The 449,411-nt window shown below is 71.5% G+C and carries 453 protein-coding genes, 5 tRNA genes and 2 pseudogenes (1 of these 460 running past the window's edge); 223 read left to right on the forward strand and 237 right to left on the reverse strand.

The features are described from left to right. Positions 1-238: 238 nt before the first annotated feature. The 4 genes from AB0H12_RS11160 to AB0H12_RS11175 all read left to right on the forward strand — a co-directional run bounded on the left by AB0H12_RS11160 (position 239) and on the right by AB0H12_RS11175 (position 5,175). Positions 239-874, forward strand: a complete 636-nt coding sequence (locus tag AB0H12_RS11160; protein ID WP_499622545.1) for a heme-binding beta-barrel domain-containing protein — start codon at positions 239-241, stop codon at positions 872-874. Positions 875-948: 74 nt separating this feature from the next. Beyond that, the gene (pxpB, locus tag AB0H12_RS11165; RefSeq protein ID WP_499622546.1) at positions 949-1,554 is read left to right on the forward strand and encodes a 5-oxoprolinase subunit PxpB; all 606 of its coding nucleotides are present in this window, start codon (positions 949-951) and stop codon (positions 1,552-1,554) included. After that, a complete protein-coding gene (locus AB0H12_RS11170; RefSeq protein ID WP_499622548.1) occupies positions 1,551-2,480 on the forward strand; it encodes a 5-oxoprolinase subunit C family protein in 930 nt (309 codons plus the stop codon). Before pxpB ends, AB0H12_RS11170 begins: the two co-directional genes overlap by 4 nt. A gap of 133 nt (positions 2,481-2,613) precedes the next feature. Next, positions 2,614-5,175 (forward strand): glycosyl hydrolase family 18 protein, encoded by a 2,562-nt coding sequence (locus AB0H12_RS11175; protein WP_499622549.1) that lies wholly within the window; start codon positions 2,614-2,616, stop codon positions 5,173-5,175. Between the two features lie 42 nt (positions 5,176-5,217). On the opposite strand, the gene AB0H12_RS11180 is transcribed toward AB0H12_RS11175, so the two are convergent. Beyond that, positions 5,218-6,060: an aminodeoxychorismate lyase gene (locus AB0H12_RS11180; protein WP_499622550.1), complete on the reverse strand. Its 843-nt coding sequence runs from the start codon at positions 6,058-6,060 to the stop codon at positions 5,218-5,220. A gap of 34 nt (positions 6,061-6,094) precedes the next feature. Here AB0H12_RS11180 and AB0H12_RS11185 point away from each other — a divergent pair, with 34 nt between their 5' ends. The 5 genes from AB0H12_RS11185 (at position 6,095) to AB0H12_RS11205 (ending at position 10,475) form a co-directional block, all read left to right on the forward strand. Continuing rightward, on the forward strand, positions 6,095-6,538 hold the full coding sequence (locus tag AB0H12_RS11185; RefSeq protein WP_308257356.1) for a Fur family transcriptional regulator: 444 nt from the start codon (positions 6,095-6,097) through the stop codon (positions 6,536-6,538). Next, entirely contained in the window at positions 6,535-7,626 is a 1,092-nt protein-coding gene (gene ygfZ / locus AB0H12_RS11190; protein WP_499622551.1) for a CAF17-like 4Fe-4S cluster assembly/insertion protein YgfZ, read from the forward strand. The genes AB0H12_RS11185 and ygfZ overlap by 4 nt, the downstream gene beginning before the upstream one ends. Positions 7,627-7,729: 103 nt before the next feature. Continuing rightward, complete coding sequence (locus AB0H12_RS11195; RefSeq protein WP_499622552.1) at positions 7,730-8,578, forward strand: beta-keto acid cleavage family enzyme; 849 nt, start codon at positions 7,730-7,732, stop codon at positions 8,576-8,578. Positions 8,579-8,638: 60 nt separating this feature from the next. Beyond that, positions 8,639-9,220, forward strand: a complete 582-nt coding sequence (locus AB0H12_RS11200; RefSeq protein ID WP_499622554.1) for an RsiG family protein — start codon at positions 8,639-8,641, stop codon at positions 9,218-9,220. A gap of 58 nt (positions 9,221-9,278) precedes the next feature. Beyond that, entirely contained in the window at positions 9,279-10,475 is a 1,197-nt protein-coding gene (locus AB0H12_RS11205) for an MFS transporter (RefSeq protein ID WP_499622556.1), read from the forward strand. Here the strand turns inward: AB0H12_RS11205 and AB0H12_RS11210 are convergent. Next, complete coding sequence (locus tag AB0H12_RS11210; RefSeq protein WP_499622557.1) at positions 10,428-11,309, reverse strand: DUF8083 family protein; 882 nt, start codon at positions 11,307-11,309, stop codon at positions 10,428-10,430. The two genes, AB0H12_RS11205 and AB0H12_RS11210, sit on opposite strands and share 48 nt — an antisense overlap. Positions 11,310-11,471: 162 nt before the next feature. On the opposite strand from AB0H12_RS11210, the gene AB0H12_RS11215 reads away from it, so the two are divergent. Beyond that, positions 11,472-11,657, forward strand: a complete 186-nt coding sequence (locus AB0H12_RS11215; protein ID WP_123745067.1) for a DUF3073 domain-containing protein — start codon at positions 11,472-11,474, stop codon at positions 11,655-11,657. 75 nt (positions 11,658-11,732) lie between these two features. Here the strand turns inward: AB0H12_RS11215 and AB0H12_RS11220 are convergent, their stop codons facing one another. Then, positions 11,733-12,794, reverse strand: a complete 1,062-nt coding sequence (locus AB0H12_RS11220) for an NADH:flavin oxidoreductase/NADH oxidase (RefSeq protein ID WP_499622559.1) — start codon at positions 12,792-12,794, stop codon at positions 11,733-11,735. 346 nt (positions 12,795-13,140) lie between these two features. Between AB0H12_RS11220 and AB0H12_RS11225 the strand changes: the two genes are divergently transcribed. The 3 genes from AB0H12_RS11225 (at position 13,141) to AB0H12_RS11235 (ending at position 15,142) form a co-directional block, all read left to right on the forward strand. Next, positions 13,141-13,827 carry a Crp/Fnr family transcriptional regulator gene (locus tag AB0H12_RS11225; RefSeq protein WP_499622560.1) on the forward strand — a complete coding sequence of 229 codons (687 nt, stop codon included), beginning with the start codon at positions 13,141-13,143 and terminating at the stop codon, positions 13,825-13,827. A 105-nt stretch (positions 13,828-13,932) separates the two neighbouring features. Next, positions 13,933-14,781 carry a hypothetical protein gene (locus AB0H12_RS11230; protein WP_499622561.1) on the forward strand — a complete coding sequence of 283 codons (849 nt, stop codon included), beginning with the start codon at positions 13,933-13,935 and terminating at the stop codon, positions 14,779-14,781. A gap of 1 nt (position 14,782) precedes the next feature. Continuing rightward, complete coding sequence (locus tag AB0H12_RS11235; protein WP_499622563.1) at positions 14,783-15,142, forward strand: hypothetical protein; 360 nt, start codon at positions 14,783-14,785, stop codon at positions 15,140-15,142. A 15-nt stretch (positions 15,143-15,157) separates the two neighbouring features. Here the strand turns inward: AB0H12_RS11235 and iolD are convergent, their stop codons facing one another. From iolD to AB0H12_RS11280, 9 genes are all read right to left on the reverse strand, one after another. Continuing rightward, positions 15,158-17,005 (reverse strand): 3D-(3,5/4)-trihydroxycyclohexane-1,2-dione acylhydrolase (decyclizing), encoded by a 1,848-nt coding sequence (iolD, locus tag AB0H12_RS11240; protein WP_499622564.1) that lies wholly within the window; start codon positions 17,003-17,005, stop codon positions 15,158-15,160. Then, positions 17,002-17,883, reverse strand: coding sequence for a 5-deoxy-glucuronate isomerase (gene iolB, locus AB0H12_RS11245; protein ID WP_499622566.1), 882 nt, complete (start codon positions 17,881-17,883; stop codon positions 17,002-17,004). The genes iolD and iolB overlap by 4 nt, the downstream gene beginning before the upstream one ends. Then, positions 17,880-18,875, reverse strand: a complete 996-nt coding sequence (locus tag AB0H12_RS11250) for a Cgl0159 family (beta/alpha)8-fold protein (protein WP_499623155.1) — start codon at positions 18,873-18,875, stop codon at positions 17,880-17,882. The genes iolB and AB0H12_RS11250 overlap by 4 nt, the downstream gene beginning before the upstream one ends. 406 nt (positions 18,876-19,281) lie before the next feature. Next, positions 19,282-20,211 carry a 5-dehydro-2-deoxygluconokinase gene (iolC, locus tag AB0H12_RS11255; RefSeq protein WP_499622567.1) on the reverse strand — a complete coding sequence of 310 codons (930 nt, stop codon included), beginning with the start codon at positions 20,209-20,211 and terminating at the stop codon, positions 19,282-19,284. After that, positions 20,208-20,990: an ATP-binding cassette domain-containing protein gene (locus AB0H12_RS11260; protein ID WP_499622568.1), complete on the reverse strand. Its 783-nt coding sequence runs from the start codon at positions 20,988-20,990 to the stop codon at positions 20,208-20,210. The genes iolC and AB0H12_RS11260 overlap by 4 nt, the downstream gene beginning before the upstream one ends. Further along, positions 20,987-22,033 (reverse strand): ABC transporter permease, encoded by a 1,047-nt coding sequence (locus AB0H12_RS11265; protein WP_499622569.1) that lies wholly within the window; start codon positions 22,031-22,033, stop codon positions 20,987-20,989. Before AB0H12_RS11265 ends, AB0H12_RS11260 begins: the two co-directional genes overlap by 4 nt. Before the next feature lie 11 nt (positions 22,034-22,044). Further along, positions 22,045-23,037 (reverse strand): sugar ABC transporter substrate-binding protein, encoded by a 993-nt coding sequence (locus AB0H12_RS11270; RefSeq protein ID WP_499622571.1) that lies wholly within the window; start codon positions 23,035-23,037, stop codon positions 22,045-22,047. A gap of 21 nt (positions 23,038-23,058) precedes the next feature. Further along, positions 23,059-23,919, reverse strand: a complete 861-nt coding sequence (locus AB0H12_RS11275) for a TIM barrel protein (RefSeq protein WP_499622572.1) — start codon at positions 23,917-23,919, stop codon at positions 23,059-23,061. Further along, complete coding sequence (locus tag AB0H12_RS11280; RefSeq protein WP_499622574.1) at positions 23,916-24,941, reverse strand: Gfo/Idh/MocA family protein; 1,026 nt, start codon at positions 24,939-24,941, stop codon at positions 23,916-23,918. The genes AB0H12_RS11275 and AB0H12_RS11280 overlap by 4 nt, the downstream gene beginning before the upstream one ends. Before the next feature lie 149 nt (positions 24,942-25,090). On the opposite strand from AB0H12_RS11280, the gene AB0H12_RS11285 reads away from it, so the two are divergent. Then, complete coding sequence (locus AB0H12_RS11285) at positions 25,091-26,086, forward strand: LacI family DNA-binding transcriptional regulator (protein ID WP_499622576.1); 996 nt, start codon at positions 25,091-25,093, stop codon at positions 26,084-26,086. On the opposite strand, the gene AB0H12_RS11290 is transcribed toward AB0H12_RS11285, so the two are convergent. After that, positions 26,073-26,381, reverse strand: a complete 309-nt coding sequence (locus AB0H12_RS11290; RefSeq protein ID WP_499622578.1) for a DMT family transporter — start codon at positions 26,379-26,381, stop codon at positions 26,073-26,075. The genes AB0H12_RS11285 and AB0H12_RS11290 overlap by 14 nt on opposite strands. A gap of 2 nt (positions 26,382-26,383) precedes the next feature. Continuing rightward, the gene (locus AB0H12_RS11295; protein ID WP_499622580.1) at positions 26,384-27,124 is read right to left on the reverse strand and encodes an SDR family NAD(P)-dependent oxidoreductase; all 741 of its coding nucleotides are present in this window, start codon (positions 27,122-27,124) and stop codon (positions 26,384-26,386) included. An 84-nt stretch (positions 27,125-27,208) separates the two neighbouring features. Here AB0H12_RS11295 and AB0H12_RS11300 point away from each other — a divergent pair, with 84 nt between their 5' ends. Continuing rightward, entirely contained in the window at positions 27,209-27,763 is a 555-nt protein-coding gene (locus tag AB0H12_RS11300) for a TetR/AcrR family transcriptional regulator (protein WP_499622582.1), read from the forward strand. 77 nt (positions 27,764-27,840) lie between these two features. Here the strand turns inward: AB0H12_RS11300 and AB0H12_RS11305 are convergent, their stop codons facing one another. Genes AB0H12_RS11305 through AB0H12_RS11315 form a run of 3 tightly spaced genes read right to left on the reverse strand, consistent with a single transcriptional unit; the run spans position 27,841 to position 30,903 of the window. Beyond that, positions 27,841-29,373 (reverse strand): tripartite tricarboxylate transporter permease, encoded by a 1,533-nt coding sequence (locus AB0H12_RS11305; protein ID WP_499622583.1) that lies wholly within the window; start codon positions 29,371-29,373, stop codon positions 27,841-27,843. Position 29,374: 1 nt separating this feature from the next. Further along, positions 29,375-29,914: a tripartite tricarboxylate transporter TctB family protein gene (locus AB0H12_RS11310; protein WP_499622584.1), complete on the reverse strand. Its 540-nt coding sequence runs from the start codon at positions 29,912-29,914 to the stop codon at positions 29,375-29,377. Further along, a complete protein-coding gene (locus AB0H12_RS11315) occupies positions 29,911-30,903 on the reverse strand; it encodes a Bug family tripartite tricarboxylate transporter substrate binding protein (RefSeq protein WP_499622585.1) in 993 nt (330 codons plus the stop codon). The genes AB0H12_RS11310 and AB0H12_RS11315 overlap by 4 nt, the downstream gene beginning before the upstream one ends. 103 nt (positions 30,904-31,006) lie before the next feature. On the opposite strand from AB0H12_RS11315, the gene AB0H12_RS11320 reads away from it, so the two are divergent. Together AB0H12_RS11320 and AB0H12_RS11325 are read left to right on the forward strand one after the other, a co-directional pair. Beyond that, positions 31,007-32,563, forward strand: coding sequence for a sensor histidine kinase (locus AB0H12_RS11320; protein WP_499622586.1), 1,557 nt, complete (start codon positions 31,007-31,009; stop codon positions 32,561-32,563). Further along, complete coding sequence (locus tag AB0H12_RS11325) at positions 32,560-33,222, forward strand: response regulator (protein WP_499622587.1); 663 nt, start codon at positions 32,560-32,562, stop codon at positions 33,220-33,222. Before AB0H12_RS11320 ends, AB0H12_RS11325 begins: the two co-directional genes overlap by 4 nt. Positions 33,223-33,228: 6 nt before the next feature. On the opposite strand, the gene AB0H12_RS11330 is transcribed toward AB0H12_RS11325, so the two are convergent. The 9 genes from AB0H12_RS11330 to AB0H12_RS11370 form a co-directional block, all read right to left on the reverse strand. Continuing rightward, positions 33,229-33,846, reverse strand: coding sequence for a class I SAM-dependent methyltransferase (locus tag AB0H12_RS11330; RefSeq protein ID WP_499623157.1), 618 nt, complete (start codon positions 33,844-33,846; stop codon positions 33,229-33,231). 35 nt (positions 33,847-33,881) lie between these two features. Next, on the reverse strand, positions 33,882-34,310 hold the full coding sequence (gene arfB / locus AB0H12_RS11335; protein WP_230570714.1) for an alternative ribosome rescue aminoacyl-tRNA hydrolase ArfB: 429 nt from the start codon (positions 34,308-34,310) through the stop codon (positions 33,882-33,884). Between the two features lie 9 nt (positions 34,311-34,319). Continuing rightward, on the reverse strand, positions 34,320-35,102 hold the full coding sequence (locus tag AB0H12_RS11340; protein ID WP_499622588.1) for a hypothetical protein: 783 nt from the start codon (positions 35,100-35,102) through the stop codon (positions 34,320-34,322). Beyond that, positions 35,099-35,590: a SigE family RNA polymerase sigma factor gene (locus AB0H12_RS11345; protein WP_230570716.1), complete on the reverse strand. Its 492-nt coding sequence runs from the start codon at positions 35,588-35,590 to the stop codon at positions 35,099-35,101. The genes AB0H12_RS11340 and AB0H12_RS11345 overlap by 4 nt, the downstream gene beginning before the upstream one ends. Before the next feature lie 80 nt (positions 35,591-35,670). Continuing rightward, positions 35,671-36,732: a phosphoribosylformylglycinamidine cyclo-ligase gene (gene purM, locus AB0H12_RS11350; RefSeq protein ID WP_499622589.1), complete on the reverse strand. Its 1,062-nt coding sequence runs from the start codon at positions 36,730-36,732 to the stop codon at positions 35,671-35,673. Positions 36,733-36,811: 79 nt separating this feature from the next. Next, on the reverse strand, positions 36,812-38,344 hold the full coding sequence (gene purF / locus AB0H12_RS11355) for an amidophosphoribosyltransferase (protein WP_230570718.1): 1,533 nt from the start codon (positions 38,342-38,344) through the stop codon (positions 36,812-36,814). A 115-nt stretch (positions 38,345-38,459) separates the two neighbouring features. Next, positions 38,460-39,191 carry a maleylpyruvate isomerase N-terminal domain-containing protein gene (locus AB0H12_RS11360; RefSeq protein ID WP_230570719.1) on the reverse strand — a complete coding sequence of 244 codons (732 nt, stop codon included), beginning with the start codon at positions 39,189-39,191 and terminating at the stop codon, positions 38,460-38,462. A gap of 188 nt (positions 39,192-39,379) precedes the next feature. After that, positions 39,380-40,402 carry a glucose 1-dehydrogenase gene (locus tag AB0H12_RS11365; RefSeq protein WP_499622591.1) on the reverse strand — a complete coding sequence of 341 codons (1,023 nt, stop codon included), beginning with the start codon at positions 40,400-40,402 and terminating at the stop codon, positions 39,380-39,382. After that, on the reverse strand, positions 40,399-42,246 hold the full coding sequence (locus AB0H12_RS11370) for a glycoside hydrolase family 15 protein (RefSeq protein ID WP_499622592.1): 1,848 nt from the start codon (positions 42,244-42,246) through the stop codon (positions 40,399-40,401). The genes AB0H12_RS11365 and AB0H12_RS11370 overlap by 4 nt, the downstream gene beginning before the upstream one ends. 99 nt (positions 42,247-42,345) lie before the next feature. On the opposite strand from AB0H12_RS11370, the gene AB0H12_RS11375 reads away from it, so the two are divergent. From AB0H12_RS11375 to AB0H12_RS11400, 6 genes are all read left to right on the forward strand, one after another. Then, the gene (locus AB0H12_RS11375; protein WP_499622593.1) at positions 42,346-42,933 is read left to right on the forward strand and encodes a DUF3558 domain-containing protein; all 588 of its coding nucleotides are present in this window, start codon (positions 42,346-42,348) and stop codon (positions 42,931-42,933) included. 107 nt (positions 42,934-43,040) lie between these two features. Further along, complete coding sequence (locus tag AB0H12_RS11380) at positions 43,041-43,433, forward strand: transcriptional regulator (protein ID WP_499622594.1); 393 nt, start codon at positions 43,041-43,043, stop codon at positions 43,431-43,433. Between the two features lie 36 nt (positions 43,434-43,469). Then, the gene (locus tag AB0H12_RS11385; protein ID WP_499622595.1) at positions 43,470-44,822 is read left to right on the forward strand and encodes a PPE domain-containing protein; all 1,353 of its coding nucleotides are present in this window, start codon (positions 43,470-43,472) and stop codon (positions 44,820-44,822) included. Positions 44,823-44,899: 77 nt separating this feature from the next. Beyond that, on the forward strand, positions 44,900-45,706 hold the full coding sequence (locus AB0H12_RS11390) for an ESX secretion-associated protein EspG (RefSeq protein WP_499622597.1): 807 nt from the start codon (positions 44,900-44,902) through the stop codon (positions 45,704-45,706). 76 nt (positions 45,707-45,782) lie between these two features. Further along, positions 45,783-46,160: a sterol carrier family protein gene (locus AB0H12_RS11395; RefSeq protein WP_499622599.1), complete on the forward strand. Its 378-nt coding sequence runs from the start codon at positions 45,783-45,785 to the stop codon at positions 46,158-46,160. Between the two features lie 14 nt (positions 46,161-46,174). Then, entirely contained in the window at positions 46,175-46,516 is a 342-nt protein-coding gene (locus AB0H12_RS11400; RefSeq protein ID WP_499622601.1) for a hypothetical protein, read from the forward strand. On the opposite strand, the gene AB0H12_RS11405 is transcribed toward AB0H12_RS11400, so the two are convergent. Continuing rightward, on the reverse strand, positions 46,513-48,495 hold the full coding sequence (locus tag AB0H12_RS11405; RefSeq protein WP_499622603.1) for an alpha/beta hydrolase: 1,983 nt from the start codon (positions 48,493-48,495) through the stop codon (positions 46,513-46,515). The genes AB0H12_RS11400 and AB0H12_RS11405 overlap by 4 nt on opposite strands. Further along, positions 48,492-48,797 carry a DUF2563 family protein gene (locus AB0H12_RS11410; protein WP_499622605.1) on the reverse strand — a complete coding sequence of 102 codons (306 nt, stop codon included), beginning with the start codon at positions 48,795-48,797 and terminating at the stop codon, positions 48,492-48,494. Before AB0H12_RS11410 ends, AB0H12_RS11405 begins: the two co-directional genes overlap by 4 nt. Before the next feature lie 169 nt (positions 48,798-48,966). On the opposite strand from AB0H12_RS11410, the gene AB0H12_RS11415 reads away from it, so the two are divergent. Next, complete coding sequence (locus tag AB0H12_RS11415; RefSeq protein WP_499622607.1) at positions 48,967-49,713, forward strand: hypothetical protein; 747 nt, start codon at positions 48,967-48,969, stop codon at positions 49,711-49,713. Here AB0H12_RS11415 and AB0H12_RS11420 read toward each other — a convergent pair. Beyond that, positions 49,710-51,869, reverse strand: coding sequence for a putative bifunctional diguanylate cyclase/phosphodiesterase (locus tag AB0H12_RS11420; protein WP_499622608.1), 2,160 nt, complete (start codon positions 51,867-51,869; stop codon positions 49,710-49,712). The genes AB0H12_RS11415 and AB0H12_RS11420 overlap by 4 nt on opposite strands. A 96-nt stretch (positions 51,870-51,965) precedes the next feature. Beyond that, on the reverse strand, positions 51,966-52,787 hold the full coding sequence (locus AB0H12_RS11425) for an SAM-dependent methyltransferase (protein WP_499622610.1): 822 nt from the start codon (positions 52,785-52,787) through the stop codon (positions 51,966-51,968). Between the two features lie 145 nt (positions 52,788-52,932). Here AB0H12_RS11425 and AB0H12_RS11430 point away from each other — a divergent pair, with 145 nt between their 5' ends. Together AB0H12_RS11430 and AB0H12_RS11435 are read left to right on the forward strand one after the other, a co-directional pair. Next, positions 52,933-54,051 carry a pentapeptide repeat-containing protein gene (locus AB0H12_RS11430; protein ID WP_499622612.1) on the forward strand — a complete coding sequence of 373 codons (1,119 nt, stop codon included), beginning with the start codon at positions 52,933-52,935 and terminating at the stop codon, positions 54,049-54,051. 1 nt (position 54,052) lies between these two features. Continuing rightward, positions 54,053-55,036 carry a pentapeptide repeat-containing protein gene (locus tag AB0H12_RS11435; protein ID WP_499622614.1) on the forward strand — a complete coding sequence of 328 codons (984 nt, stop codon included), beginning with the start codon at positions 54,053-54,055 and terminating at the stop codon, positions 55,034-55,036. Here the strand turns inward: AB0H12_RS11435 and AB0H12_RS11440 are convergent. Beyond that, entirely contained in the window at positions 54,980-55,864 is an 885-nt protein-coding gene (locus AB0H12_RS11440) for a LysR family transcriptional regulator (protein WP_499622615.1), read from the reverse strand. The genes AB0H12_RS11435 and AB0H12_RS11440 overlap by 57 nt on opposite strands. A 136-nt stretch (positions 55,865-56,000) precedes the next feature. On the opposite strand from AB0H12_RS11440, the gene AB0H12_RS11445 reads away from it, so the two are divergent. The 3 genes from AB0H12_RS11445 (at position 56,001) to AB0H12_RS11455 (ending at position 58,636) form a co-directional block, all read left to right on the forward strand. Then, a complete protein-coding gene (locus tag AB0H12_RS11445; RefSeq protein WP_499622616.1) occupies positions 56,001-56,846 on the forward strand; it encodes an aldo/keto reductase in 846 nt (281 codons plus the stop codon). A 69-nt stretch (positions 56,847-56,915) separates the two neighbouring features. Next, a complete protein-coding gene (locus AB0H12_RS11450) occupies positions 56,916-57,734 on the forward strand; it encodes a lysozyme (RefSeq protein WP_499622618.1) in 819 nt (272 codons plus the stop codon). Positions 57,735-57,844: 110 nt separating this feature from the next. Continuing rightward, complete coding sequence (locus tag AB0H12_RS11455) at positions 57,845-58,636, forward strand: lysozyme (protein WP_499622619.1); 792 nt, start codon at positions 57,845-57,847, stop codon at positions 58,634-58,636. A gap of 57 nt (positions 58,637-58,693) precedes the next feature. Here the strand turns inward: AB0H12_RS11455 and purL are convergent, their stop codons facing one another. The 4 genes from purL to AB0H12_RS11475 form a co-directional block, all read right to left on the reverse strand. Further along, positions 58,694-60,955: a phosphoribosylformylglycinamidine synthase subunit PurL gene (purL, locus tag AB0H12_RS11460; RefSeq protein WP_499622621.1), complete on the reverse strand. Its 2,262-nt coding sequence runs from the start codon at positions 60,953-60,955 to the stop codon at positions 58,694-58,696. Then, positions 60,955-61,626: a phosphoribosylformylglycinamidine synthase subunit PurQ gene (purQ, locus tag AB0H12_RS11465; protein ID WP_499622622.1), complete on the reverse strand. Its 672-nt coding sequence runs from the start codon at positions 61,624-61,626 to the stop codon at positions 60,955-60,957. The genes purL and purQ overlap by 1 nt, the downstream gene beginning before the upstream one ends. Continuing rightward, the gene (gene purS / locus AB0H12_RS11470; RefSeq protein WP_033428368.1) at positions 61,623-61,862 is read right to left on the reverse strand and encodes a phosphoribosylformylglycinamidine synthase subunit PurS; all 240 of its coding nucleotides are present in this window, start codon (positions 61,860-61,862) and stop codon (positions 61,623-61,625) included. The genes purQ and purS overlap by 4 nt, the downstream gene beginning before the upstream one ends. A gap of 229 nt (positions 61,863-62,091) precedes the next feature. Next, on the reverse strand, positions 62,092-62,631 hold the full coding sequence (locus AB0H12_RS11475; protein ID WP_499622624.1) for a hypothetical protein: 540 nt from the start codon (positions 62,629-62,631) through the stop codon (positions 62,092-62,094). Between the two features lie 287 nt (positions 62,632-62,918). Here AB0H12_RS11475 and AB0H12_RS11480 point away from each other — a divergent pair, with 287 nt between their 5' ends. Both AB0H12_RS11480 and AB0H12_RS11485 read left to right on the forward strand, forming a co-directional pair. Then, complete coding sequence (locus AB0H12_RS11480; protein ID WP_499622626.1) at positions 62,919-63,890, forward strand: NAD-dependent epimerase/dehydratase family protein; 972 nt, start codon at positions 62,919-62,921, stop codon at positions 63,888-63,890. Positions 63,891-63,953: 63 nt separating this feature from the next. Further along, on the forward strand, positions 63,954-64,565 hold the full coding sequence (locus AB0H12_RS11485; RefSeq protein ID WP_499622628.1) for an MBL fold metallo-hydrolase: 612 nt from the start codon (positions 63,954-63,956) through the stop codon (positions 64,563-64,565). Here the strand turns inward: AB0H12_RS11485 and AB0H12_RS11490 are convergent. Next, entirely contained in the window at positions 64,487-65,206 is a 720-nt protein-coding gene (locus AB0H12_RS11490; RefSeq protein WP_499622630.1) for a DUF2334 domain-containing protein, read from the reverse strand. The two genes, AB0H12_RS11485 and AB0H12_RS11490, sit on opposite strands and share 79 nt — an antisense overlap. A 72-nt stretch (positions 65,207-65,278) precedes the next feature. Further along, positions 65,279-66,169 carry a phosphoribosylaminoimidazolesuccinocarboxamide synthase gene (locus AB0H12_RS11495; protein WP_499622632.1) on the reverse strand — a complete coding sequence of 297 codons (891 nt, stop codon included), beginning with the start codon at positions 66,167-66,169 and terminating at the stop codon, positions 65,279-65,281. Between the two features lie 62 nt (positions 66,170-66,231). On the opposite strand from AB0H12_RS11495, the gene AB0H12_RS11500 reads away from it, so the two are divergent. The 4 genes from AB0H12_RS11500 to AB0H12_RS11515 are packed head-to-tail and all read left to right on the forward strand — an operon-like array spanning position 66,232 to position 69,150. Continuing rightward, positions 66,232-67,083 (forward strand): ABC transporter substrate-binding protein, encoded by an 852-nt coding sequence (locus AB0H12_RS11500; RefSeq protein WP_499622634.1) that lies wholly within the window; start codon positions 66,232-66,234, stop codon positions 67,081-67,083. Continuing rightward, the gene (locus tag AB0H12_RS11505) at positions 67,080-67,910 is read left to right on the forward strand and encodes an amino acid ABC transporter permease (RefSeq protein WP_499622636.1); all 831 of its coding nucleotides are present in this window, start codon (positions 67,080-67,082) and stop codon (positions 67,908-67,910) included. Before AB0H12_RS11500 ends, AB0H12_RS11505 begins: the two co-directional genes overlap by 4 nt. Further along, complete coding sequence (locus AB0H12_RS11510) at positions 67,907-68,656, forward strand: amino acid ABC transporter ATP-binding protein (RefSeq protein ID WP_499622637.1); 750 nt, start codon at positions 67,907-67,909, stop codon at positions 68,654-68,656. The genes AB0H12_RS11505 and AB0H12_RS11510 overlap by 4 nt, the downstream gene beginning before the upstream one ends. Before the next feature lie 56 nt (positions 68,657-68,712). Continuing rightward, positions 68,713-69,150: a hypothetical protein gene (locus AB0H12_RS11515; RefSeq protein ID WP_499622638.1), complete on the forward strand. Its 438-nt coding sequence runs from the start codon at positions 68,713-68,715 to the stop codon at positions 69,148-69,150. Between the two features lie 97 nt (positions 69,151-69,247). Here AB0H12_RS11515 and purB read toward each other — a convergent pair whose 3' ends face one another. The 7 genes from purB to AB0H12_RS11550 form a co-directional block, all read right to left on the reverse strand. Further along, positions 69,248-70,681 (reverse strand): adenylosuccinate lyase, encoded by a 1,434-nt coding sequence (gene purB, locus AB0H12_RS11520; protein ID WP_499622639.1) that lies wholly within the window; start codon positions 70,679-70,681, stop codon positions 69,248-69,250. A 47-nt stretch (positions 70,682-70,728) separates the two neighbouring features. Continuing rightward, complete coding sequence (locus tag AB0H12_RS11525; protein ID WP_499622641.1) at positions 70,729-71,541, reverse strand: hypothetical protein; 813 nt, start codon at positions 71,539-71,541, stop codon at positions 70,729-70,731. Beyond that, positions 71,538-72,068 carry an RNA polymerase sigma factor gene (locus AB0H12_RS11530; protein WP_499622642.1) on the reverse strand — a complete coding sequence of 177 codons (531 nt, stop codon included), beginning with the start codon at positions 72,066-72,068 and terminating at the stop codon, positions 71,538-71,540. The genes AB0H12_RS11525 and AB0H12_RS11530 overlap by 4 nt, the downstream gene beginning before the upstream one ends. Positions 72,069-72,116: 48 nt before the next feature. Then, a complete protein-coding gene (locus AB0H12_RS11535; RefSeq protein WP_499622643.1) occupies positions 72,117-72,701 on the reverse strand; it encodes a TetR/AcrR family transcriptional regulator in 585 nt (194 codons plus the stop codon). A gap of 13 nt (positions 72,702-72,714) precedes the next feature. Next, positions 72,715-73,062 carry a DMT family transporter gene (locus AB0H12_RS11540; RefSeq protein WP_499622644.1) on the reverse strand — a complete coding sequence of 116 codons (348 nt, stop codon included), beginning with the start codon at positions 73,060-73,062 and terminating at the stop codon, positions 72,715-72,717. Positions 73,063-73,124: 62 nt separating this feature from the next. Then, positions 73,125-73,880 carry a hypothetical protein gene (locus tag AB0H12_RS11545; RefSeq protein ID WP_499622645.1) on the reverse strand — a complete coding sequence of 252 codons (756 nt, stop codon included), beginning with the start codon at positions 73,878-73,880 and terminating at the stop codon, positions 73,125-73,127. Between the two features lie 17 nt (positions 73,881-73,897). Then, positions 73,898-74,416, reverse strand: a complete 519-nt coding sequence (locus AB0H12_RS11550) for a SigE family RNA polymerase sigma factor (RefSeq protein WP_499622646.1) — start codon at positions 74,414-74,416, stop codon at positions 73,898-73,900. A 152-nt stretch (positions 74,417-74,568) separates the two neighbouring features. On the opposite strand from AB0H12_RS11550, the gene AB0H12_RS11555 reads away from it, so the two are divergent. Together AB0H12_RS11555 and AB0H12_RS11560 are read left to right on the forward strand one after the other, a co-directional pair. After that, positions 74,569-75,588: a threonine aldolase family protein gene (locus tag AB0H12_RS11555; RefSeq protein WP_499622647.1), complete on the forward strand. Its 1,020-nt coding sequence runs from the start codon at positions 74,569-74,571 to the stop codon at positions 75,586-75,588. A 1-nt stretch (position 75,589) separates the two neighbouring features. After that, positions 75,590-76,171: an HAD family hydrolase gene (locus AB0H12_RS11560; RefSeq protein WP_499622648.1), complete on the forward strand. Its 582-nt coding sequence runs from the start codon at positions 75,590-75,592 to the stop codon at positions 76,169-76,171. 17 nt (positions 76,172-76,188) lie between these two features. Here the strand turns inward: AB0H12_RS11560 and AB0H12_RS11565 are convergent, their stop codons facing one another. The 3 genes from AB0H12_RS11565 to AB0H12_RS11575 form a co-directional block, all read right to left on the reverse strand. Continuing rightward, positions 76,189-76,941, reverse strand: a complete 753-nt coding sequence (locus tag AB0H12_RS11565) for a potassium channel family protein (protein WP_499622650.1) — start codon at positions 76,939-76,941, stop codon at positions 76,189-76,191. Positions 76,942-77,000: 59 nt separating this feature from the next. Continuing rightward, on the reverse strand, positions 77,001-77,174 hold the full coding sequence (locus AB0H12_RS11570; protein WP_181320179.1) for a hypothetical protein: 174 nt from the start codon (positions 77,172-77,174) through the stop codon (positions 77,001-77,003). A gap of 67 nt (positions 77,175-77,241) precedes the next feature. Beyond that, positions 77,242-78,396, reverse strand: a complete 1,155-nt coding sequence (locus AB0H12_RS11575) for a pyridoxal phosphate-dependent aminotransferase (RefSeq protein WP_499622651.1) — start codon at positions 78,394-78,396, stop codon at positions 77,242-77,244. Positions 78,397-78,455: 59 nt separating this feature from the next. Here AB0H12_RS11575 and AB0H12_RS11580 point away from each other — a divergent pair, with 59 nt between their 5' ends. Beyond that, entirely contained in the window at positions 78,456-78,836 is a 381-nt protein-coding gene (locus AB0H12_RS11580; protein ID WP_499622652.1) for a VOC family protein, read from the forward strand. A gap of 97 nt (positions 78,837-78,933) precedes the next feature. Here AB0H12_RS11580 and AB0H12_RS11585 read toward each other — a convergent pair whose 3' ends face one another. From AB0H12_RS11585 to AB0H12_RS11625, 9 genes are all read right to left on the reverse strand, one after another. Then, positions 78,934-79,467: an ESX secretion-associated protein EspG gene (locus AB0H12_RS11585; protein WP_499622654.1), complete on the reverse strand. Its 534-nt coding sequence runs from the start codon at positions 79,465-79,467 to the stop codon at positions 78,934-78,936. Between the two features lie 103 nt (positions 79,468-79,570). Then, positions 79,571-80,338: an ESX secretion-associated protein EspG gene (locus AB0H12_RS11590; RefSeq protein ID WP_499622655.1), complete on the reverse strand. Its 768-nt coding sequence runs from the start codon at positions 80,336-80,338 to the stop codon at positions 79,571-79,573. 1 nt (position 80,339) lies between these two features. Then, complete coding sequence (locus tag AB0H12_RS11595) at positions 80,340-81,626, reverse strand: PPE domain-containing protein (protein ID WP_499622656.1); 1,287 nt, start codon at positions 81,624-81,626, stop codon at positions 80,340-80,342. A gap of 10 nt (positions 81,627-81,636) precedes the next feature. Then, positions 81,637-82,203: a DUF3558 domain-containing protein gene (locus AB0H12_RS11600; protein ID WP_499622658.1), complete on the reverse strand. Its 567-nt coding sequence runs from the start codon at positions 82,201-82,203 to the stop codon at positions 81,637-81,639. 19 nt (positions 82,204-82,222) lie between these two features. After that, on the reverse strand, positions 82,223-82,675 hold the full coding sequence (locus AB0H12_RS11605; protein ID WP_230570765.1) for a hypothetical protein: 453 nt from the start codon (positions 82,673-82,675) through the stop codon (positions 82,223-82,225). Between the two features lie 139 nt (positions 82,676-82,814). Further along, on the reverse strand, positions 82,815-84,071 hold the full coding sequence (gene purD, locus AB0H12_RS11610; protein ID WP_499622660.1) for a phosphoribosylamine--glycine ligase: 1,257 nt from the start codon (positions 84,069-84,071) through the stop codon (positions 82,815-82,817). Between the two features lie 28 nt (positions 84,072-84,099). Beyond that, entirely contained in the window at positions 84,100-85,092 is a 993-nt protein-coding gene (locus tag AB0H12_RS11615; protein WP_499622661.1) for a TAXI family TRAP transporter solute-binding subunit, read from the reverse strand. Next, positions 85,073-87,055, reverse strand: a complete 1,983-nt coding sequence (locus AB0H12_RS11620) for a TRAP transporter permease (protein WP_499622663.1) — start codon at positions 87,053-87,055, stop codon at positions 85,073-85,075. The genes AB0H12_RS11615 and AB0H12_RS11620 overlap by 20 nt, the downstream gene beginning before the upstream one ends. A 119-nt stretch (positions 87,056-87,174) precedes the next feature. After that, positions 87,175-87,435 (reverse strand): UBP-type zinc finger domain-containing protein, encoded by a 261-nt coding sequence (locus AB0H12_RS11625; protein ID WP_230570769.1) that lies wholly within the window; start codon positions 87,433-87,435, stop codon positions 87,175-87,177. Between the two features lie 28 nt (positions 87,436-87,463). Between AB0H12_RS11625 and AB0H12_RS11630 the strand changes: the two genes are divergently transcribed. Continuing rightward, positions 87,464-89,017, forward strand: a complete 1,554-nt coding sequence (locus tag AB0H12_RS11630; protein ID WP_499622664.1) for a Na+/H+ antiporter — start codon at positions 87,464-87,466, stop codon at positions 89,015-89,017. Positions 89,018-89,142: 125 nt separating this feature from the next. Then, the gene (locus tag AB0H12_RS11635) at positions 89,143-90,246 is read left to right on the forward strand and encodes a glycerophosphodiester phosphodiesterase (RefSeq protein ID WP_499622666.1); all 1,104 of its coding nucleotides are present in this window, start codon (positions 89,143-89,145) and stop codon (positions 90,244-90,246) included. A 326-nt stretch (positions 90,247-90,572) separates the two neighbouring features. On the opposite strand, the gene AB0H12_RS11640 is transcribed toward AB0H12_RS11635, so the two are convergent. From AB0H12_RS11640 to AB0H12_RS11660, 5 genes are all read right to left on the reverse strand, one after another. Continuing rightward, a complete protein-coding gene (locus AB0H12_RS11640) occupies positions 90,573-91,778 on the reverse strand; it encodes an LLM class flavin-dependent oxidoreductase (protein ID WP_499622668.1) in 1,206 nt (401 codons plus the stop codon). Continuing rightward, positions 91,775-92,725: an ABC transporter substrate-binding protein gene (locus AB0H12_RS11645; protein WP_499622670.1), complete on the reverse strand. Its 951-nt coding sequence runs from the start codon at positions 92,723-92,725 to the stop codon at positions 91,775-91,777. Before AB0H12_RS11645 ends, AB0H12_RS11640 begins: the two co-directional genes overlap by 4 nt. Then, complete coding sequence (locus AB0H12_RS11650) at positions 92,709-93,425, reverse strand: ABC transporter ATP-binding protein (RefSeq protein ID WP_499622672.1); 717 nt, start codon at positions 93,423-93,425, stop codon at positions 92,709-92,711. The genes AB0H12_RS11645 and AB0H12_RS11650 overlap by 17 nt, the downstream gene beginning before the upstream one ends. Beyond that, positions 93,410-94,234, reverse strand: a complete 825-nt coding sequence (locus AB0H12_RS11655) for an ABC transporter permease (protein ID WP_499622674.1) — start codon at positions 94,232-94,234, stop codon at positions 93,410-93,412. Before AB0H12_RS11655 ends, AB0H12_RS11650 begins: the two co-directional genes overlap by 16 nt. Before the next feature lie 151 nt (positions 94,235-94,385). Continuing rightward, entirely contained in the window at positions 94,386-95,672 is a 1,287-nt protein-coding gene (locus AB0H12_RS11660; RefSeq protein WP_499622675.1) for an adenylosuccinate synthase, read from the reverse strand. 88 nt (positions 95,673-95,760) lie between these two features. Between AB0H12_RS11660 and AB0H12_RS11665 the strand changes: the two genes are divergently transcribed. From AB0H12_RS11665 to AB0H12_RS11675, 3 genes are all read left to right on the forward strand, one after another. Next, positions 95,761-96,435, forward strand: coding sequence for a diacylglycerol kinase family protein (locus tag AB0H12_RS11665; RefSeq protein WP_499623159.1), 675 nt, complete (start codon positions 95,761-95,763; stop codon positions 96,433-96,435). Positions 96,436-96,546: 111 nt separating this feature from the next. Next, complete coding sequence (locus tag AB0H12_RS11670) at positions 96,547-97,188, forward strand: HNH endonuclease family protein (RefSeq protein WP_499622677.1); 642 nt, start codon at positions 96,547-96,549, stop codon at positions 97,186-97,188. Positions 97,189-97,195: 7 nt separating this feature from the next. Next, positions 97,196-97,444: a hypothetical protein gene (locus AB0H12_RS11675; protein ID WP_141980007.1), complete on the forward strand. Its 249-nt coding sequence runs from the start codon at positions 97,196-97,198 to the stop codon at positions 97,442-97,444. Here the strand turns inward: AB0H12_RS11675 and AB0H12_RS11680 are convergent. Further along, positions 97,441-98,538: an FUSC family protein gene (locus AB0H12_RS11680; protein ID WP_499622679.1), complete on the reverse strand. Its 1,098-nt coding sequence runs from the start codon at positions 98,536-98,538 to the stop codon at positions 97,441-97,443. The two genes, AB0H12_RS11675 and AB0H12_RS11680, sit on opposite strands and share 4 nt — an antisense overlap. 4 nt (positions 98,539-98,542) lie before the next feature. After that, positions 98,543-98,950, reverse strand: a complete 408-nt coding sequence (locus tag AB0H12_RS11685) for a DUF3151 domain-containing protein (RefSeq protein WP_230570781.1) — start codon at positions 98,948-98,950, stop codon at positions 98,543-98,545. A gap of 293 nt (positions 98,951-99,243) precedes the next feature. Here AB0H12_RS11685 and AB0H12_RS11690 point away from each other — a divergent pair, with 293 nt between their 5' ends. From AB0H12_RS11690 to AB0H12_RS11700, 3 genes are all read left to right on the forward strand, one after another. After that, complete coding sequence (locus AB0H12_RS11690) at positions 99,244-100,359, forward strand: hypothetical protein (protein WP_499623160.1); 1,116 nt, start codon at positions 99,244-99,246, stop codon at positions 100,357-100,359. 67 nt (positions 100,360-100,426) lie between these two features. Further along, positions 100,427-101,608 carry a serine hydrolase domain-containing protein gene (locus tag AB0H12_RS11695; protein ID WP_499622680.1) on the forward strand — a complete coding sequence of 394 codons (1,182 nt, stop codon included), beginning with the start codon at positions 100,427-100,429 and terminating at the stop codon, positions 101,606-101,608. 145 nt (positions 101,609-101,753) lie between these two features. Then, positions 101,754-102,920, forward strand: coding sequence for a serine hydrolase domain-containing protein (locus tag AB0H12_RS11700; RefSeq protein WP_499622682.1), 1,167 nt, complete (start codon positions 101,754-101,756; stop codon positions 102,918-102,920). Positions 102,921-102,978: 58 nt separating this feature from the next. Here the strand turns inward: AB0H12_RS11700 and fbaA are convergent, their stop codons facing one another. Continuing rightward, a complete protein-coding gene (gene fbaA, locus AB0H12_RS11705) occupies positions 102,979-104,013 on the reverse strand; it encodes a class II fructose-bisphosphate aldolase (protein WP_499622683.1) in 1,035 nt (344 codons plus the stop codon). Between the two features lie 94 nt (positions 104,014-104,107). On the opposite strand from fbaA, the gene AB0H12_RS11710 reads away from it, so the two are divergent. Then, a complete protein-coding gene (locus tag AB0H12_RS11710; RefSeq protein ID WP_499622685.1) occupies positions 104,108-104,395 on the forward strand; it encodes a DUF427 domain-containing protein in 288 nt (95 codons plus the stop codon). On the opposite strand, the gene AB0H12_RS11715 is transcribed toward AB0H12_RS11710, so the two are convergent. Further along, positions 104,392-105,216, reverse strand: coding sequence for a TIGR03620 family F420-dependent LLM class oxidoreductase (locus tag AB0H12_RS11715; protein ID WP_499622686.1), 825 nt, complete (start codon positions 105,214-105,216; stop codon positions 104,392-104,394). The two genes, AB0H12_RS11710 and AB0H12_RS11715, sit on opposite strands and share 4 nt — an antisense overlap. Positions 105,217-105,325: 109 nt before the next feature. Here AB0H12_RS11715 and AB0H12_RS11720 point away from each other — a divergent pair, with 109 nt between their 5' ends. Both AB0H12_RS11720 and AB0H12_RS11725 read left to right on the forward strand, forming a co-directional pair. Beyond that, positions 105,326-106,258, forward strand: a complete 933-nt coding sequence (locus tag AB0H12_RS11720) for an aldo/keto reductase (RefSeq protein ID WP_499622687.1) — start codon at positions 105,326-105,328, stop codon at positions 106,256-106,258. A 73-nt stretch (positions 106,259-106,331) separates the two neighbouring features. Next, positions 106,332-107,198 carry an SDR family oxidoreductase gene (locus tag AB0H12_RS11725; protein ID WP_499622688.1) on the forward strand — a complete coding sequence of 289 codons (867 nt, stop codon included), beginning with the start codon at positions 106,332-106,334 and terminating at the stop codon, positions 107,196-107,198. Here the strand turns inward: AB0H12_RS11725 and AB0H12_RS11730 are convergent. Continuing rightward, a complete protein-coding gene (locus tag AB0H12_RS11730) occupies positions 107,195-107,473 on the reverse strand; it encodes a YciI family protein (RefSeq protein ID WP_499622689.1) in 279 nt (92 codons plus the stop codon). The genes AB0H12_RS11725 and AB0H12_RS11730 overlap by 4 nt on opposite strands. A 66-nt stretch (positions 107,474-107,539) precedes the next feature. Here AB0H12_RS11730 and AB0H12_RS11735 point away from each other — a divergent pair, with 66 nt between their 5' ends. From AB0H12_RS11735 to AB0H12_RS11760, 6 genes are all read left to right on the forward strand, one after another. Then, positions 107,540-108,118, forward strand: a complete 579-nt coding sequence (locus tag AB0H12_RS11735; RefSeq protein ID WP_053714368.1) for a SigE family RNA polymerase sigma factor — start codon at positions 107,540-107,542, stop codon at positions 108,116-108,118. 306 nt (positions 108,119-108,424) lie between these two features. Further along, the gene (locus tag AB0H12_RS11740) at positions 108,425-109,330 is read left to right on the forward strand and encodes an ROK family protein (RefSeq protein WP_499622690.1); all 906 of its coding nucleotides are present in this window, start codon (positions 108,425-108,427) and stop codon (positions 109,328-109,330) included. Next, a complete protein-coding gene (gene nagA, locus AB0H12_RS11745) occupies positions 109,327-110,484 on the forward strand; it encodes an N-acetylglucosamine-6-phosphate deacetylase (RefSeq protein WP_499622691.1) in 1,158 nt (385 codons plus the stop codon). The genes AB0H12_RS11740 and nagA overlap by 4 nt, the downstream gene beginning before the upstream one ends. Positions 110,485-110,488: 4 nt before the next feature. Next, positions 110,489-110,674 carry a hypothetical protein gene (locus AB0H12_RS11750; protein ID WP_230570791.1) on the forward strand — a complete coding sequence of 62 codons (186 nt, stop codon included), beginning with the start codon at positions 110,489-110,491 and terminating at the stop codon, positions 110,672-110,674. 10 nt (positions 110,675-110,684) lie between these two features. Further along, positions 110,685-111,425 (forward strand): DedA family protein, encoded by a 741-nt coding sequence (locus AB0H12_RS11755; protein WP_499622693.1) that lies wholly within the window; start codon positions 110,685-110,687, stop codon positions 111,423-111,425. Positions 111,426-111,508: 83 nt separating this feature from the next. Continuing rightward, a complete protein-coding gene (locus AB0H12_RS11760; RefSeq protein ID WP_499622694.1) occupies positions 111,509-112,438 on the forward strand; it encodes a hypothetical protein in 930 nt (309 codons plus the stop codon). On the opposite strand, the gene AB0H12_RS11765 is transcribed toward AB0H12_RS11760, so the two are convergent. Continuing rightward, complete coding sequence (locus AB0H12_RS11765; protein WP_499622696.1) at positions 112,422-113,807, reverse strand: FAD-binding oxidoreductase; 1,386 nt, start codon at positions 113,805-113,807, stop codon at positions 112,422-112,424. The two genes, AB0H12_RS11760 and AB0H12_RS11765, sit on opposite strands and share 17 nt — an antisense overlap. Before the next feature lie 200 nt (positions 113,808-114,007). Here AB0H12_RS11765 and AB0H12_RS11770 point away from each other — a divergent pair, with 200 nt between their 5' ends. Further along, positions 114,008-114,613, forward strand: a complete 606-nt coding sequence (locus AB0H12_RS11770) for a DedA family protein (protein ID WP_499622698.1) — start codon at positions 114,008-114,010, stop codon at positions 114,611-114,613. A 3-nt stretch (positions 114,614-114,616) separates the two neighbouring features. Here the strand turns inward: AB0H12_RS11770 and AB0H12_RS11775 are convergent, their stop codons facing one another. Then, positions 114,617-115,252, reverse strand: coding sequence for a nucleoside/nucleotide kinase family protein (locus AB0H12_RS11775; RefSeq protein WP_499622699.1), 636 nt, complete (start codon positions 115,250-115,252; stop codon positions 114,617-114,619). Next, on the reverse strand, positions 115,234-116,058 hold the full coding sequence (locus AB0H12_RS11780; RefSeq protein ID WP_499623161.1) for a PfkB family carbohydrate kinase: 825 nt from the start codon (positions 116,056-116,058) through the stop codon (positions 115,234-115,236). The genes AB0H12_RS11775 and AB0H12_RS11780 overlap by 19 nt, the downstream gene beginning before the upstream one ends. Before the next feature lie 77 nt (positions 116,059-116,135). Here AB0H12_RS11780 and AB0H12_RS11785 point away from each other — a divergent pair, with 77 nt between their 5' ends. Continuing rightward, positions 116,136-117,092 (forward strand): LacI family DNA-binding transcriptional regulator, encoded by a 957-nt coding sequence (locus AB0H12_RS11785; RefSeq protein WP_499622700.1) that lies wholly within the window; start codon positions 116,136-116,138, stop codon positions 117,090-117,092. A gap of 4 nt (positions 117,093-117,096) precedes the next feature. Here AB0H12_RS11785 and AB0H12_RS11790 read toward each other — a convergent pair whose 3' ends face one another. From AB0H12_RS11790 to pyrE, 5 genes are all read right to left on the reverse strand, one after another. After that, positions 117,097-118,170, reverse strand: coding sequence for a glycoside hydrolase family 76 protein (locus tag AB0H12_RS11790; protein WP_499622702.1), 1,074 nt, complete (start codon positions 118,168-118,170; stop codon positions 117,097-117,099). A gap of 25 nt (positions 118,171-118,195) precedes the next feature. Beyond that, positions 118,196-118,825 carry a TrmH family RNA methyltransferase gene (locus AB0H12_RS11795; protein WP_499622704.1) on the reverse strand — a complete coding sequence of 210 codons (630 nt, stop codon included), beginning with the start codon at positions 118,823-118,825 and terminating at the stop codon, positions 118,196-118,198. 586 nt (positions 118,826-119,411) lie between these two features. Further along, positions 119,412-119,798 (reverse strand): DUF2784 domain-containing protein, encoded by a 387-nt coding sequence (locus AB0H12_RS11800; RefSeq protein ID WP_499622706.1) that lies wholly within the window; start codon positions 119,796-119,798, stop codon positions 119,412-119,414. A gap of 75 nt (positions 119,799-119,873) precedes the next feature. After that, positions 119,874-120,566, reverse strand: coding sequence for a hypothetical protein (locus AB0H12_RS11805; protein WP_499622708.1), 693 nt, complete (start codon positions 120,564-120,566; stop codon positions 119,874-119,876). 1 nt (position 120,567) lies between these two features. Beyond that, positions 120,568-121,122, reverse strand: coding sequence for an orotate phosphoribosyltransferase (gene pyrE / locus AB0H12_RS11810; RefSeq protein ID WP_499623163.1), 555 nt, complete (start codon positions 121,120-121,122; stop codon positions 120,568-120,570). Between the two features lie 53 nt (positions 121,123-121,175). Here pyrE and AB0H12_RS11815 point away from each other — a divergent pair, with 53 nt between their 5' ends. Continuing rightward, positions 121,176-121,745 (forward strand): hypothetical protein, encoded by a 570-nt coding sequence (locus AB0H12_RS11815; RefSeq protein ID WP_499622709.1) that lies wholly within the window; start codon positions 121,176-121,178, stop codon positions 121,743-121,745. 304 nt (positions 121,746-122,049) lie between these two features. Here the strand turns inward: AB0H12_RS11815 and AB0H12_RS11820 are convergent, their stop codons facing one another. The 6 genes from AB0H12_RS11820 to clpB form a co-directional block, all read right to left on the reverse strand. After that, positions 122,050-122,484 carry a hypothetical protein gene (locus AB0H12_RS11820; protein ID WP_498771708.1) on the reverse strand — a complete coding sequence of 145 codons (435 nt, stop codon included), beginning with the start codon at positions 122,482-122,484 and terminating at the stop codon, positions 122,050-122,052. After that, the gene (locus AB0H12_RS11825) at positions 122,481-123,392 is read right to left on the reverse strand and encodes a WXG100 family type VII secretion target (protein ID WP_499622710.1); all 912 of its coding nucleotides are present in this window, start codon (positions 123,390-123,392) and stop codon (positions 122,481-122,483) included. The genes AB0H12_RS11820 and AB0H12_RS11825 overlap by 4 nt, the downstream gene beginning before the upstream one ends. Continuing rightward, positions 123,389-123,745, reverse strand: a complete 357-nt coding sequence (locus AB0H12_RS11830) for a hypothetical protein (protein WP_499622711.1) — start codon at positions 123,743-123,745, stop codon at positions 123,389-123,391. Before AB0H12_RS11830 ends, AB0H12_RS11825 begins: the two co-directional genes overlap by 4 nt. A 68-nt stretch (positions 123,746-123,813) precedes the next feature. Then, positions 123,814-124,593 carry an SDR family NAD(P)-dependent oxidoreductase gene (locus AB0H12_RS11835; RefSeq protein ID WP_499622712.1) on the reverse strand — a complete coding sequence of 260 codons (780 nt, stop codon included), beginning with the start codon at positions 124,591-124,593 and terminating at the stop codon, positions 123,814-123,816. Next, positions 124,590-125,285: a TtfA family protein gene (locus AB0H12_RS11840; RefSeq protein ID WP_230570807.1), complete on the reverse strand. Its 696-nt coding sequence runs from the start codon at positions 125,283-125,285 to the stop codon at positions 124,590-124,592. Before AB0H12_RS11840 ends, AB0H12_RS11835 begins: the two co-directional genes overlap by 4 nt. Positions 125,286-125,805: 520 nt before the next feature. Next, positions 125,806-128,388, reverse strand: a complete 2,583-nt coding sequence (gene clpB / locus AB0H12_RS11845) for an ATP-dependent chaperone ClpB (RefSeq protein WP_499622714.1) — start codon at positions 128,386-128,388, stop codon at positions 125,806-125,808. A gap of 184 nt (positions 128,389-128,572) precedes the next feature. On the opposite strand from clpB, the gene AB0H12_RS11850 reads away from it, so the two are divergent. Both AB0H12_RS11850 and AB0H12_RS11855 read left to right on the forward strand, forming a co-directional pair. Continuing rightward, the gene (locus AB0H12_RS11850; RefSeq protein WP_499622715.1) at positions 128,573-128,953 is read left to right on the forward strand and encodes a VOC family protein; all 381 of its coding nucleotides are present in this window, start codon (positions 128,573-128,575) and stop codon (positions 128,951-128,953) included. A 510-nt stretch (positions 128,954-129,463) separates the two neighbouring features. Then, entirely contained in the window at positions 129,464-130,567 is a 1,104-nt protein-coding gene (locus tag AB0H12_RS11855; protein ID WP_499622716.1) for an FAD-binding oxidoreductase, read from the forward strand. Positions 130,568-130,642: 75 nt separating this feature from the next. Here AB0H12_RS11855 and AB0H12_RS11860 read toward each other — a convergent pair whose 3' ends face one another. The 5 genes from AB0H12_RS11860 to dnaK all read right to left on the reverse strand — a co-directional run bounded on the left by AB0H12_RS11860 (position 130,643) and on the right by dnaK (position 135,821). After that, positions 130,643-131,320 (reverse strand): alpha/beta fold hydrolase, encoded by a 678-nt coding sequence (locus tag AB0H12_RS11860; protein WP_499622718.1) that lies wholly within the window; start codon positions 131,318-131,320, stop codon positions 130,643-130,645. 297 nt (positions 131,321-131,617) lie between these two features. Beyond that, positions 131,618-132,046: a heat shock protein transcriptional repressor HspR gene (locus AB0H12_RS11865; RefSeq protein WP_230570812.1), complete on the reverse strand. Its 429-nt coding sequence runs from the start codon at positions 132,044-132,046 to the stop codon at positions 131,618-131,620. Further along, positions 132,043-133,212, reverse strand: coding sequence for a molecular chaperone DnaJ (gene dnaJ / locus AB0H12_RS11870; protein ID WP_499622719.1), 1,170 nt, complete (start codon positions 133,210-133,212; stop codon positions 132,043-132,045). Before dnaJ ends, AB0H12_RS11865 begins: the two co-directional genes overlap by 4 nt. Positions 133,213-133,230: 18 nt before the next feature. Then, positions 133,231-133,971, reverse strand: coding sequence for a nucleotide exchange factor GrpE (gene grpE / locus AB0H12_RS11875; protein ID WP_499622721.1), 741 nt, complete (start codon positions 133,969-133,971; stop codon positions 133,231-133,233). Next, positions 133,968-135,821, reverse strand: a complete 1,854-nt coding sequence (gene dnaK / locus AB0H12_RS11880; protein ID WP_499622722.1) for a molecular chaperone DnaK — start codon at positions 135,819-135,821, stop codon at positions 133,968-133,970. Before dnaK ends, grpE begins: the two co-directional genes overlap by 4 nt. A gap of 169 nt (positions 135,822-135,990) precedes the next feature. Here dnaK and AB0H12_RS11885 point away from each other — a divergent pair, with 169 nt between their 5' ends. Further along, the gene (locus AB0H12_RS11885) at positions 135,991-136,554 is read left to right on the forward strand and encodes a DUF5655 domain-containing protein (RefSeq protein ID WP_499622724.1); all 564 of its coding nucleotides are present in this window, start codon (positions 135,991-135,993) and stop codon (positions 136,552-136,554) included. Here AB0H12_RS11885 and AB0H12_RS11890 read toward each other — a convergent pair. The 4 genes from AB0H12_RS11890 to AB0H12_RS11905 form a co-directional block, all read right to left on the reverse strand. Beyond that, entirely contained in the window at positions 136,551-137,339 is a 789-nt protein-coding gene (locus AB0H12_RS11890; protein WP_499622725.1) for a DUF4097 family beta strand repeat-containing protein, read from the reverse strand. The two genes, AB0H12_RS11885 and AB0H12_RS11890, sit on opposite strands and share 4 nt — an antisense overlap. Before the next feature lie 250 nt (positions 137,340-137,589). Beyond that, a complete protein-coding gene (locus tag AB0H12_RS11895) occupies positions 137,590-138,159 on the reverse strand; it encodes a hypothetical protein (protein ID WP_499622727.1) in 570 nt (189 codons plus the stop codon). A gap of 23 nt (positions 138,160-138,182) precedes the next feature. Then, positions 138,183-138,716 carry a TetR/AcrR family transcriptional regulator gene (locus tag AB0H12_RS11900; protein ID WP_499622728.1) on the reverse strand — a complete coding sequence of 178 codons (534 nt, stop codon included), beginning with the start codon at positions 138,714-138,716 and terminating at the stop codon, positions 138,183-138,185. Further along, positions 138,703-139,035, reverse strand: a complete 333-nt coding sequence (locus tag AB0H12_RS11905) for a DMT family transporter (protein WP_499622730.1) — start codon at positions 139,033-139,035, stop codon at positions 138,703-138,705. Before AB0H12_RS11905 ends, AB0H12_RS11900 begins: the two co-directional genes overlap by 14 nt. A gap of 139 nt (positions 139,036-139,174) precedes the next feature. Between AB0H12_RS11905 and AB0H12_RS11910 the strand changes: the two genes are divergently transcribed. Continuing rightward, positions 139,175-141,448 carry a (Fe-S)-binding protein gene (locus AB0H12_RS11910; protein ID WP_499622731.1) on the forward strand — a complete coding sequence of 758 codons (2,274 nt, stop codon included), beginning with the start codon at positions 139,175-139,177 and terminating at the stop codon, positions 141,446-141,448. Positions 141,449-141,507: 59 nt separating this feature from the next. Here AB0H12_RS11910 and AB0H12_RS11915 read toward each other — a convergent pair whose 3' ends face one another. Continuing rightward, entirely contained in the window at positions 141,508-141,891 is a 384-nt protein-coding gene (locus tag AB0H12_RS11915; RefSeq protein WP_499622733.1) for a phage holin family protein, read from the reverse strand. Positions 141,892-141,925: 34 nt separating this feature from the next. Continuing rightward, positions 141,926-143,224 carry a hypothetical protein gene (locus AB0H12_RS11920; protein WP_499622734.1) on the reverse strand — a complete coding sequence of 433 codons (1,299 nt, stop codon included), beginning with the start codon at positions 143,222-143,224 and terminating at the stop codon, positions 141,926-141,928. 127 nt (positions 143,225-143,351) lie between these two features. On the opposite strand from AB0H12_RS11920, the gene AB0H12_RS11925 reads away from it, so the two are divergent. After that, positions 143,352-144,350, forward strand: a complete 999-nt coding sequence (locus tag AB0H12_RS11925) for a cation diffusion facilitator family transporter (protein WP_499622736.1) — start codon at positions 143,352-143,354, stop codon at positions 144,348-144,350. Here AB0H12_RS11925 and dcd read toward each other — a convergent pair. Beyond that, the gene (dcd, locus tag AB0H12_RS11930) at positions 144,347-144,928 is read right to left on the reverse strand and encodes a dCTP deaminase (protein ID WP_499622738.1); all 582 of its coding nucleotides are present in this window, start codon (positions 144,926-144,928) and stop codon (positions 144,347-144,349) included. The genes AB0H12_RS11925 and dcd overlap by 4 nt on opposite strands. 36 nt (positions 144,929-144,964) lie before the next feature. Here dcd and AB0H12_RS11935 point away from each other — a divergent pair. From AB0H12_RS11935 to AB0H12_RS11945, 3 genes are all read left to right on the forward strand, one after another. Next, a tRNA-Gly gene (locus tag AB0H12_RS11935) sits at positions 144,965-145,035 on the forward strand. 124 nt (positions 145,036-145,159) lie between these two features. Beyond that, a complete protein-coding gene (locus AB0H12_RS11940) occupies positions 145,160-145,633 on the forward strand; it encodes a GNAT family N-acetyltransferase (protein ID WP_499622739.1) in 474 nt (157 codons plus the stop codon). A 12-nt stretch (positions 145,634-145,645) separates the two neighbouring features. Beyond that, positions 145,646-146,032, forward strand: a complete 387-nt coding sequence (locus tag AB0H12_RS11945; protein WP_499622741.1) for a hypothetical protein — start codon at positions 145,646-145,648, stop codon at positions 146,030-146,032. Here AB0H12_RS11945 and AB0H12_RS11950 read toward each other — a convergent pair. From AB0H12_RS11950 to AB0H12_RS11975, 6 genes are all read right to left on the reverse strand, one after another. Continuing rightward, positions 146,029-146,973 (reverse strand): phosphotransferase family protein, encoded by a 945-nt coding sequence (locus tag AB0H12_RS11950; RefSeq protein WP_499622742.1) that lies wholly within the window; start codon positions 146,971-146,973, stop codon positions 146,029-146,031. The two genes, AB0H12_RS11945 and AB0H12_RS11950, sit on opposite strands and share 4 nt — an antisense overlap. Before the next feature lie 32 nt (positions 146,974-147,005). Next, entirely contained in the window at positions 147,006-147,401 is a 396-nt protein-coding gene (locus AB0H12_RS11955; protein WP_499622744.1) for a DUF5313 family protein, read from the reverse strand. After that, on the reverse strand, positions 147,398-147,847 hold the full coding sequence (locus tag AB0H12_RS11960) for a MarR family winged helix-turn-helix transcriptional regulator (RefSeq protein WP_499622746.1): 450 nt from the start codon (positions 147,845-147,847) through the stop codon (positions 147,398-147,400). Before AB0H12_RS11960 ends, AB0H12_RS11955 begins: the two co-directional genes overlap by 4 nt. A 55-nt stretch (positions 147,848-147,902) precedes the next feature. Continuing rightward, the gene (locus AB0H12_RS11965) at positions 147,903-148,691 is read right to left on the reverse strand and encodes a class I SAM-dependent methyltransferase (protein ID WP_499622748.1); all 789 of its coding nucleotides are present in this window, start codon (positions 148,689-148,691) and stop codon (positions 147,903-147,905) included. Between the two features lie 30 nt (positions 148,692-148,721). Next, positions 148,722-149,108 (reverse strand): hypothetical protein, encoded by a 387-nt coding sequence (locus AB0H12_RS11970; RefSeq protein ID WP_499622749.1) that lies wholly within the window; start codon positions 149,106-149,108, stop codon positions 148,722-148,724. Between the two features lie 72 nt (positions 149,109-149,180). Then, positions 149,181-150,695 carry a sodium:solute symporter family protein gene (locus AB0H12_RS11975; protein ID WP_230570832.1) on the reverse strand — a complete coding sequence of 505 codons (1,515 nt, stop codon included), beginning with the start codon at positions 150,693-150,695 and terminating at the stop codon, positions 149,181-149,183. 326 nt (positions 150,696-151,021) lie between these two features. Here AB0H12_RS11975 and AB0H12_RS11980 point away from each other — a divergent pair, with 326 nt between their 5' ends. Continuing rightward, on the forward strand, positions 151,022-151,654 hold the full coding sequence (locus AB0H12_RS11980) for a response regulator transcription factor (RefSeq protein WP_499622751.1): 633 nt from the start codon (positions 151,022-151,024) through the stop codon (positions 151,652-151,654). A 10-nt stretch (positions 151,655-151,664) separates the two neighbouring features. Here the strand turns inward: AB0H12_RS11980 and AB0H12_RS11985 are convergent, their stop codons facing one another. Then, positions 151,665-154,037: a tetratricopeptide repeat protein gene (locus AB0H12_RS11985; RefSeq protein ID WP_499622752.1), complete on the reverse strand. Its 2,373-nt coding sequence runs from the start codon at positions 154,035-154,037 to the stop codon at positions 151,665-151,667. 146 nt (positions 154,038-154,183) lie between these two features. Between AB0H12_RS11985 and AB0H12_RS11990 the strand changes: the two genes are divergently transcribed. Continuing rightward, positions 154,184-156,022 carry an acyl-CoA dehydrogenase gene (locus AB0H12_RS11990; protein WP_499623164.1) on the forward strand — a complete coding sequence of 613 codons (1,839 nt, stop codon included), beginning with the start codon at positions 154,184-154,186 and terminating at the stop codon, positions 156,020-156,022. 173 nt (positions 156,023-156,195) lie between these two features. On the opposite strand, the gene AB0H12_RS11995 is transcribed toward AB0H12_RS11990, so the two are convergent. From AB0H12_RS11995 to AB0H12_RS12025, 7 genes are all read right to left on the reverse strand, one after another. Continuing rightward, a complete protein-coding gene (locus tag AB0H12_RS11995) occupies positions 156,196-157,005 on the reverse strand; it encodes a DUF1206 domain-containing protein (RefSeq protein WP_499622753.1) in 810 nt (269 codons plus the stop codon). 46 nt (positions 157,006-157,051) lie between these two features. After that, positions 157,052-159,289, reverse strand: coding sequence for a VanW family protein (locus tag AB0H12_RS12000; protein WP_499622754.1), 2,238 nt, complete (start codon positions 159,287-159,289; stop codon positions 157,052-157,054). A gap of 101 nt (positions 159,290-159,390) precedes the next feature. Then, entirely contained in the window at positions 159,391-159,684 is a 294-nt protein-coding gene (locus AB0H12_RS12005) for a GroES family chaperonin (RefSeq protein ID WP_230570863.1), read from the reverse strand. 36 nt (positions 159,685-159,720) lie between these two features. Then, a complete protein-coding gene (locus tag AB0H12_RS12010) occupies positions 159,721-161,556 on the reverse strand; it encodes an NHL domain-containing thioredoxin family protein (protein WP_499622755.1) in 1,836 nt (611 codons plus the stop codon). Between the two features lie 78 nt (positions 161,557-161,634). After that, positions 161,635-162,015: an NTP pyrophosphohydrolase gene (locus AB0H12_RS12015; protein ID WP_499622756.1), complete on the reverse strand. Its 381-nt coding sequence runs from the start codon at positions 162,013-162,015 to the stop codon at positions 161,635-161,637. Positions 162,016-162,440: 425 nt separating this feature from the next. Then, on the reverse strand, positions 162,441-162,587 hold the full coding sequence (locus tag AB0H12_RS12020; protein WP_170211556.1) for a hypothetical protein: 147 nt from the start codon (positions 162,585-162,587) through the stop codon (positions 162,441-162,443). Between the two features lie 254 nt (positions 162,588-162,841). Next, positions 162,842-164,035 carry an ATP-binding protein gene (locus tag AB0H12_RS12025; protein WP_230570839.1) on the reverse strand — a complete coding sequence of 398 codons (1,194 nt, stop codon included), beginning with the start codon at positions 164,033-164,035 and terminating at the stop codon, positions 162,842-162,844. A gap of 122 nt (positions 164,036-164,157) precedes the next feature. Here AB0H12_RS12025 and AB0H12_RS12030 point away from each other — a divergent pair, with 122 nt between their 5' ends. Then, the gene (locus AB0H12_RS12030; protein ID WP_230570840.1) at positions 164,158-164,781 is read left to right on the forward strand and encodes an SIMPL domain-containing protein; all 624 of its coding nucleotides are present in this window, start codon (positions 164,158-164,160) and stop codon (positions 164,779-164,781) included. A 99-nt stretch (positions 164,782-164,880) separates the two neighbouring features. On the opposite strand, the gene AB0H12_RS12035 is transcribed toward AB0H12_RS12030, so the two are convergent. Both AB0H12_RS12035 and AB0H12_RS12040 read right to left on the reverse strand, forming a co-directional pair. Continuing rightward, positions 164,881-166,011, reverse strand: coding sequence for an OmpA family protein (locus tag AB0H12_RS12035; protein WP_499622758.1), 1,131 nt, complete (start codon positions 166,009-166,011; stop codon positions 164,881-164,883). Positions 166,012-166,075: 64 nt separating this feature from the next. Then, the gene (locus tag AB0H12_RS12040; protein ID WP_499623166.1) at positions 166,076-167,344 is read right to left on the reverse strand and encodes an acetyl-CoA C-acetyltransferase; all 1,269 of its coding nucleotides are present in this window, start codon (positions 167,342-167,344) and stop codon (positions 166,076-166,078) included. Positions 167,345-167,447: 103 nt separating this feature from the next. Here AB0H12_RS12040 and AB0H12_RS12045 point away from each other — a divergent pair, with 103 nt between their 5' ends. Both AB0H12_RS12045 and AB0H12_RS12050 read left to right on the forward strand, forming a co-directional pair. Then, positions 167,448-168,761 (forward strand): 3-oxoacyl-ACP reductase, encoded by a 1,314-nt coding sequence (locus AB0H12_RS12045; protein WP_499622759.1) that lies wholly within the window; start codon positions 167,448-167,450, stop codon positions 168,759-168,761. Next, positions 168,761-169,561: a MaoC/PaaZ C-terminal domain-containing protein gene (locus AB0H12_RS12050; protein WP_499622761.1), complete on the forward strand. Its 801-nt coding sequence runs from the start codon at positions 168,761-168,763 to the stop codon at positions 169,559-169,561. Before AB0H12_RS12045 ends, AB0H12_RS12050 begins: the two co-directional genes overlap by 1 nt. Here the strand turns inward: AB0H12_RS12050 and AB0H12_RS12055 are convergent. Then, on the reverse strand, positions 169,551-169,982 hold the full coding sequence (locus AB0H12_RS12055) for a MarR family winged helix-turn-helix transcriptional regulator (protein ID WP_499622762.1): 432 nt from the start codon (positions 169,980-169,982) through the stop codon (positions 169,551-169,553). The genes AB0H12_RS12050 and AB0H12_RS12055 overlap by 11 nt on opposite strands. 119 nt (positions 169,983-170,101) lie before the next feature. Here AB0H12_RS12055 and AB0H12_RS12060 point away from each other — a divergent pair, with 119 nt between their 5' ends. Further along, positions 170,102-171,028 (forward strand): alpha/beta hydrolase, encoded by a 927-nt coding sequence (locus AB0H12_RS12060; RefSeq protein ID WP_499622763.1) that lies wholly within the window; start codon positions 170,102-170,104, stop codon positions 171,026-171,028. Here AB0H12_RS12060 and AB0H12_RS12065 read toward each other — a convergent pair. Continuing rightward, complete coding sequence (locus tag AB0H12_RS12065; RefSeq protein ID WP_499622765.1) at positions 171,025-171,708, reverse strand: TetR/AcrR family transcriptional regulator; 684 nt, start codon at positions 171,706-171,708, stop codon at positions 171,025-171,027. The two genes, AB0H12_RS12060 and AB0H12_RS12065, sit on opposite strands and share 4 nt — an antisense overlap. 100 nt (positions 171,709-171,808) lie before the next feature. Here AB0H12_RS12065 and AB0H12_RS12070 point away from each other — a divergent pair, with 100 nt between their 5' ends. Next, complete coding sequence (locus AB0H12_RS12070) at positions 171,809-172,453, forward strand: SCP2 sterol-binding domain-containing protein (protein ID WP_499622766.1); 645 nt, start codon at positions 171,809-171,811, stop codon at positions 172,451-172,453. 7 nt (positions 172,454-172,460) lie between these two features. Continuing rightward, on the forward strand, positions 172,461-173,675 hold the full coding sequence (locus AB0H12_RS12075) for an acyl-CoA dehydrogenase family protein (RefSeq protein ID WP_499622767.1): 1,215 nt from the start codon (positions 172,461-172,463) through the stop codon (positions 173,673-173,675). Positions 173,676-173,696: 21 nt separating this feature from the next. Here AB0H12_RS12075 and AB0H12_RS12080 read toward each other — a convergent pair whose 3' ends face one another. From AB0H12_RS12080 to AB0H12_RS12090, 3 genes are all read right to left on the reverse strand, one after another. Next, positions 173,697-174,878 (reverse strand): tyrosine-type recombinase/integrase, encoded by a 1,182-nt coding sequence (locus tag AB0H12_RS12080; RefSeq protein ID WP_499622768.1) that lies wholly within the window; start codon positions 174,876-174,878, stop codon positions 173,697-173,699. An 81-nt stretch (positions 174,879-174,959) separates the two neighbouring features. Then, positions 174,960-175,154, reverse strand: coding sequence for a helix-turn-helix transcriptional regulator (locus tag AB0H12_RS12085; protein ID WP_184926377.1), 195 nt, complete (start codon positions 175,152-175,154; stop codon positions 174,960-174,962). Between the two features lie 21 nt (positions 175,155-175,175). Continuing rightward, entirely contained in the window at positions 175,176-176,765 is a 1,590-nt protein-coding gene (locus AB0H12_RS12090; protein ID WP_499622769.1) for a replication initiator, read from the reverse strand. A gap of 59 nt (positions 176,766-176,824) precedes the next feature. On the opposite strand from AB0H12_RS12090, the gene AB0H12_RS12095 reads away from it, so the two are divergent. After that, a complete protein-coding gene (locus tag AB0H12_RS12095) occupies positions 176,825-177,115 on the forward strand; it encodes a CPCC family cysteine-rich protein (RefSeq protein WP_499622771.1) in 291 nt (96 codons plus the stop codon). Positions 177,116-177,123: 8 nt separating this feature from the next. Here the strand turns inward: AB0H12_RS12095 and AB0H12_RS12100 are convergent, their stop codons facing one another. From AB0H12_RS12100 to AB0H12_RS12120, 5 genes are all read right to left on the reverse strand, one after another. Then, the gene (locus tag AB0H12_RS12100) at positions 177,124-178,593 is read right to left on the reverse strand and encodes an FtsK/SpoIIIE domain-containing protein (RefSeq protein ID WP_499622773.1); all 1,470 of its coding nucleotides are present in this window, start codon (positions 178,591-178,593) and stop codon (positions 177,124-177,126) included. A 784-nt stretch (positions 178,594-179,377) separates the two neighbouring features. After that, entirely contained in the window at positions 179,378-179,680 is a 303-nt protein-coding gene (locus tag AB0H12_RS12105; RefSeq protein WP_499622774.1) for a transcriptional regulator, read from the reverse strand. Beyond that, positions 179,677-179,973 (reverse strand): AMED_5909 family protein, encoded by a 297-nt coding sequence (locus tag AB0H12_RS12110; protein ID WP_499622775.1) that lies wholly within the window; start codon positions 179,971-179,973, stop codon positions 179,677-179,679. Before AB0H12_RS12110 ends, AB0H12_RS12105 begins: the two co-directional genes overlap by 4 nt. Then, positions 179,970-180,245 carry a hypothetical protein gene (locus AB0H12_RS12115; RefSeq protein ID WP_499622776.1) on the reverse strand — a complete coding sequence of 92 codons (276 nt, stop codon included), beginning with the start codon at positions 180,243-180,245 and terminating at the stop codon, positions 179,970-179,972. The genes AB0H12_RS12110 and AB0H12_RS12115 overlap by 4 nt, the downstream gene beginning before the upstream one ends. Position 180,246: 1 nt before the next feature. Beyond that, positions 180,247-180,705: a hypothetical protein gene (locus AB0H12_RS12120; RefSeq protein ID WP_499622778.1), complete on the reverse strand. Its 459-nt coding sequence runs from the start codon at positions 180,703-180,705 to the stop codon at positions 180,247-180,249. A 244-nt stretch (positions 180,706-180,949) separates the two neighbouring features. Between AB0H12_RS12120 and AB0H12_RS12125 the strand changes: the two genes are divergently transcribed. The 5 genes from AB0H12_RS12125 to AB0H12_RS12145 all read left to right on the forward strand — a co-directional run bounded on the left by AB0H12_RS12125 (position 180,950) and on the right by AB0H12_RS12145 (position 184,527). Continuing rightward, complete coding sequence (locus tag AB0H12_RS12125) at positions 180,950-181,792, forward strand: GntR family transcriptional regulator (protein WP_499622780.1); 843 nt, start codon at positions 180,950-180,952, stop codon at positions 181,790-181,792. After that, positions 181,744-182,502, forward strand: a complete 759-nt coding sequence (locus tag AB0H12_RS12130) for an HAD family hydrolase (protein WP_499622782.1) — start codon at positions 181,744-181,746, stop codon at positions 182,500-182,502. The genes AB0H12_RS12125 and AB0H12_RS12130 overlap by 49 nt, the downstream gene beginning before the upstream one ends. A gap of 16 nt (positions 182,503-182,518) precedes the next feature. Continuing rightward, complete coding sequence (locus AB0H12_RS12135; RefSeq protein ID WP_499622784.1) at positions 182,519-183,136, forward strand: hypothetical protein; 618 nt, start codon at positions 182,519-182,521, stop codon at positions 183,134-183,136. Between the two features lie 741 nt (positions 183,137-183,877). Further along, entirely contained in the window at positions 183,878-184,135 is a 258-nt protein-coding gene (locus tag AB0H12_RS12140; protein WP_499622785.1) for a CPCC family cysteine-rich protein, read from the forward strand. A gap of 23 nt (positions 184,136-184,158) precedes the next feature. Then, positions 184,159-184,527 (forward strand): VOC family protein, encoded by a 369-nt coding sequence (locus AB0H12_RS12145; RefSeq protein ID WP_499622786.1) that lies wholly within the window; start codon positions 184,159-184,161, stop codon positions 184,525-184,527. Positions 184,528-184,530: 3 nt separating this feature from the next. Here the strand turns inward: AB0H12_RS12145 and AB0H12_RS12150 are convergent, their stop codons facing one another. Next, a complete protein-coding gene (locus AB0H12_RS12150) occupies positions 184,531-185,436 on the reverse strand; it encodes a helix-turn-helix domain-containing protein (RefSeq protein ID WP_499622788.1) in 906 nt (301 codons plus the stop codon). A gap of 73 nt (positions 185,437-185,509) precedes the next feature. Here AB0H12_RS12150 and AB0H12_RS12155 point away from each other — a divergent pair, with 73 nt between their 5' ends. Then, a complete protein-coding gene (locus AB0H12_RS12155) occupies positions 185,510-186,877 on the forward strand; it encodes a pentapeptide repeat-containing protein (protein ID WP_499622790.1) in 1,368 nt (455 codons plus the stop codon). On the opposite strand, the gene AB0H12_RS12160 is transcribed toward AB0H12_RS12155, so the two are convergent. From AB0H12_RS12160 to pdhA, 3 genes are read right to left on the reverse strand one after another with little or no spacing between them, the layout of a single operon-like run. Continuing rightward, positions 186,874-188,226 (reverse strand): dihydrolipoamide acetyltransferase family protein, encoded by a 1,353-nt coding sequence (locus tag AB0H12_RS12160; RefSeq protein WP_499622791.1) that lies wholly within the window; start codon positions 188,224-188,226, stop codon positions 186,874-186,876. The two genes, AB0H12_RS12155 and AB0H12_RS12160, sit on opposite strands and share 4 nt — an antisense overlap. A 10-nt stretch (positions 188,227-188,236) precedes the next feature. Continuing rightward, complete coding sequence (locus AB0H12_RS12165) at positions 188,237-189,259, reverse strand: alpha-ketoacid dehydrogenase subunit beta (RefSeq protein WP_499622793.1); 1,023 nt, start codon at positions 189,257-189,259, stop codon at positions 188,237-188,239. Next, positions 189,259-190,452 (reverse strand): pyruvate dehydrogenase (acetyl-transferring) E1 component subunit alpha, encoded by a 1,194-nt coding sequence (gene pdhA / locus AB0H12_RS12170; protein WP_499622795.1) that lies wholly within the window; start codon positions 190,450-190,452, stop codon positions 189,259-189,261. The genes AB0H12_RS12165 and pdhA overlap by 1 nt, the downstream gene beginning before the upstream one ends. Positions 190,453-190,904: 452 nt before the next feature. On the opposite strand from pdhA, the gene AB0H12_RS12175 reads away from it, so the two are divergent. Beyond that, positions 190,905-192,338 carry a M20/M25/M40 family metallo-hydrolase gene (locus AB0H12_RS12175; RefSeq protein ID WP_499622796.1) on the forward strand — a complete coding sequence of 478 codons (1,434 nt, stop codon included), beginning with the start codon at positions 190,905-190,907 and terminating at the stop codon, positions 192,336-192,338. On the opposite strand, the gene AB0H12_RS12180 is transcribed toward AB0H12_RS12175, so the two are convergent. Further along, positions 192,314-192,526, reverse strand: coding sequence for a hypothetical protein (locus tag AB0H12_RS12180; RefSeq protein WP_499622798.1), 213 nt, complete (start codon positions 192,524-192,526; stop codon positions 192,314-192,316). The genes AB0H12_RS12175 and AB0H12_RS12180 overlap by 25 nt on opposite strands. A gap of 106 nt (positions 192,527-192,632) precedes the next feature. On the opposite strand from AB0H12_RS12180, the gene AB0H12_RS12185 reads away from it, so the two are divergent. The 6 genes from AB0H12_RS12185 to AB0H12_RS12210 all read left to right on the forward strand — a co-directional run bounded on the left by AB0H12_RS12185 (position 192,633) and on the right by AB0H12_RS12210 (position 201,151). Next, positions 192,633-195,314 carry an MGH1-like glycoside hydrolase domain-containing protein gene (locus AB0H12_RS12185; protein ID WP_499622800.1) on the forward strand — a complete coding sequence of 894 codons (2,682 nt, stop codon included), beginning with the start codon at positions 192,633-192,635 and terminating at the stop codon, positions 195,312-195,314. Between the two features lie 156 nt (positions 195,315-195,470). After that, positions 195,471-196,289: a transporter substrate-binding domain-containing protein gene (locus tag AB0H12_RS12190; protein ID WP_498771581.1), complete on the forward strand. Its 819-nt coding sequence runs from the start codon at positions 195,471-195,473 to the stop codon at positions 196,287-196,289. A gap of 73 nt (positions 196,290-196,362) precedes the next feature. Next, a complete protein-coding gene (locus tag AB0H12_RS12195) occupies positions 196,363-197,187 on the forward strand; it encodes an amino acid ABC transporter permease (protein ID WP_499622802.1) in 825 nt (274 codons plus the stop codon). Then, on the forward strand, positions 197,184-197,948 hold the full coding sequence (locus tag AB0H12_RS12200; RefSeq protein WP_499622804.1) for an amino acid ABC transporter ATP-binding protein: 765 nt from the start codon (positions 197,184-197,186) through the stop codon (positions 197,946-197,948). Before AB0H12_RS12195 ends, AB0H12_RS12200 begins: the two co-directional genes overlap by 4 nt. 57 nt (positions 197,949-198,005) lie before the next feature. Further along, on the forward strand, positions 198,006-200,186 hold the full coding sequence (locus AB0H12_RS12205) for a hypothetical protein (protein WP_499622805.1): 2,181 nt from the start codon (positions 198,006-198,008) through the stop codon (positions 200,184-200,186). A gap of 62 nt (positions 200,187-200,248) precedes the next feature. Then, positions 200,249-201,151, forward strand: a complete 903-nt coding sequence (locus AB0H12_RS12210; RefSeq protein WP_499622806.1) for an ROK family protein — start codon at positions 200,249-200,251, stop codon at positions 201,149-201,151. Positions 201,152-201,213: 62 nt separating this feature from the next. On the opposite strand, the gene mctP is transcribed toward AB0H12_RS12210, so the two are convergent. The 3 genes from mctP to AB0H12_RS12225 form a co-directional block, all read right to left on the reverse strand. Next, positions 201,214-202,848, reverse strand: a complete 1,635-nt coding sequence (gene mctP / locus AB0H12_RS12215; RefSeq protein WP_499622808.1) for a monocarboxylate uptake permease MctP — start codon at positions 202,846-202,848, stop codon at positions 201,214-201,216. Then, the gene (locus AB0H12_RS12220; protein ID WP_499622809.1) at positions 202,848-203,114 is read right to left on the reverse strand and encodes a DUF3311 domain-containing protein; all 267 of its coding nucleotides are present in this window, start codon (positions 203,112-203,114) and stop codon (positions 202,848-202,850) included. The genes mctP and AB0H12_RS12220 overlap by 1 nt, the downstream gene beginning before the upstream one ends. A gap of 117 nt (positions 203,115-203,231) precedes the next feature. Further along, entirely contained in the window at positions 203,232-203,933 is a 702-nt protein-coding gene (locus tag AB0H12_RS12225) for a GntR family transcriptional regulator (protein ID WP_499622811.1), read from the reverse strand. Positions 203,934-204,025: 92 nt separating this feature from the next. On the opposite strand from AB0H12_RS12225, the gene AB0H12_RS12230 reads away from it, so the two are divergent. Further along, positions 204,026-204,799 (forward strand): LamB/YcsF family protein, encoded by a 774-nt coding sequence (locus tag AB0H12_RS12230; protein ID WP_499622812.1) that lies wholly within the window; start codon positions 204,026-204,028, stop codon positions 204,797-204,799. A 3-nt stretch (positions 204,800-204,802) separates the two neighbouring features. On the opposite strand, the gene AB0H12_RS12235 is transcribed toward AB0H12_RS12230, so the two are convergent. From AB0H12_RS12235 to AB0H12_RS12250, 4 genes are read right to left on the reverse strand one after another with little or no spacing between them, the layout of a single operon-like run. Next, entirely contained in the window at positions 204,803-205,603 is an 801-nt protein-coding gene (locus tag AB0H12_RS12235) for a hypothetical protein (RefSeq protein WP_499622814.1), read from the reverse strand. 2 nt (positions 205,604-205,605) lie between these two features. Next, a complete protein-coding gene (locus AB0H12_RS12240) occupies positions 205,606-206,727 on the reverse strand; it encodes a hypothetical protein (protein WP_499622816.1) in 1,122 nt (373 codons plus the stop codon). A gap of 18 nt (positions 206,728-206,745) precedes the next feature. After that, entirely contained in the window at positions 206,746-207,066 is a 321-nt protein-coding gene (locus AB0H12_RS12245; protein WP_499622817.1) for an ESX-1 secretion-associated protein, read from the reverse strand. Between the two features lie 7 nt (positions 207,067-207,073). Beyond that, positions 207,074-207,751 (reverse strand): YbaB/EbfC family nucleoid-associated protein, encoded by a 678-nt coding sequence (locus tag AB0H12_RS12250; RefSeq protein ID WP_499622818.1) that lies wholly within the window; start codon positions 207,749-207,751, stop codon positions 207,074-207,076. Positions 207,752-207,953: 202 nt separating this feature from the next. On the opposite strand from AB0H12_RS12250, the gene AB0H12_RS12255 reads away from it, so the two are divergent. Next, positions 207,954-209,192, forward strand: coding sequence for a PA0049 family protein (locus tag AB0H12_RS12255; RefSeq protein ID WP_499622820.1), 1,239 nt, complete (start codon positions 207,954-207,956; stop codon positions 209,190-209,192). A 5-nt stretch (positions 209,193-209,197) separates the two neighbouring features. Beyond that, positions 209,198-210,028 (forward strand): septum formation family protein, encoded by an 831-nt coding sequence (locus AB0H12_RS12260; RefSeq protein WP_499622822.1) that lies wholly within the window; start codon positions 209,198-209,200, stop codon positions 210,026-210,028. An 81-nt stretch (positions 210,029-210,109) separates the two neighbouring features. Here the strand turns inward: AB0H12_RS12260 and AB0H12_RS12265 are convergent, their stop codons facing one another. From AB0H12_RS12265 to AB0H12_RS12280, 4 genes are all read right to left on the reverse strand, one after another. Then, positions 210,110-210,574, reverse strand: a complete 465-nt coding sequence (locus AB0H12_RS12265; protein WP_499622824.1) for a hypothetical protein — start codon at positions 210,572-210,574, stop codon at positions 210,110-210,112. Positions 210,575-210,687: 113 nt separating this feature from the next. Continuing rightward, positions 210,688-212,499, reverse strand: a complete 1,812-nt coding sequence (locus AB0H12_RS12270) for a phosphoenolpyruvate carboxykinase (GTP) (RefSeq protein WP_499622826.1) — start codon at positions 212,497-212,499, stop codon at positions 210,688-210,690. A gap of 396 nt (positions 212,500-212,895) precedes the next feature. After that, positions 212,896-213,387 carry a GNAT family N-acetyltransferase gene (locus tag AB0H12_RS12275; RefSeq protein WP_499622828.1) on the reverse strand — a complete coding sequence of 164 codons (492 nt, stop codon included), beginning with the start codon at positions 213,385-213,387 and terminating at the stop codon, positions 212,896-212,898. A gap of 7 nt (positions 213,388-213,394) precedes the next feature. Further along, entirely contained in the window at positions 213,395-213,550 is a 156-nt protein-coding gene (locus AB0H12_RS12280; protein WP_499622830.1) for a hypothetical protein, read from the reverse strand. A gap of 214 nt (positions 213,551-213,764) precedes the next feature. Here AB0H12_RS12280 and AB0H12_RS12285 point away from each other — a divergent pair, with 214 nt between their 5' ends. Together AB0H12_RS12285 and AB0H12_RS12290 are read left to right on the forward strand one after the other, a co-directional pair. Continuing rightward, positions 213,765-214,625, forward strand: a complete 861-nt coding sequence (locus AB0H12_RS12285; protein ID WP_499623167.1) for a helix-turn-helix domain-containing protein — start codon at positions 213,765-213,767, stop codon at positions 214,623-214,625. Further along, positions 214,622-214,810, forward strand: a complete 189-nt coding sequence (locus AB0H12_RS12290) for a DUF397 domain-containing protein (protein ID WP_499622832.1) — start codon at positions 214,622-214,624, stop codon at positions 214,808-214,810. The genes AB0H12_RS12285 and AB0H12_RS12290 overlap by 4 nt, the downstream gene beginning before the upstream one ends. Here AB0H12_RS12290 and AB0H12_RS12295 read toward each other — a convergent pair. The 8 genes from AB0H12_RS12295 to AB0H12_RS12330 form a co-directional block, all read right to left on the reverse strand. After that, a complete protein-coding gene (locus tag AB0H12_RS12295; RefSeq protein ID WP_499622833.1) occupies positions 214,797-215,489 on the reverse strand; it encodes a hypothetical protein in 693 nt (230 codons plus the stop codon). The genes AB0H12_RS12290 and AB0H12_RS12295 overlap by 14 nt on opposite strands. A gap of 73 nt (positions 215,490-215,562) precedes the next feature. Further along, positions 215,563-216,162: a plastocyanin/azurin family copper-binding protein gene (locus tag AB0H12_RS12300; protein WP_499622835.1), complete on the reverse strand. Its 600-nt coding sequence runs from the start codon at positions 216,160-216,162 to the stop codon at positions 215,563-215,565. A 57-nt stretch (positions 216,163-216,219) separates the two neighbouring features. After that, on the reverse strand, positions 216,220-217,119 hold the full coding sequence (locus tag AB0H12_RS12305) for a cupredoxin domain-containing protein (RefSeq protein ID WP_499622836.1): 900 nt from the start codon (positions 217,117-217,119) through the stop codon (positions 216,220-216,222). 23 nt (positions 217,120-217,142) lie between these two features. After that, entirely contained in the window at positions 217,143-218,033 is an 891-nt protein-coding gene (locus AB0H12_RS12310) for a CopD family protein (RefSeq protein WP_499622838.1), read from the reverse strand. Then, positions 218,030-218,824 carry a hypothetical protein gene (locus tag AB0H12_RS12315; protein WP_499622839.1) on the reverse strand — a complete coding sequence of 265 codons (795 nt, stop codon included), beginning with the start codon at positions 218,822-218,824 and terminating at the stop codon, positions 218,030-218,032. Before AB0H12_RS12315 ends, AB0H12_RS12310 begins: the two co-directional genes overlap by 4 nt. A 258-nt stretch (positions 218,825-219,082) precedes the next feature. Next, positions 219,083-220,900, reverse strand: a complete 1,818-nt coding sequence (locus AB0H12_RS12320; protein ID WP_499622841.1) for a dynamin family protein — start codon at positions 220,898-220,900, stop codon at positions 219,083-219,085. Continuing rightward, positions 220,897-221,289: a nucleotide exchange factor GrpE gene (locus tag AB0H12_RS12325; protein ID WP_498771538.1), complete on the reverse strand. Its 393-nt coding sequence runs from the start codon at positions 221,287-221,289 to the stop codon at positions 220,897-220,899. Before AB0H12_RS12325 ends, AB0H12_RS12320 begins: the two co-directional genes overlap by 4 nt. Then, the gene (locus AB0H12_RS12330; protein ID WP_499622842.1) at positions 221,286-222,803 is read right to left on the reverse strand and encodes a dynamin family protein; all 1,518 of its coding nucleotides are present in this window, start codon (positions 222,801-222,803) and stop codon (positions 221,286-221,288) included. Before AB0H12_RS12330 ends, AB0H12_RS12325 begins: the two co-directional genes overlap by 4 nt. 86 nt (positions 222,804-222,889) lie before the next feature. Between AB0H12_RS12330 and AB0H12_RS12335 the strand changes: the two genes are divergently transcribed. From AB0H12_RS12335 to AB0H12_RS12345, 3 genes are all read left to right on the forward strand, one after another. Further along, the gene (locus AB0H12_RS12335) at positions 222,890-223,372 is read left to right on the forward strand and encodes a hypothetical protein (RefSeq protein WP_230572694.1); all 483 of its coding nucleotides are present in this window, start codon (positions 222,890-222,892) and stop codon (positions 223,370-223,372) included. Positions 223,373-223,483: 111 nt separating this feature from the next. Then, positions 223,484-224,647: a sensor histidine kinase gene (locus tag AB0H12_RS12340; RefSeq protein WP_499623168.1), complete on the forward strand. Its 1,164-nt coding sequence runs from the start codon at positions 223,484-223,486 to the stop codon at positions 224,645-224,647. 30 nt (positions 224,648-224,677) lie between these two features. Beyond that, the gene (locus tag AB0H12_RS12345) at positions 224,678-225,334 is read left to right on the forward strand and encodes a response regulator (protein WP_053714464.1); all 657 of its coding nucleotides are present in this window, start codon (positions 224,678-224,680) and stop codon (positions 225,332-225,334) included. A gap of 25 nt (positions 225,335-225,359) precedes the next feature. Here AB0H12_RS12345 and AB0H12_RS12350 read toward each other — a convergent pair whose 3' ends face one another. Together AB0H12_RS12350 and AB0H12_RS12355 are read right to left on the reverse strand one after the other, a co-directional pair. Next, a complete protein-coding gene (locus AB0H12_RS12350; protein WP_499622844.1) occupies positions 225,360-226,271 on the reverse strand; it encodes an SDR family oxidoreductase in 912 nt (303 codons plus the stop codon). Beyond that, positions 226,271-226,843 (reverse strand): TetR/AcrR family transcriptional regulator, encoded by a 573-nt coding sequence (locus AB0H12_RS12355; RefSeq protein WP_499622846.1) that lies wholly within the window; start codon positions 226,841-226,843, stop codon positions 226,271-226,273. Before AB0H12_RS12355 ends, AB0H12_RS12350 begins: the two co-directional genes overlap by 1 nt. Before the next feature lie 50 nt (positions 226,844-226,893). Between AB0H12_RS12355 and AB0H12_RS12360 the strand changes: the two genes are divergently transcribed. Continuing rightward, positions 226,894-227,688 carry an HAD family hydrolase gene (locus AB0H12_RS12360; protein ID WP_499622848.1) on the forward strand — a complete coding sequence of 265 codons (795 nt, stop codon included), beginning with the start codon at positions 226,894-226,896 and terminating at the stop codon, positions 227,686-227,688. A gap of 54 nt (positions 227,689-227,742) precedes the next feature. Here the strand turns inward: AB0H12_RS12360 and AB0H12_RS12365 are convergent, their stop codons facing one another. The 3 genes from AB0H12_RS12365 to AB0H12_RS12375 all read right to left on the reverse strand — a co-directional run bounded on the left by AB0H12_RS12365 (position 227,743) and on the right by AB0H12_RS12375 (position 230,955). After that, the gene (locus AB0H12_RS12365; RefSeq protein WP_499622849.1) at positions 227,743-229,362 is read right to left on the reverse strand and encodes a hypothetical protein; all 1,620 of its coding nucleotides are present in this window, start codon (positions 229,360-229,362) and stop codon (positions 227,743-227,745) included. A gap of 5 nt (positions 229,363-229,367) precedes the next feature. Then, positions 229,368-230,207 carry a hypothetical protein gene (locus AB0H12_RS12370; protein WP_499622851.1) on the reverse strand — a complete coding sequence of 280 codons (840 nt, stop codon included), beginning with the start codon at positions 230,205-230,207 and terminating at the stop codon, positions 229,368-229,370. A gap of 313 nt (positions 230,208-230,520) precedes the next feature. After that, positions 230,521-230,955 (reverse strand): PPOX class F420-dependent oxidoreductase, encoded by a 435-nt coding sequence (locus AB0H12_RS12375; RefSeq protein WP_499622853.1) that lies wholly within the window; start codon positions 230,953-230,955, stop codon positions 230,521-230,523. 213 nt (positions 230,956-231,168) lie between these two features. Here AB0H12_RS12375 and AB0H12_RS12380 point away from each other — a divergent pair, with 213 nt between their 5' ends. From AB0H12_RS12380 to AB0H12_RS12390, 3 genes are all read left to right on the forward strand, one after another. Further along, positions 231,169-232,089 (forward strand): ABC transporter ATP-binding protein, encoded by a 921-nt coding sequence (locus tag AB0H12_RS12380; RefSeq protein WP_499622854.1) that lies wholly within the window; start codon positions 231,169-231,171, stop codon positions 232,087-232,089. Between the two features lie 6 nt (positions 232,090-232,095). After that, positions 232,096-232,854 (forward strand): hypothetical protein, encoded by a 759-nt coding sequence (locus AB0H12_RS12385; protein ID WP_499622856.1) that lies wholly within the window; start codon positions 232,096-232,098, stop codon positions 232,852-232,854. A gap of 142 nt (positions 232,855-232,996) precedes the next feature. Continuing rightward, positions 232,997-233,905 carry an ABC transporter ATP-binding protein gene (locus AB0H12_RS12390; RefSeq protein WP_499622858.1) on the forward strand — a complete coding sequence of 303 codons (909 nt, stop codon included), beginning with the start codon at positions 232,997-232,999 and terminating at the stop codon, positions 233,903-233,905. A 51-nt stretch (positions 233,906-233,956) separates the two neighbouring features. Here the strand turns inward: AB0H12_RS12390 and AB0H12_RS12395 are convergent, their stop codons facing one another. Then, positions 233,957-235,141 carry a S8 family serine peptidase gene (locus AB0H12_RS12395; protein WP_499622859.1) on the reverse strand — a complete coding sequence of 395 codons (1,185 nt, stop codon included), beginning with the start codon at positions 235,139-235,141 and terminating at the stop codon, positions 233,957-233,959. Positions 235,142-235,385: 244 nt separating this feature from the next. Between AB0H12_RS12395 and AB0H12_RS12400 the strand changes: the two genes are divergently transcribed. The 4 genes from AB0H12_RS12400 (at position 235,386) to AB0H12_RS12415 (ending at position 239,424) form a co-directional block, all read left to right on the forward strand. After that, positions 235,386-235,967: a hypothetical protein gene (locus AB0H12_RS12400; RefSeq protein ID WP_230572686.1), complete on the forward strand. Its 582-nt coding sequence runs from the start codon at positions 235,386-235,388 to the stop codon at positions 235,965-235,967. Positions 235,968-236,059: 92 nt separating this feature from the next. Beyond that, the gene (trmB, locus tag AB0H12_RS12405; protein ID WP_499623170.1) at positions 236,060-236,701 is read left to right on the forward strand and encodes a tRNA (guanosine(46)-N7)-methyltransferase TrmB; all 642 of its coding nucleotides are present in this window, start codon (positions 236,060-236,062) and stop codon (positions 236,699-236,701) included. Between the two features lie 145 nt (positions 236,702-236,846). Then, the gene (locus tag AB0H12_RS12410; protein WP_499622861.1) at positions 236,847-237,977 is read left to right on the forward strand and encodes a nitric oxide synthase oxygenase; all 1,131 of its coding nucleotides are present in this window, start codon (positions 236,847-236,849) and stop codon (positions 237,975-237,977) included. Between the two features lie 286 nt (positions 237,978-238,263). Continuing rightward, positions 238,264-239,424 carry a sensor histidine kinase gene (locus AB0H12_RS12415; protein ID WP_499622863.1) on the forward strand — a complete coding sequence of 387 codons (1,161 nt, stop codon included), beginning with the start codon at positions 238,264-238,266 and terminating at the stop codon, positions 239,422-239,424. Between the two features lie 87 nt (positions 239,425-239,511). On the opposite strand, the gene AB0H12_RS12420 is transcribed toward AB0H12_RS12415, so the two are convergent. Then, positions 239,512-240,312, reverse strand: a complete 801-nt coding sequence (locus AB0H12_RS12420; RefSeq protein ID WP_499622865.1) for a hypothetical protein — start codon at positions 240,310-240,312, stop codon at positions 239,512-239,514. A 236-nt stretch (positions 240,313-240,548) separates the two neighbouring features. On the opposite strand from AB0H12_RS12420, the gene AB0H12_RS12425 reads away from it, so the two are divergent. Beyond that, positions 240,549-241,850: an amidohydrolase family protein gene (locus tag AB0H12_RS12425; protein WP_499622866.1), complete on the forward strand. Its 1,302-nt coding sequence runs from the start codon at positions 240,549-240,551 to the stop codon at positions 241,848-241,850. A 1-nt stretch (position 241,851) separates the two neighbouring features. Here the strand turns inward: AB0H12_RS12425 and AB0H12_RS12430 are convergent, their stop codons facing one another. The 3 genes from AB0H12_RS12430 to AB0H12_RS12440 form a co-directional block, all read right to left on the reverse strand. Then, a complete protein-coding gene (locus tag AB0H12_RS12430) occupies positions 241,852-242,532 on the reverse strand; it encodes an SDR family oxidoreductase (RefSeq protein ID WP_499622867.1) in 681 nt (226 codons plus the stop codon). Between the two features lie 198 nt (positions 242,533-242,730). Then, positions 242,731-244,812 (reverse strand): PhoX family protein, encoded by a 2,082-nt coding sequence (locus AB0H12_RS12435; protein ID WP_499622869.1) that lies wholly within the window; start codon positions 244,810-244,812, stop codon positions 242,731-242,733. 145 nt (positions 244,813-244,957) lie between these two features. Next, positions 244,958-246,952 carry a PhoX family protein gene (locus AB0H12_RS12440; protein ID WP_499623172.1) on the reverse strand — a complete coding sequence of 665 codons (1,995 nt, stop codon included), beginning with the start codon at positions 246,950-246,952 and terminating at the stop codon, positions 244,958-244,960. A 149-nt stretch (positions 246,953-247,101) separates the two neighbouring features. On the opposite strand from AB0H12_RS12440, the gene AB0H12_RS12445 reads away from it, so the two are divergent. Continuing rightward, the gene (locus AB0H12_RS12445; protein ID WP_499622870.1) at positions 247,102-247,743 is read left to right on the forward strand and encodes an HAD family hydrolase; all 642 of its coding nucleotides are present in this window, start codon (positions 247,102-247,104) and stop codon (positions 247,741-247,743) included. Positions 247,744-247,754: 11 nt separating this feature from the next. Further along, positions 247,755-248,483 carry an SDR family NAD(P)-dependent oxidoreductase gene (locus tag AB0H12_RS12450; protein WP_499622872.1) on the forward strand — a complete coding sequence of 243 codons (729 nt, stop codon included), beginning with the start codon at positions 247,755-247,757 and terminating at the stop codon, positions 248,481-248,483. 52 nt (positions 248,484-248,535) lie between these two features. Here AB0H12_RS12450 and AB0H12_RS12455 read toward each other — a convergent pair whose 3' ends face one another. Further along, positions 248,536-249,627 (reverse strand): inositol-3-phosphate synthase, encoded by a 1,092-nt coding sequence (locus tag AB0H12_RS12455; RefSeq protein ID WP_499622874.1) that lies wholly within the window; start codon positions 249,625-249,627, stop codon positions 248,536-248,538. A 41-nt stretch (positions 249,628-249,668) separates the two neighbouring features. Continuing rightward, on the reverse strand, positions 249,669-250,214 hold the full coding sequence (locus AB0H12_RS12460; RefSeq protein WP_499622875.1) for a PadR family transcriptional regulator: 546 nt from the start codon (positions 250,212-250,214) through the stop codon (positions 249,669-249,671). A 167-nt stretch (positions 250,215-250,381) separates the two neighbouring features. Here AB0H12_RS12460 and AB0H12_RS12465 point away from each other — a divergent pair, with 167 nt between their 5' ends. From AB0H12_RS12465 to AB0H12_RS12475, 3 genes are all read left to right on the forward strand, one after another. Then, the gene (locus AB0H12_RS12465) at positions 250,382-250,786 is read left to right on the forward strand and encodes a DUF5318 domain-containing protein (RefSeq protein ID WP_499622877.1); all 405 of its coding nucleotides are present in this window, start codon (positions 250,382-250,384) and stop codon (positions 250,784-250,786) included. Positions 250,787-251,114: 328 nt separating this feature from the next. Further along, on the forward strand, positions 251,115-253,718 hold the full coding sequence (locus tag AB0H12_RS12470; protein WP_499622878.1) for a transglycosylase domain-containing protein: 2,604 nt from the start codon (positions 251,115-251,117) through the stop codon (positions 253,716-253,718). Positions 253,719-253,868: 150 nt separating this feature from the next. After that, positions 253,869-255,464, forward strand: a complete 1,596-nt coding sequence (locus AB0H12_RS12475) for a glycosyltransferase family 87 protein (protein WP_230572675.1) — start codon at positions 253,869-253,871, stop codon at positions 255,462-255,464. A gap of 1 nt (position 255,465) precedes the next feature. Here the strand turns inward: AB0H12_RS12475 and AB0H12_RS12480 are convergent, their stop codons facing one another. Together AB0H12_RS12480 and AB0H12_RS12485 are read right to left on the reverse strand one after the other, a co-directional pair. Then, positions 255,466-256,845, reverse strand: a complete 1,380-nt coding sequence (locus AB0H12_RS12480) for a glycosyltransferase family 87 protein (protein ID WP_499622880.1) — start codon at positions 256,843-256,845, stop codon at positions 255,466-255,468. A gap of 23 nt (positions 256,846-256,868) precedes the next feature. Then, positions 256,869-257,639 carry a deoxyribonuclease IV gene (locus tag AB0H12_RS12485; RefSeq protein ID WP_499622882.1) on the reverse strand — a complete coding sequence of 257 codons (771 nt, stop codon included), beginning with the start codon at positions 257,637-257,639 and terminating at the stop codon, positions 256,869-256,871. A 152-nt stretch (positions 257,640-257,791) separates the two neighbouring features. Here AB0H12_RS12485 and AB0H12_RS12490 point away from each other — a divergent pair, with 152 nt between their 5' ends. The 7 genes from AB0H12_RS12490 to dnaB all read left to right on the forward strand — a co-directional run bounded on the left by AB0H12_RS12490 (position 257,792) and on the right by dnaB (position 263,337). Continuing rightward, on the forward strand, positions 257,792-258,796 hold the full coding sequence (locus tag AB0H12_RS12490; RefSeq protein ID WP_499622883.1) for a hypothetical protein: 1,005 nt from the start codon (positions 257,792-257,794) through the stop codon (positions 258,794-258,796). 93 nt (positions 258,797-258,889) lie between these two features. After that, on the forward strand, positions 258,890-259,819 hold the full coding sequence (locus AB0H12_RS12495) for a trypsin-like serine peptidase (protein WP_499622885.1): 930 nt from the start codon (positions 258,890-258,892) through the stop codon (positions 259,817-259,819). A 127-nt stretch (positions 259,820-259,946) separates the two neighbouring features. Continuing rightward, positions 259,947-260,288, forward strand: a complete 342-nt coding sequence (gene rpsF / locus AB0H12_RS12500; protein WP_123748234.1) for a 30S ribosomal protein S6 — start codon at positions 259,947-259,949, stop codon at positions 260,286-260,288. A gap of 11 nt (positions 260,289-260,299) precedes the next feature. Further along, positions 260,300-260,797 carry a single-stranded DNA-binding protein gene (locus AB0H12_RS12505; RefSeq protein ID WP_499622886.1) on the forward strand — a complete coding sequence of 166 codons (498 nt, stop codon included), beginning with the start codon at positions 260,300-260,302 and terminating at the stop codon, positions 260,795-260,797. A gap of 53 nt (positions 260,798-260,850) precedes the next feature. Further along, positions 260,851-261,090 (forward strand): 30S ribosomal protein S18, encoded by a 240-nt coding sequence (rpsR, locus tag AB0H12_RS12510; protein WP_015805710.1) that lies wholly within the window; start codon positions 260,851-260,853, stop codon positions 261,088-261,090. A gap of 13 nt (positions 261,091-261,103) precedes the next feature. Then, the gene (rplI, locus tag AB0H12_RS12515; protein ID WP_499623173.1) at positions 261,104-261,562 is read left to right on the forward strand and encodes a 50S ribosomal protein L9; all 459 of its coding nucleotides are present in this window, start codon (positions 261,104-261,106) and stop codon (positions 261,560-261,562) included. Between the two features lie 413 nt (positions 261,563-261,975). Next, on the forward strand, positions 261,976-263,337 hold the full coding sequence (gene dnaB / locus AB0H12_RS12520) for a replicative DNA helicase (RefSeq protein WP_073897890.1): 1,362 nt from the start codon (positions 261,976-261,978) through the stop codon (positions 263,335-263,337). A gap of 31 nt (positions 263,338-263,368) precedes the next feature. Here the strand turns inward: dnaB and AB0H12_RS12525 are convergent, their stop codons facing one another. Next, positions 263,369-263,752: a hypothetical protein gene (locus tag AB0H12_RS12525; RefSeq protein ID WP_499622887.1), complete on the reverse strand. Its 384-nt coding sequence runs from the start codon at positions 263,750-263,752 to the stop codon at positions 263,369-263,371. 193 nt (positions 263,753-263,945) lie between these two features. Here AB0H12_RS12525 and AB0H12_RS12530 point away from each other — a divergent pair, with 193 nt between their 5' ends. Beyond that, a complete protein-coding gene (locus AB0H12_RS12530) occupies positions 263,946-264,365 on the forward strand; it encodes a VOC family protein (RefSeq protein ID WP_499623175.1) in 420 nt (139 codons plus the stop codon). A gap of 261 nt (positions 264,366-264,626) precedes the next feature. On the opposite strand, the gene AB0H12_RS12535 is transcribed toward AB0H12_RS12530, so the two are convergent. Further along, entirely contained in the window at positions 264,627-266,033 is a 1,407-nt protein-coding gene (locus AB0H12_RS12535) for a hypothetical protein (RefSeq protein WP_499622888.1), read from the reverse strand. Between the two features lie 193 nt (positions 266,034-266,226). Here AB0H12_RS12535 and AB0H12_RS12540 point away from each other — a divergent pair. The 4 genes and pseudogenes from AB0H12_RS12540 to AB0H12_RS12555 all read left to right on the forward strand — a co-directional run. After that, positions 266,227-266,343 (forward strand): annotated as a pseudogene (locus tag AB0H12_RS12540) (TetR family transcriptional regulator); the annotation flags it as partial. A gap of 199 nt (positions 266,344-266,542) precedes the next feature. Beyond that, positions 266,543-266,782 carry a TetR-like C-terminal domain-containing protein gene (locus AB0H12_RS12545; RefSeq protein WP_499623176.1) on the forward strand — a complete coding sequence of 80 codons (240 nt, stop codon included), beginning with the start codon at positions 266,543-266,545 and terminating at the stop codon, positions 266,780-266,782. 25 nt (positions 266,783-266,807) lie between these two features. Continuing rightward, positions 266,808-267,689 (forward strand): exonuclease domain-containing protein, encoded by an 882-nt coding sequence (locus AB0H12_RS12550; RefSeq protein ID WP_499622889.1) that lies wholly within the window; start codon positions 266,808-266,810, stop codon positions 267,687-267,689. 66 nt (positions 267,690-267,755) lie between these two features. Then, a complete protein-coding gene (locus tag AB0H12_RS12555; RefSeq protein WP_499622891.1) occupies positions 267,756-268,538 on the forward strand; it encodes a GGDEF domain-containing protein in 783 nt (260 codons plus the stop codon). A gap of 79 nt (positions 268,539-268,617) precedes the next feature. On the opposite strand, the gene AB0H12_RS12560 is transcribed toward AB0H12_RS12555, so the two are convergent. From AB0H12_RS12560 to AB0H12_RS12570, 3 genes are all read right to left on the reverse strand, one after another. Continuing rightward, positions 268,618-272,022: a beta strand repeat-containing protein gene (locus AB0H12_RS12560; RefSeq protein WP_499622892.1), complete on the reverse strand. Its 3,405-nt coding sequence runs from the start codon at positions 272,020-272,022 to the stop codon at positions 268,618-268,620. Between the two features lie 199 nt (positions 272,023-272,221). Beyond that, positions 272,222-273,019, reverse strand: coding sequence for a hypothetical protein (locus AB0H12_RS12565; protein ID WP_499622894.1), 798 nt, complete (start codon positions 273,017-273,019; stop codon positions 272,222-272,224). 169 nt (positions 273,020-273,188) lie between these two features. Beyond that, entirely contained in the window at positions 273,189-275,384 is a 2,196-nt protein-coding gene (locus AB0H12_RS12570; protein WP_499622896.1) for a hypothetical protein, read from the reverse strand. A 170-nt stretch (positions 275,385-275,554) separates the two neighbouring features. Between AB0H12_RS12570 and AB0H12_RS12575 the strand changes: the two genes are divergently transcribed. Beyond that, positions 275,555-276,745 (forward strand): AI-2E family transporter, encoded by a 1,191-nt coding sequence (locus AB0H12_RS12575; protein ID WP_499623178.1) that lies wholly within the window; start codon positions 275,555-275,557, stop codon positions 276,743-276,745. Positions 276,746-276,748: 3 nt separating this feature from the next. Here AB0H12_RS12575 and AB0H12_RS12580 read toward each other — a convergent pair whose 3' ends face one another. Continuing rightward, on the reverse strand, positions 276,749-277,945 hold the full coding sequence (locus AB0H12_RS12580) for a GGDEF domain-containing protein (protein WP_499622897.1): 1,197 nt from the start codon (positions 277,943-277,945) through the stop codon (positions 276,749-276,751). A 224-nt stretch (positions 277,946-278,169) separates the two neighbouring features. On the opposite strand from AB0H12_RS12580, the gene macS reads away from it, so the two are divergent. From macS to AB0H12_RS12610, 6 genes are read left to right on the forward strand one after another with little or no spacing between them, the layout of a single operon-like run. Next, the gene (gene macS / locus AB0H12_RS12585; RefSeq protein ID WP_499623179.1) at positions 278,170-279,276 is read left to right on the forward strand and encodes a MacS family sensor histidine kinase; all 1,107 of its coding nucleotides are present in this window, start codon (positions 278,170-278,172) and stop codon (positions 279,274-279,276) included. Then, complete coding sequence (locus tag AB0H12_RS12590; RefSeq protein ID WP_123744858.1) at positions 279,273-279,923, forward strand: response regulator; 651 nt, start codon at positions 279,273-279,275, stop codon at positions 279,921-279,923. Before macS ends, AB0H12_RS12590 begins: the two co-directional genes overlap by 4 nt. Positions 279,924-279,926: 3 nt before the next feature. Beyond that, on the forward strand, positions 279,927-280,496 hold the full coding sequence (locus tag AB0H12_RS12595; protein WP_499622899.1) for a DUF1707 SHOCT-like domain-containing protein: 570 nt from the start codon (positions 279,927-279,929) through the stop codon (positions 280,494-280,496). Between the two features lie 42 nt (positions 280,497-280,538). After that, positions 280,539-282,002, forward strand: a complete 1,464-nt coding sequence (locus tag AB0H12_RS12600) for an SDR family oxidoreductase (protein WP_499622901.1) — start codon at positions 280,539-280,541, stop codon at positions 282,000-282,002. A 36-nt stretch (positions 282,003-282,038) separates the two neighbouring features. Next, positions 282,039-283,073 carry an L-threonine 3-dehydrogenase gene (tdh, locus tag AB0H12_RS12605; protein WP_499622902.1) on the forward strand — a complete coding sequence of 345 codons (1,035 nt, stop codon included), beginning with the start codon at positions 282,039-282,041 and terminating at the stop codon, positions 283,071-283,073. Next, on the forward strand, positions 283,073-284,251 hold the full coding sequence (locus tag AB0H12_RS12610) for a glycine C-acetyltransferase (RefSeq protein WP_499622903.1): 1,179 nt from the start codon (positions 283,073-283,075) through the stop codon (positions 284,249-284,251). The genes tdh and AB0H12_RS12610 overlap by 1 nt, the downstream gene beginning before the upstream one ends. Before the next feature lie 4 nt (positions 284,252-284,255). On the opposite strand, the gene AB0H12_RS12615 is transcribed toward AB0H12_RS12610, so the two are convergent. Beyond that, positions 284,256-284,450 (reverse strand): hypothetical protein, encoded by a 195-nt coding sequence (locus tag AB0H12_RS12615; protein WP_499622904.1) that lies wholly within the window; start codon positions 284,448-284,450, stop codon positions 284,256-284,258. Positions 284,451-284,501: 51 nt separating this feature from the next. Between AB0H12_RS12615 and AB0H12_RS12620 the strand changes: the two genes are divergently transcribed. Further along, positions 284,502-285,374 carry a LysR family transcriptional regulator gene (locus AB0H12_RS12620; RefSeq protein WP_499622905.1) on the forward strand — a complete coding sequence of 291 codons (873 nt, stop codon included), beginning with the start codon at positions 284,502-284,504 and terminating at the stop codon, positions 285,372-285,374. Here the strand turns inward: AB0H12_RS12620 and ptsP are convergent. Further along, positions 285,368-286,999, reverse strand: coding sequence for a phosphoenolpyruvate--protein phosphotransferase (gene ptsP, locus AB0H12_RS12625; RefSeq protein WP_499622906.1), 1,632 nt, complete (start codon positions 286,997-286,999; stop codon positions 285,368-285,370). The genes AB0H12_RS12620 and ptsP overlap by 7 nt on opposite strands. Positions 287,000-287,285: 286 nt before the next feature. Then, the gene (locus AB0H12_RS12630) at positions 287,286-288,146 is read right to left on the reverse strand and encodes a ribokinase (protein WP_499622907.1); all 861 of its coding nucleotides are present in this window, start codon (positions 288,144-288,146) and stop codon (positions 287,286-287,288) included. Positions 288,147-288,242: 96 nt separating this feature from the next. Here AB0H12_RS12630 and AB0H12_RS12635 point away from each other — a divergent pair, with 96 nt between their 5' ends. Together AB0H12_RS12635 and AB0H12_RS12640 are read left to right on the forward strand one after the other, a co-directional pair. After that, positions 288,243-290,264 (forward strand): DUF2339 domain-containing protein, encoded by a 2,022-nt coding sequence (locus AB0H12_RS12635; protein WP_499622909.1) that lies wholly within the window; start codon positions 288,243-288,245, stop codon positions 290,262-290,264. A gap of 280 nt (positions 290,265-290,544) precedes the next feature. Next, positions 290,545-291,558 (forward strand): YncE family protein, encoded by a 1,014-nt coding sequence (locus AB0H12_RS12640; protein ID WP_499622910.1) that lies wholly within the window; start codon positions 290,545-290,547, stop codon positions 291,556-291,558. 12 nt (positions 291,559-291,570) lie between these two features. On the opposite strand, the gene AB0H12_RS12645 is transcribed toward AB0H12_RS12640, so the two are convergent. After that, positions 291,571-293,673 carry an MMPL family transporter gene (locus AB0H12_RS12645; RefSeq protein ID WP_499622912.1) on the reverse strand — a complete coding sequence of 701 codons (2,103 nt, stop codon included), beginning with the start codon at positions 293,671-293,673 and terminating at the stop codon, positions 291,571-291,573. Positions 293,674-293,795: 122 nt separating this feature from the next. Between AB0H12_RS12645 and AB0H12_RS12650 the strand changes: the two genes are divergently transcribed. Both AB0H12_RS12650 and AB0H12_RS12655 read left to right on the forward strand, forming a co-directional pair. Further along, a complete protein-coding gene (locus AB0H12_RS12650; RefSeq protein ID WP_499622914.1) occupies positions 293,796-294,545 on the forward strand; it encodes a TetR/AcrR family transcriptional regulator in 750 nt (249 codons plus the stop codon). A gap of 163 nt (positions 294,546-294,708) precedes the next feature. Next, positions 294,709-295,314, forward strand: a complete 606-nt coding sequence (locus tag AB0H12_RS12655) for a hypothetical protein (protein WP_499622915.1) — start codon at positions 294,709-294,711, stop codon at positions 295,312-295,314. Positions 295,315-295,364: 50 nt separating this feature from the next. Here AB0H12_RS12655 and leuS read toward each other — a convergent pair whose 3' ends face one another. Then, a complete protein-coding gene (gene leuS, locus AB0H12_RS12660; protein ID WP_499622916.1) occupies positions 295,365-298,166 on the reverse strand; it encodes a leucine--tRNA ligase in 2,802 nt (933 codons plus the stop codon). Positions 298,167-298,448: 282 nt separating this feature from the next. Here leuS and AB0H12_RS12665 point away from each other — a divergent pair, with 282 nt between their 5' ends. After that, on the forward strand, positions 298,449-298,853 hold the full coding sequence (locus AB0H12_RS12665; protein WP_499622917.1) for an SdpI family protein: 405 nt from the start codon (positions 298,449-298,451) through the stop codon (positions 298,851-298,853). Between the two features lie 9 nt (positions 298,854-298,862). Here the strand turns inward: AB0H12_RS12665 and AB0H12_RS12670 are convergent, their stop codons facing one another. Next, a complete protein-coding gene (locus AB0H12_RS12670) occupies positions 298,863-299,444 on the reverse strand; it encodes a YqgE/AlgH family protein (protein ID WP_230569513.1) in 582 nt (193 codons plus the stop codon). Between the two features lie 282 nt (positions 299,445-299,726). On the opposite strand from AB0H12_RS12670, the gene AB0H12_RS12675 reads away from it, so the two are divergent. Continuing rightward, positions 299,727-301,034 carry an MFS transporter gene (locus AB0H12_RS12675; protein ID WP_499622919.1) on the forward strand — a complete coding sequence of 436 codons (1,308 nt, stop codon included), beginning with the start codon at positions 299,727-299,729 and terminating at the stop codon, positions 301,032-301,034. Positions 301,035-301,101: 67 nt separating this feature from the next. Here AB0H12_RS12675 and AB0H12_RS12680 read toward each other — a convergent pair whose 3' ends face one another. Both AB0H12_RS12680 and AB0H12_RS12685 read right to left on the reverse strand, forming a co-directional pair. After that, the gene (locus AB0H12_RS12680) at positions 301,102-301,362 is read right to left on the reverse strand and encodes a response regulator transcription factor (RefSeq protein ID WP_123744844.1); all 261 of its coding nucleotides are present in this window, start codon (positions 301,360-301,362) and stop codon (positions 301,102-301,104) included. A 97-nt stretch (positions 301,363-301,459) separates the two neighbouring features. Continuing rightward, the gene (locus AB0H12_RS12685; RefSeq protein WP_499622921.1) at positions 301,460-302,917 is read right to left on the reverse strand and encodes a CCA tRNA nucleotidyltransferase; all 1,458 of its coding nucleotides are present in this window, start codon (positions 302,915-302,917) and stop codon (positions 301,460-301,462) included. A gap of 118 nt (positions 302,918-303,035) precedes the next feature. On the opposite strand from AB0H12_RS12685, the gene AB0H12_RS12690 reads away from it, so the two are divergent. From AB0H12_RS12690 to AB0H12_RS12705, 4 genes are read left to right on the forward strand one after another with little or no spacing between them, the layout of a single operon-like run. Beyond that, complete coding sequence (locus AB0H12_RS12690) at positions 303,036-303,554, forward strand: NUDIX hydrolase (protein WP_499622923.1); 519 nt, start codon at positions 303,036-303,038, stop codon at positions 303,552-303,554. After that, positions 303,551-305,815: a DUF6049 family protein gene (locus tag AB0H12_RS12695; RefSeq protein WP_499622925.1), complete on the forward strand. Its 2,265-nt coding sequence runs from the start codon at positions 303,551-303,553 to the stop codon at positions 305,813-305,815. The genes AB0H12_RS12690 and AB0H12_RS12695 overlap by 4 nt, the downstream gene beginning before the upstream one ends. Positions 305,816-305,829: 14 nt before the next feature. Further along, positions 305,830-307,443, forward strand: a complete 1,614-nt coding sequence (murJ, locus tag AB0H12_RS12700; RefSeq protein ID WP_499622926.1) for a murein biosynthesis integral membrane protein MurJ — start codon at positions 305,830-305,832, stop codon at positions 307,441-307,443. A 37-nt stretch (positions 307,444-307,480) separates the two neighbouring features. Continuing rightward, positions 307,481-309,010: a protein kinase family protein gene (locus AB0H12_RS12705; protein ID WP_499622928.1), complete on the forward strand. Its 1,530-nt coding sequence runs from the start codon at positions 307,481-307,483 to the stop codon at positions 309,008-309,010. A gap of 3 nt (positions 309,011-309,013) precedes the next feature. Here the strand turns inward: AB0H12_RS12705 and AB0H12_RS12710 are convergent, their stop codons facing one another. After that, positions 309,014-309,652, reverse strand: a complete 639-nt coding sequence (locus tag AB0H12_RS12710; RefSeq protein ID WP_499622930.1) for a TetR/AcrR family transcriptional regulator — start codon at positions 309,650-309,652, stop codon at positions 309,014-309,016. Positions 309,653-309,904: 252 nt separating this feature from the next. Between AB0H12_RS12710 and AB0H12_RS12715 the strand changes: the two genes are divergently transcribed. The 7 genes from AB0H12_RS12715 (at position 309,905) to AB0H12_RS12745 (ending at position 315,114) form a co-directional block, all read left to right on the forward strand. Next, entirely contained in the window at positions 309,905-310,279 is a 375-nt protein-coding gene (locus AB0H12_RS12715) for a VOC family protein (RefSeq protein ID WP_499622931.1), read from the forward strand. Between the two features lie 92 nt (positions 310,280-310,371). Next, positions 310,372-310,989 (forward strand): RNA polymerase sigma factor SigM, encoded by a 618-nt coding sequence (sigM, locus tag AB0H12_RS12720; protein WP_230569505.1) that lies wholly within the window; start codon positions 310,372-310,374, stop codon positions 310,987-310,989. Beyond that, complete coding sequence (locus AB0H12_RS12725; protein ID WP_499622933.1) at positions 310,986-311,744, forward strand: RsmA family anti-sigma factor; 759 nt, start codon at positions 310,986-310,988, stop codon at positions 311,742-311,744. Before sigM ends, AB0H12_RS12725 begins: the two co-directional genes overlap by 4 nt. Positions 311,745-311,860: 116 nt before the next feature. Then, complete coding sequence (trxB, locus tag AB0H12_RS12730) at positions 311,861-312,859, forward strand: thioredoxin-disulfide reductase (protein ID WP_499622934.1); 999 nt, start codon at positions 311,861-311,863, stop codon at positions 312,857-312,859. 28 nt (positions 312,860-312,887) lie between these two features. Further along, positions 312,888-313,214, forward strand: coding sequence for a thioredoxin (gene trxA, locus AB0H12_RS12735; RefSeq protein ID WP_230569502.1), 327 nt, complete (start codon positions 312,888-312,890; stop codon positions 313,212-313,214). A gap of 170 nt (positions 313,215-313,384) precedes the next feature. Next, on the forward strand, positions 313,385-314,527 hold the full coding sequence (locus AB0H12_RS12740; RefSeq protein WP_499622936.1) for an N-acetylmuramoyl-L-alanine amidase: 1,143 nt from the start codon (positions 313,385-313,387) through the stop codon (positions 314,525-314,527). Positions 314,528-314,586: 59 nt separating this feature from the next. Next, positions 314,587-315,114: a hypothetical protein gene (locus AB0H12_RS12745; protein WP_499622938.1), complete on the forward strand. Its 528-nt coding sequence runs from the start codon at positions 314,587-314,589 to the stop codon at positions 315,112-315,114. A 5-nt stretch (positions 315,115-315,119) separates the two neighbouring features. Here AB0H12_RS12745 and AB0H12_RS12750 read toward each other — a convergent pair whose 3' ends face one another. After that, entirely contained in the window at positions 315,120-315,344 is a 225-nt protein-coding gene (locus AB0H12_RS12750; protein WP_230569500.1) for a hypothetical protein, read from the reverse strand. A gap of 39 nt (positions 315,345-315,383) precedes the next feature. Here AB0H12_RS12750 and AB0H12_RS12755 point away from each other — a divergent pair, with 39 nt between their 5' ends. Further along, on the forward strand, positions 315,384-315,803 hold the full coding sequence (locus AB0H12_RS12755) for a hypothetical protein (protein WP_499622939.1): 420 nt from the start codon (positions 315,384-315,386) through the stop codon (positions 315,801-315,803). Here the strand turns inward: AB0H12_RS12755 and AB0H12_RS12760 are convergent. Together AB0H12_RS12760 and AB0H12_RS12765 are read right to left on the reverse strand one after the other, a co-directional pair. After that, positions 315,800-316,552 carry an ArsR/SmtB family transcription factor gene (locus AB0H12_RS12760; RefSeq protein ID WP_499622941.1) on the reverse strand — a complete coding sequence of 251 codons (753 nt, stop codon included), beginning with the start codon at positions 316,550-316,552 and terminating at the stop codon, positions 315,800-315,802. The genes AB0H12_RS12755 and AB0H12_RS12760 overlap by 4 nt on opposite strands. 69 nt (positions 316,553-316,621) lie before the next feature. Next, complete coding sequence (locus AB0H12_RS12765; RefSeq protein WP_499622943.1) at positions 316,622-317,260, reverse strand: GNAT family N-acetyltransferase; 639 nt, start codon at positions 317,258-317,260, stop codon at positions 316,622-316,624. 169 nt (positions 317,261-317,429) lie between these two features. Between AB0H12_RS12765 and AB0H12_RS12770 the strand changes: the two genes are divergently transcribed. Next, positions 317,430-318,722 (forward strand): aminotransferase-like domain-containing protein, encoded by a 1,293-nt coding sequence (locus AB0H12_RS12770; RefSeq protein ID WP_499622944.1) that lies wholly within the window; start codon positions 317,430-317,432, stop codon positions 318,720-318,722. Between the two features lie 13 nt (positions 318,723-318,735). Continuing rightward, a complete protein-coding gene (locus tag AB0H12_RS12775) occupies positions 318,736-319,680 on the forward strand; it encodes a D-alanine--D-alanine ligase family protein (protein WP_499622945.1) in 945 nt (314 codons plus the stop codon). A gap of 261 nt (positions 319,681-319,941) precedes the next feature. Here the strand turns inward: AB0H12_RS12775 and AB0H12_RS12780 are convergent, their stop codons facing one another. From AB0H12_RS12780 to AB0H12_RS12795, 4 genes are all read right to left on the reverse strand, one after another. Continuing rightward, complete coding sequence (locus tag AB0H12_RS12780; RefSeq protein WP_499622946.1) at positions 319,942-320,952, reverse strand: ParB/RepB/Spo0J family partition protein; 1,011 nt, start codon at positions 320,950-320,952, stop codon at positions 319,942-319,944. Continuing rightward, positions 320,949-321,845 (reverse strand): ParA family protein, encoded by an 897-nt coding sequence (locus AB0H12_RS12785; RefSeq protein ID WP_170185177.1) that lies wholly within the window; start codon positions 321,843-321,845, stop codon positions 320,949-320,951. Before AB0H12_RS12785 ends, AB0H12_RS12780 begins: the two co-directional genes overlap by 4 nt. 128 nt (positions 321,846-321,973) lie before the next feature. Then, positions 321,974-322,651, reverse strand: coding sequence for a 16S rRNA (guanine(527)-N(7))-methyltransferase RsmG (gene rsmG / locus AB0H12_RS12790; RefSeq protein ID WP_499622947.1), 678 nt, complete (start codon positions 322,649-322,651; stop codon positions 321,974-321,976). 164 nt (positions 322,652-322,815) lie between these two features. Then, positions 322,816-323,274, reverse strand: a complete 459-nt coding sequence (locus tag AB0H12_RS12795) for an NUDIX domain-containing protein (RefSeq protein WP_499622949.1) — start codon at positions 323,272-323,274, stop codon at positions 322,816-322,818. Here AB0H12_RS12795 and AB0H12_RS12800 point away from each other — a divergent pair. Continuing rightward, complete coding sequence (locus AB0H12_RS12800) at positions 323,273-324,307, forward strand: methyltransferase domain-containing protein (protein ID WP_499622951.1); 1,035 nt, start codon at positions 323,273-323,275, stop codon at positions 324,305-324,307. The two genes, AB0H12_RS12795 and AB0H12_RS12800, sit on opposite strands and share 2 nt — an antisense overlap. A 100-nt stretch (positions 324,308-324,407) precedes the next feature. On the opposite strand, the gene AB0H12_RS12805 is transcribed toward AB0H12_RS12800, so the two are convergent. The 5 genes from AB0H12_RS12805 to rpmH are packed head-to-tail and all read right to left on the reverse strand — an operon-like array spanning position 324,408 to position 326,777. Next, positions 324,408-324,950 carry a Jag family protein gene (locus tag AB0H12_RS12805; RefSeq protein ID WP_053714548.1) on the reverse strand — a complete coding sequence of 181 codons (543 nt, stop codon included), beginning with the start codon at positions 324,948-324,950 and terminating at the stop codon, positions 324,408-324,410. Between the two features lie 18 nt (positions 324,951-324,968). Then, positions 324,969-326,006: a membrane protein insertase YidC gene (yidC, locus tag AB0H12_RS12810; protein ID WP_499622953.1), complete on the reverse strand. Its 1,038-nt coding sequence runs from the start codon at positions 326,004-326,006 to the stop codon at positions 324,969-324,971. 3 nt (positions 326,007-326,009) lie between these two features. Beyond that, the gene (gene yidD / locus AB0H12_RS12815; protein ID WP_230569489.1) at positions 326,010-326,282 is read right to left on the reverse strand and encodes a membrane protein insertion efficiency factor YidD; all 273 of its coding nucleotides are present in this window, start codon (positions 326,280-326,282) and stop codon (positions 326,010-326,012) included. Further along, complete coding sequence (gene rnpA, locus AB0H12_RS12820; RefSeq protein ID WP_230569488.1) at positions 326,279-326,620, reverse strand: ribonuclease P protein component; 342 nt, start codon at positions 326,618-326,620, stop codon at positions 326,279-326,281. The genes yidD and rnpA overlap by 4 nt, the downstream gene beginning before the upstream one ends. Before the next feature lie 13 nt (positions 326,621-326,633). After that, positions 326,634-326,777 (reverse strand): 50S ribosomal protein L34, encoded by a 144-nt coding sequence (gene rpmH, locus AB0H12_RS12825; protein WP_073897783.1) that lies wholly within the window; start codon positions 326,775-326,777, stop codon positions 326,634-326,636. A 464-nt stretch (positions 326,778-327,241) separates the two neighbouring features. Here rpmH and dnaA point away from each other — a divergent pair, with 464 nt between their 5' ends. From dnaA to AB0H12_RS12880, 11 genes and pseudogenes are all read left to right on the forward strand, one after another. Beyond that, the gene (gene dnaA / locus AB0H12_RS12830; protein ID WP_499622955.1) at positions 327,242-328,783 is read left to right on the forward strand and encodes a chromosomal replication initiator protein DnaA; all 1,542 of its coding nucleotides are present in this window, start codon (positions 327,242-327,244) and stop codon (positions 328,781-328,783) included. A 1,186-nt stretch (positions 328,784-329,969) separates the two neighbouring features. Then, positions 329,970-331,106: a DNA polymerase III subunit beta gene (gene dnaN / locus AB0H12_RS12835; RefSeq protein WP_230569486.1), complete on the forward strand. Its 1,137-nt coding sequence runs from the start codon at positions 329,970-329,972 to the stop codon at positions 331,104-331,106. Between the two features lie 41 nt (positions 331,107-331,147). Further along, positions 331,148-332,062 carry a phosphogluconate dehydrogenase (NAD(+)-dependent, decarboxylating) gene (gene gnd, locus AB0H12_RS12840; protein WP_499622957.1) on the forward strand — a complete coding sequence of 305 codons (915 nt, stop codon included), beginning with the start codon at positions 331,148-331,150 and terminating at the stop codon, positions 332,060-332,062. 4 nt (positions 332,063-332,066) lie between these two features. Continuing rightward, positions 332,067-333,182: a DNA replication/repair protein RecF gene (gene recF, locus AB0H12_RS12845; protein WP_499622959.1), complete on the forward strand. Its 1,116-nt coding sequence runs from the start codon at positions 332,067-332,069 to the stop codon at positions 333,180-333,182. A 118-nt stretch (positions 333,183-333,300) separates the two neighbouring features. Continuing rightward, positions 333,301-333,801 (forward strand): DciA family protein, encoded by a 501-nt coding sequence (locus AB0H12_RS12850; protein WP_499622960.1) that lies wholly within the window; start codon positions 333,301-333,303, stop codon positions 333,799-333,801. Between the two features lie 236 nt (positions 333,802-334,037). After that, positions 334,038-336,008 (forward strand): DNA topoisomerase (ATP-hydrolyzing) subunit B, encoded by a 1,971-nt coding sequence (gene gyrB / locus AB0H12_RS12855; protein ID WP_499622962.1) that lies wholly within the window; start codon positions 334,038-334,040, stop codon positions 336,006-336,008. A 49-nt stretch (positions 336,009-336,057) separates the two neighbouring features. Then, complete coding sequence (gyrA, locus tag AB0H12_RS12860) at positions 336,058-338,649, forward strand: DNA gyrase subunit A (protein WP_499622963.1); 2,592 nt, start codon at positions 336,058-336,060, stop codon at positions 338,647-338,649. A 26-nt stretch (positions 338,650-338,675) separates the two neighbouring features. After that, positions 338,676-339,536: a DUF3566 domain-containing protein gene (locus tag AB0H12_RS12865; RefSeq protein ID WP_499622964.1), complete on the forward strand. Its 861-nt coding sequence runs from the start codon at positions 338,676-338,678 to the stop codon at positions 339,534-339,536. A gap of 63 nt (positions 339,537-339,599) precedes the next feature. Next, positions 339,600-339,673, forward strand: a tRNA-Ile gene (locus AB0H12_RS12870). 35 nt (positions 339,674-339,708) lie between these two features. Then, positions 339,709-339,825 (forward strand): annotated as a pseudogene (locus tag AB0H12_RS12875) (DLW-39 family protein); the annotation flags it as partial. A 35-nt stretch (positions 339,826-339,860) separates the two neighbouring features. Beyond that, a tRNA-Ala gene (locus tag AB0H12_RS12880) sits at positions 339,861-339,933 on the forward strand. A gap of 368 nt (positions 339,934-340,301) precedes the next feature. On the opposite strand, the gene AB0H12_RS12885 is transcribed toward AB0H12_RS12880, so the two are convergent. After that, positions 340,302-340,718, reverse strand: coding sequence for a DoxX family protein (locus tag AB0H12_RS12885; RefSeq protein ID WP_499622965.1), 417 nt, complete (start codon positions 340,716-340,718; stop codon positions 340,302-340,304). A gap of 125 nt (positions 340,719-340,843) precedes the next feature. Between AB0H12_RS12885 and AB0H12_RS12890 the strand changes: the two genes are divergently transcribed. Then, positions 340,844-341,395: a DUF2020 domain-containing protein gene (locus AB0H12_RS12890; protein ID WP_499622967.1), complete on the forward strand. Its 552-nt coding sequence runs from the start codon at positions 340,844-340,846 to the stop codon at positions 341,393-341,395. Positions 341,396-341,455: 60 nt separating this feature from the next. Here AB0H12_RS12890 and AB0H12_RS12895 read toward each other — a convergent pair whose 3' ends face one another. Next, entirely contained in the window at positions 341,456-342,043 is a 588-nt protein-coding gene (locus tag AB0H12_RS12895; RefSeq protein ID WP_499622969.1) for a hypothetical protein, read from the reverse strand. A 114-nt stretch (positions 342,044-342,157) separates the two neighbouring features. Between AB0H12_RS12895 and AB0H12_RS12900 the strand changes: the two genes are divergently transcribed. The 3 genes from AB0H12_RS12900 to AB0H12_RS12910 are packed head-to-tail and all read left to right on the forward strand — an operon-like array spanning position 342,158 to position 344,313. Continuing rightward, complete coding sequence (locus AB0H12_RS12900; protein ID WP_499622971.1) at positions 342,158-342,706, forward strand: peptidylprolyl isomerase; 549 nt, start codon at positions 342,158-342,160, stop codon at positions 342,704-342,706. Further along, positions 342,707-343,591: a rhomboid family intramembrane serine protease gene (locus AB0H12_RS12905; protein ID WP_499622972.1), complete on the forward strand. Its 885-nt coding sequence runs from the start codon at positions 342,707-342,709 to the stop codon at positions 343,589-343,591. Between the two features lie 2 nt (positions 343,592-343,593). Beyond that, entirely contained in the window at positions 343,594-344,313 is a 720-nt protein-coding gene (locus tag AB0H12_RS12910) for an MBL fold metallo-hydrolase (protein ID WP_499622973.1), read from the forward strand. A 7-nt stretch (positions 344,314-344,320) separates the two neighbouring features. Here AB0H12_RS12910 and AB0H12_RS12915 read toward each other — a convergent pair whose 3' ends face one another. Together AB0H12_RS12915 and crgA are read right to left on the reverse strand one after the other, a co-directional pair. Continuing rightward, a complete protein-coding gene (locus tag AB0H12_RS12915; RefSeq protein ID WP_230569476.1) occupies positions 344,321-344,734 on the reverse strand; it encodes a PH domain-containing protein in 414 nt (137 codons plus the stop codon). 216 nt (positions 344,735-344,950) lie between these two features. After that, the gene (crgA, locus tag AB0H12_RS12920; RefSeq protein WP_499622974.1) at positions 344,951-345,217 is read right to left on the reverse strand and encodes a cell division protein CrgA; all 267 of its coding nucleotides are present in this window, start codon (positions 345,215-345,217) and stop codon (positions 344,951-344,953) included. A gap of 692 nt (positions 345,218-345,909) precedes the next feature. Between crgA and AB0H12_RS12925 the strand changes: the two genes are divergently transcribed. Further along, complete coding sequence (locus AB0H12_RS12925) at positions 345,910-347,388, forward strand: class E sortase (protein WP_499622975.1); 1,479 nt, start codon at positions 345,910-345,912, stop codon at positions 347,386-347,388. After that, a complete protein-coding gene (locus AB0H12_RS12930; protein WP_170185175.1) occupies positions 347,388-347,546 on the forward strand; it encodes a hypothetical protein in 159 nt (52 codons plus the stop codon). Before AB0H12_RS12925 ends, AB0H12_RS12930 begins: the two co-directional genes overlap by 1 nt. A 2-nt stretch (positions 347,547-347,548) precedes the next feature. Here AB0H12_RS12930 and AB0H12_RS12935 read toward each other — a convergent pair whose 3' ends face one another. Beyond that, positions 347,549-348,904: an FAD-dependent oxidoreductase gene (locus AB0H12_RS12935; protein WP_499622976.1), complete on the reverse strand. Its 1,356-nt coding sequence runs from the start codon at positions 348,902-348,904 to the stop codon at positions 347,549-347,551. Positions 348,905-348,969: 65 nt separating this feature from the next. On the opposite strand from AB0H12_RS12935, the gene AB0H12_RS12940 reads away from it, so the two are divergent. Further along, positions 348,970-349,614 (forward strand): aminodeoxychorismate/anthranilate synthase component II, encoded by a 645-nt coding sequence (locus tag AB0H12_RS12940; RefSeq protein WP_499622977.1) that lies wholly within the window; start codon positions 348,970-348,972, stop codon positions 349,612-349,614. A gap of 63 nt (positions 349,615-349,677) precedes the next feature. Here AB0H12_RS12940 and pknB read toward each other — a convergent pair whose 3' ends face one another. The 7 genes from pknB to AB0H12_RS12975 form a co-directional block, all read right to left on the reverse strand. Further along, the gene (gene pknB, locus AB0H12_RS12945) at positions 349,678-351,681 is read right to left on the reverse strand and encodes a Stk1 family PASTA domain-containing Ser/Thr kinase (protein WP_499622979.1); all 2,004 of its coding nucleotides are present in this window, start codon (positions 351,679-351,681) and stop codon (positions 349,678-349,680) included. Between the two features lie 72 nt (positions 351,682-351,753). Continuing rightward, positions 351,754-353,184 (reverse strand): serine/threonine-protein kinase, encoded by a 1,431-nt coding sequence (locus AB0H12_RS12950; RefSeq protein WP_499622981.1) that lies wholly within the window; start codon positions 353,182-353,184, stop codon positions 351,754-351,756. Beyond that, entirely contained in the window at positions 353,184-354,647 is a 1,464-nt protein-coding gene (locus AB0H12_RS12955; protein ID WP_499622983.1) for a peptidoglycan D,D-transpeptidase FtsI family protein, read from the reverse strand. The genes AB0H12_RS12950 and AB0H12_RS12955 overlap by 1 nt, the downstream gene beginning before the upstream one ends. Continuing rightward, on the reverse strand, positions 354,644-356,107 hold the full coding sequence (locus AB0H12_RS12960) for an FtsW/RodA/SpoVE family cell cycle protein (protein WP_498771320.1): 1,464 nt from the start codon (positions 356,105-356,107) through the stop codon (positions 354,644-354,646). The genes AB0H12_RS12955 and AB0H12_RS12960 overlap by 4 nt, the downstream gene beginning before the upstream one ends. A 4-nt stretch (positions 356,108-356,111) precedes the next feature. Beyond that, the gene (locus AB0H12_RS12965) at positions 356,112-357,497 is read right to left on the reverse strand and encodes a PP2C family protein-serine/threonine phosphatase (protein ID WP_499622985.1); all 1,386 of its coding nucleotides are present in this window, start codon (positions 357,495-357,497) and stop codon (positions 356,112-356,114) included. Beyond that, entirely contained in the window at positions 357,494-357,955 is a 462-nt protein-coding gene (locus tag AB0H12_RS12970) for an FHA domain-containing protein FhaB/FipA (RefSeq protein ID WP_230569468.1), read from the reverse strand. The genes AB0H12_RS12965 and AB0H12_RS12970 overlap by 4 nt, the downstream gene beginning before the upstream one ends. A gap of 55 nt (positions 357,956-358,010) precedes the next feature. Continuing rightward, positions 358,011-359,195 (reverse strand): FHA domain-containing protein, encoded by a 1,185-nt coding sequence (locus tag AB0H12_RS12975; RefSeq protein ID WP_499622987.1) that lies wholly within the window; start codon positions 359,193-359,195, stop codon positions 358,011-358,013. A gap of 116 nt (positions 359,196-359,311) precedes the next feature. Between AB0H12_RS12975 and AB0H12_RS12980 the strand changes: the two genes are divergently transcribed. The 3 genes from AB0H12_RS12980 (at position 359,312) to AB0H12_RS12990 (ending at position 361,109) form a co-directional block, all read left to right on the forward strand. Continuing rightward, positions 359,312-359,397, forward strand: a tRNA-Leu gene (locus tag AB0H12_RS12980). Positions 359,398-359,844: 447 nt separating this feature from the next. Then, positions 359,845-360,462, forward strand: a complete 618-nt coding sequence (locus AB0H12_RS12985) for a hypothetical protein (protein WP_498771311.1) — start codon at positions 359,845-359,847, stop codon at positions 360,460-360,462. A 14-nt stretch (positions 360,463-360,476) separates the two neighbouring features. After that, positions 360,477-361,109, forward strand: coding sequence for an SDR family oxidoreductase (locus AB0H12_RS12990; protein ID WP_499622989.1), 633 nt, complete (start codon positions 360,477-360,479; stop codon positions 361,107-361,109). Positions 361,110-361,141: 32 nt separating this feature from the next. On the opposite strand, the gene AB0H12_RS12995 is transcribed toward AB0H12_RS12990, so the two are convergent. Then, positions 361,142-362,419, reverse strand: coding sequence for a D-arabinono-1,4-lactone oxidase (locus AB0H12_RS12995; RefSeq protein WP_499622991.1), 1,278 nt, complete (start codon positions 362,417-362,419; stop codon positions 361,142-361,144). 73 nt (positions 362,420-362,492) lie between these two features. Here AB0H12_RS12995 and AB0H12_RS13000 point away from each other — a divergent pair, with 73 nt between their 5' ends. Further along, entirely contained in the window at positions 362,493-363,680 is a 1,188-nt protein-coding gene (locus AB0H12_RS13000) for an amino acid deaminase/aldolase (RefSeq protein ID WP_499622992.1), read from the forward strand. A gap of 43 nt (positions 363,681-363,723) precedes the next feature. Here AB0H12_RS13000 and AB0H12_RS13005 read toward each other — a convergent pair whose 3' ends face one another. Then, positions 363,724-364,338, reverse strand: coding sequence for a TetR/AcrR family transcriptional regulator (locus AB0H12_RS13005; RefSeq protein WP_499622994.1), 615 nt, complete (start codon positions 364,336-364,338; stop codon positions 363,724-363,726). 101 nt (positions 364,339-364,439) lie between these two features. Here AB0H12_RS13005 and AB0H12_RS13010 point away from each other — a divergent pair, with 101 nt between their 5' ends. From AB0H12_RS13010 to AB0H12_RS13020, 3 genes are read left to right on the forward strand one after another with little or no spacing between them, the layout of a single operon-like run. Beyond that, positions 364,440-365,684: a glycoside hydrolase family 1 protein gene (locus AB0H12_RS13010; RefSeq protein ID WP_499622996.1), complete on the forward strand. Its 1,245-nt coding sequence runs from the start codon at positions 364,440-364,442 to the stop codon at positions 365,682-365,684. Between the two features lie 47 nt (positions 365,685-365,731). Next, on the forward strand, positions 365,732-366,904 hold the full coding sequence (locus tag AB0H12_RS13015) for an MFS transporter (RefSeq protein WP_499623180.1): 1,173 nt from the start codon (positions 365,732-365,734) through the stop codon (positions 366,902-366,904). Between the two features lie 37 nt (positions 366,905-366,941). After that, positions 366,942-367,706, forward strand: coding sequence for an SDR family NAD(P)-dependent oxidoreductase (locus AB0H12_RS13020; protein WP_499622997.1), 765 nt, complete (start codon positions 366,942-366,944; stop codon positions 367,704-367,706). A 264-nt stretch (positions 367,707-367,970) separates the two neighbouring features. Here AB0H12_RS13020 and AB0H12_RS13025 read toward each other — a convergent pair whose 3' ends face one another. Continuing rightward, entirely contained in the window at positions 367,971-368,333 is a 363-nt protein-coding gene (locus AB0H12_RS13025) for a hypothetical protein (protein WP_230569459.1), read from the reverse strand. A 13-nt stretch (positions 368,334-368,346) separates the two neighbouring features. Further along, positions 368,347-368,676, reverse strand: coding sequence for a hypothetical protein (locus AB0H12_RS13030; RefSeq protein ID WP_499622999.1), 330 nt, complete (start codon positions 368,674-368,676; stop codon positions 368,347-368,349). A gap of 270 nt (positions 368,677-368,946) precedes the next feature. Between AB0H12_RS13030 and AB0H12_RS13035 the strand changes: the two genes are divergently transcribed. From AB0H12_RS13035 to AB0H12_RS13045, 3 genes are all read left to right on the forward strand, one after another. Next, a complete protein-coding gene (locus tag AB0H12_RS13035; RefSeq protein ID WP_498771295.1) occupies positions 368,947-370,269 on the forward strand; it encodes an NsdA family TPR-like regulatory protein in 1,323 nt (440 codons plus the stop codon). Between the two features lie 19 nt (positions 370,270-370,288). Further along, on the forward strand, positions 370,289-371,179 hold the full coding sequence (locus AB0H12_RS13040; RefSeq protein WP_499623182.1) for an aminoglycoside phosphotransferase family protein: 891 nt from the start codon (positions 370,289-370,291) through the stop codon (positions 371,177-371,179). Between the two features lie 96 nt (positions 371,180-371,275). Further along, positions 371,276-371,560 (forward strand): hypothetical protein, encoded by a 285-nt coding sequence (locus AB0H12_RS13045; protein WP_499623000.1) that lies wholly within the window; start codon positions 371,276-371,278, stop codon positions 371,558-371,560. A gap of 46 nt (positions 371,561-371,606) precedes the next feature. Here AB0H12_RS13045 and AB0H12_RS13050 read toward each other — a convergent pair whose 3' ends face one another. The 5 genes from AB0H12_RS13050 to AB0H12_RS13070 form a co-directional block, all read right to left on the reverse strand. Beyond that, on the reverse strand, positions 371,607-372,401 hold the full coding sequence (locus tag AB0H12_RS13050) for an NAD(P)H-binding protein (protein WP_499623001.1): 795 nt from the start codon (positions 372,399-372,401) through the stop codon (positions 371,607-371,609). Between the two features lie 65 nt (positions 372,402-372,466). After that, the gene (locus AB0H12_RS13055) at positions 372,467-373,495 is read right to left on the reverse strand and encodes a CopD family protein (protein WP_499623003.1); all 1,029 of its coding nucleotides are present in this window, start codon (positions 373,493-373,495) and stop codon (positions 372,467-372,469) included. Next, positions 373,492-374,046, reverse strand: a complete 555-nt coding sequence (locus AB0H12_RS13060) for a copper resistance CopC family protein (RefSeq protein ID WP_499623004.1) — start codon at positions 374,044-374,046, stop codon at positions 373,492-373,494. Before AB0H12_RS13060 ends, AB0H12_RS13055 begins: the two co-directional genes overlap by 4 nt. Continuing rightward, positions 374,043-374,801 (reverse strand): YcnI family copper-binding membrane protein, encoded by a 759-nt coding sequence (locus AB0H12_RS13065; protein ID WP_499623006.1) that lies wholly within the window; start codon positions 374,799-374,801, stop codon positions 374,043-374,045. Before AB0H12_RS13065 ends, AB0H12_RS13060 begins: the two co-directional genes overlap by 4 nt. A 49-nt stretch (positions 374,802-374,850) precedes the next feature. Further along, the gene (locus tag AB0H12_RS13070) at positions 374,851-375,372 is read right to left on the reverse strand and encodes a hypothetical protein (protein WP_499623007.1); all 522 of its coding nucleotides are present in this window, start codon (positions 375,370-375,372) and stop codon (positions 374,851-374,853) included. A gap of 143 nt (positions 375,373-375,515) precedes the next feature. On the opposite strand from AB0H12_RS13070, the gene AB0H12_RS13075 reads away from it, so the two are divergent. Beyond that, the gene (locus AB0H12_RS13075) at positions 375,516-377,147 is read left to right on the forward strand and encodes a BCCT family transporter (protein ID WP_499623009.1); all 1,632 of its coding nucleotides are present in this window, start codon (positions 375,516-375,518) and stop codon (positions 377,145-377,147) included. Here the strand turns inward: AB0H12_RS13075 and AB0H12_RS13080 are convergent. After that, complete coding sequence (locus AB0H12_RS13080) at positions 377,128-377,559, reverse strand: DUF6474 family protein (protein ID WP_499623011.1); 432 nt, start codon at positions 377,557-377,559, stop codon at positions 377,128-377,130. The genes AB0H12_RS13075 and AB0H12_RS13080 overlap by 20 nt on opposite strands. A 105-nt stretch (positions 377,560-377,664) precedes the next feature. Here AB0H12_RS13080 and AB0H12_RS13085 point away from each other — a divergent pair, with 105 nt between their 5' ends. Then, a complete protein-coding gene (locus tag AB0H12_RS13085) occupies positions 377,665-379,299 on the forward strand; it encodes a TM0106 family RecB-like putative nuclease (protein ID WP_499623012.1) in 1,635 nt (544 codons plus the stop codon). A gap of 120 nt (positions 379,300-379,419) precedes the next feature. On the opposite strand, the gene AB0H12_RS13090 is transcribed toward AB0H12_RS13085, so the two are convergent. Further along, a complete protein-coding gene (locus AB0H12_RS13090; protein WP_499623013.1) occupies positions 379,420-380,172 on the reverse strand; it encodes an SDR family NAD(P)-dependent oxidoreductase in 753 nt (250 codons plus the stop codon). 281 nt (positions 380,173-380,453) lie between these two features. On the opposite strand from AB0H12_RS13090, the gene AB0H12_RS13095 reads away from it, so the two are divergent. Both AB0H12_RS13095 and AB0H12_RS13100 read left to right on the forward strand, forming a co-directional pair. Then, a complete protein-coding gene (locus tag AB0H12_RS13095; protein ID WP_499623014.1) occupies positions 380,454-381,752 on the forward strand; it encodes a UDP-glucose dehydrogenase family protein in 1,299 nt (432 codons plus the stop codon). An 85-nt stretch (positions 381,753-381,837) separates the two neighbouring features. Further along, the gene (locus AB0H12_RS13100; protein WP_499623017.1) at positions 381,838-383,634 is read left to right on the forward strand and encodes a gamma-glutamyltransferase family protein; all 1,797 of its coding nucleotides are present in this window, start codon (positions 381,838-381,840) and stop codon (positions 383,632-383,634) included. A 105-nt stretch (positions 383,635-383,739) separates the two neighbouring features. On the opposite strand, the gene AB0H12_RS13105 is transcribed toward AB0H12_RS13100, so the two are convergent. Further along, positions 383,740-384,006, reverse strand: coding sequence for a hypothetical protein (locus tag AB0H12_RS13105; protein WP_499623018.1), 267 nt, complete (start codon positions 384,004-384,006; stop codon positions 383,740-383,742). A 65-nt stretch (positions 384,007-384,071) separates the two neighbouring features. Next, a complete protein-coding gene (locus AB0H12_RS13110) occupies positions 384,072-384,344 on the reverse strand; it encodes a hypothetical protein (RefSeq protein ID WP_499623020.1) in 273 nt (90 codons plus the stop codon). Between the two features lie 161 nt (positions 384,345-384,505). Here AB0H12_RS13110 and AB0H12_RS13115 point away from each other — a divergent pair, with 161 nt between their 5' ends. From AB0H12_RS13115 to AB0H12_RS13130, 4 genes are all read left to right on the forward strand, one after another. Beyond that, a complete protein-coding gene (locus AB0H12_RS13115) occupies positions 384,506-384,682 on the forward strand; it encodes a hypothetical protein (protein ID WP_499623021.1) in 177 nt (58 codons plus the stop codon). A 32-nt stretch (positions 384,683-384,714) separates the two neighbouring features. Further along, the gene (locus AB0H12_RS13120; protein WP_499623022.1) at positions 384,715-384,867 is read left to right on the forward strand and encodes a hypothetical protein; all 153 of its coding nucleotides are present in this window, start codon (positions 384,715-384,717) and stop codon (positions 384,865-384,867) included. A gap of 65 nt (positions 384,868-384,932) precedes the next feature. Continuing rightward, positions 384,933-385,835 (forward strand): sensor histidine kinase, encoded by a 903-nt coding sequence (locus AB0H12_RS13125; RefSeq protein WP_499623024.1) that lies wholly within the window; start codon positions 384,933-384,935, stop codon positions 385,833-385,835. Beyond that, entirely contained in the window at positions 385,732-386,391 is a 660-nt protein-coding gene (locus tag AB0H12_RS13130) for a response regulator transcription factor (RefSeq protein ID WP_499623026.1), read from the forward strand. The genes AB0H12_RS13125 and AB0H12_RS13130 overlap by 104 nt, the downstream gene beginning before the upstream one ends. 141 nt (positions 386,392-386,532) lie before the next feature. On the opposite strand, the gene AB0H12_RS13135 is transcribed toward AB0H12_RS13130, so the two are convergent. After that, entirely contained in the window at positions 386,533-386,907 is a 375-nt protein-coding gene (locus tag AB0H12_RS13135) for a hypothetical protein (RefSeq protein ID WP_499623027.1), read from the reverse strand. Positions 386,908-387,270: 363 nt separating this feature from the next. Between AB0H12_RS13135 and AB0H12_RS13140 the strand changes: the two genes are divergently transcribed. Continuing rightward, entirely contained in the window at positions 387,271-388,548 is a 1,278-nt protein-coding gene (locus tag AB0H12_RS13140) for an alginate O-acetyltransferase AlgX-related protein (protein ID WP_499623029.1), read from the forward strand. Here AB0H12_RS13140 and AB0H12_RS13145 read toward each other — a convergent pair. From AB0H12_RS13145 to AB0H12_RS13170, 6 genes are all read right to left on the reverse strand, one after another. Next, positions 388,545-390,410 (reverse strand): acyltransferase family protein, encoded by a 1,866-nt coding sequence (locus AB0H12_RS13145; RefSeq protein ID WP_499623031.1) that lies wholly within the window; start codon positions 390,408-390,410, stop codon positions 388,545-388,547. The two genes, AB0H12_RS13140 and AB0H12_RS13145, sit on opposite strands and share 4 nt — an antisense overlap. Before the next feature lie 37 nt (positions 390,411-390,447). Next, entirely contained in the window at positions 390,448-391,563 is a 1,116-nt protein-coding gene (locus AB0H12_RS13150; RefSeq protein WP_499623032.1) for an acyltransferase family protein, read from the reverse strand. Next, positions 391,560-392,525 (reverse strand): hypothetical protein, encoded by a 966-nt coding sequence (locus AB0H12_RS13155; protein WP_499623033.1) that lies wholly within the window; start codon positions 392,523-392,525, stop codon positions 391,560-391,562. Before AB0H12_RS13155 ends, AB0H12_RS13150 begins: the two co-directional genes overlap by 4 nt. After that, a complete protein-coding gene (locus tag AB0H12_RS13160; RefSeq protein ID WP_499623034.1) occupies positions 392,518-393,156 on the reverse strand; it encodes a hypothetical protein in 639 nt (212 codons plus the stop codon). Before AB0H12_RS13160 ends, AB0H12_RS13155 begins: the two co-directional genes overlap by 8 nt. A gap of 95 nt (positions 393,157-393,251) precedes the next feature. Continuing rightward, positions 393,252-396,959 (reverse strand): FkbM family methyltransferase, encoded by a 3,708-nt coding sequence (locus tag AB0H12_RS13165; RefSeq protein WP_499623035.1) that lies wholly within the window; start codon positions 396,957-396,959, stop codon positions 393,252-393,254. After that, positions 396,952-398,076, reverse strand: coding sequence for a hypothetical protein (locus tag AB0H12_RS13170; RefSeq protein ID WP_499623036.1), 1,125 nt, complete (start codon positions 398,074-398,076; stop codon positions 396,952-396,954). The genes AB0H12_RS13165 and AB0H12_RS13170 overlap by 8 nt, the downstream gene beginning before the upstream one ends. Positions 398,077-398,689: 613 nt before the next feature. Here AB0H12_RS13170 and AB0H12_RS13175 point away from each other — a divergent pair. Beyond that, positions 398,690-399,631: a glycoside hydrolase family 6 protein gene (locus tag AB0H12_RS13175; protein WP_499623037.1), complete on the forward strand. Its 942-nt coding sequence runs from the start codon at positions 398,690-398,692 to the stop codon at positions 399,629-399,631. A gap of 51 nt (positions 399,632-399,682) precedes the next feature. Here the strand turns inward: AB0H12_RS13175 and AB0H12_RS13180 are convergent, their stop codons facing one another. Continuing rightward, positions 399,683-399,823, reverse strand: coding sequence for a type II toxin-antitoxin system Phd/YefM family antitoxin (locus tag AB0H12_RS13180; protein WP_499623038.1), 141 nt, complete (start codon positions 399,821-399,823; stop codon positions 399,683-399,685). Positions 399,824-400,128: 305 nt separating this feature from the next. On the opposite strand from AB0H12_RS13180, the gene AB0H12_RS13185 reads away from it, so the two are divergent. Further along, positions 400,129-401,880, forward strand: a complete 1,752-nt coding sequence (locus AB0H12_RS13185; protein WP_499623040.1) for an ABC transporter ATP-binding protein — start codon at positions 400,129-400,131, stop codon at positions 401,878-401,880. A 61-nt stretch (positions 401,881-401,941) separates the two neighbouring features. Here the strand turns inward: AB0H12_RS13185 and AB0H12_RS13190 are convergent, their stop codons facing one another. The 5 genes from AB0H12_RS13190 to AB0H12_RS13210 all read right to left on the reverse strand — a co-directional run bounded on the left by AB0H12_RS13190 (position 401,942) and on the right by AB0H12_RS13210 (position 404,091). Then, a complete protein-coding gene (locus AB0H12_RS13190; protein WP_499623042.1) occupies positions 401,942-402,481 on the reverse strand; it encodes a hypothetical protein in 540 nt (179 codons plus the stop codon). A gap of 45 nt (positions 402,482-402,526) precedes the next feature. Further along, positions 402,527-402,880: a hypothetical protein gene (locus AB0H12_RS13195; protein ID WP_499623044.1), complete on the reverse strand. Its 354-nt coding sequence runs from the start codon at positions 402,878-402,880 to the stop codon at positions 402,527-402,529. A 170-nt stretch (positions 402,881-403,050) separates the two neighbouring features. Beyond that, positions 403,051-403,479, reverse strand: coding sequence for an OsmC family protein (locus AB0H12_RS13200; RefSeq protein ID WP_499623046.1), 429 nt, complete (start codon positions 403,477-403,479; stop codon positions 403,051-403,053). Positions 403,480-403,594: 115 nt separating this feature from the next. After that, a tRNA-Gly gene (locus AB0H12_RS13205) sits at positions 403,595-403,667 on the reverse strand. A 13-nt stretch (positions 403,668-403,680) separates the two neighbouring features. Further along, positions 403,681-404,091: a DUF7674 family protein gene (locus AB0H12_RS13210; RefSeq protein WP_499623047.1), complete on the reverse strand. Its 411-nt coding sequence runs from the start codon at positions 404,089-404,091 to the stop codon at positions 403,681-403,683. A 248-nt stretch (positions 404,092-404,339) separates the two neighbouring features. Between AB0H12_RS13210 and AB0H12_RS13215 the strand changes: the two genes are divergently transcribed. From AB0H12_RS13215 to AB0H12_RS13235, 5 genes are all read left to right on the forward strand, one after another. Further along, the gene (locus tag AB0H12_RS13215) at positions 404,340-405,692 is read left to right on the forward strand and encodes a sigma-70 family RNA polymerase sigma factor (protein ID WP_499623049.1); all 1,353 of its coding nucleotides are present in this window, start codon (positions 404,340-404,342) and stop codon (positions 405,690-405,692) included. 86 nt (positions 405,693-405,778) lie between these two features. After that, positions 405,779-406,213: a DUF983 domain-containing protein gene (locus tag AB0H12_RS13220; protein ID WP_230569423.1), complete on the forward strand. Its 435-nt coding sequence runs from the start codon at positions 405,779-405,781 to the stop codon at positions 406,211-406,213. A 27-nt stretch (positions 406,214-406,240) separates the two neighbouring features. Beyond that, complete coding sequence (locus AB0H12_RS13225) at positions 406,241-407,104, forward strand: DNA-formamidopyrimidine glycosylase family protein (RefSeq protein WP_499623051.1); 864 nt, start codon at positions 406,241-406,243, stop codon at positions 407,102-407,104. A gap of 93 nt (positions 407,105-407,197) precedes the next feature. Beyond that, entirely contained in the window at positions 407,198-407,500 is a 303-nt protein-coding gene (locus tag AB0H12_RS13230) for a hypothetical protein (RefSeq protein WP_499623052.1), read from the forward strand. A gap of 183 nt (positions 407,501-407,683) precedes the next feature. Further along, complete coding sequence (locus AB0H12_RS13235) at positions 407,684-408,943, forward strand: histidine kinase (RefSeq protein ID WP_230569420.1); 1,260 nt, start codon at positions 407,684-407,686, stop codon at positions 408,941-408,943. A 5-nt stretch (positions 408,944-408,948) separates the two neighbouring features. Here AB0H12_RS13235 and AB0H12_RS13240 read toward each other — a convergent pair whose 3' ends face one another. Continuing rightward, complete coding sequence (locus tag AB0H12_RS13240; RefSeq protein WP_197289226.1) at positions 408,949-409,116, reverse strand: hypothetical protein; 168 nt, start codon at positions 409,114-409,116, stop codon at positions 408,949-408,951. Between the two features lie 53 nt (positions 409,117-409,169). Between AB0H12_RS13240 and AB0H12_RS13245 the strand changes: the two genes are divergently transcribed. The 8 genes from AB0H12_RS13245 (at position 409,170) to AB0H12_RS13280 (ending at position 416,854) form a co-directional block, all read left to right on the forward strand. Next, positions 409,170-410,036, forward strand: coding sequence for a S49 family peptidase (locus tag AB0H12_RS13245; protein ID WP_230569419.1), 867 nt, complete (start codon positions 409,170-409,172; stop codon positions 410,034-410,036). A 61-nt stretch (positions 410,037-410,097) separates the two neighbouring features. Next, a complete protein-coding gene (locus tag AB0H12_RS13250) occupies positions 410,098-410,958 on the forward strand; it encodes a LytR/AlgR family response regulator transcription factor (RefSeq protein WP_499623053.1) in 861 nt (286 codons plus the stop codon). Further along, positions 410,955-411,395, forward strand: coding sequence for a hypothetical protein (locus AB0H12_RS13255; RefSeq protein WP_499623055.1), 441 nt, complete (start codon positions 410,955-410,957; stop codon positions 411,393-411,395). Before AB0H12_RS13250 ends, AB0H12_RS13255 begins: the two co-directional genes overlap by 4 nt. 35 nt (positions 411,396-411,430) lie before the next feature. After that, positions 411,431-413,188: a sodium/solute symporter gene (locus AB0H12_RS13260; protein WP_499623184.1), complete on the forward strand. Its 1,758-nt coding sequence runs from the start codon at positions 411,431-411,433 to the stop codon at positions 413,186-413,188. Positions 413,189-413,568: 380 nt separating this feature from the next. Continuing rightward, complete coding sequence (locus AB0H12_RS13265; protein ID WP_499623057.1) at positions 413,569-413,916, forward strand: DUF485 domain-containing protein; 348 nt, start codon at positions 413,569-413,571, stop codon at positions 413,914-413,916. Further along, on the forward strand, positions 413,913-415,502 hold the full coding sequence (locus tag AB0H12_RS13270; protein WP_499623058.1) for a monocarboxylic acid transporter: 1,590 nt from the start codon (positions 413,913-413,915) through the stop codon (positions 415,500-415,502). The genes AB0H12_RS13265 and AB0H12_RS13270 overlap by 4 nt, the downstream gene beginning before the upstream one ends. 106 nt (positions 415,503-415,608) lie before the next feature. Continuing rightward, on the forward strand, positions 415,609-415,947 hold the full coding sequence (locus AB0H12_RS13275; protein WP_230569413.1) for a rhodanese-like domain-containing protein: 339 nt from the start codon (positions 415,609-415,611) through the stop codon (positions 415,945-415,947). Between the two features lies 1 nt (position 415,948). After that, the gene (locus AB0H12_RS13280; protein ID WP_499623060.1) at positions 415,949-416,854 is read left to right on the forward strand and encodes a DUF4328 domain-containing protein; all 906 of its coding nucleotides are present in this window, start codon (positions 415,949-415,951) and stop codon (positions 416,852-416,854) included. A gap of 1 nt (position 416,855) precedes the next feature. On the opposite strand, the gene AB0H12_RS13285 is transcribed toward AB0H12_RS13280, so the two are convergent. Then, positions 416,856-417,620 carry an SDR family oxidoreductase gene (locus tag AB0H12_RS13285; RefSeq protein ID WP_499623062.1) on the reverse strand — a complete coding sequence of 255 codons (765 nt, stop codon included), beginning with the start codon at positions 417,618-417,620 and terminating at the stop codon, positions 416,856-416,858. Positions 417,621-417,685: 65 nt separating this feature from the next. Here AB0H12_RS13285 and sigJ point away from each other — a divergent pair, with 65 nt between their 5' ends. From sigJ to AB0H12_RS13305, 4 genes are all read left to right on the forward strand, one after another. Beyond that, a complete protein-coding gene (sigJ, locus tag AB0H12_RS13290) occupies positions 417,686-418,591 on the forward strand; it encodes an RNA polymerase sigma factor SigJ (protein ID WP_499623063.1) in 906 nt (301 codons plus the stop codon). Between the two features lie 250 nt (positions 418,592-418,841). Continuing rightward, positions 418,842-419,663: a helix-turn-helix domain-containing protein gene (locus AB0H12_RS13295; protein WP_499623064.1), complete on the forward strand. Its 822-nt coding sequence runs from the start codon at positions 418,842-418,844 to the stop codon at positions 419,661-419,663. A gap of 8 nt (positions 419,664-419,671) precedes the next feature. Next, on the forward strand, positions 419,672-419,872 hold the full coding sequence (locus AB0H12_RS13300; protein WP_499623065.1) for a DUF397 domain-containing protein: 201 nt from the start codon (positions 419,672-419,674) through the stop codon (positions 419,870-419,872). A gap of 24 nt (positions 419,873-419,896) precedes the next feature. Beyond that, positions 419,897-420,913 (forward strand): glycerophosphodiester phosphodiesterase, encoded by a 1,017-nt coding sequence (locus AB0H12_RS13305; RefSeq protein ID WP_499623067.1) that lies wholly within the window; start codon positions 419,897-419,899, stop codon positions 420,911-420,913. Here AB0H12_RS13305 and AB0H12_RS13310 read toward each other — a convergent pair. Then, complete coding sequence (locus AB0H12_RS13310) at positions 420,879-421,580, reverse strand: hypothetical protein (RefSeq protein WP_499623069.1); 702 nt, start codon at positions 421,578-421,580, stop codon at positions 420,879-420,881. The genes AB0H12_RS13305 and AB0H12_RS13310 overlap by 35 nt on opposite strands. A gap of 40 nt (positions 421,581-421,620) precedes the next feature. Further along, the gene (locus AB0H12_RS13315) at positions 421,621-422,853 is read right to left on the reverse strand and encodes a cytochrome P450 (RefSeq protein ID WP_499623071.1); all 1,233 of its coding nucleotides are present in this window, start codon (positions 422,851-422,853) and stop codon (positions 421,621-421,623) included. A gap of 139 nt (positions 422,854-422,992) precedes the next feature. On the opposite strand from AB0H12_RS13315, the gene AB0H12_RS13320 reads away from it, so the two are divergent. From AB0H12_RS13320 to AB0H12_RS13350, 7 genes are all read left to right on the forward strand, one after another. Beyond that, the gene (locus tag AB0H12_RS13320) at positions 422,993-423,697 is read left to right on the forward strand and encodes a glycerophosphodiester phosphodiesterase family protein (protein ID WP_499623072.1); all 705 of its coding nucleotides are present in this window, start codon (positions 422,993-422,995) and stop codon (positions 423,695-423,697) included. Between the two features lie 15 nt (positions 423,698-423,712). Next, entirely contained in the window at positions 423,713-424,660 is a 948-nt protein-coding gene (locus AB0H12_RS13325; protein WP_499623073.1) for a DUF5926 family protein, read from the forward strand. Between the two features lie 61 nt (positions 424,661-424,721). Further along, the gene (locus AB0H12_RS13330) at positions 424,722-425,045 is read left to right on the forward strand and encodes a DUF952 domain-containing protein (protein WP_499623074.1); all 324 of its coding nucleotides are present in this window, start codon (positions 424,722-424,724) and stop codon (positions 425,043-425,045) included. Positions 425,046-425,131: 86 nt separating this feature from the next. After that, positions 425,132-425,653: a SigE family RNA polymerase sigma factor gene (locus AB0H12_RS13335; protein WP_499623075.1), complete on the forward strand. Its 522-nt coding sequence runs from the start codon at positions 425,132-425,134 to the stop codon at positions 425,651-425,653. Next, positions 425,650-426,390, forward strand: coding sequence for a hypothetical protein (locus AB0H12_RS13340; RefSeq protein ID WP_499623077.1), 741 nt, complete (start codon positions 425,650-425,652; stop codon positions 426,388-426,390). Before AB0H12_RS13335 ends, AB0H12_RS13340 begins: the two co-directional genes overlap by 4 nt. Next, positions 426,387-427,001, forward strand: coding sequence for a hypothetical protein (locus AB0H12_RS13345; RefSeq protein WP_499623078.1), 615 nt, complete (start codon positions 426,387-426,389; stop codon positions 426,999-427,001). The genes AB0H12_RS13340 and AB0H12_RS13345 overlap by 4 nt, the downstream gene beginning before the upstream one ends. A 37-nt stretch (positions 427,002-427,038) precedes the next feature. Continuing rightward, a complete protein-coding gene (locus tag AB0H12_RS13350) occupies positions 427,039-427,545 on the forward strand; it encodes a hypothetical protein (RefSeq protein WP_499623080.1) in 507 nt (168 codons plus the stop codon). A gap of 59 nt (positions 427,546-427,604) precedes the next feature. Here the strand turns inward: AB0H12_RS13350 and AB0H12_RS13355 are convergent, their stop codons facing one another. Continuing rightward, the gene (locus AB0H12_RS13355; protein ID WP_499623081.1) at positions 427,605-428,165 is read right to left on the reverse strand and encodes a ferritin; all 561 of its coding nucleotides are present in this window, start codon (positions 428,163-428,165) and stop codon (positions 427,605-427,607) included. Positions 428,166-428,271: 106 nt separating this feature from the next. Continuing rightward, positions 428,272-429,519, reverse strand: a complete 1,248-nt coding sequence (locus AB0H12_RS13360; RefSeq protein WP_499623083.1) for an arginine deiminase — start codon at positions 429,517-429,519, stop codon at positions 428,272-428,274. 199 nt (positions 429,520-429,718) lie between these two features. Between AB0H12_RS13360 and AB0H12_RS13365 the strand changes: the two genes are divergently transcribed. Continuing rightward, entirely contained in the window at positions 429,719-430,078 is a 360-nt protein-coding gene (locus tag AB0H12_RS13365; protein WP_498771174.1) for a hypothetical protein, read from the forward strand. A gap of 1 nt (position 430,079) precedes the next feature. Beyond that, complete coding sequence (locus tag AB0H12_RS13370; protein ID WP_499623084.1) at positions 430,080-432,152, forward strand: caspase, EACC1-associated type; 2,073 nt, start codon at positions 430,080-430,082, stop codon at positions 432,150-432,152. Positions 432,153-432,234: 82 nt separating this feature from the next. On the opposite strand, the gene AB0H12_RS13375 is transcribed toward AB0H12_RS13370, so the two are convergent. The 3 genes from AB0H12_RS13375 to AB0H12_RS13385 all read right to left on the reverse strand — a co-directional run bounded on the left by AB0H12_RS13375 (position 432,235) and on the right by AB0H12_RS13385 (position 435,104). Further along, positions 432,235-433,458, reverse strand: a complete 1,224-nt coding sequence (locus AB0H12_RS13375) for an alpha/beta hydrolase family protein (RefSeq protein WP_499623086.1) — start codon at positions 433,456-433,458, stop codon at positions 432,235-432,237. A gap of 98 nt (positions 433,459-433,556) precedes the next feature. Then, positions 433,557-434,321: a CPBP family intramembrane glutamic endopeptidase gene (locus tag AB0H12_RS13380; protein WP_499623087.1), complete on the reverse strand. Its 765-nt coding sequence runs from the start codon at positions 434,319-434,321 to the stop codon at positions 433,557-433,559. 24 nt (positions 434,322-434,345) lie between these two features. Beyond that, positions 434,346-435,104, reverse strand: coding sequence for a DUF2470 domain-containing protein (locus AB0H12_RS13385; RefSeq protein WP_499623089.1), 759 nt, complete (start codon positions 435,102-435,104; stop codon positions 434,346-434,348). A gap of 250 nt (positions 435,105-435,354) precedes the next feature. Here AB0H12_RS13385 and AB0H12_RS13390 point away from each other — a divergent pair, with 250 nt between their 5' ends. Beyond that, complete coding sequence (locus tag AB0H12_RS13390; RefSeq protein WP_499623091.1) at positions 435,355-435,828, forward strand: hypothetical protein; 474 nt, start codon at positions 435,355-435,357, stop codon at positions 435,826-435,828. Between the two features lie 60 nt (positions 435,829-435,888). After that, positions 435,889-436,353: a hypothetical protein gene (locus tag AB0H12_RS13395; RefSeq protein WP_499623093.1), complete on the forward strand. Its 465-nt coding sequence runs from the start codon at positions 435,889-435,891 to the stop codon at positions 436,351-436,353. A 4-nt stretch (positions 436,354-436,357) separates the two neighbouring features. Here the strand turns inward: AB0H12_RS13395 and AB0H12_RS13400 are convergent, their stop codons facing one another. The 6 genes from AB0H12_RS13400 to AB0H12_RS13425 all read right to left on the reverse strand — a co-directional run bounded on the left by AB0H12_RS13400 (position 436,358) and on the right by AB0H12_RS13425 (position 445,281). Further along, the gene (locus AB0H12_RS13400; RefSeq protein WP_499623095.1) at positions 436,358-437,533 is read right to left on the reverse strand and encodes a VWA domain-containing protein; all 1,176 of its coding nucleotides are present in this window, start codon (positions 437,531-437,533) and stop codon (positions 436,358-436,360) included. 261 nt (positions 437,534-437,794) lie between these two features. Continuing rightward, the gene (locus tag AB0H12_RS13405) at positions 437,795-440,002 is read right to left on the reverse strand and encodes a DUF5682 family protein (RefSeq protein ID WP_499623096.1); all 2,208 of its coding nucleotides are present in this window, start codon (positions 440,000-440,002) and stop codon (positions 437,795-437,797) included. Next, on the reverse strand, positions 440,002-441,090 hold the full coding sequence (locus tag AB0H12_RS13410; protein ID WP_499623098.1) for an ATP-binding protein: 1,089 nt from the start codon (positions 441,088-441,090) through the stop codon (positions 440,002-440,004). The genes AB0H12_RS13405 and AB0H12_RS13410 overlap by 1 nt, the downstream gene beginning before the upstream one ends. Then, positions 441,087-442,514, reverse strand: a complete 1,428-nt coding sequence (locus AB0H12_RS13415; protein WP_499623100.1) for a DUF5691 domain-containing protein — start codon at positions 442,512-442,514, stop codon at positions 441,087-441,089. Before AB0H12_RS13415 ends, AB0H12_RS13410 begins: the two co-directional genes overlap by 4 nt. Before the next feature lie 244 nt (positions 442,515-442,758). Further along, positions 442,759-444,042, reverse strand: a complete 1,284-nt coding sequence (locus AB0H12_RS13420; protein ID WP_499623101.1) for an SWIM zinc finger family protein — start codon at positions 444,040-444,042, stop codon at positions 442,759-442,761. 60 nt (positions 444,043-444,102) lie between these two features. Beyond that, the gene (locus tag AB0H12_RS13425) at positions 444,103-445,281 is read right to left on the reverse strand and encodes a homogentisate 1,2-dioxygenase (RefSeq protein WP_499623102.1); all 1,179 of its coding nucleotides are present in this window, start codon (positions 445,279-445,281) and stop codon (positions 444,103-444,105) included. 69 nt (positions 445,282-445,350) lie between these two features. On the opposite strand from AB0H12_RS13425, the gene AB0H12_RS13430 reads away from it, so the two are divergent. From AB0H12_RS13430 to AB0H12_RS13445, 4 genes are read left to right on the forward strand one after another with little or no spacing between them, the layout of a single operon-like run. Further along, a complete protein-coding gene (locus AB0H12_RS13430) occupies positions 445,351-446,217 on the forward strand; it encodes a hypothetical protein (protein WP_498771148.1) in 867 nt (288 codons plus the stop codon). Then, a complete protein-coding gene (locus tag AB0H12_RS13435; protein WP_499623103.1) occupies positions 446,214-447,386 on the forward strand; it encodes a fumarylacetoacetate hydrolase family protein in 1,173 nt (390 codons plus the stop codon). Before AB0H12_RS13430 ends, AB0H12_RS13435 begins: the two co-directional genes overlap by 4 nt. 3 nt (positions 447,387-447,389) lie before the next feature. After that, positions 447,390-448,058, forward strand: coding sequence for an IclR family transcriptional regulator (locus AB0H12_RS13440; protein ID WP_053714875.1), 669 nt, complete (start codon positions 447,390-447,392; stop codon positions 448,056-448,058). Between the two features lie 45 nt (positions 448,059-448,103). Continuing rightward, positions 448,104-448,688: a Uma2 family endonuclease gene (locus AB0H12_RS13445; protein WP_499623105.1), complete on the forward strand. Its 585-nt coding sequence runs from the start codon at positions 448,104-448,106 to the stop codon at positions 448,686-448,688. A 12-nt stretch (positions 448,689-448,700) separates the two neighbouring features. On the opposite strand, the gene AB0H12_RS13450 is transcribed toward AB0H12_RS13445, so the two are convergent. Beyond that, positions 448,701-449,288 carry a TetR/AcrR family transcriptional regulator gene (locus tag AB0H12_RS13450; protein ID WP_499623106.1) on the reverse strand — a complete coding sequence of 196 codons (588 nt, stop codon included), beginning with the start codon at positions 449,286-449,288 and terminating at the stop codon, positions 448,701-448,703. A 75-nt stretch (positions 449,289-449,363) separates the two neighbouring features. Between AB0H12_RS13450 and AB0H12_RS13455 the strand changes: the two genes are divergently transcribed. Beyond that, positions 449,364-449,411: the 5' end (the start) of a nuclear transport factor 2 family protein gene (locus tag AB0H12_RS13455; protein ID WP_499623107.1), read on the forward strand. 342 nt of this gene lie beyond the right edge of the window; only the first 48 of its 390 coding nucleotides appear in the window; its start codon is at positions 449,364-449,366; its stop codon lies off the right edge, out of view.

Below are 449,411 nucleotides of genomic sequence, written 5' to 3' on the forward strand. Positions count from 1 at the left end.
TCCGTTAATGCTTTTTTTGTGTGTGTTGTTTTGTGGTGTGCTGTTCGGTTGGGGGGGGGCCCCGGGCGCTCCCCGCGGCCCCCCCGGGTGGCGTTCGCCACCGGGGTCGGCGGCGTCCGGGCCCGGGTGCCTAAACTGGGAGGGTGGAACACTTCTTCACAGGACTGCTGGTCCTCGTGTCCCTGCTGGTCGTGTGGTTCGCCGGGTACGTGGTGTACCGCCTGTTCTCCGACCAGCGGTGAGCGACAACGGGCCCGTTCCGGGCAGTGGTGACGCGGCCGTGCAGGCCGCCGCTTCGCGTGCCTCGGTGACCGGGGCGCGCAACCTGCCGCAGTTCGACGACCTGCCGATCCCGGCGGACACGGCGAACCTGCGCACCGGTCCCTCGCTGCACGACGCCTGCCTCGCGCTGCTGCCGCTGGTCGGCGTGTGGCGCGGCGAGGGCGAGGTCGTGTACCCGACGATCGACGGCCCGTTCCGGTACGGGCAGCAGATCACGTTCGCGCACGACGGCAGGCCGTTCCTGTACTACGAGGCCCGGGCCTGGCTGCTGGACGAGAACGGCGGCGTGATCCGCCAGGCGGCGCGGGAGACGGGCTTCTGGCGCCCGCAGCCGGACGACACGATCGAGGTGCTGATCACGCACAACACCGGGATCGTGGAGCTGTACTACGGCAAGCCGCGCAACCAGACGTCGTGGGAGATCTCCACGGACGCGGTGGTGCGCACGGCGACCGCCAAGGAGGTCGTCGGCGCCCAGCGGCTGTACGGCATCGTCAACAACGGCGACCTGGCGTACGTCGAGGAGCGGGCCATGGTCGGCCAACCGCTTCAGCCGCACACCTCGGCACACCTGCAGCGCATCGTCGGCTGACGTTGTCCCGGCTGTGGGCGTGGTGACAGCCTTCGCAGTTGGATTGTTCAACAATCCTCGCTTACTCTTGACCTATGCAGCTGCGGCGTTGCGGCACGGACGGCGTGCTCGTCGAGGTGGACTCGCTCGGCGAGGTGGAGGCCGTGCGCGCCGCCGTCGCGGCGGCCCGGCTGCCGGACGTGGTCGAACTCGTCCCGGCCGCCCGCACCGTCCTGGTCGTCACCAGGCCGGGTGGCGCGGCGGCCGTGCGAAAGCTCCTGACCACGGCGGACCTCGTCCACCACCCCGGGGCCGACGGTGACGAGGTCGTCATCGAGGTCCGCTACGACGGCCCGGACCTGGACCTGGTCGCCGAGACGGCGGGCCTGACCGCGGCCGAGGTGGTCGAGCTGCACACCGGCGCGGAGTACCGGGTCGCGTTCTGCGGTTTCGCGCCCGGCTTCGCCTACCTGACCGGGCTGCCCGAACCGCTGCGCCAACCGCGCCTGGATTCGCCGCGCACGAAGGTCCCGGCCGGCTCGGTCGGCGTGGCGGGCGAGTTCACCGCCGCCTACCCCCGCGCCACCCCCGGCGGCTGGCGGCTGATCGGCCGCACCGACGCGCCCCTGTTCGACCCGCGCCGCCCCACCCCCGCCCTGCTCACCCCGGGCGACCGCGTCCGCTTCGAGGCCGTGCGATGACCACCCACCCCGTGGGTCCTACGCCCGGCACGCGAGAGTCCTACGTCCAGGACCCCCGAGTTCAACGCTCACGCACCCTCACCGTCCTGCGCACCGGCCCGCAGACCCTGGTCCAGGACCTGGGCCGGCCGGGCAACGCGCACCTGGGCGTCCCACCCTCCGGCGCCCTCGACCCGCACTCGCTCACGCTCGCCAACCGCCTGGTCGGCAACCCCGAGGACGCCGCCTGCCTCGAAGTGCTCCTCGGCGGCCTCTCCCTGCGCGCCAACGCCTCCTGCACCGCCGCCGTGACCGGCCCGTCGACCCCGGCCCTGGTCAACGGCGTCCTGCGCGACTCGCCGCTGCACCTGGCGCCCGGCGACACCCTCACCCTCGGCACGCCCAGCGGCGGCCTCCGGTCCTACGTCGCGGTGTCCGGCGGCATCGCGGTCCCGGCCGAGCTGGGCAGCCGGTCCACCGACCTGCTCTCCGGCCTCGGCCCCGCCCCGCTGCGGCCCGACGACGAACTGCCCCTCGGCGACCCGACCGGCGTGCCGGTGGGCGTGGATGTCCTGGTCCCCGCGCGGACCCCGGACGACCTGGTCGTCCCCGTCCTCCTCGGCCCCCGCGACGACTGGTTCGACGACCCGGCGCGCCGACTCCGCGAGGGCCGCTGGACGGTGTCCGACCGCAGCAACCGCGTCGGCCTCCGCCTCACCGGCACCGCGCTGGACCGGACCGCGTGCCGGGTCGGGCAGGAGCTGCCGAGCGAAGGGCTGGTCACCGGCGCGGTGCAGGTGCCGGCCGACGGCAGGCCCGTCGTGTTCCTCGCCGACCACCCGACGACCGGCGGCTACCCGGTGATCGGCGTGGTCGCCGCGCACGTCCTCCCGCTGCTCGGGCAGGCCAGGCCCGGCACCCGCCTGCGCTTCGCGCCACGCGGCTGAACGGACGCAATTGGTCTAGACCCATTGTCAACGACCGCCGCACGACCTACGTTCGGCGAAGTCCCGGAAAGGACCGGCACAACCCAGGCCGCCGTGGTTCTCGACCGTCACCGCACTCGAGAGGCACACCCTGATGCGCCGACCGTTCACCGCGCTCCTGGCCTTCGTCCTGGCCACCGCAGCGCTGTCCGCACCTGCCGCCGCCGCGACCGGCTTGACCGCCACGTTCAGCAGGACCGGCGCCACGGGCACGTTCGTGGTCGCCAACCCGACGACCGCCGCCGTCTCCGGTTGGTCGATCAAGTTCGACCTGCCCGCCGGCGTCACGGTCAGCGGCGCGCGGCACGCCACCACCACCCAGACCGGCACGCGGGTGACCCTGACGCCCTCGTTCTACATCGGCACCCTCCAGCCGGGCCGCGACACCGACCCGTACAGCCCGGCGTTCACCCTCAGCCAGGCCGTCGACCCGACGACCTGCACGGTCAACGGCGCGAACTGCGACGGCAGCGGCCCACCGCCACCACCGCCCGCGCCGACCACGGCCGACTTCAGCCTCACCGGCTCCATCGGCAAGTTCGTGGTCGACAACAACACCGACGCCGTGCTCGCCGACTGGTCGATCACCTTCACCCTGCCCGCCGGCGTCACGGCGAGCGGCGCGCAGCACGCCACGATCAGCCAGACCGGCAACGCCGTCACGCTCAACCCGGCGCACTACAACCGGAGGGTGGGCGCACGCCGTTCCACCGAGCCGTACAGCCCGACGTTCACGCTCAGCCGGGCCGCCGAACCGGTCACCTGCCGGGTGAACAACGCCAACTGCGACGGCACGCCCGACACACCGCCCACCCCGCCGGGCAACCTGCACTCGCCGGTGAAGACCACCAGGACCGTCTCGCTGGCGTGGACCGCCTCGACCCCCGGCTCCCTGCCCGTCGCCGGGTACGAGGTCTACAACGGCGCCGCCCTCGCCACCACGGTCACGTCGACGAGCGCCACCGTCACCGGCCTCACCCCGAACACCGCCTACACCTTCACCGTGAAGGCCAAGGACACCAAGGGCACGTTGTCCACAGCATCCAACGTGCTGACGGCAACCACGAACGACCCGGCCGACGACACCCAGCCGCCGACCGCGCCGACGACCCTGCGCAGCACCGCCAAGGACGCCGGCAGCATCACGCTGAGCTGGGACGCGGCCACCGACAACCGGGGCGTGGCCAACTACGACGTCCACCAGGGCGCCGCGGTGAAGGCGACCGTCACCGGCACGACGGCGCGCGTCGACGGCCTGTCACCGTCCACCGCCTACACGTTCACCGTCCGCGCCCGGGACCTGCACGACAACGTGTCGGGCCCGAGCACCGCCGTCACCGTGTCGACCTCGGACATCGTCGACGGGTACGCGCGGGTCGGGTACTTCGTGCAGTGGGGCATCTACGGCCGCCAGTACTTCGTGAAGAACCTCGACACCAGCGGCACGGCGGCGAAGCTGACGCACCTGAACTACGCGTTCGGCAACATCGACCCGGTCAACCTGACCTGCCTGCACGGCGTCACCAAGGGCACCTCGCCCGACCCTCAGGACCCGAACCAGGGCGACGGCGCGGGTGACGCGGAAGCGGACTACAGCAGGCCGTTCAGCGCGGCGCGGTCCGTGGACGGCGTCGGCGACACCGGCTGGGAGCCGTTGCGCGGCAACTACAACCAGCTGCGCAAGCTCAAGGCCAAGCACCCGCACCTGAAGGTGCTGATCTCGCTGGGCGGGTGGACCTACTCGAAGTACTTCTCCGACGTCGCGGCCACGGACGCGGCGCGCGAGAAGTTCGTGAAGTCCTGCCTGGACGTCTACATCAAGGGCAACCTGCCCGTCCACAACGCGGCGGGCGGCCCCGGCACGGCGGCGGGCATCTTCGACGGCATCGACCTCGACTGGGAGTGGCCGGGCGCGGAGGGGCACGCGGGCAACCACGTCGGCCCGGACGACAAGAGCAACAACACCCTGCTCATCGACGAGTTCCGCCGCCAGCTCGACGAGCTGGGCGCGCAGACGGGCAGGCGGTACGACCTGACCGCGTTCACCCCGGCCGACCCGGCGAAGATCGAGGCCGGGTGGGACCTGCCGGCGGTGGCGAAGTCGTTGGACGTCTTCAACGTGCAGGGCTACGACTTCCACGGCGCGGGCAGCGACAACTCGTGGGAGCCCGACCGCACCGGCCACCAGGGCAACCTCTACGCCGACGCGGACGACCCGTACTCGTTCCACTTCAGCGTCGAGAACGCGGTGGACGCGTACACGTCGGCGGGCGTGAACCCGCGCAAGATCACCATCGGGTTGGCGTTCTACGGCCGCGGCTGGCAGGGCGTCCAGGCCGGCGCGAAGAACGGCGAGTGGCAGTCGGCGACGGGCGCCGCGCCGGGCCAGTTCGCCGAGGAGGCGGGCACGCGCGGGTACTCGAACCTGCTGGCGAGCGTGCCCGGCTGCGCGGTGCGCCACGACGAGGCCGCCGTGGCGACGTCCTGCTTCACCGGCGACGGCGGGCAGTGGTGGACGTTCGACGACGTGTGGGCGATCCAGCACAAGACCGCCTGGCTCAAGCGGCGCGGCCTGCTCGGCGCGATGATCTGGGAGATGTCCGGCGACACCGCCAACGGCACCCTGATCAACGCCGTGGACGCCGGCCTGAGGTGACGCGACGGCGGCCTCCCGTCACCGCGGGAGGCCGCCTCACCGTCAGTACTCCGACTCGTACAGCGCGGCCAGCCGGGTGTGCAGCTCCGCGGCGTCCGGCAGCGTCTTGCCGTCCAACGTGTGCACGCGGGTGATCTTGCGGACGCTCGACACCAGGAACACGCCGTCCGCCGAGTACAGCTCCTCGACCTCGATCGGCCGCACCTCGACCGCCCAGCCCTCGCGCCCGGCGGCGCGGAACAGCGCCGCCTGCGTGGTGCCCGGCAGGATGCCCAGCTCGGCGGGCGGCGTGGTCAGGGTCCGACCGCGGGCCATGATCAAGGTGGACGTGGGACCTTCCAGCACCGAGCCGGACGACGTGGTGAACACGACCTCGGCCGCGCCGCGCCGCTCCGCCTCGCGGATCGCCGCCATGTTCACCGCGTAGGACAGCGACTTGGCGCCCAGCAGCAGCCACGGCGCGCGGTCCATCAGCCCCGGCTCGACGCCCCGGTCGAGGGTGATCGCGGCGATGCCCTCGGCCCGCTGCGCCATCACCTTCGGCGAGATGTCCATGCCGAGCGCGAAGCCGGTCGGCGTGCCGTCGCCGCCCTCGACACCCCGCGTGTAGACGAGCTTGAGCGCGATCTCCGCGCCGCCCGCCCAGTTGTCCAGCACGAGGTCGACGGCGCGTTCGAACGCCGCGCGGTCGGGTTCGGGCAGGTCGAGCATGGCCGCGGAGCGGGCCAGCCGGTCCAGGTGCGGAGCGAGCTCCCGCGGCTTGCCGTCGACCACCAGGATGGTCTCGAAGACACCGTCGCCGCGCATCAGGCCGAAGTCGTCGACCCGGATCAGCGGGGCGTCGGGGTCGGCCAGCGTTCCGTCCAGTAGTGCGAGCACACGCATACCGTGAGACTACTCACGGCCTACCATCGGATTCGTGGACACCGCCAGCGCCCCGAAAGCCCTGCGCAAAACGCTGCACGAACGCGGCATGCGGATGACACCCCAGCGCCAGCTCGTGCTCGACGCCGTGCGCGAACTGGGCCACGCCACACCCGAGCAGATCTGCCAGCGCGTCCAGGTCACCGCGCCGACGGTCAACATCACCACGGTCTACCGCACGCTCGACCTGCTGGACCGGCTCGGCCTGGTCCGGCACACCCACCTCGGGCACGGCGCGCCGAACTACTCGGTCCACGCGCACGAGCACGTGCACCTGGTGTGCCACCGCTGCGGCCGGGTGGACGAGGTGCCGTGCGAGTTGCTCTCCCCCCTCGGGGGAACACTGCGGGCCGAGCACGGGTTCGAACTTGATGCGAGCCACCTCGCGCTGTCCGGCACGTGCCGCGAGTGCCTGAGCGCACCGAAGGAGTCCGAGTGAACTCACCGCTGTTGACCGCCCCCGGCGCCGTCGCACCGTTCGAAGGAGCCCCCGACCAGGGCGTCCCGTGGCACTTCGGCGACCCGTTCGCCGAACAGCGCTCGGCGGCGCGGTCGGTCGCGGTGTTCGACCGGTCGAACCGCGCCGTGCTCGCGGTGCCCGGCGACGACCGGCTGACCTGGCTGCACTCGCTGACCAGCCAGCACTTCACCGCGCTGGGCGAGGACGAGGGCACCGAGGCGCTGATCCTGGACGTGCAGGGCCGGGTCGAGCACCACTTCGTGGTGGCGAACATCGGCGGTGTCGTCTACCTCGACACGGAGGCGTCGCGGGCGGCCGAGCTGCTGGCGTACCTGACCAAGATGGTCTTCTGGTCGAAGGTCGAGCCGCGGGACGTGACGGCCGAGCTGGCCGTGCTGACCGTCGTCGGCCCGGAGATCGAGGAACTGTTCACCAAGCTGGACCTGCCGCTGCCCGCCGGTCCGCACGGCGTCGTCGCGCTGGAGCACGGCTTCGCCCGCCGGACGACCTGGCCGGGCCGTGACGCGGTCGACCTGGTCGTCCCGCGCGGCGGGATCGCCGACTGGTGGGGCAGGCTCACCGACGCGGGCGCGCGCCCGGCCGGCAGTTGGGCGTTCGAGGCGCTGCGGGTGGAGTCCCTGCACGCCCGGCTCGGCGTGGACACCGACGAGAAGACGATCCCGCACGAGGTGAACTGGATCGGCGAGGCCGTGCACCTCGACAAGGGCTGCTACCGGGGCCAGGAGACGGTCTCGAAGGTCCACAACGTCGGCCGGTCGCCGCGCCGGATGCTGCTGCTGCACCTGGACGGGTCGCGCGAGGTGCAGCCGGAGACCGGCGACCCGGTGCTGGTCGAGGACCGCGTGGTCGGCCGCGTCGGCAGCGTCGCCCTGCACCACGAGCTGGGCACGATCGTGCTCGCGCTGGTCAAGCGGTCGGTCTCGCCCGAGACCGAGCTGCTGGTCGGCGCGGAGGACCGGCGCGTCCAGGCGAACGTCGACCCCGACTCGGTGCCGCCGGACACCCCCGGTCTCGGCCGCGAGGCGGCGCGCAACCTGGGCCGGTGATCGTCCGGACCGGAAAACCGGCGACTACCCCCGCCTGCGGCTCCCGGCCCGCGGGGGACCGCTGAGGCGCTGGCCCAAACGGGTTCTGTGCCAGGATCACGACATGTCCCGACCCGGATCCCACGGCACGCTGATCACCGTCGCGCCCACCGGGGCCGAGCACGCGAAGGCCGACGTGCCCCAGCTGCCGGTCACGCTGGAGGAGCTGGTCGCCGCCGCGCGGGCGTGCGAGCAGGTCGGCGCCGCGATGGTGCACGTGCACATCCGCGGCGCGGACACCAGGCCGACGCTGGACCTCGGGCTGCTCAAGGCCGCGGTCGCCGCCCTGCGCGAGCAGACGGACCTGGTCGTGCAGCTGTCCACGGGCGGCGCGGTGACCGACCCGGAGGCGGACCGGCTCAAGGTGCTCGACGCCCTGCCCGACTCGGCGTCCTGCACCATGGGCACGGTGAACTTCGGCGACGACGTCTTCCTGAACCGCTGGGAGTTCGTGGTCGCGTTGCACAAGGGAATGCAGGAGCGGGGCATCGTCCCCGAGTACGAGATCTTCGACATCGGCCAGCTGGCGTCGCTGCGACGGCTGCTGGACCAGCACGGGTTGCCCGCGGGCGGCAAGGTGCACGTCGACCTGGTGATGGGCGTGCCGGGCGGCATGCCGGGCGACGCGGAAACGCTGGTGGCGGCGTTGCGGCTGCTGCCGGAGGGCGCGTCGTTCTCGGCGACGGGCATCGGGCGGACCACCCTGCCGGTGATGTTGACGGCGCTGGCCGCAGGCGGTCACCTGCGGGTGGGCATGGAAGACACCATTTCGTACGCCAAGGGCCAGCCGGTCCGGGACAACGCGCAACTGGTCGCTCGCGCGGCGGGGCTGGCGAAGATCGCCCAGCGCCCGCCGCTGTCGCCCGCGGACGCACGTGCGCTCTTGGGCGTGCGCAGTCCGGTACAGGTTTGAGACAACTTTGGAAGCAGGTTTGTGTTGGCGGGTGGGCACGAACTACCTCAGGATGAGTACGTGATCGAGGTGCGTCCCGGCGGACGCCGCCGTATCGACCGGGTGCTCGCCCCCGACTACACCGAAGGGGTCGAGCGGCTCCCGCTCGCCGAGGTGCGCGCGTTGCGCGACGAAGCGGCGCAGGAGGAGACCGACCTGTCGTACCTGCGGAGGCTGCTGCACGCGCGGATCGACATCGTGCGGGCCGAGCAGGAGCGGCGGACGTCCGGCGGTTCGGCGGTGGTCGACCAGCTGGCGACCATCCTCGCGTCGAACGCCGTCGGTCCCGCGACCGGCCTCGGGCGCTACCAGACGCAGGAGCCGTCACGGGCGGAGGCGCACCGGCGGCACGTCGAGGCCCTCGTCTCCGACGTCGACCTGTCGGACGTGAGCGCGCTCACGGACGACAAGCTGATCCTGGCGCTGCGGGTGTTCGTCGGCGAAGAGGCCTCGGTCTCGTCGCGGCGGCGCGAGGTGCAGGCCGTGGTCGACCAGCTCAACGCCGAGATCGCCGGGCGCTACCAGAGCGGCAGCGCCTCGGTGGACGAGCTGCTGGCCGCGGAACGGGGCTGGCCGGCCAACCCCGGCCGCACCAAGGAGTAGCCCACAGGATGGGAACACACTCCCACTGAGTGGACCGGCCACCTAACGTGGCCGGTTGATGGCACAACAACGGTCCACGTCGCCCGGTTACCGGTGGGTGGTGCTCGCGGTCGGCGCAGTCGCCCAAGGCGCCAACGCCGCGGTGTTCCTGGGCCTGCCGGCGATCACACCGCAGCTGCGCGCGCACTTCGGGTTGTCGTTGCCGCAGGTCGGGATGCTGCTCGGCGCGGTCAACCTGGGCACGATGCTCACCCTCGTGCTGTGGGGCGCGGCGGCCGACCGGCGCGGTGAGCGGCTGATCATGGCCGTCGGCGGCTTCGGCGCGGCCGGGTGCCTGGCCCTGGCCGCCTTCGACGGGCCCGTGGTCGCCGGGGTGGCGCTGGTCGGCGTCGGGCTGTTCGGCGCGAGCGTCAACGCGGCCAGCGGCCGGGCGGTGCTCACCTGGTTCCCCGCGCAGCGGCGGGGCTTCGCCATGGGCATCCGGCAGACCGCCACCCCGCTCGGCGCGGCCCTGGCCGCCGTCGTGCTGCCGGTGGTCGCGCTCCGGGCCGGTGTGCCGGTGGCGTTCCTGGCGCTGGCCGGCTTCACCGGGTTCGTCGCGATCGCGGTGGCGCTGTGGGTCCGCGAGCCGCCGTGGGCCGTGCGGTCCGGCCACGGGCGGCACGGCCTGGTGCTCAAGGACCCGGACCTGATCCGACTCAGCACGGCCAGTGGCCTGCTGGTGGTGCCCCAGTTCACCGCCGCCGCCCTGATGGTCGAACTCCTGCACGACCACCGGGGCGTGGCCGTGGGACTGGCGGCCGGGTTGTTCGCCGCCGCCCAGGTCAGCGGCGGTGTCGGCCGGCTGCTCGTCGGTGTGTGGTCGGACCGGTCGACCACCCGCGTCCAGCCGCTGAAGGTGCTGAGCGTGCTGATCGCGATCGGGTTCGCGCTGTGCGCGGCCCTCGACCGGGCGCCGGTGTGGCTGCTGGCCACCGTGCTCGTGCCCACCGCCGCCCTGGCCCTGTGCTGGAACGGCGTCGCGATCACCGCGGCGGGCGAGCTGGCGCCTCCCGGCCGGACCGGGATCGCGCTCGGCATGCAGAACACCGCCAACTACCTGAGCGCCACCGTCACGCCGCCGCTGGCCGGGTTGGTCGCGGTCGGCATCGGCTGGCCCGCCGCCCTGCTCCTGGCCGCGGCGGCGGCCGTGGGCGCCCGCGCGCTGCTAACCGTGCCGTTCGCGGCGCGCGAGCTCGCCCCAGAACTCCCGTAGCCGCTCGTACCGGAGGGCGACCTCCTCGGCGTCGCCGGCCTCCAGGGCGTCCACGATCGCGTTCACGTCGGTCGCGGAGCTGTCCTCGAGCAGGTCCTCGTCGTCGATGAGCTGCACCAACCCGCCGTAGTCGAGCTCGACGGCCGAGTCGGGCGCGAAGTGGTCGAGCCAGCGCCCGGTGTCCGCGAGCACCTTGGCCGGACCGGCGTCGCCCAGCGAGCTCGACACCACCCGGTGCGCCCGGGCCACCCGCGCGCGGGCGTCCGCCATGGACACCCGCCAGGAGACCTGCCGCTCCGGGTCGCCCTTCGGGGCGAGCACGACCCGCCGCGCCTCCGGTTCGACCAGCGCGAACCAGGGCAGCGGCACCGTCCAGGTGGTCGAGATCACGTGCACGGCGCCCGCGGTCAGCTCGGCCATCACCGCCGACGCCCGCGACCGGATCTCCTCCGGCTCGACCGCCACGGCCTCCTCCCGCAACGGGCCGGTGGCCGTGGCCAGGAAGCCGACGAGCGCGGCGGCCGACCGGGCGCGCAGGTCGAGCGGGCAGACCAGCGGACCGGGACCGACCTCTCCCGGCACTTCGGCGGGACTGATGGTCATCACGTCGAACGGCGCGTCGGGCGAGACGCTGCCGTCCGACCGCTCACCGGGCAGGAGGCGACGCGGCCGGGCAAGTTGTGATCGCAACCACAGCTCCCGTTCGCGCGCGCCGACGTCCGCACGGCTCAAGACCCCGTCTTCCAGGGCTTTTCGCACCTGATCAGCCAACGGTGCGTCAAGAGCCGACAGCGGTTCGTACACCCTGAGGTAGGCGACGAACGGTTGAGGCACCCGCGCATCCTCCCACGGTGAGATTTGGCGGTACGTGTCACGCCTACCGCGTCGCGGGGAACCCCTTCGACACGGTACGGTAGTTACCAGGAACTAGTTGTCGAGACGAGTGGGGCCGCCGTTCCCCCGGCCGCCCCCGTCCCTGTGCGAGGGGGTCGAGCCATGGGGCGCGGCCGAGCGAAGGCCAAGCAGACCAAGGTGGCGCGGGAGCTCAAATACAGCTCTCACAACATCGACGTCGACGCCTTGCAACGCGAGCTGTCCGGCGGCGAGTCCGCAGGTGTTCGCCGAAGCGAAGAACGCTTCGACGACCCGTCGGACGACGAATACGACGACTACCGTCGCTGACACACACAACACCCGCTGCTGAGGTTGGGCTGCCGGTTGTCCAGACCGGCAGCCCAACCTTTGCAGCGGGCCCAACTACGCCCTGGCGTACTGCCTCGGCGGGCTGACCTGCACCCCCAACTGCTGAGCCGCGTGCAACGGCCAGTACGGGTCGCGCAGGAACTCCCGGCCGAGCAGCACCAGGTCGGCCGAGCCATCGGCGAGGATCTGCTCGGCCTGCCGGGCGTCGGTGATCATGCCGACCGCCCCGGTGGGCACGTCGGCCTTCCGCCGCACGGTCTCGGCGAACGGCACCTGGTAGCCGGGGCCGATCGGGATGTCCGCCGTGGGCGTGTTGCCACCGGTGGACACATCGATCACGTCGGCGCCCAGGGCCGCGAGGCCGCGTGCCAGCACGACGCTGTCCTCCGCGGTCCAGCCGCCCTCGACCCAGTCGGTGGCGGAGATGCGCACGAACACCGGCACGTTCTCGCCGACGGCTTCCCGCACGGCGGCCGTGACCTCGCGCACCAGCCGGGTCCGGTTCTCCGGGGAGCCGCCGTAGGCGTCGGTGCGGTGGTTGCTGAGCGGCGACAGGAACTCGTGCAGGAGGTAGCCGTGCGCGGCGTGCACCTCGACCACCCGGAAGCCGGCCGCCAGCGCGCGCTTCGCCGCCGCGGCGAAGTCGGCGACCACCCCCGCGATGCCCTCGGCGTCCAGCTCGACCGGCGTCCGGTAGGTCTCGTGGAACGGCACGGCGCTCGGCGCGACGGGCGTCCAACCGCCGTCGGCGTCCGCGACCCCGCCCCGCCGCGGCGCGAACGGCGCGTAGGTCGAGCCCTTGCGGCCGGCGTGGGCGAGCTGCACGCCGGCGACGGCGCCGTGCGCGTGGATGAAGTCGACGACCTTCCGCCACGACTCGACGTGCGCGTCGTCCCACAGCCCGGTGTCGTCCGGCGAGATGCGCCCGACGGCCTGCACCGCGGTCGCCTCCGTGAACACCAGGCCCGCGCCGCCGACCGCGCGCGAGCCGAGGTGCACGAGGTGCCACTCGTTCGGGTGGCCGTCCTGCGCCGAGTACTGGCACATGGGACTGACCGCGATGCGGTTGGGCAGCGTGACCGTGCGGAGGGTCAACGGGCTGAACAGCTGGCTCACGTGCGACTCCTGGAGGCGTTCCGGAACGACAACGGCCCTGCGGCGCGTCACCACGTCCAAGCTCACCGGATCGGCCCCTTGTTCCCGGGTGTGGCACCCGTCCCACCTCACGAGAGCTGCGCAATTCCATTCGATTCGGTATTGCGCGTGCATTCGCACGTGATCTTCAGTGGGAGGTCGGCCGGCACAACGCCGAACAAGAGGACACCAGTTACGCCCATTCGGGTGTACTGTCCGCAGCACGTTCGGGGAGACCATCACTTGCCGCCCGACGCAGGTCGGCCCATTGGAAGTTCCCGCCGGTCACGACAGTAACAGGATCCACATGCTGCCCATGCCGACCACGATGACGCAGGATCCAGGGTGGCCCAGCAACAGCCTCCTGGGTCGCCTCCGAGACAACACCCGACAAGAGCTGCTGAACATCGGCACGGTCGTGCGGTACACGGCCGACCGCGAGGTCATCGAGCAGGACGCGAAGGACACTCATGTCCTTCTGCTGCTCGACGGCGTGGTCAAGGTGCAGACCACGGACGAGACGGGCGACACGGCGCTGCTCGCGATCAGGGTCGCGGGCGACCTGGTCGGCGAGATGGCGGCGCTGGACCAGAAGCCGCGCTCGGCCACCGTCGTCACCTGTGGCGACGTGGTCGCGAAGCTGATCACCAGCGGTGAGCTGATGGCCTTCCTGCACCGGCGCAACGACGTCTTCGTCGAATTGATCGGGATGATCAACGACCGGCTGCGCTGGGCGAACCAGCGCCGGCGGGATTTCCTGTCCCACCCGGCCGCCGAACGGGTGGCCAGGGTGCTGGCCGAATTGGTGCAGACCTACGGGCGCGAAGAGGCCCACGGGTGGACGTTGGGAATTCCGCTGACGAAGGTGGAACTCGCCTCGATCGCCGGGATGAAGCCCAGAACGGCCGAGAAGGCGTTCTCCGATCTGCGAAAAGCGGGGGTGGTGGTGAGTCACCTGAGGCGTGACGTGCTGGTGCCGGATCTGGCGGGGCTGAGGAAATTCGCGGGCTTCTGACGCGAGACCGCATTTCTGCGGTATTCCCGCCGATGCAGTAGTCCACAGTGACTCTGCGCAGTCGTGTGTCCGCAGTGCGTCAGCACCCGTCGAAAGGCTTGGCCGATGAGCTTCCAGCGCAGTCTGCTGGTGTGTTGTGACCTGAGGAGCTACGGGTCGGCGGACGACCAGCTCCAGCGCGAGCTGCAGGAGCTGCTGGTGCGCAGCCTGGACCGGGCGGGCGAGGCCGCGGGCCTGGACCGCTCGACGTGGCGGCGGCAGGCCAAGGGCGACGAGGAGTGGGCCGTGCTGCCCGCCACGACGCCGGAGGGCGACGTCGTCGACCGGTACGTGCGCGCGCTGGACGCCGAGTTGTCCGCGACCAACCGCTACCGGGTGCCGGAGGCCAAGCTGCGGCTGCGGATGGCGATCCACTTCGGCACCACGGTCGAGGGCGCCAACGGCTACCCCGGGCAGGACGCCGTGCTGGTCAGCAGGCTGCTCAACAGCGAGCCTGCGCACGAGGCGCTGGAGCAGTCGCCGAGCTCGGACCTCGTCGTGGTGCTGTCCGACTCCCTGTTCACGTCGCTGGTCGCCGCCCGGTACACCACGCTGCGACCCGAGGACTTCCGGCGGGTGGACGTGCGGGTGAAGGCGTTCCGCGGGCACGGGTGGATGTGGCTGCCGAGCGGTGACGTGCACGCGCTGGTCCTGGACGGCGCGCCGGACGCCGAGCCGGGCGCCCCGGTCTCGCCCGACCCGATCGCGCCCGACCCCGTCTCGCCCGTCGTGGGCTCGCCGGCGTCGGTGAACCAGAGCGCGGTGGCCTCCGGCGGGTCGACGGTGATCCAGGCGGGCCACGACGCGCACGTGACCCACCAGAAGGCCGACGTGATCCAGCACTTCGACCGCAACGACCAGCGGGGTTCGCACTTCGGCCCGAGCTACCGCAGGGACACCGACGAGAGGACGTGAGGTGCGCGAGCAACCGCTGAGACTCCTCGCCGGCGCGGCTGCGGGCGCGCTGGCGACGGTGGCGGACACCGAGCAGTGGCCCGACCTGCGGACCCGGGTGGCCGCGGCCCTCGCCCCCGACCTGGTCGACCTGGTCAGCGCCCGGATGGACGAGGCGCGCAGCCGGCTCGTCGCCGTGCCGAGGGCGCGGCTGGAGCCGGCGCGGGCCGAGTTCACCACCGAGTGGCGCGGGTCGATCCACACCATGCTGTGGGAACGCCCGGAGGCCGCCGCGCCGTTGCGCGCGGTGCTGCACGACGTGGGCCCCGCCCTGCCGCGGGTGGCCGAGGACTTCGCGGCGGGCGCCACCGCCGGGCGGTGAAGTCGACCGGCCGGGTCAGAGGTAGCGGATCTGCTTCGCCTTGCCGGCGGCCACTTCGTCGTGCGCGGCGGTGATCTCCGGGCGGTGCGCCACCTCCGGCACGCCGACTTCCCACCACGCGCCCGCTTCGGTCCACGAGGACGGGTGGGTGCGGATCACGACCACGGCCGGGCGGTGCTCGGTCTTCGCGACTTCCCGGGCTTTCCGGTAGGCGTCGCGGAGGCCGTCGAGGTCGTCCACCGGGAACGTCGCGCAGCCCATCGAGGCGGCGTGCGCGGCGAAATCGGTGCGCGGGGGGTGCGCGTGCCGTGTCGTCACGTCGTCGTAGAGGTTGTTGAAGCCCTTGCCGCCCTGGCCGGTCTGGAGGCGGTGGATCACGGCGTAGCCGTCGTTGTCGCACACCACGGCCACGAAACCGTGCCCGGCGAACGCCGCCGAGAACAGCTCCGAGTTGAGCATGAGGTAGGAGCCGTCACCCAGGAGCGTGGTCACCACGCCGTCCGGCCGGGCGATCGCCGCGCCCCACGCGCCGGCCAGCTCGTAACCCATGCAGGAGAAGCCGTACTCCACGTCCATGGTCGCCTCGCCGACCGCGCGCCAGCCGCCGATCAGCTCGCCGGGCAGCCCGCCGGACGCCGTCAGCACGTAGTCCTCCGGGGTGGACTCCTCGTTCACCACGCCGACGACCTGCGCGTACGTCGGCGTGCCGCCGGGCGCGCGCAGGCCGTCGACGTGCGCGTCCCACTTGCCGCGCTCCTCGGCCGCGCGGGCGGCCCAGGACGGGTCGGCCCGCCAGTCCCCGAGGTCGTCGGTGAGCTCGCGCAGGCCCTCGTCGGCGTCGGCGACCAGGGACAGCGCGCCGTGCTTCACGGCGTCGAACCGGGCGGTGTTGAGGGAGACGATCCGGACGTCCGGCGCGAAGACCGTCCAGGACGCGGTGGTGAAGTCCTGGAGGCGGGTGCCCACGGCGAGGACCACGTCGGCTTCGGCCGCCAGGGCGTTGGCCGAGGCGGAGCCGGTGATGCCGAGCGGTCCGGCGTGCAGCGGGTGCTCGTGGGGGACTTCGGTGCGACCGGCGGTCGTCTCGGCGATGGGGATGGCGTGTTGTTCGGCGAAGCGGATCGCGCGGCCGGCGGCGCGGGAGTAGCGGACGCCGCCGCCCAGGACGAGCAGCGGTTTGCGCGCGGCGCGGAGGGTGGCGGCGGCGTCGGCGAGGGCTCGGGTGTCGGGGCGCGGGCGGTGCGGGCGGTGCAGGACCGGGGCGAACAGGGCGTCCGGGAAGTCGAACGACTCGGCCTGCACGTCCTGCGGGAGCGCGAGCACGACCGGGCCGCAGTCGGCCGGGTCGGTGAGCACGCGCGCGGTCTGGGGGAGGGTGTTGAGCAGCTGCTCCGGCCGGGTGATGCGGTCGAAGTAGCGGCTGACCGCGCGGAAGGCGTCGTTGACCGTCGTCGTCGGGTCGCCGAAGTGCTCGACCTGCTGCAGCACCGGGTCGGGCGCGCGGCTGGTGAACGTGTCGCCGGGCAGGAGGAGCAGGGGCAGGCGGTTGGCGTGGGCGACGCCGGCGGCGGTGACCATGTTCAGCGCGCCCGGGCCGATGGAGGACGTGGCGACGCCGACCTGGCGGCGGTGGGTGGCCTTGGCGATGCCGACCGCGGCCAGCGCCATGCCCTGCTCGTTGTGGCCGCGCCAGACGGGGAGGCTCGGCCGCGCTTCTTCGAGGGCGTTGCCGAGGGCGAGGACGTTGCCGTGGCCGAAGATCGCGAAGACGCCGGGGAACAGCGGCGCTCGTCGGCCGTCGGGCAGTTCGGTGTGCTGGGCGGTGAGCCAGCGGACCAGTGCTTGAGCGGTGGTGAGCCTCATTCCACCCGTCCTTCGGCGGTCGTCACGGGACAGCGGGGGTCGAGGTCCTGGCTCGCCCAGGTGTCCCGGACCCAGGTGTGCGCGGGGTCGTCGCAGAACGCCATGGAACGTTCGGGGTCGGGGCCTGCCAGCACGTTCAGGTAGTACATGGGGTAGCCGGGCGCGGCGACGCAGGGGCCGTGGTAGCCGCGGGGGATGAGGAAGACGTCGCCGTCGCGGACGAGCACGTCCTCGTCGATGTCGCCGTCGTCGGTGTAGGTGCGGTGGAAGCCGAACCCTTCACGCGATGGGGTGATCTTGTCGCGGCCGGCGATGCGGAAGTAGTAGATCTCCTCGTTGACGACGTCGCAGGTGTGGTCGTGCTTGTGCGGCGGGTAGGACGACCAGTTGCCGTCGGGGGTGATCAGTTCGCAGGCGATGAGCCGGTCGGCGTGGTCCCAGACGCCCGGGACGCCGAAGTTGGTGACCTGGCGGGTGGCGTTGCCCGCGCCCCTGACCTCGACGGGGACGTCCTCGGCCGGGCCGTACTTCGGTGACAGCCTGCGGTCGCAGCGGGCCGTGGGGAGGGCGACCTCGACGCCGTCCTTCGTGGACAGGCGGACGGTGGCGTCCCTGGGCACGTAGGCGAAGTCCGAGACGCGGGTGAACACGGAGTCCCGCCCGGCCAGTTCGAACCGCTCCCCGTCGACCTCGACCACGCACCCGCCGGAGAGCGGAAGCACGAACGCCTCGTAGTCGCCGGTCTCGAACGTGGTCATCCCGCCGGGGTGCAACAACAACACGCGCAACCCGGCGTGATCCCATCCGGCGGTGTCGGGGGTGAGCTCGACGGCGTTCTCCCCGTCCGCCAACGTGCCCAACGGCCGATGCAGGCTCATCCCGCCCCACCCCTCTCCTCTCGACTCCCGGCTTGACCCCCCACTCGATTCCCTGCTTGATCCCCCGTTTGACCGGCAGTCTCGCCGTCACCTGATCGAGTGACTTCCCGCGCCGTGCGCAACACCCGCGCCGCCGCGTCGACCGCCCCGGCCACGTCACCGTCCGGCGGGTAGAGCAGGGCGCGCCCGACGACCAGCCCACGCACGGTCGGGTGACGCAACGACCGGCCCCACGAGGCCAGGTCGTCACTCAACCGGGCGGACGGCACGCCACCGAGCACGAGGGCCGGCAACGTCGTCGCGTCCAACACCTCATCGGGTGATGGCGGCAGCTTCAACCAGGTGAACGCCGACGTCACCCCCAACCCGGCCGCGACACTCCCGGCCCGCGCCAACGCCGCGGCGTCCCGCTGCAACACCAACTCCCCCACGGCGTTCCGCGCGTACGGCAGCGGCTCGACCAACGCCATCAGGCTGCGTTCCGCCAACGCCGACACCGCCGCCGCGCAGCTCTCCAGCGTCGGCACGGTGCCGGGGTCGGAGTCGACCAGGCGCAGCAGCATCTTCCCGCCGTCCAACCCGTTGCCCGCGATCGACGTGGGGTCGTAGGCCGTGAACCGGTCGTCGATCTCCCAATCCGCACCCGCCAGCCCGCCGCGGTTCATGGAGCCGATGACGACCTTGTCGTGCAGGCCGTCGAGCAGCAGCAGCTCTTCGATCACGTCCGGCGTGCCGAGCACCCCGTCCACCGCCGGGTTCGCCAGCGCCGTGAGCAGCCGGTCCAGCAGGGAGCGGCGGTCGGCCATGGCCAGCGGGTCGCCGCCGACGCCCAGCGCGCCGCGGGCCGGGTGATCGGCCGCCACCAGGAACAGGGTGCCCTGGTCGGACAGCAGCTGGTTCCGTCGGCGGCGGGTCTGGTAGGCGCGGCGGATGGCAGCCGGGTCGGTCGCCCTGGTGTCCAGCAGCGCTGCCCACCGCTCGTCGGTGATCACCTGACGCCTCCCGCCGGGGCCGGACAGGGCGCTGACCTGACGGGAGCCGCCGGGGTCGTCGGCCACGCCCAGGTCGGCAGCCACGCCAGGGTCGGCGGCATCGCCGGGTGCGGCAGAGGCGCTGCGGTGGCCAGGGTCGCCGGGTTGGTCGGGTTGGTCGGGTTGGTCGCGTTGATCGGGTTGGACAGGCTCGCCGGAGAGGGGGTCGGGGTTGGGGCGGCTGGGCGGGTTGTGGGCGGTGTGGACAGGGGGTGGTGGTTGTCTGGCGCTCGGTCCTCGTTTAACCGAGGATTGGTAACGGTGTTTCCGTACATTTTCCGGCCATGTTCATCCGATCGTGTTGCCGGGTGGGCGGGGGTCGATTGACCTTGGCACGGGGGCGCGGCGCTCGCCTGTCGAAGTGTTCTCACAGGTGGGCCTCGATCTCCGGCTCGGTCGGCATGGCGTCGGCGCAGGCCAGGCGGGAGGCGACCAGGGCGCCGGCGACGTTGGCGTAGCGGGCGATCCGGTCCGGTGGCCAGCCCGACAGGAGGCCGTGGGCGAGCGCACCGCCGAAGGCGTCACCCGCGCCCAAGCCGCAGACGACGTCCACCGGGTGCGGGGGCACGGTCCACGAATCCGACGGGGTGGCGAGCAGGACGCCGGAGCCACCCATCTTCACCACGGCCAGTCGGACCCCGCGCGCCAGGAGGCGGGCGGCGGCTTCCTCCGGATCCGACGTCCCCACCGCCACCTCGACCTCGGTCCGGTTGCCGACGGCGACCGTCACGTGGTCGAGCATCCAGCCGATCTCACGGCGCGCGGTCGGCACGTCGGGCCAGAACATCGGCCGGTAGTCGAGGTCCAGGACGGTGTGCGCACGGCCGGAGCGGTGTCGCAGGATCCGCCGTTGCGTCTCACGGGCGGGTGAGGCGGAGACACCCGTTCCGGTCAACCACAGCAGTGGGACGTCGGCCACCAGGTCCCACGGCACGTCCTCCGGCGTGAGGGCGAGATCAGGGGCGAGAGGCGCGCGGTAGAAGAGCAGTGGTGGGTCTTCGGGAGGGTCCAGGGCGCAGAAGACGACCGGGGTCTGGAGGCCGGCCGCCGTGCCCACGTAGGACGACGAGACGCCGAACGACTCCAGCGCCGAGCGCACGTAGGGACCGAAGCCGTCCGGACCCACCTTCGTCAGCACCGCCGACGCCCGACCGAGACGCGCCGCCGCCACCGCCACGTTCGTGGCCGTGCCGCCGAGCGACTTGGCGAACGTCCGCACCTCCGCCAGCGGCACGCCGCTCTGCTCGGGGTAGAGGTCCACCCCGACCCGGCCGACGGTCAACACCTCGATCGTCATTCGGCGACCCCGCGCAGCTCGTGGGCCAGCGCCTCCAGCTCCGCCCCACCGGCCATCTGCCTGGTCAGCTCCTCCAGGCCGATCTCCGACTTCTCGTACGCCCCCAGCGCACGCCCCCGCTTGAGCAGCAGGAACCGGTCGCCGACGGGGTAGGCGTGGTGCGGGTTGTGGGTGATGAGCACGACCCCGAGCCCCCGGTCCCGCGCCCGGGCCACGTACTTCAGCACCACGCCGGCCTGCTTCACCCCGAGCGCGGCCGTCGGCTCGTCCAGGATCAGCACCTTCGCCCCGAAGTGCACCGCCCGCGCGATCGCCACGCACTGCCGCTCGCCGCCGGACAGCGTGCCCACCGGCTGCTCCACGTCCCGCAGGTCGATGCCCATCTCGGCCAACGCCGCCCGCGTCACCCGCCGCCCCTGCTTGCGGTCCAGGAACCGGAACGGCCCGAAGCCGACGGTCGGCTCGGACCCGAGGAAGAAGTTGCGCCACACGCTCATCAACGGCACGACCGCCAGGTCCTGGTACACCGTGGCGATGCCCTGGTCGAGGGCTTCGCGCGGCGACGAGAACCGGACCGGCGAGCCGCCGACCAGCAGTTCGCCGGAGTCGTGCCGGTGCACGCCCGCGAGCACCTTGATCAACGTGGACTTGCCGGCGCCGTTGTCGCCGAGCACGCACGTCACCTCGCCCGCGTTGACGACGGTCGAGACGTCCCGCAGCGCGATCACGCTGCCGTAGGTCTTGCCGATGTCGCGCGCCTCCAGCAGTGGAGCAGTCATCGCCGCACCCTCTCCGCCCGCCGCCGCAGGGCGTTGTTGACCAGCACGGCGGCCAGCAGCATCACGCCGAGGAACAGCTGGAACCAGTCCGAGTTCCAGTTCGCGTAGACGATGCCCTGGCGGGCCATGCCGAAGATCAGCGCGCCGATGGCCGCGCCGACGGCCGAGCCGAACCCGCCGGTGAGCAGGCACCCGCCGATCACGGCGGCGATGATGTACTGGAACTCCAGCCCGATGCCCTGGTTGGCCTGCACGCTGGTGAACCGCAGGATGTTGATCGACCCGACCAGCCACGCCGCGCCCGCCGTGGTCATGAACAGCAGCACCTTGGTGCGCACCACGGGCACGCCGACCGCCCGTGACGACAGCGGCGACCCGCCGACCGCGAAGACCCAGTTCCCGAACCGGGTGCGCAGCAGCACGGTCGCCGCGACCACCGTGACCAGGACCCACCACAGGATCGACACGTAGAACGCGGTGCCGCCGAGGGTGAACGTCGAGGCGAACAGGAACCCGGCCGACGAGTAGCCCTCGGCCGAACGCATGCCGGACACCTGCACGGATCCCGTGACCAGGCGGGTGACGCCGAGGTTCAGGCCCTGCAACGCCAGGAACGTCCCGAGCGTCACGATGAAGCTCGGCAGCCCGGTGCGCATCACCAGCCAGCCGTTCAGCGCGCCGACGGCCAGCGCGAAGACCAGCGACGCGAGCAGCGCGAGCCACACGTTCCAGCCGAGCCGGGTCGCCAGGACGGCCGTGACCAGCGCGGTCGACGCGGTCATCACGCCGGCGGACAGGTCGAACTCGCCGCCGATCATGAGCAGCGCGACCGCGACGGCCATGATGCCGAGGGTGGACGCGTCGTCCAGCCAGGTCGCCACGCCGCCCGTGCTGAGGAACCGCTCGGTCGCCACCGAGAAGAACGTGAAGACCAGCACGGCGCCGAGCAGCGCGCCGATCTCGGGTCGCAGCACGAGCCGGTCGAGCAGCCGGGACGAGCCGACCCGGTCGTCCGCGGGTGCGGCCACAGGCGCTGAAGTCACCGGCGTCCCCCTCAGCGGGTGCCGCGCTCGGCGTACTCGGCCACCTTGTCCACGTTGGACTCGTCGACGAAGCCGGGCCCGGTGAGGACCGGTTTGCCGCCGCCGACGGTGTTGGCGTTGTCGCGGTAGAGCTTGAGCATCACGATCGGCAGGTAGCCCTGCTCGTACTGCTGCTGGTCGACGGCGAACAGCACGTCACCGGCCTTGATCGCGCCGGTGACGTCGGCGTTGAGGTCGAACGTGGCCACGGCCGCCTTCGAGGACGCGCCCTTCACCGCGCTCACCGACGAGACGGCGACCTGCGGGTTCAGCGCGAGCACGGCGTCGACCGACGGGTCGGTCTGCAACGCGCCCTTGATCCGGGACTCGACGTCGGTGGGGTTGTTGATGTCGACCTGGAGGTTGGTCACGGCGCCGCCGAACCCGGCGCGCGCGCCGTCGCAGCGCTGGTTGAGGCCGATGTTGCCCGCCTCGTGGATCACGCACAGGAGCTTGGTCTTGCCCGCTTCCGCGAGCTTGCGCCCGGCCTGCTCGCCGGCGACGCCCTCCTCCTGGCCGACGTGCGCGAGCGCGCCGAACGACGCGCTCTTGTCCGAGCCGGAGTTGATGGTGATGACCGGGATGCCGGCCTTGACCGCGTTCTCGATCGAGGTCCTCAACGCGTCCGGGTTGGCCATCGAGACCACGATGCCGCCGACCTTCTGCGACACCGCGTTGTCGATCAGGGTGGACTGCCGGCCGGGGTCGCCGTCGGAGTGGTAGTCGACGGTGACGCCGAGCTGCTCGCCCGCGGCGGTGGCGCCGTTCTTCACCACGTTCCAGAACGCGTCACCGGCCGTGCCGTGGGTGACGACGGCGACGCGCAGGTCACCGGTCGGCGCCTGGGCGGCTCCGGTGCCGGTGGTCGCGGCGGTGTTGTCCGCGCCGGGGCCGCTGCACGCGGCCAGCAGCGCGAGCCCGGTGAGGGCGAGGCCCGCACGCAGGGCCTTTCGAGTGGACGTCATCGTCTCTCCTCGCTGGTGGGGTCAGGCGGTGATCCGGGTGAGGTGCGCGAGGCTGCGCGCGGTGTCCCGCACCGGGGTGTCGAGCGGGCTGTCGTCGCCGAGCGCGGTGTCCTGCTCCAGGACGTACCAGCCGGTGTAGCCGGCGTCCCGGAGGAACGCCACCAGGGCCGCCACGTCCACGTCGCCGTCGCCCAGCGGCACGTACATCCGCTGCTGGACGGCGGCCGTGTAGCCGACGTGCCCGTCGCGGACGGTGGCCGCGATGTCGGCCCGCACGTCCTTGAGGTGCACGTGCCCGATCCGCCGGGGGTGGCGGCGGGCGAGGTCGACCGGGTCCGTGCCGCCGATGAGGAGGTGGCCGGTGTCCAGGCAGAGGTCGAGGTCGGAGTCGGTGAGGAACCGTTCGACCTCGGCGGCGCGTTCGACGTGGGTGCCGACGTGCGGGTGCAGCGCGGTGCGCAGGCCGTGGTCGGTGGCGCGGTCGCGGATGAGCGCGGCGGTGTCGACCAGGGTGCGCCACTCGGCGTCGGTGAGCGCGGGGCGTTCGTCGTAGCCGTCGAGGCCGGTCGCGGCGGCCAGCACGAGGACTTCCGCGCCGGCGGCGGCCAGCAGCGCGGCCACGCGGTCGGCTTCGTCCGCTGTGGACTGCTCGCCGGTGTGGAGCGGGACGGCGAGGAAGCCGCCGACCAGCGCGAGGCCGTGGTCGTCCAACAGGGACTTCAGGGCCGGCGGTTCGGCGGGCAGGTAGTCGGGCGGGCCGAGTTCGGTGGCTCGCAGGCCCAGCGACGCCATCTCCGCGAGCACGGTGCCGGCGTCGAGGACCTTGCCCCACCCGGGCACTTCGGAGACACCCCACGAGATCGGCGCACCCGCGATCTTCACGCGACCACCTCCGTGTTCGGTTGCCCCGCCTCCGCCTCGACGCGGACGGGGGCGCCCGATCGCCGCGACCGCTCGCACGCCTCGGCGAGCCGGAGGCTGATCAAACTTTCCCGCGCGGGTGACGGGTTCTCCACCGCGCCCGCCACGACCTGCGTGAACACGGCCATCTCGGCCAGGTAGGCGCGGTGGAAGCGTTCGGCGAAGCCGGGGTAGGCGTCGCCCGCCGCCTTGGGGCCGTCGGGCTCCAACGACGTCAGCGGCGTGCGCGGGTCGAGGCCGACGGCCAGCGAGTCACGGCTGCCCAGCACCTCGATGCGGTGGTCGTACCCGAGCGGGTCGTGCCGCCCGCCGGCCAGCACGGCGTGCGCGCCGCCCGCGAACTTCAGCAGCACCACCGCGTTGTCCACGTCGTCGGCCTCCGCGAACGCCTGGTCCACCAGGACGGACCCGGACGCGTACACCTCCACCACCGGCTCGCCGACCAGCCACGGCACCGCGTCCAGGTCGTGGATCAGCAGGTCGCGGAAGATGCCGCCGGACTGCGGCAGGTAGGAGAAGTCGGGCGGCTGGGCGTCGTTGCCGAGCGCGCGGACCAGGTAGACGTCGCCGACGTCGCCCACGCGGACGCGCCGGTGCAGTTCGGACACCGCCGGGTCGAACCGGCGCTGGAAACCGACCAGCACCTCCACCCCGGACGCCTCGACGTCGTCCACCAACGCGCGCATCTCGTCCAGGTGGCTCGCGATCGGCTTCTCGCACAGCGTCGGCACGCCCGCCGCGATCGCGGCGCGCAGCAACGCGGGGTGCGTGGTGGTGGGCGTGGCCAGCAGGACGCCGTCACTGGCGGTGAGCAGGGCGTCGAGGTCGTCCACGCTCCGGCTGCCGGGCAGGAGGGCCGACGCCCGGGCCGCGCGGCCGGGCACCGGGTCGAACAGGAGCACTTCGTCGACCTCGTCGAGGGTGGCCAGGTTGGTGGCGTGCATGGTGCCTATCCGACCCGCGCCGGCAACTCCGATGCGCATCGCGCTGGTCTCCGTCCTGGTAGAGGCGATCTCCGGTTAGAGCGCTCTATTTGTTGGAGCGCTCTAAGGCTGTAGCGTCCGTCACACGGGTGTCAAGGGCGCGTTTCCCGCTCGTGGCGTCCGCCGCCGCGTCCAGGAGGGAGGCACCGTTGGCCAGACCCACGATGGACGACGTCGCGGCGCGCGCCGGGGTGTCCCGCGCACTGGTGTCGCTGGTGATGCGGGGGTCACCGAAAGTGAGCGACCAGCGGCGGGCGGCCGTGCTCAAGGCGGCCGAGGAGCTCGGGTACTCACCGCACGCGATGGCGCGCTCGCTGGCCAGCCGCACCTCGCACGTGCTCGGCGTGATGGTGTCCGACCTGCACAACGCGTTCTTCGCGGAGGTCGTGGACGGGCTGGACGCGGTGGCGGCCGAGCACGGCTTCGACCTGATCCTCAACACCGGTGGGCGCAGTCCGGCGCGGGAGCGGCGGGCGTTGCGGAGCCTGCTGTCGTTCCGGCCGGCGGGGCTGGCCCTGCTGTCGCCCGTGGTGCCGGCGGCGGACATCGGCCGCGCGGCGGAGCAGGCGCCGGTGGTGCTGGTGGCGCGGTCGTCCCGACTGGCCACTGTGGACACCGTGAACGACGACGGCGAGCGCGGCATCGCGTTGGCCGTGGACCACCTGGTGTCTTTGGGGCACAAGCGGATCGCGCACCTCGACGGCGGCGAGGGCTCACAGGCGGCGACCCGCCGGCGCGGCTACCTGACCGCGATGGCGGCGCACGGGCTGCCGCCCCGGGTGGTGAGCAGCGAGTACACCGACGTGGGCGGCGCGCGTGCGGTGCAGGGGTTGTCGGGCGCCCTGCCCACCGCGATCGTCTCGTGCAACGACTTCAACGCCGTCGGCGCGATCTCGGCGTTGGAGGAGGCCGGGTTCCGCGTGCCGCAGGACGTCTCGGTGGTCGGGTACGACAACACCTCGCTGGCCGCCCTGCGGCACCTCTCGCTGACCACGGTCGACCAGCCGCGCAACGAGTTCGGCCGGCTCGCCGCCGAGGCCCTGCTGCAACGGGTGCGGGGCGAACGGGTCGAGCCCGTGCGCCACCTGCTGCGCCCGTCGCTGGTCGTCCGCTCGACGACCGCGCCGCCGGTCAGGCCAGCTTGAGCCCCACGACGCCGAGGACGATCAGGGCCAGGCACGCCAGCCGCAGCGGTGACGCGCTCTCGCCGGCGGCGATGCCCACCAGGACCACGCCGACGGCGCCGAGCCCGACCCACACCGCGTAGGCCGTGCCGACGGGCAGGTCGCGCATGGCGATCGCGAGCATCACGAAGCTCGTCACCGCCGCCGCGATCCCGATCGCGGTGGGCCGCGGACGGGTGAAGCCGTCCGACCGGCCCAACGCCGTGGCCCACACGACCTCCAGCGACGCCGCGCCGAGCAGCAGCAACCAGGCCACGGCTACGCCACCGCGCCCGCGTCCACGACGAACGCCGCACCGGTGATGTTGCGCCCGCCGTCACCGACGAGGTGCGCGACCATCGCGGCCACGTCCTCCGGGTCGCAGTACCGGCCGAGGGCGGTGTAGCGGCGCTCCTCGTCGGCGTCCGGGCCGTCGGCCGGGTTCATCTCGGTGTCGGTCGAGCCGGGGTGGACGAGGTTGACCGTGATGCCGCGCGGGCCGAGGTCGCGGGCCAGGCCCTTGGTCAGCCCGACCAGCGCCGACTTGCTCATCGCGTAGAGCGCCCAGCCCGGGTACGGCACCCGCTCGGCCAGGCTGCTGCCGATGCCGACGATCCGACCGCCCGCCCTCATGTGCGGCACGGCGGCCTGGGCCAGCACGAACGCCGCCCGCGCGTGGATCGCCAGGATCCGGTCGACGGCGTCCGCGGTGACGTCCTCGAACGGGCCGCAGGCGGCGATGCCCGCGTTGTTCACCAGGACGTCCAGGCCGCCGAACGTGGCCGCCGCACGTGCGACGGCGTCACGCAGGGCGTCGACGTCGGTCGCCTCGGCCCGCACCGCGAGCGCCCGCACGCCCAGGGCCGTCATCTCCTCGACCACCTCACGGGCGCGGTCGCCGGACCGCGCGTAGGTGATCGCCACGTTCGCGCCTTCACGTGCCAGCCGCCTGGCGATCGCCGCCCCGATGCCGCGACTGCCACCGGTGACGAGCGCGGACCTGCCTTCGAGCTGCTTCATCGGTACCCCCAACCTAACCGGAACTGATTCCGGTTCAGCTTAAGCGGAATCAGTTCCGGTTGTCGAGGTCGTTAAGCTGCCGACGTGACGCGCGAGCGGGCCGACGCCGCCAAGAACCGGGCGAAGATCCTGGCCGCCGCCGCCGACATCGTGGCCGAACGGGGCATCGGGGGCCTGGCCATGGCCGAGGTCGCCGCCGCGTCCGGCGTGGGCGTGGGCACGCTCTACCGCCGCTTCGGCGACCGCTCCGGACTGGCCCACGCGTTGATCGACGCCTCGGAACGCGAGTTCCAGGCCGCGTTCCTCACCGGCCCGCCCCCGGTCGGCCCCGGCGCACCGCCCGCGGACCGCGTCCGCGCCTTCCTGCACGCGCTGGTCGACCGCACGCTCGCCCAGCTGGACCTGCTGCTGATGGCCGAGACCACCGGCCCGTTCGCCCGCTTCGGCGGCGCCTACGACGCGCACCACCGCCACCTGACCGTGCTGATCGCCCGGGCCCGCCCGGACGTGGACGCCGCGTTCACCGCGGACGCCCTCCTCGCCCCGCTGGCCGCGAACCTGATCTCCCACCGGGGCGTCGGGGCGGCCGAGATCAAATCCGGCCTCGACGACCTGTTGGACGGCCTGCTCACCGGCTAGGGACGAGGGTCGGCTTCAGCGGTGGTGATCCGGCGACCGGCCGGGCTCCTGGCACGGAGCCCGGCCGGCGGGTCGGGTCAGGCGTCCACCTTCGGCCGTTCCGGCTCCGGTGACGTCTCGGTCGGCGGGGTCGGCTTGCGGAACAGGCGGTGGATGAGGGGCCAGAGCAGCAAGACCACCACGATGCCGTAGACGACCAGGGCGAACGGGGTGTTGACCAGGCCCGTCAAGGAGCCGTCCGACAGTTGCAGCGCACGCCGCATCTGCTGTTCGGCGGCCGGGCCGAGGATCACGCCGATGATCGCCGGCAGCACGGGCAGGCCGTAGCGCCGCATCACGAAACCCAGCACGCCGATCACGAACATCACCAGCAGGTCGAACACGTCGGCGTTCACCGCGTACGCGCCGACACCGGCGAAGAACAGGATCCCCGCGTACAGGTACGGCCGGGGGATGTTCAGCAGCTTCGCCCACACCGGGGCCAGCGGCAGGTTGAGCACCAGCAGCAGGCACAGGCCGATGAACAGCGACGCGATCAGGCCCCAGACCAGCGCGGACTCCCGCTCGAACAGCAGCGGCCCCGGCTGGATGCCGTACTGCTGGAACGCCGCCAGCATCACCGCGGCCACCGCCGTGGTCGGCAGGCCCAGCGTCAGCATCGACACCAGCGTGCCCGCGGCCGACGCGCTGGCCGTCGCCTCCGGACCGGCGACGCCCTCGATCGCGCCCTTGCCGAACTCGTCGCGGTGCTTGGACAGCCGCTTCTCCGCCACGTACGACAGGAACGTCGGGATCTCCGCGCCGCCGGCCGGGATCGCGCCGAAGGGGAACCCGATCACCGGACCCCGCAGCCACGGCTTCCACGACCGCCGCCAGTCCTCCCGACCCAGGAACGCGCGGCCGACCGGTACCGGACGGGCGGGCTTGCGCCGCAGGTGGGCGGCCACCCACAACGACTCGCCGACCGCGAACAGGGCCACCGCGACCACCACCACGTCGATGCCGTCGGCCAGGTGCAGCGAGCCGAACGTGAGCCGCTGCTGGCCCGTCATCTCGTCCAGCCCCACCAAGCCGATGGTGAGCCCGATGAGCAGGGACGCGAAACCGCGCACGCGGGACGCGCCGAGCACGGACGTGACCGCGATGAACGCCAGCACCATGATCGCGAAGAAGTCCGGCGCGCCGATGTCCACGGCGAACTTCGCCACCGTCGGCGCGAGCAGGACGAGCAGGACCGTGCCGATGAGACCGCCGACGAAGTGCCCGATGGCGGCTGCCGCAAGCGCTTGCGAACCGCGCCCCTTGCGCGCCATGGGGTTGCCGTCGATCGCCGCGACCACCGCGGCGCTCTCACCCGGCGTGTTCAGCAGGATGGACGTGGTCGAGCCGCCGAACATGCCGCCGTAGTAGATGCCGGCGAACATGATGAAGGCGCCGGTCGGCTCCAGGCCGTAGGTGACGGGCAGCAGCAGCGCCACCGCCATCGCCGGCCCGATGCCCGGCAGCACGCCGATCGCCGTGCCCAGCAGCACGCCCAACGCCGCCAACGCCAGGTGCGTCGGCGTCAACGCGGTCGCGAAGCCCTCGAGGAGGTTGGTGAACGAGTCCACGTCAGAACATCCCCATCAGCGGTCCGCCGGGCAGCGGCACGCCCAGGAAGTTGTTGAACAGCACGAACGTCGCCACCGACAGCCCGGCGGCGAGCAACGGGTCGCGCACGAAGGCGCGGCTGCCCAGCGCGTAGGCCGCGCCCCAGAACAGGATCGCCCCGGAGATCGGGAAGCCGACCACCCCGATCAACGCCGCGTTGGCCAGGAACGCGCCGCACAGCAGCAGCACGGTCCGCCAGTCGGCCGGCGCGGAGAGGTCGACGTCCTCGCCGCCCTCCGCCTCGCCGCGCCCGCCGCGCAGCACGTCCCGCGCGAGCAGCGCGGCGACCACGATCAGCCCGACGCCGACCACCACCGGCACCGCCTTCGGCCCCACCGGGCCGCGCTGCGCGAAGTCGGTGTGGATCCGGATCGCGTCGACCAGGACCAGCACGCCCAACCCGACCAGCACCGCGGACACGCCCAGCTCCGACCGCTCCCGCAGCCACGCCCGGCTCAGGGGCTTGTTCACCGCCTTGTGCACGCCCAACCCTCCACTCATGCCAACCCCAGGTCCTTGAGCACGGTCGCCACCCGGTCGTTCTCCTCGCGCAGGAACGCGCCGAACTCGTCCCCCGGCGCGAACGCGTCCGTCCACCCGTTGCGCGCCAACGCCTCCCGCCACTGCGGCGTGCCGTGCAGGTCGGTGAACAGGTCCACCAGCCGGGCCCGGTCGGCGTCGGTGATGCCCGGCGGCGCGACCACGCCGCGCCAGTTGTTGAACTCGACGTCCACACCGGACTCGCGCAACGTCGGCGCGTCCACGCCGGGCAGCCGCGCGCCGCTGGTCACCGCCAGCACCCGGATCTGCCCGGCCTCGATCTGGTCGCGGTACTCGCCGACGCCGGACACGCCGAACGCGACCTTCCCGCCCAGCACCGAGGCCAGCAGCTCGCCGCCGCCGTCGTACGGGATGTAGTTGACCCGCCGCGGGTCGAGGCCGACGGCCTTGGCGATCAGCATCGGCGCCAGGTGGTCGGGCCCGCCGGGCGACGAGCCGCCGCCGACCGTGACCGCGCCCGGGTCCGCCCGCCACGCCCCGACCAGCTCGTCCAGCGTCCGGTACGGCGAGTCCGCGCCGACCACCACGATGTCCGGCTCCTCGATGAGCTTCGCGATCGGCGTGGTGTCCAGCAGCGACGACGGCGCCTTGTTCGTGTAGACGCTGCCGACCACGCCCAGGCCCATGGACATCACGAGCTTGCCGTTGCCGCGCTCGCTGACCGTGCGGCCGAGCCCGACCGTGCCGCCCGCGCCGGGCAGGTTGAACACCTCGGTGTTGCGGATCAGCTCCGCGTCCTCCATCGCCTTCGCCGCGGTGCGCGCCGTGACGTCGTAACCGCCGCCCGGCGCGTTCGGCACCAGCACGCGCAGGCTGCGCAACGACGCCGCGGTGTCCGCGCCGGACGTCAGCAGGGGCGGCACGAGGACGACGACCGCCAACGCGCCGGCGACCGCGACCCAGTTCCTGATCCGCACTGTGATCCCCACCTCTCTTCCGCGTGGTTGGACATGTTGCACTCGTGTAAACAGGGAAGTCCCGCTTGCGCGCCTAAGGGTTCTTTTGTTCTTTGTGGTCATCGGGAGGTGCTGATTGGCCGAGAAGATCGGGCGCGGATCGCTGGCCCGTCAGCTGCTCGTGTGGCAACTGGTAGTGGTCGTGGCGCTGCTGTGCGCGGTGGGAGTGCTGTCGGTCGTCCAAGCGGGGAACAACTTCCGCACGACCGAGGGACGCCGGATGCTGTCCGTGGCCGAGGACGTCGCCGCGACGGCGGGTGTGCGGGCGTCGTTGGCCGACCCGCTGCGGCACTACGCGCTGGCGCCGTTCGCGGAGAGCGCCCGCAGCCTGTCCGGCGCCAGCTACGTGATCATCACCGACCCCGGCCGCAAGGTCCTGACCTCGCCGGACCCGAGCCAGGTCGGCGAGCCGCTCGAGGTCGGCGACAGCACGGCGGCGAGCGGCCGGTCGTGGGTGGGCGAGCTGGGCGGCGCGACCGTGGCGCACGTGCCGGTGATCGGCGACGACGGCGCGGTGATCGGGCTGGTCGCGGCCGGGCGGCAGGCGCCGGGCTTCTGGGACGGTGTGCTGGACTCGCCCGACAACGCGCTGCGGCTGCTCGGGGTGGCGCTGGTCATCGGCGTCACGGGGTCGCTGCTGCTCGCGCGGCGGGTGAAGAACCAGACGCTGGGCCTGGAGCCGCACGAGATCACCGCGCTGGTCGAGTACCGGGAGGCACTGCTGCACGGCATCAAGGAGGGCGTCGTCGCGCTCGACCCGCAGCACCGGATCACGCTGGTCAACGACCACGCGCGCGACCTGCTGGCGCTGCCGCCGGACGCGGTCGGCCGGTCGGTGTCCGCGCTCGACCTGGACGAACGGCTGCGCGACGTGCTCACCGGCCGGGCGACCGGCGTGGACCAGCTCGCGCTCACCGGCGGCCGGGTGCTCACGCTCAACTACATGCCGCTCGACGTGCACGGCGCCGTGGTCACCCTGCGGGACCGGACCGAGCTGACCACGTTGCGCGACGAGCTGGACGCGAACCGGCACGCCACCGACACGCTGCGCGCGCAGGCGCACGAGTTCAGCAACCGCCTGCACACCATCGCGGGCCTGGTCGAGCTCGGCGAGTACGACGAGGTGCGCGGGTTCATCAGCCGCATCACCACCGCGCACGGCGCCTGGCGCGCGGAGGTCGGCTCGAAGGTCGCCGACCCGGCCGTGGCGGCGCTGCTGATCGCCAAGTCCAGCCTCGCCGCCGAACGCGGCATCGGCCTGCGGATGGCGCCGGACAGCTCGCTCGGCGCGGTGGACGAGGCGTTGTCCACGGACCTCGTCACGGTGATCGGGAACCTGGTGGACAACGCGCTGGACGCGCTGTCGGAGCGCGGTTGGATCGAGGTGTCCGTGCGGTCGACGTCCGAGGAGGTCGTCGTGGTGGTGCGCGACTCCGGGCCGGGCGTGGCGGCGGGGCTGGCCGAGGAGGTCTTCCGGCACGGGTTCACCACCAAGGCCGCCGAGCAGGGCAGGCGCGGGCTCGGACTGGCGTTGACCCGGCAGACGTGCCTGCGGCGCGGCGGGTCCGTCCGGGTGCACAACGAGGACGGCGCGGTGTTCACCGCACGGCTGCCCGTGGAGGTGCCGGTGTGATCAGGGTCCTGGTGGTGGACGACGACTTCATGGTCGCCAAGGTCCACAGTGGATACGTGGCGCGGACGCCCGGGTTCGAGGTCGTCGGCGTGGCGCACAACGGCGCGGACGCGCTGCGGCTGGTGCGGGAGCTGCGGCCGGACCTGGTGCTGCTGGACGTGTACCTGCCCGACGTCGACGGGTTGGCCGTGCTGCGGGAGCTGCGCGGGGTGGCCGACGACGTGGACGTCATCGTGATCACGGCGGCCACGGACGTGGAGACGGTGCGCGGCGCCATGCGCGGCGGCGTGCTGCACTACCTGATCAAGCCGTTCGAGTACGCGGCGCTGCGCGACCAGCTCGCCCACTTCGCCGCGCTCGACCGGCGGCTCGACCAGCTCGCGTCGGCCGGGCAGGCGGACGTGGACCAGGTGTTCGGCGCGCGGCCGAGCACCGCGCCCGTGCTGCCGAAGGGGCTGACCGCGCAGACCGCCGCGCTGGTGGAACGCGTGCTGCGGGACCGCCCGGTGACGGCCAGCGAGTGCGCGGACGCCACCGAGCTGGCCAGGGTGTCCGCGCGGCGGTACCTGGAGCACTTCGTGAGCACCGGCAAGGCCGAGGTGCGGCTGAAGTACGGCGGCACCGGGCGGCCGGAACGCCTCTACGTCTGGCTGGGCTGACGCGGGTCAGCCGGGCTTGCGCACGATCAGGTAACCCTGCCGCGTCTTCTCCCACTTCGGGTCGGCCGGCTCCCGCTCCAGCCGGGTGTGCGGCTCGAACCCGGCCTCGGCGAGCTGGCCGAGCACCCGGTCGGGGTCGAGGCGGAACACGTCCAGCAGGATGTCGTGCCCGTAGCCCTGCTCGTACCGCCGGACCTCGTCGCCGATCTGGAACGCCAGCACCAGCAGGCCGCCGGGCGCGAGCACGCGGTGGAACTCGGCGAACACCGCCGGGTGCCGCTCCCACGGCACGTGGATCACCGAGTACCAGGCCAGCGCGCCGCCCAGCGAGCCGTCCGGCAGGTCGAGGTCCAGCATCGAACCCACCTCGAACCGCACGTCCGGGTGGTCGCGGCGGGCGACCTCGACCATCCCGGGCGACAGGTCGATGCCGAACACGTCCACGCCGAGCCGCTTGAGGTAACCGGAGATCCGGCCTGGACCGCAGCCGACGTCCGCGACCCGGCCCCGCACCAGCTCGGCGAACAGCCCGAGCACCGCCCGGTCCGCCGGGATCTCCGCGAGCAGGTCGCGCGCGAGGTCGGCGTAGCTGTGGGCGACGGTGTCGTAGGCGGTGCGCGCCATGGTGAGGAACTCGGGCTCGGTCACGCCCCGGGACCTTAGTCCCAGCCACCGCCGCGGCGACCCTGTTTCGTCTGGGCGCGGCGCTTCTTCTCCGCGATGCGGCGTTCCTTCGAGCCCTTGGTCGGCTTGGTCGCACGGCGCACCGGCGGTGGCGCGGCGGCGGCGTCGCGCAGGAGGCGGGCGAGCCGCTCGCGGGCCGCCTGGCGGTTCTGCAACTGCGCCCGGTGTTCGCTCGCGGTCACCGTGAGCACGCCGTCCACCAGGCGTTTCTCGAGGCGGCCGAGCATCCTCGCGCGCAACCACCCCGGCACGGACGGCGAGGCAGCCAGGTCGAAGCTCAGCTCGACCCGGCTGTCCGCCGTGTTCACGCCCTGGCCACCGGGGCCCGAGGACCGGGAGAACCGCTCGCTCAACTCGGCCGCCGGTATCACCAGCGTCCGCGTCACGGTCAGGTCCTCGGCCACCGGTACAGGTTAGAAGACCAGCCCCGGCACGGTCGCCAGCTTTACCACCTCTTCGACGGTGAGCGGCTGCGATCCGCCTGACAAGGGGGTGGTGTCGAAGTCGCCGGTGCCGCGGTCCTCGATGCCCTGGGACGACACCTGCATCATCTTGTCGTTCGGCAGTTCCACCGTGACGCGGATCGGCCGGCCCGGGCCGCTCGGGTCCGTCTCCACCTTGACCGCACGACCGTCGCTCGTGGCCCGCTCGACGCAGGTGCGGTCGGGCGACTGGAACGTCGGGAACCCGCAGTCCTCGTACGAGCGGTGCGAGAACATGATGAACGACACGATGCCCGCGCCCCGGCTGGAGGTCACCTCCGTCGTCGACTGGTAGAACGGCCCGGCCCCCCAGAACCCCCAGTAGCCGGCCTCTCCCTCCGGACCTCGCGGCAGGACGCCTTCCGGGATCGCGCCGGAATCGCGCAGGATCCGCGTCAGCTCCGCCGCGTGCTCGTCGGACATGCCCTGGTCCAGGGGGGTCGAGGGAAAACCGGCCGAGGTGCGCGGCACCACCACCTGGGACTCGGACGTGCCCGCCTGCCCCGCGTCCGGACCGCCGCCACCCACTCCGCCGCCGAGGTTCATCATGGTCGGCGCGGCGATCACGACCGCCGCGACGACCGCCGCCGTGCCGACGGACGCGTACCGGGTCGCCACCTTGCGCCTGCCGGCACGCCGGATCGCCGGCTTGTCGACGGCCAGCGGCGGTTCGTCGGCGAACGCCGTGGCCAGGGTCTGCTTGATGTCTGTCATCGCTGCTCCTCCAGGACGTCGTGCCCGAGAAGGTCGCGCAGCGCGGCCAAGCCCTTGGCCGCCTGGCTCTTCACGGTGCCTTCGGTTCGCCCGAGGAGGCGTGCGGTCTCCGTGACGCTCAGGTCCTCCCAGTAGCGGAGCACCACCACCGTCCGCTGGCCCACCGGCAACGACGCCAGCGCGCGGCGCACGTCGAGGTCGGACGGGGCGCCGGCCACCGGTGTGTCCGGCACCGCGTCGACCACCGTCTCCCGCCGCCGGAACGCCCGCCGCGAGTCGTCGATGGCCGCGCGGACCAGCACCTTCCGCGCGTAGGCGTCCGGCGACACGTCCCGGCGCACCCTGGGCCAGGCGACGTACAGCTTGGTCAACGCCGTCTGCACCAGGTCTTCGGCGCGGTGCCAGTCCCCGCACAGCAGGTACGCGGTCCGCCGCATCACCAGCGCACGGGCGTCGACGTACTCGTCGAACTCACGATCGCGATCCACTCGGCCCCTCCTCGGTCGCCGCTTGATACGGATCGGCGACCGCCGGAGGTTGCTGCCGAAAGCCGGTGACGTGACCGGCGCTAGAAACGCGGGTGGTCGCCCACCAGTGCGGCGCCCGGCTCGTCCGAGCGGACCACGTCGCCCAGCACCCACGCGGGCACGTGGCGAGCCGTGAGCACGGCCAGGGAGCGGTCCACGTCCTCGGGCGCGACCACGGCGACCATGCCGACGCCCATGTTGAACGTCTTCTCCATCTCCTCGCGCTCCACCCGGCCGCGCTGGGCGATCAGGGCGAACACGGGCGCGGGCGTCCAGGTGCGGCGGTTGAGCTCGGCGCGCAGGCCCTCGGGCAGCACGCGGGCCAGGTTCGCGGCCAGGCCACCACCCGTGACGTGGGCGAACGTGCGCACCTCGGCCTCGGCGGCCAGCGCGAGGCAGTCCTTGGCGTAGATGCGGGTCGGTTCGAGCATCTCCTCGCCGAGGGTGCGGCCGAACTCCTCGACGTGGCCCTCCAGGGGCATCCGGGCGATGTCCAGCAGCACGTGCCGCGCCAAGGAGTACCCGTTCGAGTGCAGGCCGGACGAGCCCATGGCGATCACCACGTCACCCGCGCGCACCCGGTCCGGGCCGAGCATGGAGGACGCCTCGACCACGCCGACGCCCGTGCCGGAGATGTCGTAGTCGTTCGCGCCCATCAGGCCGGGGTGCTCGGCGGTCTCGCCGCCCAGCAGCGCGCACCCCGCCAGCACGCAGCCCTCGGAGATGCCCTTGACCAGCGCCGCGACCTTGTCCGGGTCGACCCGGCCGATCGCGATGTAGTCCTGCATGAACAGCGGCTCCGCGCCGCACACCACGAGGTCGTCCACGACCATCGCGACCAGGTCGATGCCGACCGTGTCGTGCTTGTCCAACGCCTGCGCGACCGCGATCTTGGTGCCGACGCCGTCGGTCGAGGACGCGAGCACCGGTTCCTTCCAGCGGTCGAGCTTGAGCTGGAACAACCCCGCGAAGCCGCCGATGCCGCCGAGCACCTCGGGACGCTGCGCCTTGGCCGCCCACGGCTTGAGCTTCTCCACCGCCTCGTCGCCGGCTTCGATGCTTACTCCAGCTGCGGCGTAGGTCGCCTTGGCGCTGTCCGTCACGTCTCTGTGCTCCACATTCAGGGCATCCACATTCGGTACATCCGTGTCCAGCCGGGCGAGCGCCCTGCTCCGCCGACTGTCAGGGGCGTTGCAGGGCGTCTTCGGCACCGTACCCGTTCGTCAGGACGGGGGTCGCCGAGCCCGCGACGCCCCGGATCCCCTCGAGCAGGTGCTTGCCGATCAGCGCGTCGTCGGGCAGCGGGATCGGGTAGTCCCCGTCGAAGCACGCCGTGCACAGCCGCGTCTTGGGCTGCTCGCTGGCCGCGATCAGCTCCTCCAGCGACACGTAGCCGAGCGAGTCCGCGCCGACCGAGCGGCGGATGCCGTCGGTGTCCAGGCCGTTGGCGATCAGCTCGGCCCGGGAGGCGAAGTCGATGCCGTAGAAGCACGGCCACTTGACCGGCGGCGACGCGATCCGCACGTGCACCTCGAGCGCGCCCGCCTCGCGCAGCATCCGGACCAGGGCGCGCTGCGTGTTGCCGCGCACGATCGAGTCGTCCACCACGACCAGGCGCTTGCCGCGGATCACGTCCCGCAGCGGGTTCAGCTTCAGCCGGATGCCCAGCTGGCGGATGGTCTGCGACGGCTGGATGAACGTGCGGCCGACGTAGGCGTTCTTGACCAGGCCGGAGCCGTACGGGATGCCGCTGGCCTGCGCGTACCCGATGGCGGCGGGCGTGCCGGACTCGGGCACCGGGATGACCAGGTCGGCCTCCACCGGGTGCTCCGCGGCCAGCCTGCGGCCGATCTCGACGCGGGTGGCGTGCACCGAGCGGCCGGCGATCGTGGTGTCCGGTCGGGCCAGGTAGACGTACTCGAAGATGCAGCCCTTGGGCTCGGGGGTGGCGAACCGGCTGGACCGCAGGCCGTTCTCGTCGATCGCGATCAGCTCGCCCGGCTCGACCTCGCGGACGAACGACGCGCCGACGATGTCCAGCGCCGCCGTCTCGCTGGCGACGACCCAGCCGCGCTCCAGCCTGCCGAGCACCAGCGGGCGCACGCCGTGCGGGTCGCGGGCCGCGTAGAGGGTGGACTCGTCGGAGAACGTGAGGCAGAACGCACCGCGCAGGGTCGGCAGCAGCTGCAGGGCCGCCTGCTCGATGCCGATGTCGGCGGCCTGCGCGGCGAGCAGGCCGCAGATCAGGTCGGAGTCCGTGGTCGCGCCGTGGCTGGTGTCCACGCCGACCTCGCGCGCCTTCACCATCAGCTCGGCGGTGTTGACCAGGTTGCCGTTGTGGCCGAGCGAGAGGCCCGAGCCGGTGGCCGTGGTGCGGAACGTCGGCTGCGCGTTCTCCCACGTGGTGGAGCCGGTGGTGGAGTAGCGGCAGTGGCCGACGGCGACGTGGCCGCGCAGCGCCTGGAGCACCTGCTCGTCGAACACCTGGCTGACCAGGCCGAGGTCCTTGAAGACCACCACCTGGCTGCCGTCGCCGACCGAGATGCCGGCGGCTTCCTGGCCGCGGTGCTGGAGGGCGTAGAGGCCGAAGTAGGTGAGCTTGGCGACCTCTTCGCCGGGTGCCCACACGCCGAACACACCGCATTCCTCGCGGGGTTCGCGCTCTTCCTGGATGTCGGGGTCAATGCGGCCGGTTGCTGAATGGTCGGTGACCACCGGGTTGCTCCCTAACGACGAGGGTGGGCTGCACTATCGAGTGTAAGGCTGATGGGGGGCGTCCCACCCCCCTCAGCCCCCCATCGACGTGACGAAACGCACCCTCACCCGGCCGTCAGTCGAGCTTCAGCGCGAACCAGACCCGCTCGTCGCCGGTGTGCTTGAGCGGCAGGCGGCCCCACAGCCCGTAGTGCACGAGCTGCGCCTCGCCGGTGACCTGGACGTCCGTCTCCTCGCCCGGCCAGGCCGCCCGCACCTCCGGCACGACGCCCGGCGCGAACGTCACCACCCACGCCTCGGGCACGTCGGTGAGCTGCACGAGGGCGGTGCCCTTGGTGGTCGGCGGCACGTCGGTGGCGTACTTGGCGGCGAGCAGGGTGGTGAGCGCCTCGTCGATGCCGTCGACGGCGAAGTCCGCGTCGCCCGTCACCAGCTCGCGCAGGGCCGCCTGGGCGTCCCAGCGGCGGAGGTCGAGCTCGTGCGCGATCCGCCGGTGCCAGACCCACGCCAGGTCCGGCGCGGCGGGCGAGAACGTCCAGGCCGCCCGGTTGCCCGGGACGGCGGGCAGCAGCTCGGCGGCCTTGGCCAGCTGGGCGTCCAGGTACGCCAACGGCTCCACCTCGGCCGGCGGGCGCGGCAGGCGCAGCTGGACCGGGCTGCCGGTGCGGAGGTACTCCAGCGACGTCTCCAGGAACCTGCCGACGTGCAGCGTCAGGTCGGTGAACGTCCAGCCGGGGCAGCTGGGCACCTTGGCGGTGGGGTCGGCCTTCCCGACCGCCGCCCGGAACATCTCCGCCTGCGCGGTGAAGACCTCGGTCCACCGCTGGGTGGTCCAACCTCCAGGCACGTCCAGCCTCCCGCTTGAGTCGATCGGTGCGCGGCCATCGTGCCGCACGGGCCGCGGTCCCGGCGGCGGAAGGCCGACCTTCCCACCTATCGACGCGGGAACCGGGCCGCCGGTGCCCTCCGATCGGGAATGCCTCCGGGTGGGCGAGCGGGCGGACCCGGTCGTCGACCTCGTCGCCGCCCGCCCCGTCACGCCAGGTCGACGACCACCTTCACGTCGTCGGGCTCCCGCTCCAGCGCCTCGGTGAAGCGGTCGAGGGGCACGCGGCGGGTGATCAGGCCGTCCAGCCACGGGCGGCTGGCTCGGGAGAGGGCGTCGGCGGCGGCGAGGTAGTCCGGCAGGCCCGCGTTGACCGTGCCGAGGACCGTCTTGTTGCCCAGCACCATGCCGTCGAACACAGCCGGGTCCAGCGGCACGGGGTCGTGCTCGCCCGAGATGCCCGCCACGACGGTGACCGACGCGCGGCGGGCGCACTCCCAGATCAGGGACGCGACGCCGGTGCACTCGATCGCCACGTCGACCTCGGCGGCGACCCCGGCCAGGTCCCGGTGGTAGGTGGCGCCCAGCGTGGTGACCAGGTCCGGCTTGCGGCCGTCGGTGACGCGGTCGACCACGTGCACCTCCACCCCCTGCTGCACGCCGAGCAACGCCGCCAGCAGGCCGATCGGCCCCGCGCCGGTGATCAGCGCCGACCGGACCGGCAGGTGCGACCGCGCGGCCACCGCCGACACCTGCGCCCACGCCTTGGCCACCACCGACGCGGGCTCCGTCAGCACGCCCGCGTCACCCAGCGTCGGGTCGAGCCGCACGGCGAACTTCGGCGGCACGGTCCAGCGCTGCATGCCGTACCCGTCGAGCTCCTTGATCCCGCGCTCGGTGTACCTGCCGTTGCGGCAGAAGTCCCACGCGTCCACCGCGCACGCCGGGCACGGCTCGGGGTCGGGTCGGCGCACCACCCCGGCCACCAGGTCGCCCGGCGCGAACGCCGGCGTAGGGCTGCTGATCACCCGCCCGAGCGACTCGTGGAACGGCACGATGTGCTCCCGGCCGGGCGGCAACCAGCCGAAACCGTCGCGGACGATCTCCACGTCGGTGCCGCACACGCCCGCCAGCAGTCCCTCGACCAGCAGCTCGCCGTCTGCCGGGACGACCTCGCGGTCCACCACCCGTGACGCCGAAGGCTTGCCGGGGACGACCTCCGCCGCCCTCACGCCGCACCGCTGCGGTGGCGTTCGTCGCGGGTGTGGCCACCGAACAGCACCGCCGCGCTGTTCACCAGCGCCAGGTGGCTGAACGCCTGCGGGAAGTTGCCGAGCATCCGCCCGGTGCCCGCGTCGTACTCCTCCGCCAACAGCCCCACGTCGTTGCACAGGTCCACGAGCCGGTCGTACATCGCCAGCGCCTCCTCGCGTCGCCCGGCCAACGCCAGCGCGTCGACGTACCAGAACGAGCACGCCAGGAAGCTTCCCTCCACACCGACCAATCCGTCCACTTCGGACTCCCCGTGCCCGGTCTCGTACCGGTCGACCAGGTCGCCGTGCTTGAGCACCCGCGAGATCGCGTCCAGGGTGCCGAGCACGCGCGGGTCGTCGCCGGGCAGGAAGCCGACCGCCGGGATCAGCAAGGTGGCCGCGTCCAGCTCGGTGCCGCCGTAGTACTGGGTGAACGCGCCCACCGACGCGTTCCAGCCCTTCGCCAGCACCTCGGCGTGCACGGCCTCGCGCAGCTCCCGCCACCGCTGCACCGGACCGGGCAGGTCGTGCTCCTCCACCGCGCGCACCGCCCGGTCGAACGCCACCCACAGCATCACCCGCGAGTGCGTGAAGTGCCGGTCCGGGCCGCGCACCTCCCACAGCCCCTTGTCCGGCTGCTCCCACACCTTCTCCAGGTGCCGCAGCATGCCGCGCTGCATGGCCCACGAGTCCGCCGTCTCGCCGAGACCCCGTTCCCGGGCCAGGTGCAACGCGTCCATCACCTCGCCGTACACGTCCAGCTGCAACTGCCGGTAGGCCGCGTTCCCGACCCGCACCGGCCGCGCGCCCCGGTAGCCGGGCAGCCAGTCGACCTCCCACTCGACCAGGTGCCGCTCGCCGCCGAGGCCGTACATGATCTGCAGGTCGGCCGGGTCGCCCGCGACGGCGCGCAGCAGCCACCTCCGCCACGCCGCCGCCTCGTCCGTGCAGCCGAAGTTGTCCAGCGCCAGCAACGTGAACGTGGCGTCGCGCAGCCAGCAGTACCGGTAGTCCCAGTTGCGCTCGCCGCCGAAGGTCTCCGGCAGCGACGTGGTCGGCGCGGCCACGATCCCGCCGGTCGGCGCGTACGACAGGCCCTTCAACGTGATCAGCGACCGCCGCACGGCCTCCGCGTGCGGACCGTCGTAGTCGATCCGGGACGACCAGCCCAGCCAGAACGCCTCGGACCGCGCGACCTCCGCCATCGCGTCCACGGGCGCGGGCGGCTCGTCGGGCGAGTAGGCGAACTCCATCACCCACGACAGCCGCTCGCCCGCCGAGATGGTGAACTCCGCCTCGTGCGCGCGTTCGCCGTGCACCCGGTACGGCAGCCGGTCGCCGTAGAGCGCGACCGCGGACGGACCTGCGAGCGCGACGATGCACTCCTGCCCGTCCCGCTCACCGCGGCGCACCCACGGCACCGAGTCGCCGTAGGCGAACCGCAGCACCCACCGCAACGACATCTCGACCTGCCCGGCCACGCCCTCCAGCACGCGCACCACCCGCGTGTCGGCGTCCCAGTCGTCCTGCTCGGGCGGCATGGTGTCGATCAGCCGCACCACGCCGTCCACGGTCTCGAACTCGGTCTCCAGCACCAGGCTGCCGTCCCGGTAGGACCGTCGCACCGACACCACCTCGCCGGTCGGCGCGATCCGCCAGTGCCCGTCGTCCTCGGTGCCGAGCAGTCGGGAGAAGCAGGACGGCGAGTCGAACCGCGGCATGCACAGCCAGTCGATCGACCCGTCCCGTCCCACCAGGGCCGCCGTCCTCAGGTCGGACAGCAGCGCGTAGTCCTCGATCCGTCCAGGTCCTGTGTCGCCCACGCCGCCGACCCTACGTACCCGCGTTCGACCGTGCGCGCTCTCGCGCACGTTGCCCGCAATGCGTCTTACGGGTGAGGCCGATCCGATACGTTGGTCCTCATGCGCCGTGTCGTGCCGCTCATCGCCGCCTTGGCCCTGCTCGGGGGCTGTTCGCAAGCCACTGACGGGTCCGCGACCCCCGGTGGCCCGACGCCCACGACCACCGCGACGGGCCAGACGTCCGGGTCGGGCAAGCCGTCCTCGACCTCCAAGGAGCCGGCCAAGCGCCCGAAGACGATCAACGTCGAGGGCGTCGACCCGTGCGCCCTGCTGACCGAGGCGCAGCGCGCGGAGTTCGGCCTGGACCAGCCGCCGCAGCCGAGCGACGACGCCCCGGGCAAGAAGGGCTGCACGATCAGCCGCGGGGACCGCAAGCACTTCGTCGGCATCGTCGCCGACACCACCGCGGGCATCGACGAGTACGCGAAGTCGGACGGGAAGGTGACCAGGCTGGAGGTCGGCGGCTTCCCCGCGCTGCTGGTCGAGGCCGACACCGCCCTCGGTCTGTCCTGTTCGGTCACGGTGGACGTCTCGGACGGCCAGGTCGTCGACGTGGGCGCTTTCAGCCTCGGCGACGTCGACCTCGCGACCCTCTGCCAGGTCGTCCAGCCGGTCGCGGCGGCCGTCGTCGCCAACGTGAACAAGTAGAACTACCCCCTTTGCGAAGGGAACCGCCCACCCGCGTCATGCATCAGAGCTAAAGTCGTCCCAGATGCACACGCTGGGGTATGTGCAGCACTGAGGAGGGGTGTGCCGTGTTCATCGCGGATGGTGGTGGCGGAGGATCGACGCCGACGACGCTCCCGGACTACGCCGGAGCGCAGCGGAAGTTGAGCATCGAGCCCTCGGCGATCCCGGACGCGCGCAAGGTGTTCGCCGACGCGTTGAACCAGCTGGACTCGAAGCTCCGGGTGGCGATCGCGGAGCTGAGGGCGAAGCCCTGGGCGGGCGACCCGGTGAGCAACGAGACCGCCGACCGGTTCAACCAGGACACGTTCGAGTCGGGCGACTCGGCGGGCCTGACGGCCCTCAAGGCCTACCGCGACCAGCTCCAGGGCGTGGTCGACCAGCTCACCGCCATCGAGGCCGACTACCGGCGCGTCGAAGGCGACAACACGGCGTCCTGGGGACGCATCAACAACGGCTGACCTTGCCGACCTACGCACCCGAGGGGGGCGAGCACGATGGGTGACCACCGCTGGCGCGGGTATGCCCACCCCGATCTCTACCGGATGATCAACGAGGGGCCGGGCGTTGCCGCGTCCCGGCCACTCGAGGACTCCTGGAAGTCCCTGTCCGAGGCCTTGGGCGAGATCGACACCTCGATCCAGCAGGGGCTCGCCAAGCTCGGCGCGAGCTGGGAGGGCGACACCGCCGACTCCACGACGGCCACGCTGTCGCCGCTCGCCGCGTGGGCGTCGGACGCCCAGCAGGGCTCGGGCACGATGGAGACCTCCGCCCAGCTGCAGGCGGACTACATCGCGAACGCCCGCAAGGAGATGCCCGAGCCGGTCCCGGTGACCACCGAGGCGCCGTCGCTGGGCGACAAGATCCTGGGCGGGCTGACCGGTCCGGTCGGGATGATGCACGTCATCCAGCAGCAGGAGGACCACGAGCGGCAGGAAGCGGCGCAGGACAACGCCGAGGCCAAGGCCGTCGAGGTGATGAACAACTACCAGTCCAGCAGCGAGTGGAACGCCGACACGCTGGGCAAGTTCGTCCCGCCGCCGAAGGTCGTGATCGACACCCCGCCGCCGGCCGGCGCGGGTGAGTTCAACAACACCAGCGCGAGCTACAACTCCACCCCGACGTGGACGCCGCCGGGCGGTGGCGGTGGCACCACGAACACCTCGTGGGCGCCGCCGTCGACCGGCACGCCCGTGCCGCAGCCCGGCCTGGTGCCCGGCACCGGTGGCACCACGAACACCTCGTGGGCGCCGCCGACGACGGGCACCCCGACGGTGCCGCCGCCGTCGGTCAACCCCCCGGTGAACCTGCCGCCGAAGCCGCCCGTCGGCCCGATGCCCCCTCCCACGTGGACCCCGCCGAAGCCGCCCAACAACGGCCCGCAGGTCCCGCCGAGGGTGCCCACCGGTCCCGGTGGTCCTCCCCGTCCCGGTCTGCCGACCGGTCGCGGGCCCGGCATGCCGGGTGTGCCCGGCGGTCCGAACGCCAACGGTCCCGGCGGCATGCGCCCCGGTATGCCCGGCATGGGCGGTATGCCCGGTTCCGGCATGCCCGGCGGCGCGGGTGTGCCCGGCGGCAGCAACCCGGCCGGCATGCCCGGTCGCGGCGGCGCCGCGGGTGTCGGTGGCTTCGGTCCCGGCGCCGGTGGTCCCGGTGCCGGTGGTCCCGGCGCGGCGGGTCGTCCGGGTGCGGGCGGTCCGGGCATGGCCGGTGGGGCGGCAGGCGCGCACGGCGGCAACGGCGAGGACGACATCGAGCACAAGGCAGCCGACTACCTGGTCGAGACGAACGACGTGTTCGGCGACGACCGGCTCGTCGCGCCGCCGGTGATCGGGGAATCGCCGCAGTAGGGTTCGATCCTCCGGTGCACGGGCTCGCGTCGACCTGGCGCGGGCCCGTGTCCGGCGTTCAGGGGACGGGGATTTCGGTGACGTATTTCGGGGGGTCCGCGGAGCGGGAGCCGATCGAGCTCTCGGCCGAGGAGTTCGACGTGCTCTGGGAGCGCCTCGACCTGGGCCAGATGCCGCTGGTGATCAAGGTGCCGTCGCCGGGCAAGACCCACGCCGAGCGCGCCGACCTGGAGCGGCGCGTCTGGCAGGGCATCGGCGCGCGCGGCCTCGGCGGTCCGACCGGGCTGCACCCGGAGCTGGACTACCTGCTGCGGCTGTTCAGCAGGCCCGAGCGCGAGGTCGACGGCCGGGTGTGGATCGGCAAGAGCGTGCGGGTGCTGGCCGTGGCCAACGGCGACGAGGGCGCGGTGGCCACGCTGACCGAGAACCGGCTCACGTTCCGGCGGGCGGCGGGCAGCGGCCTGCCGTCGGCGGTGCTGAGCGCGCTGCCCGCGCACCCCGCAGGCACCGGGCACTCGGTCACCATGCCGAGCGCCGACCTGGAGGCCGCGGTCAAGAAGTCCGACGGCTCGCCCAAGAGCCTGGAGAACTCGTTGCGCCAGCACGGCGTGCGCCAGGAGGACGCCGTCACGCTGGTGAAGATGTTCACCGGGCTCGTGCACACCGGCAACTTCGGCGCGGCGGCCCGCGACAAGTACGGCAAGCGGTGCCGGCCGGACCGCGTGGTCGCGTTCTTCGACACCGAGGATGGCCGCTACCTGCAGCAGCGACGGGCGTCGAACGGCACCGCGCCGTGGAGCACGTTCAGCCCGACCGACTCGCGCCGGCTCGCGCACCAGGTCGAGGAACTGCTCGCCGAAGCGGTGCGCGCCACGAAGTTCTGACGCCGCCGGCGCGCGGGTGGTCATCCGCGCGACACCGGCCCCACGACGGCTCTGCGCGCGGCGATAGCCTGGGCGGGTGCCGTCGAAGTCCGTTGACCCCCACGAGGTTCGCGCCGCGGTCGAGGCCGTGCTGCCCTGGCTCGCCGGCGAGGCCGAGCAGCCGGACCGCCCGGTGCTGGCGGCGGCCGTGCGGCTGAGCCTGCGGACGCTGGAGCAGGTCGCGCCGGGCCGCAGCGTGGAGGTGCGGGTGCCGCCGTTCGCCGCCGTGCAGTGCGTGGCGGGTCCCCGGCACACCCGCGGCACGCCGCCGAACGTGGTCGAGACCGACCCGCGCACGTGGCTGGAGCTGGCCGTGGGCAGGCTCGGGTGGACCCAGGCAGTGGCGGACGCCAAGGTCACCGCGTCCGGGAGCCGGGCCGATCTCTCAACCCTGCTCCCGGTGCTCCGCTTCTAGCTAAGCTCGACCGCGTGAAGGCGCTCAAGGCGGGTCTCGCCATCCTCGCGGTCGGAACCCTCCTCGTCGGTTGCAGCACCGATTGGGAGGAAGAGGTCCGGTTCAAGGTCACCCGGATCACGCCCGAGCACGAGACCACCCCGGGGAACGTGTCCCCGCCTTACGTGGTCCTCGCGCTGGACCAGGAGGACCCCGGACCGCTGGTGCCGTTGAACACGACCGGTGCCGAGATCGGCCAGTTCCCGGAAGGCGTCAAGGCCGGCGACGCGGTGATCTGCAAGGTGCGCCAGGTCGAGGAGAACAACCTCGACGGCCTCGAACCGGAGTCCGAAGTCGGCCCTTGCCGCTTGGCCTAGAACCAGGACCCGACCGTCTTGTCCCAGGCCTTGCCGACGCCCTCCACCGCGTCGCGGCCCAGTTCGACCACGTCACCGACACCGCCGACGACGACGTCCACGGTGTCGTTGACGACCTCCTTGCCCGTGTCGAGCAAGCCGGTGCCCGCCTCGGACCAGTTGCCGTTCACCGCCTCACGACCGGCGTTCCAGAGCCCGGTGCCCGCGTCCTTCGCCAGGTCGGCCGCACCGACGGCCGTGCCGCCGACGAAGTCCACCACCGGTCCGACGCCCGGGATGTGCGAGCCGGGCAGCGACGGGCCGAGCGGGTTCTCGTCCCAGTCCTGCGAGGTCACCGAGCCGCCGTCGCCGGTCGCGATCCGGGCCAGGTTCTGCACCGACTCCGAGCCCTCCGTGTAGTACTCGGAGTGCGCGCCGAGCGCGGACGTGCCATCGGTGGTGCCGAAGGTCTTGGCGCCGAACCGGTCGTCGTACGGGCCGATCGAGGAGCCGTCCTCGGTGAACCAGCTGGAACTGGTGCCCTGCACCACCGGGTCGTGCTCGGTCGCGCCCACGTAGACGTGACCGGGACCGGCGGAGAGCTGGTCGACGTTCGACGCGCCCACGCCGGGCGACCCGACGAAGGCGATGTCGTCGGCCGCCAGGCCGTTCATGCCCGCGTAGCCGACGGTGGTGGAACCGTAGGAGTGGCCGATCACCGTGAGGTGCGGGTCGTGGCCCGCGGCTTCCGCGGCGGCGCGGTAGCCGTTGACGTCGGCGACCAGGTTCGCGCCGCCCTCGCGGGCCTGCGCCGGGTTGTCGACTTCACCGGGCGCCCAGCCGGGCGCGTCGTAGCCGAGCCACTGGATGGTGGCGTTGCCGTCCGCGCCCATCTGCTCGCGCAGGTTCGCGGCCTGGCTGAGGCCGAAGCTGCCCATGTCGGAACCGGTGCCCGGCACGCAGACCGCGAGGTTGTTCGCGGTGTCCGGGTCGCCGTACGCGACCGCCATGCCGCCATCGCCACGCGGACCGTACGGGTCGTAGGCGAGGAGGCGGACATCGCTCTCGTCCCAGCCCTTCTTGACGGCGATCTGCTCGGCGTTCTTGAGGCTGTCCGCCGCCTTCTGCGCGTTCTCGGCCTTGGTGGCGGCTTCCTGGCGCTGCTCGCTCAACGACGCGTACCGCTCGTCGTTCATGAGCTTGGTCATGTCGTCGGAGTTGTCCGGGTCGAGGCCCAACTCCTGCGCCCGCGCGGCCAGCTGCGCGTCGAGCTGGTCGCGCTGCGCGCCGAAGCGCTGGAGGTCGTCCGCGATGCGCATCCGGTTGGCCTGGTCCAGCACGCCGGACGGGAGACCGCGCAGCCGGCCGAGCTCCTGGAACTTGGTGCGCAGCAGCTCGTCCTGCTGCTCCTTGGTCAGCGACTTCCACCAGGCGGCGACCTGCTTGGGGTCGGTGCCGGGACCGGGCACGGTGGCGGAGGTGCGCATGGCCGCGACGGCGGTGTTCCAGCCGGGGTCCTTGCTCGCGGTCTCCTCGAAGCCGGGCCGGACCTTGGTGAGCGCGTCGGCGTACGAGCGGAGCACGCGCTCGTAGCCGGTCTTGACGTTGTTCAGCTGCTCGTTGACGCGGTTGGCCAGCTCACGGGTCTGCGCCTCGTCCAACGCGGGCGAGCGACCGCGCCAGAAGTCGATCAGCTGGTCGGCGCTGCCGCGCATCTGGGTGTAGGCGCGGGACGCGGCGTGGACGATGTCCGCGCCTGCGCCCAACCGCTCGCCGGCCACGGTCGCGGACTTCGCGGACAGCTCGGCGCGGGCGCCGAAACCCGCCGCGGCGTCGCCCTGCCAGCTGGAGGTCGCCGTGCTGCCGCCCGACGAGACCGACTGCCCCGCGCGGCCGACGGCGCTCATCGCGCCGGTGATGGGGTCGGAGGCCGCAGCGACCCGGCCCGCGTCGCCCGCGGCCAACTGCCCGTACAGGACCTCAGGGTCGGTGAAGCTCACGCCAGGCCCCCCTCGATGCCGCGGAACGAGGTGTTCGAGTCGTCGTCCGCGCGCTGGTAGGCATCGGCGTTCTCACTCAGGCCGTCACCGGCGTCGCGGTACCAGGCGCTGCCCCGGCGCAGGTCGTCGGACTGCTCGCCGGACCACTTGGCCAGCGCGTCGACGAACTCCGCCGCCGCGGGCACCTGGCCGAGCGCGTCGGCGTCGAGCCTGAGCATGGAGATCATCTCCGCGCCGTCGCCTGCCGCGTCCGCGCCCTCGTGGAACTGCTTGGACGCCTCGCGCAACGTCTCTGGTCGCACCCCGAACACGATTGCCCACCCTTCGCGCCGCCTGCCGCCGCCAATGCGACGCGCGTTCACCCTTCCCGGTTCCCTCGCCCCACTGGTCCAGGAGGGGGAGAAATCCGCCCGTCGGTGATCATTCGAAGGTGATCTTGCCATCGTCGAACAGCAGTTCGACCATTGACACATGACATTGTTGCTCCAGGCCTCCGGGCTCATGGTCGTCATAGCCCTCCACGAATCGGCGGACCGCCTCCGCCGGCTCGTCGTCGCCTACCTGACCCGAACACCGTCCGGCGCACGCCACCGCCTGCTCACTCCCCGCCAGATCCGTTGGCGGCGCTGGAAGTCCGCGCTCGCGGACCACGTCGTGGCCCGCTTCGCCGAGGTCCCGGTGGACGCCTTGCCGTACCCGCCCATCCCGGTGCGATCCCACCCCGAGACGTCGCGCCCGCCGGCCTGGGACGCGCTGGACCCGCCTCCCCGAATGGCCCAATCCCAGGAACCTGATCTGCCCTGCGACGACCGGTGGGACGACGAGCAGACGCCCGCGACCGACTACGCCTTGCCGAACGGCGCGACGACCGACCCGGCGGCGGCGGAGCCCGAGACGTGGCCCGAGGTGTGGCCCGAGGCGTCACCGGAATCGTGGGCGGACTCCTGGTCCGAGCCGTCGCCGGAGCCGTGGGCGGACTCCTGGTCCGAGCCGTCACCGGAGCCGTGGGCGGATTCCTGGACGGAGCCGTCGCCGGAGTCGTGGACCGAGCCGTGGACGGAGGCGTGGTCGCAACCGTGGGCCGAGCCCCGGACCGAGCGCGCCGACAGCTGCTTCACCGGCCACCTCGACGAGCCCGTCCACGCCGACCCCGTCACCGGGCGGCACGCGGTCCGCGAGTCCACCTTCGGCCGCCACGCCCTCCGCGAACCCGTCTAGCGGCGCAGGAGCTCGTCGATCTCCTCCGGCTTCATCGGCTTGGCGAAGAACCAGCCCTGGCCGGTGTCGCAGCCGATCCGGTGCAGGCGCTTGGCCTGCGCCGGTGTCTCGACGCCCTCGGCGGTGACGCCCAGTTGCAGCGCGTGGGCCAGCTGCACCAGCGTGGACACGATCTGGGCGTCCACCGCGTCCTCTTCGTCCGCCGCGCGCAGGCCCTCCATGAACGAGCCCGCGATCTTCAGCTCGTGCACGGGCAGGTGCTTGAGGTAGGCCAGGTTCGAGTAGCCCGTGCCGAAGTCGTCGATCGCGATCCGCACGCCCATCTCCGACAACGCCCGCAGCGCCTCCAGCGGCTCGTCGGCGGTGCCCATGATCGCGCTCTCGGTCAGCTCGAGCTGCAGGTGGTGCGGCGGCAGCGAGCACTCGTCCAGGATCCGCTTCACGTCCCGCACCAGCTCCGGGTCGCGGGACTGGCGCACGGCCAGGTTCACCGACACGAACGGCGCGGAGTCGCCGAACTCCTCCAGCCACCGCCGTGCCTGCTCGCACGCCCGCCGCAGCACCCACCGGCCCAGCGGGACGATCAGCCCGGTCTCCTCGGCCAGCTCGATGAACCGGTCCGGCGCCAGCCGCCCGAACTCCGGGTGCTGCCAGCGCACGAGCGCCTCCACGCCGACCACGGTGCTGTCCTCCAGCCGCACCAACGGCTGGTAGTCCACGTAGAACTCGTCGCGCTCCAACGCCGCCGGCATCGTCGCCGACAGGGTGAACCGGGCGACCTCCTTGGCGTTGCGCTCCGGGTTGTACAGCGCCCACCGCGACTTGCCGTCCGCCTTCGCCCAGTACAGCGTGATGTCCGCGTCGCGCATCAGGTCGGCCGCCGTGGTGCCCGACAGCGCGCGCTCCACGATGCCGATCGACGCCGACACGGTCAGCTCGTGCCCGCCGATCCGGATCGGCGACTCCAGCTCGCGCAGCACGCGGTCGGCGACGTCGACAATGTCCTGCGTGTCCTGCGAGCCCTCCACCAGGATGACGAACTCGTCGCCACCCATCCGGGCGACGAGCTTGCCGTCACCGGACACCGAGTGGTCCAGCCGCCGCCCGACCTCGACCAGCAGCTGGTCGCCGATGTCGTGGCCGAGGCTGTCGTTGATCACCTTGAACCCGTCCAGGTCCAGGTAGCACAGGCCGGCGCGGCGGCGCGCCCTGTTGTTGAACACCCGGCCGAGGCGCTCCAGGAACAGCGCGCGGTTCGGCAGGCCGGTCAGCGGGTCGTGCAACGCCTGGTAGCGCAGCCGGTTCTGCAGCAGGTGGCGGTCGGTGACGTCCTCGATCATCGCCACCTGGTACTGCGGGTCGCCGTGGTCGTCGCGCACCAGCGACAGCGTCAGGTGCGTCCACACCTGCTCGCCGTCGGCCCGGCGGAACCGCTTCTCCGCCCGGTAGTGGTCGCACTCGCCCGCGGTGAGCTGGTCGTACAGCCGCCAGACGCTGCCGCCGTCCTCCGGGTGCATCAGGTCGCGGATGTTGTACTGCCGCATCTCCTCGACGCTGAAACCCAGCATGTCCTGCAACGCCTGGTTCACGTCCAGGATCCGGCCCTCGATGTCGGCGATGCCGATGCCGATCGCGGCCTCGGTGAACATCGCCCGGAACCGCGCCTCGGACGCGCGCAACGCGGCTTCGGCCTGGTCACGGGCGTCCAGCACGGCCGCGCGGATCGCCTCCTGCTCGGCCAGCGTGCGTTCGCGCAGCGCGCGGGCGTACCCGGCGGCCAACGCGCCCTGCAACGCGGCCAGCCGCGAGCGCATCAGCTCGTCCGGCTGGATGCCCAGCTCGCCGAGCAGGTCGTCGCCGAGCAGCTGCACGGTGCGGCCGAGCGTGTCCGTGCCGGTGAAGTGCGCCTCGACCAGGCGCGCGCCGATCTCGTAGCCGGGCGCGGTGCGGAACGGGCTGGCGTGCAGCGCGTGCACCAGCACCTCGGTCAACGCCTGGAGGTGCTCGGCGACCTCGGCCCGCGTCATGGGCACGTAGCTGCTGCCGATGACGGCGGTGGCCCAGGTGCGGGCGAAGGACTCCGCCCCGGCCAGTACGGCGGGGTCGAGGTTCGATCGGCCCGGTGCTGCCACCCGATGGTCAACCTGTTCCGTCATGTCCGTCGGCCTACCGCCACAACCCAGAGGATACGGCTGGTCGCCGGCCGCGGTCGACAACCCGGCCCGGTGCCCGATCGGCGTCGTGGCCGCTCATCAGGCCTTCCGCCCGACGCCGCCGAAGCTGGTGAAGTGGGCGGCGTCGGGATCCACGTCGTCGGGCGACTCCGGCCGCCACAGCGGCAGCCGCGCCACGCCCGGCTCGACCAGCTCGAAACCGTCGAACATGACCTCGACCTCGCGCTTGGGCCGGAAGCACATCTCGCTGACGCCCCGGTTGTAGACGCTCCTCGCCTCGTCCCACGCGGGGTCCCACTCGCCTTCCTCGAACCCGGCGTGCGAGATCGCCAGGTAGCTGCCGTCCGGGACCGCGTCGCGGTAGTCGCCCACGATCCCGCGCGGGTCCTCGGCGTCGGGCACGAAGTGCAGCAGCGCGATCATCAGCACGCCGATCGGCTCGTCGAAGTCCAGCAGCCCCTGCACCTCGGGCGAGGCGAGCACCTGCTTGGCGTCGCGCACGTCGGTCTGCAGCACGTTGACCAGCTCGTTCCCGGTGAGGATGGCCCGGCTGTGCGCCACCGCGACGGGGTCGATGTCCACGTACACGACGCGGGCGGACGGATCCGCGGCCTGGGCGATCTCGTGCACGTTGCCGACCGTCGGGATGCCGGAGCCCAGGTCGAGGAACTGGCGGATGCCCTGCGACAGCATGAACCGCACGGCCCGGCGCAGGAACGCCCGGTGGTTGAGCACGACGCTCTTGATCACCGGCACGTCGGCGATGACCTTGTCGGCGACGGCCCGGTCGACGGCGAAGTTGTGCGCGCCGCCGAGCCAGTAGTCGTAGACCCGCGCGATGCTCGGGCGGGCCAGGTCGATGTCGCCCGGCGCCCAGTTCGGCCGCTCCACGCTGTCCACTCGGACTCCTCTGACGTGCTCGTGTTCCCACCGTTGCGGTGACACCCACATCATGGGCCAATCCGGTGAGTTAGCACACCGTCGGACCGCGCGAGTTCTTCAATCACCCACCCCAGATCTGATCACCGGGAAGAATGACGACCTTGTGAAGCACCTGTGGATCGCGGGCGCGGTCGTCTCGGTGGCGGCGCTGGTCTGGCTCATGGTCGGCCGCCGCCGCGAGCGTGGTGTGGTCAAGCCCGTCCTGCTGGGCGCCATCGGTGCGTTCCTGCTGGTCACCGGCTGGTTGTTCGCCGCCGACCCGAACGCGCCGAAGCACGAGGCGATCAAGACCGGCGGGCTCGCGGGCGGCGCGGTCGTGGCGCTGTACGCGCTGTGGCTCAACGACCGGAGGCGGCGCACGGACGAGGACCGGCAGCGGGTCGAGTCCGAGCGGCAGGCGCTGGAGAACGCGCGGGCCGAACACGATCGGTCGCGGGTCGCCGATGAGCGGTTCGCCCGATCGGTTGAACTGCTCGGTCACGACGCGGAGCAGGTCCGGGTGGGCGCGATGCACGGGTTGGCGGGGCTGGCGCGGTCGCGCGCCGAGTACACCCAGACCGTCCTCGACGTGCTGTGCGCGTACCTCCGGCGGCCGTTCGACCTGACGGAGTCGGACGACGAGGTGGTGGTCCGGGACGAGCGGGAGCTGGAGGTCCGGCTCACCGCCCAGCGCCTGATCGCCGACCTGCTGCCCCGCGCCGACACCGCCGACGCACCGCGCTACAACCTGGACCTGACCAGGGCGTACCTGGAGTACTTCGACCTGTCCCACCGCCAGGTCGGCGACCTCGTGCTGAGGGCGGCGCACCTGCGGGAGTCGAACTCGGCGCACCACGCGGTCGTGCACGGCGGCGCCTGGTTCACCGACGCCGTCAGCGACGGGCGGCTGTACCTGCACGACGTGGTCTTCCACGGCAAGGCGTGGTTCAGCCGGTTCACGTGCCGCCAGGCCGCCGATTTCACGGCGACGAGGCTCCTCGGCCCGAACAAGTTCGCCGGCGCGGAGTTCACCGGGCCGGCGACGTTCCGGCGCTGCGAGTTCGCCGAGCCGGTCGACTTCGAGGACGCGAAGTTCACCGGCGGCCTGACGCTGGAGCCGGCCCGGCCCGCTCAGGCCCGCACGCGGGGCATGCACGTGTCCCTGGAGCACGAGAACGCCCTGCCCGACGGCTGGGCGGTGGAGCGCCGCGACGACAGCGGCCTCGGACTGGTCAGGAGCTGACGTGCGGGGACACGGGTTGTTGGTGGCGAGCGTGCTCGCCGCGGTCGTGGTGACGGTCGCGACGACCGCCGTGCTCATCCTGGTCGACCCCAGGCAGCCGAAGGCGGAGGCGATCAAGACCGGCGGGCTGGCCGGCGGCGCGATCGTCGCCCTGTACGCGCTGTGGCTCAACGACCGCCGGCGGCGCACCGAGGAGGCGCGGCACGACCTGGAGAGCGAGAAGCTCGGCCTGGAGGGCGAGAAGGCCGCCGACGAGCGGTTCGCGCGGGCCGTCGAGCTGCTCGGCAACGAGGCCGACCAGGTCAGGGTGGGCGCGATGCACGTGCTCGCGGGCTTGGCCCACACCACGCCGCGCTACAAGCAGACCGTGCTGAGCGTGCTGTGCGCGTACCTGCGGCGGCCGTTCGAGCACGGGGCGATCAAGGAGAAGCCCGAGGACCCGGACCAGGCGTTCTTCGGCAAGACGCGCGAGGTCGAGCCGGCTCACGACCACGAGATGACCGTCCGGATGACCGCGCAACGGCTCATCACGGACATGCTGCCCTGGGGCGAGGACCCGGACGACGCGCCGTACCAGCTGGACCTGACCGGGGCGAAGCTCGTGCACTTCCGGCTGGAGGGCCGCCGGTTCGGCCGGCTGGTCGCCCGACGGGCGCAGTTCTACGGGATCACGAAGTTCGGGGAGGCCGTGCTCGGCAAGCCCGCGCTGTTCTCCGGCGCCACGTTCCACGGTCGGGTGAACTTCCGGGACGGGAAGTTCGACGGCGGCATCTCGTTCCAGGACACCACGTTCAAGGGGGAGGTCAACGTCACCGGTGCGCGGGTCGGCACGTTCCTGCACGTGTCGCCGCAGCCGCCGGCACAGCTGGTCGGCGCGCTCGAGGTGCTGGCGGGCACCGCGTTCCGCAACGACCCGAAGGGCTGGGCGCTAACCGGCGACGGGCAGTCCCCGGCCCGCCTCCAGGACCATGTCGAGCAGGACTGACGCCGCCGCGCTCACCGTCGACGTCGTCACCACGGCGGTCTCGGCGGTCGGCGCGTCGACCAGCTCCACGAACCGCGCGCGGGTCTGCTTGGCCGCGAACGACGCCGGCACCAGCGCCACGCCGAGGCCGAAGCCGACGAAGTCCAGCAGCGAGTGCACGTCGTTGACCTCCACCGCCACCTTCCGGTCCACGCCGGCGGTGGCCAGCGCGCGGTCCACGTCGTCGCGCGTGCCCCAGCCGGGGTTGAAGTCGACGAACGGCTGACCGGCCAGCTCGGCCAGCCGCACCGACTCCCGTTCGGCGAACGGCAGCTCCGGCGCGCAGGCCAGCACCAGCGGTTCACTCGACAGGGTGGACACCGACAGGTCGTCGGCCACCCGCCCGGACGTGACGAACGCGAGGTCCAGCCGGCCCGCGCGGACCAGGTCGACCAGCTCGCCCGAGCCCGCCTGGCGCAACCGCAGCTCGACGCCGGGGTGCAGCTCGTGGAACCGGGCCAGCACGGCGGGCAGGTGCACGGCGTGCAGGCACTGGATGCTGCCGACGGCCAGCCTGCCGCGCAGCAGCCCCTGCACGGCGGCCACCGCGTCCCGTGCCGCGTCGATCGTGCCGAGCACGCGGCGCGCCTCGACCAGCAGCGCGCGGCCGGCCTGGGTCAGCTCGACCTGCCGGGTGCTGCGCACGAACAGCGGCGCGCCCAGCTCCACCTCCAGCGCCCGGATCGACGCGGAGAGCCCCGATTGGGCGACGTGCATGCGCCGGGCGGCACGCGTGAAGTGGCACTCCTCGGCCACGGCCACGAAGTACTCGAGCTGCCGGAGTTCCATGATTCATCACCCGCACTGCTGAATGGCATCAGGTTCTTCTGTTGGACAGCTTAATGCCTACCGCTCAAGCTGGGCGTGCACAAGGACACGCGAGGTCGCGGAGCAGCGGCGATCCGACACAGGAGGTAGGCCAACCATGCTGACTCGCCGAATCGGAGGGGTCGAGGTCAGCGCCATCGGCCTGGGCGCGATGCCGATGTCGCTCGAAGGCCGGCCCGACCGCGCCCGAGCGATCGAGACGATCCACGCCGCCCTCGACAAGGGCGTCACGCTGATCGACACGGCGGACGCGTACTCGGCCGACGACCGCGACTTCGGGCACAACGAGGAGCTGATCGCCGAGGCGCTGAAGGGCGTCGACGGCGTCATGGTCGCCACCAAGGGCGGCCACACCCGCATCCCGGGCGGCGGTTGGGAGGTCGACGGGCGCCCGGAGTACCTGAAGGCGGCGTGCGAGGCGTCGTTGCGCCGCCTCGGCGTGGACGCGATCGACCTCTACCAGTTCCACCGGCCCGACCCGGCGGTGCCGACCGCCGAGTCCGTCGGCGCGCTGGCCGACCTGCTGGACGCGGGCAAGATCAAGCTCGCGGGCGTGTCGAACTTCAACCCCGCGCAGATCCGCGAGGCGAACGACGTCCTCGGCGGCCGGCTGGCGAGCGTGCAGAACCAGTTCTCGCCCGCGTTCCGCTCCAGCGAGCCGGAACTGGAGCTGTGCGCCGAGCTGGACATCGCGTTCCTGCCGTGGAGCCCGCTCGGCGGCATCAGCGCGGCCGGCGAGCTCGGCGCCCGGTTCGGCGCGTTCGCCGAGGTCGGCCGGGCGCACGGGGTGAGCCCGCAGCAGGTGTGCCTGGCGTGGATGCTCGCCAAGGCGCCCCAGGTCGTGCCGATCCCGGGTTCGTCGCGGCCGGCGAGCATCGCCGACTCGGCCGGCGCCGTGCACCTGCGGCTGTCGGAGGAGGAGCTGAAGCGCCTGGACGGGTGACGCCTGCGGATGCGGCAGCGGACGTCCGGCCTGACGATCTAGGCCGGACGTACCAGCACTGTCGACCGAATGGGGGCGTTGATGGCGGCTCACACCCGACTGCACAACTTGATCACCCGGCTGGGTGTCCTCGCGATCACGGTGGCGTTCGTGCCGACGCCCGTCGCCGACGCGCTGCCCGAAGGTTCCGCGGACCACTTCGCGGGCTCGCAGATCGCCAAGCACGAAGGCGGCGACCGCACGGCGCGGCTCCGGCCCGAGGGCTCCGTGCCCGGCATGGACGTCAGCAGCCATCAAGGCGACGTCGACTGGGCCGGGGCGTGGGCCGACGGCGCGCGGTTCGCCTACGTCAAGGCGACCGAGGGCACCGGGTACCGCAACCCGCACTTCGCCCAGCAGTACAACGGGTCCTACGACGTCGGCATGATCCGCGGCGCGTACCACTTCGCGCTGCCGGACCGGTCGGACGGCGCGGCGCAGGCCGACTTCTTCGCGGCCAACGGCGGCGGCTGGTGGCGTGACGGCAGGACGCTGCCCGGCGCGGTCGACCTGGAGTACAACCCGTACGGCGACACGTGCTACGGCCTGAGCCAGGCCGCGATGGGCGAGTGGGTGCGCACGTTCAGCGACCGCTTCGTCCAGCGGACCGGCAGGCACCCGACCATCTACACGTCCACGAGCTGGTGGAACCGGTGCGTCGGCGAGGCGGACCGGTTCGGCGACACGAGCCCGCTGTGGGTGGCGCACTACGCCGACGAACTCGGGCCGCTGCCGCACGGGTGGGACTACCAGACGATCTGGCAGTGGCAGGCCGCCGGGCTCTTCCCCGGCGACCAGAACCTCTTCAACGGCAACGACGAGCAGTTGCTCAGGGTGGCACTCGGGTAGCGGCGTTGCTCCGTTTTCGTGACTAATTAACAAGAACCTTGGTGAATTGGTTAGAGGTGCAGCACACTGCCCAACGAGTCAACTCCCTGCACTGGCTCGAGGAGTCACCCATGAACAACCTCGCACGCACCGCGACCGCTCTCCTGACCGCCGTGGGCCTGGCCGTGCTCGGGTCAACCGGCACCGCGCAGGCCGCACCCGTCGTCGAAGACCACGCCATGGGCTCGCAGATCGCCAAGCACGAGGGCGGCGGCCGGCGCATCGTCATCCCGACCGACCCGAGCGCCCAGGCCGTCGTGTACGGCATCGACGTCAGCGGGCACCAGGGCAACGTCGACTGGAACTACTGGTGGGGCCAGGGCAAGCGGTTCGCCTACGTCAAGGCCACCGAGAGCACCACCTACCGCAACCCGTACTTCGCCCAGCAGTACAACGGGTCCTACAACGTCGGCATGATCCGCGGCGCGTACCACTTCGCGCTGCCGGACCGGTCCGCCGGCGCCACCCAGGCCGACTACTTCGTCAACAACGGCGGCGGCTGGTCCCGGGACGGCAAGACCCTGCCGGGCGCGCTGGACATGGAGTACAACCCTTACGGCTCAACGTGCTACGGGCTGTCCAAGGCGAGCATGACGTCCTGGATCAAGGCGTTCAGCGACCGCTACCACGCCCGCACCGGCCGCTGGCCGGTCATCTACACGTCCACGAGCTGGTGGAACCAGTGCGTGAGCGGCGACTTCAGCTCCACCAACCCGCTGTGGGTCGCGCGCTACTCGTCCACCGTCGGCACCCTGCCGTACGCGTGGCCGTTCTACACGTTCTGGCAGTACTCGTCGTCGCCGATCGACCAGAACCTGTTCAACGGCGCCTACGACCGGCTCCAGGTCCTGGCCAACGGCTGATCACGGATGCCGAGTTGGAGAAGGACAACCGGCCCTCTCCAACTCGGCACCTCGTCGTCAGTCGAACAGCGCCGGGAGCGTGCCCTCCCAGGCCTCGCGCAGCTCGGCCAGCGGCAGCGAGCCCAGCCCCTGGACCTCCAGCGCGTCGGACTCCGGGTCCACCACGCCGACCTTGCGCCACGGCAGGCCGCGCGCGGTGCACATGTCGGTGAACCGCAGCTCCTCCGTGCGCGGCACGGCCACCAGCACGCGGGCCGTCGACTCGCTGAACAGCTCGGTGAACTTGTCGCCCTCGAGGAACACCCGCGCGCCGACCTCGCCGATCAGGCAGGTCTCCACCAACGCCTGCGCCAGGCCGCCGTCGGACAGGTCGTGCGCGGCGGACAGCATCCCGTCGCGCGAACCGGCCACCAGCACCTCTCCCAGCAGCTTCTCCCGCGCCAGGTCCACCTTCGGCGGCAGGCCGCCCAGGTGCCCGTGCACGACGTGCGCCCACTCCGAGCCGCCGAACTCCTCGCGCGTCTCGCCGAGCAGCAGCAGGGTCTCGCCCGCCTCCGCGCCGATCCCGGTCGGGATGCGGCGGCGGACGTCGTCGATCACGCCGAGCACGCCCACCACCGGCGTCGGCAGGATCGCCGTCGAACCGGTCTGGTTGTAGAAGCTGACGTTGCCGCCGGTCACCGGGATGCCCAGCTCGACGCACCCGTCCGCGAGGCCCTTCACGGCCTGCTCGAACTGCCACATGACCGCCGGGTCCTCCGGCGAGCCGAAGTTCAGGCAGTTCGTGACCGCGACCGGCGTCGCGCCCGTGGTGGCCACGTTCCGGTACGCCTCGGCCAGCGCCAGCTGCGCGCCCGCGTACGGGTCCAGCTTGGTGTAGCGGCCGTTGCAGTCCGTGGACAGCGCCACGCCCCGGTTGGTCGACTCGTCGATCCGGATCATGCCCGAGTCGGCGGGCTGCGCGAGCACCGTGCCGCCGCGCACGTACCGGTCGTACTGCTGGGTCACCCACCGCTTCGACGCCAGGTTCGGCGACGCCGCCATGGTCTTGATCAACGGCAGCAGCTCGTCCTCGGCGGGGCGGGCCAGCCGGTCCGGCACGTCGGCCTGCACCGCGTCCTGGTCGGCCGGGCGCTCGATCGGCCGGTGGTACACCGGGCCCTCGTGCGCCACCGTGCGCGGCGGCACGTCCAGCACGACCTCGTCGTGCCAGGTGATCACCAGCCGGTCGCCCTCGGTGACCTCGCCGATCTCGGTCGCGATGACGTCCCACTTCGCGCAGACCGCCATGAACGCGTCCAGGTCCTCGGGCCGCACGACCGCGCACATGCGCTCCTGCGACTCGCTGGACAGGATCTCCGCCGGAGTCATGCCCGACGCGCGCAGCGGCACCCGGTCCAGGTACACGCGCATGCCGCCGTCACCGGCGCTGGCCAGCTCCGACGTCGCGCACGCCAGGCCCGCGCCGCCGAGGTCCTGGATGCCGACGACGATGCGCTCGGCGAACAGCTCCAGGCAGCACTCGATCAGCACCTTCTCGGTGAACGGGTCGCCGACCTGCACGCTGGGCAGCTTCTTGCGCTTGCCCGCCGTGTCGTCGAACGTCTCGCTCGCCAGCACGGACACGCCGCCGATGCCGTCCAGGCCCGTGCGGGCGCCGAACAGGATGACCTTGTTGCCGGTGCCCGAGGCGTGCGCCAGGTGCAGGTCCTCGACCCGCATGGCACCCACGCACAGCGCGTTGACCAGCGGGTTGCCCGCGTAGGTCGCGTCGAACACGACCTCGCCGCCGATGTTGGGCAGGCCCAGGCAGTTGCCGTAGCCGCCGACGCCGGCCACGATGCCCGGCAGCACGCGGCGGGTGTCCGGCGCGTCGGCCGGGCCGAACCGCAGCGGGTCCATCACGGCCAGCGGACGCGCGCCCATCGCGAGGATGTCGCGCACGATGCCACCCACGCCCGTCGCCGCGCCCTGGTACGGCTCGACGTAGGACGGGTGGTTGTGGCTCTCGGCCTTGAACGTGATGGCCCATCCGTCGCCGATGTCGACCACGCCCGCGTTCTCGCCGATGCCCGCGAGCATCTTCGAGCGCATCTCGTCGGTGGTCGTGTCGGAGAAGTACTTCAGGTGCACCTTGGACGACTTGTAGGAGCAGTGCTCGCTCCACATCACCGAGTACATGGCCAGCTCGGCGTCCGTGGGGCGGCGGCCCAGGATGTCCTTGATGCGGGCGTACTCGTCGTCCTTCAGGCCCAGCTCCTTGTAGGGCTGCTCCTGGTCGGGCGTGCTCTCGGCGTGCTTGACGGTGTCGACGGTCATCAGGCCTTCACCACCGAATCGACGAGGGACAGGAACATGCCGAGGCCGTCGTCGGTCGGCCCGGTGAGCGCGTCGATCGCGTGCTCCGGGTGCGGCATCAGGCCGACGACCCGACCGTTGGCGCTGGTGATGCCCGCGATGTCGTTGCGCGAGCCGTTCGGGTTCTCGCCGACGTAGCGGAACACCACGCGGCCCTCGCCCTCCAGCTCGTCCAGGGTGGACCGGTCGGCCTGGTAGCCGCCCTCACCGGACTTGAGCGGGACGAGGATCTCCGCGCCCTGGTCGTACCGGCCCGTCCAGGCGGTGGCGTTGTTCTCCACCTTCAACCACTGGTCGCGGCACACGAAGTGCAGCTTGTGGTTGCGGATGAGCGCGCCGGGCAGCAGGTGCGCCTCGCAGAGGATCTGGAAGCCGTTGCAGATGCCCAGGACCGGCATGCCCTTCTTCGCCGCGTCCACGACTTCCTGCATGACCGGGGCGAACCGGGCGATCGCGCCGCAGCGCAGGTAGTCGCCGTAGGAGAACCCACCGGGCACGATGACCGCGTCCACGCCCTTCAGGTCGTGGTCGGCGTGCCAGAGCTTGACCGCCTCCCCACCCGCATACCGGACCGCGCGCTCGGCGTCGACGTCGTCCAGCGTGCCGGGGAACGTGATGACCCCGACCCTCATGCCTCGACCCGCCTCACGACCCAGTCCTCGATCACGGGGTTGGCGAGGAAGGTCTCGGCGATCTTGGCGAGCGTGGCGTCGTCGACGTCGTCGGCGACCTCCAGCTCGAAGTGCTTGCCCTGGCGGACACTGGTGATCCCGTCGAACCCGAGACGGGGCAGCGCGTTGGCCACCGCCTGTCCTTGCGGGTCGAGGATTTCGGGCTTCGGCATGACGTCGACGACGACTCGGGCCACGACAGGCTGCTCCAAGCTAGGAGGGCTGGCGGTACTCGCGGAGCCTACCTGACCTGTGTGTTCATCAAGTTCGCACGTGGTGGGCAGCACACGTTCACCTGGGATCACCCGATCGTGATGCAGCATTCCGGGCCGGGTTCCCGCTAACCTGATCACAGCCGAGGCCAGTAGGCCGAGGAAGTGAGCGCGGTCCCCCTCCGGACGGTCGGGCGGCCGCGCTTCGCGCTATCTACGGCCAGTCGAGCCTGACCACCGACCCCATCAAAGGTGCCGCACGCCGAGCCCAGTCACCGCCCGCGCCATGGCACCACGCACCGATGTCCGCCGGCCAGAGCAGCGGCTCGGACACGCTGGTGACGTCCTCGTAGACGAGCGGGCTCTCGCCAGGGCGCTTCGCCGGCACGTGGCGGATGGTGCGCATGTCGAAAAGATCCCGCTCCTGGCGGCTGTCGAAGACCAACCGGTGCCCCTCCACGTCGAGCAGGTCGTCTGTCAACCTCGCCAGGCAATCCTGCCGAGCGCGTTCCTCACTCCGCCGGCAATTCGTCCGATAGATGTCTACCCGGGCACCTGAGTCGGCAACACTCGACAAGAGCAGCCTGCGACGCGCCGGTTTCTCTTTGAAGAAGTGGAGCTCACGCTGCTCCGGGAACAGCAGACCGCGAAGCCCTGACCGCAGGCGCTTGAGATCCCCGGGTTGGACAATGGCCGCTGCCAGGTAGTACGTGTCGTTTCGTCGGGACTCGTCCACGAATGCGTGCACACTCACGGCCGGACATCGGCACCACAACGACCAATCCGCAGCAAATCCGCCCGAACGTGTGTTCGCTCGCCCCAGTGGTCCAATTAACGAGCGGGATTCACTCGTCAGGAATTTGATTCGTGGCGCATTACTTCGCTAAGGTCAAGGCAGCCGAGGCTGTTGAGCCGAGGAAGTGAGCACGGTCCCCCTCCGGACGGTGGGCGGCCGTGCTCGCGCCTTTTCCGGCCAAGTCGGGCGTTCGCTATGGGCGGACGTGGTGGCGGCACGGGCGGGCGCACCGCAGGGTGGGGACCATGCGGATCCTGGTGCTCGGCGGAACGGTGTTCCTCAGCAAGGCGACGGCCGCCGAAGCGGTGCGGCGGGGGCACGAGGTGGTCTGCGCGGCACGCGGGGAGTCCGGCCGGGTGCCCGACGGCGCGGTGCTCGTGCCCGTCGACCGGGACGTCGACCTCGGGCCGCTGGAGGGCTCCCACTTCGACGCCGTGGTGGACGTGGCCAAGATGTCGGTCACCTGGGTCCGCCGGGCGCTGAGATCCGTGACCGCCGACCACTGGACGTTCGTCTCCAGCTGCTCCGTCTACGCCGACCACTCCGTCCCCGGCACGACGGCGACCCTGGACCCGCTGGAGGACGACCCGGATGCGCCGATGTCGTCCGACCGCTACGGCGCGATCAAGGTGGCCGGTGAGCACGCCGTCCGCGACGCCGTCGGCGACCGCGCCTTCATCGTCCGCGCCGGCCTCATCACCGGACCCGGCGACCCGAGCGACCGGTTCGGGTACTGGCCGAACCGGCTGTCCCGGGGCGGTCGGGTCGCCGTTCCCGACGTGCCCGACCAGCCGGCGCAGCACGTCGACGTGCGCGACCTCGCCGCCTGGGTCGTGGACGCCGCTGAGCAGCGCACGACCGGCACCTACGACGCGATCGGGCCGGCCAACCCGTTGTCGCTGGTCCTGGGCGAGATCGCGGGAGCCGTGGCGCCGCCCGGCACCGTGCTGGTCCGCATACCCCAGCCCGTCCTCCAACGGCACGAGGTCGAACCGTGGGTCGGGCCGCGGTCCCTGCCGCTGTGGTTGCCGCCGACGCACCGGGCGATGATGTTCCGCGACGCGGGCCCCGCGCTGGCCGCCGGGTTGCGGGTCCGACCCACGGCCGAGACGGCGGTGGACGCGTTGGCGTACGAACGGGCCCTGGGCCTGGACCGCGCCCGACGCGCGGGACTGCCGCCGGACGTGGAGGACGCGCTGCTGCACGACGTGGGCTGAGCGACCGGGCCCCGGACCGGAGTAGAACTCCCCTCGGGGAGCGGAAGACGAGAAGGAGCGCTCATGCTGATCGCCCACTTCGGGCACTCGTGCCTGCTGGTCGACACCGGCGCCGCCCGGCTGCTGTTCGACCCGGGCGCGTTCTCGTCGGGCTTCGAGGTGGTCGACGGCCTCGACGCGATCCTGATCACGCACGAGCACCGCGACCACGTGGACCCCGCCAAGCTGGCCGCCGTCCGCGCGGCCAACCCCGGCGCGCGCCTGATCGCCCCGTTCGACCTCGACGGCGCCGAGATCGTCAAGCCGGGTGACGCGCCGGAGTTCAACGGCACGGTCGTCGACGTCCTCGACGCGCCGCACGAGGTCATCCACGACCAGATCGAACTGCCGGTGAACGTCGGCTACCTGGTCGACCACGGCGCCTTCTACCACCCCGGCGACTCGCTGACCGTGCCCGAGCAGCGCGTCGACGTCCTCGGCCTGCCCACCGCCGCCCCCTGGATGAAGGTCTCCGACGCGGCGCACTTCCTGGCCGAGGTCCGCCCGCGCAAGGCGGTGCCGATCCACGAGGCGATCCTGGCGCAGACCGAGATCTTCTACCGCGTCCTGGTCGGCACCGCGCCCGAGGGCGTCGACGTCGTCGTGCTGCCCCGGGGCGAGGCGGTCGAGCTGTAGGTCGTGGGCGACGCGCCGTGGTGCAGCGCCAGGTCGACGGCCTCCAACAGCACCTCGCGCGGCCCGAGCCGGTCCAGGTCCGCCGCGTCGACGCCGATCCGCACGAGCCCGCCGCGCCGAGCCGCCCGGCCGACGCCGAGCAGGTAGCTCCAGTGCTCGCCGACCATCCGGACCCGGCCCGGCCGCACGTCGCCGGTGCGCAGGTCGCGCACACCGGCCATGTCGGCGCACACCGTGAACCGGTGCCGCCGCAGCGCGACCACGGTGCCCGGTGACGCCAGCCAACCCGGCGGCGCGAACAGGTCCGTGCCCAGCCCCAGCCGGGCCACCGCGGCACGCGCGGCGACCAGCCGGAGGCCGGCTTCGTGCGCGGGCAGCGCGGAGAACTCGGCGCGGCGGCGCAGCGACACGGCCCGGTGCGTCGGGTCCGGCTGGTGGTCGAAACCGTGCAGCACCAGCGCGTCGCCGGCCGCGACCCGGCTCAGCACCCAGTCCAACGCCACGCCGGGCACGGCCTTGCGCGGCGCGAAGAGCAGCGACAACGGCACCCGCCGCCGGTCGAGCTCGGCGGCGAGGTCGGCGCACCGGGCGAGCGTGCTCGGCCCGATGCCGGACAGCGAGACCACGAGTTCGGCGACCATGCCACCCAGTGCGCCGCACCGGTGTGTCGCCCGCCTCAAGACGAGGTGACGACCGGGTGCGGAGCCGGCGAACTATTCGGGACTGGGCCAGTCCGCGAACGAACGACCGGTGATCCGCTCGTACGCCTCCACGTACCGCGAGCGGGTGGCGGCCACGACGTCGTCGGGCAGCGGTGGCGGCGGGGTGTCGGACGCCCGGTCCCAGCCGGAGGCGGGCGAGGTCAGCCAGTCGCGCACGTACTGCTTGTCGAACGACGGCTGCACGCGCCCCGGCTCGTACCCGTCCAGCGGCCAGTACCGCGACGAGTCCGGCGTCAGCACCTCGTCGCCGAGCACAAGAGCGCCGGACCGGTCCACCCCGAACTCGAACTTCGTGTCCGCGAGGATCACGCCGCGCGACCGGGCGTACTCGCGCGCCGCGCCGTAGACCTCCAGCGTGACGTCTCGCAGCCGGGCCGCCAACGAGGCGCCCACCTGCGCCTCGACGTGCGCGAACGACACGTTCTCGTCGTGCGCGCCGAGCTCGGCCTTGGTCGCCGGCGTGAAGATCGGCGGCGTCAGCTCCGACGCCTCCACCAGCCCGGACGGCAGCTCGACGCCGCACACCGACCCGGTCTGCCGGTACTCGGCCATGCCCGACCCGGTCAGGTAACCGCGCGCCACGCACTCCACCTGGACCATCTCCAGCCGCCGCACCAGCAGCGCCCGGCCGCGCACCTCGGCGGGGATGCGCGGGTCGTCCCACGCCACCAGGTGGTTGGGCGCCAAGTCCGCGAACCGCTCGAACCAGAACACGCTCATCGCGGTGAGCACCCGTCCCTTGTCCGGGATCGGGGTGGTCAGCACGTGGTCGAAGGCGGAGATCCGGTCGGACGCCACGAACAGCAGCAGGTCGGGGTCCACCTCGTGGACCTGGCGGACCTTGCCTGCGGCGACCTGCCGGTAGTCAGCGAGCTTGGGCACCGCCGAAGCGTACTTGTGCCGGCTCCTGGGACGCCCTTCCCACCTGCGGCAAGATTCATCCCATGCGTGCACCCGGACTGATACTCGCCGTGACCGCCGTCCTCGCGGTCGCCTGCGCTCCAGCGGACGAGACCACGACGCCGACCAACCAGGTGGACGGCGTGGCCTGCACGAAGGACAAGCTGCCGACCCTCACCCCCGGCAAGATCACCTTCGGCACGGACCAGCCCGCGTACGAGCCGTGGTTCGTGGACGACGACCCGACCAACGGCAAGGGCTTCGAGTCGGCGATCGCCTACGCGCTGGCCGAGGAGCTGGGTTACGCGAAGACCGACGTGGTGTGGACGCGGGTGCCGTTCAACGCGGCCATCCAGCCGGGCCGCAAGACCTACGACATGGACCTGAACGAGTTCTCCATCACCGAGGAGCGCAAGCAGGCCGTCGACTTCTCCGCGCCGTACTACGACGTGGACCAGGCCGTGATCACGCTGAGCAGCTCCAAGGCCGCGTCGGTGAAGACGCTGGCGGAGCTCAAGCGGGTCAAGATCGGCGCGCAGGTCGGCACGACCAGCTTCGACGCCGCTCAGCGGCTGCAGCCCGAGGAGGACGTCGCGGTCTACAACACCAACGACGACGCGAAGGCGGCGTTGCGGGCCGGGCAGATCGACGCGCTGGTGGTGGACCTGCCGACCGCGTTCTACATCACGTCGGCCGAGCTGGACGACGGCGTGATCGTCGGCCAGGTCCCGGCGGGCGACGGCAAGCCCGAGCAGTTCGGCATCGTGCTGGACAAGGGCAGCCCGCTCACCGCGTGCGTCTCGACGGCGGTGCAGAACCTGCGCGCCGACGGCACGCTGACCAAGATCGAGCAGGAGTGGCTGTCGTCCGCGGGCACAGCACCCGAGCTGAAGTGACGAGCGAGCGGCAACGGGAGCGCTTGGCCTACAAGCGCTCCCGTGCGCGGCGGTCCACCCTGGTCGCCCTGCTGTCGACCACCGTGTTCGCCGTCGCGGTCGGGGTCACCGTCGCCGGCGCGCCGGGCTGGCCGCGCGTGCGGCAGTCGTTCTTCGACGTCGAGATCGCGTGGCGCTCGCTGCCCTCGATCCTCGAAGGGCTCTGGCTGAACCTGCGCGTGCTGGCGGTGTGCGGCGTGCTGATCCTGGTGCTGGCGCTGGTCGTGGCGACGGTGCGCACGCTGCCCGGCCCGGTGTGGTTCCCGCTGCGCGCGCTGGCCACGGTGTACGTGGACCTGTTCCGCGGCCTGCCGCTGATCATCCTGCTGTACCTGGTCGGGTTCGGCCTGCCCGCGTTGCGGCTGACCGGCGTGCCGAACGACTTCGTCGTGCTCGGCGGCGCGGCGCTCGTGCTCGCGTACACCGCGTACGTGGCCGAGGTGTTCCGCGCCGGCATCGAGTCGGTCCACCCGTCGCAGGTCGCGGCGGCCCGGTCGCTCGGCCTCGGTCCGCGCGAGACGTTGCGGCTGGTCGTGCTGCCGCAGGCGGTGCGGCGGGTCATGCCCGCGCTGCTCAACGACTTCGTGGCGCTGCAGAAGGACTGCGGGCTGATCTCCGTGCTCGGCGCGGTGGACGCGGTGCGCGCGGCGCAGATCGAGCAAGCGCGGGCGTTCAACTTCACACCGTACGTGGTGGCCGGGTTGCTGTTCGTGCTGCTCGCGGCGCCCACCGCGCGGTTCGCCGACGCCATGGGCCGCCGGCTGGAACGCCGTCAGGGGGGACGATGACCGAACCGGTGCTCAGCGTGCGCGGCGTCGTCAAGCGCTACGGCGACCGCACCGTGCTGGACGGGATCAGCCTCGACGTGCGCGAGCACGAGGTCGTGACCGTGATCGGGTCGTCGGGGTCGGGCAAGTCGACCCTGCTGCGGTGCGTGAACCTGCTGGAGGAGCTGGACGACGGCCAGGTGCTGCTCGACGGCCTGGACGTGTCCGACCCCAGGGTGGACGCCGACGTGGCGCGGCGCGGCATGGGCATCGTGTTCCAGGCGTTCAACCTGTTCCCGCACATGAGCGTGCTGGACAACGTCACCCTCGCGCCGCGCGTGGTGCACGGCGTGCCGCGCGAGGAGGCGGAGCGCAACGCCCTCGACCTGCTCGACCGGGTCGGCCTCGCGGACCGCGCGCGCAGCTACCCGGAGCGGCTGTCCGGCGGGCAGCAGCAGCGGGTGGCGATCGCGCGGTCGTTGGCCTACTCGCCGCGGTTGCTGCTGTTGGACGAGATCACCAGCGCGTTGGACCCGGAACTCGTCGGCGAGGTGCTGTCGCTGGTCAGAGAGCTGGCGGTGGGCGGCCGGACGATCCTGATGGCCACCCACGAGATGGGTTTCGCCCGGCAGGTCGCCGACCGCGTGGTGTTCCTCGACGGCGGCAGGCTGGTCGAGTCCGGACCGCCCGAGCAGGTGCTCGGCGAGCCCGTGCACCCGCGCACCCGGCAGTTCCTCCGGCGGATCATCGAGGCTGGCCGCCTTTAGGCCGCTCGGGAGACTCCGCTTGGGGTATCGGACGAGTGACCCCTACTCTGCTTGGCGTGGTCCATCCGAAGGCATTCGTGGCCCCCGTCGCGGCGAGCGGCGGGCTGCTCCTGCTGCTGCTCACGGGCGCCTGCGCCAAGCCGTCGGCGAGCCCGGAGCCGGTGGTGCTCCCGACCGCGTCCAGCTCGGCACCGGTGACCTCGATCCCGGCGGTGGCGAACATCTCGGTGCGCCCGGCGGTCACCACGACGACGACGCCTCCACCACCGCCTCCGACGGTCGCCGCCACGACCGAACCGCCGCCGCCTCCGGTGCAGGTCCAGCCGTCGGCCAGGCCGACGGCCGAGCCGACGACCACCCCGCCCCGGTTCGACCAGGTGGCCCTGGAGGGCTTCCCGTGCGAGGAGAAGGGCGCGACGGCCGTCGACCCGGCGGGCCGCGAGCTGGTCTGCCAACCGAACCGCCGCGGCCGCCTCACCTGGGACCGGGTCTGATAGCCGCTGCTTCGCAGACGGCGGCTCGGTCGCCCGGAAGTCGACCTCGCGGAGCGGGTCGAGTGGGTCGGACGGGTCCGGCGGGGTTGGGCGGGGTCTAGAGGATGGGCTCGGGCACGTAGCCGGCGGCGGCCGGGTACTTCGCCAGCACGTCCTCGACCTGCCGCACCACGTCCGCGACCTGGTGCTCCGCCACGCCGGTGAACGACAGGCGGTCGGCCAGCAGGCCGTCCAGGGCGGCGCGGTCCAGCGGTAGGCGCTCGTCGGCGGCGAGCCGGTCCAGCAGGTCGTTCTCGGCCAGGCCCTGCTCGCGCATGGCCAGCGCCACCGCGACGGCGTGCTCCTTGATGGCCTCGTGCGCCGTCTCCCGGCCCACACCCGCCCGCACCGCCGCCATCAGCACCTTCGTGGTCGCCAGGAACGGCAGGTAGCGGTCCAGCTCGCGGGCGACGACGGCCGGGTACGCGCCGAACTCGTCCAGCACCGTGATGAACGTCTCCAGCAGCCCGTCGAAGGCGAAGAACGCGTCCGGCAGCGCGACCCGGCGCACCACCGAGCACGACACGTCGCCCTCGTTCCACTGGTCACCCGACAGCTCGCCGACCATCGACAGGTGGCCGCGCAGGATGACCGCGAAGCCGTTGACCCGCTCGCACGACCGGGTGTTCATCTTGTGCGGCATCGCGCTGGAGCCCACCTGGCCCGGCTTGAAGCCCTCGGTGACCAGCTCGTGGCCCGCCATCAGCCGGATCGTCTTGGCCAGCGACGACGGTCCCGCGGCCAGCTGCACGAGGGTCGAGACGACGTCGAAGTCCAGCGACCGCGGGTAGACCTGGCCGACGCTGGTCAGCACGGTGGTGAAGCCGAGGTGGCCCGCGACGCTCCGCTCCAGCTCGACCAGCTTGTCGCGGTCGCCGTCGAGCAGGTCGAGCATGTCCTGGGCGGTGCCGACCGGGCCCTTGACGCCGCGCAGCGGGTAGCGGGCGATCAGCTCGTCCAGCCGGCGGAACGCGGCCAGCAGCTCGTCCGCCGCGGTGGCGAAGCGCTTGCCGAGCGTGGTGGCCTGCGCGGCGACGTTGTGCGAGCGGCCCGCCATCACCAGGTCGGTGTGCTCGGCGGCACGGCGGGCGAGGCGCGCCAGGACGGCCGCCGTCTTGCCGCGCACGTGCTCCAGCGACCGCAGCACCTGCAGCTGCTCGACGTTCTCGGTGAGGTCGCGCGAGGTCATGCCCTTGTGCACGTGCTCGTGCCCGGCGAGCGCGTTGAACTCCTCGATGCGCGCCTTCACGTCGTGCCGGGTGACGCGCTCGCGCTCGGCGATGGAGGCCAGGTCGACCTGCTCGACCACCCGCTCGTAGTCCGCGACGGCCTCGGCGGGCACGTCGATGCCGAGCTCGGCCTGCGCCTTCAGCACGGCGAGCCACAGCCGCCGCTCCAGCACGACCTTGTGCTCGGCGGACCACAGCGTGGCCAGCTCGGTGGAGGCGTAGCGACCGGCGAGGACATTGGCGATGCGGGGCTTGACCGTCACGTGACCAGCTTATTTCGCCCGGACGGGCGACCGGACGCCGGGGAGCGTCAGGACACGCCCAGCAGCGGGTCGGTGGCCAGCGACGCCAGCTGGTCGTAGGTCAGCGCGACCTTCTCCCGCACCACGCCGTCCACCGGCGGCTGGTAGGCGAAACCCCTGACCTCCACCACCGAGCCGTCGAGGCGGAAGTGCGCCACGGTGTGCATGACGCCCTCCGGCTCCGGCAGGGCGGTCCAGGACGACGTCACGTAGCTGCCGTCCTCCTGGCGGATCGGCCCCTCGCACCCGGCCGCGTCGCAGAACGCCTCCCGGGTCATCCCCGACCCGGGCGGGGTGAACCGCACCATCACCCTGCTGGTCCCCACGCGGTCGACGAAGGTCAGCCACGCGTAGGGGTGCCCCGACGGGGCGTCGGTGGTCGCGGCGGCGTCGGCCGACATCACCTTCGCGTCCGGCGCGACCTCGGTGAACCTCTTGCGCAGGTACGCGAAGAGCTCGGTGTCGCCGCCCGTGAGGGGCTTCGCGGCGGTGGTGCTCGGCAGCTCGACCGTGGTCGGCTGCTCGACCGTGGGCGCCGGCGGTGTCGCGGCCGGGACCCCGGCCTCGCTCGCCGACTCGGACGCCGTGGTGGTCAGCACCGACCCGCTCGCCGCGTCGACGCCCCGCCGCTGGTCGACCACGCCGGGCAGGGCCAGCACCGTGCCGGTGAGGGCGAGCGTCGCCACCGCCACGGCCACCAGCGCACGCCGCCGCCTGCGCACGTGCTGAGCGCGTCGGATCAGCTCGTCGGCGTCGAAGTCCAGCGGCGGCTCGTCACCGACCGCGGCCCGCAACCCCTCCCGCAGGTCTGCCTCGCTCATGACGCCACCACCGCCCCTCGCTGGAGTTCCTCGACCGCCACGCGCAGCGCCACCAGCCCGCGTGCCGTCTGGCTCTTGACCGTGCCCTCGGTGCACCCCATCGCCACCGCGACCTCGCTCACCGGCAGGTCCTCGAAGTACCGCAGCACCAGCACGGCCCGCTGGCGCGGCGGCACCCGCAGCAACGCCGCGTGCACCAGGTCGCGCGCCCACAGCCGCTCACCCGCCCGTTCCGGGTCCGCCGCCGCGTCGGCGACGTCGGGCACGTCGCCGTCCCGCTGCTCGGCCCGCCGCCACGGTCTGCGCTTCTCGTCCAGCCACGTGCGCAGCAGCACCTTCCGCGCGTACCCCGACGCGTTGTCCCGCCACTCGATCCGGTGCCACGCCTGGTACAGCTTGAGCAGGCTGGCCTGCATCAGGTCCTCGGCCGTGTGCCAGTCGCCGCAGAACAGGTACGCCGTGCGCCGCAACGACGCGGCGTGGCTCACCGCGAACTCACGGAAGCCCTGCTCTTCGGCCTTGCGCATGCGATCCGGTCCCCTTCCGCGCCCCACCCTCTTCCACGCGGTGGGGTGTCAGCGGGGTTGCATCGACTTCCCGAGCATCCGCCGCGCGGCGGCCCTGGGGTCCGGGCTGATCTCGATGAGCGCGTTCACCACGGCGCCGTCGACCAGCGCGATCAGCTCTTCGACGCGTTCGCGGCTGACCGGCTGACCGGCCCGGGCGAAGATGTCGAACAGCAGGGAGTGCAGCTCGCCGGACATCCGGCGCATCAACGGCCGCAGGTAGGGCCGCCTGCCCGTGGCGACGAGGCGTTCGTAGCGCAGCAGGACGGCTTCGGCGTCGCGGTCGCCGGGCGGTCCGAGCAGCAGGTCGAGCACGAGCTCGACGAACGCGTCGCCGCCGCACTCGTGCGGGTCCAGCTCGTCCAGCCTGGCCTTGCCGTAGGCCAGCTCGGCGTTGCCCTGGAACTCCAGGGCCGCGGTCACCAGCTCGTCGAGCGAGTCGAAGTAGTACGTGGTGGAGGCCAGCGGCAGGCCCGCGCGCTCGGCGACGGCGCGGTGCCGGATCGCGTCGAAGCCGCCGTCGACCAGGAGGCCGGCGGCGGCTTCGACCAGCGCCTGGCGCCGGCGTTCGCCCTTCGGCGTTGCGGCTGTCATTGCAGGAAAGGTACTAGTGCCCGCCACCGGCCAGGTTGAGACCGATGACACCGCTGACGATGAGGCCGAGGGAGACCAGCTTGATCGTGCTGACGCCGTCGCCGAGCCAGATCATGCCGATCACGGCGGTGAGCGCCGCGCCGATCCCGGTCCACACCGCGTACGCCGGTCCGGCGGGCAGCTGCTTCATGGCCCACGCCAGCCCGGCGAAGCTGATCAGCGCGAACACCGCGAACGCCACCGTCCACCACAGCCTGCCGAAGCCGTCGGACAGCTTCAGCGCGACCGCCCAGCCCGCCTCGAAGAAGCCGGACACGATGAGCACGGCCCACGCCATGACGACCACCTCCCAATCTGGCACGAATGTACCAGATTTGTGGTACGCCAGTACTAGAATGTCCGGTGATCACGCTCTCCGCGGCTTCAGAAGCGGGCGGCGAGCCGTTCCGCGAGCTTCGCCAGGTCGTCCATCAGCGGACCTTCCGACGAGCCCTGCTCCGGCCGGCTGAGCACGTACAGCTCCCGGCCGTCGGACGTCTCGGCGCTCGCGTACGCCCGTGAGTCGGCCGCCACCAGCTCGGCCGCGCCCGCCGGTGCGAGCACCGCGGACACCGTGCCGTAGACGCCACCGTCGCGCACGAGGAAGCTCGCGCCCCGCGCGTCGGTCGGGCAGTCGGCCACGGCGGGCGCGGCCTGATCGGCGTTGGCGACCGAGAGCTCGTCGGCGAGGGCGACGGCGAGCTCCCGGTCCACCTCAACGCACCCGCGTTGGGCGCTGCCGGCCGCGGTGCGACCGGCGCTCCCCAATGGCTCGTCCCCCTGCGTAGACGGGTCATCGGGGATGCTCTCGGGCGGATTTCCACCGCTGCGGTCCGACGGCGCGTCCTTCGACCGCACCTCCGGCTCGCCAGCGCTGAAAGGAGTGACGTTAGGGGACGAAGCCCGCTCAGCGGAACCCGCGGCGGTCGTGTCGCTGCTCGTGGTCCCCCAGAGGTTCGCGGTGACGGCCAGGCCGCCGAACACGAGCACGAGCGCCATGGCGGACCCGACCGCGATGGCCGACCTGCGCCGCGCGGTCGCCCGCGCCGAGGCGGACCGGACGGCGTCCACGTCGAAGGACGGGGGCGGCGCGTCCCGGGTCGCGTCGCGGAACAGCTCGCCGAGCTTCTGCTCGTCCACCTACCTCCTCCTCCCGCTCACGACGCCGGCCGCAAGTCGTCGATCGTGTCGCCCAACGCGTCGCGGAGGGCTTCCAGTCCCCTCGAGGTCTGGCTCTTCACCGTGCCTTCGGAACACCCGAGCGCCTCGGCCGCCGCCGCGACGTCCAGGCCCTCCAGGAACCTGAGCACGAGCACCGCCCGCTGCCTCGGCGGCACCCGCCGCAAGCCCGCGACCAGCGCCTCGCGCGTCGCCACCGAGTCGGCCACCTCCCCGTCGGCCGAAGGCTGCTCCGGGACCTCGTCCACGAAGCGCTCCCGCCGCCACGGCCGGCGCGACTCGTCGATCACCGCGCGCACCAGGGTCCGGCGGACGTAGGCGTCCAGGGCCTGCTTGTCCCGGACCTTGCGCCACCTGCGGTGCAACGCGACGAACGCGGTCTGCGCGAAGTCGTCCGCCCGGTGCCAGTCACCACAGAGCAGGAACGCCGTTCGGCGCACGGCCTCCCGGCGAGCCACGAAGTACTCCGCGAACTCCTGCTCGTCGCGCTGATCCACGCGGACTCTCTCCGCTCGTCGTGCTTGCACTTACCGGACGGAACCGACGGCGCCCACGGTTGCACGCCGGTTCACCGAGACTTGCGTCACCCCCATCGTGGTATGGCCGACACGACCGGGTCAGGGCTTGCGCGGTGTGATGTGATCCATTCGTGACCCAGCTCTCGCCACTCGACTTCCGATCCGACACCGTCACCCAGCCGGACGAGGCCATGAGACTGGCGATGTCCGGCGCCGAGGTCGGCGACGACGTGCTCGACCACGACCCGACCATGCGCCGGCTCGAAGAACGCGTCGCGGAGCTGTTGGGCGTGGAGGCGGCGCTGTGGGTGCCGTCGGGGTCGATGGGCAACCTGATCGCGCTGACCGTGCACCTGCGGCCCGGCGACCGGTTCCTCGCGCCGCGCGGCGCGCACGTGCTCGACAACGAGCTCGGCACGGCGGCGTGGATCGCGGGCGGGATGCCGCACCCGCTGGAGTGCGACGCGGGACCCGGTCGGGCGTCACCGGACGCGGTGCGTGCGGCGGCGGGGACGTCCGGGCCGTACTACGCGCTGCGCACGACGCTCTTGTGCCTGGAGAACACGCACAACGCCGACGGCGGGGCCGTGACGCAGCCCGACGAGCACGCGTTGCTGGTGTCCGCGGCACGGGAGACCGGCCTGCGCGTGCACCTCGACGGCGCCCGGTTGTGGAACGCGGCCGTGGCGCTCGGGCTGCCGCCCGCGGCGTTGACGGTCGGGGTGGACACGGTGCAGGTGTGCCTGTCGAAGGGGCTCGGCGCCCCGGTCGGGTCGGTCGTGGCCGGGTCGTCGTCCTTCGTCACGGAGGCGCGGCGGGTGCGCAAGATGCTCGGCGGCGGTGTGCGGCAGGGTGGCGTGCTGGCCGCCGCGGGGCTGGTGGGGCTGGGCCGCATCGACGACCTCGCGCACGACCACGCGAACGCCCGCGCGCTGGCCCGGGGCCTGACCGAGCTCGGTTGGCAGGTGGACGAGCCGGAGACCAACATCGTCCTGGCGGGCGTGCCGGACCTGGAGGTGACGTTGACCGGGTTGCGGCACCTGGGCGTGTTCGCCGGGCCGATGGCGGGCAAGGTGCGGTTCGTGCTGCACCGCGACGTGAACGCGGACGACGTGGCCGAGGCGTTGCGCCGGATCGGGTCGGCGAGCTGACGTGCGCTGGGTGGTGTTCGACTACGGCGAGGTGATCAGCGAGCCGACCCGGGAGCTGCCCGCGCTGGCCGCGCTGCTCGGGGTGCCGGTCGAGGACTTCTCCCGCGGGTACTGGGCCGCGCGGGACGCCTACGACGCCGGTCAGTCCGACCTGGAGTACTGGCGCGCGGTCGGCGCCTCCGTGGACGTGGCGGTGGACGAGGCGCTGGCCGGCCGGCTGACCGAGGTGGACGTGCGCGGGTGGCTGCGGCCTGCGCCCGGCGCGGCGGAGCTGGTGGCCGAGCTCGCGTCGGCGGGCGTGCCGCTGGCGCTGCTGTCGAACGCGCCCGTGTCGTTCGCGCGGACCGCCGAGCGGGAGCCGTGGACCAGGCACTTCCGGCACCTGGTGTTCTCCGGCGACCTCGGCGTGGCCAAGCCGGACCCGCGGATCTTCGCCGCGTTGGCGGAGCGGATCGGGGCGCGGCCGGCGGACTGCGTGTTCTTCGACGACCGGCAGGTGAACGTGGACGGCGCGGTCGCGGCCGGGCTCCAGGGCGTGCTGTGGCGGGGACCGGTGAACGCGCGGCGGGTGCTCGGGACCTAGCCCGTGCCGCCGAGGTCTCAACGGCCGCTGTCGGCCCTCGCCGCGCGCAGCTCCTCGCGCAGTTCGGCCAGCTCCGCCCGGACCAGGCGGAGTTCGGCCGCCGTCGCCCGCTCGGCCTCGGTCACCGAGTCCTCGACCCCGCTGAGCCGTTCGACGAGCCAGGACGCGATCGTGCCGGTGATGACACCCAGCAGGGCGATGCCGCCGATCATCAGCAGTGCCGCGACCAGGCGACCCTCCCAGGTGACGGGGTAGCGGTCGCCGTAACCGACGGTGGAGATCGTGGTGAGCGTCCACCACGCGGCGTCGCCGAACGTGGTGATGGAGGCGTCCGGGTGGTGGCGTTCCGCGTCCAGCACGGCGAGTGAGGCGCACAGGCCGACCAGGAAGGTGACGCCCGCGGCGTAGACGCCGACGCGTTGCCGGAACTTGCCCGCGAACCGCTTGTTGAGCACCTTGAGGACGCTGATCAGCCGCAGCACGCGCAGCTGGCGGACCATCGGCAGCAGGACCGCGAGCAGGTCGAACAGGTGGGTGACGAAGAACTTGCGCTTGTCGACGGCGAGCGTGAGGCGCACGGCGTAGTCCACCGCGAAGACCAGCCAGATCAGCCAGAGGACGACCTCGAGCCCGGTGTGCACGCCCGGGGTCGAGCGGCCGTCGAGGACCTGCCAGGCGTAGACCAGCACGAAGAGGACCGCCAGGCCCGTCAGCGGCCACTCGGCGCGGCGCTCCCACCGGGCGAGGCGTCGTTCATCGGTCTCGAACACCGACCCATGGTGCGGGTCGGCTCGGCGTTTTACCAGCTCGTGAGGTCGAACAGGCAGGGTCAGGGCCCTTTGATGCCCTTCGGGCGCTTGTTGCTCTTGATGGCGCCGTACGCGGCGGTGCCCAGGAAGAGCACGCCACCGATCACCGCGAGCCAGAAGACGCCCTCGATCACGGCGCCGAGCACGGTGATCACGAGCCAGGCCGCCAGCAGCCACAGGATTATCCGGACCATGTCATCCGAACGACTGAACCAGCGGATCAGTTCCCCACCTCGGCCCTGATCCGGAGTACAAATGTCGTCATGATGACGACAACCAAGCGCCCAGCCGCCGCAACGCCTCCTCGATGTCGGGGGCGGCCCCGGCGAAGGACACCCGGATGAACTCGTGCCCGCGCACGGGGTCGAAGTCGACGCCCGGCACGATCGCGACCCCCGTGTCGTCCAGGAGGCGGCGGCAGAAGTCCATCGAGTCGTCGGTGAGGTGCGAGACGTCGGCGTAGGCGTAGAAGGCGCCGTCGGCCGGGGCCACCTCGTCGATGCCGAGGTCGGCCAGGCCCTTGAGCAGCACGTCGCGGTTGAGGCGGTACCCCTCGACCAGGCGCTCGGTCTGCGCGTACGACTCGGGCTCGAACGCGGCGACGGCCGCGTGCTGGGCCAGCGCGGGCGGGCAGAGCGTGAAGTTGCCCGTCAACCGGTCCACCGCCCGGCGCAGGTCGGGCGGCAGCAGCATCCACCCCAACCGCCAGCCGGTCATGGCGAAGGCCTTGGAGAAGGAGTTGACCACGATGGAGTCACGGGAGGTCTGCCACGCGCAGGCGAGGGGCGCGCCGTAGCTGATGCCGTGGTAGATCTCGTCGCTGACGAGCCGCACGTCGTGCTCGGCGCACCAGGCCGACAGGCCGGCCAGCTCGTCCGGGGACAGCACGGTGCCGGTGGGGTTCGCCGGGCTGGCCACCACCAGCCCGTCGAGCGGACCGGCGTCGTCCAGCATCGCCACCGTCGGCTGGAACCGCGTCTGCGGGCCGCAGGGCAGTTCGACCACCTCGCACCCGAGCGCCGTGAGGATGTTGCGGTAGGCGGGGTAGCCGGGCCGGGCCAACGCGACCCGGTCGCCCGCCTCGAAGGCGGCGAGGAACGCCAGCAGGAACCCGCCGGACGAGCCGGTGGTCACCACGACGTCGTCCGCCGAGATCTCCAGCCCGTACTGCCGGGAGTAGTGACCGGCCAGGGCTTCCCGCAGCTCCACGATCCCCAGCTGCTCGGTGTAGCCCAACGTCTGCTCGCGCAGGGCCCGGTGGGCGGCCTCCAGCACCGGCGTCGGGGCCGGACTGGACGGCTGCCCCGCCGCCAACGACACGACGTCCCCTACGACCCGCTGCCGCCGCGCCGCGGCGGACAGCACCTCCATGACGTGGAAGGGAGGCACATCGGCACGCCCGGCAACACCAACCATGGCGGCCAGGCTAATCGACGCCCCGGGAAGATCCGCAGGTCACCACTACTGTCGTCACCATGCACCGCAGCCGCGTCTACGCCCTGCTGATCGACACACCCCGTGCCGAGGCCGACCGGTCCGCCGCCTTCTGGTCGGCGGCCCTCGGCGCCACCGCCCACCCGGTGCCGGGCGAGGAGCAGTTCACCTCACTGCACAACGCCCTGCCGCACCTCGTCGCCGCCGTGCAGGCGGTGGACGACGAGCCCCGCTTCCACCTCGACATCGAGACCGACGACGTCGAGGCCGAGACGGCACGGCTGCTGGCGCTCGGCGCGACCGAGGTGTCCCGCTGGCTGGAGTGCCGGATCCTGCGCGCCCCCGGCGGCCACCTGCTGTGCGTGCTCCCCGTCCACAGCCCCACCGAACTGTTCGATTCGCAGGCCAACACCTGGCCCTGACACCCACCGAACGCCACCAGCACCACCGACCCGGCCCCCCGGATCTCCTCCGCGGCGTCCGACCGCAGGACGGAAACCGGCGAGCACACCGCCGTCATCAGAGGAATTCCTCCAGCAGGCCGGTGATCCTCTTCCGCAGCACGTCGGGGTCGACCGGTCCGTGGAAGTCGACCACGTCCGCCGCACGCCTGCGCCGCCCGCTCCGGTCGATCGCCGCGGCGCCGAACTGGCCGCGCAGGTCCGGTCCGCCGACCAGGCCGTCGGCGAGTCCGGGCAGCAGCCCGACCAGCGCGGCGGCGAGGTCGGCGTCGACCTCCCGCACGGTGAGCAGGTCCCGGGTCAGCACGGCCAGCACCGAGCCCGAGCCCGAGCCGGTGGAGGCGGCCAGCGCGCGCACCGCGGCTCTGCCCATGCCCAGCCGCAGGTCCGCCGACCGCGGCGGGTTGGCGATGAGCTTGAACGCCGCGCCGAGCCAGGGGTCGAGTTCGCCGCCGCGTGCCAGTCCTTGGGCGGTGAGGTGGCTCCACGGCGCGGGGTCGTCCTGCACGTGCAGCACGATCGGCATGGCGCCGAGGTCGAGGTGTTCCCAGGCGGTGCGGAACGCGGTGGCGCTGAGGGTCGCATTGGTCACCAGACGTCACTCCCGAATGACGGCGGGCATTGCTCCGGCCCCCCAGCCCGCTCCGGAACTGACGTCCTGGAGGACGCACGGGTTCCGTTTTGGCGCCGGGAACTCAGACCTCCTGCACCAGCTCCCACACGCACCCGGCGAGCCGGGCGTTGTCGATCGGGGTGATCGTGCTCCAGTTGCGACCGTCCGAACTGGGTCGGACCTGGTGCAGGTACCGGCCGGACGGCGTGTCGTGCCAGGCGACCACGCGACCCGCGCGCACGGGCGGGCCGCCGAGCTGGGCGCGTTCGACGCCGAACTGGCCGCGGGTGCTCATCCCGTCGCACATGCCGGCCAGCTCCTGCGCCTCGTGCAGCGGCAACCCGTGCCGCTCCAGCGCCAGCATCAGCTTCTCCGCGTCCCGCCCGGCCTCGTCGGACGCCGCGCGCAGCACGTCGTTCGGCAGGCTGATCGACCGCCCGTGCCCGGCGGGCATGTCGCCGGCGACCGACACCGCCGCCTCGGCCAGCGCGCCGGCCCGTGACTCGATCAGCCACACCTCGTCGCCGTCGACCACGGCGAGGATGCCCTCGTCACCGGCCGCCGCCGCAAGACCCTTGATCTTGCGGCGGTCGACCCAGATCCACAGGTCGATCGACACCTGCGGGTTGGCCAGCAGCGCGAACGCGTCGGCCAACTCGGGCGTCAACCGCCGGTTGGCCGCCAGCCCGCGCTCGGTGAGCGAGCCCCAGGCCTGCTCGACGAACACGGCGCGCTCGGTGTGCGTGATGCCCGGGCTCGGCACGTCCAGCGCGACGTTGCGCCGGGCAAGTCGCTCACCCTCCCACGCGACGTCGAACTCCAACGTGGACAGGACAACCGTGCCGCTCACTTCACTTCTTCTCGATCTCGTCGCCGATGACCGACTGCACGACCATCCGCTCGTCACCGAACACGTCGTCGGAGTCGACGCCGTACTTGCGGACGTGCTCCCCGTCCTCCTCGCCCGGCCCGCCCTTGGCGGTGGCCGCCGGCTGCAACATCGAGGAACCCACACCGGCCTTGCCCGCGACACCACCGGCCGCGCCACGACCGGGCGCGCGCTCGTCGGGGTCGATGGCGCCGATCGTCGCGGAGATGCCGGACTTCCCGGTCAACGTGCTGGGCACACCGGGCATCCCGGGCACACCGCCCTTGCCGGCGGTGCCACCACCGGTGCCCTTGCCGCCGGCGGGGCCTTCAGGCGCCTTGGCGCCACCGGGCATCGCGGGCGCGGTGTTGCGGACGAGCCGCGCACCGCGCGCCTGCGTCGCCGCCAGCCCGAGCCCGAGCCCACCGGCCAACCCGAGCCCGAGCCCCAACCCGAAGTTGGACCCACCACCCGGCTTGCCGCCGAACGCGGCCGGCGGCAGCACCGTCTGGCCACCCGGCGGGTTCGGCAACAACCCGGTCGAGCCACCGGGCATCCCGGGCACCTGCGGCGGCACACCGACCGAGCCACCGGGCAGGCCGCCCGGCACACCACCGGGGACACCGCCGGGCACGCCACCGGGGATCTGGGGCGTGGTCCCACCGAGCTGCCCCACCGCCGCGACCGGCGTGCTGACGCTGGACGCCGCCGTCACGTCGAACTGCGGCGGCTTGTTCATGCCCTGGTACTGGTTCAGCGCGTCCCGACTGGCCTCGGTGTACTGGTCGAGCCCGCGGATCGCCTGCTCCCGAGCCGCCTGGGTCTCCTTGACCTCCTTGGCGTGATCGGTCTCGTGCCCGAAGAACCCGAGGAAGTCGTCACCGATGTGGGTCTCCGTGTCACCGCGCAACTTCTGCGGCTCGGGCATCCCGTTGCGGGTCTGGCTGTACGTGGCGCCCTGCACCGCGGTGGCCTGCGAGTTCTGCTGCGCCGCCTCGTCCGCCTCGGCCGCGTAGTCGGCCATGACGGTCGTCTTCTGGTTCGCCTGCTCGCCGGCGGCACCCTGCCAGTCGATGCCCAGCTTCTTCAGCTCCGTGCGCAGGGTCTCGTCCACCTCGATGAGGCTCGCGGACAGCTCGCGGAGCGCGTGCGAGGCGTCGCTGAACTTCTGCGCGGCGTCACCCGACTGGAACTGCTGGACGAGGGTGGCCAGCGCCTGGTTGTCGTAACCCTGGAACCGGAAATCCGGAATGTCTCGATGCCCGCTCATGACTCTCCCCTCACGCCAATGTCGGCAAGGTGACGAGCGCCAGCTCGGCCGCCTTCTTCGCGTTGTCGCACATCTGCTCCTGGGAAGGCGTCTGCCCGATGGACGAGAAGTCCACGTACAACTGCTGACCGTCGGCGACATCGACGGAGACGGCGCAGTCCACGGTCGACGTGCCCTTGAAGGTGAGTTGCACAGCGGAGTAACCGCTCACCTCCACCTGCTCCACCGCGACGTTGCCGCTGCCGCGCCAGTACTCGATGCCCTTGGTCGTCACCAAGCCGACCTCATAGGTGACGCGAGGCGAGTCGTTGTTGCCGTACGCGCAGACCGGCTCGTCGCCGGCCTTCACGATGTCACCGTCGTTCCGCTCGGCTTCGACCACGGCGAGCTCTTCCATCTGCGCCGTGGTGAGAACCTTGCAGGGATCGATCCCGTCGAGCTTCACCTCGCGCGGTCGCACCTTCTCGGGGGCCGCCGACGTCGCGGTGGACGTGGTCGTCGTTTCACCGACGGGAGTGGCATCACCGGGCTCGCGATCCGTGCAGCCCACGGCCACCAGTCCCAGGGTCGCAGCCACGACCACGACGCGAAGAAAGCTAGTGGACACTCTTCGCCCCGAACGCCGTGGTGACTTCTTCCTCGGTGAACCCGTACTGCTCGGCCACCGAGCGCAGCTGCTTGACCAGGCTGTCGAGACTGTCGATGTACTGCCGAATGCGCTCGCCGTAGGAATCCTCGGCTTCGACCAGCCTGCTGTTCCACGCCGCGGCCACACCGGCGTTCACCGGGTCGGTGCCATCCCCGAGTTCGACTCTGAGGTCCTTGCCGGCCCTTTCCAAGGCCTTGTTCAACCGGTCCGCCTGGTCGTCGATGATCTTGCCGGCCTGCAGCACGGTGTCCCGGCTGACCTCGAACTTCTGCCCCGAGCCGGGGCTGGCGGCCATGGTGTCGTTCAGCCGCTTCTCCGCCATGAACATGTCGCCGACCGCCTTGCCGACGGCTCCCCCCGCGGCGGCGACGGCTCCTAGTAGGCCGGTCTCCTGTTCCACGACGTCCTACCCCCGTACGGTCGGTAACGGATTGAACCCGGTTCGAGGCTACCAACGACCACGTGAGCCAGGTCTGAGGTTGGACGAAGAAACCCCCGCGCCGGTTCCGCGGTGGGTCACTTGTGGGGCGAGAGCGGTGCTAGGGGACGGTGATCTCGTCGTTCGCCGCACGCAGCGCGATGTCCGTGCGGTGGTGGGAGCCGGTCAGGTGGACGCCCTCCACCCGGCGGTAGGCCTCGGCACGGGCGTCGGCCAGGGTCTTGCCCGTGCCGACCACCGACAGGACCCGGCCGCCGATCGAGACGACGGCGCCGTCCTCGCGGCGGCGGGTGCCCGCGTGCAGGACGCCCTCCGCCTCGGACCCGCTGATCACGTCACCCGTGCGCGGCCGGCCGGGGTAGCCCTCGGCGGCGATCACGACGGTCACGGCGTGGCCCTCGGCCCACTCCAACGGCGGCGCGGACGCGAGGGCGCCCGTGGCGGCGGCGTGGAACAGGGCGGCCGGCGGGGTGCGGAGCAGCGCCAGGACGGCCTGGGTCTCCGGGTCGCCGAACCGGCAGTTGAACTCGATCACCTGCGGGCCGGTGGAGGTCAGGGCCAGGCCCGCGTACAGCAGGCCGGTGAACGGGGTGTCGCGGCGCGCCAGCTCGTCGACGACCGGCTGGACGCAAGTTGACACGATCGTGTCCACGAGGTCGGGCGCGGCCCAGGGCAGGGGCGAGTACGCGCCCATGCCGCCGGTGTTGGGGCCCGAGTCGCCGTCGCCGACGCGCTTGAAGTCCTGCGCGGGCAGCAGCGGCACCACGGTGGCGCCGTCCACCAGGCAGAACAGCGACACCTCCGGACCGTCGAGGAACGACTCCAGCAGCACCGGGTGGCCGTGGTCGAGCAACGTCATGGCGTGCGCGCGGGCCACGGCGCGGTCCGTGGTGACGACCACGCCCTTGCCCGCGGCCAGGCCGTCGTCCTTCACGACCCACGTCGGGCCGAACCGGGTCAGCGCCGAGTCGAGCCGGGCCGGGTTGTCGACGATCTCCGACACGGCGGTCGGCACGCCCGCGGCGGCCATGACGTCCTTCGCGAACGCCTTCGAGCCCTCGATCCGCGCCGCCGCGGCCGACGGGCCGAAGCAGGGGATCCCGATCGCGCGCACGGCATCCGCCGCACCCGCCACCAGGGGCTGCTCCGGCCCGACCACGACCAGGTCGGCGTTCCACTCCTTGGCCAGGGCCGCGACCGCGCCGCCGTCGGTGACGTCGACCCCGTAGGTCTCGGCGACACCGGCGATGCCGGCGTTGCCGGGCGCACAGGCCAACGCGATCACCGAAGGATCCCGCGACAAAGCGAGGACAAGGGCATGTTCACGGGCGCCAGACCCGATGACCAGGACACGCACGGTGCGGAAGCCTAGATGACCCACCCGGTCATTCGCCCAGTGCGTCCAGCGAGCCGGGGTGCAGCGGCACCGGATCGGTCATCCCGGCCTTCTCCTGCACGATGTCCTTGGCCGCCGGGTGCACGGCCTCCAGGTCCGACTTCTTCTCGTAGATGAGCTTGGTCACGGCGCACGCGTCGCCCTCGGGGAAGTCCGTGCGCACGAGCAGCACGTTCGGCACGGCCACCGTCGGCACGTCCGCGGGCTGCCCGTAGGTCGCGGCCGGGATGACGCCCCGGTCGTACACCTCGTTGATCTTCTTCAAGGCGTCGAGCTGCGGCGTGATGTCGATGAACTTGACCTTGTCCTTCAGCGACGTGGTGATGTCGGTGATCTGCGCGGTGGGCAGGCCGCCGGACCAGACGAGGCCGTCGATGCTGCCGTCCTTCATCCCGTCCGCGGTCTTGGCCAGGTCGAGCCGCTGCGCCTGCACGTCGGTCTCCGGGTTCAGCCCGGCCGCCGTCAGCAGCCTCTGCGCGATCACCTCGGTGCCCGACTTGGGCGATCCCGTCGAGATCCGCTTGCCGCGCATGTCGGCGACCGAGTCGATCCCGGAATCGGACCTGACCAGCACCTGCGTGTAGTTCGGGTACAGCCTGGTCAGCGCCTGCACCTGCTGCGGCTTGCCGTCGAACGCGCCCTTGCCCGCGACCGCGTCCGCCGCCGTGTCGGCCAGCGAGAACGCCATGTCGTAGTCGCCCGCGACGAGCTGCTGGATGTTCTGCACCGACGCGCCGGTCTCGGCGGCGGTGGCCTTGAGCTTGGTGTTGTCGCTGATCAGCTTCGCCAGCCCGCCGCCGACGACGTAGTACACGCCGCCGGAGTTGCCGGTCGCGATGGTGATCCGCCCGTCGGCCGCCTCGCAGGCGGCTGTGCCCGGGTCGCCGTTCGATGCGGCGGGGGTCTGCTTCCCGCCGCACCCGGCGGCGACCAAGCCGACCGAGAGCACGCCGACGGCGACCCTAAGCGTCCAGCTGCGCATGCTGTTCCTTCCTCCGTAGGACGACGTGCACCGCGACCGCGACCAGCAGGAATCCCAGGCCGACGGCGATGGTGACGGGTTGCAGGTAGAGCAGGGCGACGGCGGCGGGCGCGCACAGCACGCGTTCCGGCCACCGCGCGCGACCGAACATCCAGCCGCCGGTGAGCACGGCCAGCGCCGCCACGCCCAGCGCGGAGACGGCGAACACCCACACGCCGTCGAGGAACGACGTGCGCAGCAACAGCCCGGCGCCGTTGTCGGTCAGCACGAACGCCAGCGGCACGAGGAACGCGGGCAGCGTGTACTTCCACGTCCGCCACATCGTCTTCATCACGTCGCCGCCGGTGATCGCGGCGGCGGCCACGGCGGCGAGCGCCGTCGGCGGCGTCACCTCGGACAGCACCGCGTAGTAGAAGATGAACATGGCCGCTTCCTCGCGCGCCACGCCCAGCTCGATCAGCGCGGGCCCGATGACGACCCACGAGATGATGAACGACGCCGTCACCGGCACGGCCAGGCCGAGCAGGCTCACCGCGAACGCCGCCAGCACCACCGTGACGAACAGCACCGCGGTCGGGTTGGACGAGATCGCGCCGGCCAGGTCGACCAGCGCCGACGCCAGCTCCTGGCCGAGCCCGGTCTTGGTGATCGTCGACGTGATCACGCCCGCCGCCGCGCACACCGCGATCACCGGCAACGCCGACCGCACCCCGAGCGACAGCGAGTCCGCCATCGCCTTCAGCCACGCCCGCACGTCGCCGCGCTTGGCCACCAGCGCGAACAGCGCCGCGACACCGGTCGCGTAGACGACGGCGGAGAACACCGGGATGTCCAGGGCGAGGAACACCACGATCACCGCGAGCGACAGGAAGTGGTACCCGCCCTGCTTGAGCAGCGCCCACGGGCTCGGCGAGTCGATCTCCACCGGCTTCGCGCCGAACTTGCGCGCGTCGATCTCCACGGCCAGCGCGATGCCCAGGTAGTACAGCAGGGTCGGCAGGATCGCCCAGATCAGCACCTGCAGGTAGGACGTCTCCAGGTACTCGGCGATGATGAACGCCGCCGCGCCGAGCGTCGGCGGCGACAGGATCGCCCCGATGCCGGACGCGGCGAGCAGCCCGCCCGCGTTCTCCTTCGGGTAGCCCGCCTTCTTCAGCATCGGCCACGTCACCGCGCCCAGCGACACGGTGGTCGCGGTGCCCGACCCGGACACCGTGCCGAGCAGGAAACCGGCGGTGGCGGCGGTGCGGCCCGGCGCGGTGCGCGACTTGCGGAACGCGGAGAAGCTGATGTCCACGAAGAACGTGCCCGCGCCGGACGCGTTCAGCACCGACCCGTAGATCGTGAACAGCACGATGTACGTGGCGGCGACGTCCAGCGGCGTCCCGTAGAACCCGGTCGCGTCGTTGTAGAAGCCGTTGATGATCTGCGAGAAGTCCACGCCGGCGTGCGAGATCGCCCAGGACGGTGGCAGGAACCCGCCGTAGTAGGCGAACGCGATGAACCCGACGCAGACGACCGGCAGCACCCAGCCGGTGGTCCGCCGGCACGCCTCCAGGATCAGCACCAGCAGCAACGAGCCGGCGATGATGTCGAGCGCGGTCAGCTGCCCCTGGCGGTCGAGGAACGCGTCGAACCCGCCGAACAGGGGGTAGGCGCCCACCACGAACGCGCACACCGCCGCCACCCAGTCCACGACACCGGGGTCGTCGGCCTCACCGCGCCTGCCGCGCGGCCGGTAGCAGAGGAAGACCAGCGGCAGCGTGACCGCCAGGAAGATCACCAGGTAGTACTGGCCGCCCTTGCTGAACGGCCAGAACACCTGCTTGAGCACGAGCAGCGCGATGGCGAGACCCGCCACCCACACGCCCAGCTCCCACCTCCGGGACAAGGCGCGCGACGGGCGCTCCTCGTCGTACTCGGCGAGCAGTTCGTCTACTTCGACCTGCGGCTTGGTCGCCACGCGCACCCCTTCGTGTCGCGCTGGATGAAGCGCTCACGAAGCTACTTGTGTCGCCGGTCACAGCCATAGAGCGACCGTCTAAAGGGACTGTAAAGACCGCTGCGCCGAGACCGACGGGATCACACGATCCGGGCGTCGACGTAGCACCACCGCCAGTCCTCCTCCGGCTCGAACGACCGCATCACGGGGTGTTCCGAGGCGTGGAAGTGCGCGGTCGCGTGCCGGCGCGGGCTGGAGTCGCAGCACCCGACGTGCCCGCAGGACAGGCAGATCCGCAGGTGGGCCCAGTTGTGCTCACCTGCGGCCAGGCAGTCGGCGCAGCCCTCGGGGTTGTCCGGGGTGACGGAGTCCGGGAGATCTGGGACATGAGGACAGGTCATACCGGTCATCATCACGCAAGATTGCGCCATGCACGGTCCGGAACTGCTCCTGTTGCTCGTCGGCGCGCTGCTCGTCACGGCGGCGGCGAAACGCCTCAACTGGTCGGCCCCGCTGGTGCTGGTGGGCGTCGGGCTGGCGGTGTCGTTCATCCCCGGCTTGCCGGAGTTCGCGCTGGAACCGGAGCTGATCCTGGTCCTGGTGCTGCCGCCGCTGCTGTACTCGGCCGCCCTGGACAGCTCCTACCACAACATCCGGGCGAACCTGAGGCCGATCGGCCTGCTCGCGGTGGGCCTGGTGCTGGCCACCACGATGGCCGTCGGCTGGGTCGCGCACCTGGTCCTGCCCGAGCTGTCGCTGCCCGCGGCGCTGGTGCTGGGCGCGGTGGTGGCGCCGCCGGACGCGGTCGCCGCGGTCGCGGTCGGCCGGCGGCTCAACCTGCCGCGCCGGACGATGACGCTGCTCACCGGCGAGAGCCTGATCAACGACGCGACCGCGCTGACGGCCTACAAGGTGGCCGTGGCGGTGGCCGCCGGCGCCGCCGCGACCTGGGTGGACGGCACCCGCACGTTCGTGGTCAGCGCGGGTGGCGGCGTGCTCGTCGGGTTGGCGATCGGCTGGGGCGTGCGGTGGGTCCGCGACCGCCTCGACGACGGCGTGCTGGAGAGCGCGGTCGGCATGCTGGTGCCGTTCGGCGCGTACATCTTCGCCGAGGAGCTGCACGCCTCCGGTGTGCTCGCGGTCGTCATCGCCGGGCTCTACATCGGGCACAACGCGCCGCGCAGCTCGTACTACACGCGCCTGCAGGACACGGCGGTGTGGCGGTCGGTGGACGTGTTGCTGGAGTCGTTCGTGTTCGCGTTGATCGGCTTGCAGCTCAACAGCGTGGTGCGGGACGTGGACATCACCGCCGGCCTGGGGTGGGCGGCGGCGGCCGTGCTGGCGGCGACGATCCTGGTGCGGTTCGCGTGGATGTACCCGGCCGCGTACCTGCCGCAGCTGCTGTCGAAGCGGGTCCGGGAGCGCGAGCGGGCGCCGGGGTGGCGTGGCGTGACGGTGCTGTCGTGGGCGGGGATGCGCGGCGTGGTGTCGCTGGCCGCGGCGAGCGCGTTGCCGCTCGACCTGCCGGGACGCGAGGTGATCGTGTTCTGCGCGTTCGTGGTCACCGTGGGCACGCTGCTCCTCCAGGGCCTCACGCTGCCGTTCGTGATCCGCAAGCTCGGGTTCCGCGGTGACGAGGAGCGGACCGACGCGTTGGCCGAGGCGCAGGTGCAGCACGCCGCCGCGCAGGCCGCCGTGCGCAAGCTGGACGAGGTGCTCGGCGACGACGCCGGCACGTCGGACGAGGTCGTCGACCGGCTGCGGATCATGGCCGAGCACCGGGGCAACGCGGCGTGGGAGCGGCTGGGCAGGCAGGAGGACGAGAGCCCGGCCGCGTCGTACCGTCGGCTGCGGCGCACGATGCTGGAGGCCGAGCGGCAGGTGTTCATCCAGGCGCGCGACGACGGGCGGATCGACGACGAGGTGCTGTTCCGGGTGCTCCGCGAACTCGACCTGGAGGAAGCGGCCATATCCAGGGAGTGACGAACACCGAACCACCCCCCACGCGTTCACCGTGACGTGGCCTGTGCTTCGCCTTAGCGTGTCCGGGACGTCGCGGTGCGCGACGAGGCTGCCGCGCGTCAGGAGTGAAGTCGAGGAGGTCGGCGATGGTGCGGACGAGGATCGTCGGGGCGGCGCTCGCGGCGCTCGCGGTGGCGGGGGCGGTGGTGCTGCCCTCGGCGTCGGCGAGCGGTGACGCGGAGGTGGCGTCGTCCCGCAAGGGCCCGCTGGTGATCGGCCACCGCGGCGCGTCGGGCTACCGGCCCGAGCACACGCTGGCCGCGTACGAGCTGGCCGCGCGGATGGGCGCGGACTACGTCGAGCCCGACCTGGTGGTGACCAAGGACGGCAAGCTGGTCGCCCGGCACGAGAACGAGATCGGCGGCACGACGGACGTCTCGGCGCGCCCGGAGTTCGCCGCGCGCAAGGCCACCAAGGTCATCGACGGCACGTCGATCACCGGCTGGTTCACCGAGGACTTCACGCTCGCCGAGCTGAAGACGTTGCGGGCCAAGGAGCGCATCCCGGAGGTCCGGCCGCGCAACACCCTCTACGACGGCCGGTTCGAGGTGCCGACGCTGGAGGAGGTCATCGACCTGTCCCGCCGGCTGACCCGCGAGCTCGGTCGCGACATCGGCATCTACCCCGAGACCAAGCACCCGACGTACTTCCAGGACATCGGCCTGCCGCTGGAGCCGCGCCTGGTCGACGTGCTGACGAAGGCGGGCCTGAACCGGCACGGCGCGAAGGTGTACGTGCAGTCGTTCGAGGTGGCCAACCTCAAGCAGCTCAAGGGGAAGCTGCGGGTGCCGCTGGTGCAGCTGATCAACGGGTCGGGCGCGCCGTACGACTTCGTCAAGGCCGGTGACAAGCGCACCTACAGCGACCTCGTGACGCCGGAGGGCCTGCGCGAGATCCGCACCTACGCCAACGGCATCGGCGCGGCGAAGGACCGGATCATCCCGCGGGACGCGGCGGGTTTCCTGCGCGAGCCGACCACCCTGGTGCGTGACGCGCACACGCGTGGCCTGATCGTGCACGCCTGGACGTTCCGCAACGAGAACACGTTCCTGCCGGCGGACTTCCGCAAGTCCACCGACCCGGCCGCGTACGGCGACGCGTTCGGCGAGTACGCGAAGTTCTACGCGACGGGCCTGGACGGCGTGTTCGCCGACAACCCCGACACCGCCGTGGAAGCCCGCAAGGGCTGACGCACGCGGGGTCCGGCCGGGGTCACCACCCGGCCGGACCCCGGCGTCCGCGCCGGCGAAACGCCCGGCCCCGGTCGGCAGGCGAGTGCTCGATGGCGATCGAGGACGATGACCCGTCCGGCGAGGTGGACATTCCCCCGAGAACGAGCCTGAGCAGTCCGACGGGTCGGGTTCTCCGCCATGTTCGGCGCGTACGCGCCCGCCACCGACGAGGACTACGCACGTGCCCTCCGGGGAAGGGCTCGTCGTGGTCGACACCAGCACTCTGCGGTGAACGCCCTGAGCACCGAACGAGCGCCCGCACTCGCGCGGGCGCCCACCGGTGATCAGGACGGACTGCGGTGAACGGCTTCGCGAGGGTCCCCGCCAAGGGGAACCCTTGCTGCAATTCTACCGACGGGGTCCGACAATTCCGGGCCGTCGTGGGCCGGCGGGCCGGCCAGCAGGCCGCGCCGGGCCAGGACCGGGCGGACGCCTTCGCCGAACCAGTAAGCCTCCTCCAGGTGCGGGTAGCCGGAGAGCACGAACTCCTCCACGCCGAGGCCGTGGTACTCCTCGATCAGGTCCGCGACCTCCTCGTGGCTGCCGACGAGCGCCGTGCCCGCGCCGCCGCGCACCAGCCCGATGCCCGCCCACAGCCCGGGGTGGATCTCCAGGCCGCGCACGCCCCGACCCAGGTCGCCACCGTGCAGGGCCACCATCCGCTGCTGCCCCACCGACTGCGACGCGCGCAACTGCTCCTGCGCCCTGGCCACCTGCTCGGGGTCCAGCGCCTCCAGCAGCTTCTCCGCCTCACGCCACGCCTCGGCGGACGTGTCGCGGCTGATCGTGTGCAGCCGCACGCCGAACCGGATCGGCCGGTCACCCGACAGCGCGCGCACCCTGCCGATCTTCTCCGCCACCTGCGCCGGCGGCTCGCCCCACGTCAGGTACACGTCGGCCCGCCGCGCGGCGACCGGCAGCGCCGCGTCCGACGACCCGCCGAAGTAGATCGGCGGCACGGGGTCCGGCGCGGCCATCACGGTCGCGCCCGACACCCGGTAGTGCTCCCCGGCGAAGTCGACCGGCCGCCCCGACCACACCGCCCGCACCACGTGCAGGAACTCGTCGGTCCGCGCGTACCGCTGGTCGTGGTCGAGCCAGTCGCCGAACCGGCGCTGCTCCACCTCGTCCCCACCGGTCACCACGTTCAGCAGCAGCCGCCCGCGCGAGATCCGCTGGTACGTCGACGCCATCTGCGCGGCCAGCGTCGGCGAGATCACCCCCGGTCGGAACGCCACCAGGAACTTCAGCGTCGACGTCCGCGCGAGCAACGCCGCCGTGGTCAGCCACGCGTCCTCGCACCACGTGCCGGTCGGCGTCAGCACGCCGGTGAACCCGTTGTGCTCGGCCGCCTGCGCGACCTGCGCCAGGTAGTCGACGTCCGGCTCGCGCAACGCCGCCGCGCCCAACGACCGGTTGGCGTGGAAGCGCTCGACCACGGTCCGGCCGTCACCGGACGTGGGCAGGAACCAGTGCAGCACGACGCTCACGACAGCTCCTCCTGGAAACGGGTGTCCACGAACTTCCGGAACTCCACCGCGCTTGGCAACGCGCCGTCCGCCGTGAACGCGTCGGCCAACTCCTGCTCGGACGCGATCACCGCGTCGTCCAGCGGCACGGGCAGGTCGCCGCCGCGCTCCACGGCCGCCCGCGCCACCTCGGGCTTCAGCCCGGTCTCCGCGGCCCACGCCCGCGCCCACTCCTCGCGGTGCGCGTCGGCCCACCGCTGCGCCCGGCTGATCCGCTTCACGAACTCCTTGATCGCCTCGCTCTTGCCCGGCGACTCCAGCGCCGCCCGCCCGGCCACCTGGAACGTGTAGCCGTTCGACTTGCCGCGCCCGTCGGTCAGCACCCGCGCGCCCGCCTCCTGCTGGGCCTGCGCCGTGTAGGGATCCCACACCGCCCACGCGTCCACCCGCTTCTGCGTGAACGCCGAGTACGCGTCCGACGGTTGCAGGAAGTTGAGCGTGACGTCCTTGGTCGTCAGCCCGGCCGCGGCGAGCGTCAACAGCACCTGCCCGTGCGCCGAACTGCCCTTGGCCACCGCGATGCCGCGCCCCTTGAGGTCCGGCACGGTCTTCACCGCCGAGTCGGACGGCACCAGGAGCGCGTCGCCCTCCACGCTGCCCTTCGCCGAGTACACCGCGGCGATCTTCGCGTTCGCCGCCGCCGCGAAGATCGGCGGCGTGTTCCCGACACCGCCGACGTCGATCGCACCCGCCGACGCCGCCTCCAGCAACGGCGGACCGGACGTGAACGTGGACCACTCGATCGGGTAAGGGAAGTCGTCCAGCAGCCCGGCCGCCGTCAGCAGCGCCTTCGAACCGCCCTTCTGGTCGCCGACCTTGAGCACGACCGGCCCGTCCGACGACGACGCCGTGCCGCAGCCCGACACCGCCAGCACCGCGACCACCAGCGCGCTAAGCAGCTTCGACATCGTCCACTCCCAGGTTCGACAGCACTTCCGACCGCAGGTCGACGAAGGACGCGCGGCGCCGCGGTCGCGGCAGGTCGACGTGGTGCTCGGCCACGATCCGGCCCTCGTCGAGCACCACGACGCGGTCGGCCAGCAACAGGGCCTCGTCCACGTCGTGGGTCACGAACAGCACGGCGGGCCGGTGCTCCCGCCACAGCTGCTCCACCAGGTGGTGCATGGCGAGCCGGGTCAACGCGTCCAGCGCGCCGAACGGCTCGTCCAGCAACAGCAGCTCCGGCTCGCGCACCAACGCCCGCGCCAACGACACGCGCTGCGCCTCGCCACCGGACAACGTCAACGGCCACGCGTCGGCGTGACCGGCCAACCGGACCTCGGCCAGCGCCCGCTCCGCCACGGCACGGTGCCAGTCCTTGCGGCGGCCTGCACCGCGCAGCCCCAACGAGACGTTGCGCCACACCCGCCGCCACGGCAGCAACCGAGGCTGCTGGAAGGCGACCGACACCCGTTCGGGCACCGAGAACGCCCCCTCGACGTCGGGGTCCAGCCCGGCCAGGATCCGCAGCAACGTCGACTTGCCGCACCCGCTGCGCCCCAGCAGCGCCACGAACTCGCCGTCCGCGACGTCCAGGTCGAGCCCGGCCAGCACCCGGCGCGGCCCGAAGTCCTTGACCAGTCCTCGAACCCTCACCGCGCCTGCCACCGCAGCACCCTCCGCTCCAACGCGCGCACCAGGGCGTCCGTGGTCAACCCGAGCAGCGCGTAGACCAGCAGGCCCACCACGACGACGTCTGTGCGCAGGAACTCGCGCGCGTTGTTGATCAGGTAGCCGATGCCCGCGTCCGCGTTGACCTGCTCGCCGACGATCAGCGACAGCCACGCCGTGCCGAGCGCGATCCGCAGGCCCACCAGCGCCTGCGGCACCGCCGACGGCAGCACCACGTGCGCGACCCGTTCGAACCGCGAGTAGCCGAGCACGCGCGCGGCTTCCAGCAGCGCCGGATCGGTCTGCCGGATGCCCGCGTGCAGGTTCAGGTACAGCGGGAACGCCACGCCGGCCGCGACCAGCGCCAGCTTCGGCTCCTCGCCGATGCCGAACCACAGGATGAACAACGGGATCAGGCCGAGGTGCGGCAACGTGCGCAGCATCTGCACCGGCGGGTCGAGCAGCCGTTCACCCCAGCGGGACAGGCCGGAGGCCAGGCCGAGGGCGCCGCCGATGACCGCGCCCAGCGCGAACCCCACGGCGACGCGGCTCGACGACACCAGGAACGCGTCCACCAACTGCCCGTCCGCGATGAGCTCGTAGGCGGACCGGAAGACCGTGAGCGGCGACGCGAGCTTGTCCGGCGGCAGCACGCCCGTGCTGCTCGCGGCCTGCCACAGCAGCACCAGCCCGAGCGGGCTCAACCACCGGCGCAGATCGGGCCACTTGCGTTGTCTCGTGGCGGGTGCGCGCGCGGTGGCAGCCGATTCAGGGCGCGCGACAACACCGGCGGTGGAAATCGACACGGATTTCTCCCAGCGGACAGGGAACGTCGGACGCGCTGATCAGCGAGTCCGAGTTTTGATATCCGGCCGGGGCAAGTCAACGTCTCCCGAATTGTGAAAATGCCTCCGATGCCGATTGCTTCGGCATCGGAGGCACTTGTCGTCGGACGACTCAGATGATCTCGTGGCGCACGATGGTCTGGTCGCGGCCGGGGCCGACGCCGATCGCGGACATCCGGGCGCCGGAGATCTCCTCCAGGTGCTCGACGTACGCGCGGGCGTTCGCGGGCAGCTCCTCGTACGCGCGGCAGTGGCTGATGTCCTCGAACCAGCCCGGCAGCTCCTCGTACACCGGCACGGCGTGGTGCACGTCGGTCTGCGTCATCGGCATCTCGTCGACCCGCTCGCCGTCGATCGTGTAGCCGACGCAGACCGGCACCTTCTCCAGGCCGGACAGCACGTCCAGCTTGGTCAGGAAGTAGTCGGTGATGCCGTTGACCCGCGCCGCGTACCGGGCGATCACCGCGTCGAACCAGCCCGTGCGCCGCGACCGCCCGGTCGTCACGCCGAACTCGCCGCCGGTCTTGCGCAGGTGCTCGCCCATCTCGTCGTTCAGCTCGGTGGGGAACGGGCCCGAGCCCACCCGCGTCGTGTACGCCTTCAGGATGCCGATCACCGTGGTGATCCGCGTCGGCCCGATGCCCGAACCGGCGCTCGCGCCGCCCGAGGTCGGGTTCGACGACGTCACGAACGGGTAGGTGCCGTGGTCGACGTCGAGCAGGGTGCCCTGCGAGCCCTCCAGCAGCACCGTCTCGCCGCGCTCCAGCGCCTGGTTGAGCAGCAGGCGGGTGTCCGCGATCCGGGAGGTGAACTTGGTGCCGTGCTCCAGCACGCTGTCCACGACCTGCTCGGGGTCGAGCGCCTTGCGGTTGTAGACCTTGACCAGCACCTGGTTCTTGAAGTCCAGCGCGGCCTCGACCTTCTGCCGGAGGATCTTCTCGTCCAGCAGGTCCTGCGCGCGCACGCCGACGCGGGCGATCTTGTCCTGGTAGCACGGGCCGATGCCGCGGCCGGTGGTGCCGATCTTGGCCTTGCCCAGGTACCGCTCGGTGACCTTATCGATCGCCACGTGGTACGGCATGATCAAGTGCGCGTCCGCGGAGATGAGCAGCTTGCTGGTGTCGACGCCCTGCTCGTCGAGACCGGCCAGCTCCTCGAGCAGCACGCCGGGGTCGACCACGACACCGTTGCCGATGACGCTCGTCACGCCGGGGGTGAGGATGCCCGAGGGGATCAGGTGCAGGGCGAACTTCTGGCCGTCGGGCAGCACCACGGTGTGCCCGGCGTTGTTGCCGCCCTGGTACCGGACCACCCACTGCACCCGGTCACCGAGCAGGTCCGTTGCCTTGCCCTTGCCCTCATCGCCCCACTGGGCACCGATCAGCACGACGGCCGGCATGTGAAACTCCAAGCGGTTGGACGGGTAAGAGCCGAATGCCTGCGACGGCCGAGCCGTCAGTGGACGGCTGTTGAGGGTAGACCAGGAGATGAAGGTGCGCGGAATCGTGCTGGCCTGCGGAAACTCGCAGTTGCCAATGATCACGGACGGTGACCGTTTCGAGGTCCGCCAGGTGGCGGAACGGCCCGGAAAGGCCGAGGTGGACGCGGTTCTCGCCGTTTCGGGTGACAAACGTCTCGTCGTGCACGGCACGGACGGCGACCTCAACGCCGTCGTCCTGCGGCTGCTGCGCGCCGAACGGCTCGCCGACGTGCCGATCGGGTACGTGCCCGCGGACCCGCGGTCCGAGGTGGCCAAGCTGTGGGGCCTGCCGACCGATCCGGGCCGCGCGCTCGACCTCGCCCTGTCCGGCGACCCCGACCGGGTGCCGCTGGTCCGCGACGACGTCGGCGGCGTGCTCGTCGGCCTCGGCTCGCTCGGCCCGGTGCGCGGGGTCGGCTACGGGGACGACACCGTGGTGCTCCGGGGTCAGGCGTCCCGGCTGGAGGTGACCCCGGACCCGGAGGGCGGCCTCGGCCTGGTCGTGCGCGTCATCCACAAGCGGCTGTTCGGGCGGAAGGTGACCAGCACGTCGGCGCGCGCTTTCCAGCTCGGCTGCCTGCCGGTGCAGGTGAACTCGGACGGCGTCGCGCACCCGCGCCCGATGAGCAAGTGGACGTGGTACCGCCACACGGAAGAGCTGCGACTGGTCCGCGGGTTGTAGTGACGAAGGAATTTTCTCGCCCGCCATTCAGGCGTCACTCGAAAGCGTTGTAACGGAAGGAGAATTGACCCAAGGTAATTCCGACAGCTTCCAACTAGGAAGGTCGGAATTATGTCAACGGTCAACAAAACCGCGCGATTCTCGATCTTTTCCCTGCTCCTGGCTGGTGTGCTGGCAGTCGGCCTGGTCACCCCCGCCCAGGCGACGCCGCCGAACATCCCGAGCACCAGCACCGCCCTGTCGGAGCTGGCCGCGCTGAGGGTGGCCACCGAGGGCTCGACCAGCGGCTACTCGCGGGACCTGTTCCCGCACTGGAGCACCGTGTCCGGCGCCTGCAACACCCGCGAGACCGTGCTCAAGCGCGACGGCACGAACGTGGTCACCGACTCCAGCTGCGCGGCCACCTCCGGCCGCTGGTACAGCCCGTACGACGGCGCGACGTGGACGGCGGCGTCCGACGTGGACATCGACCACGTCGTGCCGCTGGCCGAGGCGTGGCGCTCGGGCGCGTCGTCGTGGACCACGTCGCGGCGGCAGTCGTTCGCCAACGACCTGACCAACCCGCAGCTCATCGCCGTCACCGACAACGTCAACCAGGCCAAGGGCGACCAGGACCCGGCGCTCTGGAAGCCGCCGCTGACCTCGTACTGGTGCACCTACGCGAAGATGTGGACGCGCTCGAAGCACAAGTGGGGTTTGAGCGTGAACTCGGCGGAGAAGTCTGCACTGCAAAGCATGCTCGGGAGGTGCTGACGAGGCGATGGCCGACCTTTCTTCCGCGTTCGTGGCCGGACCGGGCGGCGTCATGACCGACGAGGTCGGCGTGGTGACCGGTGACCTGGAGCTGCGGACCACGCTGGACAACGGCGAGTTGCGCGCGCTCGTGCGCTACGAGGGCGCGGAGGAGTGGTACGCCGTCACCGGCGCGTCGTGCCGCCTGGCCGACGAGAAGGACCACGAGGCGGTGCACGCCGTCCTGCTCGGCGTGCTGAACCGCCCCGAGGGTTAGACGTCGTTGCCGCCCTTCCTCGTGAGGGGCGGCAACGAGGAGGCCGCCTCGTTCCTCGACAGGCCGGTGGCCTGCAAGAGGTCCACGGCCACCGAGCGCACCTGCGCCAGGACCACCTTCGTGGAGAACCCCTCGCCGCCCAGGTGCTGCGCCGTGGCGCACGCCGCCGCCTCGCAGACCGCCGCACGCGCCTTCTTCGGCTCGTCACCGCGCCCCAGCTCGGCCCGCAGCACGTCCACCGCGTCCGCGTACCGCCGCAGCACGTCCGGCAGCACGTCCGGCATCCGCTCGCCGTCCCGCAGCGCGGCCAACGCCCGCCGGGCCAGCACCCTGGTGTTGCGCAGCGCGTAGTCCACCGGCGTGGCGGCCGTCTCGTAACGGCCGAGCTCGTGCCGCCTGCGCCAGCGGATCGGCGCGATGGTGGCGATCTCGCCGCCGGTCTTCAACGCCGACGCGAACTCGTCCACCGCCTCCTGGCTGTCGCGCAGCCGCGCCAGCACCCCGGCGGCCTGCACGGCGTCGGCCTCGGACACCGCCGTCGCCACGCCGCGCAACGCCTCGGTCAGCTCGCCGAACACCACCTTCGCCTGCCGGTGCGCCACGGTCAGCGGGTTCGCCGGCAGCAGCGCCGTCACGGCCAGCCCCACCAGGCCGCCGACCAGCGCGTCCACCATCCGGTCCAGGCCGCCACCGGCGCTCGGCGGCAGCAGGGTAGCGACCAGCACCGCCGACGAGCCGGACTGCAGCGCGATCACCGCGCCACCGTCCAGCAGCACCGCCGTGGACATCGCCAACGCCACGACCAGCGCGATCTGCCACGGCCCGGAGCCGATCAGCGAGATCAGCACGTCACCGACACCGACGCCGACGGACACGCCGACGACCAGCTCCACGACGCGCCGCAGCCGCTGCCCCAGCGACACGCCGAGGCAGACGACCGCGGCGATCGGCGCGAAGAACGGGTGCGCGTGGCCGACCACCTCGGTGGCGACCAACCAGGACAGGCCGGCGGCGAGCGCGGCCTGGCCGATCGGCAAGGCCGTGCTCTGCCACCGCTTCAGCCTGCGCGCCACCTCGTCGCGCACGGCCCCCACGTGCTCAGCTCAGGCCGAGCGCGGCGGGCGCCGCCGGGTCGCTGTCGCCGAGGAACTTCCGGCAGCGCTCGTACTCCTCGGTCTCCCCGATCTCGTCGGCGGCCCGCGCCAGCGCCGCCAACGCGCGCAGGAAGCCCTGGTTGCCGCGGTGCGACCACGGCACCGGGCCGTGGCCCTTCCAGCCCGAGCGGCGCAGCTGGTCCAGGCCGCGGTGGTAACCGGTGCGCGCGAACGCGTAGCCGGCGACCGGGTCGCCGGTCTGCAACGCCCGCTCGGCGAGCAGCGCCCACGCCTCGCTGAAGTCGGGGTAGGCGCGGACGATCTTGGCCGGGTCGGTGCCCGCCTCGGCGGCGGCCTGCGCCTCCGGGCGGTCCGGCAGCAACGTGGGTTCGGGACCGAGCAGGTTCTCCATGCCGTCAGCTTAGGAATACCCGGGCCGCCGCAGCGACCAGTGCCAGCACCAACGCGGTGACGATGAGGCCGGCGACGACCTTCCTGCCCATGAACGCGCTCCTCGGTTCTCAGTGAACTCTCAGGGCGGCACCTTTCCCGTTGAGGCCATTCGGAGCAACGAAGGTCACCTGTTAGCATGAGCCGACCCCGGAATGCGCTGGTCATCGACGCCCTTAGGGGAAGATCCGGGAAATCCCAGGGCGGGGCACCCTTCCAGCCTCCCCAACCGGGACGCATCATGGGCGGGTGAACATGGGGGTAACCAATCGCGTCGCGCGCTTCCGCGACCAGTACTGGGAGCGCGGCGAGTCGGGGCGCGAGACGCCACCGGCGCTCGTCGCCTCGCTCTACAAGCTCTGGCTCGTCGGTCTGCTGCTCAAGCTGATCGGCTCCTCGTGGGACGTGGCCTGGCACTTCAAGTGGCTGCGCGACGAACTGGCGCCACCGCACCTGATCAACACCCTGGGCACGGTGATCGTGGTCGGGTTGACGCTGTTCCACACCTACACCGGCTACGGGGCGGACAAGACCGCGCTGCGGCTGATGCAGTGGGGCACCGGCGTCTTCCTGGTCGCGCTGCCCATCGACCTGATCAACCACCGGATCAACGGCCTCGACATCACGTCGTGGAGCGGCTCGCACGCCCTGCTGTACCTGGGCACCGCGATCATGATGGCGGGCGCGATCCGCGGGTGGATCAAGCTCTACCCGGAGGGCGGCCGGTGGCGGGTGCTCGGCCTGACCGGGCTGTGGTTGCTGTTCCTGGAGAACATGTGGTTCCCGAACCAGCACCAGGAGTACGGCGTGCTGGAGATCGCCTCGTGGGACCGCGGCGACCCGTACGCCGAGCCGAGCCTGCTCCAGTTCGCCGCCGACCAGATCGGCCGGCCCGTCGACCGCGAGTCGATCGTCCAGTTCTCGCTGCCCATCCCCGACTGGGTCTACCCGGTGTGGGGCCTGGTCGCGGCGGCGCTCGTGCTGGTCGTCGCGCGGCGCACGATCGGCGTGCCGTGGGCCGCGACGGCGGTGGCGGGCGGCTACGTCGCCTACCGCCTGCTGATCTGGCCGCTGCTCGGCGTCGCCGACTTCCCGCTGTCGACCGTGCCGGTGTTCCTGCTGCTCATCGGCTTGGCCGTGGACGCGGCGCACCTGGGCAGGCTGCCCGCGCCACTGGCGGCGGTGCTCGGCTCGGCGGCCGTCACGGGCCTGGGCTACGGCGGGATCTGGGTGCTGCAGGCGCTGGACGCCGCGCCGCCGATCCTCTACCCGTCCGCGGCGGTGACGTTCGTCGCGCTGGCCGCGCTCTGGCTGGTCGCCGACCGGGTCAAGGTGGGGGAAACCCCCGGACGACCACTGGTGACCGCCTGATTCCGATCGACCCCCGTTCCCCCCGAGGATCAGTCGGGCAACACCCGAACCCTTGGGGGGAACTTCTATGCGCCGACTTCTCCGCGCGACGGTGGCCGGGGCGCTGGCCCTGTCCCTGACCGCGACCACCGCGGGCCTCGCGACCGCCGCCGGGCCGAACCGGCTGGCGAGCGCGGTCGACCAAGCCCTGGCGGCGGGCGTCCCCGGCGTCGTCGTCCGGGTGGACGACGGGCGCGGCCGGCCGGTGGAGGTCGTCCGGCAGGCCCGCTGGACGCTGTCGGACCACCGGCTCCGGGCCGGCGACGAGTTCAAGGTGGCGTCCAACACCAAGACGGTGTCCGCGACCCTGGTCCTGCAACTCGTCGCCGAACGACGGGTCGGCCTGGACGACCCGGTCGAGCGGTGGCTGCCGGGCGTGGTGCCGAACGGCTCGGCGATCACGCTGAGGATGCTGCTCAACCAGACCAGCGGCCTGTTCGACTACCTCGACGACCCGCGCCTGCACGGCCTGCTCACCGGGCAGCAGCCGCACGAGTGGACTCCTGACGAGCTGCTCTCCGTGGCCCTGTCGCACCCGCCGCTCTTCGCGCCCGGCGAGCGGTGGGACTACAGCAACACCAACTACACGCTGATCGGCCTGGTGCTGGAGGCCGTGACCGGCCGGTCCTACACCGACCTGGCCGAGCGGCGGATCCTCCGGCCCCTCGGCATGAGGGACACCTACTTCGCCGACGGGTCCGGGTTCCGAGGCAGGCACGCCCGCGGGTACGAGCCCGACGCCGAGCACCTCGGCCCGCTGCTCCCGCCCGGCCAACCCGTCGGTGACGGCTTCGCCGGTCCTCAGCGCCACGAGCACGTCGACGTGACCGGCATCGACCTCAGCCCCGCGTGGGCCGCGGGCGGCCTGATCTCCACCGCCGAGGACTGGCAGGTGTTCCTCACGGCACTCATGTCCGGCCGGCTCATCCCGCGGCACCTGCTCGCGGAGATGCGCGACGCGGTGCCCCAGGGCGGCGCGAGCGCCAACGGCTACGGCCTCGGCGTCATGGAGGTCAAGACGTCCTGCGGGACGGTCTGGGGCCACTCCGGCGGCTTCCCGGGCTACCGCAGCCACAACTACGCCGACGCCACCGGCTCCCGCACCGTCACCGTGCTGATGACGACCACCTTCGCCCTGGCCGCACCGGACGCGGCCGCCGCGCAGGCGGAGCTGGTGGACGCCGCCGTCTGCCGCATGAACGGCGAGTAGCACCCGAGGGGACGCATCCGGGCCGGCCGTTCACCGGTTCATGGTGGGGTCAACCCCCCGCGAAACACTAGTGACGGACCGATTCCGCCGCACGCGCGCTTCTCCGAGGATCGATCGGGCCGGTCCTGATCCCGAGGGGGAATCCATGCGGACACTCTTACGCACCGCGACGGCGACCGTCGCCGCCGTCGCGCTGGCGAGCACCGGAGCCGTCACCGCGTCCGCCACCGACGAGCTCACCGGCCTGGCCGAGGAGCTCGTCGCGGCGGGCGCGCCGGGCGTCGTCGTGCGGGTCGACGACGGCCGGCGGGTCACCGAACTGGTCCGCCAGGCGCGCTGGACGGTCCGTGACCACCGCCTGCGGCCCACCGACCAGTTCCGGGTCGCCTCGAACACCAAGACGGTGACCGCCACGATCGCCCTCCAGCTCGTCGCCGAGGGCGTCCTGGCGCTGGAGGACCCCGTGGAGAAGTGGCTGCCGGGCGTCGTCCCGAACGGTCGGGCCATCACGCTGGAGATGCTGCTCGAGCACACCAGCGGCCTGTTCGACTTCCTCGACGACCCGCGCCTGTTCGGCCTGGTCACCGGGCAGCAGCCGCGCCACTGGCCGCCCGCGGAGCTGGTCGCCGTCGCCACGGGGCACCCGCCGCTGTTCGCGCCGGGCGAGCGGTGGGGCTACAGCAACACCAACTACACGCTCGTCGGCATGGTCCTGGAGCGCGCGACCGGCCAGACCTACGGCGAGTTGGTGCGACGGCGCGTCACCGGGCCGCTGCGGCTCACCGACACCCGCCTGTCCACCGACGCGACGTTCCCCGGCCGCCACGCCCACGGGTACGAGCCGGACGCCGAGCACCTGGCGCCGCACCTGCCGCCCGGCGCCCCGCCCGGCCTCGGTTTCGCCGGTCCGGAGCACCACGACCACGTGGACGTCACCGGCATCGACCTCAGCTCGATGTGGGCGGCGGCAGGCATGACCTCGACGACCCGCGACTGGCAGCGCTTCCAGTCCGCCCTGCTCTCCGGCCGGCTGCTGCCGCGCGACCAGCTCAGGGCCATGCTCGACACGGTCCCGCAGGGCTCGGGCCCCGTCCGCTACGGCCTCGGCGTGATGGAGGCCGCCACCCGGTGCGGCACGGTCTGGGGTCACACCGGTGGCCTGCCGGGCTACTCCACCTACAGCTTCAGCGACCGCACGGGCACCCGGAACGTCACCGTCCTCACCACCCGGATCCAGCGCTTCGCCCCGGAGAACAACGAGATCGAGCTGGAGCTGTTCACCGCGGCCGTCTGCCGCATGTACGGCGGGTAGCGAAGCGGAACGGCCCCCTCCGAGAGCCGGAGGGGGCCGTTCGCCGTGCCGGGGCGTCTCAGCCGGCGATCATGCGGCCGGACGACTTCAGGTGCTCGCACGCCTGGGCGATGCGGGCGGCCATGCCCTGCTCGGCGGCCTTGAGGTAGGACCGCGGGTCGTAGGCCTTCTTGTTGCCGACCTCCCCGTCCACCTTGAGCACGCCGTCGTAGTTGGCGAACATGTGACCCACGATCGGCCGGGTGAACGCGTACTGCGTGTCCGTGTCGATGTTCATCTTGATCACGCCGTACGTCACCGCCTCGTGGATCTCCTCCAGCAGCGAGCCGGAGCCGCCGTGGAAGACCAGGTCGAACGGCTTGGAGCCGGCCGGCAGGCCCAGCTTCTCGGCCACCACGTCCTGACCCTGCTTGAGGATCTCCGGGCGCAGCTTCACGTTGCCCGGCTTGTACACGCCGTGCACGTTGCCGAACGTCGCCGCGACCAGGTAGCGGCCCTTCTCACCGGCGCCGAGGGCTTCCACCGTCTTCAGGTAGTCCTCGGGCGAGGTGTAGAGCTTCTCGTTGATCTCGTGCGCGACGCCGTCCTCCTCGCCGCCGACGACGCCCACCTCGATCTCGAGGATGATCTTCGCCTTGGCGGTGAGGTCGAGCAGCTCCGAGGCGATCTTCAGGTTCTCGTCCAGCGGCACGGCCGAGCCGTCCCACATGTGCGACTGGAACAGCGGGTTGAGCCCGCGGTCCACCCGCTCCTGGCTGATCGCGACGAGCGGCCGGACGTAGCCGTCGAGCTTGTCCTTCGGGCAGTGGTCGGTGTGCAGCGCGATGTTCACCGGGTACTTCTCGGCGACCACGTGCGCGAACTCCGCCAGCGCAACCGCGCCGGTCACCATGTCCTTGACCTTGGTGCCCGAGGCGAACTCGGCACCACCGGTCGAGACCTGGATGATCCCGTCGCTCTCGGCTTCTGCGAAACCACGCAGGGCCGCGTTGAGGGTCTCGGACGAGGTGACGTTGATCGCGGGGTAGGCGAACTCGTTCGCCTTCGCGCGGTCGAGCATCTCGGCGTAGACCTCGGGGGTTGCGATGGGCATCGGTGGGTCCTCCTCGGGTGCCCGGAACGCGGTGTCGGCAGCATCCTACGGGCACGGGCCGGCGAGCGAAGATGATCAACGGCATAGTGGTGTCATGGCGATCGCACGGTGGAACGGCGAGATCATCGCCGAGAGCGACAAGACCGAGATGGTGGAGGGGAACCACTACTTCCCCCTGGAGTCGGTGCACGCCCAGTACCTCAGGCCGTCGGACACGACGTCGGTCTGCCACTGGAAGGGCAAGGCCAGCTACTACACGCTGCACGTCAAGGGTCAGGACAACACCGACGCCGCGTGGTACTACCCGGAGCCGAGCGAGGCCGCGGCGAACATCAAGGACCACGTCGCGTTCTGGAACGGCGTGGAGATCACCGAGAACTAGTCCCGCAACGCGGCCCCGAGGTCGCGCAGAACCTGCTGGGCGTCGGGGGAGCCGACCACCTGGACGGCCACGTGGTCGGCTCCCGCGTCGTGGTGCTCGCGCAGGCGCCGCGCGACCCGTTCGACCGGGCCCCACGCGACCAGGGCGTCGACCAGCCGGTCGCTGCCGCCGCCGGCCAGGTCGTCCTCGGTGAAGCCGTTCCGCAGCCAGTTGCGGGTGTGGTGCGGCCTGCCCAGGTACCCGGCCAACGCCTCCCGGCCCAGGTCACGGGCCCGCGCCGGGTCCTCCTCCAGCACCACGTGCTGCTCGGGGGCGAGCAGCACGCCCGCGCCGACGGTCTCGCGCGCTCTCGCCGTGTAGTCGGGCGTCACCAGGTAGGGGTGGGCGACGCTCGTCCGGGCGGCGGCGAGCCGGAGCAGCCGCGGGCCGAGCGCGGCCAGCGCCAGGCGGTCGCGCGGCACGTCCAGCTCGTCCAGGTAGTGGATCAGCTTCTGGTAGGGGCTGTGATGCACCTCACCCACGAGTTCACCGTTCCCGGTGCCGATGCCGACCAGGAACCGGTCGGTCCACGCCAGCGCCCGGTAGCCGTCGTTGACCTCGCCGGCCGGCGTCGTCCAGACGTTCATCACGGCGGTCGCCACGGTGATCTTCTCGGTGGCGTCCAGGAGCTCGGAGACCGTGGTCATGACGCTGCCGTCCGGCGATCCGCCCAGCCACAGGGCGCCGAAACCGAGCTCCTCCAGCTCGGCGGCGTCCTCGCCGCGGCCCACCCACCTCGCGGCCCGGTCCCACACGCCGTACCTGCCCAACTCGACCGTCATTTCGTCTCCCCACGAACTAGGTGCTGACGACTGCCAACCGCGCCGCGGCACCATTTAGTCCTGACTTCTCCATTCGGCGCGAATGGACCGGTCCGCCTAGCTTCGCGACATGACGAAACTCGGAACCAGCGACCTCGACGTGTCGCGCCTGTGCCTCGGTGGCAACGTGTTCGGCTGGACCGCCGACGAGGAGGCCTCGTTCGCCGTGCTGGACGCCTTCGCGCACGCCGGCGGCACCTTCGTGGACACCGCCGACTCGTACTCGGCGTGGGCCGAGGGCCACGTCGGCGGCGAGTCGGAGAGGATCATCGGCCGGTGGCTGCGCGACCGGGGCAACCGGGACTCGATCGTGGTCGCGACCAAGGTCGGCATGCTCCGAGGGCTGGACGACCTCGAAGCCGCCACGGTCGAGCGTGCCGCCGAGGACTCCCTGCGCCGGCTCGGCGTGGACCACATCGACCTGTACTACGCGCACAAGGACGACCTCGACACGCCGCAGGAGGAGACGCTGGCGGCGTTCGACCGGCTGGTCCGGGCCGGCAAGGTCCGGCACGTCGCCGCGTCCAACTACAGCGCCGAGCGGCTCACGTCGGCCCTCGCCGTGTCCGAGCGCGAGGGCTTCGCCGGGTTCGTCGCGCTCCAGCAGCCCTACAACCTCGTGGACCGCTCCTACGAGGGCGAGCTGTCCCGTGCGGTGGCCGACCACGGGCTCGCGTCCGCGCCGTACTGGGGCCTGGCGAAGGGCTTCCTGACCGGGAAGTACCGGCCGGGCGTCACGGTGGAGAGCGCGCGGGCCGCCGCCGCGTCGAAGTACCTGGACGACCGCGGCCTGCGCATCCTCGCGACGCTGGACGAGGTAGCGGACAGTCACGACACCACCCAGGCGGCAGTCGCCCTGGCGTGGCTGGCGGAGCAGCCGACGGTCGCCGCGCCCATCGCGTCGGCGCGCACCACCGACCAGCTCGCCGCCCTGCTCCCGGCCCTGGAACTGCGGCTGGCGGCGGACGAGGTGGAGGCCCTGACCGCGGCCAGCGCCGTTTAACTCTCCAGTAGCTTACTGGCGGTAAGTTGCGTTACGGTGACCTCCCTGGCTGGAGCGGGCTGAGGAGGTCACCGTGGACGTTGCGGGCAAGGTTGTCCTGATCACTGGCGCGGCGAGGGGCATCGGCGCGGAGGTGGCGCGGCGGTTGGCCGCGAAGGGCGCGAAGCTCGCCCTGGTCGGGCTCGAGGGCGATCAGCTGCGACAGGTGGCCGAGCAGTGCGGCGGCGAGGCGTGGGAGGCCGACGTCACCGACTGGCAGGCGCTGGAGACCGCGGTGAACGGCGTGGTCGACCACTACGGCGGCATCGACGTGGTCGTCGCCAACGCGGGCATCGCCGCCACCGGTTTCATCCGATCGATGGACCCCGCGGCGTTCGAACGGGTCATCGAGGTCAACCTGCTCGGGGTGTGGCGCACGGTCCGGACGTGCCTGCCGCACCTCATCGCGAGCCGCGGCTACTGCCTCGTCGTGTCGTCGCTGGCCGCGATCGTGCACATCCCGGGCAACGGGGCCTACTCCGCCGCGAAGGCGGGCTGCGAGGCGTTCGCGGACAGCCTGCGCGCGGAGGTGCGGCACCTCGGCGTGGACGTCGGCGTGGCCTACTTCTCGTGGATCTCCACGGACATGGTCGACAGCGCCGACGAGCACCCCGTCTTCGGCCCGCTGCGCAGCGGCATGCCGGGGCTCGCGGGCAAGAAGTACCCGGTCTCCGACGTCGGCAAGGCGGTGGTCCGGGCGATCGCCCGGCGGTCGAGGGCCGTGCACGTGCCGGGCTGGGTCGGCGGTCTGAAGCTCTTCCGCGCGTTCACCCCGAAGGTGGTCGACCGGCAGGCGCCGAAGTCGGTGCCCGCGGCCGACCGCGAGATGGCGGCGAACGACCTGTCCGGCCTGGTCGGACCGGGCGGCACGGCCGCCGCCGCCGCCGCGAAGAAGGGTTAGAGCCAGACTCCGGTCAACGCCTGCCACTCGTGCACGCGCGTCTCCTTGACTACGCCGGCGGGCGTGTACGGGTCGGCGGCGAGGACCTCGCGCAGCTCGGCCTCGTCGGCGACGTCGTAGATCAGCAGGGCGCCGGACTGGTCGGTGTAGGGGCCGGAGACGAGCAGCACACCCCGCTCGACCAGCGTCCCCAGGTACTCGCGGTGCGCGGGCCGGACCGCCAGCCGCTCGTCCTGGTTGTCGCCGAACACCAGCTCGACCGCGAACCGTGCCATCGAATGCCCACCTCCGTTGTGCAGCGCCGCACCGAAGCTACCCCCTGAGGAGGTAACGTCTTTTCCGTGGTCGGTCCCGATCGGAACAGCGGCGGCATCGCGCGTGTGCAGGACACGCTGACGAACCTGCGGATCCAGGACGGCGCGGCACCGGCCCCGACCGGCCCGCTGACGCTGGAGGACCTGTACCGCCAGCACCGGATGCGGCTGGTCCGGCTGGCGCTGCTGCTGGTCGACGAGCCCGCCACGGCGGAGGACGTCGTCCAGGAGGCGTTCACCGGCCTGTACCGGAACTGGAAGAACCTGCGGGACGCGCAGGCGGCCGTGGGCTACCTGCGGACCGCGGTCGTCAACGGCTCGCGCAGCGTGCTCAGGCGGCGGAAGACGGCCCGCGACTACACCCCGCCGCACGTGGCGAACGCGCGTTCGGCGGAGAGCCTCGCCATGCTCACGGCCGAGCACCAGGCGGTCGTGCGTGCGCTGTCCCAGCTGCCGCCGAGGCAGCGCGAGGTGCTCGTGCTGCGCTACTACGGCGACCTCTCGGAAGCCGAGATCGCCGAGGCCACGGGCATCAGCAAGGGCACGGTGAAGAGCACCGCCAGCCGCGCGCTCGACGCCCTGCAGAAGATCATGGCCGGCAACTAGCCGTCGTCCCGCGGTTCGTCGTCGGAGCCGGCGGACCACGGCGAGTTCGACCTGGCGGCAGGCGGCGCGGGTGGCCAGGCCGCCCGACCCACCGCGACCTCGCTACGCAGGGGTCCCCACCCAGGGGATCCCTGTTCTTGATCCTGCCACCACGAACCGACAAAGCCGGCCCGCCGACCGTCGCCTGTGGACAACTCGCGACCGGCCCTCGAGCGGCGCCACGGGGCGTGCGCGGCCACACCGGACTCGCCCAATCGGACACTTGGTATAGACCAATGGCGGTCCGATGCCGCAGTATCGGTCCTCGTGGCGCGCACAAGACACGTGATAGCCGTCGACGTCGGGGGTACCGGGACGAAAGCGGCCCTGGTCACCGGCGATCCCGGCGGGGTGGTGGCGGTGAGGCAGCAGCGGCGCGCGACCAGGCCCGGCGGTGACGCCGTGGTCGAGGACGTGGCCGCCCTGGTCGCCGAGCTGGGCGCCGCCTCCGAACACCCGGTCGAGGCGATCGGCCTGGTCGTGCCGGGCATCGTGGACGAGGTGACCGGCACCGGCGTCTACTCGGCCAACCTCGGCTGGGCGGACTACCCGTTCCGCGACCGGATCGCGGCGGCGACCGGCCTGCGCACCGCGTTCGGCCACGACGTGCGGGCCGGTGGCCTGGCCGAGCTGCGCCAGGGCAACGCCCGCGACCTGACCGACGCGGTGATCATGCCGATCGGCACCGGCATCGCCGCCGCCCTCGTCCTGGACGGCCGGGTCTCGTCCGCGCCGGGCGAGGTCGGGCACGTGGACGTCGGCCACGGCGACCCGTGCGGCTGCGGCCAGACGGGTTGTGTCGAAGCACGGGCGAGCAGCGCCTCGATCGCCCGCCGCTACACCGAACGCACGAACCGCCAGGTCGACGGCGCGGCGGACGTGGCAAGACTGCTCGCGGAGGGTGACGATGACGCGGCGGTGGTGTGGCGCGAGGCCGTCGACGCGCTCGCGAAGGGCATCCTGCTGGTAGCCGCGCTGCTGGGGCCGCGAGCCGTGGTGCTCGGCGGCGGACTGGCGCTGGCGGGTCCGAAGTTGACGGATCCGCTGGGCGGACGACTGGACGAGCTGATCACGTTCCAGCGACGCCCGGAACTGCGGCTGGCCGCGTTCGGCGACGAGGCCGGGTGCCTCGGGGCCGCGCTGCTGGCCATCGACATGCTGGAGGAGAGATGAGCACGTGGGGTGGACCCGTGGACGTGACCCTGACCGGTGGTCGGGTCGTCACGCCCGACGGGGTGCTCGAACAGGGGTGGGTGGCGGTGCGGGACGGCCTGATCGCGGCCGTCGGCGAGGGGACGCCACCGGACGGCCCGACGACGGACGTGGACGGCGGCTGGCTCGTGCCGGGTTTCGTCGACATCCACTGCCACGGTGGCGGTGGTGAGGCGTTCACCAGCGCCGATCCGGTCCGGGTGATCAAAGCGGCGAACGCGCACCGCAGGCACGGCACCACCACGCTGCTGGCGAGCCTGGTGTCCAGGCCGATCCCGGAGCTGGCCGACCAGGTCGAGGCGCTGACCGAGCTGGTGCGTGACAACGTGGTCGCGGGCATCCACCTGGAGGGCCCGTTCCTGTCCGCGGCGCGGTGCGGCGCGCACGACCCGGCGATCCTCCGCCCGCCGGACCGCGCCTCGATCGACAGGCTGCTCGACGCGGGCGGCGGCGCCGTCCGCATGATCACCGTCGCGCCCGAGCTGGAGCACGGCGTGGACGCGGTGCGCCACCTCGTCGCCAACGACGTCCTGGCCGCGATCGGCCACACCGACGCCACCGAGGCGCAGATCCGGCCGGCCGTCGAGGCGGGCGCGACGGTGGCCACCCACCTGTTCAACGGGATGCGCCCGCTGCACCACCGCGAGCCCGGCCCGATCGGCGCGCTGCTGGACGACGAGCGCGTCACCGTCGAGCTGATCTGCGACCTGGTGCACCTGCACCCGACCGCCGTCCGCCTCGCCGCACGGCACGCCGGCGTGCACCGGACCGTCCTGGTGACCGACGCGATCGCGGCGGCGGGCGTGGGCGACGGCGTCTACGACGTGGGCGGCCTCGAGGTGCGGGTGGTGGACGGCGTGCCGACGCTGGCCGGTGGCGCGTCCCTCGCGGGCAGCACGCTGACCATGGACGCGGCGTTCCGCAACGCGGTGCAGTCGTGCGGCCTGACCATCGAGGAGGCCGTGCACGCCACCTCGACCCGGCCCGCCCGGCTGCTCGGGTTGCAGGGCCGCACGGGTGAGCTGCGCGCCGGTCTCGCGGCCGACGTCGTGGTGCTGGACGCGGAGCTGAAGCCGCGCGAGGTGATGAGCCGGGGCGCGTGGGTGAAAGACTGAGCCGGTGCCCGAAGACCACGAGAAGCTGGTGGCCGACGCCTTGCGCGCACAGGCCACCAGCTCCGGCGCGCATCCCCACGTGCCCGTGCGGCGGGCCCGCCCGGCGTTGGGCGCGGGGTGGGTGCTGCTGCTGGCGGTGCTGCTCGGGCTGGCCGCGGGCACCGTCGTGGCGGTCATGACGCTCAGGTAGTGCCTGTACGGTGGTCGCCGTGACGGTCGCGCTCACCTCTTCCACGGTTGCCCTTGGTCCCGATTGGCTCGACCCGCAAATCCTGCTCCAAGGACTCGGGCCGTACATGCTGGTCGGGCTGTGCTTCATCGTCTTCGCGGAGTGCGGCCTGCTGGTGGGGTTCTTCCTGCCCGGCGACTCCCTGCTGTTCACCGCGGGCCTGTTCGTGGCCTCGGGGCTGCTGGACTACCCGCTGTGGCTGGTGTGCCTGCTGCTCACGGCGTGCGCGCTCGCGGGCAACGTGGTCGGCTACTGGATCGGGTACCGGGCCGGACCGGCGCTGTTCACCAAGCCCGAGTCGAAGATCTTCAAGAAGGAGTACGTCGACAAGACGCACGAGTTCTTCGACAAGTACGGCGCGCGCGCGATCGTGATGGCCCGGTTCGTGCCGATCGTGCGGACGTTCATCACCGCCATGGCGGGCGTCGGCCGGATGGACGCGCGCAAGTACTTCACGTACTCGCTGATCGGCGGCGTCGCGTGGGCCGCGGGCCTGACGGTGCTCGGCTACTTCCTCGGCCAGATCCAGTTCGTGCGCGACAACCTCGAGATGATCCTGATCCTGATCGTGCTGATCTCGGTCGTCCCGATCATCATCGAGATCGTCAAGGCGCGCCGCGAGAAGAAGAGCCTGCTCGCGCAGGAGGCGGCCGACATCACCCAGGTCATCGACCGGGTGGACGAGACCCAGCGCATCAAGCCCCTCGACTGACGCCACCCACCGGTAACGCCACGCCCCCGCTCGCACGATCCACAGCGGGGGCGCCAGGGCGGCGTCGTGATTCCGGGGGGCTCATGAGGCGTTTCACAAGTGTGCTCGGCGCGGCGCTGATCGCCTGTGCGGTCGTGACCGCGGTCGCCGAACCCGCCCAGGCCGGTCAGCACCACGCGATCGCAGTGAGCTCCGCGCGCTCGTACACCGATGTGCGTGAGCCGTTGCGGAACATCACCACCGGGAACGACATGCCGGTGGGCGCGTGGCACGACGACCTCGGCAGGCTCCACGTGTCCAAGGCGTACTACACGGTCGACCTGGCCCAGTTCCGCGGCGCGCACGTCTTCTCGGCGAGGGCGGTGTTCACGGAGACGGCTGCCCACGACTGCGCCGAGCCGCGCTCGACCGAGCTGTGGCTGACCGATGACGCGGACCGGCCGACCTACCTCAGAGCGCCGCGCGAGCTGACCCGGCACGTGTGGACGGGCACGAACACCCAGTGCGTCGGGTACCCGTCCTTCGACGTCGCCGCCACGCTGAACCAGGTCATCGCGGAGGGGCGGGACAAGGCGACCTTCGCCCTGCGGATGCCCGGCGCGCGGCAGTGGGACGTGGCGCACGGCCGCCGTTTCGCCAAGACCGTGACGATCTCCATGTACGTGAACACCCCGCCCGCGACGCCGAAGGACATCACCCTCCAACACGCGCCGTGCGACTCGGTCGTGCCGGTTCACTCCGGCTGGCTGCGCGCGCAGGTGACCGACCCGGACGGCGAGACGTTCGACGGCCGGTTCGTGGTGCGGGACGTCGCCCGACCGGACGAGGCCCGCGAGTTCCGCAGTGTCGAGACCGCGTCGGGTCTCATGGCCGATCTTCCCGAAGGCACGTTGGCCGACGGCCACACCTACGAGGTGACCGCCCAGGCCGACGACGGTGACGCGGTGTCGCCGATGAGCGAGCCGTGCCGGTTCACCGTCCGGCTCCACCCGCCGTTCACGGGTTCTCCGTGAACTCGAACATCGAGCCCGGGTTGAAGAGGTTCTCCGGGTCCAGCGCGCGCTTGATCTCGCGGTGGACCCGCAGGCCGACCGGGCCGATCTCGCGCGCCAGCCACTCGCGTTTGATCTTGCCGACGCCGTGCTCGCCGGTGATCGTGCCGCCGAGCGCCAGCCCCAGGGCCAGGATCTCGTCGAACGCCCGCCGCGCCCCCGCGAACTCGTCCGCCGACGTCGGGTCGTAGACGATCGTCGGGTGCATGTTGCCGTCGCCTGCGTGCCCGACCACGGCGATCCGCAGCCCCACCGACTCGCTGATCCGCTCGCACCCGGCGATCAGGTCCGCGATCTTCGTCCGCGGCACGCACACGTCGTCGGTCAGCCACGCCCCGTAGATCTCCAGCGCGGGCAGCACGGCGCGCCGCGCGGTCAGCAGGTCGCGCCCCTCGCCGAGGTCGTCGGTGGCGTAGACGAGCTCGGCGCCCGCCGCGACGCACGCCTGCTCGATCGCCGCCAGCTCGTGCCGCCCCGCCTCGCCGCCCGCGTCGGACTGGCACAGCAGCAGCGCCGCGCCGGCGTTCAGGTCGGTCTTGAGGTACTGCTCGACGGCCCGGATGGACGTGCGGTCCATGATCTCCATCAACGACGGCACGATGCCCTCGGTCACCACGCGGCTCACCGCGGCGCCCGCGTCCGCCGTGCTGCCGAACGTGGCCACCAGCGTGGCGGGCGCCTGCGGCAACGGCCGCAGCGCCAGGGTCGCCCGGGTGATCACGCCGAGCGTGCCCTCGCTGCCGATGAACAGCTTGGTCAGGTCGTACCCGGCGACGCCCTTGACGGTGCGCCGACCGGTCCGCAGCAGCTCGCCGTCGGCCAGCACCACGTCGAGCCCGAGCACGGAGTCCGTGGTCACGCCGTACTTCACGCAGCACAGCCCGCCCGCGTTGGTGGACAGGTTCCCGCCGATGGTGCACCAGTCGTAGCTGGACGGGTCGGGCGGGTAGAACAGCCCGTGCTTCTCCACCGCGCCGCGCAGGTCGAGGTTCACCACGCCCGGCTCGACCACGGCCAGCCGGTTGTCCGGGTCGACCTCCACGATCGCGTTCATCTTCGTGGTCGCGAGCACCACGCAGCCCTCGACGGCGTTCGCCGCGCCGGACAGCCCGCTGCCCGCGCCGCGCGGCACGATCGGCGTCCGAGCCGCCGCGCAGGCCCGCACGACCGCCTGCACCTGTGCCGCGGACGTCGGCAGCACCACCGCCAGCGGCTGCCCGTAGGGAGCCAACGGCATCATGTCGCGCTGGTAGCTCGCGGTCACGTCGACGTCGGTCAGCACCGCGTCGGCGCCGACGGCGGAGCGGAGTTCGGCGAGCAAGGCCTCCATCCGTCCACGCTAACCCGCGTGACGGTGATCACTCCAGTCCGTGTTCACGCCGGTGCGAACCGCCACGTCCCCGGAGCTTCGGCAACGCGTTATCCCCATGTCGCCCAGACGACGCCGAGGTCCCACGTAGGCTGCATGGCGTGGTGTTGTCCGCAACGTCCGAGACTGTCGCATTCGTTCAGCTCGATTCCGCAGGCCCGATGGCCGTGTGGCTGATCACGCTGAGCTTCATCTTCTTCGAGTGCGCCTTCATCTTCGGCCTGTTCCTGCCCGGCGATTCGCTGCTGTTCGCCGCCGGTGTGGTGCTCGCGTCCCACGAGGCCGAGCTGTCCGCCTGGCTGCTGTCGGGGGTCGCGCTCGCCGTGGCCGTCGTCGGCAACCAGATCGGCTACTACATCGGCCGGCACACCGGCACCCGCCTGCTGGCCCGCCGCGGCGGCAAGGTCCTCAACAAGGAGAACCTCGCCAAGGCCCGCGACTTCCTCGACCGACGAGGCTTCTGGGCGATCGTGCTGGCCCGGTGGATCCCGTGGGTCCGCACGCTGGCGCCGATGATCGCGGGCGCGGCGCGGATGGACTCGAAGCGGTTCATGCTGGCCACGACCATCGGCGCGATCGCGTGGGTGCCGACGCTGGTGCTGGCCGGCTACTACGGCGCGGGCCTGCTGACCTCCGTCCCGTGGCTGGAGACGGTGGCGGTCGTCGTGAGCATCGCGTTCTTCGTCTTCGGCACCGCCTACGGCCTGTTCCGGTACCGGCAGGAGATGAAGAAGCCGGTGGACGAAGAGGTCACCGCGCCGTCGTGACGCTCACAGCACCTCGGTGATCACGAGGTCGGCGGCGGACTTGGACGCGTTCACCATGAGCGCGTTCACGTGGTCGGTGCCGTGCAGCACGCGTTCGCTCGCGTCCTGCACCGACCGCCCGTACCGGACGTGCCGGTCGATCAGCCGCGCCACCCGCAGCTCTTCGTCGATCATCAGGAACCACGCCTCGTCGAGCACGACCCGCACGCGCTTCCACTTGTCGTACTGCATCAGCAGGTAGTTGCCCTCGGTGACGACCAGCGGCACGGCCGGGTCGACCGGCACCGCGCACGCGATCGGCTCCTCGATCTCGCGGCGGAACTCCGGCGCGTACACCACGTCGGGCCCGCACGCCTTCAGCCGGCCGAGCAGGTCGACGTAGCCGGGGACGTCGAACGTGTCCGGCGCGCCCTTGCGGTCGGCGATGCCCAGCCGGTCCAGCTCGCGCTGGGCCAGGTGGAAGCCGTCCATGCCGACCAGGGCGGCGTCCTCGCCCAGCGCGTCGACCAGCCGGCGCGCCAACGTCGACTTGCCCGAACCCGGCGCGCCGCCGATGCCGAGGAGCCTGCGCTCACCGGTGTCCACCAGCAGCCGCGCCCGGTCGACCAGCTCGTCGAACTTCACCCGCTGTCCCGCCACCGTCCCAGCTCCTCCACCCAGTCCCACGCGGTGTGGCGCACCCGCACCGCGGCGACCTCGTTCGCGGACCGGACGGCGTCGTCCACCGCCAGGCCCTCGGCGACCGCGACCGCCAGGGCACCGTGCCACACGTCGCCCGCGCCGTTGGTGTCGCGCGCCTCGACAACTCCTACCGGTTGCGAACCGGTGACACCACCACGCGACCAGGTGACGGGACGCGGGCCGTGCGTGCGGATCACCAGCGGCACGCCCCTGGCGTGCAGCTCGGCCTCCGACAGCTCGAACGCGGCCGAGCACGCGGCCACGTCCACCAGCGGCAGCAGGTCGTCCAGCACGGGTTTCCAGCTGCCCGCGTCCAGCACCACGGGCACGCCCAAGCGTCTCGCGTGACGTGCGGCCCGCAGGGCGAGCGGCCCGAGGTGCCCGTCCACCAGCACCACGTCGGACGCCTCCACCAGCGCCGGGTCCACGGTGACGTCCGCGTCGAACCCGGCGGCGTTGCGCGAGATGACGGTCCGCTCGCCGTCGCGCTCGCGCACCGCGACCATGCTCAGCGCCGGACCGCCGGCGCCGACCGAGCGCACCTCCACCGGGTGCAGCCGCGCCAGCGCGAAGTCGCCGAGCTCGCCGCCCAGCGCGGTCAGCAGCACGGCCCGGTGCCCCAGCGCGGCCACCGCGCGCGCCGCGTTCGCCGCCGGACCGCCGGGCGACAGGTGCACGCCGAGTGACTGCACCTTCTGTCCGGGGACGGGGAACTCGGCCACCCGCTGGCTCACGTCGACGGTCGTCAGCCCGACACACAGCACAGAAGCCACGGCGCCTCCCTCCTACCAGGTAAAGTCCCCACGCAATCGCTTGCGCCGGCCCGAACGGGGACGAGTCCATGGTCACCATGCGGGAGGTCGCCAGTCTCGCCGGCGTCTCCATCACCACGGTCTCACACGTGATCAACGAGACCAGGCCGGTCGCCTCGGCGACCAGGGAACGGGTGCTCAAGGCGGTCGAGGAGACCGGCTACACCGGCGACGCCATCGCGCGCTCGCTCGTCACCGGCGGCACGAAGTCCCTCGGCCTCGCGGTGTCGCTGGTCTCGCACCCGTACTTCGCCGAGCTGATCGCGGCGATCGAGGGCGAGGCCACCAGGTCGGGTTACACGCTCGTGCTCATCGACACCCGGGACACCGCCGAGTCCGAGCAGGCCGCGGTGCGGATGCTCCGCTCGCGGCGGGTGGACGGGGTGCTGCTCACGCCGACGTCCGGCTCGGCCGCGTTGCCCGAGCTGCGCCGGTTGGGCGTGCCGACGGTGCTGGTGGACCGGCTGACCGTGGCGCAGGACGTCGACCAGGTCGGTCCGGAGAACGTGCAGGCCACGTCCACGCTGGTCCGGCACCTGGCGGAGCTGGGCCACCGGCGGATCGGGCTGGTGTCCGGCCAGCCGGGGCTCGCCACCACGGACGAGCGGGTGCTCGGCTACCGGCTCGGGCTCGGCCGGGCGGGGCTGGCGTGGGACGAGGACATCGTGCGGCCGTCGTTGGAACCGCTGCTCGGGCAGGTCTCGGGCGTGGTGGTGAACGACCACCAGGTGCTGGTGGACGTGCTGCGCACGGCGCGGGCGCGGGGTGTGCGGATCGGGTCGGAGCTGGCGCTGGTGACCTACGACGAGGTGGAGTGGGCCGAGCTGGTCGACCCGCCGCTGACCTCGATGGCGCAGCCGGTGGAGGAGATCGGGCGCACGGCGGTGCGGCTGCTGCTGTCCCGCATCGAGGACCCGGACCGGGCGCCGGAGACGATCCGGCTGCCGCCCGTGCTGCGGCACCGGCAGTCGTGCGGCTGCCACTGACGGCTCAGCTCCGCGACGGCGAGATCCCGTCGCGCTCCAGCAGGGCGGCGGCCTCCAGCGCCATCCACCCGCCGAGCTGGACGGACAGGTCGCGCTCCGGACCGTTGCCCTTCACCGCGGGTTCGGACCACTCCGGGCCGAACAGCGGTCCGCTCACCACCGCGGTCCGGTTCGCCCACACCGCGTTCGCCGAGCCGAACACGAGGTCCGCCGCGCGTGCCGCCTCGGGTCGGTCGAGCCGCAGCGCGGCCTGCGCCAGGTAGCGGGCGAGGATGCCGCTGAACAGGCCGCCGTCGCCGCCGCCGTGCCCCCGCAGGACGCCGTCGGTGGCCAGGTGCTTGTCGACGGCGTCGATGATCCGCGCCGCCTTGTCCTGGTAGCGGCCCCCCAGCTCCACGCACGCGCCGAGCACCACGCCCTGGCAGTAGGTGTAGAAGTTCTTCTCGATCTCGCGGATCGTGCCGTCGGGGTGGACGTGCAGCCCGTCCCACACCAGCCCGGTCTCCGGGTCCGCCAGGTTGTCCTCGACCCAGTCCACGATGGAGCGGGCGCGGCCGAGGTCGGCCCGCGCGCCGAGCCGGGCGAACAGGATCGCCGCCGGGCCGTTGGCGGGCACGTTCTTGAAGTCGTCGTCGCGCCGCCACCAGATGCCGCCGCCGCCGTGGTCGGTCCAGCCCGCGCGGAGGCGGTCGGCGATCGTGGCGATGGCCTTCGGCCTGGCGATCCCGACTTCCCGCTCGGCGCGCAGCAGCGCGAGGCCGAGCCACGCCACGTCGTCGTAGTAGTCGTTGGTCCAGCCGACCAGGTTGCGCACCCGGATGCCGCGCACGAGCCGCTGCACCAGCGCCACCCGCGCGTCCTTCGGCGAGCGGAGCTGGGCGTCCAGGACGCAGTCCAGCAGGTGCGCCTGCCACCAGTAGCCGAACCGGACGTGCAGGCGGCCCGGCCAGCCGGGCGGCCAGGCGACCGCGCCGAGGGCCGTGCCCGGAACTCCCCAGACCCGGCGCAGGTGCCGGGACTCGACCGCGCGTTCGGCGACACCGGCGCGCGCGGCGAGGAGCTTCGGTGGTGATGTCACCTCACCAGCGTGCCTACTGAACCGTTCAAGAAGCTCGCCGGAACAGTTCCCAGTGGTAGAGCCCCATCGCGACGCTCGTGGTCAGGTTGTAGCTCGACACCTTCGGCCGCATGGGCAGCGAGACCACCAGGTCCGCCCGCGCCCGCACCTCGGGCGACAACCCGTGCCGCTCCGAGCCGAAGGCCAGCACCGCGTCGTCGGGGATCCGCACGTCGCGCAGCTCCCGGCCGTCGGCGTCGAACGCGATCACCGTGCCGCGGACGTCGTCGATCCCGTCCAGCCGGCCGACGGGCAGCGCGAAGTGCAACCCGGCGCTGCCGCGCAGGACGTTCGGGTGCCACGGGTCGACGTCGCCGAGCGACACCACCCCGCCGGCCCCGAGCCCGGCCGCCACCCGGATCACCGCGCCGAAGTTGCCCAGGTTGCGCGGGTTGTCCAGCAGCACCAGCGGCGCGCTCCGCCCCTCGCGCCCCCACTCGACCACGGGCCGTTCGGCGAGCCCCCCGACCCCGGTCGGGTGCGACCGCCCGATCACCCGCTCGAACTCGGCCGCCCCCACCACTTGCGCCCGCTCGAAGACCTCCACGAGGTCGGGCGCGTGGGACCTCGCGAGCCCCACCGCCTTGTCCCGGTCGAGCACCAGCACGGTCCCCACCGATCCCCCGAACCGAACCGCGTGCTTGACCGCGTGAAACCCTTCGAGGACCACTCGCCCGACCACGTCACCCCCGGCGTTGAGAAGACCGTGGCGATCGTAGTCATGGCAGCGCCGACGGCGTGTCGAGCTTGATGAACGCTTTGACCTGACCTTTGCGGATCCAGCGGTGGGTGATGTCCAAGCGCGTGCCGCCGAGACCGTGCCGTGCGGGAGTGCGGACCTCGACCTTCAGCCCGCCCTGATGTTACTCCGGCCAGTCCCAGTTGACCCGGTCGTGGAAGCTGACGAAATCCAGCCGGTCGCACTCCGCCACGACGGTGAAGCACATCCGCTGGTCCACGTCGCCGTTCTCGCTGACCCGGACTTCCTGTGACCACGCTTGAACGCGCCACCGCTGCCCGCGTTCTCTCTCGATCAGATCGCAGTGGTAGGCCGGGAGACTTGAGTGCAGGTCGGCGGTCCACGCTTTCTTCCGACGACGAAACCAGGCCACCGCGTCCACCCCCTCGCCCGCACAGTAGGACTTGGGAATGGCGCTTGACGGCGGTGTAGCTCGAACGGCCGTGCCTGCGATCAGACCGATTCAGCGACAAGCTTCGGTGTGCGTCGGCGAGGGCTCTTCATCGCGTCGTTTGAGGTGGTAACCGAACCACGAGACCAGCACGACGACCGCGACGAGCACCTGCACCAGGCGTGCCGCGGAGTCCGGGTAGAGGACGCCGTCGATGTAGGTGTCGATGAAGCCGCTCACGAGCGGGGGTTGGCCGGCGGCGGCGCGGAGCTCGTTCTCCAGCCAGGTGAGCGGGCACGCGAGCGGGAACAGGACGATCAGCAGGCCCCAGGCCGCCATCGCCACGTGGAAGTACAGCACCCTCGGCCAGCGCCAGGCCAGGAACCCCCCGACCACGAGGAAGACCAGGACGGCGAAGTGCACCACCATGACCAGCTCGGCTAAAGCGTGCGCGACCATAGCGACCTCCCTGCTTCCCACAGTAGGCCGCCAAGCGATCACATGCCGCTCGAATTACGCGGCACGGCCCGCGTTTCAGCCCCGGGGCAGCGCCTGCCACGGCACCCGGCCCGCCACGTCCAGCAGCAGGTCGGTCAGGTGGGCGAGCGGGGCCTGCAGCAGCGGGCCCGGCACGGCGGCGGCGAGGTTGTGCTCGTCGAACGCGATCGCCACCCCGTTCGCCCGCGGGTCCTGCACCAAGCCCTGGGTGAAGCCGGAGGCGAGCAGGGCCGAGGCGAACGCGGGGTTGCGGCGGCGCACCTCGTAGCGCGCGTCGAACACCGGGTCGCCGGACTCGACGAACTGCTCGAACAGCCCCCACACGCTGTCCTCGCGGGGGCTGATCAGCACCCACGGGCCCGGCATCGGGCGCGGCACGACCACCACCGTGTAGGTGCGGTACTCCGACGTGACCACGTTGTCCGCGCGGAACACCACCTCCACGGCCAGCACGGGCACGCCGCGCCAGTGGCCGACGAGCTGGAACTTCACCCGGCTCCGGTCGGCCTCCAGCATCCGCCCGATCTGCGGCACGCGTTCCTGGAAGCCCTGGTCCTCGGCGACGAACCGCCACCCCAGGGACGCCTCCATCGCCCGCATCTGCTGCTCCCACTGGTTCACGAACTGCTGGTTCGTGAACGGGTTCCGCTTCCGACGCGCCAACCCCACGGCGACCCCGACGCCCAGGATCGCCACGATCACCAGCAGCAGGACCAGGGCGCCGGCCACGTCAGGCCAGGCCCAGGTCGGCCAGGTCCAGCAGGTACCGGTACGGCAGCCCGGCTTCCTCGATCACCTCGCGCGCGCCCGTGCCGCGGTCGACGACCGTCGCGACGCCGACCACCGTGGCGCCGTGCTCGCGCAGGGCCTCGACGGCGGTCAGCACGCTGCCACCGGTGGTGGAGGTGTCCTCGACCGCCAGCACCCGCTGCCCGGCGACCTCGATGCCCTCGATCCGGCGCTGCATGCCGTGCTGCTTGGCCGCCTTGCGCACGACGAACGCGTCCAGCACCTCGCCCGCGTTCGCGGCGGCGTGCATCATCGCGCACGCCACCGGGTCGGCGCCCAACGTCAACCCACCCGCGGCCACGTAGTCCCAGTCGGCCGTGAGCTGCCGGAGCAGCTTGCCGATCAGGGGCGACGCGGCGTGGTGCAGCGTCGCCCGGCGCAGGTCGATGTAGTAGTCGGCCTCGGCGCCCGAGGACAACGTCACCTTGCCGTGCACCACGGCCAACTCGCTCACCAACCGCGCCAGCTCGGCCTTGGCCGCGGCATCCAGGACCACTTCAGTTCGCACGGCTGCCAAGAGTGTCATACCGCGCCGTACGCTGGCACACCGTGACCCTTCCCGGCACCGACACCTTGATCATCGAGCAGCCCTGGGGCGTGCTGCGCCACCTGCTGGGCACCAGGTACCGGAACGACGTCTACGACGGCGGCGGCGCGTTGATCGCGTCGGTCTCCGAGCGCCGGTTCCTCGGGCCGCTGCGGAAGTTGTTGCGCGCCACCGCGTTCTCCGGCCGGACGACGTTCGACCTCGCCCTGGCCGACCGCGGGCGGCAGCTGCTGCTGATCCGCAAGGGGTCGGGCAAGCCGCCGACGCGCGTGACCTGGCCGAACGGCTCGGTGGTCGGCTCGGTGCGGCACGAGGGGCACGGCGCCTACGGCCTGCTCGACGCGGCCGGGCAGCGGCTGCGCCTGCTGCACGAGGTGGCGTCGTTCAGCCCGGGCGCGATCGTGAAGCGGGACGGGCGGCGCGTGCGGCGGGACGTGCTGACCCTGCGGCCGGGCACGCCGGACCCGGTCCGCTCGCTGGCGATCGCGGCGGCGGTGGCGTACGACGTGGTGCGCGGGGTGGGGACGAACCACACCAGCGCGGGCGGGTTCGACTTCCCCACGTTGACCTGACCCGGGGCCCGACCGGCACGCGCCGGGCCTCAGCGCCGACCGACCCCGCGCGTCCAGCCCCGGCGCGGACCGGCGTACGTCCAGCCCGGCGCGGACCGGCGTGCGAGGTCGAGGGCCTCGCCGCACCCTGTGCCGCCCTTCGGACGCGCCCGGACTCGTCGACCGCCCGCAGCTACGCAGGCGTCCCCGCCAAGGGGACCCCTGCTTTCATTCTGCCCCAACGGTCCGACGGTTCGAGGTGGTCAGACCGGCACCTGTGGACAACTCCGCGGAGCCCCCGGTGCCAGGCCTGACCTCACCTCGTCTACCAGGCGTCCTCGGTGAACTTGTTCGGCTCGTCGTCGTCATCGTCGCGGCGCCCACCCGGCCGGGACGAGCCCGCCGAGACGACGTCCTCCGGGTCGTTGCCCTCCTGGATCGCCGTGTACGCGCGCTGCAGGTCCGGCACACCGGTTTGCAGAGCGCGCTGCACGCCCTCGTCGTCCACGGCCCGCCCGGACGCGATGTCCTCCCAGGACATCTCGCCCGCGTCGACCCGCCGTGCCAGCTCCTTCAGCTCACGAGGCGCGCCGGGGCTGTTGGCGAACCGCGAGATCTCGGCGAAGTCCGCCTGCGTCAGCCCGCGCGACCGCAGCTGCACCTGACTCGCCGCCCGCGCGGTCTCCTCGACGTTCGCCATCCGCTTCTCGACGTCGGCGACCAGCGCGTCCAGCTTCGCCTTGTCATACGGGAACGTCACTGCCCATCACCTCCACCGGACCCGGAGCCCGAACTCGCGCCGGCCGGAGCGGGCGCCGGTGATGTGGGCGGCGGCTGGTTGTAGCGGCCGTTCGCCGCGTTGCCGGCTTTGCCCAGGCCGTAGGCGCCCAGCCCGACACCGATCGCCCCGGACTTCGCCGCGGCCACGCCGTTGTCGTACTTCTCCTTGCCGTCCTGGTACCCGTCGACCACGTCGAGCAGGTCGCTGACGTCGCGCACGTCCTTCAGCTTGGACAGCGCCGTGCCCATGGCGACGATGCCGTCGATCATGCCCTGGACGCCCTCGATCAGCGTCTGGATCGAGATGATGATCTTGCGGATGGCGTCCACGATCTGGATCGCGTCGTAGACCATCCACACCGCGCGGCCCCAGCCGACGACCGGGATCCACGCCGTCATCGCGGCTTCCATCAGCTTGCCGACCAGCATGTCCAGCAGCGTCAACGCCAGGCCGCACGCGGTGCGGCAGGTGCTGGCCGTCGACCGGAACTGGTTGCCGATGATCCGCGCGATCTGCGAGTCCGCCTCGATGGCGATCACCCACATGGTGCCCATGCGCGTCTCGAACGCCTTCGCCGCGTCACCGTCCCAGTGCGACGACAGCTGCTCGGCGCCCGCGTCCACGTTGTGCCGCACGGAGTCGAGCGCCTTGGCGACCCGGTCCCACGCGTTGGCGTTCTCGTCGATCTTCTCGAAGTCGCCGAGCAGCGGCTTGATCAGCGCGTCGAGCAGGTTCTCGCCGGTGACCTTCTCGTAGATCCAGTTGACGCCCTGGATCTTCCAGCCGGCCTTCTCGATGAGCTCCTTGGTCGACTGCCGGCCGGGCCGGTCCTCCGCGGCGGCGTTGAGCGCGACCGACGGGTCTTCGACGTCTGCGTACGCGGTCATCGGCCGCCACCTCCGAGCGACGGGGCCTCGGCCACGCTGTGGAGCTGGGAGAGCACCCGGTCGAGGACGCTCATCACCATCTCCTCGTTCTTCTCGTACATGTCGGCGGCCTTGTTGAGGCTCTCCGCCTCCTTGACCATCATCTGGTTCGCGAAGTCGAGGGTCTCCCCGTACAGGGACGCCACGCCCGTCACGATGGGCTGCAGCAGCGAGAGCAGACCGGTGAACCCCGAGGTGTCGCCACCCTTGGAGATCGCGTGGTCCTTGATCGTCATGAAGTGCTGCGCGTTGCGCGTCAGCAACTCGCCGTAGCCGCGGAGCTCAGGCGGCTCCACGCTGAACTGTTCGCCCATGGACGGTTCCTCCCTGTTCCAACTAGTGGAGTGGGACGGACCGGACCGGGTTCGGGTTCCCGGCTCTTCTAAGTGCGTCCTCGTCCGCCCGCCGCGCGGGAGGCTATCCGCCTGAGCAGCGCGCGCGGAACCAGCCGGGCCAACACCGTGATGGCTTTGTACTGGGCGCCCGGCACCGACAGCGTCCTGCCCGCGCGCAGGTCGGCGAGGCAGTCGTGCACCACCCGGTCGGCGTCGAGGTAGAACAGGTCGGGGGTCGCGGACATGTCGATCTTCGCCCGTTGGTGGAACTCGGTGCGCACGAAACCCGGGCACAAGGCCATCACGCGCACGCCCGAGCCCGCCGTGGCCATCGACATGCCCTCGGAGAACGCGGTCACCCACGCCTTGTCCGCGCTGTAGGTCGTGCCGCGACCGGGCAGGAAGCCCGCCACGCTGGACACGTTGACCACCGCGCCACGCCCGCGTGCCACCATCCCCGGCAGCGCCGCGCGGGTCAGCCGCAGCACGCTCGTCACGTTCACGTCCAGCTGGGACTGCAGCTCGAGCGGGTCGGCGGTGAAGAACTCCGACGAGATCGCGAAGCCCGCGTTGTTGACCAGGAGGTCGACCTCGCGTTCGGCGAGGAAGTCGGCGACCTCGGTGCGGCCGGCGTCGGTGGCCAGGTCGGCGGGCAGCACCTCGGCGGCGATGCCGTGCGCGGCGCGCAGCTTGGCCGCCGTCTCCTCCAGCCGCCGTTCGTCGCGGGCGACGAGCACCAGGTCGTGCCCCTCGGCGGCGAGCCTGCGGGCGAACGCGGCGCCGATGCCCGACGACGCGCCCGTCACCAGGGCGGTCGGCGGCGTCACGGCTTGCGCCCGAACTGCGGGCGGTGGACCTCGCCACCGGTGTCGGACTCGGGGTCGGCCTCGAACGGGTCGATCACGTCGGCCAGTTCGCCGAGGTCGCGCAGCAGCCGTTCCAGGCGGGCGGGGGTGGAGTTCGGGGGTGCGGCGGCGAGCACCCAGTCGTCCTCCAGCCAGACGACGGTGACGTCACCGCCGATCTCCTCGGCGGCGTCGACCAGGTCGGGGGTGATGAGCTTGCGCGCGGCGGGCAGCTCGCTGACGAACGCGTACCGCGAGCCGACCGGCCCGAGCAGGTCGGGCATCTGGTCGCGTTGGAACGGCACGCTGGGCAGCCACAGCTCGATGACCACGGGCAACGCCCGGCGGCAGCGCACGCCGACGAGCACGGAGTTGACCTTGCCGCCGGTCTCGTGGTCGAGCACGTAGACCTGGCGGCGGCCGTCGGCGGTGAAGGTGGAGCCGGCGACGACGTCCTTGGCCACGCCGACGCCGTAGTAGGCGATGGCGCCGCTCTCCCAGCGGGTGGGCAGCACGTGGTCGGTCTCCTCGAACTGCCAGCCGCGCAGCGCCGCCCAGCGGCGGCGTTCGCGGTTTCGCGCGGTTCGCTGTGCCCGGTCGGTCGCGAGCAGGGCGAACCCCGCGACGCCCGCTACCGCGGCGACGGTGAACCAGACCCACGCCGGTATGCCCACGGTGCGAGAGTAGCGGGCGGCGATGAACAAACGAAGATCACTTGGGGCGTGGGTCGCGCAAACGGATCAAGCTGTTACCCGGCTCGCGGGTCGGCCGCGGTGGCGGCTCAGGCACGTCCGACGACGGCCGGCCACGACTTATCCACAGGCCACAGCGTTGTCCACAGGCACGCCCCGACCACTCGCCCGGCGTCGGTCCGGGCCGGCAGAGTAAAAATCGGGGATCCCCCGGTCGGGGACCCCTGCGGAGCGAGCCCGGAGCGCGGGAGCCGTGGAACGCGGGAGCGCAGAACGCGGCGAAACGCGGAACGGCAGAACGCCGGACTCCCGGACGGAACGCACGAGGCGACAGGCAGTGAGCGCGGTCAGGCAGTGAGCGCGGTCAGGCAGTGAGCGCGGTCAGGCAGTGAGCGCGGTCAGGCAGTGAGCGCGGTCAGGCAGTGAGGCGGCGGGCGCGCTCGGGAGCCGGTTGTCCCGGCTGCACCGAGCGCGTCCCGCCGACCTCGGGCGAACGCCGAGGTCAGGCCTTGCCGACGATCAGGCCCGAGTGGTCGTCCAGCACCTCGACCTTCACCGTGTCACCGTCGCGCACCTCGCCCGCCAGCAGCTCCTTCGCCAGCTGGTCGCCGATGGACGACTGCACCAGCCGCCGCAACGGCCGGGCCCCGTACACCGGGTCGAAGCCGTTCAGCGCCAGCCACTCGCGCGCGGCCGGGGTGACGTCCAGGGTCAGCCGCCGCTGCGCCAGGCGCCGGCCGAGCCGATCCACCTGGATGTCCACGATGGACGTCAGCTCCTCGGTGGCCAGCGAGTGGAACACCACGACGTCGTCCAGCCGGTTGAGGAACTCCGGCTTGAAGTGCGTCCGCACGACCGACATCACGGCGTCGTTGCGCTGCCGCTCGTCCAGGGCGGCGTCCGCGATGACGTGCGAGCCCAGGTTCGACGTCAGCACCAGGATGGTGTTGCGGAAGTCGACCGTGCGGCCCTGGCCGTCGGTGAGCCTGCCGTCGTCGAGCACCTGCAGCAGCACGTCGAACACGTCCGGGTGGGCCTTCTCGACCTCGTCCAGCAGCACGACCGAGTACGGGCGGCGGCGGACCGACTCGGTCAGCTGCCCTCCCTGGTCGTAGCCGACGTAGCCGGGGGGCGCGCCGACCAGGCGGGCCACCGAGTGCTTCTCGGAGTACTCGCTCATGTCGATCCGGATCATCGCCCGCTCGTCGTCGAACAGGAACTCCGCCAGCGCCTTGGCCAGCTCCGTCTTGCCGACGCCGGTCGGACCGAGGAACAGGAACGAGCCGGTCGGCCGGTCCGGGTCCGCCACGCCCGCACGGGTGCGCCGCACCGCGTCCGACACGACCCGCACCGCCTCGGCCTGGCCGACCACGCGCTTGGCCAGCTCCTCCTCCATGCGCAGCAGCTTCGCCGTCTCGCCTTCGAGCAGCCGGCCCGCCGGGATGCCCGTCCACGCGGAGACCACGTCGGCCACGTCGTCCGGCCCGACCTCCTCCTTCAGCATCACGGCGGCGTCCTGGGTGGTGCGGGTGGCCGCCTCCAGCTCCTTCTCCAACGCCGGGATGCGCCCGTACCGCAGCTCGGCGGCCCGGCCGAGGTCGCCGTCGCGCTCGGCCCGCTCCGACTCGCCGCGCAGCTGTTCCAGCTGCTCCTTGAGGTCGCGGACCTTCTCGATCGAGCCCTTCTCGTTCTGCCACCGCGCGGTCAGCCCGGACAGGTCCTCGCGCTGCTCGGCCAGCTCGGCGCGCAGCGCGGCCAGGCGTTCCACCGAGGCCGCGTCCGACTCCTTGGCCAGCGCCATCTCCTCGATCTCCAGCCGGCGGACCGCGCGTTCGACCTCGTCGATCTCGACCGGGCGGGAGTCGATCTCCATGCGCAGCCGGGACGCGGACTCGTCCACCAGGTCGATGGCCTTGTCCGGCAGGAAGCGGGCGGTGATGTACCGGTCGGACAGGGTGGCGGCGGCGACCAGGGCGGCGTCGGTGATGCGCACGCCGTGGTGCACCTCGTAGCGGTCCTTGAGACCGCGCAGGATGCCGATCGTGTCCTCGACCGACGGCTCGCCGACCAGGACCTGCTGGAAGCGGCGCTCCAGGGCGGCGTCCTTCTCGATGTGCTCGCGGTACTCGTCCAACGTGGTCGCGCCGACCATGCGCAGCTCGCCGCGGGCCAGCATGGGCTTGATCATGTTGCCCGCGTCCATGGCGGACTCGCCGGTCGCACCCGCGCCCACGATCGTGTGAAGCTCGTCGATGAACGTGACGACCTGGCCCGCGGAGTCGGTGATCTCCTTGAGCACGGCCTTCAGCCGCTCCTCGAACTCGCCGCGGTACTTCGCGCCTGCCACCATCGAGCCGAGGTCGAGCGCGACGACCTTCTTCCCGCGCAGGCTCTCGGGCACGTCGCCCGCGATGATCCGCTGGGCCAGGCCCTCCACGATGGCGGTCTTGCCGACGCCCGGCTCGCCGATCAGCACGGGGTTGTTCTTCGTGCGGCGCGACAGCACCTGCACCACGCGGCGGATCTCGGTGTTGCGGCCGATGACCGGGTCCAGCTCGCCCTTGCGCGCGCGTTCGGTCAGGTCGACGCCGTACTTCTCCAACGCCTTGTAGGTGCCTTCCGGGTCCGGGCTGGTGACCCGCGCCGAGCCGCGGACCTTGCCGAACGCCTCCTTGAGCGCCTCGGGGTGCGCGCCGTGGCGGCGCAGCAGGTCGGCGACCTGGCCGCCGTGGTGGGCGAGGCCGACCAGCAGGTGCTCGGTCGACACGTACTCGTCGCCCATCTCAGTGGCGAGTTCCTGCGCCTTGCTCAGCACGCGGGCCGAGTCGCGGGAGAACTGGGGCGCCGACACCGACGACCCGCTGGCCGCGGGCAGCGCCCTGGTCAGCTGTTCCAGCTCCTTGTGCACCTGCTTCGGGTCCGCGCCGACGGCGGAGAGCAGGGGCGCGGTCAGGCCGTCGCCCTGGGCCAGGAGCGCGCCGAGGAGGTGGACCGGGCCGACGTCGGGGTTGCCCGCGATGGTCGCCGCCTGCACGGCGGCGGACACGGCCTGTTGCGTCTTCGTGGTCGGGTTGAAAGCGTCCATTCCTCACCTCGGTCGGTGTTCGTGCGCAGGGGCCGGCGTGCGGAGCCGGCCGTCACTCCGGTCAACGTCAGAAAAGTTGAGCCAGTTCCGCTCAACCTAGTGGAATCGTGTGGTGTGGGCCACGGCGGCCGTGCCGGGCCGAAACTCGAGTGCGCCCGGTCGGTCCCGCGGAGACGATCAGCGCATGACATCACTGGTGCACCACATCACGATCGACTGCGCGGACGCCTACGAGCTGGCCGGCTTCTGGAGCAAGGTGACCGGCATGCCGGTCTCCGACGACGACTTCCCGGGGGACCCCGAAGCTCTGGTCGCGCTGCCCGGCGGGCCCGGACTGCTGTTCATCCAGGTGCCCGAGCCCAAGTCCGTGAAGAACCGGGTCCACCTCGACCTCCAGCCCGACACCACCCGTGACGCCGAGGTGGAGCGGCTGCTCGGGATCGGGGCGACGCTGGTGTCCGACATGCGCCGGCCGGACGGCAAGGGGTGGGTCGTGCTGGCCGATCCGGAGGGCAACGAGTTCTGCGTTGAACGCAGCGCAGCCGAGCGGTCCGAGCAGGCCTGAGACTGGTCACCCACATGTCGCAGCCGGTTGTCCACACCGGCACGTGAGTTGTCCACAATCCGCAGGTGGGAATCCACAGGCGACTGCGGCCCACCACTCGTGGTCGACCTGCCGGCCGCCACTGGGGTGAACATCGGCTGGTAAACCCCGATCGAACGTCCCGCTGACGTGGCCCGGGTGTTGTCCCGCCCACGTCCCGTGAGGAGTCGTGCGTCTGGCGGTGGGCCGCAAGCGCCGGATTCGGTATACGTGGAAGGGAATGTCCACCCGTTCGCGGGAACTTTTCGCGACCGTCCGTAATCGCACTGCACTCGAAGGTGGCATCAAGGAGTCGACCGGCCAGTTGGCGGGTTAGTGTCCCCCCGTCGGGATGGAAGCTTGACGAGGACGTAGCGCCCTTGCTGGCGCCGCCAGAAACGTGGAGACTGCGCCCGGACCATGACTGCGAACGCCGTGTTGAGCCCCATCCCGAGCCCGCCACACCGCGAACCTCCTCCTGGTGTCACCGCTATGGTGCGGATGATCCGGGAGAGCTTCGCGGTGGTGGAGCCGCGCGCCGAAGAGGTAGCCAAGTTCTTCTACGGCATGCTCTTCAGCCTCGCGCCGGCGACCCGTGAGATGTTCCCCGCGAACATGGAGGTCCAGCGCAGCCGACTGCTGCGCGCCCTCGTCCACGTCGTGCAGATGGTGGACAGACCGGACGACCTGATCCCGTTCCTGCGGCAGCTCGGGCGCGACCACCGCAAGTTCGGCGTGGTCAACGTGCACTACGAGTCCGTCGGCACGGCGTTGCTGGCGGCGGTGAAGAAGTTCGCCGGTCCGGCGTGGACGCCGCAGGTCGAGATGGCCTGGGCCGAGGCGTACACGATCATGGCCAGGGCGATGCAGGAGGCGGCGGCGGCCGACGACGGCCCGGCCTACTGGCACGCGACCGTGCTCGACCACCAGCGGGTGAGCTGGGACCTCGCGGTCGTGCGGTTGCAGCCGGATCACCCGGTCGGGTACCGCGCCGGGCAGTACGTGAGCGTCGAGACGCCGCAGCGCGCGCGGTTGTGGCGGTACTACTCGCCCGCGAACGCGCCGCGCGACGACGGCATCATCGAGTTCCACATCCGTTCGGTCGAGGGCGGGTGGGTCAGCCGGTCGATCGTCGGGCACACCCAACCGGGTGACGTCTGGCGCCTCGGGCCACCGATGGGCCGGCTCAACGTCGACCGGAAGTCCGGGCGGGACGTGCTGATGGTCGCCGGCGGGACCGGGGTCGCGCCGATGCACGCGATCATCGACGAGATGGCGCAGTGGGGCGAGAACCCGCGCGTGCACCTGTTCATGGGCGGGCGGACCCGCGAGGACCTGTACGACCTGGACAACCTCCAGCGGTTCGCCATGACCAACCCGTGGCTGACCGTGGTGCCGGTGCTGGAGTCCGATCCGGGCGCGCGCGGCGTCGAGCAGGGGACGCTCGCCGACGTGGTCACGCGTTACGGGGCGTGGGAGGAGCGGGACGTGCTGGTGTGCGGCTCGCCGTCCATGATCCGGGCGACCGTGTCGCGGATGCTGGTCGCCGGCACCCCACTCGACCGGATCAAGTACGACCCGTTCACGCTGGACTGAGCACCTACCCGAAACTTCTTCACGTTCGCCGCCGGGTCGTGCGGGACCTTCGGCGACGCACCGCGATCCGGCTCGTCACGGCCGTGCCGGCCAGGCCGCGCCCAGCACTGCCGCCAGCGTCTCCGGCCGACTGGTCTGCGGGCAGTGGCCGCCGTCGACCTCGATCGCCTCGACCCCGAGCCGCTCGCGCGCCGCGCGGCGCATCCACGACGGCCGCAGCGTGCGGTCGTCGCGCGGCAGGACGTAGGTCGACGGCAGGTCCGGCACCTCGTGCACCTCGCGGTACGTCGCGGCGGGGTAGAACAGGCGCAGGGTGCGCAGGCCGGCGCGCACACCGGCCAGGTCGCAGTCGTGGAACAGGAAGTACGAGGCCACCACGGGGTCCGCGGTGGGCGGTTCGGACAGCGAGCGCCACTCCGGGTTGAACATCTCGCCCGTGTCGACGGCGAGCTCGTCGGCCAGCGACACGGGGCCGGGGATCATCGCGGCGATCCAGGCCAGGTGGGACGCGCCGAGGGCCCGTGCGATGGAGGGCATCAGCAGGCCGGCGCCGGAGTGGCCCACCAGCACCGGGGCCAGCGCGTCGCCCGCCTGGGCGCGGGCGATCGCGGCGTAGTCGACGGCGCGCAGTTGCGGCTGGTCGGTCGGCAGGTCCACGGCCACGGTGCGGTGGCCGCGTCGGCGGAGCAGGTCCTCCACCGGGCGCCAGGCCGCGGGCGACTGGGTGGTGCCGTGCACGAAGACGTAGTCCACGGGGTCCAGTCTGGCGCGGGTCGTCCGGTTCGGTAGTCGTCCGGTTCGGTAGTCGTCCGGGTCCGTAGGGCGTCCCGGCCGGTGGGTCGTCCGAGTCGGCGGGGGTGGGGACGGCGGAGCCCGGCCGGCGGGGTGGGGACGGCGGAGCCCGGCCGGCGGGGTGGGGACGGCGGGGCGGAGGGGTGGGGCCGGTGGGGGTCGGCGTCGCGGGGTTCCTCATGCTTAACCGAGGTACGGGAACAGTGTTTCCGTACACTTTTCCGCGATGATCACCCTATTGGGCGACCCGTCAGCAGCTCAGCGCTTGGAGTTCGGCTTCCAGACGACCAGTGCCGTCTCGTGCCGCACCGGCACCAGGTCACGGCGGTACGACGCGTGCACCGACGCGGCGGCGTGCTCGGCCGCGGCCATGGCGGAGGCCAGTTGTTCGGTCAGCTCCTGCACCCTCGCGCGCAGCGCACCGACCTCGTTCTCCAGCTCGATGATCCGCTTGACGCCCGCGAGGTTCACGCCCTCCTCCTGCGAGAGGCGTTGCACCTCGCGCAGCAGCACGATGTCGCGCATCGAGTACCGGCGCCCGCCGCCGGACGTGCGGCCCGGCGACACCAGGCCGAGCCGGTCGTAGGCACGCAGGGTCTGCGCGTGCAGACCCGACAGCTGGGCCGCCACGGAGATGACGAAGAACGGGGTGTCCTCGTCGGTGCCGGGCGGGAACGGGAAGCTCACACCGACCTCTTCTCCAACAGGGCGTTGAGCTCAGCGCGCGGGTCGTGCATCGCCGTCGCCGACGCGTAGTTCTCCAACGCCTCCCGGGCTGCGGCGTCCATGTTGTTCGGCACCGCGACGTTCAACGTGATGAGCAGGTCGCCGACCTGGCCGTCGCGCTTGGCGATGCCCTTGCCCTTGGCCCGCAGCACCCGACCGCTGGCCGTGCCCGCGGGAACCTTCAACGTCACCTTGCCCTCGAGCGTCGGCACGGTCAACGTGGCGCCGAGCGCCAACTCGGGGAAGGTCACCGGAACGGTCACGGTCAGGTCGTTGCCCGACCTGCCGAAGATCGGGTGCGGGTTGACGTGCACGAGCACGAACAGGTCGCCGGCGGGCCCGTTGTTGCGCCCCGGCTCGCCCTGCCCGGCCAGCCTGATCCGCTGGCCGTCGTCGACGCCCGCCGGGATCCGGATGGTCAACGTCCGGGTCTTCGTGCTCACGCCGTCGCCCGCGCACTCCGGGCACGGGTCGTCCACGATCCGCCCGGTGCCCCGGCAGTCGGCGCACGGCTCGGAGAACGCGAACGCGCCCTGGCTGCGGGTGACCAACCCGGCGCCGCCGCAGTTCGTGCACGTCCGCGGCGACGTGCCGGGACGCGCGCCGGATCCCGCGCACGTGCCGCAGGTCGCCGGGCTGGACAGCCGCATGGGCACGGTCGCGCCCTTGACGGCCTCGGTGAAGTCGATCCGGACGTCGGTCTCGACGTCCTCGCCGCGCCGCGGCCTGGTCGCCGACGCGGACGTGCCGCCCCGGCGGTTGAACAGGCCGCCGAGCAGGTCGCCGAGCCCGCCCATGCCACCGGCCTGCTGCGCGCCCTGGCGGCCGAACAGGTCGCCGACGTCGAAGCCGCCGCCGGCGCCGAACCCGCCGGGGAACCCGCCGCCTCCGGAAAAGAGGCGGCGGGCCTCGTCGTACTGCTTGCGCTTCGCGGTGTCCGACAGCACGCCGTACGCCTCTGACACCGCCTTGAACCGCGCCTCGGCCTTGGCGTCACCGGGGTTGGCGTCGGGGTGCAGCTCCCGCGCCAACTTCCGGTACGCCTTCTTGATCTCGTCGGCCGAGGCGTCGGAGGTGACGCCCAGCTCGCGGTAGAAGTCCTTCTCGATCCAGTCGCGAGCGCTCAACGGACGCCGCCCCCCTTCTCAGTCCTGCTGCTCTTCGACCGGCTTCTCGACGGCCTCTTGGACGACCGGCTGCTCGGCGGCGGCCGGTTCGTGGTCGGTCACGGCGACCAGCGCGGGCCGCAGCACGCGCTCGCCGAACCGGTAGCCGCGACGCAGCACGGCGGTGACGGTCGGCCCGCTGACGTCCGGCGAGGTGCCGTGCTGCACGGCCTCGTGGACGGACGGGTCGAACTCCTCGCCCTCGTGCCCGAACGGCTCCAGTCCGGTGCCGTGCAGCGCGCTGACGAGCTTGTCGGCCACCGCCTTGAACGCGCCGGTGAGGTCGCCGTGCGTGCCGGCCCGCTCGATGTCGTCGAGCACGCCGAGCAGCTCGCCCGCCACCTGCGCCTTGGCCGTGGCGACCACCAGTTCCCGGTCGCGCTCGACGCGCTTGCGGTAGTTGGCGTACTCCGCGGTCAACCGCTGCAGGTCGGCGGTCCGCTCGTCGAGCTGGGCCTTCAGCTCGACCGACGGGTCGTCGGCCACGGCCGCTTCGGCCTCCGGCTCGGGCGCGGCGTGCTTGCCGCCGCCCTCCGAACCGGCCTCGGGCACACCGGACGGACCGACCGAACCGGCCTCCGGCTCGACCGGGGCGTCGGCCTGCGACGCCTCGGCCTGCGCGTTCTCGTCCGACGGGCTCTCCCGCACCTGACCCGTCTCCGGGTCGATGCGCCTGCGGTCGCGCACCACCACGTGGGGCTGTTCCTCGGGCTGGGTCACTTCTTCTCGTCCTCGTCGACGATCTCCGCGTCCACCACGTCGTCGGCCTTCGGCGCGTCACCGGCGGCGGCACCACCGGTGGCGCCCGCGGCGTCGGCCGTGGGTGCGGCGTTGGCGTACAGGGACTGGCCGATGGCCTGGGACTCCGTGGCGAGCTTCTCCACCGCGGCGCGGACCTTGGCGATGTCCTCGCCCTTGAGCGCCTCGGTGGTCTCGGCGAGGGCCGCGGTGACCTTCTCCTTGACCTCGGCCGGGAGCTTGTCCTCGTTCTCCTTGAGGACCTTCTCCGTCTGGTAGACGAGCGTCTCGGCCTGGTTGCGGACCTCGGCCTCGTCGCGGCGGCGCTTGTCCTCCTCCGCGTGCGCCTCGGCGTCCTTGATCATCTGCTCGATGTCGTCCTTCGGCAGCGCGGAGCCGCCGGTGATCGTCATCCGCTGCTCCTTGCCCGTGCCCATGTCCTTCGCGGACACGTGCACGATGCCGTTCGCGTCGATGTCGAAGGTGACCTCGATCTGCGGGACGCCGCGGGGCGCGGGCGGCAGGCCGGTCAGCTCGAACATGCCGAGCTTCTTGTTGTCCCGGGCGAACTCGCGCTCACCCTGGAACACCTGGATCTGCACGGACGGCTGGTTGTCGTCGGCCGTGGTGAAGATCTCCGAGCGCTTGGTCGGGATCGTCGTGTTGCGCTCGATGAGCTTGGTCATCACGCCGCCCTTGGTCTCGATGCCCAGGGACAGCGGGGTGACGTCGAGCAGCAGGACGTCCTTGACCTCGCCCTTCAGCACGCCGGCCTGCAGGGCCGCGCCGACCGCGACGACCTCGTCCGGGTTGACGCCCTTGTTCGGCTCACGGCCGCCGGTCAGCTCCTTGACCAGCTCGGCCACGGCGGGCATGCGGGTGGAACCGCCGACCAGCACCACGTGGTCGATGTCGCCGACGCTGATGCCGGCGTCCTTGATCACGTTGTTGAACGGCGCGCGGGTGCGCTCCAGCAGGTCGTTGGTGATGCGCTGGAACTCGGCGCGCGACAGCGTCTCGTCCATGAACAGCGGGTTCTTGTCCGCGTCCACGGTGATGTAGGGCAGGTTGATGGAGGCGTTGTTCGAGCTGGACAGCTCGATCTTCGCCTTCTCGGCGGCCTCGCGGATCCGCTGCAGCGCCATCTTGTCCTTGGTCAGGTCGATGCCGTTGCTCTGCTTGAACCGCTCGACCAGCCAGTCCACGATGCGCTGGTCCCAGTCGTCACCACCGAGGTGGTTGTCACCGGAGGTCGCCTTGACCTCGACCACGCCTTCGGCGAGCTCGAGCAGCGAGACGTCGAACGTGCCGCCACCGAGGTCGAAGACCAGGATGGTCTGCTCCTTGTCGCCCTTGTCGAGGCCGTAGGCCAGGGCGGCGGAGGTGGGCTCGTTGACGATGCGCAGCACGTTGAGGCCCGCGATCTGGCCGGCCTCCTTGGTGGCCTGGCGCTGCGCGTCCTCGAAGTAGGCGGGGACGGTGATCACCGCGTCGGTGATCTCCTCGCCCAGGTACGCCTCGGCGTCGCGCTTGAGCTTCATCAGCACGCGCGCGCTGATCTCCTGCGGCGTGTACTTCTTGCCGTCGACGTCGTCGGTCCGCCAGTCCGTGCCGATGTGGCGCTTCACGGACCGGATCGTCCGGTCGACGTTGGTCACCGCCTGGTTCTTGGCGGGCTGACCGGTGAGCACCTCGCCGTTCTTGGCGAAGGCCACGATGGACGGTGTGGTGCGCGACCCCTCGGAGTTGGCGATCACCGTCGGCTCGCCACCCTCGAGAACCGCGACGACGGAGTTGGTCGTCCCCAGGTCGATGCCGACCGCTCGCGCCATTGGATTCCTCCTGGTAGTGCGTGTGTGAGAGCCCCGCGTTGAGCGGTACCGGCTCAAGTTTAGCCGGCGTCGGTGGACTTGAGTCCACCCGGCTCAATCTTTCTGCCTGTCCAACGGACGGCGGTGTCGCGGTGTTCCCGGTGCGAGGTGATCCGGGACACTCGTCCGCATGGAGTCACCCGCCGACATGATGGCCGCCATCACCGCGTCGATGCTCGCGCGCACCGGCCGCACGCTGGACGAATGGGTCGAGCTGGTCGAGGCGAGCTCACTCGACCCGGTGGACCGGAAGGCCGTCCGGGCGTGGCTGCGCGACGTGCACGGGGTGAAGCAGAACTCGCAGTGGACGATCGCGGACGCGGCGGCGCGGCGGGCGGGGTGGACCGAGCCCACGTTCACGGAGTACGTCGAGGCGCAGTACTCGGGGCGCAAGGCGGCGCTGCGACCTCTGTTCGACCGGATCGCGACGCTGGCGCTCGGGCTGGGCGAGGACGTGCGGGCCGAGGGTCGGGCGACCTACGTGCCGTTCGTGCGGGGGCGGCAGTTCGCGGCCGTGCAGGCGATGGCGTCGCGGGTCGACCTGGGCCTGCGGTTCACCACCGCGCCCGAGAGCGACCGGTTGACGCCCGGCGGCCCCGGCCAGGCGACGCACAAGGTGTCGCTGACGGGGGCCGACGAGCTGGACGGCGAGGTGGAGGCGCTGCTGGTGGCGGCGTACGAGCAGAACGCCTAGGCGGCGGACCGCACCGTCACGTCGCCGCTGTCGGTGCGCAGGTGCAGCTCGGCGGAGCCGTTCGGGTCGTTCTTCACGTCGACGTTCCGCTCGCCGCTGCCGGCGTCCACGTCGATCTTGTACGCGCCCTGCGGGACGGTGACGTTCAGGCTGCCGCTGCCCATGTCGGCGCGCACGGAGTTGACGGCGACGATGGCCACGTCGACGTCGCCGGAGTCGGAGTCGATGGTCACCGAGCCGCTCATGTCGACCAGCCTGGTGCTGCCGGAGCCGACCCGGCCGGTGAAGTCGCCGCCGACGGCGGTCGCGTCCAGGTCGCCCGAGTCGTTGTCGACGCGCACCGGGCCCGCGACCTCGCGGACCGTCGTGCTGCCGGAGCCGACTTCGACGTCGACGCTCGCCACGCCTTCGAGGTGGACGTCACCGGAGCTGTTCCGGCCGGTGATCTTGACGTCCTTGCCCGGGACGGTCACCTCGTAGTCCACCGAGCACTGGCTGCCGCAGCCGTCGAGGACGAGGGTGGAGCCCTCCATGCGGTGGGAGACGCCGCCGGGCTTGTCCGAGCCCTTCGGGTACTCGACGCGTCGGCGGACCTGGGTCTCGGTGACGCCTGCCTGCCCGCGGACCGTCACGTCGCCCGAGCCGTTCTGCAACCGCACCTCAGTCACCTGGTCGGACACCGAGTGCGTGTCGTCGAACGTGTTGTGGACGAGTCGCACGCACGACGTGAGCGCCAGCGCCGCGGTCACCGCCACACCGACCGTCAACGCGATCCGCTTAACCACCGCTGCCCCCTCGTCAGGCGTCAAGATGTCGAGATCCACGCTATGGGTACTCGACCGGCGCGCCCACCAGGGAGGCCCCCGACCGATACGGGGGCTGTCCCTACCCCTCCGGTCAGCGGACCGTCAGCGGCGCGGCGTGTGCCGAACGGTGAACTCGGGGGTCCTGAACGCAGGACACGCGCGTCCCGAACGTAGGACACGCGCGTTCTGGAGGTACGACACACGCGTTCTGGAGGTAGGACACGCGGGGTCAGGCCAGGGATTCGACGACGGCGCGCAGGGCAGGCGCGGAGCGGGCCGGGTCGACCAGGAAGCGCTGCGAGGCGATGACGTGCGTCTCCGTCATCCGCTCCCACACCATGCCCTGCACCGGCACCTCGGTGATGACCAGCCGGAACGGCTTCACGTACCGCCCGAGCCTGCCCTCCACCCCGCGCACCACCTCGCCGATCGGCAACGCCCCCCGCGACGTCACGTACCGCTGGTCGTACTCGGCCGCGGCCGGGCCCAGCGCCAGCACCGCCGCCCGCAGCGCGGGCCGGATCTGCAACGACGCGCCGGTCGGGTCGGCGGGCGAGCCGCCGGCCGGCTCGGCGCGGGCGTGGTCGAGCACGTCGGCCCACCAGCCGAGCCACTCCTCCGCCGCGGCGGCGCGGTCGACCCCCACCGGCACCACCACGGGCACCGACGGGTCCAGACCGGGCAGCTCGGGCACGGTCTCGACCGAGAGCGCGAGCGTGTCCCGGACGAACAGCGCGGTGTTGACCGTCTGACTCGTCCCGTGCGACACCTGCCACGACTCACGACCTGCGAACCTCATGCCACCAGTGTCCCGCGTGAAGGTCATCCGCCGAGCATCAGAAGGGACACGACGGGCTCCAAATCCTCCGCCATTGGGGGGAAATCCGCGATCAACGCCTGGATCAGGAGCCCGTCGAGGCCCGCGAGGACCGCCCGCAGCGCCACCGGGTCGCGCGGGCCGGCCACCTCCGCCATGAGCGAGATCCACCGACGGGCCGCCGCGCGCAGCTCCGGCCGGCGTGCCGCCAGCAGGTACAGCTCGTACTCGGCGAGCGTGCGGCCCCGGTGCGGGCCGGCGGCGTCGGCGATGAACCGCGCGACCGCCGCGGGCGTCAGGGCCACCTCGCGGAAGCTCGCGGCCATCTCGTCGGCCGACCACGTGAGCGTGGCGATCAGCAGGTCGTCCAACGTCGCGTAGTAGTAGGTCGTCGACGTCGTCGGCACGCCCGCCTCGCGCGCCACGGACCGGTGGCTCACCCCGGCCACGCCGTCCCGTTCCACGACCCGCAGCGTGGCCGCCAGGATCTCCCGCCGACGCCGGTCGCCCCGCACCCGCCGGCCGTCAGGCGGTGGCACCGCTGCCCACCTCGATGGCCACCACACCCGCGATCACGAGCAGCAGCCCGACCACCATCGTGGTGTTCACCGGCTCCTTGAACACCAGCACGCCGATGCTCGCGACCGCGGCGATCCCGAAGGCGCACCAGATCGCGTACGCCACGCCGATCGGCATGCCCAGCTGCAGCACCTTGCTCAACGCGCCGAACGCGACGACGTACCCCACGATGACCACGACCGACGGGATCGGCTTGGAGAAGCCCTCGGAGAGCTTGAGGAACACGGTGGCGGTGACCTCGCCGATGATCGCCACGGCCAGCACCAGGTACACGAGCACGTCCCGCCCCCAACAAGTTGAACGTCTGTTCCACTAGTCTACCGGCCCTATGTGATCGGCCACGTCCAAGTGGTTACCGGTCAGTAATCGGGCGTAGGCTGCCCAGCCAGGAGAACGGACGAGAAAGGCCGCCACCACAATGGGAGCCCTCCAGCTCACCCTCGGCGCCATCGGCGTCGCCGTCAGCGTGTTCGCCTGGGGTCTGTTCGTCGCCGGTGTCGTGCGGATGATCAGGATCATCCGCCTCGGCCAGCCGGACTCGACCCGCAACGGGCCGTTCCTGCCCCGCCTGCGCACGTTGATCGTCGAGTTCGTCGCCCACACCCGGATGGCCAAGTTCCGCAAGGTCGCGCCTTGGCACTGGATGGTGATGTGGGGCTTCCTGATCGGCTCCGCGGTGCTGTTCGAGGCCTACGGCGAGATGTTCTACCCCGGCTTCCACTGGCCGGTCATCGGCACCTGGTCGCTGTGGTTGCTGCTGGTCGAGCTGCTCGGCATCGGCACCGTGGTCGGCGGCGTGGCGCTGGCGATCATCCGCCAGCTCAACCACCCGCGCCGCGCCGACCGCGTGTCCCGGTTCGCGGGCTCGGACTTCAAGTCCGCGTACTTCGTCGAAGCGGTCGTGATCATCGAGGGTCTCGGCATCCTCGGCGTGAAGGCGTTCAAGCAGGCCTCCGGCCTGGAGGACCCGCCGCTGTGGTCGTCGTTCGTGACCGCGCCGCTGGCGCAGATCCTGCCCGCGAGCCCCGACTGGGTCTCGATCATGGCGTTCACCAAGCTGCTGTCCGGCATGATCTGGCTGATCGTGGTGTCGAAGAACCTCACCATGGGCGTGGCTTGGCACCGGTTCAGCGCGTTCTTCAACATCTACTTCAAGCGCGAGGACGACGGCGGCGTCGCGCTCGGCGCGCTGAAGCCGATGATGAGCGGCGGCAAGGTCCTCGACCTGGAGGAGGCCGACCCCGACAAGGACGTGTTCGGCGTCGGCAAGGTCGAGGACTTCTCCTGGAAGGGCTGGCTGGACTTCAGCACGTGCACCGAGTGCGGTCGCTGCCAGTCCCAGTGCCCCGCGTGGAACACCGGCAAGCCGCTGTCGCCGAAGCTCGTCATCACGCAGCTGCGCGACCACGCGTTCGCCAAGGCGCCGTACCTGCTCGCGGGCGGCAGCAAGGACATGGCGGGCGACGAGGTCGGCCTGACCGAGGACAAGTACGAGGACTACAAGAAGCGCCTGGAGTCCATCGACGTGCTGGCGCTGGCCGAGTCGGAGCGCCCGCTGGTCGCCGGCGCGGACGAGCTGGGCGTGATCGATCCCGAGGTGCTGTGGTCGTGCACGACGTGCGGCGCGTGCGTCGAGCAGTGCCCGGTGGACATCGAGCACGTCGACCACATCGTCGACATGCGCCGCTACCAGGTGCTGATCGAGTCGAACTTCCCGTCGGAGCTCGGCGGCATGTTCAAGAACCTGGAGAACAAGGGCAACCCGTGGGGCCAGAACGCCAAGGACCGCTTGGCGTGGACCGAGGGCCTCGACTTCGACGTGCCGGTGTTCGACGGCGAGCTGGGTGACGCCGAGTACCTGTTCTGGGTCGGCTGCGCGGGCGCGTTCGAGGACCGGGCCAAGAAGACCACGCGGGCGGTGGCCGAGCTGCTGCACACCGCGGGCGTCAAGTACACCGTGCTCGGGCCGGAGGAGACCTGCACCGGCGACCCGGCGCGGCGCGCGGGCAACGAGTTCCTGTTCCAGATGCTGGCGCAGCAGAACGTCGAGGTGCTCAACACCGTGTTCGACGGTCGCGAGCCGGGCCGCCGCAAGATCGTCGTGACGTGCGCGCACTGCTTCAACACGCTGGCCAACGAATACCCGCAGGTCGGCGGCCAGTACGAGGTCGTGCACCACACGCAGCTGCTCAACCGGCTGGTGCGCGAGCGCAGGCTGGTGCCGGTGGCGGAGGTCGCGGAGGACGTCACCTACCACGACCCGTGCTACCTGGGCCGGCACAACAAGGTCTACGAGGCGCCGCGCGAGCTGGTCGGCGCGTCGGGCGCGACGCTGCGCGAGATGCCCCGCCACGAGGAGCGTTCCATGTGCTGCGGCGCCGGTGGCGCTCGCATGTGGATGGAGGAGCGGATCGGCAAGCGCATCAACCTCGACCGCGTGGACGAGGCGCTGGGCACCGCGCCGTCGAAGATCGCGACCGGCTGCCCGTTCTGCCGCGTGATGCTGACCGACGGCGTGACGGCCCGGCAGAACGAGGGCGCGGCGGGCTCGCACGTCGAGGTCGTCGACGTGGCGCAGCTGCTGCTGACGTCCGTGCGCCGGGGCCAGGCCCTGGAGCGCGGCGACGTCCCGACGGACGAGACCCCGACCGGCACCCCGTTGCCGGACGAGGACAAGGCCGCGTCCAACTAGCCGTTTGCGGACGAACGCCCCTCGGTCGCACTGCGGACCGAGGGGCGTTCGTCGTCAGGTCAGTCGCGGTCGGTGACGCGGTCGTAGGCGAGGTTCAGGGCCCAGCTCGCCAGGGCCACGATGATCGCGCCCCAGAACGCGGGCCAGAAGCCGGTGACGTCGAACGGCAGGCCCAGCTCGCCCGCCAGCCAGCCCGTGAGCCAGAACAGCAGCGCGTTCACCACCAGGCCGATCAGCCCAAGCGTGACCAGGTAGAACAGGCAGCCGAAGAACTTCACCAGCGGCTTGACCACCGCGTTGACCAGACCGAACAGCAGCGCGACGCCGATCAGCGTGCCGATCTTCGCGGGGGTCGACGCGCCCGCCTCCAGGTCGATGCCCGGGATGAGCGTGGCGACCCAGACCGCCACCGCCGTCAGCAGTACGTGCACCAAAATGCCCATGCCGCAGGCTAACGGCAGCGGTGGTCCGAACGGGTCAGGCGCGACGACGCCTGCGTGCCGCCAAGAAGGTCAACGCGCCTGCGCCGAGCAGCAGGCCGCCGATCGCCGCCATCGGGAACGGCGCCGCGCCCGTGTCCGCCAAACCGCTGCTCCCACCGGCCACCTGCACCACTGCCGGAGCGGTGGTGGTGGTGGTGGACGTGGGCGTGGTGGTCGTCGGGGGCGTGGTCGTCGTCGGGGGCGTGGTCGTCGTCGGCTGCTCGTCGGTCGCGTACTTCAGCGGCACGATCGCGTGGTTGTCCTTGAAGTTCGTCTCGCGGTGCCCGAGCGCCGAGAACGGTCGGATGAGCAGGTGGAACTGCTCGAACCCCGGGTCGTCCAACCGGTACGCCAGCCGCACGTCGACGGTCTCGCCGACCGCCATCGGCCCGTTCAGCCTGAACTCCTGGCCGGGCGTGATCACGGTGACCCGGTCACCGGCCCCGACGAACTCCGGCGTCGACCCGAACACCACCATCTCCGGGTTGTCCGGCGCCTCGCCCCGGTTGGTCACCGGCACGACCAGCGTGACGACGTCACCCACGCGGTAGGCGTCCTTGGCGGGCTCCAGGCGCGGCGTGCCCGCCACGAAGTCGGCGTCCAGGTACGTGTAGCGGACGTCCACGCGCGTCGTCTCGCCCGCGCGGACCACGATCTTCTTCTGCCGCGTCGCCGGGTCGATGTCGTGCTCGGTCAGCGGCTGCGCCAGCTTCAGCTCCGGCGCGTTGTCGGCGACGATCGACACGTCCGAGCCGATCGGCACGTCGGTGAACTCGTACTCGCCGTTCACGCCGCGCGTCGCGGGCGCCACGTCGACGATGCCGAAGATCAGCCGGACCGTCGGCGCGCCCGGCACGTCCGGCTCGCGCGTCTGCCGCACGCCGTCGCGGTTGAGGTCGGAGAACGAGAAGCCGCGCACCGTGCCGCCGCGCACGCCGAAGTCGAACCTGCCGCCACCGCTGACGGGGTTGACCGTCGACTCGGTCGTCGACTCGTAGATCCCGGCGTTGCGGTTGTAGACGGCGAGCGGCACGTTCGGCAGGCCCTCGGCCTTGTAGCGGCCGTCGGCGTCGGTGTAGTAGCTGCCGATGAACGCCTTGGTCGAGGCGTCGTGCACGTCCACGGGGAGGCGGTTGACCAGCGGCGGCTCGCCCGGGTCGACCACGCCGTCGGCGTCGCGGTCGAACCACACCAGGCCCTCCAGCGTGACGGTGTCCTGCTCTGCCACCGCGAGCGGGCTCGCGAGCGTCGCCACGCCCACGGCCACGAACAAGGCCGCGAGACGGCCGGTCATGCTCCGCACCTGGAATTCCCCCCGGAAACCTAATACCTGTCACCTCGACGTCGCGCCGCCGACCGTGATCGTTTCATGAGAGCGGTCACACCCGGCGGGGCGCGCCGGGGCGGCCTAACGTCGGCGCATGGCAGCTGAGCAGTCGGAGGGCGGGCAGCCGAAGGGCGGGGAGAGCACGATCACCGTCCTGCTCGCCCTGGCCGTGAACCTCGCGATCGCGGTGATGAAGGCGATCGCCGGGGTGATCACCGGGTCGGCGGCGATGATGGCGGAGGCGGCGCACTCGGTCGCCGACACGTTCACCGAGGCCCTGCTGCTGACCGCGTTGCGCCGGTCGGCCAGGCCCGCGGACCGCAGGCACCCGTTCGGGTACGGCAAGGACCGGTACTTCTGGTCGCTGCTCGCCGCAGTGTCGATCTTCGTGTCGGGCGCGGTGTTCGCCTTCTACGAGGGTTTGCGGACCGTGTTCGGCTCGCCGCAGGAGCAGAACAGCCCGGTCGTCGGGTACGTGGTGCTGGCCATCGCGTTCGCGTTGGAGTCGGTGTCGTGGACGCAGGCCGTGCGGCAGGTGCGGCGGGAGGCGCGGGCCGAGGACCGGTCGGTGCTCGCGTTCCTGCGGGTGTCGGACGACCCGACGGTGAAGACGGTGTTCCTGGAGGACTCGGCGGCGCTGGTCGGGCTGGTGCTCGCGTTCGGCGGGCTGGGGCTGCACCAGCTGACCGGGTCGTCGGTGTGGGACGGCGTGGCGTCGTTGGCGATCGGCGTGCTGCTCGCGTTCGCCGCGTACACGTTGGCGTCGACCAACCGGGGGTTGCTCATCGGCAGGCAGGCCGACCCGGTGCTGGTGCGGGCGGTGTGGTCGCGGCTGCGTGACGCGCCGGAGGTCGAGCAGGTGGTGGACCTGCTGACGATGGCGGTCGGCACGGACCGCGTGCTGGTGTGCGCGCGGCTCGACTTCGACGACGCGCTGGGCGCGGCCGACCTGGAGCGGGCGTGCGTGCGGATCGACGCCGAGCTGCGTGCCGCGTACCGTGAGCTGGACGAGGTGTTCCTGGAGCCCGTGCCGCGGACCGACCCGGAGCTGAGGTCGCGCGTGCTGGCCCGGTACGGGGACCTGAAGCTCTAGCGCGTGGTGTCGGTGCGGTGGAAGTTCAGGTAGGCGCGTGACGGCGTCGGCCCGCGTTGGCCCTGGTAGCGGGAGCCGGCCTGGGCCGAGCCGTACGGGAACTCCGCCGAGCTGCTGAGCCGGAACAGGCACAGCTGGCCGATCTTCATGCCCGGCCACAGCGTGATCGGGAGGTTGGCGACGTTCGACAGCTCCAGCGTGATGTGGCCGGAGAAGCCGGGGTCGATGAAGCCCGCCGTCGAGTGGGTCAGCAGGCCGAGGCGGCCCAGCGAGGACTTGCCCTCCAGCCGGCCCGCCAGGTCGTCGGGGAGGGTGACGAGCTCGAAGGTCGAGCCGAGCACGAACTCGCCGGGGTGCAGCACGAACGGCTCGCCGTCGGCGGGCTCGACCAGCGAGGTCAGGTCGTCCTGCTGCATCGAGGGGTCGATGTGCGTGTACCGGGTGTTGTTGAAGACGCGGAAGAACCGGTCCAGTCGGACGTCGATGCTGGACGGCTGCACCATGACGTCGTCGAACGGGTCCAGCACCAACCGGCCGGACTCGACCTCTTTCCGCAGATCGCGGTCACTGAGCAGCACGGGCACAGCCTATGTGTATGATCGGTGCCGCAGCACGCGGGTGTAGTTCATTGGTAGAACGACAGCTTCCCAAGCTGTAGAGGCGGGTTCGATTCCCGTCACCCGCTCGTAGCGCGAAGGCCCGGGTCACGTCGACCTGGGCCTTCGTCGTGCTCGATGCGCGCCGGGATTGTCGGAGGCCGCTGCTACGTTCCCCCGCGAGCCCAGGCGGACCGGACGAGGGGAAGAACCGTGGCAGAGGTGGCACTGCGGCCGATCGAGGACTCCGACCTCGACGCGCTGTTCGACCAGATGCGTGACCCCGAATCGGTCAGGATGGCCGCCTTCACCGCGAAGGACCCCGACGACCGGGCAGCGTTCGACACCCACATGGCGAAGCTGAGGGCCGCCCACGACATCACGCTGCGCGCGGTGACCCTCGACGGCCGCTTCGTCGGCAGCATCTCCAGCTTCGTCATGGACGGCGACACCGAGATCACCTACTGGATCGACCGGTCGGCCTGGGGTCGAGGAGTCGCCAGTCGTGCCCTGGCCCTGCTCCTGGACGTGGTCGCGGTCCGGCCCCTGCACGCCCGCGCCGCCAGTGACAACCGCGGCTCGCTCAGGGTCCTGCAGAAGGCGGGCTTCACGATCACCGGCACCGAGATCGCCTACGCACCCGCCAGGAACGCCGACATCGAGGAAACCGTCCTGCGCCTCGACTAGTCACCCGCCCACGTGAACGACACGGTGTACGTGCGCTTCCAGGGGACGGTCCGGCATGAGCGCGGGTTCTTCCCCGGAGTGTTCTGGCTGGTCAACCGGCTCGCCCGGGAGGGGGTGCTGACGGCGGAGCAGGAGCGGTTCCGGCGGGAGAACAACGACTGGTTCGACGCGGCGTACGTGACGCCGTCCGACGTCGACCCGACCGTGTACGACCGGGAGGTCAACCCCGCTGCGGTGGCGTGGTTCAAGGCTTCGGCACATCACCTGATCGAGCGGGTCGACGGCTACTTGGAGATCCTCGCCGCGCACGGGGTGGTGTGCGAGCGGGTCGAGTCGGGGGATCCCGGGCGGATCGTCTACGAGGACGAGCACCAGGTGGTCGTGGTGCCGCGCGATTAGCGGAGGCGGGTGGTCCACTCGTCCAGGCGGGTCAGGGACGTGCGCAGGTCGGCGAGCAGTTCCAGGGCGTGGGTGTGCGCCGCCGCACGCTCGGCCGGCGTCACCGGGCGGTGACCGAGGGCCCGCCACACCATCCACGCCGCACCGCCCAGGTAGACGCGCAGCAGGCCCGCGAACGACGTCGGCGACGCCGGGGGACGCCGACCGCCCGCCTCCTCGTACGACTCGATCACCCGGTCGAACGCGGCACGGTCCTCACCCAGTCGGCTGAAGTAGACCGCCGCACGGGTCAGCTCCCACTCCGCGTGCTCCGGGCCCGCGCCGTCCCAGTCCAGCAGCAACGGTCCGGCGGCGGTCTCCAGGACGTTGTCCGGTTTCACGTCGCGGTGCGTGTTGACCGGCGTGAAGTCAGCCGGGGCCGCGGCGATCGCGCGAGCCTCGGCGACGTCCGGCAGGTAGGCGCGGACGGCGGCGGTGAAGTCGTCCGGCGCCTCGTCCAGCCACTCGCGCCACTCCTCGACCGGGTGCGGCGACCCGTCCGGGGTCCCGTCGGCGGCTTGACGGTGCAGCGACGCCAGCGTGGCGCCGACCCACGTCGACACGTCCGAGGTCAACGGCCTGCCGTCGTGCCACTCGTGCACCAGGTAGCTCGCGACCTCCTCGCCCACCCGCACGTCCGCCAACAGCGGCGCGGCCGGTTCCAGCGGGTGCACCGGGCGTGGCATGGGGAACCCGCGGGAGTAGGCGTCCAGCTGGACCTCGGCGGCCACCAGGTAGTCGCGCATCCACCAGTCCTCACGCGACCGGTTCAGGCGCTTGACCGCCCAGGTGCCGCGCGACGTGCGCAGGCGCCAGACCAGGTGAGACCGCCCACCCGCCACCGGCACCCACGGTTCGAGCACGTCACCCAACCCGAACGCCGCCGCCACCTGTCGCTCCACGCCACCGGACGCTAGAGCACCCGGCCGCGAAGTCAGGACCCGTTTTCCGACGAACGCCACACCCGCTCGTAACGCTCCTGGTCGCGCGCCGTCCGCTCCTTGCGCACCGCCGCCGCCGCGCCCGCCGGGTAGCCGTACTTCGTCATCCGGTGGTCCGTGCTCTCGATCGCGTACGACACGCCGAAGTACACGCCGACCACCAGCCCCAACGACCCGCAGGCGATCGCCAGCGGCACCGGCGAGCCCAGGCCCAGCACCAACGCCAGCGTGATCACCACCGTCAGCGGCAGGACCTGCAGGAACATCCGCGCGGTGAACCACGCCAGCCACGTCGGCTTGGTCGCCTGCCGGAACACCCACTCCCGGTGCCTCATGGGCAACCGGCCGCCGAGCAGGTACCAGACCCGCAACGGCACGGCCGGCCTCACGTCCGCTCCGTCGCGGCGATCACCCTGGTCAGCACGGCGTGCAGGTCGCGCAGCTCGTCCGGTGACATGCCGAGCCGCTCGATCACCGCGGGCGGGATCGCCAACGCGCGCTCGCGCAGCGCCGCGCCCTCCCCGGTCAGCGCCACGGCGAGCTGCCGCTCGTCCGCCGCGGCCCGCGACCGCGTCACGTACCCGATCGCCTCCAGCCGCTTGAGCAGCGGCGACAGCGTCGCGGGCTCCAGCGCCAGCAACCGGCTCAGCTCCTTCACCGACAACGGCGCCCGACCCCACAGCGCCAGCATCACCAGGTATTGCGGGTGGGTCAGTCCCATGGGCTCCAGCAGCGGCCGGTAGACCGCGACGACGTTCCTGGACGCGACGGACAACGCGAAGCAGACCTGCCGTTCCAGGTCCAGCGGGTCCTCGACGTTTTGCACACTAATCATTAGCACACACACTATGTCCGGACGGCCGGTCCGCGCACCGCGACGAGGACCACAGTCACCGCCGCGCGGCCGTGATCAGGTGTGACGACGCGCCCAGCACGGACTCCTCCTGCTCGACCTGCCGCAACGCCCACATCAGGTAGTCCTGCAGCCCCGGGTCGGCGTACGCGGCGTCGAGGTCGGCGTTGGACCGCAGCCACGCCACACCCTCCAGCGCGAACGTCCCGACCACGTCCAGCCCGGCGTCGCGCGCCTCCTCGGCGGCTTCCGCGGGGTGGTGCAGGTACGCGGTGGTGAACCAGGGCGTGTCCGCCGGCGGCAGGTGCCGCCCGGTCTGCATCGCGTGCGTCACCACGTCCCGGTACCGCGGGTCCTGCACGAAGTCCTTGCGCAGCCCGTCGAGCAGCGACGCGAACCGCCCGATCACGGCGCCCAGCACCACACCGCCGGGCCGCACCACGCGCCGCGCCTCCCGCCACGCGCGCAGCCGGTCCTCCCGCTCCATCAGGTGGTAGAGCGGCCCGAACAGCAGCACCACGTCGAACGGCCCGTCGAACGGCAGGTCACGGGCGTCGCCGACGACGGCCGTCACCCCGGGCAGCGCGCCCGCCACCTCCACGTGCGACGGCATCGCGTCGACCACGACCACGTCGTGCCCGTCCTCCGCCAACCACCCCGCGTGCACGCCGGTCGCACCGCCGACGTCCAGCACCCGGCTGCGCTCGCCGACGAACCGCCGCACGACCTCCTGCGTCCGCAGGAACTCCAGCCGACCGTTCCCGCCGACGCGCAGCCGCTCCTCCTCGAAGCCCCGCGCGTAGAACTCCCTGATCTCCCGGTCCATCTTCCGACGGTATGGGCGCGGGCAACCGGTTTACCTGGCTTCCAGCTCCGCCCAACCGCCGCCGCGCGCCAGCACCGCGCGCACCTCCGCGACGTGCTCGACCACGCCCGCGAGGTCGCCGTGCAGCAACGCGGCCCGGTCGGCGTCCACCGGCAGCCCGTCATCGCGCCACAGCTCCACCGGCAGGCTCACCACGAACACCACGGAGTCGACCAGCCGCAGCACCACCGCCGACGGGTCACCGGCGTACGCGCCGCGGATCGCGCCGCACTCCGCCAGCACCGCGCGCAGCCCGCCCACGGCCGACGCCGGTGTGCCGTCCCACTCGTCCGACGGCCACAGCCGTCCGCTCAGCGCGAGCCACAGCCGCCACCCGGCGGCCGACTCGGCCTCGTCCCGCGGTCGCCAACCCTCCATCACCCCACTGTGCGGGCGCACCGAGCGCCCGCACAGCGGAGATGACCCATCACACACGGCGACGTGGCGCACTCAGGCGCGCGTGGGCACCTTCTCGTCGTCGGCGTCGGACTGCAGCGAGTCGACCAGCGCCGACCGCTCCTCCGACGGCTCCGGCTTGATGACCAAGCCGATCAGCAGGTAGAGCACCAACGACACCAGCAGCGGCCAGGACACGATCACCGCCTGGGTGACGAACTCGACCTTGTTCTGCTGAAGCACGTACAGGACGGCCCACGTGCCGAGACCGCCGATCACGGAGCTGGTCGCCGCGGTCGGTCCGACCTTCTTGAACCACGGCAGCATGCCCAGCATCAACGGGATCGCGATCGGGCCCATCGTGGCCGCCACCAAGGCGATCACGACCTTGAGCACGAATCCCTTGGTGTCCGCGGTGAGCGCGATCGTCATGCTCAGCCCGATGAACGCGAACGTGGTGATCCGCGCCAGCTGCAGCTGCGCGGGCTCGCTGAGCCGCCGCACGCCCTTCCACAGCCTGGGCAGCATGTCCCGGGTGATGACCGCGGAGATCACATTGGCGTCCGAGGACACCATCGCCATGGTGTGCGAGAAGAAGCCGGCCAGCACCAGGCCGATCATGCCCGCGGGCAGCATGAGCTTGCCCATCTCGACGTACGCCTGCTCGGCGTTGGCCTCCATGCCCGGCACGATCAGCGGCGCGGCCCACATCGGGAAGAACAGCACCAGCGGCCACACCAGCCACAGCGCGCTGGACAGCAGCGCGGACCGCTTGGCCGCGGCGCCGGACGGCGCGGCCATGTAGCGCTGCGCCAGGTTCCACATGCCGCCGTTGTACTCCAGCGTCTTGATCAGGAACAGCGCCATGAAGAAGATCAACGTGTAGTTGCCCGACAGCGGCTCGGAGTGCGACTCGGGCAGGTCGTCCCAGATCGTCCACATGAAGTCGATGCCGCCGAAGTGCGCGGCCACCGCGACGAACATGGCGATGCCCGCCGCGCCCTGGATGATGAACTGCCCGAAGTCGGTCAGCGCGTCGGCCCACAGGCCGCCCAGCACCGAGTAGACCATCGTGACGGCGCCGACGATCGTGATGCCGAGCCAGATCGGCACGCCGGCGAAACCCTGGAGCAGCAGCGAGACCGCGACCCACTTGGCCGCGATGTCCACGACCTTCAGCGCCGCGCCCGCCCACGCCATGATCTGCTGGGTCGGCACGTTGTAGCGGCGGGCCAGGTACTCCAGCGGCGACTTGACGCCGTGCTTGGAGCGCAGGCGGTTCCACGTGCCCGCCCACAGGAACGCGCCGATGCCGACACCGACGCCGATCGTCAGCGCCCACCAGATGTAGACGGTCAGGCCGAGGCGGTAGGCCTCGGCGGCGAAGGCCACGAACATGACCGCGCTGTAGCCGGACATGTGGTGCGAGATGCCGGACAGCCACCAGGGCATCTTGCCGCCCGCGGTGAAGAAGTCGGCGATGTTCTTGATGCGCCCGCGTGACCAGTAGCCGATCGCCACCATCACGAAGAAGTACCCACCGACGACGACCCAGTCGAGGGTGTCCATGAGGCCTCCACGAGTGTTCGGCCCATGGGTGGCGGCGCGTGTTCGAGCGGCGGCGGTGCGCGGCGTCCCACATGGGTGTGTGACGTACGTCTTACGAGGCTGTTGCGCCCGGCGGAAGGCCACGGAGGGTCATTGAGTCACATTCGTGACTGTTGTTCACATATCTGACCGTGCGAGGTCCGCGAGGCACGGAAAGAGTTCGGGAAAACCGCGTCATGGCTGGTCGCCGACGTGGTCGCACCCATATGCGAACCGGTGTCAACGTGCGTCCGCTCGTGCCAGGCGAGCGCACCCCCGCCCCAGCCCCCGGGCCGGGGGTCGCTCTCGTGGACCCCGTGCCCCTCTTCCGCGAAGGACTCGCGGCCGTGGTCCGGCGCACCCCCGCCATGCACTGGCTGGGCGCCACCGGTCACCTGCACACGGCCGTGCGGCTGCACGAGCGGCTGCGGCCCGACGTGCTGGTGGTGGACTCCGCCCTCGACCCGCAGGGCCACCTGGCCACGCTGCTGACGGGCAACGACTCGTCGCTGGCGGTGGTCTCCCTGGTGCGCGAGCCGCACCGGACGGCGAAGTTCGTGCGCTCGGCGCTGACCGCGGGCGTGCGCGGGATGGTGCCGCGCGAGGGCGGCATCAACGACGTGTTGCAAGCCATCGGCCGCACGCACGCCGAGCGCACGTACCTGGACCCGACCCTCGCGCCCCTGGCGGCCGGTTTCACGCCGACCGCAGAGGCGGGCACGCGCCGGTCGCTGTCCCGCCGGGAGTACGAGGTGCTCCAGCTCATCGCGGACGGCATGGAGAACCAGGCGGTCGCGAACGAGCTTTACGTCTCGGTGGAGACCGTGCGCACGCACGTGAAGAACATCCTGCGCAAGCTCCGCGCCCGCGATCGAACACACGCCGTGTCCCTCGCCTACCAGGCGGGCCTGCTCTCCGGCGGCGCCGTCCGACTGGTCTGACGCGGGCGGCTCAGCCGGTGGCGATCTCCCCGTCGGGGGTGAGGCCGAACTCGCGCAGGCGCTTGGCCTCCTCGGTCCGGCCCCGCTCGATCAACAGCTCGTGCAGGGGCAGCCAGGCCCACTGGTCACCGGCGCTGATCCGTGCGCGCAACTCGCGGTCCCGGCCGTGCTCGCGGAGCAACGAGTTGAGCGACGAGGACAGGCCGCCGACCCCGGCGTCGACCTTCGACCGGAGGTAGGCCAGCGCACGGTCGACCTGACCGTCCTCGACCAGCGCCTCCACGATGCCGCTGGACAGCGCGTCGGTGGTCAGACCCTCGGCGTACCGGACCGCCGCGTCCAGGTCGCCCTGCTCCAGCGCCTGCTCGGCCATGAACCGGGAGGCCCGCTCGTCACCGGCGTCGGCCAACGCCCGAACCGCCGCCCCGTCGGCCGGGTCGCCGGACAGGGCCGCCACGTCGACCGGGTGGTCGGCTTCGCCGAACCGCTTCGCCAGCGCGACCGCCTCGGCCCGCCTCCCCCGACCGACCAACAACTTCGCGGCTTCGTCGGCCGCGCTGCCCACGCCCTCCTCGGCCAGTGACACCAGTCCGTCGAGGTCGCCGCGACGGGCGAGCAGGTCCGCCAAGACCCAGTCGACCTCGCGGTTGCCGAGTCCGGCGAACTCGTGGAGGACGTCCAAAGCGCCTTCGACGTCGCCCTTCTCCTCCAGTGCCTCGGCAAGGGCGCACGCGGCGTAGAAGTAGCCCTCGTCGACCAGCTCGCGGAGTCGGTCGAGCCGGTCCTCCTGCTTGAGCAGTTCGGCGAAGGCACCGATCCCCTCGTCGTCGCCGCGCGCCAGGAGGACCTCGTGGGTCGTGATCGCCTTGTCCGTCTCCCCGGCTTGGTCGTACAACTCGGCCAGCTTGCGCCAGCACCACGGCTTCTCCGGGTCGAAGGTCTCCAGCAGCAGCTCGATGGCGTGCTCCGGATCGCCGTACTCGATGAGGTGACCGACGGCGTACTCGTTGCCCTCCGCCGCCAAGCGGGCCACCTCGTCGAAGTCCCAGGCGTCCACGAGCACCCGGTACAGGGCGGCGTCCGGGTGGTCCGAGGCGGTGAGCCGGTCGATCACGTCGTCGGCCGCGGCCCGGTCGCCGGTCGTGCGGTGCAGTTCCACCAGGCCGTGCATCGCCGAGAGCAGGCCGGTCCGCGCGCCGCGGTCGAGCAGGGTGCGGGCGAACCCGTGCAGATGCCGTTCCGAGGCCGCACGGCCGAGCCTGGCCGCGTCGCCGTCGTCCATGACGTGCGACGCGCACGCGTCCCAGAACGCCCGCGGGAGCGCTGTCGCGCGGCGCGTCCGGTCGGCGTGCTGCAAGAGGTAGTCGGCGACCCGGTAGCCGTCGACGGCACCCATCGCCTCGCCCACTGCCACCAGTGGCGCGGTGGCGCCGAGCTGACGCTTGGTCGCGTAGTCCAGCGCCCGCCGGAACCAGTCCGCGGGCGCGGAGGCGCGCTCCGCCGGCGTGCAGTAACCGGATGCCGCCGCTTCGAGGAGGTCGGCGGTGAGGGGCGAGCGCGCTCCCAGCCGCGTGGCGTCGAGGGCGGCCGTCATGACGGCTCGTGCGTACGGTTGCGCGCTTTCCCACCGGTGCACGAGTTGGGGAGCCGCCGCCAGCACCTGCGTCAGGCCGAAGTCCCGGGACGCCAGGGCGACGCGCAGCCGTTCGTCGCGTGGCGCGGTGGCTTCCGCTCGCGAGCGTTCGGCGGTGGTGAACTCCGCGCCGACGTGCACGACCTCCGCCAGCTTGAGCAGGTCCCGCTCGTTCGCGTACCGGTCCTCCGCGGACCTGCCCTGCTCGGTGTAGGCGTCGTAGTAGTCGGGCCACAGCGTCGCGACGATGATCACCCGCCTGGCGAGCAGGCCACGCACCGCCGACGCGCTCAGGCCGTGCTCGCCGTCGAGGTGGGACTGGAGCTCGTCCAGCCAGAGGACGACCCGGTCGAGGCCGTCCAACCCGCGCGCGGCCCCGGGTTGGACCAACGACCGGTCGGGCACGACGTCCCGCACGGCTTCGAACAGCGACCGGGTCTTGCCCACCGACGACCCGCCGACCAGCAGCACGAAACCACCGCGCTCGGCCGCGTCCGCGATCAGGGCGCGCAACCGGGTGTCGACGTCGCGCGGCACGTAGTGGGGCATCGAGGTGTCGGCGCCGACGCTGATCGGCCGGTGCACCCCCAGCCGCACCGGGTCTGCCTCGCGGACGGGAACCGGGGTGTGGCGGGGCGCGGCCTCGGGCGAGGCGGCGAGCACGAAGTCACCGTGGACGTGGCCGACCTGGATGGCGTGACCACCGATGACGGCGTTCTCCACCCGGTTGACGTCGGGCTTGGGCAGCACCGGCCGACGATAGGGGAGATGCTGGTCAGGCGCGTCTGATTCGCCACAACCCGATGGTCGGCCTTGCCGGGGTTACTGACAGGTAATACCCTGTTGTTACCGGTCAGTAGGGGACCGCCCCGACCACGCATGGAGTGAGCGACGAGATGGGTCACTACAAGAGCAACGTCCGGGACCTCGAGTTCAACCTGTTCGAGGTCTTCAACGTGCAGGACCACCTCGGCACGGGGCCGTTCGAGCAGTCCGACGAGGACACCGCGCGCGGCGTGCTTGCCGAGCTCAACAACCTGGCGGTCGGCCCGCTGGCGGAGTCCTTCGCCGACGCCGACCGCAACCCGCCGGTCTTCGACCCGAAGACCCACTCGGCCACGCTGCCGGAATCGTTCAAGAAGTCGTACCAGGCCGTGTGGGACGGCGAGTGGTACCGGCTGTCGCTGCCGAACGAGCTGGGCGGCTTCGGCATCCCCCCGTCGGTCCAGTGGGCGGCCTCCGAGCTGATCCTCGGCGCCAACCCGGCCGTCTACATGTACCTGGCCGGCCCGAACTTCGCCTCGGTCGTCCACAAGAACGGCACCGAGCAGCAGAAGCGCTGGGCCGAGATCATGATCGAGCGCGGCTGGGGCGCCACCATGGTGCTGACCGAGCCGGACGCCGGCTCCGACGTCGGCGCGGGTCGCACGAAGGCCACGCTCCAGGACGACGGCACCTGGCACATCGACGGCGTGAAGCGGTTCATCACCTCCGCCGACCAGGACATGACCGAGAACATCATGCACCTGGTGCTGGCCCGTCCCGAGGGCCCCGGCATCGAGGCGAAGCCCGGCACCAAGGGCCTGTCGCTGTTCCTCGTGCCGAAGTGGCACTTCGACCCGGAGACCGGTGAGTCGACCGGCGAGCGCAACGGCGCCTTCGTCACCAACGTCGAGCACAAGATGGGCCTCAAGGTCTCGACCACGTGCGAGCTGACGTTCGGCCAGCACGGCGTGCCCGCCAAGGGCTGGCTGCTCGGCGAGGTGCACGACGGCATCGCGCAGATGTTCCAGGTCATCGAGTACGCGCGGATGATGGTCGGCACGAAGGCCATCGGCACCCTGTCGACCGGCTACCTCAACGCCCTGGCCTACGCCAAGGAGCGGGTCCAGAGCGCCGACCTGACCCGGATGACGGACAAGACCGCGCCGCGCGTCACCATCACCAACCACCCGGACGTGCGCCGCAGCCTGATGCTGCAGAAGGCGTACGCCGAGGGCCTGCGCGCGGTCTACCTGTACACCGCGACGCAGCAGGACAAGATCGCCATGGGCGGCCCGGACAAGGAGCTGGCGGAGAAGGTCAACGACCTGCTGCTGCCGATCGTCAAGGGCGTCGGCTCGGAGCGCGCGTACGAGCAACTGGCGCAGTCGCTGCAGACGCTCGGCGGGTCCGGATTCCTGCAGGAGTACCCGATCGAGCAGTACATCCGCGACTCGAAGATCGACTCGCTGTACGAGGGCACCACCGCCATCCAGTCGCTGGACTTCTTCTTCCGCAAGATCATCCGCGACAAGGGCCAGGCGCTGGGCTTCCTCAACGGCGAGATCCAGCAGTTCCTCGACAACGAGGGCGGCAACGGGCGGCTGAAGGAGGAGCGGGCGCTGCTCAAGCGAGCGCTCGAAGACCTCCAGGGCATGCTCGGCGCGATGGTCGGCTTCCTGACCAGCTCGCAGGAGGACGTCCGCAACCTGTACAAGGTCGGCCAGAACACCGTGCGCCTGCTCATGACGGCCGGTGACGTGCTCGTCGGCTGGCTGCTGCTGCGCCAGGCCGACGTGGCGCTGACCAAGCTGGACGGTCAGGTGTCGGCCAAGGACAAGGCGTTCTACGAGGGCAAGGTCGCGGTGGCGTCGTTCTTCGCGAAGTCCGTGCTGCCCGAGCTCACCGCCCGCCGCAAGATCGCCGAGGCCACCGACAACGCCCTGATGGACGTGGACGAGGCGGCGTTCTGACCCGGTCGACCAGCCGGAATTGCCAGACCCCTCTGCGAGAATCAAGACAAGGGCTCCCCTGGGCGGGGACGCCTGCGGGAGCTTGAGCTCGGGCGGGGGGCCTGCGAGAACTCGTGGTGAACGCGGCCGGAGGGCGGCGCCCGTGGTGGGCGCCGCCCTCCGGCCGTTCGACGTCAGCCCTTGTGCGCCTTCGCGGCGGCGAAGCAGTACGCGCCGAAGCCGAGGAAGCCGACCGCGATCACGGCCAGGGCGAACACCCCGTACGGCTGCGCGGCCAACGTGTGCAGCGCCTTGTCCATACCGCCCGACTCCGACGGGTCGGCGTTGACCGCGGCGAACGCGACCAGGACGCCGATCAGGAAGTACGCCGCGCCCTTGCCGATCCAGCCGATCCGGCCCAGCCGCTCCACCCACACCCGCGTGCCGGCGGGCAGGTCGGACATGTTCAGGTCGTCCTCGAACGACTTCTTCACGCCCTTGCGCGCCACCATCACGCCCAGCCCCAGCACGAACAACGCCACCGCGCCCACCAGGACCTGCCCGAACGGCAGGGCGAGCACGCGCGCGGTCCACGTCTGCGACTGCTCGGTGCCGCTCTTCTGCGACGTGCCGGTCGCGTAGTTGATCGCGGCGATGCCGATGACCGTGCCGGTGATGGCGCGACCGACCGAGCCGCACTTGCGGTACACGCGTTTGCGCTTCTTCGTCACCCAGCCGTAGCCGGACACGGCCATCGCGAGCTGCCACACCGCGAAGGCGAAGAGCCCGATGGCCAGGATCCACAGCAGAGCGGGACCGAAGGACGTCTGGGCCAGCGCGGCGACCGCGCCCTTCTGGTCCGTCTTCTCCCCGGTGTCACCGAGGACCACTTGCGCCGTCAACGCCGCCAAGAGCACGTGGACGAGCCCGTAGCAGACCATCCCGGCACGCCCGAAGGCCTGCACCGCGGGATGTCTTCGCACTTCTTGCCCGGTGGTAGCCACGATCGGGTGATACCCAATCGCGGCCACCGCGAACCACGAGCCCCGCTCAGCCGCCGGTCTTCGGCGGTTCGCAGACGATCTTGAACTGCGGGTCGTACCGGACGGTCCGGCTCTCCTGGCGCGACTGGCCGGTGCGGCGGTCGGTGATGGTGCGCGTGTCGGTCACCGAGAAGCCCGGCGCGCCGGGGCTCGCCTGGCAGTCCGGCTTGTCGACCTTGCGCTCCTGCGGCTGGGTGTGGTTGAACTCGGCGCTGGTCGACCCCGTGACGTCGTAGTTCTTGGTGCCCCAGAGCACGATCTTGATCGACGACGGGGTCCAGATCGTCTGGATCGCCACCCCGGTCTCGTCCGGGTTGGTGAACTTGATGTCGATCAGGCTGTTGCCCGCGCCGTCCATGAACACCGTGGCCTCGCGCCCCTTCGGGTACCGCGAGATCCAGTAGCTGTGCTCCTTGTGGCCCGCGTCCTTCATGCCCGCGTGGTAGGCCGCGTTGTAGAGCGTGGTGGCGAACTGCGAGATGCCGCCGCCGACCGCCTTGCCGGGCACGCCGTTCTCGATGATGCCCGCCTCGACGTAGCCCTGGGCGGTGCCGCGCGGACCGGTGTGGCCGTTGAGGCTGAACGTCTCGCCCGGCTTCACGATCGCGCCGTTGACCTTCTCGGCCACGACGCGGATGTTGGTGCCGGACGCGGCCACGAAGCCACCGGTCTGGAACTCGCCGATGACCTCCTTGATGCCCATCTTGTTCGCCTGCTCGGTGGTCACCTTCGCGGGCGTGTGCTTGTACTCGGCCTTGATCGCGCGCTCGTTGTCGCGCTTGAGCACGTCGAGCGCCGTGGCCAGGGACTTGTCCCAGTCGATGCCGCGGCCGTCGACCGACTCCTTCACCACGGGCCGGCCGCCCTCGAACACGATCTGGGCGTCCTTGCCCTCCTTCTCCGTGTCCTTCAGCTGCGGACCGGCGTGCTCGACGACCTTGGCGTTGTCGACCTTCGCGGTCAGGCCGCCGTCGTCGGCGGGCTCGAACACCAGCACGGTGGCCAGCTGCTCGGGCGTGAGCGTCGCGTCCTTGCCCTCGCCCTGGATGATCAGCGGCATGGCGGTGGCGGGCTTGGCGACCTCGGCCACCGCCTTCGCCACGCCTTCCTTGGTGGTCTTGACCGGGGTGGTGGCCACCGGCAGCTCGACCGTGCCGCCGTCGGCCCAGCCGGCGAGCAGCCGCTCCGACGCGCCGGCCACGTCCAGCTTCTGGCCCTGCCTCGGGTCGACCGCGATCGGGGTGGCCCCCTCGAAGCGGATGCCGCCCTCGGCCGGCTCGTGGTCGGTCTCGGCGCGCAGGGCCTCCAGCGCGGCGGACAGCTTGCCCGTGTCGCTGCGCGTGTCGAAGCCGACCTCGCGGGAGGTGAAGAACGAGGTAACGCGGGTGATCGGGGACAGCGGCTGGCTGCCCGCGCGCTCCAGCGTGGCGGTCCAGTCCAGCTCCAGGCCGGCGGCCTTGGGGTCGATCGCGGTCTCGACGTCGCCCGCGCGCGCCTTCACCGGCGCGGCCAGGCGGGGACCGATCTCGTCGCGCAGCTTCTGCTCGGCCTCGGGGTGGCTCATGCCGCCGACGTCCACGCCGGCCACGGTCACGCCGCGCGGCACGTTACCGCCCGAGACGACCAGGTCAAGGCCGTAGAGGACGACCAGCACGCCGAGCACGGCGGCGGCGATCAGGCCACCCTTGCGCAGGCGCTTGCGGCGGGCGTCGGCCTCGTCGGCCGCGGTGTCGCCGTCCACCATCACGGGGCCGTAGACGGTGGCCTCCGGCTCCGGGTCGGGCGGCGGCACGGGCGTGGAGAACACCGTGGTGGCCTCCGAGGGCGACGGCTGCGACGGCCGGCCGAAGCCCCCGGGCGGGGTGTTGATCATCTGGGTCCGCTCGGCGGAGGCCGGCGGGTTGAGGGCGCGCGTCGGGTCACCGGACGGCGTGATGGCCTGGGTGGCGTCCGCGCCCCTGGGCGGGGTGTGCTGCGCGTTGCGCGTCGGGTGCTGCTGCGTCACGTTGTGAGAGACGCTCGACGGGCCCGTCGCGTTGTCGTGGCCGTTCGACGGAGGCGTCACGTTGCGGACGGTGGCCGAGGCGTCCGGCTCCGCGTCCGGCTCCTCCTGCGGCCACGCGGCCTCGGCGGGCGCGCCCCCGGTGATCTTGGTGGTCCGCTCCGAGGCGGTGCCCGACGGGCGGACCGGCTCCATGGCCCTGGTCCGCTCAGCGTCGTACTCCGGTCGCTGGTTCTCCGGCACCGCTCCCCCTCTTGCCTTCTCGCAAGGTCCTGGGACTGCTTACCCGAACGCCGTCACGCGTCGATCACGTTTCAGGTGGCTCACAGGTTTCACCGCACTGGTCACAGGTAAAGCCCGGTCCCGTGGTCCGTCCGCTCGGTCGCGGTGGCGTGCACGTCCCGTTCCCTCATGACGAGGTAGGTGCTGCCCTGCACCTCGACCTCGAACTGGTCCTCCGGGTTGAACAGCACCCGGTCGCCGACCTTGACGTGCCGCACGTTCGTGCCGACCCCGAGCACGTCTCCCCAGGCCAGGCGCTTGGCCATCTGGGCAGTCGCCGGGATCACGATGCCACCGCTGCTGCGGCGTTCGCCGTCCTCCGGCGAGATCCGCACCATCACGCGGTCGTGCAGCATCTGGATCTCGAGCTTGACATCGGGCACCAGCAGAGTCTAGATGCCCTCGTCGAGGCCACCCATCATCAGGGGTAGCCGCCGAGGCCCGTCCCTTACCACGCGGATCGGGACGCCCCAGTCCTGGCGGGCCAGTTTGCACACCGGGTGCTCGACGGCCGGGTCGTCCGTGCAGCTCGCGGCCTGGGCGACGACGTGCAGGACGCCCTCGGTGAACCCCTCCGCCACGCGCAGCACGCGAACGAGGTCCGTGCCGACGCCGGCGCCCTCCTCCAGCAGGCCGGGGGGCGAGCTGGTGATCTCCAGGCGGGTGGACGGGCCGAACCGGTCGTCCAGCTTCTGGCCGGTCGGCGGGGTGAACACGACGGCGACCTCGACCTCGCCCGACGCGACCACCGACGGCGGCCGGCGCACCTGGTGCGCCTCGCCGCTGACCAGCTTCGCGCCCGGCGCGACCGGGCGTTCCAGGCGGTGGGCGGCGGAGGCGACGACGACCAGCTCGCCGTCGACCAGGACCGCGTCGGACGGCTCGGCGACGTCCGCGGCCAGCGTGGACACCTCGCCGGTCGACGGGTCGTAGCGGCGGATGGCTCCGTTGTAGGTGTCGGCGATGGCGACCTGACCGCCGGGCAGGACGGTGACGCCGAGCGGGTGCTGGAGCAGCGCCTGGTCGGCCGGGCCGTCGCGGTGCCCGAAGTCGAACAGGCCCTTGCCGATGGCGGTGTGCACGGTGCGGTCGGCGTCCAGCCAGCGCAGCGCGGAGGTCTCCGAGTCGACCAGCCAGAGCCGGTCGCCGTCGGCGGCCAGGCCCGAGGTCTGGGCGAAGAACGCCTCCGCCGCCGGGCCGTCGTGCAGCCCTTCGACGGTGGTGCCGGCGAGGCGTTCGACGCGGCGTTCCCGCGGCTTGAACAGGCCGAGCGTGTGGTTGCCCGCCATGGCGACGACCACGCCGCCCGCGGGCTCCCACCAGGCGACGTCCCACGGGCTGGTGAGGTCGATGGCGTCGGCCGGGCCGTCGGTGTCCCCGTCGCGCCACTGATCGCCGGTGCCGGCGACGGTGGTGACCTCGCCGGTGACGAGGTCGACGCCGCGCAGCAGGTGGTTGACCGTGTCGGCGACGACCGCGTGGTAGCCGACCTCGGCCGCGACGTCGTCGGGCAGCAGCGCGATGCCCGCCGGTTCGGAGAAGGTGGGTTCGAGGCCGTCGCGGCGACCGCGCTCACCCGTGCCGATGCGCCTGATCACGGTCTCGCCGTCGAGTTCGAGCTCGACCAGGCCGTGGTGCGCGGAGTCGCTGACGAGGAGGGTGTCGTTCCCGGTCAGGACGGCTTTCGCGGGGAAGCGGAGCTCGGTCTCGCGGGGCGGCGGCGCGACGTACGGGCCGTCGCCGCGGTGCAGGGTGCCCTTGGCCTCGTGCTCGGCGACGACCTCGGACACGATCTGGCGCAGCGCGTCGAGGTGGCCCTCGCCGGAGGCGACGTGCACGACGTAGCCCTCGGGGTCGACCAGCACGAGCGTGGGCCACGCCTTCACCGCGTAGTTCTGCCACGTCGTGAGCTCGGGGTCGTCCAGCACGGGGTGCTCCACCTCGTACCGCTCGACGGCCGCCTCCAGCGCCGCGGGCTCCGCCTCGTGGACGAACTTGGGCGAGTGCACGCCGACGGTGACCAGGACGTCGGCGAACTCGGCTTCCAGCGGGCGCAGCTCGTCGAGGACGTGCAGGCAGTTGATGCAGCAGAAGGACCAGAAGTCGAGCAGCACGACCTTGCCGCGCAGGTCTTTGAGGGCGATGTCCTGCCCACCGGTGTTGAGCCAGCCCCTGCCCACCAGCTCGGGGGCGCGGACACGGGCGCGGCGGCGTTGAGCGGTCGTCACGCCCCGATCCAACACGACTCGCACACCGACCTATTCCGCCGTCCACCGAGTGGGACGGCCCGCGTGGAATCGGTTCGACTAGCGGGGGCGGCGGACCGTCCGGGGGCCCAGGACGGCGGCGTCCAGGGCCGTCACGCGGTGACGGAGGGCGCGGTCGGCGGTGATCACCGCGCACGGGCGGTCGGGAGGGTTGGCGCGGACCACGTCCACGATCGCGTCGTCGCCCGAGCCGGGGGCGGAGACGACGCGGACGCCGGGCACCGACTCGACGTGCCGCGCCTTGCCCTCGACCACGAGGACCACGTCCAGCGGGCCGGGCAGCTCCGGCAGGCCCCGCTCGGCCACGTCGACGAGGTCGTCGCGCAGGCGGGCGGCGGCGGCGGCGCGGTCGCGCCACCAGCCGTCCGGGACGGAGCCGACGACGTTGGCCGCGTCCACGACCAGGAGCGGGTGCGTCATCGACCCATGCTCTCAGCAAACCCTGATGAAACTGTCGTACCCCGATGGCACCATGGAGTGGTCCATTGGGGGACAGACATGAACACGCAGGGGGACATTGTGATGATCAGGCGCGCCCGCAGGACGACGGACGACACCTGGAACGGCTCGGCCACGGCCAAGTAGTCCGGGCATGGGAAACCCCGCGGTGCTGCCAGGTCGGGGGTCCGACAGCACTGCGGGGTCATCTGGAACATCGATACACGATCGAGGTCTGTTACATCCCCTATCGGGTGTGACAGGTATCACATCGGTTACGTGACGAAGCCCTGCCGCGCGGGAGGTGCGGCAGGGCTTCGTCGTTCCCCCTTCACCAGAGCGCGGACGACGGGGCGGCACACCCGGTGTCGATCGGGTGGTCGTCACGCGCGCCGGAGGAAGTCCCCTCAGCGGAGGGTCGTCACCTGAGCCTGGGCGATCGCCATCAGCTCGTGGCGCATGGCCGGGGTGGGCGCCATGTCGATCGCACGGGCGACAGCCTTGCGGTTGCGAGCCTCGACACGACGAGCGCGGAGCTTCGCAGTGAAGTTCATCGGGGGTTCATCCCTCTCAAAGGTTCTCTCTCGGTGTGTGCCTCAAGTATGCACCCTTCAGAGCGCCGACGCACCCGATTATCCGGTGAGGTGCCGCACATACCGGCGAATCATCGGCAGTTACGCCGTGGTCCCCGACGATTCGCCTGGAGTGCGCCTGCTGGACCGGATGCGCGTCGACACACTCTCTAGCGTGCGCGCTAGATCACCCAATGCAACCGAAGTGAGCAGATAACCGCAGGTCAGCGCGCAGGTCAGTCCTCGCGGCCGAGCAGGAACCGGCCGAAGTGGGGCACGGTGAACGCGATCTGCCCGCGTTCGGCCGAGTACACGAGCCCCTTCTTGATCAGGCTGTCCCGGGCGGGCGACAGCGACGACGGCTTGCGGCCCAGGTGGTCGGCCACCTGCGCGGTGTTCACGCCCGCGTCCTTGCCGTCGGTCAGCTCCGCCATCGCCCGCAGGTACTCCCGCTCGGCCGGCGTCGCCCGCTCGTACCGCGACCCGAAGAACCCGACCGCCAGCTCGGCGTCCGCCTCCGGCGCGGCCACCGCCACGTCCATCGCGGTGATCGGGTCGGCCGGCGCGGCGTCCCACGCCGCCTTGCCGTAGGCCTGGATGAAGTACGGGTAGCCGCCCGAGGCGTCGAACAGCGCGTCCAACGCCTCCGGCTCGATGCCCGCCTCCTCGCGGTCGACCGGCGCGAGCACGGCGCGGTCGGCGTCCTCCCGGCTCAGCCGGTCGATCCGCACATACCGGAACAGGCGCTCCGAGTACGACTTCGACGCCGACAGCACGGCGGGCAGGTGCGGCAGCCCGGCGCCGACCACGACCAGCGGCGCGCCCGACTGCGACAGCTCGTGGCACGCCGCGCACAGCGCCGAGATGTCGTCCGCCGGCACGTCCTGCATCTCGTCGATCAGCAGCGCGACGCCCGTGCCCACGTCCTGCGCCAGCTCCGCGACCTCGGTGAACAGCTCCACCAGGTCGATCTCGATGTCACCGGAGTCCGCCCGACCGACCGCCGCGGGCACGTCGATGCCCGGCTGCCACCGGTCGCGCAGCTTCGCGTCCTCGGGGTTGGACCGCAGCGCGAACGCCTTCAGCACGCCGAGCACGGACTCCACCCGGTCCGGCGCGCGGTGCCGCACGGCCAGGTCGCGGATCGCCCGGTGCAACGCGGCCGACAGCGGGCGGCGCAGCCCGGCCTCCGGCCGTGCCTCGATCTTCCCGGCGCCCCAGCCGCGCTTGAGCGCCATCGACCGCAGCTCGCCGAGCAGCACGGTCTTGCCGACGCCGCGCAGGCCGGTGAGCACGAGGCTGCGTTCCGGCCGGCCGCGCGCGACCCGTTCGAGCACGACCTCGAACGCGCCCAGCTCCTTGTCGCGCCCCGCCAGCTCGGGCGGCCGCTGGCCGGCGCCGGGGGCGAACGGGTTGCGCACCGGGTCCATCCTCGGAAGGTATCGAGGTGTCTAGAGCCGATCCAATACTCCGGCCGTGTCGTCGGGTATTCGTGAATCTAGTGTGAGAGCTATATAGCGCTATCAAGTGGGATGGACGGTAGCGTCGTGCCATGGCTGAGGTGGTGACGAAGGGCGTCGGCAAGGTCGAGCGGACCGCCGACCGCGCCGAGGTGCACGCGAGCTTCGAGACGCTGGGTTCGACGCGCAACGAGGCGGTGGAGTTGCTGACCGCGCGGATCGCCGGTGTGGAGCCGGCGCTCGAACGGCCGGGCGTCGAGGTGCGGTCGCGGCAGCTCAACGTGCACGACAACTGGGACGGCAAGCGCCGTTCGGGCAGCCGTGCCGTGCAGAACTACGTGGTGCGGATCGACGACGTGGCCGGGCTCGACGGTCTGCTCGGCGCGCTGGTGACCGCTGAGCCGACCTGGCTGAACGGGCCGACGTGGCAGCTCAAGGACGACGTGGACGCCGTCCGCGAGGCGCAGCGCGAGGCCGTGCGGGACGCGCGCCGGCGTGCCGAGGGCTATGCCGAGGCCCTCGGCGCGCGGCTGGGGCCGCTGCACCGGCTGACCGACGGCGACGCCGAGGCGTGGGCCGCCGAGTCGCACCTGATGAGGGGGGCCGGTTACGGCGGCGCGCCGGGCGTGGCACCGCAGATGGACCAGCTCAACCTGGAGGCGCAGCAGATCGTGGTCACGGTCCGCTGCACGGCCTCGTGGACGCTCCTCGACTGACACCCTGCGTGTTCCGAGCGTTGAACTCGGGGGTCCTGAACGTAGGACACGCGCGACCTGAACGTAGGACACGCGCGTTCTGGACGTAGGACTCCCGGGTCAGCTGCTCGATTTCGGTTGGGACAGTTCGACCACGACCGAGCGGTTGCGGGCGGCGGCGTCGGGGATCAGGTCGCCGGCGTTGTCGAGGTCCACGGCCAGCGGCGAGGTGAAGCCCAAGCCGAGCACCTCGGTGAACGCCGCCCGGCTCACGCCGAGCTCCACCAGCGCCGACACCACCCGCTGGCCACGCCGCCGGGTCAGGTCGTCCGCCGCTTCGGCCGACGCCGAGCTGGCCGTGCGGGCGATGACCCGCGCGGTGGTGCGGCCGTCGAACTTCTTCGCCACCTCGGCCAACGCCTCGCGCGCGCCCGGCGCGAGCTCGTCGCTCCCCGCCTTGAACAGCACGGAACTCGGCAGGTGCACCAACCCGTCCTGGTGCACGACCTGGCCGATGTCCACGATCGGCACCTCGGCCCGGCCGATCGAGGCGCCGCCGGGCACCGGCTCGGTGTCGTGCGTGCAGCTGTTCGCGCCGAACTTCGCGCAGACCCCGAGCCACAGCTGGACCAGCGACTCCCGCGCGGCCGGGGGCAGCTGCGGCTGGTCGCCGACCACCTGGCCGAGCCCGGAGAAGATCACGTCCTTGCCGGTCAGCCCGGGCAGGGCGTCGTCCGGCACCGACGCCACCACGGCCGCGACGTCGAAGTCCAGCCCGAGCCGCGTCAGGTCGAGCGGGCCGGTGGTCTGCAGCCCGCTGCTCTGCAGCACGAGCACCGCCGGTCCGTCCGCCGAGGCCATGTCCGCCAGCACGGACAGCGGGTCGAGGTCGGTGCTCGTGCCGCCGAGCCCGCTGAGCTGACCGGCCAACCGACTCAGGTTCTGCTCGAAGCCGAGCCGGCGCCGCGCCGCGTCGCCCTCGATCTCGTTGCCGTCTCGGATGGTGAAGTCCTCGTCCGAGTGCGCGCTGCCCGAACGCTCGCCCTGCCGGTACACGACGACCCTGGTCGCGCCCTCGTCGACGGCCGCCGACAGCCGGTCGACGACCGTCCTGGTGAGCTGGACCCGGGGCTCGTTGGCCGACGCGGTCACCCCGATGCGCACGGTGGTGGCTTCGCGGGAATCCTCCCCGCAGGCAGCACAAGACGCCGCCACCAGCACGACTGCGGCGAAGAGCCGTGAGTGGTTCATGCATTGGAAACGGAATGAGAACGCGTTGTGTTACCAATAACACCCGTTCGGCCTAATATCGGCCCTATCGCTCCACGATCGCCGTAACGCCCTCACCACCCGCCGCGCAGATCGAGATCAGCCCGCGACCCGAGCCGCGCTCCGCCAGGAGCTTCGCCAGCGTGGCCACGATCCGCGCGCCGGTGGCAGCGAACGGGTGCCCGGCGGCCAGCGACGAGCCGTTGACGTTCAGCTTCGACCGGTCGATCGGGCCGAGCGGCGCGTCCAGCCCGAGCCTGCCCTTGGCGAAGTCCGCGTCCTCCCACGCCTTCAACGTCGCCAGCACCTGCGACGCGAACGCCTCGTGGATCTCGTAGAAGTCGAAGTCCTGCAACGCCAACCCGGCCCGCGCCAGCATCCGCGGCACCGCGTACGCGGGCGCCATCAGCAGTCCCTCCCCGCCGTGCACGTAGTCGACCGCCGCCGTCTCGGTGAACGTCAGGTAGGCCAGCACCGGCAGGTTCCGCGCCGCCGCCCACTCCTCCGACGCCAGCAGCACGGCCGACGCGCCGTCGCTGAGCGGCGTGGAGTTGCCCGCCGTCATGGTCGCGCCCTCGCCGCGGCCGAACACCGGCTTGAGCTTCGCCAGCTTCTCCACCGACGAGTCCGGCCGCAGGTTCTGGTCCCTGGTCAGGCCGAGGTGCGGCGTGACCAGGTCGTCGAAGAACCCGCGGTCGTACGCGGCGGCGAGGTTGCGGTGGCTGGCGGCGGCCAGCTCGTCCTGCTCCTCGCGCGCGATGCCCCACTCGCGGGCGGTGATCGCCGCGTGCTCTCCCATGGACAGGCCGGTGCGCGGCTCGCCGTTGCGCGGCACGTCCGGCACGACGTGCCCGGGCCGCAGCTTCAGCGCCGCCTTGAGCTTCGCGCCCGCGCCCCGCGCCCGGTTGAACTCCAGCAGCACGCCGCGCAGGTCCTCGTTCACGCCGATCGGCGCGTCGCTGGTGGTGTCCACCCCGCCGGCCACGCCGACCTCGATCTGCCCGAGCGCGATCTTGTTCGCCACCGCGATCACGGCCTGCAAGCCGGTGCCGCACGCCTGCTGCACGTCGTAGGCGGGCGTCTCGGCGGACAGCCTGCTGCCCAGCACGGCCTCGCGGACCAGGTTGAAGTCGCGGCTGTGCTTGAGCACCGCGCCCGCGACCACCTCGCCGAGCCGTTCGCCCTGCAGGCCGAACCTGCTGACCAGGCCGTCCAGGGTGGCGGTGAGCATGTCCTGGTTCGACGCCGTGGCGTAGGGGCCGTTCGACCGGGCGAACGGGATGCGGTTGCCGCCGAGGATGGCTACTCGGGCCATGTCGTCCTCCAGGGTGGTGGGCAGGTAGCCGGTGGGCAGGGACGGGGACAATGTTACCTACTCATCAGTAGACTTACTAGCGAGTAGGGAGTGTGATGTCCCCATGGATCGTTACCAGTCGTTCGCCAGGTCCGGCCTCGGGCGGTTCGTCGTGGGCAAGCTCGGTCTACCCGACCCCCACCCGTTGCGCCGCCACTCGCCCGACGAGCCGCCGTTGGCCGGGCCCGTGCTGATCGGCGGTGGCGGTCGGCTGGCCGACGCCGTCCGCGTGGCGGTGGGGTCCGCGGGCCTCGACCTCGACGACACGGGGCACGGCGAGCGGTACGGCGCGCTGATGTTCGACGCGTCCGGCATCGACTCGGTCGAGCGGCTGCGCGAGCTGCACGAGTTCTTCCAGCCGGTGATCCGGTCCCTCGGCCCGTGCGGCCGGGTGATCGTCTTCGGCACGCCGCCGGAGCTGGCCGAGTCGCAGGTCGCGCAGCGCGCGCTGGAGGGCTTCACGCGCAGCGTCGGCAAGGAGCTCAAGCGCGGCGGCACGGCCCAGCTGGTGTACGTCGCGCCCGGCGGTGAGGGCGCGATCGAGTCGACCGTGCGGTTCCTGCTGTCGGGCCGGTCGGCGTACGTGTCCGGGCAGGTGGTGCGGATCGGTCCGGCCGACGTGGCGCCCCCCGCCGACTGGGACCGGCCGTTGGCCGGGAAGGTCGCGCTGGTCACGGGTGCCGCGCGCGGCATCGGCGCGGCTATCGCCGAGGTGCTGGGACGTGACGGCGCGACCGCGGTGTGCCTGGACGTGCCCGCGCAGGGCGACGAGCTGTCGGCGGTGGCCAACCGGGTCGGCGGCACCGCGCTCCAGCTCGACATCACCGCACCGGACGCGCCCGCGCGGATCGTCGAGCACCTCGTGCAGCGGCACGGCGGCGTGGACGTCGTCGTGCACAACGCGGGCATCACGCGTGACCGCACGCTCGGGCGGATGGACTCGGACCGGTGGGACGCGGTGATCGCGGTGAACCTGGCGTCGCAGGAACGGGTCAACGAGGCGCTGCTCGCGGCCGACGCGCTGCGACCCAACGGGCGGATCGTCGGCGTGTCGTCCATCGCGGGCATCGCGGGCAACGTCGGCCAGACCAACTACGCCACCACCAAGGCGGGTGTGATCGGCATGGTCGACTCCCTGTCGAGGCAGGTCGCGGGCCGGGCCACGGTGAACGCCGTCGCGCCCGGCTTCATCGAGACCAGGATGACGGCCGCGGTGCCGTTGTTCATCCGGGAGGCAGGCCGCCGGATGAACAGCCTGTCGCAGGGCGGCCTGCCGGTGGACGTCGCCGAGGCCATCGCCTGGTTCGCGCACCCGGCGTCGGCCGGGGTGAACGGCAACGTCGTGCGCGTGTGCGGGCAGAGCCTGCTGGGGGCGTGATGGCGAACCTGACCCTGCTCTACGCCAAGGCCGCGCTGACCGGGTTCACCCGGCGCGGCGACGTGCTGCCGCAGTCCTCCTCGGACGTCGAGGTGACCGTCGACCCCGGCCACCTGGCCCGGTACGACAAGGTGTGCGGGTTCGGCGTGCGCGACGAGCTGCCCATCACGTACCCGCACGTGCTCGGGTTCGAGTCGCAGATCAGGCTGATGACCGGGCCCGGCTTCCCGTTCCCGCTGCCCGGCCTGGTGCACGTGGCCAACCGGATCAGGCAGCACCGGCCCTTGCGGGTGTCCGAGCCGCTGTCGCTGCACGTCGCGTTGGCGGACCTGCGGCCGCACGAGCGCGGGCGGCAGTTCGACGTGGTGACCACGGCGTCGGTGGACGGCGAGGAGGTGTGGGTCGACGTGTCGACCTACCTGCGGCGGGAGGGCGGCGCGTCGAAGGAGCAGGCGGCGCGGGCCGAACCACCCGCGCCGACGGCCCGGTGGCGGCTGCCCGGCGACCTCGGCCGGCGGTACGCGGACGCGTCCGGCGACCGCAACCCGATCCACCTGCACCCGTTGACCGCCAAGGCGTTCGGCTTCCCCCGGGCCATCGCGCACGGGATGTGGTCGAAGGCGCGGTGCGTGGCCGCGTTCGAAGGACGGCTGCCCGACGCGTACGAGGTCGACGTGCGGTTCAAGGCGCCGATCCCGCTGCCGGGCGAGGTCGACTTCTCCTCCGCCCCCGCCGGTGACGGGTGGCGGTTCGCGCTGTGGTCGGACCGGCCGCACCTGGAAGGCGTGATCAGCGGCTGACGTTGTCGGCCAACGTGCGCAGGAGGGCGCGCAGCCGTGCGGTGTCCTCCTCGCCCAGGTTCATCGCCTCGCCCATCGCGGGCGGCACGTCCTTGGCGCGTTCACGCAGCTCGTCGCCCTGCTCGGTGAGCACGAGCCGGACCGAGCGCTCGTCGTCGGGGCGGCGTTCGCGGCGGATCAGGCCCGCCGCCTCCAGCCGCTTGAGCAGCGGCGAGAGGGTGCCGTAGTCGAGCTGGAGCGCGGCGGCGACGTCCTTGACCGGCACCGGACCGCGTTCCCACAGCACCAGCAGCACCAGGTACTGCGGGTAGGTCAGGCCGAGGTCGTCCAGCAGCGGCCGGTACCGCGCGGTGACGGCCCGCGACGCCGCGTAGAGCGCGAAGCAGAGCTGGTCGTCCAGCTCCAGGCTGAAGTCCCGCATGCGTCCTCCCTTGTGACGCGAGCCACGATACACCTGCACCCATTTAGATTGTGCACGATGTAATCGCGAGCTATGTTTCGTGTTGTCAGGTTCGACCGCACGACATCGAGGAGCCCGAGATGACCGTCCTGGAACCGGCCGCCGCCGAGTTCGCCGCCGCGACCGCCAACCCGCCGTACCTGTTCGACCTCGGCCCGGTGGAAGGCCGCCAGGCCGTGGACGGCGTCCAGGCCGGCGAGGTGTTCAAGCCCGAGGTGGACGAGGAGTGGGTGAACGTCGGCGAGGTGCCCGTCCGGATCGTCCGACCGGCCGGCGCGACCGGCGCGCTGCCCGTCGTCCTCTACATCCACGGCGCAGGCTGGGTGTTCGGCAACGCGAAGACGCACGACCGGCTGGTGCGCGAGCTGGCCGTCGGCGCGGGCGCGGCCGTGGTGTTCCCCGACTACAGCCTCTCGCCCGAGGCCCACTACCCCGTGGCACTGGAGGAGAGCTACGCCGTCGCGCGGTGGATCGTCGCCGAGGGCGCCGCGCGCGGGCTCGACGCGTCGCGCCTGGCCGTGGCAGGCGACTCGGTCGGCGGGAACATGTCGGCGGCGCTGACGCTGCTGGCCAAGGAGCGCGGCGACGTGGCGTTCCGGCAGCAGGTGCTGTTCTACCCCGTGACGGACGCGTCGTTCGACACGCCGTCGTACCGCGAGTTCGCCGAGGGCTACTTCCTTCGGCGGGACGCGATGCAGTGGTTCTGGGACCAGTACACGACGTCCGAGGCGCAGCGCGCGGAGATCACCGCCTCACCCCTGCGGGCCACGGTCGAGCAGCTCACCGACCTGCCGCCGGCGTTGGTGATCACCGCCGAGGCCGACGTGCTGCGCGACGAGGGCGAGGCGTACGCCAACAAGCTGCGTGAAGCGGGGGTGCCGGTGATCGCGGTGCGCTACCAGGGCGTGATCCACGACTTCGTGATGCTCAACGCGCTGCGCGAGACCCACGCCGCCGAAGCCGCGATCAGCCAGGCGGTGGCCGTGCTCAAGGGCGCGCTGGCCTAGGCGTCGCCTTCCGGGGCGGACCGCCGTGACGGCGGGTGCCACACGTCGCCCGCCACCAGGTCCCCGAAACCCATCCACACCAGGTTCATGAGCCGGGCGGCGACGACGCCGGCCGGCTCCTCGGGGTTGTCGAGCCACCAGTCGGCCAGCGACTCGCCGGCGCCCACCAGTGCCGCGGCCAGCGACTCGGCCTCCTTGTCGCCCGCCCGCGGCACGTTGGTGAAGTCCGACGAGTGCACCAGCAGCGCCGCCACCAGGCTGATCGCCCGGCCGCGCATGTCGGCCAGCTCCTCGGCGAACGGACCGCCCTGCGAGGACGCCTGCCGGTGCAGGACCTGCCAGCTCGCGCGGTTCTCGCCGACGAACCCGAAGAACGCCCGCAACCCGCTCCACAGCTGGACGTCCGGCGGCTCCTCGGCCTCGACGCCGTTCGCGATCGCCTCCATCATCCGGGTCGCCTCACGGCGGATGCAGGTGGCGAACAGCTCTTCCTTCGAGCCCAGGTACGCGTACAGCATCGGTTTGGAGATGCCCGCGACCTCGGAGATCTCGTCCATGGACGCGGCGTGGAACCCCAAGCGCGAGAAGACGTCCACCGCGGCGTCCATGATCTGCCGCTCGCGCACCGCGCGCGGCAGCCTCTTGGCCCGGCCCGCGCGGACCGGTTGCTCTGCGTGCATCGCACCCCCTCCGATGGCTGGGGCAAGATTACTCCGCGCCCCTTGCCGCCTTACCTACTCACCAGTAGGCTTACCTGCCAGTAGGTAGCGGAGGTGCCACATGACCATCGACCTCACCACCGAGGCGATCGCGAAGCTCAGCCCGCAGGAGCTGATCTCAACGCTCAAGCAGGTCGATCCGGGCGACCCGGCGCTCAAGGACGTCGACATCGACGTCATCGCGCGCGGCATCGACCCGAAGAAGCTCGGTCGCGACGAGTTCGCCGACCTGCTCGACGCGCTGGGCGCGCTGGCCGACGGCGGGGCCGACCTCGACCTGGCCAAGATGGACCCGCAGAACTTCGCGCGGATCATCTCGCGCGCGGCCAAGGACCAGATCGAGGCCGTGACGTCGCGGCCCGGCCTGCGCGAACGCGTGCTGGACGAGGTGTTCCGACGCATGGAGGCACACTTCCGCAGCGAACGCGCGGGCGCCACGCGCGCCGTCGTGCACTTCCGGCTGACCGGCGGGTTCGACGGCGACGACGTGTACGAGGCGATCATCGAGAACGCCGAGTGCACGATCAACAAGGAGGAGACCCGTGACCCCACGGCCACGGTGACGTTGGGACCAGTGGAGTTCCTGAAGCTCGCGACCGGCAACGCGTCGGCCCCGGTGCTGTTCATGACCGGCAAGCTGAAGGTCAAGGGCGACCTGGGCTTCGCGGCCGGGTTCATGAGCTTGTTCAACATTCCGAAGGCGTGAGGGGACCATGGGCGGTTTTTCGCTGGAGCTCAACGAAGACCAGGTTGACCTGCGCGACTGGGTGCACGGCTTCGCGAAGGACGTGATCCGGCCGGCGGCGTCGGAGTGGGACGAGCGCGAGGAGACGCCGTGGCCGGTGATCCAGGAGGCGGCGAAGATCGGCCTGTACGGGTTCGAGTCGCTGGCCACCTGGTTCGCCGACCCCATCGGCCTGTCGCTGCCGATCGCGACCGAGGAGCTGTTCTGGGGTGACGCCGGCATCGCGTTGGCGTTGATGGGCACCGGGTTGGCGGCGGCGGGGATCTTCGCGTCCGGCTCGCCCGAGCAGTTGGCCGAGTGGGTGCCCGAGTGCTTCGGCACCGAGGACGACCCGAAGCTGGCGGCGTTCTGCGCGTCCGAGCCGCAGGCCGGGTCGGACGTGGCCGGGTACCGGACGCGGGCCGTGTACGACGAGGCTACCGACGAGTGGGTGCTCAACGGGCAGAAGGCGTGGGCGACCAACGGCGGCATCGCCAACGTGCACGTGGTGACGGCGGTCGTGGATCCGGCGCTGGGTGCGCGTGGCCAGGCGGGCTTCGTCGTGCCGCCGGGGACGCGCGGGCTGTCGTCGCCGGGGAAGATCCGCAAGCACGGGATGCGGGCGTCGCACACGGCGGACGTGTTCCTGGACGACGTGCGCGTGCCCGGCCGGTGCCTGTTGGGCGGCAAGGAGAAGCTGGACGCCAGGCTGGCCCGTGCCCGTGAGGGGCAGAAGGCCGGCGGGCAGGCGGCGATGGCGACGTTCGAGACGACCCGCCCGACCGTGGGCGCGATGGCGGTGGGCGTCGCGCGTGCGGCGTACGAGTACTCGCTGGAGTACGCGAAGGACCGGTCGGCGTTCGGTCGGAAGATCATCGAGAACCAGTCCATCGCGTTCGACCTGGCGAACATGAAGATGGAGATCGACGCCGCGCGGCTGCTGGTGTGGCGGGCGGCGTGGATGGGCCGCAACAACGTCCCGTTCACGGCGGGCGAGGGCTCGATGTCGAAGCTCAAGGCCGGTGAGGTCTCGGTGTGGGCGACGGAACGTGCGATCCACATCCTGGGCGGGGCCGGTTACACGCGTGAGCACCCGGTGGAGCGGATGCACCGCGACGCGAAGATCTTCACCATCTTCGAGGGAACGAGCGAAATCCAACGATTGGTGCTGGCCAGGGCCATCTCGGGCATGTACATCCGCTGATTTGATCTTCCCAGGCCGTCCTCAGGCCGTCTGGGAAGCGGACGGGGTCTTCGGGACGCGGAAGACCCCGTCCACTGCTTTCCGGGCGCGCTGGTGACTGGACGGCATCAGGTGCGTGTAGGTGCGGAGCGTGAAGCCGGGGTCCGCGTGGCCCAGGTACTCCGCCAACTCCTTGATGGACACTCCCTGCGCCAGGAGCACCGACGCGTACAGGTGCCGCATGGCGTGCATCCCGTCCTGCCGCTTGGTGTACGTCAACCCGGCCCGCTTGAAGGCCGGCACCCAGACGAGCTTGTTGAACAGGTCGCCGTTCCAGGGCTTGCCGTCCCCGCGGACCATGAGCAGGTTTACCGTCACCGGGTCGCCGTCCGGAGCATCCCAGGGCAGCGTCACAGCCGTAGGCGGGTACATCTCCAGGTAGGCGTCAATCGCCGCCAGGACGCCCTTGGACAGCGGCACCTGGCGCTCCTTGTTCCGCTTGGGCAGTGAGAACACCAACGTGCGGTTGATCAGCCTGACCTGTCGCCGGACGTTGATCACCAACGCGTCCCGGTCGACGTCGTCGGGCGAGAAGGCCAGGATCTCGCCCTGCCGCAGACCGCACCCCGCGCCGAGCTGGGCCACGACCTTGAAGCGCGCGTCCAGCGCCATCCGCAGCTTGTGCACGCGGGACTCCGGCCACGGCACGACCTTCCGAGACGACCGCTGGGGACGCTTGATGCTGTTGACCTTGCACGGGTTCCGGTGGATGCGCTTGTCGTCCACAGCGGAACTCATGATCGAGGACAGGGTCTCGAACAGCACCGCCTGGTAGGTCGGGCCGAGGCCCTGCTCCTGCATCACGCCCAACCACTCACGGATGACCTGAGGGGTGATCGAGCCGACCTGGCGGTGCGCGAAGAACGGGTACACCTGACTGCGGAGCCGACTCGCGATCGTCTGCCTGGTCGCCGCATCAGCCGAGTAGCCCATGAGCCAACTCGCGGCCTGGACCTCGAACAGCACCTTTCCCGCGTTGGGGTCGATGTACTTCCCCTCGCGCTTGTCGGACTCCATTTCGATCAGGAAGTCTTCGGCTTTCTTCTTCTGCCGATCCGGAAAGCTCCTGGACCGCTCGACGCCGTCCGGGTCGAAGTACCGCACCTTGTACCGCATGCCAACGCCGTACAGCGAGGTCTTGACCCTGGTGACCTGCTCAGTCACCGGGTCCTTGACCTCCTTCCACCAACGATCTTGGACATGCCCCATGGCACACCTCTCCTGTGTGTCGAATTGCCGAAACTTCTAGGCCGCGTCGAGGTCCAGGCCCTCGAACCACTCGCGGACCTTGGCCGGGTCCCACCGCAGGTGTTTGCCGACCTTCCGAGCCGGAGGCCCGTAGTTCTTGCTGCGCCAGCCGCGAATGGTGTGCACCGGCACGCCGAGGAAGGCTGAGAGATCGTCAACGCCCCACAGCCGGTCGAACTCGTTCCCGCTCATTGCCGTCCCCCTCCCCACGTCTCAGGCCGCTTGTGGAACTGCCGAGAGATCGGGCGGTGCACCGCTGGCCGCAAGCAAGGCCCGGTCGTACTCGGCCTTCCACGTGACCCGTTGGGCGATGGCGTGCATGAGCAGGTGCGCCCGTGGTGGCACGTTGGGGTCGCCGGGCCGGACCTTGTGCCAGACGAGCTGGGACGTGTCGGATTCCGGCTTCTCGATGCCCACGGCCTTCAGCGCCTCTATGACGAACCGCTTCCGGTCCGCGCGGTGATCGGCCAGCGTCTTGCCCGACCACTTGCGCGACACCAGCACCCGCCGACCGGGCAGGCCGAGAGTCGTTCGCCGGTGCGCCCGCCCCTTGCAGTGCCCCGGAGTGGTGCGTGAGCCCGCTCCGCGTGGTTGGACGCCGTAGAGGAGCCAGACCGAACAGCGGTCCGAGCACGGTGTCACGGCCAGCTCGTCCGCCAAGCGGTCCGCGTGCCTGCGCTGCCGCTCCGTGGACTGCTCGACCACCTCACCGATCGACTTGGTGAGGTACTTGGTCAGGTAGCCGATGTGGCGTCCGGCTTCCTCCGAGCCGCCGAGGATGCCCTTGGAGTGCACCTGGCGGCCGAAGGTCACCACGTGCGCCGGCTCCTCGGTGGCCTCGACCGCGTCCGCCCAAGCCGTCAGTGGCTTCCGCGTGTCCGGGTCGACGAACTCTTCCGCCCGCGCGTCCCAGACCGGCAGGTGGTCACCGCTGTAGACCCGTTCGTCGTGGTTGGGCCACCACACCTGGTGGTAGGTGGCGGCGGTGACCAGGCGGATGGTCTCGTGCGGGATCGAACCGCGGACTGCCGCGTGCAGGTGCGGCGCCGCTCGCTTCTGCGGTTCGACCGTGGCGAAGTACTGCACGTCCCACCCGACGACCCGCCGCAGGTTCTGCCACCACCGGTCCACCAGCGAGGCGAAGTGCACCGCGTCCCGAGCCGCGCGCCGGTAGTTGTAGGTGTCCGGGTCGACCGGTGTGCCGTCGTCGCGCACGCGCCCGTAGGTGTCGAGGGTGAGCGTGACGAACATCGAGGGCCGGAACCCTCCCGCGTACTCCCGGCCCACGGTGCGCTTCTCGACCCGCCGCCGAGGCAGGTTCGGCGCGTCCTGCCGGCGCTTGGTCGACCGCTTCACCGGCCGCTTGGCCGGTGCGTCGGGGGAGGGGAAGCGACCCCGGACGCCGAGTTGCCGAAGTTCCGCGTCGACACTGTGGATCTCTTCTCGCAGCTCGTCAGCGTCACCCGCTTCCCCGGCCTCGACCGCCTCCCGGTATGCCTTAACCAGGTCCGCCCGGAAGATCAGCAGGTCCGTCTGGTCCTCGGTCGGTCGGTCAGGGGTGAAGTCGAGTTCTTCCGTCATGTGCCAGCCCTCGCGGCACTGGGCCATGCGCAACGCCTTGGCCTTCCGGGCGCACGGCGCACACACGCTCTCCACCGTCGACCCGCACGGCACCGCGACGTAGCGGATTTCGTAGGCGGCCCGGTCCTCTACTTCCATCGTGAACGGCCGCACACACACGCCGTGCTGCTCAGCCGCAGCTTTGGCGACGTCCAGCGCCATCGGCTGACGCATTCGCTCCATCCGAGTCGTGGTGCTCATTTGGCCGCCCCCGCTCGTTCATGCGTGTGACCATGTGCGGTGTGTCCGAGCTGCCGCCCGACTACGAGATCTCCGACCCGGAGACAGGTCTGATCGCTTGTCCGTGCTGCGGCTACGCGACGCTGGGCGAGAGACACGGTTGGGAGATCTGCGACATCTGCTTCTGGGAGGACGACGGGCAGGATGACCACAACGCCGACCTGCGCTCGCCCCCGAACGATGGCCTCACCCTCATCGAGGCCCGGGAGAACTTCGCCCGGATCGGTGCCTGTAATCAGAGGTGCACCAAGTTCGTTCGTCCGCCTCGCCCGGACGAGCGCCGACTCCGCTAGCCGCTCGTTCACGCCGCCACCCCCTCGGCACCATCCGGCTTGGTCGGGAACGGCCGCACCTCGGCAGGCCGGAAGTAGTCGCGCAGCGTCGCCAGGTCCGCATCAGTCACGTGGAAGGCCCGAGCCCGCTCCGGCTCCCGCTGTCCGTCCTGCTTCACCCACGCGACTCCGGGCGTGTTCTCCGTGATCTCGTGGGCAGCCGCACCCCGCTGCCGGACGCCGTCACCAAGGACCATGTCCACCTGCTGTGGCTCGTCCAGCCGCAGGGCAACACGCGTGCTGAACAGGTGCCGGAAGGACACGACCTCCTTACGCGGGTCCTGGACCAAGCCGACGAGCACGTACCCCGGAGCCCGCCCCTGAGAGGCGATCGTCTGCACAGCTCGCGTCGCACGCTCCCGGAGCTGCTTGTCCGTCTGATAGGCGATGACGTCTGCCAGCTCGTCCACGATGAGCACGGTCAACGGCTCACCGGTGTCCCGAGCCCACAGCCGCCGAATGCCCCGGTAGCGGGAAGCCCGTTCCTTCACCTCGGCGGCGATCTCCTCCAACAGCTCGACCGCGTCAGCGCCGTTGCCGAACACCAAGCGGTCGAAGGCATCGGGCACCTGGCCCAGCTCCATGCCGCCCTTGGGGTCGATCCCGACCAGTCGCACCAGGCCCGCCCGAACGGCCGGCGCGAGCTGCCAGACGATCGACCACAACACCGAGCCCTTACCGGCACCGGGCACGCCGACCACCAGGAGCTGAGACCCGAGCAGCCGCAGCCGCCACGGCTTACCGGTCTCGGTCCGCCCGACGACTACTCGCTTGAAGTCGACGTCGGCCGAGCCTTCCAACGTGGGGACGGAGACCGGCCGCACGAGCGGATCAGAGTGGACGAAGTCCAGTTCGAGCAGACGAGGCCGCAGCACCCGGACCCGGCACGATCGAGCGCCGAACGAGTGCGCCAGGTTGTCCCGCCGCAGCTCCCACGCCTCAGGCGACTGGGCCGGGATCATCCGCACCCGGACCCGGTCCCGCCACCCCTCCGATCGGACGCGCCGCAGCATGGGCCGGTACTCGCGCCCACGGTCACGCTTGGCCAGGTCCGACAGCCGCATCACCGACCGCCACTTCGGGACGTACACCGTCGCCCGCCGCCACTCGGTCACCAGTCGGTACCAGCCGTGCCGCAGGAACGACCCACGATCCAGGCCAGCCCAGATCAGCAACGCCGCGACCAGCGACAACAGGGCCAAGACCAGCGGCGAGAGTCCGAACCGCCACCAGCACCAAGCCGCCGATGCGGGCACCAGCGTGCCGACCGGGTAGCGCACGACAACGAGCACCAGGCGCACGACGCCGACCAACATCAGCCACACGAGCGCCACCAAGGCCGCGATCCACTTGGTCTTGCCCTGCACCAAGACCCACCACGGCACCCGAGGCCGGACACCCTCGAACGGAGCCGGGTCGACCCACTTGCCGCCGTTCATCGCGCATCACCCACAGCAATGGTGAAGATCAGCGGCAGCCATCCCAGACAGGCACAGCAGTCGAGCTGGTTCGGGGCGTAGACGCCGAACCGCTTGCACGACTGGCAGCGCCGGCCGTTGCGCAACTTCCACAGACCGGTGGGGCGTCGACTTGACGTACGTCCCCCGCGTACCGATACCCTCGACATGACTGGAATCCCTTGTGTGTCAACAAAACGCATGGCAAAGCCAGTCAGGTGAGTCGCGGAGAGACAGCCGAGCCCGCCAAGACCTGGACCGTCTCCCCGCGACCACACCCACCAGCCGCGAACTGTTCAGTTGTCATCAAGGCGTGCGCCATCACCACGCGACCGCATCGGTCACGCGTTCCAGAACAGCGCTACAGCGCCCTACAGATGAGGCGTAAGCGACTCAGCCTTAGCCGGCCGCCGCCTCAGACGAACGTCCGAGCGAAAGTCGCTCCACGCCTGCGCGCCTACCGGTGTCAGCCGGTACAGGTACGGCCCGCGACCAGGGAAAGACAGGACAGCGCCCGGCATCCGAGCCGCGTGCCCGGCCGCGACCACATCCCGCACAACCATGCGGACGGTGCGTACGTTCAGACCCGACGCGGCCGACAGATCCCTGACCGACCAGATCCGTAGCCGCTGCTCGACCCATGCGGCCATCACCTCGGCCAGAGCACCCGCCGAGTAGCCGACGTTCGACACAGTGCGCACGACGCCTTCCGGGAGGTGCGCTCCCATCACCACCCGGTCAGGCCGCTCCCCGCCCCGAGCCCCACTCATGACGTCAACCAGTTCGACTCGACCTCGAACAGGTCCTCGAACCGCACCTCAATCGGCGCGAACGCCGCCAGCGCACCGGCGATGAACGCGGCACCAGGCCGCAGCTCACCCGTCAACACCCGAGAGATGGTCGAGCGATTGACACCCATCGCAGGTGCCAACGCGTAGTCAGACGTCAGCGCCGACCGCCGTGCCGCCCGCTGGAACTCCGCCACCCGCAGCCGCACCGTGTACTGACTGCCTCGACCGCTGGCCGTTGCTGGCGCGCCCATCACCTTGGGTTTCGGCCCCGCCGTCACTGGCCTTTCCCTTCTTGTCCCGTGGAGCCAGCGGCCAGAGCGTTCGTGATCTCCTCGCCCTTCGCGTGCTCCCGCTTGGCCCAGTACAACGCCTCGTGGTGGTGCCCACGGTCGATCTCCGCGACCCGCCCGTAGACCTCGGCCGACCTCAGGTGGAAGTCACGCCACCGCTTCCGATCCGCCGCCGGTGCAGGCATCACCTTCACCAATGCGTCATGCGCGCCCTGCAACGTCGTGACAGCTCGCGCTCTGCGCCACAGCTCGTCTTCCGAAACGCGCTGGTCCTTGCTCATGTCCCGTCCTCGTCCGGGTTGACACGGGCACGCTCGATCCGCGCCCGACGATCGAATTCCTCGGCAGCGACGGCACAGGCATGACGAGCCCACAAGGGCACGCCCAGATCAGCGGCCAAGATCCGCCACGCCCACGCCACCGCCGCGTAGCTGTCAGCCAGCCGAAGCACCGGTAACCGGCCGTCCGATACGGACGCCGCGAACAGGGCTTCGGTCTGCTCCGCGTACGCGAGGTTCCAACGGGCGACCGCCTCACGAGACGGCCGCGCCACCTCACGCCGCCTTCTGCTCGCCCTGGGGCTTCTCCGCACGCTTCGGAGCAGCGCCCACCTGCGGCGACACGATGCCCGTAGCCCGGATCGTGAACCCCTGGTACTTGTACCGATCCCCCATCACCCGCGGCTCGACCGTCAGCCCTTCGAACGCCACCGGCCGCACCTCGACACCGGGCATGACCTGCACAGCCTGCGGCGGCACCGGCTGCACGTCAGCCAGGATCGTCACCGTCACCGACGCATCCCGCTCCTTCTCCGCCGACGGGTCCGTGACCACGACCTTCCACTGCCGCTTACCCGTGCGCTCGTCCACACGCTGCTTGGCCTGCCGCCCGCGCCCCTTGTCCTCCGCGCTCATGTACTCCATGTCCGGCGCGACTTCACCCACCATCAGTGCTCCATGAGGGAAGACCTGGTCGAACATCGCCTCGAACCGAGTCCCGTACGGAACCGCCACCAGCCACCTCCGTCACTCTGCCAGCCTGCCTATGCGGGCTAGCCATGTGACCAGAGTAAGACAGCTTGGCTAGCCAAGTCAAGCAAGTCACGCCTGCGGCAGCGAGCTAGCTTCCTAGGCTGGCTAGACAACTGCCCTAGAGTTAGACGAAGTTAGACGTAGTTACCGGTCTATGTAGACGTAACTAGACCCAGTTACCGGCAGCTTCCGGCAGGTACTGAGTCGAGAACCGGAAGAGGTAGCGATGGCTCTTGACCCCGATGACCCGCGACCCCCGTACGTTCAGGTAGCGAACGCCCTCAGGGCCGCGATCCTGACGAAGGTCTTCAAGGCCGGGGACAAGCTGCCGTCACGAGCGGAACTGGCGAAGAAGTACGACGTAGCGCCGATGACCGTGCAGAGCGCCCTACGCGAGCTGCGCGACGAAGGCTTGATCGTCTCGCGACAGGGCAGCGGCGTCTTCGTTCGAGAACGCACCGAACGCCCGGTGGGTCTACGACCTCACATCGAACGCGCCTTCGAGTCCGACCGCGTCACCATCGACTTCTCAGGCTTCTCTGGCGAGACCCTGCACGGCATCCTTCAAGAACCGCTGGACAAGATCCGCATCGGCCGCCTGACCCCCGAGGCGATCCACGTCCGCATCCTCGTCCCGGACCCCACGGTCCCGTGGTCAGTCCCTGTGACCGTCGAGGACCAGGCCGACAGCCCAGGCTTCCGCGCACGCGCCGCCGAGATCATGCGCCGCCACACCCTCGCCATCGTGGACAACGTCACCGAGCTGGGCGCACTCGGCCTAGTCAAGGACGCCACCGCGGAAGTCCGCGTCCACCGAACCGCCCCACTGTTCAAGCTCTACCTGATCAACAACGACGAAGCCTTCTTCGGCTTCTACCCCGTCCGCGAACACGTCCTATCCCTAGACGGCCAACCCCAAGCCATCTACGACCTCATGGGCAAAGACGCGATCCTCTTCCACCACAGCACCACCGACGACGACACCAGCACCGGCAGCCAATACGTCACCCAAGCACGTACATGGTTCGAAAGTCTGTGGAACACCATCGCTACGGACTACGAGCGATAACCTTGAACAGCATCCCAGTAGACGATCTAGACGCCCTACGTCAAGCCCTTAATGACACGGAAGCACTACTTCTTGACTTTGACGGTCCAATTTGCTCAGTTTTTTCGAGCATCCCTGCCAAATATATCGCCGAACAACTCCGCCGAATTCTCAGAGACTCCGCACGCATCAACCTACCAATCGACATACAAGTGACCGTCGACCCCTTTGACGTGTTTCGCTACGCTGCAACCATCAGTGATGATGAAGCACATAAAATCGAACGCGCACTCACGGAATATGAGACAAAAGCCATAGCCGCCGCCCGAGCCACGGTGGGATCGAACGAGTTGATTCGACACTGGCACGATAGTGGAAAAAGTCTGGCCGTAGTTAGCAACAATTCACGTTCGGCCATAGATTCGTACCTATCAGCGGCTGAGATATCAAACTGTGTAAGTTTTGTTTCCGCACGCGATAGCCATGACCCGGCTCTCCTCAAGCCGAATCCCCACAAGGTTACGCTTGCCGTCAAGCACCTAAGAGTAGACCCATCTCGATGTGCTCTGCTCGGTGACTCGCCGTCCGATGTAGTCGCCGCACGCGCAAGCCGCGTGCATTCAATTGCTTACGCTAAGCGTAAATCTGCCATTCTCCCGCTAAGTCAAGCCGAACCCGACTTGATAGTGACCAGCATAGAGATCGTAAAGCAGAGCGTATTGTCACTATAATAACGACTGGAATCCCATGTCAGGAATCGAACCAGATTACTGGGCGGCAGCCGCAACTGTTGCGCCAGTTCTGGCGGCCGCTCTTGTTTTCGAAGCGAAGTCGACTCTGGCGAACATTAAAGACTCGACAACACTAATTGTAGTACTATTTGTGACGCATGGCCTAATTCTAGCAGGCCTTGGCTTCACCATCAATTTTTGCTTCAAAGCTCTCCGCGGGGTCAGTCCAGCCCCTTACTGGACATACGTTACAGAAGCCTCCATCGCCAACGCAGTGGCGATTCTCATTCTCGCCCCTGCACTAGTTTTCGTCGTCAACGCAATGCGACTTTCTCTGTCGTCTGGCAAGGTCCAACTTTACAAGCTCCGGTTCATGCTAGCGCGCACCCGAAATAAAAGAAGTCACAAGAAGCTTGTTGAAGTCATGAACATGCTCGACGCGCAGCGGAAAACACTACGGCAACTTATCAGAGAACATGAAAGCAAAGATCCCGCCAAGCTTGAACCCTTGATCGAGGCACTGAGCGATCTTGATGAGAGATTTCGCAATTTCAAACACTTGTACGACACTTATCCGCCGGTTCAAGGCAATGAGGAATCCGATTCTAAGGACGGTGACACCTTGGAGAGATAACTTGTCGTCGACTTTCTTGTGCCGGTTGCCGAACTTGGCTCTATGGGATCAAGGCGCGCCGCCTGCGGCGGCGCGCGGTGCGGAGCGACGCACGTTGGCACCGACTCCCCGCATCACGGCACGACGGGCTCCCGCTTCGCTCCGCCCGTCGGCCGTGCGCGGAGTCGGTGCATGTGGTCGAGTGGCGGCGCGCGCCACGACGGCCAGCTCCCAGCGGCACCCGGTCGGGACGATCGCGCGGTCACGCGGCTTGGTCAGGCTGGGCACGGCGATCGACGCCCGCCGACGCTCCGCGCCAGCGGCCCACGGGGGTGTCCCGACATAGCGGAGGGCACCACCTCGGCACGTAGGTCGTCGCGGTTGGTGACAGCGTGCCGTGGCGGTGCCCTCGGTTGGTTGATCAACTCCCAGGCCGTCTCCAGGCCGTGAGAGGTCGGAAAAGGTTGGTCAACGACGACGAACGTTGACCAGGTATGCGCAGGTCAGACGACCATTCCAAGTGATGTGTGCAGGTCAGGACCACCCCGGCGCAAAATCTTCACCATCTTCGAGGGGACGTCGGAGATCCAGCGGTTGGTGGTGGCCAGGGCCATCTCGGGTCTCCACATCAAGTAGGTGAGGTCCCGGGTTCGCCCGGGTCGGGGGCGGGGTCTTCAGGACGCGGGAGACCCCGCCCGTTGCTTCGCGGGGCCGGGTCATTTCGGTCGCCGGCGTGCTTGCGGGAGTGCCACCATGGCCCGCATGTTCGCCCGGTTGGTCCGACGTCGGTTCGCTTGTCCCTGTTGCGGCTACCTGACGTTGCGGGAGCGCGGTGGGTGGGACATCTGCCCTGTGTGTTTTTGGGAGGACGATGGGCACGGGGATCACAACGCCGACCAGCGGTCGGGGGCGAACCGGCTCACGTTGACCGAGGCGCGCGAGAACTTCGTGCGGTTCGGTGCGTGTGACGAGAGGTCGGTCAAGCACGTGCGCCCACCGAAGTGGAAAGAGCGCCGGTGACGGCCGCGGTCTAAGTTCGGAGCATGGTTGGGGTGTTGCAGTGCGTCGTGCTCGATTGTCCCGAACCCAGGGTGTTGGCCGAGTTCTACCGAGGGGTTCTCGGTGGCGAGGTGGACCGACCCGACCGGCGGTGGAAGCTGAACGATGACTGGTCGACGTTGCACACCGACGCGATGGTGTTGGGCTTCCAGCGCGCTGCCGAGCACGTGGCGCCGGAGTGGCCCGATCCGCGCAAGCCGCAGCAGTTCCACCTGGACGTGGGGGTGAAGGACCTCGGCGTGGCCAAGGCCGAGGTCCTCCGGTTGGGCGCCACGTTGTTGGACGACTCCAACGACGTGTGGTGGGTGTTCGCCGACCCGGCCGGCCACCCGTTCTGCCTCGTGTGGGAATGAGCGTCAGCGGCCGGCTTCGGCCAGCCACTCCCGTTCGGCGGTGGTGTCGGGGATCTGCGTCTCCCAGCCGTTGACCGTGGCGATCAGCTGCCAGTAGCGCTCGGCCCTCGGGTCGCCGAACTCCTCCAACCGACGGGACAGTTCCGGGCCGACCGGGAGGTCGAGCGCGGACGCCCACTTCTCGTTGATCCGGGCGACGATCGCCGCCGCCTCCGGCGAACGCGGGTCGATGCCCGCGTCCACCGCCTGGCGCGCCTGCGCGAACGCGTGCTGGAACGCCTCCATCTGGTCCTGCGAGTACGGCGCCATGTCCGCGCCTTCCGCCCGCATCTCCTGGTGCCGCTGCGACATCCGCCGGATCGACGCCCGGAAGTCCGGGTCCCGCACCAGGTTCACCAGCTCGATCCACGCCTCCAACTGCTCCGGCGACGGGTCGTCCGGCAGGTCGACCCGGACCGACCTCATGCGCTCCAGGAACGCCTGGTCCATGTCGAACCCGCCGAACACCTCGTCGAAGAAGTCGTCCAGGATCGCCTGCCGCTCCTCCGCCGACAGCCGCGCGAACTCGTGCACCATCTCCACCTCCCCGTTCCGAGCCACGACCCGCAGCACGGCCCGGCGCAACCGGAGCGTGCGCATCTGCGCGTCGATGGCTTCCGCGTGCGTCCGGGCCACCTCGGCCACGGACACCTCCCGCGCCAGGACCCGTTGCGCGGTGGGCAGGTCGACGCCCAGTTCGCGCAGGGTCCGCACGAGCTTCAGCCGCGCCAACCCGTCGACGTCGTAGGTGCGGAACCCGCCCGCCGTGCGTCCCGCGACGGGGATCACGCCGGAGTCGGAGTAGAACCGGATCGTCCGCGTGGACAGGCCGGTCAACCGCGCCAGTTCGCCGATGGAGTAGTGCGTCACGGGGATCACCTTGATCTCTCCAGTCACTGGAACTTCAACCCGATTAACGCATCGTCGGGCAGGATGGCGCGACGTGCCGTCCTCCCTGACCCCCTACCTGCCGGCCGGTCTGGCGTTCCTGGTGCTCCTCGGCCTGTGGTCGGCTGTGCGGTTGGCCGGCCGCGCGGTGCGCGCGGGGAAGCCGCCGGCGGCCGAGGCGGTCCTCCCCGGCCGACGCCTGCCCGTCGGCGCCAAGGGGTCGATGGCGTGGGCGCTGGTCAAGTGGGTGCTGCTGGCCGTGCTGCTCGCCGCGGCCACCGGGTACGGGCTCTACCGGCTGCTCGGCAGGCCGGCGCTGCCCTCGTCCACCAGCTTCACCACCACCGAGCTGCTGGACCTGCTGAAGATCGGCTTGGCCGTGGTGGGCGGGCTGGGCGCGGTCGTGGCCCTGGCCGTGGGGTACCGCAAGCAGCAGGTGTCGGAGGCCGCGCACGTCGTCGCCCTCGGCCAGGAGGAGCGGGAGCGCACCAAGCTGTTCAACGAGCGGTTCGGCGTGGCCACCGCGCAGCTCGGGCACGAGCAGCCCGCCGTCCGGATCGCGGGTGTGTACGCGCTGGCGGGCCTGGCCGACGACTGGTCGGACCAGCGACAGACCTGCGTGGACGTCCTCTGCGCCTACCTGCGGCTGCCTCGCGCGGACGAGGCCGCCCTCTCGGCCGAGCGCGAGGTGGTCACCACGGTGTTCCGGGTGCTGCGCAACCACCTGGGCAGCCGGTTCCTGGCGGGCGGCTGGTCGGACCTCGACCTCGACTTCACCGGCGTGCGGTTCGACGACGTCGACTTCAGCGACGTCACCTTCGGTGGACGGGTGGTCTTCGACGGCGCGGTGTTCTCCGGACCGCACACGTCGTTCGAGAACGCCGTCTTCCGCGGAGCCGTGCTGAGCTGCCACGGCACGGGGTTCGAGGACGGGGTGGTCAGCTTCCGCAACGCCAGGTTCGACCGCACGGCCGTCGAGTTCGTCGGCGCGCGCTTCACCGGCACCACGGTCGACTTCACGGGCAGCGAGATCGTCAAGCACCCGGTGGACTTCTACCGCTGCGACATCAAGGGGACGCGCCTGGTGTTCCGGGCCGCCGACCTGCTCGGGGCGAGCATCCGGTTCGACGGCGGCGAGCTGGTCGAGAGCGAGGTGGACTTCCGCCACGCCTACGCACGGATGTCGCGCGTGCTCGTGGTGGAGCGGTCGACGGTGCGGCGGTCGACCCTCGACCTGCGCGCGGAGCTGATGGCCAACAGCCGGGTGTGGCTGTCGGACTCCGAGTTCACGCAGGTGGAGATCCGCACGGTCACGCGGGAGGAGGCCGGGGAGTGGCGGGTGCGCGGGCTGGCACTCGTGGACACCGAACTACCGGGTTTCGCCGGGGCCCTCACGTCGGACGGCCCCGGCGAACCGGACTAGTACGTCATCGCCACGCCGGGGTCGGCGAGCAGCGCGCCGACGTCGGCCAGAAACTGCGAGCCCTGCTGGCCGTCGACCACGCGGTGGTCGAAGCTGAGGGCCAGCTGGCACACCTTGCGCGGCACGACTTGGCCGTCCACCACCCACGGCATGTCCCGGATCGCGCCGAAGGCGAGGATCGCCGACTCGCCCGGGTTGATGATCGGGGTGCCCGTGTCGACGCCGAAGACGCCGACGTTGGTGATGGTGATCGTGCCGCCCATCATGTCCGCGGGCGTCGTCTTGCCGTCACGGGCGGTCGTGGCCAGGGTGTCCAGGGACACGGCCAGCTCGCGCAGCGACATGCGGTCGGCGTCGCGGACCTTCGGCACCACGAGACCGCGCGGCGTCGCGGCGGCGATGCCCAGGTGCACGTAGTCCTTGTAGACGATCTCCTGCGCCGCCTCGTCCCACGTCGCGTTGACGTCGGGCGTGCGGCGGACGGCCAGCACGACCGCCTTGGCGGCGAACGCCAGCGGCGTGAGCTTGACGTCGCGGAACTGCGGCGCGTTCTTCAACCGCGCCCGCAGCTCCATCATCGGCGTCACGTCGACGGTCAGGAACTCCGTGACGTGCGGTGCGGTGAACGCGCTGTCCACCATCGCCTGCGCGGTCGCCTTGCGGACGCCCTTGATCGGCACGCGCCGTTCGCGCGACCCGGTCTCGACCGCGGCCGGGGCGGCCGGGGTCGGGGCCGCCACGGCCTGCTCGACGTCCTCCCGCGTGATCACGCCACCCGGGCCGGAGCCCGACAGCGCGTGCAGGTCGACGCCCAGGTCCTTGGCCAGCTTGCGCACCGGCGGCTTGGCCAGCGGCACGTAACCGCCCGGCGTCGCCGGTTCCGCGACCACCGGGGTGGGCGCGGGGGCCGAAACCGGAGCGGGAGCCGGGGCGGCGGCGACGGGAGCAGGTGCGTCCTTGCGCGGACGGCGCTTCGCCGCACCGGCCCGCGGGCCGTAGCCGACCAGCGTGGCGATCCGGCCGCCCGGCATCTCCTCGCCGATCTTGCCGTTCGACGCCGACGCGGACGTCGGCGCGGGAGCGGCGGCCGGAGCCGAGCCGGACGGGTCCACGTCGATCGTGATGATCGGGACGCCGACCTCGACCGTCTGACCGACCTCGGCCAGCAACTCCGTCACCACGCCGTCCCACGGGCACGGCAGCTCGACGGCCGCCTTGGCGGTCTCGATCTCGACGATGACCTGGTTGACCTTCACCGCGTCACCCGGCTTGACGTGCCAGGTGAGGATCTCGGCCTCGGTCAGCCCCTCCGCCGTGTCGGGCAGGGGGAACTGCTTGAACTGCGGCACAGCTATCCCCCTACCAGGCCAGCGAGCGGTCGACGGCGTGCAGCACCCGGTCGAGGTCGGGGAGGAACTCCTCCTCCAACTTCGACGGCGGGTACGGGGTGTCGAACCCCGTCACCCGCAGCACGGGGGCCTGCAGGGAGTAGAAGCACTCCTGCTGCACCTTGGCCGCGATCTCGCTGGAGATGGAGGACTCGCTCGGCGCCTCGGTCACCACGACCAGCCGGCCGGTGCGCCGCACCGACTCGTACACGGGCGCGAGGTCGAGCGGCGAGAGCGAGCGCAGGTCGACGACCTCGAGCGAGCGCCCCTCCTCCTCGGCCGCCGCGGCGGCTTCCAGGGACGTGCGCACCATCGGCCCGTACGTCACCACCGTGACGTCCGAGCCGGTGCGCAGCGTGCGCGAGGTGAACAGCGGTCCGGGCGCGACGGTCGTGTCGACCTCGCCCTTCTCGTAGTAGCGCCGCTTGGGCTCGAAGAACAGCACCGGGTCGTCGCAGTCGATCGCCTGCTGGATCATCCAGTAGGCGTCGGCCGGGTTCGAGCACGCGACGACCTTGAGGCCGGCGGTGTGCGCGAAGTACGACTCGGGCGACTCGGAGTGGTGCTCGACCGCGCCGATGCCGCCGCCGAACGGCACCCGGATCACCATGGGCACCTTGAGCCGGCCCTGGGTGCGGAAGTGCAGCTTGGCGACCTGCGACACGATCTGGTCGAAGCCGGGGAAGATGAAGCCGTCGAACTGGATCTCGCACACCGGCCGGTAGCCGCGGATCGCGAGGCCGACGGCGGTGCCGATGATGCCCGACTCGGCCAGCGGGGTGTCCAGCACGCGCTGCTCGCCGAAGTCCTTCTGCAGGCCGTCGGTGATCCGGAAGACGCCGCCGAGCTTGCCGACGTCCTCGCCCATCACGATGACCTTGGGGTTGGCCTCCATCGACGCGCGCAGGCCGTTGTTCAACGCCTTCGCGATGGTCAGCGTCTGCACCGCGGCGGGCGCGGCGGTCGTGGGGCGGTCCATGGTCGGAGCAGCCATCAGTGCTCACCTCCCGCGAACCCGGCGTGGTAGGCCAGGAACTCGTCGCGTTGCGCCTCCAGGACGTGGTTGCCCTCGGCGTAGACCTCGCTGAAGATCCGCCCGGCCGGCGGGTCGGGCAGGTTGACGCAGTAGTCCCGCAGCTCGATGGCGACCTGCTCGGCCTCGGCCTCGATCGACTCGAAGAACGCCTGGTCGGCCCACTGCTGCTTGACCAGGTGCACCTTGACGCGCTCGATCGGGTCCTTCAGCTTCCACAGCTCCAGCTCGTCGGACAGCCGGTAGCGCGACGGGTCGTCGGAGGTGGTGTGCGCGTCCATCCGGTAGGTGAACGCCTCGATCAGGATCGGGCCGTTGCCCTGGCGGCACTCCTCCAGCGCCCAGCGGGTGACCGCGAGGGTGGCCAGCACGTCGTTGCCGTCGACCCGGATGCCGGGGAAGCCGTAGCCGCGCGCCCGCTGGTAGAGCGGGAGGCGGGACTGGCGCTCGGTCGGCTCGGAGATGGCCCACTGGTTGTTCTGGCAGAAGAACACCAGCGGCGCGTCGTAGACGGCGGCCCACACGAAGCCCTCGTGCACGTCGCCCTGGCTGGTCGCGCCGTCGCCGAAGAAGCAGATGGTGGCCTCGCCGTCGGCGTCGCCCACCTTGCCGTCGAACTTCTGGCCCATGGCGTAGCCGGTGGCGTTGAGCACCTGGTTGCCGATGACGATCGTGTACGGGTGGAACCGGGTCGCCACCGGGTCCCACGTGCCGTTGTCCGTGCCCCGGAAGATGCCGAGCAGGTCGGTCGGCTTGACGCCGCGCGTCCACGCGATGCCGTGCTCGCGGTAGCTGGGGAACGCCATGTCCTCCGGGCGCATGGCCCGACCGGCGCCGATCTGCGCGGCCTCCTGGCCGAGCAGCGGCACCCAGATGCCGAGCTCGCCCTTGCGCTGCAGCGCGTTGGCCTCGCGGTCGACCCGGCGGACCAGGACCATGTCGCGGTACAGCCCGCGCAGCTCCTCGGCCGTGATGTCGATGTCGAAATCCGGGTGCTGGACGCGCTCGCCCTCGGGGGTGAGCAGCTGCACCAGGTCGGCGCCGCCCTCGTCTGTCGCTCGCAAGCCTGCGATCACCTGTTCCGCTGTCGGTTTGGCAGCAGTGGCCGGCGCGGCATCCGGCCCTGGGTGCGTCCATTTCTCGGGGGACGACATGCGCCTTGTCTCCTCGTCTACGAGGCCGCCCGGTCGCTTGTGGCGATCCTGCGCGGCTGCACCGCCAGTCGCCGTCGTCCCCGGGGTGTGGGGGTCGGGCAACCGTCGGCGCTGACGGTGTTCTCATCCACATCCTGACATGGCGTCACACGACATGGTGAGCCCCGTCCCAGTTCGTAACCTCCTGTGCAGCGTTCTGACGTGCGGTAACGGTTGGACGGCCAATCTTCGGCAGTCCGAGTAGAGCGTCCGATCACCGAACAACGGCGTCCTGGTTACCGATCGTTAACCACCTTCCGTAGGGTTTCGGACACGCCGGGTCGACGGCAACGGCCCACGTCGGCACGCTCGCGTTGGATGGACTACCGACCATCGGCCGGTCAGCCCATTTCCACCACGCGAAACCGGCGCGCGGCCCGTTTCGCGGCGTGCGGCCGTGACAGGATCGGGACGTGGACCGTTCAGCGCTGACCCGTACCGTTCGCGGGCTCTGGGACGACGACATCCTCCCGAGCCTGTCCGCCTTGGTCGCGGTGCCCGCGATCTCCCCGATCTTCGACGCCGAGTGGGCCTCGCACGGCCACCTGGCCGCCGCGGTGGAGCACGTGCGCGCCTGGCTCGCCGGCCGCGACCTGCCCGGCGCGACCGTGGAAGTCGTCCAGTTGCCCGACCGCACGCCCGTGCTGCTGGTCGACGTGCCCGGCACCGCGCCGACGTCCGACACCGTGCTCATGTACGGCCACCTCGACAAGCAGCCGCCGGTCGGCGGCTGGGGCGAGGGCCTCGGCCCGTGGACGCCGGTCGTGCGCGACGGGCGGCTCTACGGCCGAGGCGCGGCGGACGACGGCTACTCGGGTTACGCGGCGATCGCCGCGGTCGAGGGCGTCCGGCGGGCCGGCGGCACGCACTCGCGGTGCGTCGTGCTGCTGGAGACCGGCGAGGAGTCCGGCAGCCCGGACCTGCCCGCGTACCTGGAGCACCTCAAGCCGCGCCTCGGCGACGTGTCGCTGGTGGTGTGCCTCGACTCGGGCGGCAACGACTACGAGCGGATGTGGCTGACCACGTCGTTGCGCGGGTTGGCGCAGGCCACGATGACGGTGCGGGTGCTGGAGAGCGGGCTGCACTCGGGCATGGCGAGCGGGATCGTGCCGTCGTCGTTCCGGATCGCCCGGCAGCTGATCGACCGGCTGGAGGACTCCGCGACCGGCGAGGTGCTGGTGCGCGAGATGCACGTCGACATCCCGCAGAACCGGGTGGACGAGGTGCGCGACGCGGTGGCCAGCACGCCCGGCGTGCTCGTCGGGAGCGTGCCGTGGGCGGCGGGGACGCAGCCGATGGGCGCCGACGAGGTCGAGCTCGCGCTCAACGCCGGGTGGCGGCCGACGCTGTCGGTCACCGGCGCTTCCGGGCTGCCCGAGCCGGACGACGCGGGCAACGTGCTGCGGCCGTTCACCACCTTGGTGCTGAGCTTCCGGCTGCCGCCGACGGCCGACTCCGAGGCGTCGATCGAGGCGGTTCGGCGCGCGTTGACGACCGACGTGCCGTACGGGGCGGTGGTCGAGCTGACGCGGGTGGAGTCCGCGGACGGGTGGAACGCGCCCGAGCTCGCGCCGTGGCTGCGGGAGACGTTGGACCGGATCGGCAAGGAGGTGTTCGACGCGCCCTGGCGGACGGTGGCGCTCGGCGGCTCGATCCCGTTCATGGGGCTGCTGCACGAGGCTTACCCGCAGGCGCAGTTCCTGGTCACGGGCGCGGTCGGGCCGGACTCCAACTGCCACGTGCCGGACGAGTGGCTGCACCTCGGGCACGCGGCCCGGATCACCGAGGCCGTGGCCGTGGTGCTGGACGCGCACGCACGGCGTCAGCCGGACTTGCCGCCGGCGTAGGTCTCGCGGACGGCGTCGCCGAAGGTCTTGAGGTCGGCGGGCGGTGATTCGTCCAGCAGGCGCAGGAACTCGGTGACGCCGTCCCGGTCGTCCGCGGTGGCCCGGTGAGCGCGGTCCAGAGCTGCGGCCACCGCACGCTCCAGCACGGCCTCGGGGCGGTCGCGTTGCCGAGGGAGCGAGTCGTCCACGGAGAGTGACGATGCACTCCCCTGACAGAGGTGGCAAACACCGCCCAGGACTGTGACCTAACCCGTCGGTAACCGGTTTACTGAACCGATGCCGCACACTGGCCGAGTGAACGAGCACAGCCGGCAAGCCGAGCGGACGCGGTTGGCGGAGTCCGACTCCCCGACCGCACCCTGGCGTCTCTGGGGCCCCTACCTGGCCGGACGCCAGTGGGGGACGGTCCGCGAGGACTACTCGGCGAGCGGCGACGCGTGGACGTCCTTCCCTTTTGACCACGCCCGCTCACGGGCCTATCGCTGGGGCGAGGACGGCATCGCCGGCATCTGCGACGTGCACGGCTTCCTCAACCTCGCCGTCGCGCTCTGGAACGGCCGCGACCCGATCCTCAAGGAGCGCTACTTCGGGCTCACCAACAACGAGGGCAACCACGGCGAGGACGTCAAGGAGCACTGGTGGGTGACCGACGGCACGCCGACGCACTCCTGGATGCAGGTCGTCTACCGGTACCCGCAGGGTGAGTTCCCCTACGCCGAGCTGCGCGAGATGGCCAAGCGCGCCGGCCGCAACGAGCGCGAGCCGGAGCTGTCCGACACCGGCGCGCTGGACGAGAACCGGTTCTTCGACGTCCGGGTGACCTACGCCAAGGCGGGTCCGAAGGACATCTGCGTCGAGCTGACCGCCACCAACCACGGCCCGGACCCGGCGCCGCTGCACCTGCTGCCGCAGTTCTGGTTCCGCAACACCTGGGCGTGGGGCCGCGACGACCGCAAGCCGAGCCTGCGCGCCTGCACGCGGGACGGCTGGCGCCGGATCACCGCCGAGCACGCCGCGCTCGGCCGCTACACGCTGCACGTCGAGGGCACGCCGACGCTGCTGGTCACCGACAACGAGACCAACGAGGTCGAGCTGTTCGGCACCGGGCGCAACCCGACCCGCCGCACCAAGGACGGCATCGACCGGTACGTCGTCGGCCAGGACGCCGCGGCGTGCCAGGTCGTCGGGCCGGACGACACCAGCGACCCCGGCACGAAGGTCGCCGCCTGGTACTCGTTCGACCCGGTGGAGCCCGGCGAGTCGGTGACCGTGCGGCTGCGCCTGGTGGACGGCGACGGGCACCTCGACGCGTTCGGGCCGAGCTTCCAGGACACGCTGGACCAGCGCAAAGCCGAGGCCGACGAGTTCCACCACACCGACCTCGACCCCAAGCGCGCCGCCGTGGTCAGGCGGGCGCTGGCGGGCCTGATGTGGACCAAGCAGCACTACCGCTTCCGCACCCGCGAGTGGCTGGACGGCGACCCGGCGCAGCCCGCCGCGCCGACGTCGCGCAAGAACATGCACGCGCGCAACGCGCACTGGCGGCACTTCGACGTGGCCGACGTGATCTCCATGCCGGACGAGTGGGAGTACCCCTGGTTCGCCGCGTGGGACCTCGCGTTCCACACCGTGCCGTTCGCGAAGGTCGACCCGGCGTTCGCCAAGGAGCAGCTGCTCCTGCTGTGCCGCGAGTGGCTGATGCACCCGAACGGCCAGCTGCCCGCCTACGAGTGGGAGTTCGGCGACGTCAACCCGCCCGTGCACGCGTGGGCGGCGTTGCAGGTCTACCGGTCCGAGGAGGTCAAGGACCGCAAGTTCCTGGCCAAGGTCTTCCACAAGCTGCTGCTGAACTTCTCCTGGTGGGTCAACCGCAAGGACGCCGACGGCAGCTACCTGTTCGAGGGCGGCTTCCTCGGCATGGACAACATCGGCCCGGTGAACCGCTCGGAGCCGATGCTGGGCCAGTGGCGGCTGGAGCAGTCGGACGCCACGTCGTGGATGGCGGCCTACAGCCTGCACCTGATGCAGATCGCGCTGGAGCTGGCGCGGCACGACGAGTCGTACGAGGACGTGGCCACGAAGTTCGTGGAGCACTTCCTGAGCATCGCCGAGGCGTCCACGCAGTTCGGCTCCGGCGGGCGCGGCATCTGGGACGAGACGGACGGCTTCTGCTACGACGTGGTGTCGCGGCGACTGCCGGACGGGCACGTCGAGTCGCAGCCGGTGCGGGTGCGGTCGATGGTCGGCCTGATCCCGGTGCTGGCGTGCGCGGTGCTGGAGCCGTGGGTCTTCGAGGAGCTGCCCGACTTCGCGCGGCGGCTGGAGCACCTGCTGGCGAAGCGGCCCGAGCTGCAGCAGTTCCTCAGCCGCAGCGGCGGCGGCGCGCTGCTCAGCCTGCTGGACGAGCGCAAGCTGCGGCGCGTGCTGAGCCGGATGCTGGACGAGGGCGAGTTCCTCTCGCCGCACGGCATCCGCAGCCTGTCGGCGGCGCACCGCGAGGGCCTGGAGGTGCAGGTCGCCGACCAGGAGCACCGGATGGGCTACGAGCCGGGCGAGTCGCGCACGCCGATGTTCGGCGGCAACTCGAACTGGCGCGGCCCGGTGTGGTTCCCGACCAACGCCCTGCTCGTCGAGGCCCTGCGCACGATCGAGGAGTTCCACGGCGGAAGGTTCCACGTGGAACTTCCCACCCGCAGCACGCGGCACGTGACGGCCGGGCAGGCGGCGGACGAGCTGGTCGGACGACTGGTGTCGCTGTTCATGCCCGACCACGACGGTCGCCGGCCCGCGGACGGCAAGCGGATCGAGTCGACCGATTCACCCTTGTGGCGGGAGCACGTCACCTTCAGCGAGTACTTCGACGGCGACACCGGCGAGGGCCTGGGCGCGACCCACCAGACGGGGTGGACGGCGCTGGTCGCGAGCCTGTTGACGGATCGTCGCCAAACCGGCGCTCTGGGTGAATCAATTGTGTGATTAATGCCAACCAGCTGAATGATTTGCGGCCATCTGGGCTCTGTGACGCAAGATTCATGCACACCGAAGTTCTGTAACACGCACGTGCTGTGCACCCAGTCACCCAAGTGGCAGTATGCCGAACACTCGACCGACACAGTTACGAGGAGTGACGCCGTGGCCCGTCGTACCAGGCACGCTGCGCTCGCCCTGTTCCCCGTGCTCGCCTTGGCGGCCACGATGACGGCGTGCGCGACCAAGGTCAACACCGGCTCGCAGGACAGCGGGTCAGGCATCTCCCTGGTCCAGAGCGGCAAGCTGGTCACCTGCACCCACCTTTCCTACAAGCCCTTCCAGTTCTCCGAGGGCGACAAGACGGTCGGCTTCGACGTCGACCTGGTCGATCTGGTGGCCAAGGAACTGGGCGTCACCCAGGAAATCTTCGACACCCCGTTCGAGACCATCACCTCCGGCGAGGTCTTCAACACCGGCAAGTGCGACCTGGCCGCGGCCGGCATGACCATCAAGCCGGACCGGGCCGAGGTCATCGACTTCTCCGAGCCGTACTTCGACGCGTCGCAGGCGCTGCTGGTCAAGAAGGACTCGCCGGTCAAGACCCTCGACGACCTCAAGGGCAAGAAGATCGGCGTCCAGCTGGAGACCACCGGCGAGATCTACGCCAACGAGAACGCGGCGAAGCACGGCTACACGGTCGTGCAGTTCGAGGACCTGCCGCTGATGGAGACCGCTGTGCGCACCGGCGCGGTGGACGCGGCCATCAACGACAACGGCGTGCTGCTCGACTACGTCAAGGAGTTCCCGGACACCGCCGTGGTCGCGGAGTTCGACACGCAGGAGAAGTACGGCGTCGGCTTCAAGAAGGGCAACACCGCCCTGAAGGCGAAGTTCGACGAGGTCCTGAAGAAGGCCAAGGACAGCGGCAAGTACGACGAGATCTACGAGAAGTGGTTCGGCAAGAAGCCGGAGTCGAAGTAGCCGGCTGACGACGGGGCCGGTGCGACCGCACCGGCCCCGCGCCTTGTCCACCCCACCCACGAGGTAAACCCACATGGCACTCTCCAAGCGCCAACGCGCCAAGGTGTTCCGCATCGGCCAGTACGCGTTGCTGGTCGTCGTGGCCGCCGTCCTGGCGGTCGTCGCCGACTGGGGCGAGATCCAGCGCAGCTTCTTCAACCTCGAGATCGCCGCGGAGATGTTCCCGAACGCCATCACCGTGGCGTTGAAGAACACGCTCGTCTACACGGCCCTCGGCTTCGCGTTCGGCCTGGCGCTCGGCCTGGTGCTCGCGCTGATGAAGCTGTCGCCGGTCGCGCCGTACCGGTGGCTGGCCACGATCTACATCGAGTTCTTCCGCGGCGTGCCCGCGCTGCTGGTCTTCATCGCGCTGAGCTTCGGCGTGCCGCTGGCGTTCGGGCTGCAGTTCGACATCTACTCGACCGTCATGCTGGCGCTGGGCATCGTCGGCGCCGCGTACATGGCCGAGACGATCCGCGCGGGCATCCAGGCGGTGCCGAAGGGCCAGATCGAGGCGGCCCGGTCGCTCGGCATGTCGCAGGGCCGCACGCTGCTGACCGTGGTGATCCCCCAGGCGTTCCGGATCATCCTGCCGCCGCTGACCAACGAGCTGATCCTGCTCACCAAGGACTCGTCGCTGATCTACATCATCGGCCTGGCCCGCGACCAGTACGAGCTGACCAAGTTCGGCCGCGAGACGCTGAGCCGGTCGCCGTCGCTGACCCCGATCCTGGTGGTCGGCCTGTGCTACCTGCTGATCACGCTGCCGCTGGGCCACCTGTCGCGGCACCTGGAGCGGCGCACGGGCGGCAAGAAGATCAGCACGCCGGAATCGACGGGGTTGGGGGTGTCCGCGTGAGCGAGCCGGCAGTCGAGATCACCGGGCTGAAGAAGTCGTTCGGCACGCTGGACGTGCTCAAGGGCATCGACGTGCGCGTCGAGCGCGGCGACGTCGTGTGCGTCATCGGGCCGTCCGGCTCGGGCAAGTCCACGCTGCTGCGCTGCGTGAACCTGCTGGAGGAGCCGACCGGCGGCAAGATCGTCGTCAACGGCACCGAGCTGACCGACCCGGACGTGGACATCGACGCGGCGCGCACCCGCATCGGCATGGTGTTCCAGTCGTTCAACCTGTTCTCGCACCTGAGCGTGCTGAACAACCTCACGGTGGCGCAGCGCAAGGTGCTCAAGCGCGACGCGAACCAGGCGCAGGAAGTCGCGTTGCGCAACCTGGAGCGGGTCGGGTTGTCGGACAAGGTCAACGCCATGCCCAACCAGCTCTCCGGCGGCCAGCAGCAGCGCGTGGCGATCGCGCGGGCGCTGTCGATGGACCCGGACGTGATGCTCTTCGACGAGCCGACCTCGGCGCTGGACCCGGAGCTCGTCGGCGACGTGCTCGGGGTGATGCGGCAGTTGGCCGACGAGGGCATGACGATGCTCGTGGTGACGCACGAGATGCAGTTCGCCCGCGAGGTGGCCGACCGGGTGCTGTTCATGGACGGCGGGTACGTGGTCGAGGAAGGCCCGGCCGAGCAGGTCATCGGCGCGCCGCAGCACGAGCGCACGCAGTCGTTCCTGGCCCGCGTGCTCGACCCGACGCACCAGGGGCCGAGCAGCGCCTGATCCCCGCTGCGCCGATCCCGCCACAGGCGTCGGTCGGTGCCCCTATTGTGGTTTCCCATGGCTGAGGTGGGGGCGCGCGGGCTGGACGTGTTCGACCCCAGCCCGCCGCGCTCCGCCCGGATGGCCGCCGCCGAGGTGCTGCGCGGCGTCGGCGAGCCGGACGGCACGTGGCGGTTGCCGCGGCGGCGGGCCGGGATGCCGCCGGTGGTGCGGGTGGCGGACAAGTTCCTGACCGGCGTGCTGGACCTGCGCGCGGTGGAGTTCCCCTACCTGCTGGAGTTCGTGCGCTGCCGGTTCGAGGAGCCGCCGGACCTGCGGCAGGGCAAGCTGGCCGGGATCGAGTTCGCCGACTGCTGGCTGCCCGGCCTCTCGGCGCGGAACCTGAGCAGCGCCAACGAGGTCTCGCTGGCCGGCAGCACGGTCGAGGGTCTGGTCGACCTGGTCGACGCGGACGTGGCCGGTTCGCTGTCGTTGCGGGACAGCGCGTTGGTCCTGCCCGACGGGATCGCCCTGCACGCCGACCGGTTGAAGGTGGCCGGCGGCCTGCTGGCACAGCGGGTGCGGGTGACCGGCGAGCTGCGGATGGCGGGCGCGCACGTCGGCGGGTACTGCAACTTCAGCGGCGGGCGGCTGACCAACCCGCACGGCCACTCGTTCAACGGCACCGGGCTGCACGTGGGCGGCAACCTGCTGATGAACGGCTGCGCGTTGCGCGGCACCGTGCTGCTCGCGGGCGCGCGGGTCGACTCGGCGTTGACGCTGCGCGGCTCGACGGCCGCCGACGGCCGGGCCGACGACGACGCGTTGGACCCGCACTCCGACCCGAACGCCACGCTCGTGTTCGACCGCATCGCGGTGGACGGCGACGTGCAGCTGGACCGGGGTTTCCGCAGCGCGGGCACCGTGCGCATGGTCAACGCCGCGCTCGGCGGCACGCTGTCGCTGTCGGGCGGGGAGTTCGACGCGATGGGCGAGGCGGACAGCGAGCCGACCGGCTACGGCCGCGCGTTGGCCACGGACACCGCGGAGCCCACGGGGTTCGGGCGCGCGCTGCACCTGGACGGCACGACGGTCGGCGGCGACATCATCGGTCGCCAGGCGACCGTGCGCGGCCAGCTGCGGATGGTCGACCTGCAGGCCAAGGGCAGCCTCATCCTCGACGGGTCCACGCTGGACAACCCGCGGGCGGACGCCGTGCTGGGCAACCGGTCGCGCATCGGCAGCAACCTCGCCGCGCGGGAGGTCGAGGTGGCCGGCGGGTTGGAGCTGCGCGCGGTGCACGTCGGCGCGAACCTCGACCTGCGCGGCAGCCGGATCACCCAGCCGGGCCGGTACCGGCACCAGCCGGCGGGCAAGCCGTCGCTCGACGTGGGTGGCGCGGTCATCGGGCGCGACCTGATCTGCGCGCGTGGCGCGAAGGAGTTCGTGGCGCACGGCGGCGTGCGGGCCAGGCGGGCGCAGGTGGGCCGGATGGCCACGTTCGCAGGCTCCGTGCTGGGCGACAAGCTCGACGCGCACGCGTTGAACCTGCTCGGCATGGCGGTGCAGGAGCTGGAGCTGACGCCGATCACCCCGCCGCGCGGCGACGTGACGTTGCGACAGGTGCGCTGCACGGTGTTGGACGACAACGAGGGGTTCTGGGGCGCGACCGGGCGGATCGACCTGGAGGAGTTCCGCTACGACTCGCTGCGGCACCCGATCGACCTGCGTGACGACGGCGAGGTCGACCGGCGGCTGCGCTGGTTGCGGCAGGCGATGCGGCGCACGTACCGGCCGGGTCCGTACGACCAGTTCGCCGAGATGCTGCGCGCGGGCGGCAACGACGAGCACGCGGCCACCGTGCTGGTGGAGAAGCAGCGCCTGCGGTACCGGGCGGTCGCCGAGGGCCGCCGCCGGCTCCGACCGCTCGTGCTGCTGTGGAGCTGGCTGCAGCGCGCGATGGTCGGCTACGGCTACCGCCCGGCCCGGGCGTTGGCCTGGCTGGTGGTGGCGTGGCTGCTGGGCAGCATCTGGTTCGCCACCGGGCCCGAGCTGTCGGAGATCAACGCGGACGACGAGCTGTCGTGGAACGCGTGGCTGTACACCATCGACCTGGTGGTGCCGATCGTCGACTTCGGCAACAAGAACCGGTGGAACCCGCCTGGCCTGTCGCAGTGGATCGCGTCCGGGCTGATCGTGACGGGGTGGGTCCTGGCCACGACGGTGGCGGCGGGCGTGACCCGGTTGTTGAAGCGCTGACGGCCTCGACCTGACCCGTTGACCGGCGGCCCCCGCCGGTCAACGGCACTAGTGTTGCGGCCGTGACGGATCTGGTGCTGGCGTTGGACGTCGGCGGCACGAAGATCGCCGGCGCGCTGGTGGACCGGGATGGCGCGGTGCGGCGGGCGGTTCGGGTGGGGACGCCCCTCGGTGGGGCGGAGGAGACCTGGGGCGCGGTGGCGGCCGTGGTCGAGGAGGTCTTGCGCGGCGAGGGCGTGGCGGGGGTCGGCATCGCGTCGGCCGGGCCCGTGGACGCCGACGCGGGGACGGTCAGCCCCATCAACGTGCGCGGGTGGCGTGGTTTCCCGTTGCGCGACCGCGTGTCCGCGCTGCTGCCCGGTGTGCCGGTGGAGTTGGCGGGCGACGGGCCGTGCATGGCGCTCGGCGAGCACTGGCTCGGCGCGGGCCGGGGCAGCCGGTTCATGCTCGGGCTCGTGGTGAGCACGGGTGTCGGCGGTGGGCTGGTGCTCGGTGGACGGGCGTTCGGCGGGCGCACCGGGAACGCCGGGCACCTCGGGCACGTGGTGGTCGAGCCGGACGGCGAGCCGTGCACGTGCGGTGGGCGCGGGTGCGCCGAGACGGTGGCCGGTGGGCCTCGGATGGTCGACTGGGCGCGCCGGCAGGGCTGGGCGGCGCCGGACGAGGCGGACGCGGCGCACCTCGCGGCGGCGGCCGGCGCGGGTGAGGAGATCCCGAAGGCCGCGTTCGAGCGGGCCGGGCGGGCGGTCGGGCTGGCGATCGCGGCGACGGCCGCGGTGGTCGACCTGGACCTCGCCGTGGTCGGCGGCGGCGTGGCGCAGGCCGGCGACCTGCTGTTCGACCCGATCCGCCAGGCCATCGCCGACCACTGTGGACTGTCCTACTTGGAGGCTCTGCGCGTCGAGCCCGCCCGGCTCGGTGGCCGGGCGGGACTCGTCGGCGCGGCGAGGTTGGTGCTCGGCTAGCGCCGCGAGGCGGCCTGCCGATCACCGGCAGACCAGGTGGAGGTCGCCGGTCGCGGCACTGCCTAGTGGACGGCGATGGGCTTGACCCGGTCGCTGTCCTCGTCCACGTGGTAGTCGTCGCCCTGCGTCTCGTCGGTCCCGTTGAACCACCGGGCCTTCTTGGCGATCACCGTCACGATGACCGCGACCAGCAGGTTCGCCACGACGGCGACCGCGCCGACGTAGATCTGCACGACCGACCCGCCGAACGGGTGCCAGCCGAACAGCGACAGCTGGCCGAGCGGCAGCGCGGAACCGGCGAAGTGCGCCTTGCCGACGGCCGGGTTGCCGATGTTGTACAGCAGCCACATGCCCCAGCCCATGCCGACGACCCAGCCCGCGATGAGGCCCCACAGGTGGAACCACCGGGTGTAGAGGGCGATCGCCACGGCCGGCAGCGTCTGCAGGATCATCACGCCACCGATGAGCTGCAGGTCGATGGAGAACTGCGGGTCGATGAACACGATGAACGCGACCGCGCCGAACTTCACCACCAGCGACGCCAGCTTGGCCTGCTTGGCCTCCTGCGCCGGTGAGGCGTCCTTCTTCAGGTACTCCTTGTAGATGTTGCGCGTCCACAGGTTCGCCGCCGCGATCGACATGATCGCCGCGGGCACCAGGGCGCCGATCGCGATGGCCGCGAACGCCACGCCCGCGAACCAGCTCGGGAACTCCTGGCCGAACAGCACCGGGATGATCGTGTTGGTGTCCGGGCGGCCGGTGGCCTGGTTGGTGATCGGCTTGGCGCCCGCGCTGATGGCGACGAAGCCGAGCATCGCCAGCAGGCCCAGCAGCAGCGAGTACGCGGGCAGCGCGACCATGTTGCGCTTGATCACGTTGCGGCCCCGCGAGGCCAGGATGCCGGTCAGCGAGTGCGGGTACAGGAACAGCGCCAGCGCCGACCCCAGCGCCAGCGTGGCGTACTGGAGCTGGTTGTTGGCGGTGAGGATGATCCCGTCGGCCTTGCTCTCGGTCGCGGCGTACTTCGCCTGCGCGGAGTCGAAGATCGCGCCCCAGCCGCCGAACTTGGACGGCAGGTAGATCACCGCGACCAGGATCACGATGTAGATCAGCGTGTCCTTGACGAACGCGATCAGCGCGGGCGCGCGCAGGCCCGACTGGTAGGTGTAGAGCGCCAGGATCACGAACGCGATGAACAGGGGCAGGTGGCCGAGGACGCCGGAGCCGTTGAGGCCCATCGTGCGCAGCACGGCCTCCAGGCCGACGAGCTGCAGCGCGATGTACGGCATGGTGGCCACGATGCCGGTGATGGCGACCAGCAGCGCGAGCCAGTGCGAGCCGTACCGGCCGCGGACGAAGTCGGCCGGCGTCACGTAGCCGTGCACGCGGGACACCGACCACATGCGGACCAGCGGCAGGAACACGATCGGGTACAGGATCACCGTGTAGGGCAGCGCGAAGAAGCCCATGGCGCCGGCGCCGAAGACCAGCGCGGGCACGGCCACGAACGTGTAAGCCGTGTAGAGGTCACCGCCGACGAGGAACCAGGTGATCCACGAGCCGAACTTGCGACCGCCGAGGCCCCACTCGTCCAGGTGATCGAGGGTGTCGCCCGCCTTCCACCTGGCCGCGACGAAGCCCAGGACGGTGACCAGCAGGAACAGCGCGCTGAACACCACCAACTCGGTCCACTGCATTACTTGGCCCCCTCGTCCAGGTCGTCCACGCCCAGCCGGTCCGGCTTGCCCTTGACGACGGGTTCGTCCTTGGTCTTGACGTAGACCAGGCCCACGCAGAGCACGCCGACCGGGACCCAGGCGAACTGGTACCAGTAGAAGAACGGCAGCCCGAACACCCGAGGCCCGTCGGAGTTGAACCAGGGCGTGACGAGCATCAGCAGCGGGACCACCAACAACAGGTTCCAGTTGCTCCAGCGGAGGCTGGATTTTCGAGCAGACGGCATGTGCCCCTCCGTACGGCGGCCCGGTGACGCGGTGTCGCGCATGGTAGGTCGGAGGAGGGACAGTAGTCACCATGTCGGGTGCATTACCGACTAATGACGTAGCTGGATCGTGACCAACTACCTCTCCGCGCGCAGGCCGGTGACCAACTGCTTCTCCGCGCGGTCGAAGTACGTGAGCAGCGCTTCTTCGGCCTGCCGAACCTCGCCCGCGTCGAGGCGGTCCACGATGGACCGGTTCAGCGGCAGGTAGTCGCGGTGGAACTCCTCGGGATCGCCCATCACGTGGAACGCCAGCCGCACCTCGGCGAGCAGCCGCTCCATCTCCTCGTCCAGCCGGGCGCTGCCGGCCAGCGCGGTGACGGCCTGGTGGAACTTGACGTTCGCGGTGCCGACGCCGGTCCAGTCGCCCTGCTCCCGGAAGGTCGAGCCGAGGGCGACGGCGTCGCGGACGGCCCGCCTCGCGTCGTCGTCCGCGTGCGGCCAGCGGCGGACCGCGCCGCACTCGATGACCCGGCGTGCGGCGTAGATGTCCACGATGTCGGGCACGTCGGGGCGGCGGACGAACACGCCCTTGCTGTACTCGTGCACGAGCAGGCGTTCGTGGGTGAGCAGGCGGAACGCCTCGCGCAGCGTGTTGCGCGAGACGCGGAGGGCTTCGCCGAGGGCCTTCTCGTTGAGCTGCTGCCCGGGTTTGATGTCGCCGTCGAGCACGCTGGTGCGCAGCTTGTCCGCCACGCGCTCGGCGGTGCTGGAGCGGTCGAGGTCGCCGCGGTCCTTCGCGAGGGCGGTCAGCCAGCCGTCCGCCTGAGCTGTGGTCATGGTGGACAAGTCTAGGTGCCCGACGAATCAAATGGAGTATTGAAGGATTGTTGAACGATCCCTACATTGAACAATACGTGAGGGGAGGGTTCATGGACCTCAACGCGGATCTGGGCGAGGGCTTCGGCCGCTGGGCCCTGGGTGACGACCGGGCCCTGCTCGACGTGGTGACCAGCGCGAACGTCGCCTGCGGGTTCCACGCGGGCGACCCGGAGACGATGCGGCGGACGTGCGAGCTGGCGGCGGCGCGTGGCGTGGCGGTGGGCGCGCACGTCGGGTACCGGGACCTGAACGGCTTCGGCAGGCGGTTCGTCGACGTGTCGCCGGAGACCCTGACCGCCGAGGTGCTCTACCAGTTGGGCGGGCTGGACGCGTGCGCCCGTTCGGCGGGGACGCGGGTGGGGTACGTCAAGCCGCACGGCGCGCTGTACAACGCGCTGGTCACGCACGAGGCGCAGGCCGACGCGGTGGTGGACGCGGTGCGCGCGTTCGACCCGGCGCTGCCGGTGCTCGGGCTGCCGGGCGCGGTGTGGTTGAAGCGGGCGGAGGTGGCCGGGCTGCCGGTCCGGTACGAGGCGTTCGCGGACCGGGCGTACACGGCGGTGGGGACGCTGGTGGACCGGCGGCGGCCGGGCGCCGTGCTGCACGACGTGGGCGCGATCGCGGCGCGGTGCGTGGTGCTGGCGACCGAGGGGCGGGTGCGTGCGGTGGACGGGCAGGTGCTGCGGATGCCGGTGGACTCGATCTGCGTGCACGGCGACAGCCCCGGCGCGGTGGCGGTCGCGCGGGCGGTGCGGTCGGCGTTGACCGACGCGGGTGTGGTGCTGGGTCCGTTCTCGGGTGGGTTGGACCGGCTGAGCGCGTGATCCTCAGGCCGTCGCGGGCGGGTGGGCCGGTGCGATGCCCATCCGGTCGAGCAGGCCGATGATCGCGTCGACCTTGGCCAGGACCTGGTCCGGGTCGATCCGCTGCGGCGAGGTGGTGAAGACGAGACCCGCCTCGAAGGTCAGCAGGAGGGGCATCGCGCTCACGAACGGGTTGGCGCCGGCCTGGCCGAGCATCCACTCCGCGACCTGCGGGTTGAACGCCCTGGCCACGGCGGGCGGGTCCGTGGTGAACACGGTGAACTCCCGACCCACCGGGTCCGGCAGGCCCACCGGCAGCCACGGCCGCTGCTCCCGCACCACGGTCACCGGCGCCTCGGCGGCCGGTCCGGCGGCCTGGGCGCGGTCCGGGGCCAGCGGTCGGCCCAGGAAGTCCACCAGGATCCGGCGGCCGATCTTCATCGGCGGCACGAGCGCGGTGGCCACCTCGATCCGGTGCTCGTGGGCCGTGGCCGAGCTGGTCGAGTTGGCCTTCTCCATCGACGCCTCGCCGACGCGCACGGCCCAGTTGCCCCGGCGGAAGTCCAGCGCGGTCTCGAAGCGGGGCGGTCGGACCGTGCCCAGCCGGCCGGCGACGCCGTCGGTGGAGCTCTTCATCGGTGGCAGGAGGTCGGCCGACCAGGCGCGGACGTCCGCCGGATCGGCCACCCGGCCGCCGAGGCCGTTCGCGAGCACGGCCAGGGCGTCGGCCTGCGCCTGGTCCACCTTCCGGTCGCCGCGCGACTGGAACCAGCGCAGCAGGGCGAACAGCACCACCAGGGCGGCGACGACGTAGAGCAGTTCCATGATCAGATGTCCAGGTATCCCGTGGTCTGCTGCTTGGACTGGTCCTCGCCGATGTCGGCGTACTGGTCCGCCTTCTCCTGGGCCGATTGGTTCCGCAGGGGCTTGTCGATGCCGGCGTTCGCGCCCGTGCCGACGCCCAGCTGCGAGGCCGCCGCGTCGGTCACCGCGCCCAGCATGGACTTGCCGAAGCCCTCCTGCAGCCGTTCGCCGAGCATGCCGTCCTTGCTCCACAGCTTGACCAGCGCCGACTTGTCACCGCCCGCCTTGAGCGCGTCGGCGGCCAGGCTGCCGGCGTGCTTGTTGGCCATGGAGCGCTGGAAGGCGGTCTTCACGTTGCCGACCCGCTTGGCCAGGCTGCGCAGGAAGTCGAGGATCTTGGTCAGGAACTGCTTCAGCTTGGCCACGATCCGGGCCACCTTGCTGCCGGTGGTCGCGACCCGCACACCGGTCGCCGCGCCGGCCGCCGCGGTCGACGCGCCGAAGCTCGGCACGGCCGCCGCCAGCGCCGGGATCCAGATCATCACCAACCAGGTGATCAACTCGGTGAGGATCGCCTTGATGAAGTCCTCGACGATCGTCATGATCATGCTGGAGGTCTGGAGCATCTGCGCCAGCTCGCCGGCCTGGCCCGCGACGCCGTCGATGCCGTTCGCGAACTCGCCCAGCTTGGTGCTGGCCACCTCCGACGCGGGTCCGCCCCAGCTCGTCACCGAGCTCTGCAGGTCCTGGTCGAACTGCTCGCGCAGCTTGGCCACGCCCTCGCCGATGGCGCTGAAGTTCTCCGCCGCCTGCGCCAGCGCGGGACCGTCACCGCTGACGAAGTGGATCGCGTCCTCCAGCGGCTGCACCACGCTGATCAGGAAGTTCAGCCCCTGCCCGACCAACCAGCCGATCGGGTCCGTGGCGATGCCCAGCGCGGAGGTGCCGAGCGAGCCGATCAGCGCGGAGCCCTCGGACATCAGGCCGGTGACCTCGGCGCCGCCCTTCTCCTCCGCCTTGCCCGCCGCTTCCTTGATCTTGAGGTAGTTGCCGTAGAAGGGGGCGGCTTCCGCCATCTTCTGGCTGGTGTCCTTCTCGCCGACGGTGATCTCGACGCCGCCGGCCTCGGTCTTTACTTCAGCCATCCCGGATTCCCCCGCCCCTTACTGGTTGTCGAGCTCGACTTGCAGGCCGTTCAGCAGCTGCTTGACGGCTTCTTCCTGCGCGTCGTAGTCCTGAGCCGCGCCGTTGAACTTGTCCGCGCCCGACTGCAGGCCGTCCTGCAGGGCCTGGAACAGGTCGTTGAGGTCGCCGAGCATCCGGGTGTAGTCGTCCTTGACGAACAGGCCGACCACGCCCCACGACTTGTCGCCCACGTCCGCCTTGGCGACGAGCCCCGCGATCTCGGCGGCGGTGCCGCGGTGGCCGTCGAGCTTGCCGGCGAACGACCGCAGCTCCTGGGGGTTGACGTCGAAGCCACTCATCGCGCGCTCACCGGTCCTCGTCGTCGAAGAGGTTCAAGAAACGGCCGTCCTGGTTCTGCGCGGGCCCCGAACGCGGCGGGGGCGGCGGCTGGTTGTCGTCGCGCAGGAACCGACGCTGCGAGAAGTCGTCCGGCTCCTCGGCCGGCGTCGGCCTGCGCGGCGGGGCCGGGCGGGCGGCCGGGCCGGGCGGCGGCACCCGGTTCGGGCCCGGGCCCGCCACGGGGGGCGGCGGCGCGCCGTAGGGCGGAGCCGGGGGCAGCGGGGCCTGCGGCGGCGGGGCCTGTTCGGTCATGGTGCGCAGTTCCTGCGGCGTGACGCCGAACAGCTGGGCCTGCGTCTCCAGCACCTGGTCGGTGAGGTGCAGGTCGTCGCCGAGCGCGTTCTCCACGATGCCCGCCTGGCGACGTGCGGCCTCGGCGACCGCCTGGCGCAGCGTCGCCATGATCGCGCCGGCCAGCGCGTGCGGCGGTCGGCGCATGGCCACGTCGGACAGCCGGATGTCCTTGATCGCCCCGGACGGGCCCGCCACGACGGTCACGGCCCGGTCGGGAGAGGTCGCCACCACCTCCATCGCGGCCAGTTCCTGCTGCATCTGGTCGATGCCGGCGACCTGCTGGTCGACCCGGTGCAGCTTGGACTGGAACTGTTCGAACTGGGCGACGAGCTGGTCGAACTCGGCCGACACGACAAGACCTCCGGGGAGCTTTCGACTGCGGCGGCACGCACGGCGCCGGTGAGCGGGACTCATAGTGGCAAGCGGATGACCCGCTTTGTGCCCGAACGGGTGAAAAGACTCTCCGTACACCTCACCGGGTCGTTCGGCGGGTTCCTTGACCCGGACGTGGTTCGGCAGCATCGCGCGGGTGATCAGACGACTCCAAGCAGTGATGACCCTCACACTCGGTCTGTCCCTCCTCTCCGTCCCCGGCGTCGCGCACGCCCAGCCCGCGCCGTGCTTCGACGCGAACGCGCCCACCACCGTGGAAGAGCAGCGGTTGGACGACCGGCTCACGCCGACCGGCCCGGAGGTCGGGCCGGAGCTGGTGCGACTGGCGGGCTTCGAGGACGACATCGGCCGGTTCACCGCGCGGCTGTGCGAGCCGATCTCCCGTTCGCAGGCATTCCAGCTCGCGCACGCCGGCGGGACGGACCTGTGGCGGGCGGCCGTCCAGCGGGCGCGGTCGCCGCAGGCGTGGGACGCCTTCGACGACCGGCCGCTGTACTGGGCGCGACTGCTCGCGACCAAGGCGCTGCGGCAGTGGCAACCGCAGGGTTGGCGGCTCACCGCGACGGACCGGGCCAGGGTGGTCGAGTCGTTCGACCACGCCTCCCGGGGCGTCTCGGACCTGCGGTTCGGCACCGGTGTGCGGCGGATCGCGGTCACCGGGTTCGACCCGTTCCAGCTGTTCGGGACGTTCGTGCGGCGGAGCAACCCGTCGGGCGCGTCTGCGTTGCAGCTGGACGGGAAGGTGATCAGCACGCCGTCCGGGCCGGTGGTGGTGGAAGCCGCCGTGCTGCCGGTGCTGTGGGGCGCGTTCGACCAGGGGGTCGTGGAGCGGTTCTACGGCGCCGCGCTCGGTTCCCGGGCCGATGCCCTGGTCACGATCAGCCAGGGCCGCGACGGGCAGTTCGACGTCGAGCGGTGGGCCGGGCGGTATCGGGGCGTGTACCCGGACAACAACGACGTGTCGGTGCCCGGTGTGGTGCCGGACGCGGCGGGGTGGCCGCAGCCGGCGCACGAGTTCATCGAGACCACGCTGCCGCACCAGCGCATGATCGACGCCGGGACCACGCCGTTCCCCGTGTACTACAACCGGTCGTTCTGCGAGTGGCCGCTGGGGACGGTCCCCGCACCCGGCACGGGCACGGCGGACTGCCGCTCCGACGAGCCGACGCCCGGCGCGGCGGCGGCGGAGGGCAGCGGCGGCGACTACCTGTCCAACGAGTCGATGTACCGGGCCAACCGCCTGCGGCTGGGGCTGGCGGCCACCACGACGGCGGGCGGCCACCTGCACACGCCCGTGCTCGGCCAGCCAGCCGACCCGGCCGCGCTCACCGACGCGGCGTTCGAACGCGACCGGCGGGCGATCGCCGACCAGGTGGTGGCGCTGGTGTCAGTAATCTGACCCGTGTGAAGGGCTGGCGAGCGGTGGTCGCGGCACTGGCCGCGCTGTCGCTCGCCGCCTGCACGGCGCAGGTGGCGGGCGTGCCGGACGCCGAGGTGGTCCGCCCCTCCCTCACACCGACCGCCGACCAGCTGCCCAAGGCCGGTCAGTGCACGGACACCGGCCTGGAAGTGCTCGACTGCAAGGCCGAGCACGAGGCCGAGGTGACCGAGGTCGGCCTCCTGGACGGCCTCGGGGCCGGGTACCCCACCGACCGCGACCTGCGCCGGGCCGTGCTGCCCGCGTGCCGCGCGGCGCTGACCGCGTACCTGGGCAGCCCCGACCACGACGCCACCCGGTTGCAGGCCCACGCGTTCTGGCCGAGCCGGGACGGTTGGGCGAAGGGCGACCGCTGGCGGGTGTGCACGGTGGTGGAGCTCAAGCCCGACGGCACGCGGGTGCGGCGCAAGACCAGCGCCAAGGACCTCCTCAAGGCGGCGGGGTTCGGCACGGTGCAGCTGTGCGCGACCGCGTCGCCGGGCGAGGCGAAGGACGCCGGGATCACCGCCTGCGACCAGCCGCACAAGGCGGAAGCCGTGCCGGGCGTGCTCGCGCTGGGTAACCCCCAGGACCCGACGCCGTCCCTCGACCAAGTGAACGCCAAGGCCGCCGCGCACTGCGCGAAGGCCGTGACGAACTACGTCGGCGCGCCGCGTGAGGACGTCTTCGCGTCCTGGCGGTCGTTCGGCAGCCAGGCGTGGTCGGAGGGCTACACGTCGGCCGTCTGCTACGCCGAGGCGACGCGCCCGTTCACCGGCCGGCTGTGGGGCCTGGGGAAGAACGCCCTCCCGAACTGAACCCGGCTGTCCCCGGCTGTCCCCACCTGTCCACGGCCGACCCACAGGCTGTGCACAGTTCCATCCACAGCCTGTGGACAACTAGCGCCGGCGCCAGGACAGCACCACCAGCAGCACGCCGACCAGAACCGGCGCGCCGCTCTCGAACACCGGCCTGAGCACCGGCAAGAACGGGTACGTGCCCCACTCGAACAGCACCGAGGCGGTCAACGCGGCCAGCCCGGCGGCCAGCGGCGCGGCTGGGGACAGCTTCCCCAACGACACCAGACCCACCAGCAGTCCCGCGAGTCCCAGCGCCACCAGCCCGCGCAGCCGGACCTCGTCGAACTGGTCCAGCGCGTAGCCCCACGCGAAGGCCCCGAACGCGGCGGCGACCGCGCCGAGCACGAAGCCGGCCACGTGCCACCACGCCGACACCCGCGTGCGCTCGCGCTTCGCGGCAACCCCCACCGGGTGATACCGCACGACTCCCGGAGCCGGCCCCACCTCCGCCTCCGGCAGGCGGTCGTAGTGCAGTCCGCCCAGGAAATCGTCCTGCTGGGTCACTCTTCCTTGGTACCTCCGGACGAGCCGGAAATCACCCGGAGCAACCAAAAAGAGACCCGGTGGACGCCGTTGGCCACCGGGTCTCACGCCGAGGGGTCTCGGGTGGGAGGGGCTCAGCCGAGGCGGAGCTTCAGCGCCTCCAGCTCGTCGCGCAGCGAGGTCGGCACCTTCTCGCCGATCTTGGCGAACCACTCCTCGATCATCGGGATCTCGGCGCGCCACTCGTCGGCGTCGAAGTCCAGCGCGGCCTCGACGTCCTCGCGCGGCGCGTCCAGCCCGTCCAGGTCCAGCTCGTCGGCGGTCGGCACGTGCCCGATCGGCGTCTCGACCGCGGCGGCCTTGCCCTCGATCCGCTCGACGGCCCACTTCAGCACCCGCGAGTTCTCGCCGAACCCGGGCCACAGGAACCGCTTGTCCTCGCCGCGGCGGAACCAGTTCACGTAGAAGATCTTCGGCAGCTTGTCCGCGTCGGCCGACTTGCCGGTGTCGATCCAGTGCTGGAAGTAGTCGCCCGCGTGGTAGCCGATGAAGGGCAGCATCGCCATCGGGTCGCGCCGCACGACACCGGTCTTGCCGACGGCCGCGGCGGTCGTCTCGCTGGACAGGGTGGCGCCCATGAACACGCCGTGCTGCCAGTCGCGCGACTCGGTGATCAGCGGGATCGTGGTGGCGCGGCGACCGCCGAAGAAGATCGCCGAGATCGGCACGCCCTTCGGGTCCTCCCACTCGGGCGCCTTGATGTCGCACTGGGCGATCGGCGTGCAGTAGCGGGAGTTCGGGTGCGACGACAGCTCCTCGCCGCCGGGCGTCCAGTCCTGCTTCTTCCACGAGGTCAGGTGCGCGGGCGGCTCGCTCATGCCCTCCCACCACACGTCGCCGTCGTCGGTCAGCGCGACGTTGGTGAACAGCGAGTTCCCCTTCTCGATGGTGCGCATCGCGTTGGGGTTGGTGTGGTAGTCGGTGCCGGGCGCGACGCCGAAGAAGCCGTTCTCCGGGTTGACCGCGTACAGCCTGCCGTCCTCGCCGAACCGCATCCACGCGATGTCGTCGCCGAGGGTCTCGACCTTCCAGCCCGGGATGGTCGGCTCCAGCATGGCGAGGTTGGTCTTGCCGCACGCGCTGGGGAACGCCGCCGCGATGTAGTAGGACTTCCGCTCCGGCGAGGTGAGCTTGAGGATCAGCATGTGCTCGGCCAGCCAGCCCTCGTCGCGCGCCATCACCGAGGCGATGCGCAGCGAGTAGCACTTCTTGCCCAGCAACGCGTTGCCGCCGTAACCCGAGCCGAACGACCAGATCATCCGCTCTTCGGGGAACTGCGTGATGTACTTCGTGTCGTTGCAGGGCCACGGGACGTCGGCCTGGCCCGGCTCCAACGGCGCGCCGATCGAGTGCAGCGCCTGGACGAAGTCGGCGTCGTCGCCGAATCGCGCGAGCGCCTTCGTGCCCATGCGGGTCATGATGTGCATCGAGACGACGACGTACTCCGAGTCGGTGATCTCCACGCCCAGCATCGGCTTCTCGGCGTCGAGCGGGCCCATGCAGAACGGGATCACGTACATCGTCCGACCGCGCATGCTCCCGCGGTACAGCTCGGTCATCGTCGCCTTCATCTCGGCGGGGTCCATCCAGTTGTTCGTGGGGCCCGCGTCCCGCGGGTCCACCGAACAGATGAAGGTGCGCTCCTCGACCCGCGCCACATCGGTGGGATCCGACGCCGCCCAGAACGAGTTGGGTTTCTTCTTCAGCGGAACGAAGGTGCCCGCGTCCACGAGCTTGGCGGTGAGCCGGTTCCACTCGTCCTGGGAGCCGTCGGCCCACACCACTTCATCGGGGCAGGTCAGCTCTGCGACCTCGCGCACCCAGGACACCAGGCGCGCGTGGTTGGTCGGTGCGTGGTCGAGACCGGGAATGGTCACTGCCGTCATCTCGTCTCGTCTCCTAGCTGAGCGCCAGCCCACGGTGGACGCCGTTGTCCGGGTGGGACGTCCTCGCGAATGGCTCCGCCCGCCCGGTGGAGGGCGTGCCGTTTAAGGGGATAGACGGAGGTTAGCCGGGTTAATCCCGGGTAACGCACATCTGACCTGTCGGCTGGCTCACAAAACCGATTCTGGAATCGATTCAGCACCCGATCACCACAAATCCGGCTGTGACCTGGGCTTTAGTCGGCGGAATGCAAGGGCGGGCCGGTGCGTCGATCGCCACACGTTCAGGTGACTGAACAGGTAACGCTGCGAGAGCGCTCTCACGGCTGGACGCAAGAATTGCTGCTCCGAAATGACCGGATTTCTCGACCGTTCCAGAAAGGCTGTCCGACGGCGCTTTCAGTTGTCCTGCAAGGGATTCGGTCCGTCCAGCCGGCGGTAGTACTGCACCTGCGGGAACGGGGTGAAGCCCGCGCGCTCGTAGGTGCGGCGCGCCGGGGCGTGGCCGGGATCGCCGCCCGTGCCGACGACGGCCAGCGTCACGCCCGCTTCGCGGAGGCGCTCGACGGCGAACGACGTGAGGGCGGAGCCGATGCCCTGCCGCTGGTGGTCGGGGTCGACGGCCAGCATGTGGATCTCGCCGTCCGCCACCCGGATCGCGACGAAACCCACGGCGCGGTCCTGCAGGTCGGCCACCCACACGGCTGTCGCGTCGTCCCGGCAGACGTCCTCGACGGCTCGGGCCTGCGTCGACTCCCAGTCCGGGAACAGCGCGGTGTAGATCGGAACGCCCAGCACGGCGCGGAACGACTCGAACACCGGAGCCCACGCGCGCAGCGAGAACTCCACGACGGCGCCGATGTCGTCGGCCGTCAACGGGCGGATGGCCATGCGGCCATCATCGCGACAGGCGCACGACCTCCGCACTCGAATTCGCGGTCAGGTCCGCCTCGGCACGGGCGATGGCCGCGTCGAACGCCGCCCGGAAGTCCGCGATCGAGGTGTCCTCCAGTTGGAAGCAGAACTTGTCGTCCGGGCCGAGCAGTTCGAGCACCCCAGTTGTTGACGTTGATCGTGCACACGGCGGCTTCGCCCCGGTCGGTCTGGCACCGGAGCAGCCACTCCCGCCGCTCACGGTCCTTGCGGATCACCCTCTGCGCCATGCTTCTCCTCCTACCTGGTTGTATGTCACTGAACACGAACAGTAACGTCTACCAGATTAGACTTAGCGTGAGACTCCGGACATTCCCCGATGGAGTGAAGTGACCATGGGCCAGGCGCGGCAGACCATCGAGCGGCTGCAACTCGGCCTTGCCCTGACCCGGTTGCGCGACCGGGCCAAGAGGTCCCAGGGGGAGGCGGCCACCGCCATCGGCCGCACCGCCGGTCGGCTCAGCCAGGTCGAGAACGGGCGAGGCGGCCTGGGTCCGGAGGAGTTGGCCAAGCTGCTCGACTTCTACGGCGTCCAGGGGCCGGAACGGGACACCGTCCTCGCCCTCGGCGCGGCGGCCCGGCGACGCGCGAGCCGCCGGGGCTACATCGACAACCTGCCCGAAGCTTTCCAGCGCATGGCGGAACTGCAGTCGGCTGCACATGTGATCAGTTGGTACGAGTGCGGGATCGTGCCAGGGCTGGTGCAGTCACCCGACTACATCCGGGCGATCATGCGGCTGTCGAACTCGATCTACTGGGACAGCTCGGAAGAAGAGACTGTCGAGCGGATCCTCTTCCGCGAGGAGCACCAGCGCCGTGTGTTGGAGGTCGGCTCGCCCAAACAGATCGAGATCGTCTTCACCGAGGACTCTCTCGACCACGTCATCGGCGATGCGGCGGTGATGCGCGGGCAGCTGCTGCACCTGCTCCAACTCATGGAACGGCAGGTGGACATCCGGGTCGTGCCGAACGGGACCGCCAACAACCCGGCGCTCGGCGGTGGCCTGGTGGTGCTCGACTTCCCGCAGGCGACACCGGTCGGCTTCGCGTCGGTTCTGCACGGTCCGTACACCTACTACGATCAGACCGAGGACGTCGAGCCGATGCAACGGATCTTCAGCCGCGTCCGGGAACTGGCGCTGAGCAGCGAAGACACCCGGACGGTGCTGATCGACCGGCTGAAGGAGTCCAGGTGAGCACACGGTGGTTCAAGAGCACCTACAGCTCCGGGGGCAGCAACGGGTGCGTCGAGGTGCGGTTCCGCGAAGCAAGCGTGGGCGTGCGGGACTCGAAGAACGCCGACGGGCCGCGATTGGTGTTCGCGGCCCGTGGGTGGAAGGCGTTCCTGGCGCAGGTCGGATCAGGGGTCAGTTCGGGCTGATCCACTGGCCGGTGACGGAGTCGATGCGGACCACGCCCGACACCGTGACCTTCTCACCCGCGCCATCCGAGCCGTCCGACCAGGCCTCGTCGCTGTCCGGCGTGTACTTGCCGTCCTCGCCGATGCGGCCGTGCTCGACCTCGGTCCACTCCTCGTCGCCGGTGTGCCGCGACACCGTGACCTCGCCGTCCTGGGTGATCTCGGTGGCCAGGTCGGCGCTGCCGTCGCCGTCGGCGTCGGTGAAGAGCCAGGTGTCGCCGTCCTCGTCCTTCACCACCGCGGTGTCGGCGCGGCCGTCGCCGTCGGTGTCCTCGGTGGCGGGCCCGACGTTCTGGTCGGCGCCGCCCTCCATGTCGACCACGATGGCCTTGCCGGCGTTGGTGTTGGTCTGCTCGGACCGGTCGTCCGACGGTTCGACGGCGACCCACTCGCCGGAGTCCTCGTCGAACTCGGCCTGGGCGGTGAGCTCGCCGTCCGCGTCGAAGGAGCTCATCAGGTCGGCGTCGCCGTCGCCGTCGGTGTCGCTGAACGCGAGGTGGCCGCCGTCGTCGGTCTCCACGACCGCGCTCTCCTCGACACCGTCCTGGTCGAGGTCGAAGGTCGCCTCGGCGGTGTACTCCTCGTCGCCGACCGTGACCTTCAGCTCGCCGTCGGCCGCGCCTGTCTCGTCGATGTACACCGTTCCCACCCTCCTGCGTCCTGTACGGGTAGGACTCACGCTATGCCTGTTCGGTTCCGCTGCGGAAGCGCCATCACTCCTTCTCCGGACGTGAACCGACGAGGAGCAGGCAGAACGTCGTCACCGCCGCCACCAGACCGGCCAGCAGCAGCATCGGGTCCAAGCCGTTCGACGGTGGTGGCGCGGCGGCCACCACGTGGGGCGTGGCGGTGGTCGTGGTGGTCGGTGCGGAGGTGTGGGCCGGCGGATCCGCGACGGGTGCTTGGTCGACCACGTGCGGCTGGGTCGTCTCCTCTGTCGTCTTGTCCGGTGTCGTCTCCGCCGGCAGCACGGTGACGCGCGCACGCATGTCGGGGTGCACCGAGCAGTAGTAGTCGTAGGCGCCGGGCAGGGTGGACGTGAAGCTCCACGACTGCCCCTGCGCCAGCAGCGGCGACCCGAGCACGGCGGGCCCTGCCGTCGTGACCACGTCGTGCGGCGCCTGGTCCTGGTTGGTCCAGGTCACCGTCTCGCCGACGCGCACCGTCATCGCCCCGGGCTGGTAGGCGTACTGGGCGATGGTGATCTGGTGGCCTTGTGCGGCGGCAACGGCAACGGCGGCGGGAGCCGACAGGAACAGCAGGAACACGGCGGCGAACACGGCGGCGAACAAGGCGGCGAGCAGGGCGCGCATGAGGTGGTCTCCCAGGAGCGGGGCGACCCGGGCGTCGTCGACCGGGTCGCCGGCTGATCAGCAGGTCGCTTGCGCGAACACCGGGTCGAGCATCTGTTCCAACATCACCGTGTGGGACTTGATGTACTGGTCGAACGCCAGCGCGTCGTCGACCTGCTGCAACGGTGACGTCTCCAGGTGCGCCGCCTTGATGTGGGCGAGGAGTGGCGCGAGCACCTCACCGCTGAGCGCGCTGTTGAGCGCCGGGTCGAGCATCTGGCCCAGCAGCACGGTGTGCGACTTGATGTACTGGTCGAACGCCAGCGCGTCGGTCACCTGCTCCAACGGCGACCTCTCCAGGTGGGCCGCCTTCAGGTGCGCGATGAACGGCTCCAGGGCCTCCCTCGGGACGCACGACGTCGGCGGCTGGCTCGTGGGCGGAGCCGTGGTCGTCGTGGTCGGGTGGGTGGTGGGGTGACCGGTGGTGGGCGGCGTGGTGGTCGTGGTCGCGCCGCCGGTGACGGTGACCGAGCCCTTCATGTCCGGGTGCAGCGAGCAGTAGTACTGGTAGCTGCCCGCCTTGGTGAACGTGAACGTGTAGGACTGGCCCTTCTGCAGGGTGGGCGAGGTGAACTTCTCCGGGCCGGAGGTGACCACCACGTTGTGCGGCGCGGTGTCCTGGTTGGTCCAGGTCACGGTGTCGCCGACAGCGACGGTGAGCGCCGCCGGGCTGTAGGCGTAGCCGGAGATCGTCACCGACTTGGCGGACGCGGCGGCCGGGGCGGCAGCCGGGGCAGCGGCTTGCGGCGCCGCGGCTGCGTGGTGACCTGCCTGGGCGGCGAGGTCGACCTGGGCGGCGGGGGTGGTGCTCGGCGCCGACGTGCCGACGGCGGCCAGGCTGAACACCGCCCCGGCTATGCCGAGGGCGGCCAGGACGAGGGCGAACCGGCCGCCACGCCGTGGTTCCGTGCTGTCCACTGTGGACTCCTTCTTCATTCGGCTCACCGGCCTGGGCTGGCGGTGACGAGGAAGCCCGCTGCGCCGATCACGGCGATCGCGAGCACGGTCTCCAGTGCGACCGAGCGGGCGAACGGCGCGGCGGAGGTTGCGGTGGCGAGGCGGCGGTCGACCCACCTCTTGCTGACCAGACCCGCGGCGAGCAGCACGCCGAACAGGCCGAGCTTGATCGCCAGGATCCGGGCGTAGTCGGTGTCGAGGGTGAAGCCGTTGAGCCGCCACGCCAGCACGCCGCCGGCCACGACCAGCGCGGACACCGAGCCGAGGGCCAGCTTCGAGTAGCGCGGCACCACCTCGGCGAGGGTGGCGAGGTCCCGGCGCGGCAGCACGCCGAGCAGCAGCAGCGCGAGTCCGCCGACCCACAGGCAGATCGCCGCGAGGTGCACCAGCACGGCCACCTGCGCCCACCAGCCGAGATCGGGCACGTGACCGGTCATGCCGCTGGTCCGCAGCACCCCGAACGCGACCGCGCCCGCGCCGACCCGCCAGGGCAACGACGTCACGGCGCGTTCGCCGCGTCGCAGCAGGTCGGCGAGCACGACACCCGCCAGCACCCACAGCAGGCCGCGGGCCACCCACACCCGTCCGAACGGGATGTCCAGGACGGGGAGGACGACGGCCAGGTCGACGTCCGCCGGCGCGACCTGGCCGATCCACGCGGCCTCCAGGAGCAGGCCGGCGACGGTGCCGAGCAGGCCGAGCAGCCAGGCCGCGAGGAGCAGGCGGGCCGGGCGGCGCTCGTTCGCGCCGGACGGCCAGAGGAACGCCAGGAACGCCGCGCCGCCGAAGAACAGGACGGTGCCGGTGTAGTCGACGACCCGGGCCAGGGTGAACCACGACTTCGCGGCGTCGCCCGCCGCCAGCGCGAGGCTCACGGCGCGCTCAGCAATCCGACGACCCGGCCGTCGTCCGGCCGGACGAGGAGGCCGCACCGGTCGCCGAGGAGTCCGTTGAGCCGGGGGTTGTTGGTGCGGGCGATCGGCAGCGCGCCGGTCGACGTGGCCGTGCCGACCACACCGGCGAGGTCCGGCAGGCCGCCGACGCCGCCCACGGCCGTGCCGGGCTGGAGGCCGCCCGGCGCGCCGGTGGGGAGAACACCGGCGAGCGGACCGGTGAGCGGCGTCGGCGTGGCACCCCCGAGCAGGCCGCCGAGTGACCCGAGGGTGCCGGTCAGGGCGCCGAGCGCGCCGGTGTCGGTGAGCGCGGCGGTGTCGGCGAGCAGCGGCAGCGCGCCGGTCAGGTCGGTCACCAGCGGCAGGCCGTCGACCAGCGCGCCGAGCCCGGTCAGCAGGGCGCTGATCGCGTCCACGTCGCACGGCGGCTCGGTCGGCGGCGTGGTGGTCGGTGGTGTCGTCGGTGTGGTGGGGTCCGGGTGGTGGCCGCCGAGGTCCGGGTGGCTCGGCTCGGGGTGGACGGGGTCGGGGTGGGTCGGGTCGGGGTGCGGCACGGCGGTGCCCTGGTGCCGCTGCGGCTGTCCGACGTGGACGGCGGGCGGCGGGTCGGCCGGGTCGGCCGTGCCGGTCACGTGGTCCCGCGGCGGGTGGGCGGTCGACTGCTGGTCCGCCGCCACGGTCGGCGGGCGGCCCAGCCCCGAGGCAAAACCCAGGACGACGACCACCGTGCCGACCAGGCTCGCCGCGACCACTTGGTCCCTGTTGAACTTCATCGCGATTCGCCCCCGAGTCCGGTCAATAACCCGGAATGAGCGAATCAGTCGCACGTGAACGGGCGTGTCGTAATGGTCAAGCACCCGTTAAGTAGACCGCCACGAGATTCGACACAAGGAGCGAGAACTAGGCAACACCACGTTAAATTGCACCCACAACGAGCCTTTGACCTGCGTAAATAATGTCGATCTTAGTCCATTCAGGCGACAGGCCGCATCTATTTCTAAAATGGCTCGTTAATCAGGGTTCGCCATTTGCTAAACGCGGTCGCGCACTGCCCGGATGCGCGCCAGAAGTTCGTCCACCTTCGTCCGGCCGGCGGTGAGCTCGGCCAGCCGACGCGTCACCGCCTGGAGCGCCTTGGTGCGTTCGCCGGCCTCCATGCGCAGCGCCTTGTCGACCTCGCGCAGTTCCGCCTCGATCGCGTCGACCCGCTTGCCCAGCGCGTCGTCCAACGCCAGCGACAGCTGCTGCTCGGCCTCGATCAGCTGCTCGGCCACCAGCTGGTCCACGGTGGACCGCGCGTCCGCGATGGCGTCCGACAGCCACTGCTTGAGGTGCTGCTTGTCGGCCGAGTGCTTCCTGGTCCGGGCCATCCACCAGCCCGCGCCGAGCCCCAGCGCGATGGTCACCGGCAGCACGATCGGGTTCAGCGCCGCCACCCCGAGCCCGGCCAGCGGCAACGCGGCCAGCCGGCCCGCGCCCAACCCGCCGGACACGCCCATGAACACCAGCAGCTTGTCCTCGGCGGTCGGCGCGCGCTTCTCCGGTGGCCGCAGCACGACGGGCGGCGTCACGCCGCGCGCGAACTGCCCCCGGATCACGGCCAGCTCCTCGGGCGAGAACAGGTCGGCCAACGCCGAGTCGGCGACCCGGGACAGCCGCACGCCCAACCCGGCGCTGATCCGCCCCGACACCACCTGCAACGCCGTGTCGACCTCCTGCGGCAACACCGCCAGCCGCTCGCGATCGGCCGAGTCGATGGCCGTGCGGAACCACGTCTGCACGTCCCGCATCTGGCGGCTGACCTCGTGCGCGCCCTCCACCCGCGCCCGCTGCACCTCGCCGCGCAGCCGCACCTGCCAGCTGCGCGTCGACGAACGGCGTTGCGAGTTCAGCTCGTCGCGCCGTCCGCGCAGCGTCTCCGCCTCCTCCTCGCCCGACGACAGCGCCCTCTTGTCCGCCTCGTTGCGCGCGATCAGCTCGTCCAGCACGGTCGCCAGCGCACGCAGCCCGTTGGCCTCGCCGAGCATCGCCGCCCGGCCGACCACCAGCTCCTGCAACGCCTCCTGCAACCCGCCGATCCCGGACCGGTCCCGCAGCATCGCCGCCGCGTCCGGGTTCGGGGCCTTGGCCGCCAGCTCGAACATCCGCGACGACACCGGGTGGAACACCGCGCCGCGGAACCTCGGCGCGTGCTCGGCCAGCAGCGCCTGGTCGGCCTCCAGCACCTGCCGCCAGCCCCGGTACTGGTCGACCTTGGTCAACGCGAACACCACGGTCTCGACGCGTTCGCCGACCGTGCGGAGGAAGTCCAGCTCACCGCGCGTGAACGGGGCCGAGGCGTCGACCACGAACAGCAGCGCGGTCGCGGTCGCGGCGGCTTCGGCGGCCAGCTCGCCGTGCACGGAGTCGAGCCCGCCGACACCCGGCGTGTCCACGACGGAGAGGCGTTCCAGCAGCGGGATGGGCGCCTCGACCTCGACGTAGCGCGGCGGCAGCATGCCCTCGGGCAGCTCGTGCGCCGCCGACACCCAGTTCACGATCTCGGACCGCTCGAACGGCACCGGCGACATCGACCCGGCGTAGCAGGCGCGGGCCGACCACTCCTGGCCGTGCCGGAACACGAGGTAGGTGGCGGTGGCCACCTCGGCGTCCACCGGTGACAGGTTCGGCGTCGCCAGCAGGGCGTTGACCAGCGAGCTCTTGCCCCGGTTCGTCTCGCCGACGACCACGACCGACGCCGGGCCGGCCCGCCGGGTCTCCACGAACGACGCGGCCGACGGGTCGAGCGCGCGGACCAGGTTGGTCAGCTTCTCCCTGGTCTGCCGGACCGCCTGCGGCAGGCCGCTCATCGCGCGGTGTAGACGGTGACGACGGGCGCGCGCAGCGTCCGGCCCCGGTCGGCGAAGCCGACCACCTCGGTCTCGGCCACCACGCCGTCCAGCGACGCGTCGTTCGTCGGCACGGTGCCGCCCGCCTCGTGCCGCGACGGGTCGAACCGCTCGCCGTCGGGCCGCAACGGGGTCACGCCGATCGCCGCCAGGCCTTCTTCGAGCCGTTCCACCACCCCGGCGCTGCGGGCGCGGTCCAGCGCGTAGAGGCACAGCTGCACCAGGGCGCGCCGTTCGGCCAACGCCTGGTCCAGCAGCTCGTCGGCGATGGTCGTCTCCAGCGTCGCCGCGCCCGGGTGCGTCTCCACAGCGTGGTCGGACGCCGTGCCGCCCTGTTCCGTTCCGCTCATCGCCGTCCCCGCAGTTGTTGCCAGATCAGGAAGTACGCCCGGTGCACCACGTGCGCCACCCGGCTCTGCGCGGGCGTGGCGCCGAACGACGCGAAGGAACGCCACCAGCCCGCCCGCTCCAGGGCGTAGGCGATGAGCTCCTGCGGCGGTCTGCCGCGCAGGCCGAGCTGCTCGGCGAGGTCCGGCGAGCTGCCGAACCGCAGCACCTCTTCCACCAGGTCGTTCGGCATGGCCACGGCGCCGGACGCGACCAGCGTCAACGCCTCCAGCAGCCGCAGCTGGTGCGCCTCGGGCTTGGCCAGCAGCACCTCGATCGCGTCGTGCACGCGCTGCCGCTCGTTCGGGTCGCCGGAGGCGGCGGCCAGCGAGGTCACCGACGCCAGCGCGGCGGCGGCCTTGATGCCGTCGGCACGGGACCGGAACACCGCGTTCAGCTTGGCCCGCACGCCGTCCAGCCCCGAGGCGTCGAGCAGCTTGCGGCGCAGCGCGCCCGCGGTGATGCCCGGCTCCGCGTCGATCGCTTCGAGCGCTTTGCCGACACCGTAGAGGTCGAGCTTCTCCAGCAGCCGGGTGCGGGTGCCGACCGGCACGTCGCACTCCCAGCTCACGAACAGGTCGGCGGAGATCAGCATGGTCTCGCGGGTCGCGTCGTCCAGGTCGGCCAGCCGGCGCAGCGCGTCCGCGTCGGCCGAGGTGAAGCCGCCGGTCTCGGTGGACTCGGCGACCAGGCCGATCACCGGCAGCACGTCCGCGACCCGCGGCTTGAGGGTGAGCGCCTGCCGTTCGGCGAGCAGCACGGCCGCCTGCCACGTGTCGCCGTTGGAGCCCTCCACGGTCTCGGCGGCGATCGTGTCGGCCTTGTTCAGCACCGCGATCGCGTTGACCGGTCCCGCCTCGCGGCTCGCGGTCGCGGCGGTGAACGCGGCGAGCGCCTGCTGGTCGTCCGCGCGCACGCCCTGCGTGACCACGTACAACACCGCCTCCGCGCCGGCCACCGCGCTGCGCGACACCGGGTCGAGCTCACCGCCGAGCAACGCCTCGGTGCGCGCCACGGACGCCGCGTCGAGCGAGCCCAGGCCGGGTGTGTCGATCACGGTCAGGTCCCGCAGCACCGCGTTGGTGAGGTAGGCCTCGATGTGCGACACCCGGTCGACGTCGACGCCCAGGTCGGGCGGGATCGAGCCGTTCGCCTCGAACGGCAGCACCTGCTTGCGGCCGTCGGCGAACACCACCTCGATCCGGTCCACCGTGCCGTACTGGAAGCGGGTCACCAGCCGGGTGCACTCGCCGACGTCCGTCGGGGCGACGCGGCGCCCGATCAACGCGTTGACCAAGGTCGACTTGCCGGACTTGATCCGGCCGGCGACGGCCACCTGCAACGGCGCGGACAGCCGCCGCAGCACCTCGCCCAACCCCGCCGCGGTCGCGGGCGAGACCTGGGGGCGCAGGCCGGCGCAGAGGTTCGCGACCGCCGCCGAGAGCGGACCGGCGAGCTGCTTGGCCTGCGTCGTCACGCCGGAGATCGTGCCACGTGCGGGTGGCGCGCGGTTTGCGAACGCGGCGACCGGGGTATTTCCGCGACCGACGAGGGAGGTCACCCATGGAACAGGGATATGCGGTGTTCCTGCTGCTCGGGGTGGTGCTGGTGATGATCGACGGCCAACTCATCTACCGCAGCGGCAAGGGCTACATGAGCCGGGCGTACGGCGACCCGGAAGCGGCCAGGTCGATGACCCGGCTGGCGACCGTGCTGTTCCACCTCGTGGTGCTCGGGCTGCTCGCCATCGTGTCGATCATCTCGGTCAACACCGGCGACCCGGTCAAGGACGTCGTGGTGAAGCTCGGCGTCATGCTCCTGGTCCTGGCGCTGGTGCACGCATTGACGATGATGATCCTCGGCCGCATCCGCGACCGGCAGCTCCAGCAGCAGCTGGCCGACGAGATGTCCGAGGAGCACCGCCAGTACGAGCAGCAGCGGTCCGTGCCGCCGCAGACGCGGGTCGAGCCCGTGCACGGCGCGCCCGCGCCGCGGGTCGAGGCCGAGGTCGAGGTCGACCCCAGGCAGATCAAGACCACCAGGTAGGACCCCGGGGTTTCATCCGCCTGGAGGACTAGGCGGGGGTCAACCCGTGGCGCGACGCGCGGCGTCGCGACCCCTACCTAACCTGGTCACGTGCGGCGGCTGAGCCTGTGGATGCGAGCGCACCCGGTCTTCGGGGATTCCCTGATGGCCGGGGTGCTGCTCGTGTTCGAGCTGGGCGTGCTGGCGGCCAACCAGTCGGCGGTGAGGGTCTCCACGCTGCTGTTCGTGGGCGCGATGATGATCGTGCCGGTCGTGTTCCGCCGCAAGCACCCGCTCGGCTCGTCCTACGTGATCCTGTTCGGCGGGGCGATCCAGCTGCTCACCCACGGCGACCTCCAGACCGGGCTGCCGATCCGGTTCGCGGACTTCTCGCTGGCGATCGCGCTGTACACGATCGTCGCCTACGTCGGCAGGCGGCAGGGCCTGCTGTACGCGATCTGGCTGGCGATCGGCACGTTCGTGTGGGCGCTGTGGCCCATGGGCGCGGGCGTCGAGGCCGCGTTCATGGTGTTCGTGATCGCGGTGGTGTTCGGGTTCAGCTGGGCGATGGGCGAGTTCGTCGGCGCCCGCCGCGCCTACAACCGGGAGCTGGAGCAGCGGCTCAAGCTGCTGGAGACGGAACGCGACCAGCAGGCGCGGATCGCGGTCGGCGAGGAGCGGTCCCGGATCGCGCGCGAGCTGCACGACGTGGTCGCGCACGCGGTGAGCGTGATGGTGGTGCAGGCCGACGGCGCGAGCTACGCGATCAGGAGCAACCCGGACCTGGCCGAGGCCGCCGTGCGGACCATCGCCGACACCGGGCGGCAGGCGTTGACCGAGCTGCGGCGGCTGCTGGGCGTGCTGCGGTCGGAAGACCAGTCCGGCACGCAGTGGGTGCCCCAGCCCGACGCGGGCGACCTGCACGAGCTGGCCGAGAACTGCCGGGCCGCCGGGCTGCCCGTCCGGCTGGAGACGCTCGGCGACCTCTCCGCGCTGCCCGCGGGCCTGGGGCTCGGTGTCTACCGGATCGTGCAGGAGGCGTTGACGAACACGCTGAAGCACGCGGGCGCGGGGGCCTCGGCGGCCGTCCGCGTCACCCAGGCGGGAGATCGGGTGGAGGTGGAGGTGGCCGACGACGGGTTCGGCACGCCGCACGACCTGGTCGCGGTGTCGGGGGGCAACGGGCTGATCGGCATGCGCGAGCGCGCCGGCGTGCTCGGCGGCACGCTGGAGGCGGGCCCCAACCCCGGCGGCGGGTGGCGGGTCCGGGCCGTGCTGCCGTTGGCGCCGTCGTAGGGTGCCGGTCTGGCTGGGAAAGGTGACTTCGTGATCCGGGTACTGCTCGTGGACGACCAGGAGCTCATGCGCATGGGCTTCCGGATGGTGCTCGGCGCGCAAGAGGACGTCGACGTGGTCGGCGAGGCGGCCAACGGGCTCGACGCCGTGCAGCTGGCCGAACGGCTGCGGCCGGACGTGGTGCTGATGGACGTGCGCATGCCCGTGCTCGACGGGGTCGAGGCGACCAAGCGGATCGCCGAGGCGGGCACCGCGAAGGTGCTCGTGATGACCACGTTCGACCTGGACGAGTACGCGTTGTCGGCGTTGCGCAACGGCGCGTCAGGGTTCCTGCTGAAGGACACGCCGCCGGGCGACCTGGTGTCGGCGTTGCGCGCGGTGGCCAGCGGCGACGCCGTGGTGTCGCCTTCGGTGACCAAGCGGCTGCTGAGCCGGTTCCTCGGCGAGGGCGGCGGCGAGCTGCGCGACGCGGCGGTGCTGGAGGCGCTGACCGAGCGGGAGCGCGAGGTGCTCGTGCTGATCGCCAAGGGGCTGTCGAACACCGAGATCGCGCGGAAGCTGTTCCTGTCCGAGGCCACGGTGAAGACGCACGTCGGGCGGATCCTGGCGAAGCTCGAACTGCGCGACCGCGTGCAGGCCGTGGTGCTGGCCTACGAGACGGGACTCGTCCGACCCGGCGACGTCTGACCGGGCCGGACGCGTCCCGTGCCGGTCACCGGTACTTCGACACGTCCGCCGTCGTCGGGTCGACGCCCGCCTTGAAGACCTCCTCGTACCAGCGGCCCCAGTCCGGCTGCGAGCCGTCCAGGTCGGTGAACCCGTACTCCCGCATGAGGGTCCACGAGGCGAGCGCCTTGCCGGTGAACCGGTGGCGGTCCGGGTCGGCGGCCAGCGCCGCCACGCCGCGGCCCACGTAGCGCGGCGTCTCCGACATCGCGTAGTGCGGCTCCTTCGCGATCGCGTCGCGCCAGTTCGCCTCGGTCACGCCGAAGTGCTCCAGCATCTGCTCCGACCGCAGGAAACCCGGCGTGACGGCGACCGACGTGCCGCCGAACGCCGCCAGCTCCTTCGCCATCACCGTGCCGATCCGCCGGATCGCGACCTTCACCGAGTCGTAGGCGAGCGACTCGCTGTAGAAGTCGTCGCTGTCGCCGTCGGTCACCTCGACCAGCAACCCGCCGGGCTTGCGGACCAGCAGCGGCAGCAGGCGGTGCAGCGTGACGAAGTGCGCTTCCATGCTGTTGCGCCACATCCGCAGCTGGCGGTCGAGGTCCTGCTCCCAGAACACCTTGAACTCGGTGTCCGCCTCGCCGCCCCAGACGTCGTCGACCAGGACGTCCAGCTGGCCGTCCACTTCGGACTCGACGCGGGCGCGGAACGCGTCCACGTCCGCCGGCACGGTGAAGTCGCACCGCACCGGGATGCCCCGGCCGCCCGCCGCCGTGACGAGCTCCGCCGTCTCCTCGATCGTCTCGTCCCGGCCGATCGGCGACTTGTGCCCGCGCGTCGACCGCCCGCCGACGAACACCGTCGCACCGGCCGCACCCAACTCGACCGCGATGGCACGCCCCGCGCCCCGCGTCGCCCCCGTGACCGCCGCGACCTTGCCCTCCAACGCCGACATCATCTCCCCTTCCAAGCGTCCAGCACCGCGTCCACGTCCTCCGCCAGCCGGTCGGCCAGCTCGCCGCGCGGCCGGACGGACCAGTCCATCGACACGCCGTAGAGCAACCCCGTGAGCACCCTGGCCGCGTGTTCCGGTGACGGGCCGTGCGGGAGATCCACCCGTCGGGTGAGTTCCACCACGGTCCGCTCGGTCGCCGCGTACAGCTCGGCGAGCAGCGCCCGCAGCTCCGGGTCGATCAGGTCGACACCGAGCTGGGCCAGGTGGTTCTGGGCCTCGGCCGGGTCCACCACGCCCTCGAACCAGGTCAGCAACGCCGCCCGCAACCCGTCGACCGGGTCCTGCGCCGAGGCCGCCGCGGCGTGCATCCGCCGCACGTTCCCGTCCATGGTCTGCCTGGTCAGGGCCTGGAGCAGGCCGCTCTTCGAGCCGAACCGGCCGGCCACCGTGCCCACCGAGACGCCCGCCCGCTCGGCCACGTCGGCGATGGTGAACCCCGGCCCCTTGCGGCCGATCACCTCCGCCGCGGCGGCCAGCAGCCGTTCGTCCGTGATCGTCTTCGGTCGTGCCACGGCATTATTGAACCACGGTTCAGTAACCGTCGCCCAGTAGGGTGACACCAGTGACCTGGAGACCACGCCTCATCGCCCTGGACATCGACGGCACGATCACCCCCGTGGGCCGCGAGGACGTCGCACCGGCCGTGCGCGCGGCCATCGGCCGGGCCGTGGACCACGGCGCGCACGTCGTCCTCTCCACCGGCCGCAGCCTGGTCGGCACCCGGCCGGTCATCGACGACCTCGGCCTGCGCGAGACCACCGCGATCTGCTCCAACGGCGCGGTCTGGTGGGACACGAGGACCCGCGAGGTGATCCGGAAGGTCGAGTTCGACCCCGGGCCGTCGGTCGAGCGCCTGCGCGCCCTGCTGCCCGACTCGGTGTTCGCGGTCGAGCTGACCGGGGTGGGGAACCTGGCGCTCGGCCGGTTCCCGGACGGCGACCTGTGGGGCGAGGTGCGCGAGGTGTCGTACGGGGAGCTGGTGGCCACGGCGACGTCCCGGCTGGTCATGCGCTGGGTCGGCCGCACGCCGGAGGAGCTGGCGCTGCGGATGCTCGACGTCGAGCTGCCCGGCGTGACGGCGTCGTGCGACCACAACGAGCCGTGGCTGACGCTGTCGCCCCCCGGCGTGACCAAGGGCGCGGCCCTGGAGGACCTGCGGGCCGAGCTCGGCGTGCCCGAGGAGGACACGCTGGCCATCGGCGACGGCTCCAACGACGTGGAGATGCTGCGGTGGGCCGCGCACGGCGTCGCGATGGGACAGGCGCCGGTCGCCGTCCGGGAGGTCGCGGACGCGGTCACCGGCACGATCCTCGACGACGGCGCGGCGGCCGTGCTGGACCGGTACTTCGCCGCGTAGTCGCGGTGCCCTGGCGGCGGGCCGGCCCGCCGCCAGGACAGCGCGCTCAGACCACTACTTCTTGGTCTTCTTCTTCGGCTCCTCCGCCTTCTTCTTCGGCTCCTGCTTCTTGGGCACGGTCTCGGCCTTCGTGCCGGTGCCGCGCACCTTGGCGAGCCGGTCCTTGACGCAGGTGTCGTAGCCGCCGCAGACCTTCGAGGCGGCCTCGTACTGCTTCTTCGCCACCGCCGGGTCGATCTTCTTCTCGGTCGGCTTCGTCGTGACCTTCTTGGTCTCGATCGGCTTCTTCGGCTCGACGGTCTTCTTCGTCGTGACCTTCTTGGGCTTGGTCGGCGTCTTCACCGGCTTGGCCGCGGCCTTGGCCGCCCGGAGCTTCTTCACGCGGTCCGTCACGCACGTGTCGTAACCGCCGCACTCGCGCCGGGCCTGCTGGTACAACGGGTCCGCGTTCGACTTCCTGGCGTTCCCGTCCGCCTTCGCGATGTCCTTCGCGTTCTTGTCACGCAACTTCTTCACGCGATCCGTCACGCACGTGTCGTAACCGCCGCACTCGCGCCGGGCCTGCTGGTACAACGGGTCCGCGTTCGACTTGTCGGCCACCTTCTTCGCGGCGGCGAGGGCATTCCGGTGCGCGATCAGCCTCTCGCCGAGCATGAGCGCCGTGTTGTGCGAGAACTCCTGCCGCGGCCGCACCATCTTCTCGACGGGGTTGAGCTTCTTGCCTGCCAGGTAGTGGTCGATCATCCGATCGCGCAGCTTGGGGTCCTTCAGCGCTTTCTGGTACCACTCCTCCTGCCGCCGCGCCATGTCGCCGACGACGACCTGGGTCATCACGCCGCCGTAGATGTCACCCACCATGCCGCTGCGGCCGCCGCGCACACCGGTCGGCACGCGCACCTTGGGGCCGACCACCGGCAGCGACCCGGTCTTGACCGGCGTCTTGGTCTTCACCGGCGTCTTGGTCGACGGCGTCTTGACCGGCGTCTTGGTGACACCGGACGACGGTCCCAGCGGCTTCTTCGGGTCCTTCTCGGCCGGCGTGCCGCCGGTGTCGTCGCCGTCGTCGCCGTCCTTGTCCTTCTTCGCCTTGCGCTTGCGCCACTCGTCCAGGCAGGTCGCGGCGCACTCGATCGCGCCTTGGGCGTACGTCTTGGCCGAGATGTCCCCCGGGTTCTCCTCGTCACCCCCGAAGTACTTCTTGGCGAGGCACTTGAAGACGCACCGGATGATCTCGTTGCGCTCGGACTTGCTCATCCTGCTGTCGAGCTCGAGCCAGACCGAGATGGTCTTCCCGGTGACCTTGTTCTTGGCCGTGACGAGCGTCTGCGTCACGGGGCCGCGCTTGATGTGCTTGGCCACGTGCGGTGTTTCGAAGATCCCGGCATCGCGGTGCTTGCCGGGTTTGCCGAACACCGGCGGCCAGATGCTCGGCCGGCCCGGTTCGCGGTGCTTGCCGGTGTGCTTCTTGGGCTTGCGGTGGTCGGGCTTGTCCGCGTCCCCGCCGGGGTCGGCGGACGACGACGGCGGTGGCGGAGGGGGCGCGGCCATCGCGACCGGTCCCGACAGCATCACGCCCCCGGCGACCGCCGCGGCCACCAGCACGGCCAGGCCCCGCTTCACGCGGTCCGGCCACGGCGACCGTGCCACGTCCGCCGCTTCGATGTGGTCCGACATGTCGGTCACCACCCGCCGGAGAACGCGGGCGCGATCTCGACCTCGTCGGCGCCGACCCCGGACACCAACGCCCCGTGGTCACCCGACCAGGTGATCTCGGGTCCGGTGGCACCGAAGGTGCGCGTCGCCTCGTGGCCCGCCTCGGCGGAGGGCTCCACCACGGGCGCGATCTCGTGCTCGCCCGCGTGGAAGTGCTCGAAGTCCGGCGGGGCCGGCGAGTACGGCTCGCCCTCCGGCGACCCGCTCTCCGACACCCTGGTGCCGAACGACTCGACGACCGGGGACTCGACGACCGGGAACTCGATGGCCGGCGACTCGACGGCCGGCGGAGCTAACAGCGTCTCGACCGGCTCGGTGGCGCGGTCGGCCGGGGCGGTGACGTCCGCGACGGTCTCCTCCACCGCGTCCGGCACGGCGACGTCCGACCCCACATCCGGCACGACATCGGCCACGACGTCCGGCACGACCGCCCGCAGGGCGGCCACCTCGGCGTCCAGGTCCGCGACCGCGTCCGCGACGGCCACGAGTTCGGCCACCTCCGCGCCGTCGACCAACGGCGCGTGCGCCGGCTCGACAGGCGCCTCGACCACGACGGGCGCGGACTCGACCGGGACCTCGACCGGCACGTCCGCCGGGACCTCCGCGGGCTCGTCGACGGGCGGCGTCGGCTCGGTCGGCGCCAGGTCGTCCTCGGTGATCGTGGGGAAGTCCTCGTCCGAGGGCGGCACCTCGACCGCGGCGGGCGACGAGGTCGCGGTCTCGAAGGAGACGCGGGCCGCGTCGGCGCCGTGCGAGGAGCCGACGATGTACGCGACGGCGGCCACCGCGGCGGCCGACGTGAACATCAGGGCGATCCCGAGCCATCGGCCGCGCGGCGAGAACCGCGCCCCCGGTGGGTCGGTCGGTGGCGTGGCCGGCCTTCGCCGTGACGCCGGTACCGATTTCCGTGACATGTGTCCGGGCCTCCCTCCTCCCACCGCCACCGGGCGCGCGAACGGCCCTGGGAGATGACGGCGGGGGATGGGAGCCAGGCAAGCAGTCCCGGTGACCGCGGGGCAACGGATTCGGGCGTACGGGACAGTCCCGGACACCCGGACAGCGCGATCAGCGCAGGTCGGACGCCTACGACCCGGACACGGGGACACAGCGGCACGGCCGCTAGGGAGCCACCTCGGTCTTGGCGACGACCACGGCCTCGCGGACGCGGACGACCACCTCGCCCGGCCCGCCGTTCAGCTCGGCGAACTCGTTCGCCCGGCCCGCGCCCATGTACCGGGCGCCGATGCGGCCCGCCCAGTAGCGCACCTGCTCGGGGTCGTCCTCGACCTCGGCGCGGCCGGACACGGTGACGAAGGCGAACGGCGGCCGTTCGTCGTCCAGGCAGACCGAGACCCGGCCGTCGCGCCGGATCGCCCTGCCCTTGATCGACCCCAGGTTGGTGGTGAACACGAGCGTGCCGGCGTCGAGGTCCACCCAGACGGGCGTGACGTGCGGCGACCCGTCCGCGCGGACGATCGCGAGCTTGCCGGTCCGGGCGGGCGCGGCCGACACGAACTCGCGCCACCAGCCCTCGGGTGCGTCGGTGTGAGCCATGACCGCACACCGTAGAGGCATCCCATCCCTGAGAACGAGGCGGTGAACGCCTAGGGGACAACTCAGGGTGAACACGGATTACTACGACCGAGGTAGCTACCACGATAAGACTGAAGTCGCACTGACGAGTCAACTACAGACCGATGTGCTCGACCCGGTGGACCGGGCAAGGTTCAGCCTAGTCCGGGGGATGTGTCGTCCAGGGGAGAAGTCATGATCGAGGCTATCGGCCTCACCAAGCGCTACGGGAAGACGGTGGCGGTGGACAACCTGTCCTTCACCGTCGAGCCCGGCAGGGTCACCGGGTTCCTCGGTCCGAACGGCGCGGGCAAGTCCACCACCATGCGCATGATCCTCGGCCTCGACCGGCCGAGCGCCGGCAAGGTGCTGATCGACGGCAAGCCGTACGCGCAGCTCGACCGCCCGCTGCGGACCGTCGGCGCGCTGCTCGACGCCAAGTGGGTGCACCCCAACCGCTCCGCGCGGGCCCACCTGCAGTGGCTGGCGAAGTCCAACGGCCTGCCCGACCGCCGCGTCGACGAGGTGCTGGACATGGTCGGCCTGACCAAGGTCGCCAAGCGCCGCGCGGGCGGGTTCTCCCTCGGCATGTCCCAGCGGCTCGGCATCGCGGGCGCCCTGCTGGGCGACCCGAAGGTGCTGCTGTTCGACGAGCCGGTCAACGGCCTGGACCCGGAGGGCATCCTCTGGATCCGCCAGTTCATGCAGGGCCTGGCCGCCGAGGGCCGCACCGTGCTGGTGTCGAGCCACCTGCTGTCGGAGATGGCGCTGACCGCGCAGGACCTCGTGGTCATCGGGCGCGGCAAGCTCATCTCGCAGTCCAGCACCACCGAGTTCGTCGAGCGGTCGACCGAGAACACCGTCCGGGTGCGCAGCCCGCACGCGGACAAGCTGGGTGCGATGCTCATCGACAAGGGCTTCACCGTGCGTGAGGACTCCGACGGCTCGCTCACCGTGTCTGGTGCCCTCAGCGACGAGATCGGTGACATCGCGGCGGGCAGCGGCGTGGTGCTGCACGAGCTGAGCCCGCAACGAGGTTCGCTCGAGCAAGCGTTCATGCAGCTCACGGGCGATTCTGTCGAGTACCACGCCGAACTCGCCGAGACGGGGAAGTGACCACCGATGACTCTGCTCGCCGTTGAACGGATCAAGCTCTTCTCCACCCGCTCGCCCTGGTGGTGCATGCTGCTGGCGGTCGGCCTGACCGTCGGCCTCGGTGCGATCTTCGCGCTGAACTGGGGCGGCCCGATGCCCGTGATGGGCACGGTGATCGTCTACAACTTCGGGCTGTACGTGGTCATGGTGATGGCCGCGCTGGCGGTGACCACCGAGTACCGCTTCGGCACCATCAAAGCGACGTTCCAGGCGGTGCCCGACCGCATCTCGCCGATGATCGCGAAGGCGGTCGTCGTGATGCTGCTCTCGGGCGTGGTCGGCCTGGTCGCCGCGTTCGGCTCGTGGGGCCTGAGCCGGGCCATCGCCGACGACGCCTCCGGTCTGGCGCTGGACTCCGCCGCCGACTGGCGGCACCTCGTGGGCGTCGGCCTGGTCTTCGCAGCGGGCGCGCTGCTCGCCCTGGGCGTGGGCGCGATGGTGCGGCACACCGCGGGCGCGGTCTCGATCATCCTGGTGTACGCGCTGGTCGTGGAGAGCCTGGTCGGGCTCATCCCGAACATCGGCGACGACATCCAGAAGTGGCTGCCGTTCCTGGTGGCCCAGAAGTTCATCCTCGGCGACCCGGACACGGGCGGCATCCCGGCCGGCGAGGGACCGCCGGTGGTCGGCGAGCTGAGCCCGTGGGGTTCGTTCGCGTACTTCGCCGGCATCGCGCTGGCGATCTACATCATCTCGCTCGTCGTGGTGAAGCGGCGGGACGCGTAACGGGCAGGCCCGCGCGACCGGCATTCGGGGGCCGGCGCGCGGGCAGCCGGGGGAAAGGGGGAGCTCGGGTCACCTTCGGGGGGTGGCCCGGGCTCTTCTGCTTCAGGTATTGCCACCAGCGTTTGATCGGACGGGAGATGTCATGATCGAAGCGACCGGCCTCACCAAGCACTACGGCAGGACCGTGGCCGTGGACGACTTGTCGTTCACCGTGCAGCCGGGCCGGGTCACCGGCTTCCTCGGCCCGAACGGCGCGGGCAAGTCCACCACCATGCGGATGATCCTGGGCCTCGACAACCCCACCCGCGGCAAGGTCACCGTGAAGGGGCGCGACTACCGGTCGCTGCACGAGCCGCTGCGCGTGGTCGGCGCGTTGCTCGACGCGAAGTGGGTGCACCCCAACCGCTCCGCGCGGGCCCACCTCAACTGGCTGGCCCGGTCGAACCGGATCCCGGACCGGCGCGTGGACGAGGTGCTGGACATGGTCGGCCTCACGCAGGTCGCCAAGCGCCGCGCGGGCGGCTTCTCGCTGGGCATGTCCCAGCGCCTCGGCATCGCGGGCGCGCTGCTCGGCGACCCCGAGGTGCTGCTGTTCGACGAGCCGGTCAACGGCCTGGACCCGGAGGGCATCCTCTGGATCCGCCAGTTCATGCACCGGCTCGCCGACGACGGCCGCACCGTGTTCGTGTCGAGCCACCTGCTGTCGGAGATGGCGCAGACCGCGCAGGACCTGATCGTCATCGGGCGCGGCAAGCTGATCTCGCAGACCAGCACCGAGCAGTTCATCAAGGACGCCACCGAGGACACCGTCCGCGTCCGCTCGCCGCAGCTCGACCGGCTGCGCGAGCTGCTCGACGGACGGGCCCGCGTCGCCGAGGCCGCGGCCTCCGACGGCGCGCTCGTCGTGCACGGGGTGGAGCCCGCGTTCATCGGCGAGCTGGCCGCGTCGAACGGCATCACGCTGCACGAGTTGAGCCCGCAACTCGGTTCGCTCGAAGAGGCGTTCATGCAACTCACGAAGGAATCCGTGGAATACCACGCGACCGAGTGACCGGTGCGCCGCCGCGGTACCGGAAACCGATTCGCCGACCGCGCCCGCGGGTCAGAACCGGTCGTTGCGCCAGAAGTCGTCGGACGGCGGCGGGATTTCGGTGACGACCGGCGCCGGCGCGCGCCGGATCCGACTGCGCCGGGCCAGCAGCACGCTCACCGCCGCCACCACGACCCCGACCGCGGTCAGCCCGCCGAACGCCACCAGCAGCCGACCGCCCCCGTCCACCTCGGACGGCGGCGCGGCGGCGTCCTCGCCCGACGGGGGCGCGGGTTCGGCCGAGGTCGTGCGCGGCGGCGGCGCCAAGGGGTTGCGCTGCACCGGCGGCACGTCGGCGGTCAGCGCGGCGACCGGGTTGACCTGCCCGAACCCGGTCACGTTGTCCCGGCCGGGCGCGAGCAGGTCGGTGGCGGTGGCGATGAGCCGGTTCACCACGTTGCCCGCGTCCAGGTCGGGGTAGCGGGCGCGCACCAGCGCCGCCGCGCCCGAGACCAGCGCCGTCGCCGCGCTCGTGCCGTCCACCTCGGCGTAGCCGGTCTCCACGACCGACACCGGCACGGCGGTGACGATGCGCTGCGCGGGCGCGGCCAGCACGGTCTCCGGGCCGGTGTTCGACTCCGGCCACGGCCCGTTGCCCTCGATCGTGCCGGAGACCGCGATGACGCCCTTGATGTTGGCGGGCGCGCCCACGTGCTCGTCGCCGTCGTTGCCGGTGCCGGCGACCACCACGGCGTCGTTGTCGAACGCGTAGTTGACCGCGCGCAGCAGGTCCGGGGTGAGCGTCGCGAGCGAGGTCAGGGACAGGTTGATGACGTCGGCACCCTGGTCGACGGCCCAGGTCACGCCCTCGGCGACGGACGCGGTGGTGAACTTGTCGCCGTCCGCGCCGACCGAGACCGGCATGATCATCGCGCCGGGCGCGACGCCGAGCGCGCCGCCGTCCACCGCCCGGCCGGCGATCAGCGTCGCCATCGCGGTGCCGTGGCCGTCGTTGTCCTCGGTGCCGTCCGTGCCGCTCGCCGAGCCGAACCCGGCGCCGGGCAGCAGCGCGCCCGCGAGGTCCGGGCGGGTGTCGTCCACGCCCGAGTCGACCACCGCGACGACCACGCCGTCACCCCGCGTGGTGGCGTGCGCGGCGGACACCCCCAAGGCGGCCAGGTGCCACTGCCGCTCCTCGATCGTCTGCGCCCGCGCCACGCCCGGTACGACCATCGCGATCAAGATCGCGGCGGCCACCGCTCTCCCCGTCACCAATTCCCCCTGTGTTCGGGATCACAGATATTCCAGGTCAATCATGTTTCACAGTTCTTGATTCGGGCAAGCGGAGTAAGGCGTTCGTTAAGACGTCGTGAACTCCGGCACAGCCCCATGACAAGCGGATCTGAACCCGGTCAGATGGAAAGCGCGAATCGTGAGGCAGGCGCCTGCCCGCACACGAATTCGGATACCCCCCGTCAAGGAACCCCCCGGAGGTGAACCCGTGACGGTGCTCGATCCGAACCTGAACGCCGAGAACTCGGCTACCGGGTCCAAGGAGCTGCCACGGCAACGCGACCACGCCCTTCGCGTCGAACCGATGTTGGCGTTGGAATGGTCGCACGCGATCGAAGCCGCGGGAGGGGTCGGTGTCGCCGACTCACCCGCACAGACGCGTCGGGCCTGGATCCACAGGGCCGACGAACAGCAAGTGCTCGCCATGTTCCGCGCGGTAGGCCCCGACGCACCCGCACCTTGGTGGCTCAGGGCCCTGGACCGGGGCCGCATCGCCTCGCGCGCGGCGGCGTTCGCCCTGGAGGACGAGGTGACCCGGTTGCTGGGCAGCCGACCGGGTTGGGTGTTCGTCCCGTGGGCGACCGAGGGCGAGGTCGGCTACTGGGAGTTCGTGCCGTCCGAGAGCGGCGTCTACGGCCCCGCGGAGCCGACCACCGTGCAGTTCACCGACCGGCACCCCGGTTTCGTGGACCTGCTCCCCGCGCACCGGGGCCCCGGTCAGCGCCAACCCATCGAGTTCACCCCGGCCGAGCTGCGCGAGCAGATCGAGGACCTGGAGAACATCGCTTAGCGCACCACCTAGGCTGTACGCCCGTGACGTCCAGCCGCCAGCGACCGCCGCACCACCGATCCGTCGTCAGCTACGTCCAACGCGGCGAACGGATGACCGTGGGGCAGCAACGCGCATGGGACCGCCACTGGGAGCGCTTGGGCCACGAGGTCAAGGCGCTCCCGGCCGGTCCCGTGCACTTCGACGAGTGGTTCGGGCGCGAGGCGCCCGTCGTGCTGGAGATCGGTTCCGGGATGGGTGAGACCACGTCGCAGCTGGTCGCCGCCGCGCCCGAGGTGAACTACGTGGCCGTCGAGGTCTACAAGCCCGGCCTGGCGCAGCTGCTGCTGCGCGCCGAGGCGCTCGACGTGACCAACCTGCGGGTCCTGCGCGGTGACGCCGTCGACCTGCTCACCGAGCACGTGGAGCCCGCCTCGCTCGCCGAGGTGCGGATCTACTTCCCCGACCCGTGGCCGAAGAAGAAGCACCACAAGCGCCGGCTCGTGCAGCCGGAGTTCGTGGGGCTCGTGGCGTCGCGCCTGCGGCCCGGCGGCACGTTGCACCTGGCGACGGACTGGGAGGAGTACGCCGAGCAGATGCTCCGGGTGTGCTCGGCCGAGCCGCTGCTGCGCAACCGGTTCGACGAGTGGGCGCCGCGGCCGGAGTGGCGGCCCGTGACGAAGTTCGAGCAGCGCGCGGTCGAGGAGGAGCGGATCAGCCACGACCTGATGTTCGAGCGGATCGAACTCACCTGACCGTGGCATGAAGTTGCGGTCCCGGGCGGCCGATGCGACGACTGCGGGTGGATGCGTCACCGGATCGGGTGGGATTTGTCGATCACCCGATGTGCCCCGTCTGGCAGTGACGTGTGACACCGATCCGCAACTACGGTTGCCGCCCGTGACCGCAGTAAGCAACGAACCGATAACGTTCGACGTGGACGCGGCGGAGGGCTTCCTCCGCATGTTCCACATCGCCCACCCCGAAGCCGGGCCCGTCGGACCGCGCCTGGCCCGGGTCCGCGACGAGATCGCCGAGACCGGCTCCTACCGGCACACCGCCCACGAGCTCGCCTACGGCGCGCGGATCGCCCTGCGCGACTCCGGCTGGTGCACCAGCGGCGTGCCGTGGCGCCGGCTCAAGGTCCGCGACCTGCGCGGTCTGCGCAACGCCGCCGCCGTGGCGGCCGAGTGCGTCGAGCACCTGCGCCAGGCGACCAACGGCGGCGAGATCCGCCCGCTGGTCACGGTGTTCGCGCCGGACACGCCGGACACGCCGGGGCCGTGCATCTGGAACGAGCAGCTGATCCGGTACGCGGGCCACGCCGACGGTTCGGGCGACCTCCGCTACCGCGGGTTCACCGACGCCGTGCGCGCGATGGGCTGGCAGCCGCCCGCGCCGCCCGGCCGCTTCGACCTGCTGCCGCTGGTGGTGGAGACCGCGCACGAGGGCGTGCGGCTGTTCACCGTGCCGCCGGACGTGGTGCACGAGGTGGCCCTCGAACACCCGGAGCTGCCCTGGTTCGGGCAGCTCGGCCTGCGCTGGCACGCGGTGCCCGTGATCAGCAACATGCGGCTGACCATCGGCGGCGTCACCTACCCGGCCGCACCGTTCAACTCGTGGTTCGTCGGCTCCGAGATCGGCGCCAGGAGCCTGGCCGACGAGAACGCCTGCGGCGCCGCCCGGTCCGTCGCCGAGGCCCTCGGCCTGGACACGTCCACCGAGCGCTCGCTGTGGCGCGACCGCGCCGTGGTCGAGCTGAACCGGGCCGTGCTGCACTCCTTCGACCGCGCCGCCGTCACCATCACCGACCACCACGCCGAGTCGCGGCACCGGCTGTCGTGGCTGCGCTCGCGTCAACGCCACTCCGGCAACCGCCCCGCGTTCCGGCTCGATCCCGCGGCGGCCCGCCGCGCCCGCGCCGGCGGACCCGCCCGCGTCTCCCCCGCCCCCGTGGAGACGACCCGACCGCACTCACCCGGACGCCTCGCCGAACTGCTCCGGCGACGCGTCGAGGGTTTCGACGACTGAGCCGAGGTTCACCCCGGCTCAGCGCTGGGAATCGATCAACACACCGGCCAGCGCCATCAGGACCAGCACCAGCAGGCCGAGCACCGCTCCCGCCCAAGTGGCGACCACTCCGAACATGGTGTTCCTCCCGTTCCCCGACTCACCACTCAAGAGTCACCCCGGGATTCGTCATCCGACATCGGCCACTGGTGTGTTTAACCGGGCGTTCGGGTCAGCCTCCCGGTTGACGACCCACCCGACCGGGGTCGGACGCGCCACGCGCCGCGACCACCTACGGTGAGGTCCCGTGGAGAGCACTCAGCTCGGGTGGCGGGCCCTGCTCCGCCGCCAGTGGCCGCTGGCGTGCGCCCTGCTCTTCCTCGTCGGCGGCGAGTTCCTCGGCGAGGTCGGCTGGTGGCACCTGCCCGGCGCGCTCGTGGTGTGCGCGCTGGCCGTGCTCGCGCCCCGGCGCCCGTTCGACGCCGCGCTGACCGCCGCGACGGCGGTGGTGGCGAGCTCGATCTTGCTGCGCGCGGCGGGTGTCGCGCCCGTGACGCCGATGATCGGCGGCCTGGTGGTGGCCGAGGTCGCGGCGCTGATGGCGATCGTCGCGGTGGTGGTGCGGCACGTGCCGGCGGCGCGCGCGGTGGCCGGGGTCGTCCTGCTCGTCGCGGTGTCGGCGACGGCCGCCGTCGTGCGGCCGGAGTACCGGTCGCCGTACTGGTCCGACGACTACAGCGGTCCGGGGTTCTGGGCGCAGACGGTGTTCGGCGCGGTGCTGCTGGCGCTGTCGGTCGGCACCGGGCTCTACTTCCGCGCCCGCGACCGGGAACGCGCGACCGCCGTGCGGGCCGAGGTCGCGGCGGCGCAGCACACCGAGCGGATGGCGCTGGCCCGCGAGCTGCACGACGTGATCGCGCACTACGTGACCGGGATGGTCGTGCACGCGCAGGCGGCGCAGGCCGTGCCGTCGGCGGCGCAGGAGGCGTTGCCGATCATCGTGCGCAGCGGCAACGAGGCGCTGGCCGAGATGCGCCGCCTGGTCGGCACGTTGCGCGACACCGAGGCCGACGCGCCGACCGCGTCCAGCGACCTGGCCGACGACGTGCGCGGTGTGGTGGAGCGGTCCGGTCAGCACGTGCGGCTGCACGTCGACCTGCCGGTGTCCGTGCCGCCGTCGTTGGGGCGCTCGGTGCTGCGGTTGGTGCAGGAGTCCTTGACCAACGCGCGCAAGCACGCCGAGGACGCGTCCTCGGTGGACGTCTCGGTGTCCGTTTCGGACGGTGTGGTGCACGTGCTGGTGGCCGACGACGGGCGGGCGCGGAGGACGCCGCCCGTCGGCGGGTCGGGCGGTTACGGGTTGGTGGGCATGAAGGAGCGCGTCGAGCTGCTCGGCGGGCGGTTCAGCGCGGGCGCGCGCGCCGGCGGCGGCTGGGAAGTGCGCGCCGCCCTGCCCGTGGTGCGGTGACCGGTTCTCCGGCCGCACCACCGGCACTTCCCGCTCGTCCGGCCGGCGCGGGCCGGCTCGATCCGCGTCGGACACGTCCGTGACGGGTCAGCCGGCCGTGGGGTGCGACGCGGGCAGTTCGGCGGGCAGCGGGTAGGTGAAGGACCGCGCCGGGCCCTCGGGGGCGAGGTGCCGGTCGACGACGGGACGGCGGCGGGCTCCGCGGTCCTGGTCGGGGATCGTCGGCCGGTAGTCGCCGAGCCACGTGGTGACGTCGCCGGAGAGCCGGGCGTTCTCCTCGTGCAGCTGTCGCACCTGGTGCTCCAGTTCGGCGATCCGCGCCTCCGCGTCGCGGTGCACCCGGACCACCGTCCACAACATCTCGTACGCGCTCGACTCCCGCTTCGAGGGAGCGCCCCCGTCGGCCCGCAGGTCGTCGGACGCCGCGTCGTCGGGTGCGGCGAGGCCGTGCTTGCGCGCCCACTGCGGGCCGCCGATCATCGCCGTGGTGATGTTGTCGACCTCCGGGTCCAGCCAGCGCGGACGCGGGTCACCGGTCTCCTGGCCGGTGACGAGACCGTGCAGGTAGCGGGCCGTGGCCAGCACGTCCGGCGCGAGCGTCGGGTGCACGGCCGCGTGGACCAGGCCCGCGATCCGGTCCCACGGCGGCACGCAGTCGGGCCGCGCCTGCACACCGATCCAGCGCGTCACCTCGGCCCGGACCGCGCCGAGCGACCGGCCGCTAGCCCAGTGCCCGGGTGTTCGCGCCGCCCGGCGCAGCACCCGCCGGTACGCGGTGCTCATCCGACCGTTGTCGTCCACCAGGTGCACCAACAGGAACAGCGCGAGCCATCGACGTTCCCGGGACAGGTCGGGCTCGGAGAAATCAGCCTCCGATCGCAGGACCACCGCCGCGGGTTCCCCCCTGCCGCGACGCTCACCGGGTTGAGCACTTCCACCGTTGCGAACCACTGTCACTCCTTCGCCGGATCAGCGGGACCACCACCTCTCCCAACGTTTCGGAGATTACGTCCACCCGGCGGGTGAACACCGCCCGAGAAGGTCAAACCCACTGTTCGGGTTACGGGGTGACGCGTGGGCCGCCACGTTGTGTGTCGCTCGTTCGAGTGCGGCAGGATCGGGGTATGTCGCTGCGCCTGCACGCCCCCGTCGTCCTGCCCTGCGATCCCGCCTGCACCGTCCTGCGCGACGCCGTCGTCGACGTCGTCGACGGCCGGGTCGCCCACGTCGGCGCGGAGGCCGACGCCCCGGAGTTCGCCGGCGAGGTCCGCCGGTTGAGCGGGATCCTGTTGCCCGGCCTGGTGAACGCGCACGCGCACAGCCCGATGGTGCTGCTGCGCGGCATGGGCGGCGACCTGCCGCTGCTGCGCTGGTTGCGCGAGGCGATGTGGCCGGCCGAGGCGAAGATGAAGCCGTCCGACATCCGGGTCGGCATGCTGCTCGGCGCGGTGGAGATGCTGCGCAACGGCGTGACCACGAGCGCCGAGATGTACTTCCACGGCGAGCACCTCGCGGACGCGGTGCTGGCCGCCGGGTCGCGCGTGCTGTTCGGTGCGGCGATCATGGACCTGCCGGGGATGCCGTGGCGTCCGATGACCGACGAGATCACCCGGTGGATCGACGCCGACGGGCTGCGGTTCGGGCCGGACGAGCGGGTCGAGCTGAGCTACGGGCCGCACTCGGCGTACATCCTGTCGCCGGAGGCCCTCGGCGAGATCGCCGGCGAAGCGCGTGACCGCGGCGCGCTGGTGCAGGTGCACGTGGCCGAGTCGGCGGAGGAGGACCTGGAGCAGCGGGCGTCGCACGGGTCCGTGCCGCGGTTGTTGCAGCAGGCGGGCGTGCTGGGCGGGCGGGTGCTGTCGGCGCACTCCGTGCACCTGTCGCCGGAGGACGTGGCGATCTACGCCGAGCACGGGGTCGGCATCGCGCACTGCCCCGGTTCGAACACCAAGCTGGCGTCGGGCATCGCGCCGTTGCGGTCCTACCTGGACGCGGGCGTCGCGGTCGGCTTGGGCACGGACGGGCCGGCGTCGAACGACGACCTGGACCTGTTCGAGGAGGCCAGGTTGGCGGCACTGCTGGCGCGCGTGACGACGCAGGACGCGACGGCGATGCGGGCGGCGGACGCGTTGCTGCTGGCCACGCGCGGAGGTGCGGCGGCGTTGGGGCGTGACGACCTCGGCGCGCTGGAGCCCGGCCGGTGGGGCGACGTGGTGCACGTGGACGTGGACGACCCGGCGTTCGCCACGGGGTTGGACGCGCCGGACGAGCAGGTGCTGGCGAACCTGGTGTGGGCTTCGGGCACGCGGCGGGTCAAGGACGTGTGGGTGGCGGGCAAGCAGGTCGTGGCCGACGGCGAGACCACGAACGTGGACCGGCGTGAGGCGCAGGCGGGCGTGCGCGAGGTGGCGGCCCGGCTGCGGTAGTTCAGCGGGGGCGGGGGCGGACCACGATCTCGGTGAAGTGGGCGTCCTCGCCCGCGTTCACGGCGGTGGCGACGGCCCGGGCCACGGAGTCCGCGTGCAGGTAGAGGTGCGGCTGGTAGTCGCCGTTCTCCTGCTCGCGGACGCCGCGCTGCATGTCGGTGTCGACGCGTCCGGGGTGGACGGACGTGACGCGGAGGTCCTCTTCTTCGGCGCGCAGGGCGTCACCGAAGGCGCGCAGGGCGAACTTGCTGGCCGCGTAGACGCCCCAGTCGGGGTTGGCGCGCAGCCCGGCGCCGGAGTTGATCAGCACGACGTGGCCCCGACCGGCGCGCAGGAGCGGCAACGCCAGCCGGGTGAGCTCGGCGACCGCGACCACGTTGACGTCGAGGGTGCGGCGCCAGACGTCGGCGGTCGCGTCGGCGAGCGGGCCGAGTTCGGCGATGCCCGCGCTGTGCACGAGGACGTCCAGGCGCGTGAGGCGGGCGGTGGCCGCGGCCAGGGCGTCGGTGTCGGTCAGCTCCACCGCCCACGGTCGGGCGGACTCCAGCGACCCGGCCAGTTCCGCCAACGCGCCCTCGTCCCGGCCGCCGAGCAGCAGGTCGTGCGTCGGCGCGAGGGCGCGGGCCACCGCCGCACCGATGCCGCGCGACGCTCCGGTGATCAGCGCAACGGGTCGACTCATACCCGCACCCTAACCGCGTGTCGAACCCTCAGGTCCCGCGTGTCGAACGCTCGCGTCCCGCGTGTCGAACGCTCAGGACCCCCGAATTCAACGCTCAGGTCGGCGACCGGTGTTCTGAGCGTTGAATTCAGGGGTCCTGGAGGTTCGACACGCGAGGTGTGGAGGGCTCGGGCTTGGCGCGAGCCCTCCACCTCGGGGTCAGCCGCAGATGCGGCCCTTGTCCTTCTTCCACACCGCGACCACGGACGGGCGCGGCTGGGAGGTGCCGCCGTCCGGCCAGTGCGACAGCGGGTTGGCGGCCGACGCGCCGTCGATCTCGCCGGGGTGCTGCACGGCGACGAGCACGAAGTCGTCCTCGACCACCGGGCCGCACGTCTCGGCGCCCTTCGGCACGGTCAGGAACTGCTTCACCCGGCCGCGGTACGGGCCCTCGACCGGCACCGCGAACAGGCCGTCGTTGGACTTCAGGGCGTTGCCGTCGGTGGAGATCCACAGGTTGCCCCGCGCGTCGAACGCCACGTTGTCCGGGCACGAGATCGGCGAGACCTGGGTCTTGTCGTAGCCGCCGAAGTACGTGTCGGCCGACGTCGGGTCGCCGCACACCAGCAGCAGCTTCCACGAGAACGACGTCGCGGTGTTGTCGCCGCGGCGCTCCTCCAGCTCCAGCACGTGCCCGTGGCGGTTGTTCGGGCGCGGGTTCGGCTCGGTCGGGCCTTCCTTGCCCGCCTTGCCGCGGTCGGTGTTGTTGGTCAGCGCCGCGTACACCCGGCGGTTTCGCGGGTTCGGCTCGACGTCCTCGGGGCGGTCCATCTTGGTCGGGCCGACGGCGTCCGCCGCGAGCCGCGTGAAGACGTAGACCTCCTCGGCGGTGAAGCCGGGCACGAACGAGCGGTCGCCCGCGGCCAGCGGGATCCACTCGCCGGAGCCGTCGAACCCGCCGTCGACGGGCAGCTTGCCGGAACCGTCGATCTCGGCCACCGGGCTGTCACCGGTGAACTTGGCGACGTACAGCGTGCCCTTGTCCAGCAGCTTCTTGTTGTGCTCACGGGCGTGCTTGCTGTTGCCCGGCTTGTACTTCTCGTCCGAGACGAACTTGTACATGTAGTCGAAGCGCTCGTCGTCGCCCATGTACGCGACCACGCGGCCGTCCCGGGCGATGATCACGTTCGCGCCCTCGTGCTTGAAGCGGCCGAGCGCGGTGTGCTTGACCGGGGTCGAGTCCGGGTCGAGCGGGTCGATCTCGACGACCCAGCCGAACCGGTTGACCTCGTTGGGCTCCTGCGCCACGTCGAAGCGCTTGTCGAACCGCTCCCACTTGCGGGTGGACGCCGCGCCGGACAGGCCGTAGCGGGCCAGCCGCGCCTTGGCGACCGGGTCGGTGACCGAGCCCGCGTTGGCGAAGTACTGGTTGAAGTTCTCCTCGCCGGACAGGATCGTGCCCCACGGCGTGACGCCGCCCGCGCAGTTGTTGAGCGTGCCCAACACCTTCGTGCCGGTCGGGTCGGCGGAGGTCTTGAGGTGCTTCGAGCCCGCCGCCGGACCGGTGACCTTGAACTCCGAGGTCGCGGTCAGCCGCCGGTTGTAGCGCCGGTCCAGCTTGGACACCAGCTTGCCGCTGCGCCGGTCGCGCTCGACCAGCACCACCGACGCGCCGTGCGCGGCCCAGGCGATCTCGGTCTGCTCGCGGGTCGGGTTGGCCGCGTCCCAGTTCTTGAACAGGAACTCCTCGGAGGTGTACTCGTGGTTGGCCACGAGCACCCACTGGTCGTGCCTGCCGACCGGGACCAGGCCGAGGAAGTCGCAGTTGTAGCCGAACTGCTTCGCCTGCGCCGCCGGGGTCTGGCGGTCGAAGTCGAACGCGGGCGCGCCGGGCAGCACCGGGTCGCCCCAACGCAGCACGACGCCCTGCTCGTAGCCCTCGGGCGTGACGACGCGGTCCTCGGTGTTGGGCGCGACAGCGGCGAAGTTCAGGCCGTCGCGTCGACGACCGCCGCCCAGGTCGGCGTCCCGCTCGACCTCGGGCTCGGCGGCGGCGCTGCCGGCACCGACCAGCCCGACACCCGCGCCCGCGACGGCGAGCACCGCGCCCGCCTTCAGCAGGCCGCGCCGACGCACGACCTCGCCGACGACGTCACCGAAGTAGGCGTTGTCGGACGTGTTGGGCGCCTCGTGGGCGCAGGCGTCGCCGCAGCGGTACTTGCAGGTGATCGCCGACCGCCCGAGGGGGTGGTTGGGCAGCAGGGGCAGCAGGCGCCGCCCCCGATCGGTGGATGAGGACACGCGGACCTCCGAAATCGCTCAGTGGGAACCGGGCGACCGTAAGAGGGCAACCACTCCGCCAGCGGACTTCGAGGTGAACGCGAGGCGAACACCTCGATCGTTAACCAGCCGATACCAGCAGCTCACACCGCGTGTCGTCGGGTGGTCACTCACCGATGCGGTGGTGTTCGCGCCACACCGCGACGACCGCGGAGCGCGGTTGCGAGTCACCGCCGTCCGGCCAGTGCGAGACCGGCTTGTCCGCACTGGCGCCGTCCACCTCGCCGGGGTGCTGCACGCACACCGTGACCACGCGTTCGCCGATCACCGGCCCGCACGTCTCCGCGCCGCGCGGCACGGTGAGGAACGCCTGGAGCCGCCCGCGGTGCGGCCCGGACACCGGCACCGCGTACAGGCCGTCGTTGTGGCCGTCGAGCGCGCCGGCCGAGTCGCTGGAGATCCACAGGTTGCCGTGCCGGTCGAACGCCACGTTGTCGGGGCTGGAGATCGGCGACACGCGGGTCTTGTCGTAGCCCGCGAAGTAGGTGTCCGGCGACGCCGGGTCGCCGCACACCAGCATCAGGTTCCACGAGAAGGTGAGCGCGAGGGCGTCGCCGCCGCGTTCGGCGAGCTCCAGCACCTGGCCGTGCTTGTTGGCCACCCGCGGGTTCGGCTCGGTCGCGCCCTCCTTGCCCTCCTTGCCGCGGTCGACGTTGTTGCTCAGGGCGAGGTAGACGACGCCGGTGCGCGGGTGGGTCTGGATGTCCTCGGGGCGGTCCATCCTGGTCGCGCCGACCTTGTCCGCGGCGAGCCGGGTGAAGACGTAGACCTCCTCGGCGGTCATGCCCGGCACGAACGACCGCATGCCGCTGACCAGCGGGACCCACTCGCCGTGACCGTCGAACCGGCCGTCGGAGGGCAGCTTGCCGGAGCCGTCGATCTCGGCGGGCGGGCTGTCGCCGGTGAAGCGGGCGACGTACAGCGTGCCGTCGTCGAGGAGGGTCATGTTGTGCCGGCGGGCGGCTTTGCTGTCGCCCTTGCGCACCTTGCCGGTGGAGACGAACTTGTAGACGTACTCGAACCGCTCGTCGTCGCCGGAGTAGGCGACCACCCGGCCGTCGCCCGCGACGCGGACGTTGGCGCACTCGTGCTTGAAGCGGCCGAGCGCGGTGTGCTTGACCGGCGTGGAGTCGGGGTCGAGCGGGTCGAGTTCGACGACCCAGCCGAACCGGTTGGCCTCGTTGGGCTCCCGCGCCAGGTCGAACCGCTCGTCGAACCGCTCCCACTTGCGGGTGGTGGCCGTGCCGGTGATGCCGTAGCGGGTCAGGCGCGGGTCGGCGACCGCGTCGGCGTTGCCGAAGTACTGGTTGAAGTTCTCCTCGCCGGACAGGATCGTGCCCCACGGCGTGACGCCGCCCGCGCAGTTGTTGAGCGTGCCCAGCACCAGGGTGCCCGTCGGGTCGGCGGAGGTCTTGAGGTACTCCGAGCCCGCCGCCGGGCCGGTCAGCCGGAACGGTGTAGTGGCCGTGATCCGGCGGTTGTAGCGGGAGAACCGCGTGCTCAGGCGGCCGTCGCGGGACTGGCGGACCTGCACGACGGACAGGCCGTGCGCCGCCCACGCGATCTCGACCTGCTCGCGGGTGGGGTGCTCGGCGTCGTAGCCGCGGAACATGAACGGCTCGCCGGTGTACTCGTGGTTGGTCACCAGCAGGCTCGTCCGGCCCGTCGGGTCCAGCGGCAGCAGCGCGGCGAAGTCGCAGTTGAACCCGAACTGGCGGGCCTGCGCGGCGGCGGTCTGGCGGTCGAAGTCGAACTCCGGCGCGTCGGGGAAGAGCGGGTCGCCCCAGCGGATCACGACTTCGTGCCGGTAGCCCTCGGGGACGACGACGGCGTCCAGCGTGTTCGGCGCGACCGGTTCGAAGTCCAGGCCGGCGGGACGCGGCCCCGCCGCCGCGCTGCCCGTGCCGGCGACCGCGCCGCCGCCGAGCGCGGCGACGACCAGCGCGGCTTTGACGGCCGTGCGGCGGTCGACCAGGTCGCCGAAGGACGGGTTGCCCGAGGTGTTCGGCACGTCGTGGAAGCACGCGTCGCCGCAGCGGTATTCGCAGGTGACGGCCGCGCGGCCGACGGAGTGGTTGGCCAGCAGCGGAAGGTGTCGCACCACGACGCGGACCTCCTACGGTCGGTACGGGACCAACCGACAGTAGGCCGGCGTTCACCTCTTGTTAACCCGTCCTTTCCTGATCGGCGCGAATTCCTTCGGGGTCCGGTCGGCGGCCGGGACGCGGTGATCGCACTACGGTCATGGGTGTGGATGCGGTGGTGTTCGACCTCGACGGCGTGCTGGTGGACTCCGAGCGGATGTGGGACGAGGTGCGCCAGGCCTTCGCCGCCAGGCACGGGGGCACGTGGCGGCCCGCGGCGACCAGGGCGATGCAGGGCATGAGCACGCCCGAGTGGGCGACGTACCTGGTGGCCGAGGTCGGCGTGCGGCTGACACCGGCCGAGGCCGCGGCGGGCGTGATCGGCGAGATGGCCGAGCGCTACGCCGAGGGGCCGCCCGTGCTGCCGGGCGCGGTGGACGTCGTGCGCGAGGTGGCGTCCCGCTACCCGGTCGCCATCGCCAGCTCCTCACCGCCGGTCCTGATCAAGTCGTTCCTCGCGGCGACCGACCTGACCGACGTGGTCCAGGTGGCCATCTCCAGCGAGCAGGCGGGCGCGGGCAAGCCGGCGCCGGACGTCTACCTGCTGGCCACGTCGAAGCTGGGCGTCGACCCGACCCGCAGCGCGGCGGTGGAGGACTCGACCAACGGCCTGCGCGCGGCCCTGTCCGCCGGCATGACCGTCTACGCCGTCCCGAACGAGCACTTCCCGCCGGATCCGGCGGTGTTGGCGCAGGTCACGGTGTTGCCCCGACTCTCGGACCTGCCCGCCGCGCTGCGCACGCCCTAGCGTTGCCCACCATGGAGCGACGAGTTGCGGTGGTCACCGGGGCGGCGCAGGGGATCGGGCTGCGGGTGGCCGAGGTGTTGCGCGGGGACGGGTACGAGGTGGTCGGGTTCGACCTCACCGAGACCGACGGCGGCGTGGTGGGGGACGTGTCGTCGCCGTACGACGTGGCCAGGGTGGTCGAGCGGGTCGGCGACCGGGTCGACGTGCTGGTCAACAACGCCGGGATCGCCGGGATCGTGCCGTTCGAGGACACGTCCCTGGAGCTGTGGGAGCGGATGGTGGCGGTCAACCTGACCGGGCCGTTCCTGCTCACGCAGGCGTTGGGCCGGGTGATGCTGGCGCGCGGGCGGGGCGCGGTGGTGAACATCGCGTCCGTGGCCGGGTTGCGCGGTGTCGCCGACCGGGCCGTCTACAACACCACCAAGCACGGGCTGATCGGCATGACGCGCACGCTCGCCGTGGAGTGGGGCGGGCGCGGGGTGCGGGTCAACGCGGTGTGCCCCGGCTGGGTGAAGACCGAGATGGACGTCGAGTCGCAGGCCGGCGGTCACTACGACGACACCGACATCACCGACCACGTGCCGATGGGCCGGTTCGCGGTCCCGGACGACATCGCGCAGGCCGTCGCCTTCCTGGCCGACCCGGACCGGAGCGGTTTCGTCAACGGCGTCGCGCTGCCGGTGGACGGCGGCTGGACCGCCGACGGGTCGTGGCAGTCACTGCGGCTGTCGAAGCGCTGACGTGCGAGAAGACCCCCCGCACCGGGTGCAGGGGGTCCCTTCGCAGCAGGACTCAGCGCTCCACGTCGCCGCGGATGAACGCCTCGACCGCCTCGTGCGCCTCGGAGTCCGAGTACTGCACGGGCGGCGACTTCATGAAGTACGACGACGCCGACAGGATCGGACCGCCGATGCCCCGGTCGAGCGCGATCTTCGCCGCGCGCACCGCGTCGATGATGATGCCCGCCGAGTTCGGCGAGTCCCACACCTCGAGCTTGTACTCCAGGCTCAGCGGCACGTCGCCGAACGCACGGCCCTCCAGCCGCACGTACGCCCACTTGCGGTCGTCGAGCCACGCCACGTAGTCCGACGGTCCGATGTGCACGTTGCGCTTGCCCATCTCGCGGTCGACCTGCGAGGTCACCGCCTGCGTCTTGGAGACCTTCTTGGACTCCAGCCGCTCCAGCTCCTTCATGTTGAGGAAGTCCATGTTCCCGCCCACGTTGAGCTGCATCGTCCGGTCGAGCTGGACGCCGCGGTCCTCGAACAGCTTGGCCAGCACGCGGTGCGTGATGGTGGCGCCGACCTGCGACTTGATGTCGTCGCCGACGATCGGCACGCCGGCCGCGCGGAACTTCTCCGCCCACTCCGGGTCGGAGGCGATGAACACCGGCAGCGCGTTGACGAACGCCACACCGGCGTCGATGGCGGCCTGCGCGTAGAAGCGGTCCGCCTCCTCCGAGCCCACCGGCAGGTAGGACACGAGCACGTCCACCGACGCGTCGCGCAGCGCCTGCGCCACGTCGACCGGCTGCTCGTCGGACTCCTCGATGGTCTCCCGGTAGAACCGGCCGAGCCCGTCGAGGGTGTGACCGCGCTGCACCGTGACGCCCAGCGGCGGCACGTCGGCGATCTTGATCGTGTTGTTCTCGCTCGCCCCGATGGCCTCGGACAGGTCCGAGCCGACCTTCTTGGCGTCCACGTCGAACGCGGCGACGAACTCGATGTCGCGCACGTGGTAGTCGCCGAACCGGACGTGCATCAGACCGGGCACGCGGGTGCTCGGGTCGGCATCGCGGTAGTAGTGGACGCCCTGCACCAGCGACGCCGCGCAGTTGCCGACCCCGACAATGGCCACTCGAACGGTGCGGCGGTTGTCGCCCATGCCGAGTCCTCCTTAGTTCTTCCGTGCTCGTGTTCCGGGGGTTATTGGTCCCGCTCGCGCTGTTCGGCCTGTTCATGGGCGATCAGCTCGTTCAACCACCGCACTTCGCGCTCGGTGCTCTCGAGCCCGAGCCTGTGCAGCTCCCGGGTGTACCGGTCAATGCGTTCGCTGGTAGCCGATAACGAGGTGCGCAACCCCTCGCGGCGCTCTTCGACGCGACGCCTGCGGCCTTCGAGGATGCGCATCCTGATCTCGGCCGGAGTCCGGGAGAAGAACGCCAGGTGCACGCCGAACGAGTCGTCGTCCCAGGTCTGGGGCCCGGCGTTGACCAGCAGTTCGGCGAACCTCTCCTTGCCCTCCGCGGTGAGCTTGTAGACCTTGCGCGCCCGACGGCCCCACCGGGCCGAGTCGTCCTCGGGCACCTCCTCGACGATGAGGCCCCCGCGTTGCAGCTTGCGCAACGTGGGGTAGAGCGTCCCGTAGGAGAACGCGCGGAACGCACCCAGCAACTCGTGCAGGCGCTTGCGCAGCTCGTAGCCGTGCATTGGCGCCTCGTGCAGCAAGCCGAGCACCGCGAACTCCAGCACGAGCACCTCCTCGCTCCGCTGAGCGCCGATGGGTGTGCTCAGTATATCGGTGCGATACATCCACGCACGCCGATGCTGTGTCACGTGGCACACAGCGACCCCTGCCTTCGGTCCACTGCCCTGAACGGCCCATCGACGCGGTTGGGGCGGCACGTACTCTGGTCGTCGTGTCGACCCAACGCCAGGTCGTGGACTACGCCTTGCAGCGCCGTGCGCTGCTGGCGGAGGTCTACGCGGGCCGAGTGGGCACGATGGAGGTCTGCGACGCCAGCCCGTACCTGCTGCGAGCTGCGAAGTTCCACGGCCGACCGAGCGATGTGACCTGCCCGGTGTGCCGCAAGGAACCGCTCACCCACGTGTCCTGGGTCTACGGCGACGAGCTCAAGCACGCGGCCGGGTCCGCGCGCACCGCCGACGAGCTGGCCCGCATGGCGACCCTCTTCGAGGAGTTCACCGTGTACGTGGTCGAAGTTTGCCGCACATGTAGTTGGAACCACCTGGTGCAGTCATACGTCCTGGGAACGCGCGGCCTGAACTCTCGCAAGCCGCGCAGGAGGACCGCGGCGGAGTGAACCTGCTCCGACCACGGGCGCCGCTCCGGCGAGGAGCAGCGGCGTACGACCACCGAACCGCGTGCAACGGCACGCCGGTCTGGGAGGCCATTTCGTGAACGACCAGCATGACGACAGGCATCGTGGCGCGGAGCCGCAATGGCCGACCGGGGAGGACCCGGACGGCGGCGGGCACCCACCGCGCCACGGAACCGGGGATCAGCCGGAGCGTCCGAACACCCCGCCAGGTGGTTTCGCGCGCTCTCCGCTCGACGGCCCCGGCCCTAGGCACGGCACCCCGCCGGGCGGGTTCTCCCGCCCCGGCACGCCGCCCGGCGGAGGCCGGCCGGTGGGGGGCACGCCTCCCGGTGGCATCCCCCGCGGTGGCCCGCCGCCGCGGCGACCGGCCGGTCCGGGCGCACCCGGCCCCGGCGGCAGGCCGGGCGGCCCGCCGACCGGTCCCGCCGCCGCGGGCAGCGTCCCCGGCGGCCCCGGCCAGCGCCCGAACACGCCTCCCGGCGGCCTGCGCGCACCCGGCGGTCCCGTGCCGCCCGGCGGCCGGCCACCGGTCGGTGGTCCGGGCGGTCCGCGCAGACCCGGCGGTCCGGCCGGTCCGGGTGGTCCGCAGCGGCGTCCCGGCGAGGAGCCGACGGACCTGCTGCCGCCCGTGTACCAGACCACGCCGCGCGAGCCCGAACTCCTCACGCACCGCGAGGACGAGGTCGAGCTCGAGCCGTTCTACGACGACGAGTACGACGAGGAGCTGACCGAGGAGGAGGCCCGCGCCGTGCGCCGCAAGAAGATCTGGCGCCGCGTGCGCCGCACCACCTACGTGGCCTTCGGCCTGATGCTGCTGGCGCCGGTCGTCGCGTTCGCCATCGCCTACCAGGTGGTCGAGGTCCCGAACCCCGAGGCCCTCGCGGCCGAGCAGGGCAAGGCGATCACGATCCTCTACGCCGACGGCTCCGTGATGACGAAGTACGCCCCCGGCGAGGCGAACCGGACCATGGTCAAGTACGAGGACCTGCCGGAGTCGATCAAGCACGCCTTGTTCGCCGCGGAGGACCCGACGTTCGAGACGAACGTCGGCTTCGACCTCAAGGCCATTGCCCGCGCGGCCTACTACCAGCTCAAGGGCGAGCAGAGCGGTGGCTCGGGGCTCACGCAGCAGTACGTCAAGGAAGCCACCGACCAGACCGACATGACGCTGTCCCGCAAGTTCACCGAAGCGGTCACCGCGTACAAGATGTCGCAGCAGCAGGACAAGAAGGACATCCTCACCGCGTACTTGAACACGATCTACTTCGGCAAGGGCGCGTACGGCATCAAGACCGCGGCGAAGGCGTACTTCGGTCACGACGACCTGAAGAACCTGACCTACTCGCAGGCCGCCCTGCTGGCGGGCATGGTCCAGAACCCCGGCCGCGACTGGCAGCCCGCGTACCAGCAAGAGCGCTGGAACTACGTGATGGACCAGATGCTCGAGTACAAGTGGATCGAGCCGTCCTACCGCCAGAGCGAGCCGTTCCCGACGCCGGTGGAGCAGACCGACGACTCGGGCCTGGAGGGCCCGCGCCTGCACATCCGCGACCAGATCCTCAAGGAGATGGACAAGGTCGGGTGGGACGTCAAGAAGTCCCAGTCGGTCGGCGTCACCGTGCACACCACCATCGATCCGCCGAAGCAGTTGGCGGCCGAGAAGGCGGTGCAGGACGTCCTCGGCAACCAGCCCAAGGAGCTGAGGTCCTCGCTCACCGCGATCGACCCGCAGTCGGGCGCGGTGCGGGCGTACTACGCGGGCTCGGACGGCACGGGCCTCGACTACGCCACCGAGACGCTCCAGGAGGCGGGCTCGTCGTTCAAGGCGTTCGACCTGGTCGCCGCGTTGAAGGCGGGCAAGGGCCTCGGCTCCACCTACGACGGCCGGTCGCCGAAGACGTTCGAGCTCGGCGGCACGAGGATCACGATCCGCAACGCGTCCGACCCCAACGACACCTGCGGCGAGAAGTGCCCCATCCGCAAGGCGATGGAGCTGTCGCTGAACACGGTGTTCTACGAGATGGTGATCCAGATCGGCACCCAGCCGGTCGCCGACGCCGCGCACGCCGCGGGCATCCCGAAGTCGGTCGAGGTCCAGGGCGCGAAGAAGGACCTGCTGGTCAACGAGAACGGCGGCCCGCCGAACGTCGGTATCGCGATCGGCGGTGGCGAGGCGCAGGTCCGGCCGTTCGACATGGCCTCGGCCTACGCCACGTTCGCCGCGCGCGGCATCTACCACGAGCCGTTCTTCATCTCGAAGATCACCAACTCCGAGGAGAAGGCCGTCTACCAGCACGTCGACGTGTCGCGGCAGGCGTTCGACCCGGACCCGCAGAAGAACCAGGACATCGCCGACAACGTCACCGAGGCGCTCAAGCCCGTCGTCAAGCCGTCGACCGGCCTCGCCTGCGCGGGCCGCGAGTGCGCCGGCAAGACCGGCACGCACGAGCTCCCCGACCACGCCGACCAGAACTCGAAGGCCTGGATGGTCGGCTACACGCCGTCGCTGGCCGCGTCGGTGTGGCTGGGTCGCGACGAGGGCAACGTGGCGTTGAAGGACGCGCAGAACCGGCCGATCTTCGGTGGTGGCCTGCCCGGTCAGATCTGGAAGAAGTTCATGGACCGGGCCTTGGAGGGGACGCCGCCGGAGCCGTTCCCGAAGCCGAGGAAGTTGAACCAGTTCGACGACCCGAAGCCGACCACCACGACCACCACCACGACCACCACGCAGAAGCGGGACGAGGACAACCGGTCGACGACGACCGACCCGACCTCGACCAAGCCGACGACCACCAAGCCGACGACCTCGACCCGTCCGTGCGTGGGCCTGGCCTGCCCGCCCACCACCACCACGACGACGCCGGAGAACGGCCCCGACCCGATCGGCGGCGGCGGTAGCAGACCAACGGGTTAGCGCCCGCGGTCGACGCACGTGAAGAGGGGTCCGGCAACGCGCCGGGCCCCTCTTCGCGTGCCCGTCCCCCCAGCGGGGTCGCGACGAACCGGCGCGGGTTCGCGAAGACCTCACAACTTCCGTTGACGCCGGCCCGTAGCATCCGTCACCGTGGCCAGCCCATCGCAGCACTCGCAGGCGACCCCCGACGGCGCGCAGGCGAACGCCGACGACACCGACTCGCTCGGCCCCGACGAGCGGGTCAACCCGACGTGGACCGAGCCGTTGGCCCGGGCGGCGAGCAAGCCGCTCGGCGGACCGGTCGGTCGGCACGCGTCGGTCGGGCGGCAGTGGTTCTGGACGCCGCTGCGGGTCGTGCTGCTGTTCGCGGTGGTGACGCTGGCGCTGGCGTGGTTCCAGAAGTCGCCGTGCGTGCAGCAGTACGTGGACGACAACGGCGTGGTGCAGCTGGACTGGCGCGGCAGCAAGCAGTTCACCGCGATGTGCTACTCCGACACCGTGCCGCTGTACACGGCGGAGCGGTTGGACAAGCCGGACACGTTCCCCTACAAGACCTCGTGGGTGGACGACGAGGGCAAGCCGACGGCGCACGTGCGGTACATGGAGTACCCCGTGCTGACGGGCATGTTCCAGCTGCTCAACGCGCGCATGGCGCAGGGCTGGACGGTGATCGCCTCGTCCGGGTGGTTGCCGAACCCGATGACCGTGATCGTGTACTTCAACATCACCGCGATCTGGCTGGCGCTGGCGTGGCTGGTGACCGCGTTCGCGGTGGCGCAACTGGCCAGGCGACGGCCGTACGACGCGGTGCTCGTGGCGGTCTCACCGCTGGTGGTCGTGCACGCGTTCACCAACTTCGACACGCTCGCCACGGCGTTCGCGACGGCGGGCATGCTCGCGTGGGCGCGCAAGAAGCCGGTGCTGGCGGGCGTGCTGCTCGGGCTGGGCGGCGCGGCGAAGCTGTACCCGCTGTTCCTGCTCGGGCCGTTGCTGCTGCTGTGCTGGCGGGCGGGCAAGCTGCGGGCCGGGTGGACCACGCTCGGCGCGACGCTGGCCACGTGGGGGTTGGTGAACGCGCCGATCGCGTGGCTCTACCCGGACGGCTGGCGCGAGTTCTTCCGGCTCAACACCGAGCGCGGCGTCGACCCGGACTCGCTCTACAACGTGGTCGCGCAGTGGACCGGGTGGCAGGGCTTCGACCCGGGGCTGGCGCACGGGCAGGCGCCCGAGGTGTTGAACACGGTCAGCGCGGTGCTGTTCCTGGTGTGCTGCGCGGCGGTCGGCTTCGTGGCCATGTCCGCGCCGCGGCGGCCGCGGTTCGCGCAGCTGGCGTTCCTCGTGGTGGCCGCTTTCCTGCTGACGAACAAGGTGTGGAGCCCGCAGTACTCGCTGTGGCTCGTGCCGCTGGCCGTGCTGGCGCTGCCGCGGTGGAAGCTGCTGCTGGCGTGGATGGCGGTGGACGCGCTGGTCTGGGTGCCCCGGATGTTCTTCTACCTGGGCGTGGACCACAAGGGCCTGCCGATCGACTGGTTCCTCGGCGCGGTGGTGGCGCGCGACATCGCGGTGATCGTGGTGTGCGGGTTCATCGTGCGCGAGATCTACCGGCCGGCCCTGGACAAGGTGCGCCAGACCGGCGACGACGACCCGTGCGGCGGTTTCATCGACGGCGCGCCGGACCGGTTCGCGCTGCGGTTCGGCCGACGGCGCCGGGACGACGCGCCGGTGCCCGCCGGCGTGGGCGGCTGACCTACGCGGAGGTCGTGGGCGCCGGACGTCGGCGGGTCGGAGTTCGGTCGGTGAAGGTGACCTCGGAGCGCAGGAAGACGAAGAACAAGGCCACCAGCAGCGCCGCCCGGCCCCACACCCCGATCACCACGGCCTGCGCCGCGAAACCGTCGTAGATCCCGGACGGCTCGCCGAACTCGATCGCGTAGAACCAGCGGAAGATGCCGACGCCCATGGCGAGGTCCGCCACGAAGTACGCCGCCACCCAGCCCCAGTCCACCCGCAGCAGCACGAACATCGGCACCAGCCACAGCGTGTACTGCGGCGAGTGCACCTTGTGCAGCAACAGGAAACCGCACAGCATCGCCGCCGACACCGGCACCCACGGGTAGCTGCCCTCGCTCAGGTACCGCCGCCACCCGATCCGGCACGCCAGCCCGAACGACAGCAGGATCCCGATCGGCGACAGCACGGCCACCAGCGCCTGCATGACGTCGTCGGCCATGAACGGCCGCATCGACCAGAACCAGATCGAGTTGGTGGTGATGTCGACCCGCCGCAGGCCCTGGAACGCGAACGACGCCTTCCAGCCCTCCAGCCCCACCACCGCGAACGGCAGGTTGACCAGCACCACCGTCACCACGGCCGCCAGCGCCACCTTCACCGCACCGGCCAGGTCGTACCGGACGCCGCGCGGCAGCGACCTCCCGCCGGGACCGCCGGTCAGCACGTACAGGCACAGCGGCAGCACGAAGATCGCCGGGTAGATCTTGAAAGCGAACCCGAGGCCCAGCAGCACGGACGCGACCACCGCGCGGTCGACCAGTGGTCGCTCGCTCCGTCCCCAGCCCCGGTGCACCACGTACACCGCCGCCACCGCGCAGAGCACGACCGGCAGGTCCCAGTTGTGGAACGCGTACAGCACCACCGGCGGGCCCAGCGCCCAGATCAGCGCGCGCCACCGGCTCAGCTTCCCGAGCAGCCACCCGGTGGCCAACCCGAACGGCGCCATCAGCAGCGCCGAGAACAGCAGGAAGCCGGCGTCGTCGTCCGCGAGGATCGCGCCCGCCCAGATCGTCAGCCCGGTCAGCACCGGGTACTCGACCACCCCGCCGACCAGCACGCCCCTGCTGTTGATGCTGCCGTTCACGTACGGGAAGACGTGCCGGTCGATGTCACGCCCGATCCACAGGTGCTGGATGTCGGAGTAGCAGACCTCGGCCTTGTTGCGCCGCTCGTAGTCCGGCGCGCTGCGGCCCCACTGGTCGAACTCCGGTCCGGTGCAGCGGTCCTTGTTGAGGAAGCCCGCGAACATCGTCAGCCCGCACAGGAGCACGACCGCGGCCAGCGCCACCCGGCCGAACCGCGGCGGGGACGACCCGGCGTCCGCGCGCTCCGGCACGGCCACCACCTCCCGCGTCACGCTCAGCGGCCCAAGTGCTCGCGGAGGAACGCGATGTCCGCCGCCTGCCCTTCGTCCGGTGTCTCGACCAGCACCGGCGAACCGGCGGCCCCGGCCACCGCGACCAGCTGCTCGGGGTCGATGGTGCCGGACGCGATGTTGGCGTGCCGGTCCCGCGAGGAGCCGAACTCGTCGCGGGAGCTGTTCAGGTGGACCAGGTCGACGCGCCCGGTGATGGCCTTCACCCGGTCCACGATGCCGACCAGGTCCTCGCCCGAGGCGAACGCGTGGCAGGTGTCCAGGCAGAACCCCGCGCCGAACTCGCCGACCGCGTCCCACAGCCTGCCGAGCATGTCGAACGTCCGCGCCATGGCGTTCTCGCCGCCCGCGGTGTTCTCGATCAGGATCGGGACCGCGAAGCCACCGCTGTCGGCCTGGCGCTCGAACATCTTGCGCCAGTTGGCGATGCCGTCGTTCGGGTCCTCGCCCTTGGCGACGTGACCGCCGTGCACGATCAGGCCCTTGGCGCCGACCTTGGCCGCGCCCTCGGCGTGCTGGAGCACCATCTTCCGCGACGGGATGCGGATGCGGTTGTTGAGCGACGCGACGTTGGCCAGGTACGGCGCGTGGATGAAGACGTCCAGGTCGGAGGCCAGCAACCCCTCCGTCTGCGGGTGCGGCTTCGGCGCCTTCCACCCCTGGGGATCGGCCAGGAAGAACTGCACGACGTCGGCGCCGCGGTCGACGGCGGCGCCGAGCGGGTCGTCGTCGCGGACGTGGGCCCCGATGCGCATGGGTGGAGGGTAGTCGGGCGCCGAAACACACCGCCGCCCACCGCCGATAGGAAATATGTCGTTGAGGGGATGGCCCACGTCACCATGAGCACCTACGCTCGTTACTTGCAAGTAGGAACGGGAAGCGCGGTCGGCAAGCCAGGGGGGCAGACATGCGGATCCGGCTCATTCGGCTGGTGAGCGCGGCGACCGTCGTGCTCGCGGTCGGCACGGCCGGCGCCGCGGCCGGCTCCGGTTCGGCCGCGGCCGCCGAACCCGTCGTGGTGGGCAGCTGCGCGACCACCGTGCAGGGCGCGCCGGGCACACCGGTGGCGCTGAGCCCGGCCGCGGTCCTCGACCCGATCGTGCAGCTGATCCGGGCGGTCCCGCTGCTCGGCCCGCCGCTCGCGGAGCCGTTCCGCCAGGCGTTCTCGGCGCTGCCGCCCATCGCGATCGGCGCCATCCCCACCGGCTCCGGCGTCATCACCGGCGGCGACATCGCGAACAAGGTCAACGCGGAACTGGCCAAGCTGCCGCTGCTCGGGCCGATCATCGTCACGCTCTCCACCGGGGTGCGCGCGGAGCTGACCAAGCTGTGCGGCATAACCGTGCAGGGCGTCAACGCCGCCGCGGCGCCCGTCCAGGACGGGTCGAAGGCGCTCGCGGACGCCTCCCAGCAGGCCACCGGCCAACTGCCGGGCCTGCCCGGCGACAAGCCGTCGCCGAACCAGCCGCCGCAGACCGGTCAGCCGGGCACGAACCCCGGCACCTCGAACCCCGGCGCCACCCCGAACGACCAGCAGCCGGCGAACAGCCCGGTCGGCGGCGTCGGCGGCGGGCTCGACGTGCCGCTGTACGGCTCGAACCCGTGGGGCGGCAACTTCGGCCGCGTGCCGCTGTTCAGCTACGGCGCCCTGCCGTTCGCCGTGCCGGGCCGGTACGCGCCGTCGCCCGGCGTGCGCTACGGCGGCGGCGTGAGCGGCTACCGGCCCGGCTACGGCGTGCCGAACGCCGACGACTCCGACGGCGTGCAGACCGCGGGCCGGGCCCAGGCGCTGCCCGGCTCCGGCCGGATGGGCGGCGGTGTGGCGGCCCCCGTGCTGCTCGCCGTGCTGCTGCTGTCGTGCGTGATGGGCGCTCTCGTGCGCACCTGGGTGCTGCGCCGGGCCGTGGCCTGAGTCACGTAAGTCCCCGTAAGGGGGAACCGTGGCCGCGTTCTTCGTGCGTCTGCTCTCTGCCCGGCGGTCCGCGGCGCTGGAAGCGTTCCCAGCATGATGATCGGCAGAATCGTCTCCGCCCTGTCCGCGCTGTGCCTGACCCTGACGCTGACCTCGGTCCAGACCGCGACCGCGGCGCTCGCGCTCGACCCGAACACCCCGGTCTCCAGTGACGGCCGCGTGGGTTCGGCGATCAAACGGGTACCCGCCGGCCATCCCGGCACGAGCGACGGCTTCGCCGGCACCGGCGACCTGGCCGACGCCGAGGGCGTGCGCCGGGTGACCGGGCCCGAACCGGCGACGGTGGACCCCGACGAGTTCTCCGTCCAGTCGATCATCGCCCCGGACGAGCGCGTCCAGGCCACCTACACCTTCGACTACCCGGCCCGCGCCACGGTCCGCTTCACCTACACCAAGCCCACCGGCACGACGAGCTGGTGCACGGGGTGGCTGTACGAGGCGGACGCGGTGGCGACCGCGGCCCATTGCGTCTACAACCTCGACGCCGCCGCGTGGAACACCAACTTCACCGTGTACCCCGGCCGCAACGGCGACTCGTCGCCGTACGGCAGCTGCGGCGTGTCCAACGCCTACGCCACCACCGGGTGGACCCAGGACCGGAACACCGAGTACGACTACGCCACCCTCAAGCTCACCTGCACCATCGGCGACACCACGGGCTGGTTCGGCCTGAGCACGTCCACCGCCTCGCTCGACGGCACCACGGTCACCACCCGGGGCTACCCGCAGGACAAGCCACACGCCACGCAGTGGTACACCTCGAACACCGTGACCGCCACCAACGCCCGCCAGCTCCACTACCTGCTGGACACCATCGGCGGGCAGAGCGGCTCGCCCGTCTACGACAGCGGTTGCTCCGCGGCCTGCGCGGTGGCCATCCACACGTACGGCTACACCTCCCACAACCGGGGCACGCGGATCATCGAAGAGGTACGCCAGAACCTCCTCAGCTGGGGCCTCTGACCTGTGCGAACAGGCCGCCGGGAGGTGCGACCCGGCGGCCTGTTACCCTTCACGGGTTGCTGACGCGACGACCCTCCTGCCACGGAACGTCCGTGGCCGCCGAGTCCACAGGAGGTGAGTGGTCTTCATGCGTCATTACGAAGTGATGGTCATCCTCGACCCCAGTCTCGACGAGCGCACGATCGCGCCGTCCCTTGACACGTTCCTCAACGTCATCCGCACCACGGGTGGCAACGTGGAGAAGGTCGAGGTCTGGGGCAAGCGCCGGCTGAGCTTCGAGATCAACAAGAGCGCCGAGGGCATCTACGCCGTCCTCGACCTGATCTCGACCCCCGACGCGGTGAAGGAGCTGGACCGCCAGCTCGGCCTGCAGGAGACGGTGCTCCGGACGAAGGTCATCCGGCGCGATCCCGCCAAGGCCGCGAAGACCGCGGCCCGGATCGCCGCCAAGGCCGCGGCCAAGGCCTAGGAGCCCAAACCATGGCAGGCGAGACGACGATCACGGTGGTCGGGAACCTGACCGCCGATCCCGAACTCCGCTTCACCCAGTCCGGCGCCGCGGTGGCGAGCTTCACCGTGGCCTCCACCCCCCGCACGTTCGACCGGGCGAGCGGTGAGTGGAAGGACGGCGAAGCGCTGTTCCTGCGGTGCAACGTGTGGCGGCAGGTCGCGGAGAACGTGGCCGAGTCCCTCACCCGCGGTTCGCGCGTGCTCGTGTCCGGGCGACTGCGCCAGCGTTCCTTCGAGACGAAGGAAGGCGAGAAGCGCACCGTCATCGAGCTTGAGGTCGACGAGATCGGCCCCTCGCTGCGCTACGCGACCGCGAAGGTCAACAAGGTGAGCCGTGGAGACGGCGGCGGCGGCTTCGGCGGCGGCGGTCAGTCTCGCGGTGGCGGCGGCGGCGCACCGGCCGACGACCCGTGGGGCTCCGCGCCCCCGGCCGGCTCCGGTGGCTTCGCCGACGAGCCCCCCTTCTAGACCCGGCACCGGTCCACTCCACACTTCACTGCGTAATACCCAGGAGTTCACACATGGCCAAGCCGCCTGTGCGCAAGCCCAAGAAGAAGGTCTGCGCGTTCTGCAAGGACAAGAACGCCAACCTGATCGACTACAAGGACACCACCCTGCTCCGGAAGTACATCTCGGACCGGGGCAAGATCCGCGCCCGCCGGGTCACCGGCAACTGCTCCCAGCACCAGCGCGACGTCGCGGTCGCCGTCAAGAACGCCCGCGAGATGGCGCTGCTGCCCTACACCTCGACGGCTCGCTGAGAAAGGGGACGGCATCGTGAAGCTCATCCTCACCGCTGACGTGACCGGCCTCGGTGGCCCCGGCGACATCGTCGAGGTCAAGGACGGCTACGGCCGCAACTACCTGCTGCCCCGCAGCCTGGCGATCGTCGCCACCAAGGGCGCGACCAAGCAGGTCGAGGTCATCCGCCGGGCGCAGGACACCCGCCGGGTGCGCGACCTGGACCACGCCAAGGAGATCAAGGCCACGCTCGAGGGCCTCGGCTCCGTGACGCTGAAGGCCAAGTCCGCGGCCGGCTCGAAGAAGCTGTTCGGCTCCGTCACCTCGTCCGACGTCGTGTCGGCCGTGCGCGCGGCCGGCGGCCCGACGCTGGACAAGCGGTCCGTCGAGATCGCGGGCCACATCAAGACCCTCGGCAAGCACTCGGTGAACGTCCGGCTCCACCCGGAGGTCACCGTGTCGCTCTCGGTCGAGGTCGCGAGCGCGGTCTGACGTTCCACCCCGGAAGCGCCGTTCGACCAGGTGTTCTGGTCGGGCGGCGCTTTCGCACGTCCGGCTGTGGACAACTCTTGTGACACGTTGTGCGCGACACGCCGTGCCGCCGGTTACACGCGACACGCCGAAGGTGTGACGCACTACTTTTCCACAAACTTATCCACAGGGTCTGACCTGGGTGAACTTTTGTCTGGGCCTGAGTTGTACCCAGGTTGTCCACAGGTTTCCCCAGGCCTGTGGTCAGCTGGGCGCGGCCATCCCCAAGCTGTCCACCGACCTGTCCACAGGTGGGTTTGCCTACGCCATCCAGGTGGCTCTAGCGTCGCTGGACCACGGGGCGTGGCGTGGCGGACTTTGTCGGACCCACGAGGTACAACATCCGCACGGCAGCAGATTGGGGTGAGCTCACGGTGGCGCTGGTGGACGACCGGGGCATGGCCGAGCCCGGCTTCGAACGGCAGCCGCCGCAGGACCTCGCCGCCGAGCAGTCGGTGCTCGGCGGGATGCTGCTGAGCAAGGACGCGATCGCCGACGTGGTCGAGGTCCTGGCGCCCAACGACTTCTACCGGCCCGCGCACCAGGCCGTGTACGACTGCATCCTCGACCTGTACGGACGCGGCGAGCCGGCCGACCCGATCACGGTGTCCGCCGAGCTGGAGCGCCGGGGCGAGTTGCTGCGCGTCGGCGGCGCGCCGTACCTGCACACCCTGATCGCCACCGTGCCGACGGCGGCCAACGCCTCCTACTACGCCGAGATCGTGGCGGAGAAGGCCGTGCTGCGGCGGTTGGTGGAGGCGGGCACCAGGATCGTGCAGCTCGGCTACAACGGCGCCGAGGGCGCGGACGTGGACGAGGTGGTCGACCGTGCGCAGGCGGCGATCTACGAGGTCACCGAGCGCCGCACCACCGAGGACTACGTGGTGCTGGAGGAGCTGCTCCAGCCGACCATGGACGAGATCGACGCCATCGCCTCGCGCGGCGGCTCGTCGCTCGGCATCCCGACCGGCTTCGCGGACCTCGACGAGCTGACCAACGGGCTGCACCCGGGTCAGATGATCATCGTCGCGGCCCGGCCCGGTGTCGGCAAGTCGACCCTGGGACTGGACTTCGCCAGGTCCTGCTCGGTGAAGCACGGGTTGACCAGCGCGATCTTCTCGCTGGAGATGTCGCGCACGGAGATCGTCATGCGCATGCTCTCCGCCGAGGCCCGCATCCGGCTCGGCGACATGCGCGGTGGCCGGATGAGCGACGACGACTGGACCCGGTTGGCGCGGCGGATGAGCGAGATCAGCGAGGCGCCGCTGTTCGTCGACGACTCGCCGAACCTGACCATGATGGAGATCCGGGCCAAGGCGCGCCGGTTGAAGCAGCGCCACGACCTGCGGCTCGTGGTGGTCGACTACCTCCAGCTGATGTCGTCGGGCAAGCGCACCGAGTCCCGCCAGCAGGAGGTCTCGGAGTTCTCCCGGAACCTCAAGCTGATCGCCAAGGAGCTCGAGGTGCCGGTGATCGCGATCAGCCAGCTCAACCGAGGCCCGGAACAGCGGACCGACAAGCGCCCGCAGCTGTCCGACCTGCGTGAGTCCGGCTCGCTGGAGCAGGACGCGGACATGGTGATCCTGATCAACCGCCCGGACGCCTGGGAACGCGACGACCCGCGCGCGGGCGAGGCGGACCTGATCATCGCCAAGCACCGCGCCGGCCCGACGGCCACCATCACCGTCGCCCACCAGCTCCACTACAGCCGCTTCGCCGACCTGGCCCAGGGCTGACCCCGCCCGTCGGTCGTCCCGGCGGCGACGGTCAGCGGGTGGGGCGGACCGCCCGGCGCAGGGCGTCGACCGTGGTCTCCGGTGAGGTGTTGAAGCAGAACACGATGCCGGGCACGAGGTGGTTGACCAGGTTCACCAGGCGTTCGAACAGCAGGGTGTGCTCCGGCGCCATCCGCACGCCCGCGCCGATCATCACGACCCGGACCGGGTGGTCGGCCACGCACTCGCGGACCTTGCGCTCGGCCTCGTCCGGGTCGGCGGAGACCTGGCACGGCACGATGTCGAACCCCTCCTCGCGCAGCGCCGCCTCGCCCGCCGCGATCCGGGCCGTCAACGTCTCCTCGTCCAGGCCGGGGTACCGGCTGTAGTCGATCGCGCTCGGGTGCAGCCCGAGCGACAGGATGCCGGTCTCCACGGCACCGTCCCCCTCCGGTCGAAGAAGCCGTCGGTCGGCCCGACGCGGGTCAGGGCGCGGGCGTGCCGGCTGGTGATCATGTTAAGCGCCGCCGCCGACGCGGGGTAGCCGAGTCGCGGTGGCGCCACCGGCGAACCAGCTCGCCCGGGAGCGATCACGAATCGAGAAGCGCAGGTCAAGAGGCATGCTTAGGCTGACCGCCATGGACCTCACGATTAACACGAGCTTCCTCCCGCACGACGACCCGGAGGCGTCCCTCGCCTTCTACCGCGACACCCTCGGCTTCGAGGTCCGCAGCGACGTCGGCCAGGGCAGGATGCGCTGGATCACGGTCGGTCCGGCCGGCCGGCCGGACACGTCCATCCTCCTGGCGCCGCCCGCCGCCGACCCCAACGTCACCGACGACGAGCGCCGCACCATCACCGAGATGATGGCCAAGGGCACCTACGGCTGGATCCTGCTGGCCACCCGGGACCTCGACGCGACGTTCGAGAAGGTGCAGGCGGGCGACGCCGAGGTGGTCCAGGAGCCGACCGTGCAGCCGTACGGCGTCCGCGACTGCGCCTTCCGCGACCCCGCGGGCAACCTGATCCGCATCCAAGAGCTCCGCTGAACGGGAAGGTCCCGCCATGTGCCACCCCGCGTGGGCGCGCGCACGCGCCGAGGCGAAGCGACTCGAAGACCTGGCGCGGTTGCGCCGCGTGCGCGACCGGATCGACCGCGAGCACGCGCGGCCGTTGGACGTCGTGGCGCTCGCCCGCGCCGTGGACCTGCCCGCCGGACTCCTCAGCCGCGAGTTCCGCGACGCCTACGGCAAGTCCCCGTACGCGTACCTGGTGGCGCGGCGCGCCGAGCGGGCGCGAACCGCTCTGCCTCAGCCGCCCATCGCGGTCAGGACGGTCACCAGGTCCCCGACCAGGACCTCCTCGGGCGGTGCGACCAGGTCACGGCCCTTCTTGACCCTGCTGGTGAGCTTGACCAGGACGTGCGTCGTCCCGTCGACCACGTAACCGGCCTGCACGTAACCCGAGCTGCTGCCCCCGCCACCTTTCACGGTGTAGTAGACGGCGTAACCGGTGTCGCCCACCGGGAGGTCGTACACCTTCCCGAACCCGTGCGTCCCGTCGGACGTCCGTCCCAGCAGGCTCCTCAGCTCCCTCGCCAGCTCTTCCTCGGCGGGGGTGTTGGAGTCCTCCTCCTCCACTCCGACGGCGATCTCGACGGTGCGGTGCACGGAACCTTCGGCGTACGACGCACCGTCCGGCGGGTCGTACACACAACCACCGCGTTTGGGCACGGGGGCGACACCCAGTCGGCCGGCCGCCGCGTCGAACTTCCCGCACACGTCCGTGGTCGTGGTCCCACCGGCAACCGGGTTCGCCTTCGTCGCGGCCAGGGTCGGGTGCTGCGCCAGTTCCGGCTTGGTGATCCGCTGCTCGCCCGGTTGCCCGTCGCCGCTGAGCGACTTGACGATGTCGGAGATCTCCCCGTAGGTGACCTCCTCGGTGAGCGGGTCGGCCAACACGCGCTCGCCGTCCTTGGCGGCACGGTGGACGTTGCCCCACAGCGCGACCCACATGAGGTCCTCGCCCGACCGGAACACCGCCTCCGTGTCGGTCCGCGCGCCGGTGGCGCCGACCGCCTTCGTCACCCGGTGGAAGATGTACCCGCCGTCGCCGGCGGGGAAGTGCTCGATCTTGCTCGACGCGTAGCCGGGGTTCTTCAGCTGCGCGTCCCGCTGCCGCACCGCCAGGTCGAAGAAGCGCTGGTAGCGGTCGTCCGCGTCGCCCCGCCAGCCGGCGATGTCGGAGCTCATCATGATCGCGCCGTCGGTCAACAAGGACAGGCCGGGCGTGATGAAGCGGCAGTTGATCCCGCCTTCCGTCTCCGCCCCGGAGATCGGCCGGTAACCGCGGCCGGTCATCGCCTTCTCCACCGCGCCGCACAGCGCGTCGACCCCCTCGCCGTGCCGGAGGGCACCCAGGTCGGGGAACGCCAGCTGTCCCAGCGCCGAGTTCTTCGGGAGGTCCTCGCCCACCGCCGACGAGCCCCCACCCGACTGCCAGAACCACACGCCGCCGGCGCCACCGAGCACCACCAGCACCACGATGATCACGGCGACCAACCGGCCGGTGCGCTTCTTCGGCGGGCCGGTCGGCGCCCCGGTCCACTGCGCCGGCGGCTGCGGGTGGTGCGGCTGCGGGTGGTGCGGTGGCGGGAACTGCGGTTGCGGGTACGGCGGTTGCGGGCGGTGCTGAGGACGTTGAGGCTGGTAGGACAAGCTGCGATCCCCCTGGGGTTCACGGCGTGCGGGTAGGGCAGCCGGGCGACTTCGGCACCATACGATCTCCACGACGGCCGCGGTGTCAGGCGAACTACCGACACCGCGGTCGGTGTTCCGGGTGCTCCGAGGCCACCGGTTGCGCCCGTGGTGAGTCATTCCCCCACTTCCGAACTGCGCATACGATCGATGGATGCCACCCGACGCGGCGCGGCGCAGCGACCGTTCGAGGCGGGCGATCCTCCTGGCCGCGTTGGAGTTGGTCGAGGCGCTCGGCCACTCCCGGTTGACCATCGAGGCGGTGGCGGCCCGGGCCGGGGTCGGCAAGCAGACGATCTACCGGTGGTGGCCGTCGAAGGGGCCGTTGCTGTTCGACGCCTTCCTGGAGTTCGGGCCGGCCGGCGCGGACGAGTTGCCCAGCGGCGTGCTGGCGGTCGACCTCAAGCGGGAGCTGCGGGCCGCGGCCGAGGAGCTGGCCGAACGGCGGTTCGACCAGGTGCAGGCTGTTGGTGCACGAGTCCCGCACGGACCTGGTGACGCTGCTGCTGATGCCGCGCCGGATGGCGCTGGAGGAGCGATTACACGCGGCCCGGCGGTTGGGGGACGTACGGCCGGACGTCGACGTGTCGGCGGCGGTGGAGTTGTTGTTGGGACCCGTTTACCAGCGGTGGTTCTTGCGGACGGCGCCGTTGACCGGCGACTTCGTCGACGCGGTAGTCGATCTCGTGCTCCGCGCGCTGAGCACGTGACCATGATCGGTAGGGTTCGTCGATCATGGGGTACGCGGTGGTCGACGTGGAGACGACCGGGTTCGCCGCGCGCGGTGCGGACCGGGTGGTCGAGGTGGCCGTCGTCGGGCTGGACGGCGCGGGCCGGGTGACCGACGAGTGGTGCACCCTGCTCAACCCCGGGCGCGACCTCGGGCCGCAGCACGTGCACCGGATCCGCGCGGCCGACGTGTGGCACGCGCCGACGTTCGCGCAGGCCGCGGGCGCGCTGGCGGCGCGCCTCGCCGAACGGGTCGTGGTCGCGCACAACCTGTCGTTCGACGCCCGGTTCCTGACCGCCGAGTTCGCCCGCGCCGGGGTGGACCTGCCGGTGACGGGCCTGTGCACGATGCGCCTGGCCGACCGGTACCTGCCGGGCCGGGCCGGTCGATCGCTGGCGGCGTGCTGCGAGGCGGTCGGGGTGGTGCTCGACTCGGCGCACTCCGCGTTGCACGACGCCCGCGCCACGGCCCGGTTGTTCGCCCACTACCTGGGGTTCGGCGTGCCGGAGGCCGAGCCCGTGCCGCGCGTGCCGCTGGCCGGCGACGTGGTCGAGGTGCGCCGTGGCACGGCTCCGGTGTCGCGCCGGCCGGAACTGGTGACGTTGGTGCGCGGTGACCGGGTCGTGTTCACCGGCCAGATGCACGCGCCGCGAGAGGAGTGGGTCGACCGCGCCGCGTCGGCCGGGCTGGTCAGCCAGGGGCACGTGACCAAGGCGACCCGCCTGGTCGTGGCCGCCGACCCGTTCACGCTGTCGAGCAAGGCGCGGCGGGCGCGGGCGTACCGGGTGCCGATCGTGTCCGAAGAGGACTTCGCCGGGATGCTGGACCTGCTCGGTGTTACACCGCCGGTCAAAGATCACCGGACCGGGTGGCGTCGAGCCTATTGAAAAGCCCGCTACCTGCGGGGAGGCTCTTCACGGACAGGCCATGCCTCAGCGGAAGGCACGAGTCCTATGAGTACCGTGCAGACAACGGCTTGCCGTGCGGTGTGGGACGAGTTCGTCTCGGAACTGCCGGTCGGGGTACTGCTCCAGGACGAGAACGGCGTGGTGCTCGCCGCGAACCCGATGGCGTCGTCGCTGCTCGGTGACGCCTGCGCCCGCGACGACTCCGGCGCCCCGCTGCCCAGCTGCGCCGAACTGGCCGCGCAGGTGCTGCGCACCGGATCACCGCTGACCATCCCCGTGGTGCTGCCGCACGCCAAGGTGTGGGCCGAGTACTACCCCATCGGGGGGCGCGGGCAGGTGTTGGTGCTGCTGCGGCCGGTGCAGGCGGACGTGCCGCACAGCGCCGGGCTGCTCGACGCGCTGACGGGGCTGCCGGGACGGGCGCTGCTGCTCGACCGGCTGGACCAGGCGTTGATCCGGGCGCGCACCCAGGGCACGCTGGCGTCCCTCGTGCTGGCGGACGTGCACCGGATGGCCGCGGTGAACGCGGCCCACGGCTTCAAGCGCGGCGACGAGCTGCTGACCGTGCTGGCGAAACGGCTGCGGCAGGGTTTACGGGCCGACTACACGGTGGCGCGGTACGGCGGCGACTCGTTCGCCGTGGTCGCGGAGCACCCGAACGGCAGCGGCGAGGCGGTCGCGGCACGGGTGCGCGAGCTGACCGGGCGGGCGGTGCGGCTCGGCGGCGAACGCGTGCGCACCGGGGTCCGGGTGTGCTGGGTGACCAGCGACGGTGAAGCGCCGCTGCACTCGGTGATCGCGCACGTCGAGGAACGCCTGCGGCGTTGAGCCGCGCACCGCGAACGGGACCGGGCCCCTGGCACCGAGGGTGCCAGGGGCCCGGTCGCGGGAGGTGCGGATCGGTGGGTCAGATCCGCGGCATCACGGTGGTGTCCTCGAGCGGGCTGAAGACGCTCTGCGCGTCGATGCCGGCCAGGGCGGGCGCCTGGGCCTCGGTGAACCGCGCCGGACCGACGCCACCCTGCACCGGGTTGACGTTCAGACCGCTCAGCGCCAGCGGCGGCACCATCGGGGACTCGCTGCGGGGCTGCGCCACACCGGGCACGGGGAGCACGAACGGCAACCCGGCCGGCGCCGCGATGGGCAGCGACGACACGGCGCGACCGGCCGGGGTGAGACCGGCGGGCACGTCGTGCACGGGCAGGCTCTCCACGACCGGGAGGCCCTGCGTCGCGGTGAGGTCACCGACCAGCGGCAGGCTGCCGCCGAACGAGCGCTCGTCCGAGGCCGACTGCACCGAACGGGTCAGCACGCCCGCGAGGGGCACGGTGCCGAGGGCGGCGCGGGTCGCCTCGGCGACGGCGGGCAGGCCGTAGCGCAGCGCCCGCTCGATGTTGTCGAGCCGCGGCAGCTGCTGGGTCGGCAGCTCGGCCTGCGACAGCGCGCCGACCGGCGCGGCCGGCTCGGGCAGCTGGGCCTTGGACAGCGCGCCGATCGGTGCGCTCGCCTCGGGCAGCTCGGCCTGCGACAGGGCGGAGACCGGCGCGGCGGCCTTCGACAGCTCCCGCTTGCGCAGCTCGGGCTTCGGCACGTCCAGCTCCGGCGCCTCAGGCTTCGGGACCGCCCTGGCCAGCAGGCCGCTGCCCGGCAGCTGGACCTGGTGGAGGCGGTCGAGCGGCAGACCGCGCAGCTCGCCGATCCCCGGCAGGCCCACCGGCACGGTGTACCCGGCCAGCCCGCTCACGAGGTCCAGCGTCGGCAGCTCGGTGACCCGCAGCAGGCTGTCGAGGCTCGCCGGGAGCTGGATGCCCCGGTTCGCGTCGGCGACCGGCTTGGTGTCGTCCCGGTCGTCGCCGGTGCGCACGTCGTTGCTGTCCTGCGCGTTCGTGGTGGCGGTGCCGAGCACGTCCACCGGGATGCCGAACATGCGGGCGAACGCCTCGGTCGGCACCTCGATGTCGTACGAGGTGACCGAGCCGCTGCCCTCGGTGGTGGTCACGCCACCGGACCTGCTGCTCGACCGGCTGGCGGTCGCGGCGTCGGCGAGACCGGCGACGGTCACGGCGTCACCGTGCACCGACGGCGTGACCGCGGCGGGCGCGGTGAGCAGGTTGCCCGACCAGGCGCTGTCCTCGGCGGAGGTCAGGTGCCGGCCACCGGCGATCAGGCCGGTCCGGCTGTCCGTCCGGGACTCGCCGTTGCCCGCGGCGGTGACGGCGTCGCCGAACACCTGCAGCGGGATCGACGGCTGCGCGCCGATGCCGTTGCCCGAGAACGACGCGTCGTCGCCGGAGGTCTGCACGTCGCCCCCGGAGTGCGAGCCGAACTGGTTGCGGCTCTCCGACTCGACGTTGCTGCCCGCGCCGATCGCGCTGCCGAACACCTGCGGCGAGGACGCCTCGGGCAGCGACAGCACGTTGCCCGACAGCGAGCCCTCGTCACCGGTGGTGGTGGCGGCGCCGCCGGAGCGGGAGTCGAGCTTGCTGTCGGTCTCGGACGAGCCGTTGCCGACCGCGACCGCGGAGTCGCCGAAGACCTGGGCCGGGTTCGAGGTGGGGACGTGCACGATGTTGCCCGAGACGGAACCGTGCTTGCCGTTGGCCGTGGGCGCGTTGCCGAGGTCGATCTCGGTGTCGCTGTCGGTCTTCGACGTCGGGTTGGCGACCGCGCCGCCCGAGTTGCCGAACACCTGGCCGCCCAGCGCGGTCGGTGCGGACACCACGTTGCTGGAGCCGGTGCCGTTGTCGTCGACGCTGGTCGCGACCTTGCCGGAGCGCAGGGTCTTGTTCTCGGTGGCCCGGCCGGTGGGCGTGCCCGCCGCGCCGAGGCCGTTGCCGAACGCCTCGGCGGGCGCGCCGAGCGGCACCTGGCCGACGTTGCCGGAGCCGACCGCGTCGTTGCCGGTCGTGCCGTTGTAGCCGCCGGAGTCCGCGACGATGTCGTTGCGGCAGTCCGCGTCGGCGATGCCGCCGCCGGCGATGCCGTTGCCGCACAGGTCGGCCGCGCCGGCCGGCGGCAGGTTCGCCGAGTTGGCCGACAGCACGGAGCGGTCGCCGTTGGTGTACGTGTCGCCGCCGGAGACCGCGGTGGCCTCGTTCGCGTGCCGGGCCGACGTGGTGCCCACGCCGGACAGCGCGTTGCCCGCGCCGGAGACCGGCAGGGCGATGGGCGCGTCGGCGAAGGCGCCGGACAGCACCGCGTCCTGGCCGGAGGTGTAGCTGTTGCCGCCGGCTTCGGCGTCGTGCGCCATCGCGTTGTCGACCTGCGCGTTGCCGCCGCCCGTCAGGGCGTTGCCGCCCGCGGCGAGGGGGCCCGCGAACGCGGGCTGGACCACGTTGCCCGCGAGGGTGCCGTCGTTGCCCGAGGTGGACGACCACATCGGGAGGTCGGTCCGGTCGCGCTGGGTGGTGCCCGCGTCGGCGGACGCCCGGTTCTCGGTGGCGGTGTCCGCGTTGCCCGCGGCGCCGATGCCGTTGCCGGTGACCGCGAGGACCGGCGCGACCGGCGCGCCGAGGACGTTGCCGGTGCCGGTGCCGCGCTCGCCGGTGGTGCTCAGCGAGCCGGTGGCCTGGGCGTCGTTCGACGACGCTGCCCCGCTGAAGGAGTTGCCGCCCGCGGCGACCGCGTTGTTGGTCACCTGCGCCGGCACCGCGCCCTGGACGGCGGCGATGTTGCCCGACAGCGAGCCGTCCTCGCCCGAGGTCCGGACCCGGTCGCCCGCGACCGCGCGCTGGTAGGACGCGGCGTGGGACTCGGCGTTGGCCAGGACCGCGACGGCGTTGCCGTTGACCTGGGGCGAGACGGCGGCGGCGGCGTGCGCCACGTTGCCGGCCAGCGTGCCGCGCGACCCGTCGGTCCTGATCTCGCCGGCGCTGGTGGCCGACTGGGTGCACACGCCGTCGCTGTAGGCGTTGCCCCCGGCGGCGATCGCGTTGCCGCAGACGCTGACCGGCACGACCACGTCGGCGTCGGCGGTGTTGCCGCGGGTCAGGCCCGTGGCCTCGACGCCTGCCGTCCGCTCCTGCGCGGTGCGGACCAGGGGGTTGGCCGGGACGGCGACGTCGCGCACGGGCAGGTCGGCCGCGCTCGGCGTGCCGATCTCCTCGTGGATGGTCGGCAGGTCGTGGTTGCCGACCAGGGTGCCCAGGTTGTTGTGGTCGACGTCGACCGGCACGCGCACCTTCGCGTCGAGCGGGTTCGGTTTCGCGTCGGGGTTGACGTTCTCCTGGGCTGAAGCGATGCCCGTGCCGAGCATCAGCAAACCACCAGTGACAAGTGCGGTCTGGAGACCGCGCTTGGCCCAGGTTTGCATGGGTTCTCCTTCTTCCGGTGTCCCTTGCGGGAGGTGAGGGGTGGTCGGACGCGGCGACCGCGTCGGAGAGGACGACCACCCGGGTCTCTTCTTCAGGGGGAGCGCGGCGTCTCGACCGGTGTGGGAGCGCACGCGAGCGGCGCGACGGTCGAGCACCGGGTCAGCTCGTCGATGAGCTGCCGCGGACCGCGCGCTGTGGTCAGTCGGGCGTGATGCCGGGCTGCTTGCCCGGCGTCACGGTGTTCCGCTCGGTGGCGGGGAACAGAGCCCGGGCCACCGCGGAGTCGATGCGGTCGGCGGAGACGGCCGTGAACGGGCCGTTGCCGCCGCCGGAGGAGCCGGAGCCGTCGCCACCGCAGGAGCAGTGGGCCGGCGCGCCGAGCGGCGCGAACGGCATCGACGGCAGACCGGACGGGTCTCCCGGCAGGGAGGACCCGCCGTCGCCGGACAGCGCGACGACCTGCGGCCGCGGCGCGTCCAGCCAGGACCGGCTGAGCTTGCCGAACACCCCGTGCACCACCGGGGTGCCGGCGGGAACCGGCACGGCGGTGGCGGCCGGGGTGGTCTCGGTGACGTGCCGCGTCACGGCGCCGCCGACGACCACGTCGACGGGCGCCTGCTCGGACGCGGGGCGCCGGAACCAGTCGCGCACGCCCCCGACGGTGCCGCGGATGTCCTCCGCGACCCGACGCAGGTCGGGCGGGCTCGGCTCGGGCACCCGGGGGGTGCTCAGCGCCGTGTCGAGGTCGTGCACGGCCCGGCCGACCGGGGCCAACGCGGCCTCGACCGAGCCCTCCGCCGCACGGGGCGGCAGCGAGTCGTGCGCGATCTCGGTGACCGGGTCGACGACCGGGATCTGCGCCGACGCCGCCGTGGCGGACAACGCCCAGGCCGCGGCGGTGCCTGCCAGCGTGCCGCCGACGACCAGCAGGGCGCGGGAGAGCAGCCGCCGAACGCGGCCCGCCCCCGTTCCCACTCGCTGGTCAACGCACGACATCGCTGGAACCTCCGCCGAAGAGCTCTGGGATTCGCCGGCGACGTGATCGAGGTGATCAAGCCGACGACGAGAGACTGCCAGTAGGCGAGGCGCTGGCGCACTCCATCCACACCTGGTTCGCCGGATCGTGTGACGAACACTCTGTGCTTCTGACCGTGACGGTGAGTGATCAGACGCGCTTGAGCACCCTGGCCGCGCCGGCGGCGGCCGTGGACGCCAGGATCCAGCCGACCGCGATCAGGGTGCTGGAGATCCACTGCGAGGCGCCGCTGAACTTCCACTTGCCGTCCTGGCCGAGGTCCACGATCGGGATCAGCAGGTCCATCGACAGCAGCCAGGCGTTCCACGACGGCGACTCGTCCTCGTTGAGCTTCGGCATCTCGTGCCCGAGGAACCAGCCCGCGCCCGCCAACCAGAACGCGGTCAGCCAGGCGATCGCGAGCCACGGCCGGTAGCCGTAGCCGACCGTCCAGCGCTGCAGGAAGCCCCAGACCCGGCCGGCGACGCCGAGTTCCGAGTAGCGCCGGTGCTGCTTCTCCAGCTGCACGAGCTGCGCCAGCTCCTCCTCGCCGCCGTCGCGGTACACCGCGGCCAGCTGCTCGTAGGGTCCGGGCGCGAAGTCCGGCTGCACCTCGCGCAGCCAGCGCAGCCGGGTGCGCACGTCCACGTGCGGCGTGGACGAGATCGAGCTGAACGTGAAGTCCTCCACGTCGACACCGCCCGTGGCGGCCCACAGCCCCGGCCCGTCCATCACGGTCGCCGCGCCGACCCGCGTCAGCACGACCCGGCCCACCGGGATCCGGTCCTCCGAGAGCCGCAGCACGAGCTGGCCCACCGTGAGCCCGTAGGCGTTCAGCGCGATGTCGCTGCCGGGACCGCCCAGGCGCGCGCCCGCGAACGTGGCCATCTTGCCGACCTCGGCGAGCCGGATCCGCACGCCGCCCGCGGCGGTGAAGCCGTGGCTGCACAGGAAGTCCTTGCCGACGGTGGCCACGCGGGCGTCCAGCGACGGCTTCACCGTGCCGTCGGGACGGCGGCGCGGCGAGAGCAGGGACGCGCCGGAGCAGTCGAGGGTGGAGCCGATCCCGGCGTTCTGCAGGCGCAGCGAGCCCCGGGCGCGCAGGTCGCGGAGGAACAGCGTGCCGCCGACGCGCAGGCGGTCGGCGAACAGGACGTCGATGCCCGGCCCGTGCAGCTCGACGCCGGACAGGGACGCGCTACCCCGCACGTGCGCGTCCACCAGGCGCACCTGGCCGTAGGCCTTCAACGCGGCGTCGCGTTCGCCGTCGCCGTGGAAGCCGCCGTTGACCGCCCCGCGCGCTTCGAGGTCGCCGCGCACCTGGATGCCGTCCGCGTGCAGGGCGACCGGGATCCGCTGGACGACCTCGCCGGCGGCCTCCGGCGGGTCCTCCACCGCGTCCCGGCGGCCGATCACCGCGCCGGACAGCCGCAGGTAGCCGCCGATCTCGGCGTTGGGCAGGCGGACCGTGCCGGAGGAGGTGAAGCCGTCGTCCAGCTCGACGTTGCCCTCCACCCGCATCCGGTCGGCGACGAGCGCGGCGGCCTCGTCGGCGGTGCCGCGCGGGATCACCAGGACCGGTCGGTCGACCACGCTGGCGTGCAGGCGGGCGCCGGAGAACACGGCGCTGCCGCCGATCCGCGCGCCGTCGAGCAGGATGCGGCCCTCGGCGGTGAACCGGCCGCCCTCGGCGTCGCAGAACAGGGTGCCCGCGATGGCCACGCCGGTGGCGTCCAGGGCGTTCTGGCCGGCGTTGAGCAGGCGCGCGCCGCCCAGGTGCACGTTGCCGCCGACGTCCGCGCCGCGCAGCCGCACCTCGCCGCCCGCGCGCAACGCGACGGCCTGCAACGAGCCGGACAGCCGGATGCGCGCGGCGAGCAGGGCGTGGTCGCCGCCCTTGTTCCGCAGCACGGCGCCCGCCAGCCGGAACGTGCCGTCGACCGAGGCGTCGGTCAGGTCGACCACGCCGTCGCTGGTGAAGCCCGCCTCCAGCACCAGGTCGCTGCCGACGCGCAGGTTGCGGCCCCACAGGCCGGGCACCTTGCAGCCGCGCATCCGCAGGCCGACCAGGCGGGCCATGCGCAGGTCCGGCGGCCGTTCGAAGGAGCAGTCCAGGAAGTCGACCACGTGGCGGACCCGCGCGCCCTCGAGCGCGAACGAGCCGACGACGTTCGCGCCGATCAGCTTCAGCGAGGCGGTCCGCGGGCTGCCGCCGGTGAGCAGCCCGGACAGCACCTCGCCGCGGACCGTGCGCTCGCGCTTGGGCGTCCTGGGGTCGAACCGCAGGGGGCGTCCGGCGGCGAAGGCGGCGCGGACGGCGTCCTCGACGGTCTCCTCGGCGGTCACGCCTGCGATCCGATCACCCGCCGTGCCGGTTCCGCCAGGGTTTGCCGGAATCCGAAACGTGGGTTTCGACATGCCAGCGACCGCCTCCGACCGGCCCACTCCCGGCGACCGGTCCGACTACCGTGATCCGCGTGACGGGGAGCGATGAGATCAGCGAGAGGGTGCCGCGGATGCTGCGCGTCTCGGCGGCGCTGAGTTGGCGGTTCGTGGCCGTGGTCGCGGCGCTCTACGTGGTGTTCCACGTGGTCGGGTTCATGGCCACGATCGTCATCCCGACCGGGGTGGCGCTGCTGCTGGCCGCGCTGCTGTCGCCCGCGGTGTCGCAGCTGAACCGGGCGGGCATCCCGCGCGGCGTGGCCACGGGCGTGGTGCTCGTCGGCGGCATCGCGGTCGTCGGCGGCGTGCTGACGTTCGTGATCACCGAGTTCTCCAAGGGCCTGCCGCAGTTGCAGGAGCAGGTCAGCGCGAGCCTGGACACCATCCGCGGCTGGCTCAAGGACGGGCCGCTGCACCTGAGCGACGTGCAGCTCCAGCAGTACCTGGACCGGGTGGTGGAGACGGTCAAGGAGAACCAGACCGAGATCACCTCGGGGGCGCTCACCACGGCGGCCACCGTCGGCGAGCTGCTGACCGGGCTGATCCTCGCCCTGTTCACGCTCATCTTCTTCCTGCACGACGGCGACGCGATCTGGCGGTTCCTGATCCGGATCGTGCCGCGCGACGTGCGCGGTCGGGCCGACGTGGCGGGCCGGCGTGGTTTCGCCTCGCTCGTGTCGTACGTGCGGGCGACCGCGCTGGTGGCGGTCGTGGACGCGGTCGGCGTCGGCATCGGCCTGTGGATCGTGGACGTGCCGCTGGTGGTGCCGCTGTCGGCGCTGGTGTTCCTGGGCGCGTTCATCCCGATCGTGGGCGCGGTGATCACCGGCGCGGTGGCGGTGCTGGTGGCGCTGGTGGCCAACGGGCCGATCGAGGCGCTGATCATCCTGGCCGTGCTGATCGGCGTGATGCAGCTGGAGAGCCACGTGCTGCAGCCGCTGCTGCTGGGGCGCGCGGTGAAGCTGCACCCGCTGGCCGTGGTGCTGGCGATCACCACCGGTCTCGTCGTGGGCGGCATCGCGGGCGCGCTGCTGTCCGTGCCGCTGCTGGCGGTGCTGAACTCGGGGATCAGGTCGTTGCTGTCGGAGTCGGACCGGGACGTGGAGCCGCGCCAGGTCGACGTGCTGGAGCCGCAGGAGAGCGGCCCCGTCGACACGGGCGGGGATCGTGTCGACGACGACGGACTCGTCAATCGGATGCAGGACGCTCTTTCGGATGACACCGACACCGAGGGCCCGCCCGCGGAGCACAGCGGCAGGCAGTAGCGGTCAGGCCATCTCGACCAGGTTGCGGCCGTAGCCCTTGGCCGCGAGCAGCGCGGCGTCGGCGGCCACCAGCAGGTCCGGCAGCTCGTAGCCGAACCGCTGGGTGGTCGCCACGCCGATGCTCACGGTGAGGCCGGTGAGCAGGTGCTCCCGTCCGTCCGTGCCGACGGTGGGCACGGCCAGGTCGGCGATGGCGTGCCGCACGCGTTGGGCGACGGACCGGGCGACGGCGGGCTCCGCGTCCGGCAGGAGCACGACGAACTCCTCGCCGCCGAAGCGGCCGACCAGGTCGCCGCGCCGGACCGTGCCGGTCAGCAGCAGGGCGACCGCGCTGAGCGCCGAGTCGCCCGCGAGGTGGCCGACCTCGTCGTTGACGCGCTTGAAGTGGTCGAGGTCGAGCAGCATCACGGCCATCGGCCGGTCGCGCACCCGTGCCTTGGACAGCTCGTACCTGGCCCGGCCGTCCCAGTGCACGGCGTTGGCCAGGCCGGTCTTCGCGTCGCGCTGGGCGGAACGCCGCCACTGCGGCAGCTGCGCCGCCCGTTCCAGCAGGGCCAGCGGCGGTCCGGCCATCAGCGCGTGCACCGGGGTGGTGATGGCGACGAAGCCCATCAGGCCGCCGATGCTCACCGCGACGATGCCGAGCACCACGTCGATCGGCTCGCCGATGACCTCCTCGCCGCGGGCGCGCGGGCTGCGCAGCTTCAGGCCGATCGCGATCACGCCGGCGCGGAGCACCAGCAGCACGGTCGCGCCGAGCACCATGACGACGAGGTCCGTGCGCGGCTCGGCCCAGCCGATGACGTAGCGGGTCGCGAACACGGCCAGCGTGGTCGCGGACAGGGTGAACACCCAGCGGTGCGACTCGGGGCGCTGGGTGAGCACGCCGTGCAGGGCGGGGCCGAAGAGCAGCAGGACGAGCAGGTTGCACGGCAGGGCGACCAGGCCCGCGGTGAGGTAGCACAGGTGGGCGGCCCACGGGTTGCGCGCGGCCTCGCCCACCCGGTGGCTGTGGATCGAGCTGCCGATGATCACCGCGCCGGCGGTGCCCGCGATGGCCGCGAACCGGCCGACCTCGCCGGGCGAGGGCTGCGGCGACGTGACGATCGCGTAGACCACCACGGCCAGCGCGAGCAGGTCCACGAGCAGCCAGTAGGCCAGCGCGGAGCGCTTCAGCGTCCACAATGGCCAATGGCGCACGCTCGGCCCTCCCTCGCCGCAGCAGTCCGCGGACGTGATCTTCACCCCCGGAGGCGATCAGGCCCCGTGAGATCACGCTCGGTGACTCCCGCCAGCCTTCCACATGTGTCGGTATCGGAACAGACGGCCACCTGGGGGTTAGCTGCGCCACTCCGACACGGCAAGATTGGGCGTGAAGGGAGCACACCGTGCACACAAAGCCATCCGACCAGGGGACAGCGGCCATGGAGGACCCGGTCGCACACCTCTGGCGGGGAACGGTAGCGCTACGCGTAGTGACGTTCCTGTTCGCTTTGGGCAACGCGATCGTCCAGCACAACTACTACGAGCGGCAGTGGCTGGCGTGGGCGACGATCGCGGCGATGGCCCTCTGGTCGGTGTTCACCATCCAGGCGTACAGCCGGGAGGACGGGCGGCGGCCGTGGGTCGTGGTGGCGGACGTCGCGATCACGTGCGGCCTGATGTCCCTGTCACCACTGATCATGACGGATGCTCAGTTCCTGTTCAACGTCCCGCTGATCACCACGATCTGGGCGGCCGGACCGCCGGTGGCGGCGGGCGCGCTCGGCGGGCAGGTCGCGGGCGCGGTGTCCGGCTTCGTGGTCGGGCTGAGCACCTACCTCAACCGGGGCGGGCTCACCGTGGACCTGGTGCGGGACGTGGTCCTGTTGGCGGGCGCCGGTTTCGTGGTCGGCATGGCGTCGTCCACGGCGCGCCGCTCGGCGGTGCGGCTGGCGCAGGCGTTGCGGACCGAGGCGGCCACGGCCGAGCGCGAGCGGCTGGCGCGGTCCATTCACGACGGTGTGCTGCAAGTGCTGGCGCGCGTGCGCAAGCGCGGCACGGAGCTCGGCGGCGAGGCGGCGGAGCTGGCGGAGCTGGCCGGTGAGCAGGAAGTCGCGCTGCGGTCCCTGGTGGCCGCCGCGCCGACCGAGTCCACCGTGGACGGCGACGCGGACCTGCGGCCGGCGCTGCAGCTGCTGGCCACGTCCCGGTTCCAGGTGTCCACACCGGCCACGCAGGTGATGGTGCCGGCCGCGACGGCGTTCGAGCTGACCGCCGTGGTGCGCGAGGCGCTGTCCAACGTGGACAAGCACGCGGGCCCGGACGCGCGGGCGTGGGTGCTGCTGGAGGACCTCGGCGACGAGGTCGTGATCAGCGTCCGCGACGACGGCCCCGGCATCCCCGAGGGCCGGTTGGCCTCCGCCGAGGCGGAGGGGCGGATGGGCGTCGCCCAGTCCATCCGGGGCCGGGTCGAGGCGCTGCGTGGCACCCTTGAGCTGCAGACGGGGCCGGGGGAGGGCGCCGAATGGGAGGTGCGGGTCTACCGATGAGCGTTTCCGTGATGGTGGTGGACGACCACCCGCTGTGGCGCGACGGCGTCGCGCGCGACCTGGCCGAACGCGGTTTCGAGGTGGTCGCGACCGCGGGCGACGCCGCGTCGGCGGTGCGGATCGCCCGCGCGGTGCGGCCGGACGTGGTGCTGATGGACCTCAACCTCGGCGAGACGACGGGGGTGGAGGCGACCACGTTGATCACCGGGTCGCTGGAGGGCACCAGGGTGCTGGTGCTGTCCGCGAGCGGCGAGCACAGCGACGTGCTGGAGGCGGTGAAGGCGGGCGCGTCCGGTTACCTGGTGAAGTCGGCGTCGGCCGAGGAGCTGGTGGAGGCGGTGAACCGGACGGCGGCCGGTGACGCGGTGTTCACCGCCGGGCTGGCGGGGCTGGTGCTCGGCGAGTACCGGCGGATGGCCGCCACGCCGGACGACGACAAGCCGCAGCTCACCGAGCGCGAGACCGAGGTGCTGCGGCTGGTGGCCAAGGGGCTGACGGCGCGGCAGATCGCGAACCGGCTGGTCATCTCGCACCGCACGGTGGAGAACCACGTGCAGTCCACCCTGCGCAAGCTGCAACTGCACAACCGCGTCGAGCTGGCGCGGTACGCGATCGAGCACGGGCTCGACGTCGAGCCGGAGGGCTGACCCATGACCGACCCCAAGGACTTCCGGGTGTCCGACGCCGAGCGGGAGCACGTCGTCGGCCTGTTGCAGAAGGCGATCGGCCGCGGCCTGATCACGCTGGACGAGTTCACCGAGCGCACCGACACGGCGCTGGCCGCGCGGACCCGCGGCGAGCTGAACGCCGTGCTGCTGGACCTGCCCGGCATGGTGCACAACGAGCAGGTGGTCGCCATGCCCGCCGACCGGCAGGAGCTGAAGGCCACCATGTCCACGGTCAACCGCAAGGGCAACTGGACGGTGCCCCGGCAGCTCGTCGTGCGCAGCCGGATGGGGACGACGGACCTGGACTTCCGCGAGGCGTCCATCCCGCACGCGGTGGTGGACATCGAGCTGGACGTGACCGCCGGTTCGGTGAAGCTGGTGCTGCCGGAGGGCGCGACGGTCAACGCGGACGGCGTCGAGCTGGCCGCGAGCCACCTGAAGGACAAGGTGGGCACGGGCGTGAACGGCCGACCGCACTTCGTCGTGCACGGCCTCGTGCGCGCGGGCAACGTGGAGATCAAGAAGAAGTCCCGCTGGTTCCGGCACGCCTGACCCCGTCGTGCGGTCCCGCCGTCGCGCGGTGAGGATCGTGGTGTGCACTGCCTCGTCACCGGCGCGACCGGCTACCTCGGCGGACGGCTCGTGCCCCGGTTGGTCGCGGCGGGCCACCGGGTCAGGTGCCTGGTCCGCGACCCGCGCAAGCTGCGGGACGTGCCGTGGGTCGGGCAGGTCGAGGTCGTGCGCGGCGACGTGCTCGACCCGGCCTCCCTGGACGCGGCGATGCGGGACGTCGACGTCGTGCACTACCTCGTGCACTCGTTGAGCGATCCGGACTTCGTCGACGCGGACCGGCGCGCCGCGGAGAACACCGCGCGCGCCGCGGCGGACGCGGGCGTGCGGCGGATCGTCTACCTGGGCGGACTGCACCCACCGGGTGCGGCGCTGTCACCCCACCTGGCCTCGCGCAAGGAGGTCGGAGACGTGTTCCTGCGCGGCCCGGTGCCCGCGGTGGTGCTGCAGGCGGCGGTGGTCATCGGGTCCGGCTCGGCGAGCTTCGAGATGCTGCGCTACCTCGCCGAACGGCTGCCGGTCATGGTCACGCCGCGCTGGGTGCGCAACCGGGTCCAGCCGATCGCGGTGCGGGACGTGCTGCGGTACCTGGTCGACGCGGTGGGGCTGCCGGCCGACGTCAACCGGGCGTTCGACGTCGGCGGCCCGGACGTGCTGACCTACCTGGAGATGATGCTCCGGTACGCGGAGGTGGCCGGGCTGCGCCGGCGGCGCGTCCTGCCGGTGCCGGTGCTCACGCCGCGCCTCTCCGCGCACTGGGTCAACCTCGTCACGCCCGTGCCGCGCTCGATCGCCGCGCCGTTGATCGAGTCGCTGGTGCACGAGGTGGTGTGCCGGGAGCACGACATCGAGGCGTACTTGCCGGGGGAGAACACCGGCTACGACCGGGCGGTGGCGCTCGCGCTGGCGAAGGTCCGCGACGCGGACGTGGAGACCCGCTGGTCGGGCGCGTCGGTGCCGGGCGCGCCCGCCGACCCGCTGCCGACCGACCCCGACTGGTCCGGCGGTTCGTCGTACGTCGACGTGCGGGAACGGCGGACCGCCGCGTCACCGCAACGGCTGTGGCAGGTCGTGGAGGGCATCGGCGGCGATCACGGCTGGTACTCGTTCCCCCTGGCCTGGGCGGTGCGCGGGTGGCTCGACCGGTTGGTCGGCGGCGTCGGGCTGCGGCGCGGGCGGCGCGATCCCCGGCGGTTGCACGTCGGCGAGGCGCTGGACTTCTGGCGGGTGGAGGAGCTCGACCGCGGCCGGCTGCTGCGGCTGCGCGCGGAGATGCGGGTGCCGGGCCTGGCCTGGTTGGAGCTCCGGGTCTCGGAGGCGGACGGCGGTGGGTCGACGTACCGCCAACGGGCGGTGTTCGTGCCGCGAGGGCTCGCCGGGCACGTGTACTGGTGGCTGGTGTGGCCGTTCCACGGGCTGGTGTTCGGCGGCATGGCGCGCAACATCGCCAATGAAGCTGAACTTACGAGTGAATTCAGAAAGTCCTGATGGACTGCACAAGAGGGTGGGAGCACACTCGCCCGCATGAAGGCACTGGTCAAGGCGACCGCCGGGCCGGGGTTGTCGTTGACCGACGTCCCGGACCCCACCCCCGGCACCGGTGACGTGGTGGTCCGGGTCCTGCGCACCGGCATCTGCGGCACGGACCTGCACATCGACTCGTGGGACGAGTGGGCCGCGCACAACATCAGCGCGCCGCTCGTGCTCGGGCACGAGTTCGTCGGCGAGGTGGTGGAGACCGGTGCGGCGGTGACCGGGGTCGAGGTCGGCGACCTGGTCAGCGGCGAGGGCCACCTGGTCTGCGGCACGTGCCGCAACTGCAAGGCGGGCCGCCGGCACCTGTGCGCCAACACCCGCGGCCTCGGCGTGCACAGCGACGGCGCGTTCGCGCAGTACGTGGTGCTGCCCGAGCAGAACGCCTGGGTGCACCGCGCGCCCGTCGACCTGGACGTGGCGGCGATCTTCGACCCCTTCGGCAACGCCGTGCACACCGCGCTGTCGTTCCCGGTCATCGGCGAGGACGTGCTGATCACCGGCGCCGGCCCGATCGGGATCATGGCGGCGGCCGTGGCCAAGCACGCGGGCGCGCGCAACGTGGTCATCACCGACGTGAGCGAGCACCGGCTGGACCTGGCCCGCAAGGTCGGCGTCGACCTCGCGCTCGACGTCACCGAGCGCACGATCGCCGACGCGCAGGCCGAGCTCGGCATGTCCGAGGGCTTCGACGTCGGCATGGAGATGTCCGGCAAGCCGGTCGCGTTGCAGGAGATGATCGGCAACATGGCGCACGGCGGCCGGGTCGCGATCCTCGGGCTGCCCGCCGAGGAGTTCGCGGTCGACTGGAGCAGCGTCGTGCTGAAGATGCTGCAGATCAAGGGCATCTACGGCCGGGAGATGTTCGAGACCTGGTACTCGATGTCCGTGCTGCTGCAACGCGGCCTCGACCTGACGCCGGTGATCACGCACCGGTTCGACCACGCGGACTTCGCCGAGGCGTTCGCGACGGCGCGCGAGGGCAAGTGCGGCAAGGTCATCCTCGACTGGACGGGAGCTCACTGATGTACGGCGCGATGCGAGAGGACCTGCGGACCGGCCTGGACGAGATCCGCGCGGCCGGGCTCTACAAGGCGGAACGGGTGATCGGCACACCGCAGAACGCCGCCGTGCGCGTCGGCTCCGGCGCCGAGGTGCTGAACTTCTGCGCCAACAACTACCTGGGCCTGGCCGACCACCCGCGGCTGGTCGAGGCCGCGCACGAGGCGTTGGACCGGTGGGGCTTCGGCATGGCGTCGGTGCGGTTCATCTGCGGCACGCAGGAACCGCACAAGGAGCTGGAGCTGCGGCTCTCGCAGTTCCTGGGCACCGAGGACACGATCCTCTACAGCTCGTGCTTCGACGCCAACGGCGGCCTGTTCGAGACCCTGCTCGGCGCGGACGACGCGATCATCTCCGACGAGCTGAACCACGCGTCGATCATCGACGGCGTGCGGCTGTCGAAGGCACGCCGCCACCGCTACGAGAACCGAGACATGGACGACCTGGAGCGGCAGCTCAAGGACTCCGCCGACGCCCGCTACCGGCTGATCGCGACCGACGGCGTGTTCTCCATGGACGGCTACCTCGCGCCGCTGGACGACATCTGCGACCTGGCCGAGCGGTACGACGCGCTGGTGATGGTCGACGACTCGCACGCGGTCGGCTTCACCGGCCCGAACGGTCGCGGCACGCCCGAGCTGTTCGGCGTGCAGGACCGGGTGGACATCGTCACCGGCACGCTCGGCAAGGCGCTGGGCGGCGCGTCCGGCGGCTACACGTCCGGGCGGGCGGAGATCGTGGAGATGCTGCGGCAGCGGTCGCGGCCGTACCTGTTCTCCAACTCGCTGGCGCCGTCGATCACCGCCGCCGCGATCGCCGCGCTCGACCTGCTCAGCTCGTCCGGCGAGCTGCTGACCAGGCTGCGCGAGAACACCGCGCTGTTCCGCTCCCGGATGACCGAGGCGGGCTTCGACCTGCTGCCCGGCGAGCACCCGATCATCCCGGTGATGATCGGGGACGCGGCGGAGGCGTCCCGGATGGCCGACCTGCTGCTGGAGCAGGGCATCTACGTGATCGGCTTCTCCTACCCCGTCGTGCCGCACGGCAAGGCGCGGATCCGGACCCAGATGTCGGCGGCCCACTCGACCGACGACGTGAACCGCGCCGTGGACGCGTTCATCGCGGCCCGCGACCGGATGTGATGCCTCACTTCTTGCCGCTGGGGCCCCAGATGCCGGCGAACACGAGCAGGATCGCGGACACCAGGATCGACAGGGTCACGACGACGCCGTTCATCTCCAACTCGCCGGCCCGGGCGCTGGGCACGACGAAGCCGAAGACGACCAGCACGAGCAGGCCGAGACCGGCGATGACCGATTCGGTGGCGCGGAGCGAACGCATGGCTCTTGTTACCGCACGCGGGCCTGCCGTGCACGTCGTGACAATGGGTCCGTGATCGACCCACGACGGCTGCGGGTGCTGCGCGCGCTCGCCGACCACGGCACCGTGACGGCCGCGGCGCAGGCCCTGCACCTCACGCCGTCCGCGGTGTCGCAGCAGCTGGCCGCCCTGGAGTCCGAGGTGGGGCACGAGCTGCTGCGGCGGCGTGGGCGGCGGGTGTCGTTGACCGCCGCCGGCGAGCTGCTGGTCCGGCACGCCAACGCGGTGGCCGCGGAGCTGGAGCGGGCGCAGGCGACGCTGGCCGCGTTCACCTCCGGCGCGACCGGTCGGGTCGAGGTCGGCAGCTTCGCGTCGGCGATCACGCAGGTCGTCGCGCCCGCGCTGGCCGCGCTGCGGGTGTCCGCGCCGGGCGTGACGCTGCGGGTGCGCGACGTCGAGGGGCACGCCAGCGTGCCGTTGCTGCTCGACGGCGAGATCGACCTGGCGATCACCGAGGAGTACCGGCTGCGCACCGACGACCGGCGGCTGACCCGGTTCCCGCTCTACACCGAGCCGTTCGACGTGGTGCTGCCGCCGGCGCACCCGTTGGCCGGTCGGGCGGAGGTGGACCTGGCCGACCTCGCGGACGACGACTGGGTCGTGACGCTGCCCGGCAACCCGGTGCGCGACGTCGTGCAGCTGGCGTGCGAGCACGCCGGTTTCGCGCCGCGGATCACGCACACGTCCGACGACTTCCGCGCCATCGGCGCGTTGGTGCGGGCGGGCGCGGGGGTGGCTCTGGTGCCCCGCAACGCCGTGCGCGGTGTGCCCGTGCGCGGCACGGCCCCGTTGCGGCGGGTGGTCGCGGCGGTGCGCGCGGGCAGCGAGGGCCACCCGTTGATCGGGCTGGTCCGGGACGCCCTGCTGGACGCCGTCGGTCAGTGAGGGGCGCGGGCCGCCAGCTTCGCCGACGCCGGGTCCGCCGCCGCCACCGCGCCGCCGGCCGCCAGCTGGCACAGGTCGAAGCTGGTCGAGGCGAGCTTCGCGCCCACGCCCGCGAGGGCCGTGTGGTTCATCGACAGGCTCGTCACGCCCAACCCGGTCAGCACGCACGCCAGCAGCGGGTCGGCGGCGGCCTCGCCGCAGACGCCCACCGGCTTGCCCGCGGCCGTGCCCGCGTCGCCGACCAGCTTGATCAGCCGCAGCAGCGCGGGCTGCCACGGGTCGTTGAGCGCGGCCACCGCGCCGACCTGCCGGTCCGCCGCGAACACGTACTGGGCCAGGTCGTTGGTGCCGATGGAGACGAAGTCGACCACGGCCAGCACCTCGTGGGCGCTCAGGGCCGCCGCCGGGACCTCGATCATCACGCCCGCGCGCCGGATGCCGGCCGCACGCGCCCGTTCCGCGAACCACGCGGCCTCGGCGGCGGTGGCGACCATCGGCGCCATCACCGACACGTCGGCATCCGTGTCGGCGGCGGCGAGCGCGATCGCTTCGAGTTGGCGTTCCAGCACGTCGGGGCGGTCGAAGGCGACCCGGAGGCCGCGCACGCCCAGCGCCGGGTTCGGCTCCGGCTCGGGGGCCAGGAACGGCAGCGGCTTGTCCGCGCCCGCGTCCAGCGTGCGGACCACCACGGGCTTGCCCGCGAACGGCGCGAGCACCGCCGCGTACGCCTCGCGCTGCTCGGCGACGGACGGCTCGGTCGCGGCGGACAGGAAGCAGAACTCGGTCCGGAACAGGCCGACGCCCTCCGCGCCGCCCGCCGCCGCCGCGACCGCGTCCGCGGGCGAGCCGACGTTGCCGAGCACCTTCACCCGGTACCCGTCGCGCAGCACGCCGACGCCGTTCCACTCCGCCCGTCCCGCGACGTGCGCCGCGCGGACCGTGCCGTCCGAGGCCTGCACCACGCCGGTGTCGCCGTCCACGAGCAGGGCGGGCACGTCGAGGTCGAGCACGCCGCGGCACGCCACCACGGCCGGGATGCCGAGCGACCGGGCCAGGATGGCGGTGTGCGAGGTGGGTCCGCCCTCCTCGGTGACCAGCGCCAACACCTTGGCCGGGTCCAGCCCGGCGGTGTCGGCGGGCGCCAGGTCGCGGGCCACGAGCACGGACGGCGAGGCGAGCGACGGCACACCGGGCGCGGCCACGCCGAGCAGTTCGGCGACCAGCCGGTCGCGGACGTCGCGGACGTCGCGGGCCCGTTCGGCCATGTACCCGCCCGCCGCTTCGAGTGCGGTGATGAAGCCGGCGGCGGACTGGTGCACGGCCCGTGCGGCGGGCAGGGAGTCCGACGTCACCAGCTTCTCGGCCTGGGAGAGCAACGCGGGGTCGGCCGCCATCGCCGCGGTCGTCTCCAACACGTCCTTCGCGTCACCGCTCGCGGCGGCGGCCCGTTCCCGCAACCGCGCCACGACGACGTCCGCCGCGGGCCTGATCCGCGCCGCCTCGGCCGCCGGATCCGCCGGCGCGGGTCCGGCCGGCGGTTCACCCAGGGGCTCGGCGACCCGGACCACCGGCCCGGACGCCCGCCCGGAACTCACCCCGACACCACTCAGCCGCGCACTCGACATGGTCTAGACCATACCCTCAGGTCGACGGGACGTGAAGGACAAGCCAACGACACCCGCCCCGAGCCCGCTACCCGGCCGGCGACACCGGCAGCCCGGCCTGGCGGCCCGACCCCGACTCGGGCGGAAGGGCCCTGCGGGTGTCCCAGTCGCATGATCTTAGGAGTGCCGTGCCCGCCCCGCCCTCCTGCCTGGTGCCCGGTGTCGCGATCGCCGAGTCGGTTGGCCGCTGGTCTGCACGCGGTCGGACCCGCTGTCCCGGGGACGACATGCCCTGCCGGGCGCGGGTTCAGCCGGGCCGCACCTGGGCCAGGGTCGGGTAGGACGGTTGTGCCCCGGCCGAGGTCACCGACAGGGCGGCCACGCGGGCGGCGAGAGCGGCGGCTTCCGGCAGTGACGAGCCGGACGACAGGGCGACCGCCAGCGCGCCGGCGAACGCGTCACCGGCGCCCGTCGTGTCCACAACGGACACTTCGGGAGCACCCACCTCGACCACACCGGACGGCGTGACGACGGCCGCGCCGCGTGCGCCCAACGTCACCACGGCGGACTTCGGCCCCAGCGCCAGCAGACCGTCGAACGACCCCGCCAGCGACGCCGCCTCGTGCTCGTTCACGATCAGCGGGTCCAGCAGGGCCAGCACCTCCGCGGGCACCTCGACCACCGGCGACAGGTTCAGCACGGGCCGGACGCCGCGGGACGCCGCCACCCGCACCGCGTGCGACACCGTCGGCACGGGCACCTCCAGCGAGCACACCAGCACCGACACGTCGTCCCAGGTCAGCGCGTCCACATCGGACACGCCCAGGTCCGAGTTCGCGCCGGGGGCGACGACGATCGAGTTCTCACCGTCCGGCGTCACGGTGATGTAAGCCAAGCCCGTCGGCCGGGACGACGTGCGCACGAAATCGGTCCGCACACCCGACGACGACAGGGAGCCCAACAGCAGCTCCCCGTACTGGTCCCCGCCCACCGCGCCGACGAGTGCCACCGACGCGCCCAGCCGGGCGGCGGCCACGGCGGTGTTCGCGCCCTTGCCACCGGGCAGGACGACGGTGTCGCCGCCGAGCACCGTCTCACCGCCGGCGGGTCGGCGTGGCACCGAGACGACGAGGTCCGCGTTGGCCGAACCGAGCACGAGAACAGTCACGGTGGCACTGTGCCAGGTCCCGGCGTGACCGGTTCGGTACCGGGTTGAGTAGTGGTACGGATTCCGGATACACCGGATCCGGGCGACGCTGGTCACATGACCGGTACTGGGCTGGACCCCCTGACAAGGCTCGCTGATGAACTCGGGCACCTCGGCCGCCGCTTGGAGGCGGTGGGTCAGGAGCTGCACCGGGTCGGCAGCACCCAGGCGGTGACGACGTCGACCGCACCGCCCGCCACGGGCACGGCGGCCGGAGCGACATCGGGCATGCCCGCGAGTGAGCCGACCGCGCCCGCCGCACGGCAGTCCGAGCCTGCCCAGCCGGCCCCCGCCCAGCCCGTCGCCTCTCAACCCGCACCCGCCCAGCCCGTCGCCGCGGCGGCCCAGACCGCGCAAGCCCCGGCTCAGCCGACCCCACCGCCCTACCCGACGGCGCCCCGTCCGACCGCCCACCCGAACGGCCCGGCGGCCTACGCCGCGCCCCATCCGGGCTACGCGCCACCACAGGGCCCGCCGCCGGGGGCTCCGGGCTGGGGCCAACCTGCCCCGTACTGGCCGCCCACCCCTCCGCCGCCGCCCGGCCCCACCCTCTTCGACCGCCTCGCCAAGGACGGCGCGGGCAGCAAGCTCCTCGCCTGGGTCGGCGGCGCGGTCACGCTGCTCGGTGTCGTCCTCCTCCTGGTCCTCGCCGTGCAACGCGGCTACCTCGGCCCCCTGCCCCGCGTCCTCGGCGGCGCCGCGCTCGGCGGCGTGCTGGTCGGCCTCGGCCTGTGGCTGCACCGCACCCCGGCCGGCCGCACCGGCGCGTTCGCCCTCGCCGCCACCGGCATCGCCGTGCTGTACCTGGACGTCATCGCCGCGACCTCGATCTACGAGTACCTGCCCGAAGGCGGTGGTCTGGCCGCGGGCCTGCTCATCGCGGGCGGCGGGCTGCTGCTCGCCCTGCGCTGGGACTCGGCCGCCCTCGCCATCGGCGTGGTCGCGGCCTGCGCCGTGTGCGCCCCCGTCCTCACGCAGGGGTTCACGCCGCTGCTGGTGGCGTTCCTGCTGGTCCTGAAGATCGCGGCGAGCCCCGTGCACCTCAAGCGCGACTGGCCGTGGCTCGCGGTCACCGCGGGCGTGCCGCCGCTGCTCGCCTCGGTCCTGGTGATCGGCCGCGCGGACGAGCTCACGCTGGCCGGCATCTCCCTGCTGGCCGCCGTGATCGGCGTGGCCGCCGCCGTGCTCACGATCAACGCCCGACCCGGCGACGTCACCGCGCTCGCCCTCGCCGTCGGCTCGCCGCTGCCGGCCCTGCTCACCACCGCCGTCCTGGACCGCACGCTCGGCGCGGGTGTCGCCGGCGCCGTCGCGGTGCTGATGCTCGCGCTGTGGGCGGCCGGTCGGCGCTCGTTGCCGAAGAACTTCACCGCGGCGGTCGGCGCGGTCGGCGTGTTCGCGTTGTTCCAGGCCACGACGATCGCCCTGGACGGCAGCACGAGGGCCGCGGTGGTGTTGGCCGAGGCCCTGGCGCTGGCGTTCCTGGCCAAGGTCCTCGAGTCGCGCGGTCCGCTGCTCGGCTCGCTCGTGTTCGGCGCCATCGGTTTTCTGCTCACCACCGCGCAAGCCGTGCCGCCGCGGCTGCTGCTGGACGAACCGTGGCGCGTGGACACCTCGGGGTTCCTGGTGTCCGGCATGCTGACCGCGCTGGTCCTCGGCGTGCTCGTGGTCGTGCTGCCGTGGGTCGCGTCGGGCCTGGGTGTCCTGGGCAGGCACCCGTTCCCGTGGATCGTCACGGGTGTCGTGCTGCTGTACGCGGCGGCCGGTGTCGTGTTGTGCGGCGCGCTGCTGGTGTCGCAGGACGTGACCGGATTCCTCTTCGGTCACTCGATCGTGACGGTGTCGTGGACGGTCGCCGCACTGGTGCTGCTGGTGCGCGGCATCGACCGGAAGTCCCTGCGGGTGGCCGGATTGGTGCTGGTCGGCGCGGCGGTGGCGAAGTTGCTGCTGTTCGACATGTCCGCGTTGGACGGCATCGCCCGCGTGCTCGCGTTCATCGGCGCCGGCCTCGTCCTCCTGACGGCGGGCACGCGTTACGCCAAGCTGGTGGCAACTCGACGAATTTCGGCTGATTCGTAGCTCTCGGGATCCAAAACGGCCCGGACTGCGTCAACCTGGTGTAGAGGTCTACGTCGTCGGGGTACGACCACCGGTGCTCCGGCACCGGCAGGGGTCCGGCGTCGGTCGTTTCGCCCCCCGAGCGACCGGCGCCGGGCGCACCGCCGCCGAGGCGCCGCCGTTGCCGCCCGTCCCGCCGCCGCGGGCGGCAGCCAGCCCCCATCACCCGGTCCGGCACAAAAGGCACCCGTCCGTAGGACCAGGGTGGAACCCGACCGCGCGGCGGTGTTCCCATCCAGCCATGTGGGGACGACGACGCACCGCAGCCCTGGGCACCGCAGCCGTCCTCCTCGCCGCCGCGCTCTCCGCCGCCGGCCAGGAGCGGTCGCACGTCGTCACCGCCGCCGGCACGCGCGCGCCCAAGGCGTACGTGATCACCCACAACGGCCGGGTGCAGGTGCTCGACACCACCGACGGCCGGGTCGTGGCGACCGCCAACACCGGCGCGTGGACCACGGGCGCGGCGGTCGAGCCGGGTGGCCGGCGGGTGTACGTGGTCAACGGCTGGGCGGGCGTGATCACGGCGGTCGACCCGGTGGCGGGCAAGGTCGTCGGCCGCATCGACGCCCGCGCGCAGCTGGCGCAGGCGGTGCTGCGCCCGGACGGCCGGCGCCTCTACGTCACCGGCAGCGGCGCGGTCGCGGTGGTGGACCCGGTGACGTTCCGCCTGGTCGCGGCGATCAGGGCGGGCGGCCAGCCGCAGGGCATCGCGGTCACGCCGGACGGCCGCCGGCTGTACGTGGCCAACGCGCAGGACGGCACGGTGAGCGTGCTCGACACCGAGACCGCGAGCCCCCGGACCACGATCGACGTCGAGGGCATGCCGCAGCACGTCGCGGTCAGCCCGGACGGCAATGCGGTCTACGTCAGCTCGCTCGACGTCGGCGAGGGCACCGGCACCGTCTCCGTGATCGACACGCGCACCGACGAGCTGCGCTGGTCGACGCGGGTCGGCAAGGGCGCGGGCAGCATCGCGGTCACCCCGGACGGTCGCCGCGTCTACGTGGCGCTCAACCGCCGCGTGGCCGTCGTCGACACCACGACCCGCGCCACGAAGGTGTTGCGGCTCAAGGCGAAGGCGCTGGCCATCGCGCCCGGCGACCGCCGCGTGTTCCTGTCCAGCGGCAACACCGCGACCGTGCTGGACAGCACCGACAACCGGGTGTTGAACACGTTCCAGCTCAGCGGGTTGGACGACGGTGGCCGCGGCGTCACGGCCACCGTCATCGCGTTCGAACCGGTCGACCGCTCCTGAGAGGACGACCGCCTAGGCGGGCTGCGGCAGCTTCTCGTCCTCCACCGGCGCGTCCTCGTGGATCGCCATCCGCTCCTGGATCCGCCGCAGCGGCCCCGGCGCCCACCACGCGGCGTCGCCGAGCATCTTCATCACGGCGGGCACCAGCAGCATCCGCACCACGGTGGCGTCCAGGGCGAGCGCCAGGATCATGCCGACACCGACGAACCGCATCATCGTGATCTGCGAGAACGCGAACGCGCCCGTCACCACGATCAGCAGCAGCGCCGCCGCCGTGATCACCCGACCGGTCTTCGCCAGACCGGCGGTCACCGCCTCCTCGGTCGACGCGCCGCGACCGCGCGCCTCGACCATCCGGGACAGCAGGAACACCTCGTAGTCCGTGGACAACCCGAAGACCACGGCCGCCATCAGCACCACGATCCCGGACTCCAGCGGCGCGGGCGTGACGCCGAGCAGCGACGCGCCGTGCCCGTCCTGGAACACCCACACCAGCACACCGAACGTGGCGGACAGGCTCAGCGCGCTCATCACCACGGCCTTGATCGGCAGCAGCACGGACCCGAACGCCAGGAACATCAGCACGAACGTCGCGCCCACCAGCAGCAGGATCATCAGCGGCAGCTTCTCGCCGATCGCGTCTAGGCTGTCGGTCACCATCGCCGTGCTGCCGCCGACGAGCACCTCGTCACCCGGTCCGGCGAGCGCCCGCACCTCCCGCAGCGCCTGCTTGGACTCGTCGCTCAGCGCGTCCTGGTCCAGCCCGGCGTTGATCAGCCACACGCCGCCGGCGGGCTCGGCCGCGATCTGCGCCTCGCCGACACCGGGCACCGCGCCGACGTCGCCGAGGAACTCCTGCACCTCGGCCTGCGACGGGTCACCGGTGATGACGATCTTGAAGCCGGCGTTGGACAGCGCGGCGAAGTCGTGGTTGACCGTCTCGGCGGCGACGCGCGCCGGGTTGCCCTCGGGCAGCACCTTCTCGGTGACCTCGCCGAACTTCACGCCGAGGAACGGCGAGCCGAGCGCGAGCAGGAGCAGCACGATCGGCAGCGCGAACAGCACCGGGCGCTTCATCACCCGACCGGCCAGCCGGCGCCAGCCGCCCTCGGACGGCGCCTTCTTCTTGCGCCACGGCATGGCGAGCTTGTCCACGCGGTGGCCGAGGACGGCCAGCAGCGCGGGGAGCAGGGTGAGCGACACGACCGCCGCGATGGCCACCGCCGACATGCCGCCGTAGCTCAGGGACTTCAGGAAGCCCTGCGGGAACAGCAGCAGCCCGGCGAGCGCGATCACCAGCAGCGTCGCGGAGAACATCACGGTGCGGCCCGCCGACATGACCGTCCGGCGCACGGCGTCCGGTGTGGCGCGGCCCGCGGCCAGCTCCTCCCGGAACCGGCCGACCATGAACAGGCCGTAGTCGATCGCCATGCCGAGGCCGAGCAGGCTGGCCACGTTGACCGCGAACGAGTTCACGTCGGCGACCAGCGAGACGGCGTGCAGCACGCCGAGCGAGCCCATGATCGCGAGGCCGCCCACCAGCACGGGCAGCGACGCCGCGACCAGGCCGCCGAAGATGATCACCAGCAGGATGAGCACGATCGGCAGCGAGACGGCCTCGGCCTTGGTGAGGTCGGAGGCGGACATGTCGCTGATCGCCTTCTGGGTCGGCACCAGGCCGCCCACCTGCGCGTCCAGCCCGTCGACCTGGAGCCGGTCGGCGATCTGGTCGTACTGCTTGAGCTGCGTGTTCGAGTCACCCGAGGTCAGCGTGATCACGACGAGCGACTTGCCGCTCTGCGGCGACGGGAACGGCGGCTGCACCTTCAGCACGGCGTCCGCGGGGAGGTCGGACAGCTCGCCGGCGATCTGCTGGAGCTTGACCGGGTCGGTGGTGTTGTAGACCACCAGCACGTCGCCGCCCTGTCGGCCGAACGCGTCCTGCGCGACCTGGTTGGCCCGCGCCGCCTCGCTCGTCGGCGCCTCGTAACCGCCCTGGCTGAGCCGGTCGAACACGCCGAGCCCCCAGATGCCGCCGACCACCGCGAGGGCCACCGTCGCGATCAGCACCACCCATCTGCGGCGGTACGCCAGCGATCCCCACTTCGCGAACACGCGTCCTCCCAGGCAGGTGGGTTACGGTTGGGTGAATGGCGTCAACTTCGTAAACGGTGTTCACTCACCTGCCCCGAAGTTATACCCGGGTGAACACTGTTTACAACCTGATTGGGTGACTTATGACCGAGGCCACTCGCCGTGAGCGGCTACGCGCTGAGACCGAGCGTGACATCCGGCGACAGGCCCGTGCCCTGCTCGTGGAGCACGGCCGGGACGCCGTCACTCTGCGTGCGATCGCACGTGAAGTCGGCATCACCGCCCCCGCGCTGTACCGGTACTACGACTCGCGCGAGGACCTGCTCCGCAGGCTCGCCGAGGACATCTGCACGGACCTGGCCGCCGAGCTCGACGCCGACCTCGACGGCATCGACTCCGACGACGTCAGCGCGCAGGTCTACGCGGTGTGCCGGGGCTTCCGGCGCTGGGCGCTCGCGCACCCGCAGGAGTTCACGCTGGTGTTCGCGTCCACCGAGGACGCGCTCGGCTCCTGCTCCCCGGACGACCGCGGCCAGGTCGGCGACCAGTTCGGCCGGGTGTTCCTGGAGGTCGCGGGCAGGTTGATCGCGAGCCACCCGCTGCCGGACGACCTCGGCCACGACGCGCCGGAGAACCTGCACGCCGACCTGGCGGTGTTCCAGCAGGTGTTGCTGGCCACCGTGAACGACCGCGGCGTCGCGGTCGACGAGAGCGTGCTGCCGCTCGGCGCGGTCTACCACATCACCCAGTCGTGGGTGCGGATCTACGGCCACGTGGCCCTGGAGGTCTTCGGCCGCTTCCCGTTCGCGGTGTCCAACCCCGAGCCGATGTTCGACTCGATGCTGGCCCAGATCCTCGGAGAGATGGGTTTTCGTCACCTGGCGCGTCCGTGAGCTGCGACTTCCGGGCATACCTGCTGGGCCGTTCGAGGGCTTTTCGCGTTCGCGGCACAACCGGGGGCACCCGGGCGGGGTTGCATGTGGTGGCCGCACGGCGAGAACGTCTCGGGGCGGGGGGATGGTGGCGGGGAAGAGTTCCGACAAGGGATCCGGCGGCGTGGCGTTAGTGGCCGCGGTGCTCGTCGTCCTCGCGGGCGCGGGCGGGGCCGGTGGCGCGGCGCTGAACTCGGGCGCGAGCGGCGGTGGTGGGGCGGCGGGACCGGTGGAGAGCATCGGCGTCCGCAAGTGGGACGCCAAGCGCGCGGCGCGCGGTGGTGACGCCGAAGGCGCGATGAGCCACCTCGGCGTCGGGATCAGCAAGCAGGCGGTCAAGCAGGAGCTCGACTGCGTGGAGAACTCGTTCGGCCAGGTGCGCGACTTCCTCGCCCAGACCCCGTGCACGTCGCTGGACCGCCTCCTGCTCGCCGTCGGCGACCAGGCGGGCAACGCGGCCTTGGTGTCGGTGGTGTGGGTGACGTTCCCGGGCCGCAACCAGGCCCGGCAGTTCGACCGGGTCGTCGACGTCGCGGGCTCCGGCGACGTGAAACCGCTCCCCGGCGGGGTGGTGGGCATGCCGGACGTCCGGTTCACCGCCACGCACTACTGGTCGGAGATCAAGGACACCACGATCACGATCGCCGAGTCCGAACCGGCAACCGGGCACGTCGAGCCGGACCTGCTCGACGCGATGACCGAAGTGGCCGCCCAGTTGCCCCGTCCGTGAACCCGGTGTCCGTGAACCGCTGCCCGTGAACCCGGTGTCCGTGGACCCCGCTACAGCACCACGTTGACCAGCCGGCCCGGCACGACGATCACCTTGCGCGGCGCGCCGCCGTCCATCAGCTCGGCCACCTTCTCCTCCGCCAGCGCCGCCGCCTCGACCTCGGCCGCCGACGCCGAGGCCGCCACCACCACGCGCGCCTTCACCTTGCCGTTGACCTGGATCGGGTACTCCACCGCGTCCTCGACCAGGTACTTCTCGTCCGCCACCGGGAACGGGCCGTGCGCCAGCGACTCGGTGTGGCCCAGCCTGGCCCACAGCTCCTCGGCGACGTGCGGGCTCAACGGCGCCAGCATCAGCGCCAGCGGCTCGGCCAGCACGCGCGGCGCGCCGCCCGGGAAGTGCTTGGTGACGTGGTTGTTCAGCTCGATCAGCTTCGCGCCCGCCGTGTTGTAGCGCAGGTTCGCGAAGTCGTCGTGCACGCCCGCGATCGTCTTGTGCAGCAGCCGCAGCGCGTCCTCGCCCGGGTCGGAGTCGGTCACGCGCAGCTCGCCCGTGGTCTCGTCGACCAGGTTGCGCCACAGCCGCTGCAGGAACCGCTGCGCGCCGACGACGTCCTTGGTCGCCCACGGCCGCGAGACGTCCATCGGGCCCATCGACATCTCGTACAGCCGGAACGTGTCGGCGCCGTACTTCTCGCACATCTCGTCCGGTGTGACGACGTTCTTCAGGCTCTTGCCCATCTTGCCGTACTCGCGGCGCACCTCCTCGTCCTCGAAGAAGTACTTGCCGTCGCGCTCCTCCACCTCCTCGGCGGGCACGGGGGCGCCGCGCGAGTCGCGGTAGGCGTACGCCTCGACGTAGCCCTGGTTGAACAGCCGCCGGTACGGCTCGTCGCCGGACACGTGGCCCAGGTCGAACAGCACCTTCTGCCAGAACCGCGCGTACAGCAGGTGCAGCACCGCGTGCTCCACGCCGCCGATGTACAGGTCCACGCCGCCGGGGTCGGACGGGCCGTGCTCGGCGGTGCGCGGACCCAGCCAGTACCGCTCGTTCTCCGCGTCGACGAACCGCTCGGACTCCGTCGGGTCCACGTACCGCAGCTGGTACCAGCACGAACCCGCCCAGTTGGGCATCGTGTTGGTCTCGCGCCGGTACCGCTTGGGCCCGTCGCCCAGGTCCAGCTCGACGGTGACCCAGTCCTCGGCGCGCGACAGCGGCGGCGACGGCTCGGAGTCCGCGTCGTCCGGCTCGAACGTCCGCGGCGAGTAGTCGTCCACGTCGGGCAGCTCGATCGGCAGCATCGACTCCGGCACGGCGATCGGCGTGCCGTCCTCGTCGTACACGATCGGGAAGGGCTCGCCCCAGTACCGCTGCCGGGAGAACAGCCAGTCGCGCAGCTTGACCTGCACGGCGCCCTCGCCGCGGCCCTGCTCCTCCAGCCAGGCGATGATCTTCTTCTTCGCCTCGTCGACGTCCAGGCCGTCCAGGTCGACGCTGCTCACGTGGCTGGAGTTCACGGCCGGGCCGGCGCCCGTGTAGGCCTCGCCGTCGAAGTCCACCGGCGGCTGCACGGTCCGGATGATCGGCAGGTCGAACGCCTTGGCGAAGTCCCAGTCGCGCTGGTCCTGTCCGGGCACCGCCATGATCGCGCCGGTGCCGTAGCCCATCAGCACGTAGTCCGCCACGTACACCGGGATCTGCGCGCCGTTGACCGGGTTGACCGCGTGCGCGCCGGTGAAGACGCCGGTCTTCTCCTTGTTCTCCTGCCGGTCCAGCTCGGACTTGCGCGACACCTCGGCGCGGTACGCGGCGATCGCCTCGGCCTGCTCGGCGGACGCGATCACGTCCACCAGCGGGTGCTCGGGCGCCAGCACCACGTACGTCGCGCCGAACAGCGTGTCCGGCCGGGTGGTGAACACCTCGACGTCCACGCCGTCGTGCCCGGCCACGGCGAACTCGACCCTGGCGCCGCGCGAGCGGCCGATCCAGTTGCGCTGCATCGCCTTGATCTTGTCCGGCCAGTCCAGCCGGTCCAGGTCGTCGATCAGCCGGTCGGAGTACGCGGTGATCCGCATCACCCACTGGCGCAGCGAGCGCCGGAACACCGGGAAGTTGCCGCGCTCGCTGCGGCCGTCCGCGGTGACCTCCTCGTTCGCCAGCACGGTGCCCAGGCCGGGGCACCAGTTCACCGGCGCCTCGGACAGGTAGACCAGGCGGTGCCGGCCCAGCAGCTCCTCCCGCTCCGGGCGGGTCATCCCGTCCCACGGCTTGTCCGGCGTGGCCCGCTCGCCCGAGGCGAACTGCGCCTCCAGCTCGACGATCGGCCTCGCCCTGCCCGCCGCCGGGTCGTACCAGGAGTTGAAGATCTGCAGGAAGATCCACTGGGTCCACTTGTAGTAGCCCGGGTCGGTGGTGGCGATCCGGCGGCGCTCGTCGTGACCCAGGCCCAGCCTGCGGATCTGCCGCAGGTAGGTCTGGATGTTGTCCTCGGTGGTCTTGCGCGGGTGCTGCCCGGTCTGCACGGCGTACTGCTCGGCGGGCAGGCCGAACGCGTCGAAGCCCATCGTGTGCAGCACGTTGCGGCCGTTCATCCGGTGGTACCGGGCGAACACGTCGGTGCCGATGAAGCCCAGCGGGTGGCCCACGTGCAGGCCCGCGCCCGACGGGTAGGGGAACATGTCCTGCACGAACAGCTTGTCCGCGGGCACGTCGCCCTTGAGCGGTCCGACCGGGTTCGGCGCGTGGAAGGTGCCGTCCTCCTCCCAGTGCTGCTGCCAGCGCCGCTCGATCTCGCCCGCCAGCTCGGCGGTGTAGCGGTAGGCGGGCGTCGCGTCCGCCGCGTCGGTGCTCATCGGGATGTCCCTCTCCATCGGTACCTGCCCCTGACACGACGAAACCCCCCAGCCCGGAAGGGCATGAGGGGTTGCGCGCGGACCCGGCTGACGGGGTCTGCGCGGCTAGCTGAGGAGCAGGCGGGCCTTGCTCATGTCGTCAACGGTATCAGCGCAGCGCAAGCGCGTTGCGCAGGCTGAACCACCCGGCTCGCCGACCGGCCGGATCACCCGTGCGGCCACGACCGGGCGAACCCGGGGCCGGCCCGACCAAGATCGGAGGCCCGGCCTACCCTCGTCAGGGTGAACATCGTGCTGCCTGTGGTGCTGGGTCTGATCGGTGTCGCGTTCGCGACCGTCGGCTTGCTCGGCGTGCGTGGCCGACTGCGGCGCAACCGCTTCTTCGGTGTGCGCACCAAGGCCACGCTGCGCGACGACGAGACGTTCGCGCTGGCCAACAAGATCGCCGGCGTGCCGACCGCGACCGCGGGCGCGATCGCCCTCGCGGCGGCCTTCGCGGCGGCCGTGAACCCGGCGTTGGCGCTGGTCATCGGCCTGGTCGGGCTGATCGGCAGCGTCGTGGTCGCGAGCGCGGGCGGCGTGCTCGGCCACCGGGCCGCCGAGGCCGTGCCCGAGCCGGCGGCCCCCGCCGGTTGCGGCGGCTGCGCGTGCGGTGGTGGCGGCTGCAGCGTCCTGACCCGCGCCTAGTTCACGGCCCTAGTTCCGGCGGATGTCCGTCGGGAACGTCGCCATCAGCGCCGTCGGCATGCCCTGACGGCGCAGCACCCGTCCCCACAGGTCGACGTTCGGCGGCGTGAGCACGTCGTCGGGCAGGCCCTTCACGACGATCCAGTCGCCGCGCGCGACCTCGTTGCCCAGCTGGCCCTCTCCCCAGCCGGAGTAGCCGGCGAACACGCGCATCCCGCGCACCTTCGCCACCAGCACGTCCGGGTCGGCGTCCAGGTCGACCAGTGCCACCGGTCCGTGCACGCCGACCACGCCGTCGAGTGACGCCAGGTCCTCGCCGGTGCGCAGCGCGGCCAGGCACAGCGCCGTCTTCTGCTCCACCGGCCCGCCGATGTAGACGGCCTGCGGCCTGCTCACGTGCGGTCCCCACGCGGGCAGCACGTCGTGGACGGCGACCTCGCTCGGGCGGTTCAGCACCACGCCGAGGCTGCCTTCGTCCCGGTGGTCGATGACGTAGACCACCGTCCGGCGGAAGTTGGGGTCGATCAGAGTCGGTGCCGCGACCAGCAGAGAACCCGGTTCGACGTCGGCATCAGGGCGCACACCACGCATGATCCCAGACGACGGCCGCGGTCCAGGCGACCCAGCGCACACCGCGCGGACGCGGCGGGCACGTCGTCGGCGGAACATCCGGGTTACCGTGTTCGTTGTAGTGAACGTCAGGCGCCATCGAGTCCCCCGGGCCCACTGAAACGCCTACGCGGAATACCGTCCGGCTGGAGCCGCGTAGTGCCACCCGCCGAGAGGCGACCGGGCGCCTGGCGCCAGGGAGGCCGGACCCCACGCGGGTCCGGCCTTCGTGGTTCGGAGGTCCGGAGGCATAGGCTCATCACCGTGACCACTGCCGGCACCACCGCGGCGAAGCACCACCTCGGTGTCCGGAGACTCCTCGCGCTGGCGGACTTCCGCAGGTTGCTGGCCTCGCGGCTGGCCGCCCAGTGGGGCGACGGCCTCTTCCAGGCGGGCCTCGCCGGCGCGGTCCTGTTCAACCCCGAGCGCCACGCCGACCCGCTCGCCGTCGCGGCCGGGTTCGCCGTGCTGCTGCTCCCGTACTCGGTCGTCGGCCCGTTCGCGGGCGCCCTGCTCGACCGGTGGGACCGCCGCCGGGTGCTGGTCGTGGCGAACCTCACCCGTGCCGTGTTCATCCTGCTCACCGCGGCGGCTGTCGGGCTCGGGCTCGCCGGCGTGCCGCTGTACGCCTCGGCGCTGTTCGTCACCGGGGTGAGCCGGTTCGTCGGCTCCGGCCTGTCCGCGTCCCTGCCGCACGTGGTGGACGGCGACCACCTGGTGGAGGCGAACGCGTTCGTCACCACGCTGGGCGCGTTGACCGCGGTGCTCGGGGCGGGCTGCGCGGTGGGGTTGCGGTCGGTGCTCGGCTCCGGTGACGGCGGCTCGGCGTGGACCACGACGTTCGCCGTCGCGGGCTCGCTCGGGGCCGCCTTCCTGGCCTCCCGCTTCGCGCGTGGCGCGCTCGGACCCGACGAGGTGGACGAGCCCAGCCGGACGGTCACCGCGGTCGCCCTGGGCCTGCTGGACGGCGCACGGGCCGCGTGGCGGGCGCCCAGCGTCGCCGCCGCCCTCGTGGCGCTGCTCGCGCACCGGCTCGCGTTCGGCGCGTCGCTGCTGCTCACGCTGCTGCTGATGCGCAACTCGTTCACCGACTACGGCCCGCTCAAGGCGGGCATGGCGGGGCTCGGCGAGGTCGCCGTCGCCGGTGGCGCGGGCATCCTGCTGGCGGGACTCGTGACCGACCGGGTGGTCGACGTGCTCGGCCGGCGCGGCACGGTCTGCGGCGCGCTCGTGCTGGCCGCCGCCACGCAGCTCGGCCTCGGCCTGCCCATGCTGCTGCCGACCATCCTGGCCGCGTCGTTCGTGCTCACGTTCGCGGGCCAGGTGGTGAAGCTCTGCGTGGACGCCGCCGTGCAGGGCGACATCGGCGACGAGGTCCGCGGCCGGGTGTTCGCCCTGTACGACACGTTGTTCAACGTCACGCAGGTGGCAGCCGTCACCGCCGCGGCGGCCGTCGTGCCCTTGGACGGTCGGTCACCGGGCCTCGTGGTCGCCGCGACGGTGTCCTACCTGCTCGGTCTGCTCAGCTACTTGTTGTTGGTCAAGCGATCAACGACGGCCGCCACCCACTGACCACCGCCCCGCCCGCGGACGGTCGACTTCCGGGCGACCGCGCCGCGGTCTGCGGAGCTGCGGCAGTTCACCGGGGCAGCGGCAATCTGATGATGCCCGTCTCGTGGGCGTAGACCACCGCCGCCATCCGATCACGCAGGTTCAACGCGCGAAGGATCTCCGACACCACCGCCCCCACCTGGTGCTGGCTCAGCGCCAGCACCCGCGCTATCTCGTGGTCCGCGAGCCCCCTGGCCAGGCAGCGGAGCACGGCCCGCTGCCGGTCGGACAGCTCGTCCAACCCCTGTTGTGCCCGGGTGCCCCCCTCGGACAATCCCCAAGCGTTCATACGACACCACCCCCAGTGCGCGTCTGACGCACACAGTCATGGTCCCGCAACAGGCTGTCACTGGCCAAGGCCACAGCACGAGATTGGTCACTTGGTGCTAGTCACCAGGGGGCTGGACACCCTCCGCGCGCGCCCACTCGAGCAGCTCCGCGACCGCCTCGTCGTGGTCCAGCGGGCCGCGGTCCAGGCGCAACTCCTTGAGGAACTTCCACGCCTTGCCGACCACCGGCCCCGGTGGCAGGCCCAGCAGCCGCATGATCTCGTTGCCGTCGAGGTCCGGCCGGACCCGCTTGAGGTCCTCCTCGGCGGCGATCCGCTCGATGCGGCGCTCCAGGTCGTCGTACGTCCGCTGCAGCGCGTTGGCCTTGCGCCGGTTGCGCGTGGTGCAGTCGGCGCGGACCAGCTTGTGCAGGCGGGGGAGCAGGTGCTCGGCGTCGGTGACGTACCGGCGCACCGCCGAGTCGGTCCACTCGCCGCTGCCGTAGCCGTGGAACCGCAGGTGGAGGTACACGAGCTGGGCGACGTCCTCGACGATCTCCTTCGAGTACTTCAGGGCGCGCAAACGCTTGCGGACCATCTTCGCGCCGACCACCTCGTGGTGGTGGAACGACACACCGCCGCCCTCCTCGAACCGCCGGGTGTCCGGCTTGCCGATGTCGTGCAGCAACGCGGCCAGCCGCAGCACGAGGTCCGGCTCCGGCCCGTCCTCCAGGTCGATGGCCTGGTCGAGCACGACCAGCGAGTGGTGGAACACGTCCTTGTGCTGGTGGTGCTCGTCGATCTCCAGCTTCATCGCGGGCAGCTCGGGCAGCACCACGTCGGCGAGCTTCGCGTCGACCATCAGCTCGACGCCCGCCCGCGGGTGCGCGCCCGTGAGCAGCTTGGACACCTCGACCTGGACGCGTTCGGCGGTGATGCGGGTCAGCTCACCGGCCATCGCCGCCATGGCGTCGAGCACGCGTGGCGCGACGGTGAAGCCCAGCTGGGACACGAACCGGGCCGCGCGCAGCATCCGCAGCGGGTCGTCGGAGAACGACTCCTGGGGCGTCGCGGGGGTGTCCAGGGTCTTGGCCCGCAGCGCGTCGCGCCCGCCGGTCGGGTCGATGAGCTGCCGGTTCACCACGTCGTAGGCCATCGCGTTGACGGTGAAGTCGCGGCGCACCAGGTCGCCCTCGATGCTGTCGCCGAAGGTCACCTCGGGGTTGCGGGTGACGCCGTCGTAGCTGTCCGCGCGGAACGTGGTGACCTCGACGGTCTGCCCGTGCTTGGTCGCGCCGACCGTGCCGAACGCGATGCCGGTGTCCCAGATCGCGTCCGCCCAGCCCTTGAGCAGCGCCATGATCTGCGGCGGCCGGGCGTCGGTGGTGAAGTCGAGGTCGCCGGACAACCGGCCGAGCATGGCGTCCCGCACGCTGCCGCCCACCAGGTACAGGCGATGACCGGCCGCGGCGAAGCGGGCGGCCAGGTCGTCGGCGACGGGGAGCGAGCTCAGCAGTTCCACCACGGCATTGTCCTGCCCAGGAGAAGTGGTGGTGGAGGCGATGGGTCCGGACACGAAGAGCCAGCCTACTGGTCGGCGTGGTCCTGCTCGAACGAGTCTGGCGAGGAGTTGATCACCACCCGCCACCGGGCGGTCACGTCCGGTACCCGCTGGTCGCCACTACCATCAGGGCATGCCCCAGTCGTCCGGTCGCTCCGGCGGTCCCAAGCCGAGGCGCCGGAACCGGCGTCGGGGTCGGCGGCTGAGGACCGTCGACGAGACCTCGGCGGGAGGACTGGTGCTGGACTTCGAGCAGCACGTCGCCGCGATCATCGGGCGGCTCGACCGGCGCGGCAGGCTGTTGTGGTCGTTGCCGAAGGGTCACATCGAGGCCGGTGAGACCGCGGAACAGACCGCGGTGCGCGAGGTCGCCGAGGAGACCGGTATTCATAGCAAGGTCCTGCGCCCGCTCGGCTCGATCGACTACTGGTTCGTCGCCGAGGACCGGCGGGTGCACAAGACCGTCCACCACTTCCTCCTGGAAGCGCTGGGCGGCGAGCTTTCCGACGAAGACGTGGAGGTCACCGAGGTGGCGTGGGTGCCCCTTGGCGAGCTGGACGACCGGCTCGCCTACGCGGACGAGCGTCGACTCGTGCGCCGAGCCGCCGAACTGCTCTCCGAGTACCAGACGGACGGAGCGGAGTCCGCGTGAAACGGCTGCTGTCCGCACTGGCGGCGGCGGGGGTCCTCCTCGTGACCACGGCGTCCGCGGCGCCCGCCGCGCCCACCGACAGCGGGAGGCTGCCCGTCCGACCGGCGCCCGCCACGCAGGTGTGGGCGACCATGGCGCTGTCCAGCCAACCGGGCCAGCAGTCGCAGGTGTGGCTGCGCCTGGACGTCGAGGAGATGACCCCCCGCGTGATCACCGCGGACGGGCCGGACTCGATCACGATCTCCGGCAAGGTGGTCAACGTCGGCGACCGGCCGATCGAGGACATCGAGCTGCGCCTGGAACGCGGTCAGCCGCTGACCGGCGAGGACGAGGTCCGCGAGGCGCTGCGCGAGCCGACCGACGCCGAGTTCGTCCAGCCGAACTTCACCCCCGTCACCGACCGCCTCGAGCAGAACGAGTCGAAGCCGTTCCAGCTCACCGTGCCCCTGCGCGGCACGGACCCGACCTCGCTGCGCATCACCGAACCCGGCATCTACCCGATCCTGGCGAACATCAACGGCGTCCCGGCCTACGGCGGACGGGCCCGGCTGGCCGCGCTGAGCACCCTGCTGCCGGTGCTCGCGATGCCCGGCGGGCAGGCGCCGTCCCCGCCGGCGAACCCGGCCAAGCTCACCCTGCTGTGGCCGCTGGCCGACCGGCCGCGCGTCGTCACCGCCAACCCGACCGTGCTCACCGACGACGAGCTGGCGGGCTCGCTGGCCATGGGCGGCAGGCTCTACGGCCTGCTCATGGCCTACGAGTCGGCGCTGACCGGCCCGCTGGGCACCGGCGTGTGCCTGGCCGTCGACCCCGACCTGCTGCGCACGGTCGAGGCGATGACCCAGGGCTACGAGGTGCGCGGCCAGGGCGCGGGCAAGGGCAGGAGCGCGGCCGAGCTGTGGCGCGACCGGTTGCGCCTGCTGGCCGCCGGCCGGTGCGTGATCGCGCTGCCCGACGCCGACGCCGACCTCGTCGCGCTGTCCCGCGCCCGGCTCACCGGCCTCACCGACCTCGCGCTCAACGGCGCCGAGGTGGTCCGCGACGTCCTCGGGGTGCAGCCGACGCAGGGCCTGACCTGGCCCGAGGACGGCGTGCTCGACCAGCCGACGCTGTCGGACCTGACCGCTCGGGGCGTCACGTCCCTGGTGCTCGACCAGTCGGCCGTCGCCGGCACCCCCGGCACCGGACCGGTCCGGTTCGACGTGGCCGAGGGCAAGCCGGTCACGGCGGTGCGCGTCGACGGCATGGTGTCCGACGCGCTGCACGGCGCGGCGACGGCCAAGCCGGTCGCGGGCGTGACCACGCCCAGCGAGACCCGGCCGGTGTCGGTGCAGAACGCGCTGGCCGCGCTCACGTTCCGGGCCGGGTTCCAGAGCACCGGCCAGAACGTGGTCATCGCGCCGCCACGCCGGTGGAACGCGCCGACCGGCGAGGTCGACACGTTGCTGCGCACGGCGAAGTCCCTGGTCGCGGACGGGTTCGCGACCCCCGTCGGCCTGGAGACCCTGCTGGCGGCGCCGCCCGAGCAGACGGCCGCGTTGAGCTACCCGGTCGAGGCCGGGGCCCGCGAGGTGCCGCCGTCCGTGACCGCCTCGGTGGCCGAGTCGTGGGCCCGGTTGCACCAGCTGTCGGAGTCGATGAGCCAACCGGACGCGGCGTCCGCCGAGCCGGGCGACCTGATCGACCCGCTGCGGTTGGCGCTCCTGCGCGCGGTGTCGGGCGCGTGGCGCGGCAACGAGGACGGCGCGCGGGCCGCGCTGGCGACCGGCCGTGAGCAGATCGACGGGTTGCGCGGTCAGGTCACGGTGACCGAGCCGAACAGCCCGATCCTGCTCGGCTCGGGCGACAGCCCCATCCCGCTGTCCATCAAGAACCGGCTCGACGTGCGGGTCACCGTGCGGATCGTGATCGAGGACACACCGGGCATCGTGGCCAGGGACCTGACCGACATCGAGTTGCCCGCGCGCGGCGACCGGCTAGTGCGGGTGCCGGTGGAGGTGCAGCGGTCCGGGCGGTTCCCGGTGCACATCCGCCTGGTCACCACCAGTGGCGTCGAGCTGGGCGAACGGGCTCGGCTCGAGGTGTCGTCCTCGGCGTACGGGACGATCACGGTCGTCATCACGGGCCTGGCGGGCGCCGCGCTGGTGCTGCTGTCCGCCAGGCGCATCTACCGTCGGGTGCGCGCCGCCCGGGCCGCCTCCGCGCAGGTGCCGAACGACGCGAGTGGGGTCACGCCGCCGGAGAGGTCGAGCACGAGTTGAGCGGAACAACCACGGTGACGCAGGAGCAGCCGCAGGGCCCGTCGCTGGCGCGCGCCGGCGGCTCGATGGCCATCGCCACGATCGTCAGCCGCGCCTCCGGACTGCTGTCCAAGCTGCTGCTGATCACGATCCTCGGCGTCGACGCGCTCAACGACTCCTACCAGGTCGCCACCACGCTGCCCACGATGATCAACGAGCTGCTGCTCGGCGGTGTGCTGACCAGCGTGGCGATCCCGCTGCTGGTGCGCGCAGAGAAGGAGGACGGCGACCGCGGCGAGTCCTACGCGCAGTGGATGATCACGATGTCCGCGGTGATCCTCGGCGTCGGCACGATCATCGCGGTCGCCTGCGCGCCGCTGCTGACCGCGCTGTTCATCGACTCGCCCACGGCCAAGCCCGAGCTGGTCACCGCGTTCGCGTACCTGGTGCTGCCGGGCATCGTGTTCTACGGGCTGTCCGCGCTGATCGGCGCGGTGCTCAACACCCGGCACGTGTTCGGCCTGCCCACGTGGGCGCCGGTGCTGAACAACCTCGTGGTGATCCTCACGCTGGTCGTCTACTGGCTGATGCCGGGCGAGATCTCGCTGGACCCGGTGCGGATGGGCGAGCCGAAGCTGCTGGTCCTGGGCCTGGGCACGATGCTCGGCGTGGCGCTGCAGGCGTCGGTGCTGGTGCCCGCGCTGCGCCGGACCGGGTTCCGGTTCCGGTGGCGGTGGGGCTGGGACCGGCGGCTGTCGGAGTTCGGCGGACTGGCGTTCTGGGTGCTGCTGTACGTGGCGCTCGGCTTCGCCAGCATGGTGGTGCTGACGAAGGTCGCCACGCACCACGACGGCGCCATCACGGTCTACAACATGCAGTGGTTGATCGCCCAGGTGCCCTACGGGGTGCTCGGCGTGTCGCTGCTGACCGCGTTGATGCCGAAGATGAGCCGCGCGGCGGCGGCGCACGACACCGGCGCGCTGGTCGGCGACCTGGCGTTCGGCAACCGGATGTCGTCGATCCTGCTGATGCCGTTCAGCGCGTTGATGACGGTGTCCGGCGTGTCGATCGGCCTGGCGCTGTTCGCGCACGGCCGGTCCGGCGTCGGTGGCGGCGAGGCGATCGGCACGGCGCTCGCGCTGTCGGCGTTCGGGCTGGTGCCCTACGCGATCACGTTGCTGCAGCTGCGGGTCTTCTACGCGTTGAAGGACGCCCGGACGCCCACGCTCATCCAGGGGATCATCGTGGTGGTGCGGATCGGGCTGCTGTACGGGTTCCTGGCGATCTCGCCGCCGGACAAGCTGGCGGTCGGCGTGTCGATCGCGATGTCGCTGAGCTTCGTCGTGGGCGCCCTGGTCGGGCAGTTGTGGCTGCGGCTGAGGCTCGGTCGGCTGCGCACCGGTTACACAGCGTGGACGATCTGCCTCACGGTCGTGGCGTCCGCCATCGCGTTCGGAGCAGCGACCGGGCTCGCGTGGCTCGCCGTCCGGGTGGTGGGAATCGAGTCCCGCGTGACGGGTGCCTGGGTCGAAGTGGTGATCCAGACGGTCGTCGGGCTGCCGTTGAGCTTCCTGCTGCTGGCCCTGTTCCGGGTACCCGAAGTGAAGCCCGCGATCGCCAAGATCAGTCGTTTGGTGGGTCGCCGATGACACCTGTGACACCACGCGGTCACGTACCCTCGGCCCCGTGAGCAGCGGTCCGATCCAGAACGCCTCGCTGGTGCCCGGCGGGGTGATCGGCGACGGCCGGTACCGGCTGCTGGCCCGGTCCGGTGTGGACCGGCGGTGCGACGCGCACCTGTGGCGGGCCAGGGACGGGCAGCTCAACCGGGACGTGGCGCTGACCGTCCTGGTGGGCGACCCGGCCGACCACGCCGCCGCGGCGCGGGCCAAGCGGACCGCCGAACGCGCGATGCACGCCGCCAGCTTCACCCACCCGGGTGTGTCCCGGGTGATCGACGTGTTGACGCCCGGTGCCGGCATCAGGCCCGACGAGGGCATCCTCGGCGTGATCGTGGCCGAGTGGACCCAGGGCACCGACCTGCTGGACCTGATCGCCGAGGGCCCGCTGCCCGCCGGCGCCGCGACGCGGCTGCTGGAGCCGCTGGGCGCGGCGATCGAGGGCGCGCACCACGCCGGTCTCGTGCTCGGCGCGGACCACCCGCAGCGCATCCGGGTGACGGCGGACGGCAGGCTGCGGCTCGCGTTCCCCGGACCCCGGCCGGACGCGATCGCCCGTGACGACGTCAAGGGCCTCGGCGCGATCCTCTACCTGCTGCTCACCGGCAAGTGGGCGCTGCCGAACGGCCCGGACGGCGTGCCCGTCGCGCCGACGGGTCCGGACGGCTCCGTGCTCGCGCCGAGCGCGCTGCACCCGTACGTGCCGCACGAGCTGTCGTCGGTCGCCGTGCGCAGCCTGGAGGACACCAGCGTCGGCGGCATCCGGACCAGCGCGGCGATCCTGCAGGTGCTCGACCAGATCGCCCAGTCGGAGGCGCAGACCGCGCTGATCCAGCCGGTGCAGGAGGACGCGGCGGACGACGGCGCGGTGTGGACCACGCAACGGCCGGTCCGCGACAAGGACCACAAGCGGAAGCTGATGATCAGCGTGGCCGTGCTCGCGGTCGCGACGCTGGCCGTGATCGTCTGGCTGGGCGTGCAGATCGTGAGCTTCTTCAGCGACGAGCCGACCGGCGGCGGCGGGCCGACCGTGGTGATCGGCCAGTCCACCCCGCCGGGGCAGAGCGGCCAGCCCGCGCCGCCCGCGCCGCAGCCGGCCGGTCCCGTGCAGCCCGCGTCCGTCGGCGTGTACGACGTGACCAACCAGCCCGACAACGCCAACCGGGCCAACCGCGCGGTCGACAACAACCCGACCACGGTGTGGCAGACGGAGAACTACTTCCAGCCGTTCCCCGCGCTGAAGCCGGGCATCGGGCTGATGGCGGGCTTCGCCGAGCCGGTGAAGCTGTCGTCGGTGACGATCACGTCGCCGAGCGAGGGCACGGTGGTGGAGATCCGCGTCGCGGGCGCGCCCGGCGCGCCGCTGCCGGAGACGAAGGTCATCGCGACCGCGACCCTGTCGGCCGGGCAGACCCAGATCCAGCTGACCGACCACGACCCGACCCAGCACCTGCTGGTGTGGATCACGAAGCTCTCGGGCAGCGGCAAGAACAACCGCTCCGAGATCGCGGAACTCGTCTACACCCGCGCGCAGTAGCCCTCAGGCGCGGGTCGCGTAGTCGCCCAGCGCCGGTTCCAGCAGGTCGAAGACGCGCCGTGCGGACCGCGTCACGGCGGCCGCGATGTGGTCGTTGTCGTGCCCCTCGACGGTCAGCCGGAGCACTTCACCGAACAGCAGCCGGTTCGCGCCGCCCAGTTGGGTGGCGGCGGCCCTCGGCGTGATGTCGTCGGGCTCGGCGCCGGTGGCCTCGGCGAGAGCGGTGGCCAGCGCCTCCTCGCGGGCCTCGTGCAGTTCGCGCAGGCGCGCGGTGAGGGTGGGGCTGTCGACGATCATCCGGGCGAACGGCAGGCCGGAGAACCCGATCACCGGGTCGTGCCGGGCCGCGGCCCGCAGGAACGCGGCGCGCAGCGCGGCCAGCGCCGACTCGCCGACCGCGCGTTCGACGACCGTGCGGGCGAGGCCGGCGGTGAACTCCTCGTGCTGGTCGAGGGCCAGGTCCTCCTTGCGCGCGAAGTAGTTGGTGACGGTCTTCTTGGCCACCCGCGCGGCGTCGGCGATGTCGGCGATCGTCGTCTCCTCGAACCCCCGCTCGATGAACAGCCGGGTGGCGTGGTCGGAGATCGCCTGCCGGGTCTCCTGCTTCTTCTGCTCGCGCAGGCCGGTATTGGTGCTGGTCATGGGCTTAGCCTGGCAGAGTTTTACGTCGAGGGCAAACTTCTCCTTGACGTTTCGTACTACCGGACTATAATTACTCTCGTAGCAAGCACAACGGAGGAGACACCTTGCGACGAGAGCACCAGGGCCGCCGCCCCGTCCGGATCAACCACCAGCCGTTCGGCGGCAAGCAGCAACCGACCAGGCCGACGCGGGCACAGGGTGTGCCGCGCCGCCGCTCGTACTGACCCACGCACGAACACCGAGGAGACCCGCTTGATCACCAAGTCCACGCTGTCGCTGAACGTCGACGACGTCACCGCGTCCAGCGACTTCTTCACCACCCACTTCGGCTACGCCCGGCAGATGGCCGCCGACGGGTTCGCGTCGCTGGCCCACGACGACGCGGTCGACCTCGTCCTGCTGCGCCGCGGCACCGAGGTGCTGCCCGAGGGCTTCCGCGACCAGCACGCCGCCGGGCTGATCGTCGCCTTCACGGTCACCGACCTGGCCGCGGAGCACGACCGGCTCCGCGCGGCGGGCGTCGGGATCACCATGCCGCTGCGCGAGGAACCGTGGGGTGAGCGCCTGTTCCAGGTGACCGACCCGAACGGCGTCGTCGTCCAGCTCGTCGAATGGGTGAAGTTGTGACGCGCGGTCGCGGCGGGCGAGTGCCGGTGCCCGAGGCACTCGCCCGTGCAGGTGATCGGAGCGGGGTTGCCCAGGCCCGATAGGCTCCGCGCGTGACCGCCGCAGCCAGCTCGGACGCAGACCTCATCACGGCGCACGCCGCGGGTGATCCGCACGCCTTCTCCGAACTCGTGCGCAGGCACCGGGACCGCATGTGGGCCGTCGCGCTGCGCACGCTGCGCGACCCGGAAGAGGCCGCGGACGCGTTGCAGGAGGCGTTCATCTCGGCCTTCCGCGCCGCCGCGAGCTTCCGGGCCGAGTCCCAGGTCACGACCTGGCTGCACCGAATAGTCGTCAACGCCTGCCTGGACCGGATGCGCAGGCGACAAACCAGGCCGACCGTCCCCCTGCCCGAGGCCGGCCCCGGTGAGCCGGTGGCGCCCAGGGACGCGATGGCCGAGCGCGAGACCCGCCTGGTCGTCCAGGCCGCCCTCAACGAGCTGCCGGAAGAGCAGCGCGCCCCGATCGTGCTGGTCGACGTGGAGGGCTACTCGGTGGCCGAAACGGCGCAGCTGCTGGGCATCGCGGAGGGCACGGTGAAGTCGAGGTGCGCCCGCGGGCGGGCCAAGCTCGCCAAAGTTCTGGGACACCTCCGGAACCAGAGTGCAGATGCGAACGTCCCACTGAACGATGTGCAGGTGCAACAGGGACGTCAGTTGGAGGAACGATGACCGGCAATGCGCGGCGTTCAGGGCCGCCGTGGTCCGTCGACCTGCTGGCTGATCTGCACGCGGGGGCTCTGGACCCGCGGACCGAGGCCGAGTTGCGGCCACTGGTCGAGAACGACCCCGAGGCCCGCGAGATCCTCGCCGCCCTCGACGCGACGCTCGACGACCTGCACAACCTGCCGCCCATCCCCATGCCGCGCCACGTGGCCGAGCGGATCGACGCGGCCCTCGCCGAGGAAGCGCGCCCGGTCGCGCCGGTGGTCGACTTCGCGCAGGCCAAGGCCCGTCGCGCCAAGCGCCTCGGCTGGGGTGCGGGGCTGCTCGCGGCGGCCGCGGTGGCCGTCGGCGTCGCCGTGGTGGCGATCCCCCGGGACAACACCGCCGGTGACAACGTGGCGCAGGAGGACAAGACCACGAACGCGCCGGTCACGGGCAGCGCCGTGCCGCCCGGCAGCACCGACCGGATGCCCGCCGTGCGCGGCGAGAACTTCGGCCCGGTGTTCGGCGACGTGCTCAAGGCGCAGAACTACGGACCGCTGGAGAACCAGGACCAGCTGGCCGACTGCCTGCGCGGGGCGAACATCACCGCGGGCAAGCCGCTCGGGGTCAGCCCCATCACGCTGGACGACAAGCCCGCCGTGATGGCGATCCTGCCCGCCGGCGCCCCCGGCGCGTACCGGATCGTGGTGGTCGACCCCCAGACCTGCGGCCCGGACAACCCCGACGGCGTCCTGGCGAACAGCACGATCGAGCCGTAGCGGGGCCGCGTAGCCCAACTCACCTCGACGGTGCGGAATTACCGCACCCTACGATCCGTTGTGCCAAGTGCCGGGCCGGGTGATCCGGGCCCGGGAGTGACTAACGGAGGTCGAGGGTGTCGGACGTTCGGAACCTGATCGTCGTGGGATCGGGGCCCGCCGGGTACACCGCGGCGGTCTACGCGGCGCGTGCCCAGCTCGAACCGCTGGTGTTCGAGGGCTCGCAGTACGGCGGCGCGCTGATGACCACGACCGAAGTCGAGAACTACCCCGGTTTCCGCGACGGCATCATGGGCCCCGACCTCATGGAGCAGATGCGCGAGCAGGCCAAGCGCTTCGGCGCCGAGCTGCGCGCGGAGGACGTCGAGCAGGTCGAGCTCGACGGCCCGGTGAAGTACGTCACCGCGAACGGCAAGCGGTACGCCGCCCGTTCGGTGATCCTCGCCATGGGCGCCGCGGCGCGCTACCTGCACGTTCCCGGTGAGCAGGAGCTGCTCGGCCGCGGTGTGTCGGCCTGCGCCACGTGCGACGGCTTCTTCTTCCGCGACCAGGACATCGCGGTGATCGGCGGCGGTGACTCGGCGATGGAGGAGGCGACGTTCCTCACCAAGTTCGCCCGGACCGTCACGATCATCCACCGCCGCGAGGAGTTCCGCGCCTCCAAGATCATGCTGGAGCGCGCGCGGAGCAACGAGAAGATCAAGTGGCTGCTCAACGCCGAGGTCGTCGAGGTGCTGGGCCAGGCGGCGGGCTCCGTGTCCGGTGTCAAGACCCGCGACACCCGCACCGGTGAGGTGACCGAGCACCCGTTCACGGGCTTCTTCGTCGCCATCGGCCACGACCCCCGCAGCGAACTGGTCAAGGGCCAGGTCGAGCTGGACGGCGAGGGCTACGTCCAGGTCGTCGGCCGCACGACTCACACGAACGTGGACGGCGTGTTCGCCGCGGGCGACCTCGTCGACCACACCTACCGCCAGGCGATCACCGCCGCCGGGTCGGGCTGCGCCGCCGCGATCGACGCGGAGCGCTGGCTCGCCGAACACGGGACCACGGAGGCCGCCGTCACCGCCGAGCACGTGGGCGGTGGCTACGGCGAGCCCGTCTCCACCAGCTGAACCCACCTTTCCGAGGGAGAAACACGACATGGCAGGCACCCCCGTGGTCACCTCCGCCAAGACGTTCGTCGATGACGTCCTGACCAGCGAGAAGCCGGTTCTGGTCGACTTCTGGGCGACCTGGTGCGGCCCGTGCAAGATGGTCGCGCCGGTGCTCGAGGAGATCGCCGCCGAGAACCCCGAGAAGATCACCATCGCGAAGCTCGACATCGACGCCAACCCGTCGATCGCGCGGGACTACCAGATCATGTCGGTCCCGACGATGATCCTGTTCCAGAACGGCAAGCCGGTGAAGCAGATCGTCGGCGCCAAGCCGAAGGCCGCGCTGCTCAAGGACCTGTCCGACGTCCTCTGAGTGCAACCGAACCAGTGGCCCGTCCGTCTTCAGAGGAGGCGGACGGGTCACTCGTCTGTGGACCCGCAACCACTCGCAGTAGCCCCGTCCGTGGCATCGGCGCGAGCAAGGCACAATAGGTCGTCAAGTTCGCGTCGACGGATGTCGACGCCTTAGTGAGCGAGGGGTGCATGCTGCTACTCCGCCGCGGGGATTTCGGTCCGGACGTCGCCGAGGTCAGGGCAACGCTGACGAAGCTCGGTCTGCTGTCCGATCCGCAGCCGTCCCAGGTGTTCGACCTGCCGGTCGAGCACGCGGTGCGCGCGTTCCAGCAGCAGCGGGGTCTCATCACCGACGGTGTCGTCGGCCCCGCCACCTACCGCGCCCTGCGCGACGCGACGTACCGGCTCGGAGACCGCCCGATCGCGTTCCTCATGGCGCAGCCGGTGACCGGTGACGACGTGTTCGCGCTGCAGGAGCGCCTGCTGGAGCTGGGTTACGACGCCGGCCGGGCCAACGGCGAGTTCGGTCAGCAGACCGAGCTGGCGTTGCGGAGCTTCCAACGTGATTACGGCTTGATCGTCGACGGCATGTGCGGCCCCGACACGGTCCGCGCGCTGCGCCAGCTCCAGCCCAAGGTGCGCGGCGGCCGGCCGGTGTTCCTGCGCGAGCAGGAGCGGGTCCGCCGGGCCGGGCCGAGGCTGTCCGGCAAGCGCATCATCATCGACCCCGGTCACGGCGGCGAGGACCGCGGTGTCGTGGTCGACGGCGTGTCCGAGGCCGACGTGATGCTCGACCTGGCCAGGCTGCTCGAGGGCAAGATGGCCGCCACCGGCATGGAGGCCCTGCTCACGCGTGGGCCGAACCACAACCCGGACGAGGGCGAACGGGCCCGGTTCGCCAACGAGGCGGGCGCCGACCTGATCCTGTCCCTGCACACCGACCGCAACTCCTCGCCCCTGGCGTCCGGGGTGGCGACGTTCCACTTCGGGACGGGCAACGGCACGTCGTCCACGGTCGGCGAGGCGCTGGCGGGGTTCATCCAGCGCGAGATCGTCGCGCGCACCGGCATGCTCGACTGCCGCACGCACCCGAAGACGTGGGACATGCTCCGGATGACCCGCTGCACCGCGGTCCGCGTCGAGGTCGGCTACCTGACCAACGCGGGCGACCGGCAGCGGCTGGCCAACCCGTCGTTCCGCGACGTGGTCGCCGAGGGCATCCTGGTCGCGGTGAAACGCCTGTACCTGCTGGGCAAGGACGACCAGCCGACCGGCACGTTCACCATGGACGACCTGCTGCGGCACGAGGTGGCCACCGGCAAGCTCCGCTGACCACCCTGCGGGGTCCACTCGCTTGCCATGTCCTCCCGGACAACGAGAAGTCCGAGTTCGTGGCGGATTTCGCCCGTGCGTTCCAGGCGTCCGCCGAACTCGGCGAGTGGTCGGTGTTGGCCCAGGCGGTGAGGGAGTGGCGGAGCACCGCCGCCATCCACGCGGACCCCACCCTCGCCGCCCGGCTCTCCGGCCCGCTGGACGACGATTTCGGCCAGGTCCCAGCCCCGACGGTGCCCGCGAAGCGCGGTGATCGGGTAGCGCCGCCCGGCCGCCCCGGACATTGGGAAGCTCGCTTCGCCACGTCCGAGGCGGCCAAGGGCTGGGAAGATCTATGCCAAGCCGTCCGGTCGAACGCCTGGGAGGCGTGGATCGTGCTCACCGAACGCCCGACCACGCCGGAGAACCCAGCCCGACACCACAGGCTCAAGGGCGCCTTCGCCACCAGGGAAGTCGGTGGGCGAACGCTCGTCCAGTGGCAGTACGAGGTCACCGCCGGTGGACGGATCTGGTTCTGCCCCGACCCGGACAAGCGCGTTGTCCGGGTCGTGACGGCGAGCACGGGCCACCCGAAGGCGACCGAGTAGGGCGTCTACCAGCCCGTGAGCACGTCCAGCACCTCGGCCACGGCGTCCTCGTCGTCCGCCCGGTTCTGGGCGCGCAGGTCCAGCATCAGGTCGGTCAGCTCGTCGACCAGCTGCTCGGCCGGGATGCCCTCGGCCTGCCACCCGTCGAGCAGTGTGCGAATCTTCACGAAGTCCCGCGAGCCCTCGATGATCGCGAGTACTTTGCCCTGGATCTCGACACCCACGTCCACGAGTCGATCTTATTGGCCGGCCCGCCGGTGAGGAGCACGATGGAGTTCTACCGCCTCGAACCCGAGGTCGCCGGCGCGTTGGGCGAAGGAACCGTGATCGACGCCGCGGCCCACCCGCCGCGCATCGAGGCGGTGCACTACGAGATCACCGACTGGGCCGGCGACGACCTGATCGAGGCGTTCCCCGTCTACCTGGTCACCGACGACCTGGCCGACACGCTGGTCGACAGCGGCCTGGACGCGTTCCGCATCCGCCGCGCCACGGTGACCCTCTCCGACGAGGCGCAGGAGATGCTGGAGGGCAAGGAGCTGCCCACCTTCCACTGGCTGGAAGTGACCGGGCAGGCGGGCGTGGACGACCTCGGCGTCACCGACCAGGGCCAGCTCGTCGTCAGCGAGCAGGCGCTCGACCTCCTGCAGTCCGGCACGCTGGAGAACTGCGACGTCGACCGCTTCTAGCGGGCGGGCATCTCCCACGGGATGGCCGGCAGGACGTGCCCGGTCTCCAGCAGCGACTTCAGGTTCGACAGCACGGCCGCCCAGCCGGACGCCGCCTGCGCGCGCTCCGCTTCGTCGGCCAGACCGCTGTGCGTCACGGTCAGCCGCACGATCTCGCCGTACGCGTCGATGCGGAACGCCACCGTCGACGTCACGGCCGGCTCCGCCGGGTCGGCCCACGTCGTCACCAGCAGGCGCGGCGGGTCGGCCTCGACGATCTGGCCCACCACGTCGTCCACCTCCGAGCCGTCCACGCGCCGGTGCGCCCACGCCGAGCCCACCTGCCAGTCCGAGACGTTGCGGTGGCCCCAGTACTGCGCCGTCACGTCCGCGTCCGTCAGGGCCTCCCACACCCGCTCAGGCGTGCTCTCGATGTACGTCACGTACACGAACTCCGGCTTCACCGGTTCCTCCGCTCGTCGTTTCACGTCGCTGAGCAGCCGCAACCGCGGCCGTTCGAACTTGTCGATCCACCGCTCCTGCACCTCGTGCAGCGGCACGGGGTTGAGGTAGTGCAACTTCTCCCGGCCACGGCGGGTGGTGCTGACGAGGTTCGCGGCCTCCAGCACGGCCAGGTGCTGGGTGACGGACTGCCGGGTCATGCCCAGTCGGGCGCACAGCTCGCCGAGGGTCTGGCCGTTCTCCTCGTACAGCCGGTCCAGCAGGTAGCGGCGGGTCTCGTCGGCCAGGGCCTTGAACACCTTGTCCACACGGCACGTTATGCAGGCAATTACCTGCATGTCAACCCGTGGCGAAGGACCCGCACGTCACCGCAGGACTCACACAGGCTTGAAACTGGGCTCCGGGGGTGCGGCGGACACCGTCACCGAGCTGAGCAGGCGCTCCAACGCCGCCTCCACGTCTTCCTTCCACGACGACGCGCTGCGCAGCTCCAGCCGCAACCGCGGCCAACGGGGGTGGGGGCGCACCGTCTTGAAGCCGACCTGCAGCAGGAAGTCGGTCGGCGTGACGCAACTCGGCCCGTCGACCTCCGGCCGGTTGTCGCCGAACGCCTCGATCGCCTTCACGCCGCGACGCGTGAGGTCCTTGGCCACCGTCTGCACCAACACCCGCCCGAGACCGCCACCGCGGAACTCCGGCAACACCTCGAGCCCCGTCATCAGCACCGCGTCGGGGCTGGCGGGGGAGGTGGGGAACGCCAACGACCTCGGCACGGCCGCCGGAGGCGCGTAGAACACGGATCCGGCGGGAATCCCGTCGAGGTAGATGATCCGACCGCAGGAACCCCACTCCAACAGCACGCTGGAGACCCAGGCCTCCTTCTCGAACTCGGTGTCCCCGAATTCCTCGGCCTGCTCCTTCAGGTGGGGCGCGAGCTCCCAGAACACGCAGGTCCGACTGTGCTTGGAGAGGTGCTCCAGGTTGTCCAAGGTGACGCCAACGACACGACGCGACACCCCGACCTCCAAGCCCCCGAACACATCCCCCCACGAGGATAGGCCGATGTGACCCCCGCCCGGAAGGCACATGCCCCGAACGGGACGGCCGTTACACTCGGGCGGGAACAAACCCGCCGGTAACGCCCCACCTACGGAGTTTCCCGTGAACCTACCCGGATTGCCCCCTATGCAGGGAGCCAGAAGCCTCGACCCCCACCTGCGCCGGTACGCGGCGCGCACGGCGGGCATGACGGCATCGGAGATCCGGGCGCTCTTCGCGGTGGCGAGCAGGCCTGAGGTGGTGTCCCTGGCGGGAGGGATGCCGCACCTGGCAGCACTGCCGTTGGAGTCCCTCAGCGCGGAGGTGGCCGACGTCGTGGCCACGGAGGGACTCGTCGCGCTCCAGTACGGCAGCGCGCACGGCGTGCCCGAGCTGCGTGAGCAGATCTGCGACGTGATGGCGCTGGAGGGCATCAACGCCCACCCGGACGACGTCGTGGTGACCGTCGGCTCCCAGATGGGCCTCGACATGGTCACCCGCATCTTCTGCGACCCCGGTGACGTCGTGCTGGCCGAGGGGCCGTCGTACGTCGGAGCCCTGGGCTCCTTCGCCGCCTACCAGGCCCAGGTCGTCCACGTGGGCATGGACGCGGACGGCCTCATGCCCGACGCGCTGCGCGAGGCCATCGCCTCGGTGGAGCGCTCCGGCCGCCGGATCAAGTTCCTCTACACGATCCCCAACTTCCACAACCCGGCCGGCGTCACCCTCGCCGTCCAGCGCCGTGCCGAGGTGCTCGACATCTGCCGCACCCACGGCATCCTGGTGGTCGAGGACAACCCGTACGGCCTGCTGGGCTTCGACGGCGTCACGTACCCGGCCCTGCGCGCGACCGACCCGGACAACGTCGTCTACCTGGGCTCGTTCTCCAAGACCTTCGCCGCCGGCCTCCGGGTCGGCTGGGTCCTGGCGCCGCACGCCGTCCGCGAGAAGCTCGTCCTGGCGGCCGAGTCGGCCACCCTCTGCCCCCCGACCCTGAACCAGCTGATCGTGTCGCGCTACCTGAAGACGCACGACTGGCAGGGTCAGATCAAGACCTACCGCGAGGCCTACCGGGAACGTCGTGACGCGGCGATCTCGTCGCTCGAACAGCACATGCCGCTTGGTTCCACGTGGAACAAGCCGAACGGCGGCTTCTACGTCTGGGTGACCGTCCCCGAGGGCATCGACACCAAGGCCATGCTGCCCCGCGCCATCACGCAGCGCGTGGCGTACGCGTCGGGCACCGGCTTCTACGCCGACGGCCTCGGCAGCCGCCAGCTGCGCATCTCGTACTGCTACCCGACGCCAGAACGCATCCGCGAGGGCGTGCGACGGCTCGCGAACGTCATCAAGGACGAGATCGAGCTGCACGAGACGTTCGGCCCGACCGTGGGCCGCGCCGTCTCCGGCCCGCACAGCCCTTCGCCCGACACCGCTTGATCAGGAGCACACGTTGTCCAACCGCTGGGTCGCAGTCCTGTCCGGGGGCCTTTCGCACGAGCGGGAGGTGTCCCTGCGATCCGGTCGCAGGCTGTCCGCCGCGCTGCGCTCGGTCGGCCTGGTCGTGGAGGAGTGGGACGCCGACGGCAACCTGCTCACCCGGCTGAAGGAGCACCGTCCCGACGCCGTCGTGGTGGCCCTCCACGGCGGCGAGGGCGAGAACGGCTCCGTGCAGACCATCCTCGAGCTGATGAACGTCCCGTTCGTCGGCACGGACTCCCGCGCCTGTCGCCGTGCCTGGGACAAGCCGACCGCGAAGGGCGAACTGGCCCGCGCCGGCCTGGCCACCCCGGAGTGGGCCGTGCTGCCGCACGCCACGTTCCGCGAACTCGGCGCCCAACCCGTGCTGGACGCCATGGTCGACCGACTCGGCCTGCCACTGATGCTCAAGCCCGACCAAGGCGGCTCGGCCCTGGGCGCCCGAGTCGTGCGCGACGCGGCCGAACTCCCGGCCGCCATGGTCGGCTGCCTGGCCTACGGCAACACCGTCCTGGCCGAACGCTTCGTGGAAGGCATCGAGGTCGCCGTCGCGGTCGTCGACGGCCCGGACGGCCCCTACGCCCTCCCGCCGGTCGAGATCGTCCCGGAGAACGGCGTCTACGACTACACCGCCCGCTACACCGCCGGCCTGACCGACTTCCACGCCCCGGCCCGCCTCGACGAGAAGGCCGCCCAAGCGGTCGGCGAACTCGCCGTCTCCGCCCACCGCCTCCTGGGCCTCCGCGACGTCTCCCGAACCGACGCCATCGTCGCCCCGGACGGCACCGTCAACTTCCTGGAAGTCAACGTCTCACCCGGCCTCACGGAAACCTCGCTCCTCCCGATGGCCGTCGAAGCCGCCGGCCAGTCCCTGGGCGACATCTACGCCGGCCTCATCGAGCGCGCAGTATCCCGTTAGAACCTCTCACCAAACCCTGACGGCCCGTGTCCGATTGGACACGGGCCGTCATCGTCACCGTGACAAAAGCCCCCGGGGTGATCCCTTGCACCACAAACGAATCCCATTTGTCCGTTTCTGTCACGATCCACCCGTCCCGGAGAACCGCGGCCAACGGACCCGCAACCTCCCCGCCGAGGCCCGATCTCGACATGGGTTCGGGTGCTTGAGGAGTGCCCGTACGGGCCTCATGTCACATCGAGCCTGCCGGGAGGGGGCAGTTCACACCGCCCCCGGCCCAGACCGCTCCCTCTGCCCAGCTTCCGGCGACATGAGCTGGATGATCCGCTCCAGATCATCGACGGACCCGAACTCCACCACGATCCGCCCCTTCCGCTGCCCCAACTCGACCTTCACCCGAGTGTCGAAGTTGTCCGACAACCGCTCCGCCAACTCCTGCAACCCGGGCGCCTGCATCGGCTTGCGCCGCACGGCCTTCGCCTTGGCCGGCTCCGCGCCCTTGGCCAGCGTCACCGCTTCCTCGGTCGCCCGGACCGACATGCCCTCGGCGACGATCCGAGTGGCCAGCTCCTCCTGCACGCCCGGATCCTCGACCCCCAACAACGCCCGGGCGTGCCCCGCCGACAACACGCCCGCCGCCACCCGCCGCTGCACCGGCAGCGGCAGCTTGAGCAGTCGGATCGTGTTCGTCACCACCGGCCGGCTGCGGCCGATCCGGTCGGCCAGCTCCTCGTGCGTCACCCCGAACTCCTCCAGCAGCTGCTGGTAGGCGGACGCCTCTTCCAACGGGTTCAGCTGCACGCGGTGGATGTTCTCCAGCAGCGCGTCGCGCAGCATGACGTCGTCGGCCGTGTGCCGCACGATCGCCGGGATCGTCTTCAACCCCGCCAGCTGGGTGGCCCGCCACCGCCGCTCGCCCATGACGAGCTCGTAGTGGTCCGGCCCGATCGCCCGCACCACGATGGGCTGCATCAGCCCGAACTCGCGGATCGAGTGCTCCAGCTCCCGCAGCGCCTCTTCGTCGAACACCTGCCGCGGCTGCTTCGGGTTCGTTCGAATAGCCGTGACCGGCAGCTCCTGGTAGACCGCGCCGGCCACCTCCCCGGTCGGGCCGGGGGAGGGCGCAGGGGTGGACTCCCCGTTGACCAACCCGTTGGACGACCCGTTCGAGCCCGTCCGCGCCGGCGACGGCGACGGTGCGCCGGGCGGTGGGCCGCTCGGGATCAGGGCCGCGAGCCCGCGACCGAGGCCACCCTTGCGCTGTTCCGTCATGCCGACCCCATCTCCGCGCCGAACTCGGCGATCTCCCGTGCCGCGTCGAGGTAGCTCATCGCGCCCCGTGAGCCGGGATCGTAGGTGAGCACCGTCTGACCGAATCCTGGTGCCTCGGAGACCTTCACGCTGCGCGGGATCACCGTTTTGAGGACCGTGTCGCCGAAGTGGCCGCGCACCTCGCTGGTCACCTGGTCGGCCAGCTTCGTGCGGCCGTCGTACATCGTCAGCAGGATCGTGGACACGTTGAGCGTCGGGTTCAGGTGCGCCTGCACCAGCTCGATGTTGCGCAGCAGCTGCCCCAACCCCTCCAACGCGTAGTACTCGCACTGGATCGGGATCAGCACCTCCTGCGCGGCGACCATCGCGTTGACGGTCAGCAGGCCGAGCGACGGCGGGCAGTCGATGAACACGTAGTCCGGCTTGATGGAGTCCAGCGCCTCGGGGCTCAGCGCCTCCTTCAGCCGCGACTCCCGAGCGACCATCGAGACCAACTCGATCTCCGCGCCCGCCAGGTCGATCGTGGCCGGCACGCAGTACAGGTTGGGGGACTGGTTGCTGACCTGAGCCGCTTCGGCCACGGACAGCTCACCGATCAGCACCTCGTACACCGATGGCGTGCCGGAGCGGTGCTCGACGGCCAGCGCCGTGCTCGCGTTGCCCTGCGGGTCGAGGTCGATGACGAGCACCTTGAGGCCGTGGATGGCGAGCGCGGCGGCCAGGTTCACCGTGCTCGTGGTCTTGCCGACGCCACCCTTCTGGTTGGCGACCACCATGACCCGGCGACGGTCCGGACGGGGGAGTTGGAGGGAGTCGGGGTGCAGGACGCGGGTGGCGCGTGCCGCTTCTTCCGCGATGGGGGTCCACACGGTGCTGTCTCCTGCCGGTTCCACGTTGTTTGCCAAGTTCGACTCGGATGCGGGACGGAGCACTTCACCCGCGCCCACCACACCTTCGGGCTCCGTTTCACGTGAAACACCGGCCGCTTGGAACACCGGTTGCAAGGGGTCGGGGTACACGTTCACCGATCCTTCCTTCTGCGACGCGCGCCTTCACGGCGGCTCGCCTGCTCATCGCGCTCCACGAGCACGACCGTCGTCGGCAGTTCGAGTACTTCGCCACCGCAGGTGGTGACGCGCGGTCGGATCCCTCCGGCCCGGCGCACCGCCTCGGCGTCGCGCTCCAGCTCTTCCGCAGCGCTCTCGCCCTTGAGAGCCACCAGACGTCCACCCGGCCGGAGCAGCGGCAGGCACCACCGCGTCAGCCGTTCCAGCGGGGCCACCGCGCGCGCCGTCACGACGTCGCTGTCACCCAGCTGCTCCCGCACCAGCGGCTCCTCGGCCCGGCCACGCACCACGGCGACCTTCAGACCGAGCGCGTCGACGCACTCGGTCAGCCACGCCACTCGCCGCGCCATCGGCTCCAGGAGCGTCAACTCCAGGTCCGGCCGCGCGATCGCCAGGGGGAGCCCCGGCAGTCCCGCGCCCGAGCCCACGTCCACGACCCGTGAACCTTGGGGGAGCAACTCCGCCACGACGGCCGAGTTGAGGATGTGACGCTCCCAGAGCCGGTCGACCTCCCGCGGGCCGATGAGCCCGCGTTCGACGCCGTGCTCGGTGAGCAGTGCCGTGAAGGCGACCGCCTTGTCGTAGTGGTCACCGAAGACCTTCTTCGCGCGGTCTTCCACCTCTGCGGCCATGTCTCCGTCCGGGACGTTTCACGTGAAACCACACCAGACGCCGGCGGCGGCCGGGTGTGGCGATGGGGTTGGGCGTCTCGTCAAGGAGGCGATGAGCCCCACGAGATGTGCCGGTCCCCACTATGACGGATCACCCCGGCGACACGCCAAATCCGAGTCGCGTTTCACGTGAAACTTTCAATCCGACCGTCCTCGGGGAGCACCCGGAGGAGTTGCAACGCGTAGTCGACCGACTCGACGTGATCCAAGTCCGGCACTTCCTCGAGCGGGAACCACGCCGCCTGGTCCGTGCTCCCGCCGACCTCGAACGTCAACTCCCCGCCGACGACGTGCGCCTCGTACATGATCCGGATGCGGTGGTAGTCCACCTCGACCCCGTCCCGCGCCAACGGACCGTGGACGTTCTGGATGCCGAGCAGCCGGTCCACCTCCGCCCGGTAGCCCGTCTCCTCGAACACCTCGCGGACCACCGCGTCGTACGGGTCCTCGCCGTGGTCGAGCCCGCCGCCGGGCAGGATCCACATCGGCCGGTCCGGTCCGAGCCAGCGGGACAGCAGCAACCGACCGTCTTCGATGATCACGGCGTAGGCGGCGACACGGAGCTTGCGGATGATCCCAGTCATGCCGCGACCGTTTCACGTGAAACACGACGAGGGGAAGGGCAAGGGCATGTACGAGATCAGACCGGGGGTGCTGAGCACGATGGGGCACCCCCACAGCCTCGAACACATCGCCGACCTGGCAGCGGCCGGCGTCGAGGTGATCGTGTGCGCGCTCACCGAGACGGAACTGGCCGAGCTCGACCTGACCGACGAGCCCGAGGCCGCCCGCGACGCCGGCATCACCTTCCACTGGCTGCCGATCCCGGACTTCGGCATCCCCGCCACCGCCCCGAACCTCGACCCCGTCCTCCACGACATGCGCGCGGGCCGGCACGTCGTGGTCCACTGCTGGGGCGGGATCGGCCGCTCGTCCTTGCTCGCCGGCGCGCTCCTCGTCATGGACGGCGCGTCACCGGAAGCGGCGTGGCAGGCGATCTCCGAGGCGCGCGGCCGGGACGTCCCCGAGAGCGACGAGCAGCGCGCGTGGCTGACCACCTTCGCCCAAGCCCGGTTCTGGGACGCCCAGGCCGCGACGTTCGACGAGGACGCCGACCACGGACTGCGCGACCCGGCCGTCCGCCGGGCGTGGGCCGACGTGCTCCTCCCACGACTCCCACCCGCTCCCGCCGCGGTGGCCGACCTCGGCTGCGGCACGGGCAGCCTCACCGCGTTGCTCGCCGAGGCCGGCCACCCCGCCCACGGCCTCGACCTCTCCGAGCGGATGCTCGCGGTGGCCCGCGCCAAGGCTCCCGGCCTCGACTTCCGCCAAGGCGACGCGGCCCACCCGCCGTACCCGCCGGGCAGCTTCGACGTCGTGCTCGCCCGGCACGTCCTCTGGGCGCTGCCCGACCCGGCCGCCGCGCTCGACCGGTGGCGCGCCCTCCTCAAGCCGAACGGCCGCCTGATCCTGATCGAGGGTCGCTGGTCCACGGGCGCCGGCCTCACCGCCGCCGAGTGCGTGGCGCTGCTGGGGGAGGGGGACGTCCACCCGCTCACCGATCCGACCCTCTGGGGCCGGGAGATCACCGACGAGCGCTACCTGGTCGAGTCGTAACTCAGCGGCCCACCCACCAGCCGCCCCAACCACCAACCAGAACGGCCCCGGTCCCACCAGGGGACCGGGGCCGTTCGGCCACACCGCTCGAACAACCCGCTCAGGGCTTCGGCAGCACCACCACGCGGCGCTGGGGCTCCTCGCCCTCGCTCTCGCTGTGCACGCCCGCCACGGCGGCGACGGCGTCGTGCACGACCTTCCGCTCGAACGGCGTCATCGGGTGCAGCCGCACCTTCTCGCCCGTCGCCACCACCTTCTCCGCCGTGGTCCGGCCGAGGTCGGCGAGTTCGGCACGTCGTCCGGCGCGCCACCCGGCGATGTCCAGCATGAGGCGGCTGCGCACGCCCGTCTCCTGCTGCACCGCGAGCCGGGTCAGCTCCTGCAACGACTCCAGGACCGTGCCGCGGGGACCGACCAGCTTCTCCAGGTCGTCACCGCCGTCGATGCTCACGATCGCCCGACCCGCCTCGACGTCGAGGTCGATGTCGCCGTCGTAGTCGAGCAGGTCCAACAGCCGCTCGAGGTAGTCCCCGGCGATGTCGCCCTCCTGGACGAGCAGGTCCTCCGAACTCCCCGAGCGCGCCGGCGGAACCTTGTCGGCCTCCGGTGCGTCCACGTCGGCCGCCTGCAACGTCTCCGACACGATGTCTCCTCTCCAGGGTCAACGACGCTTCTTGTTGCCCTGCTTCTTGCCTGGGGATCGGTCTGGGCTCAGACCGGGAATCTCGGTGGACGGCTTCGCGGTCGGCGTCGACTCGCTCGCGTCGTCCGGTGCGGCCTTGGCGGCGCCGGAGGCGGGCTGGGCGCCCGTGGGCTTGCGCTGCGGCTGCGGCTTCTGGCCAGGCTTGGGCTTGGTCGCGGGCTTCACGCCCGGCTTCGGCGCGAGCGCCGACCGCTGCGCGGTGGCCTCGACCTTCTTCGCCTCTTCCTCGCGGTCGATGCGGTGGTACACGACGTACTGCTGGCCCAGCGTCCAAGCGTTGTTGCTCAGCCAGTAGAGCAGGATCGCGATGGGGAAGAAGAGGCCACCGACGAGCACGCCGATCGGGAAGATGTAGAGCGTCAGCTTGTTCATGATCGCGGTCTGCGGGTTGTCCGCCGCGGCCTGCGTCTGCCGGGCCACCGAGTGGCGCGCGGTGAAGTGCGTCGCGATCGAGGCGATGATCATCAACGGGATCGAGACCAGCAGCACCGCGTTGCGGCTGGTGGCGAACTGCTCCAGCTCCTGGGCGGGCATCGTGATGAACGTCGACAGGTTCGCGCCGAAGAGCTTCGCGTTGACGAACGACTCCACGCCCTGGGCGTCGAAGAAGTAGACCTCGCCCCAGCCGGGCCGGAACGAGCGCAGCACGTGGAACAGGCCGATGAACACCGGGATCTGCACCAGCATCGGCAGGCAGCCGCCCAGCGGGTTGACGCCGTGCTCCGACTGGAGCTTCTGCATCTCCTGCGCCTGGCGCTGCTTGTCGTTCGCGTACTTCTTCTTGATCTTCTGCAGCTCGGGCGCGAACTCCTGCATCTTGCGCATCGAGCGGACCTGGCCGACGAACGGCTTGAACAGGATCGCGCGCAGCGTGAAGACGAGGAACACCACGGCCAGGGCCCACGCGAACCCGCTCGACTCGCCGAAGATGTGGCCGAACACCCAGTGCCAACACCACAGGATGAAGGACACCGGGTAGTAGATGAAGTTGAGCACTAGCTACTCCTCGGCAGGAAGGTCGGGGACCGCGTTTCGCCTCGGCGGAACCGGGTCCAGGCCACCAGGGTGCCAGGGTCCGCAGCGGCCCAGCCGGCGCAGGGTCAGCCAGGAACCGCGCAACGCACCGTGGACGGTCAACGCCTCCACCGCGTACGCGCTGCAACTCGGGTGGAAACGGCAGGTCGGGGGCAGTGCCGGTGAGATGAACTTCCGGTAGAAGCGCACCGGCAGCAGCAGCACCCGGACTACGGGGCTCACCTGGACGGTCGTCATCGCAGCACCTTGTGCAGCGCCGCGTCGAGGTCACGGCCGAGCTCGGCGCTGTCCGCATCGGCTGACGGTGCCAACGCGCGCACGACCAGTGAAGTTCCGGGCGGCAGCACGTCGAGCCGATCGCGCACCACGTGCCGGAGCTTGCGGCTCACGCGGTGCCGGACCACGGAGTTGCCCACGGCCTTGCTCACGACGAAGCCCACCTTGGACGGGTCCAAGGTGGGCTGCGCCGACGTCAGGACGTGCACCACCAGCCGGGACCGGCCGGCCCGGCGGCCTCGGCGGACCACCAGGCCGAAGTCCTGGCTGCGGGTCAGCCGATTGGCCGCGGGTAGCACGGCGCTGCGGCGATCAGGCGGACAGCTGCTTGCGGCCCTTGCCACGGCGCGCGGCCAGGATGGCGCGACCGGCACGGGTGCGCATGCGCAGCCGGAACCCGTGCGTCTTGGCACGGCGACGGTTGTTGGGCTGGAAGGTGCGCTTACCCTTGCTCACGGTCGGACTCCCGGTGCTTAACTGCCAAGCAGGTCTGTGGTTGTCCCCAGCGATCAAGCCTTAGGCGCGCGAAAAGCACCCCACGCAAGCGGGAGACGGTTACGAGGGTACGCAGCCCCGGGGGCGCGGTTCAAATCGGGGTCGCACCGGGGCGTTTCGAGCGGTGTTCCAGGCACGGAAAGGGCTTGCGCGGCGGTACGCCTTGTGGCAGGGCCCGCACCTTGTTAGCGTGCTGCCTTCGCGGGTGATGCGGGTCGACGCGGGCCGGGCTACACGAAGGACGACGGCCCCCGCCACGCCGGCCGCAGGCGCTCGGGAGCAACGGGGGGATCCGCTGCGCTCCGGGCCCCGTTCGTGCACAGTTGTGGATAACTCTGTGGATGCCTCTATTCTCCGTGTCCACGTCGTGGAAGTTCCCCGGGGACTGACCGCGGAGACGTCACCGAGGGGAGGGGAGCGCGGAGGTGTCCGACCACCAGACCGATCTGGGTCTCGTGTGGGAGCAGGTCGTGCAGGAGCTCGCAGCCAGCACGTTGTCCCCCCAACAGCGCGCTTGGATGCGCGTGACCCGACCCATCGGGCTGCTCGACGGGACCGCGCTGCTCGCCGCGCCGAGCGACTTCGCCAAGGAAGCCATCGAGCGCGCGCTGCGCGAACCGATCACCGCGGCCCTGTCCCGTCGGCTCGGCCGAGCCGTCTCGCTGGCCGTGAAGGTCGACTCGCCCGACCCCGTGACCGCGCCGATCCCGGTGCCCGTGCCCGGACCGCCGCCCGGCGCGGTGGCCGTCAACGGCGGCCTGGCCGTCGAGGTGGAGCCCGAGGGCGACACCGAGGGCGAAGGCGAAGAGGTCGACGAGGAGGGCGAGGCGCTCGCCGCCGTCACCGAGATCTGGCCCACGTTCAGCGGTGGTCACGCCGCGCCGAGCGGCATGCCGTACACCCGGCCGGCCAACCCGGTGGCCTCGCAGACCAGGCTGAACGAGAAGTACAACTTCGACACGTTCGTCATCGGCGCGTCCAACCGCTTCGCGCACGCAGCCGCGGTGGCCGTCGCCGAGGCGCCCGCCCGCGCGTACAACCCGCTGTTCATCTGGGGTGAGTCCGGGCTCGGCAAGACGCACCTGCTGCACGCGGTCGGGCACTACGCGCAGCGGCTGTTCCCCGGCATGCGCGTGCGGTACGTGTCGACCGAGGAGTTCACCAACGACTTCATCAACTCCCTGCGTGACGACCGCAAGGTCGCCTTCCAGCGCCGGTACCGGGACATCGACGTGCTGTTGGTCGACGACATCCAGTTCCTGGAGGGCAAGGAGGGCACGCAGGAGGAGTTCTTCCACACGTTCAACACGCTGCACAACGCGAACAAGCAGATCGTGGTGTCCTCCGACCGGCCGCCCAAGCGGCTGGAGACGTTGGAGGACCGGCTGCGGACGCGGTTCGAGTGGGGCCTGATCACCGACATCCAGCCGCCCGAGCTGGAGACGCGGATCGCCATCCTGCGCAAGAAGGCCGCGCAGGACCGGCTGGCCGCGCCCGCCGAGGTGCTGGAGTTCATCGCGGCCCGGATCGAGCGGAACATCCGCGAGCTCGAGGGCGCGCTCATCCGCGTCACCGCGTTCGCCTCGCTCAACCGGCAGCCGGTCGACGTGCAGCTGGCCGAGATAGTCCTGCGCGACCTGATCCCGGACTCGCACGCCCCGGAGATCACCGCGCCCACGATCATGGCGGTCACCGCGGAGTTCTTCTCCGTGTCCATAGACGACCTGTGCGGCCCCGGCAAGACGAAGGTCCTGGCCCAGGCGCGGCAGATCTCCATGTACCTGTGCCGCGAGCTGACGGACCTGTCGCTGCCGAAGATCGGCCAGACGTTCGGCGGTCGCGACCACACGACGGTCATGCACGCGGACAAGAAGATCCGCAAGGAGATGGCCGAGCGCCGCCGGGTGTACGAGCAGGTGCAGGAGCTGACGTCGCGCATCAAGCAGCGCGCCCGCCACACCCCCTGACCCGCAAACGCTTGCGCCCCACCCCGCCGTCGCACCTGGCCACGAGCGGCCTTGCATCGGCGCTGGGCGCGCCCCTCGACCGACCCCTGAGCCGCACCCCGGACCGAGCCGAGGCCGCCAGACGGGGTCGGTGACCCCGCGTCCGGCGCGCCCGGCGCCACGAAACCCCGGCAGCCGCGCCCGTCAGACCGCACCCGGCTCCCGCCTCCGGCCGCACCGCTCCGGCGGCCCGCATCCGTCCCCGGCATCCGCCGTGCCGGGCCGCCCGCACCCGGCAGCCCGGCACCGCCGCACCCCCACCGCATCCTCGGGGCGTCCCGGCACGGCGCCCCGGTGAACGGTCGGCGGCACGCGGCCGTCGTCCAACCCGGCCTGCGCGGGGTCGTGGTCCGCTCCTCCTCGCACCCGGGTGCCGCCGCGGCACCCGGGTGCGACCCACACCGCACCCGGGTGCGACCCGGATCCGCCGCCGACACCCGGGTGCCGCGCCCGCCGCGGCCCACCGGGAGGCGCCGAGGAGGCCGGAACACCCGGGCGCGGAGGTCGGGACCAACGGGGGTCGTTTCGTGTCACCCGTGTGAGGTACCCCCGCCCCACCGGGGCCGGGTCCAGGCCGTTCCCGGTGCGGCCCAACAGCTCCGTCGCACGTGCCGTCGCTGGTGAACGGCGGGCGAAAAGTTGTCCACAGCCCCGGAGAAGTGCCCCGTCGGGGGAGATTCGGCCCACCATCACCCTGTGCAGCACCCGGGTACAACCCGGCCCACACCCGGGGATCAACCCGGGGACAACTCGGCCTCCCTGTGGACCGAACGGACGAGCCGCGTAGTTCTCCCCGGGTGCGCCGACTTGTCCCCGGGTGACACCCCGTGCCCATCCACACCTCCAAGCGGGCGACACGCTGCGGAAACCGGGGTTGTCCACACAATCCACAGGCCCTACTGCTGTTGCTGTTGTCTTCCCTTGAAGATGAAGAACAAAGAAAAAACAGCCGGCGGTCGAGCCCGGGGACGAGCGCTCGGCAGCGCCTCGCCCCGGGGCAGCCCCGAGGTGACGAGGACCGGGCCGACGCTCTACGGTGGGGAGCCTCCGCGCCGAGGGTCGGAAGATCCGGCGAGGGCCGCGGCTCCCCAACCCCCACCGCAACGCATGCTGTTGTTGGTCATGCCGACTTGAGGAAGGACGCCTCATGAAGATCCGCGTCGAGCGCGACGGCCTGGCCGACGCCGTCGCCTGGGTCGCCCGCAGCCTGCCGTCCAGGCCGCCTGTCGCGGTGCTCGGCGGAATCCTGCTCGACGCCGGGGCGGAGGACGGCTCCGGTGAGGCGCTGACCGTCTCCGGGTTCGACTACGAGGTGTCCGCCCAGTGCGGCGTCCCGGCCACGATCGCCGACGGCGGCAAGGCGCTCGTCAGCGGACGGCTCCTGGCCGACATCACCAAAGCCCTGCCGAACCACCCGGTCGAGATCGCGGTCGACGGCTCCCGGATGACGATCTCGTGCGGCAGCGCCCGGTTCAGCCTGCCGACCATGCCGGTCGAGGACTACCCGCAGCTGCCGTCCATGCCGCAGCTGGCCGGCGAGCTCCCGGGCGAGGTCTTCGGCGAGGCCGTGAACCAGGTCGCCGTCGCGGCGGGCAAGGACGACACGCTCCCGATGCTGACCGGTGTCCGGCTGGAGATCGGCGAGGGCAAGGTGACCCTGGTCGCCACCGACCGCTTCCGGCTCGCCATGCGCGAGTTCCCGTGGGAGCCGAACGAGTCCCTCGGCGAGGTCGCCGTGCTCGTGCCGGCGAAGACCCTGAACGACGCCGCGAAGACGCTGGGCGCGTCCGGCGCGAAGATCGAGCTGTCCCTGGCCGCGAACGACGGCCTGCTCGGCCTGTCCGGCACGAACCGCCGCACGACCACCCGCCTGCTCGATGCCGACTTCCCGAAGTACCGCCAGCTGCTGCCCACCGAGCACTCGGCCGCCGCGATCATCGAGGTCGACGCGCTGGTGCAGGCGATCAAGCGCGTGTCGCTGGTCGCCGAGCGCGGCACGCAGGTCCGGCTGGAGTTCGTGGACAACGGCCTGCGCCTGTCCGCGGGCGGCGACGACGAGGGCAGCGCCGAGGAAGAGCTGCCGGTCGACTACACCGGCGACGCGGTCACCATCGCGTTCAACCCGACCTACCTCCTCGAAGGGCTCCAGGCCGTCCGCACGCCGCGGGCGCACTTGTCCTTCACCACACCCAGTCGCCCCGCACTGCTCAAGCCGGTGGACGAGGATGGGAACGTGGCGCCGGGCTACCTGTACCTGCTGATGCCCGTGCGCCTGCCCGGCTGATCCACCACGCCATCCACAGACGCTAGGGAAGAGGAACGACCGTGCAGCTCGGACTCGTCGGCCTCGGCAAGATGGGCTTCAACATGCGCGAGCGCATCCGCCGCGCGGGGCACGAGGTGGTCGGCTACGACCGCAACCCGGAAGTCACCGACGCCGACTCGCTCGCCGACATGGTGGGCAAGCTCGCCGCACCGCGCGTGGTGTGGGTGATGGTGCCCGCCGGTGACATCACCCGGCAGACGATCGCCGAGCTCGGCGACCTGCTCGAGCCGGGCGACCTGGTGATCGACGGCGGCAACTCCCGCTTCACCGACGACGAGGTCAACGCCAGGGCGTTGGGCGAGAAGGGCGTCGGTTACCTGGACGCCGGCGTGTCCGGTGGCGTGTGGGGCCTGGAGAACGGCTACGGCCTGATGGTCGGCGGCGACGCCGAGCACGTCGAGCGCGCCATGCCGATCTTCGACGCGCTGCGCCCGGAGGGTCCGCGCGAGGAGGGCTTCGCGCACGCGGGCCGCATCGGCGCCGGCCACTTCGCGAAGATGGTCCACAACGGCATCGAGTACGGCCTCATGCAGGCCTACGCCGAGGGCTTCGAGCTGCTGGAGGCCTCCAAGCTGGTGGACGACGTGCCGGCCACGATCAAGGCGTGGCAGCGCGGCACCGTGGTCCGCTCGTGGTTGCTGGACCTGCTGGTCCGCGCGCTGGAGTCGGACCCGGAGCTGGACGACCTGCGCGGTCACGTCGAGGACTCCGGCGAGGGCCGGTGGACCGTCGAGGAGGCGATCAAGCACGCGGTGCCCGCGCCGGTGATCTCCGCCGCGCTGTTCGCCCGGTTCGCGTCCCGGCAGGACGACTCGCCCGCCATGCGCGCGGTCGCGGCGCTGCGCAACCAGTTCGGCGGCCACGCCGTGCAGACCGCGGGTCCTTCGTCCGGTTCCGGCTCGACCCAGAGCTGACGAGTTGTACGTCCGGCACCTGCAAGTCACCGACTTCAGGTCGTGGGAGCACGCGGACCTGGTGTTCGAGCCGGGGGTGAGCGTGCTGGTGGGGCGCAACGGCCAGGGCAAGACGAACCTGGTCGAGGCGCTGGGGTACGTGGCCACCCTCGGCTCGCACCGGGTGGCCACGGACGCGCCGCTGATCCGGCACGGCGCCTCGCGGGCGGTGGTCCGCGCGGCGGTGGTCAACGAGGGGCGCGAGCTGCTGGTCGAGCTGGAGATCACGCCGGGCAAGGCGAACCGGGCGCGGGTCAACCGCGGCCCGGTGCCGCGCCCGCGCGACGTGCTCGGCATCCTGCGGACGGTGCTGTTCGCGCCGGAGGACCTGGCGCTGGTGCGCGGCGACCCCGGCGAACGCCGGCGGTTCCTCGACGAACTGCTGACCACGCGCGCGCCGCGGTACGCCGGGGTGCGCAGCGACTACGAACGCGTGCTCAAGCAGCGTGGCGCGTTGCTCAAGACCGTGCGCGCGGCGCGCAACGCCGACATCAGCACGCTCGACGTGTGGGACGGGCACCTGGCCCGGCACGGCGCCGAGCTGCTGGCCGCGCGGCTGGACCTGGTCGCGGACATCGCGCCGCACGTGGCCGCGGCGTACGCGGAGGTGGCGCCGGAGTCCCGGCCCGCGCGGATCGCGTACCGGTCGAGCCTCGGCGAGGCGTTCCCCGAGTCGGACGACCGGGACGTGCTGGAGGACGCGCTGCTCGCCGAGCTGCACCGGGTGCGCCCGCAGGAGGTCGAGCGGGGCGTGTGCCTGGTCGGGCCGCACCGCGACGACCTCGACCTGGCGCTCGGCGACCTGCCCGCGAAGGGCTACGCCAGTCACGGTGAGTCATGGTCCTTCGCCTTGGCCCTGCGTCTCGGCGGGTACGAGTTGCTGCGTGTCGAGGGGGCCGAACCGGTCCTCGTGCTGGACGATGTGTTCGCCGAACTGGACCGCGGCAGGCGTCGCCAGTTGGCGAAGGTGGCCGCCGGCGCGGAGCAGGTGCTGATCACGGCGGCGGTCGCGGAGGACGTGCCCGAGGAGCTGGACGGGCTGCGGTTCGACGTTCGCCACGGGGAGGTGCGCCGTGTCTGACGAGTTGCCCCGAACGGGTGTGACCCGACACACATCTGGGGACAACCCTGTGGATGGTGTGGATAACTCGCCTCGTGAACCGGACATATCCACAGCCGGTAGTACACAAGAGGGTGGATTGCGGGGTCCGGACCTCGCCCGAGCCGCCCTGGAAGCGGCCCGCGCGTCCGCCAAGGAGCGCGGGGTGCGGGGCGTGCGCAAGGGTGGGGCGGGCGCGACGAGCCGTCGTCGGCGTCGCCGCTGGTCCGGGCCCGGCCCCGACGACCGCGACCCGCAACCGCTCGGCAGGCTCGCGTCGAGGATCGCCGCCGACCGCGGTTGGGTCGAGCGGCTGTCGGGTGGTCAGGTGTTCGCCCGGTGGCCGAAACTGGTCGGTGAGGACGTGGCCGAGCACGCGCAGCCGGTGGCGCTCAGTGACGGCGAACTGACCGTCCAGGCCGACTCGACGGCGTGGGCCACGCAGCTGCGGCTGCTGCAGCGCGACCTGCTCAAGCGGATCGCGGCGGGCGTCGGCCACGGCGTCGTGCAGAAGTTGAAGGTCCAGGGTCCGGCGGCGCCCAGTTGGCGTTACGGCCCCAGGCACGCTCCGGGCCGCGGACCACGTGACACCTACGGGTGACGAGCGCCAGGGCCGCAGCGGCGATTCTGTGGCGCGGTGAGCGCTCACCAGTCGATTTTGACCCCGTGACCAGCGGTCCGTACCCATCTTCGTTCACTTCGGGCCGCCTGTGAGCAAACCAGGGGTGTCCTAAGTGGGTTCCTGTCGGTATGCCCCGGTAGAATCGTGGGGTAGCGCAACCCAGCGTCGCCCGGCGACGGTCCCAGTCGCGTGAAGTCCGAGGAGACACCAGGCCCGTGGCAGCCAAGAAGAATGAGTACAACGCGTCCTCGATCACCGTCCTGGAGGGCCTGGAAGCGGTCCGCAAGCGGCCAGGCATGTACATCGGTTCCACCGGCGAGCGCGGTCTGCACCACCTGATCCAGGAGGTCGTGGACAACTCGGTCGACGAGGCCATGGCCGGCTACGCGACGGTCGTGGACGTGACGCTGCTGGCCAACGGGGGCGTCCGGGTCATCGACGACGGCCGCGGCATCCCCGTCGGCATGCACCCGGTCGAGAAGCGGCCCACGCTGGAAGTGGTGCTGACCAAGCTGCACGCGGGCGGCAAGTTCGACAGCGACTCCTACGCGGTGTCCGGCGGTCTGCACGGCGTCGGCATCTCCGTGGTGAACGCCCTGTCGACCGCCGTCGACGTCGAGGTCAAGGCCGAGGGTTTCACGTGGAACCAGCGGTTCGAGAACACCAAGCCCGCGCACGAGCTGACCAGGGGCGAGCCGACCGACGAGACCGGCACGGCCATCACGTTCTGGGCCGACCCGACGATCTTCGAGACCACCGACTACAACATCGAGACGATCTCCCGCCGCCTGCAGGAGATGGCGTTCCTCAACAAGGGCCTCACGATCATCCTGCGCGACGAGCGCGTGCAGGCGAGCGACGAGGAGGCCGACGCCGAGGGCCACGTGGCGGCCGTGCGCGAGCGCACGTTCCACTACCCCGGCGGCCTGGAGGACTTCGTCCGCCACATCAACCACACCCGCGAGGCCGTGCACCAGAAGGTCGTCTCGTTCGAGGCGAAGGGCGAGGACCTCGAGGTCGAGGTGGCGATGCAGTGGAACACCGGCTACACGCCGTCGGTGTACACGTTCGCCAACACGATCAACACGCACGAGGGCGGCACGCACGAGGAGGGCTTCCGCGCCGCGCTGACCCGCGTGGTCAACGAGTACGCGCGCGAGAAGAAGCTGCTCAAGGAGAAGGACTCCAACCTCACCGGCGACGACATCCGCGAGGGCCTGGCCGCGATCATCTCGGTCAAGCTCAAGGAGCCGCAGTTCGAGGGCCAGACCAAGACCAAGCTGGGCAACAGCGAGGCCAAGTCCTTCGTGCAGAAGTCCACCAACGAGCACCTGGCCGACTGGTTCGAGCGCCACCCCAACGAGGCCAGGGCGATCGTCACCAAGTCGGTGTCCTCGGCGCAGGCCCGCATCGCCGCCCGCAAGGCCCGCGAGCTCGTCCGCCGCAAGGGCGCCCTCGACATCGGCGGCCTGCCCGGCAAGCTCAAGGACTGCCGCTCCACCAACCCGGAGGACTGCGAGATCTACGTCGTGGAGGGCGACTCCGCGGGCGGCTCGGCCAAGGAGGGCCGGGACTCCATGTTCCAGGCGATCCTGCCGATCCGGGGCAAGATCATCAACGTGGAGAAGGCGCGCATCGACCGCGTGCTGAAGAACAACGAGGTCCAGGCCCTGATCACGGCGTTCGGCACGGGCATCCACGAGGACTTCGACATCGCGAAGCTGCGCTACCACAAGATCGTGCTGATGGCCGACGCCGACGTGGACGGCCAGCACATCCGGACGCTGCTGCTGACCCTGCTGTTCCGCTTCATGCGCCCGCTGATCGAGCACGGCCACGTGTACCTGGCGAACCCGCCGCTCTACAAGATCAAGTGGCAGCGCGCCGAGCCGGAGTACGCCTACTCCGACCGCGAGCGGGACGGCATCATCAAGGCCGGTCTCGCCGCGGGCAAGAAGATCGGCAAGGACGACAACATCCAGCGCTACAAGGGCCTCGGCGAGATGAACTCCTCCGAGCTGTGGGAGACGACGATGGACCCGGCCAACCGGGTGCTGACGCAGGTGACCATGGACGACGCCGCGACGGCCGACGAGCTGTTCAGCGTGCTGATGGGCGAGGACGTGGAGGCCCGCCGCGCGTTCATCACCCGCAACGCCAAGGGCGTCCGGTTCCTCGACGTCTGACCCCTGTCGTTCCCGAACCCGCAGGCGTGCCCTCTAAGGAAGTAGAACTGTGAGCGAGACGACGCTGCCCCCGGCTGGTGGAGACCGCACCGAGCCGCGCGACATCCAGCAGGAGATGCAGAACTCGTACATCGACTACGCGATGAGCGTGATCGTGGGACGAGCGCTGCCCGACGTGCGCGACGGCCTGAAGCCCGTGCACGTCCGCGTGCTGTACTCGATGTTCGACTCGGGCTTCCGCCCGGACCGCAGCTACAACAAGTGCGCCCGCGTGGTGGGCGACGTGATGGGCAACTACCACCCCCACGGCGACTCGGCCATCTACGACGCACTGGTCCGCCTCGCCCAGCCGTGGTCGCAGCGCTACCCGCTGATCGACGGCCAGGGCAACTTCGGCTCCCCGGGCAACGATCCGGCAGCCGCGATGAGGTACACCGAGTGCCGGCTCACGCCGTTGGCCATGCAGATGCTGGCCGACATCGAGGAAGACACGGTCGACTTCCGCGACAACTACGACGGTCGCATCCAGGAGCCGACGGTCCTGCCCTCGCGCGTGCCGAACCTGCTGATCAACGGCAGCTCGGGCATCGCGGTCGGCATGGCGACCAACATCCCGCCGCACAACCTGCGCGAGGTCGCCGACGGCGTGGTCTGGGCGCTGGACAACTGGGACGCGTCCGAGGAGGAGACGCTGGAGGCGATGATCCAGCGGATCAAGGGGCCCGACTTCCCGACCTACGGCCAGATCCTCGGCACTGCCGGCATCGAGGACGCGTACCGCACCGGCCGCGGCTCGGTGAAGATGCGCGCGGTCGTGGAGATCGACGAGGACGCCAAGGGCCGCACGATCCTGGTGGTCACCGAGCTGCCCTACCAGGTGAACCCGGACAACCTGGTGGAGAACATCGCCACCCTGGTCCGCGACCAGAAGCTGACCGGCATCGCGAACATCGCCGACGAGTCCAACCGCCGCTCGGGCATGCGGATCGTGGTCACGCTCAAGCGCGACGCGGTCGCCAAGGTCGTGCTGAACAACCTCTACAAGCACACCCAGCTGCAGTACTCCTTCGGTGTGAACATGCTGTCGCTGGTCGACGGCGTGCCGCGCACGTTGCGCCTGGACCAGATGATCCGGCACTACGTGAAGCACCAGATCGAGGTCATCGTCCGGCGCACGCGCTTCCGCCTGCGCAAGGCCGAGGAACGCGCCCACGTGCTGCGCGGCCTGGTCAAGGCGCTCGACCAGCTCGACGCGGTGATCGCGCTGATCCGCCGGTCGGACACGCCCGAGGTGGCGCGCACCGGCTTGATGGAGCTGCTCGACGTAGACGAGATCCAGGCCAACGCGATCCTGGAGATGCAGCTGCGCCGGTTGGCCGCCCTGGAGCGGCAGAAGATCGTCGACCAGTTGGCCGAGATCGAGCTGGAGATCGCCGACTACAAGGACATCCTCGACAAGCCGGAGCGGCAGCGCGCGATCGTGCGCGAGGAGCTGCTGGCGATCGTGGACAAGCACGGTGACGACCGGCGCACCAAGATCGTGCCGTTCGACGGCGACGTGTCGATGGAAGACCTGATCGCGGTCGAGGACGTCGTCGTCACCATCACCCGGACGGGTTACGCGAAGCGCACGAAGACCGACCTGTACCGCTCGCAGAAGCGCGGCGGCAAGGGCGTGCAGGGCGCCCAGCTCAAGCAGGACGACATCGTGCAGCACTTCTTCGTGTGCTCCACGCACGACTGGATCCTGTTCTTCACGAACAAGGGCCGGGTGTACCGGGCGAAGGCCTACGAGCTGCCCGAGGCCAACCGCAACGCGCGCGGCCAGCACGTGGCGAACCTCCTGGCGTTCCAGCCGGAGGAGGAGATCGCCCAGGTCATCCAGATCAAGAACTACGAGGTCGCGCCGTACCTGGTGCTCGCCACCAAGAAGGGCCTGGTCAAGAAGTCGAAGCTGTCCGACTTCGACTCCAACCGGTCCGGTGGCCTGATCGGCATCAACCTGCGTGACGACGACGAGCTGGTCGGCGCGGTGCTGTGCTCGGCGTCCGACGACCTCCAGCTGATCTCGGCCGACGGCCAGTCCATTCGGTTCCACGCGAGCGACGAGGCGCTGCGCCCGATGGGGCGGGCGACCTCGGGCGTGCTGGGCATGCGCTTCAACAGCGGGGACGAGCTGCTGTCGATGGGCGTCGTCCAAGAGGGCCTGTTTGTTTTGGTGGCGACCGATGGTGGGTACGCCAAGCGCACGCCGATCGAGGACTACCCCGTCCAGGGTCGCGGTGGCAAGGGTGTGCTCACCATCCAGCACGACCGCAGGCGTGGCAGGCTGGTCGGCGCGCTCATCGTCGACGTCGACGACGAGCTGTACGCGATCACCTCTTCGGGCGGGGTCATCCGGACCAGCGCCAAGGAGGTGCGCAAGGCAGGGCGGCAGACGAAGGGCGTCCGGTTGATGAACCTCGGCGAAGGGACCACCCTGATCGCGGTGGCGCGCAACGCCGACGAGCCCGCGGACGTCACCAGTGGTGACAGCGGTGTCGACGTCGACTCCGCCGAGGCGGGTCCGACGGTCGACCCGACCGAGGCGGGTCCGGTCGTCGACTCCGCCGAGGGTGACCAGGCTGAGCCTGCCAACTAGCGCGAACGAGAGGTTGAGGACTGCTCGTGACTCCACCCGAGAAGCCAGAGGACAAGACCGCGGTGATCACCCGGCCTGGCGCCGAGCCGACGCCGGCGGCCGGCGATGAGCCCACCGGCGCCGAGAAGCCTGCGGTCGACGCCTCGGGGGCGTCCGAGCAGGCCGCGACGCCCGCGGCCGACGCGACGACGGCCGACGGCAAGACCGAGAAGGTCGAGCGGCCGGCCGCCGAGAACGACAGCCACCAGGCCGCGGCGCCCCCGCCGTGGCAGCGCGTGACGAGCGACACGCAGTACGCCGAGGCGCAGCAGGTCGGTCCGGCCGACCTGATGTCCGCGCCGGAGCACCCGCCGGCCGAGGGTGCGCAGCCGGCGTACCCGGCCAGCGACCCGGACACGGTGGCGGTGGCCCGTCCCGTGGTGCCGGGCGCGCAGGCTGCGGCGGGTTCGGCCCGCACGCAGGTGAACCTGGGCGCGGCGAACGGTCGTCCCGCCGCCGCGCCGTCGGCCCGCCGTCCCGGGCGCGGGCCGCGTCGGGCGAGCCTGCAGGTGAAGCGGGTCGACCCGTGGTCGGTGCTCAAGCTCGCCCTGGTGCTGAGCGTGGCGCTGTTCTTCGTGTGGCTCGTGGCGGTCGGCGTGCTGTACGGCGTGCTGAACGGCATGGGCGTGTGGGACAAGATCAACAACACCGCCAGCGACCTGCTGCAGGGCAACGAGACCGGCAGCGACCCGCTGATCAGCGCCGGTCGCGTGTTCGGCGTGGCGGCGATCGTGGGCGCGGTGAACATCGTGCTGTTCACCGCCCTGGCGACCGTCGGCTCGTTCGTCTACAACGTCTCGGCCGATCTCGCCGGGGGCCTGGAAGTGACCTTGTCCGAGCGGGAGTGATCTACGACCAGCCGATTTGGGGCGGCGACGGGAGGTGCTGTAGTCTTGCCGTCGTTGCCCCGAGGGCCTATAGCTCAGACGGTTAGAGCGCTTCGCTGATAACGAAGAGGTCGGAGGTTCGAGTCCTCCTAGGCCCACCGGAAGTTCACAGGTGTTGCAGAGGGGAATCGCCGTGAAGAAGATCATCGCACTTGTCGCTGTCGCTGGTGCGGTTCTGTTCTTCGTCAAGCGCAGCCGCTCGGCCAAGGCCGACGCGGACCTGTGGCGCGAGGCCACCGCCCCCACCGACTGACCCGCGAGGGCGGTCAGTCTGCCGCCCCGTGAGGGGACGTAGCTCAATTGGCAGAGCACCGCCTTTGCAAGGCGGGGGTTAGGGGTTCGATTCCCCTCGTCTCCACTCGCTCTGAGCGAGGTGTGTCGACGGATAGCGTCGACTGCCTCGCTCGTCGTGTTTGTGGGGGTGCGGACCCCCACACCCCGCCCGGGAGGCTTCGCCCCCGGACCTCTTCCGGGCTGCGGTCCCGGACCCCGCGAAGATCGCTCGGCACACCGGTTTCCTGTGAGTGGTAAAAGTCCGGTTTGCCGGGGTTGAGTTCAGGGGCGCGAAAGTTTCGCGTTTGGTGTTTACTGGGGTGTAACCGCCGGGTCATCCCCTGCGTGAGGCAAGTCGTCCGACGGGTGGTCCGGCGGTGGTTTTCGCGGTAAGCCGACAAGTGAGGGCCCGCACCCAATGCCGCTGGGTGCGGGCCCTCGTCTTGGCCGCTGCTATGCGTTGACGAGCGCCTGTTCCCGCTTCCGTGCGGAGATCACCTTGTCCACGGCCCAAGCGCCGGGACCGGTGAACGCCAACAGCAGGAACACCCACGCGTACACCGCGGCCAGCTCGCCCTTGTTCTGGATGGGCAGGAGCCCGGCGGACTGGTGGACGACGAAGTACGCGTAGGCCATCGCACCGGATGAGATCAGCGCGGCGATCCGGGTGCCGAGGCCGATGACGATCAACGCGCCACCGACGAACTCGATCAGTCCGGCCGGGCCGGACGGCCAGTCGGTGATCGACACAGCACCCTTGGAGCCCAGCACGCCGAACAACTTCTGCGCGCCGTGGCACATGAACAGCACACCGACGACAATCCGGAACACAGCGATGGCGTGGTCTCGACCGCGGTCAAAGATGTTCATCTTGACTGAGTCCTCACATTGCAGGGGCGGCCGGCAGGGTAAGGACACCGTAATGTGGATTACCTTGTGTGCCTAGGTGGTCACGTGTCGATTCGCTGTCCGGCATCTGATTGACTGGCTGCCCTATGAACCGAGTGCTGCTCACCGCCCTGCCGTCCCTGCTGGTCCTCGGCGCGCTGACCGCCTGCGCGACCGCCGACCCGACCCCGGTTCCCGCCGCCGGGACGACCACCAGCGCAGTGGCGAAGACGACGACCACGCCCGCCGGGCCGCCGCCCGCGCCGGAGCCCGCGACCGAGGGCCAGTGCCCCTACCTGGCCTCTTCGGTCGTGCAGGAGGCGAACGGGCAGCTGGTGCGGAAGGTTCGGCTGTCCGCAGGCCAACCCGACCCGGCCTGCTTCTTCTACGCCAACGCCACGGACGTGCAGTTGTCCGTCTGGGTGTTCCGGGGTGAGCCGGAGACGGCGAAGGCGGTGGTCGACCGGGCCGCGCCGGTCGCCGACTCGAGCCCGGCGACGGTTCCCGCCGGGTGGAACGGCGGCTCGCTGACCACCGCGACGGGCGCGGTGTACGCCGTGGCCAAGGGTGGCAACGCGGTGGTCGTGACCAGCAACCAGAAGCAGACGATCAAGACCCGCCGGATCGCCGAGACCGTGGTCGGCAACCTCGGGCTGTGAGCGGGCACGCCTTCGCGCCCGCCCCCTTGAGGGGCGGGCGCGAAGGCCTTCTTCTTCCGGTCAGCTGCGGCTGTGCTGGTCGGAGACCTGGCCGTTGCGGGCCGCGTGCGGGCGGACGGACTCGGCGGCGCCGGCCGTGGTGGGCTCGGACGTGATCTCCACGTCGTCCTCCTCCAGGTGCACCTCCTGCGGCCGCTTGGTCAGCGCGACGTACCCCGCGACCGCGGCGGCGGCGAACACGCCGAGCACCCACGGCCAGCGGCGGCGCTTGGGGTGCCTGGCCGCGGCCATCTCCTTGCGCGCCTGCTTCGCGGCCTTGCGCACGTCCTTCGCGCGCACCTTGGCCTCCTTGCGCGCCCGCTCGGCGGCCTTCACGACGTCCTTGCGGACGCCTTTGGCCCTCTTCGCGAGCTGCTTGCGACCGCGCCTGGTGGACTTCTCGTACTCCTCGGCCTTCTCCACCAGCGCACCCGCCTTGTCGGCGACGACACCGCGGACGTAGTCCTTGGTCACACCGCGCTCGGCGAGCTTGCCCTCGGCGCGCTCCGCGAGTTGAACAGCCGCGTCCGCACCGACGTGACCAGCGCGGACGGCGCTGCGGCGAACAGCCCGCACCGCCTTGCCGACCGACTCCCCGGCCCGGGTCATGGCGTCTACCTCATCCATATCGCGCTCCAGAAGCTGTCGGTCAGTCACGTTCCAGGCAATACCCATCGTGCCCCTTTCCCAACCACCTCGCCCCTTGATGGCACGATGGGTGGTGTGGCAGACAGCAACGAATCGTTCGTGGGGACCAAGCTGACGGCGACCCTGCACACCTCGCAGGGCGACATCCGCGTCAACCTCTTCCCCGACCAAGCCCCCAAGACGGTGGCCAACTTCGTCGGCCTGGCCGAGGGCACGAAGAGCTACTCCGACCCCAACGCGAAGGGCGAGACGTCCGGCCCGTTCTACGACGGGTCGATCTTCCACCGGGTGATCGCGGGCTTCATGCTCCAGGGCGGTGACCCCACGGGCACCGGACGCGGCGGCCCCGGCTACAAGTTCGCCGACGAGTTCCACCCGGAGCTGCAGTTCAACAGGCCCTACCTGCTGGCGATGGCCAACGCCGGGCCCAACAGCAACGGCTCGCAGTTCTTCATCACGGTCGCGCCGACCACCTGGCTGAACTTCAAGCACACGATCTTCGGCGAGGTCGCCGACCAGGACTCGCGCAACGTGGTGGACGCGATCGGCGCCGCACCCACCGGCGCCGGCGACCGCCCGGTCACCGACGTGGTGATCCAGAAGGTCTCGGTGGAGCGGGCCTGAGTGGCCGACTCGCCGATCTCCCCGCCGCCCGGTGAGCCGATCGGGGCGCGACCAGACCTGCCGGTCTGCGTGCGCCACCCCGACCGGGCCACCGGGCTGCGGTGCGTCCGCTGCGACCGGCCGGCGTGCCCGGAGTGCCTCCGCGAGGCGTCCGTCGGCCACCAGTGCGTCGACTGCGTGAACGAGGGCCGGGCCACGGTGCGCCGGCCGCGCACGTTCGTCGGCGCGGAGTACTCCCGGCGCATGGTGGTCACACCGGTGCTGATCGCGGTGAACGTGCTGCTCTTCGCGATCACGGCGGCCCAGGCGGGCAGCGTGGCGACCAACCAGCGGTCGGCGCTGTTCCTCGACTTCGTGATGTACACGCCGTCGGTCGCCTTGGACGGCGAGTGGTGGCGGCTGGTGACGTCGGGGTTCCTGCACTTCGGGCCCCTGCACCTGGCGTTGAACATGATCGCGCTGTACGTGCTCGGCCGTGACCTGGAACCCGTGTTCGGCAAGCTGCGGTTCTCCGCGGTGTACGGGGTGTCGCTGCTCGGCGGCGGGCTCGCGGTGTACCTGTTCGGCGGGGTCGACACGGTGGTGGCCGGTGCGTCCGGCGCGGTGTACGGCCTGATGGGCGCGATGCTGGTGGCCGTGCTGCGGCTCAAGCTCAACCCCGGCCCGGCGCTCGGCGTGATCGGCTTGAACGTCGTGCTCAGCTTCACCCTGCCGGGCATCTCCCTGCTCGGGCACATCGGCGGCCTGGTGATCGGCGCGGCGCTGACCGCCGGGCTGGTCTACGCGCCGGCCGCGAAGCGGAACAACTGGCAGCTGGCGGCGGTGGTCGCCGCGGTCGTGCTGCTGGCGGTGCTGGCGGTCGTGCGGACCGGGCAGCTGGTCTGACGGTGCGGCTGACCGTCCTGGGCGGCGTCGGCGCGTGGCCGACGGCCGCCCAGCCGTGCAGCGGTTACCTGGTGGAGCACGACGGGTTCACGCTCCTGGTGGACCCGGGTTACGCGACGTTCCCGGCGTTGCAGGCGCAGCTGCCCGCGGCGGCGGTGGACGCCGTGCTGGTCAGCCACGGGCACCCCGACCACTGCGCCGACCTCAACCCGTTGCTTCGGGCCCGCGCGCTCGGGCCTTCGGCTCCGGTGCTGCCGGTCCACGCGCCGGAGGGTGCGCTGGACCGCGTGCTGGCACTGGACCAGGTGCCCTTGGGACACGCGTGCTCGGTGCACGTGGTCGAGCGGTCGTTCGAGGTGGGGCCGTTCCGGGTGGACACGTGGGACCTGCCGCACTTCGTGCCGAACGCGGGTCTGCGGCTCACGGCCGGTGGCCGGGTGATCGCCTACACGGGTGACACCGGGCCGAGCCCGGCGCTGGTCGACCTCGCGCGGGACGCGGACGTGTTCGTGGCCGAGGCGACGTTCGCCCGGCACGTGCGGCCGGCGGACAACGCGCCGTACCTGTCGACGGCCGAGCAGGCGGGCGCGAACGCGCGCCGGGCCGGTGTCGGCAGGCTCGTGCTGGCGCACCTGTGGCCGGGCGTCGACCCGGCGGAGCACCTGGAAGCGGCCGGTCACGCCGCCGACGTCGCCGTGCCGGGTCTGGTCGTCGACCTCTGACAGCTCGTCACGGGCGCAGGGCGTGCAGGACGTCCGCCACGTCGCGCGGGTCCGTGCCGAGGTCCAGCGGGGTGAAGACGTACAGCCGCTCGTCCTCGCCGCGGTGCCAGTCCAGCTCCAGCGTGGCCGTCTCGCGGCCGAGCCTGCGGGTGCGGGCCAGGCGCACCTTCACCTCGTGCCACGGCAGCTGCCGCGCGCCGCTCAGGGTGCGCACGGTGAGGCCTGAGTCGTCCACCAGCAGCCTGGGGCGCACCAGGGTGCCGTAAGCGCCCAGCGCGAGCTGGACGAGCGTGGCGAGGCCCAGGAAGACCCGGCTCACCGGGTCCGAGCTGAGAATCGTGACCAGCAGGAACACGGCGGCCAGGCCCCAGGCGAGGCCGACGAGGCCGGGCTGGGGCGACCAGGTGCGCGGTGGGTTCACGCTTCCGAGTCTGCCGCACTTGTGGACAACTGGGGCCTCCGACCGGGGCTTGTGCAAATTGGCGCAAAGTTGTCCACAGGAGTTGTCCCCATTGGGGATGACTTACAGCTGTGTGCTTCGGTGACCGTCAGGTGAACCGGGTGAACGACGGGGTAACGCGGAACGGCCCGGACGTGGAGCACGTCCGGGCCGTCAGCCACTTGGCGTAGCGCGTGGTCAGCGCCATTTCATGGTCATCAGCAAGCCGACGATCATCAGGGCGAATCCGATGCCGAAGTTCCAGGACCCGAGTTCCATCATCACCGGGACCTTCTCGCCCGCGATGTAGTTGACCACCAGCCACGCCAGCCCCAACAGCATCATGCCGAGCATCACGGCGACGTAGACGGGGTGCGACGGCCCCGCTGCCTTGACCTTCACCGGGGTGCGGCGATCGGCAGGCGCCGTGTAGACGGCCTTCTTGCGGACCTTGGACTTGGGCATGCTGTCCTCGCCTGACGGGTGGATAGGCCTCCAGTGGCGCGAGTTCACGTCCACTGCTGGATGAACACGTTAACGTAACCGAGCAGGTCCCTGAAGCACCGTGTAGTCCTGGAACGTTCGGCTTGGGAGGTTTTCCGGTGAGCTACGACCCGCCCCCGCCGCAAGGCGGCCCGCCGGGCCGACCGCCACGACCCAGGCCACAGCCGCCCCACGCCACCGGCGAACCGCCGCTCCCCGGCCACCGCCCGCCCACGCCGCCAGGCGGTTTCAGCAGGCCATCGACCCCTCCCGGTGGTTTCGACCGCCCGGCAGGCCCGAACCGGCCCCTCACCCCTCCCGGTGGATTCGACCGCCCGCCGACGCCACCGGGCGGGTTCGACCGGTCGGGAGGACACTCCGGTGACCTCGACCGGCCGGCGACGCCGGCCGGAGGTTTCAGCCGTCCGGGGGAGTCCTACCCGCCCAGCACCGAGCCGCCCCCGACCGGTCGCCGGGCGCGTCGGGACGAGGCGCCGTCGTCCGAGCCGCCCTACGCCGAGCCGTACGCCGCCGAGCCGCCGCCCACCGGCCGCCGAGCCCGCCGCGACGACGTTCCTCCGCCGGTCGAGCCGCCGCCCACCGGCCGTCGGGCGCGTCGGGACGGGGTACCGCCGGTCGACCCCCCGGTCGCCCGTCGCGCGCGCCGTGACGACGTGCCGCCGGTCGAGCTGCCGCCGGCCGAGCCGCCTGTCGCGCGCCGTGCGCTCCGGGGTGACGTCGCGCCGCCGGTGGAGCCCTACGCCGAGCCACCCGCCGTCCGCCGTGCCCGCCGGGACGACGTCCCGAACCCGGCCGGACCGCCGGCCACCGGTCGCCGCGCGCGCCGTGACGAGATGGGCCCGCGCGTCGAGCCCACCGGAGTCGAACCGCCCGCCGGCCGCCGCGCCCGCCGCGACGACGTGCCGCCCGTGCCGACGCACGCCGAGGAGACCACGTACGTCGAGCCGGTCCGAGCCGACCCGCCGCCCGACGGCCGCCGCGCCCTGCGCGACGAAGCGCCCGCGGGCCGTCGCCGTCCGACCGACGACCCGTCCATCCGGCCCGCGCCCTCCGAGGTGGCCGCCCGGCTCGGCGGGGCCGCGCCACCGCCCGGCGCGGCGCGTCCCCGGCCCGCGCCGCCGGAAGCCGACGCCACCCGCTACACGAACGCGTTCTCCGGCAGCCTGCCGCCGCCCCCCGGCGCCCGCCCGGCGGCCCCGCCGCGCCGCCCTCGCCCCGTCGACCCGCCCACCGAGGTCATCGCACCCGTGGACGACTACGAGGACGAGTACGAGGACTACGAAGACGAGTACTACGAGGACGACGACTACTACGACGACGAGGACGACCAGCCGGGCCCGCCGCCCGACAGCACGGCGCGCAAGGCGGTCCGCACCGTCGGCGAGCTGCTGATCACGGCCGGCCTGGTCATCCTGCTGTTCGTGGTCTACGAGGTGTACGTCACCGACCTCATCTCGGCCGGCAAGCAGGACGACGCCACCCAGGCGCTGGACGACCAGTGGAACGCGAACACGGTCGAGTCCGACCAGCAGCGCCAGGCCCAGTACGAGCTGCTGGACGGCCAGGCGTTCGCCAAGATGTACATCCCGGTGTTCGGCCCGGACTACAAGTTCTCCATCGTCGAGGGCACCACCGACAAGGACTTGGAGATCGGACCCGGCCACTACAAGGGCACCGCGCTGCCGGGCGACCCGGGCAACTTCTCCGTCGCGGGCCACCGGGTGGGCAAGGGCGCGCCCTTCAACGACCTCGACCTGCTCAACTCGTGCGACGCGATCGTGGTCGAGACGCAGACCCAGTGGTTCGTCTACCGGGTGATGCCGAAGTCCGGCGAGGTGGCGGACTGGGCGGCGCGGCAGTCCGACCCGAAGTGCGCCAAGGTCTCGCCGCTGGGCGCGCCGTACGACAAGGCGGTCGGCCAGGCGATCGTGCTGCCCACCCAGGGCGAGGTGATCAACCCCGTGCCCTACTTCGAGGGCGAGGTGCCCGCGGCGCAGCAGGCGGCGCTGATGACGCTGACCACCTGCCACCCGCGGTTCTCCGACAAGCAGCGGCTCATCGTGCACTCGGTGCTGACGATGAGCTACCCGAAGGCGCCCGGTTTCGTGCCCGAAGAGATGAAGGAGCAGTGATGTACGGGTGGATCTGGCGGCACCTCCCCGGCCCGCTGCCCGTGCGCGTCCTCGAAGCGCTGGTGCTCGTGGCAGGGGTGGTGGCGCTGCTGATGTTCGTGGTGTTCCCGTGGGCGGAGCCGAAGCTGCCGTTCAACAACGTGACGACGCCCCAGTAGCCCTATGACCGGCAGATGTCGGTCATCTCCGCCCGGTCGACGACCTTCACCCGGTCCCGGCCGCGCGCGGCGCCGAGGGCGAGTTCGTGCGCGTCGAGCTTGCGCCACCCGTCCACGGTGGTGAACGGCACGGCGCGCTGCTCCAGGAACCGGACCACGGCGTCGGGCGCGCGGCTCGGCGCGACCGGCAGCAGCGGCGCGTCCGCGAGCAGGCTGGTGACGGTCTCCAGCGCGTCGCCCTTGGTGTGGCCGATGAGCCCGACCGGGCCGCGCTTGATCCAGCCGGTGACGTAGACCCCGGTCATCGCCTGCTCGTCCAGGTCGAGCACCCGGCCGGCCTGGTGCGGCACGGTGCCGGAGGCGTGGTCGAACGGCAGGTCGACCAGGTGCGTGGACAGGTAGCCGACGGCCCGGTACACCGCCTGCACCGGCCAGTCGGTGAACTCGCCCGTGCCGCGCACGCCGCCGTCGCCGGTCAGCTCCATCCGCTCGGTGCGCAGGCCGGTGACCGACGACGACCCCAGCACCTCGACGGGCGCTTCGAGGAAGTGCAGGTGCAGCCGGCGGGGACGCGAGCCGACGTCGCGGATCGCCCACTCCTGCAGCGTCTTGACCACCATCTCGACCTGCTTGTTCGACCGGATCGACGCCATGCTCGCCGCGTCGAAGTCGATGCCCTCCGGGTGCACGATCACCTCGACGTTGGGCGAGTGGTCGAGCTCGCGCAGCTCCAGCGGGGTGAACTTGGCCTGCGCCGGTCCACGCCGGCCGAACACGTGCACGTCGGTGACGGGGCTGGCCCGCAGACCCTCGTGCACGTTGTCGGGGATGTCGGTGCTCAGCAGCTCGTCGGCGGTCTTGGCCAGCACGCGGGCGACGTCGAGCGCGACGTTGCCGACGCCGAGGACGGCGACCTCGCGCGCCCGCAGCGGCCACGTGCGCGGCACGTCGGGGTGGCCGTCGTACCAGGACACGAACTCGGCCGCGCCGTAGGAGCCGTCCAGGTCGATGCCGGGGATGTCGAGCGGGCGGTCCTTCTCGGCGCCGGTGGAGAAGACCACCGCGTCGTAGAAGTGCCTGAGGTCGTCGAGCTTGAGGTCGACGCCGTACTCGACGTTGCCGAAGAACCTGATCCCCGGCCGGTCCAGCACGCGCTGCAGGGCGTTGACGATGCCCTTGATGCGCGGGTGGTCCGGTGCGACGCCGTACCTGATCAAGCCGTACGGGGCGGGCATCCGCTCGAAGAGGTCGATGGCCACTTCGGCGCCCGACTCGGCCGCGGACTTGGTCAGGATGTCGGCGGCGTAGATGCCGGCGGGGCCGGCGCCGACGACGGCGACGCGCAGGGAACGGGTCATACCACTAGGTTAGGTGAGCCTAAGCTCACTTCTGGCGAGAGGTTCGTCACGGCTACGCTGGCACCATGCGCGTGCTCGTGGTCGACAACTACGACAGCTTCGTCTACAACCTCGTCCAGTACCTGGCCCAGCTCGGGGTCGAGTGCGTGGTCCGGCGCAACGACGCCGTCGAGCTGGACGAGATCGCCGAGGTCGGCGGCGTCCTCGTCAGCCCCGGCCCCAGCACGCCGGACAAGGCGGGCAAGAGCATGGACGTCATCCGCCACTGCGCGGACAACGGCGTCCCGGTGTTCGGGGTGTGCCTCGGCCACCAGGCCATCGGCGCGGTGTGGGGCGGCACGGTCGACCTGGCGCCCGAGCTGCTGCACGGCAAGACCAGCGTCGTGCACCACAACGGCGGCGGCGTGCTGAACGGCGTGCCGAGCCCGTTCACCGCGACCCGCTACCACTCCCTGACCGTGCTCCCGGACACCATCCCGGCCGAGTTCGAGGTGACCGGGCGCACCGAGTCCGGCGTGGTCATGGCCATGCGCCACCGCGAGCTGCCGGTCGAGGGCGTCCAGTTCCACCCGGAGTCCGTGCTGACCGAAGGCGGCCACCGGATGCTGGCGAACTGGCTCGCGGTGTGCGGGTTCGAGGTGCCCGAGGGCACCGTCCTCCAGCTGGAGAACGGCATGCGCCAACTCGCCGCGGCGGCCCACCGGAAGTAGTCGACCCGGCCCGGACGACGAAAAGGCCCCCTCCGGTGTGGAGGGGGCCTTTTCGCTGCCCGGCTACCTGGTCGACGTGGGTCCGCCGACCTTGAACTCGGCCAGGGTCACGTTGATCCGCGCGTTCTTGGCCGCCGGCGCGTTCGCCTTGATCTCCTGGTCCAGGATCTCGTTGTTCTGGCTGATGTCGGTGACCGTCTGCTTCTGGGTGACGGTGAGGTCGTTGCCGGTCCACCCGGCCTGGCTCAGCCTGGTGCGCGCCTGGTTCTCCGTGAGCCCGCGCAGGTCGGGCATGATGAACTGGTTGTTCTTGGACACGCTCAACGTCACCAGCGTGCCCTTCTCCGCCCGTCCCGGACCCGGGTTCTGCGTGACGACCTCGTTCAGCGGCTCGGGGCTGTCGACCTCCTTGGTCTGCACCTTGAACCCGTTGCCCTCGAGCGTGGCGCGCGCGTTGTCCAGCGTCTGGCCGGTCACGTCCGGCAGCTGCGCGGTCTCCGGCGCCTTGCCCAGCGACACCGTGACCGCGCTGCCCTTGGTCGCCGAGACGCCGGGAGCGGGCGACTGCTCCACGACCTTGCCGACCAGGTTCGGGTCCTCGGTCTCGACGGTCCCGGTGGCCTGCTGGAAGACCCAGCCCTCGGCTTCCAGCTTCTTCTGCGCGTCGCTCGGGCTCAGCCCGGTCACGCTCGGCACCGCCGCGGACGCGGGCGGAGCGCCGATCACCATCTTGACCACGCTGCGCTTGTCGACCTCGCGGTTGGCGGGCGGGTCGGTCAGGACCACCTTGCCGACCTGTTCGTCGGTGCAGGCGGGCTCGGCACCCGGCTGGCACGCCGTCAGCACGACCTCGACCTGCAGCTGCCTGGCCTCCAGCTCGGCGTACGCCGCCGACTGCTCCTTGCCGACCAGCGACGGCACGGTGACCTTCTCCGAGGCCGCGGTGTTGTCCTTCTCGCTGAGCAGCGTGGTGGTGATCCACGTGGCGAGCGCGAGCACGGCGATGCACAGCAGGACGACCAGGGTGACCATGATCGCCTTCTTGCGCCGGGCGCGCCGCTCTTCCTCTTCCTCGGCCAGCGGGTCGTACTCGGCGGGTTCCTCGCGCTGCGCCGACGGCCGGTGCCGACCGCCACCGGTCGGTGCGACCTCGGTGCGCGGCGACGACGTCTGGTTGAGCACCGCGGTGCGGTCCTCCGCCGTCATCACGGCGGGCGCCGAGGGCCGCTGACCGGACAGCACGCGCACCAGGTCCGCGCGCATCTCCGCGGCCGACTGGTAGCGGTTGGCCGGGCCCTTGGCCATCGCCTTGAGCACGATCGCGTCCAGCGCGGGCGTCACCTTCGGGTTCAGCGCCGACGGCGGCTTCGGGTCCTCCCGCACGTGCTGGTAGGCCACCGCCACGGGCGAATCGCCGGTGAACGGCGGCTCGCCGGTCAGCAGTTCGAACAGCACGCAGCCCGACGCGTACACGTCGGAACGCCCGTCGACGGCCTCGCCGCGGGCCTGCTCCGGTGACAGGTACTGGGCCGTCCCTATCACCGCGGCCGTCTGGGTGACCGCGGCCTGGCCGTCGTGCACCGCGCGCGCGATGCCGAAGTCCATCACCTTCACCGCGCCCGCCCGGGTGATCATGACGTTCGCGGGCTTCACGTCCCGGTGCACGATGCCGTGCCGGTGGCTGAAGTCCAGCGCGGCCGACACGTCGGCCATGACCTCCATCGCCCTCTTGCCCGACAGCGGACCCTGCGTCTTCACGATGTCGCGCAGCGTGCGGCCGTCGACGAACTCCATCACGATGTAGGGCAGCGGGCCGTACTCGGTCTGGGTCTCACCGGTGTCGTAGACCGCGACGATGGCGGGGTGGTTCAGCGCCGCCGAGTTCTGGGCCTCGCGACGGAACCGTTCCTGGAACTGGGTGTCACGGGCGAGGTCGGCGCGCAGGACTTTGATGGCCACGTCCCGGCCGAGCCGGACGTCCCGGCCCTTGTGCACCTCCGACATGCCGCCGTAGCCGAGGGTCTCACCCAGTTCGTAGCGGTTGGAGAGCAGTCGCGGAGTGCTCATCAGTGCTTCGTCCCGCTCCTCGTCAACGGTCTCACCATCAAGCCTTGCGTTCGCTGTCGTACCGTTTCGGCATCAAGTCGGCACACACGTCACCGTGACCCGTGAGCCGATCGCAATCTCACCGGTCGGCGCCAGGTCCGACACCAGGCACCGCTCGGGCTCCAGCGGCGCACCCCCGTCCTCGGAGTGCACCTCGGGTTCCAAGCCGTGCCCGGAGAGCTTCTTCGCGACTTCGTCCACCGGGAGGTCGACGTAGTCGGACTTCGTGATCGTCACCTTCGGCTTGCCGGGGAGGCGATCGGTCGAGTCGTCCAACGGGCGGGCGCTCGTGGTGCCAGTGCCCTGCTGGTTCGCACCGCCGGGCACCTCGTCGCCCTTCAGCGCCCAGCGCAGGATGACCACGCCGAGCACCAGCAGCGCGACCAGCAGCACAGCGACCATAACCCACAGCGCGGCGCGGTTGCGCCCCGGCGGCCGCGGGCCCGGTGGCAACGGACGGAAAGCACCCGTGTGCGGAGTGTTCATGCCTGGTGGGACGGGTTGCATGCCCGGACGCGACCCGGGATGGGTCACCGGAACGCCCGGTCGGGTGTGCTGCGCGGGCGGCGTCATCGGCCCGGCCATCGGCGTGCCGACCGCCATGGCCAGGCCGGACGGCGCGGGCAGCGGCTGCCCGGCGCGCACCGCGCCCACCGCCGAGGCGAACTCGCCGCCGTTGCGGTAGCGCTGGCGCGGGTCCTTCACCAGGGTCGCCTCGATCAGCGCCCGCGGGCCGGGCGGCACGTCCGGCGGCAACGGCGGCGCGATGTCCCGGATGTGCATCATCGCGACCGTCACCGCGTTCTCCGACAGGAACGGCCGGTGCCCGGTCAGGCACTCGTAGCCGCACACCGCCAGCGCGTACACGTCCGACGCCGGCTCGGCGGCGTGACCGAGGGCCTGCTCCGGCGCGATGTAGTGGGCCGTGCCCATGACCATGCCGCTGTGGGTGACCGGCGCCGCGTCAGCGGCCTTCGCGATGCCGAAGTCGGTGATCTTCACCTTGCCGGTCGGGGTCACCAGGATGTTGCCCGGCTTCACGTCCCGGTGCACCAGCCCGCGCTCGTGCGCCGCCTGCAACGCGTTGCCCGCCTGCTCCAGCACGTCGAGCGTGCGGTCCGCGTTCAGCCTGCCGCGGGCGATGATCGCGGCCAGCGGCTCGCCCTCGACCAGCTCCATCACCAGGTAGGCGGTGTCCTCCGGCCCGTCCGGGATCGACGCGGTCTCGCCGTAGTCGTGCACCGCGGCGATGCCGGGGTGGTTGAGCGACGCGGTCGTGCGCGCCTCGATGCGGAACCGGTTCAGGAACTCGGCGTCCCCGCTGAGCTCGGCCTTGAGCACCTTCACCGCGACCTTGCGGTCGAGCCGGGTGTCGTCGGCCTCCCAGACCTCGCCCATGCCGCCGACGGCGATCCGCTTGCTGAGGCGGTACCGCTCGGCGAGCAACTGGCCGGAGGTCAGCATCAGCGTCCCCCGAGGTAGGCGCCGATGACCGCGCGTCCGATCGGGGCGGCGACCCGGCCGCCGGTGGCCGCCAGGCCCTGCTGGCCGCCGTTCTCCACGATCACCGCGATCGCGATCTCCGGCTTCTCGGCCGGCGCGAACGCCACGTACCAGGCGTGCGGGTTGGTCGAGCGCACGTTCTCGCCGTGCTCGGCGGTGCCGGTCTTGGACGCGATGGTCACGCCGCTGAGCTTGCCGCCGCCACCGGTGTTGTTCTCCGAGGCGATCATCATGTCGCGCAGCGCCTTGGCCTGGTCGGCCTCCATCGCCTCGTCGACCTCGTCCGGCTTGGTCTCGCTGATCGCCTGGAGGTCGGGCGCCAGGATCTTGCCGACCAGGTGCGGCTGCATCCGCACGCCGCCGTTGGCGATGGTCGCCGCCATCACCGCGTTGGCCAGCGGCGTCACCCGGACGTCCTTCTGGCCGATGCCGGTCTGGTAGACCGACGGCTTGTCCGACATCGGGCCGAGCGTCGAGGGCACCACCGACAGCGGGATCGACAGGTCCTGCTCGCCGATGCCGAACTTGGCCGCCTGGTCGCGCAGCTTGTCCGCGCCCAGCTCGGCGGCCAGCACCGCGAACGCCGTGTTGCACGACTTGGCCAGCGCCTCCTCCAGCTTGGCCGTGACGCCGTTGCCGCAGTTGGTGTCGTTGAAGTTCGGCAGCGGGGTGTTCGTGCCGGGCAGCGTGATCACCGGGCGGCCGTCGACGTCGCTGTCCTTGGTCTTGCCCTCGGCCAGCGCCGCCGCCGTCACGACCAGCTTGAACGTCGAGCCGGGCGGGTAGTTCTCGTGGATCGCGCGGTTGAGCATCGGCTTGGACTTGTCCGCGTCGTAGCCGACCCAGGCCTCTTCCTGCACGTCCACGTCGTGGCTGGCGAGCACGTTCGGGTCGTAGGACGGGGTGCTGGCCATGGCCAGGATCTCCCCGGTCTGCGGCCGGATCGCGACCACCGTGCCGGTCACGCCCTGCAGCCGCTCGAACGCCGCCTGCTGGAGCTTCGCGTCGATCGTCAGCTGGAGGCTGCCGCCCTTGGGGTCGCGGCCGGTGATCAGGTCCGACACCCGGCGGGCGAACAGCCGGTCGTCCGAGCCGTTGAGCAGGTCGTCCTCGGCGCGCTCCATGCCGCCCGCGCCGTACAGCGTGGAGAAGTAGCCGGTCACCGGCGCGAACACCGGGCCGTTGGCGTAGGTCCGCAGGTAGCGCAGCCGGTCGTCCACCCGCTGCACGCTGGCCAGCGGCGTGCCGTCGGCGGCGATGATCTGGCCGCGCTCGCGCGAGTACTGGTCCAGGATCACCCGGCGGTTCAACGGGTCCTTGCGGTAGTCGTCGGCCTTGATGACCTGCACGTACGTCGCGTTGCCCAACAGCAGGAGGATCATCGCCATCATGGCGAGGCCGACCCGGCGGAGCGGTGTGTTCATTTCGGACGCTCCACCATGACTGTGAACTGGTCGGCGATGGCCGGCTGCTGCGGTCGGGGCTTCGGCGTCGACTTCGGCGCGCGTGCCGCGTCCGAGATGCGCAGCAGCAGCGCCACCAGGATGTAGTTGGCCAGCAGCGAGGAACCGCCGTAGGACAGGAACGGCGCGGTGATGCCCGTCATCGGGATCAGCTTCGTCACGCCGCCGACGACGATGAAGATCTGGAACGCCACCGCGAACGCCAGACCGCCGCCGAGGAGCTTGCCGAACGTGTCCCGCACGGCGAGCGCGCTGCGCAGGCCGCGCAGGGCGAACACGGTGTAGATCAGCAGCACCGCGGCCAGGCCGACGAAGCCGAGCTCCTCGCCGATCACGGCGGTGATGAAGTCGGTGTTGGCCTCGGGGATCTGGTCCGGCCGCCCGCCGCCGAGGCCCGCGCCGAACAACCCGCCGGTGCCGAGCCCGAACAGCGACTGCACGATCTGGTAGCCCGCGCCGGACGGGTCCGCGAACGGGTCGAGCCAGTTCTGCACCCGGATCTGGACGTGCCCGAACAGCTTCCACGCCACGAACGCGCCGACGCAGAACATCATCACGCCCAGCACGACCCACGCGGCCCGCTCGGTCGCCACGTACAGCAGCACCAGCACGATGCCGAAGAACAGCAGCGAGCTGCCCAGGTCCTTCTGCAGCACCATGATGCTCACGCCGACCGCCCACGCGGCGATCAGCGGGCCGAGGTCGCGGGCCCGCGGCAGGTCCAGGCCGAGCACCCGGCGGCCCGCGATGGTGAAGAGGTCCCGCTTCGAGACCAGGAACGCGGCGAAGAACACCATCAGCAGGATCTTCGCGAACTCGCCGGGCTGGATCGAGAACGCGCCGAAACTCAGCCAGATCTTCGCGCCGTTGATCTCCGGCGCGATGAAGCTCGGCAGCACGCCGGGCAGCACCAGCGCCACCAGGCCGAGCAGACCGGCCGTGTAGCCGTAACGGGCCAGCGTGCGGTGGTCGGACAGCACCTTCAACGCGGTGCAGAACAGCACCAGCGCGATCGCCGTCCACAGCACCTGCTTCGGCGCGGCGGAGGACCACACCTGGTTGTTCGGCAGCTTCACGTCCGCCATGGCCAGGTCGATCCGGTGGATCATGACCAGGCCGAGGCCGTTGAGCAGCGCGACGCACGGCAGGATCACCGGGTCGGCGTAGGGCGCCCACTTGCGCACCGCGAGGTGCGCCACGGTCAGCAGCCCCAGGTACGCCAGGCCCAGCCACAGGATCCTCATGCTGAGTTCCTGCTCCTGGTTGGCCTCCACCAGGATCAGCGCGCCCGTCACCAACGTGGCGGCGAACGCGAGCATGAACAGTTCGGTGCTTCGTCGCGTGGGCGGCCTCAACCCGGGCGACGTGCTGCTCGCCGCCGCGAGCGGTGTGCCCTCAGCGCCGGTGACCGGCGAACCCATGCGACTACTGACCCTTTCGGCAATCCGTGCCCGGCTGCTGCACGGGCGTGGTGAGGGGTGTCCCCTCCACAGTGGTGGACGCCGGCGCCTCGGTCGAGGTTGCCGTCGGCGGCGCGGCGGTGGTGGACGTCCCCGTGGTGCTCTCCGCGGTGTCCTTCGGGCAGAACGGCAGCGTCTGCTCGGTGCGCAGCCTGCGGATCGCCTCCCGGGCGCCCTCCAGGCCGTCCACGTCGGTGATGCCGTTGCGCACGACGTCCCGGGTGGCGACCTTCAGGTCCTCCACCGTGATCGGCTCGCACGCCTGCGCGCCCGGCGGGCACGAGCCCTCCACCTTGCGGTGCAGGTCGAAGCCGAACACGCTGCCGGTGACGCCGCGGAACACCGACACCTCGCCGTTGACGCCCTCGCCGACGTAGTACTGGCGCAGGACGTACCAGCGCGTGCCGAGGCCGGCCGCGACCACCAGCAGGAGCAGGAAGACCACCAGCGCGACCGCCTTGAGCCGGTTGCCGCGCGCCCGCCGGGGGTCCGGCTGGGGCATCGGCTCGACCCGCTGCGGTATCGGGCGCGGCCCGGTGATGGAACTCGCCCGCGAGGCGGGCGAGTCGGGTGGTGGCGGGTCTTCGCTGCCGTCTCCGGCCGCGCCGCCCACTATGGGCGCGTCCTCCCCGAAGTCGACGTCGACCACGTCGGCGACGACGACCGTCACGTTGTCGGGGCCGCCGCCCTTGAGCGCCAGCTCGATCATCCGGTCCGCGCACGCCTGCGGGTCCGGGATCCGGATCGCCTCTTCCAGCGTCTCCATGCTGACCACGCCGGACAGGCCGTCCGAGCACAGCAGGTAGCGGTCGCCCGGACGGGCCTCCCGCACCATCAGCCTCGGCTCCACCTCGTGGCCGGTCAACGCGCGCAGCAGCAGCGAGCGCTGCGGGTGCGTGGCCGCTTCCTCTTCGGTGATCCGTCCCTCGTCGATCAACGACTGCACGAACGTGTCGTCGTGCGTGATCTGCGTGAACGTGCCGTTGCGGAGCATGTAGGCGCGGGAGTCGCCGATGTGCACCATGCCCAGCCGCGAGCCCGCGAACAGCACGGCGGTGAGCGTCGTGCCCATGCCGTCCAGGTCCGGGTCGCTCTGCACGAGCTCGGAGATGGCGCCGTTGCCGGCGATCACCGCGTCGCGCAGCTGGCCGAGCAGGTCGTCGCCCGGCTCGTCGTCGTCGAGCGGGGCCAGGGCGGCGATGACGACCTTGCTGGCCACCTCGCCCGCGGCGTGGCCGCCCATGCCGTCGGCGAGCGCGAGCAGGCGTGGACCCGCGTACACGGAGTCCTGGTTGTTCGAACGGACCAGGCCCCGGTCGCTGCGGGCCGCGTATCGGAGGACGAGAGTCATGAGCGCAGCTCGATCACCGTTTTGCCAATTCGGATCGGGGAGCCGAGCGGAACCCGGATCGGGGCCGTGACCTTCGCCCGGTCGAGATACGTGCCGTTCGTGGAGCCGAGGTCCTCCACGTACCAGTCGGTGCCGCGCATCGACAGCCGCGCGTGCCTGGTCGACGCGAAGTCGTCGTCCAGCACGAGCGTGGAGTCGTCGGCGCGGCCGATCATGATCGGCCGGCCGTCCAGGGAGATGCGCGTGCCCGCCAGCGCGCCGTGTGTCACGACGAGCTGTCGGGCCGCCTTGTTGCCCCGGGCGGCCTTGCTAGTGCCTCTGCCGAACTTGGGCGTCGGGACACGGAGCCCCGACGCCGCGTACAGGTCGGAGCGGACCACTCGAAGCGCAGCCAATACGAACAACCAGAGCAGGACGAGGAAACCCGCTCTGGTCAGCTGCATCACCAGCTCTGGCACCGGTTGTAACCGCTCCTGACTTGAGTGCCGTCACGCCTACGCCCGAATCGACCGCTCAGCCCTGGGTGCGGTAGACCAGCGAGGAGTGGCCGATGCGGACGACGTCGCCTTCCGCGAGCTGCCAAGTCTGCACTGGTGTGCCGTTCACCGTGGTGCCGTTTGTCGAACCGAGATCAGCGAGCATGGCACTGTGCCCGTCCCACGTGATCTCCAGGTGCCTCCTGGAGACCCCGGTGTCGGGCAGCCGGAAGTCCGCTTCCTGGCCGCGGCCGACCACGTTGCCGCCCTGCTTGAGGTTGTACGTGCGGTTGGAGCCGTCGTCGAGGTGCAGCGTCGCGTTCAGCTGCCGCGGACCGGACTGGACCGCCGGCGGCGCGTAACCGCCCTGTGCCGGGTCGGCGTAGCCCTGCTGGCCGTAACCCTGCTGGCCGTAACCCTGGTCGTAGCCGGGCTGCTGGCCGTAGCCCTGGTCGTAGCCGGGCTGCTGGCCGTAACCCTGGTCGTAACCGGGCTGTCCGTAACCGGGCTGCTGCTGACCGTAACCCTGGTCGTAGCCCTGCTGCTGCCCGTAGCCCTGCTCGTAGCCGGGCTGCTGCTGGCCGTAGCCCTGGTCGTAGCCGGGCTGCTGGCCGTAGCCCTGGTCGTAACCGGGCTGCTGCTGGCCGTAGCCCTGGTCGTAGCCGGGTTGCTGCTGACCGTATCCCTGCTGGTCATAGCCCTGCTGCTGCTGGCCGTAGCCGCCCTGTGCATAGGGGTCGTAGGCGGGCTGGCCCTGTCCTTGTCCGTAGCCGGGAGGCTGGCTCATGGATCCGTCTCCTGCAGTGCGAGGTGGTGCTGACCGTCGGCTGGCAACTTTCACGTCGGGGTCGACGGACGAGCTGGTTCGGAACTGTCCCGTGTGCAGCGCGTCGGAGCGCTCCAGGGAGACTACGACGTCACCATAGGTATCCCATCCGCTCTCTTCGAGGTGCTCCCGGATGGAGTCCCCCAGAAGCTGGGTGATGCGTAGTTCATCCTGACCGTCCCCGGCAAGCCGATCGTGGTCCTGCGGACCCAGCAGGACCTGGAAGTGGTTCGGAGCGAGCAACCTGCCACCCGCCAACTCGCGGATGTTGCTCTCCGCCTCCCGCTGCAGTGCCTGGGCCACTTCCTGCGGGACGACGTTGCCACCGAACACACGCGCGAAGGTGTTCCCGACGATGCCTTCGAGACGGCGCTCGAAGCGCTGTACGAGGCCCACGGCAACCCTCCGACCCGGTCGACTTCCAAGACCGATCGTATCCGGGCTGACGTGGCGGGACACGGGGCAATTGGTAACCCGGACGGGGACCATGCTAGTGTTCTCCACGTCGCTCCGGGCGAGTGGCGGAATGGCAGACGCGCACGGTTCAGGTCCGTGTGTCCGAAAGGACGTGGGGGTTCAACTCCCCCCTCGCCCACCAAAACCATGAAGTCCCACCCACTGTCGTGGGTGGGACTTCATGGTTTTTCCGTCTTTTCGCCTCCGGCGGACGCGTGATGTCTGTCACCCGCCCAGCCGCGGCCGAACGTGGCGGCTCGGGGGCGGTCGGTCGATTTCGCACGGCGAGCGGTCGGCGGTGAGGTGGCCGGGCAGGCCGGCGGCCCCGGTCCGGCGGTCGTTCCAGGCGAGCGACGCACACGCTGAGCAGTCTTCCGGGCTCCGGGGGCCGTCGGGGTCACCCAGACGGCAGCACCGCCGGGCCGAAGTCCCCCCGGCGGTCGCCGACCGGTTACCGACCGCTCGACGCCGCCGATCGCAGGACGCCTTTTGCCCCGGGGGTGCGACCGGTCCCACCTGGTACGCCTTATCCAGAGCACGAGTCGAAACGCGACGGACAGCCCGTCGTGGTTGCCGAGGAGGCCCTGGCGTGAGCAGCACACCAGCACGGATCGCGGACACCGACGACGCCAGGGCGCTGTCGGCGACCGCTGTTCCGGTTCCCGAACTGCCCGGTTCCGTCGAGGAGCTGGCCGCCTCCGCGGCGGTGCGCCTCGGCTGGCACGGCGTGGTGCTGCCCGAGATGGTCCTCATGGGGCGCAAGGTGATCGTGGTGGCGGAGCTGCTGGCCGACGCGCACGCCGAGCGGCTGTGCCTCGGCGCGGGCCCGGAGACCGACCGCACCACCGTGTCCACCTGGGTGTGGCCGGAGATGGACGGCCGGGTGCCGCCCGCCGCGGTGCGGATCGTCGGCGTCCTGGCGGTCGCCCGGCACTGGCGGACCGCGCTGGCCTCGGCGGTGCCGTTCGCCCGCTTCGGCAACGCCGCCGCCGTCCTGCCGACGTCGGTCGTCTTCACGCACGACTACCTGGCCAACTGCCTGCCGCGGGTGCGCCGCTACGGCGTCTCGGTGCTGCTGGCCGACGAGGAGCTCCAGCTGAGCACGGACGTCGCCGGCCGCAACGAGACCGTGCCGGTCGAGGACACCGCGACCACCCGTTGGGTGAACGAACTCGTGTACGAGCAGGTGCTGGCGACCGCGTCCTGACCTACGGTCGGACCATGCGAGTAGTGATCGCGGGCGGACACGGCAAGATCGCGTTGCGGGTGGAGCGGCTGTTGGCCGCGAGGGGCGACAGCGTCACGGCGCTGGTGCGCAACCCGGACCACCACGCGGACGTGCTGGACGCGGGCGGTGTCCCCGTCCACTGCGACCTGGAGGCGACCGACGTCGCTTCGGTCGCGGAACTGTTGACCGGCGCGGGCGCGGCCCTCTTCGCCGCCGGCGCCGGACCGGGCAGCGGGGTGGCGCGCAAGGACACCGTGGACCGCGCCGCGGCGGTGCTGTTCGCGGAGGCGGCGGAGCAGGCGGGCGTGCGCCGGTTCATCCAGATCAGCGCCACGGGCATCGGCCGAACCACCGGTGACGAGGTGTTCGACGCCTACCTGGCGGCAAAGGGCGCCGCCGAGGACGACCTGCGCGAACGGGACCTGGACTGGACGATCCTGCGGCCGGGCCGGCTGACCGACGACGAGCCGACCGGCCGCGTGGAACTCGCCGAAAAACCGCTACGGGGTTCCGTACCGCGAGCCGACGTGGCAGCAGTCGTCGTCGCCCTCCTGGACCGCCCCGGCACCGTCCGCCGCACCTACGAACTGATCTCCGGCGACACCCCTGTCGCCGACGCCTTCTAGCCCCCCGCCACACCCTTCCCGGCCACCGGGGATCAGCCCAACACCCGGTCGAGGTAGGCGTTGGTGAACTTCCCCTCGGGGTCGACCTCGGCGCGAACCCGGCGGAAGTCGTCGAAGTGCGGGTACCGCCCACGCAAAGCTCCGGCCGAGAGACCGTGCATCTTCCCCCAGTGCGGACGCCCGCCCACCGCGCCCGCGATCCGCTCGAACGCGTCGAAGTACCGCCGGTACGGCATCCCGAGGTACTGGTGCACCGCGATGTAAGCCGTGTCACGTCCGTGCGCCGTCGACAGCCAGATGTCGTCGCCCTGGGCCACCCGCACCTCGACCGGCACGATGACGCCGTGCTCGAGACCGCCCACCGCCGCCCGGAGCTCCCGCAGCACGTCGTGCAGCGCCGCCCGCGGCACCGCGTACTCGGTCTCCACGAACCGCACCCGCCGGGGCGTGACGAAAACACGGTGTGAGACGTCCCGGTAGTCGCGCTCCGACAGCAGCGACCCGCACACCCGGTTGAGCGTCCTGGTGGTCGACGGCACGGCCTTCGCCAGCTTGCAGACCAGCCCGAACGCGCCGTTCTCCATCACCTCGTACTCGTAGAACCGGCGCAGCGCCGACAGCGGCGCGGCGGGCTCGTCGACCCGGTTGTTCCGCTTCACGATCACCCGGTCGGAGTGCGGGAACCAGTGGAACTCCACGTGGTCCTCGACCGCGGTCAGGTGGTCGAACTCCTCCAGCACCGCGTCCAACCGCCCGGGGAACTCGCGGGCGTGCAGCACGAACGACGGCACGCACCGCAGCGTCACCGTGCTGATCACGCCCAGCGCGCCGAGCCCGACCCTGGCCGCCTGGAACAGCTCGGGCCGTTCGTCGGCCGAGCACCGCACCAGCGACCCGTCGGCGAGCACGAGCTCCAGCGCCACCACCTGCGTCGCCAGGCCGCCGAGCTTCGCCCCCGTGCCGTGCGTGCCCGTCGAGATCGCACCCGCGACGGTCTGCGCGTCGATGTCCCCGAGGTTCGCCATGGCCAACCCGAGCACGTCCAGCAGCGCGTTGAGCTGGTGCAACGTCGTCCCCGACCGGACCGTCACCAGGGTTCCCGACACGTCGACGATCCCGGTCCACGCGTCGAGGTCGATCGCCACACCGGGCGCGACCGCGATGCCGGTGAACGAGTGCCCGCTACCGCGCGGGCGGACACTGGACGCGCCCACCACGACCGAAGCGAGCTCGTCGACGCTCGCCGGGTGCTCCACCCGGTGCGGGTTCGCGGACGCCGTGCGCGACCAGTTCGTCCACGGGGTCGCCATGCCCACCTCCGGATGTGACGCGTTGCACGAACCGTAGGTGAAAGCTATTCACCTTTCAAGTACGGTGAGGCCCATGCAGCACCGCACGCGCCTGGACGCCGCGACGGAGGAGCACGACCCCCCGCTCGCGATCGTCGACCTGGACGCCTTCGACAGCAACGCGGCCGACCTCGTGCGCCGCGCGGGCGGGCGGCCGATCCGGGTGGCGAGCAAGTCCGTCCGGGTCCGCGCGCTGCTGGAACGGGTGCTGGCCCGGCCCGGTTTCGCGGGCGTCATGTGCTACTCGCTGGCCGAGGCGCTGTGGCTGTCGTCGGTCGACCTGTCCGAAGACCTCCTGGTCGCCTACCCGACCGTCGACCAGGCGGCGCTGACCGAACTCGCCAAGGACGACAAGGCGCGGGCGAGGGTCACGATCGTGGTCGACTCGACCGCGCACCTCGACCTGGTCCACGCCGTGCTCGGGGACGACCACCCGGAGATCCGGGTGTGCCTGGAGCTGGACGTGTCCTGGCGGCCGGTGCCCGGGCTGCACATCGGCCCACGCCGGTCACCCGTGCACACGGCACGTGAAGCGCGCGCCCTGGCCGAGGCGATCGTGCGCCGGCCGGGGTTCCGGCTGGTCGGCGTGATGGGCTACGAAGGGCAGATCGCGGGCGTGGGCGACCAGCCGCCGGGCAAGCCGGTGCGCGGCGCGGTCTTGCGCTGGATGCAGCGGCACTCGGCCGCCGAGCTGGTCGAACGCCGCACCGTCGCGGTCGCCGCCGTGCGCCAGGTCGCCGACCTGGAGTTCGTCAACGGCGGCGGCACGGGCAGCCTGGAGATCACCGCCGCCGACCCGTCGGTCACCGAGCTCGCGGCCGGCTCCGGGCTCATCGGCCCGACCCTGTTCGACGGCTACCGCGGCTTCCAGCCCAAGCCTGCCGTGCTGTTCGCCCTGCCGGTGGTGCGCAGGCCGAAGCGGCACGTGGCCACGTTGTTCTCCGGCGGTTACATCGCCTCCGGCACCGCGACCCCCGACCGCCAACCCACCCCGTACCTGCCGGTCGGCCTGAAGCTGCTGCCGCTGGAGGGCGCCGGCGAGGTGCAGACCCCGGTGGTGGGTCGGGCGGCCGACTCGCTGCGCCTCGGCGACCGCGTGTGGCTGCGGCACGCCAAGGCGGGCGAGCTGGCCGAGCGGTTCACCCACTACCACGTCGTCCGCGGCGGCGTGGTGGAGCGGACCGTGCCCACCTACCGAGGCGAGGGACACTCGTTCGGGTGAAAGAAAGGGCTCGGAAGCTGACCCGGAAGCCCGCCGACCCGACCTAGTCCGGAAGCCGTGTCGACAAGTACCCGCGGACCAGGGCCTTCGCCTCCTCGAGGATCCGCTGGTCACCGGCCGGGTCGCGGCGGAACGCCAGGTTCAGCACGCCGTCCGCCGCCTCGACCGCGATCGAGATCGGCAGCTGCAGCTCGGCGAGCGGGATGTCGAACTTCGCCGAGATCATCTCCGCGATGCGGTCGGAGATGACCGTGTTGTTGTCGCGCCGGTCGTCGAGCAGCCGCATGTCGACGACGTCGCCGAAGTGCAGCTTCGAGAACGCGGGCACCTCGCGGTGCATCGAGACGTACACGTCGAAGATCGAGTCGACGGCGTCCCACCAGTGGTCGAGGGTCGTCGAGGTGAACCGGCCGTCCACCGTCTGGATGAACTTCTCCAGGTTGCGCAGGGTCAGCGCCTGCACGACGGCCCGTTTGTCGGGGAAGAACTGGTAGAGCGAGCCGACCGCGACACCCGCGCGCTCGGCGATCAATGTCGTGGTGACTCCGTCGTAGCCGACCTCCTCGATGAGCTGTGCGCAGGCCTCGAGCATCCGCTCGACGCGCTTGGCGCTGCGCTGCTGCACCGGCTGACGGCGCAGCGGGGTCGTACTGGTCACGGCGACTCCTGCTGAATGGGTGGCGGGACTCCATAGTGCCCGGTAATGGACCTTTCCACTTCACTTCACGGCGCAACACGCCTACGATCCGAATCACTTTCATGTTTCGGGAGGCTTGCGTGACCCTGTCCGACGACTTCCTGTGGGGCGTGTCGACCTCCGCCTTCCAGATCGAAGGCTCGTTCACCGCCGCCGGCAGGCAACCGTCCGTGTGGGACCGGTTCCCGGCGTTCGAGGGGCACGACGCCTCCGTCGCGTGCGACCACTACCGCCGCTACCGCGAGGACGTCGGCCTGATGCGGTCCCTCGGCGTCGGCGCCTACCGGTTCTCCGTGTCGTGGCCGCGGGTGCTCGCGGGCGACCTGGGGTTCTACGACCGGCTGGTGGACGAGCTGCTGGAGTCCGGCATCGCGCCCGTCGTCACGCTGTACCACTGGGACACGCCGCTGGCCGTCGAGGACGAGGGCGGCTGGCTCGCCCGCGACACCGCGCACCGGTTCGCCGAGTACGCCGAGCGGGTCGCCGCGCGCCTGGCCGACCGGGTCGCGATGTGGATCCCGATCAACGAGCCCGCGATGGTCACCCTGCTCGGGTACGCCACCGGGCAGCACGCGCCGGGCAAGGCGCTGCTCTTCGACGCCCTGCCGACCGCCCACCACCTCAACCTCGCGCACGGGCTCGCCGTGCAGGCGCTGCGCTCCGCCGGAGCGCGCGCCGTCGGCACGGCCAACAACCACACGCCCGCGTGGCCCGCCACCCCGGCCGACGGGCCCGCCGCCGAGGCCTACTCCGATCTGCACAACTGGCTCTACGCCGACGCGCAGCTGGCCGGCCGCTACCCGGACTCGCTGGCCGACCGCTTGCCGATCGTGGACGGCGACCTGGCGATCACCTCCGCGCCGCTCGACTTCTACGGCGTCAACTACTACAACCCGACCCGGCTGCGGCTGCCGTCCGAGGGCAACCCGCTGCCGTTCGAGCTGGTGGACGTCGACGAGTACCCGAAGACCGGCTTCGGCTGGCCGGTCGTGCCGTCCGGGCTGTCCGAGATGATCTCCCGGTTGCGAGATCGATTTGTCGACTTGCCGCCTGTCTACGTGACGGAGAGCGGGTGCAGCTACCCGGACTCGCTCCACGACACCGAGCGGATCGCGTACCTGGACGCGCACATCGCGGAAGCTCTGAAGGCGGACGTGCGCGGGTACTTCGTGTGGTCCCTGATGGACAACTTCGAGTGGGACTCGGGGTACTCGCAGCGGTTCGGCCTCGTCCAGGTCGACTACGACACGCAGCAACGCACCCCGCGTGCCTCGTACGAGTGGTACCGCGATCGGATCAGGCGGTGACGGCGGAGGCGTTGGCGGAACCGGCCGTCCCCGTCCGCCGGTCGTGGATGACGTGGCTGTTCCTGGCCAACCTCGGCCTCTGGCTGGCCATCTACGCGCCGATCCAGGTGTTGCTGCCGCAGCAGGCCGAGCTGCTCGACTCCACCGCGAAGGAAGCGGTGTTCGGCCTGGTCACGGGTGTGGGCGCGCTCGTGGCGCTGGTCGCGAACCCGTTGATCGGGCTGTCGTCGGACCGCACCACGTCCCGGTTCGGCCGGCGGCACCCGTGGACGCTCGCGGGCGCGCTCGTCGGCGCCGTCGGCCTGGTGGTGCTGTCGTCCGCGTCATCCGTCGGTGTGATGGTGATCGGGTGGTGCCTGGTGCAGGCCGGGCTGAACGGGATGCTCGCCAGCCTCACCTCCGCCGTGCCCGACCGGGTGCCCGTGCGGCAGCGGGCCAAGGTGGGCGGACTCGTCGGCGTCTCCCAGATGCTCGGCACGGTGCTCGGCGCGGTCGTGGTGACGGTGCTGGTCAGCGGCCTGGCGAACGGGTACCTGGCGTGCGCGGCGCTGGTCGTGGCCGGTGCGCTGGCGTTCGTGCTGATCACCCCGGACGTCCGCCTGCCGCCCGCCGCCCGCCCGGCGCTGCGGTGGCGCGAGCTGTGGGTGTCGCCGAGGCGGCACCCGGACTTCGCCTGGGCGTGGTGCGCGCACTTCATGATCAACCTGGGCAACGCGTTCGGCACGCTCTACCTGCTGTACTTCCTCGGCGACGTGGTCCGGCACCCGGAACCCGAGAACGGCCTGCTGGTGCTGATGCTGCTCTACGGCGTGGCGCTGGCGATCGGCGCGTTCGCCGTCGGCGCCCACTCCGACCGCGCCGGCCGTCGCAAGCCGTACGTGCTCTTGGCGGCCGGCGTGATGGCCGTGGCGGCGATGCTGCTGGTCGCGTGGCCGACGTGGCCGGCCGCGCTGATCGCCGCGCCGCTGCTCGGGCTCGGCTTCGGCGCGTACTGGGCGGTGGCGCTGGCCCTGCTGACGCAGGTGCTGCCCGCCGCGTCGGACCGGGCCAAGGACCTCGGCGTGCTCAACATCGCCAACTCGCTGCCCCAGGTGCTCGCGCCGCTGCTGACGACGTTCGTGCTGGCGTCGCTCGGCGGGTACCGGGGGTTGTTCGCCGTGTCGGCGGTCGCCACGCTGTGCGCGGCGGCGCTCGTGACCAGGGTTCGTTCAGTGGCTTAGGGGGAGTTCGTTGCGGTTGGCGGGTAAGGCGGTCGTGGTGACCGGTGCGTCGCAGGGCATCGGCGCGGCGACGGCCCGGACGCTCGCGAGGCGCGGTTCGGTTGTCGTGCTCGTGGCACGCAGCGGTGAAGCGCTCGACGAGCAGGTCGAACGGATCACGGCGACCGGTGGGCGTGCGCTCGCCGTGTCGGCGGACCTCGCGGACGTCGACGGTATCCGCACGCTCGCCGAACGGGTGGTCGCGGAGGTCGGCGTGCCGGACGTGCTGGTCAACAACGCGGGCGTCGGCCGCTGGCTGTTCCTCGACGAGACGCCGACCCCCGAGCTGGCCGGGATGATCGCCCTGCCGTTCACCGCCGCACTGCACCTGACCAGGGAGTTCCTGCCCGGGATGCGGGCGCGCGGCTCGGGGCGGGTGGTCAACGTCAACTCACCGGTGTCCCGCCTGCCGATCCCCGGCGCGACCGGGTACGCGGCGGCCCGCTACGCGTTGCGCGGGATGACCGCGGCGCTGCGGATGGACCTGCGCGGCACCGGGGTCGGGGTGAGCGAGGTCGTGCCGGGCAAGGTGAGCAGCAGGTACTTCGTCAACAACCCCGGCGCCGAGGAGCGGATCCCGCGGCTGGCCAGGATGATCCCGACCGTGACGCCGGAGGCGGTCGCGGCGCGGATCGCCGACGTGGTGGAGCGGGAGCGGGACGAGGCGGTGTTCCCGTGGCAGCTCAGGGCGTTCGACGTGGCCGGCCGGCTGTTCCCGGGGGTGACCGGGTACCTGACCTGGCTGACCGGCACCCACCGCTGACCTCGTGAAACGGTCCCGATGTCCGCGCGGGAGGGGCGGACATCAGGACCGGGTTGGTGCCCGCGGACCAGTGCCGGTCGGGGAGGGAAGGTGTGCACGACACCGGCCCGCGGATGACTGTGGAGTTGTGGCTGTGCGGAGCTGTGCTGTAGCTGGCCGGCGGTCCGTTCGTCGCGGTCGGGGGTTCGCACGTCCCGGACCGCCGGCCAGTAGGCGGGTGCTCGACCTGGTCGCGTCGGGGGAACGACAGGTCGGGGCCGCCCGTTAGTGGGCTCGGGCCACCATTCCCCGGCGCGAACGCGTGACAGGAGGCGTCACCGGCGCCGATCGGAGGTGCCGAGCCGGGCGCGGGGCCAAACCGCCCGCGACCAGGTGTTCGTACGCGGCGCGCCACACCGAGCAGGGGCTCTTCTGCTGCCGCCACCGTCCGGAGCACTCGGGGCAGTTGCCCTTCTCGTCCGGTTCGTGCGCGGCGAGCAGGGCCCGCCACCCCTCGGTCAGCCGAGGGAGCTCGGAACGTGCCACCGACAGGAGGGACGGGGCGTCGGCCTCGTTGGCCAGCTCTGTGAGCAGGTCCAACCGCTCCCACACCGCGTTGCGAAGAACTTGTCCGAGGATCTCGTCCACCGAAACGTCACCGTCACCTTTCCGCCTGCTCGGCGGCCTCACGTAGCGCGGCCCTGAGTTGTACGAGTTGGTCGGCCGAGAGGACCGCCGTCTCGCCGGGAGGACCGACCAGGACCACGCGGCCCCGGTCGACCATCACGGTGAGGCAGCGCTCCCGGTCGACCACGTCGCTGCAGCGAATCCGCCACCAGCGACGGTGCCCGGTCGTGCCGCGCCATCCGGAGTCGAGGTCGGTCGACTCCTGGACAGACAGGGATGCGGGAGAGGCGTCGGTCGTGGCCACGGCAGGCGCCGCCGACCCACCAGGGGTGGTCACCGCCCGCTCGATCAGGTCCACGACCATGTTCCTCTCCGTGCTCGCTCGCTTACCGGAACCTAGATTGCGATGATTCAACCCGGATCGGGACGTCACAGCGCTGGCCGGTGGCCGTTCCACGGTAAGCGGTCAGCGGAGTTCGGCAGGGCCGATCAGCCTCGCCGATCGGTACTTCTCGCAGTCGGGGGAGTGCCCCTACTCTGCCGTTGACGCCCAAAGGACTGTGAGGGGGCGCAATTGAACACCATCGGTTCGCCAAGCTCTCCTGTTACCCCAGACGTGTGGGACCAGCAGGAGATGCGTGACGCCCTGGCCAGACGAGAGATCAGCGCGGTCTACCGGCTGCTCCGACGGCACGGTGTCTCGCAGCGCCAGATCGCGGCGCTGACGGGCCAGTCGCAGTCCGAAGTCTCGGAGATCCTCAAGGGACGCCAGGTCATGGCCTACGACGTCCTCGCGCGGATCGCCGCGGGCTTGGGCGTACCCAGGGGGTACATGGGCCTCGCTTACGACGAGGCCACGGCAGTGAGGGTGGCCGCCACGGCGGAGTCACCCCATTCTGAGGAGGACGAGTCGGTGAAGCGAAGGAAGTTCCTCGCGCACGCCGCCGCCATCACCGTCGGCGCGGCCGTGTTCGGTACGGACTCCGGGTCTTGGGCTTCATCGCCCGCGCAGACTCCGGCCCCTGGCCGCATCGGCATGACCGACGTCCGACAGGTCGAAGCGGCCACCAGGGCGTTGCGCACGCTCGACTACCAGTACGGCGGCGGCTCGTGCCGCGACGCGGTGGTCGCCCAGCTCTCGTGGGGCCAGCAGATGCTCGGGGCGAACGCGACCGACCTGGTCAAGGAACGCCTGTACGTCGCGCTCGCCGACCTGCACAACCTGGCCGGGTGGACCTCGTTCGACACCGGCCTGTACGACTCGGCCCGCAACCACTTCGGCCAGGCGCTCGGCCTCGCGAAGCAGGGGCGCAAGGAAGAGCTCGTGGCCAACATCCTGTACCGGATGGGCCGCGTCTACCTGCACCAGAACGCGCCCGACGACGCGTTGAAGGTGTTCCAGCTCGGCCAGCTGGCCGCGCAGAACTCCGGCTCGGAGCTCGCCGTCGGCATCCTGTGCGCCAACGAGGCGTGGGCCTACGCGAAGATGGGCTCCGACGACCAGGCGCTGAAGCTGCTCGGCCGGGCGCGCGACGAGTTCGCCCGCGCCAACATCGGCGAGGCGCCCGCGTGGGCGAAGTTCTTCGACGCCAACGACCTGTCCGCGATGATCGGCACCGTGCACACGGAGCTGGCGCAGACCGTGGACGCGAAGTACACGCGCACCGCGGTGCCCGCGTTGACCAAGGCCATCGGCGGCTACGGCGAGGACATGACCCGCAGCCGGTCGTTCAACCTCACCTCCCTGTCGATCAACCACCTGCTCGACGGCGACATCGACCACGGCGCGCGGCTCGGCCGGCAGGCGATCGAGCTGTCCGAGGGCCTGAAGTCGGTCCGCACGAAGGACCGGATGAAGCCGCTGCAGCACGAAGCCGAGAAGCGCCGGAACAACCCCGACGCCCGCGAGCTGGCCGAACGCCTTGCCAAGTTCACCGGCAACGACAGCGCGGCCTGAGCTGCGGGGAGCCGGGACCCTGGACGGCAGGTTCACCTCCGCCGCGCTGACCGCCGTGCTGAGGCGGCTGTGCGCCGAACTGGGGTTGGCGCACCGCGGCGCGCGGCTGGTGAAGTTCACCAGCAACGCCGTGTTCGAGCTGCCCGCCGACCGGGTGGTGGTGCGGATCGTCGGCTCGACGACGCTGCGCCACCGGGCGGTCAAGGTGGTCGAGGTCGCGCGGTGGCTCGCCTCGCACGACGTGCCCGCCGTGCGGCTGGTCGAGGGCGTGCCGCAGCCGTTGGCGGTCGGCGAGCACCTGGCCACGGTGTGGCACACGGTGCCGTCCGGCGGCAGGCCGGTCGACGGCCGTGACCTGGGCCGGGTGCTGCGCCAGGTGCACGCGCTGCCCGCGCCGGAGTTCGAGCTGCCGCGCTGGGCGCCGCTGGACGACGTGCGCCGGCGCATCGCGGACGCCGAGGAGCTGTCAGCGCCGGACCGCCGGTTCCTGGAGGACCGGTGCGCCGAGGCCGACGACCGCCTGGCCGAGCTGCGGGCCGTGCTGCCGCAGGGCGTGGTGCACGGCGACGCGCACCTGGGCAACCTGATCCCCAGTCCCGACGGCCCGGTGATCTGTGATTTCGACTCCACCAGCGTCGGGCCGCGCGAGTGGGACCTGAGCACCCTGCCGGTCGGCGTCGCCCGCTTCGGCCACCCCGTCGAGTGGTACCGGCAGCTGGCCGACGAGTACGGCTTCGACGTCACCCGGTGGGCCGGTTTCCCGGTGTTGCGCGAGGTCAGGGAGCTGAAGCTGACCACGAGCGTGTTGCCGATCATGCGCAGCCACCCCGGCGTGCGCGAGGAGCTGCGCAGCCGGCTCAAAGCGTTGCGCGCCGGCGACACCACGACCCCGTGGACCCCCTACCGCTGAACCGGGGGTCGTGGGGGAACGAACCGGTAACGCTCGGCGCGCGTTTCACGACTGAGGCAGCGAAGGATGGCGTGACGGGGTCGGCGAGGTGTGCGAGTGGTCGGGAATCTGCCGGTGTTGCGGCGAAGGCGAGCCCTGCGGGCCGCCCGCATGTTGGACGAGGTCGTGGACACGCAGTTGCCGTTCCTGGCGTCGTTCGACGAGCAGCGGCGGCGCCGTTCGGCGACCTACCTTGCCGAACTGGTGAAGCTCGCGCGGGACTACCGGTACTTCGCCAACGGCTGGATCGACGCCAAGGAGCTCGATCGGCGTGGTCAGGACGCGATGGCGGCGCTGACCCGGCTCCGCGAGGACTCTTCCGCCCGACCGGTCACCGACTAGGGCGTTCGGCGCAGCTCGTCGCACCGAACGGACCACTCGCCGACGGTCAGCCGCGCCAGGCACCCCCTTCCCACGCTTCGACCGCGTAGTCGTGGAAGCTCTTGGGCCCACGTCCGGCTACCCGGGCGACGGTGTCGGTCGGCTCGCCGTCGGCCAGCGCGTCCCACGCCCGGATCTGCTCCTCGGCCAGGTCGGCGGGCACGACGGCCCGGTAGTCGTCGGGCGTGCCGCGGAAGTCGACCTGCCGGCCGGTGACCCGGGCGAGCACGTCGAGCGCCTGCGGGAACGACAACGCCTCGGGCCCGGTGACCTCGTAGACCTCGCCCTCGTGCCCGTCCTCGGTCAGCGCGGCGACGGCCACCGCGGCGATGTCGCCCGCGTCCACGAACGCCTGGTGCTTCTCGCCGAGGGGCAGCACCAGCTCGCCCGCGAGCACCGAGGGCCGGAAGAACCCCTCGTCGAAGTTCTGGTCGAACCAGTCCGGCCGCAGCACGGTCCACCCGACGCCGGACTCGCGCACCAGCCGTTCGGCGGCGAGCAGCCGTTCGTCCCGCATCTCCACCACGCCGCGGGTGGACAGCAGCACGAACCGCCGCACGCCCCGTGCCACGGCCTCGTGCACGAACGCGGGCTCGATGGGCAGCTCGTGCGGCGCCATCAGGTAGACCCGCTCGACGCCGTCCAGCGCGCCCGCCCACGTGCCGGGGTCGGACCAGTCGAAGCGCACCTCGCCCCGGCGTGACGCCCGGCGCACGGCGTGGCCGGCTCCGGAGAGCCGCGCGGCCACCCGCCTGCCGGTCGAGCCGGTGGCACCCAGTACCAGGATCGGTTGATCAGCCATGGATCGAACCAACCACAGGGGTCCGACATCCTCGCGTCGTCGCCCGGCGCCCGCCGGGTGACGGCTCAGGCGACCGGGGCCCGGGAGAGCACGACCGCCAGGCCGAACGCGACGCCCATCACGGCCAGCTCGAACGCGGCCCAGCCGACGATCGCCGTCGTCTTGTGCTGCGCGATGCGCGGCAGGAACCGCCACCGGATGTTCGCGCCGAGCACGGCCAACAACGCGGCGCACACGACCTTGCCGACCAGGACCAGGCCGTAGGACGTGGTGAAGAGCGAGCCCGGCAGCCCGACGACCGGGTTCAGCGCCAGCTCCAGCAGGCCGTTGAACAACCCCGTCACCGACACCAGGACCAACGCGATGGTGGCCAGCTTCGAGAACTTCGGCAATGCCTCGGCCAGCAGCCCCCGCCGGTGGGCGACCAGCACGACCAGCGCCGCCAGGCCGCCGGTCCACGCCGCCGCGCCGAGCACGTGCAGCTCCATCGAGATCATGGAGTAGTCGTGGTACTTCCAGTTCGACGCGTGGCCGGTCACCGGCAGCGGCAGCAGGCCGAACATGGCGATCAGGATGCGCAGCTCCGCCGGCACCGACTCGCCCCGGCGCACGGCCATGACGCCGATCCACAGGTACACGAGCGCGCACACGGCGCTGAACAGCAGTCCCTGCCCGGCGCCGACGCGCTGCACGTAGTCCACGACCATCGGCATGGTCAGCTCCGCGTCCGGGCGCGTCTCGTACGCCCGGATCACGATCGACACCAACGCGGTGAACGCCCACACCGCCGCCGCGACCACGGCGGCGGGCCGGGCGATCCGCATCACCGGCTCGGTGATGGCGGGCCGGCTGAACCCGAGCAGCTTCGGCAGCAGCGAGAGGCCGACGACGATCGTCGCGGCCAGGTCGAGCAGCGTTCGCACCAACGGGTGGCCGAACCGGACCACCACCCCCGGTTCGGCCACGCCCACCGCTTCCGGTGTGGTGGACAGGCCGAAGCCCAGGAACACGCCGACGGCCCCGCCTGCCAGCAGGCCGCCGACGACCCAGTACCTGTTCGAGGTGGTCGTGGTGGTGGTCCGGTTCGCGGTCATCGCCGGGTGCTCTCCTCCGCGCCGCCGCGCAGCGCGAGGAACGCGCCACCGGCCAGCAGCACGGCCGCGCCGACGATCCACACCCAGATGGGCACGCCGCCCGACCCGGACGACGGCGAAGCCGGGTCCTGCGCGGCCGACGAGGACGCGGGCGCGGGCGTGCCGCTGCCCTCCTTCGTCAGGGTGAACTTGAGCGAACCCGTCACCGGGTGCCCGTCCGCGGAGAGGATCCGGTAGCCCACGGTGTACTCGGCGGCCGGGCCCAGCGGGCGGACCGGGAAGACGACGCTGTTGTTCTTGACCGTCGGCTCGCCGTCCGCTTCCCAGCGCGTGCCCCCGGGCCCGGTGACGGTGATCGTGTTGAACTTCTCCCCGGCCTGCACGGCCTGGTCGAAGGTCAGCGTGATCGCCGCCGGCCCGGCCTCCAACCGCGACCCGTCCTTGGGGTCGCTGCTGACCAGCACGTTGTGCGCGAACGCGGGCGTGGCCGTGCCGAGCACGACCGCACCCGCGACGAGGCCGGTCAGCAGCAGCGAGACGACGCGCCTCATGCCGTCGGCTTGCCCGCGCGGCGGGACCGCAGCACGGCTCCCGCACCCAACCCGAGCCCCAGCGCGCCGACCGCCAGGCCGGCGCCGCCGAGCCAGCGGGCCGTGTCGTCGGTCGAGCCGGCCGCCGCTGCGTCGTGCCCGTCGTCCGCGACCGCCGTCGCGGTGGCCGTCCCGTGCGCGTCGCCGTCGGTCTTGGCGACGAGCTTCAGCACGGGCGCGGGGCGTTCCGGCTCGTCGGCGCCCTCGGCGGGGGGCGGCGCGTTCCAGTCGACGACCTCGCCGCTGTCGTAGGTCTGCTTGGTGGGCAGCAGCAGCTGGTCGGTGTTGTCCGGCAGCGGCCCGATGGACAGGTCGAACTCGTTGAACTGGCCGGGTTCGATGCGGTTGCCCGGGTCGGCGGTCCACGTGACCGTGCGCACGGCCTCGGTGACCTCGCGGCCGTGGCTCTTGACGGGCGTGGCCAGCTTCTCCTTGACCGCCTCGACCTTCCAGCCGGGCGTCGGCTTGGTGCTGACGGAGGCCAGCGGGTACTCGGCGGGCAGGGTCAGCTCCAGCTTGACCGTGCCCGAGTCGGGGCGTTCGTTGGGCACGCGCAGCGTGACCTTGGTGTACCCGCCCTGCACGGCGTCCTTCGGCGTGGACGCCGTGACGTGGGCGGACGCCAGGCCCGCGGTGGTCAGCGCGAGGATCGCGGCGGCGCCGAGCACGGCGCCGCCCTTGGCGAGCGTGCGCGCGCCAAATCGCTTTGTCGACATGAAGTGGTGGCTCCTGAGACCTGAGGTGTGCTTCTGGGGACCCGGGTGATCAGGAACCGGGAGGACCGCGGCGGCCGTGCACCCGTCGCAACACCACGTCGACCAGCACGTTCGCCGTCGACGAGGGGGTGGGCGCCCACAGCGCGCCGATCGGCGCGACCGGCGCGTGCGGCGGCAGCAGCCGGGTCACCACGCCGACCAGCGCCTGCAGCACGGCGTCGGCGCGGGCCAGCAGCAGGCCGGTGAGCAGGGCGGCGAGGGCGTGCGCCGCGGTCATGGCGGTCGGGCTGAACCCGAGGCCGGGCCCGTCGGCGGCGTGGTGGCCGAGGTTGAGCAGCGCGTGCTGCCCGAGTTGCGCGACACCCAGCGCGGCGAGGATGGTCCACGGTCGGCGTCCGCGTTCGGCGAGCGCGGTGCCCGCGAAGGCGACGAGCAGCGTCAGCGGCAGCGCGGGCGCGAACTCGGTGATCGAGCCGCCCGCCGCGCCGTGGGCGGTGACGCTGAGCGCGGCGGAGGTGACGGCCAGCAGGACGGCCCGCGCGAGGCGGGTCGGTGCGGGCCGGCTGGTCATACTCCAGAGAGTAGGAGGTCGCGCCGCCCCGGCGTCAGCCCCCACGGGTCGGAGTGGGTTTGCCCTACTCCGTTCGGGGGTAGTGGTTACCCGTGACGACCGAGAGTAAACCTGTCAAAGAGCCGTTGCCCGGTGATCCGAAGGTGGATCGACCAGGGCGGACGGACCGCGTGGTGTTCGGTGTCGCCGCAGTTGTCACCCTCGGGTTCGTCGCGTGGGGCATCCTCGGCACGGCATCGTTGGCCACGGCGTCGAAAACGGCCCTGACCTGGGTCATCGGCAACCTGGGCTGGGCGTTCGTGCTCAGCGCGTCGGGCTTCGTGCTGTTCGCCCTGTGGCTCGCGGTGAGCCGCTACGGCCGCATCCCGCTCGGCCGCGACGACGAGCCTCCGGAGTTCCGCACGATCTCGTGGGTCGCGATGATGTTCAGCGCGGGCATGGGCATCGGGCTGATGTTCTACGGCGTGAACGAGCCGTTGTCGCACTTCGTGCAGCCGCCGCCCGGCACCGTCGAGGGCGGCTCCGACCAGGCGTTGCAGACCGCGATGGCGACCACCCTGTTCCACTGGACGCTGCACCCGTGGGCGATCTACGCCGTCGTCGGCCTGGCCATCGCCTACGGCAGCTTCCGCCGCGGTCGCAGCCAGCTGATCAGCGCGGCGTTCGCCCCGCTGCTGGGCAGGCGGCGCGCCGAAGGGCCCGCCGGTCGCGCGATCGACGTGCTGGCGATCTTCGCCACCCTGTTCGGCTCGGCCACCTCGCTGGGCCTCGGCGCGCTCCAGATCGGCAGCGGCCTGCAGGTCGCGGGCTGGCTCGGCGAGGTCGGCAACGGCATCGTGGTCGGTGTCATCGCCGTGCTGACCATGGCGTTCGTCGCCTCGGCCGTGTCCGGCGTGGCCAAGGGCATCCAGTGGCTGTCGAACATCAACATGGTGCTCGCCGTGGTGCTGGCCGCGTTCGTGTTCGTGGTCGGGCCGACGGTGTTCGTGCTGAACCTCGTGCCCGCCGCGATCGGCGACTACTTCCGCGAGCTGGCCGACATGGCGGGCCGCACCGCCGCGTCCGGCGGCGACGCCACCGAGACGTGGCTGTCCGGCTGGACGATCTTCTACTGGGCGTGGTGGATCTCGTGGACGCCGTTCGTCGGCATGTTCATCGCCCGCATCAGCCGGGGTCGCACGATCCGGCAGTTCGTGGCCGGCGTGATCGGCGTGCCCAGCCTGGTGAGCCTGGGGTGGTTCTGCGTGTTCGGCGGCACGGCGATCTTCGTGCAGCGGTCCGGCACGGACCTCGCCGGCACGGCCTCCCCGGAGGGCCAGCTGTTCGGGCTGCTCGACCAGTTCCCGCTGGCCTCCGTCGCCGGGGTGGTGGTGATGCTGCTGGTGGCGATCTTCTTCGTGTCCGGCGCGGACGCCGCGTCCGTGGTGATGGGCACGCTGTCGCAGCGCGGCTCGATCCGGCCGTCGAAGCCCGTGGTCGTGTTCTGGGGCGTGCTCACCGGTCTCGTCGCGGCGGTGATGCTCCTGGTCGGCGGGACGAGCGCGCTGACCGGGCTGCAGAACCTCACGATCATCGCCGCGCTGCCGTTCATGGTCGTCATGGTGGGGCTGTGCGTGTCGCTGGCCCGTGACCTGCGCAGCGACCCGCTGATCCGGCGGGAGGAACGGGTCGCCGAGGTGATGGAGGAGGTCACCGCGCACTACGACCCGGCAGACCCCAACCCGGAGGAGATCGCCTACCGGACCGTGGAGGAACTCACACGCCGAGGCGTTTGAGCAGGTCGGCTTCCATCGCGTCCAGGTCGACCGAGACCGCGCGGTGCGCCGCCTTGCGCCGCGGTGCGGGCATCCGCTCGGACGCCCGCACCGCGGCCAGCAGCTGCGCCAGGCGCTTCTCGGTGTCCTGGACGTAGGTCGGCTCGGTGTCGCGGAGCTGGGCGAGCGCGTCGGCGAACCCGGCGATGCGGGCGTGCAGGCGCGCGCCCTTGCCCGAGTACCTGGTCAGCTGGTCGACCGGCACGCCGAGCCGTGCCGCCCGGTAGTGGTCGTAGCGGTCGCTCAGCAGCGCCGCGGCGCGGGCCGCGACCGGCGCCATCACCGGGATCAACGTCGGCGCCAGCACCTTGGCCACGCCGACGAGGTTCTTCACCCTGCCGGGGGTGAACCCCTTGCCCTTCTCGCGCGCCATCGCCGCACCTCCTGTGCCTGACCCTAGAGCCGTTCCGGCAAAAGATCGACTCGACTCCGCGAGGTTGCCGGTACAACAGCGCGCCCGGCGTCATACGCTGCACCGGTGACTTCCCAGGTGCAGCTCGACGCCGGTGTGGTCACTCGTTGCCGGCGGCGGGTGCACCTCGAACACGATCCGACCATGCGTGACGTGCCCAGACTGCCGCCGGACCCGACCGGTCAGCAGCGCAAGGCCGACGCGAACGACCACCGGCGCGCGGTCGCGACCGCGCTGGGCCGGGTCGTCGGGTCCGACCTGATGGAAATTCCGCAGGACGTGCCGTCGGCCGACCGCGAGCGCGTCACCGCCGCCGCGATGCAGGCCGGTGTGCCGTACATCTGGGGTGCGGCGCTGCCCCGTGACCCGCTGGGCGGTCGGCGCGGCGGCATCGACCTGCTGGTCAAGGAGACGACCGGGTACGTGCCGGTGCTCGTGGTCCGGCACAAGGTCAGCGACCCGGGTCAGGGCGCGCGCACGTCACCGCTGTCGCACCCGCTGCCGGGCGGCGCGCGGGTCGACCCGCTGCGCAAGGTCCGGCCCCAACCTCGTGACCAGCTCCGGCTGGCGCACGCGCAGCGGCAGCTCCAGGCGTCCGGCTTCGCCGCGCGGGGCCGGGCGACCGGCGGTGTGATCGGCATGGACGCCGACGTCGTCGTGTGGCACGACCTCGAAGCGCCGACCTGGCCCGGCGGCAAGAACGCGCTCGCCGAGTACGACACCCGGTTCGCCGACCGGCTGGCCGTGGCGTCCGCCGCCGCCACCGGCGCCGACCCGCAGGCCCGCCCGACCCGGATCGTGGAGTGCCGCAGCTGCCCGTGGTGGCCGGTGTGCGAGACCGACCTGAAGACCGCGCGCGACGTCAGCCTCGTGGTGCGCGGCGAGGACGCCGCGGCGCTGCGCAAGGTCGGCGTCCACACGGTCGACGAGCTGGCCGCGCTCGACCCGGACGAACAGGTCGTCCCCCTGGTCGGGATGCTGTACTCGGACGCGGTGATCCTCGCCCGCGCCTGGCTGCGCGACCTCACCGTGGTGCGCCGCGTGTCCCGGATGGAGGTGCCGCGCGCCGACGTCGAGGTCGACGTGGACATGGAGAGCTTCGGCGACCTCGGCGCGTACATGTGGGGCTGCTGGCTGTCCGGGCAGGACGTCGGCGAGGAGCACGGCTACCGCGCGTTCGCCACCTGGGACCCGCTGCCGTGCGCGGACGAGGCCCGGTCGTTCGCCGAGTTCTGGGGCTGGCTGACGGGCGTGCGGCTGCGCGCCCGCGCACGTGGCCTGTCGTTCAAGGCCTACTGCTACAACGAGCTCGCGGAGAACCGCTGGCTGCTCGGGTCGGCCGAGCGGTTCAAGGGCCGGCCCGGCATCCCCACCGTGGCGCAGGTGCGGGAGTTCATCACGTCCGACTCGTGGGTCGACCTGTTCGGCATCGTGCAGGACCAGTTCCTGTGCGCGCACGGCAAGGGCCTGAAGACCATCGCGCCGGTCGCCGGCTTCCGCTGGCGCGACCCGGAGGCGGGCGGCGAGAACTCGATGCGCTGGTACCGCGACGCCGCGGGCATGGACGGCCGACCGCCGGACCCCGACCAGCGCCGCCGGCTGCTGGAGTACAACGAGGACGACGTCCGCGCCACCCACACCCTGAGGCTGTGGATGACGTCGGACGCCATGGACGACCTGCCGTTCGCCGGGGATTTGTGACTGCGTCGGATCGCGCCGCCTCCGGCGTCGCGGGCGAGGTCGCCCTACCGGACCACCACGCGAGGTCGCGTCGATCGACTTCCGGGTGACCGAGCCGCCGTCTGCGGAGCAGCGGCCATGTCACCGCGGCGCCATCCGGAGGGCTCCGTCCATGCGGATGACCTCGCCGTTCAGGTAGTCGTGCTCGACGATCGACACGGCCAGCTGCGCGTACTCCTCCGGCAGCGCCAGCCGCTTCGGGAACGGCACGCCCGCCGCCAGGCCCGCCCGGAACTCGTCCGACACGGTCGCCAGCATCGGCGTGTCCACGATGCCCGGCGCGATCGTCATCACCCGCACGCCCACCGACGACAGGTCGCGCGCGGCGGGCAGCGTCATCCCGACCACGGCCGCCTTCGACGCCGCGTACGCCACCTGCCCGATCTGCCCGTCGAACGCCGCGATCGACGCCGTGTTGATCACCACGCCCCGCTGGCCGTGCTCCAGCGGCTCCGTCTTGCCCATCGCCGCCGCCGCCAGCCGCAGCACGTTGAACGTGCCGACCAGGTTGACGTCGATGACCTTGCGGTACAGGTCGAGCGGGTGCGGGCCGGACTTGCCGACCGTCCTCGTCGACGGGCCGATGCCCGCGCAGTTCACCACGACCCGCAGCGGCGAGCCGGAGCCGGCGGCCGTGTCGACGGCGACCTGGACGTCCTCCTCTGAGGTGACGTCCGCCGCCAGGTAGGTGACGCCCTCGACGTCAGGGGCGTCGTCGGTAGAGAGGTCCAGCGCGAACACCGCCGCACCACGTGCCGCCAACGCCCGCGCGGTCGCGAGGCCAAGCCCGGACGCGCCGCCGGTGACGATCGCCGCGGTACCCGAGATCTCCATACATCCTCCTGTCCTGGGACCAGGAGGTTAACGGTCGTTCAGCCCCCGGCGCTCGGAGAAGTGGAGCAATGCGACCAACGGCACGGCCGCCAGCACCGCCAACCCCACGAAGAGCAGGGAGAAGAGGACGAGTTCCATACCCATGACCTTGCCTTCGGTCGGCCGAAACCGCGTCCGCCGCGAGGGGTGTTTCCCGGTACACCCAGGGGACTACCCATCTCACTCTCCGCATACGCCTGGTGTTTGACCCACGGTCAACTTCGGGTGCCACCGTCATACCCATGTTCGTCCGGCGGATCGCGGTCGTGGGAACGGGTTACGTGGGCCTGACGACGGGGGCGTGCCTCGCCTCCCTCGGACATCGGGTCGTGTGCGCCGACGTGGACGCGCTCAAGGTGGCGCGGCTGCGTGCCGGGCAGGTCGACATCCTCGAACCGGACCTCGACGACCTGGTCGCGGCGGGCCAGTCGGCGGGACGGCTCGCGTTCGTGGAGGGCGCGCGGCACGCCGTCGGTGACGCCGAGGTGGTGTTCCTGTGCCTGCCCACGCCCATGGGCGCGGGCGGCGCGGCCGACCTCGGCGCGGTCGAGGCGGTGGCTCGGGAGATCCGCGACGTCCTCCCGTACGGCGCGGTCGTGGTGTGCAAGTCCACCGTTCCGGTCGGGACGTCGACCAGGGTCGCGGCCCTGCTCGGGCGGGAGGACGTCGCCGTCGTCTCCAACCCGGAGTTCCTGCGCGAGGGCAGTGCCGTGCGCGACTTCCTGCACCCCGACCGGATCGTGGTCGGCTCGGACTCGCCGCAGGCCGCCGAGCGCGTCGGCGCGCTGTTCACCAAGCTCGGCGCGCCCACCGTGCTCATGGACGCGGCCAGCGCCGAGATGGTCAAGTACGCGGCCAACTGCTTCCTGGCGATGAAGCTGTCCTACGTCAACGCGGTCGCCGAGCTGTGCGAACTCGTCGGCGCGGACGTCACCTCCGTCACCGAGGGCATGGGCTACGACAAGCGCATCGGCCAGTCGTTCCTCAAGCCGGGCCCCGGCTGGGGCGGCTCGTGCCTGCCCAAGGACACGCACGCCATGGTGCGCATCGCCGATGCCGTCGGCGTCGACTTCTCGCTGGTCAAGGCCACCATCGAGACGAACGCGCGGCAGCAGCGGCGGGTGGTGGAGAAGCTGCGCGGCGCCATCGGGCCGCTGGCCGGCGCGCGCATCGGCGTGCTGGGGCTGGCGTTCAAGGCGGGCACCAACGACCTGCGCGACTCGCCCGCGCTGGCGGTGGCGGAGCTGCTCGCGTTCGAGGGCGCGGAGCTGGTCGCGCACGACCCGGAGATCAGCCGGCCGTTGGTGGGGATGACCGTGGTCGACTCGCCGTACGCGGCGGTGCGCGACGCGGACGCGGTCGTGCTGCTGACCGAGTGGCCGGAGTTCCGCGCGCTGGACTGGGCGCTGGTGGCGTCGGTCATGTCCGGTTCGACGGTGCTGGACACGCGCAACCACCTCGACCCGGACGCGTTGGCGCGGGCGGGGCTCGTGCTGCACGGCCTGGGGCGTGAGCTGCGGGTGCCCGACCAGGCGATATGAGCGCGGTTCGGGTTCAGCTGATCTTCAGGACACAGTCTCGTTAGCAGGGGTAACAAAATGCGGTGAGCCGACGTAGGTTGTCGAAATGTTCACCACGCGTCCTGAACTCGTCGGCACGCACGGAATGGTCGCCTCCACGCACTGGCTCGCCTCCAGCGCGGGCATGGCCGTCCTGGAGGACGGCGGCAACGCCTTCGACGCCGCGGTCGCGGTCGGCTTCGTGCTGCAAGTGGTGGAACCGCACCTCAACGGTCCGGGCGGCGAGGTGCCCGTGGTGTTCGCCGCCGCCGGCGAGACCTCGCCGCGCGTGCTGTGCGGCCAGGGCGTGGCGCCGGCCGGTGCGACGATCTCGCACTACGCGGGCCTGGGCCTGGACCTCGTGCCGGGCAGCGGGCTGCTGGCGGCCACCGTGCCGGGCGCGTGGGACGGCTGGCTGACGTTGCTGCGCGACTACGGGACCAAGTCGCTGCGCGAGGTGCTGGGGTACGCGATCGGGTACGCGCGGGACGGGTTCCCGCTGCTGGAACGGGCGGCGTCCACCATCTCGACGGTCGCCGGCCTGTTCCGGGACCACTGGACGTCGTCGGCGGCGCTGTGGCTGCCCGGCGGCAAGCCGCCGCAGGCGGGCGCGCGGTTCCGCAACACCAAGCTCGCGGACACGTGGGAGTGGCTGCTGGCCGCCGCCGAGGCCGCCGGGTCGGACCGCGAGGCGCAGCTCGAGGCGGCGCGGCGGGCGTGGTCGCAGGGGTTCGTGGCCGCCCAGGTGGACGAGTTCTTCCGGATCGCGCACCGCGACGACTCGGGCGCCGACCACGCCGGCGTGCTGACCGGCGAGGACATGGCGTCGTGGGAGGCGTCGTACGAGGACGCCGTGTCGGTGGACTTCGGGTCGTGGAGCGTGGTGAAGCCGGGGGCGTGGACCCAGGGGCCCGTGCTGTTGCAGCAGTTGCTGCTGCTGGAGGGCTTCGCGGACCGGTTGTCCTATGTGGACGGCGTGCCGTCGGCGGAGACCGTGCACCTGGCGGTGGAGTGCGCGAAGCTGGCGTTCGCCGATCGGGAGGCCTGGTACGGGGACAGCGGCGACGTGCCGTTGGACGTCCTGCTTTCGAGGGAGTACGCGCACCAGCGCCGGCAGCTCGTCGCCGATCACGCGTCGCTCGACCTGCGGCCCGGTTCACCCGGTCGGCTCGACGCACGTCTTCCCGGGCACGTCGCGCGCGGCCCGCGCGTCGCGAGCGGACCGGACGGCGGCGGCGCGATCGGCGAACCCACCGTGTCGAGCGTGGGCACGGTCAAGGGCGACACGGTCCACGTGGACGTGGTCGACCGCTGGGGGAACATCGTGTCGGCCACCCCGTCCGGCGGGTGGTTGCAGTCCTCGCCGACCATCCCGTCGCTCGGGTTCTGCCTCGGCACCCGGGCGCAGATGTTCTGGCTGGACGAGGGCCTGCCGAACTCCCTGGCCCCCGGCAAGCGCCCCCGGATCACCCTGTCCCCGAGCCTGGCCCTGCGTGACGGCCTGCCCGCGATGGCCTTCGGCACGCCCGGCGGCGACCAGCAGGACCAGTGGCAGCTGGGGTTCTGGCTCGCGCACACCGCGGGCGGGATGAACCTCCAGGAGGCCATCGACTCGCCGATGTGGCACACCAACGCGTTCCCGAGCTCGTTCTACCCGCGGTCGTGGACGCCCGGCGAGGTCGTGGTCGAGTCGCGGATCGGCGACGGCGCGATGGCGGAGCTGCGCGAACGCGGTCACGCGGTGCTCGACGCCGGTCCGTGGACGCTGGGCCGGATGTCGGCCGTGGCCCGGGATTCGCGCGACGGCCTGCTGCGTGCGGCCGCCAACCCGCGCGGCGCGCAGGGCTACGCCGTCGGCCGCTGAACGGCGTTTCGGTGGTTGGAACGGTCCCGGCCCGAGGGGGAGGGGGCCGGGACCGCTCCGGCTCGAGGTGGGCGCGCGCAGGTTCGGCGTGCCCGGGGTGGCGCGTCAGCGGCCGAGGCTGAGCCTCACGTCCAGCGGCCCGCCGGCGCCGTTGCCCAGGAGCAGGGGACCGGTGACGATCGGGCCGGCCGGGTTCGAGAGGTCGACCCGGACCGCGTCGCCGAGGTTCGCGATCTCGCCCAGTTCGGCGTCGACGTCGGGCCGCGCCTGCGCACCGAGGTCGACGGCCTGCGCGGTGCCGCCCAGGCCGAGCATGACGGCCGTGCTGCCGAGGGTGACCGCGGCTCCGGCGATGGTCTTCCTGAGGTTCATGGGCGGGAAAGTTTCGCAATCCGGGTGTCCGGTTCAAGCCCGCTAACTCCGGTGGGTGGATTACTTCACCCGGTCCAGCGGAGCCCGACCCACCTCGACCCCACCGTGCAGACCCGCGTCCCGCCTCGCCACACCGCCACCGAGCAGACCCCGCTCGGCGCCCCGGCCCGCGCCAGGAAGTCCTCCGCACAGCCCCGCGTGTACCGGTCCTTCCACCGGACGCCGCGCTCGATGTGCCAACCGTGGTCGTCGACGGTCTCGGCGTGCTCGCGCACGAGCGAGCCGTCGGTCCGACGCCGGAAGTACTCGATCCGGTGCAGGTAGGCCGTGTCCGTCATGGGGTCACGGTTACCGCCGGAAGCACCCCGTGGGATTCCCACCCGCTGTTTCCGCCGCCGTAGCTTCGCGCGATCGGATGATCACGCACTGATCCGGAGTCGACTACGACCACCGCAAGATCAGCCGGATCGAGAAGGGCCAGCGACCCGACTACCACGGCATGCGCGCCATGCTCGACACCTACGGCGTCCCGTTCTCCCAGTGGGAGCCCTACATGGAGATGTGCGCGAGGGCGTTGGAGAAGGGCTGGTGGACCAAGTACGACCTCGACGACCAGGGCTACATCAGCCTGGACACGACGCGTCCAAGGTCTCCGACTTCCAGGTCACCTACGTGAGGTCTCGCCGGCGGGTAGCCCGGCGCGGGTGCGTGACTCGAAGAACCCGGCCGGGCCGACCGTGGCGCTGCGGGACTGGGCGGCGTTCCGGACTCGACGCGTTCGTCACCTACGACAAGCGGCTGCTCGAAGCCGCCGCCGGGGTGGGTCTGCCCGTGGCGGCACCGGGCTCGTACGACGGCTGACGTACGGGCGTGAGCCGCCCCTGACACGACGCTGACCTCCGCCTTCCTCCCGTACCGTCATCGGCATGGCGTGGCTGGCGTGGGTCTGGTTCGCGGCGACGTTCGCGCCGCTGATCTGGCGCAAGCGCTTCCCCGTCGCCGTCATCGCGGTCACCGGCGCGTCGACCTGGCTGTACTACGTCACCGGCCACTGGGGTCCGCTGATCGCCGCACCCGCCATCGCCGTGCTCTCCCTGCGCCGCACCCGTGTCCTCGAACAGCGGAGCCGCCAGGTGGAAGAAGAACGGTTGCGCATCGCGCGGGAGGTGCACGACGTCGTCGCGCACAGCCTCGCCATGATCAACGTGCAGGCCGGTGTCGCCGCGCACGTCGCCGACCGCCGCCCCGAAGAGGCGGTCAAGGCCCTCAAGGCGATCAAGGAGGCCAGCGGTCACGCGCTGGACGACCTGCGCGCGACCCTCGGCGTGCTGCGGACCGGTGAGGGGACGACGCCGGCGCCCAGCCTCGACCGGCTCGACGAGCTGGTCCGACCGGTGCCGGTGGCCAAGGTCGTCGGCACGCCGGGGACGTTGCCCGCTCCCGTCGACGCCGCCGCGTACCGGGTCGTGCAGGAGGCGCTGACCAACGCGATGCGGTACGCGGCGGACGCGTCCGAGATCGTCATCTCGTTCGAGCACACCGAGGACGCCTTGGTCCTCACCGTCACCGACGACGGCGCGACCAGGGGCGAGCAGGCGCCGCAGGGCGCGGGCTCCGGCATCCGCGGCATGCGGGAACGGGTCGAAGCGCTGGGCGGCACGGTGGACGCGGGACCATCAGCCGAGGGCTTCACCGTCAGGGCGGTCCTACCGTGGGAGGTTCGTGGTGATCAGGGTGGTGCTGGCCGACGACCAGGCGTTGGTGCGCGCGGGTTTCCGCCTGCTGCTCGACACCGAGGACGGGTTCGAGGTCGTCGGCGAGGCCGGTGACGGCGCGGAGGCGGTCCGGCGGGCGCACGAGCACCGGCCGGACGTCGTGGTGATGGACATCAGGATGCCCGGCACCGACGGCCTGGCCGCCACGCGGCAGATCTGCGCCGAGCTGCCGGACGTGAAGGTGCTCGTGCTGACGACCTTCAACGTGGACGAGTACGTGTTCGAGGCGTTGCGGAGCGGCGCGTCGGGCTTCCTGCTCAAGGACACCGACCCGGTCGAGCTGCTGCACGCCCTCACCGTGGTCGCGGAGGGTGAGGCACTCCTCTCACCGAGCGTGACCCGGAAGTTGATCGAGGAGTTCGCGAACCGGCCCGAGCACCGCCGTCCGGACCCGAAGGCGTTGCGCGTGCTGACCGCTCGGGAGCGGGAGATCCTCGCGCTCGTCGCCGCCGGGATGTCGAACGAGGAGATCGCCGAACACCTCGTGATCAGTCCGGCGACGTCGCGCACGCACGTCAGTCGGGTGATGACCAAACTGGGCGCGCGGGACCGCGCACAACTCGTCGTGCTCGCCTACGAATCAGGTTTGGTGTCACCGCGCCGAGGGTGAATATTCATTGTTGGGAACGCGCGGGGTGCACATAGACCGGCTCCGAAACTTCTGCGTAAAACGCTAAAAATCACAGACAGTAACCGAAACGCCGATGCCCGCCGCATTGTGTGTGCGGCGGGTGACGTTAACGGATGATGTCTAGGCGATAGCGCCGGGCGGCAGGTTCAGCTTGAACGGCAGCGTGGTCACGACCGCGAGGTCGGACGCCGTCTTGTTCATCAACGTCGGCGCGTTGCGCGAGCCGGGCTCGGGCAGGTCGAGCAGCCGGTCGACGGCCTCCACCAGCGGTCCCTCGTAAATCCAGACGGCCTGGGCGGCGCGTCGGCTGTCCCGGACGGCCGGGAGCCTGCCCGCGCGGGCCTCGGTCTCCGACCAGAACAGGATGGAGTCGATGAACCCTCTGCGCTGCTTGAACGCCATGATGCGGTCGAGCTGTCCGTCCTCGTCCCGGAGGTGGAGGAACTGGAACCCGCTTTCGCGCAGCTCGATGACCTTACTCAGTGCGAGATCCATGACGCACCTACCTCTGTTCTGAGGTCCCCTAGCAGGCACAGGTCGTACGACCCGAAATGATCGTACGGCAAGTGGACAAGCCGCCATAGGGACTAGGCCGGCGGGGCGGTCTCAATACGGGTTCGCCCACCTTCGGATTTTGATACGGATCGCAGGACCCGAACGGTTCGCACTAAAAACGTCAGTGCCCCAGAGGTGACCAGGATCACAGTGGGCCACATACGATCCTCCGCCGAGTGAGGTGTCCTGTCACCCGAAGAGACGTCTGCCATGGGCGCGGGGTTGCACGAGCAACGGTTCTTGAATCCCCTCCTTGAGGTGAACCACGAACAGGTGATGTGCCCGCCGGCTACGCTGTCCGGCGTGAGCACCGACCCGCCCAAGACCCTCCCGGCGGTGCCGGAGTCGTTGCTCCCCCGCGAGCACGCCCTCTACCGGCCGCGGCACAGCAGCCGCCAGCGCACCGCGCTCACCCTCGCGATCGTCTTCTTCTGCGCGCCCGCCCTGCTGCTGGTCGTCGGCGTGCGGCCGGCGGAGTTCGAGAACCGCAAGCTCGCCGAGTTCCCGTCGATCACCGACGGCTGGGGCTTCTTCACCGGGCTGAACGCGTGGGCGAGCGACCACGTGCCGCTGCGCGACAAGGCCGTGGGCGCCGCGAACGGCATCAGCCGCGGCCTCTTCGGCGAGGCGCCGGACCTCGACCGGCGGCAGGACGTCGTCGGCCCGGTGCCGACACCGCCGAAGGACCCGTCCGCGGACCTGCCCGACCCGACGGCGTTCGTCGACGTGATCGAGGGCAAGGACGACTGGCTGTTCCTCGGCGCGGACGTCGAGGGCGCGTGCGACCCGGTGATGCCGGTCGCCGAGGTGCACGCCCGGCTGTCGCGCCTGCGCGCCGCGGTCGAGTCGTCGGGGCGCAGGTTCCTGCTGGTCGTCGCGCCGAACAAGAGCACGATGGTGCCCGAGTTCCTGCCGTCGAAGTTCTACGGCAAGGACTGCTTCAACAAGGCGCGCGACGAGTTCTGGCAGGGGATCGGCAAGACGGGGGCGCTCGACCTGCGGTCGCGGATCGAGCAGACCGCCGAGCTGACCCACCGCCTGCCCTACCCGAAGTACGACAGCCACTGGACCCACGAGGGCAGCCTCGTGATGGCCCGCGTCATCACCGACACCGTCAAGCCGGGCACGTCCAAGGACTGGAAGGTCGAGCCGACGAAGGTGGTCGACCGCGAGGGCGACCTCGCGCCGCTGCTGGGCCGGACCGCGACGGACCCGGTCCAGTCCTACGACCTCGCGCCCGACGGCAGCACGGTGCGCAACCACGAGATCCCGCTCGACCCCAAGCCGCAGCGGTTCACGCAGGCGCCGTCGAAGGGCGTGGCGACGGCCAAGGTGGGGCTGCTCGGCGACTCGTTCGCCTACTACGCGGCGCAGTACCTGGTGGCCTGCTTCACGGACTTGACGATGGTGCACGTCGAACGCCTCACCAGCAACGCGCGCGAGGTCGCCCGTTCCCTCGCGGAGACCGACGTCGTGGTGCTGGAAGCCGCCGAGCGGCTCCTCGTCAGCGGGCTGGACCCGGTGCTCGAACCGGCGGTCATCGACATCATCGCCGAGGAGATGGCCAAGAACCCGCGTTAGCGGTGGTGGCCGTTCTCCTTGGCGTGGTTGGCGAGCAGGGACGCCACCGTCACCGACGGGCCGCTGTCCTCGCGCAGCCGCCGGCGCCCGGGCGCTTCGTCGGTTTCCGGGTCCTCGGCCGGCCAGACCGCCGCGGGCAGGTACCGGGTCGCGTCCTCGACCGGCGGGGGTGCGGGTGCCGGACGTGCGGCTGGTGGGCGCGGCGGGGGTGGTGCCGGTGTGCGCTGGGCCGGCGTGCCGCGCGGGGGCGTGCCGGGGACCGGTGAGCCGTTGACCGGAACACCGCGGGGCGGCGTGCCGTTGACGGGCGTCCCCCGGGGCGGGGTGCCCGGAGCCGGCGCGCCGTGCGGGGCGGCAGTTCGCGGTGGCGTGCCGTTGACGGGCGTGGCGCGCGGCGGTGCGCCGTTGACCGGTGCGCCGTTGGCGGGCATGCCTCGCGGCGGCGTGCGGGGGACCACCGGTGTGCCGTTGGCGGGCATACCGCGTGGTGGCGTGCGCGGAGGCGGGGTGCGCTGGGGCGGGGTCCGCTGGGGCGGTGGCGTGCGCAGGCGGACCGGCCGGATCACCACGGTCGGGTCTTCGCGCACGGGTTCCGGTTCGTCCGGCTCCTCGGACTCCTCCGGCCACTCGGCGTCCTCGAACTCGTCCTCGAACGCGCCGTCGAGCTCGTCGTCCTCGAGTTCCGCCGCCTCGGACTCCACCTCCGACTCCACCTCGGGCTCCGGCTCCGGCTTGGGCGCGGGCTTGCGGGACAGCTTCCGGGCGAGCGCGTGGCTCGGCTTCTCCACGAACCGGTAGCTCACCTCGACCACGCCGAACGTCAGGGCCACCGCGAGCGGGATCGCCAGCCACAGCGGCACGGCCGGCCGCATCAGGTCCAGCGACACGAACGCCACGAGCCCGTGCAGCAGGTAGATCGAGTAGCTGCGCTCCGAGAGCGCGATCCAGATCTTGCGCTCCTTGAGCCGCGACTCGGCGAAGTACCCGACCATGAAGAACAGCAGCGCGAACGCGAGGGCGAGGTTGTACGAGGTGTCGAGCCGGCCGAGCTTCTGGTGCTCGGCGAGCACGTACAGCGACCACGCGATGCCGACGTACACCCCGCCCAGCCACAGCGGCACGCGCTTGCTCGTGGTCGCCCAGATGATCTGGCCGATGATCGGGATGGGCAGGTACGACACGTTCACCGCGAACAGCGCCCACGACGCGCCGAACTCGCGGGCGCTCATCATCACCACGAACACGAACGTCAGCTGCGCGCCGATGGCGAGCCACGTCCAGCGCCGCATCACCGGCAGCAGCAGCACCAGCAGGACGTAGAAGACGACCTCGACGACCAGCGTCCACGCGACGCCGACCATCACCACCTGCGGCACGATCAGGTAGTTGATCACCAGCGAGTTGGTGATGATGGTCCACCAGGTGATCGTCGGCTCTTTCGCGCCGATCAGCGTCTGCGCGCCGAGCAGGATCACCGCGGCGGTCAGCAGCACCACGAACGTCATCGGGATGTAGACGCGGACCAACCGGTTGAGGCCGAACCGCCGCTGGCCCTGGCGCAACGCGATCGGCGTCACCACGAATCCGCTGACCAGGAAGAAGAACGGCACCGCGATCTGGCCGATGCCCTGCAGGCCCATGTGCATCGGGTCGCTGGTGAGCGCGTCGATGAAGTCGACGCCCGGCGTCGGCCCGGCCTCGCGCTTGGCGACCCACTGCTCGGCGATGTGGCTGTAGAAGACGAGCAGCGCCGCCAGCCCGCGTCCGATGTCGATGAACGCGATGCGGAGCTTCGGCGGTGCCGTCTGACCGTCCAGGGGTCCGCCCCTTCCCCGTCGCCGCCGCCTCCCGCCGCCCAGCATGGTAACGGAAGGCTCTCGATCAGACGGCGGATCGTGACTATCCCGAGCGGCCGGTAACGCTGCCCCGCCGTTCCCAACGGCGGACCGCCCGGTCGGCGGGCATCTCGACCCAGCGGTGCAGCGCTTCGGCCGCCAGCGCGGTCGTCGCCAGGCCGAGCACCGCGACCAGCGTCGGGTCGAGGTGCGGCATCAGGGCGTCGTACAAGGGGTACATCGCGCTGAGGTGGATCAGGTAGATCGCGTACGTCCGCTTGGACCAGCCTCGGATGAACGCCGACCGGCTCACCGGACCGCTCGCGGCCACCAGCAGCACGGTCAGCAGCACGGCGAACAGCAGCGTGCGCGGCACCGAGCCGCCCTGGTCCGTGTGGCCCCCCACCTTGTCCACCCAGACGAACAGGGTGAAGTGCACCGCGCCGATGGCCGTGCCCGCGACCGGGTGCACCTTGCCGGAGTGCACCAGCGAGATCAGCTGCCCCAGCACCAGCACCGGCAGGTACACCGCGAACTGGCCGATCCCGTGGCCGAGCACGGTCGGGAAGTGATCGGTGATCAGCAGCGTGGTGAAGCACAGCGGCACGGCGGCCAGCGGCGGGATCCAGGCGCGCTTGCGCAGCACGGGGATGGTCAGCGCCACGTAGCAGTAGAAGACGACCTGCACCTGGAGCGTCCACGTCACCGCGACCAGCGCCACCTGGGGCGTCTGGAAGAAGTTGACCAGGAACATGCCGCTGAGCAGGTCGCCGACGTCCAGGTTCGACTCGCGGGCCGACGACACCCGGTGGCCGAGGTTGATCAGGACCCACACGACGAGCGTGACGACCCAGAGCAGCGGGATGAGCCGCACGACGCGGCGGCGCAGGAACTGCAGCGGGCGCTCGCGGTTCGCCACGTGCGTCACGACCACGCCGCTGACGACGAGGAACAGCGCGACGCCGAGGAACGACAGGCGGGGGTTGAGGTGCAGCGTCTCGACGACGCCGCGCTCGACCGCCGTCGCCAGCCAGAACTCGCGGTCGTTCAACGTGAACCAGGCGATCAGGTGGGTGAGCACGACCGCGCAGGACGCGACGACGCGCAGCAGGTCGAGGCCGTGCAGGTACCCGGCGCTCTTGGGGATGACCTCGGTCCGTTCCAGCGTGCCCGCCGTCATGCCACCTTCTCCAAACCCCGGTGCAACGCCTCCGCGGCCCCTCCCGCGCACACCGTGCCGAGCAGCAGCGCGAGCAGCAGCGGAACGCCGTTCGCCAGCACGCCGGTCACCGCGTAGCCGACGACCGGGACGGACACGTACAGCGGCACCGCCCGGCTGCTCAGCCAGCGCACCGGCCGGGTCGACGCCAACGCCGCGCCACGCGGCAGCGCGATCAGGAACAGCAGCAGCGCCAGCACCCCGCCCAACGGGTGCCAGTAGCCGGCCAGGTCCGGCGCCACCCTGTCGGCGAGCACCAGCACCACCACGGCGAGCAGGCCGAGCCCGACGCCGCGCGCCGCGGTCAGCCGTCCCACGCGCACCTGCCACGCGACCTGGCCGAGCGCGGTCAACGGCACGAGCCCGCCGACCAGGCCGAGCAGGCGCAGCACGTCGGGCCCCCCGGCGGCGGCCCAGCCGCCCGCCATCACCAGCACGCAGGTGATCTCCAACTGCACCAGCACCGCGAGCCACGGCGCGCCGCGCTCCACCGGCCGCAGCACGAGCACGAGCAGCCCCGCCAACGCCACCGCCGCGACCGGTGTCGTCACCGCGGCGTCGGTCAACGGCTCCGCGCCGACCACCGACAGCAGCGCGCCCACCAGCACCGCGCACACCACCGCGGGCACGACCCGGCGCAGCAGCCGGACCGCCACCGACCACCGGTCGACGCCCGCGACCGCGTACCCGGCCGCCATGAGGAGCAGGGCGACGCCGAGGAAGCCGAAGTCCTCGCCGATCCCGGTCGGCTGGTTGACCCAACCGCGGACCACCACGACCAGCTCGGAGTCGTGGCCGTGCCGGTTCGGCCACAGGCCGAACAGGTAGCTGTAGGCGATCAGGCACACGGCGGTCGCGGTCACCACGCGCACACCGGGCAGGGTCGTGCCGCCCGTCTCGACGGACGTCGCGGTCTCAGCCATCGGCGGGCAGCGCCTGCAACTGCATGGCCAGCAAGGGCCCGAACTCGGAGGTGAGGTCGAACGACCTGGCGTTCAACTCGACCCGCACCACCAGGTCCCGGTGCACGTAGTAGCCGCGCGCGGTCGGCCGCGGCGCGGGCTCGACGTCGAGGTCCCGGATCACCCGCGTCACCCTGGTGACGCCGTGCTCGGGCGGCACCCGCTCCAGGCCGAACTCCAGCTGCAGCTCGTCCAGGCGGTCGGCGGCCCGCAGCGCGGCGTCCCGGTCGGCCATCCGGATCACGGCGACGAGCACCCGGCCCTCGGGCCGCTTCGACGACACGGTCATCCGCGCCGCACCCGCGCCCTCCTCCTGGTAGACCGCGACCTCGGCCGGGTTGAGGAACTCGAGTCTGAGCATGTCCGGGAACGCGCGCACGTAGTCGTAGGACTCGGTGCCCGAGTCGAAGTCGGCCAGTGCCAGCGGATCGGCGGCCAGCCGGCCCGCTTCGCCGGTCGGCGGCACGTTGCGCGCGCTGGCCGGCAGCGGCTGCCCGCCCCACAGGCTCCACGCGCCGAGGGCGACGGCCGCGAGCAGGCCGACCACCAGCAGCGCGCCGAGCGTGGACGTGCGCGTCCGAACCTCACCCACGCCGCACTACCTCCACACTCGGAACCCGGCCCCCGTACCGGAACCGGGCTCGAGTGTCGCAGGACAAGCACCGCGAATCACAGCGAATGCTGTGGTCAGAGTGGCCGAAGCCACAGCGTGATGAAGCCGGTGTCGACCGCGTCCGCCTGGCGCACCAGGTCTTCGTCCGCGTGCTCGGCCTCCGGGTCGGCGCTGAGCGGCACGGGCGCGTAGCCCATCTTGCGGTAGCCGAGCAGCACCTGGAGCGGGTCGTCGCCGAGCTCCACGATCGCGCCCGGGCAGAACTCGCACACCACGTGCGGGCGGTCGCGTTCCAGCACGGCGGTCAGGCCGGCGAGCGCCCGGTGGTCGCGGCCCTGCAGGTCGACCTTCACCAGCGTGACGCGCCGGTCGGCCACCTCGGACCTGCCGTCGAGCCGGATCGCGGGGATCACCACGCCGCCCGCGTCCTCGTCGGACAGCTCGTGGGCCCGGTGGTCGCCGCTGTTGTCGTCCTCGGCCTGCACGAGGCGGATGCTGCCGTCCTCGTCCCACGCCGCGACCGGCAGCACGTCGACGGTCCGCGCGCCCTCCGCGCCCAGGTTGGCCACGACGTTGCGGCGCAGGTACTCGGCGTTGACCGGGTTGGCCTCCACCGCGACGACCGACGCGACGCCCTTGGCCCGCTGGAGCAGGCGCAGCGTGTGGTAGCCGACGTGCGCGCCGATGTCGAGGAACGTGCCGTCGCCGACGAGCCCGGCCATCAGGTCGGCCTCCTCGACCTCCCACGACCGGTGGTAGGCGAGCCACGGCAGCACGACGTTGTCGACGGGCAGCAGCAACGCGCCCGCGTCGCACACCACGACCTCCGCGCCCGCGGGCACCGGCGCGTGCCGCAGCCGTGCCGTGTCCTGCACCGCGGACAGCGTCCTGGCCAGTTCGGCGATCCGCCGCTCGTCGCCGTCGAGCCGCTGGTCGCGCTCGGCGAACCGGTCGAACGTCGTGCGCTCGTCGTCCGCCAGCCGCGACCACACCCGTTCCAGGGTGCTGTCGAGCTGCTGCTCCAGGTTCGTCAGGTTCGCCGCGTTGTCCTCGACGGCGGAGCGGAACTCGTCCTGCACGCTCGCGAGCCGGTTCTTGAGGCCCTCGTTCGCCCAGCGCGTCGACTCGACGCTCGACTCGACCGCCTCCAGCCGCGCGACCACGCTGTTCAGCGTGTCCTCGACGCCGCCGACGAGCGTGCCCATCACCTTGCGCTGGTGCACGTCGTAGTGGTCGATGGCGCGCAGCACGGCCTTGCGCAGCGCGGGCGCCAGCGGCGTGCGCGACGCCGTGCCGACCTCGGCCCGCCAGAGCAACGCCTGCTTGGACTCGCGCAACGGCCGCAGCAGGTCCGCGCCCGGCAGCTCGGCCCGGTAACCCGCGCCGCCGCTGCCCTGCCAGCTCTCGTGCGCCGCGCGCAGCTGCTCGGCCATCCACGAGGCGGCCCGCTTCACCGAACGGGTGCGCAGGATGTGCTCGCGCGCGGCACGACCGCGGCGGGCGGCCTCGGCCGGGTCGTCCGCGACCTCGCGCATGGCGCGGGCGGCGGCGTCCAGGTCGGGCTCGGCCCACACCGCGCTCGCCGGGTACGGGTGGTTGCCCGGACCCACCGGCACCAGCTTGTGCGGCACCGGCCAGCCGGTCTTGTCGTCCAGGAACTCCGTGGTGCTGGAGTAGTCGGTGGAGATCACCGGCATGGCCCGCGCCATCGCCTCGGCCACGGTGAGGCCGAAGCCCTCGCTGCGGTGCAAGGAGACGTAGGCGCTGCTCGACGCGTACAGGTCGTCGAGCTCCTGCACGGACAGGTAGCGCTCGACGAGCTCGATGCGCGGGTCGTCCATGACCTTCACCCGCAGCCGCTCGGCGTTGTGCGGGTTCTTGTCGCCGTTGATCGCCTTGAGCACCAGGCGCACGTCGTCGCGGCCCTCGAAGGCCCGCTGGAACGCCTCGACCAGGCCCCACGGGTTCTTGCGCTGGCCGATGCTGAAGAAGTCGAACGCGAACAGGAACTGCACCGGGTCACCGGGACGGCGTTGCGGCCGGGACACCGGACCGGGGTCGCGCACCGGCACCGGGATCGCCTTCACGGGCACCGACGTGTGCTTGGCGATGGCGTCGCGGCAGAACTCGCTGACCGTCCACACCTCGTCGACCAGGTCGAACGCGTGGTGCATCTCGCCGGGGAACTCCTCGAGCTCCCACGCCCACAGGCCGATCCGGTAGCGGTGGTGGCCGACGTGCGGCTGGTGGTCGAGCACCGCGCGGGTCTGGTCGGCGTTCACGCACAGCAGGCTGATCGGGAACCGCGGCTGCCCGACGGTGCCCGGCTCGGCCAGGCCCGTGCGGTTGGACACCAACCGGTCCTCGACCACGGAGACGACCGGCACGCCGGACTCGCGGATCGCGTCGTGCACCAGCCGTGCCATCTCGCCGACGCCGAGCTCGGCGGTCAGGTAGCCGACCACGTTGACGCCGAAGTCGTCCGACGGCTCGGACGGCTCGACCGGCTCGGCGGGCAGCGCCCACGCCGGCAGCGACGCCTCGGTCACGCCGGAGCTCGCGCACCAGGAGCGGAACGGCGCGGCGTCACGGCTGTGCGGCAAGGGGAACGCGGTCTTCAGGTCGGGACGGGAGTCCCACACCGCCTGCACGAGGCGGCTCAGCGCGGTGCCGACGGGCGCGTCGTCCGGCGGACCGGCGAGCCACTCGCGCAGCGCCTGGCCGCCGTCGGCGTCGAACGCGTGCGGCGGGACCACCGTCGGCCGGTTGCCGGTCGGGCCGAGGGTGTCCCCGCGCTCGGCCTTCACCCACGCGTCCCGGTACAGGGTGCGCATGGCCGGGCTGATCTTCGTGCCGTCGGCCATCTTCGCGAAGCCGTACGGGATCGACTCCAGCGTCTCGGCGTAGCCGTTGCCCTGCAAGGACGCGCGGTAGCCGTCGCACAGCTCGCGGACGGTGGGGTGCTCGGACAGCACCACGCGCGGCCGGGTCGGCGTGTGGTGCGACAGCAGCCACGGCTTCTCCGGCCGGTACCCGCTGTAGTGGAAGAACCGCAGCCGGTGGCCGCCCGCGGTCAGCACGCCGTCCGCGTCGCGCTCGACGGGGCGCTCGTGGATGTTCCAGTAGGCGACGTTGAAGCCGGGGTCGCGCAGCACGGTGTTGTCGAACAGCGCGGGCACCTGGTCCACCCACCGCTGGTCGGTGAACAGCTGCTTCTCCGGCGCCACGATCGCGTCGTGGCGCAGGCGCTCGGCCCAGAAGTCCAGGAACGGCTCGGAACCGGGACCGGTGGCCACGAAACCGAGGTTGAAGATCCCGGCGCCCATGATCGCGGCTTCGCTCGGGTCCTTGCCGTCGCGCGGCAGCGGGTTGAGGAAGTGCGGCGTGAGCACGATGCCGTGCGCGAGCGCCAGCTCCTCCAGCTCCGGCATCGGCGCGAAGACCTGGATGTCCGGGTCCAGGTAGATCACCACGTCGGCCTGCGACCGCAGCTCGCGCAGCAGGTACGGCTTCACCGCCGTGGCCATCTCGGTGATGTTGTAGGCGGTGGCCATGCGCAGGTAGTCGTCCGCGTCGATGCCGGTGGCCTCGGGGCCGACCGTGCGCAGCCGGCCCTGCCGCTCGCCCGAGCCGCGCGGCGCGTCGATCACCGCGATCACGAACTCGTGGTCCGGGTGGTGCTCGAGGTAGGACGCGGCGAGGACGCGCGCGGCGGGCAGGTAGTTGCGGGCGACGACGGTGCACGCGGTCACGGCGCCGCCGTCGTTGCGCGGGTCAGCCATCGGCGGCGAGCACCTCGAGCTGGGCCTTCAGGGCCTGGTCGAAGCCCTTGCGCGCGATGGCGAGCGACGAGGAGGAGGCGACGTCGACCCGGACGATCAGGTCCTTGCTGCTGTAGTGGCCGCGGACGCGGGCGTTCTGCCCGTCCTTCAGGTCGACCTGGGCCGCCATCACGCCGGCGGGACCGTCCGTGATCTGCGTCATGCCGTTGTTGATCTGGGTGTTGTGCAGGCCGAGCGCGGCCGCGGCGGCTGCCGTGGCGTCGGTGCCCTGCACGATCAGGACGACGCCCCTGGAGCCGTCGTCCATGATGAACTGCGTGAGCTTGGTCTTGGTGGCGCCCCCGGTCGTGTAGAGCGCGACCTCGGACTCCAGCAGGTAGTTGAGCTTCGGGACGCCCGAGAAGTCGGTCACCGCCTTGTTCGTGCTGACCTTGCCGGGGAGCTCGCCGATCGGCAGCGGGTCCGGCGGTGGCGGCGGCGTGGTGGTCGTCGCGGCCGTGCTGGTCTCGGTGGTGCTGCCACCGGCCGTCTGCGACGACTCGCCGCGGCCCCAGATCCAGTAGGCGCCGAACGCGATGCCCGCGAGCAGCACGATGGCCACCACGATGCCGATGACCTTGCCCTTGCCGCCGCCGCCGGTGTCGTCGAAGACCTCGGGGCCCTGCGCGATCCAGCTCGGGTTGGCGTCGCCCATCGGGCTGTAGCTGTCGCCACCCCACGGCGGCGTGCTCGACGGCGGGCCGGACTGCCAGCCACCCTGCTGCTGCTGTTGCTGCGGCGGCGGCATCTGCTGCTGCGGCGCGATCGGGGTCACGTACTGGGTGCGGTCGGCGTCGGCCGGCCGCTGGCTCACCACCTGCGTCCGGTCCGGGTTGGCCTGCGGGGCCGCTCCGGGCGTGACGATCTGGGTGGCGTCGGGGTTCTGGTTCGGCTGCGACGGCGGCACCGCGTCCCACCGCACGGGCGGCGCGAACGGGCCGCTGTTGGGCGGTGCGGCCGGGCCGCCACCCGAGGCGGCGGCGAGGAGTTCATCCCGGCGTCGGCGGTAGTCGTCGGCGCTGATCCGACCCTCCGCCAATGTGCGGTCCAGCTCTGCCAGGTCCTCTTGCCAGGACATTCCGCTCCTCCAGGGGTTGCCGCGCGAGCGCCATTGTTGCTTATGCGTCCGTGGCCGGTGCGGGCATCCGGCACTTGTGATGCGGTCGTTGCCGGCCGTTGGTCCCTCCGGTCCCGACGAGGCCGCCGAACAGCACGTCAACGGCGGTCGCGGCGCCAGGTCGGACGTGACGAAAGCCGAGTGATCGGGACGATCGGAGCCCTGCCCGGCGGACCGCTCCGCCGACGGGCGTCACGGTGAGCTACGTTCGAACACGGCGAGTGTTCAGTCGGTTTGCGCAACATTTGCGGAATACCGCGTGGAAACGGCCGGCGTGCGTCTTCGTCGCTGCCACGAAATGCGGCCGGCGGTGGCCGGGAAGCACTCCGCAGTCCATTGTGGGGCTCGACCTCCGGAGTCCTGCGAACGGCCCTGCCGGCGACTGCGCGAACGCGTCCGATCGGCTCTTCTCACAGGTGAGGGCCGTGCGGCGCGATCACCGCGGGCCGGCTGCGCCATGGCGGGTCGAATGGTGGACGCGCGGTCGAATTCCTCGCGGGCCGTTGGCAGGCGCGGATCCGGAGTGCTTTGATCGGTGGTCCGCCGCCACGTTCTTCGAGCGGAAGGACCGTCAATGCGCCTGATCGCGACCGCGCTCGCCCTGCTCGCGGCACTGGTCGTCCCGGGCCAGGCGAATGCCGCCAGCCCGATCGGCATGACCAGCGGCTTCTACGTCGACCCCAACTCGAACCCCGCCGTGTGGGTGCGCAACAACCCCAACGACGGACGCACGTCGGCCATCAGGTCGAACCTCTCCACCAAGCCGATGGCGCGGTGGTTCGGCAGCTGGAGCGGTGACATCCGCACCGCCGTGGGCAACTACGTGGCCGCCGCCGACGCGGCCGACAAGCTGCCGGTCCTCGTCGCCTACAACATCCCGGGCCGCGACGCGTGCGGCGGCCACTCCGGCGGCGGCGCGGGGTCGCCCGAGGCCTACCGGACGTGGATCTCGGCCTTCGCCGGGGCCATCGGCGCGCGGCCCGCCGTCGTGGTGATCGAGCCGGACTCGCTGGCCGACTTCAACTGCATGACGCCCGACCGCGTCACCACCCGCAACGCGATGATCCGCTACGCCACGGAGCAGTTCCGCGACCGCGCGCCCAACACGTGGGCCTACCTGGACGCGGGCAACGCGCGCTGGGTGGCCGCGAACACCATGGCCGGCCGGTTGGACGCGGCCGGCGTGCGCAACGTCCGCGGGTTCGCGATCAACGTCTCCAACTACTACCCGACCGCCGAGTCGGTGTCCTACGGCAACTCCGTGAACGGCTCCCTGCCCGGGTACACCAAGGCGTTCGTCGTCGACACCAGCCGCAACGGCAACGGGTCCAACGGCGAGTGGTGCAACCCCGGCCAGCGCAAGCTCGGCGTGACCGCCCAGACCGGCGGCGGCGCCGAGATGCTGCTGTGGGTGAAGGTGCCGGGCGACTCCGACGGCAACTGCGGCACCGCGCCGAACACGCCCGCGGGCACGTTCGACCCGGAGATCGCCTACCGGCTGGTGTTCGGCTACTGACCGACCCCGGGCGGGTGCCCCGCGGCACCCGCCCGGCCAGGGCGACGAGCTTCATTCGGCGAGTTCGCGCGGCGTCCCGCCGCCGGATTCCCACTGCTCGATGGCGTTGAGCAGCCGCCGGGCGTTCTCCGGACTGCGCAGCAGGTAGGCGGCTTCCTTGAGCGACTGGTAGTCGTCAAGTGACACGATCACCACTGGTTCGTGCCCTGCCCTGGTGGTCAACGACCTCTTCGCGATCGTTGATCACCGAGTCCAGAGTCTCCGCGTACTTCGCGCGGGATTCCGAGTAGGTCATCGTCTTCATCGAGGCTCGTCGCTTGTGCGAGATGCTGTACAAGCGGCCGTCTTGGCGGGCAACCGTCACTGTCGGACGGGCGTCTGCGCCCGCCTCGGCCAGGGCAAATGCGGTGGACCGGACACCTACGATGTGAGAGCGCTCCCCCACACGGCGCGGTGTGGGTGTCTCGTGACCCCCCGTTCGCAGGAGCCCTCGCACCATGCCCCACGGTCCGCTCGACCACCGCTACCGCGGCGAGCACCCCGTCCGCACCCTCCTCTACCTCTTCCGCGAAGACCGCGCGAAGCTCGGCCTCGGCGCCGGCGCGTTCTTCGTCAAGCACAGCCCCACCTGGCTCACCCCGGTCATCACCGCCCACGTCATCGACGTCGTCGTGGAGCGCAAGCCGGTCACCGGCATCTGGCTCGGCGCGGGGTTGCTGCTGGTCACGCTGGCGCTGAACTACCCGTTCGCGATCCTCTACACGCGCTGGTGGTACGGCAGCGCGCGCCGGATGGGCATGCGGATGCGGTCGGCGCTGAGCCGGCGCATGCAGCAGCTGTCCATCGGCTACCACGCGCGGGTCAGCGCGGGCGTGCTGCAGACCAAGGTCATCCGGGACGTCGAGAGCATCGAGACGTCCACCCAGCAGGTCGGCGACCAGGGGCTGTCGGCGCTGGCGACGTTGAGCGGCGCGCTGGTCGTGATCGGGTTGAACGCCCCCGCGTTCCTGCCGGTGTTCCTGTTCGTCGTGCCCGCGGCGGCGGTGCTGGTGATGTGGTTGCGCGGCCGGCTGCGCGCGTACAACGAGTCGTTCCGGCAGGAGGTCGAGCAGCTGTCGTCCCGGGTCGGCGAGATGACCACGCTCATCCCGATCACCCGCGCGCACGGCCTGGAGAGCACCGCCCTCAACCGCATGGACGGCACGCTGCGCCAGGTCTTCGCCGCGGGCATGAGGCTGGACGGCCTCAACGTCCGCTTCGGCGCGCTGGCCTGGATCCTGCTCAACGCCCTCGGCGTCGGCTGCCTGGCCGGCTCCGCCCTGGCCGCCTACCACGGCCGGCTGTCCGTCACACCCGGCGACGTGGTCATGCTCAGCGCCTACTTCGCCTCGCTGACCGGCGCGGTCACCACGTTGATGAGCCTGACGCCGCTGATCAGCAAGGGGCTGGAGTCCGTCCGCTCGCTCGGCGAGGTGCTGGAGGCGCCGGACCTGGAGCACAACGCGGGCAAGGCGCAGGTCGACGTCGTGCGCGGCGGCGTGCGGTTCGAGCACGTCGGGTTCGCCTACCCGGAGTCCGCGCGGAACTCGGTGGTCGACTTCAGCCTCGACGTGCGGCCGGGGGAGACGATCGCGCTGGTCGGCGCGTCCGGCGCGGGCAAGTCGACGGCGTTGAACCTGGTCATCGGGTTCCTGCGGCCGACCGAGGGCCGCATCCTGCTCGACGGTGTCGACATGGAGACGTTGGACCTGCGCAGCTACCGGCGGTTCGTGTCGGTGGTGCCGCAGGAGTCGATCCTGTTCGAGGGCACGATCCGGGACAACGTCACCTACGGCCTGGACGACGTGTCCGAGGACGTGGTGCGGCAGGCGTTGGCCGACGCCAACGCGCTGGAGTTCATCGACCGGCTGCCGACCGGGCTGGACACCGTGGTCGGCGAGCGCGGCGCGCGGCTGTCCGGCGGGCAGAAGCAGCGGCTGGCCATCGCGCGGGCGCTGATCCGCGACCCGCGCGTGCTGGTGCTGGACGAGGCGACCTCCGCGCTGGACAACAAGTCCGAGGCGTTGGTGCAGCAGGCGCTGGCCCGCCTGGTGCACGGCCGCACGGTGTTCGTGGTGGCGCACCGGCTCTCCACGATCCGCAACGCCGACCGCATCGTGGTGATGGACGACGGTCGGATCGCGGAGATCGGCTCGCACGACGAACTGCTCCGGTCCGGCGGCCCGTACGCGCGGGCGCAGAGCGCGTAGCCGGGGGCCGCACGGGCTTCGGCAACGAGAAGGGGGCGGTTCCCGGCCGGCGGGGCCGCCCTCAGTTCTTCTTGGTGAGCAGGGTCGGGCCGACGATGCGGCGCGCGATCCGGCGCAACCGGCTGCGCGGGGTGGGCGGCGGCGTCGGCTTGGCGGCGGTGGACGGCGTGGCGAGTGCGGCGGGTGACGGTGCTGCGGCGATCGCGGACGCGGCGGGCTGCGCGGACGCGGCGGGCTGCGCGGGTGCGGCGAGTGACGGAGTTGCGGCGGGCGCGGGCTGTGCGGACGCGGCGGTCGCGGGGGAAGCGGGCCGACCAGGGGGTGCGACGGGCGCACCGCCGGCCTGGCCGTCGAGCTTGCCCCTGAGCGCGTCGATGAGACTGCCGTTGCTGTGGCCGTTGCCGTTGCCGTTGGTGTGGCCGTTGGGCGTGCCGGTCACCGGCTCGAACTTCGTGGTCGCCGCCGCGACGGGCGTCAGGTTGGTCGCGGTCATCGGCTCCGTGGTGGGCCAAGCGGGTTCCCGCATGGCGACGGGCTGCACGCGGACCGTGGGCGTGTCGTTGGTTCGCTGGGGCTGGGTGGGCACCTGGCTGGACGTCACGCCTCGATCTTGCCAAAACACGTTCGGTTATCCAGTGCCGGGCGATCAGCAGAAGATGAGCCCGCACTGCCTGCGGGTCGTCGTCGTGGTCGTCGTGGTGGTGGGCCGCCGCGTCGTGGTCGTCGTGGTGGTCGGCCGCGCGGTGGTGGTCGTCGTCACGTCCGACGTGGTGGTGGCGGTGGTGGTGCCCGTCGACGTGGTGGTCGTGGCCGACGACGTGGACGTGGCGCTGGTCCGGCCGGACGTACCGGTGCTCGACGACGTCGTGCCGGTCGCGGTGACCGTGCGGTCCGGCTGCTCGCTGCGCTTGACGACCACGATCTCGCCGCCGCCACCGGTCGGCTCGAGGCCTCGCGGCGACTTGGCCATGCTCCCCTGCGCGGCCAGCAAGGCGGCCACCGCCGCACCGATCAAGGCGCCGAATGCGAGCCGACCGGATCCACCCAACGCCGTGAGCATCCCCAACGACTACCGGCCTCACTCATTCGGGTCAATTCCTCACGGACAACTGGTACCGGCCTGACACTTCGGGTATCGGACCGGTACCAGAGCTCATCCGCGAACCCGGGTCACGCCTGGAGGTTGGCCGTCAGCGTGATCTCCGTGCCGGCCAGCGCCTTGCTGACCGGGCAGTTCTCCTTGGCGCCCTCGGCCGCCGCCGTGAAGCCCTCGGCGTCCAGCCCCGGCACGACCGCGGTGACGGTCAGGTGGATGCCGGTGATGCCGGTGCCGGGCTGGAACGTCACCTCCGCCGAGGTCTCGACCTGCTGCGGCGGGGTCCCCGCCTGCGCGAGCGCGTGCGAGAGCGCCATCGAGTAGCACGACGAGTGGGCCGCGGCGATCAGCTCCTCGGGGCTGGTCTTGCCGTTCGCCGCCTCGGCCCGGGAGGGCCAGCTCACGTCGAACACGCCGATGCCGGACGACTCGAGGGCGACGTTGCCCTTGCCCTCCAGCAGGTTGCCTTCCCAGTTCGTGGTCGCCTTGCGGGTGGTGGCCATGTGCGCAACTCCGTCTTCGACGAGGAAACTTCCGCCGCCAAACCTAATGGTGATCGTCGGATCGTGTCGTGGCGCATGCGAAAGGCCCCCGGTGCGATACCGGGGGCCTTCGAAGAGCGGATGACGAGACTCGAACTCGCGACCCTCACCTTGGCAAGGTGATGCGCTACCAACTGCGCTACATCCGCCTGTTGGAGACAACTATAGACCATGTTCGAAGTGGGTTTCGACGGGGGGTCCCGTCTGGGCCAGGAGCTGGTCGACCTCGGTCAACCGCTCCTTCGGCCAGCGCCACTCCCACAGGGGTCTGACCCGGTCGACGACCTCGGCGGGCAGCCACGGCGCCACCTCGTCGCGCAGCTCCCACTCGTCGAACACGTGCTCGTAGAAGCTGACCACGGACGCGTCGGACAGGAACCGCTCGGGCTGCCGGAAGCACCAGTGCGCGAAGCCGTACACCCGGCCGAGCACCTCGCGGTCGCCGTCGCGGTGCGCCTCCAGCGCGAGTTGCCACAACTCGGACAGGAACACGTGACAGGACCAGGACTCGCGCTCGACAACGGCGCTCAGCTCGGGGAGGAGGGCGGAAGCCCTTGTGCGCCAATCGACCACGCGGCAGGAGACTACTCGTCACCGGGCGGTCCGCAGCGCGATCGGCCACCAGCCGACGCCCACCCGTGACCGCCCCGTCACCGACCGCGAGCACCCTTGATCGGGTGCGCAGGTGCTCTGACTAGGCCGAACGGTCGACGTCGTCCGTCGGGTGTTCGGTATCGGCTCGCTATCACTTCGGCCCGGAACCAGCCGACTGTGGCATCTTGGCCACTGGACCACAGGCGGGGCGGGAGGTGCCGGGCGGGATGGCCGGAGATGCCGATTTCGACCGGGAACTGCTCGCCAGGGTCAGGGCGGGGGACGACGGCGCGTTCGGCGAGCTGTTCACCCGTCACGCCGACGCCGTTCGTCGGTTCGCCCTCCGGCACGTGCGTGAACACGCCGAGGCCGACGACCTGACCGCCGAGGCGTTCTTCCGCGTGCTCCAGGCGATCCGCCGGGGCAACGGACCCACCGAGCACGTCCGCACCTACCTGCTGACCGTCGCACGCCGGGTGGCGTGGGAGTGGAGCGGGCGGCGGCGGGACGTGCCGGTGGAGGACGAGGAGCTGAGCCTCCGGGTCGAGCCGTTCCCGGACGTCACCGCGAACCGGCCGGAGCAGGCGCTGATCTCCCGCGCGTTCACCAGCCTGCCCGAGCGGTGGCGCACGGTGCTGTGGCAGGTCGAGGTGGAGGGCGAGCGGCCGGCCGCCGTCGCGCCGCACTTCGGCCTGAGCCCGAACGCGATGGCGGCGCTGGCCCGCCGTGCCCGCGAGGGGCTGCGGGCGGCGTACCTCCAAGCCCACCTCGCCGAGGACACCGGGTCGCGCGCGTGCAGCTCCGTGGTCGCGAAGCTGGGCGCCTACACGGCGGGCGGCGCGCAGGGCGCCGAGCACCGGCGCATCCGCAAGCACCTGCGGACCTGCTCTTCCTGCAACGCGCTGCACGCCGAGCTGGTCGAGGTGTGCTCGACGTTGCGGGCGCACGCGGCGAGCATCGCCGTGCCGGTGGCCGCGACCGCGCTGCTGGGGCCGGCGGCGCTCGGCCCGTCGGTGGTGGGCCCAGCGGTGGTGGGCAAGGCGGTCTGGCTCAGCGGGCGGGTGAAGCTGGCGTTGGCGGCCACCGCCTCGGCCGCCGCGGTCGGCCTGTTCGGGGTGGTGGCCGGGCCGTTCACCGGCGCGCCGGGCCCGGCGCTGGTCCAGTCCGGCCCGGACGGCGCGCCCGGCGAGAACGTGCTGGCCCTGTGCTCGACCGAGGCGACCACGACCGCGACCGGCACGGCGACCAGCGCGACGTCGCCGACGCCGGCCGGCGCGCGGCAGGTCGCGCACACCCGGGCGGAGCAGGTGGCGCGCCCGACGCCGACGACGTCCACCTCCGTCCCGCCGCGGGTCGTGCCGACCAGTTCCACCGGGCCGGCCGAACCACGCGACCTGGACCCGACCACGACGTCGACACCGGTCACCACCACGACCGACTCGCGCACGGTCCTCCTGGACACGACCACCACGACGACGACCACCACCGAACCGGACAAGTCGGCCGGCACGCCGACGTCCGCGGTCACGCCGACGACCGTGACGCTGCACCCGACGACGAGCGCCCTCGACCCCGCGTGACCGCCGGGTTTCACCCACGAGGTGCAAGACTTTGCCGGTAGCGTGGAAAACGCTGAGTGATCGCTCGACGTCTTGAGGAGACGGTGATGACGCGGCTGGTGCGCGGAGCTGACGGCCGGATGTGGACGGTGCGCAGCCAGATCGAGTGGCGCAACCCGTCGACGGACGAGGACTTCGAGCACGACGTGAGCGGAGGTCACGGCCCCGGCGTGCTGATGCTGGCGATCGTCATCGGCATGGCCGTGGTGCTGGTCGCGTGGACGCCGGCGGAGGTCGTCGTGCCGGCGTGGCTGCTCGTGGCGCTCGTCCTGGTGTTCCTGTTCTTCCCGGTGCGCTGGGCGGTGCGGCGGCCGTGGCTCGTGGCGGCGGAGTCGAAGAAGACCGAGGAGCTGCCGCCGGAGCGGTGGGTCGGCTCGGTGCGCGGCTTCCTGACCGTGCGCAACGAGGTCGCCAACGTGGCCCGCAAGATCGAGATGTACTCGCTGCCCGATCTGGACGGCCCGCTGCAACCGGTCGACTGATCGCCGTTCGCGGGTGACACTGTCCGGGTGCCGGAACTGCCCGAGGTCGAGGCGCTCGCCCACCACCTGCGCGAGCACGCCGTTGGACGGCGCGTGCACCGGGTGGACGTCGCGTCGTTGCAGGTGTTGAAGACGTTCACGCCGCCGTGGACCGAGCTCCAGGGGCGCGAGGTGACCGGCGCGGGCCGGTTCGGCAAGCACCTCGACCTGGACTGCGACGGCCTGCACCTGGTGGTGCACCTGGCGCGGGCCGGGTGGCTGCGCTGGTCGGAGCACCTGTCGGCGGCCCCGCCCAAGCCGGGCCGCGGCCCGCTGGCGCTGCGCGTGCACCTGGGCCCGCCGGGCGAGGGGCCCGGGTTCGACCTGACCGAGGCGGGCACCAAGAAGGGCCTGGCCGCGTGGGTGGTGACCGACCCGGCGGACGTGCCGGGTGTCGCGCGGCTCGGTCCGGACGCGCTGTCGCTCACGCGCACCCAGCTCGAAGACCTGTTCGCCGGCCGCACGGAGCGGCTGAAGACCGCGTTGACCGACCAGGCGCTGATGGCCGGTGTCGGCAACGCCTACTCCGACGAGATCATGCACACCGCCCGGCTGTCGCCGTACGCGACGGCGGGGAAGCTGCCGGCGGAGGCGTTGGACCGGCTGCACGAGGCGTTGGTCGGCGTGCTGAACGACGCCGTGGCCCGGTCGGTCGGCCAGTCGGCCGCGACACTGAAGGGTGAGAAGCGGTCCGGGCTGCGGGTGCATGCGCGGACCGGTCTGCCGTGCCCGGTGTGCGGTGACACGGTGCGCGAGGTCTCGTTCGCGGACAAGGCTTTCCAGTACTGCCCGACGTGCCAGACGGGCGGCAAGCCGCTCGCCGACCGGCGGATGTCGCGGCTGCTCAAGTAGGTCACACGGACGAGTGGCTTGGCCCGTTCGTCGGCTGAGCCGCGCCGACCGGGGAACTCCTCCGGGGTCCGACCGACCCAACTTGGAGGAGTCATGAACCAGCGCATCGCCGCCGCGCTGATCGGCGCCACGATGGGACTGGCCACGTTCGCCGGCTCGACCATCGCCGTCTCGGTCGCCGCGCCGGAGGCCGAGGAGCCGCCCCGGTTGCAGCAGGACCAGGTGTCCGAGGTGATCTGCCGCGTGCTGGAGGAGCTCGACCTGCTCGACGACCCCGCGCTGGCGGACCTGGTGGAGAAGCTGAAGTGCAAGGAGTCGGAAGACCCCGGCGAGTCGAAGCCGTCCGAGCCGAGCGAGTCGAAGCCGTCCGACCCGGGCGAGAGCGGTCGGCGCTGACGCGGGGTGAGCGCCGAGGCGGGGTGCGCGGCCCGAGTGATCGGGTCGCACCCACGCTCCGTGATCGTGAAGGGTCTTGATCACCCGTTCGGGTAAGCACTCTGCCACGGTTGCCCGCAATTCATCGGATGTGCGCGTCTCGCACCGCCCATCCCCTTGCCTATACCGCCCCCACGGCACAGCATGGACGCCGTGCGGGACCTCCTGACCGAGCGCGCTGTGCTCGGACTCATCGCGACCCTGGCCGTTCTCGGCCTCTTCGTGATGCTGTGCCGCGCCCGCCGCGTCAGCACGTCGGTCGAGGACGCCGTGATGGACATGCTGCACCGCATGTCGAAGGCGTCGGCCGACCTGCGCGAGGGCTTGACCGAGGACGCGGCGAACAAGGCGACGCCGCACCTGCGGGAGATGCTGCGGTGCGTCGCGGTCGGCATCACCGACCACGAGGGGACGCTGCTGTCGTGGGACGGCGGCGCCAACGACCACTACGAGTTCCTCCGCGCCTACATCGAGCGCGCCATCGGCGAGGGCCACAAGGAGCACGTCGAGCACCGCAAGCTGGAGTGCGAGCTGCCCGGCCCGTGCTCGCTGCACAGCGCCGTGATCGTGCCGCTGGTGGTGGAGGGCGACGTCGCCGGCACGTTGATCGTGGTCAGCGGCGTGGCGAACAAGCGGCAGATCCGGATGGCGGAGGAGACCGCGCGGTTCGTCTCCACGCAGCTGGAGCTGGAGGTGCTGCAGAAGTCCCGGCAGGCGTTGGCGCAGGCCGAGGTCAGGGCGCTGCGGGCGCAGATATCGCCGCACTTCGTCTACAACGCGCTGAACACGATCTCGTCGCTGATCCGCACCGACCCGGGGCACGCGCGGGAGCTGCTGCAGGAGTTCGCCGAGTTCACCCGCTACTCGTTCCGCACCGACGGCTTCTTCACCACGCTGGCCGACGAGCTGACCAACATCCACCGCTACCTGACCATCGAGCAGGCGCGGTACGGGTCGCGGCTGAACGTCCGGCTCAAGATCGCGCCCGAGGTGCTCCAGGTCGTGCTGCCGTTCCTGGTGCTGCAACCGCTGGTGGAGAACGCCGTGCGGCACGGCCTGGCGAAGAAGCCCGGCGGCGGTGAGCTGACGATCATCGCCGAGGACAACGGCGCGGAGGCGTTGATCTCGGTCGAGGACGACGGCGTCGGCATGGACCCGGACCGCCTCTTCGACGACCTCAAGGACGCGCACCAGACCGGCGCGCACGTCGGCCTCGGCAACATCAACCACCGGATGCGGGCGGTGTTCGGCGACGACTACGCGCTGGTCGTGGAGACGGCGCCGGAAGCCGGCATGAAGATCATCCTGAAGATCCCGAAGTACCGGCCGGGCGTGCAGACGAACCTGCCGCTGGTGCCGCCGCGGCTGGAGGACACCACCGAGCAGCCCGTGGTGCGCGCCTGATCAGCTCACGCGGCGGCGACGGCGAGGACGGTCACCATCATGACCGCGCAGACGCTCCACGTGATCCACATCCAGTAGACGTGCATGGCGGTGGGACCGTCCGCATTCTTGCGGCCCCGGTCGTCCCACCACTCGACGTAGCGTTCGAGCCACCGGAACGGGTTGAACGTCACCGGTCGATGTTAGCCGTGTCACGCGACCTCCGTTCACACGTAAGGTCGGAGCCATGAGCGTGACGGACAAGATCGCGGCCCGGCTGCCGAAGATCGTGAGCGAGCGGACCGAGCGCGGCCCCGTGGTGGCCGCCGTCCGACTGCACGGCGTCATCACCCCGACGCCGACGCCGATGGCCCGCAACACCATCAGCATGCAGACCGTCGAGAGCGCGCTGACCCGCGCGTTCGAGCACGACCGGCTGGTCGCGGTCGCCCTGCTGATCAACTCGCCCGGCGGCGCGCCGACGCAGTCCGCGCTGGTCGCCGAGCGCGTCCGCGAGCTGGCGGCCAAGAAGAAGGTGCCCGTCCTGGCGTTCTGCGAGGACCTGGCCGCCTCCGGGGGCTACTGGCTGGCCTGCGCGGGCGACGAGATCTACGCGCACGGCACGTCCCTGGTCGGCTCGATCGGCGTGGTCAGCGCGGGTTTCGGCCTCAACGGCCTGATCGAGCGCTACGGCGTCGAGCGGCGCGTGCACACGGCGGGCGAGGCCAAGGTGCGCCTGGACCCGTTCAGCCCGGAGAAGCCCGAGGACGTCGAGTGGCTCAAGGGCTTGCAGGCGCAGCTGCACGAGCAGTTCGCGGACTGGGTCAAGCAGCGCCGCGGCGCGAAGCTCAAGGCGACCGACGACGAGCTGTTCAACGGCGAGGTGTGGACCGGGGCGAAGGCGGTCGAGCTCGGTCTGGTCGACGGCCTCGGCACGCTGCGCGGCGTCGTGGCCAAGCGCTACCCGGACGCCGAGATCGCGATCGCCGAGCCGCGCCGACCCCTCCTCGCCCGGCTCGGACTCGCCGGCGCGACCACACGATCGGGCGACTTCCTGGTGGAGGGGTTGGCGGCGCTGGAAGAGCGGGCGCGCTGGTCGCGATTCGGCTTGTGAGGTCACGGCCCCGCGGCCGTCCGGCAACCGGCGTAGACAGCGACCCCACCGGGTCGGCAAGATGCGCGGCACAGTGAGTACCCCAGTGAACAATCGCGCGGACAGCAACGGCCTCCTCGTTCTGGCGGTGGACGACGAGGCACCCGGTCTGAGCGAGATCAAGTACCTGCTCGAAAGCAGCCCGCACATCCGACGCGTGCTCACGGCCTTCGACGCGGCCGAGGCACTGCGCATCCTCCGGGGTGACTACGACGTCGAGGTGATGGACCGCACCAGGGCAGGGCTACCGCCGGTCGACGCCGTGTTCGCCGACATCAACATGCCCGGGCTGAGCGGCACGGACCTCGCGCGCGTGCTCGGCGCGTTCCGGCAGCCACCGGCGTTGGTGTTCGTGACGGGCGTCGAGCACTCGGAGGCCGTGGTGGCGTTCGAGGTGGGCGCGCTGGACTTCGTGACCAAGCCGATCAACTCCGACCGGATCAACAAGGCGATCTCGCGGGTGGTCGACCGGGTCGCCGCGACACCGGCGATCACGCCGGAGCCCGCCGCGGCGGAACCGCAGGACGACGAGGTGATCCCGGTCGAGCTGGGTGGCACCATCAAGCTCGTGCCACGGGCCACCGTCCGCTACGTCGAAGCGCAGGGCGACTACGCGCGCCTGCACACCAACGACGGCGCGAGCCACCTGGTGCGCATCCCGTTGGCGCAGCTCGAAGAGCGCTGGGAGAACGCCGGGTTCGTCCGGATCCACCGGTCCTTCCTGGTGGCGCTGCCGCTGGTGACCGAGCTGCGGATGACGTCGAACGGGTACGCGGTGGTGATCGGCTCCGGCGAGGGCGCGAAGGAGCTGCCGGTCAGCAGGCGGCACACCCGCGAGTTGAAGGAGAGGATCGTGCGCCCCCCCAAGAGCAGTTGGGGATGACCAAGCACTCCGGCCCTCCCGGGCAACCGGACCAGCCGCAGCCGGCCGAGCGTGACGCCTGGCTGTCGGTCTCCGCGCGCAAGAACCGCAGGCGGCGCGTGGTCCTGGCGGATCCGCGCGGGCGCGGCCGGGTGCTGCGCACGATCATCGAGCTGGAGGAGCAGACCAGCGTCGGGGAGAAGCTGATCCGCGACCTGATCCGCACCCAGCTGCGCACGGGCCTGGCGCTCGGCGGCGGCACGTTGCTGCTGCTGGCGCTGCTGCCACTGGTGTTCTACCTGCTGCCGTGGCTGGCGGAGGTGCAGCTCGTCGGCGTGCGGCTGCCGTGGCTGCTGCTGGGGCTGGCGCCGTTCCCGCTCTGCTACGGCGTCGGCTACGCGTACCGAAGACTCGCCGAGCGGCACGAGCACGACTTCGTGAGTTCGGTGGACCGGTGATCGACAACCCGTGGAGCCTCGTGCTCGTCGGCGTGATGGCGTTGCTGACGTTCTCGTTGGGCTACGTGGGTTCCCGCCGGGCGAACACGACACCGGACTTCCTGGTGGCCCGCCGCGCGATCCCGGCCACCCGCAACGCCGCCGCGATCTCCGGGGAGTACCTGTCCGCGGCGTCGTTCCTCGGTGTGGCGGGGCTGGTGCTCAAGGACGGCATCGACGCCCTGTGGTACCCGGTCGGCTTCACCGCGGGGTACCTGGCGATGATGCTGTTCGTGGCGGCGCCGCTGCGGCGGTCCGGCGCGTACACGCTGCCGGACTTCGCCGAGGCGCGGCTCGGGCCGTCGAACCTGCGGCGGGTCTGCACCTTCTTCGTGATCTGCATCGGCGTGCTGTACCTGGTGCCGCAGCTGCAGTCGGCCGGGTTGACCTTGAACACGATCACCGGCCTGCCCGCGTGGCTCGGCGGCGCGGCGGTGACCGTGATCGTGGTGGTGAACGTCCTCGGCGGCGGGATGCGCGCGATCACGCTGGTGCAGGCGTTCCAGTACTGGGGCAAGCTGTTCGCGATCGCCGCGCCGACGTTCGTGCTGTTCGCGCTGTTCCTGACCGGTCCGGGCAACGGCGCGCAGCCGGTGGACGCCGCGGGCGTGCTGCGGTTCCCCGAGAACGTCGAGGCGACCACGGTCGACCCGGTGCGGGTGCGCGTCGACGTGGCGATGGAGCTGTCCGCGACCGGCCTGGTGAACGGCTCGCCCGCGGACGGCCCGGTGTACTGGACGCCCGGCCTGCACGAGGTGGGCGCGGAGACGAAGCTGCGGTTCGCCGCGGGCTCGCCGGTGCCGGTGGTCGAGGGGTCGCCGACGTCGAACCACGAATGGCTGCGCCCCCAGACGGAGGGCCTGTCGGGGCTGTTCGAGACGTACTCGCTGATCTTCGCGACGTTCCTGGGCACGATGGGGCTGCCGCACGTCCTGGTGCGGTTCTACACGAACCCGGACGGGCGGGCGGCGCGGCGCACGGCGCTGCACGTGCTGTACCTGCTGGGTCTGTTCTACCTCTTCCCGACCGTGCTGGGCGTGATCTCGCGCCAGTACCTGCCGCAGCTGCTGGTCACGGGCAAGACGGACGCGGCCGTGCTGCTGCTGCCGGGCACGATGCAGCCGAACGTCCTCGGCCAGGTGCTCGGCGCGATCGTGGCGGCGGGCGCGTTCGCGGCGTTCCTGTCCACGTCGTCGGGGCTGCTCGTGTCGGTGGCCGGGGTGGTGTCGACGGACATCCTGCCGGGCAAGGTGCGCGACTTCCGGTGGGCGACGGTGCTGACCGGCGCGGTGGCGATCGGGTTGGCGCTGCTGCTGCCCCGGTCGGACGCGTCGCTGACGGTGGCGATGTCGTTCGCGTTGGCGGCGTCCACGTTCTGCCCGTTGTTGTTGTTGGGCATCTGGTGGCGCGGGCTGACGTGGGTCGGCGCGATGGCAGGTCTGCTGGTCGGCGGCGGGCTGGTGATCGGCGCGCAGGTGGCGACGGTGGTCAGCTCGTACACCGGGGGGTGGGCGCCGTCGGTGTTCTCGCAGCCGGCCCTGGTGACCGTGCCGGTGGCGTTCCTGACGATGGTGATGATCAGCAGGCTGACCGCGCGCCGCAAGCCCGAGGACGTGAACCAGATCCTGCTGCGGTTCCACGCGCCGGATCCGCTGGGGTTCATGCGCGACCGGGAGTCGCAGTTCGGCACGGGCGAGGAGAAGGCGCGTGCGGCGGACCGCGAGCCCGGTGCGGGCGGACCGTCGTCGACCTGAACCGGTGTGAAACGCCTCACAGTGACGTTTGAGCGCCCGGCTGGGGGTTAGGCCTTCGGGCAGGCCTGCCGCCGGTCGCCGCCCGCGATGACCTGCGGCGCACCGGGTCGATCCGGAGGCCTGTCGCTGAGAGTGGAGATAGGTCTCAATCGGGTGAAGATAAAGACACCGATCCGGCTATCGGTGACTTCGATCACCCGAGTGGCAGTTCGTCTCAGAGTTACTACCGCTCATCGCATCACTCGACTGTTGAGCGCAAGGTCACACAAAAGGTCTTTCAGGCGTGAGCCAGGTCTCCCTACGGTGCACGGCGTATCAGGAACGCACCAGGAGGACTTACGTGCCGTTCACACCGTCGTCAAGTACGCGAGGAGGGGACCGTGAGCACCTCTGAGCAGCACACCCCCGATGCCCAGGACAACCACAACTGGGTGGATGTGCAGAACAGCCCCGACTTCCGCGAGTTGCGCCGGCGGCTGCGCAGTTTCGTCTTCCCCATGGCCGGTCTCTTCCTGGCCTGGTACCTGCTGTACGTCCTGCTCGCCGACTACGCCCACGGGTTCATGTCGACGAAGGTCATCGGCAACATCAACGTCGGCCTGATCCTCGGGCTGCTGCAGTTCGTGTCGACGTTCGTCATCACGACGCTGTACGTGCGGCACGCGAACAAGAACCTCGACCCCATGGCGGAGAAGCTCCGCAACGAGCTCGAAAGGGGTCAAGCGTGAACGGCAACGCCCTGCTCAACATCGGCATCTTCGGCATCTTCGTCGCGGCAACCCTGGTCGTCGTCATCCGGGCCAGCCGCAACAGCAAGACGGCCGCCGACTACCTCGCCGCGGGCCGTGCCTTCACCGGCCCCCAGAACGGCATCGCGATCGCCGGCGACTACCTGTCCGCCGCCTCGTTCCTCGGCATCGCGGGCGCCATCGCGGTCAACGGCTACGACGGCTTCCTGTACTCCATCGGCTTCCTGGTGGCGTGGCTCATCGCGTTGCTGCTGGTCGCGGAGCTGCTGCGGAATACGGGCAAGTACACGATGGGCGATGTGCTGGCGTTCCGGATGCGGCAGCGCCCGGTCCGCGCGGCGGCGGCCACCTCGACGATGGCCGTGTCGTTCTTCTACCTGCTGGCCCAGATGGCGGGCGCCGGCGGTCTCGTCGCGCTCCTGCTCGGCATCACCGGCAAGGGCGGCCAGGCCGTCGTCATCGCCGTCGTCGGCGCGCTGATGATCGCCTACGTGCTCATCGGCGGCATGAAGGGCACCACCTGGGTCCAGATCATCAAGGCCGTTCTGCTGATCGCGGGCGCCGGCTTGATGACCGTCTGGGTGATGGGCAAGTACGGCTTCAACCTGTCGAGCCTGCTCGGCTCGGTGTCGGACAAGCTGCTCGGCCCCGGCCTGCAGTACGGCAAGACCGAGACCAGCAAGCTCGACTTCATCTCGCTCGCCCTGGCGCTGGTGCTGGGCACGGCCGGCCTGCCGCACATCCTGATGCGCTTCTACACGGTCCCGACCGCGAAGGAAGCCCGTCGTTCCGTGGTGTGGGCGATCTGGCTGATCGGCATCTTCTACCTGCTCACCCTGGTGCTGGGCTACGGCGCGGCGGCCCTCGTGGGCTCCGACAAGATCCAGAAGGCGCCCGGTGGCGTGAACTCCGCCGCGCCGCTGCTGGCCGAAGCCCTCGGCGGGCCGATCCTGCTCGGCCTGATCGCCGCGGTCGCGTTCGCCACGATCCTCGCCGTGGTCGCCGGCCTGACGATCACCGCGTCGGCGTCGTTCGCGCACGACATCTACGCGAACATCATCAAAAAGGGTCAGGTGGAGGACAAGGAAGCCGAGGTGAAGGTCGCCCGGCGCACGGCTGTCGTGATCGGCATCGTCGCGATCCTCGGCGGCATCCTGGCCAACGGCCAGAACATCGCCTTCCTGGTGGCGCTCGCGTTCGCGGTGGCGGCCTCGGCGAACCTGCCGACGATCCTGTACTCGCTGTTCTGGAAGCGCTTCAACACCGCGGGCGCCCTCTGGAGCATCTACGGCGGTCTCGGCATCACGGTGCTGCTGATCGTGTTCTCGCCGGTGGTGTCGGGCAAGCCGGTCAACCCGCAGACCGGCAAGAGCGCGTCGATGCTGCAGGGCGTCGACTTCCACTGGTTCCCGCTCGACAACCCGGGCCTCGTGTCGATCCCGCTGTCGTTCCTGCTGGGCTTCCTAGGCACCGTGCTGTCGAAGGAGAACAACAAGGAGAAGTACGCGGAGATGGAGGTGCGCGCCCTCACCGGCGTCGGCGCCGAGAAGGCGACCGCCCACTAGTCGCCGCCGTTCCCGCTGGACACCACGCCGGCCATCGTCCTCTCGGGGACGGTGGCCGGCGTGCTCCTTTATCCCCGGTTCATCACCGCCGTGGCAGCATGGACCCGTGACGGTTCCCAGCGTTGAAGTGTCCGAGGTGCCGGCGGAGCTGCCGGAGGGCAAGGTCCTGCTCGACGTGCGCGAGGCCGACGAGTGGGCGGCCGGCCACGCCCCCGGCGCCCTGCACATCCCGATGAGCGAGTTGGCGGGCAAGCTCGACGAGCTGCCGGGCGACTCCGAGTTCTACGTCGTGTGCCGCTCGGGCGGCCGTTCCGCGCGGGTCACGCAGTACCTGAACGCCAACGGCTGGGAAGCGACGAACGTCGACGGCGGCATGCAGGTGTGGGCCGCGTCCGGCCGTCCGCTGGTCGGTGAGGTCGACGGCGCGGAGCCCGAGGTCATCTGACATGGCGCTGCGACCGCTGCGCGTGGACTGGGTGGCGACCCCGCCACCCGGCGCCTACCCGCACCGTCGCCGGGGTGCGCCGCGCCGGGCCTACACCGGCCCGCCGTCGTACCCGGTGCCGCCGCGCTGGGGCTTCCCGCTGCTGGCGTGGCGCTGGCCCACGTCCGTGGCCATGGACGACGACCGGTCCGCCGACACGGTCGAGCAGGCGCAGCGGCTGGCGCGCACGGCGTCGCACGCCCTGGGCCTGGCCGCGTTGACGGCGTTGTGGGCGGCGGGCAGCGAGCTCTGGCGTTACGCGTTGTTGCTGCTCAGCCGCTACGGCGCGATGTCGGAGACCACGGTCGGCGTGTCGGACGCCATGGTCGTGGCCTCGTCCGTGGTGACGATCGTGGCGACCGCGGTCGCCCTGGTCTTCACCCTGCTGTGGCTGCGCCGGGCCCGCAACGCCGCCGCCACCGAGGCGGGGTACGGCCCGTCGAGGTCGGACCGCGAGGTGCTGATCGGCCTGGTGGTGCCGGGGGTGAACCTGGTGGTGCCCGGCTCGGTCCTGGCCGAGCTGGAGCACGCCGCCCTGCGCGAGCCGGCCACCGCCCGCCCGGCGCCCTCCAAGCTGGTCCGCTGGTGGTGGGGCCTGTGGGCGTTCACGGGCCTGTTCGTCGCGTTCACCGTGGTCTGGGGCTTCCGCTCCAGCGTGCAGGCCATGGCGGACGGCGTGCTGTTCCACGCCGTCGCCGACCTCCTGGCCTCCGCCGTGGCGGTCCTGACGGCGGTGCTGGTCCGCCGCATCACCACGCTCCTGCTGCCGGTGGACGCCGGCGCGATCCGCCGCATGCGGGTCGTGGACGTCAAGGACGCCCCGACCCCGGTCCTGCGCCCCATCCGCTCCTCGGGCTCGCCGCGCTGACTCACCGGTCCGCCGGCACCCGTTCGGCGAGGAAGTCCTCCCAGGTCCGCGTGCCCCTCGCGGCTCCCGGGCCGGCCAGGTTCTCGCCCGCGCGGTAGGCCCGGCCCGCTTTGCCCGGCATCCGGACGGGCAGCGCGGGACGGCGCTTGTCGCGTGCCGCCAGGTAGCCCCGCACCAGGTCGGCCAGGCCGTAGACCTTCGGGCCGGCCAGGTCGGGCACCAGGCCGGCCGGTGTGCCGAGCGTCAGCTCGACCAGCCGTTCCGCCACGTCACGGGCGTCGACCGGTTCGAACCGCAGGCCGCCGGGGATGGGGACGACCGGCAGCTTCGCCATCTTCTCGACCACGGTCAGGACCAGGTCGTGGAACTGGGCGGCCCGCAGGGTCGTCCACGGCAGGCCCGAGTCGGCCACCGCGCGTTCCGCGCCGAGCTTCTCCCGGAACCAGGAGAGCGGCACGCGGTCCGCGCCGATGGCCGAGATGTGGACGAAGTGCCGCACACCACCGGTCGCCGAAGCCGCGCGCACCAGCCGCCCGGTCGCCTCCGCGTCACCCTTCGGGCCGCCGGCCAGGTGCAGGACGACCTCCGCGCCCTCGACGGCCGCCTCGACGCCCTCGCCCGTGAGCAGGTCGCCGGTGACGTGCTCGACGCCGTCCACCGGCCCGTGGCCGTGCCTGCTGAGCACGCGCACCCGGTGCCCGTCCAGCAGCGGCACGACCAGGCGCCCGAGGGTGCCGGTACCGCCCGTGACCAGGATGGATGTCATTGTTCCTCCGAACATGTCGAGTGGGTCCACTGCGTCGACCCGCGGCGCGGAGGGAATGTGACACGGTGGACGAGCTGACCCAGCGCTTCGAGGAGCACCGGGCCCACCTGCGCGCGGTGGCGTACCGGATGCTCGGCTCGGTGGCCGAGGCGGACGACGCCGTGCAGGACGCCTGGCTGCGGTTCGACCGCGCCGACACCGGCGAGGTGGAGAACCTCGGCGCGTGGCTGACCACGGTCGTCGCCCGCCTCTGCCTGAACGTCCTGCGCTCGCGCGAGCAGCGGCGCGAGGACTCGTTCGACGTCCACCTGCCCGACCCGGTCATCAGCTACGACGACGGCACCGACCCCGAGCACGAAGCGGTGCTCGCCGACTCGGTCGGCCTGGCGCTGCTGGTCGTCCTGGACACCCTCACGCCCGCCGAACGCCTCGCGTTCGTGCTGCACGACATGTTCGCCGTGCCGTTCGACGAGATCGCCGCGGTGATCGAGAAGTCGACGGCCGCGACCCGCCAACTCGCCGGCCGCGCCCGCCGCCGCGTCCAGGGCCGCGTCCCGACCCCGGACACCGACCCGACCCGGCAGCGGGAGGTCGTGACCGCGTTCTTCGCCGCCGCACGTGACGGTGACCTCGACGCCCTGGTCGCCGTGCTCGACCCGGACGTCGTGCTCCGCTCCGACGGCGGCGCGGGCTCACGCTTCTCGGTCACCCTCTCCGGGGCCCGCACCGTGGCCGGCCAGGCGGTCACCTTCGGCCGGCTGTCGCCGTTCGCCCGCCCGGCGCTGGTCAACGGCGCGGCCGGGGTCGTCGTCGTGGCCGACGGCCGACCGCTGTCGATCATGGCGTTCACCGTCGCGGCCGGCCGGATCGCCGCCATCCACGTCCTGTCCGACGCCGAGCGCCTCCAGGACCTCGTCGTGCTCCCAGACGAGCGCGAGGGGGACGCGCCTGCCGTAGCGCTTGAGGGCTGATTCGGCGGACGTGTGCTGCCCGATGAACGTCCGACCGGTCTCGGGATCACGCCGGTAGACGATCGCGTCCGACCGGTCCTCGTCCAAGACCTCCATGCCCCAGGCGAAGATCCGGCTGCGGTCGGTCGCGTCCACCAGGCTGAAGAGATTCGCTTCCACGGGGACGACTGTGCGGCCGGGAGATCCGCCCGATGCGGTGAAGCACAGCGGGAATCCCGCATCCGCGCGTCCCACCGGATCATGCTGCCCTGTGCCCACCCCGCCACCGTTCCGCCGCCGTCGGCTGGGGCGCAAGCTCGCCCGGATGCGGACCCAGGCCAAGTTGACCCTCGACGAGGCCGCCAAAGCCCTCTACCGCACCAAGTCCACCCTCCACCGGCTGGAGAAGGGCGAGACGATCCTCGACGTCCACCTCGCCAAGTCGATGATGGACCTCTACGACCAGTACGACCCCGACCTCATCGACCAGGCGCTGCGAGCCCGCGAGCCCGGGTGGTGGACCACCTACGGCATCGAGAACCAGGGCTACATCGACGTCGAGACCGAGGCGTCCGACCTCTCCGAACTCGCGTTGCTGGTGGTCCCGGGCCTGCTGCAAACGGTCGGGTACATGCGCGCGTTGTTCGAGGCCCACCGCTTGCCGCGCACCAAACGATGGCTGGAGAACGACATCCGTGTCCGCCGGATCCGCCAGGAGCGACTGACCGGTCCGGACCCGCTGCGACTGCACGCGATCATCGACGAAGCCGCGCTGCGCAAGGACGTCGGCGGGCCGGAAGTCATGCGCGAGCAACGGCAACACCTGGTGGACATGGCGGAACTGCCCAACATCACCCTCCGCGTGATGGCCAATCTCAGGGGCGCGCACGCCGGCATGGTCGGCGGCTTCACCCTGCTCGGGTTCGAGGACGACGAGCCGCCGGTCCTCTTCATCGAGCACATGGCGGGTGCGGTGCACATCGAGGATGAACGCGGCCTTCGGGAAGCTAAACTCATGTTCGAGCACTTGACTTCCCAAGCGCTGGGCCCGGAGGAGTCGATCGCCTTGGTCGAACGGGTTCTGGCGGAGTGAAAGAGGCGATGGCTGTGTCCACTGTGGACCTTTCGGGTGCCGTGTGGCGGAAGAGCAGCCGTAGTGGTGGCGCGAGCAACACCAACTGCGTGGAGGTGGCGTTCGCGGGGCCGGTGGTCGCCGTGCGGGACTCGAAGAACCCGCAGGCCGCAACGCTCGCGTTCCCCGCTGTTCAGTGGTCGTTCTTCCTGCGGCACTTGGGCTCCTGACCGGCCGCGTGCCACCGTGACCCCATGCGGGTACTCGCGGCGGCACTGATCCTGACCCTGCTGGGCTCCGGCGTGGCGAACGCCACCGGCGGGAAGAAGTTCGACCTCCAAGCCCACCGCGGCGGGATCGGGCTGACCGTCGAGAGCACGTTGGCGGCGTTCGGCAAGGCGCTCGAACTGGGCGTCACGACGCTGGAGCTGGACGTCCAGATCACCAAGGACGGCCGTGAGGTCGTCACCCACGACCGCAAGACGAACCCGAACAAGTGCGTCGACACCGCGCCCGCGTTCCCCGGCGACCCGGCGTTCCCGTACGCGGGCAAGTACGTGAAGGACCTCACGTTCGCGCAGGTCCGCACGCTGGACTGCGGTTCGCGGCGGTGGGCGCAGTACCCGGACCAGGAGCTGTCGCCGGGCGCGCGGATGCCGACGTTGGCCGAGGTCTTCGCGCTCGCCCGCAGCTACCGGGCGTTCGACGTCAAGTTCAACATCGAGACCAAGGTCGAGGCCGCCGCGCCGCACGAGACCGCCCCGCGCGAGCAGTTCGTCGAGGTCACGGCCCGAGAGATCCGCAAGTCCGGCTTCTTCCGCAACGTCACCGTCCAGTCGTTCGACTGGGGCACGCTGATGCTGTGGCGCCAAGCCGAGCCTCGCCTGCCGCTGGTCGCGCTGACCCAGCCCGAGTTCCTGCGCCCCGGCTCCCCGTGGACGGGTGGCCTGAAGCTGGAGGACTTCGGCGGCAGCGTGGTCGAGGCGGTGAAGAGCTTCGGCGCGTCCGCGCTCTCCCCGGTGCACGGCAACCCGCAGAACGGTGGGGTCGGCGACCCGGACTACGTCCCGTTCACCACGAAAGCCCTGGTGGACGAGGCGCACGCGCACGGCCTGAAGGTCGTCCCGTGGACGGTCAACGACCCGGCCACCATGCACAAGCTGATCGACGACGGCGTGGACGGCATCATCACCGACTACCCGGACCGCCTGCGCACGGTGATGGCCGAACGCGGCTTCAAGCTGCCGAAGAAGTACTCGCGCAAGCGCTAGCGGCCCGCGCCCAGCGGCGCTTGTGGAAGATCGGGTCGCGCCCGTAGACGTCGAGCGCCACGTCGGGCTCGGCGAACACCCTCCGCAGGCCGGTCAGGTGCGCGTGCCCGTGCCGGTGGACCTCCCGGTCCGCGGCGACCAGCTCACCCGCCTCGGTGAACAGGTCGCCGAGGCGGAGCAGCGAGCGGCTCGTGCTGGAAACGACGAGGGTGGCCGCGTGCTCGGCGAGCGTGATCCGGTGCGACCCGGTCCACTCCCACTCGCGCCACACCTCGTCGGTGCGCGCGGGTGGCGTCGTGAACCGTCCGGGACGTGCCGTCGACCTCCGCAGCGCCCGCCGCACCTCGGGCCACCCCGACGGCCTCAACCCGACGTCACGCCGCACCACCAGCAGGTCCACGGGCCCGGCGCAGCCCATCCGCCAACGCTCTCCCCCCGGCACGTTGTCCCGCGCCGGGACGAACAGCGCGCTGTGCCGACTGGTCGCCGCCAACCGCACCAACGCACCCAACCGCAGCAGGTCGGCCCGTGACCCGGTGACCGTCGCCAGGCCGACGATCGGCTCAGGGGGCCGCACCCAGAGGTTCCGCAGCCGTGCGGCGGGCACGAGGACGCGGTGCAGCGGCGCGTGCCGCACCACCGGGTGCGCGATCACCGACAACCGCATCGGCCCAGCGTGGCGGGGGCGTGCCCCGCCGTCCACCGGATTACGCCGACGTCAGCGGCAGGTCGTGCAGGCCCCGGATGACGAACTCGGCGCGGCGGCGCGGTTCGGCGGCCAGGGTGGCGTTCGGCAGCTTGCGCGCCAGGGAGGACAGGGCCGCCTGGACCTCGATGCGGGCCAGGGGCGCGCCGAGGCAGTAGTGGATGCCCATGCCGAACCCCAGGTGGGGGTTGGGGTTGCGGGTGATGTCGAAGGTGTCCGGGTCGGCGAAGACCTCGGGGTCGCGGGCCGCCGCGCCCAGCAGCGCGGCGATCTTCTGGCCCGGCTCGACCCGGTAGCCGGCGATGGTGACGGGCTCGGTGGCGGTGCGTTCGAACAGCTGCAACGGCGAGTCGTAGCGGATCAGCTCCTCCACCGCCGTGGGTAGCAGAGCGTGATCGTTCACCAGGCGTCGCCACTCGTGCGGGTGGTTCATCAGCGCTTGGACGCCGTTGCCGATCACGTTGACCGTGGCCTCGTGGCCGGCCATGAGCAGCAGCACGGCGGTCGCCACCAGCTCGTCCTCGGTCAGCTTCGCGCCGTCGGTGTCGGTGACCGCCACCAGGTCGGACACCAGGTCGTCACCGGGCGACGTGCGCCGCAGCGCGATCAGCTCCCGCAGGTACGCGACGAACTCCGCGGACGCGCGCTCGGCCGCCGCCTGCTTGTCCGCGGCCAGGTCGTACTCGTACATCTTCACGATGGCGTTCGACCACGGCTGCAACAGCGCCCGGTCCCGCGCGGGCACGCCCAGCAGCTCGGCGATCACCTCGACCGGCAGCGGCGCGGCCACGTGGGACAGCAGGTCGGCCTGCCCCTCCGACGAGATCTTGGCCACGAGCTCGTCCACGAGGCGGTCGGCCAGCTCGGCGATCCACGGCCGCAGCCGCTCGACGTGACCGCGGCCGAACGCGGCGGCCACCAGCCTGCGCAGCCTGCTGTGCGTGGGCGGCTCGTTCTCCAGCAGCGAGTTGCGGTGCAGGAGGTTGAACGACGCGAACCGGTCCACCGGCTTCGCGTCGGTCCAGATGCGGCCGAGCGCCCGGTGCCTGAGCACGGCCGACGCCGCCGCGTGCGACACCGCCACCGCGACGCCCATCTCCTCGTGCCAGTGCACGTCGCCCTGCGCGCGCATCGCGGCGAACGCGGGGTACGGATCCGCGATGAAAGCCGGATCGTGCTGGTCGAAGTAGGCCACGGTGACGGACGGTAGGTCTTGAGCAGGGCTCGCGTCCATCCGAGTGTGGTTGTTGTTTCAAACATTCAGCGAGCTGTGACTTCGAGTAGTCGGGTCGCGTCGGGCGGTCGCGACGCCAAAGGCGGCGCCGTCCAACGCGGGTTGACCCGGTGCGTGCTCCGCCAGGAGCATCCCTGACGTGTCACCTGAAGTCATCGCTCACCGCGGCGCGTCCACCCGCCGCCCCGAGCACACCCTCGCCGCCTACGAGCTGGCGCTGCGCCACTCCGACGGCCTGGAGTGCGACGTGCGGCTCACCAGGGACGGGCACCTCGTGTGCGTGCACGACCGCACGATCGACCGCACCAGCGGCGGCGCGGGGAAGGTCAGCGCGATGACCCTGGACGAGCTCCGCCGGCACGACTTCGGCAGCTGGCACGGCGGCGAGCCGGCCGAGGTGCTGACCCTGGACGTGCTGCTCGGCCTCGCCGCCGACCACGGCAAGCGGCTGTTCGTCGAGACCAAGCACCCCGTCCGGTACGGGAGCCTGGTCGAGCGCAGGCTCGCCGAGGAGCTGGGCCGCCACCGGGTCGACGCGGTGATGATGTCGTTCTCCGTCTTCGCCGTGCACCGGTTCAAGAAGCTCAGGCCCGAGGTGCCCACGGTCCTGCTCTACGACCGGCTGTGGCCGAAGGTGAAGCCCCACTTCGCCGACTACGCCGGACCGGGCGTTCACCTGCTCAAGCGTCACCCCGCCAGGGGAGAGGGTGTCTACGCGTGGACGGTGGACGACCCGGCCGACATCGCGTTGTGCCGTGAGCGGGGCGTCCGGTTCCTCGCCACCAACAACCCGGAGGAGACGCGCGAGCACCTTGCGGATAACTTGACGCCCGACCAGCCCTGAGACCGAGGAGGCGCGGTGGCGAAGCGGACAGCCGTGAAGAACAAGCCGGCGGACGGCGTCAACCCGCGGCAGCCGTGCCCGTGCGGCTCCGGCAAGCGCTACAAGGCCTGCCACGGCTCGGCGGGCGGCGCGGCGGACGTGATCGTCTCCCGCCCGTTCCAGGGCCTGGCCGCCGAGGCGGAGCTGATCGCGCTGCGCGAGTTCGTGCCCTCGGCGACGGTGAAGCTGCCGCTCAAGGCGGACAGCGGTCGCGAGGTCGTGCTGGCGACCGTGCTGCCGATGGCGGCGGCGGGCCTGGTCCGCTCGGACGGCACCGCGTTCGTCGGCCTCCAGGTGCAGACCCGGTCCGGCGACCTCAGCCGCGACCTGGCGCGTGCCGTGCAGTGGGCGCTGACCGCGAAGACCGGTGACGCCCTCGCGGTCGTCGGCACGGACGACGGCTCGAACCCCGGCCGCCTGCAGGACCTGCTGGACGTCGAGGCGACGTTGAGCCCCGAGCTGCACCCCGACTTCGCGTGGTGGCTGCCGCCGGACAACGAGCCCGCCGGCGAGGTCGCCCTGTCCCTGGAGCGGGCCAACGCCGCGATCCTGCCCACCGAGCGCCTCGACGCGCCGGGCGTGGCCGCCGCCTACTGGGTGGACGCGGGCGACAAGGCGCACCTGCGCTGGGTCCGCCCCGAGCCGGAGGAGACGCTGCTCGCGGCGCTCGCCCGGCTGTCCGTGCGCGGCGAGCTCGACCTGGGCGAGGGCTCCCGGTACGCCGGGTCGTTCCGCGCGCACGGCCTGCTGGTCCCGGTGTGGGACCTGGACCGCGAGCTGCACTCCAGCGAGTGGGCGCCTGGCGCGGAAGCGTTGGGCAATCGTTTGCGGGATGCCCTGACCAGCCTCGACGCCGAACCGCTCACCGAGCAGGAACGGCGCTCGCGCGACGGTCTGCGCGGGCGGCAGATCACCCTGCGCTGAACCTGTCCACAGGTATCCCCAGCTTTGTCCACAGGCTCCTGTGGACAAGTGAGGAGTCGGAGTGATCCTGCGGATCAGCCCGAAGGCGGACTGGAGGCGGGCCCGCGAGGACGGCGCGATCCCGCTCGACCTCGACGGTTTCGTGCACTGCTCGGATCCCGGGACCGTGCACCTGCCCGCCAACCGCCTGTACCCGCACCGGCACGACCTCGTGCTGCTGGTGATCGATCCCGAGGGCCTGCCCGTGCTGTGGGAGCCGGGCGAGACCGAGGACGGCCCGTGGTTCCCGCACGTCTACGGGCCGATCCCGGCCGACGCGGTGGTGGCCGTGCACGAGTTCACGCCGGACGCCGACGGCGCCTTCCGTCCGTTGCCCGTTTTGTGACCTTGGTCTGAGGCAACCGACAACCCCGCTCGAGCGTGTCCTCTCCGACGGTGGCCGAGGGGCCGCCGCTCGAGGGGGGTTTCGAGGTGACCGCGGTCTTGCCGGGGGAAAGAGCCACCGATCGTGGTGGGGGGACGACGGCCGACTTCGCCGACTTCGTGCGGATGTCGTTGCCGGGCCTGTTGCGCTACGGGCACGCCTTGACCGGCAACCCGCACGACGCGGGCGACCTGGTGCAGGCCGTGCTGGAGAAGGTCGGCGCGCGGTGGGCGGCGGTGCTGCGCAAGGGCGACCCCTTGGCGTACGTGCGGCGGTCCATGGCGAACGCCAACACCAGCCGGTGGCGCCGTCGGCGGCGTGAGGACCTGGTGGCGGAGTTCCCCGACGCGGTCGCCGCGGCCGGGCACGACCGCCTGGAGCACGAGCCGCTGTGGCAGGCGCTGCGGGCGCTCCCGCCGCGTCAGCGCGCCGTGGTCGTGCTGCGCTTCTACGACGGTCTGTCCGAGGCCGAGATCGCCCACACGCTCGGCGTGTCCGCGGGCACGGTCAAGAGCCAGAACAGCAAGGCGATGGCGACCTTGCGCGCACGACTGGGGGATTCGGGGTGAACCTCGAGGAGGAGTTGGGCCGGTTGCTGCGGGACGACCGGTTGGACGTGCGGGCCAGGCCGGACGCGACCGAGGTGGTCGTGGCGGGGGCGCGCCGTGCGCGTCACCGGCGGACCGCGGTGGTGGGCGCGGTCACGGCGGTCGCGCTGGTGGCGAGCGGGTGGGGTGTGTCGGCGCTGGGCGGCTCGTTGAGCCTGCCGTCCGTGGACCCGGCCGTGCTGCCGACCACCACCACGACCGCCACGACGGCGACGCCCGCCGGGGGGACCGAGGTCGCGCCGCCGCCGCACACCGTGGTGGAGACGGTCACGGTGATGGTGACCAAGGGGCCGACGCGACCGGACGTGGGGTACGGCGCGGTGAAGTTCGGCATGACCGAGCAGGAGGTGGCGGCCACCGGTCTGGTGACCGCGGCGCCCGGCGGCGAGTGCGCGGCGTTCGCGTGGACGAGCGAACCGGGCACCGCGAACGCCGTGCTCGTGGCGCGTGGCCAGGGCGTCGTGCGCATCACGTTGCCCGCGGCCGGCAGGACGTCGAAGGGGATCGGCGTCGGCTCGACGCTGGAGCAGGTGAAGGCGCAGTACCCGCAGGGGGAGCAGGCCCACGGGGGCTACCAGGTCTCCATGACCGGTGACGTGGGCTGGATGTACGTGTTCGCGCTGGACGCGGAGCGGGTTGTCGGAATTCGGATGCAGCGGCTCACCGCCGACTGCGCGCAGCAGGGGGAACAGCGATGAAGGTCATGGGTGTGGTGCTGGTGGTCGCCGGTCTGGCGATGGTGGGGTGCACGGCGCAACCGGACGCGTCGATCGGCTCGGCGTCGCCGGCGTCGACGACCACGACCGCGGTCACGACCACCGCGCCGTCGAGCACGTCGGCCGTCGCGCCGAGCACCGTCACGGTGCAGTCGACGGTGACGAGCACCGTGCAGGAGACCGTGGTGGTGGACACGACGCCGGTGCTCAGCCACTCCGCGTTCGGCGCGATCAAGCTCGGCATGACGCGCGAGCAGCTCGTGGCGACCGGTCTGGTCGGGGAGCCGACGCTGCGGATGAGCTCGGAGTGCGACATGTACCCGCTGAAGTCCGGCAACGGCTCCGCGTGGATCCAGGACGGCAAGGGCCTCATGGCGATCTTGGTGAACTACGGCGCCGTGACCGCCGAGGGCCTGCCGGTCGAGATCGGCCCGGCCGACCCGCGGCTCGCCGAGACCTACCCGAGCGGCGAGCCTTGGCAGAATGGCGGCGGTGTGACGGCCGCTTTCAGGGTGTGGGTGACCGACGACGTGAACTACCAGTTCCGGGGCAGCACCGCGCTGGCCCGTCGGGGTCAGGCCTGCTTCAACTGATCATGCCGCGGGTGGGGTCGAGCGGGAGGATGGACGGATGAAGCGGCTGGTCGTGGTGGCGGCAACCCTGCTGCTGACCGCCTGCGAGTCGTCCGCGCCGCAGGTCGTGCCACCCATCACGAACGTCAGCGGCACGTCCGGGGCGGGTGACGCGGCCGTGCTCGACGGCCGCGGCATCGGCGCGGTGCGGCTGGGGATGTCGTTGCAGCAGCTCAAGGCCACCGGCGAGGTCGGCGAGGAGATGACGGAGTCCGCGTTCTCGTGCCCGGTGCACGAGCTGGAGACCGTCGAGGGCTGGGTGGGCCTGCACGACGGCGTCGCGGTGGACCTCCGGGTCGAGTCGGGCGCCCGCACACCGGAAGGCCTGCGCCTCGGCGACTCGCGGGCCCGCATGCACGAGGTCTACCCGGACGTGGAGCAGACGCCGCACGGGTTCGTCCGCGCGGCGGACCGCGGGACCTGGTTGTGGTTCTACTTCCGCGACGCGGGCGACACCCTCACCGGCATCGGCCTGACCAGGGAAGGCCACGGCTGCCTGAACTGACCGCGACGCCCGCCACCCACAGGGGTGACGGGCGTCGTTCGCTGTCGGCGGGTCGGCCTCTACACGGCGCCACCCGCGGCGCGCGGCGTGCCGTTGTCGGCTTCCTCGCCCACGCTCTCGCGGGTCAGGAAGGTCTCCACGTGGAACAGGTTGCCGTCGGCGCGGTCGATCACGGTGAGCAGCGTGCTCATCGACGCGACCTCCTCCACCTGCTCCTTCAGGAACCACTGGAGGAACTGCTCGCCGATGTAGTCGCCCTCGTCGCGGGCCGTCTTGGCGAGCGTGACGATCTGCTCGGTGACCTTCTTCTCCTGCTCCAGCGCGAGCGCGACCGGCTCGCGCGGCGCGGTGAAGTCGTTGCGCACGTCGTCCACACCGGGAATGGCCACCGGCAGTCCGTTGTCCATCAGGTACTGCACGATCATCATCGCGTGGTTGCGCTCTTCCAGTGCCTGCTTGTAGAAGTGCGACGCGAGTCGCGGCAGGTCGGCGGCGTCGAACCAGACCGCGATGGCCACGTACTGCTGCGAGGCCGTGAACTCGTTGCGCACCTGCTCCTGAAGCAGGGCGTGGAACTTCGAGGAACGCGCGGCGGTAATCTTCTTCAAGTTGACAGCCATGCTCGCAGAATAACCGAAAGTGCGCTTTAATGCATTTCAGGTAAGGCTTACGAAGGTAAGGAAAGGGTTGCCGAAGAAAGCTTAGGCAACCCTTTCCGGCGACGTTTCAGACCAGTGGCGCGCGGTCGATCGGGCACGACATGCAGCGCGGGCCGCCGCGACCGGAGCCCAGCTCGGAGCCGCTGATCCGGATCACCTCGACGCCGGCGTCCTCCAGCCGCGCGTTCGTCTCCACGTTCCGCTCGTAGGCCACCACCAGGCCGGGTCCGACGGCCAGCGTGTTGTTGCCGTCGTCCCACTGCTCGCGTTCCGCGGTCACCGGGTCGAGCCCGGTGTCGATCACGCGCAGCCTCTCGATGCCCATCGCGTCGGCCGCCGCCTCCAGGAACGGCCGCCGGTCCTCGACCACGACGCCGCCCGCGCCGTCGGACCGCACGGGGAACGCGAACAGGTTGTCCCGCACCGCCGGGTACATCACCACGGCGTCCCGGTCGACCATCGTGCACACCGTGTCCAGGTGCATGGTCGCCCGCTCCTGCGTGATCGGCACCGCCAGCACGGTGTGCGCCAGGCCGTCGGCCAGCGCGGACCGGGCGAACGACTCCGCGCCCGCGGGCGTGGTCCGCTCGCCGACGCCGATCGCCAGCACGCCCGGCGCGAGCAGCAGCACGTCACCGCCCTCGACCGGCGCGGAGTGCGCGCCGTACGCGCGGCCGGTCCTGCGGAACCGCGGGTGGTAGGCGTAGATCAGGTCGGTCAGCGCGGTCTCCCGGTCGCGCGCGGGCAGTGCCAGCGACGTGATCGCGACCCGGTCGCCGACCCACACCGACGAGTCGCGGGTGAACAGCAGGTTCGGCAGCGGGTCGACCGCGAAGTCGATCGGGTGGTGCATCTTGCGCACCAGCGACGCGCCCTCGGCGGCGGGCAGCTCCTCGAACGTCATGCCGGTCATCAGCGCGGTGGCCAGCTGGTCGGGGCTGATCGAGGCCAGGTGCGAGCGCAGCGCGTCGGCCAGGTCGATGCCCAGCCGCCGCTCGTTGACCGCGCTGTGGATGCCCGCGATCCGGGCCCGGTCGTCGTGCAGCGCGTCGACCAGCAGGTCCGCCAGCAGCAGCACCTCGACGCCGCGTCCGCGCAGCAGCTCGGCGAACGCGTCGTGCTCCTCCTGGGCCCGGTCGACCCACGGCACGCCGTCGAACAGCAGCTGGTCGTTGTTGCGCGGGGTGAGCCGCTTGAGCTCGGCGCCGGGACGGTGCAGCAGCACCGTGCGCAGGGGGCCGACTTCGCTGTCGACGCGGGGCGCCGCTGCCGGCTCGCCGTCGGTGGACGCGGTCTGGGCGATGTGCGCAGTCACGGGTCGAGGGTAACCCGAGGTCGGTCGGATCAGCAGCTCTGAGTGGCCCGTTCCGGCGAAGGTCGATCGTATGACCGCCTTGGAACGGCGATTCGTTGCGTGATCGGGCGATGTGGCTTCAGGAACGTTGCGTTGTCACGTGGACTACCGGTCCGGGGGCGTGGTTGCGGGATGATCGTGTTCTACCGGGGGAGGATCAGTGTCGGACTTCCGCTTGTTCGTCGACGCGCCGGGCCACGCGGCCTCGGCGACGAGCCAGTTGCTGCAAGAGCTGGTCAGGGGCGCGAAGGTCGACGCACGACCCGCGCCCGCCGCGTCGCCGGAGGGCTCCAAGAGCGGCGCGGGCGCGACCGTCGCCGAGCTCGTGCTCAACGGCGCGCTGCCCGCCGCGGTGGCCGCCGCCGTCGCGTCCGTGGTCACGTCGTTCGTGCAGCGCGGCAGCGCGCGCAAGGTGACGATCAAGACCCGGGACGACGAGATCACCGTCGAGGGCGTGGACGCCCGCTCGCAGAAGGCGCTGCTGGAGGCGTGGCTGCGCGAGCACGAGGGCGAGGGGTGAGGTGGGCCGGCACGCGCTCCTGGTGGCGACCGGCGAGTACGAGGACGTCCGGCTGAGCCGGCTGCGCGCGCCGGAGCAGGACGTGGAACGGCTCGCCGCGGTGCTGGAGGACCCCGACGTCGGCGGGTTCACCGCGGTCGAGGTGCTGCGGGACCGGACCGACCACGAGATCCGGCGCGCCGTCGAGGACCTGCTCGCGCCGCGTGAGGCCGACGACCTGGTGCTGCTGTACTTCTCGTGCCACGGCCTGACCACGGCCGCGCGGCGGCTGTACTTCGCCGCGTCGAACACCGTGCAGGACCGGCCCGCCGGCACCGCGATACCCCGCTCGTTCCTCAACGAGCAGCTGGAGGACTGCCGGGCGTCCGGACGGGTCCTGCTGCTCGACTGCTGCTTCAGCGGCGCGTTCGTGGAGGGGTTCAAGGCCGGCGGGACGAGCGTGCTGGACAGCGCGGACGGTGCGGGCTCCGGGTACGTGGTGATGACCGCGTCCAACGCCTACGAGTACGCGTTCGAGCAGGACTCGCTGTCCCTGGACGCGCCGCGCGCGTCGCTGTTCACCGACGTGCTGATCGAGGGTCTGGCCGGCGGCGCCGCCGACCTCGACGGCGACGGGTGGATCGACGTCGACGAGCTGTTCAAGTACGCGCAGGGCGAGGTGCGCGCCAGGCGTCCCGACCAGACGCCGCAGTACTTCGCGCACGGCTCGTCGCAGCCGCTGCGGATCGCGCGGGCCGGTGGCGCCGCGGGACGTCGGCCGCGCGGCACGGCGTCGTACACGTCCGGGCAGTTGTTGGTGGCGCGTGGTTTCCGGGCCGCCGCTGAGCCGGTGTGCCGGACGTTGGGCCCGATGGGGCGGCGGGCCGTGGTGTTCGTCGACCGGCGGCCGGTGGAGCTGTCGGACGCGTCGGCGATCGTGGACGCGTTCCAGCCGGACGACCCGCGTGACCGGCTCGGCGCGGGGTACGTCCGCGACCTGGTCCTCCACGTGCGGCGGGAGGCGGGCGACGGCGCGGCGTCGGCGGTGGCCGTGGCGCGCGGCGCGATCGGCGGGCTGGTCGACGCGATGCGCGACGGGCACAACCCGGTCCGGCTGCTGCGCGGCGTCACGGCCGCCGCCGCCCGTGCGACCGAGCTGATCGAACGGTCCCTGGCGCGGCCGTTGCAGCCGGCCGAGCTGACCCAGCTGGCCACCACCGCTTCGGGTGACCCCGAGGTCGGCCGGCTCGTCGGGGCCGTCGCCGCCGGCACCGGGGGACGCGGACCCGTCCTGGTCGAGGAGAGCAAGCGGTTCGAGCTGGAGTTCGAGATCCACCGCGGCCTGCGCCTGGACCACGGCTACGCGTCCGACCGGTTCGTCACGGACACCGTCAGCGGCACGGCCGTGCTGCAGGACGCGTGGGTGTTGCTGGCCGCCGGTCGGCTGACCGACGTCGACCGGTTGACGGGAGAGCTGGAGCTCGGCGAACACCCGCTGCTCGTGGTCTGCGAGATGCTGCCGCACGCGGAGCTCGCCGAGCTGCTGCGGGTGGGCGAGACGCGGGACGTGGTCGCGGTGACCGCCGAGCTGGACGAGGTGGAGCGGCTCCAGGGCGTGGTCGGCGGCGCGATCCACTACCCGTACTGGGGGAGCGACCCGGCGTTGAAGTCGTCGTTGGGCCGCGCGGCGAAGGTCGTGGTGACCGAACGGGACACGACGGTGCTGGCCCACCCCGCGTCGAACCACGGTCGCACGGCCGCTCTCATCCGGGCCCCCGCCGGTGACGTGGACAAGGTGCGGCGGGCCGTGCGCGCGGTGGACAGCGCGGTGCGGGAGGGCGTGATCCGCGGCGGTGGCGTGGGCCTGGCCGAGCTGGGCTCCCTCCTGGCGCAGGACGCCGCCGGCGGCCCGGAGGAGATCGCCGGCTGGCGCGCCTTCGCCGCCGCCCTGTCGGAACCGGCCACCCGGATCGCCGAGAACGCCGCCCTGACCGTCGCCGACCTGGACGCGTCCCTGCTGGACTCGGCCGGCGTCGCCCGCACCGTCGTCACCGCCGCCGCCCACACCACCTCCCGCTTCCTCCTCGTCCACTGACCCGCGTGTCCTGCGTCCAGAGCCCGAGAGTCCTACGTCCAGGACCCGAGAGTCCTACGTCCAGGACCCCCGAGTTGAACGCTCAGGCGATGAACCGCACGTCGGGGTGCTGCGGCGAGTCGCCCCGGAACAGCCCGGTGTCCCGCCCCTTCAGGTGCAGGTCGAAGTACCCGGCGTAGTACTCGTGCTGCGCGGCCAACGACCGGGTCGCGTCGATCTCGCCCACCAGCTCCCGCTGCTTCCCCGGGCTGATCACCCCACCCAGCTGCGGCACGGCGAACTGCAGGTCGGTGAAGCTGTAGTGCGTGCCCCGGTCGAAGTGCAGGTCGCGCTTCCACCCGCGCTGGCTCACCCAGAACTCCGCCCACGTCGGGTCGAACTCCGGCGTCAGGTGCGAGTGCTCGATCCGCCCGCCCGTCCCCGGGTCCACGAAATCCGCGCCCACCAGCATGAACGGCCGGTCCAGCCCGCGCGTCACGACCTCACCGGGCCGGTAGCCGTCACCGAAGCCGTGGGACATGGCCCCGTCCACGTTGATCCCGGCGTCGATCCGCCGGTCGTGCACCATCGTCTCGCCCGCCGTGAACCCGCCGTACGAGTGGCCGAACATGCCGACCCGCGACAGGTCGAGCGCCCGGCCGAGACCACGCGGCAACCGGTCCCGCTCCGCGTCCGGGTTGTGCCCTCGCGCGATCGCACCCAGCTGGTCGAGCACGAACCGGGTGTCGGCCACCCGCGCGTCGAGCGCGGTCTTGAACTGGGTGGGGTCGTCCTCGTCGATCAACGGCGGCTCGACCCGCCCGTCGGGGAACTCGACCGCGAGCGACTCGTGCGTGTGCGACATCGAGACGACGACGTACCCGCGGCTCGCCAGGTCGTCGGTGAGGCCGGCGCTCAGCTCCCGCGCCGACCCGAAACCGGGCGAGTGCAGCACGACGGGCCACCGGCCGAGGACCGGCGGGCCGGTGCGGGCGTGCCGCCGGGGAGAACCCCAGTCGACCGCGCCGGACGGGATGCCGACGAGCCCCGCCTCCCGGTCGACGGCCGCCGCCACGCCCGAGGTCATCCACGGCGCGCGTTCCCCGCCGGAGCCGTGCGCGGGGTAGGTGACGGTGACCATCACCTCCCGGTCCTCCGCCGGCCGCCACGGGTCCGGCCGCCGGTCGACCAGGTGCAGCTCCGCGGTGCCGACGGCGTGCCGGCCGCTCAGCTCGGGCATGGCGATCCGCACGCCGGTGTCGGCAGCCGCGGGTGAGGCCAAGCCAAGGGTCGCGATGGCCGCGACGGTGAGTGCTGTGGTGCGCATCAGGTCCCCCCTCTTGTCGGGTCACCTGATGCTGTCGGGGGCGGCTGTCGCCACGCGTCCGCCTCGCGGCTGATCGGGCGTCCTTCGCGGGGAGGACCTCAGGGCAACCAGGACACGTGACCGCGCAGCAGCGTGTAACCGACGAACGCGACCACGTCGAGCAGCGCGTGCGCCACGACCAGCACCCACAACCGGTTCGTGCGCTGCCACACCTTGCCGAACACCAGCCCCATCACCACGTTGCCGATGAACCCGCCGAACCCCTGGTACAGGTGGTACGAGCCGCGCAGCACCGCGCTGGCCAGCAACGCCGTGTTCTCCCGCCACCCGAGCTGCCGCAGCCGGGTGATGAAGTACCCGACGACAAGGACCTCCTCCGCCCACGCGTTTCCCACGGCGGACAGCACCAGCACCAGGCTGCGCCACCACGAGGAGTCCAACGTGGACGGCAGCACGGCCAGGTTGAGCCCCAGGTTCCACGCGACCAGGTAGAAGACCAGCCCCGGGATGCCGATCACGGCCGCCAGCCCGAGGCTGCCCAGCGCGTCCGGCCCGACGCGGGTCCGGTCCAGGCCGAGCGCCTTCAGCTTGATGCCGCCCTGCCACAGCAGGTACAGGCCGAGCCCGCCCCACGCCGCCAGCTGCACGACGCCGAGCAGCTGCGCGATCAGGTCGAGCAGGTCGAACCGCGCCTGCGGGACGTTGATTGCGACCTTCTGCTCGTTCAGCGGCACGGGGTCGAGCAGGCTGTCCAGCAGTCGCACCAGGCTGCGCGCCCCGGACAACCCGAGCGTCACGGCGAAGACGAGCAGCAGTTCCAGCCGGTAGCCGCGGCGCGTCCGGGCGTCGAGGTCTTCGATCACGCCCCTACGTTAACCGCGCCGCCGTCAACGGCGTTGTGCCAGGAAAGGGCAGCCCATCAGGCGGCGCAGTTCCGCGGCCAGCTCCTGCGCCGTGCCCACCGGTCGGGAGAACGCGATCCGCACGTCGTGGTCGGAGTCCGACATCTCCACCCGCAGCCGCAGGCCGAAGCGGTCCAGGCCGAGCGGGCGGACGTGACCGCCCCTCAGCTCGTCCGGCAGGTGCTGGGCGAGCAGGCCCACCACGTCCCGGTGCGACAGCTCCAGGTGGCGCAGCCAGTGGTCCTCGTGCGCGGCGAACGGGTCCGGCTCCGCCTGCGCGAACAGCTCCGGCCGCAACGACGTGGTGCCCTCGCCGTCGGCCACCACCAGCGACGCGGGCGACAGCCGCAGCGCCGACGCGCCGTGCCCGACGTCGAGCAGCCGCGGGTCCGGACGTGCCTCGGCGACCTGGAGGCTCGCCTCGCGCGCCTCCCCCGGCGTGAGCGTGCGCAGCCACCCGGTGATCCACAGCAGCCCGCGGACCGGCTCGCGCAGCTGCACGGGCGCCTGGTCGGCGAGCTCCAGCATCGCGGTCACCTCGGACCCGCGCGCGGCCTCGACCAGCGGGTGCCCGTCGGGCAGCACGACCGTCGCGTCACCGTCCGGGTGGACGTGGTGCAGCACCGGGGTGATGCGGTTCTCCGTGCCGCCGGACGGCAGCAGCGCCGCGCGCCCACCACGGGCGGCGATCGTGCGGGCCCGCTCCGCCGGATGCGGCGCCGGCGGACGACGTGTCTCGTTCACCCGCTCACCTCCCCACTTAGGGCAGCCTAACTTGATGGAGCGCTGCGGCGGTAGTCCCACGACCGGCTTACCGGGCGCTTCGCCGTGCCGGAGTCGTCCAGGCAGGTTAGGGGGTCCGCCGCGGCCGTGCCGACCAGGCACGCGGAACGAGGCCGCGGATCGGTCCGGTCGGTCGGCGGAACGGTCCGGTTGGCCGATTCGGCGGGCCGCGCGTTCGTCGTAACCTTGGCTCGCCTGGCGGAGGTGGCTCGTGGTCGTGCCGAACAAGCCGTCCACCCGGGGTGCGGCCCTCGACGACCGGTGGACCCGGTACTGCATGGAGATCGCGGGCCGTCGGGCGTTCGGCTGGGTCGTGGTCGGCGCGCTCGCGTTCGTGCTGCAACTCGCGCTGATCTTCGTGTTCACCGTGTCGTCCGCCCTGCCGCTCGTGCTGCTGCTGTTCTCCGTGCTGGTCCTCGGGCTCGGGCTGACGCGGCGGCAGGCGTTGCCCCGGGTCCTCGGCGAGCACGCGTGGGTCTACGTGCGCATCCACTGGCGCGGCGGGCTGCTCGTCGTGCACGGACCGCGACCGCTGGTGCTGGACGTGAGCGCCGGACCCGTCGCCCGCGGGCGGATCAACCGGCACCGGCGGGCGTGGGTCGTCGCGCCCGACCGCGCCGGGAACACCGTGGTCACGTTCCGTGGTGTGCCGAAGCTGTTCCCGGCGAAGGTCGTCCGCCGGTGAGTTTGGTGATCATCTATTCGGTTACCCACCGGGAGGACTTCTGGTTTGCTGGGAGCGGTGGTGGGCGAGGCTTGGGTGGACAAGTGCCTGACCAGTGCGGATCGCCGCGCGGTCGGGTTCGTCGGGCTGGCGTTGTTCGCCTTGCTGACGCTGTGGGTCGTGTCGGAGTGGGTCGGGTCGCGCTGGGTGTTCGTGCTCACGCCGTTGTGCGTGGAACTCGCCGTGCCCGGGCTGCGGCACTTCTTCTCGCGGCGCGCCCTGCGCCGACTGCTCGACACCTACCCCCGGCACGCCGTTTCGGTGCACTTCGTGCCGGGGCGCACGCGCGTCGGGCGGCAGACGTACCTGGAGACGGCCGGCTCCGACCGGACGTTCCTGCGGCTGGCCGAGATCCCCGAACGCGTCCGCGAGAACATCCGCCGCGGCGGCCGGGTGTGGCTGGCCGGACCCGACCCGCGCGGCCGGACGGCCGTGCTGACCAGGGGCGCGCCGTTCATGACGCTCGGCCGGATCGTCATCCGGTGAGGGCTCACCGGCCCACCGGGATGCCGCTCTGCTCGGCCCACGCGGCGACGTCCTCGCGGCGCAACGCCGTGGCCAGCAGGTCCGGGAACCGGTCCGGGGTGCACGCGAACGCCGGCGCGCCCAGTTCGGACAGCTTCGCCGCCAGCTCGTGGTCGTAGGCGGGCGTGCCGCTGTCGGACAACGCGAGCAGCACCACCACCGTCACCCCGCTCTGCACGAGCTCGCGGACGCGCCGCTGCAACTCCCGCGCCACACCGCCCTCGTACAGGTCGCTGATCAGCACCATCACCGTGTCCGTCGGGCGGCGGACCAGCGACTGGCCGTAGGCGACGGCGCGGTTGATGTCCGTGCCGCCACCCAGTTGGGTGGAGAACAGCAGGTCGACCGGGTCCTTGAGCTGCTCGGTCAGGTCCACCACCTCGGTGTCGAACACGACCAGCTTCGTGTCGACGGCCTTCAGCGAGGCCAGCGAGGCGCCCAGCACGGCGGAGTACACGACCGACTCGGCCATCGAGCCGGACTGGTCGACCAGCAGGACCACGTCCCGCAGCGAGGCCTGGCGGCTGCGCCTGCTGTTGCCGACCAGGTCCTGCACGATCACCGTGCGCTGGTCGGGTTGGTAGTGGCGCAGGTTCTTGCGGATCGTGCGGTTCCAGTCCACATCGGACAGGCGTGGGCGGCTGGTGCGGCGGGACCGGTCGATCGCGCCGTGCACGGCGGCGAGGAGGCGGTCGGCGAGCTTGCGCTCGATGTCCTCGACCACTTTGCGCACGACGGCGCGCGCGGTCTCGCGGGTGCGTTCGGGGATGGCGCGGGAGAGGGAGACCAGCGTGCCGACCAGGCTCACGTCCGGCTCGACGCTCGACAGCAGTTCCGGTTCGAGGAGCAGTTGGCGCAGCCCCAGGCGTTCCACGGCGTCCTTCTGCATCACCTGGACGACCGAGCTGGGGAAGTACGTGCGGACATCGCCCAACCACCGGTGCAACACCGGCGACGACCCGCCCAACCCGGCACTGCGCTTGCCACCGGCGTCCACCGCGTCCCCACCACCGCCGTACAACCCGGTCAACGCGGAATCCCGCCGCTGGTCGTCCTCGCCGAGGGCGCCGAGATCCCCCGCCGCGCCACCCAACAACAACCTCCACCGCCGCTGCCGCTCGACCGCGATATCCTGCGTCACGCGCCCACCTGCCCATCCCGGCCACCCCAGGGCCTTCTGTCACACCATCGGGTGATCATCGCCCGAAAATGTACGGAAACACTGTTACGGCCCCTCGGTTAAAACCATGAGGAGCCCCGACCAACCACCACCCATCCCAACCCCCGACCCGGCCCACCCCCGACCCCGCCCCGCCCGCCACCGGCCGCACTGCCGGATCGCTGCCGCCCCGCCCGCAGCCTGCCGGGCACCCGACCGCCCTTGCCGCGTGTGCCACGCGCGTCACGCGCCCGCACCCAGCAGATCGCGCACGTGACCGGCGAGACGGGCCGCGAGCTCTTCGTCCCAGTCGCTCGCCGCCATCGCACCGCCCGCCGTCGTGCCCTTGACCCGGTCGCCGAGCATCCGGCGCTCGGCCGGGCTGAAGTCGCCCACCGCGCGGCGCAGGAGCGGCAGCGCGGCGGCGAAATCCCCGCCGGACAGGCCGGTCAGCCACTCGTCCACGACGCCGAACAGGCGTGGATCGGCGGTGAGCAGGGCGGCCGATCCACGCAGGAAGCCCGCCACGAACGCGGTCGCGCCGGCGGCCAGCGAGACCGCGCGGTGCAGACGGGTGGCGACTTCGTCCGAGTCCAGGGCACCCGTCTCCCACAGCAGGCGCGTCGCGCGGCCGGTCGGCAGGCCGTGCGCGTCGGGCATCGCGACCAGGGATCTCAGCGCACGCTGCCACGTGTCGCGGTGCTCGTCGTCGGCGGCCAGGCGCACCGCGTCGTCCGCGCCCTCGACCGCCTTGACCGCGCGTTCCGCCGTGTCGTCGTCGACGCCCCGGCACGCGAGCGGCAGGCCGACCGCGCCGCGGGCCAGCAATCCGTGCAGCGCGACGCGAAGCAGTTCCGGATCCGTGCCGCGCACCGAGCCGTAGCGGACGGTGGTCGCCAGGTCCGGTAGGGCGGACAGGAGTTCCAGGGCGTCGGTCGCGGCGGCGGCGCAGCGGTCCAGGGCCTGGCGGGACGCGGCGACGGCCTCCGGGATCTCGCACCCTACGGCCTGGCTCAGCGCTTCGGCGGCGTCGACCACTCGGGTAGCCGCCGCGGCACGGGCGATCAGCACGGTCCGGGCGGCGGATTCGACGGTCGTGCCGTGCCGGGCGGCGACGGCCAGCGCGACCGCGAACTCCGGCCGCCAGTGCAGCTGCCAGGCCTCGGCGAACGTGCCCAGGGTCCGGGTCGTGTCCGGCGTGCCCCACGGGACGTCGAGAACCTCCAAGCGCCGCAACAACTTCGAGCGCTCACGGTCGGTGTCCTTGCGCAGGTCGAAGCGCATCGGCTTGATCGCCGCACTGGCCGGCATCCGCAGGCGACGTTGCCACCGCGCCAGATCCGCGGCCAGCGGTGACGTCGGGACGTCGTCGCCCACCACGCCCAACCGCTCGCCGACCACCAACTGCTCGTGCACCAGGCGAAGCGGGGTCGCGTCACCGCCGCACAACACCGCCAGCGACGCCTCCATCACCTCCGAAAGCCCCGGCGACGGCCGCCCGCGCATCGCCGCCAACGCGTCCGCCAGCCGCACCGCCTCCACCGCGCTCGCCGTCGACGCGGGCAAGTCCTCCGCCCGCAACACCGCGCACGCCTTCGCGAACCAGCGCGGCAACGCGTCGCCACGTTCGGCGCACTCCCACAAGTGCGCGTACCAACCCGGCGAAGCGACACCCGCGCCGTAACCGGACGACGCCGCCAGCCGACCGTGGCTCCACGGCACCCACGTGCCCGAGATCTTCTTGCGCGGCAAGCCTTTCAGCGCCGCGGCGTCGACCGACGCGGGCGGCAGGGTGCGCAGTGCGGGCACGTGCCACGCGCCGGCCACCACCGCGATCGGGCCCTCGACGTCCTTCAACGCCTGCCGGACGTTCTGCCGCATCGCGGCTTCCCGGCGCAACGTGCGGGCGTCCACCTGGTCGGCGAACTCCTCCCGCAACGCGCCCATCGCCTCCGCGACCGCCTCGGCCAGGTCACGCGGGTCGGTGTGGTGCTCGACCACGTCCTCCCACCAGCGTTCGGGGTCGTCGAAACCCGCCGCCTCGGCCAGCGTGCCGAGCGGGTCGAGCGCCGCCTTCGGCGCGTTCTCAGAGTCAGGGGTCTCGGGTGTCCCGGGATCGGCGAGGGACGCGGCGGCCGGCAGGTCGAAGAACCGCACCGGGACGCCGTTGGCGTGCGCCCACGTCATCGCCCGCCACTCCGGCGAGAACTCGGCGAACGGCCAGAACGCGGCCCGCGCCGGCTCCGCCTCGTCGTGCAGCAGCAACGCCACCGGCGGGGTCAGGTTCGGCACGTGGGGCAACAGGGCGTCACCCTCCGGTGGTCCCTCGATCAGGACCACCTCCGGCCGCACGGCCGCCAACGCCGCCGCGACCATGCGCGCCGAACCCGGACCGTGGTGCCGGATGCCGAGCAGCGTCACCCGTTCCGGCAAAGGCTGGTCGCGTGCCATCAGCCCACCGTGTCCTGGCACGCCCGGTACAGGTCACGCCACTCGGCGCGCTCCTTCACCACCGCCTCCAGGTACTCCTGCCACGCCGCCGTGTCCGACACGCGGTCCTTCACCACCGCGCCGAGCAGGCCGGACGCCAGCTCGTCGGCGGTGATCGTGCCGTCGCCGAAGTGCCCGGCCAACGCCATGCCGCTGGTCACCACCGAGATCGCCTCGGCCGTGGACAGGCTGCCGCTCGGCTTCTTCAGCTGCGTGCGGCCGTCCACAGTGGACCCGTTGCGCAGCTCGCGGAAGATCCGCACCACCCGGCGCACCTCCTCCAACGCCGGTGGCTCGGCGGGCAGCTGCAACGCCCGGCCGAGCTGGGCGGCACGCGCCGACACGATCTCCACCTCGTCGTCCTCGGTCGCGGGCGGCGGCAGCACGACGGTGTTGAAGCGGCGGGCGAGCGCCGACGACATCTGGTTCACGCCCCGGTCGCGGTCGTTCGCGGTGGCGATCACGGTGAACCCGGGCACGGCCTGCACCTGGATCCCCAGCTCCGGGATCGGCAACGTCTTCTCGGACAGGATCGTGATGAACGAGTCCTGCACCTCGGCGGGCATCCGGGTCAGCTCCTCGACCCGGACCACCGCGCCGTCGCGCATCCCCGTCATCACCGGGCTCGCCACCACCGCGGCCTCGGACGGACCCTCGGCGATCAGCCGCGCGTAGTTCCAGCCGTAGCGGACCTGGTCCTCGCCCGTGCCCGCGGTGCCCTGCACGACCAGCGTCGAGTTGCCGCTCACGGCCGCCGCGATGTGCTCGGACAGCCACGACTTCGCCGTGCCCGGCACGCCGACCAGCAGCAACGCCCGGTCGGTGACCAGCGTGCCGACGGCGATCTCGACCAGCCGCCGTTCGCCGACGTACTTCGGGGTGATCACCGTGCCGTCCGGGAGCGTGCCGCCGAGCACGTAGGTGACCACCGCCTGCGGCGACATCCGCCACCGCGGCGGGCGAGGCCGGTCGTCCGCCGCCGCCAGGGCCGCGAGCTCGGCGGCGTACTGCTGTTCCGCGGCGGGCCGCAGCACGGATTCGGTGGTCACTGGCTTTCCTCCCGGTGGTTGAACGCCTCGCGCAGCTGCATGCGCAGGCGCAGGACGTCGAGTTCGACGGTGTGCTCGGGCCAGCGCTCGGTGATGCGGGCCCAGTTCGCGCCGAGGACCTCGGCGTCACCCCTGGCCAGCAGCACCGCGGGCGGACGGCCGGCGCGCCACCTCGGGTCGCGCATCCCGGCGTAGCGGTCGAGCAGGTCCGCGGTGGCCCGCGCGCTCCACGGGCCGGGCAACTGCGAGCACGCGTGGTCGAGCAGGTCGTAGTTCCACTGCCGCGACACCTCGACCACGGTGCGCGCGGCCAGCTCGGCGGGCAGGCCGCCGAGCATCTCGAGCTGTTCCATGCCGGTCAGCGACCGGGTCGCCGCGACCGCCCACGGCCGGGCGTCGTCGGCGAGCTTCAGGTTCTGCGCCACGCCGCGCAGCAACGAGCTCGCCCACGGGCCGCGTGCGAGTTCGGCGGCGGCGCCCTCGTCGTCGGTGTTCAGCCGGCCGGTCCAGTGCTGTGGCGGCACGCTCGCCGCCGCGCCGCGCAACCGACCCGCGACACCCGCCTCGGAACCGTCTTTCAGCAGGTCACGGGCCTCGTCCGGCTCCGGCGCGGTGTCGGCCCACAGCTCGTCGGTCTGCACGTCGAAGCCGTCCGCGGTCAGCCACAGGCCGCGGTGCAGGCGTTCGGCGGCGCGTTCGGCCAGGTCGGACGCGGGCAGGGTGCGCAGCAGCCGCAACGCCTCGTCGTGCACGCCGATCGCGCGGTCGTCCAGGGCACGTTCGAGGAGCGGTTCGTCGTCCGGCCCGAGGTTCGCCTCCAAGGCGCTGATCAGCACCTGGCGGTCGGTGGCGCGGCGTTGGACCTCGAATTGCGCGGCCAGGAACGCGCGCGTCCCCACCGGGTCCTGGTGGCGGGCGCGGCGCAGGGCGGTGAGGCGGGACGTGCCGGGCAGGTCGAGGGCCTGGTCGAGGTCGATCTCCTCCGCGACCGCGCCGGTCGCGGCCCAGGCCCAGGCCGGGCGGATGGCCGCCAGCCACCGGCCGCGGGCGCCGAGGACGGCGGACACGGCGGGGCGCAGGCCGGGGTGCGCGGTGCCCAGGCCGAGCAACGCGGGCAGCTCGCGGTGGTCGGCGACGACGCGTGCCGTCTTGGCCATGCCGCACCACTCCGTGAGCAGCACCTGGTCGTCCAGGGCCAGGATCTGGACCAGCACGGACCTCGCGGCCGGGTGGGCGCGCACGTCGCCGGACGCCGGGGCGGCGGGCAGCGGCGGGGTGTCGACGGGCGCCGGGAGCTGGGCTCCGTGTGCGGCCAGGCCCAGGGCCGCGACGCGGTCCAGCAGGGCGGTCGGCGTCGTGCCCGCGCGGTGTGCGCCGATCAGGGCCGCTTGGACGGCTTCGTCCCATTCGGCTTGGAGGGTCATGGCCGGCCGCCCATCGGGATCCGGATCGGGGCGGTCGGGGTGGAGGTCGGCCGGAGGGTTTCGTGAGGGTCGTCGGTGGGGTGGAGGTGGTCGGTAAGGGCGTGGTTGGGTCGGGGGTGGTCGGGGAGGGGTTGGTGGGTCGCGGTTCCTCGTATGCAACCGAGGATCGGTAACGGTGTTTCCGTACATTGTCGGGCGATGATCACCCGATCGTGTTGGCGGAGTTCCTGTGCTGCCTGCGTGATCATCCCACTACCTCCGGTGCTCCGCCCGGCCTGGCGACCGCGCCCAGGCGCAGTTCACGGCCGTTCCACAGGCCCCACGCGTCGAACTGCCCGCCGCCCGTCAGCGCCAACGCCTGGTCCAGGCCCAGGTCGCCCCGGACCTGGAGGCCGCGGCCTTCCTCGTCGACCAGGTGCCCGGTGTCGGCGGTGACCCGCACCGAGGCGCACCCCAGCGGGTGGAGGCGTTGCCACGGGTCGGCTTTCAGGTGCTCCTCCAGACCTGCCAGGGCCGCACGCCACGTCGAAGGCGCGGGCACCGGCTCCGGCTGCCGCTCCACCAGCAGCTCACCCACCGCCACCCGGTGCGGCGGCACGCCGGGATACGGGTGCAGCACCCCCTGCACCTGCACCCCGTGCGTCAACGGCGGCACGGGGCGTCCGCCGCCACCGGCATGCCGCACGGCCACCACCCACCCGTGCGAACGCCCCCAAGCCCACTGCCGCACGGTCCGCACCAGGCCGTCGTCGCTCTCCACCTTCAACAACGGCGCCCACTGGTCCGTCCAACCCGGACCGGCGCGCACCTCCTCCTCGGCCACGGAGAACCCCAGTCGACGGCGAATCACTGGATCAGGTGACGACGACAGCCGCGCCAACAGGTGCAGCCCGCCCAACCGGTCCGCCGCGTCGTGCGCCCACCGCGGCCCGCCCGCCGCCACGATCCCGCGCACCTCGTCCACCGCCGACGCCAGCCCCTTGGCCTGCGCGTCCACCATCCGCGCCTGGATCGAGTGCCACCACGCCGCGTCACGCGCGGGCAGCCCCGCCAACCCCGCGCCGGCCACGTCGCCCAACCAGTCGGTCAGCCCGGCCACACCGGCGCGCACCGCGTTCTGCCTCGCCAGGGCCGTCTTCTCCTTGGCCTTGGCCCGTCGCTCGACCGCCTCCGGCGAGTCGTCGGACGCGGCCGACCCGGCGGACCCCGCGGCACGGTTGCGGCGGGTCAGCCACTCGTTCACCCAGTCGGGCGTCTCGGCGACCGGGAACGGCTCGCGCAGGTCCCGCAGCTGCAACGCCAACGCGTGCTTGCACGGGAACTTCCGCGACGGGCACGAGCACTTCGTCGCCCGGTCGCCCAGGTCGACGCACACCTGGTACGGGTTCTTGCCGCTGCCCTTGCACAGACCCCACAGGGCGGTGTCGCTGCGACCCGTCCCCTGCCACCCGGAGAACCCCGCCAGCCGGGTGGCGCTGCTCGCCACCTGGCCGTCCGGGGCCTGCTCCAGAAGCGCTTGTGCGTCCATGCCGGCAGACGTTAGAGGCACCCACCGACAGAACAGGGGCACTCCCCGGCAGAAAGTCGATCAATCCAGGTCAGGACCCCGACGTGCCCAGGACCAGGCGTACTTGGGGTCCTCCGACGCCACCGCGGCCTCGCCGAGGTGCAGCGGTCGGAAGGTGTCGACCATGACCGCGGTCTCGTCGAAGTAGTCCACCCCGAGCGACGCCTCGACCGCGCCCGGCTGCGGCCCGTGCGTGCAGCCCGCCGGGTGCAGCGACAGCGAGCCGATGCCGATGCCGGAGCCCTTGCGCGCCTCGTAGTTCCCGCCGACGTAGAACATCAGCTCGTCCGAGTCGACGTTGGCGTGGTTGTAGGGCACCGGGATGGCCAACGGGTGGTAGTCGACCTTGCGCGGCATGAACGAGCACACCACGAAGTTCGGCCCCTCGAACGTCTGGTGCACCGGCGGCGGCTGGTGCACGCGGCCCGTGATCGGCTCGAAGTCGCGGATGTTGAACACCCACGGGTACAGGCAGCCGTCCCAGCCGACGACGTCGAACGGGTGATTGGCGTAGGTGAACCGGGTGAGGCCCGCGCGGTGCCGCACGAGCACCTCCACGTCCTCGCCGTCGACCAACAACGGTTCCGCCGGCCCGCGGACGTCGCGCTCGCAGTACGGCGAGTGCTCCAGGAACTGGCCCTTGGCCGACAGGTACCGCTTCGGCGGTCCGATGTGTCCGGTGGCCTCCAGCACCAGGATGTCCACGGGCCCGGACGGCACCACGCGATACGTGCACGACGTCGGCAGCACCACGTAATCGCCCTCGGCGACCGGCAGCGCGCCGTAGATCGTCTCCACGACGCCCTCGCCGGACTGCACGTACAGCAGCTCGTCGCCGGCCGCGTTGCGGTACAGCGGGCTGGGCGCGGTGGCGGTCACGAAACCGATGACCACGTCGGCGTTGCCGACCAGCGTGCGGCGGCCGGTGACCGCGTCCACGTCGGAGGACTCCCAGGTCAACGCCGGTGTCTTGAAGTGCCGCGGCTTGAGCGGGAGGTTCGGCGTCAACGCGCCGCGCGGCTCTTCGACGGTGACCGCGTCGACGATCGCGGTCGGCAGGTGGCGGTGGTAGAGCAGCGCCGAATCGGCCGAGAAGCCCTCGACCCCCATGAGCTCTTCCGCGTACAGCCCGCCCTCCGGTGTGCGGAACTGCGTGTGGCGCTTTCGGGGGATCTCACCCACCTGGCGGTAGTACGCCATGGTTCACTCCGGGCGTTCGATAGTCGGACATCTTTGTTCATTGACCGGTACGCCACTAGCGTGTCAGCCGTGTCAAGCGCCTTCGAACTCCGTGCGCCCGGTCCACGCGGCACTCCGCCCCTGCTCGCGAGGCTTGTCGACGACGCCGCACTGTTCCCGCCGGGCAACGCGTCGATGCCCGACGCGGTCCGCGGCCACCTCGACGCACGCGCCGGGGAATGGGCCGGTGCGGTCGGTCTCTTCCTGTGCCCCGCTTCGCGACTCGCCGAGCTGATCACCGAGCTGATCAAGGTCAAGCCGGTGAAGCCGGTCGCCCTCTCGCTGGTCATCGACACGGGTCTGGGAGGTGTGCCCAAGGCCGTGTCGATCGTCGAGTCCCGCAGTGAGCTCTTGGCGCTGCGGATGGTCGAGATGCCGGCCCCCTCCGACGTGGACGAGGTGTGGCTCGAACGCGTCTCCGAGTTCGTGCCCGAGGACGTCATCCGCGTCGTCGAGCCCCGCCGGGGCGGCGCCGAGTGGCTGGACGGCGTGCGCCGCGTCATCGAGCACGGCAGCTGGCCCAAGCTGCGCTGCGGCGGGGTCAGCAAGGAGAACTTCCCCAGCGTGGACGAGGTCGCCGACTTCCTCGCCGTGGTGAGCAGCGGCGGCGTGGCCTTCAAGGCGACCGCCGGCCTGCACCACGCCGTGCGGCACACGGACGCCGAGACCGGGTTCACCCACCACGGGTTCCTCAACCTGCTGGTCGCAACCGCGCGTTCGCTGTCCGGCGGCGACGTGCGCGAGGCGTTGTCGAGCACGGACGCGGTCGCGTTGGGCGAGGAGGCCAACGGGTTGTCCGACCAGGCCGCGCACGCCGTTCGCGGCGTGTTCGCCTCCTACGGGTCGTGCTCGCTGGACGAGCCGATCGCCGACCTGGAGGAGCTGGGTCTGCTGTGAGCTGGATCGAGGACCCCGCGTTCACCGCGGACGAGCCGTTCGGGCCGCAGACGCTGCCGTACGGCGTCGTGCCCGGCGGTGTCGCGGTGCGGGTGGGCGACCAGGCGTTGTTGCTGCGGGGACTGACCCTGGGCGAGCGGCTGGAACCCCTGGTGGCCACGGGCTCGCTGGACGCCTTGCTGGCGGCCGGCCGGCCCGCGTGGAGCGAACTGCGGGCGCGGCTGGTCGAGATCGTCTCGGCCACGTCGGCGCCCCGCGGCGCGGAGCTGGTCGGGCTGGACGGCGCCGTGCTGCCGTTCACCGTGGCCGACTACGTGGACTTCTACTCGTCGCGCCACCACGCGGAGAACGTCGGACGCATCTTCCGGCCCGACGGCGAGGCCCTGCTGCCGAACTGGACGCACCTGCCCGTCGGCTACCACGGCCGGGCCGGGACGGTGGTCGTGTCCGGCACGCCGATCGTCCGGCCGCACGGGCAGCGGCGGTCGTCGGCCGGTCCGGTGTTCGGGCCGACGGGCCGGCTGGACATCGAGGCCGAGGTCGGGTTCGTCTGCGGCGGGCCGGTCGCGTCGCGGCTGACGCCGTCGCAGGCGGTCGAGCACGTGTTCGGCGTGGCGCTGGTCAACGACTGGTCCGCGCGGGACGTCCAGGCGTGGGAGTACCAGCCGCTCGGCCCGTTCCTGGGCAAGTCGTTCGCCACGTCGGTCTCGGCGTGGATCACGCCGCTGGAGGCGTTCGCGGTGGCCCGCGTGTCGCCGCCGCCGTTGGGCAACGACGTGCTGCCGTACCTGGTCGAGGACCGGGCGTGGGGCCTGGACATCGACCTCGAGGTCGAGTGGAACGGCACGGTGGTGTCCAGGCCGCCGTTCCGCGAGATGTCGTGGACGTTCGCGCAACAACTCGCGCACCTGTCGGTGAACGGCGCTACCGTTCGGCCGGGCGACCTGATCGCGTCGGGCACCGTGTCCGGCCCGGCCCGCGACGAGCGCGGCTCTTTCCTGGAGCTGAGCTGGGGCGGGAAGGAGCCGGTGGTGCTCGACGACGGCGAGCGGACCTTCCTGGAGGACGGCGACACGGTGCGGATCACCGCGACGGCCCCGGGTGAAGGCGGTTCGGTCGTCGGGCTGGCCGAGGTCCTCGGCACGGTCGTCCCCGCCGACGAGAGGTAGAGCGTGGTCAGACCCGATCCCCGCGGCCGGCTGCCGGCGCCCGCGTCGAAGGAGAGCTCGCTGACCCTGGAGCGGGGCCTGGCCCTGCTCCAGGCGGTGGCCGACGCCGAGTCGGAGGCGCCGTCGATCAGCGAGCTGGCGGCGGCCATCGGCGCGTCGCGGGCGGCGGTGTACCGGCTGCTGGTGCCGTTGCAGTCGCGTGGGCTGGTGCGGCGCGAGGGGTCGAAGGTGCGGCTCGGGCTCGGCGTGCTGCGGCTGGCGTCGAACGTGCTGCCGCAGTTGCGGCTGGCCGCGCAGCCCGCGTTGCGGACGTTGGCGGAGGCGGTCGGCGCGACGTCGCACCTGACCGTGGCCGACGGGAGCGAGGCGCAGGCGGTGGCCGTGGTGGAGCCGTCGTGGACGGCGTACCACGTGGCGTACCGGGTCGGGTCGCGCCACCCCGTGCACCGGGGCGCGGCGGGCAAGGCCATCGGGCTGTCGCCGGAGGGGCGGCAGTGGGTCCACTCGACGGGCGAGTTGCAGCCGGGCGCGTTCGGGGTGGCGGCGCCGGTGCGGGGCGTGCCCGGACTGCGGGCCAGCGTGGGCGTGGTGGCCCTGGAGAAGCTGGACGGTGACGTGGTGGGGCCGCAGGTGGTGCGGGCGGCTCAGGAGGTCGCTGACGCGTTGCGCTGACGCAAAGTAGCCCATTTTGCACTCTGCGTATACGAAGGGAACGAAGTGATCGCTCTGTCCGAGGACATGGAGAACTCGGCCGAGGACGTCCACTTGTTCACGGTCGCCGAATACGCGGAGCTCGGGGAGACCGGGCCCGGCTACTCCGAGCTGCAGGAGGGTCGCATCTTGATGTCACCGAGCCCGAGTCCGCGCCACATGATGGCTTCGGGTGAGCTGTTCGTCCAGCTCCGCGACCAGGTGCCCGGCGACTTGGTCGCGATCCAGGACGTGGACGTCGACCTGGAACTGGTCCCCCCGGGCGATCCCGGTTTCTCGCGGCGGCCCGACCTGGTCGTCGTGCCGCGTGAGGCGGCCAGGAGCGGGCGCCTGCTCAAGGCGTCCGAGGTGCTGGTGGTGATCGAGATCGTGTCGCCCGGCTCGAAGCGCATGGATCGGGTCATCAAGCGCGGGGAGTACGCCGACGCGGGTATTCCGCACTACTGGATCGTCGACCTGGACCCGCCGATCTCCTTGGTCGCGTGTCACCTCGCCGGCGAGTTCGGCTACCAGGACGCCGGTGACGTGGTGGGCGAGTTCACCACGTCGGTGCCCTTCCCGGTGACGGTGAAGCTCGACGGACTGGTCTGAGATCCGGGAGGGTCAGCGGTCGGTGCCGAGGACGCGCAGGAGGGTGATCCGGAGGGTGCGCGCCGCCTCCTCCTCCCACAGCCGGCCGGCGTCGACCTCCTCGCTCGCCGCGTGCCCGAGCTTCACCGTGACGGCGATCTGCCAGTCGAGCGGCAGGCCGTCGTCGAACTCGCCCGTCTCCCGGCCTCGCCGGATCACCCGCGCCAGCCGCTCGGTGACGGGCGCGTGGCGGTCGTGGTCGGCTTCCGGGGTCACCGGCAGCGCGGCGACGGCCCGCATCAGCACGGGGTAGCGCCCGGCGGTCCGCTGCCCGGCTTCGAGCAGGCGCAGCAGGGCGTCGGCGGCGGGGCCGGTGTCGAGGTCGGCGGCGTCCATCGCCTCGACGGCCTCCTCGGTGACGTGGTCGACCACCGCGGCCAGCAACTTCTCCCGGGACGGGAAGTGGGCGTAGACCGTCTGGCGGGTCACGCCGGCAGCCGTGGCGACGGCCTCCACGCCCGCGTCGGGGTCGCCGTTGAGCAGCCGGACGGCCGCGCCCAGGATCGCGGCCCGGCTGCGGCGGGCGTCGGCGCGGCGGTTGCGGGCAGCGGCCTCAGGCATGTCTTACACCTTGTCAAAGTTGGCGGGTGGTGGATATCTTACGGCGTGTAAGAGATCGTCGGAGAGGGGAACACCGTGGGCCGCGTCGACGCCGATCCGAAGCAGTTCATCGCAGACTTCCTC

It is taken from the genome of Actinosynnema sp. NPDC023794, assembly GCF_040639675.1.
Taxonomy (GTDB): domain Bacteria; phylum Actinomycetota; class Actinomycetes; order Mycobacteriales; family Pseudonocardiaceae; genus Actinosynnema; species Actinosynnema luteola.

Excerpts from the sequence above, each read along its gene's own strand:
- pxpB (WP_499622546.1), top strand. The coding sequence starts at position 949 with ATGCAGCTGCGGCGTTGCGGCACGGACGGCGTGCTCGTCGAGGTGGAC.
- AB0H12_RS11170 (WP_499622548.1), top strand. The coding sequence starts at position 1,551 with ATGACCACCCACCCCGTGGGTCCTACGCCCGGCACGCGAGAGTCCTAC.
- AB0H12_RS11175 (WP_499622549.1), top strand. The coding sequence starts at position 2,614 with ATGCGCCGACCGTTCACCGCGCTCCTGGCCTTCGTCCTGGCCACCGCA.
- AB0H12_RS11180 (WP_499622550.1), bottom strand. The coding sequence starts at position 6,060 with ATGCGTGTGCTCGCACTACTGGACGGAACGCTGGCCGACCCCGACGCC.
- AB0H12_RS11195 (WP_499622552.1), top strand. The coding sequence starts at position 7,730 with ATGTCCCGACCCGGATCCCACGGCACGCTGATCACCGTCGCGCCCACC.
- AB0H12_RS11205 (WP_499622556.1), top strand. The coding sequence starts at position 9,279 with ATGGCACAACAACGGTCCACGTCGCCCGGTTACCGGTGGGTGGTGCTC.
- AB0H12_RS11215 (WP_123745067.1), top strand. The coding sequence starts at position 11,472 with ATGGGGCGCGGCCGAGCGAAGGCCAAGCAGACCAAGGTGGCGCGGGAG.
- AB0H12_RS11225 (WP_499622560.1), top strand. The coding sequence starts at position 13,141 with ATGACGCAGGATCCAGGGTGGCCCAGCAACAGCCTCCTGGGTCGCCTC.
- AB0H12_RS11230 (WP_499622561.1), top strand. The coding sequence starts at position 13,933 with ATGAGCTTCCAGCGCAGTCTGCTGGTGTGTTGTGACCTGAGGAGCTAC.
- iolD (WP_499622564.1), bottom strand. The coding sequence starts at position 17,005 with ATGAGGCTCACCACCGCTCAAGCACTGGTCCGCTGGCTCACCGCCCAG.
- iolB (WP_499622566.1), bottom strand. The coding sequence starts at position 17,883 with ATGAGCCTGCATCGGCCGTTGGGCACGTTGGCGGACGGGGAGAACGCC.
- iolC (WP_499622567.1), bottom strand. The coding sequence starts at position 20,211 with ATGACGATCGAGGTGTTGACCGTCGGCCGGGTCGGGGTGGACCTCTAC.
- AB0H12_RS11260 (WP_499622568.1), bottom strand. The coding sequence starts at position 20,990 with ATGACTGCTCCACTGCTGGAGGCGCGCGACATCGGCAAGACCTACGGC.
- AB0H12_RS11270 (WP_499622571.1), bottom strand. The coding sequence starts at position 23,037 with ATGACGTCCACTCGAAAGGCCCTGCGTGCGGGCCTCGCCCTCACCGGG.
- AB0H12_RS11280 (WP_499622574.1), bottom strand. The coding sequence starts at position 24,941 with ATGCGCATCGGAGTTGCCGGCGCGGGTCGGATAGGCACCATGCACGCC.
- AB0H12_RS11295 (WP_499622580.1), bottom strand. The coding sequence starts at position 27,124 with ATGAAGCAGCTCGAAGGCAGGTCCGCGCTCGTCACCGGTGGCAGTCGC.
- AB0H12_RS11310 (WP_499622584.1), bottom strand. The coding sequence starts at position 29,914 with ATGAGTGGAGGGTTGGGCGTGCACAAGGCGGTGAACAAGCCCCTGAGC.
- AB0H12_RS11330 (WP_499623157.1), bottom strand. The coding sequence starts at position 33,846 with ATGGCGCGCACCGCCTACGACACCGTCGCCCACAGCTACGCCGACCTC.
- AB0H12_RS11340 (WP_499622588.1), bottom strand. The coding sequence starts at position 35,102 with ATGACAGACATCAAGCAGACCCTGGCCACGGCGTTCGCCGACGAACCG.
- AB0H12_RS11375 (WP_499622593.1), top strand. The coding sequence starts at position 42,346 with ATGCGCCGTGTCGTGCCGCTCATCGCCGCCTTGGCCCTGCTCGGGGGC.
- AB0H12_RS11385 (WP_499622595.1), top strand. The coding sequence starts at position 43,470 with ATGGGTGACCACCGCTGGCGCGGGTATGCCCACCCCGATCTCTACCGG.
- AB0H12_RS11415 (WP_499622607.1), top strand. The coding sequence starts at position 48,967 with ATGACATTGTTGCTCCAGGCCTCCGGGCTCATGGTCGTCATAGCCCTC.
- AB0H12_RS11420 (WP_499622608.1), bottom strand. The coding sequence starts at position 51,869 with ATGACGGAACAGGTTGACCATCGGGTGGCAGCACCGGGCCGATCGAAC.
- AB0H12_RS11440 (WP_499622615.1), bottom strand. The coding sequence starts at position 55,864 with ATGGAACTCCGGCAGCTCGAGTACTTCGTGGCCGTGGCCGAGGAGTGC.
- AB0H12_RS11445 (WP_499622616.1), top strand. The coding sequence starts at position 56,001 with ATGCTGACTCGCCGAATCGGAGGGGTCGAGGTCAGCGCCATCGGCCTG.
- AB0H12_RS11450 (WP_499622618.1), top strand. The coding sequence starts at position 56,916 with ATGGGGGCGTTGATGGCGGCTCACACCCGACTGCACAACTTGATCACC.
- AB0H12_RS11455 (WP_499622619.1), top strand. The coding sequence starts at position 57,845 with ATGAACAACCTCGCACGCACCGCGACCGCTCTCCTGACCGCCGTGGGC.
- purL (WP_499622621.1), bottom strand. The coding sequence starts at position 60,955 with ATGACCGTCGACACCGTCAAGCACGCCGAGAGCACGCCCGACCAGGAG.
- purQ (WP_499622622.1), bottom strand. The coding sequence starts at position 61,626 with ATGAGGGTCGGGGTCATCACGTTCCCCGGCACGCTGGACGACGTCGAC.
- AB0H12_RS11480 (WP_499622626.1), top strand. The coding sequence starts at position 62,919 with ATGCGGATCCTGGTGCTCGGCGGAACGGTGTTCCTCAGCAAGGCGACG.
- AB0H12_RS11485 (WP_499622628.1), top strand. The coding sequence starts at position 63,954 with ATGCTGATCGCCCACTTCGGGCACTCGTGCCTGCTGGTCGACACCGGC.
- AB0H12_RS11490 (WP_499622630.1), bottom strand. The coding sequence starts at position 65,206 with ATGGTCGCCGAACTCGTGGTCTCGCTGTCCGGCATCGGGCCGAGCACG.
- AB0H12_RS11500 (WP_499622634.1), top strand. The coding sequence starts at position 66,232 with ATGCGTGCACCCGGACTGATACTCGCCGTGACCGCCGTCCTCGCGGTC.
- AB0H12_RS11510 (WP_499622637.1), top strand. The coding sequence starts at position 67,907 with ATGACCGAACCGGTGCTCAGCGTGCGCGGCGTCGTCAAGCGCTACGGC.
- AB0H12_RS11525 (WP_499622641.1), bottom strand. The coding sequence starts at position 71,541 with ATGAGCGAGGCAGACCTGCGGGAGGGGTTGCGGGCCGCGGTCGGTGAC.
- AB0H12_RS11530 (WP_499622642.1), bottom strand. The coding sequence starts at position 72,068 with ATGCGCAAGGCCGAAGAGCAGGGCTTCCGTGAGTTCGCGGTGAGCCAC.
- AB0H12_RS11535 (WP_499622643.1), bottom strand. The coding sequence starts at position 72,701 with ATGACAGCCGCAACGCCGAAGGGCGAACGCCGGCGCCAGGCGCTGGTC.
- AB0H12_RS11570 (WP_181320179.1), bottom strand. The coding sequence starts at position 77,174 with ATGGTCCGGATAATCCTGTGGCTGCTGGCGGCCTGGCTCGTGATCACC.
- AB0H12_RS11575 (WP_499622651.1), bottom strand. The coding sequence starts at position 78,396 with ATGGTTGGTGTTGCCGGGCGTGCCGATGTGCCTCCCTTCCACGTCATG.
- AB0H12_RS11580 (WP_499622652.1), top strand. The coding sequence starts at position 78,456 with ATGCACCGCAGCCGCGTCTACGCCCTGCTGATCGACACACCCCGTGCC.
- AB0H12_RS11595 (WP_499622656.1), bottom strand. The coding sequence starts at position 81,626 with ATGAGCGGGCATCGAGACATTCCGGATTTCCGGTTCCAGGGTTACGAC.
- AB0H12_RS11615 (WP_499622661.1), bottom strand. The coding sequence starts at position 85,092 with ATGCGCAGCTGGACGCTTAGGGTCGCCGTCGGCGTGCTCTCGGTCGGC.
- AB0H12_RS11625 (WP_230570769.1), bottom strand. The coding sequence starts at position 87,435 with ATGACCTGTCCTCATGTCCCAGATCTCCCGGACTCCGTCACCCCGGAC.
- AB0H12_RS11630 (WP_499622664.1), top strand. The coding sequence starts at position 87,464 with ATGCACGGTCCGGAACTGCTCCTGTTGCTCGTCGGCGCGCTGCTCGTC.
- AB0H12_RS11635 (WP_499622666.1), top strand. The coding sequence starts at position 89,143 with ATGGTGCGGACGAGGATCGTCGGGGCGGCGCTCGCGGCGCTCGCGGTG.
- AB0H12_RS11645 (WP_499622670.1), bottom strand. The coding sequence starts at position 92,725 with ATGTCGAAGCTGCTTAGCGCGCTGGTGGTCGCGGTGCTGGCGGTGTCG.
- AB0H12_RS11660 (WP_499622675.1), bottom strand. The coding sequence starts at position 95,672 with ATGCCGGCCGTCGTGCTGATCGGTGCCCAGTGGGGCGATGAGGGCAAG.
- AB0H12_RS11665 (WP_499623159.1), top strand. The coding sequence starts at position 95,761 with ATGAAGGTGCGCGGAATCGTGCTGGCCTGCGGAAACTCGCAGTTGCCA.
- AB0H12_RS11670 (WP_499622677.1), top strand. The coding sequence starts at position 96,547 with ATGTCAACGGTCAACAAAACCGCGCGATTCTCGATCTTTTCCCTGCTC.
- AB0H12_RS11675 (WP_141980007.1), top strand. The coding sequence starts at position 97,196 with ATGGCCGACCTTTCTTCCGCGTTCGTGGCCGGACCGGGCGGCGTCATG.
- AB0H12_RS11685 (WP_230570781.1), bottom strand. The coding sequence starts at position 98,950 with ATGGAGAACCTGCTCGGTCCCGAACCCACGTTGCTGCCGGACCGCCCG.
- AB0H12_RS11690 (WP_499623160.1), top strand. The coding sequence starts at position 99,244 with ATGGGGGTAACCAATCGCGTCGCGCGCTTCCGCGACCAGTACTGGGAG.
- AB0H12_RS11695 (WP_499622680.1), top strand. The coding sequence starts at position 100,427 with ATGCGCCGACTTCTCCGCGCGACGGTGGCCGGGGCGCTGGCCCTGTCC.
- AB0H12_RS11700 (WP_499622682.1), top strand. The coding sequence starts at position 101,754 with ATGCGGACACTCTTACGCACCGCGACGGCGACCGTCGCCGCCGTCGCG.
- fbaA (WP_499622683.1), bottom strand. The coding sequence starts at position 104,013 with ATGCCCATCGCAACCCCCGAGGTCTACGCCGAGATGCTCGACCGCGCG.
- AB0H12_RS11710 (WP_499622685.1), top strand. The coding sequence starts at position 104,108 with ATGGCGATCGCACGGTGGAACGGCGAGATCATCGCCGAGAGCGACAAG.
- AB0H12_RS11715 (WP_499622686.1), bottom strand. The coding sequence starts at position 105,216 with ATGACGGTCGAGTTGGGCAGGTACGGCGTGTGGGACCGGGCCGCGAGG.
- AB0H12_RS11720 (WP_499622687.1), top strand. The coding sequence starts at position 105,326 with ATGACGAAACTCGGAACCAGCGACCTCGACGTGTCGCGCCTGTGCCTC.
- AB0H12_RS11730 (WP_499622689.1), bottom strand. The coding sequence starts at position 107,473 with ATGGCACGGTTCGCGGTCGAGCTGGTGTTCGGCGACAACCAGGACGAG.
- nagA (WP_499622691.1), top strand. The coding sequence starts at position 109,327 with ATGAGCACGTGGGGTGGACCCGTGGACGTGACCCTGACCGGTGGTCGG.
- AB0H12_RS11760 (WP_499622694.1), top strand. The coding sequence starts at position 111,509 with ATGAGGCGTTTCACAAGTGTGCTCGGCGCGGCGCTGATCGCCTGTGCG.
- AB0H12_RS11765 (WP_499622696.1), bottom strand. The coding sequence starts at position 113,807 with ATGGAGGCCTTGCTCGCCGAACTCCGCTCCGCCGTCGGCGCCGACGCG.
- AB0H12_RS11770 (WP_499622698.1), top strand. The coding sequence starts at position 114,008 with ATGGCCGTGTGGCTGATCACGCTGAGCTTCATCTTCTTCGAGTGCGCC.
- AB0H12_RS11785 (WP_499622700.1), top strand. The coding sequence starts at position 116,136 with ATGGTCACCATGCGGGAGGTCGCCAGTCTCGCCGGCGTCTCCATCACC.
- AB0H12_RS11800 (WP_499622706.1), bottom strand. The coding sequence starts at position 119,798 with ATGGTCGCGCACGCTTTAGCCGAGCTGGTCATGGTGGTGCACTTCGCC.
- AB0H12_RS11825 (WP_499622710.1), bottom strand. The coding sequence starts at position 123,392 with ATGACCGCGTACGCAGACGTCGAAGACCCGTCGGTCGCGCTCAACGCC.
- AB0H12_RS11830 (WP_499622711.1), bottom strand. The coding sequence starts at position 123,745 with ATGGGCGAACAGTTCAGCGTGGAGCCGCCTGAGCTCCGCGGCTACGGC.
- clpB (WP_499622714.1), bottom strand. The coding sequence starts at position 128,388 with ATGGACGCTTTCAACCCGACCACGAAGACGCAACAGGCCGTGTCCGCC.
- AB0H12_RS11850 (WP_499622715.1), top strand. The coding sequence starts at position 128,573 with ATGACATCACTGGTGCACCACATCACGATCGACTGCGCGGACGCCTAC.
- AB0H12_RS11855 (WP_499622716.1), top strand. The coding sequence starts at position 129,464 with ATGGTGCGGATGATCCGGGAGAGCTTCGCGGTGGTGGAGCCGCGCGCC.
- dnaK (WP_499622722.1), bottom strand. The coding sequence starts at position 135,821 with ATGGCGCGAGCGGTCGGCATCGACCTGGGGACGACCAACTCCGTCGTC.
- AB0H12_RS11885 (WP_499622724.1), top strand. The coding sequence starts at position 135,991 with ATGGAGTCACCCGCCGACATGATGGCCGCCATCACCGCGTCGATGCTC.
- AB0H12_RS11895 (WP_499622727.1), bottom strand. The coding sequence starts at position 138,159 with ATGAGGTTCGCAGGTCGTGAGTCGTGGCAGGTGTCGCACGGGACGAGT.
- AB0H12_RS11910 (WP_499622731.1), top strand. The coding sequence starts at position 139,175 with ATGGGAGCCCTCCAGCTCACCCTCGGCGCCATCGGCGTCGCCGTCAGC.
- AB0H12_RS11915 (WP_499622733.1), bottom strand. The coding sequence starts at position 141,891 with ATGGGCATTTTGGTGCACGTACTGCTGACGGCGGTGGCGGTCTGGGTC.
- AB0H12_RS11920 (WP_499622734.1), bottom strand. The coding sequence starts at position 143,224 with ATGACCGGCCGTCTCGCGGCCTTGTTCGTGGCCGTGGGCGTGGCGACG.
- AB0H12_RS11925 (WP_499622736.1), top strand. The coding sequence starts at position 143,352 with ATGGCAGCTGAGCAGTCGGAGGGCGGGCAGCCGAAGGGCGGGGAGAGC.
- AB0H12_RS11960 (WP_499622746.1), bottom strand. The coding sequence starts at position 147,847 with ATGATTAGTGTGCAAAACGTCGAGGACCCGCTGGACCTGGAACGGCAG.
- AB0H12_RS11965 (WP_499622748.1), bottom strand. The coding sequence starts at position 148,691 with ATGGACCGGGAGATCAGGGAGTTCTACGCGCGGGGCTTCGAGGAGGAG.
- AB0H12_RS11970 (WP_499622749.1), bottom strand. The coding sequence starts at position 149,108 with ATGGAGGGTTGGCGACCGCGGGACGAGGCCGAGTCGGCCGCCGGGTGG.
- AB0H12_RS11975 (WP_230570832.1), bottom strand. The coding sequence starts at position 150,695 with ATGGACACCCTCGACTGGGTCGTCGTCGGTGGGTACTTCTTCGTGATG.
- AB0H12_RS11990 (WP_499623164.1), top strand. The coding sequence starts at position 154,184 with ATGGGTCACTACAAGAGCAACGTCCGGGACCTCGAGTTCAACCTGTTC.
- AB0H12_RS12005 (WP_230570863.1), bottom strand. The coding sequence starts at position 159,684 with ATGCTGCACGACCGCGTGATGGTGCGGATCTCGCCGGAGGACGGCGAA.
- AB0H12_RS12015 (WP_499622756.1), bottom strand. The coding sequence starts at position 162,015 with ATGACGCACCCGCTCCTGGTCGTGGACGCGGCCAACGTCGTCGGCTCC.
- AB0H12_RS12020 (WP_170211556.1), bottom strand. The coding sequence starts at position 162,587 with ATGAACTTCACTGCGAAGCTCCGCGCTCGTCGTGTCGAGGCTCGCAAC.
- AB0H12_RS12025 (WP_230570839.1), bottom strand. The coding sequence starts at position 164,035 with ATGGACCCGGTGCGCAACCCGTTCGCCCCCGGCGCCGGCCAGCGGCCG.
- AB0H12_RS12030 (WP_230570840.1), top strand. The coding sequence starts at position 164,158 with ATGGCTGAGGTGGTGACGAAGGGCGTCGGCAAGGTCGAGCGGACCGCC.
- AB0H12_RS12035 (WP_499622758.1), bottom strand. The coding sequence starts at position 166,011 with ATGAACCACTCACGGCTCTTCGCCGCAGTCGTGCTGGTGGCGGCGTCT.
- AB0H12_RS12040 (WP_499623166.1), bottom strand. The coding sequence starts at position 167,344 with ATGGCCCGAGTAGCCATCCTCGGCGGCAACCGCATCCCGTTCGCCCGG.
- AB0H12_RS12045 (WP_499622759.1), top strand. The coding sequence starts at position 167,448 with ATGGATCGTTACCAGTCGTTCGCCAGGTCCGGCCTCGGGCGGTTCGTC.
- AB0H12_RS12050 (WP_499622761.1), top strand. The coding sequence starts at position 168,761 with ATGGCGAACCTGACCCTGCTCTACGCCAAGGCCGCGCTGACCGGGTTC.
- AB0H12_RS12055 (WP_499622762.1), bottom strand. The coding sequence starts at position 169,982 with ATGCGGGACTTCAGCCTGGAGCTGGACGACCAGCTCTGCTTCGCGCTC.
- AB0H12_RS12060 (WP_499622763.1), top strand. The coding sequence starts at position 170,102 with ATGACCGTCCTGGAACCGGCCGCCGCCGAGTTCGCCGCCGCGACCGCC.
- AB0H12_RS12065 (WP_499622765.1), bottom strand. The coding sequence starts at position 171,708 with ATGCACGCAGAGCAACCGGTCCGCGCGGGCCGGGCCAAGAGGCTGCCG.
- AB0H12_RS12070 (WP_499622766.1), top strand. The coding sequence starts at position 171,809 with ATGACCATCGACCTCACCACCGAGGCGATCGCGAAGCTCAGCCCGCAG.
- AB0H12_RS12075 (WP_499622767.1), top strand. The coding sequence starts at position 172,461 with ATGGGCGGTTTTTCGCTGGAGCTCAACGAAGACCAGGTTGACCTGCGC.
- AB0H12_RS12085 (WP_184926377.1), bottom strand. The coding sequence starts at position 175,154 with ATGAGCGGGAACGAGTTCGACCGGCTGTGGGGCGTTGACGATCTCTCA.
- AB0H12_RS12090 (WP_499622769.1), bottom strand. The coding sequence starts at position 176,765 with ATGGAGCGAATGCGTCAGCCGATGGCGCTGGACGTCGCCAAAGCTGCG.
- AB0H12_RS12100 (WP_499622773.1), bottom strand. The coding sequence starts at position 178,593 with ATGAACGGCGGCAAGTGGGTCGACCCGGCTCCGTTCGAGGGTGTCCGG.
- AB0H12_RS12110 (WP_499622775.1), bottom strand. The coding sequence starts at position 179,973 with ATGAGCAAGGACCAGCGCGTTTCGGAAGACGAGCTGTGGCGCAGAGCG.
- AB0H12_RS12125 (WP_499622780.1), top strand. The coding sequence starts at position 180,950 with ATGGCTCTTGACCCCGATGACCCGCGACCCCCGTACGTTCAGGTAGCG.
- AB0H12_RS12130 (WP_499622782.1), top strand. The coding sequence starts at position 181,744 with ATGGTTCGAAAGTCTGTGGAACACCATCGCTACGGACTACGAGCGATA.
- AB0H12_RS12135 (WP_499622784.1), top strand. The coding sequence starts at position 182,519 with ATGTCAGGAATCGAACCAGATTACTGGGCGGCAGCCGCAACTGTTGCG.
- AB0H12_RS12140 (WP_499622785.1), top strand. The coding sequence starts at position 183,878 with ATGTTCGCCCGGTTGGTCCGACGTCGGTTCGCTTGTCCCTGTTGCGGC.
- AB0H12_RS12145 (WP_499622786.1), top strand. The coding sequence starts at position 184,159 with ATGGTTGGGGTGTTGCAGTGCGTCGTGCTCGATTGTCCCGAACCCAGG.
- AB0H12_RS12165 (WP_499622793.1), bottom strand. The coding sequence starts at position 189,259 with ATGGCTGCTCCGACCATGGACCGCCCCACGACCGCCGCGCCCGCCGCG.
- pdhA (WP_499622795.1), bottom strand. The coding sequence starts at position 190,452 with ATGTCGTCCCCCGAGAAATGGACGCACCCAGGGCCGGATGCCGCGCCG.
- AB0H12_RS12195 (WP_499622802.1), top strand. The coding sequence starts at position 196,363 with ATGGCACTCTCCAAGCGCCAACGCGCCAAGGTGTTCCGCATCGGCCAG.
- AB0H12_RS12205 (WP_499622805.1), top strand. The coding sequence starts at position 198,006 with ATGGCTGAGGTGGGGGCGCGCGGGCTGGACGTGTTCGACCCCAGCCCG.
- mctP (WP_499622808.1), bottom strand. The coding sequence starts at position 202,848 with ATGCAGTGGACCGAGTTGGTGGTGTTCAGCGCGCTGTTCCTGCTGGTC.
- AB0H12_RS12220 (WP_499622809.1), bottom strand. The coding sequence starts at position 203,114 with ATGCCGTCTGCTCGAAAATCCAGCCTCCGCTGGAGCAACTGGAACCTG.
- AB0H12_RS12225 (WP_499622811.1), bottom strand. The coding sequence starts at position 203,933 with ATGACCACAGCTCAGGCGGACGGCTGGCTGACCGCCCTCGCGAAGGAC.
- AB0H12_RS12230 (WP_499622812.1), top strand. The coding sequence starts at position 204,026 with ATGGACCTCAACGCGGATCTGGGCGAGGGCTTCGGCCGCTGGGCCCTG.
- AB0H12_RS12235 (WP_499622814.1), bottom strand. The coding sequence starts at position 205,603 with ATGGAACTGCTCTACGTCGTCGCCGCCCTGGTGGTGCTGTTCGCCCTG.
- AB0H12_RS12240 (WP_499622816.1), bottom strand. The coding sequence starts at position 206,727 with ATGGCTGAAGTAAAGACCGAGGCCGGCGGCGTCGAGATCACCGTCGGC.
- AB0H12_RS12245 (WP_499622817.1), bottom strand. The coding sequence starts at position 207,066 with ATGAGTGGCTTCGACGTCAACCCCCAGGAGCTGCGGTCGTTCGCCGGC.
- AB0H12_RS12255 (WP_499622820.1), top strand. The coding sequence starts at position 207,954 with ATGACCCTCACACTCGGTCTGTCCCTCCTCTCCGTCCCCGGCGTCGCG.
- AB0H12_RS12270 (WP_499622826.1), bottom strand. The coding sequence starts at position 212,499 with ATGACGGCAGTGACCATTCCCGGTCTCGACCACGCACCGACCAACCAC.
- AB0H12_RS12275 (WP_499622828.1), bottom strand. The coding sequence starts at position 213,387 with ATGGCCATCCGCCCGTTGACGGCCGACGACATCGGCGCCGTCGTGGAG.
- AB0H12_RS12285 (WP_499623167.1), top strand. The coding sequence starts at position 213,765 with ATGGGCCAGGCGCGGCAGACCATCGAGCGGCTGCAACTCGGCCTTGCC.
- AB0H12_RS12300 (WP_499622835.1), bottom strand. The coding sequence starts at position 216,162 with ATGCGCGCCCTGCTCGCCGCCTTGTTCGCCGCCGTGTTCGCCGCCGTG.
- AB0H12_RS12315 (WP_499622839.1), bottom strand. The coding sequence starts at position 218,824 with ATGAAGTTCAACAGGGACCAAGTGGTCGCGGCGAGCCTGGTCGGCACG.
- AB0H12_RS12320 (WP_499622841.1), bottom strand. The coding sequence starts at position 220,900 with ATGAGCGGCCTGCCGCAGGCGGTCCGGCAGACCAGGGAGAAGCTGACC.
- AB0H12_RS12325 (WP_498771538.1), bottom strand. The coding sequence starts at position 221,289 with ATGAGCGGAACGGAACAGGGCGGCACGGCGTCCGACCACGCTGTGGAG.
- AB0H12_RS12335 (WP_230572694.1), top strand. The coding sequence starts at position 222,890 with ATGGAACAGGGATATGCGGTGTTCCTGCTGCTCGGGGTGGTGCTGGTG.
- AB0H12_RS12340 (WP_499623168.1), top strand. The coding sequence starts at position 223,484 with ATGCGAGCGCACCCGGTCTTCGGGGATTCCCTGATGGCCGGGGTGCTG.
- AB0H12_RS12350 (WP_499622844.1), bottom strand. The coding sequence starts at position 226,271 with ATGTCGGCGTTGGAGGGCAAGGTCGCGGCGGTCACGGGGGCGACGCGG.
- AB0H12_RS12365 (WP_499622849.1), bottom strand. The coding sequence starts at position 229,362 with ATGTCGGACCACATCGAAGCGGCGGACGTGGCACGGTCGCCGTGGCCG.
- AB0H12_RS12370 (WP_499622851.1), bottom strand. The coding sequence starts at position 230,207 with ATGTTCACGTCGGCCGCCGCGGTGGCCGCCGTCGCGTACATCGTCGGC.
- AB0H12_RS12375 (WP_499622853.1), bottom strand. The coding sequence starts at position 230,955 with ATGGCTCACACCGACGCACCCGAGGGCTGGTGGCGCGAGTTCGTGTCG.
- AB0H12_RS12380 (WP_499622854.1), top strand. The coding sequence starts at position 231,169 with ATGATCGAGGCTATCGGCCTCACCAAGCGCTACGGGAAGACGGTGGCG.
- AB0H12_RS12385 (WP_499622856.1), top strand. The coding sequence starts at position 232,096 with ATGACTCTGCTCGCCGTTGAACGGATCAAGCTCTTCTCCACCCGCTCG.
- AB0H12_RS12390 (WP_499622858.1), top strand. The coding sequence starts at position 232,997 with ATGATCGAAGCGACCGGCCTCACCAAGCACTACGGCAGGACCGTGGCC.
- trmB (WP_499623170.1), top strand. The coding sequence starts at position 236,060 with ATGACCGTGGGGCAGCAACGCGCATGGGACCGCCACTGGGAGCGCTTG.
- AB0H12_RS12425 (WP_499622866.1), top strand. The coding sequence starts at position 240,549 with ATGTCGCTGCGCCTGCACGCCCCCGTCGTCCTGCCCTGCGATCCCGCC.
- AB0H12_RS12430 (WP_499622867.1), bottom strand. The coding sequence starts at position 242,532 with ATGAGTCGACCCGTTGCGCTGATCACCGGAGCGTCGCGCGGCATCGGT.
- AB0H12_RS12450 (WP_499622872.1), top strand. The coding sequence starts at position 247,755 with ATGGAGCGACGAGTTGCGGTGGTCACCGGGGCGGCGCAGGGGATCGGG.
- AB0H12_RS12455 (WP_499622874.1), bottom strand. The coding sequence starts at position 249,627 with ATGGGCGACAACCGCCGCACCGTTCGAGTGGCCATTGTCGGGGTCGGC.
- AB0H12_RS12485 (WP_499622882.1), bottom strand. The coding sequence starts at position 257,639 with ATGCGCATCGGGGCCCACGTCCGCGACGACGACCCGCTCGGCGCCGCC.
- AB0H12_RS12490 (WP_499622883.1), top strand. The coding sequence starts at position 257,792 with ATGCGGATCCGGCTCATTCGGCTGGTGAGCGCGGCGACCGTCGTGCTC.
- AB0H12_RS12495 (WP_499622885.1), top strand. The coding sequence starts at position 258,890 with ATGATGATCGGCAGAATCGTCTCCGCCCTGTCCGCGCTGTGCCTGACC.
- rpsF (WP_123748234.1), top strand. The coding sequence starts at position 259,947 with ATGCGTCATTACGAAGTGATGGTCATCCTCGACCCCAGTCTCGACGAG.
- AB0H12_RS12505 (WP_499622886.1), top strand. The coding sequence starts at position 260,300 with ATGGCAGGCGAGACGACGATCACGGTGGTCGGGAACCTGACCGCCGAT.
- rpsR (WP_015805710.1), top strand. The coding sequence starts at position 260,851 with ATGGCCAAGCCGCCTGTGCGCAAGCCCAAGAAGAAGGTCTGCGCGTTC.
- AB0H12_RS12550 (WP_499622889.1), top strand. The coding sequence starts at position 266,808 with ATGGGGTACGCGGTGGTCGACGTGGAGACGACCGGGTTCGCCGCGCGC.
- AB0H12_RS12555 (WP_499622891.1), top strand. The coding sequence starts at position 267,756 with ATGAGTACCGTGCAGACAACGGCTTGCCGTGCGGTGTGGGACGAGTTC.
- AB0H12_RS12560 (WP_499622892.1), bottom strand. The coding sequence starts at position 272,022 with ATGCAAACCTGGGCCAAGCGCGGTCTCCAGACCGCACTTGTCACTGGT.
- AB0H12_RS12565 (WP_499622894.1), bottom strand. The coding sequence starts at position 273,019 with ATGTCGTGCGTTGACCAGCGAGTGGGAACGGGGGCGGGCCGCGTTCGG.
- AB0H12_RS12575 (WP_499623178.1), top strand. The coding sequence starts at position 275,555 with ATGCTGCGCGTCTCGGCGGCGCTGAGTTGGCGGTTCGTGGCCGTGGTC.
- macS (WP_499623179.1), top strand. The coding sequence starts at position 278,170 with ATGGAGGACCCGGTCGCACACCTCTGGCGGGGAACGGTAGCGCTACGC.
- AB0H12_RS12590 (WP_123744858.1), top strand. The coding sequence starts at position 279,273 with ATGAGCGTTTCCGTGATGGTGGTGGACGACCACCCGCTGTGGCGCGAC.
- AB0H12_RS12595 (WP_499622899.1), top strand. The coding sequence starts at position 279,927 with ATGACCGACCCCAAGGACTTCCGGGTGTCCGACGCCGAGCGGGAGCAC.
- tdh (WP_499622902.1), top strand. The coding sequence starts at position 282,039 with ATGAAGGCACTGGTCAAGGCGACCGCCGGGCCGGGGTTGTCGTTGACC.
- AB0H12_RS12610 (WP_499622903.1), top strand. The coding sequence starts at position 283,073 with ATGTACGGCGCGATGCGAGAGGACCTGCGGACCGGCCTGGACGAGATC.
- AB0H12_RS12615 (WP_499622904.1), bottom strand. The coding sequence starts at position 284,450 with ATGCGTTCGCTCCGCGCCACCGAATCGGTCATCGCCGGTCTCGGCCTG.
- ptsP (WP_499622906.1), bottom strand. The coding sequence starts at position 286,999 with ATGTCGAGTGCGCGGCTGAGTGGTGTCGGGGTGAGTTCCGGGCGGGCG.
- AB0H12_RS12635 (WP_499622909.1), top strand. The coding sequence starts at position 288,243 with ATGACCGGTACTGGGCTGGACCCCCTGACAAGGCTCGCTGATGAACTC.
- AB0H12_RS12640 (WP_499622910.1), top strand. The coding sequence starts at position 290,545 with ATGTGGGGACGACGACGCACCGCAGCCCTGGGCACCGCAGCCGTCCTC.
- AB0H12_RS12650 (WP_499622914.1), top strand. The coding sequence starts at position 293,796 with ATGACCGAGGCCACTCGCCGTGAGCGGCTACGCGCTGAGACCGAGCGT.
- leuS (WP_499622916.1), bottom strand. The coding sequence starts at position 298,166 with ATGAGCACCGACGCGGCGGACGCGACGCCCGCCTACCGCTACACCGCC.
- AB0H12_RS12670 (WP_230569513.1), bottom strand. The coding sequence starts at position 299,444 with ATGCGTGGTGTGCGCCCTGATGCCGACGTCGAACCGGGTTCTCTGCTG.
- AB0H12_RS12680 (WP_123744844.1), bottom strand. The coding sequence starts at position 301,362 with ATGAACGCTTGGGGATTGTCCGAGGGGGGCACCCGGGCACAACAGGGG.
- AB0H12_RS12690 (WP_499622923.1), top strand. The coding sequence starts at position 303,036 with ATGCCCCAGTCGTCCGGTCGCTCCGGCGGTCCCAAGCCGAGGCGCCGG.
- AB0H12_RS12710 (WP_499622930.1), bottom strand. The coding sequence starts at position 309,652 with ATGACCAGCACCAATACCGGCCTGCGCGAGCAGAAGAAGCAGGAGACC.
- AB0H12_RS12725 (WP_499622933.1), top strand. The coding sequence starts at position 310,986 with ATGACCGGCAATGCGCGGCGTTCAGGGCCGCCGTGGTCCGTCGACCTG.
- trxA (WP_230569502.1), top strand. The coding sequence starts at position 312,888 with ATGGCAGGCACCCCCGTGGTCACCTCCGCCAAGACGTTCGTCGATGAC.
- AB0H12_RS12740 (WP_499622936.1), top strand. The coding sequence starts at position 313,385 with ATGCTGCTACTCCGCCGCGGGGATTTCGGTCCGGACGTCGCCGAGGTC.
- AB0H12_RS12755 (WP_499622939.1), top strand. The coding sequence starts at position 315,384 with ATGGAGTTCTACCGCCTCGAACCCGAGGTCGCCGGCGCGTTGGGCGAA.
- AB0H12_RS12770 (WP_499622944.1), top strand. The coding sequence starts at position 317,430 with ATGCAGGGAGCCAGAAGCCTCGACCCCCACCTGCGCCGGTACGCGGCG.
- AB0H12_RS12780 (WP_499622946.1), bottom strand. The coding sequence starts at position 320,952 with ATGACGGAACAGCGCAAGGGTGGCCTCGGTCGCGGGCTCGCGGCCCTG.
- rsmG (WP_499622947.1), bottom strand. The coding sequence starts at position 322,651 with ATGGCCGCAGAGGTGGAAGACCGCGCGAAGAAGGTCTTCGGTGACCAC.
- AB0H12_RS12800 (WP_499622951.1), top strand. The coding sequence starts at position 323,273 with ATGCCGCGACCGTTTCACGTGAAACACGACGAGGGGAAGGGCAAGGGC.
- AB0H12_RS12795 (WP_499622949.1), bottom strand. The coding sequence starts at position 323,274 with ATGACTGGGATCATCCGCAAGCTCCGTGTCGCCGCCTACGCCGTGATC.
- yidD (WP_230569489.1), bottom strand. The coding sequence starts at position 326,282 with ATGACGACCGTCCAGGTGAGCCCCGTAGTCCGGGTGCTGCTGCTGCCG.
- dnaN (WP_230569486.1), top strand. The coding sequence starts at position 329,970 with ATGAAGATCCGCGTCGAGCGCGACGGCCTGGCCGACGCCGTCGCCTGG.
- AB0H12_RS12885 (WP_499622965.1), bottom strand. The coding sequence starts at position 340,718 with ATGAACATCTTTGACCGCGGTCGAGACCACGCCATCGCTGTGTTCCGG.
- AB0H12_RS12890 (WP_499622967.1), top strand. The coding sequence starts at position 340,844 with ATGAACCGAGTGCTGCTCACCGCCCTGCCGTCCCTGCTGGTCCTCGGC.
- AB0H12_RS12895 (WP_499622969.1), bottom strand. The coding sequence starts at position 342,043 with ATGACCCGGGCCGGGGAGTCGGTCGGCAAGGCGGTGCGGGCTGTTCGC.
- crgA (WP_499622974.1), bottom strand. The coding sequence starts at position 345,217 with ATGCCCAAGTCCAAGGTCCGCAAGAAGGCCGTCTACACGGCGCCTGCC.
- AB0H12_RS12930 (WP_170185175.1), top strand. The coding sequence starts at position 347,388 with ATGTACGGGTGGATCTGGCGGCACCTCCCCGGCCCGCTGCCCGTGCGC.
- AB0H12_RS12935 (WP_499622976.1), bottom strand. The coding sequence starts at position 348,904 with ATGACCCGTTCCCTGCGCGTCGCCGTCGTCGGCGCCGGCCCCGCCGGC.
- AB0H12_RS12940 (WP_499622977.1), top strand. The coding sequence starts at position 348,970 with ATGCGCGTGCTCGTGGTCGACAACTACGACAGCTTCGTCTACAACCTC.
- pknB (WP_499622979.1), bottom strand. The coding sequence starts at position 351,681 with ATGAGCACTCCGCGACTGCTCTCCAACCGCTACGAACTGGGTGAGACC.
- AB0H12_RS12950 (WP_499622981.1), bottom strand. The coding sequence starts at position 353,184 with ATGCTGACCTCCGGCCAGTTGCTCGCCGAGCGGTACCGCCTCAGCAAG.
- AB0H12_RS12955 (WP_499622983.1), bottom strand. The coding sequence starts at position 354,647 with ATGAACACACCGCTCCGCCGGGTCGGCCTCGCCATGATGGCGATGATC.
- AB0H12_RS12960 (WP_498771320.1), bottom strand. The coding sequence starts at position 356,107 with ATGGGTTCGCCGGTCACCGGCGCTGAGGGCACACCGCTCGCGGCGGCG.
- AB0H12_RS12965 (WP_499622985.1), bottom strand. The coding sequence starts at position 357,497 with ATGACTCTCGTCCTCCGATACGCGGCCCGCAGCGACCGGGGCCTGGTC.
- AB0H12_RS12990 (WP_499622989.1), top strand. The coding sequence starts at position 360,477 with ATGCGAGTAGTGATCGCGGGCGGACACGGCAAGATCGCGTTGCGGGTG.
- AB0H12_RS12995 (WP_499622991.1), bottom strand. The coding sequence starts at position 362,419 with ATGGCGACCCCGTGGACGAACTGGTCGCGCACGGCGTCCGCGAACCCG.
- AB0H12_RS13000 (WP_499622992.1), top strand. The coding sequence starts at position 362,493 with ATGCAGCACCGCACGCGCCTGGACGCCGCGACGGAGGAGCACGACCCC.
- AB0H12_RS13010 (WP_499622996.1), top strand. The coding sequence starts at position 364,440 with ATGTTTCGGGAGGCTTGCGTGACCCTGTCCGACGACTTCCTGTGGGGC.
- AB0H12_RS13015 (WP_499623180.1), top strand. The coding sequence starts at position 365,732 with ATGACGTGGCTGTTCCTGGCCAACCTCGGCCTCTGGCTGGCCATCTAC.
- AB0H12_RS13030 (WP_499622999.1), bottom strand. The coding sequence starts at position 368,676 with ATGGTCGTGGACCTGATCGAGCGGGCGGTGACCACCCCTGGTGGGTCG.
- AB0H12_RS13035 (WP_498771295.1), top strand. The coding sequence starts at position 368,947 with ATGCGTGACGCCCTGGCCAGACGAGAGATCAGCGCGGTCTACCGGCTG.
- AB0H12_RS13050 (WP_499623001.1), bottom strand. The coding sequence starts at position 372,401 with ATGGCTGATCAACCGATCCTGGTACTGGGTGCCACCGGCTCGACCGGC.
- AB0H12_RS13055 (WP_499623003.1), bottom strand. The coding sequence starts at position 373,495 with ATGACCGCGAACCGGACCACCACCACGACCACCTCGAACAGGTACTGG.
- AB0H12_RS13060 (WP_499623004.1), bottom strand. The coding sequence starts at position 374,046 with ATGAGGCGCGTCGTCTCGCTGCTGCTGACCGGCCTCGTCGCGGGTGCG.
- AB0H12_RS13065 (WP_499623006.1), bottom strand. The coding sequence starts at position 374,801 with ATGTCGACAAAGCGATTTGGCGCGCGCACGCTCGCCAAGGGCGGCGCC.
- AB0H12_RS13070 (WP_499623007.1), bottom strand. The coding sequence starts at position 375,372 with ATGACCAGCCGGCCCGCACCGACCCGCCTCGCGCGGGCCGTCCTGCTG.
- AB0H12_RS13080 (WP_499623011.1), bottom strand. The coding sequence starts at position 377,559 with ATGGCGCGCGAGAAGGGCAAGGGGTTCACCCCCGGCAGGGTGAAGAAC.
- AB0H12_RS13090 (WP_499623013.1), bottom strand. The coding sequence starts at position 380,172 with ATGGAGATCTCGGGTACCGCGGCGATCGTCACCGGCGGCGCGTCCGGG.
- AB0H12_RS13095 (WP_499623014.1), top strand. The coding sequence starts at position 380,454 with ATGTTCGTCCGGCGGATCGCGGTCGTGGGAACGGGTTACGTGGGCCTG.
- AB0H12_RS13100 (WP_499623017.1), top strand. The coding sequence starts at position 381,838 with ATGTTCACCACGCGTCCTGAACTCGTCGGCACGCACGGAATGGTCGCC.
- AB0H12_RS13105 (WP_499623018.1), bottom strand. The coding sequence starts at position 384,006 with ATGAACCTCAGGAAGACCATCGCCGGAGCCGCGGTCACCCTCGGCAGC.
- AB0H12_RS13110 (WP_499623020.1), bottom strand. The coding sequence starts at position 384,344 with ATGACGGACACGGCCTACCTGCACCGGATCGAGTACTTCCGGCGTCGG.
- AB0H12_RS13115 (WP_499623021.1), top strand. The coding sequence starts at position 384,506 with ATGCGCGCCATGCTCGACACCTACGGCGTCCCGTTCTCCCAGTGGGAG.
- AB0H12_RS13125 (WP_499623024.1), top strand. The coding sequence starts at position 384,933 with ATGGCGTGGCTGGCGTGGGTCTGGTTCGCGGCGACGTTCGCGCCGCTG.
- AB0H12_RS13135 (WP_499623027.1), bottom strand. The coding sequence starts at position 386,907 with ATGGATCTCGCACTGAGTAAGGTCATCGAGCTGCGCGAAAGCGGGTTC.
- AB0H12_RS13145 (WP_499623031.1), bottom strand. The coding sequence starts at position 390,410 with ATGCTGGGCGGCGGGAGGCGGCGGCGACGGGGAAGGGGCGGACCCCTG.
- AB0H12_RS13150 (WP_499623032.1), bottom strand. The coding sequence starts at position 391,563 with ATGACGGCGGGCACGCTGGAACGGACCGAGGTCATCCCCAAGAGCGCC.
- AB0H12_RS13155 (WP_499623033.1), bottom strand. The coding sequence starts at position 392,525 with ATGGCTGAGACCGCGACGTCCGTCGAGACGGGCGGCACGACCCTGCCC.
- AB0H12_RS13165 (WP_499623035.1), bottom strand. The coding sequence starts at position 396,959 with ATGGCTGACCCGCGCAACGACGGCGGCGCCGTGACCGCGTGCACCGTC.
- AB0H12_RS13170 (WP_499623036.1), bottom strand. The coding sequence starts at position 398,076 with ATGTCCTGGCAAGAGGACCTGGCAGAGCTGGACCGCACATTGGCGGAG.
- AB0H12_RS13175 (WP_499623037.1), top strand. The coding sequence starts at position 398,690 with ATGCGCCTGATCGCGACCGCGCTCGCCCTGCTCGCGGCACTGGTCGTC.
- AB0H12_RS13185 (WP_499623040.1), top strand. The coding sequence starts at position 400,129 with ATGCCCCACGGTCCGCTCGACCACCGCTACCGCGGCGAGCACCCCGTC.
- AB0H12_RS13200 (WP_499623046.1), bottom strand. The coding sequence starts at position 403,479 with ATGGCCACCACCCGCAAGGCGACCACGAACTGGGAAGGCAACCTGCTG.
- AB0H12_RS13215 (WP_499623049.1), top strand. The coding sequence starts at position 404,340 with ATGGCCGGAGATGCCGATTTCGACCGGGAACTGCTCGCCAGGGTCAGG.
- AB0H12_RS13220 (WP_230569423.1), top strand. The coding sequence starts at position 405,779 with ATGACGCGGCTGGTGCGCGGAGCTGACGGCCGGATGTGGACGGTGCGC.
- AB0H12_RS13230 (WP_499623052.1), top strand. The coding sequence starts at position 407,198 with ATGAACCAGCGCATCGCCGCCGCGCTGATCGGCGCCACGATGGGACTG.
- AB0H12_RS13235 (WP_230569420.1), top strand. The coding sequence starts at position 407,684 with ATGGACGCCGTGCGGGACCTCCTGACCGAGCGCGCTGTGCTCGGACTC.
- AB0H12_RS13245 (WP_230569419.1), top strand. The coding sequence starts at position 409,170 with ATGAGCGTGACGGACAAGATCGCGGCCCGGCTGCCGAAGATCGTGAGC.
- AB0H12_RS13250 (WP_499623053.1), top strand. The coding sequence starts at position 410,098 with ATGCGCGGCACAGTGAGTACCCCAGTGAACAATCGCGCGGACAGCAAC.
- AB0H12_RS13255 (WP_499623055.1), top strand. The coding sequence starts at position 410,955 with ATGACCAAGCACTCCGGCCCTCCCGGGCAACCGGACCAGCCGCAGCCG.
- AB0H12_RS13260 (WP_499623184.1), top strand. The coding sequence starts at position 411,431 with ATGGCGTTGCTGACGTTCTCGTTGGGCTACGTGGGTTCCCGCCGGGCG.
- AB0H12_RS13280 (WP_499623060.1), top strand. The coding sequence starts at position 415,949 with ATGGCGCTGCGACCGCTGCGCGTGGACTGGGTGGCGACCCCGCCACCC.
- AB0H12_RS13285 (WP_499623062.1), bottom strand. The coding sequence starts at position 417,620 with ATGACATCCATCCTGGTCACGGGCGGTACCGGCACCCTCGGGCGCCTG.
- AB0H12_RS13300 (WP_499623065.1), top strand. The coding sequence starts at position 419,672 with ATGGCTGTGTCCACTGTGGACCTTTCGGGTGCCGTGTGGCGGAAGAGC.
- AB0H12_RS13305 (WP_499623067.1), top strand. The coding sequence starts at position 419,897 with ATGCGGGTACTCGCGGCGGCACTGATCCTGACCCTGCTGGGCTCCGGC.
- AB0H12_RS13310 (WP_499623069.1), bottom strand. The coding sequence starts at position 421,580 with ATGCGGTTGTCGGTGATCGCGCACCCGGTGGTGCGGCACGCGCCGCTG.
- AB0H12_RS13315 (WP_499623071.1), bottom strand. The coding sequence starts at position 422,853 with ATGGACGCGAGCCCTGCTCAAGACCTACCGTCCGTCACCGTGGCCTAC.
- AB0H12_RS13345 (WP_499623078.1), top strand. The coding sequence starts at position 426,387 with ATGAAGGTCATGGGTGTGGTGCTGGTGGTCGCCGGTCTGGCGATGGTG.
- AB0H12_RS13350 (WP_499623080.1), top strand. The coding sequence starts at position 427,039 with ATGAAGCGGCTGGTCGTGGTGGCGGCAACCCTGCTGCTGACCGCCTGC.
- AB0H12_RS13355 (WP_499623081.1), bottom strand. The coding sequence starts at position 428,165 with ATGGCTGTCAACTTGAAGAAGATTACCGCCGCGCGTTCCTCGAAGTTC.
- AB0H12_RS13375 (WP_499623086.1), bottom strand. The coding sequence starts at position 433,458 with ATGCGCACCACAGCACTCACCGTCGCGGCCATCGCGACCCTTGGCTTG.
- AB0H12_RS13405 (WP_499623096.1), bottom strand. The coding sequence starts at position 440,002 with ATGGCACGCGACCAGCCTTTGCCGGAACGGGTGACGCTGCTCGGCATC.
- AB0H12_RS13415 (WP_499623100.1), bottom strand. The coding sequence starts at position 442,514 with ATGACCCTCCAAGCCGAATGGGACGAAGCCGTCCAAGCGGCCCTGATC.
- AB0H12_RS13420 (WP_499623101.1), bottom strand. The coding sequence starts at position 444,042 with ATGGACGCACAAGCGCTTCTGGAGCAGGCCCCGGACGGCCAGGTGGCG.
- AB0H12_RS13425 (WP_499623102.1), bottom strand. The coding sequence starts at position 445,281 with ATGGCGTACTACCGCCAGGTGGGTGAGATCCCCCGAAAGCGCCACACG.
- AB0H12_RS13450 (WP_499623106.1), bottom strand. The coding sequence starts at position 449,288 with ATGCCTGAGGCCGCTGCCCGCAACCGCCGCGCCGACGCCCGCCGCAGC.